The 450,044-nt window shown below is 67.6% G+C and carries 423 protein-coding genes, 9 tRNA genes and 2 other RNA genes (1 of these 434 running past the window's edge); 211 read left to right on the forward strand and 223 right to left on the reverse strand.

Annotated elements, in window-relative coordinates; all coding sequences use genetic code 11:
* The 4 genes from glyS to CRT60_RS25050 all read right to left on the reverse strand — a co-directional run.
* On the reverse strand, positions 1–88 hold the 5' end (the start) of the coding sequence (gene glyS / locus CRT60_RS25035; RefSeq protein WP_098739259.1) for a glycine--tRNA ligase subunit beta. 2,000 nt of this gene lie to the left of the window's left edge; the window shows 88 of its 2,088 coding nt (coding positions 1–88); its start codon is at positions 86–88; its stop codon lies off the left edge, out of view.
* 4 nt (positions 89–92) lie between these two features.
* Complete coding sequence (locus CRT60_RS25040; RefSeq protein WP_098739260.1) at positions 93–989, reverse strand: glycine--tRNA ligase subunit alpha; 897 nt, start codon at positions 987–989, stop codon at positions 93–95.
* Positions 990–1,133: 144 nt separating this feature from the next.
* The gene (locus tag CRT60_RS25045) at positions 1,134–1,433 is read right to left on the reverse strand and encodes a hypothetical protein (protein ID WP_244592926.1); all 300 of its coding nucleotides are present in this window, start codon (positions 1,431–1,433) and stop codon (positions 1,134–1,136) included.
* Between the two features lie 132 nt (positions 1,434–1,565).
* Positions 1,566–2,015, reverse strand: coding sequence for a hypothetical protein (locus CRT60_RS25050; protein WP_098739262.1), 450 nt, complete (start codon positions 2,013–2,015; stop codon positions 1,566–1,568).
* A 361-nt stretch (positions 2,016–2,376) separates the two neighbouring features.
* Here CRT60_RS25050 and CRT60_RS25055 point away from each other — a divergent pair, with 361 nt between their 5' ends.
* A complete protein-coding gene (locus tag CRT60_RS25055; RefSeq protein WP_244592743.1) occupies positions 2,377–2,922 on the forward strand; it encodes a GNAT family N-acetyltransferase in 546 nt (181 codons plus the stop codon).
* 266 nt (positions 2,923–3,188) lie between these two features.
* On the opposite strand, the gene CRT60_RS25060 is transcribed toward CRT60_RS25055, so the two are convergent.
* Positions 3,189–3,431: a hypothetical protein gene (locus tag CRT60_RS25060; RefSeq protein WP_098739264.1), complete on the reverse strand. Its 243-nt coding sequence runs from the start codon at positions 3,429–3,431 to the stop codon at positions 3,189–3,191.
* A 1,186-nt stretch (positions 3,432–4,617) separates the two neighbouring features.
* On the opposite strand from CRT60_RS25060, the gene CRT60_RS25065 reads away from it, so the two are divergent.
* Genes CRT60_RS25065 through moeB form a run of 4 tightly spaced genes read left to right on the forward strand, consistent with a single transcriptional unit; the run spans position 4,618 to position 8,816 of the window.
* Positions 4,618–5,946: a YcaO-like family protein gene (locus CRT60_RS25065; RefSeq protein WP_098739265.1), complete on the forward strand. Its 1,329-nt coding sequence runs from the start codon at positions 4,618–4,620 to the stop codon at positions 5,944–5,946.
* Positions 5,943–7,364: a TfuA-like protein gene (locus CRT60_RS25070; protein WP_098739266.1), complete on the forward strand. Its 1,422-nt coding sequence runs from the start codon at positions 5,943–5,945 to the stop codon at positions 7,362–7,364. The genes CRT60_RS25065 and CRT60_RS25070 overlap by 4 nt, the downstream gene beginning before the upstream one ends.
* Positions 7,361–7,645, forward strand: coding sequence for a MoaD/ThiS family protein (locus CRT60_RS25075; RefSeq protein WP_161958122.1), 285 nt, complete (start codon positions 7,361–7,363; stop codon positions 7,643–7,645). Before CRT60_RS25070 ends, CRT60_RS25075 begins: the two co-directional genes overlap by 4 nt.
* 13 nt (positions 7,646–7,658) lie before the next feature.
* Positions 7,659–8,816 (forward strand): molybdopterin-synthase adenylyltransferase MoeB, encoded by a 1,158-nt coding sequence (gene moeB, locus CRT60_RS25080; protein WP_098739267.1) that lies wholly within the window; start codon positions 7,659–7,661, stop codon positions 8,814–8,816.
* A 72-nt stretch (positions 8,817–8,888) separates the two neighbouring features.
* On the opposite strand, the gene CRT60_RS25085 is transcribed toward moeB, so the two are convergent.
* From CRT60_RS25085 to CRT60_RS25125, 10 genes are all read right to left on the reverse strand, one after another.
* Positions 8,889–9,284 (reverse strand): response regulator, encoded by a 396-nt coding sequence (locus CRT60_RS25085; protein WP_098739268.1) that lies wholly within the window; start codon positions 9,282–9,284, stop codon positions 8,889–8,891.
* On the reverse strand, positions 9,281–11,002 hold the full coding sequence (locus CRT60_RS25090) for a PAS domain-containing sensor histidine kinase (RefSeq protein ID WP_098739269.1): 1,722 nt from the start codon (positions 11,000–11,002) through the stop codon (positions 9,281–9,283). Before CRT60_RS25090 ends, CRT60_RS25085 begins: the two co-directional genes overlap by 4 nt.
* Positions 11,003–11,054: 52 nt before the next feature.
* A complete protein-coding gene (locus CRT60_RS25095; RefSeq protein ID WP_098739270.1) occupies positions 11,055–12,719 on the reverse strand; it encodes an ATP-binding protein in 1,665 nt (554 codons plus the stop codon).
* 264 nt (positions 12,720–12,983) lie between these two features.
* Positions 12,984–15,788: a sensor histidine kinase gene (locus CRT60_RS25100; RefSeq protein WP_098739271.1), complete on the reverse strand. Its 2,805-nt coding sequence runs from the start codon at positions 15,786–15,788 to the stop codon at positions 12,984–12,986.
* A 9-nt stretch (positions 15,789–15,797) separates the two neighbouring features.
* Positions 15,798–16,022, reverse strand: coding sequence for a hypothetical protein (locus CRT60_RS36520; RefSeq protein ID WP_143273383.1), 225 nt, complete (start codon positions 16,020–16,022; stop codon positions 15,798–15,800).
* Entirely contained in the window at positions 16,019–18,259 is a 2,241-nt protein-coding gene (locus CRT60_RS25105) for a 3'-5' exonuclease (protein ID WP_244592744.1), read from the reverse strand. The genes CRT60_RS36520 and CRT60_RS25105 overlap by 4 nt, the downstream gene beginning before the upstream one ends.
* A complete protein-coding gene (locus tag CRT60_RS25110; protein WP_098739272.1) occupies positions 18,256–18,654 on the reverse strand; it encodes a response regulator transcription factor in 399 nt (132 codons plus the stop codon). The genes CRT60_RS25105 and CRT60_RS25110 overlap by 4 nt, the downstream gene beginning before the upstream one ends.
* Positions 18,655–18,921: 267 nt before the next feature.
* Positions 18,922–20,037 carry an SPOR domain-containing protein gene (locus CRT60_RS25115; RefSeq protein ID WP_244592745.1) on the reverse strand — a complete coding sequence of 372 codons (1,116 nt, stop codon included), beginning with the start codon at positions 20,035–20,037 and terminating at the stop codon, positions 18,922–18,924.
* 182 nt (positions 20,038–20,219) lie between these two features.
* Positions 20,220–20,540 (reverse strand): twin-arginine translocase TatA/TatE family subunit, encoded by a 321-nt coding sequence (locus CRT60_RS25120; protein ID WP_098739274.1) that lies wholly within the window; start codon positions 20,538–20,540, stop codon positions 20,220–20,222.
* 119 nt (positions 20,541–20,659) lie between these two features.
* Entirely contained in the window at positions 20,660–21,226 is a 567-nt protein-coding gene (locus CRT60_RS25125; RefSeq protein WP_098739275.1) for a septation protein A, read from the reverse strand.
* Between the two features lie 220 nt (positions 21,227–21,446).
* Here CRT60_RS25125 and CRT60_RS25130 point away from each other — a divergent pair, with 220 nt between their 5' ends.
* Positions 21,447–22,091 (forward strand): DUF4337 domain-containing protein, encoded by a 645-nt coding sequence (locus CRT60_RS25130; protein WP_098739276.1) that lies wholly within the window; start codon positions 21,447–21,449, stop codon positions 22,089–22,091.
* 106 nt (positions 22,092–22,197) lie between these two features.
* On the opposite strand, the gene CRT60_RS25135 is transcribed toward CRT60_RS25130, so the two are convergent.
* The 14 genes from CRT60_RS25135 to nifA all read right to left on the reverse strand — a co-directional run bounded on the left by CRT60_RS25135 (position 22,198) and on the right by nifA (position 34,342).
* Positions 22,198–23,253, reverse strand: a complete 1,056-nt coding sequence (locus CRT60_RS25135; RefSeq protein ID WP_098739277.1) for a lipid A deacylase LpxR family protein — start codon at positions 23,251–23,253, stop codon at positions 22,198–22,200.
* Between the two features lie 117 nt (positions 23,254–23,370).
* Complete coding sequence (locus tag CRT60_RS25140) at positions 23,371–24,258, reverse strand: SIR2 family protein (protein ID WP_098739278.1); 888 nt, start codon at positions 24,256–24,258, stop codon at positions 23,371–23,373.
* A gap of 23 nt (positions 24,259–24,281) precedes the next feature.
* Positions 24,282–25,505, reverse strand: coding sequence for a DegT/DnrJ/EryC1/StrS family aminotransferase (locus CRT60_RS25145; RefSeq protein ID WP_098739279.1), 1,224 nt, complete (start codon positions 25,503–25,505; stop codon positions 24,282–24,284).
* Positions 25,506–25,790, reverse strand: coding sequence for a hypothetical protein (locus tag CRT60_RS25150; RefSeq protein WP_098739280.1), 285 nt, complete (start codon positions 25,788–25,790; stop codon positions 25,506–25,508).
* 5 nt (positions 25,791–25,795) lie between these two features.
* Positions 25,796–26,005, reverse strand: a complete 210-nt coding sequence (nifT, locus tag CRT60_RS25155) for a putative nitrogen fixation protein NifT (protein ID WP_098739281.1) — start codon at positions 26,003–26,005, stop codon at positions 25,796–25,798.
* A gap of 36 nt (positions 26,006–26,041) precedes the next feature.
* Positions 26,042–27,193 carry a cysteine desulfurase family protein gene (locus CRT60_RS25160; protein WP_167421811.1) on the reverse strand — a complete coding sequence of 384 codons (1,152 nt, stop codon included), beginning with the start codon at positions 27,191–27,193 and terminating at the stop codon, positions 26,042–26,044.
* Positions 27,194–27,207: 14 nt separating this feature from the next.
* Positions 27,208–27,513, reverse strand: coding sequence for a nitrogen fixation protein NifZ (locus CRT60_RS25165; RefSeq protein WP_098739283.1), 306 nt, complete (start codon positions 27,511–27,513; stop codon positions 27,208–27,210).
* Positions 27,514–27,571: 58 nt separating this feature from the next.
* Entirely contained in the window at positions 27,572–27,898 is a 327-nt protein-coding gene (locus CRT60_RS25170) for a nitrogen fixation protein NifZ (protein ID WP_098739284.1), read from the reverse strand.
* Between the two features lie 30 nt (positions 27,899–27,928).
* The gene (locus CRT60_RS25175; RefSeq protein WP_098739285.1) at positions 27,929–28,753 is read right to left on the reverse strand and encodes a 4Fe4S-binding leucine-rich repeat protein; all 825 of its coding nucleotides are present in this window, start codon (positions 28,751–28,753) and stop codon (positions 27,929–27,931) included.
* The gene (locus CRT60_RS25180) at positions 28,750–29,277 is read right to left on the reverse strand and encodes a hypothetical protein (protein WP_098739286.1); all 528 of its coding nucleotides are present in this window, start codon (positions 29,275–29,277) and stop codon (positions 28,750–28,752) included. Before CRT60_RS25180 ends, CRT60_RS25175 begins: the two co-directional genes overlap by 4 nt.
* Positions 29,278–29,337: 60 nt before the next feature.
* A complete protein-coding gene (locus CRT60_RS25185) occupies positions 29,338–29,529 on the reverse strand; it encodes a 4Fe-4S dicluster domain-containing protein (RefSeq protein WP_014248512.1) in 192 nt (63 codons plus the stop codon).
* A 46-nt stretch (positions 29,530–29,575) separates the two neighbouring features.
* Positions 29,576–31,141, reverse strand: coding sequence for a nitrogenase cofactor biosynthesis protein NifB (gene nifB, locus CRT60_RS25190; RefSeq protein WP_425290418.1), 1,566 nt, complete (start codon positions 31,139–31,141; stop codon positions 29,576–29,578).
* Positions 31,142–31,325: 184 nt separating this feature from the next.
* Positions 31,326–32,222 (reverse strand): adenylate/guanylate cyclase domain-containing protein, encoded by an 897-nt coding sequence (locus tag CRT60_RS25195; protein WP_244592746.1) that lies wholly within the window; start codon positions 32,220–32,222, stop codon positions 31,326–31,328.
* A 221-nt stretch (positions 32,223–32,443) separates the two neighbouring features.
* A complete protein-coding gene (nifA, locus tag CRT60_RS25200; protein WP_098739288.1) occupies positions 32,444–34,342 on the reverse strand; it encodes a nif-specific transcriptional activator NifA in 1,899 nt (632 codons plus the stop codon).
* Between the two features lie 351 nt (positions 34,343–34,693).
* Between nifA and CRT60_RS25205 the strand changes: the two genes are divergently transcribed.
* From CRT60_RS25205 to CRT60_RS25215, 3 genes are read left to right on the forward strand one after another with little or no spacing between them, the layout of a single operon-like run.
* On the forward strand, positions 34,694–35,431 hold the full coding sequence (locus CRT60_RS25205; RefSeq protein WP_098739289.1) for a TetR/AcrR family transcriptional regulator: 738 nt from the start codon (positions 34,694–34,696) through the stop codon (positions 35,429–35,431).
* On the forward strand, positions 35,428–36,423 hold the full coding sequence (locus CRT60_RS25210) for an HlyD family secretion protein (protein WP_098739290.1): 996 nt from the start codon (positions 35,428–35,430) through the stop codon (positions 36,421–36,423). The genes CRT60_RS25205 and CRT60_RS25210 overlap by 4 nt, the downstream gene beginning before the upstream one ends.
* Complete coding sequence (locus CRT60_RS25215) at positions 36,420–37,379, forward strand: ABC transporter ATP-binding protein (RefSeq protein WP_098739291.1); 960 nt, start codon at positions 36,420–36,422, stop codon at positions 37,377–37,379. The genes CRT60_RS25210 and CRT60_RS25215 overlap by 4 nt, the downstream gene beginning before the upstream one ends.
* A gap of 4 nt (positions 37,380–37,383) precedes the next feature.
* Here CRT60_RS25215 and CRT60_RS25220 read toward each other — a convergent pair whose 3' ends face one another.
* Complete coding sequence (locus CRT60_RS25220; RefSeq protein WP_244592747.1) at positions 37,384–37,752, reverse strand: hypothetical protein; 369 nt, start codon at positions 37,750–37,752, stop codon at positions 37,384–37,386.
* Between the two features lie 416 nt (positions 37,753–38,168).
* Between CRT60_RS25220 and CRT60_RS25225 the strand changes: the two genes are divergently transcribed.
* Positions 38,169–38,393, forward strand: a complete 225-nt coding sequence (locus CRT60_RS25225) for an SMc00767 family acetate metabolism repressor (RefSeq protein WP_042443767.1) — start codon at positions 38,169–38,171, stop codon at positions 38,391–38,393.
* A gap of 174 nt (positions 38,394–38,567) precedes the next feature.
* Positions 38,568–38,819 carry a hypothetical protein gene (locus CRT60_RS25230; protein ID WP_098739292.1) on the forward strand — a complete coding sequence of 84 codons (252 nt, stop codon included), beginning with the start codon at positions 38,568–38,570 and terminating at the stop codon, positions 38,817–38,819.
* Here CRT60_RS25230 and CRT60_RS25235 read toward each other — a convergent pair.
* Both CRT60_RS25235 and CRT60_RS25240 read right to left on the reverse strand, forming a co-directional pair.
* The gene (locus tag CRT60_RS25235; protein WP_098741025.1) at positions 38,812–41,010 is read right to left on the reverse strand and encodes a hybrid sensor histidine kinase/response regulator; all 2,199 of its coding nucleotides are present in this window, start codon (positions 41,008–41,010) and stop codon (positions 38,812–38,814) included. The two genes, CRT60_RS25230 and CRT60_RS25235, sit on opposite strands and share 8 nt — an antisense overlap.
* A gap of 168 nt (positions 41,011–41,178) precedes the next feature.
* Positions 41,179–41,973 (reverse strand): TorD/DmsD family molecular chaperone, encoded by a 795-nt coding sequence (locus CRT60_RS25240; RefSeq protein ID WP_244592748.1) that lies wholly within the window; start codon positions 41,971–41,973, stop codon positions 41,179–41,181.
* A gap of 290 nt (positions 41,974–42,263) precedes the next feature.
* On the opposite strand from CRT60_RS25240, the gene CRT60_RS25245 reads away from it, so the two are divergent.
* The gene (locus CRT60_RS25245; RefSeq protein WP_098739294.1) at positions 42,264–42,653 is read left to right on the forward strand and encodes a carboxymuconolactone decarboxylase family protein; all 390 of its coding nucleotides are present in this window, start codon (positions 42,264–42,266) and stop codon (positions 42,651–42,653) included.
* 6 nt (positions 42,654–42,659) lie between these two features.
* On the opposite strand, the gene CRT60_RS25250 is transcribed toward CRT60_RS25245, so the two are convergent.
* Together CRT60_RS25250 and CRT60_RS25255 are read right to left on the reverse strand one after the other, a co-directional pair.
* Positions 42,660–42,947 (reverse strand): hypothetical protein, encoded by a 288-nt coding sequence (locus CRT60_RS25250; RefSeq protein WP_098739295.1) that lies wholly within the window; start codon positions 42,945–42,947, stop codon positions 42,660–42,662.
* 120 nt (positions 42,948–43,067) lie between these two features.
* On the reverse strand, positions 43,068–43,736 hold the full coding sequence (locus CRT60_RS25255) for an XRE family transcriptional regulator (protein WP_098739296.1): 669 nt from the start codon (positions 43,734–43,736) through the stop codon (positions 43,068–43,070).
* A gap of 93 nt (positions 43,737–43,829) precedes the next feature.
* Between CRT60_RS25255 and CRT60_RS25260 the strand changes: the two genes are divergently transcribed.
* Entirely contained in the window at positions 43,830–44,039 is a 210-nt protein-coding gene (locus tag CRT60_RS25260; protein ID WP_098739297.1) for a helix-turn-helix domain-containing protein, read from the forward strand.
* A 72-nt stretch (positions 44,040–44,111) separates the two neighbouring features.
* Here the strand turns inward: CRT60_RS25260 and CRT60_RS25265 are convergent, their stop codons facing one another.
* The 9 genes from CRT60_RS25265 to CRT60_RS25305 form a co-directional block, all read right to left on the reverse strand.
* Positions 44,112–45,047, reverse strand: a complete 936-nt coding sequence (locus CRT60_RS25265) for a ribose-phosphate pyrophosphokinase (protein ID WP_063635101.1) — start codon at positions 45,045–45,047, stop codon at positions 44,112–44,114.
* Positions 45,048–45,249: 202 nt separating this feature from the next.
* On the reverse strand, positions 45,250–46,017 hold the full coding sequence (gene pgeF, locus CRT60_RS25270; protein ID WP_098739298.1) for a peptidoglycan editing factor PgeF: 768 nt from the start codon (positions 46,015–46,017) through the stop codon (positions 45,250–45,252).
* A 142-nt stretch (positions 46,018–46,159) separates the two neighbouring features.
* Positions 46,160–47,293 carry a class I SAM-dependent methyltransferase gene (locus CRT60_RS25275; protein ID WP_098739299.1) on the reverse strand — a complete coding sequence of 378 codons (1,134 nt, stop codon included), beginning with the start codon at positions 47,291–47,293 and terminating at the stop codon, positions 46,160–46,162.
* A gap of 4 nt (positions 47,294–47,297) precedes the next feature.
* Positions 47,298–48,119 (reverse strand): prolipoprotein diacylglyceryl transferase, encoded by an 822-nt coding sequence (gene lgt / locus CRT60_RS25280; protein ID WP_098739300.1) that lies wholly within the window; start codon positions 48,117–48,119, stop codon positions 47,298–47,300.
* An 11-nt stretch (positions 48,120–48,130) separates the two neighbouring features.
* Positions 48,131–49,117, reverse strand: coding sequence for an ADP-glyceromanno-heptose 6-epimerase (gene rfaD / locus CRT60_RS25285; RefSeq protein ID WP_098739301.1), 987 nt, complete (start codon positions 49,115–49,117; stop codon positions 48,131–48,133).
* A 128-nt stretch (positions 49,118–49,245) separates the two neighbouring features.
* Positions 49,246–50,943, reverse strand: a complete 1,698-nt coding sequence (gene leuA, locus CRT60_RS25290) for a 2-isopropylmalate synthase (RefSeq protein WP_098739302.1) — start codon at positions 50,941–50,943, stop codon at positions 49,246–49,248.
* A 423-nt stretch (positions 50,944–51,366) separates the two neighbouring features.
* Positions 51,367–52,089 carry an LrgB family protein gene (locus CRT60_RS25295; RefSeq protein ID WP_098739303.1) on the reverse strand — a complete coding sequence of 241 codons (723 nt, stop codon included), beginning with the start codon at positions 52,087–52,089 and terminating at the stop codon, positions 51,367–51,369.
* A complete protein-coding gene (locus CRT60_RS25300; RefSeq protein WP_098739304.1) occupies positions 52,086–52,511 on the reverse strand; it encodes a CidA/LrgA family protein in 426 nt (141 codons plus the stop codon). Before CRT60_RS25300 ends, CRT60_RS25295 begins: the two co-directional genes overlap by 4 nt.
* A gap of 123 nt (positions 52,512–52,634) precedes the next feature.
* A complete protein-coding gene (locus CRT60_RS25305; RefSeq protein ID WP_098739305.1) occupies positions 52,635–53,084 on the reverse strand; it encodes a pilus assembly protein TadG-related protein in 450 nt (149 codons plus the stop codon).
* Positions 53,085–53,449: 365 nt separating this feature from the next.
* Here CRT60_RS25305 and CRT60_RS25310 point away from each other — a divergent pair, with 365 nt between their 5' ends.
* Positions 53,450–53,641, forward strand: a complete 192-nt coding sequence (locus CRT60_RS25310) for a hypothetical protein (protein ID WP_143273385.1) — start codon at positions 53,450–53,452, stop codon at positions 53,639–53,641.
* A 70-nt stretch (positions 53,642–53,711) separates the two neighbouring features.
* Entirely contained in the window at positions 53,712–55,052 is a 1,341-nt protein-coding gene (locus CRT60_RS25315; RefSeq protein WP_098739307.1) for a PAS domain-containing protein, read from the forward strand.
* Here CRT60_RS25315 and egtB read toward each other — a convergent pair.
* The 10 genes from egtB to CRT60_RS25365 all read right to left on the reverse strand — a co-directional run bounded on the left by egtB (position 54,976) and on the right by CRT60_RS25365 (position 66,160).
* A complete protein-coding gene (egtB, locus tag CRT60_RS25320) occupies positions 54,976–56,349 on the reverse strand; it encodes an ergothioneine biosynthesis protein EgtB (protein ID WP_244592749.1) in 1,374 nt (457 codons plus the stop codon). The genes CRT60_RS25315 and egtB overlap by 77 nt on opposite strands.
* Positions 56,350–56,577: 228 nt before the next feature.
* Entirely contained in the window at positions 56,578–56,745 is a 168-nt protein-coding gene (gene rpmG, locus CRT60_RS25325) for a 50S ribosomal protein L33 (RefSeq protein ID WP_012974790.1), read from the reverse strand.
* Between the two features lie 157 nt (positions 56,746–56,902).
* Positions 56,903–58,471 carry a S41 family peptidase gene (locus tag CRT60_RS25330; RefSeq protein ID WP_244592750.1) on the reverse strand — a complete coding sequence of 523 codons (1,569 nt, stop codon included), beginning with the start codon at positions 58,469–58,471 and terminating at the stop codon, positions 56,903–56,905.
* 391 nt (positions 58,472–58,862) lie between these two features.
* On the reverse strand, positions 58,863–61,013 hold the full coding sequence (rnr, locus tag CRT60_RS25335; protein WP_098739309.1) for a ribonuclease R: 2,151 nt from the start codon (positions 61,011–61,013) through the stop codon (positions 58,863–58,865).
* A 48-nt stretch (positions 61,014–61,061) separates the two neighbouring features.
* Positions 61,062–61,634 carry an invasion associated locus B family protein gene (locus tag CRT60_RS25340; RefSeq protein WP_098739310.1) on the reverse strand — a complete coding sequence of 191 codons (573 nt, stop codon included), beginning with the start codon at positions 61,632–61,634 and terminating at the stop codon, positions 61,062–61,064.
* Between the two features lie 7 nt (positions 61,635–61,641).
* On the reverse strand, positions 61,642–62,721 hold the full coding sequence (gene aroC / locus CRT60_RS25345; RefSeq protein WP_098739311.1) for a chorismate synthase: 1,080 nt from the start codon (positions 62,719–62,721) through the stop codon (positions 61,642–61,644).
* A 135-nt stretch (positions 62,722–62,856) separates the two neighbouring features.
* Positions 62,857–62,931, reverse strand: a tRNA-Thr gene (locus CRT60_RS25350).
* A 36-nt stretch (positions 62,932–62,967) separates the two neighbouring features.
* Positions 62,968–63,042 (reverse strand) — tRNA-Thr (locus tag CRT60_RS25355).
* Between the two features lie 161 nt (positions 63,043–63,203).
* Positions 63,204–65,138 (reverse strand): polysaccharide biosynthesis protein, encoded by a 1,935-nt coding sequence (locus CRT60_RS25360; protein ID WP_098739312.1) that lies wholly within the window; start codon positions 65,136–65,138, stop codon positions 63,204–63,206.
* A 77-nt stretch (positions 65,139–65,215) separates the two neighbouring features.
* Positions 65,216–66,160: a UDP-glucose 4-epimerase family protein gene (locus CRT60_RS25365; RefSeq protein ID WP_098739313.1), complete on the reverse strand. Its 945-nt coding sequence runs from the start codon at positions 66,158–66,160 to the stop codon at positions 65,216–65,218.
* A 172-nt stretch (positions 66,161–66,332) separates the two neighbouring features.
* On the opposite strand from CRT60_RS25365, the gene CRT60_RS25370 reads away from it, so the two are divergent.
* Complete coding sequence (locus tag CRT60_RS25370) at positions 66,333–67,382, forward strand: glycosyltransferase family 2 protein (protein WP_098739314.1); 1,050 nt, start codon at positions 66,333–66,335, stop codon at positions 67,380–67,382.
* Here the strand turns inward: CRT60_RS25370 and CRT60_RS25375 are convergent.
* From CRT60_RS25375 to CRT60_RS25385, 3 genes are read right to left on the reverse strand one after another with little or no spacing between them, the layout of a single operon-like run.
* A complete protein-coding gene (locus tag CRT60_RS25375; RefSeq protein WP_098739315.1) occupies positions 67,344–68,183 on the reverse strand; it encodes a glycosyltransferase family 2 protein in 840 nt (279 codons plus the stop codon). The genes CRT60_RS25370 and CRT60_RS25375 overlap by 39 nt on opposite strands.
* Before the next feature lie 4 nt (positions 68,184–68,187).
* Positions 68,188–69,192, reverse strand: coding sequence for an MraY family glycosyltransferase (locus CRT60_RS25380; protein ID WP_098739316.1), 1,005 nt, complete (start codon positions 69,190–69,192; stop codon positions 68,188–68,190).
* A 32-nt stretch (positions 69,193–69,224) separates the two neighbouring features.
* Positions 69,225–70,208 (reverse strand): SDR family NAD(P)-dependent oxidoreductase, encoded by a 984-nt coding sequence (locus tag CRT60_RS25385; RefSeq protein ID WP_098739317.1) that lies wholly within the window; start codon positions 70,206–70,208, stop codon positions 69,225–69,227.
* A gap of 168 nt (positions 70,209–70,376) precedes the next feature.
* On the opposite strand from CRT60_RS25385, the gene CRT60_RS25390 reads away from it, so the two are divergent.
* Together CRT60_RS25390 and CRT60_RS36525 are read left to right on the forward strand one after the other, a co-directional pair.
* The gene (locus CRT60_RS25390) at positions 70,377–70,715 is read left to right on the forward strand and encodes a hypothetical protein (protein WP_098739318.1); all 339 of its coding nucleotides are present in this window, start codon (positions 70,377–70,379) and stop codon (positions 70,713–70,715) included.
* Positions 70,716–70,737: 22 nt separating this feature from the next.
* Entirely contained in the window at positions 70,738–70,884 is a 147-nt protein-coding gene (locus tag CRT60_RS36525; RefSeq protein ID WP_167421813.1) for a hypothetical protein, read from the forward strand.
* A 49-nt stretch (positions 70,885–70,933) separates the two neighbouring features.
* On the opposite strand, the gene CRT60_RS25395 is transcribed toward CRT60_RS36525, so the two are convergent.
* Positions 70,934–71,365, reverse strand: coding sequence for a GNAT family N-acetyltransferase (locus tag CRT60_RS25395; protein ID WP_098739319.1), 432 nt, complete (start codon positions 71,363–71,365; stop codon positions 70,934–70,936).
* A 165-nt stretch (positions 71,366–71,530) separates the two neighbouring features.
* Between CRT60_RS25395 and dcd the strand changes: the two genes are divergently transcribed.
* The 3 genes from dcd to CRT60_RS25410 all read left to right on the forward strand — a co-directional run bounded on the left by dcd (position 71,531) and on the right by CRT60_RS25410 (position 73,963).
* On the forward strand, positions 71,531–72,085 hold the full coding sequence (dcd, locus tag CRT60_RS25400; RefSeq protein WP_042696175.1) for a dCTP deaminase: 555 nt from the start codon (positions 71,531–71,533) through the stop codon (positions 72,083–72,085).
* A 51-nt stretch (positions 72,086–72,136) separates the two neighbouring features.
* Positions 72,137–73,429, forward strand: coding sequence for a UDP-N-acetylglucosamine 1-carboxyvinyltransferase (gene murA / locus CRT60_RS25405; protein ID WP_098739320.1), 1,293 nt, complete (start codon positions 72,137–72,139; stop codon positions 73,427–73,429).
* Between the two features lie 63 nt (positions 73,430–73,492).
* On the forward strand, positions 73,493–73,963 hold the full coding sequence (locus tag CRT60_RS25410) for a DUF2948 family protein (protein ID WP_098739321.1): 471 nt from the start codon (positions 73,493–73,495) through the stop codon (positions 73,961–73,963).
* Between the two features lie 31 nt (positions 73,964–73,994).
* Here the strand turns inward: CRT60_RS25410 and CRT60_RS25415 are convergent, their stop codons facing one another.
* Positions 73,995–74,351: a hypothetical protein gene (locus tag CRT60_RS25415; RefSeq protein ID WP_098741027.1), complete on the reverse strand. Its 357-nt coding sequence runs from the start codon at positions 74,349–74,351 to the stop codon at positions 73,995–73,997.
* 132 nt (positions 74,352–74,483) lie between these two features.
* Between CRT60_RS25415 and CRT60_RS25420 the strand changes: the two genes are divergently transcribed.
* Positions 74,484–75,056: a type 1 glutamine amidotransferase domain-containing protein gene (locus CRT60_RS25420; protein WP_098739322.1), complete on the forward strand. Its 573-nt coding sequence runs from the start codon at positions 74,484–74,486 to the stop codon at positions 75,054–75,056.
* A gap of 99 nt (positions 75,057–75,155) precedes the next feature.
* Here CRT60_RS25420 and CRT60_RS25425 read toward each other — a convergent pair whose 3' ends face one another.
* Positions 75,156–75,827: a LuxR C-terminal-related transcriptional regulator gene (locus CRT60_RS25425; RefSeq protein WP_098739323.1), complete on the reverse strand. Its 672-nt coding sequence runs from the start codon at positions 75,825–75,827 to the stop codon at positions 75,156–75,158.
* Between the two features lie 456 nt (positions 75,828–76,283).
* Here CRT60_RS25425 and CRT60_RS36615 point away from each other — a divergent pair, with 456 nt between their 5' ends.
* The 13 genes from CRT60_RS36615 (at position 76,284) to CRT60_RS25490 (ending at position 86,505) form a co-directional block, all read left to right on the forward strand.
* Positions 76,284–76,937, forward strand: coding sequence for a LuxR C-terminal-related transcriptional regulator (locus CRT60_RS36615; protein ID WP_244592751.1), 654 nt, complete (start codon positions 76,284–76,286; stop codon positions 76,935–76,937).
* 81 nt (positions 76,938–77,018) lie between these two features.
* A complete protein-coding gene (locus CRT60_RS25435) occupies positions 77,019–77,930 on the forward strand; it encodes an urease accessory protein UreD (protein ID WP_244592927.1) in 912 nt (303 codons plus the stop codon).
* Between the two features lie 124 nt (positions 77,931–78,054).
* Positions 78,055–78,357, forward strand: a complete 303-nt coding sequence (locus CRT60_RS25440) for an urease subunit gamma (protein ID WP_014248459.1) — start codon at positions 78,055–78,057, stop codon at positions 78,355–78,357.
* Between the two features lie 10 nt (positions 78,358–78,367).
* A complete protein-coding gene (locus tag CRT60_RS25445) occupies positions 78,368–78,673 on the forward strand; it encodes an urease subunit beta (protein ID WP_098739326.1) in 306 nt (101 codons plus the stop codon).
* A gap of 26 nt (positions 78,674–78,699) precedes the next feature.
* Positions 78,700–80,409, forward strand: a complete 1,710-nt coding sequence (ureC, locus tag CRT60_RS25450; protein ID WP_098739327.1) for an urease subunit alpha — start codon at positions 78,700–78,702, stop codon at positions 80,407–80,409.
* A gap of 217 nt (positions 80,410–80,626) precedes the next feature.
* Complete coding sequence (locus CRT60_RS25455; protein ID WP_244592928.1) at positions 80,627–81,430, forward strand: glutamate racemase; 804 nt, start codon at positions 80,627–80,629, stop codon at positions 81,428–81,430.
* On the forward strand, positions 81,430–81,912 hold the full coding sequence (locus CRT60_RS25460; RefSeq protein ID WP_098739329.1) for an urease accessory protein UreE: 483 nt from the start codon (positions 81,430–81,432) through the stop codon (positions 81,910–81,912). The genes CRT60_RS25455 and CRT60_RS25460 overlap by 1 nt, the downstream gene beginning before the upstream one ends.
* A complete protein-coding gene (locus CRT60_RS25465; RefSeq protein WP_244592752.1) occupies positions 81,896–82,612 on the forward strand; it encodes an urease accessory protein UreF in 717 nt (238 codons plus the stop codon). The genes CRT60_RS25460 and CRT60_RS25465 overlap by 17 nt, the downstream gene beginning before the upstream one ends.
* On the forward strand, positions 82,609–83,253 hold the full coding sequence (ureG, locus tag CRT60_RS25470; RefSeq protein WP_098739331.1) for an urease accessory protein UreG: 645 nt from the start codon (positions 82,609–82,611) through the stop codon (positions 83,251–83,253). Before CRT60_RS25465 ends, ureG begins: the two co-directional genes overlap by 4 nt.
* Before the next feature lie 83 nt (positions 83,254–83,336).
* Positions 83,337–84,239 (forward strand): PRC-barrel domain-containing protein, encoded by a 903-nt coding sequence (locus tag CRT60_RS25475; protein ID WP_244592753.1) that lies wholly within the window; start codon positions 83,337–83,339, stop codon positions 84,237–84,239.
* Positions 84,240–84,314: 75 nt separating this feature from the next.
* Positions 84,315–84,767 carry a YgaP family membrane protein gene (locus CRT60_RS25480; RefSeq protein ID WP_098739333.1) on the forward strand — a complete coding sequence of 151 codons (453 nt, stop codon included), beginning with the start codon at positions 84,315–84,317 and terminating at the stop codon, positions 84,765–84,767.
* Positions 84,768–85,087: 320 nt separating this feature from the next.
* Positions 85,088–85,873, forward strand: a complete 786-nt coding sequence (fabI, locus tag CRT60_RS25485) for an enoyl-ACP reductase FabI (protein ID WP_098739334.1) — start codon at positions 85,088–85,090, stop codon at positions 85,871–85,873.
* Between the two features lie 221 nt (positions 85,874–86,094).
* Entirely contained in the window at positions 86,095–86,505 is a 411-nt protein-coding gene (locus CRT60_RS25490) for a bacteriohemerythrin (RefSeq protein ID WP_098739335.1), read from the forward strand.
* An 18-nt stretch (positions 86,506–86,523) separates the two neighbouring features.
* Here the strand turns inward: CRT60_RS25490 and serB are convergent, their stop codons facing one another.
* Positions 86,524–87,429, reverse strand: a complete 906-nt coding sequence (gene serB, locus CRT60_RS25495; RefSeq protein WP_098739336.1) for a phosphoserine phosphatase SerB — start codon at positions 87,427–87,429, stop codon at positions 86,524–86,526.
* 134 nt (positions 87,430–87,563) lie between these two features.
* Between serB and miaA the strand changes: the two genes are divergently transcribed.
* The 5 genes from miaA (at position 87,564) to ilvC (ending at position 93,649) form a co-directional block, all read left to right on the forward strand.
* Positions 87,564–88,580, forward strand: coding sequence for a tRNA (adenosine(37)-N6)-dimethylallyltransferase MiaA (gene miaA, locus CRT60_RS25500; RefSeq protein WP_098739337.1), 1,017 nt, complete (start codon positions 87,564–87,566; stop codon positions 88,578–88,580).
* A gap of 17 nt (positions 88,581–88,597) precedes the next feature.
* On the forward strand, positions 88,598–89,809 hold the full coding sequence (locus CRT60_RS25505; RefSeq protein ID WP_098739338.1) for an aminotransferase-like domain-containing protein: 1,212 nt from the start codon (positions 88,598–88,600) through the stop codon (positions 89,807–89,809).
* Positions 89,810–90,138: 329 nt separating this feature from the next.
* Positions 90,139–91,902 carry an acetolactate synthase 3 large subunit gene (locus tag CRT60_RS25510; protein WP_098739339.1) on the forward strand — a complete coding sequence of 588 codons (1,764 nt, stop codon included), beginning with the start codon at positions 90,139–90,141 and terminating at the stop codon, positions 91,900–91,902.
* 36 nt (positions 91,903–91,938) lie between these two features.
* Positions 91,939–92,445 carry an acetolactate synthase small subunit gene (gene ilvN / locus CRT60_RS25515; RefSeq protein ID WP_098739340.1) on the forward strand — a complete coding sequence of 169 codons (507 nt, stop codon included), beginning with the start codon at positions 91,939–91,941 and terminating at the stop codon, positions 92,443–92,445.
* A 184-nt stretch (positions 92,446–92,629) separates the two neighbouring features.
* Positions 92,630–93,649 carry a ketol-acid reductoisomerase gene (gene ilvC / locus CRT60_RS25520; RefSeq protein ID WP_098739341.1) on the forward strand — a complete coding sequence of 340 codons (1,020 nt, stop codon included), beginning with the start codon at positions 92,630–92,632 and terminating at the stop codon, positions 93,647–93,649.
* A gap of 56 nt (positions 93,650–93,705) precedes the next feature.
* Here the strand turns inward: ilvC and CRT60_RS25525 are convergent, their stop codons facing one another.
* Positions 93,706–94,437, reverse strand: coding sequence for an ArsR/SmtB family transcription factor (locus CRT60_RS25525; RefSeq protein WP_244592755.1), 732 nt, complete (start codon positions 94,435–94,437; stop codon positions 93,706–93,708).
* 125 nt (positions 94,438–94,562) lie between these two features.
* Here CRT60_RS25525 and CRT60_RS25530 point away from each other — a divergent pair, with 125 nt between their 5' ends.
* Entirely contained in the window at positions 94,563–95,483 is a 921-nt protein-coding gene (locus CRT60_RS25530; protein WP_098739342.1) for a DMT family transporter, read from the forward strand.
* Positions 95,484–95,496: 13 nt separating this feature from the next.
* Here CRT60_RS25530 and mrdA read toward each other — a convergent pair whose 3' ends face one another.
* From mrdA to CRT60_RS25560, 5 genes are all read right to left on the reverse strand, one after another.
* Positions 95,497–97,383, reverse strand: a complete 1,887-nt coding sequence (gene mrdA, locus CRT60_RS25535) for a penicillin-binding protein 2 (RefSeq protein WP_098739343.1) — start codon at positions 97,381–97,383, stop codon at positions 95,497–95,499.
* A gap of 16 nt (positions 97,384–97,399) precedes the next feature.
* On the reverse strand, positions 97,400–97,912 hold the full coding sequence (gene mreD / locus CRT60_RS25540) for a rod shape-determining protein MreD (RefSeq protein ID WP_098739344.1): 513 nt from the start codon (positions 97,910–97,912) through the stop codon (positions 97,400–97,402).
* 71 nt (positions 97,913–97,983) lie between these two features.
* Complete coding sequence (gene mreC, locus CRT60_RS25545) at positions 97,984–98,853, reverse strand: rod shape-determining protein MreC (protein WP_098739345.1); 870 nt, start codon at positions 98,851–98,853, stop codon at positions 97,984–97,986.
* Positions 98,854–98,946: 93 nt separating this feature from the next.
* Entirely contained in the window at positions 98,947–99,987 is a 1,041-nt protein-coding gene (locus CRT60_RS25550) for a rod shape-determining protein (RefSeq protein ID WP_012974729.1), read from the reverse strand.
* 364 nt (positions 99,988–100,351) lie between these two features.
* Complete coding sequence (locus CRT60_RS25560) at positions 100,352–100,903, reverse strand: TIGR00645 family protein (RefSeq protein WP_098739347.1); 552 nt, start codon at positions 100,901–100,903, stop codon at positions 100,352–100,354.
* A gap of 200 nt (positions 100,904–101,103) precedes the next feature.
* On the opposite strand from CRT60_RS25560, the gene phoU reads away from it, so the two are divergent.
* Both phoU and hisE read left to right on the forward strand, forming a co-directional pair.
* Positions 101,104–101,811 (forward strand): phosphate signaling complex protein PhoU, encoded by a 708-nt coding sequence (gene phoU, locus CRT60_RS25565; RefSeq protein ID WP_098739348.1) that lies wholly within the window; start codon positions 101,104–101,106, stop codon positions 101,809–101,811.
* 135 nt (positions 101,812–101,946) lie between these two features.
* Entirely contained in the window at positions 101,947–102,273 is a 327-nt protein-coding gene (gene hisE, locus CRT60_RS25570) for a phosphoribosyl-ATP diphosphatase (protein ID WP_098739349.1), read from the forward strand.
* Between the two features lie 42 nt (positions 102,274–102,315).
* Here the strand turns inward: hisE and CRT60_RS25575 are convergent, their stop codons facing one another.
* Positions 102,316–103,845 carry a methyltransferase regulatory domain-containing protein gene (locus tag CRT60_RS25575; RefSeq protein WP_098739350.1) on the reverse strand — a complete coding sequence of 510 codons (1,530 nt, stop codon included), beginning with the start codon at positions 103,843–103,845 and terminating at the stop codon, positions 102,316–102,318.
* A 240-nt stretch (positions 103,846–104,085) separates the two neighbouring features.
* Between CRT60_RS25575 and CRT60_RS25580 the strand changes: the two genes are divergently transcribed.
* Positions 104,086–104,161, forward strand: a tRNA-Lys gene (locus CRT60_RS25580).
* 23 nt (positions 104,162–104,184) lie between these two features.
* A tRNA-Lys gene (locus CRT60_RS25585) sits at positions 104,185–104,260 on the forward strand.
* Positions 104,261–104,360: 100 nt separating this feature from the next.
* On the opposite strand, the gene CRT60_RS25590 is transcribed toward CRT60_RS25585, so the two are convergent.
* From CRT60_RS25590 to CRT60_RS25600, 3 genes are all read right to left on the reverse strand, one after another.
* Entirely contained in the window at positions 104,361–104,783 is a 423-nt protein-coding gene (locus CRT60_RS25590) for a bacteriohemerythrin (RefSeq protein WP_098741029.1), read from the reverse strand.
* A 105-nt stretch (positions 104,784–104,888) separates the two neighbouring features.
* Positions 104,889–106,715 (reverse strand): M3 family oligoendopeptidase, encoded by a 1,827-nt coding sequence (locus CRT60_RS25595; protein WP_098739351.1) that lies wholly within the window; start codon positions 106,713–106,715, stop codon positions 104,889–104,891.
* 60 nt (positions 106,716–106,775) lie between these two features.
* A complete protein-coding gene (locus CRT60_RS25600) occupies positions 106,776–107,705 on the reverse strand; it encodes a LysR family transcriptional regulator ArgP (RefSeq protein ID WP_098739352.1) in 930 nt (309 codons plus the stop codon).
* A 97-nt stretch (positions 107,706–107,802) separates the two neighbouring features.
* Here CRT60_RS25600 and CRT60_RS25605 point away from each other — a divergent pair, with 97 nt between their 5' ends.
* Positions 107,803–108,429: a LysE/ArgO family amino acid transporter gene (locus tag CRT60_RS25605; protein ID WP_098739353.1), complete on the forward strand. Its 627-nt coding sequence runs from the start codon at positions 107,803–107,805 to the stop codon at positions 108,427–108,429.
* On the opposite strand, the gene CRT60_RS25610 is transcribed toward CRT60_RS25605, so the two are convergent.
* On the reverse strand, positions 108,426–109,358 hold the full coding sequence (locus CRT60_RS25610) for an NAD(P)/FAD-dependent oxidoreductase (protein ID WP_098739354.1): 933 nt from the start codon (positions 109,356–109,358) through the stop codon (positions 108,426–108,428). The genes CRT60_RS25605 and CRT60_RS25610 overlap by 4 nt on opposite strands.
* A gap of 169 nt (positions 109,359–109,527) precedes the next feature.
* On the opposite strand from CRT60_RS25610, the gene CRT60_RS25615 reads away from it, so the two are divergent.
* The gene (locus tag CRT60_RS25615; protein WP_098739355.1) at positions 109,528–109,965 is read left to right on the forward strand and encodes an Rrf2 family transcriptional regulator; all 438 of its coding nucleotides are present in this window, start codon (positions 109,528–109,530) and stop codon (positions 109,963–109,965) included.
* A gap of 9 nt (positions 109,966–109,974) precedes the next feature.
* Here the strand turns inward: CRT60_RS25615 and CRT60_RS25620 are convergent, their stop codons facing one another.
* Complete coding sequence (locus CRT60_RS25620; RefSeq protein ID WP_098739356.1) at positions 109,975–110,340, reverse strand: hypothetical protein; 366 nt, start codon at positions 110,338–110,340, stop codon at positions 109,975–109,977.
* 93 nt (positions 110,341–110,433) lie between these two features.
* Between CRT60_RS25620 and CRT60_RS25625 the strand changes: the two genes are divergently transcribed.
* Positions 110,434–110,928, forward strand: coding sequence for a DUF3574 domain-containing protein (locus CRT60_RS25625; protein WP_098739357.1), 495 nt, complete (start codon positions 110,434–110,436; stop codon positions 110,926–110,928).
* 186 nt (positions 110,929–111,114) lie between these two features.
* Entirely contained in the window at positions 111,115–113,052 is a 1,938-nt protein-coding gene (locus tag CRT60_RS25630) for a propionyl-CoA synthetase (protein WP_098739358.1), read from the forward strand.
* Positions 113,053–113,137: 85 nt separating this feature from the next.
* On the opposite strand, the gene CRT60_RS25635 is transcribed toward CRT60_RS25630, so the two are convergent.
* The gene (locus CRT60_RS25635; protein ID WP_098739359.1) at positions 113,138–113,791 is read right to left on the reverse strand and encodes a DsbA family oxidoreductase; all 654 of its coding nucleotides are present in this window, start codon (positions 113,789–113,791) and stop codon (positions 113,138–113,140) included.
* A gap of 173 nt (positions 113,792–113,964) precedes the next feature.
* On the opposite strand from CRT60_RS25635, the gene CRT60_RS25640 reads away from it, so the two are divergent.
* A complete protein-coding gene (locus tag CRT60_RS25640) occupies positions 113,965–114,432 on the forward strand; it encodes a hypothetical protein (RefSeq protein ID WP_098739360.1) in 468 nt (155 codons plus the stop codon).
* A 10-nt stretch (positions 114,433–114,442) separates the two neighbouring features.
* Here the strand turns inward: CRT60_RS25640 and CRT60_RS25645 are convergent, their stop codons facing one another.
* Both CRT60_RS25645 and CRT60_RS25650 read right to left on the reverse strand, forming a co-directional pair.
* A complete protein-coding gene (locus CRT60_RS25645) occupies positions 114,443–114,916 on the reverse strand; it encodes a hypothetical protein (protein ID WP_244592756.1) in 474 nt (157 codons plus the stop codon).
* A gap of 70 nt (positions 114,917–114,986) precedes the next feature.
* Positions 114,987–115,271 (reverse strand): hypothetical protein, encoded by a 285-nt coding sequence (locus CRT60_RS25650; RefSeq protein WP_244592757.1) that lies wholly within the window; start codon positions 115,269–115,271, stop codon positions 114,987–114,989.
* Positions 115,272–115,430: 159 nt separating this feature from the next.
* On the opposite strand from CRT60_RS25650, the gene CRT60_RS25655 reads away from it, so the two are divergent.
* The 28 genes from CRT60_RS25655 to CRT60_RS25790 all read left to right on the forward strand — a co-directional run bounded on the left by CRT60_RS25655 (position 115,431) and on the right by CRT60_RS25790 (position 142,058).
* Positions 115,431–115,658 carry a hypothetical protein gene (locus CRT60_RS25655; protein ID WP_098739361.1) on the forward strand — a complete coding sequence of 76 codons (228 nt, stop codon included), beginning with the start codon at positions 115,431–115,433 and terminating at the stop codon, positions 115,656–115,658.
* A 199-nt stretch (positions 115,659–115,857) separates the two neighbouring features.
* Positions 115,858–115,934 (forward strand) — tRNA-Asp (locus CRT60_RS25660).
* A gap of 314 nt (positions 115,935–116,248) precedes the next feature.
* On the forward strand, positions 116,249–116,617 hold the full coding sequence (locus CRT60_RS25665) for an NADH-quinone oxidoreductase subunit A (protein WP_045580751.1): 369 nt from the start codon (positions 116,249–116,251) through the stop codon (positions 116,615–116,617).
* Positions 116,608–117,153: a NuoB/complex I 20 kDa subunit family protein gene (locus CRT60_RS25670; RefSeq protein ID WP_193548460.1), complete on the forward strand. Its 546-nt coding sequence runs from the start codon at positions 116,608–116,610 to the stop codon at positions 117,151–117,153. Before CRT60_RS25665 ends, CRT60_RS25670 begins: the two co-directional genes overlap by 10 nt.
* 87 nt (positions 117,154–117,240) lie before the next feature.
* Positions 117,241–117,870, forward strand: a complete 630-nt coding sequence (locus tag CRT60_RS25675) for an NADH-quinone oxidoreductase subunit C (protein ID WP_098739363.1) — start codon at positions 117,241–117,243, stop codon at positions 117,868–117,870.
* A 107-nt stretch (positions 117,871–117,977) separates the two neighbouring features.
* The gene (locus tag CRT60_RS25680) at positions 117,978–119,126 is read left to right on the forward strand and encodes an NADH-quinone oxidoreductase subunit D (protein WP_244560922.1); all 1,149 of its coding nucleotides are present in this window, start codon (positions 117,978–117,980) and stop codon (positions 119,124–119,126) included.
* Complete coding sequence (gene nuoE / locus CRT60_RS25685; RefSeq protein ID WP_098739365.1) at positions 119,123–119,770, forward strand: NADH-quinone oxidoreductase subunit NuoE; 648 nt, start codon at positions 119,123–119,125, stop codon at positions 119,768–119,770. Before CRT60_RS25680 ends, nuoE begins: the two co-directional genes overlap by 4 nt.
* A 16-nt stretch (positions 119,771–119,786) precedes the next feature.
* A complete protein-coding gene (gene nuoF, locus CRT60_RS25690; RefSeq protein WP_098739366.1) occupies positions 119,787–121,076 on the forward strand; it encodes an NADH-quinone oxidoreductase subunit NuoF in 1,290 nt (429 codons plus the stop codon).
* Between the two features lie 15 nt (positions 121,077–121,091).
* Complete coding sequence (gene nuoG / locus CRT60_RS25695; protein ID WP_098739367.1) at positions 121,092–123,155, forward strand: NADH-quinone oxidoreductase subunit NuoG; 2,064 nt, start codon at positions 121,092–121,094, stop codon at positions 123,153–123,155.
* On the forward strand, positions 123,148–124,158 hold the full coding sequence (gene nuoH, locus CRT60_RS25700) for an NADH-quinone oxidoreductase subunit NuoH (protein ID WP_098739368.1): 1,011 nt from the start codon (positions 123,148–123,150) through the stop codon (positions 124,156–124,158). Before nuoG ends, nuoH begins: the two co-directional genes overlap by 8 nt.
* Positions 124,159–124,274: 116 nt before the next feature.
* Complete coding sequence (nuoI, locus tag CRT60_RS25705) at positions 124,275–124,763, forward strand: NADH-quinone oxidoreductase subunit NuoI (RefSeq protein WP_042693501.1); 489 nt, start codon at positions 124,275–124,277, stop codon at positions 124,761–124,763.
* A gap of 18 nt (positions 124,764–124,781) precedes the next feature.
* The gene (locus tag CRT60_RS25710; RefSeq protein WP_098739369.1) at positions 124,782–125,396 is read left to right on the forward strand and encodes an NADH-quinone oxidoreductase subunit J; all 615 of its coding nucleotides are present in this window, start codon (positions 124,782–124,784) and stop codon (positions 125,394–125,396) included.
* Between the two features lie 2 nt (positions 125,397–125,398).
* Positions 125,399–125,707: an NADH-quinone oxidoreductase subunit NuoK gene (gene nuoK, locus CRT60_RS25715; protein ID WP_014248409.1), complete on the forward strand. Its 309-nt coding sequence runs from the start codon at positions 125,399–125,401 to the stop codon at positions 125,705–125,707.
* A 9-nt stretch (positions 125,708–125,716) separates the two neighbouring features.
* Entirely contained in the window at positions 125,717–127,831 is a 2,115-nt protein-coding gene (gene nuoL, locus CRT60_RS25720; RefSeq protein WP_098739370.1) for an NADH-quinone oxidoreductase subunit L, read from the forward strand.
* Between the two features lie 25 nt (positions 127,832–127,856).
* Positions 127,857–129,383, forward strand: coding sequence for an NADH-quinone oxidoreductase subunit M (locus CRT60_RS25725; protein WP_098739371.1), 1,527 nt, complete (start codon positions 127,857–127,859; stop codon positions 129,381–129,383).
* A 13-nt stretch (positions 129,384–129,396) separates the two neighbouring features.
* The gene (nuoN, locus tag CRT60_RS25730; protein WP_098739372.1) at positions 129,397–130,845 is read left to right on the forward strand and encodes an NADH-quinone oxidoreductase subunit NuoN; all 1,449 of its coding nucleotides are present in this window, start codon (positions 129,397–129,399) and stop codon (positions 130,843–130,845) included.
* Positions 130,846–130,855: 10 nt separating this feature from the next.
* Positions 130,856–131,668 carry a biotin--[acetyl-CoA-carboxylase] ligase gene (locus CRT60_RS25735; protein ID WP_098739373.1) on the forward strand — a complete coding sequence of 271 codons (813 nt, stop codon included), beginning with the start codon at positions 130,856–130,858 and terminating at the stop codon, positions 131,666–131,668.
* A gap of 46 nt (positions 131,669–131,714) precedes the next feature.
* Positions 131,715–132,488 carry a type III pantothenate kinase gene (locus CRT60_RS25740; RefSeq protein ID WP_098739374.1) on the forward strand — a complete coding sequence of 258 codons (774 nt, stop codon included), beginning with the start codon at positions 131,715–131,717 and terminating at the stop codon, positions 132,486–132,488.
* Positions 132,485–134,200: a ribonuclease J gene (locus CRT60_RS25745; protein WP_098739375.1), complete on the forward strand. Its 1,716-nt coding sequence runs from the start codon at positions 132,485–132,487 to the stop codon at positions 134,198–134,200. Before CRT60_RS25740 ends, CRT60_RS25745 begins: the two co-directional genes overlap by 4 nt.
* A gap of 69 nt (positions 134,201–134,269) precedes the next feature.
* On the forward strand, positions 134,270–134,674 hold the full coding sequence (mce, locus tag CRT60_RS25750) for a methylmalonyl-CoA epimerase (RefSeq protein WP_098739376.1): 405 nt from the start codon (positions 134,270–134,272) through the stop codon (positions 134,672–134,674).
* A gap of 56 nt (positions 134,675–134,730) precedes the next feature.
* Positions 134,731–134,985, forward strand: coding sequence for a DUF1467 family protein (locus CRT60_RS25755; protein WP_098739377.1), 255 nt, complete (start codon positions 134,731–134,733; stop codon positions 134,983–134,985).
* Positions 134,986–135,006: 21 nt separating this feature from the next.
* Positions 135,007–135,582, forward strand: a complete 576-nt coding sequence (locus CRT60_RS25760) for a DNA-3-methyladenine glycosylase I (RefSeq protein ID WP_098739378.1) — start codon at positions 135,007–135,009, stop codon at positions 135,580–135,582.
* Positions 135,583–136,073: 491 nt separating this feature from the next.
* Positions 136,074–136,973, forward strand: a complete 900-nt coding sequence (locus CRT60_RS25765) for a hypothetical protein (RefSeq protein WP_098739379.1) — start codon at positions 136,074–136,076, stop codon at positions 136,971–136,973.
* Positions 136,974–136,990: 17 nt separating this feature from the next.
* Positions 136,991–137,467 carry a hypothetical protein gene (locus tag CRT60_RS25770; RefSeq protein ID WP_098739380.1) on the forward strand — a complete coding sequence of 159 codons (477 nt, stop codon included), beginning with the start codon at positions 136,991–136,993 and terminating at the stop codon, positions 137,465–137,467.
* 155 nt (positions 137,468–137,622) lie between these two features.
* Positions 137,623–138,936, forward strand: coding sequence for a proline--tRNA ligase (proS, locus tag CRT60_RS25775; protein ID WP_098739381.1), 1,314 nt, complete (start codon positions 137,623–137,625; stop codon positions 138,934–138,936).
* Positions 138,937–139,099: 163 nt separating this feature from the next.
* Positions 139,100–140,347 carry a lipoprotein-releasing ABC transporter permease subunit gene (locus CRT60_RS25780; protein ID WP_098739382.1) on the forward strand — a complete coding sequence of 416 codons (1,248 nt, stop codon included), beginning with the start codon at positions 139,100–139,102 and terminating at the stop codon, positions 140,345–140,347.
* Positions 140,340–141,080 carry an ABC transporter ATP-binding protein gene (locus CRT60_RS25785; protein WP_098739383.1) on the forward strand — a complete coding sequence of 247 codons (741 nt, stop codon included), beginning with the start codon at positions 140,340–140,342 and terminating at the stop codon, positions 141,078–141,080. Before CRT60_RS25780 ends, CRT60_RS25785 begins: the two co-directional genes overlap by 8 nt.
* 120 nt (positions 141,081–141,200) lie before the next feature.
* Positions 141,201–142,058, forward strand: coding sequence for a dienelactone hydrolase family protein (locus CRT60_RS25790; RefSeq protein WP_098739384.1), 858 nt, complete (start codon positions 141,201–141,203; stop codon positions 142,056–142,058).
* Between the two features lie 7 nt (positions 142,059–142,065).
* Here the strand turns inward: CRT60_RS25790 and CRT60_RS25795 are convergent, their stop codons facing one another.
* Positions 142,066–142,629: a cysteine hydrolase family protein gene (locus tag CRT60_RS25795; RefSeq protein ID WP_098739385.1), complete on the reverse strand. Its 564-nt coding sequence runs from the start codon at positions 142,627–142,629 to the stop codon at positions 142,066–142,068.
* Between the two features lie 109 nt (positions 142,630–142,738).
* Between CRT60_RS25795 and crcB the strand changes: the two genes are divergently transcribed.
* Genes crcB through CRT60_RS25815 form a run of 4 tightly spaced genes read left to right on the forward strand, consistent with a single transcriptional unit; the run spans position 142,739 to position 145,592 of the window.
* Positions 142,739–143,140, forward strand: a complete 402-nt coding sequence (crcB, locus tag CRT60_RS25800) for a fluoride efflux transporter CrcB (protein ID WP_098739386.1) — start codon at positions 142,739–142,741, stop codon at positions 143,138–143,140.
* On the forward strand, positions 143,140–144,207 hold the full coding sequence (locus CRT60_RS25805) for an RluA family pseudouridine synthase (protein ID WP_098739387.1): 1,068 nt from the start codon (positions 143,140–143,142) through the stop codon (positions 144,205–144,207). The genes crcB and CRT60_RS25805 overlap by 1 nt, the downstream gene beginning before the upstream one ends.
* Positions 144,207–144,893, forward strand: coding sequence for an HAD-IA family hydrolase (locus tag CRT60_RS25810; RefSeq protein ID WP_098741032.1), 687 nt, complete (start codon positions 144,207–144,209; stop codon positions 144,891–144,893). Before CRT60_RS25805 ends, CRT60_RS25810 begins: the two co-directional genes overlap by 1 nt.
* Before the next feature lie 3 nt (positions 144,894–144,896).
* Positions 144,897–145,592: an ATP12 family chaperone protein gene (locus CRT60_RS25815; RefSeq protein ID WP_098739388.1), complete on the forward strand. Its 696-nt coding sequence runs from the start codon at positions 144,897–144,899 to the stop codon at positions 145,590–145,592.
* Positions 145,593–145,634: 42 nt separating this feature from the next.
* Here the strand turns inward: CRT60_RS25815 and CRT60_RS25820 are convergent, their stop codons facing one another.
* Both CRT60_RS25820 and ygfZ read right to left on the reverse strand, forming a co-directional pair.
* On the reverse strand, positions 145,635–146,177 hold the full coding sequence (locus tag CRT60_RS25820) for a PRC-barrel domain-containing protein (RefSeq protein ID WP_098739389.1): 543 nt from the start codon (positions 146,175–146,177) through the stop codon (positions 145,635–145,637).
* 94 nt (positions 146,178–146,271) lie between these two features.
* Positions 146,272–147,186 (reverse strand): CAF17-like 4Fe-4S cluster assembly/insertion protein YgfZ, encoded by a 915-nt coding sequence (ygfZ, locus tag CRT60_RS25825; protein ID WP_098739390.1) that lies wholly within the window; start codon positions 147,184–147,186, stop codon positions 146,272–146,274.
* 275 nt (positions 147,187–147,461) lie between these two features.
* Here ygfZ and CRT60_RS25830 point away from each other — a divergent pair, with 275 nt between their 5' ends.
* The 4 genes from CRT60_RS25830 to CRT60_RS25845 all read left to right on the forward strand — a co-directional run bounded on the left by CRT60_RS25830 (position 147,462) and on the right by CRT60_RS25845 (position 152,251).
* Complete coding sequence (locus CRT60_RS25830) at positions 147,462–149,039, forward strand: ABC transporter ATP-binding protein (RefSeq protein ID WP_098739391.1); 1,578 nt, start codon at positions 147,462–147,464, stop codon at positions 149,037–149,039.
* A 27-nt stretch (positions 149,040–149,066) separates the two neighbouring features.
* On the forward strand, positions 149,067–150,143 hold the full coding sequence (locus tag CRT60_RS25835; RefSeq protein ID WP_098739392.1) for an ABC transporter permease: 1,077 nt from the start codon (positions 149,067–149,069) through the stop codon (positions 150,141–150,143).
* Positions 150,140–151,069 (forward strand): ABC transporter permease, encoded by a 930-nt coding sequence (locus CRT60_RS25840; protein WP_098739393.1) that lies wholly within the window; start codon positions 150,140–150,142, stop codon positions 151,067–151,069. Before CRT60_RS25835 ends, CRT60_RS25840 begins: the two co-directional genes overlap by 4 nt.
* A gap of 93 nt (positions 151,070–151,162) precedes the next feature.
* A complete protein-coding gene (locus tag CRT60_RS25845) occupies positions 151,163–152,251 on the forward strand; it encodes a BMP family ABC transporter substrate-binding protein (protein ID WP_098739394.1) in 1,089 nt (362 codons plus the stop codon).
* A gap of 58 nt (positions 152,252–152,309) precedes the next feature.
* On the opposite strand, the gene CRT60_RS25850 is transcribed toward CRT60_RS25845, so the two are convergent.
* Entirely contained in the window at positions 152,310–152,780 is a 471-nt protein-coding gene (locus tag CRT60_RS25850; RefSeq protein WP_098739395.1) for a hypothetical protein, read from the reverse strand.
* Positions 152,781–152,911: 131 nt separating this feature from the next.
* On the opposite strand from CRT60_RS25850, the gene CRT60_RS25855 reads away from it, so the two are divergent.
* Together CRT60_RS25855 and CRT60_RS25860 are read left to right on the forward strand one after the other, a co-directional pair.
* A complete protein-coding gene (locus tag CRT60_RS25855) occupies positions 152,912–153,610 on the forward strand; it encodes a phosphatidylserine decarboxylase (RefSeq protein WP_244592759.1) in 699 nt (232 codons plus the stop codon).
* Entirely contained in the window at positions 153,607–154,518 is a 912-nt protein-coding gene (locus tag CRT60_RS25860) for a CDP-alcohol phosphatidyltransferase family protein (RefSeq protein ID WP_098739397.1), read from the forward strand. The genes CRT60_RS25855 and CRT60_RS25860 overlap by 4 nt, the downstream gene beginning before the upstream one ends.
* 16 nt (positions 154,519–154,534) lie before the next feature.
* Here the strand turns inward: CRT60_RS25860 and CRT60_RS25865 are convergent, their stop codons facing one another.
* Positions 154,535–154,912, reverse strand: a complete 378-nt coding sequence (locus CRT60_RS25865; RefSeq protein ID WP_098739398.1) for a hypothetical protein — start codon at positions 154,910–154,912, stop codon at positions 154,535–154,537.
* Positions 154,913–155,238: 326 nt separating this feature from the next.
* Between CRT60_RS25865 and CRT60_RS25870 the strand changes: the two genes are divergently transcribed.
* Both CRT60_RS25870 and CRT60_RS25880 read left to right on the forward strand, forming a co-directional pair.
* Positions 155,239–155,394 (forward strand): DUF3309 family protein, encoded by a 156-nt coding sequence (locus CRT60_RS25870; protein WP_042694949.1) that lies wholly within the window; start codon positions 155,239–155,241, stop codon positions 155,392–155,394.
* A 428-nt stretch (positions 155,395–155,822) separates the two neighbouring features.
* Positions 155,823–156,302: a CYTH domain-containing protein gene (locus CRT60_RS25880; RefSeq protein WP_098739400.1), complete on the forward strand. Its 480-nt coding sequence runs from the start codon at positions 155,823–155,825 to the stop codon at positions 156,300–156,302.
* Positions 156,303–156,365: 63 nt separating this feature from the next.
* Here the strand turns inward: CRT60_RS25880 and CRT60_RS25885 are convergent, their stop codons facing one another.
* From CRT60_RS25885 to CRT60_RS25920, 8 genes are all read right to left on the reverse strand, one after another.
* Positions 156,366–158,771: a methyl-accepting chemotaxis protein gene (locus CRT60_RS25885; RefSeq protein ID WP_098739401.1), complete on the reverse strand. Its 2,406-nt coding sequence runs from the start codon at positions 158,769–158,771 to the stop codon at positions 156,366–156,368.
* Between the two features lie 117 nt (positions 158,772–158,888).
* Entirely contained in the window at positions 158,889–160,151 is a 1,263-nt protein-coding gene (locus CRT60_RS25890) for a GNAT family N-acetyltransferase (protein ID WP_244592760.1), read from the reverse strand.
* A 63-nt stretch (positions 160,152–160,214) separates the two neighbouring features.
* Positions 160,215–161,303: a tRNA epoxyqueuosine(34) reductase QueG gene (gene queG / locus CRT60_RS25895; protein WP_098739402.1), complete on the reverse strand. Its 1,089-nt coding sequence runs from the start codon at positions 161,301–161,303 to the stop codon at positions 160,215–160,217.
* Entirely contained in the window at positions 161,290–161,754 is a 465-nt protein-coding gene (gene queF, locus CRT60_RS25900; protein WP_098739403.1) for a preQ(1) synthase, read from the reverse strand. The genes queG and queF overlap by 14 nt, the downstream gene beginning before the upstream one ends.
* Entirely contained in the window at positions 161,747–163,042 is a 1,296-nt protein-coding gene (gene tgt, locus CRT60_RS25905; RefSeq protein WP_098739404.1) for a tRNA guanosine(34) transglycosylase Tgt, read from the reverse strand. The genes queF and tgt overlap by 8 nt, the downstream gene beginning before the upstream one ends.
* Positions 163,039–164,067 carry a tRNA preQ1(34) S-adenosylmethionine ribosyltransferase-isomerase QueA gene (gene queA, locus CRT60_RS25910; RefSeq protein ID WP_098739405.1) on the reverse strand — a complete coding sequence of 343 codons (1,029 nt, stop codon included), beginning with the start codon at positions 164,065–164,067 and terminating at the stop codon, positions 163,039–163,041. Before queA ends, tgt begins: the two co-directional genes overlap by 4 nt.
* 98 nt (positions 164,068–164,165) lie before the next feature.
* Positions 164,166–165,887 (reverse strand): methyl-accepting chemotaxis protein, encoded by a 1,722-nt coding sequence (locus CRT60_RS25915; protein ID WP_161958123.1) that lies wholly within the window; start codon positions 165,885–165,887, stop codon positions 164,166–164,168.
* A 251-nt stretch (positions 165,888–166,138) separates the two neighbouring features.
* A complete protein-coding gene (locus tag CRT60_RS25920; protein ID WP_098739407.1) occupies positions 166,139–167,485 on the reverse strand; it encodes an ABC1 kinase family protein in 1,347 nt (448 codons plus the stop codon).
* A gap of 586 nt (positions 167,486–168,071) precedes the next feature.
* On the opposite strand from CRT60_RS25920, the gene CRT60_RS25925 reads away from it, so the two are divergent.
* The 4 genes from CRT60_RS25925 to guaB all read left to right on the forward strand — a co-directional run bounded on the left by CRT60_RS25925 (position 168,072) and on the right by guaB (position 172,808).
* Entirely contained in the window at positions 168,072–169,295 is a 1,224-nt protein-coding gene (locus CRT60_RS25925; protein WP_098739408.1) for an ABC transporter substrate-binding protein, read from the forward strand.
* 113 nt (positions 169,296–169,408) lie between these two features.
* Complete coding sequence (locus CRT60_RS25930) at positions 169,409–170,431, forward strand: Ppx/GppA phosphatase family protein (protein WP_098739409.1); 1,023 nt, start codon at positions 169,409–169,411, stop codon at positions 170,429–170,431.
* Between the two features lie 83 nt (positions 170,432–170,514).
* On the forward strand, positions 170,515–171,225 hold the full coding sequence (locus tag CRT60_RS25935) for an RlmE family RNA methyltransferase (protein ID WP_098739410.1): 711 nt from the start codon (positions 170,515–170,517) through the stop codon (positions 171,223–171,225).
* A gap of 104 nt (positions 171,226–171,329) precedes the next feature.
* On the forward strand, positions 171,330–172,808 hold the full coding sequence (guaB, locus tag CRT60_RS25940) for an IMP dehydrogenase (RefSeq protein WP_098739411.1): 1,479 nt from the start codon (positions 171,330–171,332) through the stop codon (positions 172,806–172,808).
* 30 nt (positions 172,809–172,838) lie between these two features.
* Here the strand turns inward: guaB and CRT60_RS25945 are convergent, their stop codons facing one another.
* Positions 172,839–173,375, reverse strand: a complete 537-nt coding sequence (locus CRT60_RS25945; protein WP_098739412.1) for a hypothetical protein — start codon at positions 173,373–173,375, stop codon at positions 172,839–172,841.
* Between the two features lie 175 nt (positions 173,376–173,550).
* Here CRT60_RS25945 and ligA point away from each other — a divergent pair, with 175 nt between their 5' ends.
* Positions 173,551–175,917 (forward strand): NAD-dependent DNA ligase LigA, encoded by a 2,367-nt coding sequence (gene ligA, locus CRT60_RS25950; RefSeq protein WP_098739413.1) that lies wholly within the window; start codon positions 173,551–173,553, stop codon positions 175,915–175,917.
* A 213-nt stretch (positions 175,918–176,130) separates the two neighbouring features.
* The gene (locus CRT60_RS25955; protein WP_098739414.1) at positions 176,131–176,550 is read left to right on the forward strand and encodes a bacteriohemerythrin; all 420 of its coding nucleotides are present in this window, start codon (positions 176,131–176,133) and stop codon (positions 176,548–176,550) included.
* 266 nt (positions 176,551–176,816) lie between these two features.
* On the opposite strand, the gene lpxC is transcribed toward CRT60_RS25955, so the two are convergent.
* The 24 genes from lpxC to CRT60_RS26075 all read right to left on the reverse strand — a co-directional run bounded on the left by lpxC (position 176,817) and on the right by CRT60_RS26075 (position 204,921).
* Positions 176,817–177,752 (reverse strand): UDP-3-O-acyl-N-acetylglucosamine deacetylase, encoded by a 936-nt coding sequence (gene lpxC / locus CRT60_RS25960; protein ID WP_244592761.1) that lies wholly within the window; start codon positions 177,750–177,752, stop codon positions 176,817–176,819.
* 414 nt (positions 177,753–178,166) lie between these two features.
* Positions 178,167–180,104, reverse strand: a complete 1,938-nt coding sequence (gene ftsZ / locus CRT60_RS25965) for a cell division protein FtsZ (protein ID WP_098739415.1) — start codon at positions 180,102–180,104, stop codon at positions 178,167–178,169.
* 124 nt (positions 180,105–180,228) lie between these two features.
* A complete protein-coding gene (ftsA, locus tag CRT60_RS25970) occupies positions 180,229–181,503 on the reverse strand; it encodes a cell division protein FtsA (RefSeq protein ID WP_098741034.1) in 1,275 nt (424 codons plus the stop codon).
* A gap of 85 nt (positions 181,504–181,588) precedes the next feature.
* Entirely contained in the window at positions 181,589–182,548 is a 960-nt protein-coding gene (locus CRT60_RS25975) for a cell division protein FtsQ/DivIB (RefSeq protein WP_098739416.1), read from the reverse strand.
* Entirely contained in the window at positions 182,533–183,492 is a 960-nt protein-coding gene (locus CRT60_RS25980) for a D-alanine--D-alanine ligase (protein ID WP_098739417.1), read from the reverse strand. The genes CRT60_RS25975 and CRT60_RS25980 overlap by 16 nt, the downstream gene beginning before the upstream one ends.
* Complete coding sequence (gene murB, locus CRT60_RS25985) at positions 183,489–184,436, reverse strand: UDP-N-acetylmuramate dehydrogenase (protein WP_098739418.1); 948 nt, start codon at positions 184,434–184,436, stop codon at positions 183,489–183,491. The genes CRT60_RS25980 and murB overlap by 4 nt, the downstream gene beginning before the upstream one ends.
* Positions 184,433–185,851, reverse strand: coding sequence for a UDP-N-acetylmuramate--L-alanine ligase (gene murC, locus CRT60_RS25990; protein WP_098739419.1), 1,419 nt, complete (start codon positions 185,849–185,851; stop codon positions 184,433–184,435). Before murC ends, murB begins: the two co-directional genes overlap by 4 nt.
* A 7-nt stretch (positions 185,852–185,858) precedes the next feature.
* On the reverse strand, positions 185,859–186,098 hold the full coding sequence (locus CRT60_RS25995) for a hypothetical protein (protein WP_244592762.1): 240 nt from the start codon (positions 186,096–186,098) through the stop codon (positions 185,859–185,861).
* Positions 186,099–186,106: 8 nt separating this feature from the next.
* A complete protein-coding gene (locus tag CRT60_RS26000) occupies positions 186,107–187,252 on the reverse strand; it encodes a UDP-N-acetylglucosamine--N-acetylmuramyl-(pentapeptide) pyrophosphoryl-undecaprenol N-acetylglucosamine transferase (RefSeq protein WP_244592930.1) in 1,146 nt (381 codons plus the stop codon).
* 122 nt (positions 187,253–187,374) lie between these two features.
* The gene (locus CRT60_RS26005) at positions 187,375–188,496 is read right to left on the reverse strand and encodes an FtsW/RodA/SpoVE family cell cycle protein (RefSeq protein WP_098739421.1); all 1,122 of its coding nucleotides are present in this window, start codon (positions 188,494–188,496) and stop codon (positions 187,375–187,377) included.
* A complete protein-coding gene (murD, locus tag CRT60_RS26010) occupies positions 188,493–189,914 on the reverse strand; it encodes a UDP-N-acetylmuramoyl-L-alanine--D-glutamate ligase (protein ID WP_098739422.1) in 1,422 nt (473 codons plus the stop codon). Before murD ends, CRT60_RS26005 begins: the two co-directional genes overlap by 4 nt.
* Before the next feature lie 13 nt (positions 189,915–189,927).
* A complete protein-coding gene (gene mraY, locus CRT60_RS26015; protein WP_098739423.1) occupies positions 189,928–191,013 on the reverse strand; it encodes a phospho-N-acetylmuramoyl-pentapeptide-transferase in 1,086 nt (361 codons plus the stop codon).
* 9 nt (positions 191,014–191,022) lie between these two features.
* Positions 191,023–192,522 (reverse strand): UDP-N-acetylmuramoylalanyl-D-glutamyl-2,6-diaminopimelate--D-alanyl-D-alanine ligase, encoded by a 1,500-nt coding sequence (locus CRT60_RS26020; RefSeq protein WP_098739424.1) that lies wholly within the window; start codon positions 192,520–192,522, stop codon positions 191,023–191,025.
* Positions 192,519–193,994: a UDP-N-acetylmuramoyl-L-alanyl-D-glutamate--2,6-diaminopimelate ligase gene (locus CRT60_RS26025; protein ID WP_098739425.1), complete on the reverse strand. Its 1,476-nt coding sequence runs from the start codon at positions 193,992–193,994 to the stop codon at positions 192,519–192,521. Before CRT60_RS26025 ends, CRT60_RS26020 begins: the two co-directional genes overlap by 4 nt.
* On the reverse strand, positions 193,960–195,831 hold the full coding sequence (locus CRT60_RS26030) for a peptidoglycan D,D-transpeptidase FtsI family protein (RefSeq protein ID WP_098739426.1): 1,872 nt from the start codon (positions 195,829–195,831) through the stop codon (positions 193,960–193,962). Before CRT60_RS26030 ends, CRT60_RS26025 begins: the two co-directional genes overlap by 35 nt.
* The gene (gene ftsL, locus CRT60_RS26035) at positions 195,828–196,643 is read right to left on the reverse strand and encodes a cell division protein FtsL (protein WP_098739427.1); all 816 of its coding nucleotides are present in this window, start codon (positions 196,641–196,643) and stop codon (positions 195,828–195,830) included. Before ftsL ends, CRT60_RS26030 begins: the two co-directional genes overlap by 4 nt.
* Entirely contained in the window at positions 196,640–197,614 is a 975-nt protein-coding gene (gene rsmH, locus CRT60_RS26040; protein WP_098739428.1) for a 16S rRNA (cytosine(1402)-N(4))-methyltransferase RsmH, read from the reverse strand. Before rsmH ends, ftsL begins: the two co-directional genes overlap by 4 nt.
* Positions 197,614–198,060, reverse strand: a complete 447-nt coding sequence (locus tag CRT60_RS26045; RefSeq protein ID WP_244592763.1) for a division/cell wall cluster transcriptional repressor MraZ — start codon at positions 198,058–198,060, stop codon at positions 197,614–197,616. The genes rsmH and CRT60_RS26045 overlap by 1 nt, the downstream gene beginning before the upstream one ends.
* A 790-nt stretch (positions 198,061–198,850) precedes the next feature.
* Positions 198,851–199,252: RNase P RNA component class A (gene rnpB, locus CRT60_RS26050), an RNA gene on the reverse strand.
* Between the two features lie 61 nt (positions 199,253–199,313).
* Positions 199,314–200,006 (reverse strand): N-acetylmuramoyl-L-alanine amidase, encoded by a 693-nt coding sequence (locus CRT60_RS26055; protein ID WP_098739430.1) that lies wholly within the window; start codon positions 200,004–200,006, stop codon positions 199,314–199,316.
* Between the two features lie 7 nt (positions 200,007–200,013).
* Positions 200,014–200,892: a DMT family transporter gene (locus tag CRT60_RS26060; protein WP_098739431.1), complete on the reverse strand. Its 879-nt coding sequence runs from the start codon at positions 200,890–200,892 to the stop codon at positions 200,014–200,016.
* Positions 200,889–202,724 carry an ATP-binding cassette domain-containing protein gene (locus CRT60_RS26065; RefSeq protein WP_098739432.1) on the reverse strand — a complete coding sequence of 612 codons (1,836 nt, stop codon included), beginning with the start codon at positions 202,722–202,724 and terminating at the stop codon, positions 200,889–200,891. Before CRT60_RS26065 ends, CRT60_RS26060 begins: the two co-directional genes overlap by 4 nt.
* 129 nt (positions 202,725–202,853) lie before the next feature.
* The gene (locus tag CRT60_RS26070) at positions 202,854–204,008 is read right to left on the reverse strand and encodes a hypothetical protein (RefSeq protein ID WP_098739433.1); all 1,155 of its coding nucleotides are present in this window, start codon (positions 204,006–204,008) and stop codon (positions 202,854–202,856) included.
* Positions 204,009–204,138: 130 nt separating this feature from the next.
* The gene (locus CRT60_RS26075; RefSeq protein WP_098739434.1) at positions 204,139–204,921 is read right to left on the reverse strand and encodes a TerB family tellurite resistance protein; all 783 of its coding nucleotides are present in this window, start codon (positions 204,919–204,921) and stop codon (positions 204,139–204,141) included.
* A 287-nt stretch (positions 204,922–205,208) separates the two neighbouring features.
* Between CRT60_RS26075 and CRT60_RS26080 the strand changes: the two genes are divergently transcribed.
* A complete protein-coding gene (locus tag CRT60_RS26080) occupies positions 205,209–205,793 on the forward strand; it encodes a GNAT family N-acetyltransferase (RefSeq protein WP_098739435.1) in 585 nt (194 codons plus the stop codon).
* Between the two features lie 166 nt (positions 205,794–205,959).
* The gene (locus tag CRT60_RS26085) at positions 205,960–209,628 is read left to right on the forward strand and encodes a hydantoinase B/oxoprolinase family protein (RefSeq protein WP_098739436.1); all 3,669 of its coding nucleotides are present in this window, start codon (positions 205,960–205,962) and stop codon (positions 209,626–209,628) included.
* A gap of 45 nt (positions 209,629–209,673) precedes the next feature.
* On the opposite strand, the gene CRT60_RS26090 is transcribed toward CRT60_RS26085, so the two are convergent.
* Entirely contained in the window at positions 209,674–211,620 is a 1,947-nt protein-coding gene (locus tag CRT60_RS26090) for a sigma-54-dependent Fis family transcriptional regulator (RefSeq protein ID WP_098739437.1), read from the reverse strand.
* Between the two features lie 255 nt (positions 211,621–211,875).
* Between CRT60_RS26090 and CRT60_RS26095 the strand changes: the two genes are divergently transcribed.
* Complete coding sequence (locus tag CRT60_RS26095) at positions 211,876–212,790, forward strand: GGDEF domain-containing protein (RefSeq protein WP_098739438.1); 915 nt, start codon at positions 211,876–211,878, stop codon at positions 212,788–212,790.
* A 114-nt stretch (positions 212,791–212,904) separates the two neighbouring features.
* On the opposite strand, the gene CRT60_RS26100 is transcribed toward CRT60_RS26095, so the two are convergent.
* The 7 genes from CRT60_RS26100 to epsC all read right to left on the reverse strand — a co-directional run bounded on the left by CRT60_RS26100 (position 212,905) and on the right by epsC (position 218,225).
* Positions 212,905–212,979: transfer RNA gene (locus CRT60_RS26100), tRNA-Met, on the reverse strand.
* 168 nt (positions 212,980–213,147) lie between these two features.
* Positions 213,148–214,335: a tRNA 2-thiouridine(34) synthase MnmA gene (gene mnmA / locus CRT60_RS26105; RefSeq protein ID WP_098739439.1), complete on the reverse strand. Its 1,188-nt coding sequence runs from the start codon at positions 214,333–214,335 to the stop codon at positions 213,148–213,150.
* A 129-nt stretch (positions 214,336–214,464) separates the two neighbouring features.
* Positions 214,465–214,794 (reverse strand): ferredoxin family 2Fe-2S iron-sulfur cluster binding protein, encoded by a 330-nt coding sequence (locus CRT60_RS26110; RefSeq protein ID WP_098739440.1) that lies wholly within the window; start codon positions 214,792–214,794, stop codon positions 214,465–214,467.
* Between the two features lie 62 nt (positions 214,795–214,856).
* Complete coding sequence (locus CRT60_RS26115) at positions 214,857–215,555, reverse strand: molecular chaperone DnaJ (protein ID WP_098739441.1); 699 nt, start codon at positions 215,553–215,555, stop codon at positions 214,857–214,859.
* Positions 215,556–215,760: 205 nt separating this feature from the next.
* On the reverse strand, positions 215,761–216,912 hold the full coding sequence (locus CRT60_RS26120; RefSeq protein ID WP_098739442.1) for a cysteine desulfurase family protein: 1,152 nt from the start codon (positions 216,910–216,912) through the stop codon (positions 215,761–215,763).
* Positions 216,913–216,957: 45 nt separating this feature from the next.
* Entirely contained in the window at positions 216,958–217,443 is a 486-nt protein-coding gene (locus CRT60_RS26125) for an Rrf2 family transcriptional regulator (RefSeq protein ID WP_098739443.1), read from the reverse strand.
* Positions 217,440–218,225, reverse strand: a complete 786-nt coding sequence (gene epsC / locus CRT60_RS26130; protein WP_098739444.1) for a serine O-acetyltransferase EpsC — start codon at positions 218,223–218,225, stop codon at positions 217,440–217,442. The genes CRT60_RS26125 and epsC overlap by 4 nt, the downstream gene beginning before the upstream one ends.
* Before the next feature lie 346 nt (positions 218,226–218,571).
* Here epsC and CRT60_RS26135 point away from each other — a divergent pair, with 346 nt between their 5' ends.
* Complete coding sequence (locus CRT60_RS26135) at positions 218,572–219,234, forward strand: alpha/beta hydrolase (protein ID WP_098739445.1); 663 nt, start codon at positions 218,572–218,574, stop codon at positions 219,232–219,234.
* A gap of 59 nt (positions 219,235–219,293) precedes the next feature.
* Here the strand turns inward: CRT60_RS26135 and CRT60_RS26140 are convergent, their stop codons facing one another.
* From CRT60_RS26140 to CRT60_RS26170, 7 genes are all read right to left on the reverse strand, one after another.
* Complete coding sequence (locus CRT60_RS26140; RefSeq protein WP_244592764.1) at positions 219,294–219,713, reverse strand: DUF2155 domain-containing protein; 420 nt, start codon at positions 219,711–219,713, stop codon at positions 219,294–219,296.
* 151 nt (positions 219,714–219,864) lie between these two features.
* Positions 219,865–220,134: a hypothetical protein gene (locus tag CRT60_RS26145; protein ID WP_098739446.1), complete on the reverse strand. Its 270-nt coding sequence runs from the start codon at positions 220,132–220,134 to the stop codon at positions 219,865–219,867.
* Between the two features lie 135 nt (positions 220,135–220,269).
* Positions 220,270–220,791, reverse strand: a complete 522-nt coding sequence (gene mlaD, locus CRT60_RS26150; protein ID WP_098739447.1) for an outer membrane lipid asymmetry maintenance protein MlaD — start codon at positions 220,789–220,791, stop codon at positions 220,270–220,272.
* A gap of 104 nt (positions 220,792–220,895) precedes the next feature.
* Positions 220,896–221,288: an NADH:ubiquinone oxidoreductase subunit NDUFA12 gene (locus CRT60_RS26155; protein ID WP_098739448.1), complete on the reverse strand. Its 393-nt coding sequence runs from the start codon at positions 221,286–221,288 to the stop codon at positions 220,896–220,898.
* Between the two features lie 134 nt (positions 221,289–221,422).
* A complete protein-coding gene (locus CRT60_RS26160) occupies positions 221,423–221,827 on the reverse strand; it encodes a hypothetical protein (protein WP_098739449.1) in 405 nt (134 codons plus the stop codon).
* Between the two features lie 11 nt (positions 221,828–221,838).
* A complete protein-coding gene (locus CRT60_RS26165; RefSeq protein ID WP_098739450.1) occupies positions 221,839–223,089 on the reverse strand; it encodes an MFS transporter in 1,251 nt (416 codons plus the stop codon).
* 122 nt (positions 223,090–223,211) lie between these two features.
* A complete protein-coding gene (locus tag CRT60_RS26170; protein WP_098739451.1) occupies positions 223,212–224,165 on the reverse strand; it encodes a LysR family transcriptional regulator in 954 nt (317 codons plus the stop codon).
* A 121-nt stretch (positions 224,166–224,286) separates the two neighbouring features.
* Between CRT60_RS26170 and CRT60_RS26175 the strand changes: the two genes are divergently transcribed.
* Complete coding sequence (locus tag CRT60_RS26175) at positions 224,287–224,754, forward strand: NUDIX hydrolase (protein ID WP_098739452.1); 468 nt, start codon at positions 224,287–224,289, stop codon at positions 224,752–224,754.
* Here the strand turns inward: CRT60_RS26175 and CRT60_RS26180 are convergent.
* The 9 genes from CRT60_RS26180 to hisS all read right to left on the reverse strand — a co-directional run bounded on the left by CRT60_RS26180 (position 224,708) and on the right by hisS (position 237,422).
* Positions 224,708–225,595 (reverse strand): EAL domain-containing protein, encoded by an 888-nt coding sequence (locus CRT60_RS26180; RefSeq protein WP_244592765.1) that lies wholly within the window; start codon positions 225,593–225,595, stop codon positions 224,708–224,710. The genes CRT60_RS26175 and CRT60_RS26180 overlap by 47 nt on opposite strands.
* A gap of 207 nt (positions 225,596–225,802) precedes the next feature.
* Positions 225,803–227,473: a Na/Pi cotransporter family protein gene (locus tag CRT60_RS26185; RefSeq protein ID WP_098739454.1), complete on the reverse strand. Its 1,671-nt coding sequence runs from the start codon at positions 227,471–227,473 to the stop codon at positions 225,803–225,805.
* Between the two features lie 149 nt (positions 227,474–227,622).
* Entirely contained in the window at positions 227,623–228,723 is a 1,101-nt protein-coding gene (gene ychF / locus CRT60_RS26190; protein ID WP_098739455.1) for a redox-regulated ATPase YchF, read from the reverse strand.
* 114 nt (positions 228,724–228,837) lie between these two features.
* Complete coding sequence (gene pth, locus CRT60_RS26195; RefSeq protein WP_098739456.1) at positions 228,838–229,410, reverse strand: aminoacyl-tRNA hydrolase; 573 nt, start codon at positions 229,408–229,410, stop codon at positions 228,838–228,840.
* 95 nt (positions 229,411–229,505) lie between these two features.
* On the reverse strand, positions 229,506–230,102 hold the full coding sequence (locus tag CRT60_RS26200; RefSeq protein ID WP_098739457.1) for a 50S ribosomal protein L25/general stress protein Ctc: 597 nt from the start codon (positions 230,100–230,102) through the stop codon (positions 229,506–229,508).
* Between the two features lie 225 nt (positions 230,103–230,327).
* On the reverse strand, positions 230,328–230,588 hold the full coding sequence (locus CRT60_RS26205; protein ID WP_098739458.1) for a hypothetical protein: 261 nt from the start codon (positions 230,586–230,588) through the stop codon (positions 230,328–230,330).
* A gap of 132 nt (positions 230,589–230,720) precedes the next feature.
* Positions 230,721–232,748, reverse strand: coding sequence for a S8 family peptidase (locus CRT60_RS26210; RefSeq protein WP_161958124.1), 2,028 nt, complete (start codon positions 232,746–232,748; stop codon positions 230,721–230,723).
* Between the two features lie 184 nt (positions 232,749–232,932).
* A complete protein-coding gene (locus tag CRT60_RS26215; RefSeq protein ID WP_098739460.1) occupies positions 232,933–235,977 on the reverse strand; it encodes a transglycosylase domain-containing protein in 3,045 nt (1,014 codons plus the stop codon).
* Positions 235,978–236,072: 95 nt separating this feature from the next.
* Positions 236,073–237,422: a histidine--tRNA ligase gene (gene hisS, locus CRT60_RS26220; protein WP_098739461.1), complete on the reverse strand. Its 1,350-nt coding sequence runs from the start codon at positions 237,420–237,422 to the stop codon at positions 236,073–236,075.
* 206 nt (positions 237,423–237,628) lie between these two features.
* Between hisS and CRT60_RS26225 the strand changes: the two genes are divergently transcribed.
* The 3 genes from CRT60_RS26225 to CRT60_RS26235 all read left to right on the forward strand — a co-directional run bounded on the left by CRT60_RS26225 (position 237,629) and on the right by CRT60_RS26235 (position 241,466).
* Positions 237,629–238,237 (forward strand): hypothetical protein, encoded by a 609-nt coding sequence (locus tag CRT60_RS26225; protein ID WP_098739462.1) that lies wholly within the window; start codon positions 237,629–237,631, stop codon positions 238,235–238,237.
* 196 nt (positions 238,238–238,433) lie between these two features.
* Positions 238,434–239,489 carry a dihydroorotase gene (gene pyrC / locus CRT60_RS26230; protein ID WP_098739463.1) on the forward strand — a complete coding sequence of 352 codons (1,056 nt, stop codon included), beginning with the start codon at positions 238,434–238,436 and terminating at the stop codon, positions 239,487–239,489.
* Positions 239,490–239,546: 57 nt separating this feature from the next.
* Positions 239,547–241,466 (forward strand): tetratricopeptide repeat protein, encoded by a 1,920-nt coding sequence (locus tag CRT60_RS26235; protein WP_098739464.1) that lies wholly within the window; start codon positions 239,547–239,549, stop codon positions 241,464–241,466.
* A gap of 41 nt (positions 241,467–241,507) precedes the next feature.
* Here the strand turns inward: CRT60_RS26235 and xseA are convergent, their stop codons facing one another.
* A complete protein-coding gene (gene xseA / locus CRT60_RS26240; RefSeq protein ID WP_167421815.1) occupies positions 241,508–243,142 on the reverse strand; it encodes an exodeoxyribonuclease VII large subunit in 1,635 nt (544 codons plus the stop codon).
* Positions 243,143–243,215: 73 nt separating this feature from the next.
* Here xseA and purD point away from each other — a divergent pair, with 73 nt between their 5' ends.
* Entirely contained in the window at positions 243,216–244,502 is a 1,287-nt protein-coding gene (purD, locus tag CRT60_RS26245) for a phosphoribosylamine--glycine ligase (protein ID WP_098739465.1), read from the forward strand.
* 74 nt (positions 244,503–244,576) lie between these two features.
* Here the strand turns inward: purD and CRT60_RS26250 are convergent, their stop codons facing one another.
* Both CRT60_RS26250 and CRT60_RS26255 read right to left on the reverse strand, forming a co-directional pair.
* Positions 244,577–246,082: a methyl-accepting chemotaxis protein gene (locus tag CRT60_RS26250; protein WP_098739466.1), complete on the reverse strand. Its 1,506-nt coding sequence runs from the start codon at positions 246,080–246,082 to the stop codon at positions 244,577–244,579.
* Between the two features lie 243 nt (positions 246,083–246,325).
* Positions 246,326–246,778 carry a nucleoside deaminase gene (locus CRT60_RS26255; RefSeq protein WP_098739467.1) on the reverse strand — a complete coding sequence of 151 codons (453 nt, stop codon included), beginning with the start codon at positions 246,776–246,778 and terminating at the stop codon, positions 246,326–246,328.
* 105 nt (positions 246,779–246,883) lie between these two features.
* Between CRT60_RS26255 and CRT60_RS37825 the strand changes: the two genes are divergently transcribed.
* The 3 genes from CRT60_RS37825 to oxlT all read left to right on the forward strand — a co-directional run bounded on the left by CRT60_RS37825 (position 246,884) and on the right by oxlT (position 250,760).
* Positions 246,884–248,209, forward strand: coding sequence for a pseudouridine synthase (locus tag CRT60_RS37825; RefSeq protein ID WP_098739468.1), 1,326 nt, complete (start codon positions 246,884–246,886; stop codon positions 248,207–248,209).
* On the forward strand, positions 248,190–248,750 hold the full coding sequence (gene rsmD, locus CRT60_RS26265) for a 16S rRNA (guanine(966)-N(2))-methyltransferase RsmD (RefSeq protein WP_098739469.1): 561 nt from the start codon (positions 248,190–248,192) through the stop codon (positions 248,748–248,750). Before CRT60_RS37825 ends, rsmD begins: the two co-directional genes overlap by 20 nt.
* Positions 248,751–249,413: 663 nt before the next feature.
* A complete protein-coding gene (gene oxlT, locus CRT60_RS26270) occupies positions 249,414–250,760 on the forward strand; it encodes an oxalate/formate MFS antiporter (RefSeq protein WP_098739470.1) in 1,347 nt (448 codons plus the stop codon).
* Between the two features lie 81 nt (positions 250,761–250,841).
* On the opposite strand, the gene CRT60_RS26275 is transcribed toward oxlT, so the two are convergent.
* Positions 250,842–251,075, reverse strand: a complete 234-nt coding sequence (locus tag CRT60_RS26275) for a hypothetical protein (protein ID WP_098739471.1) — start codon at positions 251,073–251,075, stop codon at positions 250,842–250,844.
* 353 nt (positions 251,076–251,428) lie between these two features.
* Between CRT60_RS26275 and CRT60_RS26280 the strand changes: the two genes are divergently transcribed.
* The gene (locus CRT60_RS26280) at positions 251,429–253,159 is read left to right on the forward strand and encodes an alpha-amylase family protein (RefSeq protein WP_098739472.1); all 1,731 of its coding nucleotides are present in this window, start codon (positions 251,429–251,431) and stop codon (positions 253,157–253,159) included.
* On the opposite strand, the gene CRT60_RS26285 is transcribed toward CRT60_RS26280, so the two are convergent.
* The gene (locus tag CRT60_RS26285) at positions 253,111–253,548 is read right to left on the reverse strand and encodes a winged helix-turn-helix transcriptional regulator (RefSeq protein WP_098741038.1); all 438 of its coding nucleotides are present in this window, start codon (positions 253,546–253,548) and stop codon (positions 253,111–253,113) included. The two genes, CRT60_RS26280 and CRT60_RS26285, sit on opposite strands and share 49 nt — an antisense overlap.
* Before the next feature lie 146 nt (positions 253,549–253,694).
* On the opposite strand from CRT60_RS26285, the gene CRT60_RS26290 reads away from it, so the two are divergent.
* The gene (locus CRT60_RS26290) at positions 253,695–254,306 is read left to right on the forward strand and encodes an NAD(P)-dependent oxidoreductase (protein WP_098739473.1); all 612 of its coding nucleotides are present in this window, start codon (positions 253,695–253,697) and stop codon (positions 254,304–254,306) included.
* 123 nt (positions 254,307–254,429) lie between these two features.
* Positions 254,430–254,669 carry a hypothetical protein gene (locus tag CRT60_RS26295; protein WP_098739474.1) on the forward strand — a complete coding sequence of 80 codons (240 nt, stop codon included), beginning with the start codon at positions 254,430–254,432 and terminating at the stop codon, positions 254,667–254,669.
* A 36-nt stretch (positions 254,670–254,705) separates the two neighbouring features.
* On the opposite strand, the gene mutL is transcribed toward CRT60_RS26295, so the two are convergent.
* Together mutL and CRT60_RS26305 are read right to left on the reverse strand one after the other, a co-directional pair.
* A complete protein-coding gene (mutL, locus tag CRT60_RS26300; RefSeq protein ID WP_098741039.1) occupies positions 254,706–256,631 on the reverse strand; it encodes a DNA mismatch repair endonuclease MutL in 1,926 nt (641 codons plus the stop codon).
* 60 nt (positions 256,632–256,691) lie between these two features.
* A complete protein-coding gene (locus CRT60_RS26305) occupies positions 256,692–257,057 on the reverse strand; it encodes a hypothetical protein (RefSeq protein WP_098739475.1) in 366 nt (121 codons plus the stop codon).
* A gap of 272 nt (positions 257,058–257,329) precedes the next feature.
* On the opposite strand from CRT60_RS26305, the gene CRT60_RS26310 reads away from it, so the two are divergent.
* Entirely contained in the window at positions 257,330–258,535 is a 1,206-nt protein-coding gene (locus CRT60_RS26310) for a DUF3095 family protein (RefSeq protein ID WP_098739476.1), read from the forward strand.
* Between the two features lie 9 nt (positions 258,536–258,544).
* Here the strand turns inward: CRT60_RS26310 and CRT60_RS36290 are convergent, their stop codons facing one another.
* A complete protein-coding gene (locus tag CRT60_RS36290; protein ID WP_098739477.1) occupies positions 258,545–259,246 on the reverse strand; it encodes a hypothetical protein in 702 nt (233 codons plus the stop codon).
* Between the two features lie 120 nt (positions 259,247–259,366).
* Entirely contained in the window at positions 259,367–259,804 is a 438-nt protein-coding gene (locus tag CRT60_RS26320) for a YccF domain-containing protein (protein WP_098739478.1), read from the reverse strand.
* Between the two features lie 266 nt (positions 259,805–260,070).
* On the opposite strand from CRT60_RS26320, the gene CRT60_RS26325 reads away from it, so the two are divergent.
* Both CRT60_RS26325 and CRT60_RS26330 read left to right on the forward strand, forming a co-directional pair.
* On the forward strand, positions 260,071–260,619 hold the full coding sequence (locus tag CRT60_RS26325; protein WP_098739479.1) for a hypothetical protein: 549 nt from the start codon (positions 260,071–260,073) through the stop codon (positions 260,617–260,619).
* Positions 260,620–260,905: 286 nt separating this feature from the next.
* The gene (locus tag CRT60_RS26330) at positions 260,906–261,610 is read left to right on the forward strand and encodes an alpha/beta fold hydrolase (protein WP_098739480.1); all 705 of its coding nucleotides are present in this window, start codon (positions 260,906–260,908) and stop codon (positions 261,608–261,610) included.
* Between the two features lie 54 nt (positions 261,611–261,664).
* On the opposite strand, the gene CRT60_RS26335 is transcribed toward CRT60_RS26330, so the two are convergent.
* On the reverse strand, positions 261,665–262,339 hold the full coding sequence (locus CRT60_RS26335) for a LuxR C-terminal-related transcriptional regulator (protein WP_098739481.1): 675 nt from the start codon (positions 262,337–262,339) through the stop codon (positions 261,665–261,667).
* A gap of 327 nt (positions 262,340–262,666) precedes the next feature.
* Positions 262,667–263,347 (reverse strand): LuxR C-terminal-related transcriptional regulator, encoded by a 681-nt coding sequence (locus tag CRT60_RS26340; protein ID WP_098739482.1) that lies wholly within the window; start codon positions 263,345–263,347, stop codon positions 262,667–262,669.
* A gap of 595 nt (positions 263,348–263,942) precedes the next feature.
* On the opposite strand from CRT60_RS26340, the gene CRT60_RS37235 reads away from it, so the two are divergent.
* The 10 genes from CRT60_RS37235 to recN all read left to right on the forward strand — a co-directional run bounded on the left by CRT60_RS37235 (position 263,943) and on the right by recN (position 277,922).
* The gene (locus tag CRT60_RS37235) at positions 263,943–267,389 is read left to right on the forward strand and encodes a UvrD-helicase domain-containing protein (protein WP_244592766.1); all 3,447 of its coding nucleotides are present in this window, start codon (positions 263,943–263,945) and stop codon (positions 267,387–267,389) included.
* A 142-nt stretch (positions 267,390–267,531) separates the two neighbouring features.
* Entirely contained in the window at positions 267,532–268,740 is a 1,209-nt protein-coding gene (locus CRT60_RS26355; protein WP_098739483.1) for a hypothetical protein, read from the forward strand.
* Between the two features lie 121 nt (positions 268,741–268,861).
* Entirely contained in the window at positions 268,862–269,752 is an 891-nt protein-coding gene (locus CRT60_RS26360) for a 50S ribosomal protein L11 methyltransferase (RefSeq protein WP_098739484.1), read from the forward strand.
* A gap of 111 nt (positions 269,753–269,863) precedes the next feature.
* The gene (locus tag CRT60_RS26365) at positions 269,864–270,334 is read left to right on the forward strand and encodes a tellurite resistance TerB family protein (protein WP_098739485.1); all 471 of its coding nucleotides are present in this window, start codon (positions 269,864–269,866) and stop codon (positions 270,332–270,334) included.
* Positions 270,335–270,486: 152 nt separating this feature from the next.
* The gene (locus CRT60_RS26370) at positions 270,487–272,541 is read left to right on the forward strand and encodes an aminopeptidase P family protein (RefSeq protein ID WP_098739486.1); all 2,055 of its coding nucleotides are present in this window, start codon (positions 270,487–270,489) and stop codon (positions 272,539–272,541) included.
* A 245-nt stretch (positions 272,542–272,786) separates the two neighbouring features.
* Positions 272,787–273,152 carry a chemotaxis response regulator CheY gene (locus tag CRT60_RS26375; protein ID WP_012974572.1) on the forward strand — a complete coding sequence of 122 codons (366 nt, stop codon included), beginning with the start codon at positions 272,787–272,789 and terminating at the stop codon, positions 273,150–273,152.
* Positions 273,153–273,267: 115 nt separating this feature from the next.
* Positions 273,268–274,350 carry a protein phosphatase CheZ gene (locus tag CRT60_RS26380; protein WP_098739487.1) on the forward strand — a complete coding sequence of 361 codons (1,083 nt, stop codon included), beginning with the start codon at positions 273,268–273,270 and terminating at the stop codon, positions 274,348–274,350.
* A gap of 219 nt (positions 274,351–274,569) precedes the next feature.
* On the forward strand, positions 274,570–275,295 hold the full coding sequence (locus CRT60_RS26385; RefSeq protein WP_244592767.1) for a protein phosphatase CheZ: 726 nt from the start codon (positions 274,570–274,572) through the stop codon (positions 275,293–275,295).
* A 126-nt stretch (positions 275,296–275,421) separates the two neighbouring features.
* On the forward strand, positions 275,422–276,237 hold the full coding sequence (locus CRT60_RS26390; RefSeq protein WP_098739489.1) for an outer membrane protein assembly factor BamD: 816 nt from the start codon (positions 275,422–275,424) through the stop codon (positions 276,235–276,237).
* Between the two features lie 8 nt (positions 276,238–276,245).
* Complete coding sequence (recN, locus tag CRT60_RS26395; protein ID WP_098739490.1) at positions 276,246–277,922, forward strand: DNA repair protein RecN; 1,677 nt, start codon at positions 276,246–276,248, stop codon at positions 277,920–277,922.
* 3 nt (positions 277,923–277,925) lie between these two features.
* On the opposite strand, the gene CRT60_RS26400 is transcribed toward recN, so the two are convergent.
* Complete coding sequence (locus CRT60_RS26400) at positions 277,926–278,834, reverse strand: LysR family transcriptional regulator (protein ID WP_098739491.1); 909 nt, start codon at positions 278,832–278,834, stop codon at positions 277,926–277,928.
* 47 nt (positions 278,835–278,881) lie between these two features.
* A complete protein-coding gene (locus tag CRT60_RS26405; protein ID WP_098739492.1) occupies positions 278,882–279,496 on the reverse strand; it encodes an NUDIX domain-containing protein in 615 nt (204 codons plus the stop codon).
* Between the two features lie 394 nt (positions 279,497–279,890).
* Here CRT60_RS26405 and CRT60_RS26410 point away from each other — a divergent pair, with 394 nt between their 5' ends.
* Positions 279,891–282,440 (forward strand): HWE histidine kinase domain-containing protein, encoded by a 2,550-nt coding sequence (locus CRT60_RS26410; RefSeq protein WP_098739493.1) that lies wholly within the window; start codon positions 279,891–279,893, stop codon positions 282,438–282,440.
* A gap of 41 nt (positions 282,441–282,481) precedes the next feature.
* Here CRT60_RS26410 and CRT60_RS26415 read toward each other — a convergent pair whose 3' ends face one another.
* The 3 genes from CRT60_RS26415 to mltA are packed head-to-tail and all read right to left on the reverse strand — an operon-like array spanning position 282,482 to position 285,021.
* Positions 282,482–283,246: a TrmH family RNA methyltransferase gene (locus tag CRT60_RS26415; RefSeq protein ID WP_098739494.1), complete on the reverse strand. Its 765-nt coding sequence runs from the start codon at positions 283,244–283,246 to the stop codon at positions 282,482–282,484.
* 57 nt (positions 283,247–283,303) lie between these two features.
* A complete protein-coding gene (locus CRT60_RS26420) occupies positions 283,304–283,846 on the reverse strand; it encodes a GNAT family N-acetyltransferase (RefSeq protein ID WP_098739495.1) in 543 nt (180 codons plus the stop codon).
* Positions 283,843–285,021: a murein transglycosylase A gene (mltA, locus tag CRT60_RS26425; RefSeq protein WP_244592768.1), complete on the reverse strand. Its 1,179-nt coding sequence runs from the start codon at positions 285,019–285,021 to the stop codon at positions 283,843–283,845. The genes CRT60_RS26420 and mltA overlap by 4 nt, the downstream gene beginning before the upstream one ends.
* Before the next feature lie 377 nt (positions 285,022–285,398).
* Between mltA and CRT60_RS26430 the strand changes: the two genes are divergently transcribed.
* From CRT60_RS26430 to CRT60_RS26445, 4 genes are all read left to right on the forward strand, one after another.
* Complete coding sequence (locus CRT60_RS26430) at positions 285,399–286,799, forward strand: RsmB/NOP family class I SAM-dependent RNA methyltransferase (protein WP_098739497.1); 1,401 nt, start codon at positions 285,399–285,401, stop codon at positions 286,797–286,799.
* Positions 286,800–286,928: 129 nt separating this feature from the next.
* Positions 286,929–288,437, forward strand: coding sequence for a leucyl aminopeptidase (locus CRT60_RS26435; RefSeq protein WP_098739498.1), 1,509 nt, complete (start codon positions 286,929–286,931; stop codon positions 288,435–288,437).
* A 20-nt stretch (positions 288,438–288,457) separates the two neighbouring features.
* On the forward strand, positions 288,458–288,907 hold the full coding sequence (locus tag CRT60_RS26440; RefSeq protein WP_098739499.1) for a DNA polymerase III subunit chi: 450 nt from the start codon (positions 288,458–288,460) through the stop codon (positions 288,905–288,907).
* 99 nt (positions 288,908–289,006) lie between these two features.
* Positions 289,007–290,218, forward strand: coding sequence for an ATP-binding response regulator (locus CRT60_RS26445; RefSeq protein ID WP_098739500.1), 1,212 nt, complete (start codon positions 289,007–289,009; stop codon positions 290,216–290,218).
* Positions 290,219–290,262: 44 nt separating this feature from the next.
* On the opposite strand, the gene CRT60_RS26450 is transcribed toward CRT60_RS26445, so the two are convergent.
* Both CRT60_RS26450 and CRT60_RS26455 read right to left on the reverse strand, forming a co-directional pair.
* A complete protein-coding gene (locus CRT60_RS26450) occupies positions 290,263–291,030 on the reverse strand; it encodes a class II glutamine amidotransferase (protein WP_098739501.1) in 768 nt (255 codons plus the stop codon).
* 148 nt (positions 291,031–291,178) lie between these two features.
* A complete protein-coding gene (locus CRT60_RS26455) occupies positions 291,179–292,243 on the reverse strand; it encodes a DUF2125 domain-containing protein (protein WP_098739502.1) in 1,065 nt (354 codons plus the stop codon).
* A gap of 121 nt (positions 292,244–292,364) precedes the next feature.
* On the opposite strand from CRT60_RS26455, the gene CRT60_RS26460 reads away from it, so the two are divergent.
* Both CRT60_RS26460 and CRT60_RS26465 read left to right on the forward strand, forming a co-directional pair.
* Positions 292,365–292,970: a gamma-glutamylcyclotransferase gene (locus CRT60_RS26460; RefSeq protein ID WP_098739503.1), complete on the forward strand. Its 606-nt coding sequence runs from the start codon at positions 292,365–292,367 to the stop codon at positions 292,968–292,970.
* A 52-nt stretch (positions 292,971–293,022) separates the two neighbouring features.
* Positions 293,023–295,023 carry a M1 family metallopeptidase gene (locus CRT60_RS26465; RefSeq protein ID WP_244592769.1) on the forward strand — a complete coding sequence of 667 codons (2,001 nt, stop codon included), beginning with the start codon at positions 293,023–293,025 and terminating at the stop codon, positions 295,021–295,023.
* A gap of 52 nt (positions 295,024–295,075) precedes the next feature.
* Here the strand turns inward: CRT60_RS26465 and CRT60_RS26470 are convergent, their stop codons facing one another.
* The 4 genes from CRT60_RS26470 to pdeM all read right to left on the reverse strand — a co-directional run bounded on the left by CRT60_RS26470 (position 295,076) and on the right by pdeM (position 299,269).
* On the reverse strand, positions 295,076–296,266 hold the full coding sequence (locus CRT60_RS26470) for a CobW family GTP-binding protein (RefSeq protein ID WP_098739504.1): 1,191 nt from the start codon (positions 296,264–296,266) through the stop codon (positions 295,076–295,078).
* Entirely contained in the window at positions 296,236–296,706 is a 471-nt protein-coding gene (locus CRT60_RS26475) for a Fur family transcriptional regulator (protein WP_098739505.1), read from the reverse strand. Before CRT60_RS26475 ends, CRT60_RS26470 begins: the two co-directional genes overlap by 31 nt.
* A gap of 278 nt (positions 296,707–296,984) precedes the next feature.
* On the reverse strand, positions 296,985–298,457 hold the full coding sequence (locus CRT60_RS26480; protein WP_098739506.1) for a cryptochrome/photolyase family protein: 1,473 nt from the start codon (positions 298,455–298,457) through the stop codon (positions 296,985–296,987).
* A gap of 77 nt (positions 298,458–298,534) precedes the next feature.
* The gene (gene pdeM, locus CRT60_RS26485) at positions 298,535–299,269 is read right to left on the reverse strand and encodes a ligase-associated DNA damage response endonuclease PdeM (protein ID WP_098739507.1); all 735 of its coding nucleotides are present in this window, start codon (positions 299,267–299,269) and stop codon (positions 298,535–298,537) included.
* A 127-nt stretch (positions 299,270–299,396) separates the two neighbouring features.
* Between pdeM and CRT60_RS26490 the strand changes: the two genes are divergently transcribed.
* Positions 299,397–299,780 carry a 2Fe-2S iron-sulfur cluster-binding protein gene (locus CRT60_RS26490; protein ID WP_085089807.1) on the forward strand — a complete coding sequence of 128 codons (384 nt, stop codon included), beginning with the start codon at positions 299,397–299,399 and terminating at the stop codon, positions 299,778–299,780.
* A 23-nt stretch (positions 299,781–299,803) separates the two neighbouring features.
* Here the strand turns inward: CRT60_RS26490 and CRT60_RS26495 are convergent, their stop codons facing one another.
* From CRT60_RS26495 to rpsU, 3 genes are all read right to left on the reverse strand, one after another.
* A complete protein-coding gene (locus CRT60_RS26495; RefSeq protein WP_098739508.1) occupies positions 299,804–302,320 on the reverse strand; it encodes a ligase-associated DNA damage response DEXH box helicase in 2,517 nt (838 codons plus the stop codon).
* 55 nt (positions 302,321–302,375) lie between these two features.
* Positions 302,376–303,209 (reverse strand): 3-methyl-2-oxobutanoate hydroxymethyltransferase, encoded by an 834-nt coding sequence (gene panB / locus CRT60_RS26500; protein WP_098739509.1) that lies wholly within the window; start codon positions 303,207–303,209, stop codon positions 302,376–302,378.
* 221 nt (positions 303,210–303,430) lie between these two features.
* Positions 303,431–303,634, reverse strand: a complete 204-nt coding sequence (rpsU, locus tag CRT60_RS26505; RefSeq protein ID WP_012974546.1) for a 30S ribosomal protein S21 — start codon at positions 303,632–303,634, stop codon at positions 303,431–303,433.
* 216 nt (positions 303,635–303,850) lie between these two features.
* Here rpsU and def point away from each other — a divergent pair, with 216 nt between their 5' ends.
* Positions 303,851–304,411: a peptide deformylase gene (gene def / locus CRT60_RS26510; RefSeq protein ID WP_098739510.1), complete on the forward strand. Its 561-nt coding sequence runs from the start codon at positions 303,851–303,853 to the stop codon at positions 304,409–304,411.
* A gap of 24 nt (positions 304,412–304,435) precedes the next feature.
* Positions 304,436–305,131 carry a COQ9 family protein gene (locus CRT60_RS26515; RefSeq protein WP_098739511.1) on the forward strand — a complete coding sequence of 232 codons (696 nt, stop codon included), beginning with the start codon at positions 304,436–304,438 and terminating at the stop codon, positions 305,129–305,131.
* A gap of 37 nt (positions 305,132–305,168) precedes the next feature.
* Here the strand turns inward: CRT60_RS26515 and CRT60_RS26520 are convergent, their stop codons facing one another.
* From CRT60_RS26520 to ssrA, 3 genes are all read right to left on the reverse strand, one after another.
* Entirely contained in the window at positions 305,169–305,531 is a 363-nt protein-coding gene (locus CRT60_RS26520; RefSeq protein ID WP_098739512.1) for a TfoX/Sxy family protein, read from the reverse strand.
* A gap of 12 nt (positions 305,532–305,543) precedes the next feature.
* On the reverse strand, positions 305,544–306,038 hold the full coding sequence (locus CRT60_RS26525) for an SspB family protein (protein ID WP_098739513.1): 495 nt from the start codon (positions 306,036–306,038) through the stop codon (positions 305,544–305,546).
* A gap of 77 nt (positions 306,039–306,115) precedes the next feature.
* Positions 306,116–306,476: a transfer-messenger RNA gene (ssrA, locus tag CRT60_RS26530) on the reverse strand.
* Positions 306,477–306,610: 134 nt separating this feature from the next.
* On the opposite strand from ssrA, the gene thyX reads away from it, so the two are divergent.
* Both thyX and CRT60_RS26540 read left to right on the forward strand, forming a co-directional pair.
* The gene (thyX, locus tag CRT60_RS26535; protein ID WP_098739514.1) at positions 306,611–307,552 is read left to right on the forward strand and encodes an FAD-dependent thymidylate synthase; all 942 of its coding nucleotides are present in this window, start codon (positions 306,611–306,613) and stop codon (positions 307,550–307,552) included.
* Positions 307,553–307,568: 16 nt separating this feature from the next.
* Entirely contained in the window at positions 307,569–308,003 is a 435-nt protein-coding gene (locus CRT60_RS26540) for a tetratricopeptide repeat protein (protein ID WP_143273390.1), read from the forward strand.
* Positions 308,004–308,026: 23 nt separating this feature from the next.
* Here the strand turns inward: CRT60_RS26540 and ruvX are convergent, their stop codons facing one another.
* Positions 308,027–308,566 (reverse strand): Holliday junction resolvase RuvX, encoded by a 540-nt coding sequence (gene ruvX / locus CRT60_RS26545; RefSeq protein WP_098739515.1) that lies wholly within the window; start codon positions 308,564–308,566, stop codon positions 308,027–308,029.
* Positions 308,567–308,642: 76 nt separating this feature from the next.
* On the opposite strand from ruvX, the gene CRT60_RS26550 reads away from it, so the two are divergent.
* The 4 genes from CRT60_RS26550 (at position 308,643) to gatA (ending at position 311,480) form a co-directional block, all read left to right on the forward strand.
* Positions 308,643–309,185 (forward strand): GNAT family N-acetyltransferase, encoded by a 543-nt coding sequence (locus CRT60_RS26550; RefSeq protein WP_098739516.1) that lies wholly within the window; start codon positions 308,643–308,645, stop codon positions 309,183–309,185.
* 120 nt (positions 309,186–309,305) lie between these two features.
* The gene (locus tag CRT60_RS26555) at positions 309,306–309,623 is read left to right on the forward strand and encodes a hypothetical protein (protein WP_098739517.1); all 318 of its coding nucleotides are present in this window, start codon (positions 309,306–309,308) and stop codon (positions 309,621–309,623) included.
* 88 nt (positions 309,624–309,711) lie between these two features.
* The gene (gatC, locus tag CRT60_RS26560) at positions 309,712–309,999 is read left to right on the forward strand and encodes an Asp-tRNA(Asn)/Glu-tRNA(Gln) amidotransferase subunit GatC (protein ID WP_042691134.1); all 288 of its coding nucleotides are present in this window, start codon (positions 309,712–309,714) and stop codon (positions 309,997–309,999) included.
* Positions 309,999–311,480 carry an Asp-tRNA(Asn)/Glu-tRNA(Gln) amidotransferase subunit GatA gene (gatA, locus tag CRT60_RS26565; protein WP_098739518.1) on the forward strand — a complete coding sequence of 494 codons (1,482 nt, stop codon included), beginning with the start codon at positions 309,999–310,001 and terminating at the stop codon, positions 311,478–311,480. The genes gatC and gatA overlap by 1 nt, the downstream gene beginning before the upstream one ends.
* Positions 311,481–311,554: 74 nt before the next feature.
* Here gatA and CRT60_RS26570 read toward each other — a convergent pair whose 3' ends face one another.
* Together CRT60_RS26570 and CRT60_RS26575 are read right to left on the reverse strand one after the other, a co-directional pair.
* Entirely contained in the window at positions 311,555–311,755 is a 201-nt protein-coding gene (locus CRT60_RS26570) for a hypothetical protein (RefSeq protein WP_098739519.1), read from the reverse strand.
* Positions 311,756–311,829: 74 nt separating this feature from the next.
* Positions 311,830–312,024: a hypothetical protein gene (locus tag CRT60_RS26575; RefSeq protein WP_098739520.1), complete on the reverse strand. Its 195-nt coding sequence runs from the start codon at positions 312,022–312,024 to the stop codon at positions 311,830–311,832.
* A gap of 175 nt (positions 312,025–312,199) precedes the next feature.
* Between CRT60_RS26575 and CRT60_RS26580 the strand changes: the two genes are divergently transcribed.
* Positions 312,200–312,493 carry a hypothetical protein gene (locus tag CRT60_RS26580; protein ID WP_098739521.1) on the forward strand — a complete coding sequence of 98 codons (294 nt, stop codon included), beginning with the start codon at positions 312,200–312,202 and terminating at the stop codon, positions 312,491–312,493.
* A 46-nt stretch (positions 312,494–312,539) separates the two neighbouring features.
* On the opposite strand, the gene glnA is transcribed toward CRT60_RS26580, so the two are convergent.
* The gene (gene glnA, locus CRT60_RS26585) at positions 312,540–313,949 is read right to left on the reverse strand and encodes a type I glutamate--ammonia ligase (protein ID WP_098739522.1); all 1,410 of its coding nucleotides are present in this window, start codon (positions 313,947–313,949) and stop codon (positions 312,540–312,542) included.
* Positions 313,950–314,243: 294 nt separating this feature from the next.
* Positions 314,244–314,708: a P-II family nitrogen regulator gene (locus tag CRT60_RS26590; protein ID WP_098739523.1), complete on the reverse strand. Its 465-nt coding sequence runs from the start codon at positions 314,706–314,708 to the stop codon at positions 314,244–314,246.
* A 242-nt stretch (positions 314,709–314,950) separates the two neighbouring features.
* Here CRT60_RS26590 and CRT60_RS26595 point away from each other — a divergent pair.
* The 11 genes from CRT60_RS26595 to CRT60_RS26645 all read left to right on the forward strand — a co-directional run bounded on the left by CRT60_RS26595 (position 314,951) and on the right by CRT60_RS26645 (position 327,921).
* Positions 314,951–315,026 (forward strand) — tRNA-His (locus CRT60_RS26595).
* A gap of 202 nt (positions 315,027–315,228) precedes the next feature.
* Complete coding sequence (locus tag CRT60_RS26600; protein ID WP_098739524.1) at positions 315,229–316,692, forward strand: NAD(P)H-hydrate dehydratase; 1,464 nt, start codon at positions 315,229–315,231, stop codon at positions 316,690–316,692.
* A gap of 113 nt (positions 316,693–316,805) precedes the next feature.
* Complete coding sequence (locus CRT60_RS26605; RefSeq protein ID WP_098739525.1) at positions 316,806–318,359, forward strand: malonyl-CoA decarboxylase; 1,554 nt, start codon at positions 316,806–316,808, stop codon at positions 318,357–318,359.
* Positions 318,360–318,496: 137 nt separating this feature from the next.
* A tRNA-Leu gene (locus tag CRT60_RS26610) sits at positions 318,497–318,581 on the forward strand.
* Between the two features lie 91 nt (positions 318,582–318,672).
* The gene (gene tig / locus CRT60_RS26615; RefSeq protein ID WP_098739526.1) at positions 318,673–320,004 is read left to right on the forward strand and encodes a trigger factor; all 1,332 of its coding nucleotides are present in this window, start codon (positions 318,673–318,675) and stop codon (positions 320,002–320,004) included.
* A gap of 112 nt (positions 320,005–320,116) precedes the next feature.
* On the forward strand, positions 320,117–320,743 hold the full coding sequence (gene clpP / locus CRT60_RS26620; RefSeq protein ID WP_098739527.1) for an ATP-dependent Clp endopeptidase proteolytic subunit ClpP: 627 nt from the start codon (positions 320,117–320,119) through the stop codon (positions 320,741–320,743).
* A gap of 286 nt (positions 320,744–321,029) precedes the next feature.
* Positions 321,030–322,292 (forward strand): ATP-dependent Clp protease ATP-binding subunit ClpX, encoded by a 1,263-nt coding sequence (clpX, locus tag CRT60_RS26625; RefSeq protein ID WP_012974526.1) that lies wholly within the window; start codon positions 321,030–321,032, stop codon positions 322,290–322,292.
* A 408-nt stretch (positions 322,293–322,700) separates the two neighbouring features.
* A complete protein-coding gene (locus CRT60_RS26630) occupies positions 322,701–324,650 on the forward strand; it encodes a methyl-accepting chemotaxis protein (protein WP_161958125.1) in 1,950 nt (649 codons plus the stop codon).
* A 206-nt stretch (positions 324,651–324,856) separates the two neighbouring features.
* Positions 324,857–327,271, forward strand: a complete 2,415-nt coding sequence (gene lon / locus CRT60_RS26635; RefSeq protein ID WP_098739529.1) for an endopeptidase La — start codon at positions 324,857–324,859, stop codon at positions 327,269–327,271.
* 198 nt (positions 327,272–327,469) lie between these two features.
* Positions 327,470–327,742, forward strand: coding sequence for an HU family DNA-binding protein (locus tag CRT60_RS26640; RefSeq protein ID WP_012974523.1), 273 nt, complete (start codon positions 327,470–327,472; stop codon positions 327,740–327,742).
* A gap of 104 nt (positions 327,743–327,846) precedes the next feature.
* Positions 327,847–327,921: transfer RNA gene (locus tag CRT60_RS26645), tRNA-Val, on the forward strand.
* Between the two features lie 124 nt (positions 327,922–328,045).
* Here the strand turns inward: CRT60_RS26645 and CRT60_RS26650 are convergent.
* The gene (locus CRT60_RS26650; RefSeq protein WP_143273392.1) at positions 328,046–329,311 is read right to left on the reverse strand and encodes a hypothetical protein; all 1,266 of its coding nucleotides are present in this window, start codon (positions 329,309–329,311) and stop codon (positions 328,046–328,048) included.
* Positions 329,312–329,365: 54 nt separating this feature from the next.
* Positions 329,366–331,633 carry a DNA topoisomerase gene (locus tag CRT60_RS26655; RefSeq protein ID WP_098739531.1) on the reverse strand — a complete coding sequence of 756 codons (2,268 nt, stop codon included), beginning with the start codon at positions 331,631–331,633 and terminating at the stop codon, positions 329,366–329,368.
* Positions 331,634–331,720: 87 nt separating this feature from the next.
* Between CRT60_RS26655 and CRT60_RS26660 the strand changes: the two genes are divergently transcribed.
* The 9 genes from CRT60_RS26660 (at position 331,721) to CRT60_RS26700 (ending at position 339,672) form a co-directional block, all read left to right on the forward strand.
* Complete coding sequence (locus CRT60_RS26660) at positions 331,721–332,482, forward strand: trypsin-like serine peptidase (RefSeq protein WP_244592770.1); 762 nt, start codon at positions 331,721–331,723, stop codon at positions 332,480–332,482.
* A gap of 95 nt (positions 332,483–332,577) precedes the next feature.
* Positions 332,578–332,925: a RidA family protein gene (locus CRT60_RS26665; RefSeq protein ID WP_098739533.1), complete on the forward strand. Its 348-nt coding sequence runs from the start codon at positions 332,578–332,580 to the stop codon at positions 332,923–332,925.
* A 229-nt stretch (positions 332,926–333,154) separates the two neighbouring features.
* Positions 333,155–335,296 (forward strand): elongation factor G, encoded by a 2,142-nt coding sequence (gene fusA, locus CRT60_RS26670; RefSeq protein ID WP_098739534.1) that lies wholly within the window; start codon positions 333,155–333,157, stop codon positions 335,294–335,296.
* A gap of 362 nt (positions 335,297–335,658) precedes the next feature.
* A complete protein-coding gene (locus CRT60_RS26675) occupies positions 335,659–336,135 on the forward strand; it encodes a tetratricopeptide repeat protein (RefSeq protein WP_244592771.1) in 477 nt (158 codons plus the stop codon).
* 282 nt (positions 336,136–336,417) lie between these two features.
* Positions 336,418–336,786 (forward strand): 30S ribosomal protein S13, encoded by a 369-nt coding sequence (gene rpsM, locus CRT60_RS26680; RefSeq protein WP_012974491.1) that lies wholly within the window; start codon positions 336,418–336,420, stop codon positions 336,784–336,786.
* A 15-nt stretch (positions 336,787–336,801) separates the two neighbouring features.
* A complete protein-coding gene (rpsK, locus tag CRT60_RS26685) occupies positions 336,802–337,200 on the forward strand; it encodes a 30S ribosomal protein S11 (RefSeq protein ID WP_012974490.1) in 399 nt (132 codons plus the stop codon).
* Positions 337,201–337,335: 135 nt separating this feature from the next.
* The gene (locus tag CRT60_RS26690; RefSeq protein ID WP_098739536.1) at positions 337,336–338,352 is read left to right on the forward strand and encodes a DNA-directed RNA polymerase subunit alpha; all 1,017 of its coding nucleotides are present in this window, start codon (positions 337,336–337,338) and stop codon (positions 338,350–338,352) included.
* Positions 338,353–338,513: 161 nt separating this feature from the next.
* Positions 338,514–338,942 carry a 50S ribosomal protein L17 gene (gene rplQ, locus CRT60_RS26695; RefSeq protein WP_098739537.1) on the forward strand — a complete coding sequence of 143 codons (429 nt, stop codon included), beginning with the start codon at positions 338,514–338,516 and terminating at the stop codon, positions 338,940–338,942.
* A 151-nt stretch (positions 338,943–339,093) separates the two neighbouring features.
* Positions 339,094–339,672 carry a YqaA family protein gene (locus CRT60_RS26700; protein ID WP_098739538.1) on the forward strand — a complete coding sequence of 193 codons (579 nt, stop codon included), beginning with the start codon at positions 339,094–339,096 and terminating at the stop codon, positions 339,670–339,672.
* 28 nt (positions 339,673–339,700) lie between these two features.
* On the opposite strand, the gene CRT60_RS26705 is transcribed toward CRT60_RS26700, so the two are convergent.
* Positions 339,701–339,973: a hypothetical protein gene (locus CRT60_RS26705; RefSeq protein ID WP_098739539.1), complete on the reverse strand. Its 273-nt coding sequence runs from the start codon at positions 339,971–339,973 to the stop codon at positions 339,701–339,703.
* Between the two features lie 124 nt (positions 339,974–340,097).
* Between CRT60_RS26705 and CRT60_RS26710 the strand changes: the two genes are divergently transcribed.
* Positions 340,098–340,463 carry a hypothetical protein gene (locus tag CRT60_RS26710; RefSeq protein WP_143273394.1) on the forward strand — a complete coding sequence of 122 codons (366 nt, stop codon included), beginning with the start codon at positions 340,098–340,100 and terminating at the stop codon, positions 340,461–340,463.
* A 10-nt stretch (positions 340,464–340,473) separates the two neighbouring features.
* The gene (locus CRT60_RS26715; RefSeq protein WP_098739541.1) at positions 340,474–341,793 is read left to right on the forward strand and encodes a replication-associated recombination protein A; all 1,320 of its coding nucleotides are present in this window, start codon (positions 340,474–340,476) and stop codon (positions 341,791–341,793) included.
* A 73-nt stretch (positions 341,794–341,866) separates the two neighbouring features.
* On the opposite strand, the gene CRT60_RS26720 is transcribed toward CRT60_RS26715, so the two are convergent.
* Together CRT60_RS26720 and CRT60_RS26725 are read right to left on the reverse strand one after the other, a co-directional pair.
* The gene (locus tag CRT60_RS26720; protein ID WP_098739542.1) at positions 341,867–342,094 is read right to left on the reverse strand and encodes a hypothetical protein; all 228 of its coding nucleotides are present in this window, start codon (positions 342,092–342,094) and stop codon (positions 341,867–341,869) included.
* 163 nt (positions 342,095–342,257) lie between these two features.
* Positions 342,258–343,115: a cell envelope integrity EipB family protein gene (locus CRT60_RS26725; protein ID WP_098741041.1), complete on the reverse strand. Its 858-nt coding sequence runs from the start codon at positions 343,113–343,115 to the stop codon at positions 342,258–342,260.
* 108 nt (positions 343,116–343,223) lie between these two features.
* Here CRT60_RS26725 and CRT60_RS26730 point away from each other — a divergent pair, with 108 nt between their 5' ends.
* The 11 genes from CRT60_RS26730 to CRT60_RS26780 all read left to right on the forward strand — a co-directional run bounded on the left by CRT60_RS26730 (position 343,224) and on the right by CRT60_RS26780 (position 355,660).
* Positions 343,224–344,252 (forward strand): 2-hydroxyacid dehydrogenase, encoded by a 1,029-nt coding sequence (locus CRT60_RS26730; protein ID WP_244592772.1) that lies wholly within the window; start codon positions 343,224–343,226, stop codon positions 344,250–344,252.
* A 270-nt stretch (positions 344,253–344,522) separates the two neighbouring features.
* Positions 344,523–345,239, forward strand: a complete 717-nt coding sequence (locus tag CRT60_RS26735) for a GGDEF domain-containing protein (RefSeq protein WP_098739543.1) — start codon at positions 344,523–344,525, stop codon at positions 345,237–345,239.
* Between the two features lie 300 nt (positions 345,240–345,539).
* Complete coding sequence (locus CRT60_RS26740) at positions 345,540–345,947, forward strand: response regulator (protein ID WP_098739544.1); 408 nt, start codon at positions 345,540–345,542, stop codon at positions 345,945–345,947.
* A gap of 41 nt (positions 345,948–345,988) precedes the next feature.
* Complete coding sequence (locus tag CRT60_RS26745; protein ID WP_098739545.1) at positions 345,989–347,383, forward strand: PleD family two-component system response regulator; 1,395 nt, start codon at positions 345,989–345,991, stop codon at positions 347,381–347,383.
* 106 nt (positions 347,384–347,489) lie between these two features.
* A complete protein-coding gene (locus tag CRT60_RS26750; protein WP_098739546.1) occupies positions 347,490–348,155 on the forward strand; it encodes a phosphatase PAP2 family protein in 666 nt (221 codons plus the stop codon).
* A 203-nt stretch (positions 348,156–348,358) separates the two neighbouring features.
* Positions 348,359–351,868, forward strand: a complete 3,510-nt coding sequence (locus tag CRT60_RS26755; RefSeq protein WP_098739547.1) for a DEAD/DEAH box helicase — start codon at positions 348,359–348,361, stop codon at positions 351,866–351,868.
* A gap of 233 nt (positions 351,869–352,101) precedes the next feature.
* Entirely contained in the window at positions 352,102–352,908 is an 807-nt protein-coding gene (locus CRT60_RS26760) for an enoyl-CoA hydratase (RefSeq protein WP_098739548.1), read from the forward strand.
* Positions 352,905–353,441: a CoA-binding protein gene (locus tag CRT60_RS26765; RefSeq protein WP_098739549.1), complete on the forward strand. Its 537-nt coding sequence runs from the start codon at positions 352,905–352,907 to the stop codon at positions 353,439–353,441. The genes CRT60_RS26760 and CRT60_RS26765 overlap by 4 nt, the downstream gene beginning before the upstream one ends.
* Positions 353,442–353,462: 21 nt before the next feature.
* Positions 353,463–354,758 (forward strand): O-acetylhomoserine aminocarboxypropyltransferase, encoded by a 1,296-nt coding sequence (locus tag CRT60_RS26770; protein WP_098739550.1) that lies wholly within the window; start codon positions 353,463–353,465, stop codon positions 354,756–354,758.
* 117 nt (positions 354,759–354,875) lie between these two features.
* The gene (locus tag CRT60_RS26775) at positions 354,876–355,172 is read left to right on the forward strand and encodes a type II toxin-antitoxin system TacA family antitoxin (protein WP_098739551.1); all 297 of its coding nucleotides are present in this window, start codon (positions 354,876–354,878) and stop codon (positions 355,170–355,172) included.
* Complete coding sequence (locus CRT60_RS26780) at positions 355,169–355,660, forward strand: GNAT family N-acetyltransferase (protein WP_098739552.1); 492 nt, start codon at positions 355,169–355,171, stop codon at positions 355,658–355,660. Before CRT60_RS26775 ends, CRT60_RS26780 begins: the two co-directional genes overlap by 4 nt.
* A 6-nt stretch (positions 355,661–355,666) precedes the next feature.
* On the opposite strand, the gene CRT60_RS26785 is transcribed toward CRT60_RS26780, so the two are convergent.
* The 7 genes from CRT60_RS26785 to CRT60_RS26815 form a co-directional block, all read right to left on the reverse strand.
* Positions 355,667–356,908: an MFS transporter gene (locus tag CRT60_RS26785; protein WP_098739553.1), complete on the reverse strand. Its 1,242-nt coding sequence runs from the start codon at positions 356,906–356,908 to the stop codon at positions 355,667–355,669.
* Positions 356,909–357,463: 555 nt separating this feature from the next.
* The gene (locus tag CRT60_RS26790; RefSeq protein ID WP_098739554.1) at positions 357,464–358,369 is read right to left on the reverse strand and encodes a hypothetical protein; all 906 of its coding nucleotides are present in this window, start codon (positions 358,367–358,369) and stop codon (positions 357,464–357,466) included.
* 409 nt (positions 358,370–358,778) lie between these two features.
* Positions 358,779–359,201: an alternative ribosome rescue aminoacyl-tRNA hydrolase ArfB gene (gene arfB / locus CRT60_RS26795; RefSeq protein WP_098739555.1), complete on the reverse strand. Its 423-nt coding sequence runs from the start codon at positions 359,199–359,201 to the stop codon at positions 358,779–358,781.
* Positions 359,198–360,106: a 16S rRNA (adenine(1518)-N(6)/adenine(1519)-N(6))-dimethyltransferase RsmA gene (gene rsmA, locus CRT60_RS26800; RefSeq protein ID WP_098739556.1), complete on the reverse strand. Its 909-nt coding sequence runs from the start codon at positions 360,104–360,106 to the stop codon at positions 359,198–359,200. The genes arfB and rsmA overlap by 4 nt, the downstream gene beginning before the upstream one ends.
* Before the next feature lie 69 nt (positions 360,107–360,175).
* Entirely contained in the window at positions 360,176–360,484 is a 309-nt protein-coding gene (locus CRT60_RS26805; RefSeq protein ID WP_098739557.1) for an AzlD family protein, read from the reverse strand.
* Positions 360,477–361,199 (reverse strand): AzlC family ABC transporter permease, encoded by a 723-nt coding sequence (locus CRT60_RS26810; RefSeq protein WP_098739558.1) that lies wholly within the window; start codon positions 361,197–361,199, stop codon positions 360,477–360,479. The genes CRT60_RS26805 and CRT60_RS26810 overlap by 8 nt, the downstream gene beginning before the upstream one ends.
* 23 nt (positions 361,200–361,222) lie before the next feature.
* Positions 361,223–362,104 carry a helix-turn-helix transcriptional regulator gene (locus CRT60_RS26815; RefSeq protein WP_098739559.1) on the reverse strand — a complete coding sequence of 294 codons (882 nt, stop codon included), beginning with the start codon at positions 362,102–362,104 and terminating at the stop codon, positions 361,223–361,225.
* Between the two features lie 178 nt (positions 362,105–362,282).
* On the opposite strand from CRT60_RS26815, the gene CRT60_RS26820 reads away from it, so the two are divergent.
* Positions 362,283–362,834: a DUF4405 domain-containing protein gene (locus CRT60_RS26820; protein WP_244592773.1), complete on the forward strand. Its 552-nt coding sequence runs from the start codon at positions 362,283–362,285 to the stop codon at positions 362,832–362,834.
* Between the two features lie 63 nt (positions 362,835–362,897).
* Here the strand turns inward: CRT60_RS26820 and topA are convergent, their stop codons facing one another.
* Both topA and dprA read right to left on the reverse strand, forming a co-directional pair.
* Positions 362,898–365,702: a type I DNA topoisomerase gene (gene topA / locus CRT60_RS26825; RefSeq protein ID WP_098739560.1), complete on the reverse strand. Its 2,805-nt coding sequence runs from the start codon at positions 365,700–365,702 to the stop codon at positions 362,898–362,900.
* A gap of 45 nt (positions 365,703–365,747) precedes the next feature.
* Positions 365,748–366,884 (reverse strand): DNA-processing protein DprA, encoded by a 1,137-nt coding sequence (gene dprA, locus CRT60_RS26830; protein WP_098739561.1) that lies wholly within the window; start codon positions 366,882–366,884, stop codon positions 365,748–365,750.
* Between the two features lie 385 nt (positions 366,885–367,269).
* Here dprA and CRT60_RS26835 point away from each other — a divergent pair, with 385 nt between their 5' ends.
* Positions 367,270–368,610 carry a methyl-accepting chemotaxis protein gene (locus CRT60_RS26835; RefSeq protein WP_244592774.1) on the forward strand — a complete coding sequence of 447 codons (1,341 nt, stop codon included), beginning with the start codon at positions 367,270–367,272 and terminating at the stop codon, positions 368,608–368,610.
* 82 nt (positions 368,611–368,692) lie between these two features.
* Here CRT60_RS26835 and CRT60_RS26840 read toward each other — a convergent pair whose 3' ends face one another.
* Positions 368,693–369,490, reverse strand: a complete 798-nt coding sequence (locus CRT60_RS26840) for an oxepin-CoA hydrolase, alternative type (RefSeq protein ID WP_098739562.1) — start codon at positions 369,488–369,490, stop codon at positions 368,693–368,695.
* Between the two features lie 237 nt (positions 369,491–369,727).
* On the opposite strand from CRT60_RS26840, the gene CRT60_RS26845 reads away from it, so the two are divergent.
* Positions 369,728–370,405, forward strand: a complete 678-nt coding sequence (locus CRT60_RS26845) for a rhomboid family intramembrane serine protease (RefSeq protein ID WP_098739563.1) — start codon at positions 369,728–369,730, stop codon at positions 370,403–370,405.
* Positions 370,406–370,486: 81 nt separating this feature from the next.
* Complete coding sequence (locus CRT60_RS26850) at positions 370,487–371,374, forward strand: S-methyl-5'-thioadenosine phosphorylase (RefSeq protein WP_098739564.1); 888 nt, start codon at positions 370,487–370,489, stop codon at positions 371,372–371,374.
* Positions 371,375–371,452: 78 nt separating this feature from the next.
* Here CRT60_RS26850 and CRT60_RS36295 read toward each other — a convergent pair whose 3' ends face one another.
* The gene (locus tag CRT60_RS36295; RefSeq protein WP_161958126.1) at positions 371,453–371,590 is read right to left on the reverse strand and encodes a hypothetical protein; all 138 of its coding nucleotides are present in this window, start codon (positions 371,588–371,590) and stop codon (positions 371,453–371,455) included.
* Between the two features lie 514 nt (positions 371,591–372,104).
* On the opposite strand from CRT60_RS36295, the gene CRT60_RS26855 reads away from it, so the two are divergent.
* On the forward strand, positions 372,105–373,193 hold the full coding sequence (locus CRT60_RS26855) for a TRAP transporter substrate-binding protein (protein ID WP_098741044.1): 1,089 nt from the start codon (positions 372,105–372,107) through the stop codon (positions 373,191–373,193).
* An 84-nt stretch (positions 373,194–373,277) separates the two neighbouring features.
* Here CRT60_RS26855 and CRT60_RS26860 read toward each other — a convergent pair whose 3' ends face one another.
* A complete protein-coding gene (locus CRT60_RS26860; RefSeq protein WP_098739565.1) occupies positions 373,278–373,721 on the reverse strand; it encodes a MaoC family dehydratase in 444 nt (147 codons plus the stop codon).
* Between the two features lie 121 nt (positions 373,722–373,842).
* Here CRT60_RS26860 and CRT60_RS26865 point away from each other — a divergent pair, with 121 nt between their 5' ends.
* Positions 373,843–374,430, forward strand: coding sequence for a TetR/AcrR family transcriptional regulator (locus tag CRT60_RS26865; protein WP_098739566.1), 588 nt, complete (start codon positions 373,843–373,845; stop codon positions 374,428–374,430).
* Between the two features lie 82 nt (positions 374,431–374,512).
* On the opposite strand, the gene sciP is transcribed toward CRT60_RS26865, so the two are convergent.
* The 6 genes from sciP to CRT60_RS26895 all read right to left on the reverse strand — a co-directional run bounded on the left by sciP (position 374,513) and on the right by CRT60_RS26895 (position 380,028).
* Positions 374,513–374,839 (reverse strand): CtrA inhibitor SciP, encoded by a 327-nt coding sequence (gene sciP / locus CRT60_RS26870; protein WP_098739567.1) that lies wholly within the window; start codon positions 374,837–374,839, stop codon positions 374,513–374,515.
* Between the two features lie 189 nt (positions 374,840–375,028).
* Positions 375,029–375,781, reverse strand: a complete 753-nt coding sequence (locus CRT60_RS26875; RefSeq protein WP_098739568.1) for a flagellar hook assembly protein FlgD — start codon at positions 375,779–375,781, stop codon at positions 375,029–375,031.
* Between the two features lie 74 nt (positions 375,782–375,855).
* Positions 375,856–377,724, reverse strand: a complete 1,869-nt coding sequence (locus CRT60_RS26880; protein WP_098739569.1) for a flagellar hook-length control protein FliK — start codon at positions 377,722–377,724, stop codon at positions 375,856–375,858.
* Between the two features lie 270 nt (positions 377,725–377,994).
* Positions 377,995–378,504 (reverse strand): flagellar basal-body protein, encoded by a 510-nt coding sequence (locus CRT60_RS26885; RefSeq protein WP_098739570.1) that lies wholly within the window; start codon positions 378,502–378,504, stop codon positions 377,995–377,997.
* Entirely contained in the window at positions 378,497–378,886 is a 390-nt protein-coding gene (locus CRT60_RS26890) for a rod-binding protein (protein WP_244592775.1), read from the reverse strand. The genes CRT60_RS26885 and CRT60_RS26890 overlap by 8 nt, the downstream gene beginning before the upstream one ends.
* A complete protein-coding gene (locus tag CRT60_RS26895; protein ID WP_098739571.1) occupies positions 378,886–380,028 on the reverse strand; it encodes a flagellar basal body P-ring protein FlgI in 1,143 nt (380 codons plus the stop codon). The genes CRT60_RS26890 and CRT60_RS26895 overlap by 1 nt, the downstream gene beginning before the upstream one ends.
* 230 nt (positions 380,029–380,258) lie before the next feature.
* On the opposite strand from CRT60_RS26895, the gene CRT60_RS26900 reads away from it, so the two are divergent.
* From CRT60_RS26900 to CRT60_RS26910, 3 genes are all read left to right on the forward strand, one after another.
* Entirely contained in the window at positions 380,259–380,684 is a 426-nt protein-coding gene (locus tag CRT60_RS26900) for a flagellar assembly protein FliX (protein WP_098739572.1), read from the forward strand.
* A gap of 263 nt (positions 380,685–380,947) precedes the next feature.
* Positions 380,948–381,367, forward strand: a complete 420-nt coding sequence (gene dksA / locus CRT60_RS26905; protein ID WP_012974451.1) for an RNA polymerase-binding protein DksA — start codon at positions 380,948–380,950, stop codon at positions 381,365–381,367.
* A gap of 251 nt (positions 381,368–381,618) precedes the next feature.
* The gene (locus CRT60_RS26910; protein ID WP_098739573.1) at positions 381,619–381,837 is read left to right on the forward strand and encodes a DUF6494 family protein; all 219 of its coding nucleotides are present in this window, start codon (positions 381,619–381,621) and stop codon (positions 381,835–381,837) included.
* Here the strand turns inward: CRT60_RS26910 and CRT60_RS26915 are convergent.
* Positions 381,800–382,876 (reverse strand): ATP-grasp domain-containing protein, encoded by a 1,077-nt coding sequence (locus tag CRT60_RS26915; RefSeq protein WP_161958127.1) that lies wholly within the window; start codon positions 382,874–382,876, stop codon positions 381,800–381,802. The two genes, CRT60_RS26910 and CRT60_RS26915, sit on opposite strands and share 38 nt — an antisense overlap.
* 308 nt (positions 382,877–383,184) lie before the next feature.
* Here CRT60_RS26915 and CRT60_RS26920 point away from each other — a divergent pair, with 308 nt between their 5' ends.
* The 3 genes from CRT60_RS26920 (at position 383,185) to CRT60_RS26925 (ending at position 383,930) form a co-directional block, all read left to right on the forward strand.
* Positions 383,185–383,325, forward strand: coding sequence for a DUF1289 domain-containing protein (locus CRT60_RS26920; RefSeq protein ID WP_098739575.1), 141 nt, complete (start codon positions 383,185–383,187; stop codon positions 383,323–383,325).
* An 85-nt stretch (positions 383,326–383,410) separates the two neighbouring features.
* Positions 383,411–383,575 (forward strand): hypothetical protein, encoded by a 165-nt coding sequence (locus CRT60_RS36300; RefSeq protein WP_161958128.1) that lies wholly within the window; start codon positions 383,411–383,413, stop codon positions 383,573–383,575.
* Positions 383,576–383,738: 163 nt separating this feature from the next.
* Complete coding sequence (locus tag CRT60_RS26925) at positions 383,739–383,930, forward strand: hypothetical protein (protein WP_098739576.1); 192 nt, start codon at positions 383,739–383,741, stop codon at positions 383,928–383,930.
* Positions 383,931–384,126: 196 nt separating this feature from the next.
* Here the strand turns inward: CRT60_RS26925 and flgH are convergent, their stop codons facing one another.
* From flgH to flgF, 4 genes are read right to left on the reverse strand one after another with little or no spacing between them, the layout of a single operon-like run.
* The gene (flgH, locus tag CRT60_RS26930; RefSeq protein WP_193548461.1) at positions 384,127–384,891 is read right to left on the reverse strand and encodes a flagellar basal body L-ring protein FlgH; all 765 of its coding nucleotides are present in this window, start codon (positions 384,889–384,891) and stop codon (positions 384,127–384,129) included.
* 13 nt (positions 384,892–384,904) lie between these two features.
* On the reverse strand, positions 384,905–385,684 hold the full coding sequence (gene flgA / locus CRT60_RS26935; protein WP_098739577.1) for a flagellar basal body P-ring formation chaperone FlgA: 780 nt from the start codon (positions 385,682–385,684) through the stop codon (positions 384,905–384,907).
* 54 nt (positions 385,685–385,738) lie between these two features.
* Positions 385,739–386,524 carry a flagellar basal-body rod protein FlgG gene (gene flgG / locus CRT60_RS26940; RefSeq protein WP_042700394.1) on the reverse strand — a complete coding sequence of 262 codons (786 nt, stop codon included), beginning with the start codon at positions 386,522–386,524 and terminating at the stop codon, positions 385,739–385,741.
* A gap of 31 nt (positions 386,525–386,555) precedes the next feature.
* A complete protein-coding gene (gene flgF, locus CRT60_RS26945) occupies positions 386,556–387,278 on the reverse strand; it encodes a flagellar basal-body rod protein FlgF (RefSeq protein ID WP_098739578.1) in 723 nt (240 codons plus the stop codon).
* 528 nt (positions 387,279–387,806) lie between these two features.
* On the opposite strand from flgF, the gene CRT60_RS26950 reads away from it, so the two are divergent.
* From CRT60_RS26950 to CRT60_RS26965, 4 genes are read left to right on the forward strand one after another with little or no spacing between them, the layout of a single operon-like run.
* Entirely contained in the window at positions 387,807–388,361 is a 555-nt protein-coding gene (locus CRT60_RS26950) for a flagellar basal body-associated FliL family protein (RefSeq protein WP_098739579.1), read from the forward strand.
* A gap of 28 nt (positions 388,362–388,389) precedes the next feature.
* Positions 388,390–389,463, forward strand: a complete 1,074-nt coding sequence (fliM, locus tag CRT60_RS26955; protein WP_098739580.1) for a flagellar motor switch protein FliM — start codon at positions 388,390–388,392, stop codon at positions 389,461–389,463.
* The gene (locus CRT60_RS26960) at positions 389,460–390,113 is read left to right on the forward strand and encodes a DUF6468 domain-containing protein (protein WP_098739581.1); all 654 of its coding nucleotides are present in this window, start codon (positions 389,460–389,462) and stop codon (positions 390,111–390,113) included. The genes fliM and CRT60_RS26960 overlap by 4 nt, the downstream gene beginning before the upstream one ends.
* Positions 390,110–391,117: a MotE family protein gene (locus CRT60_RS26965; protein ID WP_098739582.1), complete on the forward strand. Its 1,008-nt coding sequence runs from the start codon at positions 390,110–390,112 to the stop codon at positions 391,115–391,117. The genes CRT60_RS26960 and CRT60_RS26965 overlap by 4 nt, the downstream gene beginning before the upstream one ends.
* Before the next feature lie 56 nt (positions 391,118–391,173).
* Here CRT60_RS26965 and parC read toward each other — a convergent pair whose 3' ends face one another.
* Together parC and recO are read right to left on the reverse strand one after the other, a co-directional pair.
* A complete protein-coding gene (parC, locus tag CRT60_RS26970) occupies positions 391,174–393,399 on the reverse strand; it encodes a DNA topoisomerase IV subunit A (protein WP_098739583.1) in 2,226 nt (741 codons plus the stop codon).
* A 20-nt stretch (positions 393,400–393,419) separates the two neighbouring features.
* On the reverse strand, positions 393,420–394,142 hold the full coding sequence (recO, locus tag CRT60_RS26975; RefSeq protein WP_098739584.1) for a DNA repair protein RecO: 723 nt from the start codon (positions 394,140–394,142) through the stop codon (positions 393,420–393,422).
* Between the two features lie 193 nt (positions 394,143–394,335).
* On the opposite strand from recO, the gene CRT60_RS26980 reads away from it, so the two are divergent.
* Entirely contained in the window at positions 394,336–396,876 is a 2,541-nt protein-coding gene (locus CRT60_RS26980; RefSeq protein WP_098739585.1) for a sensor domain-containing protein, read from the forward strand.
* 36 nt (positions 396,877–396,912) lie between these two features.
* Positions 396,913–397,296, forward strand: coding sequence for a hypothetical protein (locus CRT60_RS26985; protein ID WP_014248010.1), 384 nt, complete (start codon positions 396,913–396,915; stop codon positions 397,294–397,296).
* A gap of 44 nt (positions 397,297–397,340) precedes the next feature.
* Here the strand turns inward: CRT60_RS26985 and CRT60_RS26990 are convergent, their stop codons facing one another.
* Genes CRT60_RS26990 through CRT60_RS27000 form a run of 3 tightly spaced genes read right to left on the reverse strand, consistent with a single transcriptional unit; the run spans position 397,341 to position 400,133 of the window.
* Complete coding sequence (locus CRT60_RS26990; RefSeq protein ID WP_244592776.1) at positions 397,341–398,138, reverse strand: SGNH/GDSL hydrolase family protein; 798 nt, start codon at positions 398,136–398,138, stop codon at positions 397,341–397,343.
* On the reverse strand, positions 398,135–398,917 hold the full coding sequence (locus CRT60_RS26995; protein ID WP_098739586.1) for an SGNH/GDSL hydrolase family protein: 783 nt from the start codon (positions 398,915–398,917) through the stop codon (positions 398,135–398,137). The genes CRT60_RS26990 and CRT60_RS26995 overlap by 4 nt, the downstream gene beginning before the upstream one ends.
* A gap of 43 nt (positions 398,918–398,960) precedes the next feature.
* Entirely contained in the window at positions 398,961–400,133 is a 1,173-nt protein-coding gene (locus CRT60_RS27000; protein WP_098741048.1) for an OpgC family protein, read from the reverse strand.
* Positions 400,134–400,743: 610 nt separating this feature from the next.
* Here CRT60_RS27000 and CRT60_RS27005 point away from each other — a divergent pair.
* The gene (locus CRT60_RS27005) at positions 400,744–401,841 is read left to right on the forward strand and encodes a TRAP transporter substrate-binding protein (protein WP_098739587.1); all 1,098 of its coding nucleotides are present in this window, start codon (positions 400,744–400,746) and stop codon (positions 401,839–401,841) included.
* Positions 401,842–401,887: 46 nt separating this feature from the next.
* Here CRT60_RS27005 and CRT60_RS27010 read toward each other — a convergent pair whose 3' ends face one another.
* The 12 genes from CRT60_RS27010 to CRT60_RS27065 form a co-directional block, all read right to left on the reverse strand.
* Positions 401,888–402,667: an MBL fold metallo-hydrolase gene (locus tag CRT60_RS27010; protein ID WP_244592931.1), complete on the reverse strand. Its 780-nt coding sequence runs from the start codon at positions 402,665–402,667 to the stop codon at positions 401,888–401,890.
* 26 nt (positions 402,668–402,693) lie between these two features.
* Positions 402,694–403,473: a TatD family hydrolase gene (locus CRT60_RS27015; RefSeq protein ID WP_098739589.1), complete on the reverse strand. Its 780-nt coding sequence runs from the start codon at positions 403,471–403,473 to the stop codon at positions 402,694–402,696.
* 9 nt (positions 403,474–403,482) lie between these two features.
* Positions 403,483–405,033, reverse strand: a complete 1,551-nt coding sequence (metG, locus tag CRT60_RS27020) for a methionine--tRNA ligase (protein WP_098739590.1) — start codon at positions 405,031–405,033, stop codon at positions 403,483–403,485.
* Positions 405,034–405,084: 51 nt separating this feature from the next.
* A complete protein-coding gene (locus CRT60_RS27025) occupies positions 405,085–406,215 on the reverse strand; it encodes a DNA polymerase III subunit delta' (protein WP_098739591.1) in 1,131 nt (376 codons plus the stop codon).
* Positions 406,212–406,895 (reverse strand): dTMP kinase, encoded by a 684-nt coding sequence (gene tmk / locus CRT60_RS27030; RefSeq protein WP_098739592.1) that lies wholly within the window; start codon positions 406,893–406,895, stop codon positions 406,212–406,214. Before tmk ends, CRT60_RS27025 begins: the two co-directional genes overlap by 4 nt.
* Before the next feature lie 11 nt (positions 406,896–406,906).
* Complete coding sequence (locus CRT60_RS27035) at positions 406,907–408,097, reverse strand: D-alanyl-D-alanine carboxypeptidase family protein (RefSeq protein WP_098739593.1); 1,191 nt, start codon at positions 408,095–408,097, stop codon at positions 406,907–406,909.
* 88 nt (positions 408,098–408,185) lie between these two features.
* On the reverse strand, positions 408,186–409,169 hold the full coding sequence (locus CRT60_RS27040) for a septal ring lytic transglycosylase RlpA family protein (RefSeq protein WP_098739594.1): 984 nt from the start codon (positions 409,167–409,169) through the stop codon (positions 408,186–408,188).
* 132 nt (positions 409,170–409,301) lie between these two features.
* The gene (locus CRT60_RS27045; RefSeq protein ID WP_098739595.1) at positions 409,302–410,093 is read right to left on the reverse strand and encodes a YdcF family protein; all 792 of its coding nucleotides are present in this window, start codon (positions 410,091–410,093) and stop codon (positions 409,302–409,304) included.
* A gap of 85 nt (positions 410,094–410,178) precedes the next feature.
* Positions 410,179–410,571, reverse strand: a complete 393-nt coding sequence (locus CRT60_RS27050) for a VOC family protein (RefSeq protein ID WP_098739596.1) — start codon at positions 410,569–410,571, stop codon at positions 410,179–410,181.
* Between the two features lie 43 nt (positions 410,572–410,614).
* Positions 410,615–411,211 carry a class I SAM-dependent methyltransferase gene (locus CRT60_RS27055; RefSeq protein WP_098739597.1) on the reverse strand — a complete coding sequence of 199 codons (597 nt, stop codon included), beginning with the start codon at positions 411,209–411,211 and terminating at the stop codon, positions 410,615–410,617.
* A gap of 54 nt (positions 411,212–411,265) precedes the next feature.
* The gene (locus tag CRT60_RS27060) at positions 411,266–411,919 is read right to left on the reverse strand and encodes an exopolysaccharide biosynthesis protein (RefSeq protein ID WP_244592778.1); all 654 of its coding nucleotides are present in this window, start codon (positions 411,917–411,919) and stop codon (positions 411,266–411,268) included.
* Between the two features lie 62 nt (positions 411,920–411,981).
* Positions 411,982–413,877, reverse strand: a complete 1,896-nt coding sequence (locus tag CRT60_RS27065) for an ABC-F family ATP-binding cassette domain-containing protein (protein WP_098739599.1) — start codon at positions 413,875–413,877, stop codon at positions 411,982–411,984.
* A 280-nt stretch (positions 413,878–414,157) separates the two neighbouring features.
* Between CRT60_RS27065 and betB the strand changes: the two genes are divergently transcribed.
* From betB to CRT60_RS27090, 5 genes are all read left to right on the forward strand, one after another.
* Positions 414,158–415,627: a betaine-aldehyde dehydrogenase gene (gene betB / locus CRT60_RS27070; RefSeq protein WP_098739600.1), complete on the forward strand. Its 1,470-nt coding sequence runs from the start codon at positions 414,158–414,160 to the stop codon at positions 415,625–415,627.
* Positions 415,628–415,672: 45 nt separating this feature from the next.
* A complete protein-coding gene (gene betA / locus CRT60_RS27075; RefSeq protein WP_425290419.1) occupies positions 415,673–417,448 on the forward strand; it encodes a choline dehydrogenase in 1,776 nt (591 codons plus the stop codon).
* Positions 417,449–417,507: 59 nt separating this feature from the next.
* Positions 417,508–418,494 carry a choline ABC transporter substrate-binding protein gene (locus tag CRT60_RS27080; protein ID WP_098739601.1) on the forward strand — a complete coding sequence of 329 codons (987 nt, stop codon included), beginning with the start codon at positions 417,508–417,510 and terminating at the stop codon, positions 418,492–418,494.
* Between the two features lie 220 nt (positions 418,495–418,714).
* On the forward strand, positions 418,715–419,137 hold the full coding sequence (ndk, locus tag CRT60_RS27085) for a nucleoside-diphosphate kinase (RefSeq protein WP_012974418.1): 423 nt from the start codon (positions 418,715–418,717) through the stop codon (positions 419,135–419,137).
* A gap of 156 nt (positions 419,138–419,293) precedes the next feature.
* Positions 419,294–419,806, forward strand: coding sequence for a hypothetical protein (locus CRT60_RS27090; RefSeq protein ID WP_098739602.1), 513 nt, complete (start codon positions 419,294–419,296; stop codon positions 419,804–419,806).
* 8 nt (positions 419,807–419,814) lie between these two features.
* Here CRT60_RS27090 and CRT60_RS27095 read toward each other — a convergent pair whose 3' ends face one another.
* Positions 419,815–420,180 carry a cupin domain-containing protein gene (locus CRT60_RS27095; RefSeq protein WP_204562101.1) on the reverse strand — a complete coding sequence of 122 codons (366 nt, stop codon included), beginning with the start codon at positions 420,178–420,180 and terminating at the stop codon, positions 419,815–419,817.
* 232 nt (positions 420,181–420,412) lie between these two features.
* Between CRT60_RS27095 and CRT60_RS27100 the strand changes: the two genes are divergently transcribed.
* Positions 420,413–422,992 carry a response regulator gene (locus tag CRT60_RS27100; RefSeq protein ID WP_098739603.1) on the forward strand — a complete coding sequence of 860 codons (2,580 nt, stop codon included), beginning with the start codon at positions 420,413–420,415 and terminating at the stop codon, positions 422,990–422,992.
* Between the two features lie 8 nt (positions 422,993–423,000).
* Positions 423,001–424,887, forward strand: coding sequence for a response regulator (locus CRT60_RS27105; RefSeq protein ID WP_098739604.1), 1,887 nt, complete (start codon positions 423,001–423,003; stop codon positions 424,885–424,887).
* Between the two features lie 117 nt (positions 424,888–425,004).
* Here CRT60_RS27105 and CRT60_RS27110 read toward each other — a convergent pair whose 3' ends face one another.
* The gene (locus tag CRT60_RS27110; RefSeq protein ID WP_098739605.1) at positions 425,005–425,172 is read right to left on the reverse strand and encodes an RcnB family protein; all 168 of its coding nucleotides are present in this window, start codon (positions 425,170–425,172) and stop codon (positions 425,005–425,007) included.
* Between the two features lie 426 nt (positions 425,173–425,598).
* Here CRT60_RS27110 and CRT60_RS27120 point away from each other — a divergent pair, with 426 nt between their 5' ends.
* Positions 425,599–425,781, forward strand: coding sequence for a hypothetical protein (locus tag CRT60_RS27120; protein ID WP_098739607.1), 183 nt, complete (start codon positions 425,599–425,601; stop codon positions 425,779–425,781).
* 60 nt (positions 425,782–425,841) lie between these two features.
* On the opposite strand, the gene CRT60_RS35870 is transcribed toward CRT60_RS27120, so the two are convergent.
* Both CRT60_RS35870 and CRT60_RS27125 read right to left on the reverse strand, forming a co-directional pair.
* Complete coding sequence (locus CRT60_RS35870; RefSeq protein WP_143273396.1) at positions 425,842–426,027, reverse strand: hypothetical protein; 186 nt, start codon at positions 426,025–426,027, stop codon at positions 425,842–425,844.
* A gap of 379 nt (positions 426,028–426,406) precedes the next feature.
* A complete protein-coding gene (locus CRT60_RS27125; RefSeq protein ID WP_161958129.1) occupies positions 426,407–426,838 on the reverse strand; it encodes an ATP-binding protein in 432 nt (143 codons plus the stop codon).
* A gap of 260 nt (positions 426,839–427,098) precedes the next feature.
* Here CRT60_RS27125 and CRT60_RS27130 point away from each other — a divergent pair, with 260 nt between their 5' ends.
* The 8 genes from CRT60_RS27130 to CRT60_RS27165 all read left to right on the forward strand — a co-directional run bounded on the left by CRT60_RS27130 (position 427,099) and on the right by CRT60_RS27165 (position 437,132).
* Positions 427,099–427,884: a tetratricopeptide repeat protein gene (locus tag CRT60_RS27130; RefSeq protein WP_244592780.1), complete on the forward strand. Its 786-nt coding sequence runs from the start codon at positions 427,099–427,101 to the stop codon at positions 427,882–427,884.
* 221 nt (positions 427,885–428,105) lie between these two features.
* Positions 428,106–429,146 carry an ABC transporter substrate-binding protein gene (locus CRT60_RS27135; RefSeq protein WP_098739609.1) on the forward strand — a complete coding sequence of 347 codons (1,041 nt, stop codon included), beginning with the start codon at positions 428,106–428,108 and terminating at the stop codon, positions 429,144–429,146.
* A gap of 155 nt (positions 429,147–429,301) precedes the next feature.
* A complete protein-coding gene (locus CRT60_RS27140; RefSeq protein WP_098739610.1) occupies positions 429,302–429,640 on the forward strand; it encodes an STAS domain-containing protein in 339 nt (112 codons plus the stop codon).
* A 71-nt stretch (positions 429,641–429,711) separates the two neighbouring features.
* Complete coding sequence (locus CRT60_RS27145; RefSeq protein ID WP_098739611.1) at positions 429,712–430,113, forward strand: response regulator; 402 nt, start codon at positions 429,712–429,714, stop codon at positions 430,111–430,113.
* A gap of 266 nt (positions 430,114–430,379) precedes the next feature.
* Positions 430,380–431,828: a BON domain-containing protein gene (locus CRT60_RS27150; RefSeq protein ID WP_098739612.1), complete on the forward strand. Its 1,449-nt coding sequence runs from the start codon at positions 430,380–430,382 to the stop codon at positions 431,826–431,828.
* A 241-nt stretch (positions 431,829–432,069) separates the two neighbouring features.
* Entirely contained in the window at positions 432,070–432,678 is a 609-nt protein-coding gene (locus CRT60_RS27155) for a TetR/AcrR family transcriptional regulator (protein ID WP_098739613.1), read from the forward strand.
* Positions 432,679–432,720: 42 nt separating this feature from the next.
* Positions 432,721–434,016 carry an efflux RND transporter periplasmic adaptor subunit gene (locus CRT60_RS27160; protein WP_098739614.1) on the forward strand — a complete coding sequence of 432 codons (1,296 nt, stop codon included), beginning with the start codon at positions 432,721–432,723 and terminating at the stop codon, positions 434,014–434,016.
* Positions 434,013–437,132 carry an efflux RND transporter permease subunit gene (locus tag CRT60_RS27165; RefSeq protein WP_098739615.1) on the forward strand — a complete coding sequence of 1,040 codons (3,120 nt, stop codon included), beginning with the start codon at positions 434,013–434,015 and terminating at the stop codon, positions 437,130–437,132. The genes CRT60_RS27160 and CRT60_RS27165 overlap by 4 nt, the downstream gene beginning before the upstream one ends.
* A gap of 42 nt (positions 437,133–437,174) precedes the next feature.
* Here the strand turns inward: CRT60_RS27165 and CRT60_RS27170 are convergent, their stop codons facing one another.
* Entirely contained in the window at positions 437,175–437,600 is a 426-nt protein-coding gene (locus CRT60_RS27170; RefSeq protein WP_098739616.1) for a hypothetical protein, read from the reverse strand.
* Positions 437,601–437,972: 372 nt separating this feature from the next.
* Here CRT60_RS27170 and CRT60_RS27175 point away from each other — a divergent pair, with 372 nt between their 5' ends.
* On the forward strand, positions 437,973–439,883 hold the full coding sequence (locus CRT60_RS27175) for a PAS-domain containing protein (protein ID WP_244592781.1): 1,911 nt from the start codon (positions 437,973–437,975) through the stop codon (positions 439,881–439,883).
* Positions 439,884–440,793: 910 nt separating this feature from the next.
* Positions 440,794–441,822 carry a sensor domain-containing diguanylate cyclase gene (locus tag CRT60_RS27180; protein WP_425290427.1) on the forward strand — a complete coding sequence of 343 codons (1,029 nt, stop codon included), beginning with the start codon at positions 440,794–440,796 and terminating at the stop codon, positions 441,820–441,822.
* 13 nt (positions 441,823–441,835) lie between these two features.
* Here CRT60_RS27180 and CRT60_RS27185 read toward each other — a convergent pair whose 3' ends face one another.
* The 3 genes from CRT60_RS27185 to CRT60_RS27195 form a co-directional block, all read right to left on the reverse strand.
* Complete coding sequence (locus tag CRT60_RS27185; protein ID WP_098739619.1) at positions 441,836–443,884, reverse strand: hybrid sensor histidine kinase/response regulator; 2,049 nt, start codon at positions 443,882–443,884, stop codon at positions 441,836–441,838.
* Positions 443,885–444,244: 360 nt separating this feature from the next.
* Positions 444,245–445,936 (reverse strand): methyl-accepting chemotaxis protein, encoded by a 1,692-nt coding sequence (locus CRT60_RS27190; protein ID WP_098739620.1) that lies wholly within the window; start codon positions 445,934–445,936, stop codon positions 444,245–444,247.
* Positions 445,937–446,405: 469 nt separating this feature from the next.
* Positions 446,406–449,921, reverse strand: coding sequence for an indolepyruvate ferredoxin oxidoreductase family protein (locus tag CRT60_RS27195; protein ID WP_098739621.1), 3,516 nt, complete (start codon positions 449,919–449,921; stop codon positions 446,406–446,408).
* Positions 449,922–450,044: the final 123 nt, after the last annotated feature.

A 450,044-nucleotide genomic window follows, 5' to 3' on the forward strand; every position in this document is an offset into this window, starting at 1 on the left:
TGACGAGGCGCTTCAGGTCGTCGGCGGCCCGCGCCTGCATGCGGGCGGGGATTTCTTCGGAGAAGAATTCGATCAGGAGTTCGGTCATGGCTTTACTTCGCCCCCGTCCAGGCTTCGCAGCAGGCCTTGGCCAGCGTGCGCACGCGGCCGATATAGGCTGCGCGCTCGACAACGCTGATCACGCCGCGGGCGTCCAGCAGGTTGAACAGATGCGACGCCTTGATGCACTGGTCGTAGGCGGGCAGCGCAAGGTTCTGCGCCACCAGCGCCTGACACTCGGCCTCGGCGTCCTTGAAATGCTGGAGCAGCATGTCGGTGTTGGCGAACTCGAAATTGTGCTTCGAGTATTCGATCTCGGCACGCTTGAAGACGTCACCGTACTTAACGCCCTGGCCGTTGAAGTCCAGGTCGTAGACATTCTCCACGCCCTGCACATACATGGCGAGGCGTTCCAGGCCATAGGTCAGCTCGACCGCGACCGGGTCGCATTCGATGCCGCCGACCTGCTGGAAATAGGTGTACTGCGTCACTTCCATGCCATCGCACCACACTTCCCAGCCCAGGCCCCAGGCGCCCAGCGTCGGGCTTTCCCAGTCGTCCTCGACGAAGCGGATGTCGTGCAGCGCCGGGTCGATGCCGATGGCGCGCAGGCTGTCCAGGTAAAGCTCCTGCGCGTTGGCCGGCGAGGGCTTCATGATGACCTGGTACTGGTAGTAGTGCTGCAGGCGGTTCGGGTTCTCGCCATAGCGGCCGTCCTTGGGCCGGCGCGACGGCTGGACATAGGCCGCCTTCCAGGCCTCTGGCCCCAGCGCGCGCAGCGTAGTCGCGGGGTGGAAGGTGCCGGCGCCGACCTCCATGTCGTAGGGCTGCAGGATGACGCAACCCTGCTCCGACCAGAACTGGTGGAGCTTGAGGATCAGGGCCTGGAACGACAGGCCGCGGCGGTCGGCGGAATTTCCGCCGTCGGAAGTCCCGATCTGGGAGGCCATGGACGGTCCACAATAGAAATGTTGAAAACGCGCCGCACGATAGGCGGGCGCCACCGTCAAATCAAGCCGCAGCGCGGCAGATCGCGCCGCCGCGGCGTCGTGTCGGGGGTGGGCGGCGGGCGATTCCCACCGTTGGCGACCGTGTCAGCGGCCGTAGGGACAGGCCGGGCGGCCGCAGGACACCGCGGAGCGCGGGGCGACATAGGCGCCGCATTCGGGACATTTCTCCATGTCCTCCGCCTCGAACGCCGGGGCTGGCGCGCCGGCACTGCGCGCGGCTGCGCCGCCAGCTGCGCCGTCGCGCCGTCCGTGCTGAGGCGGGGCGTCCTGGCGACGGGTGGCGTTGCGGGCGCGGCCGATTTCCTGCACGCGGTTGACCCAGCGCCAGCCGAACCAGACCGCGCCGATCACCAGCGCAAGAAGAATAATCTTGGACAAGGACATCATCGCCGGCAACCCGTCTGATCTCCCAGGCATTCAGCCCGCAGGTGACGGGAAGTCAAGGAAATAGACGGGGGAGTGGAGGGTGGCGGGACCGCCGCGAGAGCATGCGGCGGTCCTGCGATTGCGACAGGCTTACTTGGCGACGACGGCCGGGCGCCAGTTGTAGACCGGGACGACGCCATAGGTGCGGGTCATGTCGGCCTGCCGCACGCTGCGCACCAGAACCTCCGTCCCGGTGGCGACGCGGATGTCGGTGCCGAGAAGTCCGCAATCCTCCGGCACGATGTTGATGCACTGGGTGGCGTCGACCCGGCTCAGCACGATGTCGAAGGGCAGGCCGTTGACGGCATAGACGCCGAGCAGGCCGGGGGCGGAGGTCGCCGTGCGCAGGGTCACCACGCCGGCCGGCAGCGCGCGGTCGCTGGCTGCGGTCGGACGCTGGTTGTGGCTTTCGTCCCAAACGGGCTTGCCCGAGGAATCCAGCGTGGACTGGGCTGCAGCGCCGCCGCTGAAACCGGAGAGGGCCAGGGTCGCGCCGCTCACCGCCGCCAGGGCCAGAATCGCCATCCGAAACCGCGACATCGTTATGCTCCGTACTAGTGTCTGTTCTTTTTGTCCGCCCGGGCCGCATGGAACGGCCGGGCATCGCCCTATTATATGGGATCCGATTCACGGCGTCGCTCTAGCCCAGAAAGCCTAATGTGTTCGGTCAAGGTCATGCTGTGCAGTGGTGGTGCCGACAGTTCGCTCTGGACGCAGGTTCGATGCTTGTGAATGATGTTTCTTGCATCCGTTGCCGAACGGGTTTCGATAAATACGCTTCGGTTGTGAAGTTTTCGCCCCGATCTTTCCCTCGGGCGGTGTGTAGGAGGGTTCTCGCGGCATGGCTGCGCTTTTTGCTGATGATCGAGGCGGCGCGATGATGGTCCCCAGGGATGAACCGATGCTGGAAACCGCTCGCCTGATCCTGCGGCCGACCCGGGCGGAAGATTTCGATGACTGGGCGGCGATGATGGCCAATCCGGAGGGAACCGAGTTCATCGGTGGCGTGCAGTCGCGTCCGGTCGCCTGGCGCGGCTTCCTGTCGATGGCGGGCGCCTGGTCGATCCAGGGCTTCGCCATGTTCTCCGTCATCGAGAAGGAGGCCGGCCGCTGGGTCGGCCGGGTCGGGCCGTGGGTGCCGGATGGCTGGCCGGGGCCGGAAATCGGCTGGGCGATCATGCCGGATTGCTGGGGCCGGGGCTATGCGGTCGAGAGCGCTGCCGCAGCCATCGACTGGGTGTTCGACAGTCTGGGCTGGACCGAAGTCATTCACACCATCCATCCCCGCAACACGGCCTCGCAGGCGGTGGCGCGCAAACTGGGGGCGGAGGTGCGCGGGACGACCTTGCTGCCCGAACCGGTCAACCCGCCGGAGGCGGATGTCTGGCACCAGACGCGCGAGGAATGGCGGGCAAGGCGGCGTATTGCGGAAGGCGTGTTGCTCTAAAGCCATGCGACGTACCTTGCCGTGGTCAGGAGCGGCAGTGCCGGACTTAAAATTTCCGAGGCAATCGCCGATTCTTGTGCATTTTCACTAGAATTTTTGCGGATTGCCTATGCTATTGGTTTAGCCGTTGCATTCCATTCGCAGCAATCCTATTGGCTGACCGATTGCAGGAGGGGCCCGTAAATGGCCAAGGAACAGGCACTCGCCCTCATTAAGCGCCTCGCCACCGACGGCGAATTCCGTAATCAGCTGAACGCCCTCGATATTCAGGGCAAGCAAGCCCTGCTGGCGCAGAGCGGGTTCGGCGGCGTCCTTCCCGACCATGTCCACAGCGCCGCTGCCGATGCCTTCAACTCCCTGACGGGCAAAGAGAGCGGTCTGGACAGCGCGGCGGCGGTCGAGTCGATTGCGACCGCCGCCTCGGCTTCGGCGACGTCGGCTTCCGCCACTTCGGCGTCTGCGGCCTCCGCCTCCGCCACTTCGGCCTCGGCCACATCAGCGTCCGCCACCTCCGCGTCGGCATCTCCGGGCCCCGCCTTCTCCGCCTCCGCGCAGTCGGCGTCCGCCTCCGCTTCGGCGGCTTCGGCGTCGGCGACCTCCGCGTCGGCGACCTCTGCTGCTGCGCAGTCTGCGTCGGCTGTTCCTGCCCCGGCCTTTTCGGCGGTTGCCGCTCCTGCTTCGGCATTCTCGGCTGCCGCGCAGTCTGCGTCGGCTGTTCCGGCTCCGGCCTTCTCCGCGGTCGCCGCTCCGGCATCGGCATTCTCCGCTGCCGCGCAGTCTGCGTCTGCGGTCCCGGCCCCGGCTTTCTCTGCGGTCGCCGCTCCGGCGTCGGCGTTCTCGGCTGCTGCGCAGTCTGCGTCGGCTGTTCCGGCCCCGGCTTTCTCTGCGGTCGCCGCTCCGGCGTCGGCGTTCTCGGCTGCTGCGCAGTCTGCGTCGGCTGTTCCGGCCCCGGCTTTCTCTGCGGTTGCCGCTCCGGCATCGGCGTTCTCGGCTGCTGCGCAGTCTGCGTCGGCTGTTCCGGCTCCCGCCTTCTCCGCGGTCGCCGCTCCGGCGTCGGCGTTCTCGGCTGCCGCGCAGTCTGCGTCGGCTGTTCCGGCCCCGGCCTTCTCCGCGGTTGCTGCTCCGGCGTCGGCGTTCTCGGCTGCGGCGCAGTCGGCGTCTGCGGTCCCGGCTCCGGCCTTCTCCGCGGTCGCCGCTCCGGCGTCGGCGTTCTCGGCTGCGGCGCAGTCTGCGTCTGCGGTCCCGGCCCCGGCTTTCTCTGCGGTTGCCGCTCCGGCATCGGCGTTCTCGGCTGCTGCGCAGTCTGCGTCTGCGGTCCCGGCTCCGGCCTTCTCGGCGGTTGCCGCTCCGGCGTCGGCGTTCTCGGCTGCCGCGCAGTCGGCCTCTGCTGTTCCGGCCCCGGCTTTCTCGGCAGTCGCCGCTCCGGCTTCCGCTCATTCGGCGTCGGCGATGTCGGCATCGGCAACCTCCGCTTCGGCGACGTCCGCTGCGGCGACTCCTGGCGCGTCTGCTTCCGCATCGCAGGGCCCGGCAGCGGCTGGCGACGATCCCAAGACCGAGGCGTAATCGCATCGGGGCCGGCCTATCCTCACGGGAGACGGCCGGCCCCTCTTTGTCCTTATGCGTCCCGCGTCCCGCGGGGCGACAATCCATCTCCCTCCGAACCGGCCGGAACCGCGAGTCCTGATCCATCCCATGGCTGACAGCGCATCGCCCGACACCGTCTATCCGGAGTTTCCCGGCATCCGCCTGGGCGACACCGTCCACCGCGCCGCCAAGCGCTTCTTCATCGGCACCCACCGCACGGCGACGCCGGAAGAGACGCTGGCCCGCATCTCGCCCCATTTCGCCCGCTGCGGCATCACGCGGCTGGCCGACGTGACCGGGCTGGACCGTCTGGGCATCCACACCGTCATCGGGCACCGGCCGAACAGCCCGACCCTGTCGGGCAGCGCCGGCAAGGGCTTCAGCCTCGCCGCCGCAACGGTCTCCGCCGCGATGGAGGCGATCGAGTTCCACCATGCCGAGCATCTGCGCCTGCCGCATATCGAGGCGGCGTGGAACGACCTGCCGGCCGATGGACGCATCCCGCTGGACCGCTTGCCGGGAACCAAGCACGGCTCCTTCCGTCCCGACCGGCCGGAGATCTGGACCTGGGGCTGGGACCTGATGAGCGGGCGGCCGGTCGCCGCGCCCTGGACCTCGGTCGGGCTGCACAGCATGCCGCCGGGAACCAAGCCGGGGGCCCGCAGCTTCTACGCCATGGGCACCAACGGGCTGGCCAGCGGCAATCATATCCTGGAGGCGGTCGCCTCCGGTCTCTACGAGGTGATCGAGCGCGACTCCGTGGCCTGCTGGCGCTATGCCGGCGACCGGCTCAACTGGCCGACGCCGCGGGTCAATCTGGACAGCATCGACGCGCCGACCGTGCGCGACCTGCTGCACCGGTTCGAGCAGGCCGGCATCCGTCCCCTGCTGTTCGACGTCACGACGGACCTGGGCGTGCCGAGCTACATGGCAATCGTCTATGACCGCGAGATGCGCAAGACCGGCATGAACCGCGGCTATGGCAGCCATCTGGAGCCGGCGGTCGCCATGTGCCGCGCCCTGACCGAGGCGGTGCAGTCGCGGCTGGTCCTGATCGCCGGTTCGCGCGACGACTTCTTCCGCCGCGATCTGGTCCGCAACCAGAATGCCGATGGCAATGCCGAGATCGCGGCGCTGGAGGCGACACCGATCAACACCGACGGGCGCCGCCACCGGAACCATGCCACCCCGACGTTCGAGGGCGACATCACCATCCTGCTGACCGTGCTGCACCGCGCCAGGATCGAGCAGGCGCTGGTCTTCGACCTGACCCTGCCGGAGATCGGCATTCCGGTGGTGCGGATTCTGGTGCCGGGGCTGGAAGGCTACCAGTTCGACTTCTACACTCCGGGTGCCCGGCCGCTGGCTTTCGCGGATGCTCTGACGGCGCATGCGTCCCAGGCGCAAATGGGCGCGCAAATGGGATCGGTCGCATGAAGATCTGTGTGTTCCTGGGCCCCACCATGCCGGTGGAGGATGCCCGCGCGATCCTGCCGGATGCGGTGTTCCTGCCGCCGGCGGCGCAGGCCGACATCATTAGCGCCATGACCATCCACCGGCCGGACGTGATCGCCCTGATCGACGGGGTGTTCGGCCAGTCGCTGTCGGTCTGGCACAAGGAGATCCTCTATGCCCTGCACAAGGGCGTGGCGGTCTATGGCGCGTCCAGCATGGGCGCCTTGCGGGCGGCCGAATGCCATCCCTTCGGCATGGTGCCGGTCGGCGAGGTCGCGCGCGGCTATGTTGACGGCCGGCTGACTGGCGACGACGAGGTGGCGCTGGCCCATGCCGGTCCGGAAGACGGCTGGTTCCCGCTGTCGGAGCCGCTGGTGAACCTGCGTGCCAGCATGGCGGCGGCGCTGGCCGCCGGGGTGGCGGACCGGGCCCTGCACGACCGGGTGATCGCCGCCGCCAAGGGGCTGTACTTCACCGAACGCACCCGCGACCGCATCTTCGCCGAAGCCGGACTGGGCGCGGAGGAAACGGACCGGCTGGAGCGCTTCCTGGAAAGCGGCGGGATCGACCAGAAGCGCCGCGACGCGGAGGTTCTGCTCAGCCATCTCGGCAGCCTCATCATGCCGCCGCGGCCGGCGCCGTTCGACTTCAACGCGTCCCATTATTTCGACGTCCTGTACGAGCGCGACCGCCGCGTCTGCCATGGCGGCAACGCCGTGCCGCTGTCGGAGATCGCCTCCCACGCCGCCTTGCATCGGCCGGACTTCGCGGAAATCAACAATGCCGCACTCGGCCGCCTGCTGATCCGCCAGTTCGCGGAGGTGATGGGCGTCACCGTGGACGAGGCGGCGGTGCAGACGGAAACCCGGCGTTTCTGCGCCATGCGTGGACTCGTGGGAGCGGAGGCGCTGGCCGACTGGTGCCGTCGCAACGACCTGACCGATGACGAGTTCAGCGAGCTGATGACCGAGCTGGCCATCGAACGGGCGATGCGGCTCTGGCTGGTCCCGCGCCGTTTCCTGGCGCGGACGACGAAGCCGGTGCTGAACGAACTGCGCCTGCGCGGACTCTACGAATCCACCGCCGAAGAGGCGGCGCTGGTCGAGCGGGTGATGGAGTTGCATTTCGGCGACGCCAGCCGCCAGCCCAAGGAAACGGTGGAGCAACTGCTGGCCGAGCATGTCGCCAGCACCGCCTGCCGGGTTGATGCGCCGGCCGACGTCTGGTCCTATGAATATGGCTTCAAGGACCTGCTGGACCTGCGCATCGACCTGATGCGGGCCAAGCAGGTGCGCGACCTGTTCCGCCAACTGGCGGTGGAGGCGGAAGCGGCGTTGGCTCCGGCGGCGCCGCAGGAGCCCGCTGGAGAGGCGATGCCGGAAGAGGAGATGCAGACGTGACGAACGCTGAGGTGACCATCCGCGTGCCGACCCCGTTGCGCGGCTTCGTCGGCGGGCGCGATCAGGTGACGGTGCCGGGCGCCACGGTGCGTGAGGCGCTGGCGGCCTTGACTGCCGGGCAGGATGCCTTCCGCGACCGGCTGTTCACTGCCGAGGGCGACCTGCGCCGTTTCGTGAATGTCTATCTCGGCCGCGACGATGTCCGTCGGCTGGGCGGGTTGGAAGCGGCCTTGCCGGCCGGCGCCACCCTGACCCTGATGGTCGCCCTGGCCGGCGGTTGAGGAGCCTCGCGTCATGAGCCTGAAGGACCGGCGCCTCGCCGAACTGCGCGCCCGCATCGCAGAAGTCACCGCCGCCGACGCGCTGGCCCTGCAACGGGACGGCGCCCTGCTGGTCGATGTCCGCGAGGACGAGGAGACGGCGACCGGCAGCCCGGCCGGTGCGCTGCGCCTGCCGCGCGGCTTCCTGGAGTTGCGGATCGAGGAGAAGGCGCCCGACCCGGCGCGTCCCCTGCTGCTGATGTGTGCCGGCGGCACCCGGTCGCTGTTCGCGGCTGAGGACTTGCTCCGGCTGGGCTATCGGGACGTGCGGTCGGTCGCCGGCGGCTTTTCCGCCTGGAAGGCCGGTGGCCTGCCGGTGGAGGTGCCGCCGCAGCTCGACGCCGCCCAGCGCGAGCGCTACCGCCGCCACCTGACCATGCCGGAGGTGGGGGAGGCCGGACAGCACAGGCTGCTGCGCAGCCGTGTCGCCTTGATCGGCGCCGGCGGGCTGGGCTCGCCCATCGCGCTGTACCTTGCCGCCGCCGGGGTCGGGCGCCTGACCCTGATCGACGACGACCGGGTCGAGCGCAGCAATCTTCAGCGCCAGATCCTGCATGTCGAAAGCCGGCTGGGCCAGCGCAAGGTGGAGAGCGGCCGCACCGCCCTGCTCGACCTCAACCCGACCATCGAGGTGGTGTCGCACGATACACGGCTGGAAGCTGCCAATGTGCTGGAACTGCTGGCCGGGCACGATGTGGTGGTCGACGGGTCCGACAATCTGCCGACGCGCTATCTGGTCAACGATGCCTGCCTGCGGCTGGGCGTGCCGAACGTCTATGGCGCCATCTTCCGCTTCGAAGGGCAGGTGTCGGTGTTCGGCGGGGCGGCACCGGGCGTGCGGCCCTGTTACCGCTGCCTGTTCCCGGAGCCGCCGCCGGCCGAATATGCGCCGTCCTGTGCCGAAGCCGGCGTTCTGGGCGTGCTGCCCGGGGTGATCGGCACCATCATGGCGGCCGAGACGATCAAGCTGCTGCTCGGCCTCGGCGAACCGCTGGCCGGCCGGTTGCTGCTCTATGACGGCCTGCGCGGCGAGTTCAACGAGATCGCGGTTCCGGTCGATCCCGATTGCCCGTCCTGTTCGGCCGGGGCGCATCCGGAATTGAGCGACATCGCGGCGGTGTGCGCGGGGTGATGGAGAGCGGCGGCGTATTCCCTGTCCCGCAATCGGACCGCCCCTTAGGTCGACAGGGAGCGGGGCAGGGCGTTAAGCCGCCGTCTTCTGAACGATGACGCTCTGGACCAGCTTCTTCAGGGCAACGAAATCGACGGGCTTGGTCACCAGTTCGGTCGCACCGATGTCCAGGGCGCGGCGGCGGTTTTCGGTGTCGCCGTAGGCGGTGACCATGATCACCGGCACATGCGGCGCTTCCGCACGAAGACATCGCAGGAAGTCGAGCCCGCTCATCCCCGGCATATTGATATCGCTGAGGACAAGAACAGCTTCGGGTTGCAAGCCGGTGTTCAAGCTTTTGAGCGCCTCCTCGCCAGACGCGGCGAAATGAAGCACCAGTTCACCACGGCGCAATTCCGCGCGAAAGCGCTGGCGAAACAGATCCTCGATATCCGGTTCGTCATCGACGACGAGGATTCCCAGGGTCATGTCTTTCGGCGCTCCCCTAGCGACATGGCCGTCACGGTTCGTGGCAGCGTGATCGTAAACTCGGCATGCTCGTTTTCGATGCTGGATACGTCGAAACGGCCCCTGTGTTGATGTACCACGATGTCATAGCTGAGTGAAAGTCCTAAGCCGGTTCCTTCACCGGTAGGCTTCGTGGTGAAAAACGGAGTGAAAAGCTTTTCGATCACTGCGGTAGTCATGCCGATGCCATTGTCACGTATTCTTATGGAAACGTCCTGTCCTCTCGTTTCGGTTGTGACCGTCAGTGCCGGTTCGTAATCGGGATTGCCGCAGGTGAGCTGTTTTTTGCGGACTGCGTAAAAGCTGTTCGTGAACAAATTAACCAGCACACGCGAGATGTCCTGTGGAACCAGCTTCACCTCGCCCACCGCCGCGTCGAATCGACGGTCCAGAGCCGCGTTGAAGCTGCGGTCCTGGGCACGCACGGCGTGGTAGGACAAGGCCAGCGCCTCTTCCACCAAAGCATTCAGGTCGGTGCTTTGCCATTCGCCGCCGCCGCCGCGCGAATGGGCCAGCATGCTCTTGACGATGTTGTCGGCCCGCCGGCCATGGTCGGCGATCTTGCGCAGGTTGCTTTGCAGGCTGTCGACCAGATCGTCCACGTCGGTGCGGGTCGCTCCCTCCAGATGGTCGTTCAGCGGTTCCAGCAGCTCCAGCAGCTCGTCCAGCAGTTCGCCCGACAGTTCGGCGAAGTTGTTGACGAAGTTCAGCGGGTTCTTCAGCTCATGGGCGATGCCGGCGGTCAGCTGGCCGAGCGAGGCCATCTTCTCCTGGACGATCAGCTGCTGCTGGGTCTCGCGCAGCTCCTTCAGGATCGCCTCGGCCCGCTCCTTGGCCAGGCGAAGCTCATCCTCGATGCGCTTGCGGTCGGTGATGTCGTGGTGGGTGATGACATAGCCGCCGTCCGCCCGGGGAGCCGTGCGGATGTCCAGGATGCGGCCGTTCGAGGGAACCTGGCGTTCGGAATTGATGACGCCCTTGACCAGGAAGCGGGTGCATAGCTCCGCCACGGTCTCCTCGCAGGGGACGTCGCCGTAATCGCCGCGCCGGTGGTTGTAATGGAGGGTTTCCGCCACCGGGGTGCCGGGCGGGAACATGCCGGGGGGATAGTCCCACAGCCGGAAATACTCGCTGTTGGCACCCTCCAGCCGCAGGCCGCGATCCAGCATCAGCACGCCGTTGGGCATGGCGTCGATGGCCGCCTGCAACAGTTGCCCCTGATGCGGGATCTCGGCATTGGCAGCCTGGGGTCGCATCTGGGTCAGCATCTCCATCACCGCGGGCGCGCCGCCCCAGTTCACCGGTTCGAGCAGCTGGTCGAACCACTGGATGCTGGTGTCGGCCCGATGGCGCTTGATGCGGCGGGCCAGCGGCTGGATCGGGCCCTGCTGGCAGCGGGCATAGGCGTTGCGCTCCGCCAGCCGGGCGTCTTCCGGAATCAGCGCCATGATGTCGGGCAGGGCCATCACCTCCCCGACCGAGTCGTAGCCCAGCAGGCGGGCAAGCGTGCCGCTGCAATGAAGGATCACGCCGTCGCGATGGACGATCAGGCCCGGCATCGCCGCGACCAGCTGGTCGTGGTAGTTCTGCGCCCGGTCCAGCGAGGCCGCGACCGATTCCTCCGGGGAGTAGGACGATAGCGGGGGCAGGGCTCGCAGCAGGTCGGCTTTGTCGTCCATGAGTGGGTCCCGAAGATGTCGTCCGCAGGGCTCGGTCACTGATCCGAAAGGGTCAGGGGGCGTCCAGTGGCAGCCGCAGGATCACGCAGGTCCCGCGGCCGACCTCGCTGTCGATGTCGATCTCGCCGCCAAGCTTGCCGGTCACGAGATTGAACACGGCATACAGCCCCAACCCCATGCTGCCGGCGCCGCGGCGGGTGGTGGTGAAGGGCTGGAACAGCCGCGGCTGGATGTCGGCGGGGATGCCCCGGCCGTTGTCGGACACACGCAGCTCCACCCGCTCGTCACCCATCATCCGGACCGAAACCGTGACCTGTCCCGGACGGCGGATGCTGTCCTCCGGCTGATCGCTCTCGCTTATACCGAAGCCGACGGGGGCGGGCGCCGCCTCGAAGGCATGGGCGAAGGCATTGGTCAGCAGGGCCAGCAGCACCTCGGTCAGCGCACCGGGATAGGTGTCGAGCGCCAACCCGTCCGGGCATTCCAGCACCAGCTCATGCCCGGCGGCGGCCGGCTGCACCTGCACCGCCAGCACGATGTCCGACAGGTAGTCGCGCAGGCCGACACGGCTGCGCGGCGAACTGGCCTTGCCCTCCGTCACCAGCTTCAGGCTCTGGATCAGGGCGGCGGCGCGTTCGATGTTGGCGACCAGTAGGGTGGAGACCTCGCTGGCGGTGCCGACATAGTCCTGGAAGTCGCTCTTGCGCAGCTGGCCGCCGTTGAAGGTCATGATGATCCCCTCCGACGCCGTCTGCAAATGGGTGGCGGCGGTCAGGGCGATGCCGACGGGGGTGTTGATCTCGTGCGCGACCGCGGCGATCAACTGGGCGATCACCGCCATCTTCTCCGCCCGGATCAGGTCGGATTGCATGCGCTCCAGGTCGGCCAGCGCCTGTTCGGCCGAATCCTTGGCCCGGCGCAGCGCTTCGGCCTGAACCTTGCGTTCGGTGATGTCGTAGAGCCAGACGATGAAGACCGGCTGGTTTTCGTACCTGGTGCGGTCGACGGACATCGCCATCCACACCGTGCGCCCGTCTTCGCGCACATAATGAATCTCGTCCGACACCGATAAGGCGTCCATCCCGGACGCCCGGTTCGGCAGCCGTTCCTGGACATGGCGGAACAGGGTGGGGGCGCAATGGTGCTGGAGCGTGTCGGCGGGGACGCCGAACAGGTCGGTGCAGCGCTGGTTGCAATAAACCAGATCGCCGGCTTCGGTGATGATGGCGACACCGATCGGGCTGCCGTCCAGGACCCGGCGCATGCGGGCGGCCTGGGCGCGCGATGCCGCCTCCGCCGTGCGGGTTTCCTGAAGCGCGTCGCGCAGGCGGCGCACGGACTGGCAGGCCTCCAGCGTCTTGTGGATGGTGGCTTCCAGGTCGGCGAAGTCGATGGGCTTGATGATGAAGTCGAAGGCGCCGCGGTTCATCGCCGCGCGCACATTGCCCAGATCGCCATAGGCCGACACCATGACGGCGCGGATGTCGGAATTCACCTGCGGCAGATGGTCCAGCAGGGTCAGCCCGTCCATGCCGGGCATGTTGATGTCGCTCAGCACCATGTCGATGTCGGGCCGGGCGCGCAGGGTCGCCAGCGCTTCCTGCCCGTCATGGGCGAACAGGAATTCCAGTTCGCCGGTACGGACGGCGCGGCGGAAGCGCTGCAAGATCAGCGTTTGGACGTCCCGCTCGTCGTCGACAACCAGTATCTTGCCCATCCCGCCTTCCTACCGCCAACCCGCCGGACAGGCGGGCCGTTCCGTCGGAGCCGCGTCATACGCCGATCCGTGGGCCTCACCATAAGCGCGCATCGCCCGAACGGGAAGGGCCGTGGCGTATGGCACCCCATCGGTTGTATGCCGCCCTGGGCGCATGGCTGGGCCGGACCGCAAGCGGAAATCCCCTGATCCATATGGAACGTACATGCCGGAAAGGATAGCACGGGATTGCAGCACGGCCAGACGATTGTAAACGATTAGAGTCTAATCAATCTTTCGGGTTATGACCGGCGGCTCTCCGGTGCCCTGGCCGGATGGGGAAACCGCCAGCGGCAGGGTGAACCAGAACGACGCCCCGGTGCCCGACTCGGCGAAGGGTCCGGCCGGCGCATCCTCCACCCCGATCCGGCCGCCCAGATGCTCGACGATCCGCTTGGCAATGGCCAGTCCCAGCCCGGTGCCGGCCGGCTTGCCGGTCAACGCGTCGCCGGACTGGCGGAAGCGGTCGAACACTAGGTCGCGGTCCCTCGCCGGCACGCCGGGGCCGCTGTCGATCACCGCCACCCGCAGGACACCGTCCCCCAGCCGGGCGACCAGCCGGGTCCGGCCGCCGGGCGGGGTGAATTTGGCGGCGTTGGACAGCAGGTTGACGACGACCTGGATCACCCGGTCCACGTCGCCGCGCACCGGCGGCAGCCGTTCCGGCATGTCGACCGATAGGGCGATGCCGCGCTCGCGGAACAGCGCCTCCGTCGCGGCAACCGCCTCCGTCAGGGCCTGTCCGGCGTCGATGGTCTCGATCCGCCAGTCCAGCGCGCCGGCCTCGATCTTCGCCATGTCCAGCACCTGGTTGATCAGGCGGGTCAGCCGCTCGCTCTCCTTGATGATGACGGCCAGGAACTCCTGCCGCTGCCCGGAGTCCAGTCCGGGGTCGTCATGCAGGATCTCGCTCAGCGCCCGGATCGAGGTCAGTGGCGTGCGCAGCTCGTGGGTGACGGTGGACAGGAAGTCGTCCTTCAGCCGGTCCAGCTCGGTCAGCCGCTCATTGGCGGCGCGCAGCGCGTCGGTGGCGCGTTCCAGCTCCGCCGTCTTGCGTTCCAGTTCGCGGCTGTGGGCGATGACGTCGCTGGTCTCGTCCAGCATCCGCAGAAGCTCCGCTGCCTCCACGGCGCCCGCCGAGACGGAGGAGGCCAGCGCGACGCGGGCGGACGCTCCGCCGATGGCGCCGGCCAGCAGCCGTTCGGCCAGCCGCAGCCGCTCCGGTCCGGCCGGCTCGTCCGGATCGGCGCCATCGAAGGCACGCCCGGCACGCTGTGGACCGAGGAAGCGGGCGACGACGCGGGTGAGGTCGCCGACGCTGGCTGCACTGCGCCAGTCGGACTGTACGGTTGGCGTCGGTGTCACGCCGTCAGACACGGGATGGAAGGCATCGACGAATGCGGCGGCCTGCACCCGCTCCGCCGCACCCTGCCGGTCGAACAGCGACAGGCCGACATAGGCGCCGATGTTGGCAAGCGCGGTCCAGAACAGCGCATGGGCCAGCGAGTCCCAACCTTCCAGCCCGAACAGCGCGTAGGGCCGCAGGGCCGCGATTCCCCATGGCCCTTCGGTGATGAAGCCGGATGGCAGCCAACCCGAACGCGCGAAGCTGGGCAGCAGCAGGGTATAGGCCCAGACCAGCGCCCCCGCCGTCACGCCGCCGATGGCGCCGCGCCGGGTCGCTCCCCGCCAATAAAGCCCGCCGATCAGTGCCGGTGCGAACTGCGCCACCGCGGCGAAGGAGATCAGCCCGATCGACACCAGAGCGTAGGCCGAGCCCGCCAGCCGGAAATAGCCGTAGCCGAACAGCAGGATCGCCACGATGGCGATGCGCCGCACCGCCAGCAGGAGCGGCGCCAGATCGGCCGAGCGTGCCAGCGCCCGCGGCCGGGTGCGCAGCAGGATCGGCATCACCAGGTCGTTGCACAGCATGGTGGAGAGCGCCACCGTCTCGACCACGATCATCCCCGCCGCCGCCGACAGCCCGCCCAGGAAGGCCAGCAGGGCCAGCCATCCCGCACCGCCGTTCAAGGGCAGGGCGACCACGAACAGGTCGGGGTCCAGCCCGCCGCCGAAGGTCAGCAGTCCCGACAGCGTCACCGGCAGGACGAACAGGTTGATCAGCAGGAGGTAGAGCGGGAACAGCCAGATTGCCCGGTCGAGATGGCGCTCGTCCGTCGATTCGATGACCATCACCTGGAACTGGCGCGGCAGGCACAGCATCGCCGCGGCAGACAGGATGGTGGTGGCGACCCAGGCGCCCCATGGACCGCCGCCGGACGCGGCATGCCCAAGCGCCGCCTCGCTGCCCATCAGGCGGGCGAGATCCGGGCGGGCGGCGGCCGCGGCGAACAGGCTGTCGAGCCCGCCATGCAGGCCCCAGACCACGAAGATGCCGACCGCCAGGAAGGCGACCAGCTTCACCAGCGATTCCAGCGCGATGGCGGCGACCATGCCGGGGTGGTGTTCCGCCGCGTCGATCTGGCGGGCGCCGAAGACGATGGCGAACAGCGCCATCACCGCCGCGATGAGAAAGCCCTGGTCGAGGAATGGCCCGGCAGTCGTGCCCAGCCCACCACCGGTCAGCGCGTCGAAGCTGACGGCGACCGCCTTGAGCTGCAAAGCGATGTAGGGGGTCACGCCCAGCGTGGCGGTCAGTGCCACCAGACCGCCCAGCAAGGGGCTGTGGCCGTAGCGGCTGGCGAGGAAGTCGGCGATGGAGGTGATGCGCTGCGCCTTGGCGATGCGCAGGATCTTGCGCAACAGCAGCGGCGCCAGCAGCATCAGCAGGGTGGGGCCGAGATAGACCGGCAGGAACCCGATGCCCAGCGTCGCCGCCCGACCGACCGACCCGTAGAAGGTCCAGGTTGTGCAATAGACGCCCAGCGACAGGGCGAAGACGGTGGGCGAGGCGATGACGCTACGCCCCGCCGCTTCCCGCCGGTCGGCCCAATGGGCGATGGCGAACAGGGCGGAGAGGTAGACCAGCGCGGCGATCAGGACGGCGGCCCAATCCAGCCCGGTCTGCATGCCGTCCTCCTAGCGTGCCCGGCCGGCGATTGCCGCCAGCGCGATCACCGCCGCCCAGATGCCGAAGACCCAGACATAGAGCGCCGGCACCCCCAGAATCGACCCCCCCACCCCGAACAGGCCGAGCAGCGGCGGGTTGAAAAGGGCGGCTGCCAGCAGGAACAAGCCGATCATCCGGTCGCGGTATCGGCCGGAGCCCGGCTCATGGCCCGGTGTCGGGTCGGGCGCGCTCAAAAGGCGCGTTCCCGCGCGGCCAGTTCGACCAGGATGTTGGCGCCGCGGATGGCGTCGTCCAGCGTCCGCACCTCGCGTTCGCGCAGCATCTCGATCATCCGCAGGAACACCGCGGCGGTGACCAGGCTATCGCCCAGCGCGGTGTGGCGGTCCACCACCTCGATGCCCAGCCGTTCGGCGATGCCGTCCAGCGTGTGGTCGCCGTCATTGCCCAGCAGCATGCGCGACAGCAGCATGGTGTCGAGAACCGGACAGTCGAAGGCCACCCCCGCCGCCCGTTCCTTCATCTTCAGGAATTTCAGGTCGAAGGCGGCATTGTGCGCCACCAGCACCGCGCCGGAAACGAAGCTGCGGAACTGCGGCAGCACGGCGTCGATGGTCGGCTTGCCCACCACCATCCCGTCTGTGATGCCGTGGAAGGGCACCGATTCCGGCGGGATCGGCCGCTTCGGATCGACCAGAGTGTTGAAGGTCTCGCCGGTGAGGATGCGCCCGCCGACGACGCGGACCGCGGCGATCTGGATGATCTCGTCGCCGGTGCTGGGCGACAGGCCGGTGGTCTCGGTGTCGAACACCACGTAATGCAGCCGGTCCAGCGGTGTGCGGCCAAGCTCGCTGGTCGCCAGCGGCTGGTGCAGCAGCCCGAAATCGAAGAATTCCGGCCGGGCGCCGGCCTTCGGCCGCGGCTGGGCGGTGCGCGGCGACTGAGCCGGCGGCAACGGCACGCGCAACCGGGCGCGGGCGCTATCGGTGGCGCCGTCGGTGGGCAGCGGCTCGCTCCAGGCGGTGCTGCGGTGGTGTTGCAGGACGTCGCCGGCGCTGAGGCCGCCCAGACCGTCGGGCAGGGTCTGGTCCAGCCAGCCATCCAGCGTGGCGCTGGACACCGCCGGCCCTTGCCAGACGAGGTCGAGATAGACCCAGCGGTCGCCGTCCTGCGGGCCGGCCGCCTCCAGATCGAAGGCGGTGGCGCCGGTCAGCGCCTGCACCCGCCCGATCAGATAGGCGAACAGCAGGACGAGGCTGTGGCTGTCGCCATGCACCCATTGCGGCAGGCCGGTCAGCGTCACCGTGGTGGCGGACTCGGCCCCCACCCGGTGGGCGACGAGGGTGATCAGGTTGTTGGAATGGATATCGCTCATCGGCCAGCTGCCGGTGACGACGTTGCGGTAAGCGTTGGTCACCCGCTCCAGTCTTTGCGACAGGCTTGAGCAGGAGTCCAGCATCGCGCTTTCGAAGGCGGCGCGGTCGCCGGGGCCGAGGTCGGGCGCGTCGTACAGCGTCTCGACCGCCGCCCGCAGGTTGGCGATGGGCGCGCGGAACCCTTCCGTCGCCTCGCGCAGCAGGGAGTCGCGCTGGCCCAGTGCCGCCAGTTCGCTGGTGGCGTCGGACAGGGTCAGAACGTAGCCGGTGATGGCTGGACTGGTGTTGACCGATGGTTCGCCCGACGCCGGGTCGGGATCCTGCAGGATGGCGCTCATCCGCCCTTCCAGCAGGATGCGGCCGTCGGTGGTGGCGCCGACGAACTGGGCGGTGGTGCCATGCTCGTGATTGACATGCCGCCCTTCGCGCACCCGCAGGGTCAGCCGCTCCAGCGTGTGGGTCACCGGTTCCGCCACCACGAAATGCAGCAGCGAGCGGCCCAGCCCAAGCTCTCCGGTCAGGTGCAGGATGTCGAGGGCGGTCTGGTTGTAGAGCAGGATTTGGTGCCGGGTGTTGCAGACCAGAACGCCTTCGTGCAGGTCGCGTAGCACGGCGGCGAGCTGCGTCTTCTGCTCCTCCGCCTTGGCGGTGGAGTCGGCGACGGTGCGGGCGATGTCGCGGCGGACCTGGGCCAGCTTGTCCGACAGATCGTTCACCGCGCGGGCGATGGGCAGCAGGTCGCCATAGCGGGCCAGCGGTACCCGGCCGCCGACCGCCCCCTCGGCATTGCCGTGGGCGATCAGCCCGGCCTCGCGGCTCAGGGTTTCCGCGGCGCGCAGCAGATAGCGGTCGACCGCCAGCCACAGCCCCCAGACCGCGGCGGCGCAGGCCGCCGTCATCACCACGGCATAGGTCAGCAGCGGGTCCGACGCGTCCGACCCGCGCACCGCCGCCGCCAGTCCGACCGCCAGCGCCACCAGCGTGATGCCGGCGGCGCGGAAGGCCAGCGGGATCATGCGGCGCGGCAGGCGTGCGGGCGGAGGAACGCCGCCGGTCTTCCTGTCCGGCCGCGGCCCGTCGAGCGCCGGGGCGGTCATGGCGCCGGCTCCACGCTGCCGGTCGCGGTCAGGCCCAGATGGCGGCGGACGGTGGTCAGCAGGTCGCGGGTGGAGAAGGGTTTGGTGATGTAGTCGGTGGCGCCCAGCGCCAGCCCCTTCTGCCGCTCGACGTCGCGGCTGCGCGCCGTCAGCATGATGATCGGCAGGGTCTTCCAGGCCGGGTTGGTCCGCAGGGTCTGGCAGACGTCGAAGCCGTCGCGCTTCGGCATCATCGCGTCGAGCAGGATCAGGTCGGGGGTGAAGGTCTCCACCGAGCGCAGCGCTTCGTCCCCGTCGCGGGCGATGCGCACGTCGAACCCGGCGCGCTGCATGAGAACCTGGAGCGACAGGACGATGCTGGGCTCGTCGTCGACAACCAGGATGGTCGGCTTCATGGCTGGGCGTCCTCCGGTGCGCCGGTCTTGTGCCGGCTTCCCAATTTGCGGCCGGGGCAATGCATTCGTGCCCTGGAATGTCCATGGTACGAGCAAAGAGAAGCGGGGATCAAGCGGCACTCCCGGCTCCCCCGACCAAAGAACGGGGGTGAAGTCCGAAAGAAAAAGCCCGGCCGCGACCAAATGTCGCCGTCGGGCTTTCGTTGGGATGACACGGTGTCGCAGGGGCAAGGACCGGCCGGCGTCCGTCGCCGGCCCGGCCGGGGGTCAGCGCGTCGTCACGACGACGGGGTTGAGCCCCATCTTCGATTTCAACTGCTCGGCCTCCCGCTTCGCGGCGGCCGCATCGGGGTAGCCGCCGACGCGCACCGCGCGCCAGGACCGGTTCGCACTGTCGGTCCAATCCACCGTGTAGGCCTGGAACCCGTTGCCCTGAAGCCGCTGGACCAGCGAATCGGCGTTCCCCGTCACCGAGAAGCTGCCGACCTGAACGGTGTAGCGCCCGGCCGGCGCCTGGGCGGCAGGGGTGGACGGCGCGGCGGCCTTGGCGGCCTGCTTGGGCTCGCCAGTGCCGGAGGATGCGGCGGGCGGGGTGGCGGGGGCCGCCGGCGTGGCGGTGGGCGGACGCTTTGCCGCCTCCTTGGGCGGCGCCAGCATCGCCTGCAACGACCCGGTGTCCGCCGGTCCTTCCTGCCTGGGCGCTTCCGGCTTGGCCGCTTCGGGCTTCGGCGACTCCGGCTTCTGGATCGCGGGGGCGTTTTCCGACGGGGCCGCAGCGCGCGGCTTCGGAGCCGCGGCGGGGGCGGTGGCCGGGACGGACGGCGGCTCCGGCACTTTCAGGACCGGCGGCGGGCTGGCGGGCAAAGCGGCGACCGGCGGCGGCGGAGCGGCGGACGGGGCCGTCGGTGCCGGCGCGGACTGTACCGGAGGAGTCTGCGTCGCGGCGGCCGGCGGCGTGGTTGCCGGGGTCGGCAGGCTTCCGGTCGCGGGCGCCGTGGCGCCGGGTGCCGGGTTGGCGGGCGCGCGGGTGATGGCGGGGGCAGGCACCATCGGCGCCCCGCTGTTGGCGGCCGTCGTCACCGGCGCCGGATCGCCCGAGCCGACATAGACCACGCCGACGGCGATGCCGCCGGCAGCGACCAGGGCCAGCGCGATCTTGCCCAGCGGCAGGCGGCTGCGGGCTGCCGGCTCCTCCTCCTCATACTCCACGTCGTCGTCCTGCGGGTCGGCCCGCAGGTCTTCGTTCAAGGCGCGAAGCAGCTTGGCGATGTCCTCGTTCTCCGGCGGCGGAGTGTCGGAAGGTTTGCCGTTGGCCTTCATCTCGTCCTTGAAAGTCGGTGTCGTCAGGGTGGGAGCCTGCCGGTGCGGTGGCTTGAGCGTCACGGTCGACCTGCGCTTGCCCGTCATGGCGGGCCGGCTGAAAGCAGAAAAAGGGGCCTTCCGCGCGCCGGGGCCGCGGAACACGGACCGGCTGCGGAAAGCCCCTTCTCTTTATCGTATTTTGCCGCCCCTTCAAACCGCCATGCGGTCGCGCCCGGCAGTCGGGCGGCACAAAAGAAGGGACCTCAGCCCTGGTGCGGACGGGTCGGGTCGACCGGCTGGGCGGTGGTCGTGGTGGCGGCGGTCGGCGCCGGCTGAGGAGCAGCCGGCTGTGCCGGGGCGGGGGCCGGAGCCGGGTTGATCGCGGCCGGAGGAGCCTGGGCCGGCGTCTGGGCGGTGGTGGTCGCGGCGGGCGTCTGGGCCTCGTCCTCGTCCTTCAGCCCGGCCTTGAAGGCCTTCACGCCCTTGGCGATGTCGCCCATCACGTTGGGCAGCTTGCCGGCGCCGAACAGGAGAAGCACGATGACCAGAACGATCAACCAGTGCCAGATGCTGAAACTGCCCATCGATCAATACCTCTGAAAAACGGTCGGAACGGATGTCGTCGCGGTCGCCACCAATGTGAGTGCCCCTTCCGCGCCGCACAAGAGGGGCATGGTCGGGAGCCGTGACAAAGGCGGTGCCGTCAGGCTGCCGGGCCGCTTTCCGCCGGCTCCTCCGGCAACTGGTGGCGCATGATCAGCGGTGCCTGGAAGGCGCTGAACAGCAGGGTCAGCGGCATGATGCCGAACACCTTGAAGTTGACCCACATGTCGGTGGCGAAGTTCCGCCACACCACCTCGTTGAGCACGGCCAGCAGCAGGAAGAACCACGCCCAGCGGATGCCCAGCGTGCGCCACCCGTCGTCCGACAGGCTCAGAACCGTGCCCAGCAGGCGCTTCATCACGTTGCGCCGTGTCATGTGGGCGACGAACAGGACGATGGCGAACAGCAGGTTGACCAGGGTCGGCTTTATCTTGATGAACAGGTCGTCCTGAAGCCACAGCGTCAGGCCGCCGAACAGCAGCACGAACCCGGCGCCGACCACCGGCATGATCGGGATGCGCCGTTCCAGCCGCCAGGACACCGCGAGCGCGATGGTGATGGCGACCATGAAGACCGCGGTGCCGGTCATGATGCCGGCCTGCGAGTTGGCAACGAAGAAGGCGGCGAGCGGGCCGGCCTCGATCGCCAGGCGTGCGAACTGGTTCATGGTCCCTGACATAGCCCGAACCGGTCGCCCATGAAAGGGGCGAATGTCGACGCACGAGACATTCGGGAGCGCGCCGCCGCCGATGAAAAGGAAAATATGGCGGTGACATCGCGCAGCCCCCGGCGACGGAACGCGAGCGGGGCTTTTCTCGCGTCGAGTGTTTCGCTAACTCTTTCGTCATCCGCCGAACGGCGGGGGGCCGGACGAAGGGCAGGGGACCATGGAAGCCGCCGAGGTGAAGGACCTGATCGACGAAGCCCACGAGCGGGAACGGGCCAAGCGCCGGCCCGCCGGACATCACCATGCCGAAGAGAATGACGAGGGCGGGCATGGGGTGAAGATGTCCACCGCCATCTACATCTCCGTCCTGGCGGCGGTGCTGGCCATCGTCAGCGTCGCCGGTTCGAATGCCGGCAAGGAGCTGATGGCCAGCGCCATCGAGGCGTCGGACAGCTTCGCCTATTACCAGTCCAAGACCCAGCGCCAGATCAGCCTGCGTCTTGCCGCCGACGAGCTGGAACTGCTGTCTGCCGGCATGCCGGCGGAGGCCCAGGCCAAGGCTTTGCAGCGCTCCACCGAATACCGCCAATCGGCCGACCGGATGGAGGCCGACGACGGCAAGAACAGCCGCAAGGATCTGCTGAACAAGGCCAAGGCGGCGGAGGTCCGGCGCGACCATGCCGCGGCCCAGGACCCCTATTTCGACTTCGCCGAGGGCATGCTGCAGCTCGCCATCGTGCTGGCGTCGGTCTTCGCCATCACCAACCGCGGCTTCATCCTGTGGGCCAGCCGTGCGCTGGCGGCGGCCGGCGTGCTGATGGCGGTGGACGGCTTCACCCTGATCCTGCCTCTGCCTTTCCTCTGACCCCTTAGAGTTTGTCTGATGCTTATTGAAGCACCAGACAGACTCTAAGCTTTTGGTTTTCCGTGTGATTCACGCTTCAAGCGATTCCGCTTGAACCGATCACACTCTAGAACTGGGCCGACAGGCGCAGGGAGCCGTAGTTGGTCAGCGACTTCTGGCCTTGGAACTCCGGCGTCTGCAAGGTCTGGGCGTAGGTCAGGCCATAGCGGCCATAGCGCAGCGTCAGGCCGGCCTGCATGCTGCCGACCAGCGGATGCTTGGCGACCGACCGGCTTTCGCGGAAGCTGTTGCCGTCCAGGAAGATGTTGCGCGCCACCGCCCGGCCCTCGGCGCTGGCATAGACGTACCAGGAAAAACGCCCCGGCCGCTCCGAATAGGGATTGTCCTGGTAGGGGATGCTGGAGGTCGGGCGTGTCACCAGCGCGCCGACCGGCGGCGGCATGTTGCCGCCGAGCCGGACGGTGGCTCCCGTCGCGGCGAAGGTCAGCACATTGCCGATGCTGCCGGCGACATGCGGGCTGAAATCCCATTCCAGCGGGCCGAGGCTGTTGGGTTTCTCGTCGCGCCAGACATGCTCGTAACTCAGCACGACACCCGGTTCGTCGCGCAGCTGGTAGTTCCAGCCTTCCGGATAGGTGGCGCCGTCGACGATCTTGTGGACCGTCTTCTGCGTCTGCTCCGCCAGCGAAGCCGGGCCGACCATGCCGAGATCGAGGTCGATGCGGTCCACCGCCCGCGGCGCCTCGTTCAGCACCGACACGCGGCCATAGAGCCAGCCGGCATAGGGCCGGTCCTTGGGGTTCGGGTTGCGGGCGGTCAGGTCGCTCGGCGTGTAGATGTTCTGGCCGAAGGCGAAGCCGTAGCGCCGCACCCCGCCCGGTTCGATCCAGGGCACGATGTTGGCCAACCAGTCGATGTTGCCGTAGGTCGGCCGCGCCCCGGAGAAATAATAGAACTGGAACCCGTTGGTGTAGTAGCGGTCGGTCCCGCCGCCGAACAGGTCGTTGTCGATCCAGAAGCCGATTGCCGGGCCGGAGGTCGCGGGTTCGTCGCCGGGGGGAGGCGTGGTCTCCTGCGCATTCGCCGCCGATATGGCTGCTGTCGCGGTCAGCAGCAGGGTCGCAAATGCTGCGGCCAAAGTGGGGCCGCTCTTCGTCACCATTCCGGCACGCTCCATCCGTTTCGCGAGATAACGGATTGAGGCGATGTGTGTTGCGATGCGGTGCGGCCTCTTTGGGGGTAGGGGGCCTATGCCTCGGTCGAGGATGCCCCCGCATGCTCACATCCGCGTCCGCAATCCCTCCACCGCGTCCTCCAGCGTCATGTCGATGCGCTTGATCCCGTGCAGCGACAGGAAACGCGCCTCGTTCTTCGACAGCTCGCCGGGGATGACCGCCCAGTGGCTGTCGGAGGAGCGCTTGGCGATCTGGCGGGCGAAGGTGCGCTGGATCTCTTGGTCGAAGCGGCAGCCCAGATACAGGAAATGACGGCCAGCGCGGCGGTCCTGGACAATGGAGGGGATCGGGGTCTGGATGTCGATCTCCGTCAGGATCTCGACATAGTCGCTGTCGGAGATCAGGTAATTGCCGGCCGGCGTCACCGCCCCCGACGGCTTGTAGAGCACGGTGTCCCAGCCAACCGCCGCGTCGGCGGAGGCTTCGGCGCCGTCGGGGGCGTAGTAGCGCACCCATTCGCCGGTTGATTGCGGGTGCGACACCCCCTGGATCTGGCCCCAGCTGCGGTCGGCGGCGGCGCTCAGCAGGCTGTCCAGCACGTTGTCGTACCAGACGTCGACCAGCAGCGGCGGGGCCGGGATCGCGGCCAGCAGCGCATGGACCGGGGTGGCCGGCACCGTCTGCCGGAAGATGTCGTTGAGGATGGTCTCCAGCGTCTTGCGGTGCTTGCGCGTCTCGATGAACTGGGCGACCGCGGTCATGCTGGCGCGGATGCGGCCGGGGGCGGCGACCTTGGCGTTCAGGCGCTGCACCAGCTCCGCCGAGTTGCGCGGGATCGGACACTGGTCGGGCGGCAGCAGGTCGAAGGCGCCGGGGCCGAGATAGGGCACCACCTGCCGTGCCGCCAGCGCCGCGGCGATGTCGGCCAGCGCCGCGGCGGCGTCCTGAACCGTGACGGAGTCGGAATCGGTTGCAAGCGTGGTGACGGTCATGGGTGCCTCTTCCCTTGGGGGCTTCACAGATAGATCGCGGCGCCGGCGCCGGTGTTGACGCTGGCGTCCTTCAGCGTTTCCACGATGAAGGCGACCTGATCGCTGGTGATCTTGCGGTGCAGCGGCAGGGCGAGCACCCGGTCGGCCGTCTTGGTGCAGACCGGGCAGGCCCCGCGCCCGGCCCGCTGTTCGCCCAGGGCCTCGCCCAGCGCTTCGATGTAATATTGCTGGGTGTGCAGCGGCTGGCCGTAGTCGCTGGCGTCGATGTCCTGGGTGTCCAGATCCTCGATGATCGAGCGGCGGCCGGACGCGCTGAAGCGGGTGCCGAGATGGACGCAATAGACCATCGGGTTGACCATTTCGGCCCCCGGCCCGCGATAGGGCGGCTTGATCCCCTCGAAGCTCGCCATCGCCGCGTCGTAATAGGCGATCACCAGATTGCGGCGGGTCAGGATCTCCGGCAGGCGCTTCAACTGCACCAGGGCGAGTGCCGCGTTCAGGTCGCTCATCCCCGCCTGCCAGGGCAGGGTGCGGGTGATGACCACCGTGTTGCGGTGTTCCGTCTCGCGCCGGCGCATGTAGCGCAGGCGGTGGGCGAGGTCGCGGTCGTCGGTGACGATCATGCCGCCCTCGCCGGCCAGCAGGATGCCGGGTTCCGAAAAGTCGAAGACCGCCGCGTCGCCGAAGGTGCCGACCATCTGGCCCTTGTAGGTCGAGCCGATGGCCTCGGTCGAATCCTCCAGCAGGATCAGCCCCTTGGCATCGGCCAGCGCACGCAGCTCCTCCCAATGGGCGGGGTGGCCGTTGACGTTGGCGGCCAGGATCGCCCGGGTCTTCGGCGACACCAGCGCCGCCGCCTTCTCCGGATTGATGGTGTGCTGCCAATAGTCGATGTCGACCAGCACCGGCGTGGCGCCGGACAGCGCCACCGCGTGCTGGACCTGATGCCAGCCGAACGGGCTGCACAGCACCTCGTCCCCCTCGCCGATGCCATAGCCCTTCAGCATCAGCAGCGTCGCCATGGTGCCGCTGGACACCGCCACCGCATGGTCGCGGCCGACATAGGCGGCGAAGGAGTCCTCGAACGCCCGCACCATCCGCCCGTCGCTCAAGGCCCCGGAGGACAGCAGGCGGCCGAGCATCTCGACCTCGGCATCGGAGATGTCCGGATCGGTCAGCGGGATATAATCGTCCAGCCCGTCATCGTCGGAGGCTGCGGGGTCCCATGCTGCGGCGGCTTCGCTCATTCACTCGTCCTCGTCCCGTTGGGCGATCACGACGCCGGTGGCAAGCTCCGGCTTGTCGGTGATGAGCCAGCAGTGGTTGTTGCCGTCCACCAGATGCAGGTCGAAGCCCGCCTCTTCCCGGAAGGGATCCTCCGCCATCACCGCGGCCATGGCGCCGGTGACGGTCTTCAGGTCCGGGTTGGCCTCGCGTACGCTGCGGACCACGGCGTCGAGCGTGCCGCCCCCGGCGAACAGCCGGCCGGCCAGGGTGGCGATGCTGTCGATGCGCTCGGGAGACAGGGCCATGGGCGTCACTCCGTGCCGCGTTTTTTGGCTTCCACGGTGATCGGCAGGCGGGTTTCCGCCGGCATCTCCGGCAGATCGAGCGTCCAGCCGTTGGCGACCTTGACCCAGCCGCCCCACAGGCCCGGCTTCTCCATCTCGACGATGGGTTCCTCCAGGTCCTTCTTGGCGACGTAGATCGTGTACTGCTCGGACGCCTTGCGGATCATCACCTTCATCGCAAATACTCCATCCTATTGTTTTATTTGTGTTTTTTAGGCAGCGACCAGCCGGGCGTGCAGGGCCGGCAATTCCGACAGGACGGCGTCCACCTCCGCCGCCGTGGTGTAGCGGCTCAGCGAGAAGCGCAGGCTGGCGGCGGCCTCTGTGCCGTTCAGCCCCATCGCGGCCAGCACATGGCTCGGCTCGTTGCCGCCGGAGGAGCAGGCCGCCCCCATCGACACGGCAATGCCGGCGCGGTCGAGCCGCATCAGCAGTTCTTCGGCATCCACCGGATGGCCACGCCCGTCGGCGAAACGGATGTTGCTGGTGTTGGGCAGACGGGCGGCACCTGCACCGTTCACCACCGCACCCGGCCAGCGGGCGAGGATGCCCTGTTCCAGCCGGTCGCGCAGGAAGGCGGTCAGGTCGGTCTCGTCCAGCCAAAGCGAGGCCAGCGACGCGGCGGCGCCAAAGCCGACGATGCCCGGCACATTCTCCGTCCCGCCGCGACGGCGGCGCTCCTGATGGCCGTGGATCAGCGCGTGGAAGGGCGCGCCCTTGCGGACATAGAGCGCACCGACGCCCTTCGGCCCGTGCATCTTGTGGGCGGACAGGGTGAGGTAGTCGGCGATGCCGCAATCGACCGGCACCCGGCCCGTCGCCTGCACCGCGTCGCTGTGGAACAGGGCGCCGTGGGCATGGGCGATGGCGGAGGCCCCTTCGACCGGCATCAGGACGCCGGTCTCGTTGTTGGCCCACATCATGGAGACCAGCGCCGTCGCCTCCGTCACCGCGGCGGCGAGATCGACCAGCGAGGGCAGGCCGTCGCGGTTCACCGGCAGGATGGTGACGCGCCAGCCGCGCTGGCGCAGGTCGTCGAACAGGGCCAGCGTCGCCGGATGCTCCACCGCGGTGGTGACGATGTGGTCGCGGCGGTGGTCGGTCTCCTCGATCACGCGCAGCGCGCCGAGGATGGCGGCGTGGGTCGCCTCGGTGGCGCTGCCGGTCATCACCAGATCGGCCGGCCTGGCGCCGATCAGGGCCGCGACCTGCGCCTTGGCCTCGCTGACCGCGCGTCGGGCGGCCATGCCGGCGGAATGCGGGCTGGACGGGTTGGCGAACTCGCCGAACAGGTGCGGCAGCATCGCGTCGCGCACCTCCGCAGCCAGGGCGGTGGTGGCGTTGTTGTCGAGGTAGATCGTCATCGCATCGCTCCCCATCACATCACACCGGGCACGCCGCGCCGCGATCCGTCGGCCGGGACGATCTCCTCCTCCAGGCAACCGACGACGGTGCCGCCGGGGAACTCCACCAGATAGACCGGCAGGCTGCCTTCCTCGGTGCGGCCGACGCGGACGATGGTGCCGGGGGTGCCCCTGGGCGCCAGCAGCGCGCCGTCCGGCACCTGCGGGTGGCTGCCGTCGTTGAACAGATCCTCCTGCACCGTGACCCGCAGGCCCCAGTCGTACAGCGGTTCGCGCGGCGGGATGAAACCGGGCTTGGCGGCGGCTTCGACGTCGGACATCGCGAGGCTCCTTATCGGTGGGGACCAGCTGGTTTGGCCTGGGGCTTCCGGGCTCGGTTCACTGGGGGTCGTTGCAATGGGCGTCGATCACCTGAAGCTCGCGCGCGCGCATGCCGACGACGACCTGTTTCTCAAAAAAATCAACGGCATAGATGTAATACATCTGCAGATAGGTCCCGATGGAGATGACATAGCCGACATCGCCCTCGCGGATCAGGAAGTCGCCGACCGGCCGGCCGGGATAGGTGCCGTCGTTGCGCACGTCGCGCAGGGCCTTGACCTTGAATCCCTGCTCCAGCACCGGCGGACCGACCAGCTCGTTGGCGTCCTCGGCACTGCGGGCGCGTTCGCGGCGGTATGGGGCGGCTGCTTCGGTGTCGGTCATGGCGCGAGTGCTCCGTCCGTTGAGGGGCCGCTAGAGGGGCGGGAGGTCGTTGGCGATTGTGAGCCCGGCGGCGAGACCGGCGGCGCGCTGGCGGGCGATGGCCCGCACCTCCTCCTCCGGGTCGTCGAGCAGGGATCCCAGCTGTCCGGCATCGATCCGCCCGGCGACGGCGAGGCGGACCATCCAGTCGGCATCCTGCAGCAGGATGTGCAGTTTCGACGCCGGCAGCCGCTGTGCCACCACCAGCCGCACCCGCGGGCTGTCGTCCCAGGCGAGGCTGGGCAGCCAGTCCATGGTCAGGCGTCGGGCGACCTCCACCCGCACCTCCGGGTCCTCGTCATGCATCATCGCCGGCAACATGCCGTCCGGGATCCGCCGCACCACCCGCAGCCGGACCGAACAGTCGGGGTCGCGCATCAGCGGGGCGAGGTCGGCGTCCTCCAGCCGGGTGGCGACGGCGATCCGCACCTCGCGATCGGGATCGTCGCGCAGTTTCAGCAGAAGCCGGCGCGGCAGCCGGCGGGCCAGGACGGAGCGCACCGTTTCGTCCGGGTCGTTCATCAGCCGGGGAAGTTGGAAGATCGGGGCGAAGCGCGCGGCATTCGCCCGGACCTCGAAATAGGGATGGTCGAGATGGCCGGCCGACAGATCCGGGTTCCATTCGAAGAAGCGCTGGATGCGTTTGGCGTAGCGGTCCTCGACGCAGGTCTTCAGCGGCAGGCAATGACCGGGCAGCTTGCCGCCGGGCGGCACAATGGCGGTCTCCGGGTCGAGCCGGCGGTCGCGGTGGGTGCAGGCGGTGCAGTCGATCGGTTCGCCGCGCCAGTCCAGGGCTTCGAGGATGTCGTCGCTCATGCGCCGGCCTCCTCAAGCTCGTCCTCATGCTCGCGGCGGTCGGCGACGGCGATCAGGCGGGAGGCGCCGAACCGGTCGTCGGAGTCGAGGTCGCGGACCTTGGCCAGCGCCTCCCGCCCGGCGTCCATCCGGCCGGTGCGCAGCAGCAGATAGCCGATGGCGACCAGGGCGAACAGGAACAGGCGGGGCGCCGGTTCCAGCCCGCGGAAATCGGCGGTGGCCGGTGTGATGCTGCGCCAGTCCGTATGGTTGACGCCGAGTGCCGCCATCGCATGGCCGAGCATGCGCTCGCCATAGACCAGCGCCTGGTCGAGGTTGGCCTTGTAGAAGTGGAACTTGTAATGGCCGAGGTCGACCAGGCGATGGCCGGGGGCGATCTCCGCCGCGCGGGCGAGATGGACGAGCGCCGCCCCGCTGTCGGCATAGCTGGCGGCGGCCAGATGCAGGCAGCGTTCCGCCTCGGGCGGAAGATCCCCGCCATAGTAGCGGCGGGCGAGCCAGTCCTCATCCACCTCGTCCAGCATGGCGCGGTGCTCCTGCTTTCTCAGATCCCCTCTCCCGTCCCGGGAGAGGGGATCCGTTCATCACGCCGGGACGCAGCAGTCGGCCGGGCAGACGGCGGCGCATTGCGGGCTGTCGAACTGGCCCTGGCATTCGGTGCACTTGGCCGGGTCGATGACGTAGGTGCCCTTCTTCAGGCTGATGGCGATGTTCGGGCACTCGGCCTCGCAGGCGCCGCAGACGGTGCATTCGGCGGACTTGATCTTGTAGGCCATGGCTCTCTCCTTGGGTGATGGGATGGCTGTGGAGGGGGGAAGGGGGTCAGGCGCGGCGTGCGGTCAGCGCCCCGGTGCGGATCACCGCATCCTGGCCGGCACGGGACTGGACGACGCCCTGGCCGAGCCGCTCGGCGTAGTCCTTGAAGTAGGCCAGCGCCGATTCCTCGATGTAGTCGAAGGCGAAGCGGTCGACCGGTTCGATCCCGGCGTCGGCCAGCGACTTGGACGGGCAGCCGCCGATCTTGGCGACGAACACCGCGGTGCAGTCGTTGATGGCGGCCAGCACGCCGTCCAGCGTGTCGACATCGCCCGATCCGCCTTCGCAATACTGGTCGACGCGGCGGTGTCCGACGAACTTGGCGCCGGCCGGGCCGACCTCGTAGATCTGGAATTCCTTTGCGTGGCCGAAATGCTCGTTGATGCGCTCGCCGCCCTTGGTGGCAACGGCGATCAGGATCGGATCGGCCGTGGTGCCGACGCTGTCGCGCACATCGGCCTGTGCCGCGGCCTTCGAGGCATGGCGGCCGGCGCGCTCGGACTCGACATGCTCGCGGTAGGTGCGGCGGGCTTCGTCGTCATAGTCGACGAAGCCCATCGCCTCGATCTTGTCGGCGGTGAATTCCTCGCCGCGGTCCTCGCCCAGCAGGCCGACGGCGTCGGCGCGGCACTGGCGGCAGTGGCGCATCAGCTTGGCCCCGCCCTCGCAGGCGTCCTGCACCACCTTCAGTTCCTGCGCGGTGGGGCCGCGCTGGCCGTTCAAGCCGAAATACGTGCCGTGGGCAGGATCGGAGATCAGCGGCATGATGTTGTGCAGGAAGGCGCCGCGGCTCTTTACCGCCTTGTTCACCTCCAGCAGATGCTCGTCGTTGACCCCGGGGATCATGACCGAGTTCACCTTCACCAGGATGCCGCGCGAGGTCAGCATCTCCAGCCCAAGCATCTGCTGCTCGTGCAGGATCTTGGCGGCGTCCAGCCCGGTCCAGCGCTTGTGCTTGTAGAAGATCCACGGGTAGATCTGCGCGCCGACCTCCGGATCGACCATGTTGATGGTGATGGTCACGTGGTCGATGTTGTACTGCGCGATGGTGTCCACATGATCGGGCAGGGCCAAACCGTTGGTGGACAGGCACAGCTTCAGGTCCGGCGCCTTCTTCTGCAGCATCTCGAAGGTGGCGAAGGTGTTCTTGCCGGCGGCCGCGAGACTGTCGCCGGGGCCGGCGATGCCGATCACAGACAGCTGCGGGATTTCCTGGGCGACGGCGAGGATCTTCTTGAGCGCCTGATCGGGGGTCAGCTTTTCGGAGACCACGCCCGGCCGGCTCTCGTTCGAGCAATCGTATTTGCGGTTGCAGTAGTTGCACTGGATGTTGCAGGCCGGCGCGACCGCGACATGCATGCGGGCGAAATAATGATGCGCCTCTTCCGAGTAGCAGGGATGGTTCTTCACCTTTTCCCACACCGCCGGGTCCATGTCGGCCGGACCGTCCGACGATCCGCAGGACGACGACGAACAGCCGGACGCCGCCTCGGATGCTGCCGGCATCACGGCTGGCGGGGCCAGTTCCCCCAGCCCGAAGATGCTGTCGAGCGAAACCACGTTGCTCATCATCCACTCCTTCCCTGCCGTGCCGGACGACACCGTTGGACGGAAGAATGAAAAGCAAGTTCGGGGCCAAAAGATAAAATGTAGAAATTACAATGACTTGTCTGGATTTGTCGGGGGTGCGGACGCTGTCGTCATTGCGACAATGGCGGGGCGGGCGGAGGGCTTTGTCGGGGTGCCGACAAATCGGTCAGGCCAGTTCGGCGCGGAAGGCGACGACATGGTCCTGCCCTTCATCGCGCGCCTCGGCCCCGAAGCCGATCAGGCCGCTGCCGACCAGCTTGGTCGCATCCCGGCGCAGCACCAGCGGCGGCGACCCGCCGCTGCGGATGAAGGTGCCGTTGGTGGAATGATCGGTCAGCAGGAAGCTTTCGCGGGTGAAGTCGACCACCGCATGCTGGCGCGAGGTCTGGCGCGAGGCGATGCGCAGGCCGCTGCTGTCCTCCCGCCCGATGGTGACGCGGGGCAAGGACTGGCTCAGCGTGATGTCCTGTCCGCGATAGGCGAGGTGCAGCGTCACCATTCTGCGGCCGACCTCCGACACCAGCGAGAAGCCGAGCGTGGTGCTGTCGATGGCGTCCTCGGCATCGTCGCCGGTGCGGATTTGGTGGACGGGGATCGGGGCGGTCTTGCCCTTCATCGCGACGTTGCTCAGCGGCTTGGTCCGGCCGCGCAGGTCGGGCGACAAGCCCTCCACCAGAGCCTGGGTCGCCAGGATCTCGCCCGGCCGGGCGATCTGCTGCACCCGTGCGGCGACGTTGCAGGCGTCGCCATAGAGGTCGCCGACCCCTTCGATCACCGAACCGAAATGGATGCCGATGCGCAGCCGCAGCCCGTACTGCTCCTCGATGCCGATCATCGCGCAGGCGGTGCGGGCGCTGTCGTCGCGCAACGGGAAGGCGGCGAGCAGACCGTCGCCGAGGCTCTTGATGACGCCGCCGCGATTCTCATCCACCAGCCGGCGCAGATGGGCCAGCACCCGCTGCGTCAGCGCCGCGGCGGTGACGTTGCCGACGCGCTCGTACAGCATCGTGCTGTCGGCGATATCGACGAACAGCAGGGCGAGGGGCTTCTCAAGCGAAGGCAAGACGGAAATCCGTTCGACCGGGGTGCATGCCATCGAACCGAAGGCTTGGCAGGGTAACACGAAACCGCCGGGTGCGCGACGGGGGGCCGCCGGAGATGTCCGGCCCCCGGTTCCCGCACCGAGAGTCCGTCTGATGCTTATTGAAGCACCAGACAGACTCCAGGTCTTTGGTTTCCCAGGTCATTCACGCTTCAAGCGAGTCCGCTTGAGCCGATCACACTCTAGAACCGCTTGATCTCGATGTTGTACTTGCGCAGCGCGTAGCTCACCTGACGCGTCGTCATGCCCAGCAGGCGGGCGGCCTTGGCCTGGACCCAGCCGGTCCGTTCCATCGCCCAGATCAGGCGGTCGCGCAGCGGGCCCGACTCCGGCTCGTCCAGCGGCAGGTCGGGCCCGGCCGAGGCCGGTTGCGGAGCCGGGGCGGAGGGGACGGCCGGGGCGGACGCCGCCGGCTGGGGGGTGGGCAGGGGGACGATGGCCGAGGGCGGCAGCGGTTTCGAGGCGCCGCAGACCGGCATCGGTCCGGCCCCGCAGCCCGATGCGCAGGCCGGCCACTGTGCTCCGTTGGGTGCTCCGTTGGCTGCTCCATGCGCCGCCCCGTTGGCGGGAGCCGGCATCGCCGGCGGCATGGCAGGCGTCTGCGGACGCCCCGGCGCGGGAGGCGCGACCGACGGGTTGGTCGGCGTTCCGCTCATCGACGGGGCCAGCCCGCCGACGGCGGCGCCCATGGTGCGGTACTGGAACAGAACCGACGAGTTGCAGAGATTCATGCTGCAGGACAGGTCGGGCACGCGGATGGTGCCGTTGCGGCACTGGGTCGCCGCGCGCTCGATGCAGTTCTCCAGTTCGCGCACGTTGCCGGGCCAGGTGCAGCGGTTCAGCACCTCCAGCGCGTCCTGGGCGATGTCCAGGTTGAGGCCGTTGTCGCGGCCGAACTTGCCGACGAAATGCTTGGCCAGCATGGCGATGTCGCCGCGCCGTTCGCGCAGCGGCGGCAGGTGGATGGTCACCACGTTGATGCGGAAATACAGATCGGCGCGGAACTTGCCGTGGCCGACAGCCTCTTCGAGGTTCAGGTTGGTGGCGCAGATCAGCCGCACGTCGGTCTTGATCGTCTTCGACCCGCCGACCCGCTCGAACTCCTGCTCCTGTAGCACGCGCAGCAGCTTGGCCTGGAAGTTGGAGGAGATGTCGCCGATCTCGTCGAGGAACAGCGTGCCGCCGGAGGCCAGCTCGAACCGGCCCTTGTGGTCCTTCTGCGCCCCGGTGAAGGATCCCTTCTCGTGGCCGAACAGCTCCGATTCCAGAAGCGATTCGGGCAATGCTGCGCAGTTGACGCGGATGAAGGGGGCGTCCTTGCGCGGCGACAGATTGTGGATGGCGCGCGCGATCAGCTCCTTGCCGGTGCCGCTCTCGCCGCGGATCAGCACGGTCGACTTGAAGGGCGCCACCCGGTGCACCTGGGCCAGCACGTCGACCATGTTGGGGCTGGTGCAGACCACGTCGTTGACCGGCGCCACCACCGGCCGCAGCTCCTTCTGGACGCGGAAGGTCTCGCGCATCATGAAGCGCCGCTCCTCCGCCACCGTGCGGTGCAGGCGCACGGTCTGGCCGATCAGGTTGGCGACCATGGTCAGGAAACGGACATCGGAGCCGAAATGGCCGCTGGGGCCGTCGTCGGAGATGCGGTCGATGGTCAGCACGCCGATGACGGCACCGGCCGCCTTGATCGGCACGCCGACCAGCGAGGCCACCTGCTCGTCCAGATCGTCGCGCCCGCCGGAGCGGTTGTTGAACAGCGGCTCCTCGGCAAGGTTGGGCACGACGGCCGGCATGCCGGTCTTCAGGATGCGGCCGCTGATGCCTTCGCCCTGGTTGTAGTCGATCTCCTGCGCCGGCGAATCCTTGGGCAGTCCCTGCGCGGCGACGAGGCGCAGGGCCCCGTCCTCGCCCTGAAGATAGACACGGCCGCGATGCATCTGCAGCTGGTAGGACAGCGCCCGCAGCACCTCGCGCAGGGTCTGTTCCAGATCCAGCGACGACCCGAGGATCTTGCTGACCTCGTAGATCGTCAGCAGCTCCAGGCTGGAGGATGACGCGGACTGGGCAGCACTCGGCATGTTCGATCCCCTCGCTCGGCTGGGGACCCGGGCCAATGTTGGACGGGAGAGTCCAGACATCGCAAGCCGTCGGGTCCCGGCGTCAGCGCCTTGATCCGTACCCCCCGAAAACCGCGGCGGCCGTTGGTCCGGCCATGCCGTTCATGTCCTGTTTTGGAGCCCGTCTTCCAGGCCGGGCATGGCCGCGACTCCGTTCGTACGCTGCCAGCCGGTGGAAAGTGTCCGTGACTGCTCGCGGAAAGGCAAGACTTTTTGCATAGATTCTATTGCGGCGCACAATGACCTTAGCCATTGGTGGAACGGCCGGATCATGTTAATAACTGACTGGTCAGTTATAAAGAGGGGCGCGCCATGCCCTCCCGCAAATCCGGTCCTCCACCCGATTGCCGTCCCGATCTCGCTTCCGATCCGGCTGCGTCCGGCGAACCGCCGCGCTGGCGTCGCCGCAAGGACGCCCGGCCGCAGGAGATCGTCGCCGCCGCGATGGAGGTCTTTGCCGACCGTGGTTTCGCCGCCGCGCGGCTGGAGGAGGTGGCGGCCCGCGCCGGGGTCAGCAAGGGCACGCTCTATCTCTACTTCTCCAGCAAGGAGGAGCTGTTCAAGGCGGTGATCCGCGCCGCCATCCTGCCGAATCTGCAACAGGCCGAAGCACTGGTCGCCTCGGCCGGCGGGCCATGCTTTCCGGTGCTGGAGCGGCTGCTGCGCATGGTGGCGCGGCTGATCGCCACGACGCGCATGGCGGTGATCCCGCGGCTGGTGATCGCCGAAGCCGGCAATTTTCCCGAGCTTGCCGCCTTCTACCACCGGGAGGTGATTTGCCGCGGATTCGGCGTGCTGGGGGGCCTGCTGCGGCGGGGCATGGAGAGCGGCGAGTTCCGTCCGATGGCGCTCGATCCCAGTGTGCGTCTGATCGTCGCACCGCTGCTTATGAGCGCCGTGTGGCGAACCTCCTTCGACGGAGTCGATGGCGAACCGCCCATGGACGTGGCGGCGCTGGTGGAGATGCACATCGGCAACCTGCGCCGGGTGCTGCTGAGCGATGCGGAGCAGAAAACAGGGTGGGCGGGAGCGGGGGAGGATTCGCCATGAGCGGTTTTCTCGGAAGCATCCTGGATGGGCTTGTGGCCATCGCCCTGGCGGTGGGTCTGCCCATCGCGGCCGGCGGGACGCCGCCGCTCGCCCATGGCTATGTCGAGGGGGAGTATCTGCGCATCGCCGCCCCCAGCGCCGGCATGCTGGAAAGCCTGTCGGTCGCCCGCGGGGCACAGGTGGCGGCAGGGGCGCCGCTGTTCGCCATCGACCGTGCCACCGCCAGGGCCGAGCGCGACCGGTTGGCCGCGGCGCTGGCCCAGGCGCGGGCTCAGCGTGCCGACCTCGCCACCGGCAAGCGGGCGCAGGAGGTGGCGGTGCTGACCGCGCAGAAGGCGCGGGCGGAGGCTGCGCTGCGCTATTCCACCACCGAACTGGCCCGCCAGCAGGAACTGGTCGCCCGCAAGGTCTCGTCCCCGGACAAGCTCGATCAGGCGCGCGCCGCCTTCGACCGCGACCGTGGCCAACTGGCGGAGGCGGATGCCCAATTGGCGGTCGCCGCCCTGCCGGCCCGGCCCGAACAGTTGCGGGCTGCCGACGAGGCGGTGACCCAGGCGGAGGCGGCGCTTGCCCAGGCGGAGCGGCGGCTGGCCGATCTGGCTCCCGTCGCCCCGGCGGCGGCCCTGGTCGAGGACACGCTGTACAATCCCGGCGAGTGGGTGCCGGCCGGCTCCCCGGTGGTGTCGCTCCTGCCGCCGGATCGGGTGAAGCTGGTGCTGTTCGTCCCGGAGACCGCCTTGGCGGGTGTGGCGCCGGGCGGTGCCCTGTCGGTGCGTTGCGACGGCTGCCCACCCGGCCTGTCGGCTCGGGTGACACGGATCGCCTCGCAGGCGGAATATACCCCGCCGGTGATCTACAGCGTCGGCAGCCGGGAGAAGCTGGTCTTCCGGGTGGAGGCCCGGATGGAGACGGCAGTGGGCCGGCCGCTGAATCCGGGGCTGCCGGTCGATGTCTGGTTGGCGGCTGTCCGGCCGGCGGGGACGGGGCAATGACGGCGGACAGCCCGGCGGCCACCCCGGCGGCCAATGACGGCCCGGCCATCGACGTGCGCGGTCTGGTCAAGCGCTTCGGCAGCAAGACCGTGGTCGACGATGTGTCGATCCGGGTGGAAACCGGCGAGATCTACGGCTTTCTCGGTCCCAACGGGTCGGGCAAGACCACCACGATCCGGCTGCTGTGCGGCCTGTTGACCCCCGATGCGGGGGAGGGCACCTGCCTTGGCCTCGACATCCGGCGGCACAGTGCGGCGATCAAGCGGCAAGTCGGCTACATGACCCAGAAGTTCAGTTTCTGGGAAGATCTGAGCATCGCCGAGAATCTGGACTTCGTCGCCCGCATGTATGGCCTGCCCGACCGGCGGCGGCGGGTGGTGGAGGCGCTTGACCGGCTGGGCCTGTCCAACCGTCGCACGCAGTTGGCGGGGGAGCTGTCCGGCGGCTGGAAGCAGCGTCTGGCGCTGGCCGCCTGCATCCTGCACGAGCCGAAGCTGCTGCTGCTCGACGAACCGACGGCGGGCGTCGATCCCAAGGCGCGGCGGGAATTCTGGGATGAGATTCACCGGCTGGCCGGCGAGGGTCTGACGGTTCTGGTCAGCACCCATTACATGGACGAGGCGGAACGCTGTCACCGCATCGCCTACATCGCCTACGGCACGCTGATGACGCACGGAACGGTCGATCAGGTGATTGCCGGGTCGGGCCTGCACACCCGTCTGGTCGCGGGCAACGGCCTGCACCGCATCGCCGCGGCGCTGGAGGGGCGGCCGGGAGTGGAAATGGTGGCGGTCTTCGGAAGCCGCCTGCATGTCAGCGGAACCGATGCCTCAGCCCTGGATAGTGCGCTCACCCCCTGGATGGGGCAGCCGGAGCTGCGGATCACCGCGACGGAACCGACGCTGGAAGACGTCTTCATCCATCTGATGAACCGCAGCACCGACAATTTCCGGTGACGGATTACTCGGTCTGGGCCGAGGTGACGCCGGTGTTCTTGTTCCACTTCAGCGTCAGCTTGGAGAGCTGGCAAAGGTTCAGCCCCTGCCACACCGCCGACTCGCCGTCGTCATAGACGACCTTCATGTCCCACTTGCAGGTGCTCTCGGCCTTGGCGAAGGCAACCTCGAAGTACTCGCCGTCGTTCAGGACATCGCGGCCGAGGATATCCTCGTCCCAGCTGTTGTTGTTGTTTTCCGAAACGTAGATGTGCTTCAGCGGGTAGCCGGTCTTGTTGACGATCGTGAAGTCCTGCTGGCCGGCAAACGCCGCGCCATGCATCAGAAACAGCGAGGACGCAACGAGCAGGGCCTTGGCAGCAACGTTCTTCAAGATGATCTCCGTGGGGGGGAAATTGGATCGTGGTGAAATCTGTGCATCGCAATCGAGGATCGTCAACCATTGAGTTAACCCAAGAGTTTGTTGCAACACTGAAGCATTATTTCTTTTGTTTGTAAGAAAACAACCTTTGGCGGAGTGCCCGGCATGGACGGAGCCTTTGACCGGGCAATTGCGCCGCAACGTCAGGGCGTCGGCCGCCACAGGATCGCCCCGCCGCCCCGCCGTCGATTTGCCGGTTGCAAGAGGCCAATGGTCGCAAGCGCTTGGCGCGTCGTGCTCTTTGTCGCGGCGCACACAATGTGGTACATGATGAAAACCGGCCGGAAAGGCCGGTCAAGATCATGACCAAGTTCTGGACCGCAGCCGGTCCCGCCGGGGCGGTCCCAATCCAGGGGAAGGAACAACGCATGTCGGGTTTCAAGGACGCGCCGCCGGATGACCGGTCGGAACTGACGCCGGAGCAGGAAAGCGCCATCCGCATCGTCGCCAACAACCTGCACCGCCTGAACGACGCCGTCGTCAAGGCGGTCGAGGCCGGCGTGACGGTCGAGCTGATGCGCACCGCCCGTTACCACAACGAGACCGGCAACTGGGGCGACCAGCTCACCCCGGTGATCCGTCCCGGCAAGTGATCCTTTCCGGCCGATCCGGCCGGACGCTTGGCGAAAAGGCCGCATCCGTCCAGCGGATGGCGGCCTTTTTTCGTATGTCGACAAAGTTTCGGCGTGGACGGAAGGAAGGCTGGTCGCCGGCAGCGGCGGGCACAAGCTTGTTGGGCATTCCGCTATCGATGCGAGGCCCCAGCCATGCTGTCACGCGACCCCGAACGGCGCGCAGCCGCCAGCCGTGAGCAGACCGACCGCCGTACGGTTCAGTCCGCTTGCGATCCCGACACCAGGCCCGGCGACCGGCCGCTGACGCCGGGCGAAGTCAACGCGATGTGGAAGCTGAACCGCCTGGAGCAGCCGACCTTCGACGATCTGACCCGCGGCCTGTGCCTTGGCCTGGTGTGGTGCATGGCGCTGTGGACGCCGATGTTCGTCAGCGCGCTTACCTGATCCCGTCCGCCGCCCCGCCACCCTGTCCGGTCCGGGTCAGCGACCGGATTCGCGCTGCCAACTGGTCGGGGGTGAAGGGCTTCGCCAGCACCGATGCGGTGTCGGCGCCCATAGTGGCCAGCGATTCGGGGCTGTAGCCGGAGGCCAGCAGGACCCGCAGCTGCGGCCAGTGTTCGCGGATGTGGCGGGCAAGGTCGATCCCGGAAACGCCGCCCGGCATCACGACGTCCGACACCACAAGATCGAAGTTTCGGTCGGTCTCCAGCAGAGCCAGCGCCGTGACGCCGTCTTCCGCGGTCTCGACCGAGAAGCCTTCCTGGGTCAGTCCTTCCACCGTCGCCATCAGCACCAGCGGATTGTCCTCCACCACCAGGATGCGCAGCGGGCGGATGTCAGCGACCGGGGCCGCCGGGAGAGGGGCCGGCTCCTCCGGCCTGGCGTCGGTCAGCGGCAGGTCGATGCACACATGCGTGCCCTCGCCGGGCCGGCTGTCGATGGTGGCGCTGCCGCCGGACTGGCGGGCGAATCCATAGACCATCGACAGGCCGAGCCCCGTTCCCTTGCCGACCCCCTTGGTGGTGAAGAAGGGGTCGAAGGCGCGGGCCATCACGTCGGGCGGCATGCCGGCGCCGGAGTCTGAGACCTCGATGCGGACGGTGCGCGGCTGTGGGCTCAGGGCCGCAGCGATGGGGCCCGTACCGATGGGCGCGGCGGCGATGCGGATTCGGCCGCCGCCGGGCATGGCATCGCGGGCGTTCAGCACCAGGTTCAGCACCGCCATTTCCAACTGAACCTGATCGACGGCGACCGCCATCGGCTCCGGGGCGATGTCCCACTCCAGCACGACGTCCGCCCGGACGGAGCGTTCCAGCAGGTCGGCCATCCGGCGCAGGCTGTCGCCCAGATCGACCACCGTCGGGTTGACGGCATCCTGGCGCGAGAAGGACAGCAGTTGCCGTGTCAGCTTCTCCGCCCGCTCCAGCGCGGTCCGCGCCCCGGCCAGGAAACGCTGGCCGTCGGCCGGCAGATGGCGGGCCAGCAGATGCAGGTTGGCGAGCGCCGCGGTCAGCAGATTGTTGAAGTCATGCGCCACCCCACCGGTCAACTGGCCCAGCGCCTCCATCTTCTGGCTCTGGCGCAGCGCCTCTTCCAGCCTTTCGCGGTTGCGCACCTCCTCCGCCCAGCGCTGGACCGCGGCGTTTTCGGAGGCGGCGCGGCTGTAGGCAAGCCAGGCGAGAAGCGCCAGCGCCAGCGTCGCCGGAGCGACGAAGGCGGCATCGAGCGCCATGTTCCGCCACCAGGACCGGGTGACCTGCGTCCCGTCCAGCCCATAGACAACGTAGATTGGGAAGGCGCCGACCCGCTTGTAGGCGAACACGCGCTCCAGACCCTGCACAATGCTGTTGCCGGTGTGGAAAATTCCCTCGTCCGGCTGGCGGCGGATCTCGGCGCGCAGGCCGCGGTCGGCCGGCAGGGTCGGCAGGGTCGCGTTCGGCCGCGTCGGGTCGAGGGTCGGGAAGCGCATCAGCATCGCGCCGTCGTCGCGGATCAGTGCGATGGATTCTCCTTCGGTGCCGATGATCCGCCGGTAGAAGCTGGCGAAATAGTCCGGATCGACGATGGCGGCGATCATCCCGTCGAAACTGCCGTCGGGACCGCCGGGACCGCTGCGGCGCCGGCTGATGCCGAAGCTGGGCTTGCCGCTGGTGGGGTCGACGACCGGGCCGGCGATGAGCAGGCCGGAATCCTGTTCCCGCTGCTCCCGGAAATCCGCGCGGTCGCCGATGTAGCTGTTGCGTGCAGGGAAGACCAGGCTGGAGTTGCGCACGAACCCGTCGGGATCGGTCAGGCCGATGGCGCCGATCTGCTCAAGCTCGCCTTCCAGGGTCTTCAGATAGCGGTGCAGCGGCTCCGACTCGGCGATCTCGCGCCAGCTGCGCCCATGGATGCGCTCGTCCACCCGGTCCAGCACCTGGGACATGGTGTCGAACACCTTCAGCACATGCTCGTGCAGGATCAGGGCGTTCTTGCTGCTGTTCCGCTCGGCCTCGTCCTGAGCCTCCCACCGCTCGCGCCAGCCGATGCCGGCGAACAGCACGAGCGGCAGCGCGACCGACACAGCCAGCAGAAGGCGCAGAAGGCGCAGGGCCCCCCTGCGGTCGGTCCGACTGTCGAGGTTGCGAACGGGCATCACCAACCATTGCCAGGAAAAAGGAAGCTTGCCGGCCATCGGCGGCACAGGACAGGCCACTGGGCAGACCGCCGGTCGACCCCGTTCCGGTCACCATGGCCGAAGCATCGAAGGGTGGGCAACTCTGACTTTAAGGCAGGGCGGCGATGGCGGATCGCAGTTCGGCGTTTACGGATCGCAGGTGCAGGCGCGGGGAAAGCGCCCTTCCGTCCAGCGTCGGCGGCGGCGGACATCGGAATCGTCATCGGCCGGGCGGGGCAGCCCGCACAGATCGCCCAGCCGGTCCCGCAGATCGTCGAGATGGGCATTGGTGAGGATGGCGATGCCGGCGAAGAAGGGTTCGCGGCAACGGGTTGCGACGCGGCTGCAGAAATCGGGCATCCAGCGCAGCGGGTGGCGGTCGAGGAAGCGGACGGCGTCGAGCGTGCGCCCGCGGTCGAGCAGCGCGGCCAGAACGGCCAGTTCCGCGGCGACGTGATCGTCCGCCAGCCGGTCCAGTGGCGGCAGGCGCAGTTCCGCCTCCAGGCCGGTGCGCCAGCGCAGCAGGGAGGCGGCGGCATCGCCCCGCAACCTCTCCTCCAGCCACGGACCTTCGGTCGGACAGGCCCGCAGCCCGCCGTTGAGGTAGATGTCGGCGAAATCGGCGACCAGCGGGGCGAGGCTGCGGCGGGTGATCCGGTCCGGCAGATCGCTCACCACCTCGTCCACCAGGGCGGCGGCCTGCTGGGAGTCGTCGCGGTCGAGCGCCAGCGGACCGCGGCCGACCGGGTCGCGCCGCACCGTCTCCAGCAGGGCGGCGGTCGGTTCTTCGGCATGCAGGCGGACGAGGAAACGCAGGCCCTGGGATGAGGCGGCCAGATCGAGGGTGCTGGGAACGGGGGCACCTGCGATGCCGGCACCATCCTCATGATGGCCGTCCTGACGATGGGGTGGCAAGGCGGCCTCTAGAACCGTGCTGTCCACGCTGTTCCTCCCGGCATTCGGGCCGGATCGGACATGTGCCGGGGCCGGGCCGCATGGGAACGCTGCACGAATGGATTTCGTGTCTTATGGATTTCTTCCAGCGCCGCGGCTTCCGGGCGGAGTGTTCGTCCGAACGTTTGCGCGATCTGTTGCAAGTCTCTACTACCAGCGGGACAAGCATCGGTCAACTTGGCCGATGGACGGGGGAAAGACGTGGACCGGCTGTTGCCTTGCGACACGATGTCCTGCCTTATCGCAAGTCACCGTCCCCCACAGGAGTTCCCGCCGCCATGCCGCTTCCCCCGATCGAACAGGCCGATGCCACCCCGGAGGTCCGCGCCGTCTACGACGACATCAAGGCGGCGCGCAACGTCCCCGACGTGAACAATTTCTGGAAGGCGGTTGCCCACCATCCGCCGACCCTGGCTCGGACCTGGGAGAGCCTGAAGGAGGTGATGGCGCCCGGTGCGCTCGACCCGCTGGTGAAGGAAATGATCTTCGTCGCGGTCAGCGTCACCAACAACTGCCAGTATTGCATCCGCTCGCACGAGGCGGCGGCGCGGCGTCTGGGCATGACCGACGCGCAGTTCGGCGAACTGATTGCGGTGGTGGGCATGGCGAACGAGACCAACCGCCTCGCCGTCGGCTATCAGGTCGAGTTGGACGAGCGGCTGAAGTAAGCCGCATCAGGCGGCGCGCGGCAGCGCCCGTGCCGCCTCGTCCGGTCGGCGCTGAGACAGGCGGCGCTGGGGCAGGCCGTTGATCAGGTCGCTGCGCACGGTGAAGTGGGCGGTGCTGCGGCCGTCGCCCAATTCCTCGCTGGCGATGCGCTCCACCCGCACCTCCACGTCCCAGCCGATGTTGGCCCAGGCGGTGCGGATGCGGCGGGCCAGTTCTTTGGCGCCGCGCTCGCTGAAGCTGTCGAGCCGCCCGCCCGACGGGCCGGGATGGAAGCGCGGATAGAGCTGGGGCATTGCCTTGTCTCCTCGATCGACTGTGGTGCGCCGGAGATGTCCGCCGCTTCGCCGAACGAAGGAATAGTCCAAATTGGACTATCAGGACCAGGAAAAGCCGATACCGTTGCGGTATGCCGTTCAGGGCTCCTGCAAGCCGACCACGGTATGCAGGGTATCGATCTCTTCAATCGGAACGGGAAACTCGCGGTCGGCAGGCCGGTATTCGCGCAGGATCACCATGTCGGGGCCTCGCCGTACGAACTCCTTCACCAGCACCGCCTTGTTGCATTTGACCACCACAACCCCGGACCCTGCCGCCGGCGGCTTGTGCGGGTTGACGTGCAGAAGTTGCGCCGGGCGGAAACGCGGCATCATCGAGTCGCCGACCACATACATGGCGTAGGGATCACGGGCGTTCTTCAGGTAATCGGGCCGTGCGATCCAGTCGATGGGGCCGTCTTCCAGAAACATTTCCTGATCCACGCCGCCGCGCGCCGCCGCCCGCACCGGCATCGAGGCCGCAGCCTGTGCCTGCGGAAGCGGTGCTGTGCGGAGGAGCGGCGGAAGCGACGGGCGGGCCGGGCGCATGGAAGCCGTCTGGGCCGTCGCGGCGGCCGGCCCGTCGAGACCGAGCAGAACCGCCGGCTCGACGCCCAGCGGCCCGGCCAGCTTGACCGCCCAGTCGACGGTCAACTTGCGCTGGCCGGTTTCCAGCTTGTTGATCTGTGGCTGGGAGGTGCCGGCCATCTCGGCCAGCTTTTCCTGGCTCAGCCCGGCGGCCTGCCGCAGTTCGCGCATTGTGGTCATGGGCTGTTCATACCAAAACGGCTTCGGAAAGTCCATCGCAACGGAATAAATCCAGTTGCGCGCAGAAGCCTGCTTGGTCTAAACCATTGCGGTATGACGCTCGACGATTGGCTCAACCGGACCGCAACCAAGGAAGAGGCCTTTGCCGCCCTGATCGGGACGAGCCAGGCGACGGTCAACCGTTACCGCCATGGCCGCCGCGTTCCCCGTCCCGCCGTGATGGCCCGAATCGCCGCAGCCACCGGCGGACAGGTAACGGCGAACGACTTCCATGGGCTGGGTGACGGGCAGGGGCCAGGGTGACGAAGCGGAACGCACGCAACAAAAAAGGCCCTCTCCCGGTGGGAAAGGGCCTCTCCTGTAATACTGCCGCTCTTACGAGAACAGGCTCGACACCGACCGCTCCTCGCTGATGCGCATGATGGCTTCGGCGAGCAGGGGGGCGATGGTCAACTGGCGGATGTTGCGCGAAACGCGCACCGCCTCGGTCGCCTGGATGCTGTCGGTGGTGACCAGCTGCTCCAGCGGCGACACGGCGACGCGGGCGACCGCACCGCCGGACAGGACGCCGTGAGTGCAGAAGGCGTGGACCGACTTGGCACCGGCTTCCATCAGGGCGACGGCGGCGTTGCACAGCGTGCCGCCCGAGTCGACGATGTCGTCGATCAGGATGCAGCGGCGGCCGTTGGCGTCGCCGATGATGTTCATCACCTCCGACACGCCGGCGCGCTCACGCCGCTTGTCGATGATCGCCAGATCGGCGTCCAGGCGCTTGGCCAGGGCGCGGGCGCGCACCACGCCACCGACGTCCGGCGACACGATGGTGATCTCATCGATGCTCTCGAAGGACTGGCGGATGTCCTTCTCGAAGACCGGAGCGGCCATCAGGTTGTCGGTCGGGATGTCGAAGAAGCCCTGGATCTGCCCAGCGTGCAGATCCATCGTCAGCACGCGGTTGGCGCCGGCCTGGGTGATCAGGTTGGCGACCAGCTTGGCCGAGATCGGCGTGCGCGGGCCGGTCTTGCGATCCTGGCGGGCGTAGCCGTAGTAGGGGATGACCGCCGTGATGCGCCGGGCCGACCCGCGCCGAAGCGCATCGATCGTCACCAGCAGTTCCATCAGGTTGTCGTTGGCCGGGAACGAGGTCGACTGGACGACGAACACGTCCTCGCCGCGCACGTTCTCCAGGATCTCGACGAAAACCTCCATGTCGGAAAAACGGCGGACGCTGGCTTTGGTCAGCGGCACGCCGAGACAGGTGGAGATCGCCTCGGCCAGCGGACGGTTGCTGTTGCCGGCAAGCACCTTCATCGGGGTCGGCTCTCTTTGCAGGGAAACGGCTCAAGGCACGTTCGCCGCTTGCGCGCCGGCGCCCCTTGAAAACGGGGCGGACCATAACAAAGGGTCGGCCCCATGTAAACGTTCCATGACGGTCGGGACTTTCCCCATTGGGGAATGCCGCCCTGCGCGGGCGGCATGACCATGGCCGTTCCGCCCACCCGTTCGCGCCGTTTCAGTTCTGCAGGACGATGGCCGAGAGGCCGCGGCCGTAATCCGCCTCTCCCCGAAGGCAGGAGCGGCGATAGCTGAAGAAGCGATCCTCCTCGGCCACCGTATCGTTGGGGCAGCGCTGGATCACCGTGACGCCGGAGTCGCCCAGCCGGCGGGTGACGTAGGCCGCCAGATCGAACAGGAAATGGCCGGGCTTGCGCGCGGGGGCGAAATAATCGCGGTTGCGGGCATCCTCCTCCTCGAACGGGGTCGGGAATTCCGGCCCCACCTCGTAGGAGCGCTGGGCGATGCAGGGACCGATGCAGGCGACGATCCGGTTCGGCTTCGCTCCCAGTTCCACCATGCGGGCGACGGTCGCCTCGATGACGCCGCCCTTGGCGCCCTTCCAGCCGGCATGAGCAGCGCCGATCACCCGCGCCTTGCTGTCGGCGAACAGGACGGGCGCGCAGTCGGCGGTCAGGATGCCCAGCGCGATGCCCGACTGCCGGGTCGCCATGGCGTCCGCCTTCGGTGCCGTTTCCGGAGTCCAGGGCTCTTCCACCACGACGCAGGTCGGGCTGTGGACCTGATAGCAGGTGATGAGGTTGGCGGGCGTCACCTCCATGCGCGCGGCGGCGCGGGCGCGGTTCTCATGCACGGCCGCGGCGGAGTCGTTGGACCCCAGCCCGCAGTTCAATGAGGCGTAGAGCCCGGTGGACACCCCGCCGGTGCGGGTGAAAAAGGCGTGTCTGATATGGGTGATGTCGTTCAGCGCGCCGAGTGTGATCACGAACGCCGTCCTTCCCTGTTCTGTGGCCCCCATGCCCGGCAATCATGCCCGACAGGGCAGGGGACGCGATGCACGGTCCGCCCGGATTGTGTTTCTGGCGGTTATGGTGCGGTGTCTCTGACCCGGTTTCTGCGTCCGCCGGTCAAAAGCCGGCCGGGGGAGAGTCGGCGAAGGCTCCGGGCGTGGCGAACGCGACCAGCTTGAACAGCCTGCCCATTTGCGCGGGATCGATCAAGCGGTCCAGCGCGCCGCGGATGTCCTGCGCCTGGGCCGGGCTGGCCTTTGCCGCCAGGGCGGATGCGCGCTGGCGGATGCCCAGCCGGCTCAGCCATTCCCCCTGTTCGGCCACGCCGAAGGATTGGGCGCCGCCCTCCCGCGCCGCGGCGGCGATTGCGGCGAAATCGACATGGGCCGTCAGGTCGGCCTCGCCCGGCGCCTCCAGCACCGGGGCGTAGGCATGGCGTCGCATCGCCTGCAGCGTGTCGCCGACCGCCGGGCCGTGGGCGTAACCATAGTCGATGGCCAGCGCCGCACCGGGGGCTGCGGCCAGCCGGGTGCCGATCAGCCGCGCCACCGCCTGCGAGGCGGGGGAGACCTCGACGACGCTGCCGTCGGGCGCCTCACGCAGCGCATCCGGCACCAGCCGGTTGCCGGAACTGCCGAAGGCCTCCAGCACGAAGCGGAAGCGTGGATCGTCCTCGGTGCTGGCGGGCTCGACATCGACCAGCCGCTCAAACCAGCCATAGTTGGTCTTCTGGACCTGACGGATCGGCAGGGCGTCGAAGAACTCGTTGGCGATCAGGATGGTCGGGCCGTCCGGCACATCGTCCAGCCGGTCATGCCAGTGGATCGCGTCGCCCAGGATGGGCTGCAATGTCTGGCGCTGCCGCTCCCGCAGGGACGGGCTGGTTTCCACCAGATGGACGATGGCGTTGTCGCGGAACAGCGGCAGAACCGCTGCCGCCCGCAGCACGTCGGCCATCAGAGTGCCGCGGCCGGGCCCAAGCTCCACCAGATGGAAGGGGCCGGGACCGCCCAGCCTTGCCCAGCTGTCGACGCACCAGAGCCCGACCAGCTCGCCGAACATCTGGCTGATTTCCGGCGCGGTGGTGAAATCGCCGCCCGTGCCGAACGGGTCCCGGCGCATGTAGTAGCCGAAGCGCGGATGGCCCAGCGCCTCCGCCATGAAGGTGCCAACGCTGACCGGGCCGTCCATGACGATGCGGCGGGCCAGCAGGCGGGCCAGCGTTTCCTGACCGGCGCTTTCGTCCGCCATGGCGTCAGGCCGGGATGGCGTGGCGCCGGCCGCGCAGGACCAGCCACAGGCCGATTGCCAGCATCGGCAGCGACAGCAGCTGTCCCATCGTGGCGCCGGCGAACAGGAAGCCCAGCTGCGGGTCGGGTTCGCGGAAGAACTCGACCGTGATGCGCGACAGGCCGTAGCCGATCAGGAACAGCCCGCCGATCGTGCCCGGCCGGTTGCGCAGCGCCGGGCTGCGGATGGCGATCGCCAGCAGGATGAACAGAACCACGCCTTCCAGGGCCGCCTCGTAGAGCTGGCTCGGATGGCGCGGCACCTGCAGCGGGTCGCGCGGGAAGACCATGGCGTAGGCGAAATCGGGCGCCGGCCGGCCATACAGCTCGCCATTGATGAAGTTGGCGATGCGGCCGAAGAACAGCCCGATGGGCGCACAGGCGGCGATGATGTCGCCGAAGACGAAGGGCGAGATGCCGCGCCGCCAGCAGAACAGCGCAATCGCGGTCAGCACGCCGACCATGCCGCCGTGGAAGGACATGCCGCCATGCCAGACCTGAACCGCGTCCAGCGGGTTTTCCAGATAATAGGGCAGGTTGTAGAACAGCACATAACCGAGACGCCCGCCCAGGATGGTGCCGATCACCGCCCAGGTCAGGAAGTCGTCGAACTCCTCCGGGTTCGGCCGGCGGTCGGGATCGAGTCGCGCCAGCCCCAGGCAATAGCGCCAGCCCAGCACGAAGCCGGCCAGATAGGCCAGCGCATACCAGCGGACGACGACCGGGCCGAGGGAAAAGGCGACCGGGTCGATGGTGGGGAAGGCCACGACAGGCAGGGTGGCGAGCATGGAAACTCCGGTCAGCGATACGGGTCGGGCTGCGACAGGAAATCCTGCACATAGCGCCGGACACCCTCTTCCAGCTCGGTGAAGGGCTGGTCGAACCCGGCGGCGCGCAGGCGATCCGTCGTCGCCTGCGTGAAATATTGGTATTTGCCTCGCAGATGCTCGGGCATCTCGAAGTACTCAATCCGGGGGGGGAGCCCCAACGCGGCAAAAGTCGCCAGCGCCAGATCCTTGAAGCTGCGAGCCTTGCCGGTGCCGACGTTGAAAAGGCCGCTGACGTCGGGATGGTCGTAGAGCCACAGCATCACCGCGATGCAATCGTCGACGTGGATGAAGTCGCGCAGCTGGCCGCCATCCTCGAAGCCGTCCTTGTGCGACTTGAACAGGCGCGCCGGCTGGCCGGCCGTCAGCTGCGGATGCAGCTTGGCGATCACGCTCATCATGTCGCCCTTGTGGGCTTCGTTCGGGCCGTAGACGTTGAAGAATTTCAGCCCGGCCCATTGCGGCGGCACGAGGTCGCCGCCGGCGACGGCGCGGGCGATGCGGCGGTCGACCAGATGCTTGGACCAGCCATAGGCGTTCAGCGGCCGCAGCCGCGCCAGCCCGTCGCAGGAGCCGTCATCGTCGAAACCGGCGGTGCCGTCGCCATAGGTCGCGGCGGAGGAGGCGTAGATCAGCCGGCAGCCGCGCCAGGAACACCAGCGCCACAGATCCAGCGTCAGCGCGACGTTGTTGGCGACGATCTTGTCGACGTCCCGCTCGGTGGTGGCGGAGATGGCACCGAGATGGAAGACGGTGTCGATTTCGGCGGCATGCTGGTCGAGGAAGGCCAGCGTCTGCTCGGGCGGCACCAGGGCCGCGACCTCGCGCTTGGCGAGGTTCTGCCACTTCTCGCCCTCGCAGAAGCGGTCGATCACCGCCACGTCGGTGATGCCGCGCGCAGCCAGAGCCGCGACAAGGTTGGACCCGATGAAGCCGGCCCCGCCGGTGACCACGATCATAGCGCTGTCCGCTGTTGCTCTAGCGTTTCGTGGGGACTTATAGGCGGCTGGGGCGGTGGGGGCAAGTTAATGGCCCTCTTCCTCCTGCTCGCGAGAGCCGGAGGAAGAGGGCCGCAAGCGATGAGCCCTTAGCGCGTCGCGCGGTTGGCGGCGCTGACCAGGGCCCGCAGCGAGGCGGTCACGATGTCGGCGTCGATGCCCACGCCGAACAGAGTCTTGTCGCCGGTCTTCACCTCGACATAGGCGCAGGCCTGGGCGTCCTCGCCGGAGCCGATGGCGTGCTCGCGGTAGTCGACGACGTGCAGGTCGGTGCCGCAACCCTGGCGCAGGGCGTCCAGGAAGGCATCGATGGGGCCGTTGCCCTTGCCCTTGGTGGTGACGATCTCGCCGTTGCGGCGCATCACCACGCTCATGGCGCGGGCGCCCGAGTTCGGACCGCGCGGCTCGGTCGAATGCTCGACCAGTTCCAGCGGGCTGTCGATGTCCAGATACTCGGCCTGGAAGGCGGCGTGGATGTCGGCGGGCGACAGTTCCTTGCCGGACTCGTCGGCGACGCGCTGCACGACCTTGGAGAACTCGATCTGCAGGCGGCGCGGGATCTGCAGGCCGTAGTCCTTCTCCAGCACATAGGCGATGCCGCCCTTGCCGGACTGGCTGTTGATGCGGATCACCGCCTCATAGCTGCGGCCCAGGTCCTGCGGGTCGATGGGCAGGTACGGGACCTCCCACTTGCCGGTGTTGGACTTGGTCAGCGCCTTCAGCCCCTTGTTGATCGCGTCCTGGTGCGAGCCGGAGAAGGCGGTGAACACCAACTCGCCGGCATAGGGATGGCGCGGGTGGACCGGCAGCTGCGTGCAGTATTCGGAAACGCGGACGATCTCGTTGATGTCGTCGATGTTCAGTTCCGGATCGACGCCCTGGGTGAACATGTTCAGCGCCAGTGTGACGACGTCGACGTTGCCGGTGCGCTCGCCGTTGCCGAACAAGGTGCCCTCGACGCGGTCGGCGCCGGCCAGCAGCCCCAGCTCGGCCGCGGCGACACCGGTGCCGCGGTCATTGTGCGGGTGCAGCGAGATGATCGCCGACTCGCGGTTCTTCATCGTCTTGCAGAACCACTCGATCTGGTCGGCATGGACGTTCGGCATCGACATCTCGACCGTCGAGGGCAGGTTCAGGATGATCCTGCGCTCGGGCGTCGGCTGCCAGACCTCCATCACCGCTTCGCAGATCTCGACGGCGAAATCCAGTTCGGTGCCGGTGAAGCTCTCCGGCGAGTATTGCAGGACGATCTCGGTTTCCGGGGTCTCGTCGGCCAGCTGCTTGATCAGCTTGGCACCCTGGACGGCGATGTCGACGATGCCCTGGCGGTCCAACCCGAACACGACGCGGCGCTGCAACTCCGAGGTCGAGTTGTACAGGTGCACGATGGCGCGCTTGGCCCCCTTGATGCCCTCGAAGGTGCGGCGGATCAGCTCCTCGCGCGCCTGGGTCAGCACCTGGATGGTAACGCCGTCGGGGATCTTGTTGCCGTCGATGATCTCGCGGCAGAAGTCGAAATCGGTCTGCGACGCGGCGGGGAAGCCGACCTCGATCTCCTTGAAGCCCATGCGCAGCAGCAGGTCGAACATGGCGCGCTTGCGGTCCGGCCCCATCGGCTCGATCAGCGCCTGATTGCCGTCGCGCAGGTCGACCGAGCACCAGATCGGTGCCTTGTCCAGGGTGCGCGACGGCCACTGGCGGTCGGTCAGCTTCACCTGGGGGAAGGGGGCGTACTTGGACGGGGACTTCGGCAGGGCCGGAATGTTGGTTTGGGTCGCGGTGCTCATGGCGTCGTTCGGCTCCAGTGGCGGCCCCGGGCCCGGCAGTCTGTGCGGGCGGGGGCGGCGGATCGGATTTTGAAAGGCGGAGGGACCGGCGATGGGTACGGCCGCGGAGCCGCCGGATGTGGCTCAGCGACCGTCGGTAAGTCGCAGTCCCGGCCCCGGCCGGGCGACGCCGATACCGGCGCCTTTGAAAACATCGCTCATGGAACAGACACTTCGACCGATGGAAATGGTGTGCGAACGCGACAAACCCGGACGCTTAAAGCGCCGGGCCGAGAAGTCGAAGAAGGGCGTTCTGCAGGTCGATGGTGTTCATGGGCGCACTGTGCGCAGGTGCGGCATGGCTGTCAAGCCCGGATCGGCGAAAAACGGACTGCGGGGTGCGCCAACCATCTCCACCCCTTCCATCCTTTCCCTTCCCACGCGTCAGCCCCAGATCAGGTGGTACAGCGTCGGCAGCAGCAACGCCGTCGCCAGCCCGTTCAACCCCATGCCCAACCCGGCGAAGGCACCCGCCACCTCGTTGACCTGCAGGGCGCGGGCGGTGCCGATGCCGTGTGCCGCCACGCCCATGCCGAAGCCGCGGGCGCGCCAGTCCTTCACCCGCACAAGGTTCAGCACCCAGGTGCCGAGGCTGGCGGCGACGATGCCGGTGATGATGACGAACACCGCGGTCAGCGACGGCAGGCCGCCGATCTGCTCCGACACGCCCATGGCAATGGGGGAGGTGACGGATTTCGGCGCCATCGACAGGATGGTCGCCTTGCTGCCGCCAAACGCCCAGACCAGCGCCACGGCGCTCAGCGCCGAGGCTGCGGATCCCACCAGCAGGGCCACCACCAGAGCCAGGGCCGAGCGGCGGACCTCCTGGAACTGGTTGTAGAGCGGGATGGCGAGCGCCACCGTGGCCGGGCCGAGCAGGAAATGGACGAACTGCGCGCCGTCGAAATAGGTGCGGTAGTCGATGCCGGACAGGCTGAGCGTGCCGGCGATCAGGACGACGGCGATCAGCACCGGGTTCAGCACCGGGCGCCGTCCCAGCTTTTCGAAGACCCACAGGCCGATCTGATAGGCGACCAGCGTCAGCGTCAGCCCGGCCAGCGGGCTGGCGGACAGATAGACCCAGATCTGGTGAAGATCGGCGCTCATGGCCGGTCTCCCTTGGCCCAGTCTCCCTTAGCCCGATCTCCCTTGGCCTGCTCTCCTGCCGCCGGTTCCTCCTCCAGCCGCGGATCGGTGCGGCTCAACAGGAAGGCCATCAGCTTTGCCGTCACTGCGATGCCGAACAGGGTGCTGCCGAACAGGGCGGCGACGATGGGCAGGGCCTCGGTCTCCAGGCGGGTGACATGGACCATCACCCCGACACCGGCCGGCACGAAGAGCAGCGACAGGTGGCGCAGAAGCCCGCCCGCCGTCTCCTGCACCGTGTTCGGCACGCCGCCGCGCAGCAACAATCCGGCGAACAGCAGCAGCATGCCCAGCACAGGGCCGGGAACCGGCAGGTGCAGCAGGCGGGCGGCCAGTTCACCGGCCAGTTGGCAGAGCAGCAGGAGCGTCAGGGTTCCGAGCATCGCGGACTCCGATGGAAGGGGCGCTGTGCGTCCCTTCTACCGCAGTTGCGAAATCGCCGGGCTGCATTCCGCGAATGCGAGCGTCGCGAATCGGCGATGAGGCTTGTTCGGGAAGTGGGGGAGTTATTGCAGCTTGCTGCGGACGTGCTGGCCGCGGCGGACGATGGACTGCGCTTCCACCGTCACCTCTTTCTTGCCGAACAGGCGCAGGAAGATGGCGTTGACGGTGGCGTGGGCGCTGACCGTCAGGGTGCCGGCGGCGGCATCCTCGGCAATCGTCAGGGGCGAGAGGTTCGATCCGAGGAAGCCGTTGGGGAAGGCCTTGTCGAAGAAGCTGCGGATGTGTCCGTCGCGCTGCGAGTCGAACATCACGCGTCCGCCGGCCAGCGCGGCGGCATCGACCGCCTGCGACAGCCGGGCTTCCACCGCATAGCTGCGCAGAGCATCGACGGTGCAGCCGGCACCCAATGCGGTCGGGATGGCAAGGATCAGGGCGACCACCAGAAGCAGGTGACGACCCGTCCGCCGGTCTTCGTGCCCGCCATAGGGCAGGGGACGATAGACCAAAGTCATTGCCGGCCTCCCAAGCAATTGCCTATGCGGAAAGGAGTGTTTTGATTGGATGCATCACTCTTAGCATCATCCGACAAGCAGGCAAACCAAGAAATGCAGGTGAAGGACAGCAAAAATCGCGGCGCAAGTTGTTATGTATTTTACGCAAAGGCGGTAGCCCAAATTCGCGGATGCGGCAGCAAAGGGTAGAGCCGTCCGCAGGGAGCGGAAAGCGCTGTCTCGACTTTAAAAACCTCCATGAATCGCAGCTGCGCCGAGTCAAAGGTGAGTCAAGCGGTTCTCCCTGGCACCGCGTTAAGGGCTTCTTCGTCATCGCCGTCGGTAGGCTGGCCCACGTCCCACTCCCTTCCATACCGGAGCCGCCGATGCCGTTATTGCCGTCTCTTGCCCGTGACCGTTCCACCGGACGCTGGCCGACCCGGTCGCTCCTGGACAATGCGCTGGCTGTTGCGGCGGTGGCGCTTCTGCTGGTTGGCCTGTCGGGCGCGGTGCGCGGTGCGCTGGGCGGCCTGATGGCCGAGGTGGAGGGCGCCTGGACCATCGCCCTGATGCGCTGAACACGCGTGCGGCTTCTCCGTTTCCCCTCTGCCCGCTAGACTCCTGGCGCAATGATGGGGAGACGGCCCGATGAAGGGCGGCGTTTGGCGCGTGGTGATGCTGGGGCTGGCGGTGACAGCGGCCGCGCTGGTGTTTCTGGGCGTGGAGATCACACAGCTGGCGGCGGACGACCGAACCGCCTTCACCCGCGGTCTGGCGATCTGCGGACTCGGACTTTTGTCGGTGTGGTTCGTCTTCTCGCGGCTGTCGCGCCATTTCCGCGACCTCGATCGCCTGTCCGGCAGGTTGTCGGGCGCCCGCAACCGGGTCGATCTCGAACCGATGTCCGGCGAACTGGCGCGCTTGTCCGAGGCGGTCGGTCTGGCCCGCGGCGGCGAGCGCGGCTTGGGTGAGGGACTGCTGGGCGGCGGGCGGATCGACCGGGCCTTGCGGGCGGCTCTGGCCCTGTCCGACGATCCCCTGCTGATTCTCGACGAGCAGGGGCGGGTGGAGCAGTTGAACCCTGCCGCATCCCGCCTGCTGGGGGTGGAGGAGGGGGCCGATATCGGCAAGTCGCTGCTCCGCGACGATCTGGCCCGTGCCATGGAGCGAGCGCGGGGCGGCGGTGCTCCCGTCACCGCCGTGCTGCGCCGGACGGAAGACGGCGAGCTGTCGGCGCGGGTGGCCGATCTGGGGCTCAGCGCCGGTGTTCTGCTGTCTTTCCCTGCCCGCGGCATGGCCCACGCCGCCGGCCTCAGCGGCAAGCGCACGCTCAGCCTGCGCCCGGCCCAGCCCGCCACCCCGCTTGGCGACGAGGAACCGTTGGCCGCCCTGCCGTTCGTTGCGCTTTGGGTGGCGACGGCGGGGGTGGAGGCTGACGGCGGTCCGGTGATCGCGGTCGGCACCGTCCGGCTGGTCGGGTCGCGCATCTTTCCGACCGTGTCGCTCGCCCTGCTGATCGATCCCATCGAACCGGTACCGGCCGAGGCGGCGGCCCGTCACGGCATCGGCACCGCCATGGTGGCGGGCGAGCGCCCCTTCGCCGCGGTGTGGCCGGCGATCCAGGAGGCGCTGCACAACTGCATCGCCGTCGGGATCGGCATCGACTCGGCGATCGCGGCGCTGGCGCGGTCGGCAGCCCTGGCCGGCATCGCCGAACCGGCGCTGCCGCCGACGCTCGACCTCGGTGCGCTGGCGGCAGCGTTGGACCCGGTTCTGGCCGGTGCATCGCCCGACCGTTTGGCGGAGGCCTTCGCCTTGCCCCGCCACCCACGCAACGGTCCCCAGGGCGAGGCGCGGGCCCAGGCCGAGCTTGCCGTCGCGCTGCTCTCCCGCCTGACGGAACGCGGAGTCGTCACCCAGGGGCAGGCGCGGGCGTTGATCGCCGGCGGCGACGCGCAACTGTCGCCGGCACATCCTCCGCCAGCCTGAACCCGCTCATCGACAGCCGGGCCTCCGGGCGCAGGTAATGGCGCGTCCACGGGCCGGCATGGTCGAAGGGGGTGAGGCAACTGCCGCCGCGCAGCACCATGCGGTTGCTGGCGAGCCGGCCATTCACCGCCTCGTCCAGAGCCGTCTTGTCCCCGGCGTGGGGGCGGAGGTAGCCGGGATATGTCGTGAAGGCGTCGGCGGTCCATTCCCACACGTCGCCGCACATCTGCCAGGGGCCGGTGCCATGGCAGGTGCCGGCGCGGGGATGGCGGTGGCCGGTGCCCAACAGGTTGCCCATGCTGTCGCAGCCGGTGGCGACCGCTTCCCATTCCGCCTCCCGCGGCAGGCGCTTGCCGGCCCAGCGGGCATAGGCATCGGCCTCGTACCAGCTGACATGGCAGACCGGCTCGTCGGGGTCGAGCGGCTGCATGCCATAGAGGGTGAAGACCTGCCAGCGGCTTCCCGACTCGGAGGTGCCGTGCTGCCAGTAGAGCGGGGCGCTCCAGCCTTCGGCCTTTGCGATCTCCCAACCGTCGGACAGCCAGAGAGAGCGGTCGCCGTAACCGCCGGCCTTGATGAAGGCGAGGTAGTCGCCGCAGGTCACCGGGCGGGCGGCCAGCCGGTAGGGCTCCAGCCAGACGCGGTGGCGTGGGCTCTCATGGTCGAATCCGGGCAATGGCATCGGCCGGCCGACCTCGACGAGGCCGCCGGGCTGCTCCAGCCATCCGTCGGGTGGGGCACCCAGATGCGGGTGGTCGGGCGCCTGCTCGTAGGCCGGATGCAGCGGGTTGCTCCACAGGGCATGCTTGATGTGCAGCAGCATGCGTTCCTGGTGGCGCCGCTCGTGGGCGATGGCCATCATCAACGCCGATTCGGCCGGCTCCCAAAGCCCGTCGTCGATGCCGTCGATCAAATGCAGCACCGCGGCGTTGATCTGGTCGCGGTGGCGCATGATCTCGGCCGCCGTCGGGCGCGACAGAACGCGGGTGGGCGCGCCGCCGCCATCGCTGTTGGCGGCGAACAGGCCGAGGAAGGCCGGGTCTGCCGGCCGATAGCCGGGGCTGAAGGGAATCAGCACCGCGACCTCGAACAGCCAGCTGGTGTGGGCGAGATGCCATTTTGCCGGCGCGCCGTCCGGAACGGTCTGCACCATCTGGTCTTCCGGCGACAGGGTGGCGACCAGTTCGGCGGTGCGGGCACGCGCCTTCTGGAAGCGGGTGGCGAGGGACTGCCGGCGCTCGGTGAGGGATTGCGCGGCGGTCGGACCTGCGCTCAGGATGGGATGTGTGTCGGGCACGGGCGGTCCCTCCGAAATCCGGATCTCTTCGGAGAGTGTCCACCCGGAACGCCCCTTTTGGAATGCATGCATCCGTGGTGGAACGCTCACCGCAAATAGCGGCTGCGACCGGACGCCGCATCTGCAATGGCCGATAAGAGGCACCGGCGATGCATGGGGCCAAAAACGAAAAGGCCGCCCGGAAGGCGGCCTTGTTCACTGGAAGCACAGCTCAGTGTCGGACAAGACTTACTTGATCTTGGCTTCCTTGAACTCGACGTGCTTGCGCGCCACCGGGTCGTACTTGCGGAACGACAGCTTCTCGGTAGTCTTCTTCGGGTTCTTCTTCTTCACGTAGAAGAAACCGGTGTCAGCCGTGCTCACCAGCTTGATGAGGACGGTGTTCTGCTTGGCCATGATCTCGATCCCGACAAAAAATCCGTGCCCCGCCGGCCCGGCGGGGGCGGCGTCGTAGCGGCGGAAAATACCGTCTGACGCCGCAATGTCAAGCCCTATGGGCGGTGAATCTGGCGTCCGACGGCGATTGCCACAGCGACGCCCTCCGAAACAGGCGTCAGCGCTCCGCCACCGTGTTGACCACGGCGGTGGCGACGGCGCGCTGGTACAGCCCCGGCTCGGCCAGCAGGCGCATGGCGACCTTCAGGTCCAGTTCCGGCTCGTGCTCCTTCCACGGGCAGGCTTCGCGCAGGGCGCTCAGCGCATGCTCGTCGTCGGCCGCCTTGGACCGCCAGCTCGCCACCTGCGCCGGGCGCAGCCGCCCCTCGCGCAGGTCGGACAGCAGGGCCTCCGGATCGGTCTGCCCGGCCCGGCTGGTGCAGACGGTGGGCTGGACGCCCTGGCGGTGCAGGGTATAGCCGGCCGGGGTGTAGATGCGGCTCCAGGTCAGGAACAGCTCGCCGTCGTTGGGAAGGCGGTTGACCGTCTGGACGCTGCCCTTGCCATAGCTGGAGGCACCGACCACCACCGCGCGGCCCGAGTCCTGCAGCGCCGCCGCCACCACCTCCGCCGACGAGGCGGAGCGGCCGTCGACCAGCACCACCAGCGGCAGCCCGTCGAGCAGGTCGTCGGGGTTGGCGTCGAAGCGCTGGCGGCTTTCGGGGTTGCGTCCCTCGGTGGAGATGATCCGGCCGCGGCGGATGAACAGGTCGGCGACAGCGACCGCCTGGTCCAGCAGCCCGCCCGGATTGCCGCGCAGGTCGAGAACCATGCCTTGCAGCGTCGGCCCCGCCGCCTGACGGATGGAGGTCACCGCCGACCGCAGGCTGGAGGCCGTGGTGGCGTTGAAGCGGTCGAGCTTGACGATGCCGACGTCGCCGGACAGCGAATAGGTGACGGTGTTCGGCACCACCCGCTCGCGGCGCAGCGGCAGCCGGCGGGGAGCGCCATTGTCGCGGGCGACGGTCAGCGTAACCAGCGTGCCGGTGGGACCGCGCAGCCGCTCGCGCATGTCCGCCGCGCTCATCCGTGTCGTCAGGTCGCCATCGATGGCGAGAAGCTGGTCGCCGTCGACGATGCCGACGCGCTCGGCCGGGCTGTGCGGCATCACGTCATGCACGATGACGCGACCATTGGATGTGGTGTCGAGCGACAGGCCGACGCCGCCATACCCCTCGCGCTGGGCGCGTTCGTTGCTGGCGCGCTGGACGCCGGTGTAGCGGGAATAGCCGTCGAGGTCCGCGGTAACGCCGTCGAACACCACCTGATACAGCCGCTCCGGCGTCGCTTTCGCCAAGGTCGGGGAGTAGACGCGGGCGCGGTCGATGATGCGGGTGGTCAGAACCGCCCAGCCGGCGGCGTCGCCATCGGCCGCGGTGCCGTACTCCGCCGCCAGGGCGCCCGACACGTACAGGCGTACGGTGCTGCCGGCATGCTCCACCGTCACCGACGGGTCGAGCGCGGTCAGCCCTTTCAGCCCGTCCATTCCCAGGCGGTTGAAGGACACCGGCTCCAGATAGACCTCGGCGATCTTGGCGAAGCCGACGGAGAAAACCTGTTCGGTCACCGGCTGCGGCACGGTGTTCGCGGCCTGCGGAGTTCCGGCGAGAGCGGTGGTGGCGAGAAGGGCTGCGGTGGAAAACTGGAAGGCCAGATGACGAAGCGGGCGGCTGAAGCGGCGCGCCACACCTGAAATCAGGGTGCCCGATAGGGCGGGGATCCGAAAAGACGGCACGTGGGACGGTGCATTCTGGTCGCACACGCCGTGATCGCACACGTTGTGATCGAACTGGGCCATGGGGCGAACCGCGGCCTCCCTTTCCTGCAGCCGGACCGGAGGAGGATGTTCCCGATCCCGGATGGGTGATAGATACACCTTCGTTCAGGAGGGCGGGCGGGACAAAATTGCGGGCCGCACCACAATGTTGCGGATTGTCCAATCCTGTGTCGCCAAGGCCACGCTTGTATGGCGGCGGTACTCTGAAACCGTGGCCTGCCCACGAGTCGTCTTCCGGCCGGCCTCCCGGCTCAGGCGTTGCCATTCTGCAACGGGTCTGGAATGGCCCTCGTGTCAGGCCTCAGTCGGCCAGCCGGAAAAGCGTGCTGCCGCTGACCGGATCGGCCTCCACCAACACCACCTTGACCGGGCTGCTGAGGCGGTACGTGCGCCCCGTACGCTGTCCGACCAGGGCGTGCGCGTTCTCGTCATGATCGTACCGGTCGTCGGGCAGGCTGCTGGCCGGAACCAGCCCGTCGGCGCCGCTCTCGTCCAGCCGCACGAACAGCCCGAAGCGGCTGACGCCGGAGATTCGGCCGCTGAAACGGTCCCCGATGCGGTCGGCCAGGAAGGCGGCGGTGTAGCGGTCCACCGCGTCGCGCTCGGCGGTGGCGGCGCGGCGTTCGGTGCCGGACAGATGGTCCCCGATCTCCGCCAGACGGCCCAGCGTCTCGTCGTCCAGCCCGCCGACGCCCAGTCCCAGCGTGCGGATCAGCGCGCGGTGGACGATCAGGTCGGCATAGCGGCGGATCGGCGAGGTGAAATGGGCGTAGCGATGCAGCGCCAGCCCGAAATGGCCGATGTTGTCCGGGCTGTAGGCGGCCTGGGCCTGGGCGCGCAGGACCACCTCGCTGACCAGCGGTGCGTGCGATGTGCCCTCCACCTTGCGCAGGATGCGGGTGAAGTGGTCGGGCGTCAGGTCGGCGCTTTTGGTCAGTGGGTGGCCGATCCCGGCCAGGAAACCGCGCAGCGCCTCCATCTTCTCCATCGAGGGGCGGTCGTGGATGCGGTAGAGGCCGGGCATGGTGCGCCGCTCCAGCACCTCCGCTGCCGCGACGTTGGCGGCGATCATGAACTCCTCGATCAGCCTATGGCTGTCGTGGCGCTCGCGTCTGGCGATCTCGGCGACCCGGCCGCGTTCGTCGATGTGGACGCGGCGCTCGGGCAGGTCCAGCTCCAGAGTGCCGCGCTTGGCGCGGGCGGCTGCAAGCCGGGCATGGGCGCCGAACAGCGCGGCGATCACGCTGTCGGCGAGCGGCCCCGTCACCTCGTCCGGCCGGCCATCCTGGCAGTCCTGCACCTGCTCATAGGTCAGCCGCGCCGCCGACCGCATCAGCCCGCGCACCAGACGATGGCGGATCAGCACACCGTTGCGGTCGATCCACAGGTGGAAGGCCAGACAGGCGCGATCCTCCCCCGGCCGCAGCGAACACAGGCCGTTCGACAGCGCCTCCGGCAGCATCGGCACGACGCGGTCGGGAAAATAGACGGAATTGCCGCGCTCGTAGGCGGTGCGGTCGAGCGCCGATCCGGGGCGCACGTAATAGGAGACGTCGGCGATGGCGACGATCAGGTGCCAGCCGTCCGGATTCTCCGGATCGCCGTCGGCCTCCGCCCACACCGCATCGTCGAAATCGCGGGCATCGGCACCGTCGATGGTCACCAGCGGGATGTCGCGCAGATCCTCCCGCTGCATCAGCGCCGGCACCGCCGCCAGTTCCGCCTCGCGCAAGGCGGCGTGCGGGAAGACGGTGGGAATGCCGTGGGCGTGGATGGCGATCAGGCTGAAGGCGCGCGGCTCGTCGGTGGAGCCAAGCCGCTCGATCACGCGTGCCTGCGGCTGGCCGGCGCGTCCGGCCGGCAGGATGTCGGCGAAGACGAGGTCGCCCGGCTCGGCATCGCCGCGGTTGGGCGGCAGCACCAGGAATTCGGTCTTGTGGCGGCGGTCGGTCGGGAGGATGCGCCCGCCATCGGCGCTCGGCCGGTAGACGCCGAGGATGCGGCCCTCGCGCTCCCCGTCTATGCGGCGGATGACGCGGGCCTCGTACAGTCGGTCGTTGATGCGGGCAAGCTTCGCCAGCAGCGTGTCGCCGACCGCCAGCGGCTTGTCCTCTCCCCGCGACTTCTTCTCCGGCAGCAGGAAGATGCGCGGCGGGTTGCCCTCGCCGGTCCAGGTCAGCGGCCGGGCGGCAAGCTCGCCATCGGCATCGACGCCGGTGACCAGCAGCACGGCAACGGCGGGCAGGGACTGCGGCGGGGCCATGCGCTTGTTGCGCCCGCGCTCCACCGTCCCGTCCGCCTCCAGCTCGCGCAGCAGATCCTTCAGCGTCTCCCGGTCGGCCGATCCGGACAGCTTGAAGGCGCGGGCGATCTCGCGCTTGCCGACGGGGGTGGTGCTGGACCGGATGAAGGCGAGGATGGCGTCCTTGCTGGGGAAATGGCTGTCGGTCACTGGGCGGGGGATCCGTCGGTTCTTGTCGCTGGTATGGCTATATAGGGATCAATCGCCACTGGGGCTTGTCGCCCAGGGGGTGCCGACCATCGCCCGGATGGCGTCGCTGCGCTCCAGCGCCTCGCGGAATCCCGCCAGTGGGAAGCGGACCTCCGTCTTCTCTCCGGCCGGCGACTGGCCGACGATGGAAACTTCCGGTGCCGGGGCGATCTTCTCCACCATCCGGCGGTTCAGGCCGGGGTCGGTCATCGCGCAGGTGTTGGTTTCGAAGCGGAAGGGCTTGCAGGGGGAATCGGGCTTGAACACCGCCCGATCGGCCCAAATGCGGACCAGCCGGTCCAAATCCAGCGATTCGGGGGAGACGCGGAAGCGCAGCCCCTCGCGCCAGCGCTCGGTCGAGCGCAGCCAGACCAGCCGGGCGGTGCGGTCGTTGACGCCGCGGGTGGACAGCTCGCATTCGACCTGCCGTGTGCCGGACCAGAGCTGGCAGTAGAGCTTCCAGCTCTTGAAGCTCTCGTCGAACTCCCGGAAGGTCTTGCCATCCTCCGCCGCGGCGGGCGCGGCGAAGACCAGCATCGCCAGGGCGAGGATCAGGCGCGGTCCGTGGCGGAGGACGGGCATGGGCTGGTCACTCCCGCCGTTCCGCCCGCCGACGCAGCAGATGGTCGGCCAGGACGCAGGCCATCATCGCCTCGCCCACCGGCACGGCGCGGATGCCGACGCAGGGGTCGTGGCGGCCCTTGGTCAGGATGTCGGTGTCGTTGCCGGCGGTGTCCACCGTCTGGCGCGGCGTCAGGATCGAGCTGGTCGGCTTCACCGCGAAGCGGACGACGATGTCCTGCCCGGTGGAGATGCCGCCCAGGATGCCGCCGGCATTGTTGGTCAGGAACTGCGGCTGGCCGTCGGCGCCCATGCGCATCTGGTCGGCGTTGTCCTCGCCGGTCAGTTCGGCGGCGGCGAAGCCATTGCCGATCTCGACGCCCTTGACCGCGTTGATCGTCATCATCGCGCAGGCGAGGTCGCTGTCGAGCTTGTCGTAGAGCGGGTCGCCCAGCCCCACCGGCACGCCGGAGGCCACCAGTTCGACCACCGCGCCGACCGACGAGCCGCTCTTGCGGATGCCGTCGAGATACTCGGCCCATTGGGTGGCGGCGACCGGGTCGGGGCAGAAGAAGGGATTGTTGTCGATCTCCGCCCAGTCCCAGCGGCCGTGGTCGATCTTGTGCGGGCCGATCTGCACCAGCGCACCGCGCACCTGGATGGCGGATCCCAGCACCTTGCGTGCCACCGCGCCGGCAGCGACCCGGCAGGCGGTTTCCCGCGCCGAGGAGCGGCCGCCGCCGCGGTAATCGCGGATGCCGTATTTCTGCCAATAGGTGTAGTCGGCATGGCCGGGGCGGAATTTGCCGGCGATGTCACTGTAGTCCTTAGAACGCTGGTCGGTGTTCTCGATCAGCAGCGAGATCGGGGTGCCGGTCGTCTTGCCCTCGAACACGCCGGACAGGATCTTCACCTGATCGGGTTCCTGGCGCTGGGTCGTGTAGCGCGACTGGCCGGGCCGGCGCTTTTCCATCCAGGGCTGGATGTCCGTTTCCGCCACGAGGTCGAGCAGCGACGGGCAGCCGTCGACGACGACGCCGATGGCCGGGCCGTGGCTTTCGCCCCAGGTGGTGAAGCGGAAAAGCGTGCCGAAGCTGTTGCCGGCCATGGTGACATCCTCCCGAAACGAACCCGCGCCGATAAATGACGTAGCGTCTATTTGCGCGGATTTCTTGCGGCCTTTCGGCGGCAAGGTCAAGGAAGCGATGCGCTGATTTTTAAGGGGAGTTTTTAAAAGGAGGAATGGTGCTGCCAGAGAGGATTGAACTCTCGACCTCTCCCTTACCAAGGGAGTGCTCTACCACTGAGCTACGGCAGCGCCAGATGCAGGCGCCTTGTGACAAGATCGGAGGAATGGTGCTGCCAGAGAGGATTGAACTCTCGACCTCTCCCTTACCAAGGGAGTGCTCTACCACTGAGCTACGGCAGCCCCGATAACCGATCATCGCTGGGGCGATGCGTCCGGGTGAGGCGTTCAGGCTTGACCGCCCCCCGAAGTGGCGCGGGTTATGCCACAGGCCTTTTGGGGATGCAAGCGCTTAAAATCACCTCGTCCCTCACTTTTTTTCGAGCCCGGAACGAATGCCCGGATCAGGCCTGCGTCGCGGCCGGCGGAAGCACCGCTTCGGCGCGGAAATCGGGCACGACGGTGCCGAGGATCGAGAGAACCCGCTCGCCGTCGCCGGCCCGTGCAGCCGCCTCCAGCTCCCCCACGGCACGGTTGATCAGCGCATAGTCGATCAGGCGGGGGGAGGCGAGGAAGACGCCGTCGGCCTCGGTGCGGCTCGGCGTCTCCGCGGCGGTCAGGATTTCCTCGAACAGCTTCTCGCCGGGCCGCAGGCCGGTGTAGGCGATCTCGATGTCGACGCCGGGGCGGTAGCCCGCCAACCGGATCATCTGGCGGGCGAGGTCGGCGATCTTCACCGGCTCGCCCATGTCCAGCACCAGGATCTTGCCGCGATCCTCCGCCCGCGTGGCGCCGTGGGCGGAGGCCTGCAAAACCAGCTCCACCGCCTCGCGCACCGTCATGAAATAGCGGCGCATGTCGGGATGGGTGACGGTCAGCGGGCCGCCCTTCGCCAGTTGCCGGGTGAACAGCGGCACCACCGATCCCGACGAGCCTAGTACATTGCCGAAGCGCACGGTCATGTAGCGGGTCGCATGATCCGTCCCGTCGCGCGGCGGCAGCACGTCCAGCGCCTGGCAATAGGTCTCGGCGAAGCGCTTGGCCGCCCCCATCACGCTGGTCGGACGGATCGCCTTGTCGGTGGAGATCAGCACCATGGCGAGGCAGCCGGCGGCGCGGGCCGCATCGGCCACATTGCGGGTGCCGACGACGTTGGTCAGCGTGCCCTCGCACGGGTTGGCCTCCACCAGCGGCACATGCTTCAACGCCGCGGCGTGGAAGACCAGGGCAGGGCGCTCCTCCTGGAACAGGCGCATGATGCGGTCGCGGTCGCGCACGTCGGCGATCACCGGACGCGGGTCGAGGTCCGGGAACCTCTCCCGCACCTCCATCTCGATGCTGTAGAGGTTGAACTCCCCGGCATCGAGCAGGATCAGCCGTTCCGGCCCCAGCGCCGCGATCTGGCGGACCAGCTCGCTGCCGATGGTGCCGCCGGCGCCGGTGACAATCACCCGCCGCCCGCCGACCAGTCCGGAAATGGCGCCGCGGTCCAGCACCGCCTGCGGCCGGCCCAGCAGGTCCTCCAGCGCGATGGGGCGAACCTCGATACCCTTGCCTTCGCCAAGCGCCGACTTGAACTCGGTCAGGCTGGGCAGGCGCGACAGGACCAGCCCCAGCGCCTCCGCCCGGTCGAGCAGGCTGCGCAGGGTCGACCCCTTCAGCTCGGCATTGCCCTTGGTGACGATCAGCCGCTGCGGCCGCTCGTGCTTGCGCTCCAGCGTCTGGACCACCTGTTCCAGGTCGTCGGGACCGCCCAGCACCGGCACGCCGCGGACGGCATGGCCGACGCGCCGCCCCTTGTCGTCGAGGATGCCGACCACGCGATAGGCCGACTGGCCCGGCTGGTCGAGCGAACGGATGAACAGCTCCGTCGCATCGCCGACGCCCAGCAGCAGCACGGGAATGCGCGGCACGCCCTCCACCGCCTCTGCCCAGCTGAAGCGGCGGTCCTTCAGGAAGCGGTAGGCGAAGCGCGGCCCGCCGAGCAGAAGCATCTGCACCAGCCACAGGATCGGCGGCAGCGAGCGCGGCAGCAGTTCGGCGCGCGTCAGCAGGAACATCGCCAGCACGAAGCACAGGACCGCCACCGTGACGGCGCGCACCACCTGCATCAGGTCGGGAATGGAGGCGTAGCGCCAGATGCCGCGGTACAGCCCGAACAGCAGGAAAACCGCCGCCGAGACGCCGACCAGCACCGGCAGCGCGATGGTCAGGGCGTCGAAATACAGCCCGAAGGCGGAACCGCCCACCCGCAGGTAGAGGGCGACGACCAGCGCGACCCCGGTCATCACCAGATCGTGCAGGAAAACCAGGGAGGCCCGTGCGGACGGGATGCGCATGCCGCTAAACCTTGTTCATTCGTTCGGCCGTGGAGACCGGTGGGCTGGAGCCGGCCATGGCTGTTCCAGCCCGGAAATCAGCCGCGGGAAGCTTTGAACCATTCCGCGGTGGCGCGCAACCCGGACGCAAGGTCATGGGGCGGTCGCCAGCCGAGCCTTTTGCGGATGGGGGTGTCGTCCACCGTCAGCGTGCCGGCCAGCCGGTCGAACACCGCCCGCGTGCCGGTCAACGCCGCTCCCAGCGCCATCAGCCCGTGCGGCACCGGGACCAGCCGTGCCGGCCGGCCGAGCGCTTCGGCGATGGCGCGTACCAGATCGGCGGTCGAAACCGGTTCCCCGTCCTGGACCAGGAAGGTCCGGCCGGCGGCGTCGGGATGCTCCAGCACCGTCACCACAGCGTCGGCGAGGTTGCCGACATAGATCAGGCTGCGCCGGTTGTGGATGCCGCCCAGCGGCAGCGGCAGGCCGGTCGCCACCAGCTTCACCAGGGCCCGCATGTTGCCGGCCGCACCGGGGCCGTAGACGAGCGGCGGCCGGATCACCGCCACCTCCATGCCGGTGCGGGCGGAGATCGCCGCCAGCCCGCGTTCCGCCTCCAGCTTCGAGATGCCGTAGGGGCTGTGGGGATCGGGCGCCGTCGCCTCGTCCAGCGGGGCGGGGCGGCTTTCATCCACCATCGCCTTGATGCTGCTGAGGAAGACGAAGCGTTTTACCCCGGCCGCCGCCGCCTGCTCCGCCAGCCGGATCGTGCCGGCGGTGTTGACGCGGCGGAACTCCGCCAGCGGGTCGGCGGCCTTGTCGCGCATCACATGGACGCGGGCCGCCATATGGATCACCGCGTCGATGCCGGCCAGCGCCGCGGTCCAGTCGGTGCCGGGGCCGATGTCGCCGACGACAGCCGGTTCCCATGGCCCGTCCTGCGGGTTGCGCAGGGCGGCGCGCACCGTGTGCCCGTGGGCGGCCAGCAGCGGGATGGTGTGGCGGCCGACGAAGCCGGTGGCGCCGGTCAGGAGAACGCGCATGGGAAGGACGGTCCGGGCTGGAGTCGGTTGGTGCAGTCAAGCATACCTTAGTATCCGGTTTGGCCGGGTGGTGCCACGGCACAAAGCCCCAAGACCCTTTTCCAGCTTTCGGTCGGGGGTCGGAATGGCTATAAGCTGGAGAGGGACGCGTGAATAAGGACGCTACCAAGACATGTCACATACCGTCGACGGTGCAAATGATCGGCACAGCCGGATCATCATCGTCAGCTTTAATTGCGCAGACTTCGTCAATCGCGTCATTGGCTGTCTGCTCGATCAGACCGATCCCGCCTTCGAGGTGGTGATCGTCGACAATGCCTCCAAGGATGTCGACGGCATCGCCTTGCCCACCGATCCGCGCTTTCGCATGGTGCGGATGGACACGAATGTCGGATTCGCCAAGGCCAACAACGTCGGCGCGGCCGGCGCCACCGTCCCCTGGATCGTCACGCTGAACCCCGACGCCTTCCCGCGCCGCGACTGGATGGAACGGCTGCAAGCCGCCGCCCATGCGCAGCCCGATGTGGCGATGTTCGGCTCGACCCAGCTTTTCTCGCACGATCCCCGGATGATCGACGGCGAGGGCGACCAGTATTCGATCTTCGGCTTCGCCTGGCGGGTCAACTACCGCCGCATGCTGAAGCCACCTTATTACAGCGGCGCGGTCTTCTCGCCCTGTGCGGCGGCGGCCATGTACCGGCGCGACTATTTCGAGGCGGTCGGCGGCTTCGACGAGGATTTCTTCTGCTATTGCGAGGATGTCGACCTCGGCTTCCGCATCCGGCTCAGCGGCGGTCCGGCGGTGCAGGTCGGCGACGCCGTGGTGGAGCATGTCAGCAGTGGCGTGTCCAAGCAGTACGGCACCTTCGCCCAGTATCACGGCGTCCGCAATCTGGTGTGGACGATGGTGAAGAACATGCCGCTGCCGCTGCTGCCGCTGGCCTTCCTCGGCCATTCGCTGCTGGTGATTTATCTGGTGTTCCGCAGCCTGGGCAGCGGGCGCACCGGCGCCATCGGCCGCGGCATCCGCGACGCGCTGCGCGGACTGCCGGGGATGATCGCCAAGCGCCGGGCCATCCAGCACGACCGCAAGGCGACGCTTGGGCAGGTCGCCGGCATGATCGCCTGGAACCCGCTGCTGCTGAAGACGCGTGGCCGGCCGGGATGCCGGCTTTCGCGCCAGTCAGACCAGCCGCCATCCGTGGGTGTTGAAAAAGCGTAGGGCAGAGCGGGCGAACATCCGGATGTGCGCGCCGCCCTTGCGCGCCGCCTTGCCGCCGAAATGCACCATGCGGACATCCGGCACATAGGCGATCTCGCCCAGCGCCATCGCCCGGCGCGACAGGTCGAAATCCTCGAAATACAGGAAATAGCCGTCGTCGAAGCCGCCCAGCCGGGTCAGCGCGTCGCGCCGGAACAGCATGAAGGCGCCGCTGACCTGCTCCAGCCCGGTCACGACGGCGTCGCGGGTGACGTCGCGCATCTCATAGCGGTCGAGCCGCCTGGCGAACATCCGCTTCACGGATCCGGGCGCGAAGGCGCGCAGCCCCAGATCCAGCACGGTCGGCCGACGCTTGCACAGGAACTCCTGCTCACCCGACGGGCCGAACACCTTGGGCGTCAGCAGCACGGTGCGCGGATGCGCCTCTATGTAGCGCCATCCGGCCAGCAGCGCGTCCGGTTCCAGCAGGATGTCGTAATTCAGGATCAGGTGGTAAGGCGCGTCGCCCTGCCGGATCGCCAGATTGTGCCCGGCGCCGTACCCGACATTGCCCTGCCCGGCGATCAGCGTCACCGGCGGCCGGCCGGTCTCCGCGTAGCGGTCGAGCAGAGCCTGGAACGGGTTGGTCGCCGCGTCACTACCCTTCGGAGCGCCATTGTCGACGATCCATAGCCGGGTCTGAACACCGGCTCCCGCCGCCAGCCGGTCGGCGGCGGCACCGATGGTGTCGAGCGAGCGGGCAAGCAGCTCCGGATCGGGATGGTACAGGACGACGGACAGGTCGAGGAAAGCAGTGGTCATCGGATCAGGCCTTCGCCATGCGGGTCAGCGTCGCCAGCAGCAGTGCGACGGCGATTGCCCCCGGCGCCAGCGTCCAGGCGCCGAAACTGCCGGCGGCCAGCGCCGCGGCGACCAGGACGAGGCTGTAGGCAATGATCGTCAGCACCACACGGTCGTGCCGGCCGACGCCCTTGGCGGCCTTCTGGTAGAAATGCTCGCGGTGGGCCTGCCAGATCTTCTCGCCGCGCAGCAGGCGGCGCAGCAGCGTGACGGTGGCGTCGGTCAGGTAATAGGCGGGCAGGATCAGCGCCGCCGCCCAATCGCCGCGGGCCGCCAGCGAGGCCAGCAGGAAGGCCAGGATATGGCCGAGCGGAATGCTGCCGACATCGCCCATGAACATGCGCGCCGGCCGCCAGTTGTGGGTCAGGAAGCCCGCCGCGGCTCCGGCCAGCGCCGCCCCGGCGACCCCGGTCAGGCCGAAATCGCCCATGACCAGCGACACCAGCGCCACGCCGCCGCCGATCAGGATGGTCTCGCTGCCGGCCAGCCCGTCGATGCCGTCCATGAAATTGTAGAGGTTGACGAACCACAGCCACAGGAAGGCCGTCGCCGCCCGATCCAGGCCCCAGGGCAGCCAGCCTTGCCAGACCAGCTGGTCGGCAGGCAGCGCCAGCAGTCCGAACGCCACCGCCAGCGCCTGCACCGCCAGCCGCAGCAGCGGCGACAGGGTGCGCCGGTCGTCCATCCACGACACCCCCATCAGCGCCAGCGTGCCCAGCAGCACCGCTCCGGTTTCCAACGTCCGGCCCAGGACAAGTCCGGCGATGGCGAAGACCGGCACCACCGTCAGCATCACCGCCCAGCCGCCGCCGCGCGGGGTGGGGGCCTGATGGCTCGACCGCTCGTTCGGGATGTCCATGATGCTGCTGGCGAGGAGATAGCGCAGCACCCGCGTCGACAGGTACCAGCCGACGGCCAGACACAGCAGGAAGACACCGATCAGCGCGGTCGAATAGGCGGTGGAGGTCATGGCGGCCCGGATGGTGAAGAGAAAAGAGCAGGTCAGAGCTTGTGATAGCCCTTGTACCACTCCACGAAGCGGGGCAGGCCGATCTCGATGGGGGTCTTCGGTTCGAAGCCCAGCAATTGGCGGCTGAGGTCGATGTCGGCGGCGGTCTCATGCACGTCGCCGGCCTGCATCGGCTCCATCACCTTCACCGCCTCGCGGCCCAGGGCCTGTTCCAGCACGCCGATGAAGCGCATCAGCTCCTCGCAGCGGTTGTTGCCGAGGTTGAAGACCCGGTGCGGGGCGCCGGTCTCCTCATCCACTGGGGCGGGACGGTCGAGGGCGGCCAGCACGCCGGCGACGATGTCGTCGATATAGGTGAAGTCGCGCTTCATCTTGCCGTCGTTGAAGACGCGGATCGGCCGGCCGGCGGTGATGGCGTCGGCGAACAGCCATGTCGCCATGTCCGGGCGGCTCCACGGGCCGTAGACCGTGAAGAAGCGCAGGCCGGTCATCGGCATCCGGTAGAGATGGCTGTAGGTGAAGGCCAGCATCTCCGCCGCCTTCTTGGTGGCGGCATAGACCGACACTGGGCTGTCCACCCTGTCCTCCACCGAGAAGGGCATCTTGCGGTTGGCGCCATAGACCGACGAGGTCGACGCATAGACGAAATGCCGCAGGCCCGGCATGCGCCGCGCCGCCTCCAGCAGCGTCACCTGACCGGTGACGTTGGCGTCGACGTAGGCATAGGGGTTCTCGATGGAGTAGCGCACGCCCGGCTGCGCCGCCAGATGGACGACGCCGGTCACATCATTGAGCTGCGGCCACAAACCCTCCACCGTCGCGCGGTCGGAGATGTCGGCCTTGATGAAGCGGAAGCCGGGCCGGCCGGTCAGCCGGGCCAGCCGCGCCTCCTTCAGCGTCACGGCGTAATAGTCGTTCAGGTTGTCGATGCCGAGAACGCTTTCCCCGCGGTCCAGCAGCGCAGCCGCGACATGCGATCCGATGAAGCCGGCGGCCCCGGTGACGAGGATGGTCATGGTCCGACACCCTATGTGACGATGGTCCGCCGGTCTTATGCCCCAGCGGCGGTTGGGGCGCCAGCCTCCTTCCACGAGCATCCATCGACCGGTTCGCACGCTTGACAGCCGATCCGCCCTGCCGGTCTACTGCGCGACCGCGACACATCAGGACCGATGGGACGATCGATGCCCCCGAAGAAGAATCCGCTGAACCTGAACCCGCTGCAGCTGCGCACCCTGACCCTGCTGCAGGAGATCGCCCGCCTGGAGAACAAGCCGGCCGAGGACGAGGAGGGTGGTTTCCTGATCACCGGCCTGCCGCATGCCCATGGCAACCATTTCCATCTCGGCCACGCCGTGGTCGCCGCCAAGGACGCCACCGGCCTGCAGAACGATGCCGTCTGGACCATCCTGGAGCGCAAGGGAATCGTGAAGCGCACGCCCGCCGCCGCGATCCTGACGGCGACCGGCGTCGAGTACGACACCGGGCTGCGCGACCAGATCCTGCACCATTCCGACCACTGACATCCGGGGCGGAGCCGCGCCGATGGACGACACCGCCGACACCTCGACCCCGCCGCCGGCCCCGGTGAAGCCGAAGCCGGCGGCATCGGGCCGTGACGAACGGCTTGCCGCCCGCCTGCGCGAGAACCTGCGCAAGCGCAAGGAACAGGCGCGGCAGCGGGGGGAATAGTCCCTCTCCCGGAATCGGGAGAGGGCGCTTCCGCTCACGCAAAACCGCTTTAGGCCAGTTCCTTCCGGAACCAGATCTGCCTGTGCCCCGGCGGGTAGCCCTCCATCTCCGCCCACACCTCATAGCCCTGCTTGGGGTAAAAGCCGGGCGCCTGGAAGTCGTAGGTGTAGAGCCGCGACCAGCGGCAGCCGCGGGTCTTGGCCTCCGCCTCCGCCGCGGCCAGCAACCGGCCGCCGAGACCGCTGCCGCGCGTGGAGTCGTCCACCCACAGCAGGTCGACATACAGCCATTCCCAGTTGGTGTAGCCGACAAGTCCGCCCTTCAGCGAGCCGTCCGCATCGCGGGCGGCAACCACCAGGTCGCGGCGGTCGTAGGCGCGGCCGAGCGACGCCTCGTTGTAGGCCCGCAGGCCCTCGTAGATTCCGGCGAGGTCGGCCGGGGCGGGGGTGTCCGTCACGGACAGGATGAAGTTCTGGCTCATGGACGCCGAGCTTAGAGGTCGCGGCGGCGAAGACCAGCGCCGTGATAAAGAACCGTCCATGCGCGCCAAGCGGTCCACCTTTCCTTGAGCGCCGCCGCGTGCTCGGCTACAAACCAGCCTTCACGACCCCTCCATCCAATCGATACGCCAAGGAGTACCCCCGCGATGGGCATCATGCCGGACAGCTGGATCCGCGAGATGGCCGAGACCAAGGGCATGATCGAGCCCTTCGTCGAGACCCAGAAGCGCGAAGGCGTGATTTCCTACGGCGTGTCGTCCTACGGCTACGACGCCCGGGTCGCCGACGAGTTCAAGATCTTCACCAACGTCGACAACGCCATCGTCGACCCGAAGCGTTTTGACGATTCGAGCTTCGTCGACCGCAAGACCGACGTCTGCATCATCCCGCCGAACAGCTTCGCGCTGGCCCGCACGGTCGAGTATTTCCGCATCCCGCGCGACGTTCTGGTCATCTGCCTGGGCAAGAGCACCTATGCCCGCTGCGGCCTGATCGTGAACGTCACCCCGCTGGAGCCGGAGTGGGAAGGCCACGTCACGCTGGAGATCTCCAACACCACCCCGCTGCCCGCCAAGGTCTATGCGAACGAGGGGCTGTGCCAGTTCCTGTTCCTGAAGGGCGACAGCGTGTGCGACGTGTCCTACGCCGACAAGTCCGGCAAATACATGGGGCAGAAGGGCGTCACGCTGCCCCGGCTCTGAGCGCTCCTCTCTGAACGCCTTCAAAAGCGTATCCGCGAAAGAAACAGGTCCATGGACAAGATCCGCATCCGCGGCGGCCGCCCGCTGAACGGCTCCATCACCGTTGGTGGCGCCAAGAACGCCGCCCTGCCGCTGATGACGGCGTCTCTTCTCACCGACGAGACGCTGACGCTGACCAACCTGCCGATCCTGGCCGACATCAACACGCTATGCAATCTTCTGTTGCAGCACGGCGTGGCGATCCACATGGCCGGGGCGGGCGGCGATTGCGCCGGCCGCGCCGTGGACTTCACCGCGCGCGACATCACCAACACCACCGCCCCCTACGATCTGGTGCGCAAGATGCGCGCCAGCGTGCTGGTGCTTGGGCCGCTGCTGGCCCGCTGCGGCGAGGCCAAGGTGTCGCTGCCCGGCGGCTGCGCCATCGGTGCGCGTCCGGTGGACCTGCACATCAAGGGTCTGGAGGCGATGGGCGCCGACATCCGGATCGATGCCGGCTACATCGTCGCCAAGGCTCCGGCGGGCGGTCTGCGCGGTGCGGAATATGTCTTCCCCAAGGTGTCGGTGGGTGCCACCGAGAACCTGCTGATGGCGGCCACGCTGGCCAAGGGCACCACCATCCTGGTCAATGCCGCGCGCGAGCCGGAGGTGACCGACCTTGCCGAATGCCTGGTCAAGATGGGCGCGAAGATCACCGGCATCGGCACCGACCGGCTGGTGATCGAGGGTGTCGACCGGCTGCATGCCGCCCGCCACATGGTGGTGGCCGACCGTATCGAGACCGGCACCTACGCCATGGCCGCCGCCATCACCGGTGGCCGTCTTGACATCATGAACACCCGTCTCGATTTGATCAAAGCGGCGGTCAAGGCGCTGGCTCCGGCCGGCGTCGCCTTCGAGGAGATCGAGAACGGGATCCGCGTGTCGCGCGCGAACGGCGAACTGCACGGCGTCGATGTGATGACCGAGCCGTTCCCCGGCTTCCCCACCGACCTTCAGGCCCAGATGATGGCCCTGATGTGCACGGCGACGGGTGCCGCGATGATCACGGAAACGATCTTCGAGAACCGGTTCATGCACGCGCCGGAGTTGACCCGCATGGGCGCGCGGATCACGGTCCACGGCTCGTCGGCCCTGGTGCGCGGCGTGGAGCGGCTGACCGGCGCGCCCGTGATGGCGACGGACCTGCGCGCTTCGGTGTCGCTGGTGCTCGCCGGGCTGGCGGCGGAGGGGGAGACGACGGTCAACCGTGTCTACCACCTCGACCGCGGCTATGAGCGGGTGGAGGAGAAGCTGGCTGCCTGCGGTGCGGAGATCGAACGCATCCACGGCGGCGACGAGTAAACGGCGGGGGTGCCCCTCCCGCCATCCCCTGAGGTTGGCCTTTCCCGAGAGGTGCCCCCGAACATGACGGCCCCAGCCATGACCCCGATCCGCCTGCGCGCCGAAGACGAGGAGGATCTGAAGGTCGTCTCCGCCTGCCTGCAGGACGCCATCCTGCCGGTCGGCGACATGTGCTTCCAGCCCGACGAGAAGCGGTTCGTCATGGTCGTCAACCGCTTCCGCTGGGAGGCCGCCGACGGTCCGCGCCCCGGCCCGTCCGCCGACGACGACGATCTGTCCCCCTACGAGCGGGTCCATTGCGGCCTGCGGGTGGAGGGGGTCACCGGTGCCAAGCTGCGCGGCTTCGACCTGAAGGAACGCGGCCGCATCATGGAGCTGCTGTCGATGGAGACGGTGGAGGGCGGGGTCGCCCTGCATTTCGCCGGCGGCGGCTGCGTCCGCCTCGATGCACCGTCCTGGCGCGTGATGGTGGAGGATCTGGGCGAGCCCTGGCCCACCGGCTGCAAGCCCTGCCACCCAGACGAACCGGCCTGACCGCTTCGAGACGGGTCAGGAGCGCTGGCGATCAGCGCTCCGCGACCTGGGTATCGGTGTGCAGGCGGCGGATCACGTCCTGCGCGGTCTTCTTGTAGGTCACCGTGTCCTCGTCCTCGCCCGGCGACAGTTGCGAGCGGCGGACGGTGAAGAAGCGGTGGCCAACATCCAGCATGCCGCTGGCCTCGACCAGGATGCTGACGTCCTTGCCGTCGGCGCTGGGCGAAACGGAAACGATCTGGCCCAGCTCTTCGCCGAGCAGGCCGTTCACTTCGAGCCCGACAAGATCGTCGTCGCCGCGCGGATCCGCGGCCTGGACCGACTCGATGTGGGCGAATGGCAGGGTTGCCGCCAGCGCAAGGCCGGCCAACAGGGTCTGGAACCTCATGATTTCGGCTCCCATCGCTGATGTGTGTCTCGTATGTCACAATCAACATGGGAATTGCGGGACAGTTCCCAGGGAACCATCCAGGGGTAATCCGGTTTCTACGGCATGACCCTCAGTGAAGGACGTGCCTCGATGGCTCAGAAACTCGATGGAAAGACCGTTGCCGTGCTCGCCACCGACGGCTTCGAACAGGTGGAACTGACCGAACCGGTGAAGGCGCTACGCGATGCCGGCGCCACCGTGCATGTGGTCGCCCCCAAGGGTGGGCAGATTCAGGGCTGGAACCACCATGACCGCGGCGACATGGTCGATGTCGACGTGACGCTCGACCAGGCCGATGCCGGACGCTACGACGCGCTGCTGCTGCCCGGCGGGGTGATGAATCCGGATTCGCTGCGGCTGGAGCCGAAGGCGATCGCGTTCGTGAAGAGCTTCGTGGAGTCCGACCGCCCCATCGCCGCGATCTGCCACGGCCCCTGGACGCTGATCGATGCCGGCGGCGTGCGCGGCAAGCGCATGACCTCCTGGCCGTCCTTGCAGACCGACCTGCGCAACGCAGGCGCCAGCTGGGTGGACGAGCAGGTGGTGACCGACCATGGGCTGGTCACGTCGCGCAAACCGGACGACATTCCGGCCTTCTGCCGCAAGATGATCGAAGAGTTCTGCGAAGGCCGCCACGCCGGCCACCGCCACGCAGCGGAGTAAAGGCGCAGATTTGCTCCCTGCCTATCCCTCTCCCGCGAAAGCGGGGGAGGGAAGGGGGATATGGAATTTATGGGAAGAGGGCGCCTCGTCCGGCAGCTCCTAGGCCGTCACCAGCGGCGACAAGCCGTTCTGGATGGCCCACACCGCGGCCTGGGTCCGGTTCTGCGCGTTGATCTTCCGCATCACGTTCTTGAAATGCATCTTCACCGTCGATTCGGTGATGTGCAGGTTGCGCGCGATGGCCTTGTTCGACTGGCCGGCCAGCAGGCAGCGCAGAATCTGAACCTCACGCTTCGACAGGTCGCCGCTGGGCGGCATGGCAATCGGGGTGGGGTTGTGGTGCTGCGGGCGTTCGTTGGCGGCGGCCATCAGCAGGCCGGCGACATGGGTGGGATAGACCACCTCGCCCAGCATCACCAGCCGCAGGGAGCGCAGCAGGCTCTCGCTCGACATGCTCTTGTTCAGATAGGCGTCGGCACCGGCCTTCAGCGACTGCGACAGGCTGCGGTCGGCGATGGTGTCTGCAAGCACGGCAATCCGGGCGGAGGTGCCGTCGCGCAACCTCCGGATGCCGGCTATCTCCTCCGGCATGCCATCCTGCAGCGCCAGCACGATCAGGTCGGGCTCCTCGCCGTCGGCAATCAGGTCGAGCGCGTCGTCGGCGCTGGCCGCATGGGTGCTGACCCGGAAGGGGCCGGCGCCGATCAGCGTTGCCAGTGCCGCAGAAAACAGCCGGTCATGGTCAACCAGCATCACAGTCCATGTCGTCATCGATCATCCTCCGCTGAGCCACCCTTTTTCCGGGCGGCGGCGATCCCCCTTTTGTTCCGTGCCTGAAGGTCCAGGAAAAGGACCGGACCGGTTGGGCCGGTCCGCACGGACTCCGAACATAGAAAATTAGAACAATATTGTTCGGAACAGCGGGCTTTACGCTTCATGCCGGGATGATTTATACGGTTCATTAACCAACAGCGCAAGGTGAGAACAGGAAAGTCACAGCCAATAGATCGGATTTGCGGTGAAAATGATCGTGGATCCATTCATTCGATATTTAGGGGTAGCTGCGCCAAGGAGCGGCGCGAATGAACCGCTTTCCCATTGGGGCTTTTTGGTGTTCTTGGCCCTGACTGAGGAGCGGTCCGCTGAGAATAAGGGGACACGATGGAGTTCGAGCTTCAAGCGCGCGGTGGTTCGCGTAGCGCGGGCAATCCCACGCGGATTTTTCTGGTGGTCGACGAGCAGCCGATGGTCCGCCATGGCTTCGCGCTGTCCATCGGCGAGATCTGCCCTGGGACGCGCGTGCTGGAGGCCGGGTCGTTGGATGAAGCGCTGAACGTCGGCCGCCAGACGCCCGAGCTGGCCCTTGTCCTGTACGACCCCGGCCCGCCGCGCGTGGATGAGGATGACGCGGGCGGCGGCGCCGTCGCCGGGCTGCGCCGCCTGAAAGAGGCTCTGGGCGAGGTGCCTGTCCTGATCCTGACCAACTCGGACGAGGTGGCCGACATCGTCGACAGCGTCCGCATGGGCGCCCGCGGCTATGTGCTGAAGACCAGCCCGCCGGAGGTGCTGGAGCATGCCATCTCGCTGGCGCTCAGCGGCGACATCTTCCTGCCGCTGCCGCGTGCCGTGCTGAACGGAGCGCTGGCCGAGGGGCCGCGCGGCAACGACGACATCCTGGACCGGCTGACCGACCGTCAGCGCGACGTGTTCGAGCTTCTGCTGGCCGGCCACTCCAACAAGGAGATCGCCCGCGGCCTTGGCGTGCTGGAAGGCACGGTGAAGGTGCATGTGCGCGCCATCATGCAGAAGCTTGGCGTGCGCAACCGCACGCAGGTGGCGGTGGTCGCCGCCCGCAACGGTTGCTTCACCGGAGAGGGCTGAAGAGTCCGCATTGCCTGAACGGCCCCGCTTCCGGCAGACTGGCGCCCCTATGATCCAGTGAGGAGCGGGCGCTTGGTTCAGGTGGCGGTGGCCGGCAGGCCGGAAGAGTCGGCGGGCGAAGAAAAGGCGGGCGAAGAAAAGGCGGGCGGGGAAAAGGCGCGCGAGGAAAAGAAGGTCGCCGTCCATGGCGCCGCCACCGTCCGGTTCGAACATCGCCACGGCCAGACCCGCCTGGCGACGCTTTACCACCATGATCCGTTGCGGGTGCTGATGCCGACGCCGCGCCGGGACGACCTTCCCATCGCGGTGCTCGCCACAACCTCGGGCGGCATGGTCGGCGGCGACCGCATGGACATCGCCCTGTCCGTCGGGGCTGGCGCCAAGGCGCTGATCACCACCCAGGCGGCGGAGAAGGTCTATCGCTCCACCGGCGCGGACTGCCGCATCGACACCGCCCTGTCGGTGGAGGACGGCGGCTGGCTGGAATGGATGCCGCAGGAGGCCATCGTCTTCGAAGGCTCCCGCCTGCGCCGCCTGACCCGGATCGACCTGTCGGGCGATGCCGGCGCCATCGCCGGCGAGATGCTGGTCTTCGGCCGCGCCGCCTTCGGCGAGACGGTCACCCGCGGCCTGATCCGCGACGCCTGGGAGGTCGCCCGCGACGGCCGCCTGATCTGGGCCGACGCCCTGCATCTGGATGACGACATCGCCGAGGTGCTGGCCCATCCTGCCGGCTTCGGCGGTGCCGCCGCCTGCGCCACCCTTCTCCATGCCGCTCCCGACGCTGCCCGCCACCTCGATGCGGTCCGGGCGCTGGCCGAGCCGATCGAGGGCGCCCGCATCGGCGCCACCGCGCTGGACGGCCTGCTGATCGTCCGCATCCTCGGCGGCGATGCCCGTGCCGTGCGGCGCGCCTATGCCGCGCTGTGGTCGGGCCTGCGCGCCGAAGCCGCGGGGCTGCCCACCCGCCTGCCGCGGCTGTGGGAGGTCTAAAGAAAGCGCCACAGCCGTCCCGCCAGCACTTTCAAGCCCCTACGTCATACGACGCACTTGGCGCGCCGCGTCATCGTGGCATAATCGCCGGCAACGAACAGGGTGGCGAAAGGGCAATCCCCCGATGAACCTGACAGGGCGCGAGAAGGACAAGCTGCTCGTCGCGATGGCGGCGATGGTGGCGCGGCGGCGGCTGGAGCGTGGGGTCAAGCTGAACCATCCGGAGGCGGTGGCCCTGATCACCGATTACGTGGTGGAGGGGGCGCGCGACGGCCGCACGGTGGCCGAGTTGATGCGCGACGGCGCCACCGTGCTGACCCGCGATCAGGTGATGGAGGGCATCCCCGAGATGATCCACGACATCCAGGTCGAGGCGACCTTCCCCGACGGCACCAAGCTCGTCACCGTCCACCAGCCGATCCGTTGAGGGGCAGCCCATGAAACCCGGTGAAATCTTCCCGGCGGCCGGCGAGATCGTGCTGAACGACGGCCGTGCCACTGTCGAACTCGACGTCGCCAACGCCGGCGATCGGCCGATCCAGGTCGGCTCGCACTACCATTTCTACGAGACCAACAGCGCGCTGACCTTCGACCGCGAGCAGGCGCGCGGCTTTCGGCTCGACATTCCGGCCGGCACGGCGGTGCGCTTCGAGCCCGGCCAGACGCGGCGCGTGACGCTCGTCGCCTATGGCGGCGACCGGGTGGTGATCGGCTTCAACCGCAAGGTCAACGGCGCCCTCTGACGGGCCGACAGGAAGGGCGAACGACAATGGCGCACCGCATCGACCGGGCCGAGTATGCGGCCCTCTACGGCCCGACCACCGGCGACCGCATCCGGCTGGCCGACACCGACCTGATCGTCGAGGTCGAACGCGACCACACCGTCTATGGCGAAGAGGTGAAGTTCGGCGGCGGCAAGGTGATCCGCGACGGCATGGGGCAATCCCAGCGCTCGCGCCACCAGGGGGCCGTCGACACCGTCATCACCAACGCCCTGATCATCGACCATTGGGGCATCGTCAAGGCCGACATCGGCATCACCGGGGGGCGCATCGCCGCCATCGGCAAGGCCGGCAACCCCGACATCCAGCCCGGCGTCGACATCATCATCGGTCCGGGCACCGAGGTGATCGCCGGCGAGGGCAAGATCGTCACCGCCGGCGGCATCGACGCCCACATCCATTTCATCTGCCCGCAGCAGGTGGACGAGGCGCTGAACAGCGGCGTCACCACCATGCTGGGCGGCGGCACCGGTCCGGCCGCCGGCACCTCGGCCACCACCTGCACGCCGGGGCCGTGGCACATGGAGCGGATGCTCCAGGCCGCCGAAGGGCTGCCGATCAACCTCGGCTTCTTCGGCAAGGGCAACACCAGCCGTCCCGACGCTCTGCTGGAGCAGATCGCCGCCGGCGCCTGCGGCCTGAAGCTGCACGAGGATTGGGGCACCACGCCCGACTCCATCGACACCTGCCTGACGGTGGCCGACCAGCTGGACGTCCAGGTGGCGATCCACACCGACACGCTGAACGAATCGGGCTTCGTCGAGGACACCATCGCGGCGTTCAAGGGCCGCACCATCCATACCTTCCACACCGAAGGGGCGGGCGGCGGCCATGCGCCGGACATCATCCGGGTGGCCAGCCTCGCCAATGTGCTGCCGAGCTCGACCAACCCGACGCGGCCCTTCACCATCAACACGGTGGACGAGCATCTCGACATGCTGATGGTGTGCCACCACCTCAGCCCGCGCATCCCGGAGGACGTCGCCTTCGCCGAAAGCCGCATCCGGCGCGAGACCATCGCGGCGGAAGACATCCTGCACGATCTGGGCGTTTTCTCCATGATCTCGTCGGACAGCCAGGCGATGGGCCGGCTGGGCGAGGTGGTGATCCGCACCTGGCAGACCGCCCACAAGATGAAGCTCCAGCGCGGCCGGCTGCCGCAGGAGACCGGTGACAACGACAATTTCCGGGTCAAGCGCTACATCGCCAAATACACCATCAACCCGGCGCTGTCGCACGGCATCGCCCATGTCGTCGGTTCGGTCGAGGTCGGCAAGCTGGCCGATCTGGTGGTGTGGTCGCCGGCCTTCTTCGGCGTGAAGCCGGATATGGTGATCAAGTGCGGCACCATCGCCGCCGCGCTGATGGGCGATCCCAACGCCTCGATCCCGACGCCGCAGCCGGTGCATTACCGCCCGATGTTCGGTGCCTTCGGCCGGGCGATGCAGGCCAGCAGCGTGACCTTCGTCAGCGCCAAGGCGCTGGAACTGGAGGTCGGCCGCCAGCTTGGCCTGCACCGCGAGCTGATCGCCGTCAAGGGCACCCGCACCGTCGGCAAGAAGGACATGATCCACAACGACGCCACCCCGCACATCGAGGTGGACCCGGAGACCTACGAGGTGCGGGCGGACGGACAGCTGCTGACCTGTGAACCGGCGGAAATCCTGCCGATGGCCCAGCGCTATTTCCTGTTCTGATGATACGCTCCCTCTCCCGCCTCGGGAGAGGGAAGGGGCCCAAGCGAAGCTTGGGAAGGGTGAGGGGTAAGGCAAGGATCAGAAATCCATGTCCGGAACACCCTCACCCTCCCGCCTGCGGCGGGTCCCTCCCTCTCCCGGGGCGGGAGAGGGTAATGGTTGCGAAGGCTCAGATACGTTGATCGGTGTATTCGATTCAGGACATGGCGGATTGACGGTGCTGCGCGCCCTGGTGGATGCGGCGCCCGGCCGGCCATTCGTCTATCTCGGCGACCACGCCGCCGCTCCCTACGGTCCGCGCAGCGAGGACGACATCTACCGGCTGACCATCGCCGGGATGGACCGTCTGTTCGACCAGGGCTGCCGGCTGATCGTCATCGCCTGCAACACCGCCGCGGCCGTCGCGCTGCGCCGGCTCCAGCAGGAATGGCTGCCGTCGGCCCATCCCGGCCGCAACGTGCTGGGGGTGCTGGTCCCGATGGTGGAGGCGATCACCCGCGTGCCGTGGATGATCGACACCGTTCCGCCCGACCATCTCGCCGAACCGCGCAGCGTCGGCATCTTCGCCACCGCGGCGACGGTCAATTCCGGCTCCTTCCCGCGGGAGATCGGCAAGCGCGCCCCGTCCGTCCGCGTCGTGCAGCAGGCCTGTCCCGACCTCGTGCCGCTGATCGAGCGCGGCGCGTCGGACGACGAGATCGAGCCGGCGGTGAACGGCTATGTCCGTGTCCTGCTGGACAAGATGGGCGGCCAGCCGCTGGACACGGTGGTGCTGGGCTGCACCCATTACCCGCTGGTCCGCCATCTGTTCGCCCGTGCGCTGCCGCCGGGGGTGGAGATTCTGTCCCAGCCGACGCTGACCGCACGCTCGCTCGACCAGTATTTCGACCGTCACCCCGAATATCGTCCTGACCCGGCCGAGCACGGCCTGCACTTCTTCACCACCGGGGAGGCGGCGCTGGTCAGCGAACTGGCCGGCCGCTTCTTCGGCCACCCGACCCCCTTCGAACGGCTTACCTGATGACCGACCCCGCCCGCCGTGCCACCCGAGTCCACGCCCGCGGCCATTGGCCGGTCGAGCAGGCGGCCGGCACCGTGACGCTCGCCTTCGACGACCGCTTCCGCCGCCGCATGGCGATGACCGACGATGCCGGCGGCGCCTTCCTGCTCGACCTGCCGCGGGCGGTGGCTCTGGACGACGGCGACGGGCTGGAACTGGGCGACGGCAGCTTCCTGCGCGTGGTCGCCGCGCCCGAGGAGCTGATGGAGGTCCGCGTGCCCGGCCCGGTCGAGGCCTTCGCACGCGTCGCCTGGCATCTCGGCAACCGCCACCTGCCGGTGCAGATCGTCGGCGACACCATCCGGCTGCGCCGCGACCATGTGATCGAGGACATGCTGCGCGGGCTGGGCGCCGACGTGCGCGACGTGTCGGCACCCTTCATGCCGGAAGGCGGCGCCTATGGCGGTCATTCGCATGGCGGCGGGCATGGGCACTCGCACTGACTTGGATGGCGTCTCCACCCACGCCCTGACGCGCCTGCTGGCGTGGCTGTCGCCCAGCTTTCCGGTCGGCGGCTTCTCCTACAGCCATGGCATCGAGGCGGCGGTGGAGCAGGGGCTGGTGCGCGACCGGGCGACGATGATCGTCTGGCTCGACGGCATCCTGCGCCATGGCGCCGGGCGGACCGACGGCATGCTGTTCGCCGCCGCCCACCGGGCCGTGCTGGCCGGTGACGAGGCCGGTTTCGCCTGGGCGGTGGAGCGGGCCGACATCCTGCGTGCGTCGGCCGAGATGGGGCTGGAATCGCGGGCGCAGGGGCAGGCCTTCCTGCTGGCGATCCGCGCCGCCTGGCCGCTCGACGGGCTGGCGCGCTGGGATGCGGTGATCGCCGGCACCGGACGGCCGGTCGCCTATGCGGTGGCGGTGGCGCTGGTGTCGGCGCTGATCGGCGTGGCCGAGGGGCCGGCGCTGACCGCCTACCTCCATGCCTTCGCCGCCAATCTGGTGTCGGCCGGCGTGCGTCTGGTGCCGCTCGGCCAGACCGACGGGCAGCGCGCGCTGGCCGCGCTCGACCCCATCACCCACCGGGCGGCCGATGCGGCGTTGGCGGCCCCGCTCGACGATCTCGGCGGCCGCGCGATGGCCGTCGACTGGACCTCGATGATCCACGAAACCCAATATACGAGGCTGTTCCGCTCATGAGCGCTCTCCCCGCTATCGAAAAGAGCCACGCCGGTCCGCTTCGCGTCGGCATCGGCGGTCCCGTCGGCTCCGGCAAGACCGCGCTGACCGACGCGCTGTGCAAGCGCATGCGCGAGGATTGGGAGGTCGCGGCGATCACCAACGACATCTACACCAAGGAGGATGCGGAGTTCCTCACCCGGTCCGGCGCCCTGAAGCCGGAACGGATCATGGGGGTGGAGACCGGCGGCTGCCCGCACACCGCGATCCGCGAGGACGCCTCGATCAACCTCGCCGCCGTCGACCAGATGAACGCGAAGTTCCCCAACCTCGACCTGATCTTCATCGAATCGGGCGGCGACAACCTCGCGGCGACCTTCTCGCCGGAGCTGGCGGACATCACCATCTACGTCATCGACGTGTCGGCCGGCGACAAGATCCCGCGCAAGGGCGGGCCGGGTATCACCCGGTCGGACCTGCTGGTCATCAACAAGACCGACCTTGCCCCGATGGTCGGCGCCAGCCTGGAGGTGATGGACCGCGACGCCCGCAAGATGCGCGGCGACCGTCCCTTCGTCTTCGCCAACGTCAAGGCGGGCGAGGGGGTCGATGCCATCCAGTCCTTCATCGTCCAGCGCGGTGGATTGCCCCTTCCGGGCTGACAACTGGCACGAGCCTTCGGGAACCTCCGGCTTGACCATGCTGTTCATGCAGCATGAGACGATTCCAGCCGGAGGATGCCCTGATGACGCGCCCCACCCCTGCAACGGCCCTGCTGCTGGTCGCGCTGGGAACCCTGTCCTTCGCCGGGCCCGTGCTGGCGGCCGACGACTGCGCGGCCGGGCTTGACCGGTTGGGACAGCAGGCGGCGGCTCTCGAGGCTGCCGGCCCCGGCTCTGCCGCTCCGGTGACCCCGCAGGAAACCGCACAGCTACGCGCCCTCCAGCAGGCGGCGCAGGCCGCCGCACAGAAGGGCAACGCCCCCGCCTGCCAGGCCATCCTGGGCGAGGCGACGGCGCTTCAGGAGTCCATCGCCCACCCGCGCGCCATCGCCGCCGACGACCTTGAGAACGCCAAGCTGCGCAGCCCGGACGGCAAGGATCTCGGCAGCATCTCCGAACTGATCATCGATCCCGGCACCGGGCGTGTTGCCTATGCGGTGGTCGAACTGGGCGGCTTCCTCGGCATCGGCGAGGCCGACTTCGCGGTTCCGTGGGCGCTGTTCACCCCGTCGGGCGAGGGCTATGTCCTGAATGTGCCGAAGGACAAGCTGACCAACGCGCCGCGTTTCGACGACAAGAACCGCCCGAACATGAACGACCGCCAGTGGGCGATGGCGGTTCACACCTACTACGGCGTCGCCCCCTACTGGATGCGCGATTCGGCGACGCTGGCCGCCATCGCCGGCGCTGCCGGCAAAAACGGCGACGTCTCGGCGGCGCCGTTGCGCCAGGAGGTGCAGCGCCTGTCGCAGGAGGTGGCGCGGCTGAACAGCGAATTGCAGCAGGCGCGCGGCGCCGCCGGGTCCAGCGGGGCGACGCCCGGCGCAGGAATGGGGCAGGGCGGTGCGCCCCAGGCGGCGCCGGATGCCGCTGCGCCGACGCCGTCCGGGAACGGCAACCCCCAGCCGCCGGTTTCCCAACAGTGACGCGATAACGATCCGATGGCGGACGGTCCCCGATCGGGGACCGCCTGACCGGGACCCGCATTCAGGAGGACCGACATGGAACTCTCTTCGATCACCGATAAGGCCCAGCGCAACCTGCGCGGCATAGCGGACCACATGGCCGACCGCTTGCCCGGCCCCACCGGCAGCTACGGCATCAATGTCGGCCACAACGAACGGCTGGCATCGCTGGCCGGCGGCGTGGTGCTGGCGGTGCTGGGCCTGCGCCGGCCCAACTGGACCGGCGCCGCCATGGCGCTGGCCGGCGGCGCCCTGGTCGCGCGGGGCCTGACCGGCTATTGCCCCGGCAAGGCGATGCTGGCCGACTGGTCGCACAACGACCGGGCGGCCTTTCCGGCACAGGATGTCGAACATGGCATCGACCCCTATTCCCGCCATCCCGGCGACATCTATCAGGAGAGCTGCGAGGAGGAGATCGTCGACGAGGCTTCCCAGGAATCCTTCCCGGCGAGCGATCCGCCCTCCTTCAGCCCGGGTGTTGCGCGGTAAGCGGGCAATCAGCCAAGCGGCCTGATGCGATAACAGAAATGTCATCAAGAAACGGTCTGCCAGTCACACGCTGGCGGGCCGTTTTTGATATGGATCAATGAAAGACAGAATTTTGGCAACTTCGGCTTTTACTGATCGTGCCTGAGGCAATGCTGCGCAATGATTGAAGCGCATGTGCGGTTCGCGTCCATTGCACGTTGCGGACCCGCGGCGGTTCGTTTATGGTGCACTGCACAAGGAACGCCGCGTTCGTACACCCGGCGAAAGGCCGCCATGGTTGCGGCCGCTCCTCCCGTCACATCGACCGCAGGACAGTCCGCATGACCACGATCATTCCCGCCGCCGCCACGCTCGAAGGCAAGAAGGGGCTCGTTCTTGGCATCGCCAACGACCAGTCGATCGCCTGGGGCTGCGCCCGCGCCTTCCGCGCGATGGGTGCCGACCTCGCGGTCAGCTATCTGAACGACAAGGCCAAGAAGTTCGTCGAGCCGCTGGCCCAGCAGCTCGAGGCCGAGATCTTCGAACCGGTGGACGTCACCGGCGAAGGCGAACTGAAGGCCATCTTCGACAAGATCGGCGAGAAGTGGGGCAAGCTCGACTTCGCGCTGCACAGCATCGCCTTCGCCCCGAAGGAGGATCTGCACGGCCGCGTCGTCGATTGCTCACGCGAGGGCTTCCAGCAGGCGATGGACGTCTCCTGCCATTCCTTCATCCGCATGGCCAGGTATGCCGAGCCGCTGATGAAGGACGGTGGGTCGCTGTTCACCATGTCCTATTTCGGCGCCAACCGCGTCATCGACAATTACGGCGTCATGGGTCCGGTCAAGGCCGCGCTGGAAGCCAGCGTGCGCTATCTGGCGGCCGAGCTGGGCCCGAAGGGCATCCGCGTCCACGCCATCTCCCCCGGTCCGATCAAGACCCGCGCCGCCTCCGGCATCGCCCATTTCGACGAGCTGATGAACAAGGCCGCCGAGCGCGCACCGGAAGGCCGTCTGGTCACCATCGAAGAGGTCGGCTACACCACCGCCTTCCTCGCCACCGATGGCGCCAAGGGCATCACCGGCGACACCACCTATGTCGACTGCGGCTATTCGATCGTCGGCTGACGACGGGTCCCGATCCCCGCCCGATAGCGGCGGGACATGAGTGCGGAATGGGGCGGGTGCGGCAACGCATCCGCCCTGTTCCGTTCCGGGCTTCCTCCTCCGCCTGTCTCTGGCGGGTGCGTCATATTGCCGTGTGACGCCGCCGGCTGTTTTGGCGCAATGGTAACACCAGCCATAATCCGGGCTAACGGGGTGCCGGCAAGGGGGGAGGCGGCAGGGTCATGGGCGCCATAACATGGCGACGGCAGTTGAGCGTCGGCCAACCGTCCATCGACGACGATCACAAGCATCTGATCGAGTATCTGAACGAACTCGACGCAGCACTGGCCGCCCAGCGGTTCCAGCCGGTCCGCGTTGCCAAGATCCTGGTCAAGCTGCTGGAATACACCAAGGAGCATTTCGCCCGCGAAGAGCGGATCATGCAGATCGTGCATTACCCGAAATTCGAGGAGCACGTGGCCATGCACCGTGCCGCGGTGAAGATGGTCAGCGAGCTGTCCAACCGCTTTTCGATCGACCCTACCCACGAGAATGCGGAGCAGCTCTACAAATTCACCGCCGATTGGCTGGTCCGCCACATCATCCTGATGGACACGCAGCTGACGCCCTATGTGCGCGGCGTGTGGGCGTAAGGGGGGAGAGGAGGCTCCTTACCCCACGAACTCCGCCGCCCGGTAGCCCTGGGCGTAGAGCAGGGCGGTGAGGTCGCCGTGGTCGACGCGGGCGCGTGCCTCGGCGGCGACCACCGCCTTGGCGTGGAAGGCGACGCCCAGCCCGGCGGCCAGCAGCATCGGCAGGTCGTTGGCGCCGTCGCCGACGGCCATGGTTTCCGCCACCGGCACGCGATGCTCGCCGGCATAGGCCATCAGCGCCTGGAGCTTGCTGTCCTTGTCCAGGATCGGCTCGATCACCTTGCCGGTCATCACGCCGTCGACGACCTCTAGCTCGTTGCCGCGGTCGTCGTCGAAGCCGATCCAGCTGCGCACCCGACCGGTGAAGCAGCGGAAGCCGCCCGACACCAGAACGCAGACGGCGCCGTTGGCGCGCATGGTGCCGACCAGCTGGGCGGCACCCGGCATCAGCGTGGCGCGCTGCCACACCTCGTCGATCACCGTCTCGTTCAGGCCCTTCAGCAGGGCGACCCGCTCGCGTACCGCGTCCTTGAAGTCGATCTCGCCGTTCATGGCGCGGGCGGTGATGTCGGCGATGTGGTCCTTCAGCCCGACATAATCGCCAAGCTCGTCCAGCATCTCCTGCTCGATGATCGTCGATTCCATGTCGGCGACCAGCAGCCGCTTGCGCCGCGTCGCCGCCGGCTGGGCGACGATGTCCAGCGCCACGCCGGTCCTATTCGCCGTCAGGGCATGGCGGATCGCCGCCTCCGCCTGTTCGGGCGCCAGATTGCCGAAGGGCAGGTCGCAGGCGGTGCCCGGCGCCAGCCAGTTCGGTGCGCCGGCATCGGCGCCCAGCCCGACCAGCGCCGCCTTGGCGGTCTGGACGGCGGCCTCGTCGAGCGTGGCGGTCCGGGGGGCGATCAGCGTGGCGACGGCGTTCATCGGCGGGTATCCCGAGGAAAAGAGGGCCTTTGCGCGCTGCCTACCACAGCCAAGGGGGCCGGGTCCAACGAAGCTTCGGCGTCGGCATGCGGTTGGGTGTTGCAAAGCGGGCGCCGGAACGCCATGCAAGGTCGATGAGCGACATTACCACCCCTCTGGCCAACCCCTTGACCAACGTCATCGTCATCGGCGGTCCCACCGCGTCGGGCAAGTCGGGGCTGGCGCTCGCCATTGCCGAGGCGTTCGGCGGCATCGTCGTCAATGCCGACAGCATGCAGCTCTACGCCGACCTGGATGTGCTGACCGCCCGGCCGCCGGCCGAGGACCTGGCGCGGGCGCCCCACCGGCTCTATGGCGTGCTGCCGGCGGCGGAACGCGGATCAGCGGCGCGCTGGCGCGAGATGGCGCTGGCGGAGATCGCCGCCGCCAGGGCCGAGGGCCGGCTGCCGGTGGTGGTCGGCGGCACCGGTCTCTATCTGCGCGCGCTGATGCAGGGGCTGAGCGAAGTGCCGCCCATCCCCGACGAGGTGCGTGCCGCAGCCCATGCCCGGCTGGCCGCCATCGGCGGCGAGGCCTTCCGCGGCGAACTGGTCGCCCGCGATCCGGCGTCGGCCAAGCTGAACCCCGGCGACACCACCCGCCTGACCCGCGCCTGGGAGGTGCTGGAGGCCACCGGCCATCCGCTGTCCCATTGGCAGAGCCGGACCGCCCAGGGAGCGCCGGCCGATCTGCGCTTCACCATCCTTGTGCTCGATCCGCCGCGGGCCGACCTCTATGCCCAGTGCGACAGGCGCTTCGACCTGATGATGGAGCAGGGGGCGTTGGAGGAGGTGCGGCGATTGGACGCTCTCGCCCGTGAACAGGCCCTCGCCCCCGACCTGCCGGTGCTGAAAGCGCTGGGAGTGCCTGAACTGCGCCGCGTTCTGCACGGCGAAATCCCGCTCGACGAGGCCATTGCGCTGGCCCAGCAATCGACCCGCCGCTATGCCAAACGGCAGGTCACGTGGTTCCGACATCAGATTGTTGGCAAATCACCCGATATGCTGGTAAGTCATACAGGACAGCATAGCTGCCATACCATCGATCTGCCTTGTTCGCTCGCGGTACGAAATGCAATGCTCGACCGCCTGAGAACGATACTAAATTACTGATCCGAAGGAGAAGCACCGTGTCGGTTGATTGGGGTCATGTGTTCGCGGGCCGCGTGGGCGGCATGACGGCGTCCGAAATCCGGGAACTGCTGAAGCTGATCGATCGTCCGGAGATCATCTCCTTCGCCGGTGGCATCCCCGATCCGGACCTGTTCCCCAGCTCGGCCATCGCCCGCGCCTATGAGAAGATCTTCCAGTCCAATTCCGGCGCCGGCGCCGCCCTGCAATACTCCATCACCGAGGGCTATACGCCGCTGCGGGAGTGGATCTGCGACTATATGGGCGGCAAGGGCGTCAACATCGGGCTGGACGGCGTTCTCATCACCAACGGCTCGCAGCAGGTGCTGGAGTTCGTCGGCAAGCTGCTGATCGGCCCCGGCGACAAGATCGTCGTGACCCGCCCGACCTATCTCGGCGCGCTCCAGGCCTTCTCGCCCTACGAGCCGACCTATCTCTCGATCCCGATGGACGAGGAAGGTCCGGAGATGACGGCGCTGACCGAGGCGCTGGCGCAGAAGCCGAAGTTCTTCTACCTCGTCCCCGATTTCCAGAACCCCAACGGCACCACGGTGACGCTGGCCCGCCGCCACGCCATCCTCGACGCCTGCGAGGCGGCCGGCGTGCCGGTGATCGAGGACACCGCCTATTGCGAACTGCGCTATGACGGCGAGCATCTGCCGCTGCTGGCGGCGCTGGATTGCGAGCGCAACGGCGGCAAGCTGACCAACGTCATCTTCGGCGGCACCTTCTCCAAGACGATGGTTCCGGCGATGCGCGTCGGCTGGGTCAATGCGGCGCCCGAGGTGGTGAACCGGCTGGTGCTGATGAAGCAGGCCGCCGACCTGCATGCCAGCACGATCAACCAGATCGTCATGCACGACGTCGTCTCGCAGATCTTCGACAGCCACCTCAAGCTGCTGCGCACCCAGTACAAGGAGCGCCGTGACGCCATGCTGGCGGCGCTGGAGGAATACGCCCCGCCGGGCGTCACCTGGACCAAGCCGGAAGGCGGCCTGTTCGTCTGGATCGAGGCGCCCGAGGGTGTCGACGGCACCGAACTGCTGGCCCGCGCCATCAAGGAAGCCAACGTCGCCTTCGTCCCTGGTTCGGCCTTCCACGCCGACCGGTCAGGCAAGAACACGCTGCGGCTGGCCTTCTCCGTCACCAAGCCGGCCCAGATCCGCGAGGGCATCCGCCGTCTGTGCGGATTGTTGAAGACCGCCGCCTGACGGCTTCGGCTTTTCATCGTCGACTCTTCGGAACGGCGGCCGCGCTTCGGTGCGGCCGCCGTTTCCGTATCCGGTGGGAGCGAAGCGGCGCAGAGCCGATGTTGCAAAGCCAATGCGCAACATTTGGAAAAACTGCGGCAAAAAAACTTTGCGAACATTCGCAAAATGGGTTGACCTGCGACCGGGCTTTTGACTAATTTGCCGCTCCCGGCCCTCGCCATCGGGGCTAAGCCGTTGTTCCGGCGGCATAGCCCAGCGGCCTCGGCCGGTGACAAGTCCAAGGAACCGGGTGCCTTAGAGGAGGCGCCCACATGAGAAGGTCGTGAGCGATGTCCGAACAGAAGCTGACCGGCGCCCAGATCGTCATCAAGGCCCTGAAGGATCAGGGCGTTGACATCATCTTCGGCTATCCCGGCGGCGCCGTACTTCCCATCTACGACGCGCTGTTCCAGCAGAACGACCTGAAACATGTCCTTGTACGCCACGAGCAGGCCGCGGTTCATGCGGCGGAGGGCTACGCGCGCTCGACCGGCAAGGTCGGCTGCGTGCTGGTGACCTCCGGTCCCGGCGCCACCAACGCGGTGACCGGCCTGCTGGACGCGCTGTGCGACAGCATCCCGCTGGTCTGCCTGTCGGGCCAGGTGCCGACGCATCTGATCGGCAACGATGCCTTCCAGGAAGCCGACACCACCGGCATCACCCGTCCCTGCACCAAGCATAATTACCTGGTGAAGGACGTCGACAATCTGGCCCGCACCCTGCACGAGGCCTTCTATGTCGCGCGCAGCGGCCGTCCCGGCCCGGTGCTGGTCGACATCCCGAAGGACGTGCAGTTCGCCGACGGCACCTACGTCCCGCCGACTGAGGTCAAGCACAAGACCTACCGGCCGCAGGTGAAGCCGGAGATCGCCCGCATCGAAGAGGCGATTGAACTGATCGCCAACGCCAAGCGGCCGGTCTTCTACACCGGCGGCGGCGTGATCAACGCCGGCCCCTTCGCGGCCAAGCTGCTGACCCAGTTCGTCAAGACCACCGGTTTCCCGATCACCTCCACCCTGATGGGGCTGGGCGCCTTCCCGGCGTCCGAAAGCCAGTGGTTGGGCATGCTCGGCATGCACGGCACGTACGAGGCGAATCTCGCCATGTACGAATGCGACGTCATGATCAACATCGGCGCCCGCTTCGACGACCGCGTGACCGGCAAGCTGTCGGCCTTCTCGCCGGGTTCCAAGAAGATCCACGTCGACATCGACCCCAGCTCGATCAACAAGAACGTCGCGGTCGACATTCCGATTGTCGGTGACTGCGGCGCCGTTCTGGAAGACATGCTGCGCATCTGGAAGGCGCGCGCCAAGTCGCCGGACAAGGCCGCGCTGAAGGAGTGGTGGGGCAAGATCGAGGGCTGGCGTGCCCGCAACTGCCTGAACTACAACCGCACCGAATCGGTCATCAAGCCGCAGTACGCGCTGGAGCGCCTGCGCGAGGCCCTGCGCGGCAAGGACCACTACATCACGACGGAAGTCGGCCAGCACCAGATGTGGGCCGCCCAGTTCCTGCCCTTCGACCAGCCGAACCGCTGGATGACCTCGGGCGGGCTCGGCACCATGGGCTACGGCCTGCCGGCCGCCATCGGCGCCCAGCTGGCCCACCCCGACGCCATCGTCGTCGACGTGTCGGGCGAGGCCAGCTTCCTGATGAACATGCAGGAGATCGGCACCGCCGTGCAGTACCGCGCGCCGGTCAAGATCTTCATCCTGAACAACCAGTATATGGGCATGGTGCGCCAGTGGCAGGAACTGCTGCACGGCTCGCGCTATTCCCAGAGCTACTCCGAAGCCCTGCCGGACTTCGTGAAGCTGGCGGAATCCTGGGGTTGCGTCGGCCTGCGCGCCACCACGGTGGCCGAGGTCGATCAGGTGATCGAGAAGATGCTGGCGGTCACCGACCGTCCCTGCATCATCGACATCGCCGTCGATCCGAAGGAGAACTGCTTCCCGATGATCCCGGGCGGCAAGGCCCACAACGAGATCCTGTTCGGTCCGGACGACAGCCCGTCCGACGCCACGCCGGAAGACGGCATGGTGCTGGTCTGATCGGCTGACGACGAACGAACAGGAGGGACGGGTCTCATGGAAAACGCGATCGAAAAGCACACCATCGCCGTGCTGGTGGACAACGAGCCGGGCGTTCTCGCCCGCGTCATCGGGCTGTTCTCCGGCCGCGGCTACAACATCGAAAGCCTGACGGTGGCCGAGGTGAACAACGCCGACCACCTGTCGCGCATCACGCTCGTCACCTCCGGCACCCGGATGATCATCGAGCAGATCAAGGCGCAGTTGAGCCGGCTGGTTCCGGTCCACCGCGTCCATGACCTGACCGACGAGGGGCCGGCGGTGGAGCGCGAGCTGGCGCTGGTCAAGGTGGCCGGCACCGGCGACAAGCGGATCGAGGCGCTGCGCCTCGCCGACATCTTCAAGGCCAAGGTGGTGGACGCCACGCTCACCAGCTTCGTCTTCGAGTTGACCGGCACCACCGAACAGGTCGACGATTTCGTCGGTCTGATGGGCCAGCTCGGACTCGTGGAGGCCAGCCGCACCGGCGTGGTCGCCATGTCGAAGGGGCCGGCGGCCTTTTAAGGCGCCCTTCCCCGCAGAACAGCATTCTGCGAAAGATTGGGGCGGCAAAAACGCAAGGAAGCTTTGCATTTTGCCGTTCCATCGAGCGATTGTTTCTCTTGACGCGCGGCTTTGCTCAATGGAGTAATCCGCCGCAGGAAACGCACTCTGTCTTCGTTCGTTGCGAATTCAAGGAATCATCTCCATGCGCGTCTATTACGATCGTGATGCCGACGTCAACCTGATCAAGGGCAAGAAGGTCGTCATCGTCGGCTACGGCAGCCAGGGCCACGCCCACGCCCACAACCTGCGTGACAGCGGCGTGAAGGACGTGCGGATCGCGCTCCGCCCGGGTTCGGCCACCATCAAGAAGGCCGAGACCGCCGGCTTCACCGTGATGACCCCGGCCGAAGCCGCCGCCTGGGCCGATGTCGTGATGGTTCTGACCCCGGACGAGCTGCAGGCCGACCTGTATAAGGACGATCTGGCCCCGAACATGAAGCAGGGCGCCGCCCTGGCCTTCGCGCACGGCCTGAACATCCACTTCAATCTGATCGAGGCCCGCGCCGACCTCGACGTGTTCATGATTGCGCCGAAGGGCCCCGGCCACACCGTGCGCAGCGAATACCAGCGTGGCGGCGGCGTGCCGTCGCTGGTCGCCGTTCACCAGAACGCCTCGGGCAACGCGCTGGACATCGCCCTGTCCTACGCCTCGGCCAATGGCGGCGGCCGCGCCGGCATCATCGAGACGACCTTCAAGGAAGAGTGCGAGACCGACCTGTTCGGTGAGCAGGCCGTGCTCTGCGGCGGCCTGACCGAGCTGATCCGCGCCGGCTACGAGACGCTGGTCGAGGCGGGCTACGCCCCCGAGATGGCCTACTTCGAGTGCCTGCACGAAGTGAAGCTGATCGTCGACCTGATGTACGAGGGCGGCATGGCCAACATGCGCTACTCGATCTCCAACACGGCCGAATACGGTGACTACCGCACCGGCCCGCGCATCATCACGCCGGAGACCAAGGCCGAGATGAAGCGCGTCCTGACCGACATCCAGGAAGGCCGCTTCGTTCGCGACTGGATGCTGGAATGCAAGGCCGGCCAGCCGTCCTTCAAGGCGATCCGCCGCCGCAACGCCGAGCACGAGATCGAGAAGGTCGGCGAGAAGCTGCGCGCCATGATGCCGTGGATCGCCGAGCGCCGTCTGGTCGACAAGTCGAAGAACTGATCCGGCGAAAGCCTGTCGGTTCGATGAGAAGCGCGTCCCTTCGGGGGCGCGCTTTTTTATTTGGCGGCCAGATGCTCCAGCGTGATGCCGAAGATCGTGGCGAACTCCTTGCTGCCGGCCTCGGTGATCGTCACGGCGCGGCTGTCGGGATTGCGGGCTATCCAGCCGCGCTCCAGCGAGCAGGCCAGCAGGGTCGCGCCCAGCCGCCCGGCCAGATGGTGCCGCCGCTCGCTCCAATCCAGGCAGACCCGGCAGAGAGGCCTGCGGTCCCCGCCGGTGTCGGGAATTGCGAGGCCCAGACTGCCCAGGAAATCGCGGCCGTCGTCCGTCACCAGGGCGCCGCCGTCATCGAGGATCACGAACCCGCGCTCGTTCAGCCTGTCGGCCAGTTTTGTGCCGAGCCGTCCGGCGAGATGGTCGTAGCAGGTGCGGGCGGTCCGCAGCGCCTCGTCCTTCGGTCCGGGCGGACGGTGCCGCCGTGGGCCGGCGGCCGCCACCGCCATCAGGCTTTCCATCGCCTGGGCGATATCGGGGGAGGCCAGCCGGTAATAGCGATGCCGGCCCTGGCGTTCCATCGCCAGCAATCCCGCCTCGCTCATTTTGGCAAGGTGACCGCTGGTGGTCGCCGCTCCGACACCGGCATGCCAGGACAATTCACCGGCGGTCAGCGCCTGCCCGCCCATCAGGGCGGAGAGGATGTTCGCCCGTGCCGGATCGCCGATCAGCGCGGCGATGGTGGCGATGCCGTTGGCGGAGGCGAGGGGGAAGGGCGGGTTGGTCATGCCCATCAGTTTAGGCCCCTTCGCCGGCTCCGTCAGCCGCCGACGTTTCGTCCGCGGCCGAAGCGTTCGCGGCGGTCTTTCAAGGGCTCGGCTGTCATGGTGGGCCGCCTTGCAAGACCGACGGAGCCATCATGACCAGCCTTCCAACCCCCGATGCACGCGCTTCGCGGCCCGATCTGCGTGTCGAGCTTGCCTTGCTGCTGGTCCTCGCGACCTTGTGGGGTGCGTCCTACAGCTTCATCCGGATCGGCGTCGAGACGATCCCGCCGCTGACCTTCATCGCCAGCCGGACTCTGATCGCCGGGAGCATTCTGCTGGCGGTCATCCGCTGGCGCGGCCTGTCCCTGCCGCGGGACGGGGCCGTGTGGAAGCGGTTTCTCCTACAAGCCTGTTTGAACAGCGTTCTCCCCTTTACCCTGATCGCCTGGGCCGAACAGACAGTCGATGCCGGGTCCGCAGCGATTCTCAACGCGACGACGCCGATCTTCGCCTTCCTCATCACCCTTCTGCTGACCCGGCACGAAGCCGTGGGATGGCGCAAAGCGGCCGGCGTGCTCGCCGGTCTCGGTGGAACGGTGCTGATCATCGGGACGGGGGCGGTCGACGGCATCGGCCGCGATCTGCTGGCGCAAGGAGCCATCGTCCTCGCCACCGTCTGCTATGCCGGAGCAGCCATTTTCGGCCGCGTTTTCAAGGGACTGGATCCGATCATGCCGGCCGCCGGGTCGCTGCTGTGCGGAACGGCGCTGTTGCTGCCGGTCAGTCTGGCGGTCGACCGTCCCTGGACCCTGTCGCCGTCGCCGGACTCGCTGCTGGCGCTTGCCGGCCTTTCGGTCTTCTCGACCGCGCTGGCCTTTGTCCTCTATTTCCGGCTCGTCCACACCATCGGATCGGTTCCGACGACCGCGCAAGCCTATCTGCGGGTGCCGATCGGAGTGGGAATCGGCGTGCTGATGCTGGGCGAGACGCTGGAGCCGACCATGCTTGCCGGCTGTGCCGCGGTCGTGCTGGGGGTGGCGGCGATGACCATCCCGGCCCGCTCCCGGTCCTGATCCGATCCGCTTCTCAGCCCCGCGGTTCTCCGAAGCCGGTCGGCGGGGTTTCGGCGACGGCGGCGCGGCCGGGGTCGCGCTTCTGGGTTTCCAGCAGGATGTCGCGGGCAATCGGGGCCGCCGCGGTGGAGCCGCCGCCGCCATGCTCGACGAAAACCGCGCAGGCGTAGCGCGGCGCCTGGATCGGCGCGAAGGCGACGAACAGCGCGTGGTCGCGCTCGCGCCAGGGTAAATCCTCGTTCTTCTTCACGCCGTTGTTGCGCTCGGCCATGGTGATGCGGCGGACCTGGGCGGAGCCGGTCTTGCCGGCCATCTCATAGCCGACCTCGGTGATGCGCGACTTGAAAGCGGTGCCGTTGGGAGCGTTGGTCACCTCGGTCATGCCGCGCAGCACGATGTCGAGGTTCTCCTTTTTCACACCGATGCTGGGCCAGGCGGTCTGCTCGCCGCTGACGGTCTTGATCTGCTTGGTCAGATGCGGCTTGACCGCATAGCCGCCATTGGCCAGCCGGCAGGTCATCACCGCCAGCTGCAGCGGCGTCGTCAGCACATAGCCCTGGCCGATGGAGGCGACAAGCGTCTCGCCCATGTCCCAGTTCTTGCCCAGCGTCGCCTTCTTCCAGGCGATGGACGGGATCAGGCCGGCGCGTTCGTGCGGCAGGTCGATGCCGGTGCGGCTGCCCAGGCCGAACCGGTTGGACATCTCGGCGATGCGGTCGATGCCGATGCGGCGCGACACGTCGTAGAAGAACACGTCGCAGGAATGGCGCAACGCGCCGACGAAATCGATGGTGCCGTGCCCGCCGCGCTTCCAGCAGTGGAAGCGGTGGTCGCCCAGCTCCAGATGGCCGGGGCAGAACACCGTGTGCCGGTTGCTGACCACCCCCGATTCGAGTGCCGCCAGCGCCGCCATCATCTTGAAGGTCGAACCCGGCGGATATTGCCCGACCACCGCCTTGTTGTTGAGCGGCGTCGCCTGGTTGGACAGCAGCTCCTCCCACAGTTCGGCGCTGATGCCCATGGTGAACTGGTTGGGGTCGTAGCTGGGGTGCGAGCACAGGGCATAGATGCCGCCGGTGTGGACGTCCATCACCACGGCCGAGGCGCTGACTTCCTGCGACAGCCGCTCCTGCACGAAGCGTTGCAGGGCCATGTCGATGGTCAGCTGCACCTCGCGGCCTGATTGGCCCTCGTCGCGCGACAGCTCGCGGATGACGCGGCCGACCGCGTTGACCTCCAGCTGGCTGGTGCCGGCGGTGCCGCGCAGCACCTTTTCATGGAATTTCTCGATGCCGGCCTTGCCGATGCGGAAGCCGGGCAGGGAAAGCACGGGATCGCTGTTGCCGCTCAGCTCCGACTCCGACACGGCGCCGACATAGCCCAGGATATGGGCGGTCCAGTCCGCCTGCGGGTAATAGCGCAGCTCGCCCACCTCGATCGACACGCCGGGCAGGTCGGGGGTGTTGGTCTCCAGCGTCGCCACCTGTTCCCAGGTCAGGTTCTCGCGCACGGTGACGGGAACGAAGCGGCGCTTGCGGTGCAGTTCGCGCAGCACGCGGCGGCGGTCGCCATCGGTCAGCGGCACGATGCGGGAGATCTTGTCGAGCGTCTCCTGGATGTTGTGGGTGCGCTCCGACACGACGACGACGCGGTAGTTCTGCTGGTTGACCGCCAGCGGCACGCCGAAGCGGTCGACGATGTTGCCGCGGGACGGGGCGATCAGCCGCAGGCTGATGCGGTTCTCTTCCGCCAGCATGGTGTAGCGCGCCGACTCGACCACCTGCAGGTAATAGAGCCGACCGACCAGCGCGGACAGGCCGGCCAGCTTGATACCGCCCAGCACCAGGGCGCGGCGCGCCAGCAGGCGGGAACGGTCGGTGTCGCGATCGATCGAACTCATGAGACCCGTCGACCCTTTACCCGTTCAGGAACGCGCGATGGACGCGGATCAGCAGCCAACCCACCGCAGGAAACACCGCCACCGTCAGCAGACCCTGGAACAGGGCCGGCAGGATCGACAGCGTGACGGCGTCGAGCACCGAAAAAGCCAGCCATTGCAGCAGGACGGCACCCGCCATCACCAGCGTGAAGCCGACCCACAGCAGGGCGAAGGTGCTGGCCAGGAACACCCGGCGCTGGTTCAGGACCGCCCATTGGGCGACGACCAGCAGCAGGGCATTGACGCCCAGAGGTCCGCCGATCAGGAAATCCTGAAGCAGTCCGATGAGAAAGGCCACCCCCGGACGCATCAGGTCAGGCCTGTGGATCGTCCAGTAATAGACCGAGACCAGCGTCAGGTTCGGTGCGACCGCGGCATAGCCGGGGACCGGCAGCGGGATCATCCCGACCAGCACCATCATCACCGTGACGGCGAAGGGCGCCAGATTGCGCCCGGTCTTGTCCACCTTCTGCCAGAAGGTCGCCGTCATGACGGCAATCCCCCGGTCGGCGGACCGTCCGTCCGGCTCACGTCCAAAACCAGCTCACTTCCACATCCACTTCACTTCGAATCTGGCGACGGGTCCAGATCGGTGCTCGGCAGGCCGAAATCCACCAGACGCAGATGCTCGACGCGCGACAAGTCGGCGCTGGGCAGGACACGGATGCCGCGTTCGCTGACCGCAGTCACCACGCCCACCGGCAGGCCGGGCGGGAAGAGGCCGCCGTCGCCGGAGGTCACCACCCGCTCGCCCACCTGGATCGGCGAGTCCGGCGGCAGATAGAGAAGCTTGGCCTGATCGGAGTTGTCGCCGGCAAGGATCGAGCGCTGGCGCGTGTTCGACAGGATCACCGGAATGCGGGCGTTGATGTCGGTCAACAGCAGCACGCGGGACGACCATTCGCCGACCTCGATCACCCGGCCGACCAGACCGGCGCCGGCGAGCGCCGCCTGACCCTTGCGTACACCGTCGCGCTTGCCGGCGGTGACCACCAGCGTGCGGACGAAGGAGCTGCCGGGGGTGGCGATGACGCGGGCGGCGATGTAGTTGACCGACGGTTCTGGACGGACCCGCAGCAGGCTGCGCAGGCTGTTGTTTTCCGCCTCCAGCCGCAGCGCGGCCTGCCTCCATTGCAGAAGCCGGGCGTTCTCGGCCTTCAGCCGCTGGTTCTCGTCGAAGGCGTTCTCAAGCTCCACCGCGGATTCGACCACGCGCGCCGCCGTGGCGGCGGGGCGGGAGATGGCGTCCAGGATGGGGGCGAAGGCATCGGTCACGCGTGCGCGTGCGCTGTCCACCGAGACGGACTCGATCTTGCCGACCATCATCAGCGCGATGGAGGCCAGCACCAGCAGAAGGAAGGAGAATCGCTGCGCGAGAGCCCGCAAGGGGGCGGCAAGGCGGATGACGGAGCCGGATGAGCGTGGCTTCACAGGAAATTCCCGTCCAGATACGCGGTCCGTCTCCGGTCCTCACCGCCAGGGGTGGGCAGGGGACCGGAGGCCTTCCAACCAGGGATACACCAATCAGTAGGCGCTGACCAAGACGTTTCGCAGCGTCTTCATCTCCTCCAGCGCGCGGCCGGTGCCGAGCGCCACGCAGGAGAGGGGATCGTCCGCGATCGACACCGGCAGGCCGGTGGCGTGGCGCAGGACGAAGTCCAAGTTGCCCAGCAGAGCGCCGCCGCCGGTCAGCACGATGCCCTTGTCGACGATGTCGGCGGCCAGTTCCGGAGCGGTGTGCTCCAGCGCCACCTTCACCGCCTCGACGATGGCGGAGACGGGCTCTGCCAGCGACTCGGCAATCTGGCGCTCGGAGATGATCAGCTCCTTCGGCACGCCGTTCATCAGGTCGCGGCCCTTGATCTCCAGGATGCGGCCTTCGCCGTCCTCTGGCGGACAGGCAGAGCCGATTTCCTTCTTGATCCGCTCGGCGGAGCCTTCGCCGACCAGCAGATTGTGGCTGCGGCGGATGTAGCCGATGATGGCCTCGTCCATCTTGTCGCCGCCGACGCGCACCGACCGCGAATAGACGATGCCGCCCAGCGACAGCACGGCAACCTCGGTGGTGCCGCCGCCGATGTCGACGACCATCGAGCCCGTCGGTTCGGTCACCGGCAGCCCGGCGCCGATTGCGGCTGCCATCGGCTCCTCGATCAGGAAGACGCGGCGGGCGCCTGCGGCCTCCGCCGATTCCTGGATCGCCCGGCGTTCCACCGCGGTCGAGCCCGACGGCACGCAGATGATGACCTGCGGGCTGGCGAAGCTGCGGCGGTTGTGAACCTTGCGGATGAAATGTTTGATCATTTCTTCCGCGACTTCGAAATCGGCGATGACGCCGTCGCGAAGCGGCCGGATGGCCTGGATGTTGCCGGGGGTGCGGCCAAGCATCATCTTCGCCTCGTCACCGACGGCGAGAACCTGCTTTTTGCCGCGCACGTTGGCGATGGCGACGACGGACGGTTCGTTCAGGACGATGCCGCGGCCCTTGACATAGACCAGGGTGTTGGCCGTCCCCAGATCGATCGCCATGTCGGCGGACAGCACGCCGAGCAGTTTGGAGAGCATGGAGCTGACGAACTCTATCAAAGCGGTTGAGACGGCCGAGCCGGCGGACTGGCATAGCATGCCCGCCAACGGTTCCATAGTCGAATGCGCCTGCACGCTCAAGCGGAGAGTGCGCCCGGCAGCCCTGATGCCTGCTTTGGACAGGGTCTCCGGCGAACCGGCGACCGCCGCGGCATGGCGTCTGGTGATGGGCACAGTGGCGGTTTAGGGTTAATAATCCGTCAACGGGCCCAAGCCCTGCGGCAAAGCCCGTTCCGATCCGCTGAAAACCCTGCTGGCCTGCGTGACGGTGCAGTGTCTATCCCTGTCGTTGCTGTGCCGCAATAGACATTTGACAGACGAGACGAAGGAACACCCTGACTTATCAGTGATGATCGAGCGCGGATTTCGCCCCGGCTTTCTCCGCAGGCTTGGCGGCATAGCCGTGATGACCTTCGAGCCGGTCCATGCAGGCCAGCAGAACGCCGGAAATCACGAAGGTCATGTGGATGATGACCAGCCACATCAGCTCGTCGCGCGAGGTCTGCGCCAGGTTCATGAAGGCTTTCAGCAGATGGATGCCCGAGATGGCGACGATGGAGGCGATCAGTTTCAGCTTCAGCCCGCCGAAATCGACCTTGCCCATCCAGTCCGGCCGGTCTTCGTGATTGGCGACGTCGATTTTGGAAACGAAGTTCTCATACCCTGCGAAGATCACCATCAGCAGAAGATTGCCGGCGAAGGAGAGGTCGATGAGCGTCAGCACGCCCAGAAGCACGTCCTTTTCGCTCATCTCCAGCACCTGCGGGATCATATGCAGGATCTCCTGCGTGAACTTCACCAGCAGCGCGGCCAGCGAAATCACCAGCCCGAGATAGAAGGGCGCGAGCAGCCAGCGGCTGGCGAAGATGATCTGTTCAAAGCGGCGTTCGATCATGGCGGGTTCGGCATGTCGTTGGGGAGGGGGATAAGGGCCATGTGTCGCAATGCTGCGCCGCAAAATCAATCGGACAGTTTCTCCCGCATGCGCGAAGTGCGGATGAGCCGCCATTGGTCATAGGCGCTGTCATCGTACCGTAACGTCCCGGCGCTATGGTGGCGGCTTGGAACGAGACCGCCGGGAAGGGTTTGGCGACCATGAAGACCTCCGCTCCGCACATCGTGTCCGCGTTCGAGGACGCGCTGAAGCGGCTGAAATCCGCCATCGTGCAGATGGCCGGCGCTGCGGAGACGCAGATCGACCAGGCTCTGATCTGCCTGGCCCAGCGCAACCCCGAGCTTGCGCGGGAGATCGTGGAGTCGGATGCCCGACTCGACTCCTTCGAACACGACATCGAAGCTCACTGCATGCGCCTGCTGGCCCTGCGCCAGCCGGTCGCCGACGATCTGCGCGAGGTGATCGCGGCCTTGAAGATCGCCGGCAACCTTGAGCGCATCGGCGACCATGCCGCCAACACCGCCAAGCGCGCCGTTGCCATCTTCAGCCTGCCCGACTCCGGATCGATGGCGGGTCTGCCGCAGCTCGGCCGGCTGGTGCGCGAACGGCTCAGCGCGGTGATCGACGCCTATGTCGACAATGACGGCGAGGCCGCCCTGCGGATCTGGCGCACCGACGATGAGGTAGATGCGCTCTACACCAGCCTCGTTGCGGAAGTGGAACGGTCGGCCCTGGCGGCTCAGGACCAGTTCACGGCGCACATGCACCTGATGATGATCGCCAAGAACCTTGAGCGCATCGGCGACCACGCCACCAACATCGCCGAGGTCGTCTATTTCGTCAGCACCGGCCAGACCCTGCTCGAAGAGCGTCCCAAGGCCGATCATTCCTACGATCCGGTGGGCTGACGGCGGTGCGCCGCATGGCATAAGGCCGTTGTGCGGCGCTCCACCGCGCCTATGGGGGATGGTAATTCCGTTGCGGAGTGATCACGTTAGCAGAACGATGCTTCCGTCGTCCGCACACGAGACAATACCCGCCTGATGACCGACGACCTGCTCCGCCTCTATGCCGCCATCCTCGACCGCCAGCAGATGGACCCGGCGCATTCCAAGACTGCGCGGCTGATCGCCGCCGGGCCGAAGAAGATCGCCAAGAAAGTGGGCGAGGAGGCGGTCGAAGTGGCTCTGGACGCCATGAACGAGGACCGACAGGGCGTCATCAACGAAAGCGCCGACCTGCTCTACAATCTTTCGGTCCTGTGGGCGACGCTGAACATCCATCCCGACGACGTGTTCGCAGAGATCCGCCGGCGCGAGGCGCTCTACGGGATCGCCGAGAAGCTGCCGAAGACGGCGCCGGAGCGCTGAGGGCCTCGTATTCGGCACCCCTGCCGTCAGACCGCCTGCCCGTCAAGCCACCCCAAGCCTGTCCAGCACCGGCAACCGCCGCTGCATGAAGGCCGCATGCCGTCGCGCCAGTTCCGCGCGGTTGGCCTCATCTCCCTCGCAGCGTTCGCCGTCGCGGCCCAGCACGATGCCGTCGGCCGACAGGTGACGCCAAACGAAGGCGGCGGGATCCTCGCCCAGACGGGCGGCAAGCAGGAACAGCGTCTCGATCCGCGACACCGGCACACCAGCGCCCAGCAGCGGCGAGGCGAGTTGACCCGGCGTGTCGCCGAAGCGATGGCGCTCCAGAACCGCGGCGTTGAACCGGCCACAGGAAACTGTCCGTTCGGCGTCGCCGTCCTCGGGCATTGCCGGTGCCGCCAGCGACAGGCTGGTCAGCAGGATCAGCGCCCGCAGCACCGCCTCCTCTCCCTGTTTCTCCAGAGCCGGGCGGGCGAGCAGTGCGTCCAGGCTTTGCGGTCCTTCCGCCAGCGCCTCGCCCAGCGGCTGGTAAAGCGCCCGGGAGAAGGACAGGCGGCCGACGGGGGTGGAGGCGCTTTCCGGCAGGTCGTCGGCGGCGACCAGAAGCGCGAAACGGGTCTGCCCCAGCAGGGCGCGCCGCTCGGCCCGGCCCAGGCGCTCGCCGCCCTTCACGAACAGGTCGCGGCGGAAGCTGCGGTTGGTCATCACGTCGCGCAGGGTTTCGGCCTGGGCGGCGTCGTGCGCCTCGCCCGCCAGCGCCTGCTGGGCGGGAGAGAGGGTGAGATCGTCCAACTGCTCCATCGGGACGGCGGCACCGGCGAACTCCAGCTTGGCGGCCGCAAGCTCGCGCGTCACGTCGGCATGGTAGAAGGCGGTCCAGTCGCCGTTCAGATATTCGTGGGCGATGTAGTTCGGCGATTTGTGGCGAAGCTGTTCGATCCGCTCCACCACGCCGTCGGTGTTGGCGAACCAACCGCCGCCCTGCGCCGCCATCCGTGCCGCGAACTCCACCGCGGCGGCGATGCGGTCGGGCAGGGGGCCATCACCTTCGGCGCAGCGCTCCACCAGCAGGCGGCGCAGGGGCATGTGGGCCAGCGTGCCGGGCAGGGCGTTATAGCTGACGAAGACGACGCCACCCGGCGCCAGCCGGCGGCGCAGCACCTCCAGCAGGATCGCCCGATTCCCGGCGCTCACCCAGGACCAGACGCCGTGCAGCGCGACGGCATCCAGCATCGGCCCGTCGCGCCGGGCGTACTCGGCGAAGCTCTCTTCGAGGAACTCGGCATTGGCCAGCCCGGCATCGGCGGCCAGCCGGCGGACACCGGCGATGTGGGAGGGGTTGAAATCCATCGCCTCGAACCGCGCCGCCGGGTGGGCGCCGGCCAGCAGGGCGCTGGTCAGGCCATGGCCGCAGCCGGGCTCCGCCATGGTGAAGCTGCCGCAGCGCAACGCCGCTGGCGGGCGCCGGCCGCGCAGGGTCAGGGCGAAGCAGAGCATGGCCGGCGACCAGTCGCGATAGACGGCGCGGATATAGTCGATGCCGCCGACATAGCCTTCGGTCCAGCCGCCCATCCCCGATCCCCCGTTGCGATGCCCCGTTTCGACAGCGCCGGTGTAGCCGCCGGGGGCGGAGTCCGGCCACCGAAAAGCGCGCGCCAAAAAATTCACATGGGGTGTGATTTTGCTATCGACAGGTCAAAAGCCCTTCGTTATAAACCGCGCCACACCGGCCGGGACAACGGCTTGGCCGGCGCGATGAACAGTCGGCTGGTTTCTGCAAAGACATCAGTCAGGTTCACCGCATCAAGAGATGGGCGCATAGCTCAGTTGGTAGAGCAGCTGACTCTTAATCAGCGGGTCCAAGGTTCGAGTCCTTGTGCGCCCACCATCTCTTGAATATTTCCTACGGATGGGCGCATAGCTCAGTTGGTAGAGCAGCTGACTCTTAATCAGCGGGTCCAAGGTTCGAGTCCTTGTGCGCCCACCATCCATAAGGGGCTGGAACCGAGCAGGTTCCGGCCCCTTTCCATTTCCGGAGTTTGGTTCGGTGTGGGAGAGGCGGCTGCCGTAATGCCTCCCCCGGATCCTCACCCTTCCGCCTGTGCCAGAAAATCCGCGGTCACCCGGTCCATCGTCGCCAGATGGGTGTGGAACCAGTCGGGGAAATGCTCGGTCACATAGAGCCGGGCACGATTCTCTTTCCCCTCCGCCAGATCGGCCTCCATCGTCGCGACCACGGTCAGGACGCGGGCGTGCTCCTCCTTGTGGCAATGCAGGGCGAAAAAGCCGTGCTGGATCATCAGCGCGTTTTCGCGGGCGAAATGCTCGCGCAGATGCTTGGCGAAGGCGGCGAAGGGCGCCCGGAGTTCGCCGGCCGGCGCCTCGCAGGCCGCCTGCAGCAGCGCTACCGAATCGACGTGGTCGCAGTCCATGACCGCATAGCCGAGCATGGGGACAGTGCTGGCGGCCGCAGGTGTGGCGGTGGCAGCGGGTGTGGTGGTCGCAAGCATGATGTTCGCTTCCAAAAAAGATGGCCTTCGGAGACGACGCTCCGAAGGCCACCATACCCGCACAGCCGTCATGGTCTCTTGACGGTGGTCAAGCCACCCGGATCGTCAGGCCTTCGCCTCGCTCGCCTCCAGTTCGTCGATGAAGCCGCGGATGACGCCGAGGCCCTTCTGCCAGAAGGCCGGGTCGGAGGCATCGAGGCCGAACGGGGCCAGCAACTCCTTGTGACGCAGTGTGCCGCCGGCCGACAGCATGGCCAGATACTTCTCGGCGAAGCCCTGCTCGGCGTCCTGATAGACGGCGTAGAGCGAGTTCACCAGGCAGTCGCCGAAGGCGTAGGCGTAGACATAGAAGGGCGAGTGGATGAAGTGGGGGATGTAGGACCAGAAATGGCGGTAGCCCTCGTCGAAGCGCAGCGCCGGACCCAGGCTTTCGGTCTGCACCGCCATCCAGATCTCGCCGATGCGGTCCGAGGTCAGTTCCCCCTCGCGCCGTTCGGTGTGGACGCGGCGTTCGAAGTCGAAGAAGGCGATCTGTCGGACCACCGTGTTCAGCATATCCTCGACCTTGCCGGCCAGCATGATGCGGCGGCGCTTCGGGTCGGTCTCCGCCGCCAGCAGGGCGCGGAAGGTCAGCATCTCGCCGAACACCGACGCGGTTTCCGCCAGCGTCAGCGGGGTATCGGACAGGAAATGGCCCTGTTTGCCGGCCAGGATCTGGTGGACGCCATGCCCCAGCTCATGGGCCAGCGTCATCACGTCGCGCGTCTTGCCCTGGTAGTTGACCAGCAGATAGGGGTGGACGCTGGGCACGGTCGGATGGGCGAAGGCGCCCGGCGCCTTGCCGGGACGGACCGGCGCGTCGATCCAGGGGTTGTCGAAGAAGCGCTTGCCCAGGCTGGCGAGATCTGGGGAGAAGCGGCCATAGGCGCCCAGAACGATGTCGCGCGCCTCGGTCCAGGGAATGCTGCGGTCGGCATCCTCCGGCAGGGGGGCGTTGCGGTCCCAATAATCCAGATGGTCCTGCCCGAACCACTTGGCCTTCATCGTGTAATAGCGGTGCGACAGGTCCGGGTAGGCGCCCTTGACGGCGGAGACCAGCGCGTCGACCACCTCATCCTCGACCCGGTTGGACAGGTTGCGGGCGGAGGTCGGCGTCGGATAGTTGCGCCACTCGTCCTCGATCTCCTTGTCCTTGGCCAGCGTGTTGGTGACCAGCGCGAACAGCCGCGCATTCTCGCCCAGCACCTTGCCCACCACCTCGCCGGCCTCGCGGCGGACGGCGGGGTTGCGGTCGGACAGGCGGTTCAGCGCCTCTGCACAGGTCAGCTCCCTGACGCCATTTGGGCCGCCCATCGGGAAGCGCAGGCTGGCGATGGTCTCGTCGAACAGGCGGTTCCAGGCGGCGCGGCCGACCACATGCTTTTCGTGCAGCAGCCGCTCGATCTCGTCGGACAGCTGGTGGTCGCGGTAGAGGCGGACGTCGCGCAGCCACGGTTCGTAATGGCGCAGCGGCGCCGACGCCTTCTGCTTCGCCGCCAGATCGTTCTCGTCCAGCCGGTTGATCTCCAGCGTGAAGAAGATCAGGTGGGCGGAGATGTCGTTCACCCGCTCCTGCGCCGACTGGTAGAATTTGGCGACGGTCGGATCGATCATGTTGCCGTTGTAGACCAGCCCGGCATACGACATGACGCGCGATAGCGTCTCGTCGATGTCCTCATACTGGTGGATCGCCGCGGCCAGATCGTCGCCGCTCAGCGCCACCAGCTTGCCGGCATAGCGCTCGCGGAATGCCTTGCATTCGCGTTCCATACGGTCGAGGTCGGCCTTCAGTTCAGGCGACTCGGTGCCGGGGTAAAGGTCGCTCAGGTCCCAGGTGGGAAGCGCACCCAGATCGGGGGTGTCGTTTGCGGCCATGGCGGCGCTGCTGGTCATCGAATCCCTCCAGAGATTTGTCGAATCCATATAAGCGCGCACGCGGCGTGGGCAAAGTCCTCATGCGGCGGGCGGGCTTCCCATGCTTTCGACGATTGGGTGCAGCGCCTGCCGCCCGGAACGCAGGACCGCGCGCGACAGCTCGGCCAGCGCGGTGCCGGCGATGCGGCTCTGCTGCCAATGCAGCGGCACGTCGAGCGGCCGGCCGGGCACCAGCTCGACCAGACGGCCGGCAGCCAGATGGTCGGCGACCAGCGGGTCGGGGTTCATACCCCATCCCAGCCCGGCCAGCGCGCCGTCGACGAAGGCATGGGTGGAGGGCAGCCAATGGGTCGGCGGGGTGGGCACCGGCCCCGGGTCGCGATCGCCCAGCACCAGACGCAGCCACTGCGCCTGCAGCCGGTCCTTGCGGTTGAAGGTCAGGCAGGGTGCGGTGGCGAGGCTTTCGGCCGTTACCCCATCGGGGAAATGGCGACGCAGATAGTCCGGACTGGCGGTGGCACGGTAGCGCAACGCGCCCAGCGGATGGCTGTTGCAGCCGGGGACCGGCGCCGCGCTGGCGGTTACGGCGGCCAGCACCTCGCCCTTGCGCAGCCACTCGGCGCTGTGGTCCTGGTCGTCCAGCACCAGATCGAACAGGCAGCCGGGCAGTTCCGCCATCGCCGCGACGAACCATGTGGCGAGGCTGTCGGCATTCACCGCGATCCGCAGGGTGACCGGCCCGTCCGCCGGGCTGAGGCCGGGCAGGGCGCCGCGCAGCTCGTTTTCCAGCAGGGCCACCTGTTCCACGTGCTGGCACAGGCGCTGGCCGGCGGCGGTGCCGGTGCAGGGCTGGCCGCGCACCACCAGCACGGTGCCCAGCCGCTCCTCCAGCAGCTTCACCCGCTGCGACACCGCGGAGGGAGTGACGTGCAACTGCCGCGCGGCGCGCTCGAAACTGCCGGTGCGGATGACAGCCGCCAGGGCCGCCAGCAGCGGATAGTCCAGCATGGATTAGCTCTGCTTCATCGGAGCAAGGAGGATTAAGTACGGTAAATGAGGGGCCGGTGGTAGCGGATTGGCATCCACTGACTCCGGAACCGCCACGATGACCGAGCTTTCCACCGCTGTCCTGCTTCCCGCCTTCCTGCCGGGCCTGTTCCTCGGCTTCAGCCTGATCGTCGCCATCGGGGCGCAGAACGCCTTCGTGCTGCGCCAGGGCTTGCGCAACGAGCATGTTCTGGCGATCTGCGCCACCTGCGCCCTGTCGGATGCCGTGCTGATCCTGGTCGGGGTCAGCGGATTCGCCAGCGCCGGCGCGCGCTGGACGTGGCTGGAGCCATTGATGCGCTATGCCGGTGCCGCCTTCCTGCTGGTCTATGGCCTGCGCAGCGCCCGCTCAGCCTGGCAGGGCGGCAGCGGGCTGAACCCGGCGGACCGGGAGCCGGGCGGGCTGCTGCCGGCGCTGCTGACCTGCCTGGCGCTGACCTGGCTCAATCCGCACGTCTATCTGGACACGGTGGTGCTGGTCGGCTCCGTCTCCGCCCGCTTCGCCGAGGCGCGGGGCGCCTTCGCCCTGGGGGCGATGACGGCATCCTTCCTGTTCTTCTTCGCGCTCGGCTATGGCGCCCGGCTGTTGCGCCCGCTGTTCGCCCGGCCAACCGCCTGGAGGGTGATGGATGGGGGCATCGCCCTGGTGATGTGGGCGATTGCGGTCGGTCTGCTGATCGGCTAGGCGCGGGCGAACAGGGCGTCGTCCTCGCAGAACAGCAGCGATCGGTGCAACGCCGTTCCGGCCATCGTTCCGGCGCCGACGGCCAGCGCCACCGATCCTGCCGCCCGTGCGGCGTCGCCGCAGGCGAAGACGCCTGGGACGCTGGCTTCCTGCATCGCATCGACGCGGATATGGGTGCCAAGCGGTCCATCCTCGCTGGCGCATCCAAGCTGTGCGGCCAGAGGGCTGGCAACACGGCTTCGCGGCAGCACGAACAGTCCGGCAAAGGGCACTCTGCGCCCGTCGGCAAGCGCGACCTCCGGCGGGTCGCTGTCGATCCCGCTGATGAGGGCGGTTTCGACGGCGACGCCACGCTGCGCCAAATGGGCCGACTGGTCGGCATCCGGTTCAAAGGCCCCGTTCAGCAGCAGCGTCGTCGATCCCCAATCCGGCAGCATCAGCGCATGGTGCATGGAGTGCCCGGACACGGCGACGACGCCGATACGGCCTTGCATCAGTTCATAGCCATGGCAGTAGGGGCAATGGAAGACGGAGCGACCCCAACGTTCGGCCAGACCGGGAATCGCCGGCAGTTCGTCAACCACACCGACGGCAATCAGCAGCCGGCGCGCACGGTGGCCGATGCCATCCGAATCGGTGATCTCGAAGCCCCTGCTCGTCCTGGCGGCTTTTTCGGCCCGTCCTGTCATCCAGGTGACGGTTGGATAGCGCATCAACTGGGCGTGGGCTTCAGCGGCGATGTCTCCTGGCGGACGGCCATCCTGCCCGAGAAAGCCATGGGAGTGGCTGGCGAACCGGTTGCGCCTCAGCCCTTCATCCATCACCAGCACCCGGCGGCGGGCGCGGGCCAGCTGCAGCGCGGCGGCGAGGCCGGCGTAGCTGCCGCCGACGATGATGGCGTCATAGGTCGTCGTGTCGTTTCCGTTCATGCCTGTGCCTTTCCGCGGATGGAGCGGACGCGTCAGACGCGCCCAATCACGACACAAGATAAGTTACATGAAAGGGAGCGGTCAATGTGCCATGTAACTTATGAGGTGACCTGAATTGAGGCGGTTGGAGCTGGCCGCCCGGCGTTGCACCCAAAGGGACCGATCACCGATGAGACAGGACAGCCGCCTTTCCCGCATGCTGCATGTGCTGATCCACATGGACCGGCATGACGGTGCGCTGACGTCGGAGGCGATTGCCGGGATGCTGAGCACCAATCCGGTGGTCATCCGCCGGACCATGGCGGGGCTGCGCGAGGCCGGCCATGTGCGGTCGGAAAAGGGCCACGGCGGCGGCTGGCGGCTGGCTCGGCCGCTCGACGGGATCACCCTGCTGGACATCCACCGCGCATTGGGGGAGCCGGGAATCTTCGCCATCGGTCCCACGGCGGACGAGCCGAGCTGCTTGGTGGAGCAGGCCGTCAATGCCGCCCTCGATGGGGCGCTGCGCGAGGCGGAGGCGGTGCTCGTCCGCCATCTCGGCCAGGTGACGCTCGCCGATCTTGCGGCCGACTTCGATCGGCGCATGAAGGCCTTGGGGAAAAACTGAGCGCGGAGGTTAGCCCAGCTTGGTCGTTTCCCCTTCCTGTGCCCGCCGGATCGCCGCCTCGACGCATTGCAGGTGCAGTTTCTTGCGGGCGAGCAGGCGGGCGCGGCGCTCTTCCAGGTCGGCGGTCGCCATCGCTTCGATGGCGCAGCCGCGCCAACCGTTGGCGTCGAGGGCGCGGGCGACCTCGGCGTAGCCGAAATAGCCCTTCTCCGGCTGCTCCCAGGGCGGGCGGAAGTCGGCTCGGCGCAGGACGAAGCGGTTGGACTGGCTGCCGCCGCCCAGGTTGGTGAGACGGGCCACGATCAGCCGTTCGCCGTTGCCGTGAACGACGGTCAGGATCGGACGGATTCCGGTGATGGGTGGATCGACGGCCATGATCCATGCATAACGATCCGCGGGCGTCCTGACCAGAGCGTCGCTGACCGCACTGCCGCACGCACCCTCTCCCGCCCGAATGGAGAAACGCCGATGCGCCCCGTCCCCATGCCTGTCACCTGGCCCGTCACGCGGATTGTCCCGAGCCTCTCCTCCGCCATGCTTTCGCTGTTTCTGCTGGCCGGTCCCGCCGCGGCCCAGCTGGCACCCGCCCCACCGATGACGGCACCGGCGACGGCGCTCGTTTGTGATGCCTATGCGGCCGGTGCGATGATCGAGGCGCAATTGTTCTTTGGTCGGAACATCGGCAACGAGATCGGCGTCAGCGAGCGCGACTGGACCGATTTCCTGAACGGCGAGGTGACGCCGCGCTTTCCCAACGGCCTGACCGTCACCGACGGGTCGGGGCACTGGCGCGACATCGAGACCGGGCGACTGGTGCGCGAGCCCAGCAAAATCCTCACGCTGCTGGCCGACGGCGATCCGGCGACGCTGGGCCTGATCCGCGAAATCGTCGATCTGTACAAGGGGCGCTTCCACCAGCAATCGGTCGCGCTCGTCGTTCGCCCGGTCTGCGTTTCCTTTTGAATTCCAGGTTTCGGAACAGCATTTCACCGATCCGGAATGCGACAGCTCGCCGCACCCCCGACCTTCTGACATTTGCCTGCACTTATGCTTTTGTCGCAGATTGTGGAGGTCGCGAAACGGATCGTTTCGTGGCCGAGAGGAAATGCGCACCGAATAGTACCAAAATAGAACGAGGGACGCCCTGCCATGACCCCGACCGCCAGCACCACGACTGCCGAGCTTTTCGACCAGATGCACGCCCGCTCCCTGTCGGACCCCGCCGGGTTCTGGGGCGAGGCGGCGAAGGACATCTCCTGGTTCAAGCCGTGGGACAAGGTGCTGGACGACAGCAACGCGCCCTTCTACCGCTGGTTCACCGGCGGGGAGCTGAACACCTGCTACAATGCGGTGGACCGCCATGTCGAAGGCGGGCGCGGAGATCAGGCGGCGATCATCTATGACAGCCCGGTCACCCAGACCGTCCAGACCATCACCTATGCCGAGCTGCTGGATCGGGTCGCCCGCTTCGCCGGGGTTCTTCGCGCCCAGGGCGTGGAGAAGGGCGACCGCGTCCTCCTCTACATGCCGATGATCCCGCAGTCGCTGGTCGCCATGCTGGCCTGCGCCCGTCTGGGTGCGGTCCATTCCGTGGTGTTCGGCGGCTTCGCCCCCCACGAGCTGGCGACCCGAATCGACGATGCCAAGCCGAAGGCCATCGTCTCGGCCTCCTGCGGCATCGAGCCGAACCGCATCGTCAAGTACAAGCCGATGCTGGACGCCGCCATCGAGCAGTCGGCCCACAAGCCGTCCAGCGTCATCGTCTGGCAGCGCCCGCAGGAGACGGCGGCGCTGATCGCCGGCCGCGACGTCGATTGGGCCGAAGCGGTGGCGACGGCCGAGCCGGCGGAGTGCGTGGCCGTGAAGGCGACCGATCCGCTCTATATCCTCTACACCTCCGGCACGACCGGCCAGCCCAAGGGCGTGGTGCGCGACAATGGCGGCCATGCGGTGGCGCTGCGCTGGACCATGACCAACATCTACAACGTCAAGCCCGGCGAGGTGTATTGGGCGGCATCGGACGTGGGCTGGGTCGTCGGCCACTCCTACATCGTCTATGCGCCGCTGCTGACCGGCTGCACCACCGTGGTCTTCGAAGGCAAGCCGGTCGGCACCCCCGATCCGGGCACCTTCTGGCGCGTGATCGAGCAGCACAAGGTCGGCACGCTGTTCACCGCCCCCACCGCCTTCCGCGCCATCAAGCGCGAGGACCCGGACGCCAACTACTTGAAGAAGTACGACCTGTCGCACTTCCGCGCCCTGTTCCTGGCCGGCGAGCGGTCGGACCCCGACACGCTGCACTGGGCCGAGGACAATCTGAACGTTCCGGTGATCGATCACTGGTGGCAGACAGAGACCGGCTGGGCGATTTCCGGCAACCCGCTGGGCGTCCACCTGTTCCCGATCAAGTACGGTTCCGCCACCCGCCCGATGCCGGGCTGGGACGTGCGCGTGCTGAATGCCGAGCTGAAGGAGGTTCCGCGCGGCGACATCGGCGCCATCTGCGTCAAGCTGCCGCTGCCTCCAGGCACGCTGCCGACGCTGTGGAATGCCGACGAGCGCTTCAAGAAGTCCTACCTCGCCGACTACCCGGGCTTTTATCAGACCGGCGATGCCGGCTTCGTCGACGATGACGGCTATGTCTATGTCATGGCCCGCACCGACGACATCATCAACGTCGCCGGCCACCGTCTCTCCACCGGCGCCATGGAGGAGGTGCTGTCGAGCCACAAGGACGTCGCCGAATGCGCGGTGATCGGCGTGGCCGACGACCTGAAGGGGCAGGTGCCGCTGGGCTTCGTCTGCCTCAAGGCCGGCGTCACCCGACCGCATGAGGAGATCGTCAAGGAGGTGGTCCAGCTGGTGCGCGAGCAGATCGGCCCGGTCGCCGATTTCAAGCGCGCCCTGGTGGTCGACCGTTTGCCGAAGACGCGGTCGGGCAAGATCCTGCGCGGCACCATGCAGAAGATCGCCGACAGCCAGGACTACAAGATGCCGGCGACCATCGACGATCCGGGCATCCTGCCGGAGATCGCCGATGCGCTGAAGACGCTGGGCTACGCCAAGACCAGCAGCACGCCGGCCTAATACGCCTGCCTGATACGCGGAACAGGGACGGGGCGGCCTCCGGGCCGCCTTTTTCCGTTCCGACGGTTTCGTTCCGCTTGCCGGATCAGCCGGCGACGACCGACAGGTTTTCCGGTTCCTCGCTGCCGAGATCGAGCAGCGGCAGGAAGCTCGCCGGTTCCTGCGCGCCGGACAGGGCGTAGCGGCGGTTGAAGATGTAGCAGGGCACCGCCTGCAATCCCATCTGGCGGGCCAGGGCGTCGGCGGCGAGCACCGCGGACGATTCGGCGTCGCTCGACAGCTGGCGCCGCGTCTCGACGAAATCCAGTCCCAGCCCGGCGGCGACGCTGGCCAGCGCATCCGGGTCGCCGATGTCGACGCCCTCGACGAAATAGGCGGCGAACAGCGCGTCGGCCATGGCATTGCCCAGCCCCTGGCGTCCGGCGATGCGGACCAGCCTGTGGGCGTCGAAGCTGTTGGGCGTGCGCTGGATGCGGTCGAGCGCCAGCGGCAGCCCGTCGCGTGCCGCCGTGTCCTCGACGACCCGATGGATTTGCCGCGCCCGTTCCGATCCGCCGAACTTGGCGGCGAGATAGTCTTCGCGCGACATCCCGCCGCGCGGCATGTCCGGGTTCAACTGGAAGGGCTGCCAGCGCAGTTCCGGGCGCAGGTTGGGCCGCTGCATCAGCGCCCGGTCGAGCCGGCGCTTGCCGATGTAGCACCAGGGGCAGATCAGGTCGGCGAAGGTTTCGATCAGCATCCCCCCACTATCGGCGCGTGCCCCGGATCGGGCAACCGCTTCTTCCATGCCGTCCCGCCATCGTCGGCCCCTCCCGGCCCGCAACCGTTTGTTAACCGAGTTGGTCCGACAGTCCGGGGTGGCTCCGCCCGTCATTCTGCGGCCGGCGGACATATTCCGATGGGCGATTCCCGATGAGCAATTCCTACGTCGACGGCAAGGTGCGCGAAGCGATCCTGGCGGCCAAGGGCAGCCGGATGAATGCGCAGAAGCTCCTGATGGCCTGGGCCGTCGAGGATCCCGACCTGTTGCGCGGCATTGCCCAACCCTTCCTGAAGGCCATCGCCGCTGCTGCCATCGAACGCGCAGGCCGTCCGGCCAGCAGCAGGCCGGCCGCGCGCCTGGCTGCCGCGGGCGGTGCGGGGGGAGGGCGGCCGTCCGCTTCCGGTCTCAGCCGTGACGCGCTTGAGAATTTGCTGAACCAGCTGGGCCGCGAACCGGACGAGCAGCAGGCCCCGCAACGGATCGCCCCTGCCGGCAAGTCCGCCGGGCCGGGCGCTGCGAAGGGTGCCACGATCCACGATGCCCCGGCGGGCGGGCCGAATCATGAAAAGGCGATGATGGCGATCGCCAAGGCCTTCGTTGCGAAGAAGGTGCGCTGAGGCGAGGTCCTTACAAACCGCTGTTGGGGGCGTAGGGCGTCGCATCGTCGAACCAGCCCTTCTTGCGCGGCAGGGTGCGGATGTCCGGCGGCGGGCTGGCGAGCGCGGTGTTGCCGTTGCGGTAGGGGTCGGGGATGTGATGGCACTCGACGTCGGCCAGCGTGCGGTAGCAATAGACGCGGGACCGGTCGACCTCGACCTTGTCCGGACAATAGTCGCCGGTCTTCTCAAAACTCAGGATCGAGCAGTCGCGTCCCGTGGCGGCCGACACGATATGGTCGCCGATGGTCTTCTTGGTGGCGTTCAGCGTCACGACATCCGCACCAGCCGCCGCAAGCCCGAGCGGGGAGGTGCAGCCGGCAAGAGCCAGTGCCGGAATCGCAAGGGAAACGGCGATCCAACCCCGCATCCGGCCAATTCGCGTCGCGCCCAACCCTGCGACCATGCCCGTGCCCACCATCCAGCAGTTCCCATCGCTACGCATGTGCCGCGACCTCCCGCACAGTGCACGCGAACGCGGTTAACAAGCGGTGAATTCACCGCTGGGGCGGGCCTCAGCGCAACAGGGTGCAGATGCGCGAGCGGCATTGCACGACGACGAAGGCATCCTTGTCCTCCGTGCAGCCGACCTTGAAGGTGGTCGCTCCCTCCCGTCCCACGGTGTAGCGCAGCACCTCCACCTTCGCTGGCGTGCAGTTGCCCATCGATTTGGCGATCTCCTTGGCCTCCGACTGGGCGGCGGAGACATTCGCGGCGGCCATCGCCGGTCCCGCGGCGAACAGCACGAGGGACGGCAGCAGGACGGTCAGTCGAAGACGGGGCGAGCTGTGGATCGGCATTGCGCGACTATCGCACGGGGTAGGGCGCTCCGGAAGGGCTGCCTCCGAAATGTCGCAGCGACGCGAATCACTCCGCGCAGCCGGGTCCAAGCTGGTATGGTCGGGGCAACGTGACCGGGGCGGCGCCTTGCCGCGCGGTTCAGCACCAGGGGGGAACGCATGACTTCGAACGATCGGCGGCTGGGCGACCGCATTCTCGTCGCGCTGGAACTGGCGCTGGAGCAGGAGCATCTCGACGTCGCTGAACATCTGGCCCGCGCGTTGGAGGAAACGTTGACCCGTTTCGGTGGACCCGATGCCGTCGACCACCGTGAACTCTCGGCCGGTATGCTGCAGGCCTTCGACCGGCTCGATGAACTGCGCCGCGCCGCGCATCGCCTGCCCTGAGGGCGCCGGTGAAACGGCCGCGAACGGCAGGCTTCGCCGGAGAGGATTTTTTTGCAATTTGGTGATTGACAGGCAGCGGCCCAGGCGACTACAAACCGCCCACCGAACGACGGGGGCCTCAAGGGCTCCGGTGAAAAACACCAAGCGAAACAAGCCTTTGGCTCCGTAACGATCAGGTGTTTCGAACAAGTCGCTCTGCGCGGGTGTAGCTCAGTTGGTTAGAGCGCCGGCCTGTCACGCCGGAGGCCGCGGGTTCAAGTCCCGTCACTCGCGCCACTTCCTCTTTCAAATTCGGCGTCAAGCGCCAGTATGATCCAAGGACTCGCAAATTGCGGGTCCTTTTTCGCATGCATATTGTCTTCTCTTTTCCCTATTTTAAAAACGTGGTATTACCAGGGTCTAGCGCGGGGGCTGGCTTGTCCTTCCGCGTGGTGAAAAGCGATTCAAAGCGCTTTCCTTGCCCACGGTCTCGGCATATATTCCGGCCCGTCTGATGGGCTAATCCAAGGCATGGCTGCCACGGCTTTGCGCTTCCGCCGATTTCCCGGCCGGAACGGCGCCCGTGGTCGTGGGCTTATGGGAGGAACGCGGTGTCGACTCCGCTGATCATTGAGTATCTTCCGATCCTGGTGTTTCTGCTGATCGGCATCGCGCTGGCCGCGGTGATGGTGGGGGCATCCTACGTCATCAGCCCGAAGAACCCGGACGCCGAGAAGGTCTCCCCCTACGAATGCGGCTTCGAGCCGTTCGAGGACGCGCGCACCAAGTTCGACGTGCGGTTCTACCTGGTCTCGATCCTGTTCATCATCTTCGACCTGGAAGTCGCCTTCCTGTTCCCGTGGGCGGTCGCCCTCGGTGACATCGGGCTGTTCGGCTTCTGGTCGATGATGCTGTTCCTGGGCATCCTGACCATCGGCTTCATTTATGAGTGGAAGAAAGGAGCTCTGGAATGGGAGTAGAGGTCGCCAAGACGCTGGCACCGATTCCGCCCGGACCGGAACAGGACGCCTACATCCGCGCGGTCTCCGACGAGATCCAGGACAAGGGCTTCGTGCTGGCGAAGTACGAGGATCTGCTGGCCTGGGCCCGGACCGGTTCGCTGTGGCCGATGACCTTCGGTCTGGCCTGCTGCGCGGTGGAGATGATCCACGCCTATATGAGCCGGTACGACCTGGACCGCTTCGGCGTCATTCCGCGTCCCAGCCCGCGCCAGTCCGACTGCATGATCGTCGCCGGCACCCTGACCAACAAGATGGCCCCGGCGCTCCGCAAGGTCTACGACCAGATGCCGGAGCCGCGCTGGGTCATCTCGATGGGGTCCTGCGCCAACGGCGGCGGCTACTACCACTATTCCTACGCGGTGGTGCGTGGCTGCGACCGGATCGTGCCGGTGGACATCTATGTGCCCGGCTGCCCGCCGACGGCGGAGGCGCTGATCTACGGCATCCTCCAGCTCCAGAAGAAGATCAGGCGCGGCAATCGCATCGCCCGCTGACCACGGCGTACCGTCCCGCTTCCGGCCGCCGGAGGCGGGACGAACGACAAGCGCGCTGAAGACAAGTAGGAAGGCAGGGTCCCACCCATGTCCGAACAGGCGTTGAAGGAACTCGGGGACGTCATCGCCGCCAAGATCGGCGGCGACGTCCTCAAGGTCGAGGTGAAGCTCGGCGAACTGATGGTGACGGTCAAACGGCCGGCCATCCTGGCGGTGCTGACCGCGCTGCGCGACGACCCGGCCACCCGGTTCGAGCAGCTGACCGACATCACCGCGGTCGATTACCCCGACCGCGCGGAGCGGTTCGAGGTCGTCTACCAGCTGCTCAGCTACACCCACAACCGGCGCATGCGCGTGAAGCTGGCCACCGACGAGGACACGCCCGTCCCGTCGGCCGTTTCCGTCTTCAGCGCAGCGAACTGGTTCGAGCGCGAGGCGTGGGATCTGTTCGGCGTCTTCTTCGAGAACCATCCGGACCTGCGCCGCATCCTCACCGACTACGGGTTCGAGGGGCACCCCTTCCGCAAGGACTTCCCGCTGACCGGCTACGTCGAAGCCCGCTACGACGAGGACCAGAAGCGCGTGATCTACGAGCCGGTCCGTCTGACCCAGGATTTCCGCGCCTTCGACTTCCTCAGCCCGTGGGAAGGCATGACCAACGTCATGTTGCCCGGCGATGAAAAGGCGGCCCTCCAGGACGGGAGCAAGAAGCCGTGAGCATGACCGTTTCGACCGACTCGGCGACCGGCGTCGTCTCGACGGGTCCGAACGGGGCGATCAGCGCCTCCGGTCCGGAGACCAAGACGCAGATCAAGCCCTACACGATGAATTTCGGGCCGCAGCATCCGGCCGCCCACGGCGTGCTCCGTCTGGTGATGGAGCTGAACGGCGAGGTGGTGGAGCGTTGCGATCCGCACATCGGCCTGCTGCACCGCGGCACCGAGAAGCTGATCGAGTACAAGACCTACATCCAGGCCGTGCCTTATTTCGACCGCCTGGACTATGTCAGCCCGATGTGCATGGAGCACGCCTATGTGCTCGGCATCGAGAACCTGCTGCAGATCAAGGCGCCGTTGCGCGCCCAGTACATCCGCGTGCTGTTCTCGGAAATCACGCGCATCCTGAACCACATCCTGTCGATCACGACCGGTGCGCTGGACGTCGGCGCGATCACCCCGGCGCTGTGGGGCTTCGAGGAACGCGAAATCCTCATGGAGTTCTACGAACGTGTGTCGGGTGCCCGCCTGCACGCCAACTATTTCCGGCCGGGCGGCGTCGCCTGGGACATTCCGGACGGTCTGCTTGACGACATCTGGGCCTTCACCGAGCGTTTTCCGAAGTTCATGGACGACCTCGAAAGCCTGCTGACCGAGAACCGCATCTTCAAGCAGCGCACGGTCGACATCGGCATCGTGACCAAGGAGCAGGCGCTCGACTGGGCCTTCACCGGTCCGATGCTGCGCGGCTCCGGCGTCGCCTGGGATCTGCGCAAGTCGCAGCCCTATGAGGTCTACGACCGCATGGAGTTCGACGTCCCGGTCGGCCTGACCGGCGACTGCTGGGCGCGCTATCTGGTCCGCATGGAGGAGATGAAGCAGTCGCTGCGCATCATCCGCCAGTGCTGCAAGGAGATGCCGGCCGGTCCGTACAAGATCGAGGACCGCAAGGTCTCCCCGCCGCCGCGCGGCGAGATGAAGCGCTCAATGGAAGCGCTGATCCACCACTTCAAGCTCTTCACCGAGGGCTTCCACGTTCCCGCCGGCGAGACCTACACCGCCATCGAGGCGCCCAAGGGCGAGTTCGGCGTGTATCTGGTGTCCGACGGCACCAACAAGCCCTACCGCTGCAAGATCCGCGCGCCGGGCTTCGCCCATCTTCAGGGCCTGGACTTCATGTCGAAGGGTCACATGCTGGCCGACGCCGTCGCCAACATCGCCTCGATGGACATCGTTTTCGGAGAAATCGATCGATGAGCGCGCCCGCTTCCGATCACGGCCACGCCGAGCCGACCAGCTTCACCTTCACCCAGGAAAACCTGGAGCTGGCGAAGCGCATCATCGCCAAGTACCCGCAAGGCAAGCAGGCCAGCGCCTGCATGCCGCTGCTGGACGTGGCCCAGCGCCAGAACGGCGGCTGGCTGCCGCGCGTCGCCATGGACGCCGTGGCCGACCTGCTCGGCATGCCGCGCATCCGCGTGTACGAGGTCGCGACCTTCTACACGATGTACAACAAGAACCCGGTCGGCCGGCATCACATCCAGGTCTGCACCACCACCCCCTGCTGGCTGCGCGGGTCGGACGACATCGTCCACACCTGCAAGAAGAAGCTCGGCATCGACGTGGGCGAGACCACGGCCGACGGCCAGTTCACGCTGGGCGAGGTCGAGTGCTCGGGCGCCTGCGTCAACGCGCCGGTTGTGCAGATCGGTGACGATTACTACGAAGACGTGGCCCCGGAGCATATGGAGCGCATCCTCGACGCGCTGGCGCGCGGCGAGACGCCGAAGCCCGGTTCGCAGAGCGGCCGTCAGTCCTCGGAGCCGGTCGGCGGCCCGACGACGCTGAAGGCCTTTACCGCCGCGCAAGCGGACGCCACCACCGCGCAAGCGGAAGATTGAGGGGGAGGGGACAGCGATGCTTCGCGATGAGGACCGCATCTTCACCAACCTCTACGGCTACCAGGACTTCGGTCTTGACGGGGCCCGCAAGCGCGGTGACTGGGACAACACGGCATCCTTCCTGGCCAATGGCCGGGACTGGATCATCGAGCAGGTGAAGGAATCGGGGCTGCGCGGCCGTGGCGGCGCCGGCTTCTCGACCGGCATGAAGTGGTCCTTCATGCCGAAGAACGTGACCGACAAGCCCGTCTACCTCGTCATCAACGCCGACGAGGGCGAACCCGGCACCTGCAAGGACCGCGACATCCTGCGCCACGATCCGCACAAGCTGATCGAAGGCTGCCTGATCGCTGGTTTCGCCATCGGTGCCAGCGCCTGCTACATCTACATCCGTGGCGAGTTCTACAACGAGGGCTCCAACGTCCAGCGCGCCATCGACGAGGCGTATGCGGCGGGGCTGATCGGCAAGAACGCCTGCGGCACCGGCTACGATTACGACGTCTACATCCACCGCGGTGCGGGCGCCTACATCTGCGGCGAGGAAACCGCGCTCATCGAGTCGATCGAGGGCAAGAAGGGCCAGCCGCGCAACAAGCCGCCGTTCCCCGCCCAGGCCGGTCTCTATTCCTGCCCGACCACGGTGAACAACGTCGAATCCATCGCGGTCGTTCCGACCATCCTGCGCCGCGGCGCCTCCTGGTTCGCCGGCCTCGGCCGTCCGAAGAACTCGGGCACCAAGCTCTTCTGCATCTCCGGGCACGTCAACAAGCCGTGCAACGTGGAAGAGGAGATGGGCATCCCGTTGAAGGAGCTGATCGAACGCCACGCCGGTGGCGTGCGCGGCGGCTGGGACAACCTGCTGGGCATCATCCCCGGCGGCTCGTCGGTCCCGGTCCTGCCCAAGTCGATCTGTGACACCGTCCTGATGGACTTCGACAGCTTGCGCGAAGTGCAATCGGGCCTCGGCACCGCCGCGGTGATCGTGATGGACAAGTCCACCGACATCGTGAAGGCCATCGCCCGCCTGTCGTCCTTCTATGCCCATGAGTCCTGCGGCCAGTGCACGCCCTGCCGCGAAGGCACCGGCTGGATGAGCCGCGTCATGCAGCGCATGGTCACCGGCAACGCGCGCATGGAAGAGATCGACATGCTGCTGCAGGTCACCAAGCAGGTCGAAGGCCACACCATCTGCGCGCTCGGCGACGCTGCCGCCTGGCCGATCCAGGGCCTGTTCCGCCACTTCCGCCCGGAAGTGGAGCGGCGCATCCAGGCCTACCGCAACAGCGCCCCGCTGGCGGCCGAGTAAGGAGTTCCCGTTCCCATGCCGAAACTGACTATCGACGGGATCGAGATCGAGGTCGAGCCGGGCACCTCGATCCTCCAGGCTTGCGAGCAGCTGGGGATCGAGATTCCGCGCTTCTGCTACCATGAGCGTCTGAGCGTGCCGGCCAACTGCCGCATGTGCCTCGTGGAGATGGAGCGCGCGCCCAAGCCGGTCGCGTCCTGCGCCATGCCCTGCGGCGACGGAATGGTCGTCCGCACCAACAGCGAGACCGTCCTGAAGGCCCGCAAGGGCGTCATGGAGTTCCTGCTGATCAACCACCCGCTGGATTGCCCGATCTGCGATCAGGGCGGCGAGTGCGATCTGCAGGACCAGGCGATGGCCTATGGCTTCGACCGCGGCCGCTACGGCGAGAACAAGCGGGCGGTCAAGGACAAGTATATGGGTCCGGTCATCAAGACCATCATGACCCGTTGCATCCATTGCACCCGCTGCATCCGCTTCATCAACGAAGTGGCCGGTGTTCCCGATGTCGGCGCCGTCTATCGCGGCGAGCACATGGAGATCACCACCTTCGTCGAGAAGGCCATCGGCTCCGAGCTGTCGGGCAACCTTGCCGACGTCTGCCCGGTCGGCGCGCTGACCCACAAGCCCTACGCCTTCACGGCGCGCCCGTGGGAGCTCCGCAAGACCGAGACCATCGACGTCCTCGACGCCGTCGGCTCGAACATCCGCGTCGATGCCCGTGGGCCCGAGGTGATGCGCGTCCTGCCGCGCGTCAACGACGACATCAATGAGGAGTGGCTGAACGACAAGAGCCGCTACTCCTATGACGGGCTGAAGCGCCAGCGTCTTGACCGCCCCTACATCCGCCAGAACGGCAAGCTGGTCCCGGCCAGCTGGGCTGAGGCCTTCACCGCCATTGCGGCGCGTCTGAAGGGCCTGTCCGGCAACCGCATCGCCGCCATCGCCGGTGATCTGGTCGATGTCGAGGCGCAGTTCGCGCTCAAGGAGCTGCTGTCGCGTCTGGGTTCGACCAGCCTCGACTGCCGCCAGGACGGTGCGCGGTTCGACACTTCGGTGCGGGCCGGCTATCTGTTCAACTCGGGCATCGCCGGCATCGAGAAGGCCGACCTCATCCTGCTGGTCGGCACCAACCCGCGCTGGGAAGGCACGCTGGTCAACGCCCGCATCCGCAAGCGCTATATGGCTGGCGGCGTCACCATCGCCTCCATCGGCGAGCAGCGCGACCTGACCTACCCCTACAGCGTGATCGGCTCCGGTCCGGAGACGCTGCAGCAGCTGGTCGACGGCAGCCACCCGTTCTCCGAGACGCTGCGCGCCGCCAAGAACCCGATGATCATCGTCGGCATGGGCGCCTTCCAGCGCGCCGACGGTCTCGCGGTGCAGGCCGCCGCCCGTCTGGTCGGCGAGGCCTACGGCATGTTCCGCGACGACTGGAGCGGCTTCAACGTGCTGCACACCGCCGCGGCGCGGGTCGGCGGCATCGAAGCCGGCTTCCTGCCGGGCGAGGGCGGCCGCGACGTTCACGGCATTCTCGACGGTGCGTCGAAGGGCGAGATCGACTTCGTCTACCTGCTGGGTGCCGACGAGATCGATACCGCGAAGCTGGGCAACGCTTTCGTCGTCTACCAGGGCCACCATGGCGATGCCGGCGCCCACCGCGCCGACGTCATCCTGCCGGGTGCCGCGTACACCGAGAAGAACGCGGTCTACGTCAACACCGAAGGCCGTCCGCAGCTCGCCCGCCTCGCGGTCTTCCCGCCGGGCGAAGCGCGCGAGGACTGGAAGATCGTCCGCGCCCTGTCGGAAGTCCTGGGCACCACGCTGCCCTTCGACACCCACGGGCAGCTGCGCCAGCGGCTGATGGCGGCGAACCCGATCTTCGGCGCGGTCGGCGAGATGACCCCGGCCAGCTGGGCGCCGTTCGGCGCGCAGGGTCCGGTGGACGCCGCCCCCTTCGTGACGCCGATCACCAACTTCTACATGACCGACCCGATCAGCCGGGCGTCGGTGACGATGGCCAACTGCACGGAAGCGCTGGTGGGCCCTGCTCAGGAGAGGACTGGCACCCATGGCTGAGTTCTGGAGCGGCTTTCTCCTGCCGCTGATCATTATGGTCCTGCAGATCCTGGCGATCACCGTGCCGCTGCTGGTCGCCGTCGCCTTCATGACCTATGCCGAGCGCAAGATCATGGGCGCGATGCAGATGCGCCAGGGTCCGAGCATCGTCGGTCCCTTCGGCCTGATGCAGCCCTTCGCCGACGGCCTGAAGCTGTTCGCCAAGGAGCAGATCCTGCCGGAAGGCGCCAACCGCGTCGTGTTCTACGTTGCGCCGATGCTGACCTTCTTCCTGGCGCTGATCGCCTGGGCGGTCATCCCGTTCGACTACGGGGTGGTTCTGTCCAACATCAACGTCGGCGTGCTGTACCTGTTCGCGATCTCCTCGCTGGGCGTCTACGGCATCGTGATGGCCGGCTGGGCCTCGAACTCGCGCTACGCCTTCCTCGGCGCGCTCCGCTCCGCAGCGCAGATGGTGTCCTACGAGGTCTCGATGGGCCTCATCATCATCTCCGTGCTGCTGTGCGTCGGCTCGCTGAACCTGACCGACATCGTTCGGGCCCAGGAGAAGGTCTGGTTCTGCATTCCGCTGCTGCCGATGTTCGTGATGTTCTTCATCTCGGCGCTCGCGGAAACCAACCGCGCCCCCTTCGACCTGCCAGAAGGCGAGTCGGAACTGGTCGCCGGCTTCATGGTGGAGTACAGCTCGGCCCCTTTCGCGCTCTTCTTCCTTGGCGAATACGCCAACATGATCCTGATGAGCGCGATGACGAGCATCCTGTTCCTCGGCGGCTGGCTGCCCCCGCTGCCCTTCGCGCCCTTCACCTGGGTGCCGGGCATCGTGTGGTTCGCGCTGAAGATCGCGTTCTGCCTGTTCACCTACGTCTGGGTTCGTGCCACCGTGCCGCGCTACCGCTACGACCAGCTGATGCGGCTGGGTTGGAAGGTCTTCCTGCCCCTGTCGCTGTTCTGGGTCGTGCTGACCGCCGGCGTCCTGGTGACCTTCGGCTGGCTGCCGAAGTAAGCGGCATCGCCGCAAAGCCAGCCAGCACCGAACCCACCATTGACGTGTCGATTTGAGTGCCGGCGAGCCAACCCATCAAACGGGCGGCCGCCGGCGAGGAAGGAGACGAAGAGGCCATGGCGTTCCTCGACCGCGCGGCGCGCAGCCTGTTCCTGACCGAGCTGCTGGGCGGCATGGCGCTGACATTGCGCTACATGTTCAAGCCCAAGGTCACGCTGAACTATCCCTATGAGAAGGGCCCCATCAGCTCGCGCTTCCGCGGCGAGCATGTGCTCCGCCGCTATGCGAGCGGCGAGGAGCGCTGCATCGCCTGCAAGCTGTGCGAAGCGGTGTGCCCGGCTCTCGCCATCACCATCGAGGCCGAACCGCGTGACGACGGCAGCCGCCGCACCACGCGCTACGACATCGACATGACCAAGTGCATCTACTGCGGCCTGTGCCAGGAAGCCTGCCCGGTCGATGCGGTGGTCATGGGGCCGAACTTCGAGTTCTCCACCGAATCCCGGGAAGAGCTCTTCTACAACAAGCAGAAGCTGCTGGCGAACGGCGACCGCTGGGAGGCGGAAATCGCCCAGAACCTCGCGGCCGAGGCTCCTTACCGGTAAGCGGAAGCGAGAAAAACGATGATACTCCAAGGCATCGCCTTCTACGTGTTCGCCGCGCTGCTGGTGGCCTCCGGTGTGATGGTCATCTCGGCGCGGAATCCCGTTCACTCAGTCCTTTTCCTGATCCTCGCCTTCTTCCAGGCTGCCGGTCTCTGCCTCCTGATGGGGGCGGAGTTCATCGCGATGATCCTGATCATCGTCTATGTCGGCGCCGTAGCCGTGCTGTTCCTGTTCGTGGTCATGATGCTCGACATCAACTTCCGCGAGCTGCGCAAGGGTGCGATGGAAGCGCTGCCGCTGGGCGCGCTGGTCGGGCTGATCCTGCTGGCCGAACTGGCCGCGGTGCTCGGCGGCTGGATCGTCGCTCCGAACGTCGCCGCCATCGCCGGTGCGCCGACGCCGTCGATCGATCAGGTGTCGAACACCCAGGCGCTGGGCCGGCTGATGTACACCCAGTACGTCTACCTGTTCCAGGCGTCGGGCATCGTCCTGCTGATCGCCATGATCGGCGCCATCGTGCTGACGCTGCGGCACCGTCCGGGCGTACGCAAACAGAATGTCGGCGCCCAGATCGCCCGTCGCCGGGAAGACGTGGTCGCCATCCGCAAGGTCTCGACCGGGGAGGGCGTGTGATCATGGAGATCGGTCTCGGACATTACCTGACGGTCTCGGCCATCATCTTCACGCTGGGTGTGCTGGGCATCTTCCTGAACCGGAAGAACGTCATCATCATCCTGATGTCGATCGAGATGATGCTGCTGGCGGTGAACCTGAACCTCGTCGCCTTCTCGACCTTCCTGCACGATCTGGTCGGCCAGATCTTCGCCATGATCATCCTGACCGTTGCCGCCGCCGAGGCGGCCATCGGCCTCGCCATCCTGGTGGTCTACTTCCGCAACCGCGGCTCGATCCGAGTCGAAGACATCAACATGATGAAGGGCTGAGGCGGCGCCATGGAAGTGCTAGTCGTATTCCTTCCGCTCCTGGCGTTCCTCGTCGCCGGATCGATCGCGCTGTTCGGCGGGCCGAAGGCCGAGCCGGCGGCCGCGGGTCACGGAAGCCACGGTCATGGCCATGACGATCACGGGCACGCCCAGATCGCCCATGCCCATGACGATCATGCCCACCACATCTCGCACGACGAGCTGAACCACGCGCACGACGATGCCCACGACGACCACCATGTCGTCGCCGGCCCGCCGAGCGTGGGCGACCGCGTCGCGCAGTTCGTGACCGCGGGCGCCGTCATCGTCTCGGCGATCCTGTCCTGGACCCTGTTCTACGACGTCGCCGTGCACGGCCATCCGCGCACGATCGAGCTGATGACCTGGATCCAGAGCGGCACGCTCGACGTGAAGTGGGCGCTGCGCGTCGACCAGCTCACCGCGGTGATGCTGATCGTCGTCAACACCGTCTCGGCCTGCGTGCACGTCTATTCCATCGGCTACATGGCCGAGGATCCGCAGAAGCCGCGCTTCATGGGCTACCTGTCGCTGTTCACCTTCGCCATGCTGATGCTGGTGACGGCGGACAACCTGGTCCAGCTGTTCTTCGGCTGGGAGGGCGTCGGCCTGGCCTCCTACCTGCTGATCAACTTCTGGTACGAGAAGCCCTCGGCCAACGCCGCCGCGATGAAGGCCTTCCTGGTCAACCGCGTCGGCGACTTCGGCTTCGCGCTCGGCATCTTCGCGATCTTCGTGCTGACCGGCTCGGTCCAGTTCGACGCGATCTTCGCCAAGGCCCCGACGCTGACCGGCCAGACGCTGCATTTCCTCAGCTGGGACTTCAACGGCCTGACCATCGCCTGCCTGCTGCTGTTCATGGGCGCGATGGGCAAGTCGGCTCAGCTCGGCCTGCACACCTGGCTGCCGGACGCGATGGAAGGCCCGACCCCGGTGTCGGCGCTCATCCACGCCGCCACCATGGTCACCGCCGGTGTCTTCATGGTCTGCCGCCTGTCCCCGGTCTTCGAATACGCCCCGACGGCGCTCGAAGTGGTGACGGTGGTCGGTGGCCTGACCGCATTCGTCGCGGCGACCATCGGTTTCACCCAGTTCGACATCAAGCGTGTCATCGCCTATTCGACGATGTCGCAGCTCGGCTACATGTTCTTCGCCGCCGGCGTCTCCGCTTACGGCGCCGCCATGTTCCACCTGTTCACGCACGCCTTCTTCAAGGCCCTGCTGTTCCTTGGCGCCGGCTCGGTCATCCATGCCCTGCATCATGAGCAGGACATGCGCAAGATGGGCGGCGTCTGGCGGAAGATTCCCTTCACCTACGCGGTGATGTGGATCGGCAATCTGGCGCTCGCCGGCCTGCCCTTCTTCGCCGGCTACTATTCCAAGGACATGATCCTGGAGGCGGCCTTCGCCTCGGGCAGCGGCGTGGGGCGCTTCGCCTTCGCGCTCGGCATTGCGGCGGCTCTGCTGACCGCCTTCTACTCCTGGCGCCTGCTGTTCATGACCTTCCACGGCACGCCGCGGATGGACAAGGAAGTGTACGACCACGCGCATGAGTCGCCGGTCGTCATGCTGGTTCCTCTGGCGGTCCTGACGCTGGGCGCGCTGTTCGCCGGTGTGGGCTTCCACGAGTATTTCATCGGCCACGACCGTGCGGAGTTCTGGGGCAAGGCGATCATGACCTTGCACGGCCACGATGCCATCGAGGCTGCGCACCACCACACTCCGGGCTGGGTCGCGATCGCTCCGCTGGTCGTCGGCCTGATCGGTATCGCCATGGCCTATATCGGCTATGTGATGATGCCGCGCCTGCCGGGCCGGATCGCCAGCACCTTCAGCGGCATCCACAAGTTCCTCTACAACAAGTGGTATTTCGACGAGCTGTATGACGCGCTGTTCACCCGTCCGGCCAAGGCCCTGGGCTACGGCCTGTGGAAGTCGGGCGACGGGGCGGTGATCGACGGCGTGGGTCCGGACGGCGTCGCCGCGGCCACCCGCGACATCGCGGCACGCACCAGCCGGCTGCAGTCGGGGTACGTCTATCACTACGCCTTTGCCATGGTGATCGGGGTCGTCCTGTTCGTCGCCTGGCTGTCGGTCTTCGGCTGAGCGGTTTCGAAGGAGAACAACAACAATGGCTAGCTGGCCGATCCTGTCGTTCGCGACCTTCCTGCCGCTCGTGGGCGTCGCGCTGATCCTGCTGTTCTGCCGGGGCAACACCCCGGACGTTCAGCGGAACGTGCGGTACATCGCGCTGTGGACGACCCTCGTCACCTTCGTCCTGACCCTGCTGGTCTGGGCCAACTTCGACCCGCGCAATCCCGGCTACCAGATGGTCGAGAAGGCGGGCTGGATCCCCGAGTTCGGCATCAACTACCACATGGGCGTCGATGGCATCTCGGTGCTGTTCGTCGTCCTGGCCGGCTTCCTGATGCCGCTGTGCATCCTGGCGAGCTGGGAGTCGGTGCAGGTCCGTCTCAAGGAATACATGATCGCGTTCCTCGCGCTGGAAACCCTGATGATCGGGATGTTCTGCGCGCTGGACTTCGTTCTGTTCTATATGTTCTTCGAAGGCGTCCTGATCCCGATGTTCCTGATCATCGGCATCTGGGGCGGCCCGCGTCGCGTCTATGCCGCCTTCAAGTTCTTCCTCTACACGCTGCTCGGCTCGGTCCTGATGCTGCTGGCGATCCTGGCCATGTACTATGTGGCCGGCACCACCGACATCCCGACCATCACCGCCACCCAGTTCCCGCGCAACATGCAGCTGTGGCTGTGGCTGGCCTTCTTCGCCTCCTTCGCGGTGAAGGTGCCGATGTGGCCGGTCCACACCTGGCTGCCGGACGCCCACGTCGAGGCGCCGACAGCCGGTTCGGTCATCCTGGCCGGCGTGCTGCTGAAGATGGGCGGCTACGGCTTCCTGCGCTTCAACATTCCGATCCTGCCGGAAGCCACCGAGTATTTCGCGCCGCTGATCTACACCCTGTCGGTCGTCGCCGTGATCTATACCTCGCTGGTCGCCCTCGCCCAGGAGGACATGAAGAAGCTGATCGCCTACTCGTCGGTCGCCCACATGGGCTTCGTCACCATCGGCATGTTCGCGCTGAACCAGCAGGGCATCGAAGGCTCGGTGTTCCAGATGCTGTCGCACGGCGTCGTGTCGGGTGCGCTGTTCCTGTGCGTCGGCGTCGTCTATGACCGGTTGCACACCCGCGAGATCGCCCGCTACGGCGGCCTCGTGAAGAACATGCCGAAATATGCGGTGGTCTTCCTGTTCATGACCATGGCCTCGGTCGGCCTGCCGGGCACTGCCGGCTTCGTCGGCGAGTTCCTGGTGCTGATGGGCGTCTTCCGCGACAACACCTGGGTTGCCGCCCTCGCCGCCACCGGCATGGTTCTCGGTGCCGCCTATGCGCTGTGGCTGTACCGCCGCGTCGTCTACGGCAAGCTGACCAAGCCGGACGTCAAGGCGATGTTCGACATGACCCCGCGCGAGATCGCGGTGTTCGTGCCGCTGATCGCCGTCGTCCTGTGGATGGGCATCTATCCCAGCAGCTTCCTGAACGTCACCTCGGCATCGGTCGAGCAGCTGATCCAGACCTACCAGACCAAGCTGGCCGCGGCGCACGCCGCGTCCGGTGTCTCGGTCGCCGCTCGGTAAGGGGTTCTTCGACATGACCGCAGTGTTTCCCGACATCTGGCCGGCCCTGCCGGAGATCTTTCTGGCGCTCTCGGGCGTTGCCCTGCTGATGCTGGGCGTGTTCCGCGGCGACGGCTTCACCCGTCCCGTCTCCTACCTGTCGATCGTCTGCATGCTGCTCGCCGCCATCCTGGCGATGGGTTACGGCAGCGGCCGTGTCGTCACCTTCAACGGCATGTTCGTGATGGATGCCTTCGGCGTCTTCATGAAGGTGCTGGTGCTGGTCTCGGCGGCCTTCGCGGTGATCCTTGGCCTCGGCTTCAACGAGCGGGAGCAGATGGCCCGCTTCGAGTTCCCGGTGCTGATGATCTTCGCCACGCTCGGCATGCTGATGATGATCTCGGCCAACGACTTCATCTCGCTGTATGTCGGGCTGGAGACGCAGAGCCTCGCGCTCTACGTCATTGCTGCCTTCCGCCGCGACAGTGCCAAGTCGTCGGAAGCCGGCCTGAAGTACTTCGTCCTCGGTTCGCTCTCCTCGGGCATGCTGCTGTACGGGGCTTCTCTGGTCTACGGCTTCGCCGGCACGACCTCGTTCGACAAGGTGGCCGCCCTGTTCGCCGGCGGCGCCCATGTCTCGCCGGGTCTGGTGATCGGTCTGGTGTTCGTTATGGCCGGTCTGGCTTTCAAGGTCTCGGCCGCTCCGTTCCACATGTGGACGCCGGACGTGTATGAAGGTGCGCCGACTCCGGTGACCGCCTTCTTCGCGGCGGCGCCGAAGGTGGCGGCCATCGCCCTGCTGACCCGCGTGGTGATGGAGCCGTTCGGCCATCTCGCCGCCCAGTGGCATCAGGTTCTGGTGGCGACCGCCATCCTGTCGATGGTGATCGGCTCCTTCGTCGCCATCATGCAGACCAACATCAAGCGCCTGATGGCTTACAGTTCCATCGGCCATGTCGGCTACGCGCTGGTGGGCCTGACCACCGGCACGCAGGACGGCGTGCGCGGCGTGCTGATCTACATGGCGCTCTACATCGCCATGAACATCGGCGCCTTCGCCGTCATCCTCAGCATGAAGGCCAAGGGCCAGATGCTGGAGGAGATCAAGGATTTCTCCGGCCTGTCCAAGACCAACCCGATGCTGGCCGCGACCATGGCGATCTTCATGTTCTCCATGGCCGGCATCCCGCCGATGGCGGGCTTCTTCGGCAAGCTCTACGTCTTCCTGGCCGCCGTCGCCGCCCAGGAATACACGCTGGCCGTTATCGGTGTGCTGACCAGCGTCGTGGGCGCCTTCTACTACCTGCGCATCATCAAGATCATGTATTTCGATGAGCCCGCTGTGGTGGTCGACAAGGTCGATGACGATGGCATGACCGGCGTCCTGGTGCTGACCAGCCTGTTCACCCTGCTGTTCTTCGTCGCTCCGGCGCCGATCCTGAACGGTGCGGCTGCGGCGGCTGCGGCTCTGTTCGCCGGGTGATATCCGACCGATGACGTCATCGCTCGAAGCGGAGGCGGCGCGTCTGCGCCTGCCTCCGGGCTTCCAGATCAAGGCCTTCGACTCCGTCGGCAGCACGAACGACGAGGCGAAGGCCTTGTCGCGTTCCGGGGCACCGGAAGGCACCATCGTCTGGGCGCGCCGGCAGGAAAGCGGCCGGGGCCGCCGGGGCCGGGCCTGGACCTCCCCGGAAGGCAACCTTTACAGCACGACCATCCTGCGGCCCGGCCTGCCTCCCGCGGAAGCCGCCCAGGTCTCGTTCGTGGCCGCGCTCGCCATTGCCGAAACTGCCGAATCGGTGCTGCCCGATCCAGGCGGCGTGCGCTGCAAATGGCCGAACGACGTGCTGGTGCACGACCGCAAGCTGTCCGGCATCCTCCTCGAGTCGGAACCGGCGCCCGATGGCAAGGTCGCCTGGGTCGTGCTGGGCGTCGGCATCAACCTGCGGCATTTTCCCCCGACCGCCGATTACGGTGCCACCTCCCTGATCGCCGAGGGCGCTCCGCCGATGGGCCCCGGCTCGCTGCTGGAGGTCTATGCGGGGCATCTGGCGGCTTGGTATGGACGCTGGCGCGCCCATGGTTTCGGTCCCGTGCGCGATGCGTGGATGTCGCGGGCCAAGGGGTTGGGCGGCCCGATCCTGATCAGGCTGGCCGATCGGACGATCCCCGGCACCTTCGCCGATCTGGACAGCGACGGCGTTCTGTTGCTTGATCCAACGGACGGCGGACCGCGTCAGCGGATCGCTGCCGGCGACGTGTTCTTCGCGCCGCCACCCACAGACCCCCGACCATCGGACTCTTGAGCCCCCGCCGCCGATTTCAAACGCTCACCGCCTTCAGGACTTTGCCATGCTGCTCGCGATCGACGCCGGAAACACGAATGTGGTGTTCGCCATCTATGACGGTGACCGCCAGCGCGGCATCTGGCGCACGGCGACCGATCCAAAGCGCACCTCCGACGAATACATGGTTTGGCTGACCCACCTGATGGCGCTGAAGGGTCTGAAGCCGGTCGACATCCACGGCGCGATCATCGCCAGCGTGGTGCCCGGCGCCACCTTCAATCTGAAGCGGCTGTGCAAGGACCATTTCGGCTGCGAGCCGGTGATCGTCGGCCAGCCCGGCGTCGATCTGGGGGCCAAGGCCTTGGTCGACCGTCCGGAGGAGGTCGGTGCCGACCGGCTGGTCAACACGGTTGCGGCCGCTGCGACCTACAAGACGCCGCTGATCGTCATCGATTTCGGCACGGCGACCACCTTCGACGTGGTGGATGCCGAGGGCAATTACCGCGGCGGCGTGATCGCGCCGGGGCTGAACCTGTCGCTGGAAGCGCTGCAGATGGCGGCCTCCAAGCTGCCGCGCGTGGAAATCCAGCCGCCGGCCGAGGTGATCGGCAGGAACACCATCGCCTGCATGCAGTCGGGCATCTTCTGGGGCTATGTCGGCCTGATCGAAGGGCTGGTCTCCCGCATCCGGGCGGAGTACGGCGAGCCGATGCGGGTGGTTGCCACCGGTGGATTGGCTGTTCTTTTCGCCAAGGCCACCCATGTCATCGAACACACCGACAACGAGCTGACGCTCCGCGGTCTCCTCCTGATCCACAAGCGCAACACGGTCCAATGACACAATCCTCCAAGACCGCCGCCGGACTGTCCGAAGCCCCGGCGGACACCTTCGTTCCGGAGGATGGCGCATTGTATTTCCTCCCGCTCGGCGGTTCCGGCGAGATCGGGATGAACCTCAACCTCTACTGCCATCAGGGCAAATGGCTGATGGTGGATCTCGGCATCTCCTTCGCCGACGACACCATGCCCGGGCTCGACGTCATCATGCCCGATCCGGCCTTCATCGCGGCGCGGCGCAACGATCTGGTCGGGCTCGTGCTGACCCACGCGCATGAGGACCATCTGGGCGCCGTCCAGTATCTGTGGCCTGAGTTGCGCTGCCCCGTCTATTGCACGCCCTTCACCGCGGCCTTCCTGCGCGCCAAGCTGCATGAGAAGGGCCTGAGCAGCACGGTGCCGATCCACGAGATTCCGCTGGGCGGCACGGTGGAAGTCGGTCCCTTCTCCGTCGAATATGTCACCATGACGCATTCGATTCCGGAACCGAACGCGCTCGCCATCCGCACCTCGGCCGGAACCATCCTGCACACCGGCGACTGGAAGCTCGACCCCGATCCGCTGGTCGGCCAGACCGCGGATGAGGAACGGCTGCGTACCATCGGCGACGAGGGGGTGCTGGCGCTGGTCGGCGACAGCACCAACGCGCTGGTGCCCGGTGCGTCCGGGTCGGAGGCGACCGTCCGTGACGCGCTGATGGAGCTGTTCGGCCGCTACCGCGACCGCCGCATCGCTGTCAGCTGCTTCGCCACCAACGTGGCGCGGCTGGAGAGCATCGCCGCCGCCGCCGCCGCGCATGACCGCCATGTGGCGCTGGTCGGCCGGTCGCTGTGGCGCATCAACGAGGCGGCGCGGGCAACCGGCTATCTGGCCGACGTGCCGAAATTCCTGTCGGAGCATGACGCCAGCTATCTGCCGCGGGAAAAGCTGGTGCTGATCTGCACCGGCAGCCAGGGCGAGCCGCGCTCCGCCCTTGCCCGCATCGCCGCCAACGACCATCCGCAGGTGACGCTGTCGCGCGGCGACGTGGTGATCTTCTCCTCCCGCGAGATTCCGGGCAACGAGCGCGCCATCGGCCGCATGCAGAACCAGCTCGTCACCCAGGGCGTCGAGCTGGTGACGGCCGACGAGGCGTCGGTCCATGTGTCCGGCCATCCGGCGCGCGACGAACTGGTGCGCATGTACCAGTGGGTGCGCCCGCGCATCGCCGTGCCGGTCCATGGCGAGCAGCGCCACCAACAGGCCCACGCCGCCCTGGCGGAGGATTGCCAGATCCCCTACAGCATCGTGCCCGCCAACGGCGAGGTCCTCCGCCTCGACGGGTCGGAGGGCGCCCGTGTGGTCGCCCATGTCCGGGCCGGGCGCATGGCGGTGGACGGCAAGCGTCTGGTGCCGCTCGACACCGGCATGATGCGGGCGCGCAACCGGATGGTGAACAACGGTGCCGCCGTGGTGACACTGGTGATGAGCGCGACGGGCGAGCTGATGACCGCGCCGCAGGTGGCGGTGATGGGGCTGGTCGACGAAGCGACCGACCGCGACCTGCTGCTGGACGTGGTCGATGCGGTACGCGAGTCGGTGGCGATGCTGCCCAAATCGGCACGGGCCGACGACGCCCAGGTGAAGGAGGCGGCACGGATCGCCGTGCGCCGCTGCTTCAATGCGTCCCACGGCAAGAAGCCGGTGACGGAGGTCCATCTGGTCCGCATCTGAGTTAAACACTGTATAACAGGCTTATCAGAGCCCCCTAACGGGCCAGGGACAGCCATCGAGAGGACACGCATGATCGGGAAGCTCAACCACGTCGCCATCGTCGTTCCGGACCTGCCGGCGGCGACCGCGCTCTACCGCGACACTCTGGGCGCCGCGGTGTCGCAGCCGGTGGACCTGCCGCCGCATGGCGTCACCGTCGTCTTCGTCACGCTGCCCAACACCAAGATCGAACTGCTGCATCCCTTCGGGGAGAAGTCGCCGATTGCCGGATTCCTTGAAAAGAATCCATCCGGCGGCATCCACCACATCTGCTACGAGGTGGAGGACATCCTGGCCGCCCGCGACCGGATGAAGGAGCAGGGGGCCCGCGTGCTGGGCGACGGCGAGCCGAAGATCGGCGCCCATGACAAGCCGGTGCTGTTCCTGCATCCGAAGGATTTCTGCGGGACGCTGGTGGAACTGGAACAGGCCTGATCGTGAACGGCCACGGGCCTGCTGCGGGTCCGATCGACTGAAATGCGGAGAAGGCGATGGACAACTGGGTGACTGCGGCCTTCGTCTACATCGTCGTGTGGTGGGTGGTGCTGTTCGCGGTGCTGCCCTGGGGCGTCAGGACCCCGGAGACGCCGGAACCCGGCATGGCCTCCTCCGCACCGGTCGAGCCGCGCATTCTGCGCAAATTCATCATCACGTCGCTGGTCGCCCTGCTGGTGTGGCTGGTGATTTTCGGCATCGAGCGGTCCGGCCTCGTTTCCTTCCGCGACATGGCGCGGGACATGTTCTGACGACACAGAGGAGCAGGGCGGGTGAGCCTGACCTATTGCGCGGCCGCACCCGGCCATCCCCATCACGGTCCCTACCACGAGGGCGAATACGGCTTTTCCAGCAGCGATGACCGGGTGCTGTTCGAGCGTCTCGTGCTGGAGATCAACCAGGCCGGCCTGTCCTGGCTGACCATCCTGAAGAAGCGGGATGCTTTCCGTGCCGCTTTCGACAGCTTCGACATCGACCGGGTTGCCGCCTATGGCGAGGCCGAGCGGGCGCGGCTGCTGGCCGATGCCGGCATCATCCGCAACCGCCTGAAGGTGGATGCGGTGATCGAGAATGCCCGCCGCATCGTCGCGCTGCGGGAAACCCACGGTTCCTTCGACGGCTGGCTGCGTGCCCACCATCCGCTGTCCAAGGCGGAATGGGTGAAGCTGTTCGGCCGCACTTTCCGCTTCACCGGCGGCGAGATCGTCGGCGAATTCCTGATGAGCCTGGGTTACCTGCCGGGTGCCCATCAGTCCGACTGTCCGGTCCAAGCGGTGGTGCTGGGGCTAAATCCGCCGTGGAAAGCCGCAATGGATGCCGGTTATCGCGGGTATCAGCCTAAGGAATAAGCAAAAGCCCGCCCAGAACCGCGGCAAACGCTGAAAGGCTGGGCAAAAATGCAAGTATTTTGTGCATGAGGTGGCTCTGCCTCTGTTTTAGGCTTGCTATGACCACGGCTCGGGTCCACTCTTTTCTGGTGACGAGGGGGGATCTTCCCCCCTTTCCGACGCCTGGTGGCGATTCCTCCCTAAACTCGATAGGCCGCGCCGCATTCGCCGCGCGGCCTTTTCTTTTCCATCCGATGCGGGTCGGTATCGGGCGGTGCGGCGGGGACAGGAAATTTCCGCCGATGGTCCAGAAAACGTTAACGGTTTACTTGGTAGCGTTGCTCGGCTTAGTTCCTGTGGTGGGGTTTCCCCAGTGCGGGCGTTCAGCCGGGTTTTCAGATCGCCACCGGGGGGGCCATGCCGTCCGGGGGCTTTCCGCTTTGCTCGCGTATCCAGCTGGACCTTTGCCCGCTCCGGCGGGCGGCAGGAAAGGGACGACAGTCGAGGCGCCGATGGCCGCGAATGAAAACGAACGGTTCAATCAGTTCGCGGCGGTTGTGGCGGCCGAACTGTTGGAGCGTACCAAGAAAAGCATGGAGCTGCTGGCGCCTGAGCAACAGCCATGCTCGGTCCTGCCCTTCATCCAGACTCCGTCCTTCGTCGAGTTCTATCAGGAACTGGTGCGCGTCGGCATTCTGCCGGTCGTGCTCAGCCGCCGTCCGGTGCGCGCCATCGTCGGTGACGTCGACTGGGCGCGGGAAGGGCGGGAGTATCTGCTGACCGTTCTCGACGACCGCTCCAACGCCATCTTCACGGCCTGGGAATTTGCCTGGGACTCGCTGTGGGACGAGCGCAAGATCGGTCAGGACGGCGGCAACAGCAGCCAGTCCAAGCCGAAGAAGGGCTTCTTCAGCGCCCTGTTCGGCCGAAGGCGGGAGGAAAAGACGGGCAGCGACGGCGGCGGCGGTGGTGAGGGCGGCGTGATGGCCGGGCTTCACACGATGCTGACCGAACTGGCGGAAAAGCGCGGCTTCCTGCCGCTGTTCCATGACGATGTCCGCATCCTGAAGGCGCTGCCGCGCCTGAAGCCGGGCCGGGTGGCGCAGGCGTGGAAGGAAATCTCGCAGTACCACCATCAGGAGTTTTATCTGCCCGAGCCCGAACAGGCGAAGCCGGGTGTGACCTCCGACTGCCTGCAGAAATGGCATTACAATCTGCCGGACAAGATCGGCGAGTTCCTGGTGCTGAAGGCGGCGGTCGACCTGGAGCATGTGAACAAGCCCTTCATCGGCAAATACATCCGCCAGTCGGCGCGGACCCAGGAGGAGGCGGAAAAAGGAATGCCCTACCTGTCGATCTACTGGAAGGCCATGCGCAATCCGGCCCCGGTGGCCGAACGGCACACGCTGTGACCCCGCGCGAAGCCCCTGTGCGCCGGTCCGTGCGCGCCGGGCTGGCGGCCCTGGTGCTTTCCCTGGCCCCGGTTCCGGCCCCGGCGCAGTCGCCGCAGCCGCTTCCCGGTCCGATCCCGCTGACACCCGATGCGGCCCGCAGCAGTCCGGCCGGCGACCGGCCTGTGATCGACCTGTCGCTGTGCCAGCGCCTGACCCGCCACTTGCCGGCCGCCGATGTCGAGTATCGGCCGGGCGTCGATGTCAATGGCCGGGCGGTGGCGCCGGCCGATCTGCCGGGCACTGCCGGTACGCAGCCGCCGATTCCCATCGACCTGCCGCTGTCGGTCGATCTTGCCCGGCGGATGGGCGTCGCCCTGCCGTCGGTTCCCCATCTGCCGAACGACATCACAGCGGTCTGGCTCAGCGTCGTCGGCGACCGGCTCTACCTGAACGGCCAGCCGATCGATCCGGGCGCCGAGGAGCGCCTCTACGCCTATTGCCGCACCCGGTAGGGAGAGGGGCAGGCGGGACTGCCGGCGGGGGGCTTACAGTGGACAAGTGAGGGCGACCTTCCTAAAGTCGCTCATCCGCCGTCGTGTCCGCTCTTTCGTTGCGAAGCAGTGGGCACGTCGGCCTTGTCGAACACCTCGCACACGAGAACAGAGCCATGCGGCTGTCCAGCTTCTTCATGCCGACCCTCAAGGAGACCCCGACCGAGGCGCAGATCGTCTCGCACCGCCTGATGCTGCGGGCCGGGATGATCCGCCAGACCAGCGCCGGCATCTATGCCTGGCTGCCGCTGGGCTATCGGGTTCTGCGCAAGATCGAGCAGATCGTCCGCGAGGAGCAGGACGCCGCCGGCGCGCAGGAACTGCTGATGCCGACCATCCAGTCGGCCGATCTGTGGCGCGAGAGCGGCCGTTACGACGATTACGGCAAGGAGATGCTGCGCATCACCGACCGTCACGACCGCGAGATGCTGTTCGGTCCGACGAACGAGGAGATGATCACCGACATCTTCCGGTCCTTCGTCAAGAGCTACCGCCAGTTGCCGCTGAACCTCTACCACATCCAGTGGAAGTTCCGTGACGAGATCCGCCCGCGCTTCGGCGTGATGCGCGGCCGTGAATTCCTGATGAAGGACGCCTATTCCTTTGACATCGACGCGGCTGGCGCCCGGCGCTCCTACCAGAAGATGTTTCTGGCCTACCTGCGCACCTTCGCCCGCATCGGGTTGAAGGCGATCCCGATGCGCGCCGACACCGGCCCCATCGGCGGCGACCTCAGCCACGAGTTCATCATCCTGGCCGAGACCGGCGAGAGCGGCGTCTTCTGCCACAAGGACTGGATGAACCTGGATGTGCTGAAGGACGCCCCCGGCATGGAGGACGACCTGCAGCCCTTCTTCGACCGCATCACCTCGATCTATGCGGCGACCGACGAGAAGCACGACCCGGCCAACAGCCCGGTTCCGGAGGCCGATCTGGTCTCCGCCCGCGGCATCGAGGTCGGCCACATCTTCAATTTCGGCACCAAATACTCCAAGCCGATGAACGCGGTGGTCGCCGGCCCGAACGGCGAGTCGATCCCGGTGGAGATGGGCAGCTACGGCATCGGCGTGTCGCGCCTGATGGGTGCGATCATCGAGGCCAGCCACGACGACAACGGCATCATCTGGCCGGACGCCGTGGCGCCCTTCAACGTCGGCCTGATCAACCTGAAGTCCGGCGACGCCGAGACCGACCGCGTCTGCGCCGAGCTGTATGCGAAGCTCGAATCGGCTGGTCTGGAGGTCGCCTATGACGACCGCGACGAGCGCCCCGGCGCCAAGTTCGCCGACATGGACCTGATCGGCGTTCCCTGGCAGCTGGTCGTCGGCCCGCGCGGCCTGAAGAACGGCGTCGTCGAGCTGAAGCGCCGCGCCACCGGCGAGAAGGAAGAGCTGCCGGTCGAGGCGGCGCTGGCGAAGCTGCTGGGCTGATCGGCTCAGCTCGAAGAGGAAGCCCGGATCGCCATGACCATCGGCGATCCGGGCTTCGCCCTGCCGGCGATCCGGGCTTTGCCCTTTTCCCGCCACGCTCACGTTCTTATGTAGGGCATCGCTTCCGCCTATCTACAGGCCCCCGCCACAGGACCCCCGCCTCATGATCTTCAACGCCTTCGAACGCATGGTCGCGATGCGTTACCTCCGGGCACGCCGCCAGGAAGGGTTCATCTCGGTCATCGCGGGGTTCTCGCTGGTGGGCATCGCGCTCGGCGTGGCGACCCTCATCATCGTGATGGCGGTGATGAACGGCTTCCGGGCGGAGCTGCTGGGCCGGGTGCTTGGTCTGAACGGACATCTCAACGTCTACAGCTCGCGCGGCGGACCGCTGCCGGATTTCGACATCCTGGCCGGCAAGCTGCGCAACACGCCGGGCGTCGTCAACGTCACCCCGACGGTGGAGGGGCAGGCGCTGGTGTCGGTGCGTGGCGTCGCCTCCGGCGCCGTCATCCGCGGCGTGCGGGCGGAAGACTTCAAGGTGCGGCCGACGTTGGCCAACAACGTCATCCGCGGCTCGGTCGACGAGTTCGGGGAGGACCGCGTCGCCATCGGCGTGCGCATGGCCCAGCGCCTGGGCCTGTCGGTCGGCGACCAGATCACGCTGATCGCACCCCAGGGCAACGTCACCGCCTTCGGCACCGTGCCGCGGATGCGCAGCTATCCCATCGGCGCGATCTTCGACGTCGGCATGTTCGAATACGACAACAGCTTCATCTTCCTGCCGCTGGAGGAGGCGCAGGCCTTCTTCCGCACCGGCGACGCCGTGACCTCGCTCGAGGTCTTCGTCAGCGACCCGATGCAGATCGCCGCGGCCCGGTCCGCCGTCCAGTCGGTGGTGGCGGGAGAGGGCAGGGTGGTCGACTGGCAGCAGTCGAACGCCAGCTTCTTCACCGCACTCCAGGTCGAACGCAACGTGATGTTCCTGATCCTGTCGCTGATCATCATGGTGGCGGCCTTCAACATCATCTCCAGCCTGATCATGCTGGTGAAGGACAAGGGGCGCGACATTGCGATCCTGCGCACCATGGGGGCGACGCGCGGCATGATCATGCGCATCTTCTTCCTGTCCGGCGCCAGCGTCGGCGTGACCGGGACCCTGCTGGGTCTCGCACTCGGCGTGTCCTTCGCGCTGAACATCGAGAGCATCCGGCAGGTCATCCAGGGTCTGACCGGCACCAACCTGTTCAATGCCGAAATCTATTTCCTGTCCCACCTGCCGGCCAAGATCGACTGGAGCGAGGTGACCCAGGTGACGCTGATGGCGCTCGGCCTGTCCTTCGCCGCCACCATCTACCCGTCCTGGCGCGCCGCCCGGCTCGACCCGGTGGAGGCCCTGCGCTATGAGTGACGCCGTCATGCAGCCGATGCTGGAGCTGAAGGGGATCGTCCGCCGCTTCGAACAGGCGGGCGAGACGCTGGAGGTGCTGCGCGGCGTCGACCTGACGGTCGGCGGCGGCGAACTGGTGGCGCTGGTCGGCCCGTCGGGTGCCGGCAAATCGACGCTGCTGCACATCGCCGGCCTGCTGGAACGGCCGACCGGCGGCACGGTGCGCATCGCCGGCTCCGATGTGTCCAATCTGGACGACGGCAAGCGGACCGAGGTGCGGCGCCGCTCCATCGGCTTCGTCTACCAGTTCCACCATCTGCTGCCGGAATTCTCGGCGCGGGAGAACATCGTCCTGCCGCAGATGATCGCCGGCGTGTCGAAGTCGGTCGCCCGCCAGCGCGCCGACGAGCTTCTGCGCATGGTCGGGCTGGAGCAGCGCGGCACCCACCGCCCGGCCCGCCTGTCGGGCGGCGAGCAGCAGCGCGTCGCCATCGCCCGCGCGCTGGCGAACGCCCCGTCGCTGCTGATCGCCGACGAGCCGACCGGCAACCTCGACCCGCACACGGCGGAGCATGTCTTCACCATGCTGTCGGCCATCGTCCGGCAGGCCAAGGTCGGCGCCCTGGTCGCCACCCACAATCTCGACCTTGCCCGCCGCATGGACCGGGTGCTGGAGATGCGCGACGGCCTTCTGGTGGAATACCAGCCGTCGGAACTGGTGCCGCTGAGCGAGGTGGCGTCGGAAGCCCGATAAGCGGCGTCATAGGCCGAAAGCGGATCCGTCTCCCGGTTGCCAAGCCGGTGCATCGCCACCACTCTCATGCGCGACCGCACCGGCTGAGCTGCGGCACGAGGCAAAACAGGGGCATCGGGGATGGACCAGCGGATCATCGATCTTTACGACGAATACACCCACGCGCCGCTGCCGCGCCGGGTCTTCCTGGAGCGGCTGGCCGCGCTGGCCGGCAGTGCGGCAGCGATTCCCGCGATCCTGTCGGCGATTGAGCCGAACTACGCCCGCGCCGCCGTGGTCGGCGAGGACGACACCCGTCTGGCGGCGGAAAAGGTGTCCTTCCAGGGGGCGACCGGCGACGTGTCCGGCTATATCGCCCGGCCGAAGCTGGCGGACAAGGCTCCGGCGGTGGTCGTCATTCACGAGAACCGCGGCCTGAACGCCTATGTCGAGGACGTCACCCGCCGCCTCGCCACCGAAGGCTTCGTGGCGTTTGCCCCGGATCTGCTGTCGCCGCTGGGCGGCACGCCGCAGGATCCCGACAAGGCGCGCGACATGATCGGCCAGCTCGACACCGACAAGACGGTCAACAACCTGATCGCGGCGATGAGCTACCTGATGGCCTATCGATATTCCTCGGCGAAGGTCGGGGCGGTCGGCTTCTGCTGGGGCGGCGGCATGGTCAACCGGCTGGCGATCAAGGCGCCCGACCTGAAGGCCGGCGTCGCCTTCTACGGCCCGACCCCTGACCCGGCGCTGGTCGCCACGGTCAAGTCGCCGCTGCTGCTGCATTATGCCGGGCTGGACCAGCGCATCAACGCCGGCATCCCGGCGTACGACGAGGCGCTGAAGAAGGCGCATGTCGAACACCAGATCCACGTCTATGACGGCGTCAACCACGCCTTCCACAACGACACGTCGGCGGAGCGCTACAACAAGGAGGCCGCCGATCTGGCCTGGAAGCGGACGGTGGAGTTCCTGAAGGCGAAGCTGGCGTAAGGGGCGTTCAGCCCAGCACGGCCGCCGTATCCACGACCGTCGCATATTCGCCGTCCATGTTGGCGAGCGACAAGTCGTGGACCTCGTCGGCCGTCCGCAGCCTCCCCGACCGGTCTTTCCTGGCGAAGGTGAAGCAGGCGTCGGCCACCAGACGCACGTCGTAGCCGAGGTTGCCGGCCATCCGCACCGTCGCCTCGACGCTGTTGTTGGTGATCACGCCGGCCACCACCAGCGTGGCGATTCCGCGGCCGCGCAGCCACTCGTCGAGCCCGGTGCCGATGAAGGCGCTGTTCACCCGCTTGCCGATCACGGTCTCGCCGGGCAGCGGCCTTGCCTCCTCCTTGAAGGGATGGCCGGGACCGCCGGGGCGGTAGCTGGAGTGCGGCTCCACCGAATCGTGGCGGATATGGACGATGGGCCGGGCGTCCCGCCGCCATGCGGCCAGCAGCGCCGCGACGTTGGCCTCCGCCTGCGGGTTATTGCGCGGGCCGACCAGGGCCCAGCGCGGGTCGTCGATGGCCTTTTGCAGGTCGATGACCAGCAAAGCGGCGTTGAAGAGAAGCTTTTCCATGACTGCGATCCTGCCGCGATTGTCCATCGCGTGACAAGTCCGGCGGTTTCTGGCTCTAATCCGGCGCTCCACCCCCGTTTCCCTATCCCAGCGCTCGTTCGGAGGCGCCGTGCTCGCATCCCCCCTGTCCTTGCTCGCCGTCGCCGCCGGCGGTGCCGCCGGTTCGGTGGCGCGTTACCTGATGTTGCTCGTGATCGCACAATGGGTCGGCACCCGCTTTCCGGCGGGGACGATCGTCGTCAATGTGATCGGCTGCACGGTGATGGGGGTGCTGTCGGAACTGGCGGCGCTGACATGGTCGCCGTCGCCCGAGCTGCGCGCCTTCCTTCTGGTGGGCATCCTGGGCGGCTTCACCACTTTCTCTTCCTTCACGCTGGACATCGGTGTCCTCGTCGCCCGTGACGAGATCGCCGCGGCGGCGGGATACTTCCTCGCCTCGACGCTGTTCAGCGTGGTGGGCTTCTTTGCCGGCCTGTGGGCCGTGCGTTCTCTTGTTTCGGTGTCCCTCTGATGACTGACTCTCCCAAGCCCACTGCCGATCACGCCGATACCGCGTCGACCGAAGCGAAAAGCGACAGCAAGGTCGAAACCCGCATCGTCACGGCCGACGAGGCCGACATGCGGCTCGACCGCTGGTTCAAGCGGCATTTCCCCGACGTGAACCACAGCTACCTGCAAAAGCTGCTGCGCACCGGTCAGGTCCGCGTCGACGGCAAGCGGGCGGAGACCTCGACGCGGCTGGTGGCCAAGCAGGGCGTGCGCATCCCGCCGCTGGCCGCCTGGGCCGCACCGGTCAGGGGACCGGGTCAGGGGAGCAGCAAGCCCAAGGGCATGTCGGACAAGCAGATCGCCGAGTTGCAGGCGCTGGTGCTCTATCGCGACGCCGAAGTGATCGCCATCAACAAGCCGCCCGGTCTGGCGGTGCAGGGCGGCACCGGCACCTCCAAGCATCTCGACGCCATGCTCGACGCCCTGCGCTTCGACGGCAACGAACGGCCGAAGCTGGTCCACCGGCTGGACAAGGACACCTCCGGCGTCCTGCTGCTGGCCCGCACCACCTTCGCCGCCAGCAAGCTGACCGAGCTGTTCCGCGGCAGTGCGGTGCGCAAGATCTACTGGGCCGTCACCGTCGGCGTGCCGACGCCCTACCAGGGCAAGATCGATCTGGCGCTGGCCAAGGAAGGCGGCCCGCATGGCGAGCGGGTGGCGGAGAACAAGGAAGAGGGCAAGCGCGCCGTCACCGTCTATTCGGTGCAGGAGAATGTCGGCAAGCAGGCTGCCTTCGTCGCCATGTGGCCGCTGACCGGGCGCACCCACCAGCTGCGCGTCCACATGGCCGCCGTCGGCACGCCGATCCTGGGTGATGGAAAATATGCGGGGCAGGGCGCCTTTCTGGCCGGCGGGGCGGAGGTTGCGAAGAAACTGCACCTGCACGCCCGCCGGCTGATCCTGCCGCATCCGCGCGGCGGCAAGACCATCGACGTGATGGCGCCGCTGCCCGACCACATGCAGGCGACCTGGAAATATTTCGGCTTCAGCCCCAACCTGCGCGATGACCCGTTCGAGGATTTCGAATGATGGTCCCGCCGGGGAAATCGCCGCTGCGCCTCGCCCTCTTCGACTGCGACGGCACGCTGGTCGACAGCCAGTTCGCCATCATCGACGCCATGACCCGGGCCTGGGCCGAACATGGGCTTGGCGAGCCCGATCCGGCCGATGTCCGCCGCATGGTCGGGCTGTCGCTGGTGGAGGCGGTGGCCCTGCTGCTGCCGCAGCGGGATGCCGACCTGCATGTCGCGGTGGCGGAAAGCTACAAGCGCGCCTTCTCCAGCGCCCGCAGCCGCGGCGAGGTGGACGAACCGCTGTTCCCCGGCATCCTCGACACGCTGGCGGCGCTGGAGGAAGCCGGGGTGCTGCTGGGTGTGGCCACCGGCAAATCGCGCCGGGGGCTGGATGCGGTGTTGAAGGGCCATGGGTTGACCGGGCGTTTCATCACCTTGCAGACCGCCGATGTCGGTCCCGGCAAGCCCAACCCGCACATGGTGCAGCGTGCGCTGGCGGAGACCGGTGCGGAAGAGGCCGCGACTGTCGTGATCGGCGACACGACCTACGACATCCAGATGGCCCGCAACGCGCGTGTGCGGTCGGTCGGCGTCTCCTGGGGTTACCACGCGGTGCCGGAGCTGGAGCGGGCCGGGGCCGACCGCATCGTCCACCGCGGGCGCGACGTCGCCACCGCGGTGCTGGAGCTTTTGGAAGGGTAAGCGATGAAGCGTTTCTACAAGGCGGCGGGCGTCGGCGAGACCGAGGGCGGTTTCCGGGTCGAACTGGACGGTCGTCCGGTGCGCAGCCCGGCCAAGGCGCCGCTGGTCTTCCCCAGCCTGCCGCTGGCCCAGGGCGTGGCCGACGAATGGGCGGCGCAGGGCGACCGGATCGACGCCCATGCGATGCCGCTGATGCAGTTGTCGAGCACTGCGGTCGACCTGATCCCGGCCAAGCGGCCGGAGATCGTCCCCGCCATCAGCGCCTATGCCGAAACCGACCTGCTGTGCTACCGCGCCGAACATCCCCAGCCGCTGGTGGAGCGGCAGGCGCAGCTCTGGCAGCCTCTGCTGGATTGGGCGGCGCTGACCTACGACGCCCCGCTGCGTGTCTGCGCCGGGCTGATGCCGAGGCCGCAGCCCGAGGAGGCTCTGGCCGCCCTGCGCCGGGTGGTGGAGCGGACGGACGACTGGCATCTGTCCGCGCTTCAGACCGCGACCGGCGTGTGCGGGTCGATCATCGTGGCGCTGGCTTTGCTGGAGGGCCGTCTCAGCGCCGAAGAGGCGTTCGAGGTCTCGCAACTGGACGAAACCTACCAGATTGAGCAGTGGGGCGAAGACGCGGAGGCCACGAAACGCCGCGCGAACGTTCGCGCGGAGATCGTGGCCTGTCGGCGTTTCGCGGATTTGCTGCGGGGATGACGGGCGGGGGCGGATGCCCCCACCTCACAACTCAGGCAGCTCTTACTTCGCCGTGGTGGCGCCGGTCGTCGGGGCGGCGCCCGGGGCGACCGTTTCCTTCTCCGCCGGCTTGCGGTTCTTGTACAGCGACGTCATGGTGTCGTCGTACTTGAAGTCCGGCATCGCCTTGACGTCGTCGCGGCTCATGCCGGCGAGGTTCAGGCGGTTGTTCTGCGAATCCCAGTTGGCGGCACTGTAGTCGACCGCGACCTGCTTCTCGCCGATGCCGAGGAAGCCGCCGGAGCTGATGACCAGCTGCTTGGCCTGGCCGGTGCCGTCGAGGATGACGTCGTCGACCTCACCGATCTTGTTGTTATCTCGGCCATAGACGTTCTTGCCGATCAGTTCGTCGGCGCTGGCGAGCTGGCCGCCCGTCGGGCTGGACTTGGTCATGCCGCTGCCGGTGGCGCTGTCCGGCGTTGCGGTGTTCGACATGCTGGACGTGGACGAGGACGGGTTGCCCACGGTCGGCGACGAGGTCTGCGCGACGGCGACGCCCGTCATGAGAGCCAGCGAGGCGGCGGTGACGATCAGGGTGCGACGCATGGGGTGGCTCCTTTGTCGTTGTGTCTGAAGACACCACAACAACAGAAGCGAAGCCCGTTTGATCACTCCTTCCGGGAACTCTTTCGGTGTGGGGCTAACCCTTCGTGGTATGGTCCCATCCGGGTTCGCGCGGCGTCAGAACCGCCGGCCCTGCCTGGAAGGTCAGCCCATTCTCTGCCGCGCGCTGCACATCCTCCAGCCGCAGCAAAGCGAGTGCGGCGCCGTCGCGGCCGCTGCGCATCTCGCCGACTTCCTTGCCGTCCAGCGTCACCGGGGTGCCGGTGTCCGGCGCCGGTCCATCGACGGTGACCGGGAACAGCTTTTTCTTGATGAGGGCGCGGTACTTGGTGCGGGCGGTCAGCTCCTGCCCCATGTAGCAACCCTTGTCCCAGGAAATCGCGTTCAGCGCATCCATCCGGCTTTCCAGCGGGATTGATTTCTCCGGGATCAGGTCCAGCGTGCCGTCGGGGATGCCGAGCGACAGCCGAAGCCGGTCGTAGTCCGCGACCTCGCGCGGCGCCAGACCGGCCGCCTCCAATGCCGCAAGCCCGTCCGCCGGCAGGAAGAGGCGGGCCCCCAGCGCCGGCAGCCGCGGGTCGGTGAAGGCGACGCCGCCGGCGAAAGCCCGTGCCGCACCCGGTTCGGCCGGCAGGCCCAGCGCCTCCAGCGCGCCGTCCCCGAAGGCGACGACCACGCGAAGCTGCTCCGTCCGGTCCTCGAGCGCGATTTTCGAACGCAGCTTGTACATCTTCAGCCGGCGCAGCAGGTCGGCGCGGCGGTCCGTCTCCGGGTCCAGCAGCAGCGCGGCATCCGATTCTGCTCCCGACTCGACCAGGTTGAAATCATGAAGGAACTTGCCCTGCGGCGTCAGGAACAGGGCATAGGCGGCACGGTCCGGCGTGACCCGCAGCACGTCGTTGGACACCAGCCCTTGCAGGAACGCCTTGCGGTCCTCGCCCGTAACCGCCACCACGCTCCGCTGGCCCAGAACTGCGTAACCCGCCGACATCCCCGCCTCCACATCATCCAATCGACTGAAGTGTTGGGCGGAACGGCCCGGCTGGCAAGGGCCTGCCGCACTGCAATGTACCCGGCAATGAGCTGGGCGAAGGGCTGGGTTGCGGAAGCCGACTGTGGCATGATGACCAAAGCGGCAGATGCATCACCGTTGGGCAGAGGATCGGTTGTTGACGGCCGGTGGTGCCGCCGGATTACTCTGTTGGTAGCGGTGGCACGGCTTTGGCAATGCCATACAGGTTTGACCTTATTCCGGATTGCTCCTCCTTGCCTTCGCACGCCGAGACCTACCCCCCGGACGCTCCGCTGCCCCGTTTGGAGCTGCGCGGCATCACCAAGCGATTCCCCGGCTGTCTGGCCAACGACCATGTCGATCTCGTCCTGCAACCGGGTGAGATCCATGCGCTGCTGGGTGAGAACGGGGCCGGCAAGTCCACCCTGGTCAAGATGATCTACGGGGTGTTGCACCCCGATTCCGGAACCATGCTGTGGCAGGGGGCGGAAACGGTTGTTCCCGACCCGGCCGGCGCGCGCCGTCTCGGCATCGGCATGGTGTTCCAGCATTTCTCGCTGTTCGACACGCTGACGGTGACCGAGAACATCGCGCTCGGCCTCGACAATGCCGGGCCGATGGACCAGCTCGCCGGCCGCATCCGCGAGGTGTCGGAACGCTACGGTCTGGCGCTGGACCCCGGCCGCCACGTCTTCCACCTGTCGGTGGGCGAGCGCCAGCGGGTCGAGATCGTGCGCTGTCTGTTGCAGGATCCGAAGCTGCTGATCATGGACGAGCCGACCTCCGTCCTGACGCCGCAGGAGGCGGCCAAGCTGTTCGAGACGCTGCGCGTCCTGGCGGCGGAGGGCTGCACGATCCTCTACATCTCGCACAAGCTGGAGGAAATCCGCGCCCTGTGCAGCCGCGCCACCGTGCTGCGCGCCGGCAAGGTGGTGGGCGCCGCCGATCCGCGGCGGGAGACTGCGCGCAGCCTTGCCGAGATGATGATGGGGGCGGAGCTGTCCACCCCCGAACGGCCGCCGCAGGGTGTGGCCGGCGTTGCCCGCCTGACGGTTCACCACCTGTCCACCACCTCCGACAATCCCTTCGCCACCAACCTGAAGGACGTCAATTTCGAGGTGCGGGCGGGCGAGATCCTCGGCATCGCCGGTGTCGCCGGAAACGGGCAGGCGGAGCTGATGGCGGCCTTGAGCGGCGAGGTTCTGCTTGCCGACGCCGAAGCCGTGGTGATCGAGGGCACGTCGGCCGGGCACCTCGGGCCACGGGCCCGCAGGACGCTCGGCCTTGCCTTCGTGCCGGAGGAGCGGCTGGGCCGCGGTGCGGTGCCGGAACTGAGCCTGTCGGAGAACGCGCTGCTGTCCGGCTATGCCCGCGAGCCGCTGGTGCGCGGCGGCATGGTCCATTTCGCCCGCGCCCGCGCCTATGCCGAGACGATCATCCGCGGCTTCAACGTCGTGGCGCATGGTCATCGGGCGGAGGCGCGATCGCTGTCGGGCGGCAATCTGCAGAAATTCATCATCGGCCGCGAAATCCTGCAGAAGCCCAAGCTTCTGGTGGTCGGCCAGCCGACCTGGGGGGTCGATGCCGGCGCTGCCGCCGCGATCCACAAGGCGCTGATCGATCTGGCACGGTCGGGTGCGGCGGTGCTGGTCATCAGCCAGGATCTGGACGAGCTGTTCGTGCTGAGCGACCGGATTTCCGTGCTGTTCCACGGCCGCCTGTCCGACAGCCGGCCGACGCACGAGACGAGTGTGGAACGCATCGGCCTGCTGATGGGCGGCCTGTTCGGCACGCCGCCGGACGAAGACGGGGAGATCACGCGTGCGGTCTGATGGTTTTTTGAGCACCGGAGACGCCGCATGAGCTTCATCCGTCTTGAACCGCGCGGGCAGGCGTCGAAGACCATGGTCTACGTCACGCCGCTGCTGGCGGTGGCGCTGACCCTGCTCAGCGGCTTCATCCTGTTCCTGGCAATGGGCTTCGACCCGTTGAAGGCGCTCTATTCCTTCTTCGTCGCGCCGGTGACTTCGGTCCGCGGCGTCGGCGAACTGGTGGTGAAGGCGACGCCGCTGGTGCTGTGCGCCGTCGGGCTCGCCATCGGTTTCCGCGCCAATGTCTGGAACATCGGTGCCGAAGGGCAGCTGACGCTGGGCGCCATCACCGGCGGCGGGCTGGCGCTGGCCTTCTATGGCGAAGGCGGCTGGTGGCTGCTGCCGATGATGGTGATCGGCGGGGCCATCGGCGGGGCGGTCTGGGCGGCGGTGCCGGCCTTTCTGCGGCTCCGCTTCAACGCCAGCGAGATCCTGACCAGCCTGATGCTGAACTATGTGGCGCTGCTGCTGCTGAACTATGTGGTCCATGGCCCCTTCCGCGATCCCGACGGCTTCGCCTTCCCCGAATCGCGGCTGTTCGAGGCCGATGCCACACTGCCGATCCTGTGGGCCGGGACCCGCGTCCATCTGGGTGCGCTGTTGGCCCTGCTGGCGTTGGCGGGTGGCTGGCTGCTGATCGCGCGGACCTTCATCGGCTTCCAGATCAAGGTGATCGGCCTGACGCCGGCCGCCGCCGGCTATGCCGGCTTCGACCAGAAGCGGATCGTCTGGCTGACCCTGCTGCTGTCGGGTGCCCTGGCCGGCATCGCCGGCATGGGCGAGGTCGCCGGCCCCATCGGCCAGATCACCGCCAGCATTTCGCCCGGCTACGGCTATACCGCCATCATCGTCGCCTTCCTGGGCCGGCTGCACCCGGTCGGCATCCTGCTGGCGGCGCTGCTGATGGCGCTGTCCTTCATCGGCGGCGAGGCGGCGCAGATCGCCATGGGCCTGCCCAAGGCCATCACCGGAGTGTTCCAGGGCATGCTTCTTTTCTTCCTGCTGGCAAGCGACGTGCTGATCCGCTACCGGGTCCGCTTCGGTGCGCGGAGGGCCGCGGCATGAGCGACCTTGCCCTGATCGGCCCGATCCTGGCCGCCATGTTCGCGGCGGCGACGCCGCTGCTGTTCGCCGCCTTGGGCGAGCTGGTGGTCGAGAAGTCGGGTGTCCTCAACCTGGGTGTCGAGGGCATGATGCTGGTCGGCGCCGTCTGCGGCTTCGCCGTGACCGTGCAGACCGGCAGCGCCGTCACCGGTTTCCTCGTCGCTGCCCTCGCCGGTGCCGCCACCGCCTCGCTGTTCGCCGTGCTGACCCTGTTCCTGCTCGCCAACCAGGTGGCGACCGGTCTCGCACTGACCCTGTTCGGCGTCGGCCTGTCGGCGCTGATCGGCCAGGGTTTCGTCGGCATCCCGCTGGAGGGCCTGCCGAAGCTCCACATCCCCGGCCTGACCGACCTGCCGGTGGTGGGGCAGGCGCTGTTCGGCCAGGACATCATGGTCTATCTGGCGATTGCCGCCGTCCCGCTGGTCCATCTGTTCCTCTACCGCAGCCGCGCCGGCCTCGTCCTGCGCGCGGTGGGAGAGAACCACACGGCCGCCCATGCGCTGGGCTACAAGGTCCTGCGCATCCGCTTCTTCGCCATCCTGTTCGGCGGCGCCATGGCCGGTTTGGGCGGCGCCTTCCTGTCGATGGACTACACGCCGATGTGGGCGGAGAACATGACCTCGGGCCGCGGCTGGATCGCGCTGGCGCTGGTGGTCTTCGCCACCTGGAAGCCGGTGCGCGCCATGCTCGGCGCCTGGCTGTTCGGCGGCGTCACCATCCTGCAGCTGCATGTCCAGGGGCTGGGCATCGACGTGCCGTCGCAGCTCTTGTCGATGCTGCCGTATCTGGCTACCGTTCTGGTCCTGGTGCTGATTTCGCGGGACGTCGCCCGCATCCGCCTGAACGCGCCGGCCTGTCTGGGAAAACTGTTTCATCCCGATGCTTGACGCGTCGTTTTGAAAACGAAACAAAGCCCATATCTCACGACATCAAGAACTCTCACGACATCAAGAAGGAGCGTCGACGTGAACAGAAGGACGATGGGCAAGACGGTGCTGGGTCTGGCCGGTGCCGCGATCGCGCTGAGCGTGGGGCTGGGCGCGGGCATGGGCTCCGCCTTCGCGCAGGAGAAGCTGAAGGTCGGCTTCGTCTATGTCGGCCCGGTCAGCGACCATGGCTACAGCTATCAGCACGACCAGGGCCGTCTGGCCGTCGAGAAGGCGCTGGGCGACAAGGTCACCACCACCTTCGTCGAGAACGTGCCGGAAGGCGCCGACGCCGAGCGCGTGATCGAACAGCTGGCGGCCAGCGGCCACAAGCTGATCTTCACCACCTCCTTCGGCTTCATGAACCCGACGCTGAAGGTGGCCAAGCGCCATCCCGACGTGAAGTTCGAGCACGCCACCGGCTACAAGCGCGCCGAGAATGTCGCGACCTATTCCGGCCGCTTCTATGAGGGCCGCACGGTGGTGGGCGCCATCGCCGGCAAGATGACCAAGTCGAACATCATCGGCTACATCGGCTCCTACCCGATTCCCGAGGTGGTCGGCGGCATCAACGCCTTCACCATCGCGTTGCGCGAGCAGAACCCGAAGGCCGAGGTCCGCGTGGTCTGGGTCAACAGCTGGTACGATCCCGGCAAGGAAGCCGAGGCGGCCAAGGCGCTGATCGACCAGGGTGCCGACATCATCGTCCAGCACACCGACAGCCCGGCCCCGATCCAGACCGCGCAGGAGCGCGGCCTGTGGTCGGTCGGCCAGTCGTCGGACATGACCCGCTTCGGTCCGAAGTCGCACCTGACCGCGATCGTCGAGGATTGGAACGGCTACTATGTCGACCGCGTGAAGGCGGTTCTCGACGGCAGCTGGAAGCCGATCGACACCTGGGGCGGCATCAGCACCGGCATGGTCGAGCTGGCCCCCTACAACCCGGCGATCCCGGCCGACGTCGTGAAGATGGCCGACCAGATCAAGGCCGACATCGTGTCCGGCAAGCGCCACTCCTTCCAGGGCCCGGTCAAGGACCAGTCCGGCAAGGTCGTGATTCCGGAAGGCAAGACCGCCACCGACGAGCAGATCCTGAAGATGGACTGGTACGTCGAAGGCGTGCAGGGCAAGGTTCCGAAGTAAGCACCGCATGGTGCTGAGGACCGGGGGTGGAAACCTCCGGTCCTCAGCAACGCCTATCCTACAGATACTCGCCCAGCAGGCGCAGGAACGGCCGCGCTTCCTGCAGGACCAGGATGGTCTGGTGGAACAGGTCCTCGGGCGAGGCGTGGTGTTCCAGCCGGATTTCCGAGAACAGGATGATCTTCTGTCCGCCCTGCACGATGAAGCGGACATGCGGCAGCCCTTCGATCCCGCGCAGGACCGCCAGCAGGGCGCGGCGGCGCTCGGGAGCCTGAGCGGTGTAGGGCACGTGGCCGACATCCGCCCAGATCTGGCAGATCGAGCCGCCGCCGTCCTCCGGCCCTTCGTGCCGGACGGCGACGTTGAAGGGCAGCCCGTCGGCCATGAAGGTCAGCTTGCAGGGGCGGGGCGGTCTGGCGATGCCGAGAACGCCCTCGGGCGTCATCTCGATAGAGCCGGGATTGATGGGCAGGGCGCCGTCCGGCACTTCGGCCAGCGATTGAATGGTCTTCAGATCGGGAACGGACAAGGCGGCACGCTCGGCTTCAGGGGCAATGGAGACGACAGCATGGGCTCCGGCCGCTAAAATTCTGTAAAGGCTTGCAACGCACAGCTAGAATGGCTGTTCGCTGTGGTCTGAAAATACGAAGAAAGCAGGCGATGTCCGCCATCGATACCGTCGTCGTCCCCATCCACCGTGCCGGCTGGCCCTTCATCGCCGGTTTCGCGGTGGTCTCCCTGATCCTGGGTCTCGCCGTATGGGCGCCGCTCGGCTGGATCGGCCTGGTGCTCACCCTGTGGTGCGCCTACTTCTTCCGCGATCCCGACCGGGTCACGCCGACGCGGCCCGGCCTGCTGGTCAGCCCGGCAGACGGGCGCGTCACCATGATCGTCCAGGCGGTTCCGCCGAAGGAACTCGGCATGGGGGACAAGGCGCTGACCCGGATCAGCGTGTTCCTCAACGTCTTCAACGTCCACGTCAACCGCGTGCCGGCAGACGGCACCATCGTGGCCGCCGAATACCACAAGGGCACTTTCGTCAACGCCGCGCTGGACAAGGCGAGCGACGAGAACGAGCGGATGGCCTTCCGCCACCGCCTGCCGGACGGGCGCGAGATCGCCTATGTCCAGATCGCCGGTCTGGTGGCGCGCCGCATCCTGTGGTGGGTCAAGGCCGGGCAGCAGGTGAAGGCGGGCGAGCGCTTCGGCCTGATCCGATTCGGCAGCCGCACCGACATCTATCTGCCCGACGGCGTCGCCCCGCTGGTCTGCGTCGGCCAGACCGCCATCGGCGGCGAGACGATCCTGGCCGACCTGCACGGGACCGAAGCGCAGCGGCAGGGGGATGTGCGGCGATGAAACGACCGCCCGTCTTCCGCCAGCAGATCTTCCGCCCGCACCGGGCGCGCCGTCCCGGCCGGCCGCATCCGCGGCTGAAAGGGCTGTCGATCAACCACCTGTTGCCGAACGTTCTGACGGTGCTGGCGCTCTGCTCCGGCCTGACCGCGATCCGATTCGCCATGCAGGAGCGGTGGGAGCCGGCGGTCATCGCCATCGTCATCGCCGCCATCCTGGATGCGCTGGACGGCCGGATCGCCCGCCTGCTGAACGGGCAGAGCAAGTTCGGGGCGGAGCTGGACAGCCTGTCCGACGCCATCAGCTTCGGCGTCGCCCCCGCCTTCATGATGTATCTGTGGGGGCTGAACGGCGCGGGCAGCCTGGGCTGGATCGCCGCCATGGCCTATGCCGTGTGTTGCGCCTTGCGGCTGGCGCGCTTCAACTCGCGGCTCGGCGTGGTCGACCTGCCGCCCTGGGCCTACAACTACTTCACCGGCGTGCCGGCGCCGGCCGGGGCCGGCCTCGTCCTGCTGCCGATGATCCTGGGATTCGAGATCGGTCCGGAGTTGCCCGGCCATCCGGCCGTCATCGTGCCGTGGACCCTGCTGATCGGCGGGCTGATGGTCAGCATCCTGCCGACCTTCTCCTTCAAGGGTGCCCGGGTCCCGGCCCATTGGGTGGTGCCGGCTCTGGCCGGCGTCGGGCTGCTGGCGGCGATGATGGTCAGCCAGCCCTGGTGGACGCTTTCCATCGTCGGCATCGCCTATATGGTCAGCCTGCCATTCTCCATCGCCCAGTTCCGCAAGCTGCAACGGGCTGCGGAACTGATGCGCACGGAGATCGGCGAACCGCTGCCCGAGACGCAGGAAGCCGGATCGCAGGCTCCGGAAGCAGCGATACCCGAGGACGAGGCACGGAAGCCGGGCTGACCGGCTTCCCCTTTTCTTATTCCGCCGCGACCAATTCCGCGAAACGCTCGGCGGCAGCGACTTCGGCAGCCAGTTCGGTCACGGTGACGCGCGCCACCATCGGGATTTGCCCCAGGCAACGGCCGACATGGTCGGTTTCCGCCTGGGGCAGATCGCCGATTTCCATGGCGATGTCGAGCATGTCGCCGCTCAGCCGGCTGTGCAGGGCCAGCGGGACCAATCCACGCTTGGCGACATATTCCAGAACGCGGGGCAGGGTGCCGGGATCGGCGTCGGCGACCAGGGAGAAGAGGACCCGGCGGCCGGGTGAGATGGCGCGCGCGTCCGAAGCGGACACGGGGGCGGCATTCGAAGAATTGGCGTTCAGGGAATTGGTGTTCACGGTGCTGGACATGGCGTGATCGGGCCTTCAGACGGTTCTGCGGACTGGACGAGCGAAATCCCCGGCTCTCAAAGGAGAACCGGGCCGCTAATTCGCAGAATGCTGTCGATGCGATGCACGTTCATGGGATAGGAGCCTAAGCGGCCACGCGCCGTCCGTCAACAGGGGCGAACTCGCCGAAAGATCGGCAGTGTCGCGTTCGGGGAGCGCCGGTGGGGCGATATCCCCCCTTGGTGGTGGAGAACCGTCACGTTCGAGCCGGACAGGAACAAAGTCCAGAGGATCCCGTTGAGGTTCCGCTTGTCCGTCACAAATGCTCCATCATAAGGGAGAAGGCCATGCTCGGCACGATTCTGCTCATCATCCTCATTCTGATGCTTCTCGGCGCCGTTCCGGCCTGGCCGCACAGCCGCGGCTGGGGCTACGGTCCCAGCGGCATCCTCGGCGTGCTGCTGATCGTCCTGATCGTTCTGCTGCTGATGGGCCGGATCTGATCCGCAACCTGTCGGCCTGATGCTATCTGCCCGATGGGCGGCGGGGCCGGCGGAGCGCGAACATCAGCCATCCGACCGGCCCCAGCATCAGCACCATCACCAGCCACCCGGCGCGCGGTCCGAACGGGCAGCGCGATCCGGCCGGCGGCCGCCACCCGCCACCCCGGCGCGACAAGGCCACATGCAGCAGTGGCAGCCCGTATAAGGCGAACAGGATCAGCCAGGGGATCGCGGACCAGGGAATCATGGCGGTAAGATCGGCATTCATCCTCCGACGATAGCATCGATCTCCAAGATGTTGCGACCGATCGTCACGGCATAATGCGGATGCATGCAGCCTCGGTTGCGCTGCAAACAGGGCAACGAGGTTGAAGCCGGTGGGGACTTTCGGCTAGGGTCGTCGACGAGATCGTCCGAAGGGCCTAGCCATGGCACTGGAAATCGAGCGGCGCTTTCTCGTCCGCAAGGATGTCCGGCATCTCTGCCGGAATGGCGTCCGAATGGTCCAGGGATACCTGCCGTCCGACGGCGTCAGCACGGTCCGCGTCCGCATCGCGGAGGACCGGGCGACCCTGACCATCAAATCGCTGAAGCGCGGGGCTTGCCGGGACGAGGTGGAACACCCCCTGGATCTCGATTTCGCCCGTCAGCTTCTTCTTCACGGCTGCGAAGGCCGGGTGATCGAAAAGACCCGCTACCGCCATTGCCAGGACGGCCTGTGCTGGGAGATCGACGTCTTTGACGGCGAGAATTCCGGCCTCGTCATTGCGGAGGTCGAGTTGGAGACTCCGGACCAGACGGTGCCGCTGCCGGACTGGATCGGCGCGGAGGTCACCACGTTGCGTGCCTACGGCAACTCCGCCCTTTCCCGTGCGCCGATCCGGCGCTGGTCCGCCGCCGCCGCTTGAAGGGTCGCGTGTGGGCGCGACCCGAGCGGCGATGAGCCAGCGCAGAGGGGGGCAGGCAGGGGGTCAGGCCGTCCGCACCTTGTTCAGGAATCCCTGAACCTCGCCGCGCAGGCGGTCGGCCTGGGTCGCGAGGGTGCGGCTGGCGTCCAGAACCGCATCGGCGGCGCCGCCGGTCTTGGTGGCGGCGGTGGTCACCTCGGCGATGTTGCGCATCACCTGCTGGGTGCCTTCTGCCGCCTGCTGGACATTCTGGGCGATCTCGCGCGTGGCGCTGCCCTGCTGTTCCATTTCGAGCGCGATGTCCGTTACCGTGCCGCTGATCGCGGTCACCGCGTCGGAGATGGTGCGGATGGCCTCCACTGCGCTGGTGGTGGCGGTCTGCATCTCGGCGACCTGGGCGGAAATCTCCTCGGTCGCCTTGGCGGTCTGGCCGGCGAGGTTCTTAACCTCGGTCGCCACCACGGCAAAGCCCTTGCCTGCCTCGCCGGCGCGGGCCGCTTCGATGGTGGCGTTGAGCGCCAGGAGGTTGGTCTGCTCGGCGATCTCGCCGATCAGGCCGACCACCTGACCGATGCGCTCGGCAGCCATCGACAGACCCTCGACGATGCTGTTGGTCTGCACCGCCTTGTCTGCGGCCCCCGACGCGGTGGCGGAACTGGCATTCAGCTGGCGCGAGATTTCGGCGATGGAGGCCGACAGCTGTTCCGCCGCCGCGGCGACGGTCTGCACATTCGCGGTCGCCTGCTGCGAGGCGGTGGCGACGGCGGTGGATTTCGCGGTGGTCAGCGCCGCGTCCGACGACATCTCCTGCGCATCGCGGCCCAGCGAGCCGGCCGATTCGGTCAGCGAGGTCACCACGCCCGATACCGCCTGTTCGAAGCCGTTGGCGAATTCGTTCATCGTCCGGCGGCGGTCGGCGTCGATCTGGATGCGCATCTCCTCCCGCTCGCGCTCCATCCGCCGCATCTCCAGGGCGTTGTCCTTGAAGATGGTCATGGCGGCGGCCATGTTGCGCAGCTCGTCCTTGCGGTCGCCACCGGGAATGTCGACGCTCAGGTCGCCTTCGGCGAGCCGGCCCATGGCGCCGGTCATGGCGTGCAGCGGGTGGGTGATGGCGCGGTCGATGATCCAGGCCATCAGTGCGCCCAGCAGCAGCGCCACCGCCGCACCGATGGCGATCACCATGCCGGCGCTGGCGCGGCCGGCCTCGCGATCCTCGCGCTGCAGGGTGACCAGCCGTCCGACCTGACCGCTGACCGCGGCCGATGCCTTGGCCATCGCCACCGACGCATCGTGCTGCTTGGCGACGGCGGAGGACAGCGCAGTGAATTCCGACTCGAAAGCGCGGGCGGCCTCGGTGATGGCGGCGATCAGGGCCCGCCCTTCCCGATCGACCAGGACGGCACCGGCCTGTCCGGCAATCGCCAGGATCTCCTTCACAGCGGCGCCAGCCGCGACTTTGGCGTCCGCCGAGCCGGTCAGCAGGAAATCGCGCTGGGCCAGCATCGCCGATTGGGCGTCCTGCACCAGCCGCATCGCCAGACCGCGCAGCATGACCGCCTCGTTCACCTCGCTCTGGGCGTATTTCGAGGCTTCGGTCAGCGCCTCGGTCACCATGGCCTGGTTCTTCTGAAGCTCCATCGCGCGCTCCTGCACGCCGCGGGCCGCCTCGTCCAGCCCGGCGGCCACACCGACCTCGGTCAGCGCGGCGACGCCCTTGCCGTGCAGGGCGCGCACGGTGTCGTGGTAGGCACGGGCGTCGCCGGCGATCCGGGCGGCGGATTCCTCGTCATTGGTGCCGACGAGGTCCTTGGCGACGGTGTCGGTGATCTGCACCAGCTCGTCCAGCGCCGCAACGATGCGGTTGGCCAGGGCCTGATCGGCGTTGCGGCGCAGATCGCTCTGCTGGCGCCGGACCTCCAGCACCCGTTCGATGACGCGGTTCGCCCGCTCCGCCGTGTCCATGCTGTGGCGCAGCTCGGTGTCGGCGTCGCGCTTGCTGGCCATATTCAGGTCATAGCGCTCCGATTGCTGCGTGCCGATCTTCTCGGCGATCTCGCGCAGGGCGCGGGCGCGCATTTCCATGCTGGCGGTGCGCGCGTGCGCCTCACCGTCCTGGGCGACGAAATTGTTGAAGGCGGCGCGGTAGCCGTCGATGCCGGACAGCACCTCGTCCAGCAGCCGGCGTCCTTCGCCGTCGGTCAGGGCGGCGCGCGTCTGCTGCGCCTCGGCCTGGAGGGCGTCCAGCATGCCCGGAACGTTGGTCGCGGCCTTGGCGTCGCGTTCGGTGACAAAACGCGCCTCCTCCAGCCGCACCGACTTCAGCCTCGTGTCGAGGTCGGCGGTATGGGCTTCCAGACCGACCCGTTCGGCGTAGGTGCTCAGGCTGTTCCAGCCGACGAACGCCACGCCAACCGTCAGGAGCAGCACGGCGGCAAAGCCAAGCGCGATCCGCGTTCCGATCGTCATGGATTATGGACTCCCCGATGGCATCGCAAGTGGCGATGCTTCTCCCCGATCATTGGAGCGATTGAACCACAGGACGCTTTATGTCCGGTTTGATTCAAGTCAGGAATCCCACTTATTTCAGAAGCGGTCGGGCATCCAGCTGGGTGCGCCGCAAAATACGCGGTGCAAACGGTCGATCATCTTTTCTTCACCATGAAGCAAACCAGTTCTCCAAAGTGCGCGAGCGCTTGCGTGCCCCGTGAACAGACTGGCGAAAGCGGCGGTGCCGATCCGAGCCGGCGGGTCAAGGACTTGCGCTGTTTTCGAGATATTTCCAGCAGAACTGACAACCTCAAGGTGGTGGCGCCCGCAATTGCCGAAAATTAAGCCGTCATTTATCTCAAAAATAGCATACTCTCGTATGTCGGCGGGGTAACCCCTCGCCTCCAGGGCCTTGTCGATATCGAGGGGGCGGACCAGCCACTCCTCACGGCATTCCAGCGCCACGCCATCGCCGGCAAGCAGCGCCAGTGGGTCATCCGGACCGCCGCGCCATGTCACCCGGTCCACTTGAGCCCTGAAACCGGCCAGCATGGTCATGGCCGGTTTCAGCGACCTTGCGGAGGGCAGGCAGAGATCGGCGACGTCGAGGCGCCGATCCTGGGGCGGCGTCACCGCGATGTAGCCATCCTGGTTGCGGTAAAGCTCCGATGGCTCGCCCTCCGGGCAGAGGGCGAGAGTCCACAGCGCCTCGGTCCTTTCCGGCAGGCCGTTCTGCTCTTTCAGCAGGGGGTGGCGAAGCATTGCCAACGGCACGGCGTCAAGCGGATCCGCCGGCCGCAAGTCGCTTGCGGCAGCCCCGGACTGCGCGAAGGCCGACGGCGGTGCGCTCCAGCGGCAGGTGACGCCGCCGCGGCCAAAGCCGAGCCGATGGTAGAAGGGACGGGTTGCCGGGCAGAGCACCGCCAACGCAGCCCCGGCCTGCCGCCCCTCGATCAGCAGGGACTGCATCAGCGCACTGCCATGGCCGGCGCCGCGCAGGGCCGGGTCAACCGCCACCATGGCGATGGCCTGCACCGGAACCGGCCTGCCGCCGAACCACTGGTTCATCGTCCAAAAGGCGGCACAGGCGGCCAATGCGGTGCCGGTGGACCGTGGAACACGCAGGACGCGGATGCTGTCCATGCCGAACAGGCTGGCGTAGCGGTCGAACAGGTCACGCGACAGCCCGAAGCCGAGCCGCGCCAACCGGGCGACGGTGCTCAGCTCCTCCGGCTGGGCCGGCCCGTACTCATGATGGTGAGCGATGAGGGTGACGACCGGCCTCCACTCGTTCAGCGGCCGGCGGGGGCCGTGGCGCGGGCTTCGTGCAGCAAGGATGCGGATCCGGTCATCTGACAACGAAACTGCGTTGCTGGCAACAGGGTGAGCGGAGGACAGGAACGCGCGTAGAGGCAATGCCGCTCAGGCGTCCGGGCTCGTCGCGCCGCTCAATCTCGCTGCTGCCCACCCGGCCGCCTCGCGCACCACATCGCTGACGTCCTGTGCCAGGGCCTCGGCCACCGGTCTCAGGGACGGATCGCCGCTGTTGCCGATGGCGATCAGGACATTGCGGACGAAGCGGTCGCGGCCGATGCGCTTGATGGGGGAGCCGCTGAACACCTGCCGGAAGCCGGCATCGTCCAGTTGCGCCAGATCGGCCAGCCGCGGCGCGGTCAGTTCGGCCCGCGGCAGGAAGGCGGGTTCGCGGGTCGCGCGGGCGAACTTGTTCCAGGGGCAGGCGGCCAGACAATCGTCGCAGCCATAGATGCGGTTGCCCATCAGCGGCTTGAGGTCGTCGGGAATCGGCCCCTTGTGCTCGATGGTCAGGTAGCTGATGCAGCGCCGGGCGTCGATCTGGTAAGGCGCCGGGAAGGCGGCGGTCGGGCAGGCGACCTGACAGCGGTCGCAGGAGCCGCAGCGGTCACGGGCCGGCGGATCGGGCGGCAGGTCGAGCGTCGTGTAGATCTCGCCCAGGAACAGCCAGGAGCCATGGTCGCGCGACACCAGATTGGTGTGCTTGCCCTGCCAGCCCAGCCCGGCCTGCGCCGCCAGCGGCTTTTCCATCACCGGGGCGGTGTCGACGAACACCTTCACGCCGGCCTTGGTCTGGTGCGCCAGCCATTGCGCCAGCGTCTTCAACCGGCCCTTGATCAGGTCGTGGTAATCGCGGTTGCGGGCATAGACCGAGACGATGCCGCGGTCGGGATGCTCGGCCAGACGGCGCGGGTCGTCGTGCGGGGCGTAGCTGGTGCCCAGCGCGATGACGGTGCGCGCCTCGTCCCACAGCGACTGCGGATGGCTGCGCTGGTCGCTGCGCTCGGCCATCCAGCCCATGTCACCGTGCCGGCCCTCGGCAACGAACTGGGCAAGACGCTCGCGCGCCTCCGGCCCCAGTGCCGCCGGGGCGAAGCCCACCGCGTCGAACCCCGCCGCCAGCGCGCGGTCGCGGATGGCGTCCCGCAGCCGCGCCGGGCCGGCGGAAGACAGTGGCGCGGGCTTAGCCGCGGCCACGGTAGGTCGGCACGTCCTGCGACGGGATCCAGACGCCCTTCGGCGGCTCGCCAGTTTGGAAGAACACGTCGATGGGAATGCCGCCGCGCGGATACCAGTAGCCGCCGATGCGCAGCCAGACCGGCGACAGTTCGTCCACCAGCCGCTTGCCGATGCCGACCGTGCAGGCCTCGTGGAAGGCGCCATGGTTGCGGAAGCTGGTCAGGAACAGCTTCAGCGACTTCGATTCGACCAGCCAGTCGCCGGGCACATAGTCGATGACAAGATGGGCGAAGTCCGGCTGGCCGGTGATCGGGCAGAGCGAAGTGAACTCGGGTGCGGTGAAGCGCACGCAATAGGGCGTGCCCGGGTTCGGGTTCGGCACCCGCTCCAGCACCGCCTCTTCCGGCGTCCTGGGCTGGATTGTGGAGCCGCCGAGCTGGGTCAGGCCGGCATAGATGTTCTCACTCATCGGTCTTTTCCTCCGCCACCCGCTCGGCTTCCGGCGGGGCGCTGTCCTTGTCCGCCTTCGGCGGAGCACTGTCTTCCCCCGCCTTCGGCGGAGCACTGTCTTTACCCGCCTTCGGCGGGCGGCCCTGCTTCGGCGGCTTGCCGGGCTTGGCGATGGGGTCCACGGTCGCCTCGATGTCGCCCTCGTTCATGCGGGCTTCCATGGCGCCGGCGACCTCCTCGAAAGTGCCGTCCGCAATGGCCTGCCGCATCGTCCGCATCACGTCCTGGTAGTAATGCAGGTTGTGCCAGGTCAGCAGCATCGGCCCCAGCATCTCGTCCGCCTTGAACAGATGATGCAGATAGCCCCGGCTGTAGCTTCGGCAAGTCGGGCAGCCGCACTCGGCATCGAGCGGCCGCTCGTCATGGGCATGGCGGGCGTTGCGGATGTTGATGGTGCCGCGCCGGACGAAGGCCTGTCCGGTGCGGCCCGAGCGGGTCGGCATCACGCAGTCGAACATGTCGACGCCGCGCCGCACCGCGCCGATCAGGTCGCTCGGCCGGCCGACACCCATCAGGTAGCGCGGGCGGTCCTTGACCATCAGCGGCTCGGTGAAGTCGAGCACGCGGAACATCGTCTCCTGGCCTTCGCCGACCGCCAGCCCGCCGATGGCGTAGCCGTCGAAGCCGATGTCGGTCAGGGCGGCGACGCTCTCCGCCCGCTGCTCCGGATAGACGCTGCCCTGGACGATGCCGAACAGGCCGTAGCCGGGCCGCTCGACGAAGGCATCCTTGCTGCGCCGCGCCCAGCGCATCGACAGGCGCATGGAGGCCTCCGCCTGCGCTTCCGTCGCCGGGAAGGGCGTGCATTCGTCCAGGCACATGGTGATGTTGCTGTCCAGCATATGCTGGATCTGGATCGAGCGCTCCGGCGTCAGGTGGTGGCGGCTGCCGTCCAGATGCGATTTGAAGGTGACGCCTTCCTCCGACATGGTGCGCAGGTCGGACAGGCTCATCACCTGGAAGCCGCCGCTGTCGGTCAGGATCGGCTTGTCCCAGTTCATGAAGCGGTGCAGGCCGCCCAACTGGGCCACCCGCTCCGCCGTCGGGCGCAGCATCAGGTGATAAGTGTTGCCCAGCAGGATTTCCGCACCCGTCGAGGCCACCGCGTCGGTGGTCATCGCCTTCACCGTCGCCGCGGTGCCGACCGGCATGAAGGCCGGCGTCTCGATGGTGCCGTGGGCGGTGGTCAGGCGGCCGCGCCGCGCCCGCCCGTCGGTCGCCAGAAAGTCAAAGCCGATGCCGGTCATGTTGGGTCCGTCCTGTGCAGCAGCGAGGCGTCGCCGTAGCTGAAGAAGCGATAGTCGGTGTCGATGGCGTGCCGATAGGCCGCGCGCATGCGGTCATAGCCGGCGAAGGCGCAGACCAGCATGAACAGGGTCGATTTCGGCAGGTGGAAGTTGGTCCACAAGAGATCGACGATGCGGAAGCGGTAGCCGGGGGTGATGAAGATGTCGGTATCGCCGCTGAACGGGACCAGCGTCCCGTCCGGCCGGCCCGCCGTCTCCAGGATGCGCAGAGCCGTGGTGCCGACCGAGACGATCCGGCCGCCGGCCTTGCGCGTCTCGTTCACCGCAGCGGCGGTCTCGGCTGAGATCTCGCCCCACTCGCTGTGCATCTTGTGGTCGGCGATGTCGTCGACCTTCACCGGCAGGAAGGTGCCGGCCCCGACATGCAGCGTCACCGGTGCCCGCCGCACGCCGCGCTCGTCCAGCGCCGCAAGCAGCTCGGGCGTGAAGTGCAGCCCGGCGGTTGGGGCGGCGACGGCGCCCTCGCGAGCGGCGAAGACGGTCTGGTAATCGGCGTTGTCGCCCTCGTCGGCCTTGCGGCGGATATAGGGCGGCAGCGGCATCCGGCCATGGCGGTGCAGCGCCTCCATGAGCTCCGCCCCGCCGGCGGAGAAGCGCAGCCGCACCTCCATGCCGTCCTTGGCGATCACCTCGGCGCTGAAGTCATCGGCGATGACGATGGTGTCGCCGGGCTTCAGCCGCTTGCCGGGCTTGGAGAAGGTCGCCCATTCCCGCTCGCCCAGCCGCTTGTGCAGCGTGATCTCCACCGCGACCTCGCCGCGCCGGCCGTCGAGCCGGGCCGGAATGACGCGGGTGTCGTTGACGACCATCAGGTCGCCCGGCTGCACCAGCGTCGGCAGGTCCCGCACGATGAAGTCGCGCAAGGTGGAACCCACCTCCAGCAGGCGGGCGGCGTCACGCGGCCGGACGGGATGCTCGGCGATCCGGTCGGGCGGCAGGTCGAAGTCGAAATCGGCGGTCTTCATGGGAGGCGCAAGCTATAGACCGAACCGGCCCCCGTTGTGAAGGGACAGGAACGGGACACAGTCCTGCCGGACCGGTCCTGTCCCGATCCGCAGTCTTCTCAAGCCGCGCGCAGCTGCGACAGGAACTCGGCAAGCTGGCGTTCCATCGCCACCGCCTCCTGCGACAGGGTGGTGGAGGCGTTCAGCACATTCTTGGCGGCGGTGCCGGTTTCCCCCGCGGCAGCCGACACGCCGGTGATGTTGTGGTTCACGTCGCGGGTGCCGGTGGAGGCCTGCTGTGCGTTGCGGGCGATCTCCCCGGTGGCGGCGGCCTGCTGCGACACCGCTCCGGCAATGCCGGTGGCGATCTCGTTCATCGATTCGATGACACGCGTGATGCCCTGGATGTCGGAGACGGCCTCGCCGGTGGCGGCCTGGATGGCGGTGATCTGGGCGGAAATCTCCTCCGTCGCCTTGGCGGTCTGGTTGGCGAGATTCTTCACCTCGCTCGCCACCACGGCGAATCCCTTGCCGGCCTCTCCCGCCCGCGCGGCTTCGATGGTGGCATTCAGCGCCAGCAGGTTGGTCTGCGAGGCGATGGAGTTGATCAGCTGGACCACGTCGCCGACTTGCCGGGCCGCGGCGGCCAAGCCATCGACCTTGGCGTTGGCATGCCGTGCGCGTTCCACCGCCTCCTCGGCGATGCCCGTCGATTGCGAGACCTGGCGACCGATCTCCCCGACCGATGCCGACAGTTCCTCCGCCGCGGCGGCGACCGTCTCGACGCTGGCGGAGGTCTGCTGGGTTGCTGCGGCGACCGCTTCCGACCGGAGATTGGTCTGGTCCGCCGTGTCGGTCATCATCTTCGCCGCCTGGTGCAGCACCCGCGCCTCATCGGCGACCGTGCGCAGGATGCCGCCAATTCTCTGCTCCAGCCGGTCGGCCAGCTGCCGCATTGCCTGGATGCGCTCTTCCTCGACCCGCAGGCCGGCGTTGCGCTGCTCCTCCTCCAGCCGGCGTTTTTCGATGGCATTGCCTTTGAAGACGACGAGCGCCGATGCCATGGCTCCGATTTCGTCCGTGCGACCTTCAGCCGGCACGATCACGGCGGTATCGCCATCGGCCAGACGATGCATCGCGTCGGTCATGGAGGACAGCGGCCGGGTGACGCCGCGCGTCATCATGATGGCGGTGCTCAGACAGGCGACCAGCCCGATCAGGCCGCCGGCAATCACCACCAGCTTCAGCGAATCGACATCGGCCCGCACAGTGTCGATCGACCGGTTCAGCTTGGCGATCTCCGCGGCGGTGGCCGTATCGGTCTTGCTGACCAGCGCTTCCAGGCTGTCGGTGATGGCTTCCGCCGTCTTGTCGAACTCGCCCATCAGACGGTTGCCGGCGGCCGGGCCGTCGGCGATGAACGCCTCGGCCATCCGCTTGCCGGTGTCGTAATAAGGGGCGAATGCACCTGCCGTCTCGCGCAGCGCCTCCTGAATGTCGGTCAGGCCGAGCGTGGAGGCGAGTGCCGCGGCACGCGCGATCTCGGCCCTGAACCCTTCGGCATGCTCGGCCGCCTTGGCCGGACCGTCATCCAGCCCGTCGAGCCCGCGGGTGGCGGACACATCGGTCAGCCATTGCTGAACCTGAATGACGTGGATCTGGATTTCCTTGATTGACTTGACCAGTTCCAGACCGTTTTCGGTCACGCGGTCGGACGAGCTTTCCATGGTGTTGAGCGAGTCGTGCTCCTCGCTTACCGTCATCCAGGTCGCCGCCATCGAGAACAGCAGGGTGGCCGCAATCAGGGCCATTGCGATCGACAGTCTGCGCTTGATGGACATTCCCATGTTTCCCTCGCTCAAATCCGCTGATTCGGATCAGGCCGGACGAAGCGGAGGGTCGACGGACCCGCTGTCAGGCATCCTGTTTTTGAATAAGTGATCAATAACGATGCTGTCGAGCGGTTCCGTTCGCGTTCAAACAAAAAGCCATAAAAATCCGGGCTGGGTTCAGAAAGATTTCCCGATGATTTGGTCTTTATATTGATTGGTCGGTCATTGAGCGAGCGGCCGGGAGCGATTGCGATTTATTCTCAGTCCGCTGGGGGCAATCCTTGGGCCGTCAGCCCTTCCGCCTGCCGCGCCGCCAGCGCATTCACGTCGAAGTCGCGGATCAGCCCCTGGAACATCTGGTACCAGTTCAGCTCCGCCTTCAGATGCAGGAAGACCGAGCCCAGCCCAACCGCGGCGCGGTCCATGAAGACGAACTCCCGCGGGATTTCCACGCCGCCGACGCGGCGCAGTTCGGCATGGACCTTGCCCGCCGTCTCGCGGCCGTAATGGCCGCCGTTGGTCTCCTCGATCTTGCGCTGGCGGTCCTCCATGATCGGGGCATAGACGAAGCGCGCCCAGATGTTCAGCACGTCGACCAGCTCGTTCGACGGGTTGACGAAGCCCCAGGTGCGGTAGGCCTCCACCGCCTGCTCGCGGTTGTCGGTGCGCAGCGCGTTGTAGAGGTCGATCACGCCCTTGACGAAGCTGGGCTTGAAGACGCGGATGCAGCCGAAATCGAGCAGGTTGATCGAGCGGTCGGGCCGGACCGTGTAGTTGCCCAGATGCGGGTCGCCGTGGATGACGCCGTAATTGTAGAAGGGCACGTACCAGGCCCGGAACATGTTCATCGCCAGCTCGTCGCGCGCCTCGGGATGTTCGGCGACGAAGTCCAGGATCTTGCGGCCATGCACCCATCCCATGGTCAGCAGCCGCTTGCTCGACAGCTCCGGCACCACGTCCGGCACATGGACGCCGGGCGTGCCGGCCAGAATGGACTGGTAAAGGCGGGTGTGTTTCGCCTCGCGCTCGTAATCCAGCTCCTCGCGCAGGCGGGCGCCGATCTCCTTCTGGATCTGGCGGGTGGAGATGGCGCTGTCGGTGCGCTCGAAGATCGCGAAGATCAGGCCGAGCTGCCGCAGGTCCGCCTCGACGGCCGAGGCCATGTCGGGATATTGCAGCTTGCAGGCAAGCTCCCGCCCGTCCGGCCCGATGGCCTTATGGACCTGACCAAGCGAGGCGGCGGCGGCGGCGGTGTGCTCGAAGCTCTGGAATCGCGATTGCCAGCTGGGGCCAAGCTCGCTCGCCATCCGCCGCTTGACGAAGGGCCAGCCCATCGACGGTGCGTCGGCCTGCAACTGCGCCAGTTCCTGGGTGTATTCCTTCGGCAGGGCATCGGGGATGGTCGAGAGGATCTGCGCCACCTTCATCAGCGGCCCTTTCAGCCCGCCGAGTGCGGCCCGCAGTTCCGCCGCGTGGCGCTCCCGCTCCACGCGGATTCCCAGCACGCGCTCACCCGCCAACCGCGCGGCCAGCCCGCCAACGGCGGTGCCGACCCGCGCATACCGCGCGACCCGTCCGCCCCATGTGTTCTCATCGTGTTCCGGCATGCCCACAAGGTGGGTTCGCCTCCGGCAAAAGGCCAGCCCCGCCCGTTCGGAGACCGCCGATGGACTGCCTCCGAAAGGTGCTGCGGCGCAGCATGCGATTTTCTTGACAGCTCTGTGAAAGGAGCGCAGGCTTCGTCTTACAGTAATCAACACCGAGGTGAAGTGAGCGAACATCGGAAACGCCTTACCGCCCAAGCGGTTAGCTTGAGCGGAACAGTAGAGACCGATACCAGGGAGGGTGAGTAAGATCATGACTCCACCGGCGCTTACCTGATTATGCCGATCTGTTCGGCCGATATGACTGAGGTTTCAGTTCCGAATTCTTTCGCCTGATTGGCGACTTCATCCGGGCCGTAGATGCCCGCTGCGAAAGCCCTCGCTTCACATCGGAGCGAGGGCTTTTGTTTTGCCCGGAGCGTTACCCTTATCCCCAGCCTGGAAAGGACAAAGCCTCCGGCAATACGTTTCAAACGATACTGTTTGCATATGAAATCAAATCCCGCTATCCACGGAACCGAACGGTGCGGCAGGACGCCGCAGGTCGGCGTGCGCACCCGTCACACGAAAAGAGGATGGGGAGGATCGCATGGGTCGGTTGCTGAAGCCTTTCGCGCTGGCGGCGCTGCTCGCGACGGCGGCGTTGTCCGCTGCCGCAGTGTCGGCTCAAGCCCAGACCGCCAAGCCGGTGCGAATCGGCGTGCTGGCGGACGAGGCTGGGTTCGCGTCCGACATCGGCGGCAAGGGCGCCGTGCTCGCCACCCGCATGGCGGTGGAGGATTTCGGCGGCACTGTGCTCGGCCGGCCGGTCGAGGTGCTGTCGGCTGACATGCAGAACAAGCCGGACGTGGCCTCCAACATCGTCCGCAGCTGGTTCGACATCGACGGTGTCGACATGGTGACCGACATTCCGGTCTCCTCGGTCGCGCTGGCGGTGCAGGCGGTCGCGCGCGAGAAGAAGAAGGTGCTGATGATCAGCGCCGCGACGACGACCGAGCTGACCAACTCCCAATGCTCGCCCTACAGCATCCATTGGGCCGACGACACCGCGTCGCTGGCGGTCGGCACCACCAAGGCGGTCGTGCAGTCGGGCGGCACCAGCTGGTACTTCATCACCGCCGACTTCGCTTTCGGCACGGCGATGGAGAAGGCGGCGACCGACGCGATCAAACAGGCCGGCGGCACCGTGGTCGGCGGCGTGCGCCACCCGATGGGCACCAGCGATTTCGGATCCTACCTGCTGAGCGCCCAGGGCAGCGGCGCCAAGGTGGTGGCGCTCGCCAATGTGGGGGCGGAAACCATCGGCACCATCAAGCAGGCCGGTGAGTTCGGCCTGACCGAGTCCGGCCAGCGGCTGGTCGGCTATATCGTCTTCATCACCGACATCCACTCGCTCGGTCTCGACCTCGCCAAGGGTCTCTATGTCACCAGCGGCTTCTATTGGGACCGCAACGACCGGACCCGGGCATGGTCCAAGCGCTTCTTCGAGCGCCACGGCAAGATGCCGACCAAGGAGCAGGCCAACACCTATCTCGCCACCCTGCACTGGCTGAAGGGTGTGAAGGCGGCGGGCACCACCGAGTCCGAGGCGGTCACCGCCGCGATGAAGGCGATGCCGACCGATTATTTCGGCACCCCCGGCAGCATCCGCAAGGACGGCCGCGTGCTGTACGATCTTGATCTGTACCAGGTGAAGAGCCCGGCGGAGAGCAAGGCGCCCTGGGACTATTACAAGCAGGTCCGCAGCATTCCGGCGGCGGAAGCCTTCCTCCCGATCGAAACCAGCAGCTGTCCCTTCGTGAAAGCCCAGTGACTGGCGCAGAGGTGACCTGCGGGTCGCCGCCGGCGGAATCCGAGTCGAGAGGGGTTCCCGCCGGACTGCGATCCGGGTTACACTCCGCTCTTTAGGTGCTGCGGGGACGGTACGTGGATCTACAGGTGCAAAGCGAGCGGCAGAACGAGACCGGACGGTTGCGTTCGTCGGCGCTGGTGCGCCCGGTCTTCGCCGCGCTGGACCTCGGCACCAATAATTGCCGCCTGCTGATCGCCAAGTCTGCGCCGGGCGGCTTCCGCGTCATCGACGCCTTTTCCCGCATCGTCCGCCTGGGCGAGGGGCTGAGCCGCAACGATCATCTGTCGGAGCCCGCGATGGAACGCACCATCGCGGCTCTGCGCGTTTGCGGCTCCAAGATCGAGCGCCGCGGCTGCACCGCCGTCCGCGCCGTCGGGACCGAAGCCTGCCGCCGCGCCAGCAACACCGCCGCCTTCGTCGAGACGGTGGAGCGTGAGACCGGCATTCCCCTGGAAATCATCTCCAGCCAGGAGGAGGGACGGCTGGCGCTGGCCGGCTGTGCCGCCCTGCTGGAGCCGACCCATCCCTATGCCATCGTCTTCGACATCGGCGGCGGCTCTACCGAACTGATGTGGTTGCAGGTGGAAAAGGGCAGGGCGCCGCGCCTGCTCGACCAGACCTCCATCCGCTGCGGCGTCATCGGCCTGACCGAGGAATATGGCGGCCCCAACGTCACCCGCGCCAATTATATCCAGATGGTGGAGGCGGTCGCCGACGCCATCGCCCCGTTCGAGGCGCGCAACCGCATCCAGAGCCGCGTCGCCGCCGGCAAGGTGCAGATGCTCGGCACTTCGGGCACGGTGACGACGCTGGCCGGTGTGCATCTGGGACTGTGCCGTTACGACCGCCGGGCGGTGGACGGCAGCTATCTGCGGGTGGACCACGCCCGCGCGGTGATCGACCATCTGGTCGCGCAGGATTTCGACGGCCGCGCCCGCCATCCCTGCATCGGCCAGGACCGTGCCGATCTGGTGGTCGCCGGCTGCGCCGTTCTGGATGCGCTGTGCGACGTCTGGCCGGTGGAACGGCTGCGCATCGCCGACCGCGGCTTGCGCGAAGGAATTCTGGTGGACCTGATCGGGGCCGCCGGCGAATGAACCGGTAACGACACCGGATGTACGATCGGGCAGGTGGGGAAGGATTCCCGCCTGCGCCGGATGACCGAGGAACAGCAGCGATCATGACCGAAAAGACTCCGTCGACGCGTCCGGGCGGACGCCGTGCCACGGTCCGTGTGAAGACCGCCGGCAAGCGCACGGAATCCTCCAAGCGCTGGCTGGAGCGCCACCTGAACGACCCCTATGTGGCCGAGGCGACCAAGCGCGGCTACCGCTCGCGCGCGGCGTTCAAGCTGTTGCAGCTGGACGAGAAGTTCCGCCTGCTCGCCCCCGGCAAGCGCGTGGTCGATCTCGGCGCCGCCCCCGGCGGCTGGACCCAGATCGCGGTGGAGAGGGTGCAGGCCGCCAAGGACGGTTGGAAGGTCGTCGGGCTGGACATCCTGCCGATGGACCCCGTCCCCGGCGCCACCACCATGCAGGCCGACTTCCTGGAAGAGGGAGCCGCCGAGAAGTTGAAGGACGCGCTGGGCGGCCCGGCCGATCTGGTGCTGAGCGACATGGCCGCCCCCACCACCGGCCACCAGCAGACCGACCATCTGCGCATCATGGGTCTCGCCGAGGCTGCCTATGATTTCGCGGAGGAGGTGCTGGCCCCCGGCGGCGCCTTCGTCGCCAAGCTGTTCCAGGGCGGGGCCGAGCGCTCCCTGCTCGACCGGCTGCGGCGCGACTTTGCCGTCGTCAAACATGCCAAGCCGCCGGCCAGCCGCGCGGAATCGTCGGAGACCTATGTCGTCGCCACCGGCTTCCGTGGCGGCAACGTGAACGACGAATAGGCCGTTTTTCGCACTTGCATAACAGATGCTGTGTGCGCACGGGTTCACAAGCCCATGGTCTTGTGTATAAGTGCGCCACGTTTATCTTCCGGGAGATTAGACACATGGCGCGCGACACCAAAATCCGCGAAGCCCTGACCTTCGACGACGTCCTGCTGGTTCCGGCCGAAAGCTCGGTGCTGCCGAACGACGTGGACACCCGGACAAGATTGACGAAGACCATCGAGCTGGGCATCCCCCTGATGTCCTCGGCGATGGACACGGTGACCGAGAGCCGTCTCGCCATCGCCATGGCCCAGGCCGGCGGCATCGGCGTCGTCCATCGCAACCTGACCATCGAGCAGCAGGCCGAAGAGGTCCGCAAGGTCAAGCGCTTCGAATCGGGCATGGTCGTGAACCCGATCACCATCACGCCGAACGCGACGCTGGCCGACGCGCTGGAGCTGATGTCCTACCACAAGATCTCCGGCATCCCGGTGGTCGAGAGCCGTGATCAGCTCGGCAGCGGCAAGCTGGTCGGCATGCTGACCAACCGCGACGTCCGCTTCGCCACCGATCCCAAGCAGCCGGTCAGCGAACTGATGACCAAGGATCTGGTGACCGTCCGCGAGGGCGTCAGCCAGGAGGAAGGCAAGCGCCTGCTCCACCAGCACCGCATCGAGAAGCTGCTGGTGGTGGACGAGGATTACCGCTGCATCGGCCTCCTCACCGTCAAGGACATCGAGAAGGCGCAGGCCTATCCGAATGCCTGCAAGGACAGCAAGGGCCGGCTGCGCGTCGCCGCCGCCACCGGCACCGGCAGCGACGGTCTGGCCCGTGCGGAGGCCCTGTTCGACGCCGGCGTCGACGTGCTGGTGGTCGATACCGCTCACGGCCATTCGCTGAAGGTGCTCGATCAGGTCCGCGCCGCCCGCGCCCTGTCCAGCTACACCCAGGTCATCGCCGGCAACGTCGCCACCGCCGAAGCGGCCAAGGCGCTGATCGACGCCGGTGTGGATGCCGTCAAGGTCGGCATCGGTCCTGGCTCCATCTGCACCACCCGCATCATCGCCGGCGTCGGCGTGCCGCAGCTGACCGCGGTCATGGATGTGGTGGAGGAGTGCGAGAAGCACGGCATTCCGGTGATCGCCGACGGCGGCATCAAGTATTCGGGCGATCTGGCCAAGGCGATTGCAGGCGGCGCCAGCGTCGCCATGCTGGGCAGCCTGTTCGCCGGCACCGATGAAAGCCCGGGCGAGGTCATCCTGTTCCAGGGCCGCTCCTACAAGAGCTATCGCGGCATGGGCTCGGTCGGCGCCATGGCGCGCGGTTCGGCGGACCGTTACTTCCAGCAGGAGGTTTCGACCATGAAGCTGGTGCCGGAAGGCGTCGAGGGCCGCGTCCCCTACAAGGGCCCGGTGTCGGCGGTCATCCACCAGCTGGTCGGCGGCCTGCGCGCGGCCATGGGCTATACCGGCAGCGCCTCCATCGCCGAGATGCGCGAGAAGTGCCAGTTCGTCCGCATCACCAATGCGGGCCTGCGCGAAAGCCACGTCCACGACATCACCATCACCAACGAGTCGCCGAACTACCGGCAGGGCTGACGATGACTTCGGGAGCGTTGCCGCCGGCAGTCACCCGGCGGCGACGCTCCCCTCCGCCACCATCTTCCAGGGCTGCCACCCACCCAGCCGCACGCCGACCGCGAGGCTGGTGAAGGGGATCCGCAGTTCGATGTCCCGCGGCTGGAAAAAGGTCAGCCGTTCCGGTTCGCCCCGGTCGTCGAACTCCAGCCGGGCGCCTTTCGGCTCGGGCGCGTATTCGTCGCTCATCACCTGCCAGATTTCCAGGTCGCTGCCGTGGTTGGTGATCTTGTACTGGCCGCAGCGCCAAGTCGCCGCTTCGCCGACGCTGCCTTCGACCACCTTCTTGTCGCCTTCCATCCGCACGTCGCCGATCCCGGCGGCCTCGCCCTTCATCGACGGACCTTGCCGTTCGGCGCGGAACCCCAGCCGCAGCCAGGCCGAGCGGCTGTGCGGGATCAGCCGGCGCACCGCACGCGCGTCGTCCGCCGCGAAATGGTCGGGGTCGTCGTAGAGGATGCGGTCCAGCGCGGCGGCGACGATCATGCGGTCGTCGATGCGCAGGTCCGGTGCAGTGGCTTTGCTCATCAGGCCAAGGGACTCCGAAGGGTGTGCCCATAGTATATAGGGACTTACGCCGGGCGTCGCCCCGATGAGGTCGCCCTGGTGAGGTCCGCCCCCCGACAGACTCCCGAAACCGGTTCCCAGGCGCTATCCTGCGCGGCCCTTCTCCGGAAGACCCCGATTCGTCACGAGACGCGCCATGCAGGACCTGTTCGACACGCCGCCCAATCCCCGCAGCATCGCCGTCGATGCCCTGACGCCGGACCTGGCGGCGGCGGAACTGGCGGCGCTGGCCGCCGAGATCGCCCACCATGACCGGCTCTATCACCAGCAGGACCGGCCCGAACTCTCCGACGCCGATTATGATGGGCTGGTCCGCCGAAATTTCGCCATCGAGGCCCGGTACCCCGAGCTGCGCCGGGCCGATTCGCCCAGCCTGCGCGTCGGCGCCGCCCCGGCCGCCGGCTTTGGCAAGGTCCGTCACGCCATCCCGATGCTGTCGCTGGGCAATGCCTTCGCACCCGAGGATGTGGCGGAGTTCGATGCCCGCGTCCGCCGCTTCCTCGGCCTGTCCGACGACGCCCCGCTGACCTTCGTCGCCGAACCGAAGATCGACGGCCTGTCCTGCTCGCTCCGCTACGAGCGCGGCGAACTGGTGCTGGCCGCCACCCGCGGCGACGGCGCGGAGGGCGAGAACGTCACCGCCAACGTCCGCACCATCCGCGACGTGCCGCACCGCTTGCCGGCGCCTTTCCCCGAGGTGCTGGAGGTCCGCGGTGAGGTCTATATGAGCCGCGACGATTTCCTGGCGATGAATGCCGCCCGTACGGAAAAGGGCGAGCAGCTGTTCGCCAACCCGCGCAATGCGGCGGCCGGCAGCCTGCGCCAGCTCGATCCCTCCATCACCGCGTCCCGGCCGCTCTGCTTCTTCGGCTATGCGCTGGGCGAGGTGTCGGAGCCGATTGCCGAGACCCAGTGGGGCATCCGCGAGCGGCTGAAGGGCTGGGGCTTCCAGTTGAACCGCCCGGCCGAGCTGTGCGACGGCAAGGACAAGCTGCTGGCCTACTATGAGGGCATCGGTCGGCGTCGCGCCGGTTTGCCCTTCGACATCGACGGCGTCGTCTACAAGGTCGACAGTCTGGAGCTACAGCAGCGTCTGGGCTTCGTCAGTCGGGCGCCGCGCTGGGCCATTGCCCACAAGTTCCCGGCCGAACAGGCGCAGACCCGGCTGAAGGACATCACCATCCAGGTCGGCCGCACCGGTGCCCTGACCCCGGTGGCGGAGTTGGATGACATCACCGTCGGCGGCGTCGTCGTCAGCCGTGCCACCCTGCACAATGAGGACGAGATCGCCCGCAAGGACATCCGCGTCGGCGATCTCGTGGTGGTTCAGCGCGCCGGCGACGTCATTCCGCAGGTGGTGGAGGTGGTGCTGTCGCAGCGCCCGGCCGACTCGAGCCCCTATGTGGCGCCGGAGACCTGCCCGGTCTGCGGCAGCCTCGCCATCCGCGAGGCGGGCGAGGTGGTGCGGCGCTGCACCGGCGGGCTGATCTGCGCCGCCCAGGCGAAGGAGCGGCTGCGCCATTTCGTTTCCCGCGATGCCTTCGACATCGAAGGGCTGGGCGAGAAGATCATCGAGGAATTCTGGGACGAGGGCTTCATCAAGTCGCCGGTCGACATCTTCACCCTTGAAGGCCGCGTCGAGCTGACCGGCCGGCCGGGCTGGAAGGAGAAGTCGGTCCAGAACCTGTTCAAGGCCATCCAGCAGCGACGCAGCGGCATCGACCTGCACCGGGTGATCTACGCGCTCGGCATCCGCCATGTCGGCGAGGTGACGGCCAAGTCGCTGGCCCGCCATTACAAGACCATGCCGGGTTGGGTCGACGGTATGCTGGCGGCGGAGCAGGCGATGCCCGGCCAGGAATGGCGGGACCTTCACGCTTTGAGCGGAGTCGGTCCGGTCACCGCCGACACCATTCTCGTCTGGTTCGCCGATCCCGAGAGCGCGTCCAAGCTCGACTTCTATGCCGGCAACGATGCGCTGCGGCTGGAGACCATCATCGGTTCGCTCGGCATCAAGCGGCTGAACACCCGCGCCGCCCAGGCGCTGGCGACCCGCTATGGCACCCTGTCCGACTGGCGGGCGGCGATGGAACGTGCGGTGGCGCAGGCGCCGGGTCAGGCGTGGCTCGATCTGGTCGCGACCCCCGATGTCGGTGAGGTGGCGGCCGAGGAACTGGCCGGCTTCTTCGCGGAGGAGCGCAACCTCGTCATCGTCCGCGGCCTGATGGAGCGGCTGACCGTGCTGGAGGCCGAACTGCCGAAGGCCAGCAACTCCCCCATCGCCGGCAAGACGGTGGTCTTCACCGGAACGCTGGAGCGGATGACCCGGTCGGAGGCGAAGGCCCGCGCCGAATCGCTCGGCGCCAAGGTGGCGGGCTCCGTGTCCGGCAAGACCGACTATCTGGTCGCCGGGGCGGACGCCGGCAGCAAGGCGGCCAAGGCCAAGGAGCTGGGCGTCGAGATCCTGACCGAGGACGAGTGGCTTGCCCGGATCGGCGGCTGACCGGCGCTACATCCGGCCTTCGCCAAAATGTCGCATCCCCGTTCGACCGGATTGACGGACGGGGATTGGGGGAGTGAGATCAGAAAACGCTTATAGTCAGAAGCGCAACGATGCCGGACAGCTGGACCGCCCGGAAAACGGTACGGCGCCGACGGGCGGTCAACGCCCGCACCCGCCTGTCCGGCAGCCAACGAAGGGGATGAAGGAAACGCCATGGAGCCAATTCAGTGGTCGCGCTGGATGAGCGTGGGCAACGACGCACTGGACGAGGATCACCGCGTCCTGATCGCCATCGTCAACAAGCTGTATGACGACACGAACCGCCAGGACCCGGCCCTGATCGAAGCCATCCTGGACGAGCTGATCGCCTACACCCGCCATCACTTCGCGGAGGAGGAGGCACAGATGGAGCAGTTGAACTATCCGACCTTCGCCGCCCACAAGGCCCTGCACGACCGGCTGACCCGGCAGGTCGAAAGCTACCGCGATGAATTCCGCGCGGGTGGCAGCCGGATCAGCGGCGAAGAGGTGTTCCTGTTCTGCTCCGACTGGCTGGGCAAGCACATCCTGAAGGAAGACACCCGCTTCGGCGAATATGCCGGTACTGGGGCGGAGATGGCGGCGGCGGGGTAGGGAGCGCCTTTGCTGTCGCGAGAGGGGGGCTCTCGGCACCCGCGCAGATTTCGCATTAAGAAAATTATCTAAAATACTGAAATAAATCGGAAATCGGGAAATTCCACCAAATTGCGCAAAGCGCCCGCTCCGAGAGGGGAGGGCGCTTTTCCTTTGCGTGGATTGCGGCAGTAGGGGAGGGGAGTGCGCCAAAGAAAAAGCCCTCCCCGGTGGGGGAGGGCAGGGCAGACTTCTCGAAAACGACCATCCCGGACCGACGATGGCGATCAGGCAACCGCCAGTTGCTCCAAGCCGCGGCGCGCGACAGGCAGCGACACCGCCGTCTCGTAACGCCAGGCGCTGCGGTCGGCGAACAGCGCACGCAGCAGCTGGTTGTTCAGGGCATGGCCGGAGCGCACGCCGTGGAAGTGGCCGACGATCGGCGCACCGGCCAGATACAGGTCGCCGACGGCGTCCAGGATCTTGTGGCGCACGAACTCGTCCTTGAAGCGCAGACCCTCGGCGTTCATCACCGTGTCGCCGGAGATGACCACCGCGTTGTCCAGCGAGCCGCCGCGGGCGAGGCCCAGCTTGCGCAGCCCCTCGACCTCATGCAGAAAGCCGAAGGTGCGGGCGCGGCTGATCTCGTCCTTGAAGCTGTCCGGATCGATCTCCAGGGCACGGGCCTGACGGGAGATGGCGGCGCTGTCGAAGTCGATCTCGAAGCTGTAACTGGTCGCGTCGTCCGGGGTGAAGGACGCGCTCTTGACGCCATCGCCGATGGCGACCGGCTTCAGGATGCGGATGAAGCGGCGGGGCGACTTCTGCACGGCTATGCCGGCCTGCTCGATGGCGGCGACGAAGGGAGCGGCGCTGCCGTCCATGATCGGCACCTCGATGCCATCCAGCGAAACCACGGCGTTGTCGATACCGCAGCCGGCCAGCGCCGACATCAGATGCTCGATCGTGCCGACGGTGGTGCCGTGGTCGTTGCCGATCACGGTGCACAGGCGGGTGTCGACAACCGTGTCCCAGCGCGCCGGAATTACAGCGGCCGCACCACGAAAGTCGGTGCGCAGGAAGGTAATCCCGGAATTCGCATCGGCCGGCGAAATCGTCAGCGTGACGATGACGCCCGAATGCAGCCCGACGCCAGCGATGGTCACCGACTTCTTCAGGGTCTGCTGGAACATGCCGTCCACGTTGCTGCGATTGTTGGCCACGATGTCTTTTCCATCTTGGTCGTGAAGGAGAGGTTTCCGGCGATCCGCGCCGCTTGATCTTGGGAGATCATCGCGTCGGCGGCTTTCGCTTTCGACCATGCTGATAGGTAACACCGGGGATCGGAAATCGGCAAATCACTCATTGTTACCGTTTGTTGCAGGGCAAAAGTAGTGCGCAAGACAAGCAATCAGTTGTTTGGGGAAAGTAGCGTGAAATAAAAAATCCCCGGCGACGCACGACGGCATCACCGGGGTCCGAAAGGTTCGGTCAGGTTGTGGAGCCGCCGGCGCCGCGATTAGGAGGCTGCGGCGACGGCGGTTATCTCCGGCTTTCGCCGGGATCGGCCGGCCGCCAAACCCGACATGTCGTCGGGGAAGGCGGCCAAGATCGGTTTACGTCCGGACTCAGGCGGCTCAGTTGGCTTGACGGCGCAGGAAGGCCGGGATGTCCAGTTCCTCCTGCTCGCCCGGCTTGCCGTCGGCCCGCGGGGCCGGAGCCTGCGCCTGCGGAGCGGCGGGATAGCCCGGCGCATGCTGCTGCGGAGCGGACTGCTGCGGCGGATAGACCGGCTGCTGCTGCGGCGCCGGATACTGCTGGCCCGCCGGATAGCCCTGGTGGGGAGCCTGCGGCTGCTGCTGCGGGTAGGCGGGCTGCTGCGGATAGCCCTGGGGGGCCGGCTGGTACTGCTGCGGGGCCGGCTGCGGCTGATAGGCCTGCGGCGCGGGCTGCTGCTGCACCGGCTGCGGCGCCGGTTCGGACTTGCGCCCCAGGCCGGTCACCAGACCGAACAGGAAGTTGCCCTTGCGGGCCGGCGCGGGTTCCGGCGCGGGCGCCGGGGCCGGACCGACGGACAGGCCGCCCGGATGCTGCTGGCCGGGGTGCTGCTGATGGCCCTGCGGGGCGGCGTGGTGATGCTGCGGCGCCATCGGAGCCGGCTGCGGCTGGTGCTGCGGCTGCTGGTGGCCCTGCATCTGCGGCGCCTGCGGGGCGTGCTGCTGGTGGGTCGGCTGCTGCGGGGTCGACAGCGGCGCGGCGCCGACGGTCACCGGCTGGCGCGGACCGGCGTCGGCCGGCTTCGGCGCGAAGAAGTGGCCGCCCTGGTTCTCGCCATGCAGCGGACCGGCGGCCGGCTTCGGAGCCTCGACAGGCTGCTGGCCATATTGCTGGGCCGGCTGCTGCTGGGCCGGGTCGTGCTGGATGGCGGCGGCACCGGCGGTGACCGGCTGCGGCGTGCGCAGGCCGGCGGCGGCGCTGGGAATGGCCGAGCCCTGGGCGGCGGCCGGCGCCGGGGCGCCGGTCAGGTTGCCGGGAGCGGCCGGCTTCTTGGCGCGGTCGCCGACTAGCGACAGGTTGACCGGATGCAGGGTGCGCGGGTTGCTCATCGCCGCGGCGTCGATGCCGGTGGCGACGACCGACACGCGCATCACGCCGTCCAGCGAGCTGTCGAAGGTCGAGCCGAAGATGATGTTGGCGTCGGGATCGACCTCGTCACGGACGCGGTTGGCCGCCTCGTCGACCTCGAACAGGGTCATGTCGTAGCCGCCGGTGATGTTGATTAGGACGCCGCGGGCACCCTTCATCGACACGTCGTCCAGCAGCGGGTTGGAGATGGCGGCCTCGGCGGCTTCGATGGCGCGGCGTTCGCCGCCGGCCTCGCCGGTGCCCATCATCGCCTTGCCCATCTCGGTCATCACGGACCGGATGTCGGCGAAATCCAGGTTGATCAGGCCGGGCATCACCATCAGGTCGGTGACGCCGCGCACGCCCGAATGCAGAACGTCGTCGGCCATCTTGAAGGCGTCCGCGAAGGTCGTCTTCTCGTTGGCGATGCGGAACAGGTTCTGGTTCGGGATGATGATGAGGGTGTCGACATACTGCTGCAGCTCGGCGATGCCGCCTTCCGCCAGCCGCATGCGGTGACCGCCTTCGAAATGGAAGGGCTTGGTGACGACGCCGACGGTCAGGATGCCGCGCTCGCGGGCAGCGCGCGCGATGACCGGGGCCGCACCGGTGCCGGTGCCACCGCCCATGCCGGCGGTGATGAAGACCATGTTGGAGCCTTCGAGATACTGGACGATCTCGTCGATCTGCTCCTCGGCCGAGGCACGGCCGACATCCGGCTTGGAGCCGGCGCCCAGGCCGCGGGTCGTGCCGGTGCCCAGCTGGATGCGCTTCTCGCACAAGGAACCCTTCAGCGCCTGCGCGTCGGTGTTGCCGACGACGAAGTCCACGCCTTCCAGGTTCGACTTGATCATGTTGTTGACGGCGTTGCCGCCGGCCCCGCCGACGCCGAAGACGGTGATGCGCGGCTTCAGTTCGGGCTCGATCTGGGGGATGGTCACGTTGATCATTCTATTCAGGCCTCCACAACCTGTTTTCGTTGGGTTTGATGTTTGATATGCCGCGACCGGCGCCCGGTTGTGTCCGGTGTCTGTCCGTTCGGGAATCGGTGAGTGGCGGCTGCGGAAAGGATCATTACAGATTCTCCCGCAGCCACAGGCCGACACGGCCGAGGAGCCCGGTTGACGCGACCGCCTCTTGGCCGGTCACCATCAGCTCCGTCGGATTGCGGACGGCATGTAGGAGAAGGCCGGCCACCGTCGAGAAGGCCGGTCCGCCATGCGCCTCGTTGAGGCCGGCGATCCGGGTGGGGCGGGCGATGCGGACCTGCTTGTCGAGGATGGGGGCGGCCATCTCGCGCGTGTTGGGCAGCTGGCTGGCGCCGCCGGTCAGGACGACGCGGCGGCCGACCAGCTGGGAGTGGCCGGACTGCTCGATGGCGCTGCGCACCTCTTCGAAGATCTCTTCCATCCGCGCCTGGATGATGCTGACCAGGAAGGAGCGCGGGTGGCTGGCGGTGCCGCTGCCGCTGCGCTCATCCTCGCCGATCTGCGGCACCTCGATCATTTCGCGCTCGTCGGCCGGATTCACCCGGGCGCTGCCGTAGAGCACCTTCAGCCGCTCGGCATGGACCAGCGGAGTCGCCAGCCCGTGCGCGATGTCGTTGGTGACGTGCCGGCCGCCCAGGGGGACGAAGCCGGTCCACACCAGATTGCCCTCGGCGAAGATCGAGATGGTGGTGCCGCCGCCGCCGATGTCGACGCAGGCCGCCCCCATCTCCATCTCGTCCTCGACCAGGCAGGCGAGGCCGGAGGCGAAGGGGCTGACGACGATGGACTCGATGTTCAGGTGGCAGCGGGCGATGCAGGCGTGCAGCGTGCGGATGGCGCCGGCCGCGGCGGTGACGACATGCAGCTGGGCGCCCAGCGTGTGGCCGCTCATCCCCTTGGGGTCGCGGATGCCGCGGCTGCCGTCCAGGGTGAAGCCAAGCGGGATGGTGTGGATCAGCGCCTGATCGGGACCGGCCTGCAACGTGCGGGCATGGGCCATGGCGCGCCGGATGTCGCCCTCCGTCACCTCCTGGCCGGAGACCGGGACGGTGGCGGTGAAGGCGTGGGAGCGCGGATGGCCCATCGACAGGTTGACGACGACGTCATGCACCGTCTCGCCGGCCATCTGTTCGGCGGCATGCACGGCGGCGCCGATCGAGGTTTCCGCCGCCTCCATGTCGATGATGGTTCCGGCGCGGATGCCCGTGGCGATCTGGTGGCCGACGCCGATCACGCGGAGGGAGCCGGGCTCCTCCATCCGCGCGATGACGCAGCACACCTTCGTCGAGCCGACGTCCAGCGCCGTGACGATCCCGCCACGGGCCGGCCGCTTCGGCTTCTTGGCACCGTTGAATCCCATCCCGAACATGCCCCCCAAGACTTTCCCTCGACTCCTGTCCGCCGGCGACGGGCGCTTCCCCACAAGCGCCGGACGCCACCGAAACCTACGATTTCTTGCCGTTCTTCTTCTTCGTGTCGTCCTCCCAGCCCGGAAGCTGGGCGGTGGCGGAGGTCTGGATCGCGGCCTTGTCGGGCAGGCGCAGGTCGATGGCGACGATGTCGCGGTCCAGCACATGGCTGGCCGTGTGCATCTGCTCCAGCTGGCGCAGCGCGCGGCGCATCTCGGCATTGCCTTCCGGCAGCTTCACCGTCACGCCGTTGCTGAGCTGCAGGTTCCAGCGGCGGTCGCTGATCCAGCTGGCGGACGACAGCATCGGCGCGATGGTCGGCGCGCCGTCCAGCGCCGACAGCAGGGTGTGGACCTGCTGCGGAGCATTGGCGCCGATCACCTGCGGCAGAGTCTCGATCCGCTGGTTGCCGCGGCGCGCCAGCTCCGCCGCGTCGGCCAGCGGACGGCCGGCGCGGTCGATGACGGTGAACTGGCGCTCATGCTGCCAGATCGCCATCGGCTGGCGCTCGGACAGGCGGATGTAGAGGAAGCCGGGCAGGCGCCGCTCGATGGAGGCGGACGACACCCAGGGCAACTCCTCCAGCCGCTGCTTGGCATCGGCAAGGTCGATGGACAGGATCGGCTCGCCACGGCGCACGCCCAGCGCGTCGAGCACGACGTCGCGCTCGGTCTCGCTGCGGCCGACCACCAGGATCTCGGACAGGCGGAAGCCCATGTCGCCGGTCAGGCGGATGACGCTTTCCTGCGCCGCCTCCATCGTCTCGGCCAGATTGCCGCGCTTCCAAGTGGAGCCGGCGGCACCGGCCAGCCCCAGCACCGGCACCAGCAGCAGCGCCGCCTTGACGGCGGAGCGGGTCCAGCGCGGCCAGGCGCGGCGCCGCTTGCCTTTTTCCGCCGACGCGGCCATGGCGCGCGGCGGGGTCGGCATCTCGTCCCGGGCACGCGCGCCGGCGGCGGCGCGGAAGTCCGGGTCGGCCATCAGGCGAGCTGACATGCGGCGTTCTCCACGAGCCAGCCGACCAGCGCGCCGTAGGTGATCCCCACATGCGCGGCCTGTTCGGGCACCAGCGACAGGGGCGTCATGCCCGGCTGGTTGTTGATCTCCAGGAAATACAGACCGTCCGTTCCCGGCCGGCTGTCATCCCAGCGGAAGTCGCTGCGCGACACGCCCCGGCAGCCCAGGGTGTTGTGCGCCAGCACCGCCAGCCGCTTCGCCTCCTCCGCAACGACCTCGGGGATCGCGGCGGGGACGGTGTGGACGGCGTGTCCGGCGCTGTATTTCGCGGTGTAGTCGTAGAGCTGAGCCTGGAAGACGATCTCGGTCACCGCCAAAGCACGGTCACCCATGACGCCCACGGTCAGTTCGCGACCGGGGATGAACTCCTCGACCAGCACGCGTTCGCCAAAGGTCCCCCCGAACGAACCATCGTCGCCGACCGGGCTGTTCTGCCCCTCGCGGACCAGGGTTACGCCAACGGTCGAGCCTTCGTCCACAGGCTTGACGATATAGGGCACAGGCATGGGGTGGCTGCCGCCGGTGATCTCCCCACGCGACAGCACCATGCCCTTGGGCGAGCGGACGCCGACGGTGTCCAGCACGCGCTTGGTCATCGCCTTGTCCATGGAGATGGCGGCGGCCTGGACGCCCGAATGGGTGTAGGGCAGACCCAGGAACTCTAGCACGCCCTGGATCGTTCCGTCCTCGCCGCCGCGGCCGTGCAGGGCGTTGAACACCACGTCGGGGCGCGGGTTCGACAGGGCGTGCATCAGCCCGCCCAGGTCGCGCTGCACGTCGATGGCGGTGACGCGGTAGCCTTCCTCCTCCAGCGCCTTGGCGACGCCGGCCCCGCTGATCAGCGACACCTCGCGCTCGGCCGACCAGCCGCCCATCAGGACGGCGACATGCTTCTTGTGGGCGTGGAGAAGGGCTTCGGTCATTGGGTGGTGCTTCCTTCGGCGGGGATGCCGATGCGCTTGATTTCCCAGTCCAGCGTGACGCCGCTGGTCTCGAATACGCGGCGGCGAACCTCCTCGCCCAGCGCTTCCAGCTGGGCGGCGGTGGCCGTGCCGTTGTTGATCAGGAAGTTGCAGTGCTTTTCCGACACCTGGGCGTCGCCGATGGACAGGCCGCGGCAGCCGGCCTTGTCGATCAGTTCCCAGGCCTTATGGCCTTCAGGGTTTTTGAAGGTCGAGCCGCCGGTGCGGGAGCGGACCGGCTGGCTGTCGGCGCGCTTGTCGGAGATCTCGGCCATGCGGCGCGCGATCTCCAGCGGGTTGCCGGGCTCGCCGCGCAGGGCGGCACCGGTGAAGATGCAGTCTTCCGGCGCCGCGCTGTGGCGGTAGGTGAAGCCCATGCCGGCATGGCTGAACTCCAGCCGGCGGCCGTCGCGCGCCACGGCGGTGGCGGAGACCAGCACGTCGGCCAGCTCGCGGCCATAGGCGCCGCCGTTCATGCGGAGCGCACCGCCGATGGTGCCGGGGATGCCGGAAAGAAACTCCAGCCCGGCGATGCCGGCGTCGCGGGCGACCATCGCGACATTCAGGTCGAGCGCCGCTGCTCCGGCGGTCACGGTCATCCCGTCCGCGGCGATGTCGGTGAAGCCGCGGCCGAGCCGGATGGTGACGCCCGGCACGCCGCCGTCGCGAACCAGCAGGTTGGAGGCGACGCCGATCACCGTCACCGGCACCTCGGCCGGCAGGGCGGCCAGGAAGTCGGCGAGGTCGTCGGCATCGGCCGGACGGAACATCACCTCAGCCGGCCCGCCGACGCGGAACCATGTCACCGGCGCCAGCGTGGCATCGGCGGTCAGCCGGCCGCGCACGGCGGGCATCCGTTCGATCAAGTGGCCGTCGGGGGCGTTCATGCTGGGCGCTGCCGTCATCGCGTCACGCCGTAGAGGGAGGCCAGCTCACCCGGCAGGGCGTTCGCCCACTGGGTGATGTTGCCGGCGCCCAGGCAGACGACGAAGTCGCCGGGCTTGGCCATCTCGCGCACCACCTGAGCCAGCTCCTGCTGGCCGTGCAATGCCACGACATGGCGGTGGCCGTGCATCCGCAGGCCCTCCACCAGGCTGTCGCGGCTGACGCCCTCGATGGGGGCCTCGCCGGCGGCATAGACGTCGGCGACGATCACGGCGTCGGCGTCGTTGAAGCAGGTGCAGAACTCTTCGAACAGGGCGGCGAGGCGGGAATAGCGGTGCGGCTGGACGACGGCGATGGTGCGGCCGGTGCCGGCGGTGCGCGCGGCCTTCAGCACGGCGGCGATCTCCACCGGGTGGTGGCCGTAATCGTCGATGACGGTGATGCCGTTGGTCTCGCCGGTCTTGGTGAAGCGGCGCTTCACACCCTGGAACTTGGCCATGCTGTCGCGCATTACCACGTCGGGCAGGCCCATCTCGTTGCCGACGGCGAAGCAGGCCAGCGAGTTCTGGACGTTGTGCGGTCCGTACATCGGCAGGCGCACGCCGGCGATGGCGCGGCTCTCGCCGGTGTGGCGGTCGTAGATCAGCACGTCGTACTTGGCGCCGTCGGGGCCCAGCTCGACGTTCACCGCACGGATGTCGGCCTGCGGCGAGAAGCCGTAGGTGACGATGCGGCGGTCCGACACGCGGGGGATCATCGCCTGCACCTCGGGATGGTCGATGCAGAGCGCCGCGAAGCCGTAGAAGGGGATGTTCTGGACGAAGCTGTCGAAGGCGGCCCGCGCGTTGTCGAAGGTGCCGTAGAAGTCCAGATGCTCCGGGTCCATGTTGGTGACGACGGCGATGCAGGCCGGCAGCTTCACGAAAGTGCCGTCGCTCTCGTCCGCCTCCACCACCATCCAGTCGCCGGTGCCGAGCCGGGTGTTGGAGCCGTAGGCGTTGATGATGCCGCCGTTGATGACGGTGGGGTCGAGGTTGGCATGCTCCAGCATATGGCCGACCATCGAGGTGGTCGTGGTCTTGCCATGGGTGCCGCCGATGGCGATGGCCCATTTCAGGCGCATCAGCTCGCCCAGCATCTCGGCGCGGCGGACCACCGGCACCAAGGCGGCGCGGGCGGCAACGACCTCCGGATTGTCGCGCTTGACGGCGGAGGAGACGACGACGACGGCGGCCCCGGCGATGTTCTCGCCGCGATGGCCGACGAACACCTTGATGCCCAGCTCGCGCAGGCGCTTGACGTTGGCGTTCTCGGCGAGGTCGGAGCCCTGGACGGTGTAGCCCAGGTTCCGCAGCACCTCGGCGATGCCGCTCATGCCGATGCCGCCGATGCCGACGAAGTGAATGGTGCCGATCGAGAGGGGGAGGGCGCGCATGTCAGGCTTACTTTCCGCGGCGAAGCATCAGGCGAAGGGTGGCGTCGACCGCCCCGTCGGACAGGTCGTTGGGGAGGGGCTGCGATCCGTGGATCATCGACAGGCGGTCGCGCAGGAAGCCGCCTTCGGCGAGGAAGCGCGGCACCAGCGGGCAGCCCGGACGGTTGTACCAGCCGCCCTCGGTCCGAGTCATGTCCGCCGGCCAGTCCTGCAGCGGCCGCGGCGTCGGCCGGGTCAGATTCCGCATGGGTTTCATCATTCCGCGGCCCCCTTGGCGCTGGCACCGGCGGATGAGCGCCGGGCGTGTTGGGATCGGTCGTGGTCGGAGTGGGCGTGATCGTGAGCGGCGGGGCCGCCGTCCAGCATCGCCAGCACGGCGTCGGCCAGCGCGGTGGCGGCGTCGGCGGTGCCCCAGCCATGGGCGGCGCGGGCCGCGGCGGCAAGCGCCTGCGGATCCGCCAGCAGGGCGGACAGCCGCTCGGCCAGGGTCTGGGCGGTGAAGGAGGGCTGCGGCACCAGCCAGGCGGCGCCGGCTTCCGCCAGATGGCGGGCGTTGGCGGTCTGGTGATCGTCGGTGGCGTGCGGGTAGGGCACCAAGATCGCCGGACGGCCGACGCAGGTCAGCTCGGCGATGGTGGAGGCTCCGGCGCGGGTGACGGCGAGGTGGCAGGCGGCCAGCCGCTCCGGCACGTCGCGGAAGAAGGCTTGCAACTCCAGCCGGGCGAGGCCCAGCGGCTCCAGCGCGTCGCGGGCGGCCTCAAGATCTTCCGGGCGGCATTGCTGCGCCAGATGGATGCGGGCGCGCGTCTCCTCGGGCAGCAGGGCCAGCGCCGCGGGGATCACCTCTGAGAAGATTCGGGCGCCCTGGCTGCCGCCCATCACCAGTAGGCGGACGGGGCCGGCGGCACCGGGCGCCTCGTAGGGGGACAGGCGGCGGGCGGCGATGGCCGGGCGGACCGGGTTGCCGGTGCGGACGATCTTGGCGCGCTGCGCCTCGCCCAGCTTTTCGATGTCGGAGAAGGCGACGGCGATGCGGCTGGCCCCGGCGATCAGCATCCGGTTGGCGCGGCCCAGCACGGCGTTCTGCTCGTGCAGCAGGGCCGGCAGCTTCGACTGGATGGCGGCATAGACGGTTGGGACCGACGGGTAGCCGCCGAAGCCGACCACGGCGGCGGGATCGAGCCGGCGCATCAGCGCCCGCGCCTCCAGCAGGCCCAGCCCCATCTGCAGGGCTGCCTTCAGCTTGCCGACGATGCCGGCGCCGGGGGAGGCGGCGCGGATGCGGTGGACCGGCACCTCCGGCAGGTTCTCGCCGAAGGCATGGCCGCGCTTGTCGGTGACCAGCGTCACCGCCCGGCCACGGGCCAGCAGCTCGCGCGCCAGCGCCTCGGCCGGGAACATGTGCCCGCCGGTGCCGCCGGCGGCCAGCACGATCACCTTGTTGGCGGCGTCGTCGAATCCCGCAGGGGAGCCAGCATTGGAGCCCGCAGTGAAGCCTGTTGCGCTCAAGTCAGTCGGCCTCCTCATTCCGCGGGGCCGAAGCGTTTGCGTGTCAGTGCCAGAACCATACCCATGCCGAACCCGAGAGCGAGCAGCGAGGAGCCGCCGTAGGAGATGAACGGCAGGGTCATGCCCTTCGTCGGCATAAGATGCAAGGACGAACCCATGTTGATCGCCGCCTGAAGACCGAACTGGATCAGAAGACCGGCGGCGGCCAGCAAGACGAAATAATTGTTGTCGTTGAAGACACGAGCGAACCCGCGCAGGACGACGAAGGCGAACAGAACCACCAAGCCTAAGCAGAAGATAAGGCCCAGCTCTTCGCCTGCGACCGCGAAGATGAAGTCGGCATGGCTGTCGGGCAGATAGAACTTCACCGTGCCCTGGCCGGGGCCGGTGCCCATCAGCCCGCCGTTGGCGAAGGCCTCCAGCGAGCGGTTGACCTGATAGTTGTCGCCGGCATGCGGATCGAGGAAGCGGTTGATGCGGCTGGTGACGTGCGGCAGCGTGTAATAGGCGCCGACCAGCCCGACCACGCCCAGCCCGCCGAGCCCCATCACCAGCACGAGGTTCAGGCCGGCCAGGAAGAACTGGGTGAACCAGACGGCGGAGACGACGAAGGTCATGCCCAGGTCGGGCTGAAGGATCAGGCCGGCCATGGTGACGCCGTAAAGCGCCATCGACACCAGCGCGCCGGGGAAGCCCGGGTTGGTGCGCGACAGCGAGAACAGCCAGGCGGCGACCACGGCAAAGGCCGGCTTGACGAACTCCGACGGCTGGATCGACAGGCCGGGGATGTGTATCCAGCGGCGGGCACCCTTGATCTCGACGCCCACCACCAGCGTGGCATAGACCAGCGCCACCGAGATCAGGAACACCCCCAGCGCCACCCGCCGCACGCCGCGCGGGCTGAGCAGGGAAACGCCGACCATGATGACGATCGCGGGGATCAGCATCATCACATGGCGTTCGACAAAATAGAAGGTGTCCTGGATTCCGATGCGCTCTGCCACCGGCGGGCTGGCCGCGGTGATCAGGACGGTGCCGAGGAACATCAGCAGGGCGACGGCGCCCAGCTGCCAGCGGTCGACGGTCCACCACCAGCGGCCGAAGATCGATTGGTCGGTACGGTCGAAGGTGATCATGCAACGCCCCCGCTGGTGCCGTCCCCGGTGCTCTCATGCGCCGCGACGATGTTCGCGACATAGGCGGCGAAGGCTTCGCCGCGCTTCTCGAAATTGGCGAACTGGTCCCATGACGCACAAGCTGGGGACAACAACACGCAAGCGCCCTCCGGCCGTTCCGCCAGGGCCAGTCCGGCCGCCTTCGCAGTCGCAACATCCAGCGTTCCACAGCGTGTATAAGCAACACCGTGTGTGTCGAGCCATGCGGCGAATTGTTCCTGAGCCTCGCCGATCAGGAAAGCGTGGCGGACGCGGCCCATATAACCCTCCAGGCCGTTCAGCCCGGTATCCTTGGCCTGTCCGCCGAGGATCCAGTAGATCGGGTCGAAGGTCGCCAGCGCCTTTTCGGTGGCGTCGGCGTTGGTCGCCTTGCTGTCGTTGACGAAGCGCACCCCGTCCAGGGTGCCGACCAGCTGCTGCCGGTGGGCGAGGCCGGGGAAGGTCGCCATGGCCGCGACGATGGCTGGCACCGGCAGTCCGGCGGCCTTGCAGGCGGCGAAGGCGGCGGCGGCGTTCTGCCAGTTGTGCCTGCCCAGCAGGCTGGGCAGGCCGGACAGTTCCACAACCCGAACCGCCTCGCCGTCGGTATCGTCGACCAGCCAGCCGTCGGCGGCATAGACGCCGCCCGCCACCGGCCCCTGGGCGGAGATCGGCCAGATGCGCTGGTCGCCGGCGGCGACGAGGTCGGCGTGGATCTTGCGGCAATGCTCGTCGTCGACCCCGATCACCGCGGTGCGCGGCCAGGTCTGGCGGTGGAAGATCAGTTTCTTGGCGGCGATGTAGCCCTCCATCCCGCCATGGCGGGCGAGATGGTCGGGCGTGATGTTCAGCAGGACCGCGATGTCGAAGGTGATGGAGTGGGTCAGCTCCAGCTGATAGCTCGACATCTCCAGCACGCAGGTGCCGCCCGACCCGATCGGATCGAAGGTCAGCACCGGCGTGCCCAGGTTGCCGCCCACCGCGGCCTTGCGGCCGGCGGCGGCCAGGATGTGGCCGATCAGGGTGGTGGTGGTCGACTTGCCGTTGGTGCCGGTGATGCCGATGAAGGCGCAGTCGCGCTCCGCCCGGCCCAGCAGCTCGATGTCGCAGATCAGTTCGATCCCCAGCGCGCGGGCGCGCTCGGCCACCGGATGCGGCTTGGGGTGGGTGTGGGGGATGCCGGGCGACCAGACGATGGTGGTCAGGTCCGACAGGTCGGCACTGGCGAGATCGACCACGGCGAAGCCCTCGGCCTCCGCCGCGGCGCGGGAGGCGGGGTTGTCGTCCCACACCCGCACCTCGGCCCCGCTGTCGCCGAGCGCGCGGGCGGTGGCGAGGCCGGACTTGCCCAGCCCCATCACCGCGACCGGCAGTTCCTGCATGTAGAACAGGTCGATCATCGCCGATGCCCCCTCAGCGCAGCTTCAGCGTGGACAGGCCGACCAGCGCCAGGATCGAGGCGATGATCCAGAAGCGGATCACCACCGTCGGTTCGGCCCAGCCCTTCTTCTCGAAGTGATGGTGCAGCGGCGCCATGCGGAACACGCGCTTGCCGGTCAGCTTGAAGGACGCGACCTGCACGATCACCGACACCGTCTCCAGCACGAACAGGCCGCCGATGATGGCCAGCACGATCTCATGCTTGGTCACCACGCTGACCGCACCCAGCGCGCCGCCCAGCGACAGCGACCCGGTGTCGCCCATGAAGACCATGGCCGGCGGGGCGTTGTACCACAGGAAGCCCAGACCGGCGCCGACCAGCGCGCCGCAGAACACCGCCAGTTCGCCGGAGCCCGGCACATGGTGGATTTGGAGATAGTTGGCGAAGATGGCGTTGCCCGACAGGTAGGAGATCAGGCCGAAGCAGCCGGCGGCGATCATCGTCGGCACGATGGCCAGCCCGTCCAGCCCGTCGGTCAGGTTCACCGAGTTGGAGGCGCCGACCATGATGAAGGCGCCGAAGGGCACGAAGAACCAGGACAGCTGGACCAGGAAGTCCTTGACGAAGGGGACCGCCACGCCGCCCGACAGCGGCGGGGCCGACACCCACATGATCAGTGCCGAGGCGACCAGCCCGATGGCGATCTCCCAGCCCAGGCGGAAGCGGCCGGACAGGCCCTTGGTGTTGCGCTTGGTCAGCTTCAGGTAATCGTCGCCGAAACCGATCAGGCCGTAGCCGATGGTCACCAGCAGGACGATCCAGATGTAGGCGTTGGTCAGGTCGGCCCACAGCAGGGTGCTGACCGTCATGGCGATCAGGATCATCAGGCCGCCCATGGTGGGCGTGCCCTTCTTCTTGAAATGGCTCTCGGGGCCGTCGGCGCGGATGGGCTGGCCTTCGCCCTGCTTGCGCTTCAGCCAGGCGATCAGGCGCGGAAAGAAGACGAAGCTGATGACCAGCGACGTGATCACGGCGCCGCCGGTCCGGAAGGTCAGGTACCGGAACAGGTTGAACGGCGAAAAGACGTCGGCCAGACCGAAGAGGAGGTTGTAGAGCATTTGGGTCCGTCAGCCTCGCGGGGCCTGCGCGGATTGCGCGGCCTCCTGCGGCTGGTTGGTGGTTCGGGAGGCGGCTTTGTCCTCGCTTTCGCGCCCGCTGTCGAGTGCCGCGAGCGCATCGACGATCAGACCTGTACGACTGCCCAGGGACCCCTTGACCATGATGACGTCGCCGCCCTTTACGGTCCCGGTCACGAGGGGGGCCAGTTCCACGCTGGTCTCGGTCCAGGCGCCGCGCATCGCCGCCGGCAGGCGGTCGAACAGCGTCTTCATGTGCGGCCCGCAGGCATAGACGGCATCGACATGAGCGGCGCGCAGCGGCTCGGCCAACCCGATGTGCAGCGCGTCGGCGCGCTCGCCCAGTTCCCGCATGTCGCCCAGCACGGCAATGCGCCGGCCGCCGGCGCCGGGGTCGATCTTGCCCAGCACCTCCAGCGTTGCGGCCATGGCGGCCGGGCTGGCGTTGTAGCTCTCGTCGATCAGCGTGAAGGCGCCTTGCGGCAGATGGATGCGCTTGCGGGTGCCGCGCCCCTTCACCGGCGGCAGGCTGGACAGCGATCTTGCGGCGGCGGCGACATCGGCGCCCAGCGCCTTCACTGCCAGCAACACCGCGAGACTGTTCATCACCCAGTGCCGGCCCGGCTGCGACAGGCAATATTGCACCCGTTCGCCGCGGATCAGTGCCGTCACCGCGCTGCAAGTGGCATGCAGCGAGCAGTCGACCAGCCGGGCGTCGGCCTCCTCATGGGCGCCGAAGCTCCAGATGTCGGTCAGCCCCTGACGGCGGGCGGCAGCGGCCAGCCGGGCATACTGCCCGTTGTCGCGGTTCAGCACGGCGATGCCGCCGGCATCCATCCCCTCGAAGATCTCGGCCTTGGCATCGGCGATGGCCTCGACGCCGGAGAAGAACTCCAGATGCACCGCCTCGATGGTGGTGATGACGGCGACATGCGGCCTGACCTGCCGCGACAGCGGGCCGAGTTCGCCGGCGTGGTTCATCCCCAGCTCGAACACGCCATAGCGGCTGTCCGCCGGCAGGCGGGCGAGCGACAGCGGCACGCCCCAATGGTTGTTCAGGCTGCCTTCATTGGCATAGGTCGCTCCTTGCGCCGAGAGGACGTGGCGCAGGGTCTCCTTGGTCCCGGTCTTGCCGACCGAGCCGGTGACGCCGACGAAGCGCGCGCCGCAGCGCGCCCGTGCCACCACGCCCAGCGCCGCCATCGACTCCAGCGTGTCGGACGGGGCGATCAGCAGCGGCGCGCCTTCCGGGAGGCCGTCCGGCAGATGGTCGACCATCGCCGCCGCGGCCCCGGCGGCCAGCGCGGCGCCGATGAAGGCATGCCCGTCGAAATTCGGTCCGCGGATGGCGACGAACAGGTCGCCCGTCGCCACCTTGCGGCTGTCGATGGCGACGCCGGTCGCGGTCCAGGCGGATGGACCGGAGAGACGCCCGCCGGTCGCGGCCGCCGCCTCATCCGCTGTCCAAAGGACCGTCTTGTCCCCGCTCATGCTCCAACCTCCGCTACGGCTTTCCGGGCCTCGTCCGCGTCGTCGAACGGACGCACCTCGGTGCCGATCGTTTGTCCCTGTTCGTGGCCCTTGCCGGCGATGACCAGCACGTCGCCGGGCTGAAGCTGCCGCACCGCGGTGCGGATCGCCTCGGCCCGGTCGCCGATCTCCTCCAGCCTGCCGGCCAGTTCTCCGGTGGCCCCGGCCAGCACCTGCCCCCGCACGAAAGCGGGATCCTCGGTCCGCGGGTTGTCGTCGGTGACGATGGCGCGGTCGGCCAGTCTGGCCGCCAGCGCCCCCATCACCGGCCGCTTGCTGCGGTCGCGGTCGCCGCCGCAGCCGAACACCGTCACCAGATGGCGCGCGGCATGCGACCTCAGCGCCAGAAGCACCGTTTCCAGCGCATCCGGCGTGTGGGCGAAATCGACATAGACCGTCGCCCCATTGGGATGGGTCGCGACATGCTGCAACCGGCCCGGCACGCCTTCCAGCGAGGAAAGGCTGTCCAGCGCCCGCCCGGCGTCACCGCCGGATCCGATGACCAGCCCCAGCGCGCAAAGCACGTTCCAGGCCTGGAACCGACCCGCCAGCGGCAGGTCCACCGTCACGTCGCGGCCGAGCATGGACAGGGAGAGGCGCTGGCCATGGGCCAGCGCCTCCACCCCGGTCACCCGAAGCTCGGTGCCGGCCAGACCATAGGACAGGACCCGGTGGCCGCGGTCGTTACAAATGGTGGCAAAATGTTGAAATTCCGGAGAGTCGGCGTTCAGCACCGCCACGGCGCCCGGCGGCAGCACCCGGTCGAACAGCATCGCCTTGGCGTCGCGGTACGCCTCCATCGTGCCGTGATAGTCGAGATGGTCCAGCGTCAGGTTGGTGAAGCCGGCGGCCTTGATCGCGACACCGTCCAGCCGGAACTGCTCCAGCCCATGGCTCGACGCCTCCATCGCCAGATGGTCGATGCCGGCGTCCTTGGCCGCAGCGAGATCGCGGTGAAGTGACACCGGATCGGGCGTCGTCATCCCGCCATAGCCGTGCAGGCCGGGGCCGAGCAGGCCCAGCGTGCCCAGGCTGCCGGCGGGCAGGCCGAGGCGCGTCCAGATCTGGGCGGCGAACTGGACGGTGGAGGTTTTGCCGTTGGTGCCGGTCACCGCCACCACCGTCTCCGGCTGGCGCCCGCCATGGAAGGCGGCGGCCATGAGCGCGAAGGCGAGGCGGGGCTGCCGGTCGGTCAACAGGATGGCGGTGGAGCCGGCGGGCAGTTCGGTGCCCTCGGGTGCCAGCACGGCGACGGCGCCCCTGGCAAGTGCGTCGGCGATGAAGGCGCGGCCGTCGGCCTTCACGCCGGGCAGGGCGGCAAAGACAAAGCCGGGCCTGACCGCCCGGCTGTCGGCGGTCAGCCCGGCGATGTCGGGGTCGGCAACGCCGCGGGTGGCGTCAGCGCGGCTTGGTCTGAGTTGGGAAAGACGCAACGGTGCTTCCCTTCGCGGGGGGTGGAGCGGTGACGGGCGGCAGCGACTGCTGCCAGTTGGTGGAACCGGCGGCGTTCAGGTAGGTGGAGTTCAGGATCTCCGGCGTGTTCTCGTCAACCACCGGCACGTTCAGCAGCGGGCCGATCTGCTTGACGATGCGGCCCACCGCCGGGGCGGCGACCCAGCCGCCGGTGGCGTAGCCGTAGGTCTTGGCCGTCGCCTGCGGTTCGTCGACCAGCACATAGACGATGTAGCGCGGATCGTTCATCGGGAAGGCGCCCAGGAACGACGACATGCGCGAGTTCTTCTGGTAATGCTTGCCCTTTTGCTTGTCTGCCGTGCCGGTTTTTCCGCCGACGACATAGCCCTTCACTTCCGCCGACTTGCCGGTGCCCTCGGTGACCACAAAGCGGAACATGCGCCGCATCATGTCGGAGGTCTGGCGCGACACCACCTGTTCGGTCGGAACCTCGCCGTCGGGCTGGCGCTTCAGGAGCGTCGGCTTGTGGAAGAGGCCGCCGTTGATGACGGACGCGGCGGCGGCCACCGTGTGCATCGGGCTGACCGAGATGCCATGGCCGAAGGAGATGGTGTAGCTGTTGACCTCGCGCCACGGGTTGGGCACCAGCGGCCAGCCGCTTTCCGGCAGCTCCAGCCCGGTGGGCTTGGTGAAACCCATCTTGGTCATGAAGGCCTTCTGCGCCGCCACGCCCACCTGCTGCACCATGCGCACGGAACCGAGGTTGGAGGAGTGCTGGAACACTTCCGCCACCGTCAGGGCGCGGTGCAGGTTGTGGTAGTCGTTGATGGTGAAGCGGCCGATCTTGACCGGGTGTGCGGCGTCGAACATGTCCGACACCCGGATCTTGCCGGTGTCGAAGGCCAATGCAGAGTTGAAAATCTTGAAGGTGGAGCCCATCTCGTACACGCCGAGCGTCGCCCGGTTGAACAGAGTGTCGGGGTTCAGGCCGGTCGGGTCCTGCGGGTCGAAATCGGGCAGCGAGACCATCGACAGGACTTCGCCAGTGCGCACGTCGAAGACGATGCCGGCGGCGCCGATGGCGCTGAATTCCTGCACCGTGGCGGCCAGCTCCTTCTTGAGGACGTGTTGCAGCCGCAGGTCGATGGACAGTTGGAGCGGCGTGCCCGGCTCCTCGGTCAGCCGCTTGTTGAAGCCCTGCTCCATGCCGGCAAGGCCGTTGTTGTCGATGCCGGTGAAGCCGACGATGTGCGAAGTCAGCGGGCCGGCCGGATAGAAGCGGCGCTCTTCCCGTTCGAATGCGACGCCGGGGATGCCCAGACGGTGGACGGCGGCCTGCTGCTTCGGCGTCAGGTTGCGCTTCAGCCAGACGAAGCGGCGGTCGCCGCTCAGCTTGCCCAGCACGTCCTTGTAATCCAGGTCGGGCAGGGCGCTGACCAGCTTCTGCGCGGCCTCTTCCGGGCGCGAGACCAGCTTGGGATCGGCGTAGAGCGACTGGGTGACGAGCGAGGTCGCCAGCAGGTTGCCGTTGCGGTCGGTGATGTCGGCGCGGTTGGTGGTGGTGTCGCCCACCTCCAGCGCCACATGCTGGCGCGGCTCGCCGCCGCCTGCGAGCAGCGTGGCCATCGCCAGCTTGACGCTGATGGCGGTGAAGACGGTCGTGACCACGGCAGCCGTCACCATCAGGCGGTAACGGCTCTGCTCCAGCGCGACCGCCAGCGAGGTCCGCGGCTTGGCGGACGGCTGGGGGGCCGGCTGGGGAAAGGGCGAGGGCGCCGGCGGCGGCACATAGGTGCTGCCGGTGCTGGCGCCAGGCTGGCCGTAGCCGGCCGGGCCGCCGTGGTCGTGACCGATCATCGATTGGCCCCCAGGCGCGCAACGAGCAGCCCGAGGCTGTCGGTCGGCTTGGGCTGATAGGGCTGCTGCGCGGCGGGGGCCGCGGCGGCAACCTTAGCTGCGGGCGCTGGCGCCGGGATCGGGCGGGAGGCCAGTTCGGTCGGGCGCGCGGTCGGGGCGTTGGGCGCCAGCTTGCCGGCGGCAGCCGGCGCGGCGGACTTCTCCGTAGGCGCACGGGCGGCGCCGGGCACCAGGGCGGCCGGCTTGATCCGGTTGGCGCGGGACGGATCGGCAAGGGCGCCACCGGAGGGCAGGGACGCCGGCACGACGACAGGCGCGCGTTCCAGCGCCTTTTCCATCGGCAGCGGCTTCGCCAGCCCGACCGGCGCGCTGACTGGAACGATTCCGGCAGCGGCGGTGTTGTTGGGGGCGGCAGGCACGCGGGCGGCGGCCAGCTGGGAATTGCCGGTGCCGGGCGCGCGGACCATCGGCGGCAGCGGAGCGCCGGGCATGGCCTTGCCGGGCAGGGCCTGGGCCGACGGCGGGACCGCATCGGCCGGGCGCATCGGGATCAGGTCCATCGCGAGGTACTGGCGCGGCTCGGTCGGCTGCAGCGTCAGATAGGCTTGGGCCATCTGCTCCAGCTTGGTGGGGTCGTTCAGGTAGCTCCACTCGGCCTTCAGGACCTGGATCGACTCCTGTTCCAGAATGATCTTGCGGTTCAGCCCGGCGAGCTTCTCCTCAAGATCCTGGACGTCGTAGCTGGTCTGGAACAGCACGCCACCGGCGGCCGCGATCAGGCCACCCCAGAACAGCCAGGTCTTGCCTTTCATGCTGCCTCCTTGCCGGACGCCGGGAACGCGGGCGCCTCGGTACGTTCAGCCGCGCGCAGCCGGGCGGACCGGGCGCGGGGATTGTTACGGGCTTCGGCCTCGCTCGGGTCCACGGGTTTCCGGGAGAGCAGGCGGAAGGATGGGGTATGCGCCGCGACCGCGGTCACGGGCGTGTGGCGGGACGGGGAGGGCGGCGGCGAGGAGCGTTCCCGCAGGAACGCCTTGACCTCGCGGTCCTCCAGCGAATGGAAGGAGACGACGGCCAGACGCCCGCCGGGCGCCAGCAGCGACTCGGCGGCGGACAGGCCGCGCCGCAGTTCGCCCAATTCGTCGTTCACATGGATGCGCAGCGCCTGGAAGGTGCGGGTTGCCGGGTCGATCCCGTCGCCCTTCCCCTTCGGCACCACCGACCGGATGATCTCGGCCAGCCGTCCCGTGCGCTCGATCGGCGCCTCGCGGCGGGCGGTGACGATGGCGCGGGCGACGCGGCGCGCCATCCGCTCCTCGCCCAGGTGGTAGACGATGTCGGCCAGATCCGATTCGTCGGCGGTGTTGACCACATCGGCGGCGGTCGGCCCGTCCCGTCCCATCCGCATGTCGAGCGGACCGTCGAAGCGGAAGGAGAACCCGCGCTCCGGCTCGTCGATCTGGGGGGAGGAGACGCCGACGTCGAGCGCCACGCCGTCGACCGTTCCGACGCCATGGTCGGCGAGCAGCCGGTCCATATCGCCGAATCGGCCCTCGATGACCTCCAGCCGTCCGGGGAACTCCTGGGCCAGCGCACGGCCGCGCTCGATCGCGGCGGGGTCGCGGTCGATGCCGATCACGCGGCAGGAGGCCGATTGCAGCAGGGCGCGGCTGTAGCCGCCGGCGCCGAAGGTGCCGTCCACATAGAGGCCGCCGTCGCGCGGGGACAGCGCGGCGACCACCTCGTCCAGCAGGACGGGAATGTGAATGCGGGTGTCGGGCATCAGGCGCCTTCCCCGCTCCGGCTGGCGGCGCCGCGCGACGCCTTGGCGACGATCTGGCTGAGGGAGATGTCTTTGCGCACGACCTGCTCGCGCAGTGCCGCCTCGTGGGCTTTCAAGGCGTTGGGTTCCCAGATTTGGAAGGTTTTGCGGCGGCCGATGAAGGCGGCCTCTTCGGTGATGCCGGCGAATTCCGCCAGCTCCTTGGGCAGGACGATGCGGCCTTCGGCGTCGGAGGAGACGGGGATCAGCTTTCCGAAGATGAAGGTCTCGATCATGTCGCGCTCGTCGGCATCGAGGTCGGGGGATTCGAGGCTTTCGGAGAGGACGTCGAGATAGTCCTGGTCGGCGCCTTCCAGCGCCTGGTGGTTCAGCGAGGGCCAGAGATAGACGGTGCTGGGAGCCGACGTCTTGGCAAGCGACTGCCTGAACTGTGCCGGGATGGACACACGCCCTTTCCTGTCAACTTTGTTGACGTATGTGGACAGGAAAACGGCCATAGGCCCGGCGATCCCCCCTGCTATCCCCCGTGCGCGGTCGGGTGCTCCGCGCTAGCCCCGCTTGGCCCATTCAGCTCCCGCACCCGGTGTTAACCAGAATGGGTAAGAGCCCCCCTTAAATGGGCATTCTTGGGATAGCATGGGACGGCATGGGCGTCAACGCTCCCCCGAGTATTCAGACGGGGGTGTCAAGACTTTTGGGTCATGCTGTGGCATCCGGGCAAGTTGGTGTACGAAATCTCAGAATCTTCGCAGTATTCCGCTGGACTCTCGCTGTGTGGATAAAGTTATCCACATACGTTCTTCGAACGTTCCAAAATTTTAAGAAAATGCTGCATACGCATGGTTTGTCGGACTGTCGAATCGACCCCTTCGGACGGCATAGGACCTTGGGTGGGAAACCCCGGTCCGGCATGGGACAGCATGGGAAATCGCCCCACAGTTATCCACCGGCTGTGGATTAGTCTGGGGAAAATGTGGATGGGGCCGTGCACATCCTGGGGATGGCGGCGGAAAAGCCCGGCGGACTGCGGGGTGCCGGGGGAGTGGCGGTCGCATCCGCCCTGTGGATGACATCGGAAACCGCTCCTTTGCCATCTGTCTCCAGCCCACGCCGTCCCATGCCCGCCCGTTGAAAGGGGCGGGGCGAGAGCAAACGGGTGCCGCCATGGGGCGCCATGGGATCGGCAGCCCCGATGGGGGAGCCGATTTGGGACGGGCTGGGCAAAAGAGAGAGGAAAGTGCCAGATGGCCTGTAAGCCGGGTTCTGTATCCCGCCCCGAGGGGCAGGCGATGGCCATTCGTCTGGGACGCCGGTTGCCCGGACGCCTCGCGCGACCAACCCGAGCGACGGCGCGGAAACGCGCTTGACCCACGCCCGTCCCGTTGCGGGGACAGTGGTCGGGCCGCTCCTATTCGGTCTTGCTCCCGGTGGGGTTTACCGTGCCGTCCCCGTTGCCGGGTCCGCGGTGCGCTCTTACCGCACCCTTTCACCCTTACCTGCGTCGAAACGCCGGCGGTTTGCTTTCTGTGGCACTTTCCCTAGGGTTGCCCCCGCCGGCCGTTAGCCGGCACCGTGTTTCCGTGGAGCCCGGACTTTCCTCCCCCGGTCGAAACCGAAGGCGGCCATCCGGCCATCTGGCGCGGTCGTTCATATAGGGAAGCGGCCGTGGGGGCAAACCCCAAATCGCGGATGCCGACCGTTACCGTCCCGTCAACCGCAGCAGCGCGCGCAGGCGCCGTACCGTCTCGGGGTCGGGAAGGCCGGTCAGGCAATCGGGATGGAAGTGGCGCTGGAAGGCCAGCAGCGCCCTCGGCTCGGCCGGGTCGTACCCATAGCGTCCCAGCAGTGCGGCGATCTCCACTGTGTCGGCAGGGCCGTCGTCTGACCGGGACGGTGTGGGCCAGAGCCCGAGTCCCCGGACGGCAAGGCCCGGCCAATCGAACAGCTCGCCCGGATCCTCCTTGCGGGCGGGGGCCACGTCGCTGTGGCCCAGCACGTCGGCGGCGGCGATGCCGTGCCGTGCGACGATGCCCAGGCAAAGCTCGGCGACCGCGGCCATCTGCACCGGCGGGAAGGGCCGGTAGCCGAACTCGTGACCGGGATTGACGATCTCAACCCCGATGGAGCGGCTGTTGACGTCCTCCGTCCCGCGCCAGCTCGACCGGCCGGCGTGCCAGGCGCGCCGGTCCTCCGGCACATGGGCATAGACGGTGCCGTCCTCGTCCACCGTGTAATGGGCACTGACCTGGGACGCCGGGTCGCACAGCCGCTCCAGCGCATGGGCGGCGGTGGGCATGCCGGTGTAGTGCAGGATCAGCAGTTCCACCCGCGTGCCCTCCGCCCGCGGGCCGTGGTTGGGGGAGGGGAGATCGATCCGGCGGAAGCGGCTCATGTCGGCATCAGGTCGGGTTGGTGACGGTCTCGCTGACGGTGCGCGGACGGCGCTTCACGATCACCGCGACGCCGCCGATGGTCAACAGTCCGCCGATGGCGAGGTTGATCGTCACCGGGTCGCCCATCAGCAGCACGCCGCTGGCGACGCCGAAGACCGGCACGGTCAGAAGATAGGGCATGGTCTGGTTGACGGAATAGCGTCCCAGCAACGGATACCACAGCCCGTAGGCGATGATGGTGACGGCGACGGCCATGTAAGCGATGGATGCCCAGCCGACCCAGGTCGAGTTCGCCAGCGCCGCCATCTGTCCATGCTCCAGCAGCAGCGACAGGACCAGCAGCTGCGGCATGGCGAACAGCGCCATCCAGCCGTTGACGGCGAAACCGTTCACCGCCCCGATCAGCTTCATCTGCACGCTCGCCACCGCAAAGGCGAAGCTCGCGGCCAGGATCAGCAGCAGCGAATAGAGCGACTCGCCCAGCCGCGGCTCGCCGGCGATCACCGCCACGCCGGCGAAGGCGGCGGCCATGCCGATGCCGCGGCGCCAGCCCAGCTTGTCCTTGAACACCAGTGCCGCCAGCAGGGAGGAGAAGGGCACCTGCACCTGTGCCGCCAGCGAGGCGGTGGCGGCGTCGATCCCGTTGAGCCCGCTGAACATCATCGGGAAATGGATGCTGCCCAGCGTCACCGACAGCAGCGCGATCTTCCACAGCTTGTCGCGCGGCACGCGGAAGAAGGGGATGATCAGAACCGCCACCAGGGCGAAGCGCAGGACCATCACGAACAGCGGCGGAAATTCGGCCAGCGCCCATTTCGCCACCACGAAGTTCAGCCCCCACAGCGCCATCACCACCAGCGCCTGGAGCGTGTGGGCAAAACTCATGCCCGCCCGCCTTCCAACTCCTCGCGCATCGCCTCAAGCTCCAGCCAGCGCTCCTCCGCCGTGGCCAGCGCCGCCTGCTTGGCATGCAGCTGCTCGCTGGTCTTCTGGAACTTGGCGGGGTCGCGGGTGAACAGGTCGGGGTCGGCCAGCGCCTTCTCCAGCTTGGCGATCTCGCCCCCCAGGCTGTCCATGCGGGTGGGCAGCTCGTCCAGCTCGCGCTGGTCCTTGTAGCTCAGCTTGCCGCGCGGCTTGGCCGCCGCGGCCGGTGCCTGGGCGGCGGGCTTCGGCTTGGTGGCGGATGCTGCGGCGGGCGCCACCTTGGCCGGACGCTGCACCAGATAGTCGGAATAGCCGCCGGCATATTCGGTGGCGGTGCCGTCGCCCTCCAGCGCGATGGTGGCGGTCACCAGCCGGTCGAGGAAGTCACGGTCGTGGCTGACCAGCAGCAGCGTGCCCTGGTAGTCGCCCAGCACGTCCTCCAGCAGGTCCAGCGTGTCCATGTCGAGGTCGTTGGTCGGCTCGTCGAGGATCATCATGTTGCTGGGCTTGGCGAACAGCCGGGCCAGCAGCAGCCGGTTGCGCTCGCCGCCCGACAGCGCCTTGACCGGGCTGTCCAGCTGCCGGGTGTCGAACAGGAAATCCTTCATGTAGCCGGCGACATGGCGCGACACGCCGTTGACCACCACCGCATCGCCGCCGAAGGGGCAGAGCACCTTGCGGATGGTGTCCTCCGGGTTCAGCCCCTCGCGCCGCTGGTCGAAATAGGCGGTGTCGAGGTTGGTGCCCAGCTTCACCGTGCCCTCGTCGGGATCGAGCTGGCCGGTCAGCATCTTCAGCAGGGTGGACTTGCCGGCGCCGTTCGGCCCGATCAGACCGACCCGGTCGCCGCGCAGGATGCGGGTGGAGAAGTCCTTCACGATGGTCTTGCGGCCGTCGGGCGTATCGAAGCTCTTGGAGACGGCGGTTGCCTCGATCACCAGCCGGCCGCCGCGCTCGGCCTCGGCGATGGCGAGCTTGGCCTGCTGGCCGCCCTTGATCTGCTCCGCACGCCCGGCCCGCAGGTCGAGCAGGTTGCGGACGCGCCCCATGTTGCGGGTGCGCCGGGCGGAGATGCCCTCGCGCAGCCACTTCATCTCGCTTTCGATCTTGCGGTCCAGCTTATGGGCCGCCGCCTCTTCCGACTCGAACACCTCGGCCTGCCAGGTCTCGAACTCGGCGAAGCCGCGGTCGGTGGCGCGCACCGTACCGCGGTCGAGCCACAGCGTGCGCTTGGCGAGCCGGTTCAGGAAGGCGCGGTCGTGGCTGATCAGCAGCAGACCGCCGCGGAAGGACAGCAGTTCCTCTTCCAGCCACTCGATGGTGGGGAGGTCGAGGTGGTTGGTCGGCTCGTCCAGCAGCATGACGTCGGGGTTGCCGACCAGCGTGCGGGCCAGCGCGGTGCGGCGCGATTCGCCGCCCGACAGGGTGCGCGGGTCGAGGTTGCCGTCGACCTGGAGCCGGTCGAGCACGGCGTCGACGCGGTGCGCCTCGTCCTGCTCGTCGGCGGGCAGTCCCTGCACGACATAGTCCTGGACGGTGGCGCAGCCGGTGAAGTCCGGCTCCTGCGGCAGATAGGCGAGGCGGGCGCCCGGCTGGACGAACACGGTGCCGCCGTCGGGTTGGATCATCCCGGCCAGCACCTTCATCAGCGTCGACTTGCCCGACCCGTTGCGTCCGACCAGACAGGCGCGGTCGCCGCGGCCGATGGACAGGTCGATGCCGTCGAACAGCGGACGGCCGCCGAAGGTGACGGAGACGCCCTGGAGCGCCGTGATGGGTGCGGGAGGAGCCATGGACCGTTCGTGCGCCGGAAAATCGAGGGAAGGGGATGGGTTATAGCGCGCCGTCCCCCTCCACCGCGACCCGGAAAAACGGTTGGGCGGGTTGCGCCCGGTGGAACCGCCCCCGCTGTCGGGCCGGGATCAGGCCGGCAGTTGGGCGATGCCGGTCGGCGCCGGCACCTGCTGTTCCTGCATCTTGAAGCCGAAATAGGTGCCGTTGCTGATGCCGGTCAGGGCCAGCAGGTTGGCCGACAGTTCCGGCATGCCCAGCGTGCGGGTGACCTCGTAGAGGAAGGTTATGCCCAGCACCCCGGTCCAGGCCAGCAATTGCAGGCGATGGATGTTGTAGCCGGCGGCGTCGCTCAGCAGATCGGGCAGCAGCCCCTGGGTGGGCGGATAGACCTGCTCCAGGCTGGCGGCCATGGCCGTCCGGTCGGGCGGGGTGGCCGCGGCGGCGGCGATGTAGAGAGCGGCATGCTGCTGGCGCCGGGTCTGGTCGTCGCTTGGCCGGCGGTCCTGGAAGGCGGCCAGGACCGAGGTGCCGCCGACGATCCCCATCAGCGCCATGGTGCCGGTGGTGATGGTGTCCATCGATCCGGTGATGGTCAGGATGGCGGCGTAGGAGGCGGTGACGATCCCGCTCCACCACAGAAGCTGGAAGCGGGCGAGGCTGTAGGGTGCCCGGTAGTTGGCCGGCATCGGCACGCCGGCGATCGGGGTGATGGCATCGGTGCGTCCGAAATGGCGGAAGAAGGCGAACAGGAACACCGCCGCCACCAGGGCGAACCACACCGCCGCCAGCCCGAGGTCGCGGTTGCTGGCGCCCTGGATGGACACCATCTGCGGCGCGGTCGTCATGCCGCCGGTGGCCGGGCCGAAGGCGACCGGCAGGGTCTTGGCCCCGGCGAGGCTGAAGAAGCCGCTGAAGGCGGTCTGCCAGGATGCCCGCCGCTTCGCCGCGTCGTCGCCGTTGCCGGCGATGGAGGTGGAGGCGATGCCCATCAGGTCGCCCTTGGCTGAGCAGGCGAAGCTGGCGCGGGCGCCGGGAATGGTCTGGCCGTTGGCGACCAGGACCAGCGCTTGCGCGTTCAGCGTTGCCGCCTGCGTGGCGCAGTCGGTGCCGGCAGGCGGCGTTCCCAGGTTCAGCGTCAGCGGCTGGCCCAGCACCACCGTGGCATCGCCGGCTGTTGCGGGGGGCATCGCCGGGGCCGCCATCTGCGCCTGGGCGATGCCCCCTGTCGCAATCGTCGTTCCCAATATAGCGGCGAAGACCGTCCGGATGATCGTGCGTCGCATCGTCGTGTCATCCCCAAAGCCCGCGGGCAACCGGCGGCCCGCCCCGCCGGGGACGATACGTCAGAAAACGGGATAAAGACCATTGGAAAACAATTTCAAATGAACTCGGCCGACTACGCCCCGCGACGGGTCAGGACAGGGCCGCCGCACCCTCCCGTTCACGGCGAATGCGGTCGTAGGCGGCGTTGATCAGCGCGAGTTTCTGCGTCGCCAGATCGATGAATTCCTGTGGCATGCCCTGGGCGATCAGCCGGTCCGGATGGTGTTCCCGGACCAGCGCCCGGTGCGCGGCCTTGACCGCATTGTCGCCGGCCAGACGCGCCACGCCGAGCACGGCATAGGGGTCGGTTTCCGTCGGGGTGCCGGCCAGATGGTGACCGGCGACGATGCGGCGGAAATCGGCCTCGTCGAAGCCGAAGATCATGGCGACGGCGCGCAGATACTCGACCTCCGTCTCGTGCAGCTCGTCATCGGCCTCGGCGATCATCAGCAGGCTGTCGAGCAACTCCTCCAGCACCGCGTGCTTGTCCTCGAACAGCTTGGCGATCTGGCGGGCGTATTCCTCGAACCCGCGGGTGTCGCGGCGGGCGAGGTCGAAGACCCGGCCGACATTGTCCAACTCCTCCGGCGGGACGCGGAAAAGCCGCTTGAAGGTGTCGACCTCCACCCGCTTCACCACGCCGTCGGCCCGGGCCATCTTGGCGGCCAGCGCGATCACGCCGATGGTGAAGGCGACTGTCTGCTTGGCCGCTTCGGCTTCGGCATCGCTCATGCCGCGGCGCGGCTGCTCGTCCGGGCCGCAGGGCGACCAAAGATCGACCGCATGCCCGGCCAGACCGCCCAGCAGGGCGCCGAGCGGCCCGCCGGTGAACAGGCCGGCCGCGCCGCCCAGGATCTTGCCCCAGATGCTCATGTCATGCCCTTTTGTGCACAGGCCACCCCACCCCTTGAGCACAGCATAGCGGCCGGGAAAGGGCAGGCCAACTGTGGCTTCCCTGCAACAGGCCAGCATTGTTGGTATCGCGAATTTCTAATAAGCGCTTGCGAATCCCGCCGGCCACGCCATGTTGCAATGCAACAAAAGGCGCCGGAGAGAGCGCTGCTCGCGATAAGACGGTGCCTGCCGACGGCGGTGCCGGAGCCTGGGGAAAACGTTCTGCACGAATGCGTTTTCGGATTTCGAGAACCGTGAGCAGAGCCATGCCTGTCATCCGCAAGATCATGCCGACCGAGCTGCCCCAGTACCGGGCGCATCTTCTCCGCCTCGACCGCACGGACCGTTATGCCCGCTTCGCCGGCACCCTGTCGGACGAGGCGGTGGAGCGGCATTGCACCGCCATCGACTGGGGACGGACGGTGATTCTCGGCGCGTTCGAGGACGGCGTGCTGCGCGGCGCCATCGAACTGTGCGGCGACCGCCTCCTCTGGCCCGAACAGGCTGAATTCGGCATCAGCATCGAGTCGGAATTGCAGGGCAAGGGTGTCGGCAGCACGCTGGTCCGCCGCATCCTGACCGTCGCCCGCAACCGCGGCATCCGCCATGTCCATATGGTGTGTCTGGCGGAAAACTCCCGCATGCGCGCCCTGGCCCGCCGGTTCGGCGGACGGCTGGCGCTCGATGGCGGCGAGATCACCTCGATGTTCGAGCTGCCGGCGCCCAACCAGTTCTCCATCGCCCTGGAAGCGCTGGAGGACGGCAGCGGCGCCTTCAACAGCATCCTGGCGGGCAACGCCATTCAGTCCCGTCTGTTCACCCGCCCGCCGCGGGAGCGGATGGCTGCCTGACGGCGATATCCGCCGGCCGGTCGTCTGTGATCCTGTGTTCTTTCCGCCGCGTCCGTCCTTCCTGATGGGGGCGGGCCACTCAGGCGGTTGAAATTCGCTGCCGGATCGCGAAACTCCGGCCCACGCGCGGTGCGGTTGCCGCGCATGGAATTCGGCGGGTGCGACAATGGGTGAGACGAAGAACGGGACGGTGACCGGTGCGGCGGAGACCACGCCGGCCCGGTGGCAGTTCTGGGTGGACCGCGGCGGCACCTTCACCGACATCGTCGGCCGCCGGCCGGACGGGTCGGTCGTGACCCACAAGCTGCTGTCGGAAAATCCGGAGCGCTATGCCGACGCCGCCGTCCAGGGCATCCGAGAGCTTCTGGGGCTGAAGCCGGGCCAGCCGATCCCGCCGGACACGGTGGAGGTGGTCAAGATGGGCACCACCGTCGCCACCAACGCCCTGCTGGAACGCAAGGGCGAGCCGTCCGTCCTGCTGATCACCGAAGGTCTGGCCGACCAGCTGCGCATCGGGCATCAGGCCCGCCCGAAGATCTTCGCCCGCCGCATCGATCTGCCCGACCAGCTCTATTCCCATGTGGTGGAGGTGCCGGAACGGGTGATGGCCGATGGCCGCGTGCTGAAGCCGGTCGATCTGCATGCCGTGCGCCGCGGACTGGAGGAGGCCTATCGCCGGGGCTTCCGCGCCGCCGCCATCGCGCTGATGCATGGCTACCGCTATCCGGAGCATGAGCGTCAGGTCGCCTCGCTGGCCCGTGCGGTCGGCTTCACCCAGGTGTCGGTCAGCCATCTGGTCAGCCCGCTGATGAAGCTGGTCGGCCGCGGCGACACCACGGTGGCCGACGCCTACCTCTCCCCCGTGCTGCGCCGCTACGTCGACCGGGTCGCCAACGACCTCAGCGTCGATGGCGCGCCGGTGCCGCTGATGTTCATGCAGTCCAACGGCGGCCTGACCGACGCCCGCCGCTTCCAGGGCAAGGACGCCATCCTGTCCGGTCCGGCCGGCGGCGTGGTGGGCGCGGTGCGCACCGCCGGCATGGCCGGATTCGACCGGGTCATCGGCTTCGACATGGGCGGCACCTCGACCGACGTGTCGCATTATGCCGGCGAGTATGAGCGCGCCTTCGACGCGGTGGTGGCCGGCGTACGGGTGCGCGCACCGATGATGCACATCCACACGGTGGCGGCCGGCGGCGGTTCGCTTTGCGTCTTCGACGGCACCCGGTTCCGCGTCGGGCCGGACAGCGCCGGTGCCAACCCCGGCCCTGCCTGTTACCGCCGCGGCGGGCCGCTGACCGTCACCGACTGCAACGTGATGGTCGGCAAGATCCAGCCGCGCTTCTTCCCCAATGTCTTCGGCCCCAACGGCGACCAGCCGCTGGATGCCGAGGTGGTGAAGGCCCGCTTCACCGAACTGGCCGCCACCGTCAATGCCAAGCTCGGCACGGCGATGACCCCGCAGGAGGTCGCCGAGGGCTTCCTGCGCATCGCCGTCGACAACATCGCGAACGCCATCAAGAAGATCTCGGTCGAGCGCGGCTATGACGTCACCGGCTATACGCTGAACGGCTTCGGCGGGGCGGCGGGTCAGCATGTCTGCGCCGTCGCCGACGCGCTGGGCATGACGCGGGTGTTCCTGCACCCGCAGGCCGGCGTGCTCTCCGCCTACGGCATCGGGCTGGCCGACACCGTCGCCATCCGCGAACGCGCGGTCGAAGGCCCGCTGAGCGACGCCGTGGTCGACCGTCTGACCATGCTGTTCACCGATCTGGAAACCGAAGGGCGGGCGGAGCTGACCCGCCAGGGTGTCGATGCCGGGCGGCAGGCGATCAACCGCCGCGTCCATCTGAAGGCCACCGGCTCCGACACCACCCTGACCGTCGCCTTCGGGTCGAAGGTGGCGATGACCAAGTCCTTCGAGGAGGCGCACCGTCGCCGCTACGGCTTCCTCACCCCCGGCACCGCGCTGGAGGTGGAGTCGGTGACGCTGGAGGCGGTCGGCCTGACCGACGTGCTGGAGGATCCGGAGCTTCCCGCCACCACCGCGGTGCTGCCGCGCCGGCTCGCCACCGTCGCCATTCACAGCGCGGGCCAGCGCCGCGAGGCGCCGCTCTACGACCGCCGTCAGCTTCAGCCCGGCAACCGCGTCGTCGGTCCGGCGATCCTGGCCGAAGCGGTCTCCACCACCGTGGTCGAGCCCGGCTGGATGGCGGAGGTCACCCGCAAGAACCATCTGGTGCTGAGCCGGCTGGAGCCGGCGGCCCAGCGTCAGGCTGCCGGGGTCAAGGGCGGGGCGAAGGTCGATCCGGTAACGCTGGAGGTCTTCAACAACCTGTTCATGTCCATCGCCGAGCGGATGGGCGTGACGCTGGAGAAGACCGCCCGGTCGGTGAACATCAAGGAGCGTCTGGACTTCTCCTGCGCCCTGTTCGACCGCGACGGCGGCCTGATCGCCAACGCCCCGCACATGCCGGTCCATCTGGGATCGATGGGCGAGAGCGTGCGGGCCGTCATCCAGCGCCGCGGCGGCACCTTCACCGCCGGCGAGAGCTTCGCGCTGAACGACCCCTATCACGGTGGAACTCATCTGCCGGACATCACCGTCGTCTCGCCGGTGTTCGACGAGGCGGGCAAGGAGCTGCTGTTCTTCGTCGCTTCCCGCGGGCACCATGCCGACGTCGGCGGCATCACCCCCGGCTCGATGCCGCCGGACAGCAGGACCATCGCCGACGAGGGCGTGCTGCTGGACTGCGTGCCGCTGGTCGAGAACGGCCAGTTCCGCGAGCAGGAGATGGTAGAGCTTCTGCGCTCCGGCCCGCATCCGGCGCGCAACCCGGCGCAGAACATCGGCGACCTCAAGGCGCAGGTCGCCGCGAACGAGCAGGGCACCCGCGAACTGCACCGCGTCGTCCGCCTGCACGGCCTGTCCACCGTCATCGCCTACATGCGCCACGTCCAGGACAATGCCGAGGAGCAGGTCCGCCGCGCCATCGGCGTGCTGAGCGACGGCGACTTCGCGGTGACGCTGGACAATGGCGCGGTCATCAAGCTGCGGGTGTCGATCGACCATGGCGCGCGCTCGGCCATCGTCGATTTCTCCGGCACCAGCACCCAGCTGACCAACAATTTCAACGCCCCGTCGGCGGTCTGCCGGGCGGCGGTGCTCTATGTCTTCCGCTGTCTGGTGGACGACGAAATCCCGATGAACGAGGGTTGCCTGCGCCCCATCGAGATCGTCATTCCGCCGGGCTCGATGCTGTCGCCCAATCCGCCCGCCGCGGTGGTCGCCGGCAATGTCGAGACCAGCCAATGCATCGTCGACGCCCTGTTCGGCGCGCTGGGGGTGATGGCGTCGGCCCAGGGCACGATGAACAACACCACCTTCGGCAACGAGTGGCATCAGTATTACGAGACGGTCTGCGGCGGGTCGGGCGCCGGCAACGGCTTCAACGGCACCGACGCCGTGCAGACCCACATGACCAACTCGCGCCTGACCGATCCGGAGGTGCTGGAATGGCGCTTCCCGGTGCTGGTGGAGAGCTTCCGCATCCGTCGCGGCTCTGGTGGGGCAGGGCGCTGGCGCGGCGGCGACGGCGTGATCCGCCGCCTGCGCTTCCTGGAGCCGATGACCGCCGCCATCCTCGCCAACCACCGCAAGATCGCCCCCTTCGGCCTGAAGGGCGGTGCCGACGGTGCCGTCGGCCGGACCTGGGTCCAGCGCACCGACGGCAGCGTGCAGGAACTGGCCTCCCAGGACAGCGCCGCAATGCGGCCGGGCGACGCCCTGGTGGTGGAAACGCCGGGCGGCGGCGGGTACGGGGCCGCGGGGTAAAGGGAAAAGTTGGGGGCGGCCGAGACAGGTCCTCGCCGCGCCCCTTCACTCCGCCCGGTGCGGCGCCACGATGCCGAAGCGGTGCATCTGCCGATGGACGGTCGAGCGGTCGACCCCCATCGCGCGCGCCGTCGCCGATATGTTCCAATGGTGGCGCCGCAGCGTCTCGCGCAGCCGGGCGGCCGGGTCCTCGTCCGTCGCCACCGTCCGCGCTTCTTCCTCGGGCCAGGCCCGGAACAGGCCGCTGTGCTGCACCGGCTCCGGAATGTCGCCGAGGTCGATCAGCCCGCCGTCGCCGACCGCGCAGGCATAGTCCAGCGCATTCACCAGTTCCCGCACATTGCCCGGCCAGCCATGGCCGCGCAGGGCCGCCAGCGCCGCCGGGGTCAGGCGGTAGCCGATGCCGTCGCGCTCCGCCCGCTCGGCCAGCAGCCGTTCGATCAGCCAGTCCAGGTCGCCGCGCTGGCGCAGGGGCGGCACGGTGAACACCGCGCCGTTGAGACGAAAGTACAAATCGTCGCGGAACTGTCCGGCCTTGACCAGTTCCACCAGATCGCGGTGGGTGGCGCCGATGACGCGGACATCCACCGACACCGCCTTGGTCCGGCCGATCGGCGTCACCTCGCGCTCGGCCAGCACGCGCAGCAGCCGGGTCTGCGACGACAGCGGCATGTCGCCGATCTCGTCCAGGAACAGGGTGCCGCCGTCGGCTTCCAGGATCAGCCCCTTCTTGCCGCGCGCCGTCGCTCCGGTGAAGGAGCCGGGCTCGTAGCCGAACAGCTCGCTTTCGATCAGGTTCTCCGGCAGGGCTGCGCAATTGACGGCGACGAAGGGCTTGTTGCGGCGGATGCTGGCCTTGTGCAGGGCCTTGGCGAGATGCTCCTTGCCGGTGCCCGTCTCGCCGTGGATCAGCAGGCTCATGCGGGTGTTGACCAGCTTGGCCGCCCGTGTCAGCACCGCCTTCAGTGCCGGATCGCCGCCGGACACAACGCGCAGCGACTCCGGCAGCGGGTCGCCGCCATGGTCCGGCGTGTGGCTGCGCGGCAGCGACACCGCGGGGGGCGGCATCGCCTGGGCGAACAGCGGCAGTCCGGTGCGGCGCAGGCGCAGCGTGCGCTGCTCGGTCGGCAGCGAGCGGACGAAATGGACCAGATCGTCCACCTCGCAGTCGAACAGTTCGGCGAAGGAGCGGCCGAGCGGTGATGCCCCGTCCTCTGCCAGCAAATCGTGGGCCTTGTGGTTGAAGCCGACCACACGCCCGCCGGCGTCCAGCGCCAGGACGAAGTCGGGGTCGACCTCCGCGAACTCCTGCGATGCCGACAGTTTCAGCACCCAGTCGCGGCGGAAGTTGTTGTAGAGATTGGCGGTTTCGATCTTGTGGACATAGGCGCGCACCATCTGCAGCGCCAGATACTGGCTGATCTTCGGCTCCGGCGAGTGCAGGGCGGAGATGTCCAGCACGGCGGCCAATTCGCCTCCGCTGTCGAAGACGGGGGCCGCGGTGCAGGTCAGCGGGATGTGGGTGGAGTCGAAATGGTCGGTCTGGTGCACGGTCAGCGCCTGGGCGGTGGCGATGCAGGTGCCGACCGCGCAGGTGCCGGCATGCCCCTCGTTCCAGTCCGACCCGAGATACAGCCCGGCCCGGCGCAGATGGTTGTCGAAGGTCGGGTCGCCGATGAAGTCCACCGTGACGCCGTTGCTGTCGGTCAGCAGCAGGACATAGCCCATGCCGGCGACCTGCCGGTACAGCGCCTCCAGCCCGAAGCGGGCCATGCGCAGGAACTCGTCCATCGCGTCGCGATGCTCGCGCAGCCGTTCCTGCGGCAGGATGTGCGGCTCCCGCCCGACGGTGGGGTCCAGCTTGTGGTCGGCGACGCAACGCCGCCACGAGTTTTCGATGATCGGATCGCGCGCGGACCGCAAGCCAGCAGAGATACGGCCGGTGGAGACACGGACGAGTTCATCGATGTGGGCCGCGCGCGCGCTGTCCATGGTCGTGCCTCCCGCACTCAATCGTCCGTTTGTTCCGCGAACATATTGGGACGGACAATATCAACCGGCCGGCCCGATAGGCAACATGTGCAAAAGCATCAGACCGTTCCACCGGCTGGCCGCCGCCCATTGCCTTGGCATGCCGGCGTATGACCTCTGCTTTTGGTTATCCTGCCATGGCATGACGTTAAGGACATTTGCACAAGTAAGGTCGCATGCTCCATAAACGGGCAGGGATCGCCGGGGGCTTTCGATTTGCGGATTCTGATCGTCGACGATTCACCGCGCCACCTGACCATGATGGTGTACGAGCTGAACAAGCTCGGCTACGCCACCAGCGTGGTCAACAACGGCGCCGCCGCCATCGAGGCGGTGGCGAACGAGCGGTTCGATGTGGTGATGGCCGACATCCGTCTGGACGACATGACGGGGCTGGAGCTGTGCTGGCACCTGCGCACGGCCCAGGGGCTCCGTCACCTCTACCTGATCCTGATGATCCCCGGCAGCATGACCGACCAGTTCCACGAACTGGTGGAGGCCGGCGCCGACGAGTTCCTGCGAAAACCTTTGGACTGGAAATGGACGGCGGCGCGCCTGCTGGCGGCCTCGCGCGTCGTGGCGATGCAGCGCGACCTGGAGCGGCTGGCGACCACCGATGCCCTGACCGGCGCCATGAACCGCCGCCGCTTCCTGGAGAGGGGGGCTGAAGAGTTTACCCGCTCGCGACGATACGAGCGCCCGCTGTCGGTGGTGATGCTGGACATCGACCATTTCAAGCGGGTCAACGACAGCTATGGCCACGCCACCGGTGACGAGGCGATCCGCAGCACGGTGCGCGCCTGCAAGGACAGCTTGCGCGCCTGCGATCTGATCGGCCGGCTGGGTGGCGAGGAGTTCGCCGTGGTGATGCCGGAAACCCCGCCCGTGAACGCCTTCGCCGCCGCCCAGCGCCTGCGCCAGGCGATCGCCGCCCAGCCGGTGAAGCGGGAGGACGGCGGAGAGCTGTTCCTGACCGTCAGCCTGGGGCTTAGCTGGCTGACCGGCAGCGACACCGGTGTCGAACCCCTGCTGGCCCGTGCCGACGCCGCCCTCTACCGCGCCAAGAACGCCGGCCGCAACCGTGTGGAGGTCGAACCGCAGATCGCACTGCCGAGGTCGATGCAGGGGTAGGGGAAGCCACCGGTTCCCCGAAGTTGCCGATCCGCAGTCCACGCTGCGTCAAGCTGAGAGTCCGCAAAGAAAAACCCCCTGGCTTCCTTCCGAAAACCAGGGGGTTCTCTATGATGGTAGCAGCGGAGGGATTTGAACCCCCGACCAAGGGATTATGATTCCCCTGCTCTACCACTGAGCTACGCTGCCATCGTGTTCGCCGTTGTTGGCGTTTCCGCCGCCGTGGCTACCATCGTGTCCCGTCGTTGCCGCCGGGAGCCGCTATATAGGATAGGGCGACTTGGCCTGTCAACGTGGAATTTTCGGGGGGTGCGATTTTTTTTGGCCGACCGGCGGAAAGTCGCATAACCCCCTGATTCAGGCCACCGTTTCCCCCGCTCCCACAAGCTTGGCCGCATCCTCGCCCACGCCGCCGGCGGTGGCGGAAATCCAGCCGCCGCCCAGCACGCGGTCGCCCTGGTAGACGACGCAGGCCTGGCCCGGGGCGATGCCGTGCTGGGGTTCCAGCAGTTCGACCTGCGCAGTGCCGTCCGGGCCGGCGCGCCACAGGGCAGGGGCGGCCGGCTGGGCGGAGCGGAGCTTCACCGACACCTCGATCCCGGTGCCATCGGCCATATTTGGGGCCATATCGGGGCCCAGCCAGTTCACGTCGCGCACCATCACCAGCGAGCGGGCGAGGTCGCGGCGAGGGCCGACGACGACGCGGCGGCGGGCCGGCTCCAGGCGGACGACGTAGAGCGCCTCCTCCTCCTGGCCGCGGATGCCGCCGATACCCAGCCCCTTGCGCTGACCGACCGTGTAGTGGACGACCCCCTTGTGACGGCCAAGAACGCGGCCATCGACATGGACGATGTCGCCGGGCTCGACGGAGCCGGGGCGCAGCTTCGCCACCACCTCGGCATAATTGCCGTTGGGAACGAAGCAGATGTCCTGGCTGTCGGGCTTGGCCGCCACCTCCAGACCGTGGCGTTCGGCCAGCGCGCGGGTTTCCGGCTTGGTCAGGCCGCCCAGCGGGAAGCGCAGGAACTCCAACTGCACGCGCGTGGTGGCGAACAGGAAATAGCTCTGGTCCTTGGCGGGGTCGACGGCGCGGTGCAGTTCGGCGCCCTGCGGGCCGGCGATGCGGCGGACATAATGGCCGGTGGCGAGCGCGTCGGCGCCCAGGTCGCGGGCGGTGTTCAGCAGGTCGCGGAACTTGACGCGCTGGTTGCAGCGCACGCAGGGGATCGGCGTTTCGCCGCGCAGATAGCTGTCGGCGAAATCATCCATCACGTCCTGGCTGAAGCGGCCCTCGTAATCCAGGACGTAATGCGGGATGCCGATGCGGTCGGCGACCTGACGGGCGTCGTAGATGTCCTGGCCGGCACAGCAGGCGCCCGGCTTCTGCAGGGCGAGGCCGTGGTCGTAAAGCTGCAGCGTGATGCCGACGACGTCATAGCCCTCCTCTCGCAGCACGGCCGCGGTGACGGAGGAATCCACCCCACCGGACATCGCGACGACGACGCGGGTGTCCTGGGGGCGCTTGGAAAGACCGAGGGAGTTCATGGCGCCCTATATAAGGCGGGCAGGCGCCCGGAAAAGGCAGGAATGCGCAGCAGAGTAAATACAAGCGGCCGCCGGGTGCCGCAGCGCGCGGCGCCGTCCCGGCGGCCGGAACAGGGTTCCCCCGAACGCTTACTTCATCGCGTTGTTGCTGCCGCCCGGCAGGCGGACGACAAGGCCGTCCAGCTCTTCGGTCATGATGATCTGGCAGCCCAGGCGCGAGGTCTTGGTCAGGCCGAAGGCGAGGTCCAGCATGTCCTCCTCATCCTCCTGCGCATCCGGCAGGACGTCGAACCACTCCGGCTCGATCACGACATGGCAGGTGGAGCAGGCCAGCGAGCCCTCGCAGGCGCCTTCCAGATCCAGGCTGTTCTTGTGCGCGATCTCCAGCACGGACAGGCCGAGCGGGGCTTCCACCTCGCGGCGGGTGCCGTCGGTCTCGATGAAGGTCATCTTGGGCATGGGGTCCTCGTTCTTTTACGGTTGCCTAGCGATTTAAAGGGCGATTGTAAGAAAACTGTGAATCACCGCCGCGGGGTCGTCCGCGCGGCACGGCGGTCGCGCACCTCGGCGGCCAGCGCCTCCAGCCGTTCCAGCCTGGCCAGGATGCGGGACGCACCGTCGGCGGCCGGCGGGCTGTCGGGTGTCGACGCCGCCTGCGCCTTACGGAAGGCGGGAGCGAGATACTTGATGCAGGCCTCGACCCGCTGGTTGAGGTCCAGCCCGATGCGGTCCAGCTCCAGCACGTCGTTGGCACGGGCCAGCCGGGCCGCGAGGTCGGCGATCTCCTCGTCGCCGTCCTCGTCGCCATCGGCCGGTGTGCCGCCGATCAGCTCCAGCAGCGCATGGGCGCGGCGGATGGGGTCGCGCAGCACCTCATAGGCGTCGCGCAACGCCTCGACCTGGGCCTTGGCGTTGGCCTGTTGGCGCGGGCCGCGGGCGGCGAAGCGCTCCGGGGCCATGGCGCGGGTGAAGCCGGCATGCTGCTTCGACAGCTGCTCCAGATCGATGTCGAAGCGGCGCTCCAGCCCCAGCCGGGTGAAGGGGTCGAGCGGCCGCGGCGGCTGTACCGCGCCGCAGGCATGGCAGAACAGGGCGCGTGGCGCCACCGAGCGGCCACAGATGCCGCAGGGCTCCAGATCGCCGGCGATGGTTCCGGAAATGCCGCCGCTGCTGTTGCCGGGCGGACCGGATTTGGGCGGGCCGGATTTGGAGCTGGTCATGCGCGCAGTCCGTCAAAACGCCGAGAGGCTCGGCCGATGGGATGGTTTACCCGACATGAGGCCCCTGTCGTCACGAAGGCCGCTGTCACGAAGGCCGCCTTCCGCGGCGGTCATACCGATAAGCCGCATCCGGCGCAATGCGCGAATGCGGGCTTTCCGGGCCGAGGACAGATCGTCGCGCAGCCATGGCGGGTAACAGGCGGGATCAGCCATCCGCGGGCGCGCTTCGTCGCGCCATCGCGGTCCAGGCCGTCAGGAAGCGGTCAACCGTTTCGTCGTCGCTGGTCCAGCCCAGGCTGACCCGGATGGCGCTGGCGGCGGACCGGTCGTCCTCGCCCATCGCCGCCAACACATGGGATGGCTTCACCTTGCCGCTGGAGCAGGCCGATCCGGCGCTGACCGCCACGCCGGCGAGGTCCAGCGTCATCACCTGGGTTTCGCCGGGCAGGCCGGCCAGCATCAGGCAGCTGGTGTTGGCGACCCGCGCCGCACCGGCCCCCATCGCCCGGGCGCGCGGGATGGCAGCCAGCGCCTCCCGCTCCAGCCGGTCGCGCAGGGATGCGAGGTCGGTGGCCTCCGCCAGCCCGTCCAGCGCCAGCCGGGCTGCGGCGCCGAAGCCGACGATGCCCAGCAGGTTCTCGGTGCCGGCCCGCTTGCGCCGTTCCTGCCCGCCGCCGCGGATCAGCGCGTCGGGTTCGAGCCCCTCCGCCAGGATCAGGGCGCCGACGCCGGTCGGTCCGCCCAGCTTGTGGGCCGATAGCGTCATCAGGTCGACGCCGAGATCGCGCAGGGACAGCGGCATCCGTCCGGCCGCCTGCACCGCGTCGCAGTGGATCAGCGCGCCATGGGCGTGGGCGATCCGGGCGGCGTCGGCCACCGGCTGGATCACACCGGTCTCGTTGTTGACCAGCATCAGGGAAACGAGCGCCTGATGGGCCGCCGCGGCCAGCCGGCGCTCCAGCTCGTCCAGGTCGGCGACGCCATCGCGGTCCACGCCAAAGCGCCCCGCCCCGGGCTGGGCGGCCAGCACCGACTCATGTTCGATGGCGGAGGTCAGCGTGCGGCGGCCGGGGAAGCCGCGGAGCGCAAAGTTGTTCGCCTCCGTCCCGCTGCCGGTGAACAGCACCTGGGCCGGCTTTACGCCCACCAGCGCCGCCACGGCGGCACGCGCCTCCTCCACCGCCCGGCGGGCGCTGCGGCCGAAGGCGTGGACGGAGGACGGGTTGCCGACCAGATCCATCGCCTGACCCATCGCCGCCCTGACCTCCGGCTTCAGCGGAGCGGTGGCGTTGTGATCGAGATAGACGCCGGTCCGCCGGAACGGGGCAACAGACGGGGCAACGGGCGGTGAAGTCACTTTTCAGGCACGCTCAAGGTGGAAGGCCAATCTCGCTCTGCCGGATCACTCGGCAGCGGCGACGGCGGCGCTGTCGGCGGCCGGGGTCGGGCGCAGCAGGTTCAGGCCGCTGGTGCCGATGATCCGCCGTTCCACCACATCGGCGACGGTGACCGAGCTGAGATACATATGGATCTGGTTGCCCAGCTCTTCCCACAAATCGTGGGTCAGGCAGCGCGAGCGGTTGGTGCGGCAGCCCTGCGGCGTGCCGTTGGCGCAGCGGGTGGTGCGGATCGGCTCGTCCACCGCCAGGATGATGTCGGACACCCGGGTCGCATCGGCCGGATGGGCAAGCAGATAGCCGCCGCCGGGGCCGCGCACGCTCTTGACCAGACCACCCTTACGCAGCTTGGCGAACAGCTGCTCCAGATAGGACAGGGAAATCTCCTGCCGCTCCGCGATGTCGGCCAGCGCGACCGGGCTGCCCTGGCTGGTGGCGGCCAGATCGACCATCGCCATCACGGCATAGCGTCCCTTGGTGCTGAGTCTCATCGCGATTCTCCTTGCGCTTCGTGCATCCCATTTGCGCGGGACGCCACCGTCTCTGGCGGTGTGGGTGTTGAACGGGGGAGGGCAGCGGGCGGACGATCCGCCTCCAACTCGCCGACACGGGCCTGCAGCGCCGTCATCTGGTCGAGCAGGCCGGTCAGCGCGCGGGCCACCGGGTCGGGGATGTCGCCGCAGGGTGTGCCGTAGGGCATGAATTTGCGGGTTTCGGCGCGGTCGCGCGCCACCACCGGCTTGGCCGGGATGCCGACCACCGCGGTGTCGGCCGGGACGTCGGCCACCACCACCGCATTGGCGCCGATGCGCGCCCCACGGCCGATGGTGATGGCGCCCAGGATCTTGGCGCCGGCGCCGACGATGACGCCGTCGCCCAGCGTCGGATGGCGCTTGCCGGGATTGAGTGAGGTGCCGCCCAGCGTCACCCCATGATAGAGCATGACGTCGTCGCCGATCTCCGCCGTCTCGCCGATCACGACACCCATGCCGTGGTCGATGAAGAAGCGGCGGCCGATGGTGGCGCCGGGATGGATTTCGATGCCGGTCAGCGACCGGGCGATCTGCGAGACCAGGCGGGCGGTGGTGTGCAATCCGGCGTCGCGGGCGCGCCGGGCGATGCGGTGGAGAATGATCGCGTGCAAGCCGGGGTAGCAGAGCGCGACCTCGAGCCGGGACCGCGCGGCGGGATCGCGCGCCATGATCCCATCGATCTCTTCGCGAAGATGCTTGAACACGCCATCACCCGCCGTGGTATAGTCCGCCGCTCTCATCGGCCGCCCGTGCCCGGTTTCGGCCTGTCGGACCCTTGCGGTTCAGGACCTTCCGGTCCGGAACCTCGACGGCTCCGACCGGTAGGGACCCGGACTTATCGATGGGTCCGGCTAGCGCTGGAGCCGATCGGGCGGGTCAGGCGGGTTGTCCCGGAGGACGTTAAGACGCATATATGATGACCAAGCAAAACGGTCAAGAATTGTGTGCGGAAAACCCCACTCCAAGACGGGAAAATCCGTGACGGGCCGGACGGCCCGTGCGCCGGGGCGGTTTGCCGGATGAAAGTCCGGCCGGTCGTCGCGGCGGTTCCAACAACCCTTTGTCCGCGTCAGGAACGTCGTTCCCATGCCTGAAGTGCTCTTCAACGGTCCCGCCGGTCGCCTGGAAGGCCGTTACACCCACGGCAAGCAGCCGAACGCCCCGGTCGCGCTGCTGTTGCACCCGCACCCGCAGCACAATGGGACGATGAACAACAAGGTGGTCTTCACCCTGTTCCAGTCGTTTACCAAGCGCGGCTATTCGGCGCTCCGCTTCAACTTCCGCGGCGTCGGGCGCAGCCAGGGCACCTACGACAAGGGGGAGGGCGAGCTGGCCGACGCGGCGGCGGCGCTGGATTGGTTGCAGACCTACAACCCCAACGCTCCGGTCTGCTGGATCGGCGGCGTGTCGTTCGGCGCCTGGATTGGTATGCAGCTGCTGATGCGCCGTCCTGAGATCGACGGCTTCGTGTCGGTTTCGCCGCCTGCCAACCTGTTCGACTTCTCGTTCCTGGCGCCGTGCCCGTCCTCGGGCCTGATCATCAATGGCGACAAGGACGAGGTGGTGCCCCAGGCCGCTGTGACCAAGCTGGTGACCAAGCTGTCGCATCAGAAGGACATCCGGATCGACCACCGCGTCGTTCCAGGCGCCAGCCACTTCTTCGTCAACCGCACCGACGATCTGGCGATCCAGGTGGACGATTATCTGGACAAGGCGCTGGGCAATCCCATCGCGGCGGTGGCCGAGTAAGCAGGATCAAGCAAGGGAAAGCGGGGGAGGGGGCAATCGCCCCGGACCTCCCCATCCCCTCATTGTTCGCAGCCCAGGACCCACACGTCGTAGATCGGGTTCTCCATCGCCGACAGGGCGGGGCTGGAGGCGAACATCCAACCACTGAAGACCTGTTCCGCCTGCTCGCCGGGCTTGATCTCCGTCACTTCCAGGAAGGCGGCGGATTCCGGCGTCTCGATCGGCGGGTTCTCGCGGCAGGCGCGCAGTGTGATGCGCAGGCTGCTCATAGCCTTGGTCTCCCCGACCTTCATGGTGAAGGTGGAGGTGCGGGCGGTCACCTTGTCCAGCCATTGCAGCTTGGCCGCCGGCCGTTCGATCATCTGGCTCGGCACCGGAGCGGCCTGGACGGCCACGGACGCCAGCAGCGCCGCGGCACCCAGCAGGCCGGCGGCCGGCCGGAGAAGGTTGGGCCAGAGAAAATTGGAAAGTCTCGTCACGTCGCATCGCTTCCGTAGTTGCGGACGGCACCCCATGGCAAGACTCAGCCTGTCTGCGGGAACTCTGCCGGGGCGCTCCGCCTTCTATCCCGGAAGCGGGGTCAGCGTCTAGTGGCGGGGACGCCGGGGTGCGTCGTGCGGAATTTGCGGGTCAGCGCGTCACGGTGCTGCGCGACGCCGGCGCGCTGTAGGTGGCGCCGGACCCGCTCTGCGGCGTGGCGTTGCGGTCTTCGATCTTCTGGGTCGCCGCACCGGCGCCGGCACCAGCCGCCGCTCCGACCACGGCGCCCACCGGCCCGCCAACCACGGCACCGGCCGCAGCACCGCCAAGTCCGCCGGTGGCCGACTTCTCTTCCATGTCGGCGCCGCAGGCGGCGGTCGCCAGAGCCAGGCCGAGGGCGGCCAAATGGAACAGACGCATCGCGTTCCTCCTGCTTCGTGATCCGGCGGCAAGGTCCATCCGGACTGGAGAAGGAACGCTTGGGCGCGGCCGTCGGTTCCGGCCACGCCCAGGGTTGGAAATCACAGCTGGTTGGAAATCACAGCTCGTTGGACATCACAGCTTCGGCGGCTGGGCCGGGGCCTGTCCGGGGGGCTGGCCCTGCTGGCCGTTGGCCTGGTCGCCCGACTTACTCATGCTCTGCAGCGAGAAGATGACCTGACCCAGCAGCTGTTCCAGGCCCGGCGTGCTCTGGGTGAACTCGATCTTGCCGTTCGGCTTGATGGCGTCGGGATCGCCGCCCGGCTCCAGCGACAGGAACTTGCCGCCCAGCAGGCTTTCCGAGGCGATGACCGCCGCGGTGTCCTTCGGCAGCTTCACCGAATTGCCGACCGACAGGTGGACCACCGCCTGATAGGTGGTGGGGTCGAGCGTCAGCCCGGTGACCGTGCCGACCTTCACGCCGCTGATCCGCACGTCGGCGCCGCTTTGCAGGCCGGTGATGCTGTTGAAGTTGGCGGTGACGTCATAGCCCTGCACCTTGCGCAGGTCCGCACTTTTGTAGGCGAAGGCAAGGAACACGGCTGCCACGGCGAGCACGACGCCGCCAAGCACGGTCTCAATCACATTCCGGCGCATAGAGCTATCCTGCTGCGAATTCCCGAATCGAAACCCGGCCCGCATGGGGGCCGGGCTTTCCGCTCCGCTTTCCGTTCCGGCCCGATGGCCGGTTCCGGTTTGGATCAGCTCGGAGTCCAGGGCTCGTAATCGCCGGTGGCCGGCACGCGCTGCCCGCCGGCCAGCACATGGCCGGGCGGACGGTAGGCCTGGACCGAGCCCGACATGTTGGGCAGATGTTCCTTCTGCCACGGCTTGTGATAGGCGCTCGACCCCTCGGGCAGCGGCTCCTTGGTGGTGTGGTGCAGCCACCCGTGCCATTCCGGCGGGATCTTGGAGGCGTCGGGCTCACCGGCATACAGGACCCAGCGGCGCTCGCGCGTGCCGGGCTTGGTGTCCTTGTTGCGGTAATAGACGTTGCCGAAGCGGTCGCTGCCGACCTTGGCGCCCCGACGCCACGTGACGTAACGGATGTGAATGTTCGCCAGTTTGGTGAACAGGGAGATCGGCTCGCTCATCGTCGCTCACGAATTCCGGAGTCTGGCCCCGCGGAAACGGGGCTGGTCGAATGCGGGCCGCACTATGACACCGCAAGGCCCGCGCGTCCACCGTTGGTGAGGCCCAAGCTGCCCACAGGGTGGAAAGAGGGGAGCTATTGCAGGCGGGTCGCGGCGATCTTGGCCGTATCGACCGGGGTGGCTGTGCAGCCGCCCAACGTTGGACCGACCGGAAGCTCGCCGAAGGCTGCCAGCGCACCCTCCGCCTTCAGCCGGCCGACGAATCCGGGATCCACCCCACGGGCGACCCAGGCGAATCCGAGCCAGGTGGACCGCACCGGCTCCCCCCCGGCCCGCACCATCGCCGCCATCGCCTCGGCATCGCTGGTGCCGGGGGAGAAGACCGCCAGCATCAGGCCGTCGGTCGTGTCGGGCAGTGCTGCGCGTTGCAGCGACAGCCCCATCAGCCCGGCCCAGACCAGCAGGATGCCGCCCAGCAGCGCCGCGGCAAGGCCGTGGCCGATGGGAAATGCGGCGGAGGGGGCGGGGCTGTCGCTCATGGGTGTATATCTTACGCCTTTGCCTCGGCCGCCGCCAGCGACGGGGCGGGCTTCTCGGCGATCGGCCAGTGGACGATGGTCGCGAACATCGCCAGCGCCACGCCCAGCCACCAGACGACGTCGTAGGACCCCGTCCGCTCATACAGCACGCCGCCGAGCCAGACGCCCAGGAAGCCGCCGACCTGATGGCTGAAGAAGGCGAAGCCGTAGAGCGTGCCCATGTAGCGGGTGCCGAACATCAGCGCGACGAGGCCGGAGGTCGGCGGTACGGTGGACAGCCACAGCAGGCCCATCACTGCGGCATAGGCGATCACCGTCACCGACGAGATCGGCAGCAGGATGAAGATGGCCGTCGCGATGCCGCGCGAGAAATAGTTGGCGCACAGCAGGTAGCGTTTGCTGACCTTGCCCGCCAGGATGCCGGAGGCGTAAGAGCCGATAACGTTGAACAGGCCGATCAGCGCCAGCGCCCAGGCGGCCAGCGTCGGGCTGATGCCGGCGGCGGTCAGGTAGGGCGGCAGGTGGGTGGTGATGAAGGCCAGCTGGAAGCCGCAGACGAAGAAGCCGGCGACCAGCAGCACATAGCTGCGGTGCTGGAAGGCCTGCCGCACCGCGGCGACGTAGCCGATGTTGGCGCCGGTCACCGCCGGGGTGCCGCTCGCCGTCATGCCCTTCGGGCCGGGGAAGACACCCGCCAGCAGCGGCACCGCGATCATCGAGGCGGCCAGCAGCAACAGCGCGGTCTGCCAGCCGAAGCCGGCGATGAAGGCCTGACCCATCGGCGCGAACAGGAACTGGCCCATCGACCCGGCGGCGGTTGCGATGCCGACCGACCAACTGCGCTGTTCCGGCGGCAGCAGCCGGGTGAAACCGGCGATGATGATGCCGAAGGAGGCGCCGGACAGGCCGAGCCCGATCAGCACGCCGGCGGTCAGGTACAGCTCGACGCTGGTGGTGGCATAGGGCATCAGCGCCAGCCCGGCGGCATAGAGGATCCCGCCACCGGCCAGCACGGGGGCCGGACCGTAGCGGTCGGTCAGCGCCCCGGCGAAGGGGCCGCCGGCGCCCCACAGGATGTTCTGGATCGCCATCGCCAGTGCGAAGACGTCGCGGCCCCAGCCGCGGGTTTCCGAAAGCGGGCCGATGAACAGGCCCATGCTGGACCGCGGTCCGAAGGCCAGCATCGAGATCAGGCAGCCGCAGACGACGACGAGTGCGGGCGTCCTCCAGGAGGGCGCCGGTGCAGGGGTAACGGTGGTCAAGGCATCCTCCCGGATCCGGGCGCCGCTGCGGGGTGCCGCTGCGCGCCGGTGTTATGGAACTGCTCTGCCTGCGACGATAGGCGGGCCTCAACAGTTCGGCAAATTCATAATCGGCAATCAGGTCATTCCGCAGCGGAATGCAGGAAGGGATGTTCGTCCATCGCATGCTTGGCTGCTGTGCACTCGGGCAGGCGTCCGGCCGCCAGTTCACGCCGAAGCGCCTCCTCCAGCCGGTCGAAGACCGAGGCGATGCGTCCGGCCGTCCGCGACTGGATCAGCCAGATCGTCACCGACATCCGGAAGTTGGGAAGGTCGAGCGGGCGCACCGCCGTCGCATCGGGGATCGGCGCGATCAGCCCCATCGGCGCCAGGCCGAAGCCGACGCCGCGGGTCACCAGCGAGACCAGCAGGCTCTGGTCGTAGGCCTCCACCGTCACGTTCGGCTGCAAGCCGAGCGGCGCCAACGCCTGCTGCAACGCCTCGCGGTAGCGGCAGCCGTTCGGCTGCAGCACCCAGCCGCGCCGGTTCATGGCGGCGAGATCGCTGGATGCGTCATTGGGAGAGGCGATGATGTTGACCGGTTCGGTGCCGATCCGGCGGACCGGCAGGTCGTCGGGCGGCATCTGCCCCTCGCACAGCAGGATCACCGCGCCGTCCAGCGTGCCGGCGCGGACCTGCTCGATCAGCGGGTTGCTCCAATCCGAATGCAGCCGCAGGGTCAGGCCGGGAAATCCGGCGCGCAGCTCGTCCAGCGGGCGTCCGGTGGCCAGAGCGGTCAGCACATGGGCCATCCCGAGCCGCAGCAGCCCGCGCGGTTCGGCCGACCCGGCGAACGCGTCGGCGAAGTCGCTGGCCGCCGCCAGGATGCGCCTTGCATGGGCCAGCGCCAGTTCGCCGTCGCGGGTCAAGGCCAGCGGTTTGGTCTGCCGGTCGAACAGCACGACGCCAAGCTCCGCCTCCAGCCGCTGGATCAGCCGCGACACGGCAGACTGCGTCAGCCCCAGCCGGTTGCCGGCCTCCTGCACCGACTGCGCATCGGCAACGGCGATGAAGGTGCGAATCTCGTTGAGCTTCATGGGGCGGCCATAAGGTCGGGTGGGGTGTACACCGGCAGGACGCGGCACTGCATCTTCGCGTCTGGTGTACCAGTGTCGGACCGCGCTACCTTTGGGTCAAGACATCGATAGGGAGCCGCTCATGTCCGCCACTCCGCCCGACCGGTCCAGCCGCGAATATCCCGACCGCCCCTGGGTTGGCGTCGGGGCCGTCGTCTGGCGCGGCGACAAGGTGTTGCTGATCCGGCGGGGCAAGGCGCCGCGGATGGGGCAGTGGAGCCTGCCGGGCGGAGCCCAGTCGGTCGGCGAGACGGTGTTCGAGACCGCAGTGCGCGAGGTGCGGGAGGAGACCGGGCTGGAGGTGGTGCCGACCGGGATCGTCACCGTGGTGGATGCCATCACCCCCGACGCCGAGGGGCGCGTCCACTACCACTATACGCTGGTCGAGGTGGCGGCGGAGAGTGCGGAGGGCGAGCCGCTCTGCGCCGACGATGCGCTGGAGGCCTGCTGGGCGACCGCCGATGAGGCCGGCGAACTGACGGAGTGGGACGAGACCCGCCGGGTCATCCTGATGTCTGCGGCCCAGCGGCAGAGCCGCCCAACCCGATAGGCGGCAGGATCGCGCTGCGCTCGGCAAGGAAATCGTCCACCCCGTCGGCGGTCAGCGGGCGCGACAGCCAATAGCCCTGCAAGACATCGCAGCGGTAGGCTTGCAGGTAGAGCCGCTGTTCCGGCGTCTCCACCCCCTCCGCCACCACGCCCAGCTCCAGCGCGTGGGCCAGCGCCACCACCGCCTGGACGATGGCGGCGGCGTCACGGTCCTCCACCATCGCCTGGACGAACTGCTTGTCGATCTTCAACGCCTCCACCGGCACCCGCCGCAGCGTCGCCAGCGAGGACCAGCCGGTGCCGAAATCGTCCAGCACCAGCCTGATCCCGGCTCCCCGCAACCGCAGCAGCGCCTCACGCGCCTCGGCAGTCTGGCTGAACATGCTGGTTTCGGTCAGCTCCAGCTTCAGGTTGGCAGCGGGCAGGCCGGTCTCCGCCAGAATGCCCAGCACCTTCAGCACCAGCCCCGGATCGTCGAGCTGCCGCGCCGACAGGTTGACCGACACCGGAATGTCGGGATAGCCGGCGCGCAGCCAGCCGGTCGCCGCGACACAGGCCGTCCGCAGGGTCCAATCGCCCAGCAGGTGGATCGCCTCCCCCTGCTCGGCCATCGGCACGAAGACATCGGGGGGCAGCATGGTGCCGTCGGACAGGCGCCAACGCGACAGCGCCTCGAACCCGGTCAGGCGGTTGGTCACGACATCGGCCTGGGGCTGGAAGACCAGGGACAGCTCCTGCCGGTCGATGGCGTCGCGCACCCGCGCGGCGAATCCGGCGTCGGATATCCCCTGTGTGCCGGGTCCGTTCGCGGGTCCGTTCGACGTCGCGTGCGTGTTCGCCACCGTCCGCTCCCTCTCGACAACCATTCCTTGGCTCTTCAAAACCCCCTTGGGGTTCGCTGCCATAACAACCACAGGAGGGGTTTGTTAACCATGTCGCGAAAGAGCTTGACGAATTTTATATGGTTACGAAAGTGTTAACGTTGCTGCGCCGGTGACAAGAAAAGGTCGAAGCCGAAGCGGCGCAGCTGCCCGATGGGACGTGAACACTTACGCCCGAGCTGCTCCCCGTTTGAGACGACTGGGCAGCAGCTCACCCGATTGATCGAGGACTGGATAGGCGGCGGCAACCAGATGGGCGTTGATCCGGCGCAGGTCGCGCAGGATGTCGAGGTGGAGGGCGCTGGTCTCCACGCTTTCCTTGCGGCCGGCGCGCAGCCGGGCGAAATGTGCTTCGGTGGCGCTGGTCTCCAGATCGCGGATCACCTCCTTTTCATGGATCAGAGCGCGGGCGGAGCGGACGTCGCGCGACACGAAGACGGCGGCGGCCAGCCGCTGGGTTTCGCTCAGCCGTTCCAGCATGCCGGCGATCTCGCCGGCCCCCTCGGTGGAGAAGCGCAGCTTGCGCCGGATTTTCTTCGAGGCAGTCTCCATCAGATTGCAATCGACGATGTCGCCGACATGTTCGAGGTTGATGGTGAAGGTCAGCACGTCCGACATCCGGCTGGCGTCGCTTTCGTCCAGATCCTCGACATTGATCTGGGTGAGGTAGCCTTTGATCGCCTCGTGCAGCCGGTCCAGCACATCGTCCATCCGGCGGATTTCCTGAACCCGCTTGCGGTCGTCGGTCTGGAGCACGTCCAAGGCGCCACGCAGCATGCCGTCCACCGTGTCGGCCATGCGCAGCGCCTCGCGCGAGGCGTTGGCGATGGCGAGGTGGGGAATGCGCAGCGCGCTGCGGTCGAGATAGAGCGGCATCGCCGGGTCGGCGACCGCCACCCGCTCCGGGAACATCCGGGTCAGTGCTCGCGCGAACCAGGGCAGCGGGCCGATGAACAACCCGGCCATCGCCAGGTTGAAGGCGAGGTGGAAGTTGGCAGCCAGCCGCGTGGCGTCCGGCGACACCGCTTGCAGGCCGGCAGTGATCGGCCCCAGCAGCGGCACGACGATCAGGCAGCCGACGAGGCGGTTGATCAGGTTGCCGACCGGCAGCCGACGGGCCGCCGGGTTGCGGCCGTCGCCGCCCGGCCCCTCGATCACCGGGTTGACGGCGCTGCCCAGATTGGCGCCGGCGACCATGGCGATTGCAGCCTCGGGCCCGATCACCCCGCCGCCGGCCAGCGAGGCGATCAGCAGGATGGCGGCAACGCTGGAATGGGCAGCCCAGGACAGCAGTGCCGCCAGCACTACCGCCACCACCGGATCGGCGGTCAACATCGCCAGCATCCGCCGCAGCATCGGTGCGTTCTCCGCCGGGGCGATGGTCGCCAGCAGCAGGTGCAGCGACAGCAGCATCAGGCCCAGACCGATGGCGACCCGTCCCAGATCGCGGCTGCGCGTCCGCGCGCCGCGGCGGAAGGCGATGAAGCCGCCGAGCAGCAGGACCGGCGCCACATGGGCGACGTCGAAGGCGAGGATCTGGACGATCAGGGTGGAGCCGACATTGGCTCCCAGCATCACCGCCAGCGCCGGCATCAGCGACACCAGTCCGGTGGCGGTGAAGCCGGTCGCCATCAGGCCGGTGGCGGTGCTGCTTTGCAGCAGCATGGTGATGCCCATGCCGGACAGGAAGGCGGTCCAGCGGTTGCGCAGCCCGGCTCCCAGGATGCGGCGCAGGTCGCCGCCCAGCGCGCGGGTCAGCCCGCTCTGCACCATGTGCAGCCCCCACAGGAGCAGCACGACGTTTCCGGCGAGTTCCAGCAGCACCCGTGTCGCCTGCATCGCACCCCCTCTGTCGGATCGGGGATGCGGTCAGGCGGCACCCCTAACTGAAGGGTAGGGCGCGCGGATTGTTACGACAATATGACAGTTGGGTGACAGCGTAGGGGGAAGGGGGCCATGAAGCCCCCGTTCCCCCCGGTCGGCATGACTCAGACGTTGAAGCGGAAGTGGAAGATGTCGCCGTCCTGGACGACATATTCCTTGCCTTCCTGGCGCATCTTGCCGGCGTCCTTCGCCCCCTGCTCGCCACCCAGCGTGACGAAGCTGGTGTAGTCGATGGTCTCGGCGCGGATGAAGCCGCGCTCGAAGTCGGTGTGGATGACGCCGGCGGCCTCGGGCGCCTTGGCGTTGCGGCGCACGGTCCAGGCCCGCGTCTCCTTCGGGCCGACTGTGAAGAAGGTGATCAGGTCCAGCAGCTTGAAGCCGGCGCGGATCAGCTTGTTGAGGCCGGTTTCCTCCAGCCCCATCGATTCCAGGAACTCGGCCTTCTCGGCCGGGTCGGACAGCTGGGCGACCTCGGACTCGATGGCGGCGGAGATCACGACGACCTCGGCATTCTCGGCCTTGGCCTTCTCGGCGACCTTGGCCGAGAAGCTGTTGCCGGTGGCGGCCGACGCCTCTTCGACGTTGCAGACATAGAGGACCGGCTTGTCGGTCAGCAGCATGAACTGCTTGAACACCGACCGCTCGTCGTCCGACACCTCGACCACGCGGGCGGGCTTGCCGTCCTGCAGCACCTTCAGGGCGCGCTCCATCAGGTCGGCCTTGATCTTGCTGTCCTTGTCGCCGCCCTTGGCCTTCTTCTGCAGGCTGGTCAGCTGGCGCTCAAGGCTTTCCATGTCGGCGAGCATCAGCTCGGTCTCGACCACCTCGGCATCGCGCAGCGGATCGACGTTGCCCTCGACATGGGTGATGTCGTCGTCCTCGAAGCAGCGCAGCACATGGACGATGGCGTCCACCTCGCGGATGTTGGCGAGGAACTGGTTGCCCAGCCCTTCACCCTTCGACGCCCCGCGGATCAGGCCGGCGATGTCCACGAACTCCAGCTGGGTCGGGACGACCTTCTGCGACTTGGCGATCTCCGCCAGCTTGTCCTGCCGCGGGTCGGGCACGCTGACGCGGCCGACGTTCGGCTCCTTGGTGCAGAAGGGGAAATTCGCTGCCTCGGCTGCCTGGGTGGCGGTCAGGGCGTTGAAAAGGGTCGACTTGCCGACGTTCGGCAGGCCGACGATGCCGCAATTGAAGCCCATGGTTGGGTGCTCGCCGTCGGAAATGCTGGAATTGAGGCGCTTTATCCTACGTGGGCGCGCAAAGAGCAAACGCGAAGTGGGGGAATGCCGGAACCGGCAAGGCCCGGCAGGGGCTTATTTGCCTTGGGTCGCCACCGTCACCTTGTTCATGAACAGCTCCGGCTGGCCGTCCACGATCAGGGGGAGGTTGTCGGAGACGGCGTCCAGCAGCGGGTCGATCCAACTCTGGTCGGCCTTGGCGAAGTCGTGCAGCACATAGCCGCTGACCAGATCCTTGTTGCCGGGATGGCCGATGCCGAGCCGGACGCGCCAGTAGTCCTTGCCGATATGCGCATCGATGGAGCGCAGGCCGTTGTGGCCGCCATGGCCGCCGCCCTTCTTCACCCGGATCTTGCCAGGGGGCAGGTCCAGCTCGTCATGGATGACGACGACGTTCTCGGGCTTCAGCTTGTAGAACTGGAGGGCGGCCACCACCGACTGGCCGGACAGGTTCATGAAGGTGGCGGGCTCCAGCGCCAGCACCTTGTCGCCGGCGACGGTGCCCTCGGCGGTCTGGCCCTGGAACCGCTTCTTCCACGGGGTGAAACGGTGGCGCTGGGCGATGGTCTCCACCGCCATGAAGCCGATGTTGTGGCGGTTGCGGGCATACTCGTTGCCGGGGTTGCCCAATCCGACCAGAAGCAACATGTCCCTCACCCTTTATCCGGAAACCAGGCTCCACAAACGAAGTGGGGGGCCGAAGCCCCCCACCGTAACCATCTTCGAAGAACGGACGCTCCCGATCAGGCAGCGGCGCCCTCTTCCGACTTCAGGCCCGACGGCGCAACGATGGTCGCGATGGTGAAATCGCGGTCGGTGATCGTCGAGGTCACACCCTCCGGCAGCTTGACCGCGGAGATGTGGATCGAGTCGCCGACATCGAAGCCTTCGCACGAGATGGTGATGTGCTCGGGGATGCTGTCGGCCGGGCAGCTCAGCTCCAGCTCGTGACGGACGATGTTCAGCACACCGCCGCGCTTCAGGCCGGCCGACTTGTCCTGGTCGGCGAATTCGACCGGAACCTGCACGTTGATGCGGGTGTCGGACGAAACGCGCAGGAAGTCGACATGCAGCGGGACGTCGGTCACCGGGTGGAACTGCACGTCGCGCGGCAGGACGCGGTGGGCAGTGCCGTCGACGGTGACGTCGAACAGGTGCGTGAAGAAGCCCGGCTGATGCAGGACGCGGGTGAACTCGAACTTCTCGAGCGAAATGGTGACAGGAGCCTGCTTACCACCGTAGATGACGGCCGGAATACGGCCGTCACGGCGGGTCTGGCGGGCGGTCCCCTTGCCGGCCCGTTCGCGCGTCTGAGCGCCGAGCGGAATGATCTTGGTCATGACGATGCTCCAAAACGAAAAGGGCGCCGGCCTCCAGGGGTGCCGACGCGTGCGCGGCGTGCATACGGCAAATGGCGGAGCACGTCAAGCTCCGCGCGGAATGGAACATTTGAAACATCGCGCCGCCGGCTGTTCAACGTTCCATCTCCACGCCCTGCCCATTCGTCGCCGCCAGTCTGCCACGGCGGGGCGGAGCGGGTGAAATTATCGTCAAGAAGGCTGGCGTCAAGAAGACTGGAGCGGGCGCGACAGGGCGATGGAGCGCACGGCCGGATCGGCCTCCAGCCCGGCGAGGTCGGCCGCGGCGATTTCGGCGGTGACGATGCCCGGAGCGATCGACCTGCCGCAGGAGAGGCAGTCGGGCGCAGCGGTGCCCGCATGCAGACGGACGATCACCGCGACGCGCTCGGCATCGTCCAGCGGCTGGGCCAGCATCGACGGCGAGGGGCTTTCCAGCTTCCTGAGCGAGGCGAGGTCAATCGGCATGCCGGCCATCCATAGGAAGAGAGCGGAGGGGGACGGGAGCGGAACCGCCCTCCGCGTCCCGGTGATGATGAGCCCCACACCCCGTCAGGGCAAGAGCGCCGCGAGTGCGGCTTGCCGGCTCACCTTGCCAGTTCAGCCCTGGCCTTGGCCCTGGGCTGCCTGCCACTCGTCGAAGTCCGGGTTGCGGGCGGAGTCGTGGTCGAGTTCCTCCAGGATGGACGCGGCCGACGCCCGGCCGTGGCCGTGCTGCGGATCCCAGTCCGCTCCGTCGGGCGGATCGCGGCGGACCATGCGGATCAGGCGCTCGCGCAGCGTCGCATTGTCCATCGGCAGACCCTTGCGGATCGACCGGGCATAGATCAGCGCGATCAGGCCGGTCACCGCCGGGGCGGCCATGCTGGTTCCATACTTCTCGACCACGCCGGTCACCGTCCGCGACCACGCCGCCTTGACGCGGTGTCCGGGGGCGGAGAGGTCCGGCTTCTGCCGCCCGTCGCGGGTCGGGCCGGCGCTGGAGAAGAAGGAGATCGGCGTGCCGTCGGAGTGGGCATCGTGCGACCCGACGATGATCGTCGAATGGCCGGTGGAGATCGAGCCCAGCATGTGGGAGGCGACGGGCTGGAGGAACTGCGCCTGGCCGGCATCGAGCCGCTCGATCCAGGCATGATAGTCGACGGGGCCGTCGTCCAGCGCCCGGAGCCGGATGGTCCATTCCCCCGTCGGCGCCCCCATGGCGACCCAGATGCCGATCACGTTGTCGTGGTTGTTGGGGTCGTCCAGCCGGTTGACGATGAAGACGGCCGGCGGCTTGCCCGGAAGGCCGTAGGGCAGCGATCCGTTCGGCTCGACCGGGCCGATCTCGGTGCCGTCGGGGGCGACCAGCGTCACCGACAGGCGCCGCCGGCCGGGATACCACAGCTCCACCTCGCAGCCGGCAGAGGTGGTCTCGTAGCCGGCGATGCCGAGCGTGGGGATGCCCAGGCCGATGGAACACGCGCCGCTCGCCGGGACGGTGCCGCTGGTGTGGATTCCGCTCTGTTGGGAATTGCCGGCGGCGATCACCACGGCCCGGTAGGGGGCCGCGTTGACCATGGCGTCCAGCCCCTGTTCCACCAGGGAGGTGCCGTCATGCGGACCGCCATTGGTGCCCAGGCTGAGATTGACCACGCAAGGCCGGTTGCCGGCGGCGTTGAAGATGTAGTTGACCGCTTCCAGCAGTTGGACGGTGCTGCCCAGCGTGTGGTTCAGCTGGTCGGGCGAGTTGACCGGCGTGGGGAGCTTGGCATCGACGAAGATCAGCGACGCCTTCGGCGCCACGCCCCGCTGCTTCGATCCCAGCCCGTTGCCCGCGGCGATGTCCATGACATGGGTGCCGTGGGTGCCGTTCTCCTGCGGCTTGCCGGGATCGTCCTTGGCCGGAGCGTAGCCGAGGGCGTCGTAAGGATCGTCGCTGGCGAGCGCCGCATCGATCTGCTCGGGCGTATAGAGCGCGCCGTAGGGGAAGGGCGAATTGGGCGTGCCGGACTGGTTCCACACCGCCAGCAGACGCGTGCGCCCGTCGGCCTGCCGGAAGTTCCGGTGCATGTAGTCGCAGCCGAAATCGACCACCCCGACGATGACGCCCTCGCCATCCCGGTGCGCATGCTGGACCCAGGGCGGCAGCAGGCCCGGCACCGTGGGATCGGGCAGCCCCGGCATTGCGAGGGTGCCCAGCCCCATCTCGGAAACGGTGGCGTTCAGCGCGGAATGGGTCGGCTGCGCCGCCTTCAGGCTGAGCACCACGGCATGGGCGTGAACCGCCTCGACCTGATCGGCATGCAGGCGGCCGGTGACGATCCACGACCCGTCGGCCGCCTTGCCGATGGTGCTGGCGGATTTGACGCCCGGCAGGGCGGCCCAGCCGTCCGGCGAGGTGACGCGGGCGATGACCGGCACCTCTTCGGCCGCTGCCGGTGCTGCGGCCACTTGGTCCTGCGCGGGGTCCTGCGCGGAACGGGCATGGCGGCGGGCATGGGAATCGCGGTTGAGGATGCGAAGCTGGAGCCGATGGTCCATCGGAGCGCCGGGGTTGCCGGGAAGGCTGCGCGCGGCGGACAGATCGGCGGCCTCGACCGGGGCCAGGCCCATATGGTGGGCGTGCAGCGGTAACCGTGGCGCCATCGGCGGGGGCCTCCGTAAGCGGGATCCGAACCACAGACCGCATTCCGGCCAGCCGGACGGGGAGGACCTCTGCGGAAAAGCGCAGGTCCCACCGCGATGCATGCGAAAGACTGTTGTTCGCGGACTGCCTATACTTTTACGGAAGATACTTTCCGGATTGCAACCGTTCGCGACGGTCCCGGCCTCACAGCCCCGTCGGGGTCGGGCGCGTGTCGGCGGTCCTTGTGGTGCCCTGGTCGATCAGCGGCTGGAGCGCCGGGGCGAGGCTTTTCAGCAGCTGGGCGGGCAGGGCGCTGGTGAAGCGGTAATTGTCGGCCTCCGGCCCATGGACGAAGGCGGTCATGGTGCCGAAGAAGCGGTCGCCGATGTAGAAGACGAAGGTGGCGGTGCGGTTGACCGCCTTCGATTCGATCAGCACGCCGCCCGGCCCCCAGCGGTCGAGCCGGTGGTCGCCGGTGCCGGTCTTGCCGCCCATCGGGATCGGCGCGCCCGCCGGATCCTTGAAGGAGCCCCAGACGCGCTTGGCGGTGCCGTTCTGCGCCACGTCCATCAGGGCGCGGCGCAGGGTGGCGCAGACCTCCGGCCGCAGAACGCGCTCGCCCTGCAAGGGCCCCAGCCCGAGCTTCGCCTCATAGGGCGTGCCGGCGGCGAAATGCAGCGAACGGATCTTCACCGTCGGCTGGCGCACCCCGTCGTTCAGGATCAGCCCCATCAGCTCGGCCAGCGCCGCCGGACGGTCGGCCGAGCTGCCGATGGCGGTCGCCAGCGACGGCACCAGCGTTTCGAACGGATAGCCGACGCTGCGCCATTGGGCGGTGATGCGCTGGAACGCCTCCTCCTCCAGCCCGATGCGGATGCGGGTGTTCTGGGCGGCCATGCCCTTCTTGAACAGCCAGCGATAGCTCTCCTGGCGTTCGTCGGCGCTGGCGGCCAGCACCTCCGCCCGCTTGGCGTCGGGATGCTGCTGGAGCCAGGCGACCAGCCACAGCTCCAGCGGATGGACGCGGGCGAGATATCCCAGATCGTTCAACGGGAAGCGGTCCGGCCCGTATTTGGAATAGAGCGCCGACAGCTCGGTGTCGGACAGCGCCTTCCCCGGCAGCCGGCCGCGCAGGAAGCTGGAGAATTCCGCCAGCCCGGCCTTGGGCCGCACGCTGCGGAAGATCACCGCCAGCCGGTGCGGCACCGGGCGCGAGCGGGTCGCCAGCCGGGCCAGCGCCTCGTCCGGCGTGCGCTTGCGGTAGTCGTTGTAGAAGCGGTTGAGGAAGTCCGTGCCCTCGCGGTCGGCGAAGCGGGCGAGATAGGCCTGACGGGCCGGATGGTCGGGGGTGCGCAGGATGTCGGCGCCGTCGTCCGCCCCCTCGTCCATGTAGAACTGGACGACGTCGCGCATCAGCCGGATGAAGGGCAGGTTGACGCTGTTCCGCAGCGCCTCCTGCACGGTCAGGATGCGGCCGTTGTCGTCCTTGTTGAAGTTGACGAAGCTGTGCTGGCCGCCGCCGGTGAAGAAGACCTCGCCAGGGCTGGCGGAATAGCGCCGCTCCATCGCCGCATCCAGCATGGCGGGCAGCCGGCGGTCGGGCGCCGCGGCCAGCCAGGAGGTCGCCCAGCGGGTCAGGTTGTCCGACGCCTCGTCCTCGACATCGCCCAGCAGCTCCTTCGGCAGATGGGCGTAGCGGCTGTGCAGTTCGGCGACGATCTGCAGATATGTCGCCAGCGTGCGCAGCTTGGCGGTGGAGCCGAGGTCCAGCTTCGCCCCGTCGTTGATGTCCAGCGGCTGGTCGAGGTTGTCGGCCTGGACGCGCAGGTAGTTGGCCTCGGGCCCGCGCTCGTAGAGGGTGATCGAATAGACCAGCTTGGACAGGTCGTTGTTGCGGGCGTCGAGCAGACGTTCGCCGGTCAGCCCGAGCGAGCGGGCATAGTCGGGCTCGTTCAGCCTGCCCAGCACCTCCACCACGCGGGCCTGGGTTTCGGCGTCCAGGGTGGATTGCGCGGTCAGGTCGAGGCGGTCGAGCGCGTAGAGGTTGGAAACGCCGAGCATGCCGAGCAGCCGGGCGCGGATGGCGTTGGTCGCCTTCTGCTCGACATAGGAGGTGGCGGGGCTGGTCGGCGCCTCCTCGCGGAAGACAAGCGGGGTGGCGAGTGCCGCATCGCGCAGGGCGGGGTCGATCACGCCGGCCTGGGCCAGGGCGCGCAGATGGGCGTCGGCCAGCCGGTCGAGGGCGACGCGGTCCTGGATCAGGTAATGGGAGGGCCGGCGCTGGGCCAGCAGCAGGGCCAGCACCTGCTTGTAGGCCAGCGCCTTCAGCTTCAGGGTGCGCGGGTCGCCTGCGGGGTCGCCGAGGACACGCTTGGCGATGGCGAGGTCGGTGCCGAACCAGGCCCACAGCCCGTCGCCCAGCCCGTTCACCTCGCCGAAGCCCGAGCGCGCGGTCAGCGGGGTGGAGTTCAGGTAATCGACCAGGATGCGGCGGCGGGCCTGGGTGGTGTCCTCGCCGTCGCTGTAGGCGCGGACGCTGGCCGAGGTCATCTGGCGCAGCTTCTCCACGCTGCCGACGGTCTGGCCGTCGGGCGAATGGCGGTATTTCTCGATCTGGGTGGCGAGCGTCGAGCCGCCGGGGGAGCGCTGGCCCGGCCGGATCATCTGGAGCGGCAGCATGGCGACGGCGGCGCCGAAGCGGTCCCATTCCACCGCCGGGTTGCGGCGCGGCTGGTCCTCGTCCAGAAGTTCGCGATTCTCGATGAACAGCAGCGTGTCGGCGACCAGCTTCGGCACATCGCCGAAGCCGTCGAACACCCGCTCGGGATAGCGCGCCGAGTACATGACCGCGCCGTTGCGGTCGAGCAGGGTCAGTCCGGCCTGCGTCTTCTCACGGTAGATCGGAAAGCCGCCGCCGGCCATGAAGCGGTCGAGCGCCGGCGACAGCACCGCCTGCTGCTCGATTGCGTAGACGTCATGGGTCAGCGCGTCGAGCTGGCCGGGCAGGGCGGTGTATCCCAGCCGTTCGTTGTACGGCCCATGCTTGGGATGGCGCGCCTGCGGATTGGGACCTTCCCGCAGGGTGACGGTCATCGACTGGGCGACGCCGGAGAGCAGACGGGCCTGGAGGCGCGAGGTCTGCATCTCCTGCCAGCCGGCATAGCCGGCAGCGGCCACGGTGGTCGCCAGCGCTGCCGCGACCGCCGCCCGCCGTGCCCAGCGTCCAACCTGCATCCACCGCTTGGCCATATCGGATGCGCACCCCCTGCCGCCCGACCCACACGGCCGGTGTCGGTCGGAACGATAGGCGAATTATGGTTAACGGGGGTTTAAGGGGGTGCCTCTTACCCCTCCAGCAGCGCCCTGGCGCGGGCGGCCAGCTCCGTCAGCGGGACCTCGACCTGCTCGCCCTTGACCAGATGCTTCAGGGTCGCGGTGCCGCGGGCCTGCTCGTCGGAGCCCATCAGCAGGACGACGGGGATGCCGGCGCGGTCGGCATACTTCATCTGCTTGGCGATCTTGCCGCCGTCCAGCTGGATTTCCGTGTTGATGCCGGCGGCGCGCAGCTCGCTGGCCATGCGGAAATAATCGGCGGACAGGGCCGGGTCCATCTGCGTCACCAGCACCTGGGCGGTGGGGGTGGCGTCCTTGATGATGCCGGCCTCCATCAGCTGGTAGAACAGGCGGGTGGCGCCGATGGAGATGCCGACGCCCGGCAGCTTCGACTTGGTGTAGTGGCTGGCGAGATTCTCGTAGCGACCGCCGGAGCAGACCGAGCCGATGCCGGGATGGTCGTTCAGGAAGGTCTCGTAGACGGTGCCGGTGTAGTAATCGAGGCCGCGCGCGATGGCGAGGTTGATGCGCACCGTGCCCTCCGGCACCTGGAAGGCCTTCAGCCCCTCGATGACGGTGGTCAGCTCGCCCACGCCTTCGCGGAAGAGATCGGTCTCGATGTCGAGCGCGCCCAGCGCCGCCAGCGTCTCGGCGTTGGTGCCCTTCATGGCGATCAGCGACAGGATGGTGTCGGCGGCATGCTCGGTCACGCCGAGGCCCAGCAGGCTGGCGCGCACCTTATCCTGGCCGATCTTGTCGAGCTTGTCGATCTCGCGCAGCACCAGCACGCGGGTGTCGGCGTCGGCGACGCCCAGACCGTCGAGCAGGCCCAGCAGGATCTTGCGGTTGTTCACGTTGATGGTGAAGCCGCCGAAGTTCAGCTCGGTGAAGACATGGTGGATCACCGCCGGGATCTCGGCGTCGTAATGGGCGGACAGGCTGTCCTTGCCGATCACGTCGATGTCGCACTGGTAGAATTCGCGGAAGCGCCCGCGCTGCGCCCGCTCGCCGCGGTAGACCCGCTGGATCTGGTAGCGGCGGAACGGGAACGCGAGGTCGCGCTCATGCTCCGCCACATAGCGGGCGAGCGGCACGGTCAGGTCGAAGCGCAGAGCCAGCTCCGGCTTGTTGCCCTGCTGGATGGCGCCGGTCGACTGGACGAAATAGACCTGCTTCTCCGTCTCGCCGCCCGACTTGGTCAGCAGCGTGTCGACCGTCTCGAACACCGGGGTTTCGACGGGGACGAAGCCGAACCGCTCATAGCCGCGGCGGATGGTGTCCAGCATGCGCTGGAAGGCCACCTGCTGGCGCGGCAGCAGCTCCATCGTTCCGGGCGGGGTGCGGGGCGTGATCAGGCTCATCGGAGAAGGTCCGCGCTTGGATAGGAAAAGCGTGGGTTTTCTAGCCCCTTTCGCCGGCCCCGTCACCTGCGGCCAAAAAAGGCGGCGGAAAAATTTTCAGGCTCCTCGAAAATTTTTTGGAAGGGCGTGGAATGAACGGCAGCGGGGCCGCGTTCATCTAAGCACGATCCCGCAACGAGGATCGCTCACCGAAATGGAGAAACCAAATGTCCGGCACCGTCTTTGGGTCGCGTATCCGCTCGTCCGTTTCGACCTTTGCGTTCGTCGCCCTGATGGCGACGGCCCCCGTGCTGAGCGCGGGTGCGGCAACGGTCGCGCCGGCCGCTCCGGCAACGCCGGCCCCCGCCGTGACGACCGACTCCACCACGACGGCTCCGAAGCTCGACCAGAAGGCCGATCAGAAGGCTGTCACCAAGAGCGAGGCCACCAAGACCGAAGCCACCAAGAGCGAGGCCCCGAAGGCCGACGCCACCAAGGCCGACGCCACCAAGGCGGATGCCGGCAAGACCGAGGCGGGCAAGACCAAGCATGAGCAGGTCGCGGCCACCCCGAAGGCCGAGGTGACCAAGACCCAGGCCGACGCCGTCGCCAAGGAACTGGGCGCCAAGCCGACCGACCAGCTGCCCGTCCAGCTCGGCAAGTACCACGAGCAGATGCTGGCCGCCCATGCGCTGAAGGACAGCGCCGCCCGCGACAAGGCGGTTGCCGACGCCCGGCAGCAGCTCGCCGGCATCGGCGGCAAGCCGGTGACCGCGGAGCAGGCCGCGAAGATCGACGGCATCCTCGGCCTGAAGACCTCGACCACCATCCAGTAAGGTTTCGGCCAGTAAGCTTTCGGCCAGGACGGCCAGCCCCCCGCCAACGCCGGCCGGCGGGGGGCTGCCGGCTTCACCCTGTGCTTCCAGTCTCCGTTTCCGGTTTGGGGACCGCCTCTGTTGAGATGCCGCGGCGATGGCGATAGAACGTCGTCCAAGCTCACCGCCCCTCGACACCAGCGCCGGGACCCGATCCATGCCGAACGACCGTCTTGTCATCCGCCGTCCCGACGACTGGCATGTCCACCTGCGCGACGGCGCCATGCTGAAGGCGGTTCTGCCCTTCACCGCCCGCCAGTTCGGCCGCGCCATCGTCATGCCGAACCTGAAGCCGCCGGTGGCGACGGCCGCCGATGCCGTGGCCTACCGCGAGCGCATCCTGGCAGCCCTGCCGGACGGCGTCGCCTTCACCCCGCTGATGACCGCCTACCTGACCGACGGCACCGATGCCGACGATCTGGCGCAGGGCTTCAAGGACGGGGTCTTCGCCGCCGCCAAGCTCTATCCCGCCAACGCCACCACCAACAGCGCCCATGGCGTCACCGACATCGCCCGCATCGCCCCGGTGCTGGAGCGCATGGCGGACATCGGCATGCCGCTGCTGATCCATGGCGAGGTGACCGACCAGTCGGTCGACATCTTCGACCGCGAGGCGGTGTTCATCGACAGCATCCTGGCCCCGCTGCTGGAGCGTCACCCCCGCCTGCGCGTCGTGCTGGAGCATGTGACGACGGCCGACGCCGTGCAGTTCGTGCGGGCCCATGCCGCCAGCGGCCGGATCGCCGCCACCATCACTGCGCACCATCTGCTGATCAACCGCAGCCACATCTTCCAGGGCGGCATCCGCCCGCACCTCTACTGCCTGCCGATCGCCAAGCGCGAGACGCACCGGGTGGCCCTGGTCGAGGCGGCGACGAGCGGCGAGGGGCCGTTCTTCCTCGGCACCGACACCGCGCCGCACACGGTGACCGCCAAGGAGGCCGCCTGCGGCTGCGCCGGCTGCTTCACCGCGGCCAACGCGCTGGAACTCTATGCCGAGGCGTTCGACGAGGCCGGCGCGCTCGACAGGCTGGAGGCATTCGCCAGCCTGAACGGCCCGCGTTTCTACAACCTGCCGGTCAGCGAGGAGCGGGTGGCGCTGGAGCGCCGTCCGTCGGTCGCCCCCGACCTGATCCTGGTCAGCGAGGGCGACGCCGTGCTGCCCTTCCGCAGCGGCGAGACCCTGCGCTGGAGCTTCGCCGGCGCGGTGTGACGGTCTGCGGACCGGTTTCGCGGAAAAGGGCGCGGATAAGGGAAGGACGGAACGGTCATGGCGACGATCCAGGAAGCTCTGCTCATCGCCTTCGACCTGCACCAGGAGCGGCGCCTCGACGAGGCGGATGCCATCTATCGCCAGATTCTGGACGCGGTTCCCGACCATGTCATGACGCTCCACCTGCGCGGCATCCTGCTGGGGCAGAGCGGCAGGCTGGAGGAGGGCTGCGCCCTGATCCGGCAGGCAATCGCCGGCGATGGGACGCAGCCGGATTTCCATACCAATCTCGCCGGCCTGCTGGAGGCGCTGGGACGGTCCGGCGAGGCCTTTGACCCGATGGTCCGCGCCGCCACCCTCGATCCCACCCGGATCGTCCAGCTCAACGATTTTGCGATGCGGTCCTTGAAGGCGGGCCGCCCCGGCGAGGCCGCGCAGGCGCTCCGTGCTGCGGTCGGCCTGCAACCGCTTTCCATCGAGCTGCGCTGCAACCTCGCGGTGGCGCTGGCCACGAATAGGCAGGGGGCGGCGGCGGCAGCGGAGCGCCGCATTGCCCTGCTGCTGGCCCCCGATGCCGCCGAGATGCTGCGGCTGCTGGGGGAGTATCTCCTGCCGTTGGGCCGGCAGGCTCCCGACGGCGCGGCGGCACGGACGCTCCGGCGTGCCCTGATCCTCGACCCGCTGCATCACGGCATCTGGAACGGGCTGGGCAGGCTGCACAAGGAGGCCGGACGATTGACGCAGGCGCGCCGGGCCTATGAGTCCGGCCTTGCGGTCGACCCGGCGGCGGCGGAGCTGTGGAACAACCGCTCGAATGTCCTGAAGGGGTTGGATGAGCTGGACGCCGCGCTGACCGGCCAGCGCCGGGCGGCGGCGTTGCGGCCGGACGAGGTCGGCATCCGCAGCAATCTGGGTGACGCGCTGCTGCTCGCGGGCCATCCGGAGGAAGCGTTGGCGAACACGCAGGCGGTGCTGGCGCTCGCTCCCGAGCTGGGGGAATCCCGGCTGCTCCGTGCCCTGGCCCTGCTGACCCTTGGCTGCTTCGAAGAGGGGTGGGCGGCCTGGGAAGACCGCTGGACCGTGCCGCCCTGGCTGTTCGCCGCCGGCCGGTTCCCGCAACCGGCCTGGACGGGTCAGCCGCTTGGCGGGAACCGTCTGCTGATCTGGGGCGAGCAGGGGATCGGCGACGAAATCCAGTTCGCCAGCCTGCTGCCGCTGCTGGTCCGGGCCGGTGTCGGCTGTGTGTTGGAATGCGAGCCGCGGCTGGTTCCGCTGTTCGCACGCTCACTGCCGGAGGTGGAGGTGGTCGCGCGTGGCTGGCCCCCCGATCCAAGCCTGACGCGGACCGAGGCGGCCGACCCGGTCCGCGCCCCGATCGCCGCGCAAATCCCGGCGGGCAGCCTGCCGCGCCTGCTGGGGGACGCCGGGGGCGCCCCGCGCTCCGCCGCGCCCTATCTGTTGGCCGATCCGGCCAGGGCTTCGGGTTTTCGCGCGGCGATTCCGGCCGGCACGCTGGCGGTCGGAATCGCTTGGCACACCACCAATCCCAAGCATGGGTGCAGTCGCAACATTCCGTTGCGCGTGCTGGCGCATGCGCTCCACCGGCCCGGCGTCCGCCTCGTGGTGCTGCAATATGGCGACTGGACTCAGGAGATCGCCGCCTTGACGGCGGAGGGCATCGACATCGGCGGACTGCCCGGTCTCGATCCCTGGGGCGACCTCGACGGGCTGGCCGCGGCGGTTGCCGCCCTCGACCTTGTGGTCTGCATCGACAATGTCACCGTGCATCTGGCCGGGGCGCTGGGGCGCCCGACCTGTGCATTGCTGCCCCATGCCGCCGAATGGCGCTGGCTGCGTGACCGGACGGACACCCCCTGGTATCCGTCCGTCACACTATGCCGCCAACAGGCGCCGAAGGACTGGAGCGTGCCGCTTCGGCTTGCACGGCAACGGCTCGACGAACTGGCCGGCGGATAGCCGGCTCCGCTCCACTCCTGTCCGACCCAGGCCACGCAGTCTCAGAACAGGCTGCCCTGTACCGGCACCGGCCGAGGCTTGCGCGGTGCCGCCTTTTTCTCCGGCTTGGGGTCCGCCTGCGCCTCGGGCTTGATCTCCACCTTGGGCGCGCCGCCATCGACGGTTGCTGCAACCTTGGCATCGTTGGCGAAGACGATGTTGACGGCCAGACCCGGCGTCGCCTGATCGGCGCGGGTCACCGGGCGGCCGTCGCGGTCCTCGACCAGGGCGAAGCCGCGGGCCAGCACACCCTTGTAGCTGTAACTCTCCAGCAGCTGTCCAAGGGACGCCAGAGATGCCGCCTTGTCGGCAACCCCCTTGGCATGGCTGCGGTCGAGGCGCGGCGTCAGGTCGGCGATGCGGCGTTCGCCGTCGGCCAGCTTCACCCGCGCCGGGGTCAGCGACAGCCGGCCGGCAACCCGGTCGAACCGCCCGCCGGCGGTGGTCACCGCATGGCGCAGGCCTGAATCGAGGGCGCGGCTTTCCGACGCCAGCTTCTGCTCGGCCTGGGCCAGCTTCTCGCGCGGATGGCGCAGCTTTGCGGCCAACTCGCCGACGCGGGTGCGGCGGCGCTCCAGCAGGGCCATCGCTGCAAGGTTCAGCCGCTCCGCCCGGTCGTCCAGCCGCTGGGCATGGCCCTCCAGCAGGGCGCGGGGATCGCCGAGGCCGCGGGCCAGCCCCTCCACCCGGTTGCGGCGGTCCTCCACCGCGCGGGAGGCGCAGGCGAGCAGCCGGCGCTCGTCGTCGAGGATCTGGGCCAGCAACTCGCCGCGCACCGGCACCGCCATCTCGGCGGCGGCGGTCGGGGTGGGGGCCCGCAGGTCCGACGCGAAGTCGATCAGCGTGGTGTCGGTCTCGTGCCCGACGGCGGAGATCAGCGGGATGGCGCTGGCCGCGGCGGCCCGGACGACATTCTCCTCGTTGAAGGCCATCAGGTCCTCCAGCGAGCCGCCGCCGCGCGCGACGATGATCAGGTCGGGGCGAGGGACGCGTCCACCCGGCTGAATGCGGTTGAAACCCTCGATGGCCGCCGTCACCTCGGCCGCCGCGCGCTCGCCCTGCACCGCGACCGGCCACAGCAGGACATGGCGGGGGAAGCGGTCGTTCAGCCGGTGCAGGATGTCGCGGATGACCGCCCCGGTGGGGGAGGTGACGACGCCGATCACGTCGGGCAGGAAGGGGATCCGCTTCTTGCGGGCGGGATCGAACAGCCCCTCCGCCGCCAGCCGGCGCTTGCGCTCCTCCAGCATCTTCAGGAGCGCGCCTTCGCCGGCCAGCTCCATCGACTCGACGATCAGCTGGTACTGCGAGCGACCGGGGTAGGTCGTCATCCGCCCGGTGACGATGACCTCCAGCCCTTCCTCCGGCCGGACGGCCAGCTTCGCCATGGTGCCGCGCCAGCACACCGCCTCGATCACCGCGGTGTCGTCCTTCAGGCGCATGTAGCAGTGGCCGGAGCTGTGCTTCTTCGGCTGGCTGATCTCGCCGCGGACGCGGACGAAGCCGAACTCCTCCTCGATGCTGCGCTTCAGCCGGCGGGCGAGGTCGCCGACGGTGAATTCCGGAAGGTTGGAGCCGGGGCGCGGTTCCGGGGCAATCAGCGGCGTGGAGGTTTGGGGTGCGTTTTCGGACGTCATGGCGCTCTTGAGTTGGGGCGCCGCCATGATACAAGGCGCGCAGATCGCAACAAGGCGGAAGGAGCGCCCCCCCATGAAAGTCCTCGTCGTCGGATCGGGCGGTCGTGAGCACGCGCTCTGCTGGGCCATTTCCAACTCGCCGCTGTGCGATGCGCTCTATTGCGCGCCGGGCAATGCCGGCATCGCCGACGTCGCCACGCTGGTGCCCATCGGGTCGGAAGATGTCGACGCGCTGGTGCGCTTCGTCCAGGACAACGCCATCGACTTCGTCGTCGTCGGTCCGGAAGGCCCGCTGGTGCTGGGTCTGGTGGACAGGCTGACCGCGCTGGGCGTCAAGGCCTTCGGGCCGAGTGCGGCGGCGGCGGAGCTTGAAGGCTCCAAGGGCTTCATGAAGGACATCCTGGCGAAATACGGGGTGCCCACCGCCTTCTACGAGCGCTTCAAGGATCCCGAAGCCGCCAAGGCCTATGTCCGCAAGCATGGCGCCCCCATCGTGGTGAAGGCCGACGGGCTGGCCGCCGGCAAGGGCGTCACCGTCGCCCGCACCGAGCAGGAGGCGTTCGAGGCCATCGACGACGCGCTGGTCGGCGGCCGTTTCGGCGCCGCCGGTGCCGAGGTGGTGGTGGAGGAGTTCCTGGACGGCGAGGAGGTCAGCTTCTTCGCGCTGTGCGACGGCGAGAACGCGCTGCCGCTGGCCTCCGCCCAGGACCACAAGGCGGTCGGCGACGGCGACACCGGCCCCAACACCGGCGGCATGGGCGCCTATTCCCCGGCCCCGGTGCTGACCGCCGATTTGCAGGATCGCGTGATGCGCGAGATCATCCTGCCGACGGTCAAGGGCATGGCGGCGGAAGGCAAGCCCTTCAAGGGCGTGCTGTTCGCCGGCCTGATGATCATGCAGACGCCGGACGGCCCGGTGCCGAAGACGCTGGAGTTCAACGTCCGCTTCGGCGACCCGGAATGCCAGACGCTGATGATGCGGCTGAAGTCCGACGCGCTGGCGGCGCTGGTGGCGGCGGCCGACGGGGTGCTGGACAGCATCGACCTGCGCTGGCACGACCGCACCGCGCTGTGCGTGGTGATGGCGGCCAACGGCTATCCCGGCGATTACGCCAGGAACACCGAGATCCGCGGGCTGGACAAGGCTGGTGCCGTGGACGGCGTAACCGTGTTCCATGCCGGCACCAAGCGGGCCGAGGATGGCCGGGTGCTGTCGGTCGGCGGCCGGGTGCTGGGCGTGACTGCGCTGGCGCCGACGGTGGCGGAGGCGCAGACGGCGGCCTACAAGGCGGTGGACGCGCTGGACTGGCCGGGCGGCTTCTGCCGCCGCGACATCGGCTGGCGGGCGGTGGGGCGGTAAGCTCTGCTATCGGACAGGAAATCAGGGGGCGCAGCGATGCGCCCCCTTTTCTTTTCCCTCAGGGTCTTTTCCCTTTACGCCCGCAGCCGTTCCGACGTGGAGGCGATGTTCTGCGACACCACTTCGATGTCGCGGACCACGCGGGTGACGCTGTGGGCGATCTCCTTGGTCGCCGATTCCTGCTGCGACACGGCAGCGGCGATGGTGGTCGAGATTTGCTGAACGTCGGTGACGATGGCGCCGATGCGGCGGATGGCGTCGACCGCGTGCAGAGCCTCCTGCTGGACCGATGCGATCTGTGCCGCGATGTCGTCGGCAGCACTGCCGCTCTGCTGGGCCAGCGACTTCACCTCGTTCGCCACAACGGCGAAGCCGCGGCCCGCCTCGCCGGCGCGGGCGGCTTCGATGGTGGCATTGAGCGCCAGCAGGTTGGTCTGCGAGGCGATGCTGTTGATCAGCTTGGTGATGGCGCCGATGCGCTCGGCCGAGGTGACCAGAGCCTCCACCGCGGCGTTGGTGCGGGTCGCCTCCTCCGATGCCTTCAGCGAGGCGCCCGACGCCTCGTTGGCGCGGTTGCTGATGTCGGAGATCGAGGCCGACAGCTCCTCCGTTGCGGCGGCGACGGTCTGGGCGTTGGCGGTGGCGCGGTCGGCGGCGGTGCCGACCTCGCGGTCCAGAGACTCGGCGAGGGTGGCGATGCTGCTGCGGCGTTCGCCGTCCAGTTCCGCCTGCCGCAGTTCGGCCATCTTCTGGCCGTGGATGTCGATCAGCGACCCGCAGGCGCGCAAGGCCAGGCCGTTGCCGTCGCGGGCGACACCGCCGATGGCGCGGAACCAGCGATAGGTGCCGTCCTTCAGCTTCAGCCGGTAATCGACGTCGTAGCCGGTGCGGCCGCTGCGGTCGTTCAGGCAGGCCATGAAGCCGTCGAAGGTCGGCTTGGCGTCGTCCGGGTGCAGCCTGTCGGCCCAGGAATTGACGCCGTCGGGGAAACCGATCTTGTCGTCACGGTCGAACCCGGCGAGGCGGCGGAATTCCGGCGACCAGTGCCAGCGGCTCTGCGCATGCATCGGGTCGGCGTTGTGGAACACCGCATCCCAAAGCCCGACGCCGGCATGGCGGTCGAGCAGCTTGGCCCGCTCCAACTCGTTGCGCTCGGCATCGATGTCGATCAGCGACCCGCAGGCGCGGAGCGCAAGGCCGCTGCTGTCGCGGGCGACGCCGCCGATGGCGCGGAACCAGCGATAGCTGCCGTCCTTCACCTTCAGCCGGTAATTCACGTCATAGCCGGTGCGGCCGCTGCGGTCGTTCAGGCAGGCCATGAAGCTGTCGAAGGTCGGCTTGGCATCGTCGGGGTGCAGCCGGTCTGCCCAGGACCCCACCTTGTCGGGGAAGCCGGCCGTGTCGTCGTGGCCAAAGCCGACGAGGCGGCGGAATTCCGGCGACCAGTGCCAGCGGCTCTGCGCATGCATCGGATCGCCATTGTGAATCACGGCGTCCCACAACCCGACACCCGCATGGCGTCCCAGCAGAGCCAGCTCTTCGGCTGCTTGATTGTCCTGGGGCTTGCGGAACGACAGCATTCTTTTTAACTCCCGATGGCTGAAGGCGACAGACGCATCATGGGCATATATTCGCTAAACAAACACTTAACAGATCATACCTTGTTTATACTTATAATATGCGCCGGTTGCTGCGGCCTGAGGAGTTTCGTCCGGATTCTCTGTGGGGTGAATTTGTTTGCATGCGTTTGCTGTTAAGAAATTCTGTTCCGATGCGCCGATAACAATAATGCGCACACCAAGGGCCAAACCGTCGGCGAAGGCCTACCGGCGCTCCCTGAAGAAGTCCCGCAGCAGCGTCCCGGCCCTTGTCTCGCCGATACCGCTGTAGATTTCCGGCGCGTGGTGGCAGGTCGGTTGGGTGAAGAAGCGCGGGCCGTGGTCGACGGCGCCGCCCTTGGGATCGTAGGCGCCGTAATAGACCCGCCGGATGCGAGCGAAGCTGATCGCCGCGGCGCAGAGCGCGCAGGGCTCCAGCGTCACATACAGGTCGCAGCCGGGAAGGCGGGGCTGGCCGCGCCCGGCACAGGCGGTGCGGATCGCCAGCAGTTCGGCATGGGCGGACGGGTCGCACAGCTCCTCCGTCCGGTTGCCGGCGGCGGCGAGCACCGCACCCGTTGCGGGATCGACGACGACGGCGCCGACCGGCACCTCGCCGCGCGCGGCGGCGGCCTCGGCGGCGGCGAAGGCGAGGTCCATATAGGAGGGAGAGGGCATGGCCGGGCAGGGTGCCAACCGGCCGCCGAGCCCGTCAACCGGATTCCGGTGCCAGGGCGCTGGACCAGTGTTGCGGGCGGCGCGTCCAGGCCCTATGGTCCGGCCATGGACCGCTCCGATACTGTCAAGAAATCCGATTCCGCCAATGATGGCGGTGAACGCATCGCCAAGCGACTGGCGCGCGCCGGCCTATGCTCGCGCCGCGACGCCGAACGCTGGATCGCCGAGGGCCGCGTCGCGGTCAACAGCCGCGTGCTGGACAGCCCCGCCTGCGTGGTGCGCCCCGGCGACATCGTGCAGGTCGACGGCAAGGTCATTCCGGAGCCGGAGCCGGCCCGCCTGTGGCGCTATCACAAGCCGTCGGGGCTGGTCACCACCGCCCGTGACGAGAAGGGTCGCGAGACCGTCTTCGACCGCCTGCCGCCCGAACTTCCGCGCGTGGTCTCCATCGGCCGTCTCGACCTGACGACCGAGGGACTGCTGCTGCTGACCAACGACGGCGAACTGGCCCGCTTCCTGGAACTGCCGGCCACCGGCTGGACCCGTCGCTACCGCGTGCGCGTCTTCGGCGAGGTCGACGAGAGGCAACTGGCGGCGCTGGAGAAGGGGCCGACCATCGAAGGCGTGAAGTACGGCCCGATCGAGGCCGCGCTCGACCGCATCCAGGGCCGCAACGCCTGGCTGACCGTCAGCCTGAAGGAAGGCAAGAACCGCGAGATCCGCAAGGTGATGGAGTCGCTGGGGCTCCAGGTCAACCGGCTGATCCGCGTCGCCTATGGCCCCTTCCAGCTCGGCAAGCTGGAGGAGGGGGCTGTGGAGGAGGTGCCGAAGCGCGTCGTCCGCGAACAGATCGCTCCCTTCTTCGGCACGCCCGAAGGGGCGGAGTCGACCGAGTCCGGCACCAAGCAGCGCGCCAAGGCCCGTGCCGAAGCGGCGGGGAAGTCCGGTCCGAAGGCCGCACCCTCGAAAGGCGGGGCGGCGGCAGCCGATGCCAAGGCGGCGCCGAAACGCGCGCCGCGGTCCGCCACCAAGCGGCACGAGGCCGAAGCCGCCCGCACCGAAGAGGCCAAGCCGGCGCGGCGCGGCGGGGCGACCCGCGGCACCCTGTCGCTCGGCGGCGGCTCGGCGAAGCCGGGCCGTTCCGGCAAGCCTGAGGGCGCCCGGTCCGACGCCCCGCGGTCCGAGGGCGCACGCTCTCGCGATGATAGGGCTCGTGACGATAGGCCGCGTGAAGACCGGCCGCGGGACGGCAAGGCTCCCGGTTTCAAGCCGGGCGGCTCCAAGCCGACCGGTCCGAAGGGGGCTGGTCCGAAGGGTGCCGGTCCGGCGCCGCGGGGCGGGCCGAAGGCCGGTGGCGAGAGGTCCGGCGACCGTCCTGGCGGCGGGGCTGGCGGACGGACGGAGCGCCCGCGTGCGGATCGTCGGCGGTAAGCACCGCGGCCGCAGTCTGGTGGCACCGGGCGGGCGCGATACCCGCCCCACCACCGACCGCACCCGGCAAGCCATTTTCAACATCCTGGCCCATGCCGACTGGGCGCCCGAGTTCGAGGGCGCCGCGGTCGTCGATGCCTTTTGCGGCACCGGTGCGCTGGGGCTGGAAGCCCTGTCGCGCGGTGCGTCCTGGTGCGGCTTCCTCGACATGGGCCGGCCGGCGCTCGACGCCGTGCGCGCCAATGTCGAGTCTCTGCGCGAGACGGCGAACGCCCAGATTCTGCGTGCCGATGCGGCAAAGCCGCCGCCGGCCCCCCGTGCGTGCATGCTGGCCTTCCTCGACCCACCCTATGGCCAGGGGCTGGCGCCGCGCGCGCTGGAGGGTCTGCTGCGCGCCGGCTGGCTGGCCGACGGCGCGCTCGCCGTGGTTGAGGTCGCCGACCGCGACCCGCTGCCTCTTCCCGATGGTTTTTCGGCGCTCGACGAGCGCCTCTATGGCGACACCCGCGTCGCCTTCCTGACGGTCCGCCACCTGGCCTGACCGCATGGGCGGTTCCCGCTTGCGCCCCCCTTGGCGTTGCGGGTCAGTCCCTTAGATCCCCCTGAGTTCCATTTTTTACCGGCCCCGCCCACCCGCCGATGGGGACGCATCCCTGGCGTTCCAAGGCTGGCGCTCGTGTTTTTCCATCATGCGGAAAGACGAAACAGATTGTTGAGTTCCAAAACAATCCGAGCAAAACATTATGTGTCGCCGATGCGGTTCCTCTATGGAAACGGCGGCATCTATCTATCTCCTAAGACTGCACACCCTCGTTTGAGGGGGCCGTGCAGGTACCGGCACGGCTTCTTTTTACAGAACACGCGACTGATCGGGTGATCCGATAATAGAACCGGTGTGGACCGCTCGCCGGATGTGGTGTGTAAGGTAAGTTTTACTTGATCAGACTGTATGCCTACGGCGTCGATCCGACCGTCGGTGTCTTTTTGTCCCCGGTTTTGGCATACCAGATTACATATCTGGCATTCCTAAATCGGGACAATCGAACTCCGAGCGATTGTCGGCATCCGCGCCGAGTTCCGGATCGGCACCGTCAGCAAGAGCGGTCCGTCCGGGTCATTCCGCAATCGTGATTGGCGTGCCGGTCCCCGGGAGAGGGGCCGTGCCGCCGGCTCAGGCAAGTTTAAGGGAGGCACGATGGCTCATATGAATTCACAACCGGCGGCGGAATCCGCGGCGCCGGTGACCGACGCGGTGCGCTGGACGCAGATCGTCGTCGGTATCGTCTGCATGGTGGCGGCGGCCAACATCCAGTATGCCTGGACGCTGTTCGTCCCGGAAATCCAGGCGACCCATGGCTGGACGCGCGCATCGATCCAGACCGCCTTCACCATCTTCGTCGTCGTGCAGACCTGGCTGACGCCGATCGAGGGTTACTTCATCGACAAGTACGGTCCTAAGGTGATCGTCGCCGCCGGCGGCTTCTTCACCGGCCTGTCCTGGATCGTCGACAGCTATGCCGGCACGCTCGCCATGCTGTATGTCGGTTCGGCCATCGGCGGCATCGGCGTCGGCTGCGTCTACGCCACCTGCGTCAACAACGCGCTGAAGTGGTTCCCGGAAAAGCGCGGTCTGGCGGTCGGCCTGACGGCGGGCGGCTACGGCGCCGGTTCGGCCCTGACCATCCTGCCGATCTCGGCGATGATCCACAGCAGCGGCTATCAGTCGGCCTTCTTCTGGTTCGGCCTGGTGCAGGGCGCCATCATCATCTGCGCCGCGCTGTTCCTGCGCATGCCGCAGAAGGAGCAGGTCAAGGCCTCCACCAAGGTCGCGCAGACCCGCCGCGACTACACGCTCGGCGAAGCGGTCCGCACCCCGGTGTTCTGGGTCATGTGGGCGATGTTCATCGGCACCGTCACCGGCGGCCTGATGGCTGTGGCCCAGCTGGGCGTCATCGCCCACGACCTGGGCGTGAAGGAAGCACCGGTCAGCGTCTTCGGCCTGACGATGGCGGCTCTGCCCTTCGCCCTGATGCTCGACCGCGTGATGAACGGCATCTCGCGTCCGCTGTTCGGCTTCATCTCCGACCACATCGGCCGTGAGGCGACCATGTTCGTCGCCTTCACCCTGGAAGGCGTCGGCATCATCATGCTGAGCCGCTTCGGCCACGACCCGATGATGTTCCTGATCCTCAGCGGCATGGTCTTCCTGGCCTGGGGCGAAGTGTACAGCCTGTTCAGCGCCACCTCGGCCGACACCTTCGGCACCAAGCATGCCGGCAAGATCTACGGCGTCCTGTACTGCGCCAAGGGTGTCGCCGCCCTGCTGGTCCCGCTGGGCAACCTGCTGATGGAAGCCACCGGCACCTGGGCGACCGTGCTGTACGTCACCGCCACCATGGATCTGACCGCCGCGGCCTGTGCGCTGCTGGTCCTGAAGCCGATGCTGGCCCGCCACCACGCCCGGAACGAGGAGTTGGCACGCCGCGCCGAACATGGCGATGCAACCCGCGCCGTCCCGGTCGGGGCCGCCGCCGGCACCGCCAACGGGTAAGGCGCAGTCGGGGGGCTTCGCTCGGAAGACTGACTGACGGATGCGGGCCGGGATGCGCGAGAGCGCCCCGGTCCGCATCGTTCATTCGATCCAGAAGGGACGGTCCTTCGCCTTGCCGGGCTTGCCGTCGGAATTGTTTTCGGCTTGGGCCGCCTGCTGGAAGCGGTCGGAGGAGAACAGGATGCCCGGCTCCTCTTCCGTCTCGTCCTTCTCCGGTTCGATCACGGTGAAGCCGCCGCGTCCGCTGGCCATGTAGACGGCGTGGCCGATCATGCCGGTCAGCGCGAGGAACAGAAGGGCCTGGGTCTCGATCATGGCGGTAACGTCCTTATCGGGAGGGGAGGGGGCATCGACAGGAACAGAGGGGACAGGAACAAAGGCAACAGGAACAACAGTGCATGAGGCCGAACGGCATCCGCCACGGACAGCGGCTGCCCACGGTGACGGTCCAGTCATGCTGTGCTGCAACATAAGCAGTCCGGCATGCTACCGCAAAAAGTTTTGCATACCAGATGCCGGATGCCTGACCTGCAACTTTGCCGCAGGGCCAACTGGCTGGCTCCTACCGCCGAAGAGCGGTTTGTTCCGCAACCAAAGTGGCCTTGCCGCTGTTCCCCGCCTGTCCTCCCCGCATCGGGCCGGGGGTAGGGCATCGCGATGGAGCGGCCATGATCCGGGACCTCTGGTACAAGAATGCGGTGATCTACAATCTGTCGCTGTCGACCTTCATGGACGCCAACGGCGACGGCGTCGGCGATTTCCAGGGGCTGCTGCGCCGGCTGGACTATCTGCACGGGCTGGGGGTGACCTGCCTGTGGCTGGGGCCGTTCCAGACCTCGCCGATGAAGGACGACGGCTATGACGTCGCCGACTATTACACTGTCGATCCGCGGTACGGCACGCTGGGCGATTTCGTCGAGTTCACCCATGCCTGCGAACAGCGCGGCATCCGGGTAATCATCGATCTGGTGATCAACCACACCTCCGACCAGCATCCCTGGTTCAAGGAGGCCCGCAGCGATCCCGACAGCAAATATCGCGACTGGTATGTCTGGTCCGACAGGAAGCCGGAGAATGCCGACCAGGGCATGGTCTTTCCCGGCGTGCAGAAATCGACCTGGACCTATGACCGCGAAGCCAAGGCCTGGTATTTCCACCGCTTCTACAAATTCCAGCCCGACCTGAACACCGCCCATCCAGAGGTGCATGCCGAGCTGCTGAAGATCATGGGCTTCTGGATCCAGCTGGGCGTCGCCGGTTTCCGCATGGACGCCGTGCCCTTTATCATCGCGGAGAAGGGGGCGGACGTCACCAAGCCGAAGGAGCAGTTCGGCATGCTGCGCAGCTTCCGCGAATTCGTGCAGTGGCGGCGCGGCGACGCCATGCTGCTGGCGGAGGCCAACATCCTGCCGGAAGACGACCTGCATTATTTCGGCAGCGACGGCGACCGCTGCCACATGATGTTCAATTTCCAGGTCAACCAGCATCTGTTCTATGCTCTGGCAACCGCCGACACCGCGCCGCTCGCCAAGGCGCTGGAGGTGACGAAGCCGCGTCCGGCCACCGCCCAATGGGGCACCTTCCTGCGCAATCATGACGAGCTGGATCTGGGCCGGCTGACCGAGGAGCAGCGGCAGGCGGTGTTCGCCGCCTTCGGGCCGGACAAATCGATGCAGCTTTATGACCGCGGCATCCGCCGGCGGCTGGCGCCGATGCTGAACGCCGACCGGCGGCGGATCGAGCTGGCCTACAGCCTGATGTTCACCCTGCCGGGGACACCGGTCATCCGCTATGGCGACGAGATCGGCATGGGCGACGACCTGTCGCTGCCCGAACGCAACTGCGCCCGCACGCCGATGCAATGGTCGGACGAGCCGCATGGCGGCTTCACCAAGTCCGACGAGCCGGAGACCCCGGCGATCAGCGGCGGCGTCTTCGGCTATGAGCGGATCAACGCCGCCATCCAGCGCCGCGACCCGCAATCGCTGCTGAACTGGACCGAGCGCATCATCCGCATGCGCAAGGAGTGTCCCGAAATCGGCTGGGGCGATTTCCAAATCCTGAAGACCGGCCGGCCGGAGGTGCTGGCCCTGCGCTACGACTGGCGCAACAACGGGGTGGTCGTCCTGCACAACCTGTCGGACAAGCCCTGCGAGATCGTGCTGGACGTGGACGGCCATGGCGAGGGTTGCCGGCTGGTTAACCTGCTGTCGGAGGACCACAGCGAACCCGATGCCAAGGGCCGCCACCATCTGGTGATGGAGGCCTACGGCTATCGCTGGTTCCGGGTCGGCGGGCTGGACTATCTGCTGCGGCGGACGGAGTCGGACGGGAAGCCCGGTGAGGAGGTTCAGGCGACGTCCAGCCGCACCGGGGCATCCTCGTCGTCCCGGTCATAGGCGGCGCGGGCCTCCAGCATCTGCGCGATGTGGGTCTCGGCCCACATCCGCAGCGGCACCAGCGTTTCGGCCAGCGTGGCGCCCAGCGGCGTGATGGAATATTCGACGGTGACCGGCACGGTGGCGAAGGCCTTGCGGCTGACCAGCCCATCGCGCTCCAGGCTTTTGAGGGTTTGCGACAGCATCTTCTGCGAAATGCCCTCGATCTCGCGGCGCAGCTGGTTGAAGCGCATCGGCCCGCTTTCCAGCAATCCCAGGATCAGCACCGTCCATTTGTCGGCGATCCGGTCCAGCGCCTGCCGGGTCGGACAGGCGGAGGCATAGGCGTCGGGCAGTTGATCCACCTCCGACGGACGCTTGCCGCCCAGCCCCAGCAGGGTCCTGTCCATCCGCATCCACTCCCAGTTCAGTCATCCAGGCCGGCGACCCGGCGGTTACGCGCGGGTGACCATGTCACGAAAAGGTGCCTTCTTTACACCAGATTTCCAAAGCGGCATCAAGTCACCATTGGAAACCTAGTTCGAGGACACCCGCCATGAACGTCGCCATCATCGGTGCCGCCGGCCGCGCCGGCAGCCGCATCCAGGCCGAACTGCTCCGCCGCGGCCACAGCGTCACCGCCATCGTCCGAGATCCCTCCAAGGTGGCTGCCGCCCCCGGCCTGACGGTGAAGGCCGGCGACGCCAACGACGGCGAGACGCTGGCTCCGCTGCTGGCCGGCCATGACGCGGTGGTCAGCGCCGTCATGTTCCTGATGAGCGATGCCGAGACGCTGATCGGTGCGGCGAAGCGTGCCGGCGTGCCGCGCTATCTGGTGGTCGGCGGCGCCGGCAGCCTGGAAGTCGCGCCGGGCGTGCGCGTGCTCGACCTGCCGGAATTCCCCGAAATCTACAAGGCCGAGGCCACCAAGGGCGCCGAGCTCCTCGACCGCCTGAAGGCCGAGCCGGCGCTGAACTGGACCTTCCTGTCGCCCTCGGCCGAGTTCGTGCTGGGCGAACGGACGGGCAAGTTCCGCCTTGGCTCCGATGGGCTGCTGGCGGACGAGACCGGCCGCAGCTGGATTTCCTACGAGGACTTCGCCGTGGCGCTGGTCGACGAGATCGAGACGCCGAAGCACGAGCGCAAGCGCTTCACGGTGGGGTACTGAGCGCGGCCGGGGTATCTCTCCGGTAGGTTGTCCGGAGCAGGGGGCTGCAATCGCTCGTTTCCCCTCCCATGTCTTCGGCAAGGGCAGATCAAGCCCGGCATGACAGACATGGGAAGGAACGGAATGGCTCTGATCCCCTGCGCCGCCTGCGGCCACACGATCTCCACCGAAGCTCCGTCCTGCCCATCCTGCGGACACCCTGGGGCGAATGTACCGAGGGGTGGCCGCGACGGGATGGCGCGGATCGCCGGGACTGTCGCCGGCTCCTACATCTCGGCGCAGATGCTCGCCAGCATCATCGTCGGCTCGGTCGCCATCGTCAGCTTCGCCGCCATCATGATCGCGATGATCCTGAGGGGGTGAGGCCCGGCAACCAGGGCCGGCAGCGGAACTGCCGGTCTACCGCCGTCCGAACAGCCGCTCGATATCCGCCAGCTTCAGCTCCACATAAGTCGGCCGGCCGTGGTTGCACTGGCCGCTGTGCGGGGTCGCCTCCATCTGGCGCAGCAGGGCGTTCATCTCGTCGACGCTCAAGCTGCGGCCGGCGCGGACGCTGCCGTGACAGGCCATGGTCGCGCAGACCTCCTCCAGCCGCTCCTTCAGCGACAGGGCGTCGCCCAGTTCGGACAGCTCCTCGGCAAGGTCGCGGATCAGGTTCTTCACATCCGACTGGCCGAGAAGGGCGGGCACCTCGCGCACCATGACGCAGCCGTGGCCGAAGCCCTCGATCACCAGACCGAGTTCTGCCAGTTCGGCGCTGCGGCCCAGCAGGCGGTTGGCGGACGGTTCGTCCAGCTCGATCAGTTCGGGGATCAGCAGCGCCTGGCGCTTCACCCCGCCTTCCAGCAGGGCGGTCTTCATCCGCTCGTAGACCAGCCGTTCATGGGCGGCGTGCTGGTCGACGATGACGATCCCTTCGCGGGTCTGCGCCACGATGTAGGTGGTGTGGACCTGCGCCCGCGCCGCGCCCAGCGGGTGGCTGTCGGGCGGCGGCTCGGGCTTGTGCGCGGAAGGATCGGGGGCGCGGTATTCCGGCGGGCGGGCCGCCGGGGCGAAGCCGTTGCCGAAGCCGCTGAGCCGGCCTTGCAGCGGCGGCAGTTCAGACTGGGTCGGCGCCTGGAAAGCGGCGGAGCGCTCGGCAAGACCGCGCGGGACGGATGTGGGCGTGTAGGAACCGGCCCAACCGCTCCCTGTCCCGCCGCCCGATCCACCGCCGGAGCGGCCGTAGGGCAGGGGGGAGGGGGTGAAGCCGCTGTCGGTGTCGCCGGCAGGTTCCGGCCGCAGGGCGCCCAGCGTGGCTAGGCCGACGGTGGTCGACGCGCGGTGGCCGGCCTCGGCCAGCGCGTGCTTCAGCGAGCCGACGATCAGGCCGCGCACCAGACCCTGGTCGCGGAAGCGCACCTCGGCCTTGGCCGGGTGGACGTTCACGTCGACCTCCTGCGGGTCGATGTCGAGGAACAGCGCCAGCATCGGGTGGCGGTCGCGCGGCAGGAAATCGGCGTAGGCGGCGCGCACCGCGCCCACCATCAGCTTGTCGCGCACCGGCCGGCCGTTGACGAACAAATGCTGGTGCTTGGCGGTCGGACGGTGCAGGGTCGGCAGGCCGATCCAGCCGGCCAGCGACGCGCCCTCGCGCACCGCAGTCACCGGGACGGCATTCTCCTGGAAATCGCGGCCCATCAAGGCACCCAGCCGGGTCAGCCGGGCGTCCAGAAGGTCGCCCTGCGCCGCGCTCAGCCGCAGCCCGCCGCGCCCGCCGTCACTGAGCGTGAAGGCGACGCCGGGATGGGCCATCGCCAGCCGCTCCAGGCAATCGGCGATGTGGTCGTATTCGGTGCGCGAGGCTTTCAGGAATTTCAGCCGGGCCGGCACGGCGGCGAACAGGTCGCGCACCTCGATCCGCGTGCCCTGGGCCAGCGCCGCCGGCTGCGGCTGGCCCTTGGCGCCGGCATCCACCGTCAGGCTCCAGGCGCTGTCGGCATCGCGGGCGCGGCTGGTGATGGTCAGGCAGCTGACGGCGCCGATGGAGGGCAGCGCTTCCCCGCGGAAGCCGAGAGACCGGATGTCGAGCAGGTCGTCGCCCGGCAGCTTGGAGGTGGCGTGGCGTTCGACCGCCAGCACAAGCTCGTCCGGCGTCATGCCGCAGCCGTCGTCGGTGACGGCGATCAGCGACTTGCCGCCATCGCGCGCCACCACGTCGATGCGGGTGGCGCCGGCGTCGATGGCGTTCTCCACCAGTTCCTTCACGGCGGCGGCGGGACGTTCGACCACCTCGCCGGCGGCGATGCGGTTGACCAGTGTTTCTGGGAGCAGACGGATCGGCATGCCCATAGATATAGTGCCGACCGTTGGCCGACACCACCATCTTCGGGCAGCTATTCGCGCTTACAGACCCTTCAGGGCCTTCATGTAATCGACCAGCTTGCGTTCGTAGAAGGGCTGCGGCGGCTGGTAGCGGGCGACGAGGCCGGCCTCCTCGGTCAGCTTCACCACGAGGCCCATGCAGGAAACGTCCACCGGGTCGCCGCCGATGTCGAACTGCAGGCGGAAATCGAACTTCTGCTTGGCGATCAGGTCGCCGTCATAGGGGCGGATGCGGAAGGAGCCGATGACGAACTCCTCCGGCACATATTCGTGATGGTCGATGACGATCTTCGGCGGGGTGGAGGGGCGCTCCTTGCGCGGCTCGGCTGCGGACTTCGCGCCGCCCGGCTCCTTGTTGCCTCCAGAGAATTTCGACAGCCAAGACATGAAGAGCGACGTCCTCTTGTTCCGAAACCCTGAAACCATACCGACATATTCAGACAGTTTTGGGGGCACATCGTTTAACAACGGTTAATGACGTAAGCATTCGTTACGGCCCGGTAATTTTCGTGCCCGGGCCCTGCATTGACACTGCCGGCCTCGCTGACGGGGCCGTGATTTTCGGGGTTCCTCCTCCCTGCCGCTGCAGTTGCGGTCATGCTAGGCTTCGACCTCGTCCCGTTGCCACCCGCCCGTTGCAGTCCGTTGGGGGAACCGCCATGCCTCTGTTGCCGGTGATCCGCGATTTCGCCGCGGAGGCGTCGGATCCCCGGCGCTATGCCGCGCTCGACGGCGGCTGGTCGCTGGCGGTTGCCGACGTCACCGGCAGCACACAGCTTGCCACGCAGGGACGCCATCGCGACGTGAATTTCGTCGCCGCCGGGGTGGTCGCGGTGCTGTCCAACGCGGTGCGCATCGGGCAGGAGCCTGCCGCCTGCCAGTTCGGCGGTGACGGTGCCATCGCCGCGGTGCCGCCGGGGAGGGAGGACGGAGCGCGGGCGGCGCTGTCCGCACTTGCCCACTGGTCGGCGGAGGTGATGGACGTGCCGCTGCGCGTCGGGCTGGTGCCGGTGCAGGCTCTGCTCGACCAGGGGCTGGAGGTGATGGCGGCACTGCACGATGTCGGCAACGGCAACAGCTTCGGCCTGTTCCTCGGTGCCGGGGTGGTGGCGGCCGATGCCTGGGTGAAGGAGGATGCGCGCTGGCGCCTGCCGCCGCAGCAGGGGCCGCTGCCCGGGCTGGAGTCGGTCTCCTGCCGTTGGAACCCGGTGCCGCCGCGGCGCGGAACCGTGCTGTGCGTGATCGTCGATGCGGTCGATCCGGGGGCCGCGGGGCTGCTGGAGCTTGCCCGCGTCCAGCGCGCCATCGAGGCCATCGTGCCCACCGCCGGCGCCGCCCCGCTGGGGGCGGGGGAACGGCTGGAAGCGCGCTGGCCGCCGGACTGGCGCTCCCTGCTGATGGAGGCGCGCGGCGGCCGGGATGGCGACGGTCTGGGCACGCGCATCGGCCGGGTGGGCAAGGCGCTGGCCGGGTCGGGACTGCTGGTCGTGCTGTTGAGGCTGGGCCTGTCGCTCGGCAATTTCGACCCGCAGCGCTACCGACGCCGCATGGCGGAGCGTACCGATTTCCGCAAATCGGCCGGCGGGCCGCGGCTGGTGCTGGACGTGACGGAGGGGGAGGCCGACGCCATCGAGGCGCTGCTGGCCCAGGCGGCGCAGGCCGGTTCGATCCGCTACGGCACCGCGCGGGCCGATGCGACCACCGTCACCTGTCTGGTCGGCGACGTGACGGCCGACCGCCATGTGCATTTCGTCGATGGGGCCGGGCTGGGGTTCTGGCGCGCCTCTGTCATGCTGAAGGCGATGAAGGCGCGGGAAAAGGCAGGGCAGGCGACGGAACCGGAGCTCGCCGCCGCCCTGTCGTGATCCAGCCGGTCAGGCGGTGATGTCGACGCCCTGCGAGCCGCGCGGCGTCAGGCTGGCGAACAGGCTCTGCGCGCCGGAGAGGTCGCCGGAGCTGAGCGAACTGCTCAGGCTGCTCAGGTTCTTCTTGAGGGTGCCCAGGAAGTCGGTGGAGCCGCTGTCGTCTCCGCTGTCGCTGTCGGCGGCGCTCTTCAGCATATCCGACAGGGCCGACAGCGAGTCCTGCGCGCCCGACACGTCGCCGGACTGCAAGGACTGGGCGAGGCTGCCGACGGTGCTGCGCAGCTCGTCCGACCCGCCGCCTTCGCCCGGCGGCGGGCCGTTCGGCGGCGGGCCGCCGGCTCCGCCAGGACCACCGGAGCCACCGGCTCCGCCCGGACCGCCGCTGGGCGGGCCGTTCTTGGACATCGCCTGCTGGACCTGGCCGATGTCACCGCTCTTCAGCGCCTCTCCCACGCTGGACAGCAGCTTCGACAGCGGGTCCTTACCGGTGCTGGCGCTGGTGCTTGACCCGCTGCTCGTCCCGCTGCTGCTGCCCTGCTTGTCGGACTGCAGCTTCGACAGGGAGTCGTAGGCGGACTGGACGGCGGTCATGTCGCCGGATTCCACCGCCTTCTTCAGGCTGTCGACGCCCTCGCGGATCTCTTTACCCGGCCCTTGCGGCCGCTGATAGGTCTGGCCGACGGCCGACGCACTCACCATGGATACCGACATGGCACTCTCCAACGGATAGCCTCACAAGAGGCAGTACGTCGGAGACATGCGACTCCTGCGCGTTGGAAAGCGGGTTGCCGGCCGTTTCGATAAAATTGTCGGAAATGCCGCAGGCGGGGATCAGATGCGGCCGGGCACCCGCCGTCCGACGCCATCCGACGGCACGATCTCGGTTCCGACCGGCCACAGCGCCAGCAGCGCAAGCTTCAGATGCGCCCAGGCGAAGGGCAGGCCGATGATGGTGATGGCGAGCCCCACCGCCGAGATCAGATGGCCGAGCGCAAGCCACCAGCCGGCCAGCACGAACCACACGATGTTGCCGATGAAGCCGAGCGCGCCGGTGCCCATGTCTTCGCGCCCGCGGAACTCATCCCGGCGCACGGCGGTTTGTCCAAAGGGGAGCAGGGTGTAATGGGCGATGGTCAGGGCGGAGCGGGCCCAGGGCAGGCCGATGATGGACACGGCCATCAGGACCGCGGCCAGCAGCCAGCCGAGCGCCATCCAGATGCCGCCCGTGACCAGCCAGAGCAGATTGAGGAGAAGACTGAGCAGAGGCATGACACGTAACCCTCCCTTTCGCCGCAGATGTGGGGACGCTCATACGGCGCGCCTAGAGGTGGGCCGGACAGATATCGGCAAATGCGAAGATGGGGCACCCCGTCCGGCGGCGCGAAAGAGGGGGAGCCTCATGCCATCCATGCCTTGAACCGGATCCGTGCGGCCCACAGATCCGAATCAGGCATCATGACGACGCATCCGGACGGGCCCTTTGCCGGCAGCACCGCCGGCGGGCCGCCTTCCGGATCACACGGATCGGAGGCCGCATGAACGAGGCTTTGAACACCGACGCCGGCGCCGACGCGCCGAACATGCCGGGCGAGGGCGAATCGCTCTCGCCGGTGGTCGCCGCCATCCTCGGCACCGCCGTCGCGGCTGCGGCCAAGCGCAGCGGGAATGGCGACGTGGTCCGCGGACTGATCGCGGGTCTGCGCATCCTGCGCGCCACCGTCGAGGAAGAGGCCGGCTACACCATGGCCGCCGCCGTCGACAACGCCATCCGCACCCGCCTGCTGGCCGACAACCTGTCGCGCCTGCGCGTCAGCGGGGAGAAGCCACAGGCCGTCCCGCTGCCGGATCCCGGACCGGGCGCCAGCGCCGCCGCCGCCATCTTCGAGAGCGCCGCGGAATCCTGCCTGACCGTCAACGCCCATGCGGAAGACAACGGGCCGCTCGAAACCGCGGTCTTCGCCTTCACCGCACAGTTGCTGCAACAGCTGGGGGGAGCGCCGGAATGGCGCAGCCTGGCCGGCGAACTTCGCCGCCCCCTGGCGGTCGCCCCCGACCCCGAAGGGGAGGAGGTGACGCTGCATTGACCGGTCGCCATGGCCGTTGTCCCGGCCGGCGACTGGGCCGGTGATCGGCAGGCTGACCGCCTGTGATCGAAAGCGGCCGGGAGCCGGCCGGCAAGTCATGGAATTTGCTTTGCTTTTGTCGTGTTTCGACGGTGGCTGAAACCTTTTGCGGGCAGGGTGGGGTTTTAGCCCCTTTTCAGGGTTTTGCCCGATTTATCGAACGGGACGACTTCGGTTCGGCTTCGTTACGGTTGGGTTCGGCGGTGGGACGGTCCCATCGCGGAACGCCACCATCGGGGACCCGACCGTGTTCTTTCACACCCAGCCTTCCACCGTCCGCGCCGGACGGGCAGACACCGCCCGCTGTCCGGTGAACGGTCTGACCGCGGACGGGGTGGGTGCTGCCTGGGCGGGAGACCGCACGGCCGACCGTGCCGGCGATCCGTCCGGTCGGCGGGTGATCTTCCTTCATCCCGGCAAGGGGGCGTGGTGGCGCCTGCTGGACCATGTTCCGGCGGGCCAGGAATGGCTGACCGTGCCGGCCGCCGCCGGAGCGGCGATGTTGTCCCCGCTGCTGGTGGAGCGTGGCGGGCGCCGGCCGGTTCTGGTCGCCGGTGCGGTGACGGCGCCGCTCGCCATCGCCGCGGCGCTGGATTTTCCGGAACAGGTCGGCGGCGTGATGATCGTCGACGATGTCGGTGCCGACTCGCCGATGCGCCGGCGCTGGAACGCACTGGCCGCCTGCTTCGGCCGGCCGTTGCCGGCGATGCCGACGGGCGATCTCGGGGACCTTGAATCCGAACTGCCGGCGGTGCGGGTGCCGGTGACCCTGATTCAGGGCAGCGACCCGGCCGGGCTGTTCATGCGGCTCGAAAGCGGGCTGACCGGGTGCCGCACCCTGACGGTCGTCGCCATGTCCGACGCCGCCGCCATCCGCCCGCGCACCCATGCGACCGAACTGCGCGGCGCCCTGCTGGCGCTGGTCTCCGCCGTGGAGCGGGCGCAGCGGTAGGAAAGACGGGTTTCCTGTGGGGAAGGCGATTGCGGGGGAGGCTGTCCCGAACCCTTACAGGCTCTGCTGGGCGGTCAGTGCCGCCTGGGTGCGGTTGCGGACGCCGAGGTGCCGCAGGATGGCGGTGACATGGACCTTCACCGTGCCTTCCGTCAGCCCCAGCTCATGGGCGATCTGCTTGTTCGATTTGCCGTCGCGCAGCCGGGCGAGGACGTCGCGCTGACGCGGGGTCAACTGGTCGCCGTTGGCATTGGCCATCCCGGCATTGTCGTCCACCGCCTCGCCGGAACCGTGCCCGCCATAGCCGCCATGCGTCTGTTCGACACGGTCGGCGCCGCGGATGGCCTGTTCGGGAAGATAGATTCCGCCGGCGAGCACCAGCTGCAAGGCGCCCAGCAGGACCTTGGCGCTGGAGGATTTCGGGATGTAGCCGGCAGCGCCGTTTTCCAGGGCGGCCAGCAGGTCGGACCGCTTTTCCGATCCCGACACCACCACCAGAAGCGCCTTCGGCAAGTTGGCATGAATGTCGCCGAGAGCCGAGAAGCCAGTCCAGCCGGGCATCCCCAGATCGAGCAGGATCAGGTCGAACGGTCTGGTGCCATCGCACAGCGCCCGCACCTCGTCATAGGTGCTCGCCTCGAAAAACGTCATGTCGGCGTCGAATTGCGCCAGGAGTCGGCGCAGACCGTCTCGGAACAGCAGGTGATCGTCGGCGATCAGCACGTTCATCGCGGGCATTTCCAGAAGGTTGCGGCGATCTCACGCCGGGATGGCGTCATCGGCCCGCAGTTCACATAAGCACGTCCATTCTCACGCTGTAGTTCGCTTTTGGTCTTAGACCGCTTCCTCTATGCCTGCCGCCCTTACCGGCCATGGGACTGGCGGAGCTTTGCCACGGGCTGCCCGGACGGCCTGCGGAAACGGAAGAGCGCCGCAAAAGGCAACGTCCCGCTCCGCCGGCCGCCTGCCCCGGATGGAAGGGGCGGACGGCCGGGACGGAAGGCGGGCGGGGCCATTCGGCAGAGCGGTATGCCGATCCGTCGGATCGGGCGGCAATCAGACGGTGGCGGCGACGCCGGTTTCGGCGGCCTGATCGCCGATGCCGTTGTTCAGCGCCCAGATGGCGGCCTGGGTGCGGTTGGAGGCGTTGATCTTGCGCAGCAGGCTCTTCAGGTGAACCTTCACGGTGGCTTCCGTGATGCTCAGGTGATTGGCGATCATCTTGTTGCTGTTGCCGTTCAGCAGGCAGCGCAGGATCTGCACCTCACGCTGCGACAGGCCCTTGCGGCGGGTCGGCAGTTCGGCGCCCATGTCCTCGGTGCGGCCGCTGACCAGCAGCGCGGCGAGGTGGGTCGGGAACACCTTCTCGCCCATCATCACCAGCTTCAGCGACTGCATCAGCGCCTCGCAGGCGATGTCCTTCAGCAGGTAGCCGCCGGCACCGGCACCGAGGGCGGCCGACAGGCGGCGGGTTTCCAGATCGTTGGTCAGAATGACGATACGGATCGACGGGTGTTCTTCGCGCAGGCTGCGCATCGCTTCGACTTCCTCGTCGGCGCCGCTCGGCAGGTCGATGAGGATCAGGTCCGGGTTCTGGCCGGTGCCGAGCGTCGACAGGCCCTCGCGCAGGCTGCCGGCCTCGCCGACGACGTTGAAGGGGGTGCCTTCGAACAGACGCTTCATGCCCTCACGGAAAAGCTTGTTGGCATCGATGAGGAAAACGTTGATGGCATCCATGGTCCAAGCCCGCCTTTTGTTCCGTTCCGATCAAAGTCGCGCCGGGTGGCGCTTCGGAGGCATCCCCGACCTTCCGCTCCTGCGTCCGGTCCGCTCCCCCTCAGGGTTCGGGGGTGCCTCCTTGTGATCCATAGATACCCCCGATTTGCGCCGCGCAAAATTTCGCTTAGGTAAATTTCGCGTCGAGCAATGGGCATATGCCCTAAGCCTGGATAAGACAAGATGAGGACATAATGCAGCTTGCCCTGGTCAGCTGGAATAACTGTCTGTGACAGAAAAGGGGAAATCGTTAACGGTCGTGCCGTGACTTCGTAAGGACACTGAACGATAGTGTCGGGTGACTTTCACGACGAAGGTCCTCTGCCGGGCAGAACTACGTCATCGCCCGATGGTTGGAGTCCTATATCCCGGAAATTTGCCATTAGGCATAAGCGTGGCCGTGCCGCTCTGCGTCACCGGGCGGGGTATGCCGCCATCGACGGGGGTCGTGCCGGGGCGTTCTGTGCTGTATACGTTCCAGCCGCGACAGAGCATTCGCACGCTTCCGCCGATTTTTCCGTCCATTCCCTTTCGTCCATCCCCAGGCCGGGACGCCATGTCAGACGCTTATGATGATGATCCGTTGAGCCACGCCGCTCCCGCCGCCGGTCCCGCTTCGGGATTCCCGGCCGCAGCGCAGCGCTTCGCCTATCTGGACGGGCTCAACCCGACACAACGGGCGGCGGTCGAGGCTCTGGACGGGCCGGTCCTGGTGCTGGCCGGCGCCGGAACCGGCAAGACGCGGGTGCTGACCGCCCGGCTGGCCCATCTGCTGATGACGCGGCGCGCCGCCGCCTTCCAGATCCTGGCGGTGACCTTCACCAACAAGGCCGCCCGCGAGATGCGCGAGCGTGTCGGCCATCTGATGGGGATCGAGCCTGAGGGCTGGTGGCTCGGCACCTTCCATGCGCTGGCCGCCCGCATCCTGCGTCGCCATGCCGAGCTGGTCGGGCTGAAGTCGAACTTCACCATCCTCGACACCGACGACCAGGTCCGCCTGATCAAGCAGCTGCTGCAGGCCGAGAACATCGATTCCAAGAAGTGGCCGCCCCGTCAGGTGCTGGGCGCCATCGAGCGCTGGAAGGACCGCGGCCTGACCCCCGACCGGCTCGGCGACGCCGACGGCGGCGACGTGGCGGGCGGCCGGGTGGTGGCGATCTACCGCGCCTATCAGGAGCGCCTGCGCACCCTGAACGCCTGCGATTTCGGCGACCTGCTGCTGCACAACCTCGCCATCTTCCAGAACCATCCGGACGTGCTGGCGGAATATCACCGCAAGTTCAAATATCTTCTGGTCGACGAGTATCAGGACACCAACGTCGCTCAGTATCTGTGGCTTAGGATACTGTCGCAGGCACATAAGAATATTTGTTGCGTTGGCGATGAAGATCAGTGCCTGATCGCCGGCACCCCGGTCACCATGGCCGACGGCAGCCGGCGGGCCATCGAGGACATCGGCGCCGGCGACGCCGTTCTGTCCAACTATGGCAGCGGCGACCTGCGGCCGGCCATCGTCGCACGGACCCACGCGAAGCCATACCGCGGAGAGGCGGTGGTCATCCGGACCAGTGCCGGGCGCCGGATCGTCAGCACGCCGGAGCACGTCCACTTCGCCGGCTATCGCCTTGGACTGACGCCCCAGACCTATTTCACCTATCTGATGCACAAGGAAGGGACCGGCTGGCGACTTGGCACGTCGCAGGTCTACACGGCCGGACAGGTCAAGCCGATGGTCGGTTTCATGCAGCGTCTGTTGCAGGAACGGGCCGACGCCTTGTGGATCGTCGGAACGCACAGCAGCGAGAACGACGCGCGGGCCGACGAATACATCGCCTCCCTGCGATACCAGATTCCGACCTTGCCGTTTGTCCCGCGCAGGGGCAGGTCGGAGAATGGGCTGGTTCAGGATGCCGCCTATCTGTCGAAGGTGTTCTCATCCTTCGACACCGATGCGGGCGCCGCGCGGCTTCTCGCCGACCGCGGGCTGCCGATGGATCACCCACACCACCGTCCACGCTCGCGCAATGCCAGCCGGCGGAACGTCGTGCTCACGCTGTGTGGCGATCGGCGCGGCCCGACGCCGATGCATCGGATTTCCATCGTCGGCAACGACGAGCCGGGAAGTGCGGCACTGAGGGAGCTCGGCTTCAGCGTGCGTGCCGCGAAATCAGGATCCGACAGCTGGCGCGTGGAAACGGCGAACAAGGATTATGGGCAGCTGATCGGCGAGGCGGAACGGGTCCGCAGCGCGTTCGGATCGGCGAACCTGATCCGTATGGCGCGGCTTGGGACCAACCTGGGCGACGTGACGGAAGCGAACTCTCTTCCCTTCACGCCGGCGGCTTCGGTTCTTCCGGGGATGGCGATGTTTGCCGAGGACGGCAGTTACGACATCGTCGCCTCGGTGGAGCGTGAGTTCCATGAAGGGACGGTCCACGATCTGGATATCGAGTCGACCCATAATTTCTCCGCCGACGGTGTCTTTACCCACAACTCGATCTACGCCTGGCGTGGTGCCGAGATCGGCAACATCCTGCGCTTCGAGACCGACTTCCCCGGCGCCACCATCGTCAAGCTGGAGCAGAACTACCGCTCCACCGGCCATATCCTGGCGGCGGCCTCCGGTCTGATCGCCAACAACCAGGGCCGTCTCGGCAAGACGCTGTGGACCGAGGCCGACGGCGGCGAGCCGATCAAGGTCAAGGCGGTCTGGGACGGCGAGGAGGAGGCGCGCTGGGTCGGCGAGGAGATCGAGACTCTCCAGCGCAAGGGCACCTCCCTGGCGCAGATCGCCGTGCTGGTCCGCGCCGGCTTCCAGACCCGCGAGTTCGAAGAACGCTTCATCACGCTCGGCCTGCCCTACAAGGTGCTGGGCGGTCCGCGCTTCTACGAGCGGCAGGAAATCCGCGATGCGCTGGCCTATTTCCGCGTCGTCAATTCCGGCGACGACGATCTGGCCTTCGAACGGATCGTCAATCTGCCCAAGCGCGGCGTCGGTCCGGCGGCGATGCAGAGCCTCTACACCGCCGCCCGCGCCCGCGGGCTGTCGCTGACCGAGGCCGGCTGGGCGCTGACCGAGACGGACGAGCTGAAGCCGAAGCTGCGCGCCACCCTGCGTGGGCTGTTGCAGGATTTCTTCCGCTGGCGGACGCTGATGGCGACGGTGCCGCACACCGAGCTTGCCCGCACCGTCCTGGACGAGTCCGGCTACACCCGCATGTGGCAGGAGGACAAGACGCCGGAGGCTCCCGGCCGGCTGGAGAACCTGAAGGAACTGATCACCGCCATGGCGGAGTTCGAGAACCTGCCGGGCTTCCTGGAACATGTCGCGCTGGTGATGGAGAATGCCGAGGCCGCCGGCATCGAGCAGGTCACGGTGATGACCCTGCACGGCGCCAAGGGGCTGGAGTTCGACCATGTCTTCCTGCCGGGCTGGGAGGAGGGCGTGTTCCCCAACCAGCGCGCGCTGGACGAGACCGGCATCGCCGGACTGGAGGAGGAGCGGCGGCTGGCCTATGTCGGCCTGACCCGTGCGCGCCGCCGCGCCTATGTCAGCCATGCCGCCAACCGCCGGCTGTACGGCAACTGGGTCAGCGCCGTCCCGTCCCGCTTCGTCGAGGAGATCCCGCAGGACAATGTGGAGGCCGAGGCGGCCAACGGCCTGTTCGCCGGCAGCGGCGGGCGCGGCGGTTTCGGTGGCGGGGCAGGGGCTTACGGGGCCGGCGGGTCGGCGGGCGGTTTCGGCGGCGGCTTCCAGTTCCGCGGCTCCACCCGTCAGGCGCCGACGCCCAAGACGATCACGCTGGACCAGGGCGCCTATGCGGTGGCGCCGCGGCCCCGGCCGGATTCGCCCTTCGCCAAGGGCGCGCGTGTCTTCCACCAGAAATTCGGCTACGGCACCGTGGTCGGCGTGTCGGAGGACAAGCTGGAGATCGACTTTGACCATTCCGGCAGCAAGAAGGTGATGGACAGCTTCGTCATTCCCGCCGACAAGGCGGGCTGATCCTAAGCTGCGCCCGCCGGCAAGGTGCGTTATGCCGGAACGCGGCACTGGACGGCTTGCCGCACTGTGACGGCCGTCACAGCCGCGGTCACCGCAGCCGCCCAAGATCGCAGCGGTGCAACGGAGCCGGAGGCCAACCACCGTGTTCGGAACGGGCAGCGTCAGTTACGAGGTTCAGAGCCGCCGCGAAGGCCGTTGGCGCATCGAGGGGGCCTATACCGACCAGGAGGCTGCGCTGTCGGCCGCCCGCTCGCAACTGGCGGCGAAGGGCGTGGAAGAGGCGAAGGTGGTGAAGTTCCGCACCGTCGCCGGCCTGTCGCTGGAAACGGTGATCCTGCACAAGACGGTGCCCCAGACCCAGCGCAAGGGCCTGACCCTGGGCGGCACTGCCGAGGGTGCGCCTTTCTGCCGCACCCCGGACGACCTGCGCGGGTTCGAAAGCCGGGTGGTGATCGGCCGGCTGCTGCGCCCCTATCTGGATGCCCAGCGCATCACCCCGACCGAACTGCTGCATTCCTGGCCGCTGTTCCGCCGGCTGGAGGAGCAGGGGGCGCTGCTGGGTGCCGCCATCCATGCCGCCGCCCGCCACCATGCCGATGTCCACGGCGTTTCCCACGCCGCCCGCGCCCGCGAGTTGCGCCAGCTGGTGGAGGCGGTCAGCGGGGCCGCCCGCGACGCCCTGGCCGAGCGGCGCCGGCTGCCGCACTTCGATGCCGCCGACCTGCCGGGCACCAGCCGCGCCATCGACGGAGCGGTCGGGCATGAGGGCCATGACGCGCTGTTCCTCATGCTGCTGTCCCAGCATCTGGAGGCGGGCGGACCGCTCGCCGGGAAGCTGGACATGCTGCTGGCGCTGACGGGCGACGATGTCGAGCCGCGGCATCTGGTCCTGCTCGACGGCGTGATCGCCGACATCATGGGATCCGCCGACACGGTGAAGGAGTTGCTGGGCGCCCAGCCGAGCCTGCATGCTGGACTTGGCGCCCTTGCCGACGCCCTGTTCGACCGCGATCCCGACCCGGCGTTGGTGCCGGCGCCGGCGCCGATGGCCCCCTCGCTGCGCCGGGTCTGCCGGCTTGCCCTGGAAGGCCGCCTGCCGCAGAGCCGGGCCGTCCTGGTGGAGCGCCTGCGCCAGAGCATCGCCGGCGACCAGCCGCTCGACCGCCGCGACGCCAAGGTGGAAGCGGTGCTGACCCATGACCTTGCCGCCCGGTTGAAGGGGGCGGACGGTGCGACGCTCGGCGGAACGGCCATGGAAAAGGCGCTGGAGCGCCGTCTGCTGCGCCATCGCCAGTCGGTCCTGCGCGCCCAGGGCATGCACGACATCGCCGACCGGCTGGCAGGTCGTTAGGAGGACGGCCGGTAAGGGTTTTCATCGAAACGGGACGGTCTCCGGAATCCTTGGTCTCTTTCGGGCTTGATGCTAAAAACGCCGCTTGTCGTTCTCGCGTCGTCGTCGGAAAGCCCCTGTCATGTCGCAAACCCCGCTCTGGCGCATCGCGCTGGTCGTTCCCGAAGCCCATGTGCCGGCCTTCGCCGAGGCGGTGGGGGACCATGCCGATGCGGTGTCGACCTTCGAACTGGAGGAGGGCGGCGACTGGCTGGTGGAGGCGACCCTGTACGGCGCCCCGGACGAGCCGCGTCTCCAGTCCCGCGTCGCCGTGCTGGCCAAGGCGCTGGGCATCGAGGAGCCGAGGCTGGCGGTGGAGAACCTGCCGCCGATCGACTGGGTGTCTCACAGCTACCAGGGCTTCCCGCCGATTCGCGCCGGGCGCTTCTTCGTCCACGGCTCCCATCATGAGGGCATCGTGCCGGCCGGCAGCATCCCGCTGTTGGTCGACGCCGCCACCGCCTTCGGCACCGGCGAGCATGGCTCGACCAACGGCTGCCTCCAGGCGCTCGACCGGCTGTCGCGCCATCTGAAGCTGCCGCGCGGCGGCCGGCGCGGCGCGCTCGACATGGGCTGTGGGTCTGGCATCCTGGCGCTGGCGGTGGCCAAGCGCTGGCGCGTGCCGGTGACGGCGGTCGACATCGACCCGGAGGCGGTGCGCGTCACCCGCATCAACGCGGCGCTGAACGGGCAGAAGGGCATGATCCGCGCCCAGGGCGGCGACGGCTATCACACCCGCATCGTCGGCCGGCACAAGCCCTACACCCTGATCACCGCCAACATCCTGGCCCGCCCGCTGTCGCGCATGGCGCCGCAACTGCGCCGCCACCTGAAGAAGGGCGGCTATGCCGTGCTGGCCGGCCTGCTGAACCGGCAGGAACGCCACGTCATCCAGGCCCACCGCAACCAGGGCCTGCGTCTGGTCGCGCGCATCCCGGTCGGGGAATGGACCACACTCGTGGTGAAGCGCTGATCCAGGGGGCGTCAAGTCAGTGAGGCGTTAATTCGGGGGCCGTTGAAACAAAAGGGCCGGCTCGCGACTTCCCCTAGGGACGATGTTCCGAAATCTTGCTGGGGAGCCACCATGCTGAACCGCATCCGGTCCTTGTTCACGGGCGACGACGGCGTCGAGCCGGGCGAGGACGCCCTGCAGGCCGCCGCCGCCGCCCTGATGGTCGAGGCCGCGCGCACCGACGACACCATCTCCGAGGCGGAGCGCGACCGCATCCTGTCGGTCGTCCGCAGCCACTTCAAATTGAGCGAGGAGGAGGCGCAGGACCTGCTGTCCGCCGCGGTGTTCGACACCGAGGACGTCTCGCCCTATCTCCGCTACGTCAGCGTCATCATGGACCGCTGCCCGCCCGGCCACCGCCTCTGGATCATCGAGATGCTGTGGGAGGTGGCCTACGCCGACGGCGTGCTGAACGATCTGGAATCGAGCCTGCTGCGGCGGATCGGCGGCCTGCTGCACATCTCCGACGTCGAGCGCGGCGAGGCCCGCAAGCGCGTGCTGGCGCGTCTGGGGCTGCCGGACGACGCCGGGCTGCCGGTGTGACGGATCGGGTGGGGACGACCGCCCCACCCCAACCGGCCCCACCCCAACCGGCCCCACCCCAACCGGCATAGCCACCACCCCGCCGCTTGCGCAGGGCCGGCGGGGTGCCTAGCCTGTGTCCACAGGATTCACTCTTCCGAGGAACAGGTTCCGTGCCCAGCGCGATTCCCTCCGCTGCCTATCGTGGCGACGACGCCCTTGCGACCCTGCTGACCGAGGCCGGGACCGGCCGGTCTCCCGCCGATGTCCGCGCGCTGCTTGCTGGCGTGCTGGCGGCGCCGGAGGGGGAGGAGCCCGCCGCCTGGACCGTCCTGGTTGGCGAAAGCCTTCCGCCGGCCCTGGCCGACCAGCTCCAGGCGCTGAAGGCGCAGCTCGCCGCCGAGGCGCCGACGGCCAATCCCGGTCCGGCGCAGCGGCTGGACGATCTGCGCGCCGCGCTGAAGCGCCGCGACCTCGACGGCTTCATCGTGCCGCGCGGGGACGAGCATCAGGGCGAATATGTCCCGCCGCGCGCCCAGCGGCTCGGCTGGCTGACCGGCTTCACCGGCTCGGCCGGCAATGCGGTGGTGACAACCGACCGTGCCGCGATCTTCGTCGATGGCCGCTACACCCTCCAGGTCCGCAGCGAGGTGCCGGCCGAGCTGTACGAGTACAGGCATCTGATCGAGGACCCTCTGGCCGACTGGATCGTCGCGGCGCTGCCCGAAGGCGGACGCTTCGGCTTCGACCCCTGGCTGCACACCATCGGCTGGGTGGAGAAGACCCGCGCCGCCCTGGAGCGCGCCGGCATCCTGCTGGTGGCGTGCGAGGACAATCCGCTCGATTCGGTGTGGCAGGGCCAGCCGCCGGCCCCGCTCACCCCGGTGGTGCCGCAGGACGAGGTCTTCGCCGGCGAAAGCTCCGCCGACAAGCGGGCCCGGCTGGCCGACGAGCTGGGGCAGAAGGGCATCGCCGCCGCGGTGCTGACCCAGCCGGACAGCATCGCCTGGCTGCTGAACATCCGCGGCGCCGACGTACCCTGCACGCCGCTGCCGCTGTCCTTCGCCATCCTGTCCGCCGATGCGTCGGTGGAGCTGTTCCTCGACCCGCGCAAGCTGGCGCCGCAGACCCGCGCCCATCTGGGCAATCGGGTGCGGGTGCGGCCGGTCGAGGAGTTCGGCGCCGCGCTCGACGCCGTTGCCCGCGGCTCCGCCCGCGTGCTGGCCGACCCGACCTGCACCTCGGCCTGGATCGTCGACCGGCTGCATCTGGCCGGCGCCCGGGTGGAGCGCGACGGCGATCCCTGCGCCCTGCCCAAGGCCTGCAAGAACGCGGCGGAGCTGGACGGCACCCGTGCCGCCCATGTCCGGGACGGCGCCGCCCTCGTCCGCTTCCTGCACTGGTTCTCGGACGCGGCGCCGACCGGCACCCTGACCGAGCTGGAGGTGGTGGAGCGGCTGCTGGCCTGCCGGCGGGAGAACGAACGCTTCCGCGGCGTCAGCTTCGACACCATCGCCGGAGCCGGGCCGAACGGCGCCATCGTCCATTACCGGGTGACGCCGGAGACCGACCGCCGGCTGGAGCCGGGCAGCCTGTTCCTGCTGGACAGCGGCGCCCAGTATCTGGACGGCACCACCGACGTCACCCGCACGCTGGCGGTCGGCGAGCCCGACCCGGCGATGGCGGCGGAGATGCGCGACCGCTTCACCCGCGTGCTGAAGGGCCACATCGCCCTGTCCACCGCGCGCTTCCCGCGCGGCACCACCGGCTCCCAGCTGGACGTGCTGGCGCGTCTGCCGCTGTGGCAGGCGGGGCTGGACTATGACCACGGCACCGGCCACGGCGTCGGCAGCTTCCTGTCGGTGCATGAGGGGCCGCAGCGGGTGTCGAAGGTCGGCAACACCGTCGCCTTGCAGCCGGGCATGATTCTGTCCAACGAGCCCGGCTATTACAAGACCGGCGCCTACGGCATCCGCATCGAGAACCTGATCGTCGTCCAGCCGGTGGAGGAGCTGGCGGGTGAGCTGGCCGGGGCCGAGCGCCCGATGCTGGCGTTCGAGCCGCTGACCCTGGTGCCGGTCGACCGCGCGCTGATCGAGCGGGCGCTGCTGAGCGACGCGGAGGCCGCCTGGGTCGACGCTTATCATGCAAGGGTGCGCGAGTCGCTGTCGCCGCTGCTCGACGATGCGGCCCGCCGCTGGCTGGAGCAGGCGACCGCACCCCTGTGAGCGGAGCGGGCGGCCGTGGCAATTGTCGGCCGGAGGCTGGGGGCGCCCCTGATTCCGCAAGATGTTGCCGCCCGTGGTAACACGTTCTTTACCCAGCTGCTTCAGTGTGACCCAAGGGGATGACTTTTGGCGGCAGTTAGGGCACTACAGTCGGCATCACTTCCCGGATTACGGCGCAGCCCCCGCGCCGGGTGGGCGTAACGGCCGGTCAGACACCGGCAACGGAATATTGCGGAGACGTCTAGATGAAGATCCTCGTCGTCGATGATTACGCCACCATGCGGCGCATCGTGCGGAACCTGTTGACCCAGATCGGCTACACCGACATCGACGAGGCCGGCGACGGCGTGTCGGCGCTGGCGAAGCTGCGTGAGAGCAAGTTCGGCCTCATCATCTCCGACTGGAACATGGAGCCGATGACCGGCTTGCAGCTCCTGAAGGAAATCCGCGCGGACGCGAAGCTGGCGGCGACGCCCTTCATCATGGTCACCGCCGAGAGCAAGACCGAGAACGTCATCGCCGCCAAGCAGGCCGGCGTGAACAACTACATCGTCAAGCCCTTCAACGCCGACACGCTGAAGCAGAAGATCCAGGCCGTCATCGGCGGCTGATCTTCGGGCTTGCGATGTGTGGGGGTAGCAAGGACGGCACCCGCCGTCCGGCGCCCGGTTCGGCCGCCCGGGTCAGCGGGGCGGCCGGCTGATCCAGTTTGGGGAGTGGACCGGTTTGGAGCAGCTTCCGCAGCTGTCCGATGAAGAGTTCGAGCAGATCGAGGACGCCATTGCCCGATCGGCGAAGGGCAGGGCATTCCTGCGGCGGCTCCACCGGCGGTCCCTCGGGGCCGCGACGGAGGAAGTGCGCGCTATGCTTCAGGAGTTCCGCGACTCCTGGAGCCGGCAGAACGAAGCGGTGGAGGCCGGCAAGCATGTCGGCGTTCTGCGCCGCGAGCTGATGGAAATGGCCGCCTCGATCGAGCAGGCGAGGCGGGAAGTGGCGGCGCTGCGTCCCCCCGACGGGTCGGGCGACAAGATTTTGTCGGCGACCAACGAGCTGGACGCCATCGTCATCTCCACCGAACGCGCGTCCTTCGAAATCCTGAACGCCGCCGAGCGGCTGATGGATCTGTCGGGCAAGCTGCGGGCCGGCGGCGCCGATCCGGCGCTCTGCAGCGATATCGACACCCAGGTCAACGACATCTTCACCGCCTGTTCGTTCCAGGATCTGACCGGCCAGCGCACCAGCAAGGTCGTCAACGCGCTCCGCTACATCGAACAGCGCGTCATGGCCATGATCAGCATCTGGGGCGAGGACGGGCTGGCCGGCATCATGGTCAAGGAAGAGCAGACGGACACCCGTCCGGATGCCCATCTGCTGAACGGTCCGCAGCTGGATGGCCATGGCGTCAGCCAAGCCGATGTCGACAGCATGTTCGACAGTCCGGCTCCGGCCGCCCCTGCCGCTCCGCCGCCGCCGCCGCTGGTGCAGTCGAGCCAGGCCGACATCGACAGCATGTTCGACGCGCCGATGCCCGCTGCGGCCCCCGCGGCGGCTCCGGTCAAGGCCAGCCAGGCGGATATCGACAGCATGTTCGATGCCCCGGCACCGGCAGCCGCCCCCGCGGTGGCAAGCCAGTCCGACATCGACAGCATGTTCGATGCGCCCGCCCCCGCGAAGAAGCCGGTTCCGAAGCCGCCGGGCGCCGCCCCGAAGGCCAAGGCCGCCGCCAAGCCCGCACCGCCGCCGCCGCCCGCAGCGGCGGAACCGCCGCCCCCGCTGGATCAGGCGGCCATCGACGCCCTGTTCGGGTAGGGGCCGGCGCCAAGCCGGCGGATCCGAACCGACAGCTGAGCCGACAAAGCCGAGCCGACAGAACCTCATGGGTTTCCCGGATTGACCGCCCCAGCCCGCCGATGGCCGGATGGGGCACGGGTCAGCCGATCAGAACGCAGAACCGACGCGCAACCAGACATCCATCACCACAGGCCACAAGGCGGCCGTTTCCGAGAGGCGGGACCGAGGATGAAGCAGATGACCAAGCCCTTCATGGCCGAGCTTCAGAAAGCCCGCAAATCCGGGCACCCGTTCCAGTCACTGATCGAAGATGGCGCCGCCGCTGCGGCCCTTCCGGCGCCGACCCAGGTGGTTCAGGCCGACAACACCGAGGTGCTGCGGGCCATCGGCGATCTCGGCGCCAAGCTCGACCGCTTCCTGACCATGGATGCGGCGCAGATCGATCAGATCCAGGTGGAAATCGCCGACATTTCCGGCCGGATCAAGGCGACCAAGGTGGAGATGGCCGCCATCCGCCATCCGCTGGCCGGCGACGACAAGTTCCAGCAGGCCAGCCAGGAACTGAGCGCCGTCGTTTCCGCGACGGAGGCCGCGACCAACACCATCATGGCCTGCGCCGAAGAGCTGGAAGAGGTGGTGTCGGAACTGAAGTCGTCGCTGCCGGAGGGGTATCACAACGACCGCGTCAACGACATGGTCGACGTGATCGTCCGCATCTATGAGGCCTGCAACTTCCAGGATCTGACCGGCCAGCGCATCACCAAGGTGGTCCGCGCCATGTCCTTCATCGAGGAGCGGGTCGACGCGATGATGGGCCTGTGGAACAGGCGTGAGTTCGAGGCGATGCCGCTGCCGCCGTCCGTCACCAAGAAGGACGAGAACCTGGACCTGCACGGTCCGGCCGAGGCGACGCCCGACAGCGGCAACATCAGCCAGGCCGACATCGACGCGCTGTTCGGCTAAGGCGCTTCCGATCCAGTTTCCGCCGCGGGCGGGGAGGGGCATATCGCCCACCCCCGCGTTACCGCTTGCGGCGCCCTTACCCCGGCGTGCTATACAGGGGCAACTTCGAAAGCGCCCAAGACGACGATGCTTCCTCGCCCGTACCGCCTGCCGCTGACGGCCCTCCTCCTGTCCGCCGCCCTCTCCGCCTGTTCCTCCACCAAGGAGGACGCGTATGTCGAGCGTCCGGCCGACCAGCTGATGTCGGAAGCCGACGCGGCGATGCGCGAGGAATCCTACAAGAAGGCCGCGAAGCTCTACGACGAGGTGGAGCGTCAGCATCCCTATGCGGATGCGGCCAGCAAGGCGCAGCTTCTTGCCGCCTACGCCCAATACCAGGACTTGAAGTACGACGACGCCATCCTGGCGCTCGACCGCTTCATCCAGCTTCATCCGGGCAGCCCGGATGTCGATTACGCCTATTACATGCGGGCGCTGTGCTATTACGAGCAGATCACCGACGTGCGCCGCGACCAGCGGATGACGCGCCGGTCGCTCGACGCCTTGCAGGAGGTGGTCCGCCGCTTCCCCGACAGCAAATATGCCCGCGACGCGAAGCTGAAGATCGACCTGACCAACGATCACCTTGCCGGCAAGGAGATGGAGGTCGGGCGCTTCTACCTGCGTCAGCATCAGTATACCGCCGCGATCAACCGGTTCCGCGCCGTCGTTGAAAACTACCAGACCACGTCCCATGTGCCTGAGGCGCTGCACCGCCTGGTGGAGTGCTATCTGGCGCTGGGCGTGACCGACGAGGCGAAGGCCGCCGCGGCCGTGCTCGGCCACAACTTCCCCGGCAGCGAATGGTACACGGACAGCTACGCACTGCTGGTGGACGCCAATCTGCGTCCCGAGCGAAACGAGAAGTCGTGGCTCAATCGAGCCTGGAACTCCCTGTTCTAGGACGCTCCATGCTCGTGTCGCTGACGATCCGGGACGTCGTCCTGATCGAGCGGCTGAGCCTGTCCTTCCGCAAGGGCCTGTGCGCCCTGACCGGCGAGACCGGCGCCGGCAAGTCGATCCTGCTCGACGCGCTGGGGCTTGCCCTCGGCGCGCGTGCGGATTCAGGCTTGGTGCGCCACGGCGCCGATCAGGCTTCGGTCACCGCGGAGTTCGAGCTTTCGGGCGACCACCCGGCCTTCGCCATCCTCAAGGAACAGGGTCTCGACCCCGACTCCGGCGATGGTGCACTGGTGATCCGCCGCACCGTCAACACCGATGGGCGCAGCCGCGCCTGGGTGAACGACCAGCCGGTCGGCGTCGGCCTGTTGAAGATGCTGGGCGCCGAACTGGTCGAGGTGCATGGGCAGTTCGATACCCACGGGCTGCTGAATCCGCAGACCCACCGTGGCGTGCTCGACGCCTATGCCGGTCTGTCGGCCCAGGCGGCGCAGGTTGCCGCGTCCCACCGCGCCTGGAGGCAGGTGGAGGATGCGCGCCATTCCGCCGCCGCCGACATCGCCCGCGCCCGCTCCGAAGAGGAATATCTCCGCCACGCCGTGGCCGAGCTGGACGCCCTGGCCCCCAAGACCGGCGAGGAGGAGGAACTGTCGGAGACCCGCGCTGTGCTGATGCATCGCGAGAAGCTGGTCGACGGCATGAACGCCGCCTATGCCGAACTGTCGGGCGACCGCGGCGTCGAGCGCGCCCTGTCCTCGGCCATCCGCACGCTCAGCCGCATCGCCGACCGGGCCGGCGGCACGCTGGATCCGGTGATCGCCGCCCTCGACCGCGCGGCGACCGAGGCGGGGGAGGCGATTGCCTCACTCCAGGCGGTGTCCAGCAGTGTCGACATGGACCCGCGGGCGCTGGAGAAGCTGGAGGAGCGGCTGTTCGCACTGCGCGCCGCCGCCCGCAAGCATGGCGTCGATGTCGATGCGCTTGCCGGCTTGCGCGAGGAGATGGCCGGCCGCCTGCTGCTGATCGAGGATCAGGGCGACCTGCTGGCCAAGCTGGCGAAGGAAGCCGAACAGGCCCGCGCCGTCTTCCACAAGGCCGCCGAAGCGCTGGGCGCCGCCCGCCGCGAGGCCGCCGGCCGGCTGGACGTGGCGGTCGCCGGCGAACTGGCGCCGCTGAAGATGGAGAAGGCGAAGTTCCGCACGCTGGTCGAGCCGGTCGACGAGTCGGAATGGAGCGCGTCGGGCATCGACCGCGTCGCCTTCCAGGTCGCGACCAACCCCGGCTCGCCGCCGGGCGCGCTCAACAAGATCGCGTCGGGCGGTGAACTGGCGCGCTTCATGCTGGCGCTGAAGGTGGTGCTGGCCCAGACCTCCACCGTCGGCACGCTGGTGTTCGACGAGGTGGACACCGGCATCGGCGGGGCCGTCGCCGCCGCGGTGGGCGAGCGGCTGGAAACGCTGGGCCATGGCCTGCAGGTGCTGGTCGTCACCCACAGCCCGCAGGTCGCGGCGCGCGGTGCCGTCCATCTGAAGGTGCAGAAGTCGCAGAAGGGCGAGCAGGTCACCACCGGCGTCGCCGAACTGGACGGTGACGAGCGGCGCGAGGAGATTGCCCGCATGCTGTCCGGCGCCACCGTCACCGCCGAGGCCCGCGCGGCGGCCGACAGCCTGATCGCCGGCCGCGGCTGACTGTTATCGTCCCGCCAGCGCCTCGGCGTGGCGGCGGAACAGCCGGACGAGGGCATCCACCACTGCGGCCACCGCCGGCGCATCGCGCCGGTCGCGGTGGACCAGCAGATGGACATCCTCGCTGAGCGCGGCCGGGGGATCGACGACGCGGACCAGCGCCGGCTCGGCATCGCCCAGCACGCAGGGAAGCAGCGTCAGCCCCATCCCGCGCCGGGCGGCGTCGAGCCGCATCGGCAGTTCGCTGAGCCGGGCGACGATGCGGGCGCCGCGGTCGCGGACCGTATCGTCCAGCCATCCCGATTGCGATGGCCGCCGCCGTGTTTCCGGCAACCCGACCACGGGTGTGCCGTCCCAGCGTCCGGACCAGTCGTCGCGCAGCCCCCGCATCGCATAGAGGGTGAAGCCGAAGCCTCCCAGCCGGCGGGTGATCAGATCGCCTTCGGCCGGCACCCGGTCCATGCGCAACGCGATGTCGGCCTCGCGCTGGGCCAGATTCAGGGCGCTGCGGGTGCTGAGGATGGTCAGGTCGGCGCCGGTTTCGGCCAGGAGGTCGGCCAGATGCAGGGTGAGGAAGGCGGAGACGGAGGTCGTCGCCGTCACCCGCACCGGCTGTACCGCCGCGGCCAGCCGGTCGGCGTTGCGGGCGAAGGCCGCGGCGGCATCGCCCATGGCCGCGGCGCTCTCCAGCACGGAGCGGCCGAGCGGCGTCAGCTCCAGCCGGTTGGGCAGCCGGTCGAACAGCGGACCGCCCACCGCGTCCTCCAGCCGTTTCAGCCGACGGCCCAGGGTCGGCGGGCTCAATCTCAGCCGCTGGGCCGCGCCGGTCAGGCTGCCGCACCGTGCCGTGGCCAGGAAGGCGCGGATGTCCTCCCAGTCCAAATGCCCGCTGCCCAAACCCGCGTCGTCGATCATCCAGTCTCCGTCCGAATCGCCCGGTCCGGCGGGGCGGGCGGAGGCCGTCACCGCGGCAGCAGGCCGTGAAGGGCGGCATACTGCAACAGCATGATGGTCTTGCCGTCCAGGATCGCGCCGCTGCCGACCATGGCAAGGGCATCGGCGAAGGTCAACTCGACCACCTCGATGTCCTCGCCCTCCTCGGCGAGGCCGCCCCCCTCGCTGCGGTCGGCGGCGCGGTATTCGGCGACGAAGAAGGCCAGCCGTTCGGTCACCGAGCCGGGGCTCATGAAGGCGTCGAACACCCGGCGCGGCGCCTGGACGGTCACGCCCAGCTCCTCGGCCGCCTCGGCGCGGATCGCCTCCTCCGGGCTGCGGTCGTCGAGCAGGCCGGCGCACACCTCCAGCAGCGGTTCCGGATGGCCGTTGACGTAAGCCGGGAAGCGGAACTGCCGGGTCAGCAGCACGGTGCTGCGGGTCGGATCGTAGAGCAGCAGGGCCGCCCCATTGCCACGGTCATAGGTCTCCCGGCTGAGGGTCTGCCAGCTGCCGTCACTCCGCCGATAGTCGAAGGTGGTTTTCTTCAGAACATACCAGTCGTCGGACAGCAGCGTGACGTCGCGGATGCGGATGCGCTCGTCCGAGGCAATGGAATCGTCGGCAGGAAAAAGGATTGTCATGGCGCAGCCCGATGGTCATGGAACGGCCGTTACCCTGCGTCATGACCGGCTTTCGGGCAGCCCGCCGAAGATGAAAGGGCGCCTTGCGGAATTTTGTGGGTGACATTGACCGTCGGCAGAATCACCTATTCGCAGTTGAAGAAAGGTTCTGGGCAAGCGATTGCGTTCCTCTTTTAACCAAAGCATGACACTCATCTTCATACGCAGAAACGGTCAAAATCTTATCCTATGTTAAGTTAAAAAATCTTAGGCAGAGGCTAGGAATAGCCTTTTTGGAGCCTTGCGACGTTCCGGTGTGTTGGCTAAATTGTTTTCAGATACCCTTGGCTGCGCGTGACAAACGACGCCGGTCCAGCTTCCGCTAGAGGTCGCGTTTGTCTGAAGTCTTCGTTCGATGAGTGGCCCGGTTCCTGCGGGGTCTGTCGACCTCACCGATTGCGACCGGGAGCCCATCCACCAGCTGGGCCTTATCCAACCGACCGGTTTCCTGATCGCCGTCACGGCCGATTGGATCGTCGTCCATGTCTCCGCCAACATCGGACGCTGGCTGGGGGTCGAACCCGACGATCTGCTGGGGCGTCCGCTGGCCGCCTTCATCGTGGGCGAGGCGTTGCACACCATCCGCGGCCGGTTGCAGGTCGCCCACATCAACGGCAGCGTCGAGCGCGCCTTCAGCGTCCATCTGTCCAACATCGCCCCGGTCTGCGACGTGGCGGTCCATCTGTCCGGCTCCACCATCGTCATCGAGGCGGAACCGAGCGAGGGCGAGGGGCCGCAGGATTCGGGGTCGCTGCTGCGCTCGATGATCGCGCGGGTCCAGAACAGCCGCGGCTTCGACGGCTTCTGCCGCGAGGCGGCGCGCCAGATGCGGGCGCTCACTGGATTCGACCGGGTGATGGTCTACCGCTTCGCCGACGACGGGGCGGGAGAGGTGATCGCGGAATCGGCGGTGCATGGCATTGGCAGCTTCCTCGGCCAGCGATACCCTGCGTCCGACATCCCGCAGCAGGCCCGGCGCCTGTATGAGCGGAGCTGGCTGCGCTGCATTTCCGACGTGAACGCGCCGCCGACGCCGATCGTGCCGACGGTCGATCCGATGGGCCAGCCGCTGGACCTGTCGCTCAGCCTGCTGCGCAGCGTCTCGCTGATCCATGTCGAGTATCTGCGCAACATGGGGGTGAACGCCTCGCTGTCGGTGTCGATCCTGCGGCACGGCAAGCTGTGGGGCCTGTTCGCCTGTCACCACCGCCATGCCCGCTCGCTCTCCTTCGAGCGCCGGACCACCGCCGAGCTGTTCGGCCAGATGGTCTCGCTGCTGCTGGAGGGGCGGGAGCGCGAGCAGGAAAGCCAGCAGGAGGCGCAGGCCCGCCGCGCCCATGTCCGCATCATGTCGATGCTGGCCGACAGCGAATCGCCGCTGGACAGTCTGGTCACCTTCGCGACGGAACTGCGGGCGCTGATCGACTGCGACGGCTTCGCCTGCTGCATCGACGGCCAGCTGCATATGGAAGGCGAGACGCCGACGCGGGAGGAGACGCTGGGCGTCATGCGGTTCCTGCACCGGACACCGCCCAGCAAGATTTATCTGACCGACCAGCTTGGCGCGGTGCATCCGCCGGCCCGCGACTTCAGCGAACGGGCCTGCGGCCTGCTGGCGATCCCGGTGTCGCGGATGCCGCGCGATTATCTGGTCTTCTTCCGCAAGGAGCTGGTCCGCACCGTCACCTGGGGCGGCGATCCGACCAAGCCGGCGCAGTACGGCCCCAACGGTCCGCGCCTGACCCCGCGCAAGAGCTTCGAGGCCTGGAAGGAGACGGTGCATGGCCGCTCCAAGCCCTGGACCGAGCTTGACGAGCGCAATGCCGAATCCCTGCGGGTGACCCTGCTGGAGGTAGTGCTGCGGCTGGCCGACGTCGCCGGCCGCACCCGCAAGGAGGCGGCCGAGCGGCAGGAGCTGCTGATCGCCGAATTGAACCACCGCGTCCGCAACATCCTCAGCCTCGTCCGCGCCCTGGTGCGGCAGAGCGAGTCCGGGGCGGAAACGGTGCAGCAGTTCGCCGCCATCGTCGCCGGCCGCATCGAGGCGCTGGCCCGCGCCCATGACCAGATCACCGCCGACAATTGGGGGCCGGCCTCGCTGCGGGCCCTGGTCGTGGCGGAGATCGGCGCCTATCTGTCGGCCAGGAGCGAGCGGGTGCGGCTGACCGGGCCGGAGGTGCTGCTGGCGCCGCAGGCTTTCTCCGTCTTCGCGCTGGTGGTGCATGAGCTGACCACCAATTCGGCCAAATACGGCGCGCTCAGCGACAGCAGCGGCTGGGTCGAGGCCGACTGGTCCATCGACGAGGGTGGGCGGTTGCTGATCGACTGGCAGGAGAATGGCGGCCCGCCGGTGCGGGCGCCGTCGCGCACCGGCTTCGGCACCACGGTGATCGAGCGGTCGGTTCCCCACGACCTGCAGGGCGAGGCGGAGGTGACCTATGCCCTGTCCGGCCTGCGCGCCCGCTTCATGATCCCGGCGCGGTTCGTCACCATCGCCGAAAGACTGCCCAGCGGGAACCGGCAAAGCCTGTCGGTGCCGGCGGCCGATTTCTCCATCGGCGGCCCGGTGCTGCTTCTGGAAGACAACATGATCATCGCCATGGCGACGGAGGACGTGCTGCTCAGCTTCAACGCCAGCCGCGTCAACACCGCCGCCGGCGTCCGCCACGCCCTGCGCCTGATCGACGAGGATCCGCCGGTGGTCGGCGTGCTGGATGTCAATCTGGGCAACGAGACATCGGTCGCGGTGGCCGAACGGCTGCGGGAGCTGGGCATCCCCTTCGTGTTTGCGACCGGCTATGGCGAGAGCGCCGCGGTACCTGAGCGGTTCGCCGATGTGCCGGTGCTGAAGAAGCCGTATGGGTCGGATCAGGTGGCGCATATGCTGGCGTCGGTGATGAGGTAGGGCGTCGGTCGCCTGGCCACCATCGCCTAAACTCCGCCGCCTTACCCCTTGACCGCCGCATACCGTGCGAACAGGGCCACGCTGACCGCCACGGTGGCGTTCAGCGACTCCACCGCCCCGGTGGTCGGCACCGACAGCCGCGTTGCCGGGCAGTCGGCCGGCACGCCCTGGCCTTCCTCGCCCAGGATCAGCCGCATGTCCGCCGGCCAGTCGAAGCGGGTCAGATCCTCTCCGCCGCCGTCCAGGGCGTAGAGCGGCCCCGCCGCCTCGTTCACCGCCATCCAGCGCGGTCCGCGCAGCAGGGTCAGCGTGAATTGGGCGTTCGACGCCGCGCGCAGGCATTTGGGGTGGAAGGGATGCGCCGCTCCCTCCAGCAGGACGATCCGCGACACGCCGAAGGCGGCGGCACTGCGCAGCAGGGCGCCGAGGTTGCTGGGATCTCCCAGCGCGCACAGCAGTTCCAGCCCCTGCGGCGGCTGCGACAAATCGATGGCCGGCATCTTCGGCACGGCGCCGACCAGCAGCGGAAAGCCGGTGCCCGACACGTCCAGCATCCGGAACAGCGCCGGGGCCAGCTGCACCGGCTCCACCCCCGGCGGCAGGCGCCAGCCGACGATTTGCGCCGGGTCGGTGAACAGCAACCGCTCGAACCGCTCCGGATGGTGGCGCAGCGCTTCCGGAACGGTCTTCAGGCCGGCCAGCAGGAACTTGCCGTTCTTCTTCAGCCCACGGCTTTCCAGCGCCGATTCCCACAGCTTGAACTGCGGGTTCTGCGGGCTTTCGATCAGCAGGGGCGGGCGGGTCATGGCAACTGGCTTTCCGGCAGGGAGATGCCCCTGCCTAGCACAGCAGCGCCGCGGAAGTCAGGTGTTGAGGCGGCGGCCGAGGAACAGCAGGGGGCCGCGCTGGCAGGCGTCGGTGAAGCCGGCGCGCTGGTAGAACTCGACATTGCGGGCGAAGACGGCGGTGACCAGATGCACGCCGGGCAGGCCGTCCTCCCGGCAATCCTCGGCAAACCGGTCGACCAGCCGCCTACCCAGCCCATGCTCCCGCCAGCCCGGCCGGACATTGACGTGGAAATGGGCGGGGTAGGCGGCGAAATGATCGGCGAAGAGTTCGTATTTCGGGACGCGCCGGGCCAGTTCGACCGCGCCGGCGCTGTCCTTGCAGCCGGTGAGGTAGCCGACGACCTGTCCGTCGGCCGCCACCGCCATCCAGATGTCCCGCGCTGCCTCGTCCACGAACCAGCCGGTCCAGGTGGCGAGGAAGGCGGCGCGCTCGGCAGCGGACGCGAACTCCGTCCGGGTGGTGGAGGCAAAGAAGATCTCCTCCAATGCCGCCAGCGCCGCCCCGCGGTCGGGCAGGGCGGTCAGCCGTTCCAGCCGGATGCGGTCCCCTGCGGTCATTTCCGCTGGGCGGTCTCGACCGACAGGGTACGCGGCGCCAGCAGGGTGTAGCGACCGCGCGCCTTCATCACGCCGGCCCCTTCCTCCGCCTGCGGGCCGTGGCCCCAGAACAGGTCGCCGCGCACGGGCCCCTTGATGGCGCCGCCGGTGTCCTGCGCCATCACCAGCCGGTTGATGGCGCCGCCCGGAACCGGGGCGTCGCGCACCTCCAGCCAAAGCGGGACGCCCAGCGGGATATGCTCGGCATCCACCGCAAGGCTGCGGCCGGGGGTCAGCTCCATGTTGCGGGCGCCGCGGGCGCCGACCTCGGGCTTCACCTTGAAGAAGACGTAGGAGGGGTTGAGGTTCATCACCAGCTGGGCCTCGGCCGGATGGTCCTTCAGCCAGCGCCGGATCGTCTGCAAGGACATCTGTTCCGGCGTGGCGTCGCCGATGTCGATGATATGGCGGCCGATCGGGTAATAGCTGTGACCGTTCTGGCCGGCGTAATGGATGCCGACCACCGAGCCGTCGGCCATGATCGCCCGGCCGGAACCCTGGATTTCGAGGAAGAAGGCGTCGACCGGGTCGTCCACCCACATCAATTCCAGACCCTTGCCCTTCAAGGCGCCGTTTTCGATGCGGGCGCGGCTGGGCAGGCCGTTCTTGCCGCGCGACGGCATGCGGTAGAGCGGGACGTTGTAGCGCTCGGTCCGGGTCCAGCTGCCGTGCAGCTCGATCTCGTAATAGCCGGTGAAGAGGCCGCTCTCGCCGTTGCTGACGTCGCGCGGGGTGAAGAAGGTCTCGAAGAAGCGGCGGGCCGCCTCGCTGTCGCCGGGGGGCAGGTCGCGGGCGGCGGCGCAGATGGCGCGCCAGTCGTCGGTGGTGCCGGCGGCACGCAGTTGCCCCAGCGACTTGCCCGGCGGCTGGTTCTTCACCCAGCCGCAGGTCCGCTGCACCGCCGGCACCGCCTGGGCATGGTCGTCGTCGATCCAGCCGGCGAGGTGGCGGAAATCGGGCGAGACCTGATCCCAGCTCGGGCGCTGGGCGGTCCGCCGCTGCCCATCCACCGTCGGGGCGGTGCCGGCGCAGGCCGCCAGCGTCGCCAGCAGCCCGCCGATCAGCGCCATCCGCAGGCCGCGGCCTGCGGCTTTCCTTACCTCACGCGCACACGCCACCCCAGCCGCAGCCGCCATCGCGCACTCCGCCACCAGCATCCGATATGTCCGTCGAAGACCCCCGACCGGTCTCCCGCCCTTTGCGGTCCGGTCACGACAAGGTCACATCACCCGATTGTTTGTGCCGGTGGTTACCCCGAGTCGTCAATCCCCAACCTGCACTTTCGGATAGGTCGCGTCCGCTTGTCACGGGGAGTGGAGGCGGGAGGACTAGCCAAGGGGCGAGCGGGGCAGACGCGCGGCGGCAAGGCGTGACAGGAGGCGACAAACGCGGTATCGACAGCCCATACGCGAAGGACCGTTCGAAAACGCATCTCGCCCCCGGATCCTACGGGGGGACGATGCGGGCGGCCGGTCCTGTTCGTCGCCGTGAGACTCCCGAGGGACAAGACGCCATGACACCCGCCGCCCGCCTCCAGGCGGTCATCGATCTGCTGACCGAGATCGACGAGACCCCTCGCCCCGCCGACGCGGTGATGAGCGCCTATTTCCGCAACCGCCGCTACATCGGCTCGAAGGACCGCACCGCCGTCGCCCAGATGGCCTACGCGATCCTGCGCCGCCATGCCCGGCTCGGCTGGTGGATCGAGCGCGGCGGCTACGAGCGCGCTACCCCGCGCGCCCGCGTCCTGGCCTATCTCCTGCTGGAGGAGAACCGCAACGCCGGCGTGGTGCTGGAGATGTTCAGCGGCGGCAAGTTCGCCCCGGCCCGCCTGACCGACGACGAGCTGGCGATGGTCGGCAAGCTGGAAAGCCACACGATGGAGCATCCCGACATGCCGGAAACGGTGCGGGTGGAATGTCCGGAGTGGGCGGAAGGACCGATGCGCGCCTCGCTGGGCGACCGTTTCGGGGTGGAGATGGAGAAGCTGCTGGAGGCGGCTCCGCTCGACCTGCGCATCAACCCGCTGAAGGCCAACCAGCAGAGCGCGATCAAGGCGCTGGCCAAGGCGCAGATCACGGCGGAGACCACGCAATGGTCGCCGCTGGGCCTGCGGGTGAAGGGCCGTCCGCCGCTCGGCAGTGTCGACGCCTTCAAGGACGGCCTGGTCGAGATCCAGGACGAGGGTTCGCAGCTGGTCGCGCTGGCGGTGGCGCCGAAGCCCGGTCATCAGGTGGTGGATTTCTGCGCCGGGGCCGGCGGCAAGACGCTGGCCGTGGCGGCGCTGATGAAGAACAAGGGCCGCGTCGTCGCCTGCGACGTGCTGGACAAGCGCCTGAAGCGCGCAGCCGAGCGCTTCCGCCGCGCCGGCCTGCACAACATCGAGGCGCATCCGCTGACCAGCGAGCGCGATCCCTGGGTGAAGCGCCACAAGCGCAAGTTCGACCGCGTGCTGGTCGATGCGCCGTGCTCCGGCACCGGCACCTGGCGCCGCAACCCCGACGCCCGCTGGCGCCAGCTGGGTCCGGGGCTGGAGCAGCTGCTGCCGCTTCAGGCCAACATCCTCGACAGCGCGGCGCGTCTGGTGAAGCCGGGCGGGCGGCTGGTCTATGCCACCTGCTCCATGCTGCATGACGAGAACGAGGCGCAGGTCGAAGCCTTCCTGCAGACCCATCACGACTTCATCGTGAAGCCGATCGCCGAGGTCTGGGCGGAGGAGGAGGCCGGCGCGCCGCCGCCGGTCGACGGTCCGTACCTGCGCCTGACGCCGGCCAAGCACGACACCGACGGCTTCTTCGCCGCCGTGCTGGAGCGTCGCGCCGAAGAGACGGTGTCGGAGGAGAGCGTTTCCGAGGTCGGCATCGAGCAGGGCGAGGTCGATCCCGTCGAGCTGGGCAAGGCGATCGATGCGTGAGCGAGGGGGAGGGGGTCTCTCCCCCTCCCCACCCTTGACAGCCGGGGTGGCGCGCTCCTTATCGGTGGAGTAGGCTTTCCGCCGTTGAGACCATCCGGGCGTGTTCGCCCAACCCCTCAAGAGGACCAGATGAAGTTCTCCTTCGCCAAGCTGTCCCTGCCGGCCTCCGGCGTGCTCGCCGTGACCGTCGCCGCCGACCGCAGTCTCGGCCCGATCGGGCGCGAGCTGGATCAGAAGACCGGCGGGGCGCTGGCCCGCGCCATGGCCGCCGCCCGCTTCAATGGCAAGAAGGACGAGACGCTGACGCTGCTCGCCCCGGCCGGGACCGAGCTCGACCGCATCCTGCTGGTCGGCATCGGCAAGGGCGCCGACCTGACCGATCTGGTTCTCCAGTCCGCCGGCGGCGCCATCGCCGTGCAGCTGGATAAGGCCGCCGACGAGGCCGCGCTGCTGGTCGAACTGCCGGAGGGGACCACCCTGTCGCCGGCATCCGCCGCGGCCGAGATCGCCTTCGGCGCGCAGCTGCGCTCCTACAAGTTCGACAAGTACCGCACCAACGACAAGAAGTCCGACAAGAAGGAGCCGAAGCCCAGCCTGCGCAAGCTGACGCTGCTGGTCGAGGACGACGGAGCGGCCAAGTCGACCTTCAAGAAGCTGGACACGCTGGCCGACGCCATCCGCTTCACCCGCGATCTGGTGTCGGAGCCGGCTAACGTCATCTATCCGGAAAGCCTCGCCGACAAGACGAAGGAACTGGAACAGTTCGGCGTCGAGGTCGAGATTCTCGACCAGAAGAAGCTGCGCAAGCTCGGCATGGGCGCCCTGCTGGGCGTCGCCCAGGGCAGCGCCTGCGAGCCGCGCGTCGTCGTCATGCGCTGGAACGGCAACCCGGAGGCCGACGACAAGCGTCCGGTCGCCTTCATCGGCAAGGGCGTGACCTTCGACAGCGGCGGCATCTCGATCAAGGGTGCGGCCGGCATGGAAGACATGAAGTGGGACATGGGCGGCTCGGCCACCGTGATCGGCACCATGTACGCGCTGGCCGCCCGCAAGGCGAAGGTCAATGCCGTCGGCATCGTCGGGCTGGTGGAGAACATGCCGTCCGGCACCGCCCAGCGTCCGGGCGACATCGTCACCTCGGCGTCGGGCCAGACCATCGAGGTCATCAACACCGACGCCGAAGGCCGCCTGGTGCTGGCCGACTGCCTGTGGTACGCGCAGGACGTCTACAAGCCCAAGCTGATGGTCGACCTCGCCACCCTGACCGGCGCCATCATCGTGGCGCTCGGCCACGAGCATGCCGGCCTGTTCTGCAACGACGACGATCTCGCCATGAACCTGACGGCCGCCGGCCTGAAGGTGGGCCAGCCTGTGTGGCGCATGCCGATGAACGACGCCTATGACAAGGAGATCGAATCGCCGGCCGCCGACATGAAGAACACCGGTTCGGGCGGCGGCGCCGGCAGCATCGTCGGCGCGCAGTTCCTGAAGCGCTTCGTCAACGACACGCCGTGGGCGCACATCGACATCGCCGGTGTCGCCTGGGCGAAGAAGGACGGCGCCACGGTCCCGAAGGGGGCGTCGGCCTTCGGCGTGCGGCTGCTCGACCGCTTCGTGGCCGACTTCCACGAGGCCTGATGGCGTTGCGTGAAGGGGCCATGACCGAAGTCCGCTTCTATCACCTGCAACGGCGCACGATGGAACAGGCGCTGCCCAAGATCCTGGAGAAGGTTCTTGAGCGGAACTGGCGTGCCGTCGTGCTGGCCGGCTCGGCCGAGCGGGTGGACATGCTGAACCAGCATCTGTGGACCTACGATCCCGGCTCCTTCCTGCCGCACGGGGCTGCGCGCGACGGCTTTGCCGAGCGCCAGCCGGTGTGGCTGACCGACAGTGACGAGAACCCGAACAGCGCCACCGTGCTGATCACGGTGGACGGCTGCGTCAGCGACCGGATGGATGGGTACGACCTCGTCTGCGACCTGTTCGACGGCAACGACGAGGAGGCGGTGCTGGCCGCCCGCCAGCGCTGGAAGGCCTGCAAGGCAGCCGGCCACAGCCTGACCTATTGGCAGCAGACCGACCGCGGCGGTTGGGAAAAGCGTGCCTGAGCCGCGGCCTTTGACGGCGTCCGTTCATTTCCATTGCATTCGATCCGTTCAGAGGCAAAATTGATTGCCTATGCGGACGGTTCAAAGGTGCATGCTCCGATGAACAGGAGCCAGATCGACCCGGCGCTCGCCCAGCAGGTCAAGGACGCGAGCATCCTGATCGTGGACGACAACCCGTCCAACGTCGAACTCCTGCGGGAAATCCTTAGCCATGACGGGTACAGCCGGGTCCGCGGCGAGACCGACCCGCGCAAGGTGCCCGACCTTTGTGCGGCAGAGCCGTTCGACCTGCTGCTGATCGACATCCGCATGCCGCACATGAGCGGCTTCGACCTGATGGAGCGGCTGAAGCCGGTCTTCGGCGACGATTACGTGCCGATCCTGGTGCTGACCGCCCAGACCGATCAGGAAACCCGCCGCAAGTCGCTGGAACTGGGCGCCAACGATTTCCTGACCAAACCCTTCATCGCCTGGGAACTGCTGCACCGTGTCCGCAACATGGTGGAGATCCGCAAGCTCTACCGCCGCGCCGCCGAGCAGAACCGCGAGCTTGAACACCGGGTGACGGAACGCACCGCCGAGCTGTCGGACGCGCTGGAGGCGGCGCGCAAGGCCGACCGCGCCAAGCTGGACTTCCTGGCGGTGATGAGCCACGAGCTGCGCACCCCGCTCAACTCCATCATCGGCTTCGCCGACGTGCTGGCGGCCGAGGGGATGGGCAAGCTGGGCCATCCCGATTACCTGGAATATGTGAAGCTGATCGAGGAAAGCGGCCGGTCGCTGCTGACCATGGTCAACAACATCCTCGACTACACGCGCGGCTCCACCGGCTCCATCGAGATTCAGGAAAGCGACGTCAACATCCCGCAGCTGCTGGCCGGCTGCGCCGACATGCTGGCGCCGAAGGCTGTGGGCAAGCAGCTGTCGCTGACCGTCCAGCCCTGTCCATCCTTCCGCATGCGCATCGACCGACGGCGGCTGCGCGAGATGGTGCTGAACCTGCTGGACAACGCGGTGAAGTTCACCCAGTCCGGCGGCCATGTCGCGCTGACGGTGGAGGATCGCGGCGAGTTCGTCGGGCTGACGGTGCGCGACGACGGGCCGGGCATTCCGACCGAACTGATGGGACGTATCTTCAACCCCTTCACCCAGGCCGAACGCTCGCTGGTGCGCCAGCATGAAGGGGTCGGGCTGGGCCTGCCCATCGTGCGGCGCTTCGCCGAACTCCATGGCGGCGGGGTGGAGCTGGACAGCGTGTCGGGCCGCGGGACGGCGGTGACGATCCTGCTGCCGAAGGACCGGCTGCTGTAAGGACAGGGGCGGGCGCCGGACGCTCCCTCCCCGATCCTGCCTGCTCAATGAAAAGTGAACATCTCCGGCGCGGCGCCGACGCGCGCCACCAGCCCGCCGCTGGGCGGCACCGGACGCCACTGGTCGCGCTGGGAATCGACCGGTTCCGACACCACGACCAAGCCATTCTCGCCGCGGCGCCAATACAGGCTCGGCGGCTTGTCGTCGGACGCCCAGCGCACCGCCCACACCCGGTCGCCGTCGGTCCAGGTGGCGGTGAAGCGCAGGGGAGCGGTGATGTCCAGCGCCCGCATCTCGTCGCGGATGGCGTGCAGCACGCGCTGGAAGGCGCCGACCGAATCGCGCTCCAACCCTTCGCCGAGGGCGGCGAGGAAGATCGCCTCGCTGTCGGTGGTGCCGGTGCGGGTGCTGTACAGCTCGTCCGGGATCATCGCCTCGACCCGGCGGCGCAGGCGCGGCCAGTCGCCGACCTGCCCGTTGTGCATGAACAGGAAACGCCCGGCCTTGAAGGGATGGCAGTTGGCCCGGCTGACCGCGGTGCCGGTCGCCGCCCGCACATGGGCGAAGAACAGGTGGGAACGGACATGGCTGCAGATCGACTGCAGATTCTCGTCCGACCAGGCCGGGCGGATCTCGCAATAGCGGCCGGGCTCGGTCCGTTCGCTGTACCAGCCGACGCCGAAGCCGTCGCCGTTGGTCTCGGTCTTCGCCTCCGCGGCGTGCATCGACTGTTCGATCAGGGAATGACAGGGCGTGCAGACCAGCGTTTCCAAGAACACAGGCTCGCCGCAATAGGCAAGAAACCGACACATCGACCGACGCACCATGGCAGCCGCGACAAGGACTGCGTCAATTTGACCCGATGCGCCGTGTGAAACAAGATGCGCCGGTCACGAAATCGTCATGCGCCCCGGCAGGTGTTGCATTTCCGCCGTTCGGACAGGATCTGCCCCGTTTTTGTCACCACACGAGCTTGGGCAGGGCGGCGACGCGCAGCGGTCCGACGAACAGGGACCGGTCCTGCACGGTGACCGGGGCGGTGACCACCGGCTCGCCATTGGGGCCGGTCGGACGGGCCAGCATGGCCAGCACGGTCCTGGCGATGGCCGCCTCGTTCGGGCGCATCATCGGCTTCACCGCATCGAGAACCGCGGGGGCGCCGCGGATTTCCGCGGTCAGCGCCGCCTGCGGCTGCAACTGGGCGTCCAGCGCCAGCGTGCCCGACAGCACCGCCCCCAGCGGCCCCCAGTCCAGCGCCAGCCGGTCTACCTCGACCGTGCCGCCGTCGCGGCTCCAGGCCGACAGGCTGGCCGGCTCCGGCCGCGGCGGGGTTCCCATGACGCGCAGGGTCAGCTCGGTCCGCTTCACCTCGCGGCCCAGGTTCGGCGGCATGCCGTCGGGCAGGGTCAGCCCGTCGGCGGTCAGCGTCAGGGTCAGGCCGGCGGTCCCGCGTTCGGCCGGCGGCTGTTCCGGCTGGGCGGCGCCGACGTCCAGTGCTGCGACCGGCACCGTCTGGCCCGCCACCTGTGCGGTCAGGCCGGTGAAGCGCAGGGCGAGCCGTTCCAGCGTGCCCGACATCCGCATGGTCAGGTCGCCGTTTCCGCCATTCGGGGCCAGGATGTCGATCGGCGGCTGGCCGGGCTGGACGACGGACAGGCGATGGTCGCCGGGAAAGGTCAGCGCGATGCGGGTGGGGTTCCAGGGGGCGGCCTCCGCCACCAGACGCGCGCCCTGCCACTCGGCGCCGCGCGTGGCCAGATGGGGCTTGTCCAGTTCCGCCCGCAGGGTGAAGGGGAAACCATGGACGGTCAGTCCGCCATGCTCCACCACCGCGCCGTTGGCGCGCTGGTCGGCGACCCAGCTCTCCAGCCCGCCGCGCACGGTGCGGGCCGCCTGCCACCACCACAGCGAATAGGCCACGGCCGGCAGCAGCACCATCATCAGCACGAGGATGGTCGCGATCCGGCGGCCGGTCAGCAGGCGGCGCGGCGTGGAAGAAAGGGCGTTGGGTTGCATCGGTGGCATGTCCGTTCCATCTCCGTACCGTTATAGCGACCCCGGAACCCGCATGCTAGGCTCGGTGGCTGCCGATTCGGTTCCGTTTTCCCCTGCGAATTTTCCCAGCGATCTTCCTCAGCGACCCTCAATGGCCCCCGACTCATCGCTTCCGCATCCCGCCTGGACGCACGACATCGCCGTCGAACCCGGCGCCGACCTGTGGGTCTTCGGCTATGGCTCGCTGATGTGGAATCCCGGTTTCCCCTTTGTGGAGCGGCACGCGGCGACCCTGCCGGGATACCACCGCAGCTTCTGCGTCGCCTCCCACCGCTACCGCGGGACGCCGGAACGGCCGGGGCTGGTGCTGGGGCTGGACCGCGGCGGGTCCTGCCGCGGCATCGTCTTCCGGGTGGCGGCGGCGGACGTGCCCGCGACGCTGGATTACCTGTGGGAGCGGGAGATGGACAACCGCGTCTATCTGCCGAGGATGCTGCGGGTGCGCCTGCGCGACGGCAGGGCTGCTGAAGGGGGGGAGGCGGTCAGCGCCTGCTGCTTCATCGTCGACCGCAGCCATCCGCAATATTGCCGCGGACTGGACGAGGCGTCGGTCGTCTGCCGCATCGCCGACTGCTGCGGCCAGCGCGGCCCCAACATCGACTACCTCGCCAACACGGTCGAGCATTTGAAGGAGCTCGGCATCTGCGACGCCCGGCTGTCGAAGCTGTATGACCGGGTGCGCGGCGTTCCGGGGTGATCCGGCAGTCGTTCAGGACGGCGGACGGCATCCTGGACAGCATCGGCGCGGCGTGACGCCGCGCTGGCGCTCCGGTGTCGGGGCGACCATCTTCATGGGCATGACGATCCTGCGCATCCCGGCTCTGGCCTTCGCGGGAGCGGCACTTGCCCTGGGCGTGGTCGCCCCGGCCGGCGCCGCACCGCTGCATCACGACATCGAGCTGACGCTCGATCCGGCCGCCGGACGGATGGAGGCGGTGGACCGGCTGACCCTGCCGGCCGGTGCCCAATCGCTGCGGCTGGACCCGGCGCTGACGGTGCAGGAGGTCCGGGCCGGCGACAGGCCGGTTCCGGTGGAGCGGCGCGGCGACCGCCTGCGGCTGGTGGTGCCGGAGGGGGCGGACGCGGTGACCATCCGCTATGGTGGGCGGCTGCCCGGATTCGCCGCCGGCACCGGCTTGGCACTGGATGGCGAGGGCGCGTTCCTCCCGGGGCTGGGCGGCTGGCTGCCCGACCCGGCCTCCGCTGCCGACGAGCCGCCGAGCTGGCGCCTGTCGGTGAGGGTGCCGGCCCCCTATGTCGCGGTCGCCACCGGCCGGCTGGTGGAGGAGGGGAATGAGGCCGGCGGCTACCGCGCGGTGTTCGCGGAGGATCGCAGCGTCGAGGAGCCTTCCGTCTTCGCCGGGGCCTGGACGGTGGAGGAGCGGCCGGCGGGGCCCTTGCGCCTGCGGCTCTACCGCCATCCGGAGCAGGCCGGGCTGGCCGACGGCTATCTCGGCCTGTCGGAGCAGGCGATCGCGGCGGGGGCCGCGCGCATCGGTGCCTATCCCTTCGACGGCTTCAGCATTGTCTCGGTTCCGCCGCCGGTCGGGCTGGGCTTTCCCGGCCTGACCGCCATCGGCCGGGCAGTGCTGCCGCTGCCCTTCATCCGCAGCCAGTCGCTGACCCACGAGATCATGCACAACTGGTGGGGCAACGGTGTCCGGGTGGGCGAGGGCGGCAATTGGGCGGAAGGGCTGACCACCTACATGGCCGACTATGCGGCGGCCCAGGCGCGCGGCGGCGACGCGGCGCGAGCGATGCGGCTGGACTGGCTGCGCGACTATGCCGCCCTGCCGGCCGAGCGCGACCGGCCGCTGACCGGTTTCCTGTCCAAGACGCACGATGCTTCGCAGATCGTCGGTTATGGCAAGGCGGCGATGCTGTTCCACATGCTGGAGGCGGAGATCGGCCGCGACGCCTTCGACGCCGGCATCCGGAAATTCTGGAGTGGTTTCGCCTTCCGCACTGCCGGCTGGACGGACCTGCGCCGATCCTTCGAGGCGGCATCCGACCGCGATCTCGGCGGGCTGTTCGGCCAATGGGTGGAGCGCCGGGGTGCGCCGATGCTGACCCTGGCGGATGCCCGCGCCGACGGGGACGGCGTGCTGCTGACCCTGCGGCAGGAGGCCGACGCACCCTATGCCCTGGCGGTGCCGGTTCGGTTGGAGACGGCGGCCGGGGTGGAGGACCGCATCGTCCGCCTCGACGGCCGGCAGGCGACGCTGCGGCTGTCCGCCGGGGCGGCGGTGCGGGCGGTGTCGGTCGACCCCGATTTCGACCTGTTCCGCCGTCTGGCGCCGGGCGAGGCGCCGCCGATCCTGCGCGACGTCACCCTGCGGCCGGGTGCCGAGCGGGTGATCGCTGCGGATGGTGACGCGGCGGACGCGGCACGGACGCTGGCCGGCCGGCTGATCGACGGTGCCGGGAGAGAGGGCGGCGACAAGGCGGCGCCGGTGCTGCTGGTGGGGACCGACGCGGCGGTGGCACGGGAACTGGCGCGGCGCAGTCTGTCGCCGGTGCCGGCGGAACTGGCCGGGCGCGGCAGCGCCAGGGTGTGGGTGTCGCGTGCGGCGGACGGGCGGACGGCCCTGGTGGTGTCGGGCGTCGATGCCGAAGCCCTGCGCGCTCTCTTCCGGCCGCTGCCGCATTACGGACGGCAAAGCTGGCTGGTGTTCGAGGGAGCCAATGCGGTGGACCGCGGCGTGTGGGCCGTCGGTGACAGCCCGCTGCGCCGGGTGGTGGGGCGGTAGAGGAGGAAGCGGGCGCCACACAGGCGGCGGGTGTGGCGCCCCGCCTCCGGCCTTACCCCTCTTTCCCTTCGCCCCAGACCAGCCCGTTGAACAGCGGCTCGATCACCGGCTGGCCGACGTCGCGGGTGATGAAGACCAGCTTGGTGCGGTGGTCGTCGCTGGGCCAGTCCTCCAGCCGGACCGGCGGGTGGAACATGTGCTGGACGCCGTGGACGACAACGGGCAGCTCGCTTTCCTGGACGTTCAGCAGCCCCTTCACCCGCAGCAGGTTCTCGCCGGCCTGGGCGATCAGCGCCTCCATGAAATCGACGAAGCCGTTCCAGGGAATCGGACGGTCGATCACCATGCAGAAGGCGCGGATGTGGTCGTCATGGCGGTTGGCGTCGTGGTGATGATGCTCATGGCCGCAGTCGGGGCCACAATGGTCGCCATGGTCGTGATCGTGGTTATGATCGTGATCATGCCCATGATGGTCATGTCCATCGTGATCATGGTCGTGATGCTCATGCGCCTTGGCCTGCTCGTCGCGATAGGCCTCCTCGCGCAGCCAGCGGGCGACGTCGGGGCTCTTGGTCTCCGGATTGTAGAGGCCGGCATCGAACAGCCTGGCCGGATCGATGTCGCCATGGGCGGCGGGAATGACCGGGGCGGCCGGGTTGATGGCGGCGAGGCGCTGCATCAGGGCGACGGTCGCCGCTGGGGTGGCGACGTCGGTCTTGGTCAGCACGATGCGGTCGGCGACGGCCGCCTGCTTCACGCTTTCCGGCTGGCGGTCGAGCTGGAGCGAGCCGTGCGCCGCATCGACCGTGGCGATGACGCCGTCCAGGCGGAAGCGGGCGGCCAGCAGTGGGTCCGACATCAGGGTGTGGATGATCGGGGCCGGGTCGGCGAGGCCGGTCGTCTCCACCACCACCCGGTCGAAATCGGGGATCTCGCCCTTCACCCGCTTCAGGAACAGGTCGCGCAGTGTGTCGACCAGATCGCCGCGGATGGTGCAGCACAGGCAGCCGCTGTCCATCAGCACCATGTTCTCCGACGCCTTGGCGACCAGCAGATGGTCGAGCCCGACCTCGCCGAACTCGTTGATGACGATGGCGGTGCGGGCCATGGCCGGGTTGCGCAGCAACGCCTGGAGCAGCGTGGTCTTGCCGCTGCCGAGGAAGCCGGTCAGCACCGAGACGGGAAGACGGGCGGGAGGGGCGGCGGGAGCGCTCAACGGGGATTCTCCTGACAGGATTTGCACAGGCCGCGCACCTCGACGGTGGGGCGCTGGACACGGAAGCCGCGCCCGGCCGCCGCGGCGTCGATGGCGGCGCCGACACCCGGATCGTCGATCTCGGCGGCGTCGCCGCAGGCCTCGCACACCAGGAACTGCCCGGAATGGACATCCCCCGGCGCGGCACAGCCGACATAGGCGTTCAGCGATTCGATGCGGTGGACCAGCCCCTGTTCGACCAGGAACTCCAGCGCGCGGTAGACGGTCAGGGGTGCCGCCGCCTTGCCTTCCTGCTGGCTGAGATCCTCCAGGATCGCATAGGCGCCGCGCGGCCGGTGGCTGGACCACACCAGCTCCAGCACGCGGCGGCGCAGCGCGGTCAGCCGCGCCCCCCGTTCGGCGCAAAGCGCGTCGGCACGGGTCAGGGCATCGGCGATGCAGTGGGTGTGGTCGTGAAGCGCGGACATAGGTGTTACTTTATAACACTCTGTCGGCCGTTGCAACCCGGCCAAGGGAAAAGGCGGCCCCGGGGGAGGGACCGCCTTGCCGAGTGGCGATTGTTTTTCTTGGGGCCGTCTTTTTCAAGAGCCGGGACGTGACGCGACCGCGGGGCAGGGGTCGCCATCCTTCTCGCTGACCCATTTGGGACGGGCAGGGCGACCGCACCGGGCCGCTGTTGGGTACGATAGCGGGCCGGCATGACCGTTTGCGGGCGGGCCGGTGACCGTTCGATGAAGTTTGGCCGTCAGTCCGCCGTCTCCGCCTTCCCCTTGCGCTCGTTGTAGAGGGCCAGCGCCCGGTCGCGCGCAACGGCATGGTCGAGGATCGGGCGCGGGTAATCGTCGCCCAGCCTGACGCCGGCCTGCCGCAGAACCTCGGTGGGGGCTGCCCAGGGCTGGTGGATCCAGCGCGGCGGCAGCCGGTCCAGTTCGGGCACATAGCGGCGGACGTAATCGCCCTGGGGGTCGAACTTTTCGCCCTGCAGGACGGGATTGAAGACGCGGAAGAAGGGAGCGGCGTCGGTGCCGCAGCCGGCCACCCACTGCCAGTTGCCGGCATTCTGGGCGAGATCGCCGTCGACCAACGTGTCCCAGAACCAGCGCTCCCCCTCCTGCCAGGGCAGAAGCAGGTCCTTGATCAGGAAGGAGGCGACGATCATCCTCACCCGGTTGTGCATCCAGCCGGTTTCCCACAGCTGGCGCATGCCGGCATCGACGATGGGATAGCCGGTGCGTCCGCGCTGCCAGGCCTGCAGGCCGGCCGCGTCCTGGCGCCAGGGGAAGTCGGCGAAGCGGCGGTCGAGCGGGCTGTCGGGAAGCTCCGGCGCATGGTGAAGCAGGTGATGCTGGAACTCGCGCCAGCCGATTTCGCGCAGGAAGACCTCGACGCCGGGCGCCAGTTCCGGCCGGGCGTCGGCGGCATGGCGGGCGGCGTGCCAGATCTGCCGCGGCCCGATCTCTCCGAAGGCCAGATAGGGCGACAGGGCGGACGTGCCGGGATGGTCCGGCCGGTCGCGCTCCGTCCCATAGACCCCGACCGGACCGTCGAGGAAATCGGCGAGGCGCGACCGCGCGGCCGTTTCCCCCGGAACCCAGCGCTTGCGCAGGCCGGCGGCCCAATCGGGTTTGGTCGGCAAGAGGTCCCAGCTTTCGAGCGCGTCGCTGGCCGGCGCGGGGGCCGGCGCCTTCAGCGCGGCCGGGGCGCGGGTCGGCAGCGGCGGGTCCAGCGTGGCCCACAGGTGCCGCCAGAAGGGGGTGAAGACCTTGAACGGACCGCCACTCTTGTTCTTGACGGTCCAGGGTTCCGCCAGCAGGCTGGCGTTGAAGCTGCGGGCATCGATGCCGCGTGCCTTCAGCCGTTCCTTGATCGCCGCGTCGCGGGCGGTCTGGGCGGGGGCATAGCGGCGGTTCCAAAGCACGCAGTCCGCTCCGGTTTCCGCGATCAGTGTCTCCAGCACCGCCCCCGGCTCGCCCCGGCGCAGCAGCAATGGCGAACCATGGCGGGCGCAGCAGGTGGCGAGCCGCTCCAGGCTGCCATGCAGCCACCAGCGCTGTGCCCCGCCCAGGGGCCAGGGATCGCCGGTCTCCTCTTCCAGGATGTAGAGCGGGATGACCGGCGCGCCGCGTTCGGCGGAAGCCTGGGCGGCTGCGGTCAGCGCCGGGTTGTCGGCAAGGCGCAGGTCGTTGCGGAACCAGACGATGATGGGAGAGGCGGACATGCACGGCGCTCGGTTGGACGTCTCCGGACCACCCGATATAGGCTGCGCTCACGCTTCGGCCAGAGCATTCGGCAGAGTCAGCGCGCGCGGTCCGGCGACAAACGGGCGCAGGGGAAGCGGTAGACCCGGCCGCGGGCCGTCATCAGCACCTCGAACCCCGGTGCCAAAAGCCCGTCGAAGGCCACGTCCAGCACATTCAGCCCGCCGGTGAAGCTGCCGAAGGCCGGCAGGATCAGCTTGGCCCCGTCATGGGCGAAGCAGCGTTCGCGCACCCGCCGCCCGGCCAGCGCCACCGCGGCGGCCGGATGCAGGTGGCCCGACAGCTCGCCGACGGCCCCCGGCTCGGCCTCGTGACGGAAGGTCAGCGGGCCGATGGTCAGCTCTTCCACCACCCGGCCGCCGAAGCCCTGCGGCGGTTCGGGGTCGTGGTTGCCGGTGATCCACACCCAGTCGGCGACAGCATCGGTCAGGGCGCGCAGCCGCCCGACATCCGCCGGGTCCATCCGCTCCGCCGCCCGGCGGTCGTGGAAGCTGTCGCCCAGGCACAGCACGCGCGCCGGCCTCTCCCGTGCGATCAGCCCGGCCAGCCGGTCCAGCGTCGCCCGCGTGTCGTAGGGCGGCAGCATCCGGCCGCGTGCGGCAAAGGCGGAGCCTTTTTCCAGATGCAGGTCGGCGACGGCGAGGATGCTCTCATCCGGCCACAGCAGAGCGCCCGATGGATCGGCCAGCAGGTTGGCACCGCGGAGTGTCAGGGCGACGCGGGTGTCATCGCCCTGACAGGCAGGGCCGGGAGCTTGGGAGGAAGCTGACAACGTTCGTTTACCGGCGATCATCGGAAATGGCCAATATCCATGAAATTTTTGTGGGCATGATGTTTGCAGCCGGATGGGGCGCCGCCGTGGAGGCATGGCGGATCACAATCATACCCGGAGGATACCCATGGCCACAGTGACGTTCACCGGTCTGAACATGCCCAAGGACATGACCGTCTACGCGGTCGCCGGCGATACCGGCACTCTGCTGGCGCTGGCGAAGAAGCACGATATCCCGATCCCGTTCCAGTGCCAGGACGGCGAGTGCGGATCCTGCCTCGTCAAGGTGACCTATCTGGACGGGAAGACCCCGATGGCCATCGATCTGACCGAAAAGGAGAAGGTCACCCTGTCCGTCAATGGCAAGCTGAACCGGGACCTGTTGGAGGCGGCGGAGAACGCCCACCGTCCGCCGCCCTACCGTCTGGCCTGCCAGTTCATCGTCCGTGACGAGACCATTCTGGTCGAGTTCAGCGGCGAACCGGGCGTGGAGCCGGAACTGCGCAAGTAACCTGCGATCGGCATGGGGCGGTGTCACAACGACAACCGTCCCTGCTGGGGGCGTCCCTGCTGCGGGCGCCCCGCTTTCGTTTTCGCGGGTCGCGGCGGAGCCAGTTCCGGCATCGCCTCGGCCAGCAGTTCGGCCTCGGCGGCGGCGAGCAGTTCATCGGTGGCGCTGCCGTCCACCCGCTCGCGGCCGATCTCCAGGATCACCGGCACCGCCAGCGGCGAGATGCGGTCGAGAACCTTGTGGGTGATGCGCCCGCGCACCCGCGCCAGGAAATCGGACAGGCGGCGGATGTCGGTCAGCCCGCCGGCGGCATCGGCCCGCGTCGCCCGCAGCAGCACATGGCCGGGGTCGTGCTTGCGCAGCACGTCATAGATCAGGTCGGAGGAGAAGGTGACCTGCCGCCCGGTCTTCTCCTGTCCCGGATGTCGGCGGTCGATCACCCCGGCGATCAGCGCCACATTGCGGAAGGTCCGCCGCAGCATCGACGATTCGTCCATCCAGGCTTCCAGATCGTCGCCCAGCATGTCCTGGTCGAACAGCGCGTCCATATCCGTGGGCGAGCGCAGCGACCACACCGCCAGCACGTAATCGGTGGCGACGAAGCCCAGCGGACCCAGACCGAACCGTTCCATCCGCCGGGTCAGCAGCATGCCCAGCGTCTGGTGGGCATTGCGTCCCTCGAAGGCGTAGGCGACGAGGAACTGCTTTCCGGCCTTGGGGAAGGTTTCGACCAGCAGACCGTCGCGGTTGGGCAGGACCGAGCGGTGGCGCTGAAGCCGCAGCCATTCCTGCACATCCTCCGGCAAGCCGTCCCACTGGCGCGGATCGGCCAGCATGGCGCGCACGCGCTCGGCCAGATGGGTGGACAGCGGCAGCCGCCCGCCGGCATAGGCGGGCACCTTCGGATCGCCGGTGCCGCCCTTGGCGACCTGCGCCTCCATCTCGCGCACGCCGAGGAATTTCAGCAGTTGGCCGGCGAACAGGAAGGTGTCGCCGGGCGTCAGGCCCTGGATGAAATACTCCTCCACCTCGCCCAGCACCGGACCGCGGTTGAGGCGGACGCGCAGCAGCGCCTCCTGGGTGATGGTGCCGACATTCATGCGGTACTGGCGCGCCACCGCCGGGCCGGCCACCGCCATCCGGCCGTCCTCGCGCAGCTTCAAACGCTGGAACCGGTCATAGGCGCCGAGCGCGTAGCCGCCGGTGGTGACGAAATCCAGCACGTCGTCGAACTCGTCGCGCGTCATCGCGGCATAGGGGGCGGCGGAGACCACTTCCTCATACAGCTGGTCGGGCAGGAAGGGGGCGGCGCAGGCCATGCCGAGCAGATGCTGGGACAGCACGTCGAGCCCGCCCGGCCGCGGCGCTTCGCCGTCCAGCGTGTGGTCGTGCACCGCCTCCAGCGCGGCGCGGCACTCCAGCACCTCGAAACGGTTGGCGGGGACCAGCAGGGCGCGGCTCGGCTCGTCCAGCCGGTGGTTGGCGCGGCCGATGCGCTGGACCAGCCGGCTCGACCCCTTCGGCGCGCCGATCTGCACCACCAGATCGACCGCCGCCCAGTCGATGCCGAGATCGAGCGAGGAGGTCGCGACCACCGCCCGCAACTCGCCGCGCGCCATGGCGCCCTCGACCTTGCGGCGCTGCTCCACCGCCAGCGAGCCGTGGTGCAGCGCGATGGGGAGATTGTCGTCGTTGACCCGCCACAGCGCCTGGAACACCAGCTCGGCCTGGGCACGGGTGTTGACGAACAGCAGGGTGGTGCGCTGGCGGCGGACGCGCTCGTAGATTTCCTTCATGGCGTGCATCGCCATGTGGCCGGCCCACGGCACCCGTTCCTGCGAGGTCAGGATCTCGACCTCCGCCTGGGCGCCGCTGCGGCCCAGCACGAGGCGCACGTCGTCGGAGCCGCTTCCGTCATGCCGGCCGCGGCGCGACAGCCAGGCCAGCAGCCGCTCCGGTTCCGCCACCGTGGCGGACAGACCGACGCGGCGGGCGGCGGGGGCGAGCCGCGACAGCCGGGCCAGCCCGAGCGCCAGCAGGTCGCCGCGCTTGGTGCCGGCGAGCGCATGCAGTTCGTCGATGATGACGCAGCGGAGATTGCGGAACAGCTTGTCGGCGTCGGTATAGGACAGCAGCAGCGCCAGGCTTTCCGGCGTCGTCATCAGCATGTGCGGCGGATGGGTGCGCTGGCGGCGGCGCTTGGCCTCCGGCGTGTCGCCTGTGCGGTTCTCCGCCCGGATCGGCAGCCGCATCTCGGCGATCGGCTGTTCCAGATTGCGCTGGATGTCGACCGCCAGAGCCTTCAGCGGCGAGATATAGAGGGTGTGCAGCCCCTCGCGCGGCCGTTCCGCCAGCTCGATCAGCGAGGGCAGGAAGCCGGCCAGCGTCTTGCCGCCGCCGGTCGGCGCGATCAGCAGCGCGCTTTCGCCCCGTTCGGCTGCCTCCACCATCGCGACCTGATGCGGATGGGGTGCCCAGCCGCGCGACCGGAACCACGCGGCGACGTTGGGCGGGATCAAGGCAGGAGGGGATGCATCCATGGCGGCCGGACTGTACCGGAACGCCTGGAACGTAGAAAGAACGAAGTGGGGGTGGTTAGACCGCCGCCGCCTTCTTCATGCCGAAGCAATGCTCCGGTCCCGGGAAGGCGCGGGTCCGCACTTCGGCGGCGTAGGTCGCGGCGGCCTCGCTGACCGTCTCGCCCAGATTGGCGTAGCGCTTGACGAATTTCGGCTGGAAAGCGCCGAACAGCCCCAGCATGTCGTCGGTGACCAGGACCTGACCGTCACAGGCCGGCGAGCCGCCGATGCCGATGGTGGGAATCGCCACCTCCTCGGTGATGCGGCGGGCCAGCGCCTCCATCGTGCCTTCGATCACCAGGGTGAAGGCGCCGGCCTCGGAAATCGCGCGGGCGTCGGCGACGATCCGCTCCGCCGCCTCGGCGTCGCGGCCGACAGCCTTGTAGCCGCCCAGCGTGTTCACGGATTGTGGCGTCAGCCCGACATGGCCCATCACCGGGATGCCGCGGGCGGTCAGGAAGGCGACCGTCTCGGCCATCTCGATGCCGCCTTCCAGCTTGATCGCCTGGGCGCCGGTCTCGGCCATTACGCGCGCGGAGGCGCGGAAGGCCGCCTCCTTGCTTTCCTGATAGCTGCCGAAGGGCAGGTCGACCACCACGCAGGCGCGCTCCGATGCGCGCACCACGGCGGCGCCGTGGGCGATCATCGTGTCCAGCGTCACCGGAAGCGTGCTGTCCAGCCCATAGACCACCATGCCCAGCGAATCGCCGACCAGCAGAATGTCGACATGCGGGTCGAGCAGCCGGGCCACCGGGGCGGTGTAGGCAGTCAGGCAGACAATGGGCTCGCCCCCCTTGCGGGCGCGCAGCGCCGGGACCGAATGGCGGGCGGTAAGGTTGGAAGCGCTCATGATCGGGCCTTTCCAAGGCTGGATGCAACGGGCCGAAGGGGGGGCGGTTCAGCTCGCTGACCAGTCAATACGCTTGGTCGACGCACAGTCGAACCAAGAAAAATGGCGCAGATACACCAAAACCGCCCACGCGAGGTTCGCGGGACGGTCGGGTGCAAGACACAAGGGGTCTTGGGCGCGCATCACACGCGCCCTTCGCAGTCGCTAAGCGCGACTGGCGATTAGTAGCCCTCGCGTTCCATCCGCTTGCGGAGCAGCTTCCGGGTGCGACGCACCGCTTCGGCCTTCTCACGCGCACGCTTCTCCGAGGGCTTCTCGTAGTTACGGCGGAGCTTCATTTCACGGAAAATGCCCTCGCGCTGCATCTTCTTCTTGAGCGCGCGGAGGGCCTGATCGACGTTGTTATCTCGGACCAGAACTTGCACGTTAACCGTCACCCTTCCAAGTGAAGCATGTTGCGCAAAGGCAACAAATAGGCATGCGCGGCGGGCGCACCCCTTGTGTGGGCGCAGTGTGTAGCATGCTCCATCGTCTTTGTGAAGGGGAGTCTTCGGTTCACCGGCATAAGCCCGGCCATAAGCCCCGTCGGGAACCACAGGAAACGGTTGCCCCGGCCGTGTCCACACTCCAGATATAGCGGCATGCCAGTGCTTCCAATCGCCCGGATGGGCAATCCCGTACTCCGCAAGATCGCGGAGCCCATCGCCGACCCGACCGATCCGGCAGTCGCCCGGCTGGCGGCCGACATGATCGCCACCATGCTGGACGCGCCCGGAGTCGGCCTTGCCGCCCCGCAGATCTCCGAGCTGCGCCGGATCGTTGTCTTCCGCGTCCCCGCCGACCGCGGCGAGGGGGAGGAGGTGGCCAACACCGTCCTGGTCAATCCGGTGATCGAGCCGCAGACCGACGAAAAGGTTCTGGGCTGGGAAGGCTGCCTGTCGATTCCGGGCCTGCGCGGGCTGGTGCCGCGCTACAAGCACATCCGCTACCGCGGCTATGGCCTCGACGGCGCCCGGATCGAGCGCGAGGCGTCGGGTTTCCATGCCCGCGTGGTCCAGCACGAGGTCGACCACCTGGACGGTGTGCTCTATCTTGATCGCATGGACGATCTGCAGCTCCTGGTCTGCACCGAGGAGATGCATCACCTCAACGCCGCGCTGGCAGCGGCGACTCGTGACACCGACGCGCCGTCCCGGACCTGAGGGCCGGCGCAGGGAGAGTTGGCTATGAGCATCGACACGCTTCGCGACGAGATCCTGGTGGCGAGCCTGCCCAATGTCGTTTTCGACGGCTGGAGCCTGCAGTCCCTGCGCGACGGCACCCAGATGGCGGGGCACGAGCCGTCGGCGCTGCTGCGCGCCTTCCCCGGCGGCGTCACCGATGCGGTGGAGCATTTCGCCGACTGGGCCGACCGCCAGATGCTGGACCGGCTGGAGGCGCAGCCGCTGGCCGAGATGAAGGTGCGCGAGCGCATCTCGCTCGCCGTCCGTACCTATTTCGAGGTGCTGGAGCCGTACCGCGAGGCCAAGCGCCGGCAACTGTCCTATCTGGCCATGCCGCAGAATGTGGCGCTCGGCCTGCGGCTGCTTTACCGCACGGTCGATGCCATGTGGTTCGCCGCCGGCGACAGCTCCACCGACTACAACCATTACACCAAGCGGGCGCTGCTGGCGGCGGTGGTCAGCTCCTCCACCTTCTATTGGCTGGACGACAAGTCGGACGACCATGCCGAAACCCGCGCCTTCATCGACCGCCGGCTGGCCGACGTGATGGCGGTGGGCAAGGCGACCTCGTCGGTCGGCAAGCTCGGCTCGATGCTGAACCTCATCCCCAACCCGCTGCGTTTCGCCCGCCAGATGCGCCAGCGCACCACCAGCGCCCAGGCGAGCAACGCGACGGTCCATATGGCAGAGAATATCTGAGAGGCGTGTGCCCTCTCCCGAGGCGGGGGAGGGCACTTTACGTCCGTTTCGCCTTGGCGGCCTTCTTCGCCGCGGCCCGCAGCGCCGCCTCGAACCCCGACCGGGCCCAGGGCAGCAGTTCGTCGCGGTCGTCGAATGCCGAATCGGGAGGCGGGTAGTAGGACAGGGTGGTGGGTTTGTCCGGCATCGGCCGGAAGGGCTCCAGGCCCAGCTCCGCGAAGGATGCGCGGTTCACGTCATCCGCCTTGAAATAGAGAATTTCGTCGGCGATCAGCGCGAAGGTCAGCCCGTCGATCGACAGGCCATAGCCGCCGAACATGCGGCGCACACGCACGTCGCCCAGCGGCGCCAGCATCTCGCAGAGTGTCGCGACATACTCGCTGGGCGGCTGGGCGGGCATCTGTTCGGACGGTTACTTCTTGCGGAAGGCGTCCAGGGCCACGACCTCGCCACGCTTCGGCTCTTCGGCCGGGGCGCTTTCCTCTGCCTTCTCCTCCGCACGCTCGGCGGCGCGGGGCGGCATGGTCGCGACCTCCGCCGATTCGGCGGCGGCCAGCGGCTGGAACTGGAGGGCGAAGTTCACCGACGGGTCGGCGAAGGTGGTGATGGCGGCGAACGGAATCACCAGCCGCTCATGCACGTTGTTGAAGCTCAGCGTGACCTCGAAATGATCGTCGGTCACGTCCAGCCCGTAATACTGGAACTGGAGGACGATGGTCATCTCGTTCGGATACTGCGAGGACAGGTAATCCGGGATCTCGACACCGGGGAAGCCGGTGCGGAAGGTCAGGTAGAAATGGTGATTGCCCGGCAAGCCGCGCTCGGCAACCTCGGTCAGCGCGTCGCGGACAACGCCGCGCAACGCGGTCTCGACCATCCGGTCATAGCGGAGCTGCTCTTTCGGCATGCTTGGGCGGGTCCCTGGTAACGCGATCGGTCTTGCGTCCCGTCTTGGCCAAGGGCCGGCACGAAACGCTGGGAAGAGGTGTGGGCCTTCTGTTGCTAGGCGGCCCACGGCCCCACCCTTAGGCGCTAACCCTCGGGGATTAGGTTTAGGCTACCAGCCGCCGTTAGGCAGCGAGGCGAGCCTGAGCAACGTTGTCGTTGGCAACTATTGCAACGGCCCGATAACGGCGGAACCATGCCGAGCGAAAACCATGCCTTTACTACGCGTGTCGATCCTGTTTCGCCCCCAACGACCCCGGTCAACGAGTCCGGTGTATGGTTGGTGGAGGCGCCGGGTACCGCCCCCGGGTCCACAACGCTTATTCCACAAGGCGTTTATCGCCATAGTCGGCGAACCGACGTCGCGAATATAGGCACTCCGGCCCGGCAAGGGAAGGGCTTGTGTGACGTGATCGCCAAATGCGTGGTTATCGTGCACTTCCGCAGGGCTTCCCCCGCATGAGGACGGATTGTCCCGTTCCCGTGCCGCGCGCCGTCTGGTAAGAGTGCCGGCTTCGTAACCCCGGAGTCACCATGCCGATCACGCCCGAGCAGCGCGACGAAATCGATCGCCTGCGCGCCGTCACCGCCACCACCCGCCGCGCCACCGTCCCGGCCCTGGAGGATATCCTCTATCAGCCGCTGGAGGTGCTGGACCACGGCTTCGTCCGCGTCATCGACTATATGGGCGACGATGCTGCGGTCGTGCAGGCGGCGCGCGTGTCCTATGGCAAGGGCACCAAGAAGGTCAGCGAGGATTCCGGCCTTATCAAGTATCTGATGCGCCACCGCCACTCGACCCCGTTCGAGATGTGCGAGATCAAGTTCCATGTGAAGCTGCCGATCTTCGTCGCTCGCCAGTGGATTCGCCACCGCACGGCGAACGTGAACGAATATTCGGCGCGCTATTCCATCCTCGACCGCGAGTTCTACGTGCCGGCGCCGGAACAGCTGGGCGCCCAGGCCGTGGTCAACCGCCAGGGCCGCGGCGACGTGCTGGAAGGCGAGGAGGCCGCCAACGTCATGCGGCTGCTGCGCGAGGATTCCGAACGCGCCTATGGCCACTATGAAGAGATGCTGAACCACCGCGAGGACGGTTCGGTCATCGATCCCACCCGCCAGGGGCTGGCGCGCGAACTGGCGCGGATGAACCTGTCGCTGAACTATTACACGCAGTGGTACTGGAAGGTCGATCTCCACAACCTCCTGCACTTCCTGTCGCTGCGTGCCGATGCCCATGCCCAGTATGAGATCCGCGTCTATGCCGACGCGATGCTGGACGTGGTGAAGCGCTGGGTCCCGGCGGTCTTCGAGTCTTTCACCGAATACCGCATGGGCGGCGCCCACCTGTCGCGCACCGGCCTGGACGTGGTGAAGCGTCTGCTGGCCGGCGAGCCGGTGACCCAGGAGGCCAGCGGCCTGTCCAAGCGCGAATGGCGCGAGCTGATGGACCAGCTCGGCCGCAGCGAGTCGTAAGAGGGGAGCCAGGACGATGACGCCGGATCAGGCCGAAAGCATCTATCGCCAAGGCCTGATCGCCGCGCAGGCCGGCCGCTGGGCCGAGGCGCAGGAACTGATCGCCCAGGCCATCACCGCCCGTCCCGGCGTCGCCGTCTGGTGGGCCACCTATGGGCTGGTGCTGGAAAGCCAGGGCGATCTGCCGGGTGCGGTGCAGGCCTTCGCCGGGGCGCTGAACCTCGACGGCGATCTCGCCATGGCGATGGACGGCCTGCTGGCGGCGGCGGAGACGCTGGCCGCTGCCGGCCACGCCGATCTGGCGGAGGGCTGTTACTGTCGCGCGCTGGCACTGACCCCTGGCATGCCGGCCGCTCTCGTCAAGGCAAGCGCCCTGATGTTGGTGCAGGGGGTCGACCCGTCCAAGCTGCTGTGCCGTGCAGCACTGCTCCAGCCCGAACGCCCGGCCTGACCGAACTGCCGCCGGGGCCGCTGTCAGTCGCGGTCGTCGTAGTCCTCGTCCCGCTCGTCCTCGTCCGCTTCGGCGGCGAGGCGGCGCTGGTTGGCCAGCATGTCGAGCGCGCCCTGGAGGATGTAGGCGGCGGCCATCTTGTCGACCACCTCGTCCCGGCGCTTGCGGGTCATATCGGCCTCGCCGATCATGAAGCGCTCGACGGCGGAGGTCGACAGCCGCTCGTCCCAGAAGGCGATCTCCGCCTCCCAGCCCAGCAGGTCGGAGCGCTCCAGAAGATTGTTTGCGAAGGCGCGCACCGACTCGGCGCGCGGCCCCTCCGTCCCGTCCATGTTCAGCGGCAATCCGACCACCAGCCCGCCGATGCCGTAATCGCGGATGGTCTTGCCCAGCTCGCGTGCGTCCTGGGTGAATTTGGTGCGCTTCAGCGTGCCGATTGGCGATGCGACGATCAGTCCGGGATCGGCCACCGCCAGCCCGACGGTCTTGGTGCCGACGTCAAGGCCAAGCAATCGTTGGTTTTTGCCCAGCCGGGCCGCGAGTTCGGAGAGGGTGTGGATCATCGCCCGACCATAAGGCCGCAGCCTTGTCACCGCAAGATCGCTTGAGTTGATCTCAAAGATACTTACTCTTCTAAGTATGAGCAGTCCCCTCTCCCATGCCTTCCTGTCGCACCGGCCACTCGCCGACGCCGACATCCCCACGATCTGCGGTTTCCCCCGCACGGCCGAAGAGCTGTATTTCCTGTTCCCGCGCGCGGTCTGGCCGCTGACCCCGGATCAGGTCAGGGCGACATTGGGCATCCGCCGCGATCCCACCGTCGTCACCCTGGCGGAGAACGGGCGGGAGCGTGTGGTCGGCTATGCCAACTACGCCACCTTCGAGGATGGCCGCACCGCCAGCATCGGCAATGTCAGCGTCGATCCGACCCTGCGCCGGCGCGGCATCGCCGAATATCTGGTTCGGACGATGATCGACCGCGCCTTCGACCATCACCGCCTGCCCGAACTGACGCTCTACTGCTTCAACACCAACACGCCGGCCCTGCTGCTCTATGCCAAGCTGGGCATGGCGCCCATCGCGCTGGAGACGCGGGTGACGCCCTGGGGCCAGCCGGTCGCGCTGTTCAAGCTGAGCGTGGACCATGCGAGCTGGTGTTCGGCCGCTCCCATCGCCGCCTGACCTTCCGAATATTTAATGATTGGGCCGCTGGCGGGGCGGGGCACGAGGCGTATAGTCGGTCGCCTGTGGACGCGGCTGCCTCATCGGACGGACGGCCCGAACCATCGACGGAGCGGACGGATGAGCAAATTGGGCGCGGATGCGAACCGGCGTGCGGTGCTGGCCGGACTTGTCGCCGGCGGTGCCGGGCTGTTTGCCGCCGGTGGGGCGAAGGCGATCACCGCGCAGTCCAGTTCGGATTACGGCGCCATGCTGGATGCCGCCTGCGGCGCCAGCGCCGACCACAAGCGCCAGATCGCCGCGGTGGAGACGACTCTGGGCGTCCTTCTTCCAGATGTGCGGGTGGTGGAGGCGTTGCAGCGCACCCAATGCCCGTCCTGCGGATGCCCGCTGGCGCTGGCCGCCGGGCTTGCGAAAGGCGATGCCGGCGCCTTCTGAGCGGCAGAATGGCCGCAATCGTTGCGGATGAAGCCGGCGGGTGCTAGCTTCGCGGCCGATTTCCAATGTTTTGGAAGAGAGTAGAGGCATGTCGCTCGACAAGGCCACGGTGGCCAAGATCGCGCATCTGGCCCGCATCAAGGTGCCGGACGAGGAACTGGAATCCCTGGCTGGGGAACTGAGCCAGATTCTGACCTTCGTGGAACAGCTCAACGAGGTCGACACGAAGGACGTGCCGCCGATGACCAGCGTCGCCGCGCAGAAGCTGCGCCGCCGCAAGGACGAGGTCACCGACGGTGGCTACGCCGCGCAGGTCCTGTCGAACGGTCCGGAAACGGCCGAAGGCTTCTTTGTCGTGCCCAAGGTGGTCGAGTGATGACGGCGCTCACGCATCTGACGATGGCCGAGGCCCTGGACGGCCTCGCTTCGAAGGAGTTCACCGCGGTCGAGCTGACCGAGGCGCATGTGCGCGCGGTCGAGGCCGTGCGCCCCTTCAACATCTTCATCACCGAGACCCCCGACGCCGCCCTGTCGATGGCGAAGGCCAGCGACGAGCGCCGCGCGCAGGGGACCGCCGGTCCGATGGACGGCCTGCCCATCGCGGTGAAGGACCTGTTCTGCACCAAGGGCGTCGCCACCACCGCCGGCAGCCACATCCTGGACGGCTTCAAGCCGGAATATGAGTCCACGGTGACCTCCCAGCTGTGGCGCGACGGCGCCGTCATGCTGGGCAAGGTGAACCTGGACGAGTTCGCCATGGGCTCGGCCACCATCACCGCCCACCAGGGCGAGACGGTCAGCCCGTGGAGCCCCGGCGCGCCGGGCGCCTGGGAAAAGAAGATCGTCGCCGGCGGCTCGTCGGGCGGGTCCGCCGCGGTGATTGCCGCGCGCGCCGCGCTGGGCGCCACCGGCACCGACACCGGCGGCTCGATCCGCCAGCCGGCCGGCTACACCGGCACCGTCGGCATCAAGCCGACCTACGGCCGCTGCTCGCGCTGGGGCATCGTCGCCTACGCCTCCTCGCTGGATCAGGCCGGGCCGATGACCCGCACGGTCGAGGATGCGGCGATCATGTTGCGCTCCATGTGCGGGTTCGATCCGAAGGACTCCACCTCGGTCGATATGCCGGTGCCGGACTTCCGCGCCGCCCTGACCGGCGACATCCGCGGCCTGCGCGTCGGCATTCCCAAGGAATACCGTGTCGAGGGCCTGTCGGCCGAGATCGCCGCGCTGTGGGAGCAGGGCATCGCCTGGCTGAAGGAGGCCGGTGCCGAGCCGGTCGAGGTCAGCCTGCCGCACACCAAATACGCGCTGGCCGCCTATTACATCATCGCGCCGGCCGAGGCGTCGTCCAACCTCGCGCGCTATGACGGCGTGCGCTACGGCCTGCGGGTCGAGGGCGGCAACCTCAAGGAAATGTACGAGAACACCCGTGGCGCCGGCTTCGGCAAGGAAGTGCAACGCCGCATCCTGATCGGCACCTATGTGCTGTCGGCCGGCTATTACGACGCCTACTACAACAAGGCCCGTCAGGTGCGCACGCGCATCAAGTGGGACTTCGACGAGGCGTTCAAGAGCTGCGACGTCATCCTGACGCCGACTGCTCCCAGCACGCCCTTCGCCATCGGCGAGAAGATGGACGATCCGGTGCAGATGTACCTGAACGACGTCTTCACCGTTCCGATCAACCTCGCCGGCCTGCCGGCGATGTCGGTCCCGGCCGGTCTCGGTGCCGACGGTCTGCCGCTCGGCCTCCAGTTGATCGGCCGCCCGTTCGACGAGGAGACGCTGCTGCGCGTCGGTCAGGTCGTCGAGAAGGCCGCCAACTTCACCGCTGTTCCGCCCTTCGTGGCGTGACGCGGGCGTCTTGACAGCGAAAGGGCCGGCTCCTGCGAGCCGGCCCTTTTCGTTTGGAATGGGGGTGGCCTCCCTTACGCTCCGCCGATGCCCTGAACATAGGTCTCGCCGGTCTTCGGATCGATGTTCTCGCCCGTCCCCGGCGTGCCCGGCGGCGCTTCGTCCTTGTCGCTCATCGGTTCGACCGCCGGCGTCACCGGGATCGGCCTGCTCGCCGGACGGTCGCTGGCGGACCGGTCATTCTGCGGCATATCGGACGTCTTCTCGTCGGCCATGGCGGCTTGCTCCCTTGTTGGCTCCGTTCATCCCCACCAACAGGCCATCCGACGCATCGTCACCCCCGGCCCCGCTATTCCGCAGCCTCCAGCGCCACCCGCGCCAGTTCCAGTAGTGTCTTGTCCACCTCTTCCGCGTCATAGCCGGGGTTGTCGGCCAGGGAGTCGCGCAGGCGCATGGTGATGAGTTCGCCGGTGTGATGCTTTTCGTAAAGGCGGACGTCACCCAGCGCCTCAGCAACGCGGCGCAGCTTATCGCGGTCCATCATGCTCTCCCGTCTTGGTCACCCAACTTGATCACTGCTGTGGCAACTGCCGGGCCGGTGCATCATTCCCGCCCCCTATCCTCGTCCATGCGCCGTACTGCGCTTGGATGGTGGAACAGGAGAGGGCTTTCCTGCGTCCCTGTAGATGTCGGCAATCATGGCGATTGGGGGCGTAAGCATGGATCCGGGACACGATCAACGGCGCGAACTGCTCACCCGCGTCCGCCATGTCGTGGAGCATTACGAGCGCTATAGCACCGCCGGCCCGGCCATCATGCGCGGCGTGCGCTATGACCTTGCGGTACGGGCAACCGACCTGAACGGCGACGGCTGCCAGTTCCCCGCCTGCAATTGCGCAAAGGCGGACTGCGCGGAGCGCAGGGGATGCGCACAGCCGGATGTCGGCGTCTGGATCGAAGAGGCCAAAAAAGAAAACCGCCCCCGGCGCGAACCAGGAGCGGCTTTCGAATGATGCGTGACCAACCGCGGCGCCCGTTGCCGGACGCCGCGAGGCAACATCAGACCGAGTAGTACATTTTGTACTCGATCGGGTGCGGCATGGTCTCGAAGGCCATCATCTCTTCCGTGCGGAGGTCGATGTAGCCTTCGATCATGTCGGCCGAGAAGACATCGCCCTTGCGCAGGTACTCGTTGTCCTCGCGCAGCGCGGTCAGCGCTTCGCGCAGCGAGCCGCAAACCGTCGGAACCTTGGCCAGCTCGTCCGGCGGCAGGTCGTACAGGTTCTTGTCCATCGCGTCGCCGGGGTGGATCTTGTTCTGGATGCCGTCCAGGCCGGCCATCAGCATGGCGGCGAAGGCCAGGTACGGGTTGGCCGACGGATCCGGGAAGCGGACCTCGACGCGCTTGCCCTTCGGCGAGGCGACGTACGGGATGCGGCAGGAGGCCGAACGGTTGCGGGCCGAGTAGGCCAGCAGGACCGGAGCCTCATAGCCCGGGACCAGGCGCTTGTAGCTGTTGGTCGACGGGTTGGTGAAGGCGTTCAGCGACTTGGCGTGCTTGATGATGCCGCCGATGTAGTACAGCGCCAGCTCCGACAGGTCGGCATACTGGTTGCCGGCGAACAGCGGCTGGCCGTCCTTCCAGATCGACTGGTGGCAGTGCATGCCCGAACCGTTGTCGCCGAACACCGGCTTCGGCATGAAGGTGGCCGACTTGCCGTAGGCGTGGGCGACGTTGTGCACCACGTACTTGTAGTACTGCATGTTGTCGCCGGTGCGGACCAGCGTGTCGAACTTGATGCCCAGCTCGTGCTGGGCGGCGGCCACCTCGTGGTGGTGCTTCTCGACCGGAACGCCCATCTCGGCCAGGACGCTCAGCATCTCGGCGCGCAGGTCGTTGCAGCTGTCGACCGGAGCGACCGGGAAGTAGCCGCCCTTGGTGCCCGGGCGGTGGCCCAGGTTGCCGTCCTCATAGTCCTTGCCCGACGAGTAGGAACCCTCGTCCGAAGCGAACTCGTACGACACCTTGTTCATGTCGACGGAGTACTTCACGTCGTCGAACACGAAGAATTCGGCTTCCGGACCGAAGAAGACGGTGTCGCCGATGCCGGCCGAAGCGGTGTAGCGCTCGGCGGCCTTGGCGATGCCGCGCGGGCAGCGGGCATAGGAACCGCCGGTGCCCGGATCGTACACGTCGCAGAGGATGTTCAGCGTCGGCTGGGCGGCGAACGGATCCATGACGGCCGTCGTCGGGTCCAGCTTCAGGATCATGTCCGACTCTTCGATGCCCTTCCAGCCGGCGATCGAGGAACCGTCGAACATGATGCCGTCTTCGAACACGTCCTCGTCGATGGTGGAGACGTGCTGAGCGGTGTGGTGCAGCTTGCCGCGCGGGTCGGTGAAGCGCAGGTCCACGTACTTGACGTCGTGTTCCTTGATCAGGTCGAAGACCTTGCTGATGTCGGACATGTCTCTTTTTCCACGCTTTAAGAGGGTTGGATCCCGCTGCGTCAAGCCGCTGTCGAAGCCCCTACGGGGCTTTGGCGGCGGAGGGCGGCGCTCGCGGCGGACGTTATCTCACGCCTTTCTTCCCCGCACAACGCGCCAACCCAAAAAGTCGCACGTTCGCCATAGGCGGCCTTCGGCCGTTCGGCGGGGGGTGCGGCAGGGGCCGGCGTGAGGGGGAGGGGAAATCGGCGCATGTTGGCGGATGCTGGTCGGAGGAAAGCCGGTCGGAACGGTCGAGGCGAGGACGTCGCGCGATCAGATCGCGTCGGCGCCCTTCTCACCGGTGCGGATGCGGACAACTTCCTCCACGGGCGTGACGAAGATCTTGCCGTCGCCGATGCGGCCGGTATGCGCGGCCTGCTGGATCGCCTCGATCGCCCGTTCCACCAGGGAATCTTCCATCACCACCTCGATCTTCACCTTCGGCAGGAAGTCCACGACATATTCCGCGCCGCGGTAAAGCTCCGTGTGGCCCTTCTGGCGGCCGAAGCCCTTGGCTTCGGTGACGGTGATCCCCTTGATCCCGACTTCGTGAAGGGCTTCCTTCACCTCGTCGAGTTTGAACGGCTTGATGATGGCTTCGATCTTCTTCATGGGTCTCTCGTGTACGAGGTGCCAACGCCGGCAGGCACCGTCCACGGCACTGCCGACAGCGACGACGGTAAGCATGGAGCGTGCCACATTCGGCCGATCCGGTCCGGCGGCATCGACGCTGGTCATAAGACGGTCGGATGCCGTCCGATGGAGCAGGGTGCTGCCGAAGGATTCGGCGGAGTGAACAATATTTGTGCAACTGGCGCAAGCGCTCCGCGCCAACCGGCGTTCGAAGGCCCCATTGGACGGGAGAAAGGGGTGCTGGTCCGCTCCGAAAGAAGTTTTTTCGCTTTTCGTGAAAAAGCCGCTTGACCGCCCAGCCGCGGTGGAGCATAACGCGGCTCCCGACGGCGGAAACGCTGACGGCGGCGGTGGTAGCTCAGTTGGTAGAGCTCTCGGTTGTGGTCCGAGCGGTCGTGGGTTCGAGTCCCATCCATCGCCCCATCATCTTCTTCGCGTCTTGGAAAAATTCTGTTCTATAAACGTCCGCACGGCTTAACCGCCGTCGCGGACGTTTTTCGCATGTCGGCGTGGATTTTCCCCGGGTGAAGACATCGCCTACGGGTAGAGCGGGCGTGCGCATCTTCGCCCGCCCAGGAAACGGCGAGGCAAGCCAGGGTCGGCCAGGGGTGGGGGAGAGTGGGGGATGGATGAGCTTCTGTCCGTCGCGGAGATGTATCGGGCCGACCAGCTGACGATTGCCGCCGGAGTGCCCGGCCCGGCCCTGATGGAGGCCGCCGGCGCCGCCGTGGTCCGGGCGGTGTGCGAGCGCTGGGCGCCGCATCCGACCGCCGTGCTCTGCGGCCCCGGCAACAATGGCGGCGACGGCTTCGTCATCGCCCGGCTGCTGCTGGAGGCCGGTTGGCCGGTGCGGCTGGCGCTGCTCGGCACCCGCTCGGCCCTGACCGGCGATGCCGCTGTGGCGGCGGAACGCTGGCCCGGCCCGATCGAGGCGGCCGATCCCTATATCCTGAAGGGCAATCCCCTGGTCATCGACGCGCTGTTCGGTGCCGGCCTCACCCGGCCGCTCGACGGCCTCGCCCGCGCCATCGTCGAGGCGATGGAGGGCCGCACCGTCGTCGCCGTCGATGTGCCGAGCGGCCTGCATGGCGACAGCGGGCGGGTGCTCGGCGCCGCGCCGCAGGCGGCGCTGACCGTCACCTTCTTCCGCCGCAAGCCCGGCCATGTGCTGCTGCCCGGACGCACCCTGTGCGGCGAGGTGGTGGTCGCCGACATCGGCATTCCGGACCGGGTGCTCGACGGCATCGCGCCGCAGACCGCGGTCAACGAGCCGTCGCTGTGGAGCCACCGCTTCCCCTGGCCGGCGCTGGACGGCCACAAATATGCGCGCGGCCATGCGGTGGTGCTGGGCGGTGCGCGGATGACGGGCGCGGCGCGGCTGGCTTCGGTCGCCGCTCTCCGCGCCGGGGCGGGGCTGGTCACCATCGCCTGCCCGCCGGAGGCCTTCCCGGTCTATGCCGCCGGCTGCGCCAGCGTGATCGTCGATCCGCTGGAGGATGCCGGCGCCTTCGCCCGGCTGTTGCAGGATCCGCGCAGGAATGCGGTGCTGGTCGGGCCGGGGGCTGGCCGGGGTGCGCAGACCCGCGCCGCGGTGATGGCCGCACTGGATGCCCGCCGCGCCTGCGTGCTGGATGCCGACGCGCTGACCAGCTTTGCCGAGTCGGCAGACGAGTTGCTCGACCGGCTCGACCAGCGCTGTGTCCTCACCCCGCATGAGGGGGAATTCGCCCGGCTGTTCGGCGATTCGGTGGGCATGGACGGCGACAAGCTGTCGCGTGTGCGCGCCGCCGCTGCGCGCTCTGGTGCGGTCGTCGTGCTGAAGGGGGCCGATACCGTGGTCGCCGCCCCGGATGGACGTGCGGTGGTCAATGTCAACGCGCCGCCCGATCTCGCCACCGCCGGGACCGGCGACGTGCTGGCCGGCATCGTTCTGGGGCTGCTGGCGCAGGGGATGGACGGGTTCGAGGCCGCCTGCACCGCGGTCTGGCTGCATGGCGAGGCCGGTCGCGCGCTCGGTCCCGGCCTGATCTCCGACGATCTGGCAGGAGCGCTGCCCGGCGTCTTGAAGGCGTTGAAAGCGCAGGGATAACCCCTGCCAGGGATGACCTTGGGGCGGTCGGGAGGCGACGTTGGCGGTACCCCTGACGACGGCGTCCGCGCGCCCCCTTGCGGTAGAGCGCCGGCAGGGCCAGACTCCGGGTCATGAGCGACGCACCCGACACCACCATCCTGGAGCCTGTGCCGCCAGCCCAGGCCGCGCAGCCCAACTTCTTCGACCGCGCGCTGGACAACCTGCGCACCCGCTGGCGCGAGATCGCGGCCTCGGCCCGCGGTGCCGTCGGCGCACCGCCGCGCACCCATCTGCCCAAGGAGGACGCCGAGCGCCTGAAGGAGCAGATCGAGGCCTGCCTGGAATCGCGGGGCGGCGAGGTTTCCGCCCGCGCCCGCGCCGCCCAGCTCGGCCGGACCTATCTGGCGCTCGATCCGCAGGGGCGGCGCAATTTCCTTTTGATGCTCGCGCGCGACTTCGATGTCGACCGCGACGCGGTGATGGACGCGATGGCGACCTTCCAGGCGGCGGCCGATCCGGTGGCCCGCGGCCATGCGGAACGGGCCTTGCGCCGCGCGCTGGAGCCGCCGCGCCTGCGGCTGCTGACCCAGTTCAACGCCCTGCCGGAGGGGGTGAAGTTCCTGGTCGACCTGCGCGCCGAGCTGATGGAGATGGCGCGCGGCGAACCGCTGCTGCAGGCGCTGGAAGACGATCTGAAGAATCTGCTGCGCGCCTGGTTCGACGTCGGCTTCCTGGAGATGCACCGCATCACCTGGGACAGCCCGGCCTCGCTGCTGGAAAAGCTGATCAAGTACGAGGCGGTGCACGAGATCAGCGGCTGGCAGGATCTGAAGGACCGGCTCGATTCGGACCGGCGCTGCTTCGCCTTCTTCCACCCGCGCATGCCGCACGAGCCGCTGATCTTCGTCGAGGTCGCCCTGGTCCAGGGCATGTCGGACAATGTGCAGGCGCTGCTCGACCCGACCGCCCCGGTCTGCGATCCCAAGAGCGCCGACAGCGCCATCTTCTACTCGATCTCCAACGCCCAGGTCGGGCTGGCCGGCATCAGCTTCGGCAATTTCCTGATCAAGCGGGTGGTCGACGGGCTGGCGACCGAGTTCCCCAACATCACCTGCTACGCCACCCTGTCGCCCATTCCGGGGTTCCGGCGCTGGTTCGACCGCGCGCTCGACCGCGACGGCGACGCCCTGCTGACCAACACGGAGGCCGAGCGCATCGCCGAGCGGCTGAGTGAACTTGCCCTGGCGGCCGATGCGGACGCTTCCACCGAAGGCAGTGTCGGGACCGACGAATCGCCGCTGCTCGCCCGTGCGCTCGCCCGTTCCGGCTGGGCGGAGGACGAGGAGTTGCAGAAGCGCCTGCGCGGCCCGCTGATGCGGCTGGGCGTCCATTACCTGACCACGGTGCAGGAGGCGAAGGGCCATGGCCGCGCCCGCGCGCTGGATCCGGTCGCGCATTTCCACCTGACCAACGGTGCCCGGATGGAGCGGCTGAACTGGCTGGCCGACAGGTCGGTCAAGGGGCTGAAACAGTCGCTGGGGATGATGATCAACTACCGCTACCGGCTGGGCGAGATCGATGCCAACCACGAGGCCTACACCGGCGAGGGGCGCATCATCACATCATCCGCCGTCCGGTCGCTGGACAGGGCAGGGAGCAAGGCGGCGGGCAAGGCCGGCGGCTGACGCGAAAAGACCGGGCCTCACTCTCTCGGACGGGTCCAATTTGCCTGTTTGCTTCCGCCGCGCTGTGCTATAGACCGGACTTCGCCGGCGGTCCGGCGGGTGTTTGCGCACCCGTCGCGGCTGCCTTTGCCATGAACGCGGGCGTGGCGGAATTGGTAGACGCGCTGGATTTAGGTTCCAGTGACTTCGGTCGTATGGGTTCAAGTCCCTTCGCCCGCACCATGGCAACACCTTGGACCGCATGGACAACACGGATTCGGGCCGCCCGGACGGGCGCCGCCGGGCCGGACCAACGAGATAGGCTTTCGTTCCGATGAACATCACCGAGACCAGCACCGACGGCCTCAAGCGCGAATTTCAGGTCGTCATTTCCGCCAAGGACATCGAAGAGAAGGTGAACGGCAAGCTGGAAGAGCTGCGCCGTACGGTCCAGCTGCCGGGCTTCCGTCCGGGCAAGGTGCCGGTCACCGTGATCAAGCAGCGCTATTTCGGCGGCGTGCTGTCCGAGGTGCTGGAAGACGCCATCTCCGACAGCTCGCGCCAGGCGCTGAGCGAGCGCGGCCTGCGCGTCGCCCTGCAGCCGAAGATCGAGGTCGAGAAGTACGAGGACGGCGGCGACCTCACCTACAAGATGGCGGTCGAGCTGCTGCCGGACGTCGAGCCGGGCGACTTCACCGGCCTGGAGCTGGAGAAGCCGGTTGCCGAGGTGAGCGAAGAGGCGGTCAACGAGGCGGTCACCCGTCTGGCCTCCGCCCATTCCACCCAGGCCCCGGTCACCGAGGACCGTGCTGCCGAGACCGGCGACATCGCCGTGATCGACTTCGCCGGCACGGTCGACGGCGAGGCGCTGGAAGGCATGGACGGCAAGGACTACCCGCTGGAGCTGGGTGCCGGCCGCTTCGTTCCGGGCTTCGAGGAGCAGCTGGTCGGCGTCAAGGCCGGCGAGCACCGCACCGTCAACGTCACCTTCCCGGAAGACTACCCGCACGAGCGCCTGAAGGGTGCTGCGACCGTCTTCGAGGTCGACGTGAAGGAGCTGCGCAAGAACGTCCCGGCCGAGGTCAATGACGAGCTCGCCAAGGAGTTCGGCATGGAGAGCCTGGAGAAGATGCGCGAAGCGATCCGCGACCGCATCAAGGGCGAGTATGACGGCCTGTCGCGCCTGCGCGTGAAGCGCCAGCTGCTCGACAAGCTGGCCGAGGCCCATTCCTTCGAGGTGCCGGCCGGCATGGTCGACATCGAGTTCGAGGGCATCTGGGCCCGCCTGCAGGAAGAGCTGAAGAACGGCACGGCCGGCGAGGACGCCGACAAGTCCGAGGACGATCTGAAGGCCGAGTACCGCTCGATCGCCGAGCGCCGCGTCCGACTGGGTCTGCTGCTGTCGGAAGTCGGCCGCCGCAACAACATCCAGGTCACCCAGGACGAGGTCAACCGCGCCCTGATCAACGAAGCCCGCCGCTTCCCCGGTCAGGAGCGTCAGGTGTTCGAGTTCTTCAAGCAGAACCAGCAGGCGCTCGAGAACCTCCGCGCCCCGATCTTCGAGGACAAGGTCGTCGACCACATCCTGGATCAGGCCAAGGTCACCGAGAAGACCGTCAGCGTCGAAGAGCTGACGAAGGACGAGGACGAGGCTGAGGCCGCCTAACTCCCCAAAAGGAGTGGGGGCGGACTACCATCCGCCCCCAAAGGTTCCTATATGTGGTTCCGTGCCGGCAACGATCACCGGTTCAGCCAACTGCGGGGGCAGGGAAGAACACATGTACGACTTCGAGCCGAAGATGAATGCTCTGGTCCCGATGGTCATCGAACAGACCAACCGGGGTGAGCGCGCGTACGACATCTATTCGCGCCTGCTGAAGGAGCGGATCATCTTCCTGATCGGCGGAGTGAACGACGCCGTCGCCAGCCTGATCTGCTCCCAGCTGCTGTTCCTTGAGTCGGAGAACCCGAACAAGGACATCGCGATCTACATCAATTCGCCGGGCGGCTACGTCTCGGCCGGCCTCGCCATCTACGACACCATGCAGTACATCCGTCCGCAGGTGTCGACGGTTTGCATGGGTCAGGCCGCCTCGATGGGCTCGCTTCTGCTGGCCGCCGGCGCGCCGGGCAAGCGCTTCTCGCTGCCCAACAGCCGCATCATGATCCACCAGCCGTCGGGCGGCGCCCAGGGCCAGGCCTCGGACATCGAAATCCAGGCCCAGGAAATCCTGAAGCTGCGCTCGCGTCTGAACGACATTTACGTCAAGCACACCGGGCAGGACCTCGACACCATCGAGACCGCCATGGAGCGTGACAAGTTCATGTCGCCGGAAGAGGCGAAGGCCTTCGGTCTGATCGATGAGGTGGTGGAGAAGCGCCCGGGCGTCGACCACCATTCGTGAGCCGCGGGTCCTCGGCCCTCCCAACAAAGGGTTGATCGGGTCGTGACGCTGTTGTTGAATGGCAGTGACACGATCCGGTCATGGACCGGTTCCGACAAGGAACCGGTCCCGAATGGGGAGAGTCTCGCAAGGGACCCGGCTATGCGGATCGTGATGCGTCGCCAAAACGGCGCATGACCTTGTCGCGGACGCCGTCCGCGATAACCTGAGTAGGACCGGCGTCGGGGGGCGCCGCGAACGGGCATGGCCCCAGGGGCCACGCCTCCCGCGAGATGACGGAGTACCGATGAGCAAGTCCAGCAGCGGCGATTCGAAGAATACGCTCTACTGCTCCTTCTGCGGCAAGAGCCAGCACGAGGTCCGCAAGCTGATTGCCGGTCCGACGGTGTTCATCTGCGATGAATGCGTCGAACTGTGCATGGATATCATTCGCGAGGAGAACAAGACGACCCTCGTGAAGTCCCGCGACGGGGTTCCGACTCCGCGCGACATTCATGCGGTGCTCGACGATTACGTCATCGGACAGTCCTACGCCAAGCGCGTGCTGTCGGTGGCGGTCCACAATCATTACAAGCGCCTCGCCCACGGGACGAAGCACAACGACGTCGAACTGGCGAAGTCGAACATCCTGCTGATCGGCCCGACCGGCTGCGGCAAGACGCTGCTGGCCCAGACCCTGGCCCGCATCATCGACGTTCCCTTCACCATGGCCGATGCGACGACGCTGACCGAAGCCGGTTACGTCGGCGAGGACGTCGAAAACATCATCCTCAAGCTGCTCCAGGCCGCCGACTACAATGTCGAGCGGGCGCAGCGCGGCATCGTCTACATCGACGAGGTCGACAAGATCAGCCGCAAGTCCGACAACCCGTCGATCACCCGCGACGTGTCGGGCGAGGGCGTGCAGCAGGCCCTGCTGAAGATCATGGAGGGCACCGTCGCCTCCGTTCCGCCGCAGGGCGGGCGCAAGCATCCGCAGCAGGAATTCCTGCAGGTCGACACCAGCAACATCCTGTTCATCTGCGGCGGCGCCTTCGCCGGCCTGGACAAGATCATCGCCCAACGCGGCAAGGGCACCAGCATCGGCTTCGGCGCCGATGTGCGCTCCGCCGACGAACGCGCCACCGGCGAGATCCTGCACGAGGTCGAGCCCGAGGATCTGCTGAAGTTCGGCCTGATCCCCGAGTTCATCGGCCGCCTGCCGGTTCTGGCCACCCTGTCCGATCTGGACGAGGCGGCCCTGGTCGAGATTCTCAGCAAGCCGAAGAACGCCCTGGTCAAGCAGTACCAGCGCCTGTTCGAGATGGAGGACGTCCATCTGGAGTTCTCCGAGGACGCCATGCGCGCCATCGCCCACAAGGCGATTGCCCGCAAGACCGGCGCCCGCGGCCTGCGGTCGATCATGGAAGCCATCCTGCTCGACCCGATGTTCGATCTGCCGGGCCTGACCGGCATCGAGAGCATCCTGGTCAACAAGGAAGTGGTCGAAGGGCGTGCCAAGCCGCTCTACGTTCATGCGGAACGGCGCAGCGAAGCGCCCGGTGCATAACCGTCTGGGTTTTCCCGGTGCGGATATCAAAAAAGGGACGCTTCGGCGTCCCTTTTTCTTTTTCCGATTGCTGCCGCATATCCCAATAAAACCATTCTCTGCACTGGGCTCGTCTGATGTAAACCGCCGAAATAGCGAATTAATTCAGCAAGTTTAACGAATATAAAAAGATAAAGCCTTAATCTGGGTGCCGAGACATCGGGTAGGGTGGGTGGGCTGCCTTCATTACAGGCTTGGCATCTCCGCTATCCATTGTTTGCGTACGAATATTGTGGTGGGCGGGAAATGAAAATACGCAGTTTCCTTTACGTTTGCTTGGCGTGCGTCGGAGTGGTCGCGTCGGTCCCGGCCACTTGGCTTGCAGTGCAGGAAATCAACTCGGCCGGCCGGGCGTCAGCAGCCAGGGACGTGGTCGACGTCCTCGGTGCCGCCACCGCTGTGAACGAGGCGATGGCTCTCGAGCGCGGCGTCGTCAACCTGCCGCTGACGGCAGGGGCGGCGATCGATGACGCCGGCCGGGACTCCCTCAAGAAGGCCCGTGCGCAGTCCGACGCCGCGCTCGCCCGCTACGTTGCCGCCGCCAAGGCGCTGGGCGACCCGAAGTCCGCCGACGAGACCGCTGCCTTGGGCAACAGTCTGGCGACCGTCCGTACCCAGGTCGACGGCTGGCTGGTGAAGGACCGGTCCGGCCGCCCGGCAGATGCCTCGGCGCAGTTCTTCGCCGGCATGGTCAAGGTCACGAGCCAGGTCGGGGTGACGATGAACCGTCTCGGCCATCGTTTGAACGACCTCGATTCGACCGTCGGCGACCGGGCCGATATCGCAGTTCGCGCCGCCCAACTGCGGGAGATGGCCGGCCAGCAGTCGGTCCTCTATCTCCGCGCACTCGGAACCGGCAAGCCGATGACCCCGGAAGCCGAAGCGGAGGCGATGACGCTGGAGGGACGGATCTCGGCCAATTGGGAGTCGGTCGAGGACGATATCGTCACCGGCGAGATGGAGCCGGCCCTGCGCACGGCGCTGGAGACTGCCCGGAAAGGCTATATTCAGGGTTTCGGCGGTTTCAAGACCCGCGTTCTGACCGCATCGCGGGCCGGCAAGTCCTATGATCTGGACGGTGCGGAATGGCGCCGCTCGGCCTCGCCCCTGCTGCAGGACCTCCTGGCGATCCGCGATGCCGGCTTCACCGTCGGGCGGGAACTGGCGGACAGCCATCATGCCTCGGCTCTGCGTCATCTGATGCTGGCGGCCGCAATCATCGTCGCCGGGCTCGGCGCGTTGCTGGGTGTGGCGGTTGCGATCACGCGCCGGGCCTCGCGCCCGATTGTCGAACTGGCCCGGATTGTCGGTGCGATTGCCGGCGGGCGGCGTGATCTCGACGTTCTCCACCGGAACCGCTCGGATGAAATCGGCGAGATGGCCGCGGCAATCGACGTGCTGCAAACCAGCGCCCGCGAGGCCGACGCCGCCGAAGCCCGCCGCCGGACGGAGCTGGAGCAGCGCGAGGAGAACCGGCGTGCCATGGAACGGGCGACGCAGGATTTCGTGGCGCAGCTCGAATCGGTGGTCGGGCATCTGTCCGCCACGGCGAACTCCGTGCGCAGCAACTCCGAACGCCTGTCGTCGGCCGCGGAAAGCGCCTCGTCCCTCTCATCCTCCGTGGCATCCGCATCGGAACTGGCCAACGGCAACATCCAGACGGTGGCGACCGCCGCGGAGCAACTGCAATCCTCCATCGGCGAGATCAGCCGCCGGATCGACGACGCGTCCCGGATCGCCCAGGACGCGGTGCGCGAGGCCGGCAGCACGGCCGGGATCGTCGCGACCTTGGCCGACCGTGCCGCCGGCATCGGCTCGGTGGTCGATATGATCAGCTCCATCGCGTCTCAGACCAATCTTCTGGCGCTGAACGCCACCATCGAGGCCGCCCGCGCCGGCGAAGCGGGCAAGGGATTCGCCGTCGTCGCCAGCGAAGTGAAGAATCTGGCCGGTCAGACCGCGAAGGCCACCGACGACATCCAGCTTCGCGTCGGGGAGATTCGCGACGTCAGCGGCAGTGCCGTGACCGCCATCGACGCCATCAGCCGCACCGTCGCCGCGATCAGCGAGGCGGCGTCGGCCGTCGCCGCCGCGGTGGAGCAGCAGAATGCCGCCACCCGCGAGATCGCCCGCAACATCCAGGCCGCCGCCCAGGGCACCGTGGAGGTGTCCGGCAGCATCGGACAGGTCGCTTCCACCGCCGAAAGCACGCGCGTCGCGTCCGGAGAGCTGCTGACCGCGTCGCGCGGCCTGTCGCATGAGGCCGGAACCCTGCGTACGACCGTCGATGGCTATGTGAACCGCCTCAAAACCGCCTGATCCGGCAAAAACGGGGAGGGAAGCGGCGGTTTCCTGCCAGGTTGCGGCTTGGAAACCGCCCTTGGGGGTTGTCAGCCCCTTGAAGGCCGCAGGGCCGTGTGCCACGTTAGTCTGGTGCCGTAGGCGATCCCCGCGCTCAACCCGAGGCGGGGGCTGTGTCAGGCCCAGTCCGGGCTGGCGGCGATCCATTCATTGAGGCCCTGCCCATGATCGAACTCTCCCGTGGTGCCCTCTACCCGGTCTTGCCGCTGCGCGACATCGTGGTTTTCCCCCACATGATCGTGCCGCTGTTCGTCGGGCGCGAGAAGTCCGTGCGCGCGCTGGAAGACGTGATGAAGGATGACAAGCAGATCCTGCTCGTCACCCAGAAGAACGCCGCGCAGGACGATCCGACTCCGGCCGACATCTACAGCGTCGGCACCGTCGGCACCGTGTTGCAGCTGCTCAAGCTGCCGGACGGGACCGTCAAGGTGCTGGTGGAAGGCGGCCAGCGGGCCGCCATCACCAAGTTTGCCGACAATGAGGAGTTCTTCCAGGCCCAGGCCGAGCTGGTCGAGGAAAAGACCGGCGAGAACCAGGAGCTGGAGGCGCTGAGCCGCGCCGTCGTCTCCCAGTTCGAGCAGTACATCAAGCTTAACAAGAAGATTCCGCCGGAAGTGCTGGTCTCGATCAACCAGATCGAGGAAGCCGGCAAGCTGGCCGACACCGTCGCGTCGCATCTGGCGTTGAAGATTCCGGAAAAGCAGCAGCTGCTGGAATGCGCCACCGTGTCGGAGCGTCTGGAGCGGGTCTATGCCTTCATGGAGGGCGAGATCGGCGTGCTGCAGGTGGAAAAGCGCATCCGCAACCGCGTCAAGCGGCAGATGGAGAAGACCCAGCGCGAGTACTATCTGAACGAGCAGTTGAAGGCGATCCAGAAGGAACTCGGCGAGACCGAGGACGGCCGCGACGAATCGGCGGAGCTGGAAGAGAAGATCAACAAGACCCGCTTCTCCAAGGAAGCCCGCGAGAAGGCTCTCGCCGAGCTGAAGAAGCTGCGGTCGATGAGCCCGATGTCGGCCGAGGCCACCGTGGTCCGCAACTACCTGGATTGGATGCTGTCCATTCCGTGGAAGAAGCGCACCAAGGTGAAGCGCGACCTGAAGCTGGCCCAGAAGGTGCTGGACGACGATCATTACGGTCTGGAGAAGGTCAAGGAGCGCATCCTTGAGTATCTCGCCGTCCAGAACCGCATGAACAAGGTCAAGGGTCCGATCCTCTGCCTCGTCGGGCCGCCCGGCGTCGGCAAGACCTCGCTCGGCAAGTCGATCGGCAAGGCCACCGGCCGCAACTTTGTCCGCATGTCGCTGGGCGGCGTCCGTGACGAGGCCGAGGTCCGCGGCCACCGCCGCACCTACATCGGCTCGATGCCCGGCAAGGTCATCCAGGGCATGAAGAAGGCCAAGTCCTCCAACCCGCTCTTCCTGCTGGACGAGATCGACAAGCTCGGCGCCGACTGGCGCGGCGACCCGTCGTCGGCCCTGCTGGAGGTTCTGGATCCGGAGCAGAACGGCACCTTCAACGACCATTACCTGGAGGTCGATTACGACCTGTCCGACGTGATGTTCGTCTGCACGGCCAACACGATGCGCATGCCGCAGCCGCTGCTGGACCGCATGGAGATCATCCGCGTCGCCGGCTACACCGAGGACGAGAAGGTCGAGATCTCCAAGCGCCACCTGATCGAGAAGCAGATCGAGGCGAACGGCCTGAAGAAGGGCGAGTTCACCATCTCCGACGACGCGCTGCGCGATCTGGTCCGCTACTACACGCGGGAAGCCGGTGTCCGTTCGCTGGAGCGCGAGATCGCCAACCTCTGCCGCAAGGCGGTGAAGGAGATCCTGCTGAAGTCGGGCGGCAACGCCAAGGTCGCGGTCACCCGCCGCAACCTCGACAAGTATGCCGGCGTCCGCCGCTTCCATTATGGCGAGGCGGAGCTGGAGGATCTGGTGGGCGTCACCACCGGTCTGGCCTGGACCGAAGTCGGCGGCGAACTGCTGTCGATCGAGGCCGTCGGCCTGCCCGGCAAGGGCCGCGTCACCACCACCGGCAAGCTGGGCGACGTGATGAAGGAATCGGTCCAGGCGGCCGAGAGCTACGTCAAGTCGCGCGCCATCGCCTTTGGCATCAAGCCGACGCTGTTCGAGAAGAAGGACATCCACGTCCACGTTCCCGAAGGCGCCACGCCGAAGGACGGCCCGTCGGCCGGTGTCGCCATGGCCACCTCCATCGTCTCGGTGCTGACCGGCATTCCGGTGCGCAAGGACGTGGCGATGACCGGTGAAATCACGCTGCGTGGCCGGGTGCTGCCGATCGGTGGCTTGAAGGAGAAGCTGCTGGCCGCCCTGCGTGGTGGCATCAAGCATGTGCTGATCCCGAAGGACAATGAGAAGGACCTTGCCGACATCCCGGACAACGTGAAGCGCGGGCTGGAGATCATGCCCGTCGGCACGGTGGACGAGGTGCTGCGCAACGCGCTCGTCCGTCCGCTGGAGCCCATCGAGTGGACCGAGCCGGAGGTCGATGCCGCCGCGGCGAAGGCCCAGGAGAAGGGTGCCGACGGCGACGCTCTGCGTCACTGATCCGGGACCGGCGGTCGCGATCGGATCGTGACCGCCACCCGTTGGCGTGACTTTTGGGACAAGAGCCGCTTTGCCGCCCGTCGGGAATTGACGGGCGGCAAGCGCTGTGCTTATCCTTTGCTTCCAAAAAGTCGTGGACGAAAAGTCCTGGGGCGGCTTTTGTCTTTCAGTATTTGCTGAATTTCGAAGGGGGATTGCGTGAACAAGAACGATCTCGTGGCGCATGTTGCCGAAGCGTCCGGTTTGTCCAAGACCGACGCCACGAAGGCCGTCGACGCCGTGTTCGACAGCATTGCCGAATCCTTGAAGAACGGTGATGAGGTCCGTCTGGTCGGCTTCGGCACTTTCGCGGTCGCTGAGCGTCCCGCGACCGAAGGCCGCAATCCGCGCACCGGCGAGAAGATCGATATCCCGGCGTCCAAGCAGCCGAAGTTTAAGGCCGGCAAGACTCTGAAGGACGCCTTGAACTAAGCGCCTCTCAGCGCTTGAAGTTTTTGGCCCGCTCAGGGCATAGTGCGGCCGGCCGGGCACCCACCCGGCCGGCTCGCCTTTGAGTGCGAAGGCTTGTCCGGTTCGGGCGATTAGCTCAGCGGTAGAGCGTCTCGTTTACACCGAGAATGTCGGGGGTTCGATCCCCTCATCGCCCACCAATTTTTTCAATGACTTAGCTGCCGTGTCAGAGCCCCCTCGGAGGGGCTTTTGCCGTTTCCGGGCGGCAACCGGGTACCAGACTCCCGTGGTGGAGAGCGCCCAACATGACGCTCCTCCGGCCGGTCACTGCTCGCCGCAGGGGTTCGGCTGATCCTTCATACCGACATAGCCTTGCTTGGCGTCGTAAAGGAACTGGGACTGCCGCAGGAAATGGCGGCCGGTGTTGATGAAGGGCGCCTTCTTGGGGGCGGGTGGGGACGGCTCGGTGCTGGAGGGAATCATCTGCGCCGGTTCGTTCGGCGCGCCGGCGCCGATGATGAAGGCGTCGATGGCGACCGGATCGGCGGCATTCGGAATGTTGACGGCCACGGAGGTTCCGGGGGCCAGCACCTTCACCGTTTTCGTCGGCTCGCTCAGATCGGCCTGATCCACTGTCTGGAATTGGATCGTCGGCGGCAGCGTCACGTAGCTCTGCGGAATGCCGGTGTCCACCAGGATGCCGGCGGATGTGCAGATCGGGCCGTTGGCGTCGCGGTTCACCTCAGGATTCACGGTGATACAGCCTTGCGGCATCATCCAGTCGCCGGGATATTGCGCATAAGGGGCCAGCTTGGCGAAGCGGAAGCCCGACGTGGTGTCGGCGGTCAGACCGACCTGAATGCCTTGCCGCCCGATGATGTAGCCGGCGTTCAGCGTACCGTCGGCGATGGGCTGCCCATTCACGCTGCGCAGGTTCAGCAGGACATTCTTGTCCGGCGTACCCTGCGGCTGGAAATCCGCCTCCTGGCCGAAGCCAACGCCCATATACAGGACCGGCTTGGCCGGCGCAGGCAGATCGGGGCAGATCTTTTGGTCGCGCTGGTAGCTGTCGCAGGTCCCTGCTTTCTCCACGCCGAGAATGAAAACCTCTGACGTCGCGACCTTGGCGTTGGTGCGATCGTACAGGGTCACCGTCATCGGCACCCAGGTGCCAACCCACAGGACCTTGCTGCTCGACAGGAACTGCGTTCCCGGCATGGCCCCGGGCGCGGTCTTCAGCGTTTCATAGTTCGGGATGTTGGTGGCCGACATGGCGACGCCGACCGAACCGGTGTCCATCGTCACCGTGTGGATGGTGCTGTCGCCGGCGATGCTGAAATTGAGCTTCGGTGGATCGGTGAAGGACACCGGCTGGAAATTCGCAAAGGGAATGCATTGTGTCACGTTGGCGCCGCCATAGCCCGGCAGGCTTTGGGCAAGTGCAGGGACTGCTGCAACCAGCGTCAGCGCGGCGGCTATGACAGGGCGCGAAGCCCGATTGGAAATCCTCATGGAAGCACCCATCAATGATTGATCAGTCCATGAGGATCGCCGGCAAAAAGGCGCAATGACAGCAGCAAAAATCGCCAAAAGCGCGCAAATTGAAGTGAATTGACAACCCCTTGCGCGGCCATTGAAGCGCAGTCAGCGGGCGTGCTGATCCAGGAAGCTGCGGCATTGGTCGAAATCACGCAGGCACGGGTCAGGCAGGGCGATGCCCTTGCGTTCGGCCAGACTGCGGGCGAAGGCCACCATGCGCTCGGTCGGCTCGCGCCGACGCCGTGCGTCGGAGAGGGGCGCCTCGGCAACCGGGACACTGTCTGCAACCGCGGCAACCGGCGGCGTACCGCCATCGGCCTTCGCCTTGCGGGTACGCCGCGGCTTCGACGTTACAGTCTCCCCGTCGGTGGATGGCGTGGCTTTTCGCGCTCGCCGGCGCACAGGCTTCGCTGCGTCACCGGGGGCCGCCGGAGCGCTGCGGGTTGTCTTGCTCCTTGCCGTCGTCGTGCCTCGCCGGGTGAAGCGAACCTTGGCAGCGGGCAGGCCGAGGTCAAGCGCAGTGCCGCGCTGTCCGACCAGCGCGCCGATCAGCCGGTCGGCCTCGCCGGCGATGGCATCGATCACGCGGCGGAAATCGGCGCGGCCGGTCACCACCTCGTCCAGCTTCATTTCCCACAGTGCGGTGGTGCCGGGATCGACCAGGGTCGGGGCGGCGGCGCGCAGGGTCTCGAACAGATGCAGGCCGGCCGGGGTCGGCACCAGCCATTTGCCGTCCGCCCCCAGCAGGTTCTGCTTGCGCAGACCCTTGATCACCTCGGCGCGGGTGGCCGGGGTGCCGATGCCCTTGGCCTCCTTCAGCCGGTCGCGCAGGGCCGGGTCCTCGACGAACCTCCAGGCGTTCTGCATGGCATCGACCAGCGTGCCTTCGTTGTAGCGTGGCGGCGCCTGGGTGCGCTTGGCCTCCACCTTGGGATCGCTCAAGGTCGCCGGTTCGCCGTCGGTCAGCGGTGGCAGGGTCTGCTCGGCCTCCTCCTCCGGCTTGCCATCGGAGTCAGCCGAGCCGAAGGCGGCCTTCCAGCCCAGCTTCAACGGGATGCGGCCGACGGCCCGGAAGGCGACCGGCTTGGTTCCTCCAGGCGTCGGCACCGGGACCGGCATGGTGACGCCGGTCTGGCGATACTCGTAATCCGGCATCACCGCCGCAAGATACGACCGGCAGATCAGGGCAAACAGCCGCTTCTCGTCATCGGTCAGCCGGAAGAGCCGCGATTCCAGATCGTCCAGCACATTGACGTTGGGGATCACCGCATGGTGCGACACGCCTTCCAGCGCCTTGTCGCAGAAATGGCCGGACTTGCCCTTGCGGATCACCGGGCGCCGAACATCCATGTGGGTGTCCAGATGCGCGAAGCCGCGCAGCCGCGTCAGTGCCCCGACGATGGTCGGCGCATCGGCGATCTGATTCTCCGACAGGTATCGCGCCTCGGCGCGCGGATAGGTGATGAGCTTCTTGCCTTCGCCGTCATACAGCTCCTGCGCCACCGCCAGCGTGCGGTCGGCGGTCCAGCCCCAGCGCTGGCCGCAGGTCTTTTGCAGCGAGGGCAGGTCATACAGCTTGGGCGGCGCCTGCCGCTTCTCCTCGACCGTCACGGTCAGCGGGCCGCGGTGATTGTCGGCGGCACGGGCGATGGCCTCGGCGGCGGCGCGGTCCTTGATGCGGTCCTTCGGCGCCGGGGCGTGGCGCATCTGGAAGCTTCCCTCCGCCACGGTGGCGGTGGCCACCACCTCGAAATAATCCTCCGGCTTGAAGTTGCGGATCTCCAGCTCGCGCAGGCAGACGATGGCCAGAGTCGGGGTCTTCACCCGGCCGATGCCGATGACGCCGCGGGTGCCGGGGGCCAGAAGGGTCTTGGTCGCCGTGCGGGTCAGCGACAGGTTGTAGATCTGGTCGGCCTGCTGGCGCGCCACCGCGGCCTCGTAGAGCGGCCGCATGCTGTCGTTTGGCTTCAGCGTGGCGAAGGCGTCGCGCAGGGTCTTGGGGTCCTGGGCTGTGAAAAGCGCGCGCCGCACCTTGCCGCGATAGCCGACATGATCCAGGATTTCCTGGCCGATCAGTTGGCCCTCGCGGTCGCAGTCGGTGGCGAGGATCACCTCGTCGCAGCCGCGCAGCGCGGCGGTGATCGCCTGCAGCTTCGCCGCCTTGTTGCCGCCCTGATCGGGCCGGGTCGGATAAAGTCCGTCCGGTTTCAGCAGGGTCGGCGACCAGCGCTTCCAGGCGGGATCGACCTCGTCGGGCTCGGCAAGTCGCAGCAGATGGCCCTCGGCCGGCAGGATGCGGCCGTAGCGGTCGCCCAGGGCCGCGCGCAGGTCCTTCGCCTGGCTGGATTTCTCGGTGATGATCAGCGTCGCCATGCGCCGGAGGATACGGGATTGAAGGAAACGGAGCAAGAACATGCACGCGGCCGGCATGGCTTTCGGCGCGGCGCCGTTGCCGCAGCCTTGACCGGCCTGACGATGCTGGCCGGCGTGCCCGCGGCCCATGCCGAGCGGCCGCTGCTGCCCGGCGTCGGTCCGGGCGACCGGCGGGCGCCGGTCGATGCCGCCGCCGATCCCTGGCGCAGCGTGGTGCGGGTGCAGACCAATCTGGCCGGACGCTGCACCGGGGCGCTGGTCGGCCGGCGCACGGTGGTGACCGCCGGCCATTGCCTGTTCAATCCGCGCACCCGGCGCTTCCTCCAGGCATCGTCGCTGCATGTCCTGTTCGGCTATGACCGCGGCGACTTCACCCGCCATGTCACGGTGGCGCGGGTGGAGACCGACCCCGCTTACGACCCCGCGGCGGCGACGCCCATGCTCGGCGGCGACTGGGCGGTTCTGACCCTGGCGGAGCCGGCACCGGATCAGGTGCCGCCGCTCCCCGTCAGCGTGGCGCCGCTGCGGCCCGGCACGCCGCTGATGCTCGGCGGCTACAGCCAGGACCGGGCGCAGATCCTGATGGCCGACAGGGCCTGCCATCTGCTGGCGGAAAGCGGCGGTCTTCTTGTGCACGACTGCGACGCCACGCGCGGGACCAGCGGCGGGCCGCTGCTGGTGCGGACGGCGGACGGCGGCGGGGCTAATGGCAGGGCGAGCGGAGGGGGGTGGGCGGTCGCCGGAGTCGGCGTCGCCGCCGGAAACGCACCGGTCGTTCGCAATTTTGCGGTCCCGTCCGCGCATTTCGCCGCACTTTTGGCGAAGGATTCCGCCGCGGGTCAGCCCTGAGCGGCGGATGCGCATTTTTTTCTTCGCGTGCGGCCCCGAATGGCATAGACGTACCCGCATCTATTTCAGCCCTTGGAACCCGGAGTCTTTCCGTCATGTCGATCCAGCGCTTCCACATCGGACCGCGCATGAGCCAGATGGTCGTCCACAAGGACACGGTCTATCTCGCCGGTCAGGTCGCCGACGAGCCGACGCCCGACGTCGAGCGCCAGACCATCCAGATCCTGGCCCAGATCGACGCCCTGCTGGCGGAAGCGGGCAGCGACAAGAGCAAGCTGCTGTCGGCCACCATCTATCTGGCCGACATCGCCAGCTTCGGCGCGATGAACAAGGCCTGGGACGCCTGGGTCGATCCGGCCAATCCGCCGGCCCGCGCCACGGTGGAAGCCAAGCTGGCCGCACCCCAGTATCTCGTTGAAATTCAGGTCACCGCTGCTAAATAAGGCGGCGGAAACGGGGCGACCCGGCAGCCTCGGTTGGGGTATGCCGGCGTGGCCCGAACGCTGTGAGGGCCGCGCGCTTCAATATTCCGACAAATTGCTTGTCGGTTTACGGAATGTTAATGACGCCTTAACAGATCGCCCGTAAAACCCCGACCAACCTCTGCCGCCGAAGCGGACGACCCCTGACGGTCGCGCTTCGGTTGTCGCGTTACTGCAATGGAACCGCAACATGCCGCGCCAAACGCCACTGTCTGACATTCGGAACATCGGCATCATCGCCCACGTCGACGCGGGCAAGACGACGACCACCGAGCGCATTCTGTACTACACCGGTCGCAAGCACACGATCATCGACGTCCACGAGACGAAGGATCTGAAGACGTCGACGACGACCGACTACATGGAGCAGGAGCAGAAGCGCGGCATCACCATCCAGTCGGCCGCCGTTTCGACCTTCTGGCGCGAGAAGAAGATCAACGTCATCGACACCCCGGGCCACGTCGACTTCACCATCGAGGTGAACCGTTCGCTGCGTGTGCTCGATGGCGCCGTCGTGGTGTTCGACGGTGTCGCCGGCGTGGAGCCGCAGTCGGAGACCAACTGGCGTCTGGCCGACAACTACAACGTGCCGCGCATCTGCTACGTCAACAAGATGGATCGTTCGGGCGCGAACTTCCAGCGTTGCGTCAGCATGATCAAGGCCCGCCTGAACGCGCGTCCGGTCTGCATCCAGGTCCCGCTCGGCTCGGAAGACAATTTCCGCGGCATGGTCGATCTGGTCGAGATGAAGGCCTATGTCTGGTTCTCGGACGACAAGGACGCCAAGTGGGAGATCTGGGAGATCACCGACGATCTCGCCCAGAAGCTCAACCTGACCGTCAAGGAAGACCTGGACAACATCGCCAGCATCCCGGCCCTGCGCGCCGAACTCGTCGACACCGCGCTTGAGCAGGACGACGCGGCGATGGAAGCCTATCTGGAATCGGGTGAGGATCCGTCGCCCGACGTGCTGCGTGCCTGCCTGCGCAAGGGCACCATCACCAGCGCCTTCACGCCCGTGCTCTGCGGCTCGTCCTACAAGAACAAGGGCGTCTGCCAGGTTCTGGATGCGGTCGTCGACCTGCTGCCGGCCCCGACCGACGTCGAGGCGATCAAGACGGTGGACGAGGACGGCAACCCGAACGGCGAGCGTCTCAGCTCCGACGACGCGCCCTTCTCGGCGCTGGCCTTCAAGGTGCTGAACGACACCTACGGCTCGATGACCTTCGTCCGCGTCTATTCGGGCGTGCTGACCAAGGGCATGTCGATCCTGAACTCGACCCGTGGCAAGCGCGAGAAGATCGGCCGCATGGTCGAGATGTACGCGAAGGACGCCAACCCGATCGAGGAAGCCCGCGCCGGCGACATCATCGCGCTCGTCTCCCTGCAGGAGACCGAGACCGGTGACACGCTGTGCGACGCCTCCGCGCCGGTGATCCTGGAGCGCATGCGCTTCCCCGACCCCGTCATCAGCGTCTCGGTCGAGCCGAAGACCAAGGGCGAGCAGGAGAAGTTCTCGATCGCGCTCGGCAAGATGGTCCGCGCCGATCCGTCGCTCCGCCTGGAGACCGACCGTGAAACCGGCCAGACCATCCTGCGCGGCATGGGCGAGCTGCACCTCGAAGTGACGCTTGACCGCATGCGCACGGAGTTCGGCGTGGAAGGCAACATGGGCAAGCCCCAGGTCGCCTACCGCGAGACGATCACCAAGCCGGTCGAATACACCTACACCCACAAGAAGCAGACCGGTGGTTCGGGCCAGTTCGCCGAGGTGAAGATCGTCTTCGCGCCGCGCGAGCGGGGCGAGGGCTTCGAGTTCCTCGACGAGACGGTCGGCGGCACGGTTCCGCGCGAATATGTTCCGTCGGTCAAGAAGGGCCTGGAGATGCAGAAGGAAGACGGCGTCCTCGCCGGCTACCCGACTGTGGACTTCAGCGCCCGCCTGGTGGACGGCAAGTACCACGACGTCGACTCGAACGCCCTGACGTTCGAAATCGCCGCCAAGGCCTGCTTCCGCGAGGCTCTGCCGAAGGCCGGTCCGATCCTGCTCGAGCCGGTGATGAAGGTCGAGATCGTCACCCCCGACGATTATCTGGGCGACGTCATTGGCGACGTGAACCGTCGTCGCGGCACCGTCCTGGGCCAGCTGGAGCGTGGTTCGAACATCGCCGTCGAGGCCAATGTCCCGCTGAACGAAATGTTCGGCTACATCGGCCAGCTGCGCGGCATGACCTCGGGTCGTGCGTCCTACACGATGGAGTTCAGCCACTACGAGCCGGTGCCGCGCAACGTCACCGACGAAATCGTGGCCGGCCGCAACAAGGCCGCCTGATCCCCTGGCTCCGACGCTTCGGGGCTGGCAATCGGGAGACATCCGGTAAAGCAGACGGCCGGCGGAGCGATCCGCCGGCCGTTCGCTGTTTCAAGGGACGGGGGATGGAAACAGGAGCATAAGGCCGTCCGTTCCAGGCCGACCCGTCCTCTGCACCGATGGCATAAGGGACATAGGTCGGCGGCCTAAGGCGCCGGGGCAGCGGCCAATGACCAATTCATTATCGTTTTGCAACCAAAAAATAGTTGGCAGTTCGTCGAATCCGTGCCCAAATTTGGAGCATGACGATTCGACGCTTCTTTTCCTTGACTGTGCTTTTGACGCTGACCCTCGGAGTGCCGGCCGGGGCAGGGCAGGGGAACATGCGTCTGGACAGTCTTTTCCAGGCTTTGAACACCACCACCGACGCGACCTATGCCGAATCGGTGGAGGAGCACATCTGGGACTTCTGGCTCGATCATCCCGACCCGGTGATGGTGCGCGACATGCGCGCCGGGGTGAACAGCCTGAACGGCGAAGACTACGATTCGGCCCTGCACGCCTTCGACGCCGTGGTCGCCCGTGACCCGTCCTATGCGGAAGGGTGGAACAAGCGCGCCGCCACCCATTACATGCTGGGCGACTACCGCGGCGCCGTGTTGGACCTGCATCACGCGCTGTCGCTGGAGCCTCGCCACTTCGGGGCGCTGGTGGAGTTGGGGTTGGTGTATCTGGCTTTGGGCGACGAGAAGCCTGCTTTGCGCGCCTTCGATGCGGCGCTGAAGATCAATCCGCATCTGACGCGGGTTCGGGCGCAGGCCGACGCGATCCGCAATCGCCGGGCGGGAACCGATCTGTAACGGTCATGCCGGGTCTTTCGTTCGCTGTCCTGGCCTTGTCGCAACCTGTCCCGATCGTCGTTCGGGTTCCGGCGCCCGCCGATTATCGGCGGCCGGGGTGCTGCCGGTAATCGGCCTTGACAAGTTCCAGGGTTTTCCTATAGTCGCACCCTCTCGCCGCCCTGCGTGGGTGGCGGGTAACATTGTGCGTTCCCGGTCCCGGTCTTGTGTCGGGCGGGATTTGCTCGGTGTGTAGGCGGCCCGACGGGCTGCCGTTGAGATATCGAGACTGAGGAGAGTAACGTGGCGCGTATCGCTGGCGTCAACATCCCCGCGCAGAAGCGCGTGGAGATCGGGTTGACCTACATCCATGGCATCGGCCCCTTCAAGGCCAAGGAAATCTGCGCGAAGCTGGAGATCCCGGCCGAGCGTCGCGTGAACGAGCTGACGGACGACGAAGTCCTGAAGATCCGCGAGACCATCGACGCCGACTACCGCGTCGAGGGCGATCTTCGTCGTGAAGTCGCCATGAACATCAAGCGTCTGATGGACCTGGGCTGCTACCGTGGCCTGCGTCACCGCAAGGGCCTGCCGGTCCGCGGCCAGCGCACCCACACGAACGCCCGCACCCGCAAGGGTCCGGCCAAGCCGATCGCCGGCAAGAAGAAGTAAGAGGACGAACGCAAAATGGCCAAGCCCTCCGCCGCTTCTCAGCGCCTGCGTCGTCGCGAGCGCAAGAACATCACCGCCGGCGTCGCTCACGTGAACGCCTCGTTCAACAACACGATGATCACCATCACCGACGCGCAGGGCAACACCATTGCCTGGTCGTCGTCGGGCACCATGGGCTTCAAGGGTTCGCGCAAGTCGACGCCCTACGCCGCCCAGGTCGCTGCCGAGGACGCTGGCCGCAAGGCTCAGGAACACGGCATGAAGACCCTGGAAGTCGAAGTGAAGGGTCCGGGTTCGGGGCGTGAGTCCGCTCTGCGCGCCCTGCAGTCGATCGGCTTCCAGATCACGTCGATCCGCGACGTCACGCCGATCCCGCACAACGGCGTTCGCCCGCCGAAGAAGCGTCGCGTCTGATTTAGCTTTGTTTCCGCACCCGCGGGGACCAGCCATTCCGGGACAGGGGGCCGCAGCCATCGCGGCCCCCTCAGCATGGGAATGGCTCGGGCCCCGCGGGTTCGTGTTCACCCGATGGCATCTTGAGGTCGATCCGTGCTTCAGAAGAACTGGCAGGAACTGATTAAGCCGAGCAAGCTGGACATCCAGCCCGGTGACGACGCCGACCGCTTCGCGACCGTGGTCGCCGAGCCGCTGGAACGCGGCTTCGGTCTGACGCTGGGCAACGCGCTCCGCCGCATCCTGCTCTCCTCGCTGCAGGGTGCCGCCGTCACGTCGATCCACATCGACGGCGTGCTGCACGAGTTCTCGTCCATCCCCGGCGTCCGCGAGGACGTGACCGACATCGTCCTGAACATCAAGACGATGGGTCTGCGTATGGGCGGCGACGGCCCGAAGCGCATGCGCCTGCGCGCCGAAGGCCCGGGCGAGGTCAAGGCCGGCATGATCGAGACCGGTCCCGACATCCAGGTCATGGATCCGGAACTGATCATCTGCACGCTGGACAACGGCGCGCGGCTCAACATGGAACTGACGGTCGAGACCGGCAAGGGCTACGTCCCGGCCAGCCAGAACCGTCCGGAAGACGCGCCCATCGGCCTGATTCCGATCGACGCCCTGTTCTCCCCGGTCCGCAAGGTGTCCTACAAGGTCGACAATGCCCGCGTCGGGCAGGTCACCGACTATGACCGCTTGTCGATGACGGTGGAGACCAACGGTTCGGTCAAGCCGGACGACGCGGTGGCTCTCGCCGCCCGCATCCTGCAGGACCAGCTGCAGCTGTTCATCAACTTCGAGGAGCCGACGCACGCCGTCTCCGAGGAGAAGCACGAGGAGGTTCCGTTCAACAAGAACCTGCTCCGCAAGGTGGACGAGCTGGAACTGTCGGTCCGTTCGGCCAACTGCCTCAAGAACGACAACATCGTTTACATCGGCGATCTGGTGCAGAAGACGGAGGCGGAAATGCTCCGCACCCCGAACTTCGGCCGCAAGTCGCTGAACGAGATCAAGGAAGTGCTGTCCCAGATGGGCCTGCACCTCGGTATGGAAATCCCGAACTGGCCGCCGGAGAACATCGAAGAGCTGGCCAAGCGTCTGGAAGAGCCGTACTAAGCATCTCAGCATTTTGCCGCGCCTCGCCCGCCTTCGGGTGGGAGGGGCGCATTCCCCAGGGCCGCCACGGCCCGACCCGGCTGCCGTACCAGCATTACGACTGGGCGGCGGGGTTCACGATCGGCTCCCCGAGGGGGGCCATGCCATGAAGGAGGACCGCCATGCGTCACGGCGTTTCGGGACGTAAGTTCAGCAAGACCAGCAGCCACCGCAAGGCCATGTTCTCGAACATGGCGAACGCGGTGATCAAGCACGAGCAGATCACCACCACCCTGCCGAAGGCGAAGGACCTGCGTCCGATCGTCGACAAGCTGATCACGCTCGGCAAGAAGGGTGGCCTGGCCAACCGTCGTCTGGCTTTCGCCCAGCTGCGCGACAACGAGACGGTGACCAAGCTGTTCACCGTCCTGGCCGACCGCTACAAGGACCGTCAGGGTGGCTACAGCCGCGTCCTGAAGGCCGGCTTCCGCTACGGCGACGCTGCCGACATGGCGGTGTTCGAGCTGGTCGAGCGTGACGTTGCGGCCAAGGGTCAGAACTCCGGCCCGACGCAGGACGTCGCCGAGGCCGAAGGCGAGACCGCCGAGTAACATGACCGGCAATCGCGCCGGTCTCACGCCCTGTGCGGCATCGGGTCCCAGGGGCCCGTATCGCACAGGACGGGATCGCCGATATCGGTGATATATTAGGCCCTTCCTCCGGTTCGCCGGAGGAAGGGTTTTCTCATTTGTGGCCGGTCAAATGTTGCGTTCTCTTTACACACGCCTCCAGCGCCTGTCCGCCCGCGACGATGCCGTCTGGTGGATGTCGGCGATCTCCTTCGCCGAAAGCTCCTTCTTCCCATTGCCGCCGGACGTGATGCTGGTGCCGATGTGCCTGGAGAAGCCGAAGAGGCTGTGGTTCTACACCAACATCTGCGCCTTCGCGTCGCTGCTGGGCGGAATGCTGGGCTATGCGCTCGGCTTCTATCTGTTCGAGAGTGTCGGGCGGATGATCATCGACTTCTACAATGCGCAGGAGTCGTTCCAGCATTTCCAGGAGATGTTCTCCGAGTTCGGCCCCTGGTTCCTGATCCTGAAGGGGGTGACGCCGATCCCCTACAAGCTGCTGACGATCACCGCCGGCTTCGCCCATCTCGACCTGACGGTCTTCATCCTCTGTTCCATCGTCGCACGCTTTTCCCGCTTCTACATGATCGCCATCCTGCTGCACTTCTACGGCCCGCAAGTTCAGCACATCATCGAAAAGCGCCTGATGCTGGTGGCCACCGTCCTGCTGGTCGTGGTGGTCGGCGGCCTCCTCAGCTTCAAATTCGTCTAACCAAGCCCTCCAGATCGGTCCAGGCCGATCAATCCGGCATGCCCTGGTCCTGGCGGTCGCGCCGGGACGGGGGCAGGGCGTCGCGGTCGGCGCGGTCGCGGCGCACGATCAGCACGATGGCGACGGCCACGAACAGCCCGCCCAGCAGCGGCACGATCATCTCGCCCATGCCGATGTTGGGCAGTGCCAGCACGCGCGAGGCCAGCATGACGAGGCCGAGGACGAGCAGCGCAAGCAGCAGCCGCAAGGACCGGTGGCGCGCCGGGTTGCGTGTCGGTCTGCCGTCCGATTCCGGTGTCATTTCAGTCATTCCCTTCTTGCTACGGTTATCGGCATAGTGGGGACCGAATGGGGGATGGTCCAGAGGGGTGTGGCATTCCGTCATGCCAAAGGCCATTCCCACAACAAGAACAATAGGAGCCGTCGTGGCTATGTTCCGTCCGGTTCGTCTCGTTGCCCCGCTCGTGGCCGTGGCCCTGCTCGGTCTGTCGGCCTGCGCCGATCCGGCCTCGCGCCCTGCCGCCGGCCCGGCGCCCACCGTTACCGTGGTTCCGGGACCGTCCACCCCGCGTGGCGGCGCCGACGACCAGTCGCTGCGGATCGATGGGGGCACCGGTGCCGGCGCGTCCTGCCAGGCCCAGTGCGAGCGCAGCCACAATTCCTGCATGGACTCGGTGGCGGCCCGCAACCAGGGCGGCATCGACCGCACCGACTCGACCCCCTTCAGCCCGACCGACAATTGCAGCTATCAGCTGAGGCAGTGCTACCAGCGCTGCACCTCGGTGCGCTGAGGCGGCGATCATGGCGAAACGCGGCGAGTCGGGCGGGGATGCCGGGCTGTTCTCTGCGGCGGCTCCCCGTCCGCTCGCCGACCGGCTGCGCCCGCGCACGCTGGACGAGGTCGTCGGGCAGGACCATCTGCTGAAACCCGACGGCCCGCTGGGCCGCATGGTCTTGGCGCGGCGGCTGGCCTCCATGATCCTGTGGGGGCCGCCCGGCTGCGGCAAGACCACCATCGCCCGCCTGCTGGCCCACAGCACCGACCTGCATTTCGAGCCGTTGTCGGCGGTGTTCTCCGGTGTCGCCGACCTGCGCAAGGTCTTCGACGCCGCGCGTGCCCGCCGGGTGGCGGGGCAGGGGACGCTGCTGTTCATCGACGAGATCCACCGCTTCAACCGGTCCCAGCAGGATGGCTTCCTGCCCTTCGTCGAGGACGGCACCGTCACGCTGGTCGGCGCCACCACCGAGAATCCGTCCTTCGAACTGAACGCCGCCTTGCTGTCGCGGGCGCAGGTGTTCGTGCTCAACCGGCTGGACGACACGGCACTGGAAAAGCTGCTGTCGCGGGCCGAGGCGGAGATGGGGCGGCCACTGCCGCTGGACGCCGATGCGCGTGCCGCGGTGAAGGCGATGGCCGATGGCGACGGCCGTTTCTGCCTGAACCTGTGCGAGGAGCTGTTCGCGCTGCCGGGTGAGACAATACTCGACACCAACACGCTCGCCGCCACCATCCAGCGCCGCGCCCCGCTCTATGACAAGTCGCAGGAAGGGCACTACAACCTCATCAGCGCGCTGCACAAGTCGCTGCGCGGGTCGGACACCGACGCTGCCCTCTATTGGTACAGCCGCATGCTCGACGGCGGCGAGGACCCACGCTACATCGCCCGGCGTCTGACCCGCTTCGCGGTGGAGGATATCGGGCTGGCCGACCCCAACGCCCTGACCCAGGCGGTGGCCGCGTGGGAGGCCTATGAACGGCTTGGCAGCCCTGAGGGCGAACTGGCCCTGGCGCAGCTGGTCATCTATCTGGGGACGGCGCCGAAATCGAACGCCGGCTATACCGCCTACAAGGCGTCGGTGCGGGCGGCGAAAGAGACGGGCTCGCTGATGCCGCCCAAGCATATCCTGAACGCGCCGACCAAGCTGATGAAGACCATCGGCTACGGCAAGGGATACGAGTACGACCACGACACGGCGGACGGCTTCTCCGGCCAGAATTATTTCCCCGACGGGATGGCGCGGCGCGAGTTCTACCAACCGGTCGAGCGCGGTTTTGAACGCGATCTGCGCAAGCGGCTGGATTATTGGGCCAAGCTGCGCGAGCGGCGGGGAGAGGAATAGGGAACGCACTTTCGCCCCGTCCTACGCCGACGCGCGGGACAGGGCGAATGATGTGCCCGAAATCAAATGGCTTTTACGCCGCCATCCCATCGGCCGGAGCCGAGGCGATCAGGCGGTAATGGCTGGTATCGGCGAGGACCGAACAGCTCAGGGTCTTCGAGACGCCCTCGTCCTCGGTGCTGACGACGCGGGCGTGGGGGATGCCCAGCAGGTTGACCGTTGCCGTCACCCGCCAACCGCGGCCGCCGGCGCTGCCGACCGGTTGGAAAACCTGCCCGATTTGGACATGCTTCTTGCTCATGACGGAAAACCCTCGGACGGCCGGTCACCCATGGGGGAGCCGGCCTGTTGCGCAAAACTCAACCGACAGTTAAGCGCAGCAACATGTCGCGATCAACAGGGAAACCGTCGAATATCCCACAGGCCGGTAAACGCACGGTGAAATGTCACGGCCGGCCGGCGTATCAGCAGCCCGATTTCGGCAGAGCCTCGATCTTTTCCAGAACGGCGTTGACGGTGAAATCGCCATAATCGATCTGCATGGACTCGGCGATGCCGTTTTCCAGCAGATGCAGGCTCATCTCATATTCCGGCTGGGCCGAATCGCTCTGCACCGGGAAGAAGGCCATGCGGACCGGCCAGGCCTTGCCCACCTTCAGCAGCGGATCCTTGGCCGAATCCTTCGGCGCACCGGGCTTGCCGACGACGGTCGACACCTCGGTCGGGCCCTCCGCGTCGGAGCCGTCGAAGATGGTGCGGGTGAAGAAGGGCTCCTTGCGTTCGGCATGATCCAGGATCGCCAGCGTGTGGGCGGTCGGGAACATGGTGCCGGCCGGCAACTCCATCTCCTGCGGATCGGGCTTGGTGAACTGGGCGGTGCCGGCGCCGCCTTCGCTCAGGTTCGCCTCGCCGCTCACCTCTTCGTCGACCTCGCCGTTCACCAGCTTGCGGACGTTGAAGCGGTAGCGCAGGCCGTTCTTCGCCTCCCACGTCGTGTAGTTGGTGTTCATCGCCATGTCCTCGCCCTCGCTGTAGACGAAGCGCAGTTGGAAGCGCTGCTCCGTCGTCCAGCCGTCGCAGGCGTCGGCCCACTCGAACATCATGCGGCCGCGGACGTCGCTGACCTTGGAGCCGTTGCGCGCCGACCCCAGCGACATGGCGTAGATCGCCCGGTGGGGCTGAATCTTGGCCGCCACCGCCGCCAGCGAGGTCGCGGCCGGCTGAGCCAGGACAGGGGAGGCCGCGAGAAGCGCACCGGCGGAAACGGCGGCTGCGAAGACCGCACCAACGGTTGCCGGGAGGGCAGAGAGACGGTCGAGCAAGACGGGATCCACAGGTGATTGACGGCTCTTGGTGGAGTATGGGTGTTTTTGCCGCGGTCCGAAAGGCCCGCCACCCGAATGTCCTATCAATGGAAGGGAACCGCCGGAATGACAAGCCCTGCCGAGGTGCAGCCCGTGACGCAGTCGGACAGTCCCGTCTCCCGCTCCCCCGGGCGCCCTGTGCTGCTGCTGACCCGCCGCCTTCCCGACGCGGTGGAGGCGCGGGCGTCGCGCGACTACCGGGCGGTGCTCAACCCGGAGGACCGCGCCTTCAGCGGACAGGAGATCGCCGCCCGCGCCGCGGAGGTCGGGGCCGATGCCGTGCTGTGCTGTGCCGGCGACCGGCTGGACGCCGCCGCCATCGCCGCCCTGCCGCAGGGCGTCCGGGTGCTGGCGACCTTCTCGGTCGGCACCGACCACATCGACCTGGAGGCGGCGCGCGCCCGCGGCCTGACCGTCACCAACACGCCTGACGTGCTGACCGACGCCACCGCCGACATCGCCCTGCTTCTGCTGCTGGGCGCGGCGCGGCGCGCCTCGGAGGGCGAGCGGATGATCCGTGCCGACGCCTGGACCGGTTGGACCCCGACCCAGCTGATGGGCACCCATGTCGGGGCCAAGCGGCTGGGCATCGTCGGCATGGGCCGCATCGGGCAGGCGGTGGCGGCCCGCGCCCGCGCCTTCGGCATGACGATCCATTACAGCAACCGCCGCCGCTTGGCCCCGGAGCTGGAGCTGGGCGCCACCTATCATGCCGAACCCGAGGCGATGCTGCCGGTGTGCGATGTCCTGTCGCTTCATTTCCCGGCCACGGCGGAAACCCGACATTGGCTGAACGCCGACCGGATCGAGCGGCTGCCGCCCGGTGCCATCCTGATCAACACCGCCCGCGGCAGCGTGGTGGACGACGGCGCGGTGATCGACGCGCTGAAGCGGGGGCGCCTCGCTGCGGCTGGGCTCGACGTGTTCGAGAACGAGCCGAACCTGCATCCCGGCTACCGCGACCTGCCCAACACCTTCCTGCTGCCGCATCTGGGCAGCGCTACGATGGAGACGCGGAACGCCATGGGGTTCAAGGCGCTGGACAATGTCGACGCGGTGACGGCCGGCCGGCCGGCGCCGGACCGGGTGGTGTGACTGGAGGGGGGGGAGCCTTTTGCCGGCCGCCCTCCACTCCCTGCCATCGTCCGCCTGGTATCCCCGGCAGGGATTTCCTGCCCCGAACGATTGGAGTGGGCAGAAGATGCCGGTCTGGTGGGAAAGAGGCTCCACTCCTGCCGAATGATCCACCGGCGCAATCCGCCGGAAATGCATAAAATGCTTGGTATCTCCGGGGTGCGACGGGTTGGCACGGGGGTTGCTTGGATGAAGGCGAAGTGTTCCGACCTTCATCGAGGAGCCGACCCCATGAACGCCATCGTCGCCGCCCTGGACCTGAAGCATCACGCCGCCGACCGTTTCGACGTGCCGGCAGGCTGGTCACCGGTCGCGCTGGCCTCACGCGTCGGGCTTCTGCGGGGGACCGAGCGCCAGGCGCTGGACGAGACGATCGCGTTGCTTGCCGAAGCAAAGGATACGATCGCCGAGTTGCAGGAGCGTGTCGCCTACCTGGAAAGCCTGACGATGACGGACGAACTGACCGGCCTTCTGAACCGGCGCGGCTTCTACAGCCACTTCCGGCGCGAACTGGCCTCGGCCCGGCGCAACGGCACCGCCGGCGGGCTGCTGGTCATGATCGATCTGGATGGCTTCAAGGCCATCAACGACACCCACGGCCATGTCGCCGGCGACGCCTATCTGCGGCAGGTGGCCCGGATGATCGTCGGCAATGTCCGGCAGGAGGATGTCGTCGCCCGGCTGGGCGGCGACGAGTTCGCCGTACTGCTGACCAACACCGACACCGCCAACGGCCTCGCCCGCGCCCGCCAGCTCGCCGCCATCGCCGACGCCACCCATGTGGAATGGGGTGGCCAGACCCTGCCGGTCCGCTTCTCCGTCGGCACCCAGCCCTATGGCGCCGAGGACGGCGAGGACGAGGTCATGCGCCGCGCCGACGCCATGATGTATGGCGCCAAGGGCGCCCGCCGCCGCGACGCCAAGCGCAAGGCCAAGCGGGCGGCCTGAGACGGCCGGCGCCGCCCGCAGTTGCCGTCCCGGACAATCGAGACCGCCCGCGTCCGCCGCGGGCGGTTTTCCGTTTTCCGACAGGGCGATCGCAGTCCGATAAGGGATGCCGGCCAGCGGTTCGCTAACGACTATTTAACCGTCGCGACCTAATCAGAAAGGGGGTATACCGGATCTGCGGTCCCGCAACCGCGCCTTCGGCCTGCCGGCCGGGGGAAGCGCGTCCATGGTGCGCAAGGTGCGGCATCGGACCGCGTGAACGGACAGCGTGAACGCGGGGGTCACACCCAGGGAGGATGCATGCCAGCGGAGCCGTGCGGACCATTGGAGACCGGTGGTAAGCCGACCAAGACCGTCCTCATCGTCGAGGACAACGAGCTGAACATGAAGCTCTTTCATGACCTGCTCGAAGCGCACGGCTATGGCACGCTGCAGACCCGCGAAGGCATGGAGGCGATGCGTCTGGCGCGCCTGCATCGTCCCGACCTGATCCTGATGGACATCCAGTTGCCCGAAGTGTCGGGGCTGGAGGTCACCCGCTGGATCAAGGACGATCCGGAGTTGAAGAGCATCCCGGTCGTCGCAGTCACCGCCTTCGCCATGAAGGGCGACGAAGAGAAAATCCGTCAGGGCGGCTGCGAGGATTATGTGGCAAAGCCCATCTCGGTCGTGAAATTCCTTGAAACGGTTAAAAAGTTTCTCGGATAAGTCGCTTTCATCTGTACCAATTCTGCAGGATTTCCCTTCCGATGTCCGCGCGTGTCCTAGTTGTCGATGACGTTCTGCCCAATGTGAAGCTGCTCGCGGCAAAGCTGACGCGCGAATACTTCAACGTGCTGACCGCCTTCAACGGACCCGACGCGCTGGAGATGGTGCGGACGGAATCGCCCGACATCGTCCTGTTGGACGTCATGATGCCGGGCATGGACGGGTTCGAGGTCTGCGAGAAGATCCGCTCCGATCCCGCCACCATGCACATCCCGGTGGTGATGGTCACGGCGCTGTCCGACATCGCCGACCGCGTCCGCGGGTTGGAGGCGGGAGCCGACGATTTCCTGACCAAGCCGGTGAACGACATCGCGCTGTTCGCACGCGTCCGCTCGCTGGTGCGGCTGAAGATGATGATGGACGAGTGGCGCCTGCGCGAAACCACGTCGGGCCAGTTCGGCGTCATCGAGCGCAGCGGCACCATGCTGAGCGAATCCTTCGAGCGCGCAAGCGTGCTGGTGCTGGAGGATTCCGCGCTCGACCTCGAAAAGATCACGGACACGCTGGAGCGAGACCACAACACGGTGACCTCCGCCGACACCTGCGCCAAGGCGCTGGAACGTGCGCTGGGCACCCCGCTCGACCTGGTGGTGGTCAGCCTGACCCTGCTGAACGAGGACGGGCTGCGGCTCTGTTCGCAGCTGCGCTCGCATGAGCGCACCCGGCAGGTGCCGATCCTGCTGATGGTCGACGACGGCGACCTTGGGCAGGTGGCGAAGGGGCTGGAACTCGGCGCCAACGATTACGTCATCAAGCCGGTCGACCGGAACGAACTGCTGGCCCGCGCCCGCACCCAGATCCGGCGCAAGCGCTATCAGGAACGGCTGCGCTCCAATTACGAGCAGAGCCTGTCGATGGCGCTGACCGACAGCCTGACCGGCGTCTTCAACCGACGCTACGTCAACGCCCATCTGCCCCGGCTGCTGGAGCGCGCCATCGACAGCCACAAGCCGGTGTCGGTGCTGATGTTCGACATCGATCACTTCAAGGTGGTCAACGACACCTACGGCCACGCCATCGGCGACGAGGTGCTGCGCGAGGTCTCCGCCCGCGCCAGCCGCAACCTGCGCACCTTCGACCTCGTCGCCCGGCTGGGCGGCGAGGAATTCATCGTCATCCTGCCGGACACCGACGGCGAAGCGGCGCTTATCGTCGCCGAGCGCCTGCGCTCGCGCATCGCCGACTTCCCCTTCGCCGTCTCGGCCGACCGCGGCGAGATCAACGTGACGGTGTCGATCGGCATCTCCATCGGCGGCCGGCTGGGCGATACCGCCGAGGGTCTGGTCCGCCGGGCCGACGAGGCGCTGTATGAGGCCAAGCGTTCGGGCCGCAACTGCGTGATCGCCGACGCCCGCGCCGACCAGTTGGAGGGTTGAGGGGCGGCCCCAGGCGTCCGCACCCCTTTTTCGTCCCCTTGCTGTCCCTGCTGCGCCGCACCATGTGGCAAATCCGTTCCTTTCCACCGGCATCATTGGGGATCAGATGCTCGCCACCGCCAGCGGCGCCATCACCCATCTGGGCAGCAGCAGCCTTCTCGTTCCACTGTCCGCCCTCTATGCGACCGCGCTGTGGCGGCACCACTCGGCGCCGCTGGCGCTGCGCTGGCTGCTGGCGCTGGCGCTCTGCCTCGGCGCCATGGTCGTGCTGAAGCTGATCGGGCATGGCTGCGGCCTGCCGGACTTTCCGCTGTTCCCCTCGCTGTTCGCCGGCGACCGCTTCATCAGCCCCAGTGGCCACGCCGCCTTTTCCGCCGTCTTCTACGGGTCGGTGTCGGCGCTGGCCGCGCGCAATGCTGACTCGCGCTGGCTGCGCATCGGCCTGCCTCTGGCGGCCGTGGCGCTGGTGCTGGCCATCGGGGCCTCGCGCGTTGCCGTCTCGGCCCATTCCGGGGCGGAGGTGGTGGCCGGGCTGACCATCGGCGGGCTGTCGGCCTTGCTGTTCCTGTGGAGCAGCCGCAAGGACGGCGCCCCGCGGCTGCGTCCCTCTCCCTGGCTGGCGGGTGCGATGGTGCTCGGGCTCGCCCTGCTGGTCCATGCCGGCGACCCGTCCTTCGTGGAGGGAACCATCCGTTGGGCCGCCCATCAGCTCGGCAGCGGGGCCGGCCTGTGCGAGCTGGCCGGCCGCGCCTTCCCCGGCAGCCGCGGATAAGTCACCAACCGGGGTGAAGCCGGCGGCGTCCTGTGTTATGACGGACGGCCGCGCACGGTCCCGGCAACACGGTGCCGTTCACGTCAATGCTTAAGCCAAAGGCTTGCGCTGCTCCGCGTAAGATCCTATACCGACGCCCCGTTTCCGTTCCGTTCCATTTCCGCACCCAATCCATCCAAACTGCCCTGGTCACCCCGCACCGCATGTCGCTCTTCGATGCCTTGCCGCGTGGCCCTTCGTCGGGTGGCGCCGCCGTCCCCTTCGGTCAGGATGACCTGACGCGCGTCTTCGATGCCAAGACGCTGCAGCGCGGCCGCACGCTGATGATGACGGGTGCGGTGACGCTGGGTGCGCCCGGCAGCGACCGGATCGAGGCGGAGGTCAGCGACCTCGGCCGCCGGCTGTCGGTGACCGTGACCCCGGTGCAGGGCAAGCGCAGCGTGGTGCTCGACCGCACCTGTTCCTGTGGCCGCAACGCCTGCGCCCACATGGCGGCAGCGGCGATGCTGGCGCTGGAAAGCCGTCCGGAGTGGCGCCGCGCCTCCCTGTTCGACGTGGCCGACGTGAAGGCGCCGCTCGCCCCGCCTCCTCCTCCACCGGCTCCGATCGCATCCCCGCCGGCCGCGGCCGCCACCATGCAGCCATCGGCGCCTCCTCCCGTGCCGCCGGCTGCTCCCAAACCGCCGCTCGCCCTGGTCCGTCCGCCGGTTCCGCCGCCGGTCCGCAGCGTGGCCCCACCCCCGCCGCCACCTCCGGCCCCGAAGCCGGAGCCGATGCGCAGCCTGCGCTGGATTCTGGAGCCGGGGCAGGGCGATGTCGCCTGCTACATCCTGGCGGAGTTCGTGGCCGAGGGGGCGGCCGACAGCAGCCCCGCCACGCCGCGCGACGTGCTGGCCAAAGCGCCGCGCTCGCTGGACGGCGATGCCGACCGCGCCATCGCCCGGCTGCTCGGCGGCGGCGGCACCGAGCGCACCCCCGTCGCCAAGAGCCGGGGCGAGGCGGTGGACCGCCTGCTGCGCCGTCTGCTCTCCACCGGCCGCCTACGCTGGCGCGACGGCACCCCGTTGGCCGAGGCGCCGGGCCGCACCGTCCGCACCTTCCGCGACCCGGCCACGCGCAAGCTGCGCCCGACCGGCCTGCCCGAGCGCAGCGTGCTGGTGAAGGGCCAGTCCTATTGGTGCGTCGACAGCGCCACCGGCACCGTCTTCCCGGTCGATCTCCAGGTGGTGGAGGTGCCGAAGGCCAAGCCGATGCCGCCCGCTCCGCCACCGCCGCCGGTGCCGTCGAAGGCCACCCCGTCGCGCCTGTTCGGTCCGTCGCGTAGCGGAGCTCCGTCGATGCCGCGCATCGCTCCGCCGCCCTCCATCGCCACCCCCAGTTTCCGCGACAGCGGCATTCCCGGCGTGCGCAGCGGGGCGGCGGATGCCGCGGCCATCGTCGAGCGCTCCCCCCGCATCATCGCCCGCCTTGGCCGCGTGGTGACGCCGGCCGATGGGCTGGTCGACGTGCTGCGCCTGTCCTTCGACTATGGCGAGCCCGGCAATGCGGTGGAGATCGAGCCCGACGACCAGCGCCAGTTCGCCCGCTACGAGGATGAGTTCAACGAGGTCACCTTCGTCCGCCGCGACAAGGCCGACGAGCAGGCGGCGCTGGACCGGCTGTCCGGCCTCGGCTTCGCCCAGGCGCGGATCGAGCCGCCCAAGGGTGCCTTGAACGCCCGCGGCTCGCGCGTCCATTGGCTGACCGGGCGGGACGTCGAGGAGCGCTGGCAGCATTTCCTGACCAACGAGGTCCCCGCCCTGACCAAGGCCGGCTGGATCATGGAGGTCGGCGCCGATTTCGGCACCAAGGTGATCGAGCCGGGGGCCGAGGTCGAGGTCGCCGTGCGCGATGCCGGCGACGGCTGGTTCGACCTGGATGTCGGTGTCGAGATCGACGGCGAGCGCCAGCCGCTGCTGCCGATCCTGGCCCGGCTGGTGGAGAAGGGCGGCCTGTCGACCACCCGGATCATCGACGGCCGCGCCCATATCGTTCTCGACGACGGCAACGTCCTGGCCCTGCCGGCCGAGCGCATCGAGCGGTTGCTCAGCGTTCTGGAGGCGATGCTGGACAGCGGGCGCAGCAGCGGCGACCGGCTGAAGGTGCCGCTGGCCGAGGCCGATTCGCTGCTGGACATCGACGACCTGATCGCCCGGCGCGGCGACGAGACGGCGCAGATCGACGGTTATCTCCAGCGCCTGCGCGCCGACGAGATGCCGGGCGACATGACCCCGCCGCCGGGCTTCAAGGGCGAACTGCGCGACTACCAGCGCGGCGGCCTCGCCTGGATGCAGAGCCTGCGCGCCAACAACGTCGCCGGAATCCTGGCCGACGACATGGGGCTCGGCAAGACCGCCCAGACGCTGGCCCACATTGCCATGGAAGAGCATGAGGGCCGGCTGACCGAGCCCTGCCTGGTGGTGGTGCCGACCAGCCTCGTGCCGAACTGGGTGGCGGAATCGGAACGCTTCACCCCGCATCTGCGCGTCGTCGTGCTGCATGGCATCGACCGTCACGGCAAGCTGTCGGAGATCGACCGCGCCCACATCGTGGTGACCACCTATGGCGTGGTGGCGCGCGACGTCGACCTGCTGAAGCGCCTGACCTGGCACATGATCGTGCTGGACGAGGCGCAGGCGATCAAGAATCCCGACGGCAAGGCGACCCGCGCGGTGGCGGCGCTGCCGGCGCGGCACCGGCTCTGCCTCTCCGGCACGCCGGTGGAGAACAATCTGGGCGAGCTGTGGAGCCAGTTCGCCTTCCTGATGCCGGGCCTTCTGGGCGACCGCAAGGAGTTCGGCAAGCGCTACCGCGTGCCCATCGAGAAGCGCGGCGACAACACCCGCGCCAACCTGCTGATGCGCCGCATCCGCCCCTTCCTGCTCCGCCGCACCAAGGAGGCGGTGGCGAAGGAACTGCCGCCGAAGACCGAGGTGGTGGTGCGCATCGACCTGGAACGCGACCAGCGCGACCTCTACGAGACCATCCGCCTGTCGGTGAACGAGACAGTGCGCGCGGCTCTGGCCGCCAGCGGCAAGGGGCTGGGCCAGAACGCCATCGCGGTGATCGACGCGCTTCTGAAGCTCCGTCAGGTCTGCTGCGATCCGCGCCTGCTGAAATCCATCGCGGCGCTCGGCGGCAAGGCGCGGCCGAGTGCCAAGCTGCATGCCCTGACCGAGATGGTGAAGGAGATGGTGCCGGAAGGCCGGCGCATCCTGATCTTCTCGCAGTTCACCAGCATGCTCGACCTGATCAAGCTGGAGCTGGAGAAGGTCGCCATTCCCTATGTCGAGCTGACCGGCCGCACGCTGGACCGCGCCGAACCGGTGAACCGCTTCCAGAACCGCGAGGTCCCGGTCTTCCTGATCAGCCTCAAGGCCGGCGGCCGCGGCCTGAACCTGACCGCCGCCGACACGGTGATCCACTACGATCCCTGGTGGAACCCGGCCGCCGAGGATCAGGCGACCGACCGCGCCTATCGCATCGGCCAGGACAAGCCGGTCTTCGTCTACAAACTGATCGCCGCCAACACGGTGGAGGAGCGCATCCTCGACCTCCAGCGCCGCAAGGGCAGCCTGTCCGACGCCACCATCGAAGGCAAGGGACTGGTCAGCGCGCTGGACGGCGGCGACATCGACTATCTGCTCGGCGACGGCGACGGCGACGAGGAGTAGGGGGCGCTTGTTCGATGGAAACGGCGGCGCCATCTTTTTGCGCAAATTCCCTATTAAATTAGAAGATTTTTATGACCTTCCCACAAAAGTAATTGTTGAAATCCTCTGCCTCATGTCGTCTCATCCTTCCTGCCTTGCAGGTTCCCCGTGTTGCCCGCAGGCTTGGCGCGTTAAGCTGCCCGCGGTGCGCAACCGAAATCCGGAAGCCGAAGACGCACGGGAGGACAACAACCATGAGCGCCGCAGTCGCCACACACGATCCCAATCAGCCGCTGATCCTGCGCGAGGATCGCGACGGGATCGCCACGCTGACGCTGAACCGGCCGAAGGCGCGCAATGCGCTGTCTGTCGGGCTGATGGCGGCGTTGCAGGACGCGCTGGATGCCATCGACGAGGATCGCTCCGTGCGCGCCGTGGTGCTGGCCGGGGCCGGCGGGGCCTTCTGTGCCGGGCACGACCTGAAGGAGATGCGCGCCGCTCCATCCCGTGAGCTGTACGAGGCGCTGTTCACCCAGTGCTCGCGCCTGATGCTGACGATCAACCGCATCCGCCAGCCGGTGATCGCCAAGGTGCGCGGCGTGGCGACCGCCGCCGGCTGCCAGCTGGTGGCGACCTGCGATCTGGCCTATTGCGAGGAGGACGCGCGCTTCGCGACTCCGGGCGTGAACATCGGGCTGTTCTGCTCGACGCCGATGGTGGCGCTGACCCGCGCGGTCGGGCGCAAGGCGGCGATGGAGATGCTGCTGCTGGGCGACCTGATCGATGCCGAGGAAGCGGAGCGCATCGGCCTCGTCAACCGCGCAGTGCCGGCCGACCAGCTGGACGAGGTGGTGGACGGCGTCGCCGCCAAGATCGCGTCGAAGTCGCCGCTGACGCTCGCCACCGGCAAGGAGGCCTTCTATCGCCAGATCGATCTGGACGTGGAGGGTGCCTATGCCTATGCCGCCAAGGTGATGACCGAGAACATGATGGCGCAGGACGCCGCCGAGGGCATCGACGCCTTCCTCGGCAAGCGCACGCCGGTCTGGTGCGGGCAATGAGCGGCTCCGGGACGAGCGACCAGACGATCACCGAGCCGGCCGACTACACCGATGCCTTCCTGCGCGGCGTCCTGGAAAGCACGAAGAGCATCGCCGTGGTCGGCGCCAGCGCCGATCCGGTGAAGGCCAGCTTCTTCGTGATGAAGTACCTGCGCGACAAGGGCTACACCGTAATCCCGGTCAACCCGAAGATGGCGGGACAGACCATCCTCGGCTTGGCCGTCCATGCCAGCTTGGCGGATTTGCCGGAGCCGCCGGACATGGTGGACATCTTCCGCAACTCCGCCGCCGCCGGCGGGGTGACGGACGAGGCGATTGCCGCCGGGGCCAAGGTGGTGTGGATGCAGCTCGGCGTGCGCAACGACGAGGCGGCGGCACGGGCCCGGGCCGCCGGCCTGACCGTGGTGATGGACCGCTGTCCGAAGATGGAAATCCAGCGCCTTTACGGCGAGATCGGCCGGATCGGGGTCAATTCCAACGTGCTGGTGACGCGTCGCAGGGCGCCGACGAAATCGTTCAAAAAACTGATCTGAAAAACTGGGGGAATCACACAGATGACTGAGCAGAAGAGCTTCGGCTTCGAGACCCGCGCCATCCATGCCGGCGCCGCTCCCGACCCGGCGACCGGCGCCCGCCAGACGCCGATCTACCAGACCACCAGCTTCGTCTTCGAGAATGTCGACGATGCCGCCTCGCTGTTCAACCTGCAGAAGGTCGGCTTCATCTATTCCCGCCTGACCAACCCGACGGTGGCGGTGCTGGAGGAGCGTCTCGCCAATCTGGAAGGCGGTGCCGGCGCCACCGCGACCTCGTCGGGCCATGCCGCGCAGTTGCTGGCCCTGTTCCCGCTGATGGCGCCGGGCGACCACATCGTCGCGTCGAAGAAGCTCTATGGCGGCTCGCTGAACCAGCTCGGCATCAGCTTCCCGCGCGCCTTCGGCTGGCAGCCGAGCTTCGTCGACACCGACACTGTCGACAACGTCAAGGCGGCGCTGACCGAGAATACCAAGGCGATCTTCGTCGAGAGCCTCGCCAACCCCGGCGGCGTCGTGACCGACATTGAGGCCATCGCGAAGATTGCCGACGAGGCCGGCATTCCGCTGATCGTCGACAACACGCTGGCGACCCCCTACCTGATCAACCCGATCCAGTGGGGTGCCACGCTGGTGGTGCATTCGACCACCAAGTTCCTGTCCGGCAACGGCACCTCGGTAGGCGGCGTGGTGGTGGACAGCGGCAAGTTCGACTGGAGCAAGTCCGGCAAGTTCCCGGCGCTGAGCGAGCCCGACCCCGGCTATCACGGCCTGCGTTTCCACGAGACCTTCGGCCATCTGGCCTTCACCATCCACGGCCATGCCGTCGGCTTGCGCGACCTGGGGCCGAGCCAGGCGCCGATGAACGCCTTCCTGACGCTGAACGGCATCGAGACGCTGCCGCTGCGCATGCAGCGCCATGCCGACAGCGCGCTGAAGGTGGCGCAGTTCCTGGAAAGCCATCCGGCGGTCGGCTGGGTCAGCTATGCCGGGCTGGAATCGTCGAAGTACCGCGATCTCGCGAAGAAGTACCTGCCGCGCGGCGCCGGTGCGGTGCTGACCTTCGGCGTCAAGGGCGGCTTCGAGGCCGGCGTGAAGGTGGTGGAGAGCGTGGAGCTGTTCAGCCACCTCGCCAACATCGGCGATGCCCGCTCGCTGATCATCCACCCGTCCTCGACCACCCACCGCCAGCTGTCGGCGGAAGCCCAGGCCTCGGCCGGCGCCGGCCCCGACGTGATCCGCCTGTCCATCGGGCTGGAGACGCCGGAGGACATCATCGCCGACCTCGATCAGGCGCTGAACAAGACGCTGGGATAACGCTCTGTCGGAAGGCGCGCCGGGATCGCCGGCGCGCCTCCGAACCGGGCATTGAATCCTGTAATGACATTGTCATTGCGCTGTGGCAGGCTATCCTCTTAACCGGAGGTGGCCGCCATGCAGCCTGTCGAACCGTCAGAAGAAAAGTCCCGGCGCGAGACGCTGAACATCCGCATCCGGCCGGAAGAGCGCAGCCTGATCGACCGGGCGGCCCAGGCCCAGGGCAAGAACCGCACGGATTTCATCCTGGAGGCCGCCCGCCGCGCGGCCGAGGATGCCTTGCTCGACCGTGCGATCATCGCGGCCAGCCCCGAGGCATACGCCGAGTTCCTTGCTCGCTTGGATGCGCCACCGGCACCGAACGAACGGCTGCGGCGTACCATGCAGACCCCGGCGCCCTGGGACGGCGAATGACGCTGTCCGCGCCCGAACCGCTGGCACCCCACCATCGCGTCGATCTGTTCGACTCCGGGACGCCATCCTTGGACAACTGGCTGAAGCGCCGGGCCATTGCCAATCAGGCAAGCGGCGCATCGCGGACCTTCGTTGCCTGTGCCGGCGAGGGGATTGCCGGTTACTACGCATTGGCGTCAAGCGCGGTGGCGGTTACTGCGGCGCCTGGGCGCTTCCGCCGCAACATGCCCGACCCGATCCCGGTGGTGGTTCTGGCGCGGCTTGCGATTGCCCGCACATGGCAAGGGCAGGGTCTGGGCCGGGCATTGTTCCGTGATGCCGCTCTGCGGGTCGTGCAGGCGGCCGACCTGATCGGCGCCCGTGGGCTGATCGTCCACGCCCTGTCGGAGGAGGCGAAGGGTTTCTACCTCGGCCTCGGCCTGGACCCTTCGCCGATGGATCCGATGTTGCTGATGGTCACGCTATCCGATCTGCGGGACAGTCTGTAATCCGCCTCACTCCGCCGCCGGCAGCGGTTCCGCCACCGGTTCGGCCTTGCGGCGGTCGTCGGGCAGCATCAGGGCGGCGGCGAAGGCGAGGGCGGCCAGCGCCGACAGGGTCAGATAGAGCATGGTGAAGTCGCCCGTGCGCTCATAGACCCAGGCGACCAGTTGGACCGCCAGCGGACCGGCGCCGAAGGACAGGATGTATTTGGCGCCATAGGCAAGCCCGCGATGCTTGTCCGGGGTGTAGCGGGCCAGCAGCATGTTCTCCGCCGGAATCTGCGTCTGAGAGGCGATGACGACGAAGGCGGCGGCGGCCACCAGCGGCAGTTCAGCCAGGACCGCCACCGCAGCCATCAGCGGAATCTGGGCCAGCAGGCAAAGGACATAGACCCGCTTCAGCGAATGCCGGTCGGCCAGCACGCCGCCGATCATCTGCGGCAGGGCGGAGATCAGGTAGACCGCGGTCACCAGCCCGCCGACGCCCAGCGTGCCGCTGCCGAGCCAGCCGCCCAGCCGCGCCTCGAACATCTTGGGCAGCACCACCTGCATGGCGTTGAAGATCAGCCCGGCGCAGACCATGGTCAGCGACAGCACGAAGAAGGCGCGCACCACGTCGCCGCGCGACGGCTTGGGCTGCGGCTTCACGTCGGCATGGCGATCCTGAACCACGCCGGTCATCATCAGCAGGGCCAGCACGACGCCCAGCACCAGGCAGATCGCGCCGGGGATGATGAAGGCCATGCGCCAGTTCAGCCATTGCGTCAGGCTGCCGGCGACGACCGCAGCGGTGGCGACGCCGAAGGTGCCGAACAGGCCGAGCCAGCCCATCGCCTTGCCGCGGTTCTCGGCGTTCGCCATCATCCAGGCCATGCCGACGGGGTGGTAGATCGACGCCCCCAGCCCCAGCAGGGCCAGCGACCACATCAGCATTTCCGGCCCGTCCGACAGCCCGGCCAGCACCGCCCCGCCACCGGTCATCAGATAGAAGACGGCGATCATGCCGGCCGAACTCCAGCGGTCGCCCAGCCAGCCGGCCAGCGGCGCCCCCAGTCCGATCATGAAGGCGCCCAGAGTCCACAGCCGGATCAGCTCGTCATAGGAGAGCTTCCACTCGGTCTCCAGCGCCAGCACGATGGTGAGGAACAGCGCCGACACGATGTGCATCAGCGAATGTCCGACCCATGCGAAGCCGACGGACAGCCGGGCCGAAGTCGGCGACGGCAGGGCGGCGCTGGCGGATGGGTGGCTCATCGAACGTCTCCGGCCCCGGATTTGTCCTCGCGGGGGAATGTTTCACGGGCAAGCGGAGGGTAAGGCTGGCACGGGTTGGTTGAACCGTCCAATGCGCCTGTCTCATGGCGGGCATGCCGGGTGAGAGTCCGGTTCAGGGCTCCGGATCGTGGATGATCAACTCGAAATCATCCTGGCGCGAACCGAGGTCGTGAGGGAGATGGTCGACGGGCCAGTGGCCGGAAACGGGTCGGAAAAGCTGACCGAGATCCTCAGCGGGCTGGGACATTGCCGTCTATGGCGAGGGTAAAAGGCCTGCTGCCAGTCCCATCAATACATGGCCCGGAGCCCGCCGTCGAAGAAGCGGGATGTCCCGGACGCCGGTCTCGCCGACGATACGCCCGGCGGGATCATACGATGGGCGGGCGATTACGATGGCCGGCTTTGCATCCTGCTGCAGCCCGCAGCCCATATCGCCACAGTCAACCTCGTGCCTCGTCCGCTCGGCCTTCTGAGGAGCGGAAACGGCGGCGTGTCCCTGGGGAGTGACGCCGCCGTTCAGAAGTCATCGTCTTATCAGGCGGTTATCTGCCATCCCGTCAGGTCGCTGGAGGCGGGCTGACAGAGCGTATGCTTGATCGTCCAGTTGTTCTGGTCCTTCGCGCCGCTCATGATGGTGGCGAGTTCGCCAATCAAGCTGGGCGTCTTGTCCACGATGCGTTGAATGGTCACGTCGCGGCAGTTGTTACCCCCGCGGTTGTATCGCTCGCCCGCCCGGATGTTGCCGCCAACGGCCTCGACCATGAGCCAACCCGAGCGGCCCTCTGGATTGGTCAAGGCTTCGTGAATGCCTCTTGCGATCTGCTGCCGCTCTGTCTCGACGAGACGCGAAAGGACCGGCGATCCGGTCATCTGGGCAGCCAGGGCGTCGTACTGGGCGAACAACTCCTTGGTGGCTTTGGTCTTCGGCTGGGCAAATCGGACCGGCTTCAGCATGAGCGACAGAGGGGCAACCTCAGCGAGGAATGCTTCGTTGTCCGTGCCCGTGTTCACGAAAAGATCGACGCCGACGAAGTCATGCACCATCGATGGCTTCCGCTGGCTCTGCGTTGAGAAAATGTCCACGATGAAGAGAATGCGGTCTCCCGCGCTACAGATCCCGTAGGCATAGCGACCATTCTGTTTCGCACAGAAGGCGGCGAAATCCCGGTGGAAAGCCGCGATCCCGCCGGCTGCCGACGCCACATCCTTCTGGACGCGTTGGTAGGTTTGGCCCTTGAGCTCGTTGGCACTGCCCATCACTTTGCTGAGGCCGGTCGTGTGATCGACGAACCGGACCTTGGCAAAGGACGCCACGTCATTGGAGTTGGCCAACGCGAGTGCCGGATCGGCGTTCGCAAGGATTCCGCCCCCGCCGTTGCTGGTCTGGCAGGCGGAAATCATCAGGGTAGCCGCGACAACCAGAGGGAGAACAATACGCATCCACTACTCCCATGAGAAAAATTTGGAGCCGGAGCCACCGCCTGCCATGTCGATCTCAGCAGTCGGCAAGCCCTCGCTGCTGCGACCGAAATACTACGGCATGCGTTCTGGCTCAACCCGCGGCATAGGAATGCGACAAGTTTTCTATATTAAGGGGTGGTAAATACTCTACCATGTAGCACTGGATGCGTTTTCGATGAGTGGCCGCGTTTCGAATGCGGGTGTCGGCGGCAGGCCAGCCGGCTGCACCGATCCGGCGGCAACCCCCGCCAGGGTCGAGGCGTATGAAGCCATCCCCTCACCGCGACCATCATCGTTGGTTTCGCCCGACAGCCGCTGCGGCAAACGACGAGGCATGGCCGCGGTATCGGCCTGACCGGTGGGCAAAGGGATTTGCGGGGACGGGGAATCAGTCGTCGACCGGTCCGCCCCGAAGCCGCTTGGTTGCAGACCGCTTCGTTTTTCCCTCGAGTCGCCGCTGTTGAGAACCATAGGTTGGCTTGGTCGGCCGGCGGGGAGGAGGTGGTGGAGCGGCGGCCTCGCGGATCAGGTCGATCAAGCGCTCCAGAGCATCATCGCGGTTCCGTCGCTGAGAACGGTAGCGGTCGGCCTGGATCAACAGAATCCCGTTCTGGGTCACGCGGGAACCCGCCAGTTTGGCCAACCGGGCCTTCACATCAGGCGGAAGATTTGGCGAGGCTGCCACGTCGAATCTGAGCTGGACAGCCGAGTCGGTCTTGTTGACATGCTGTCCTCCGGGACCCGAGGCCCGGACGAACTCTTCATGGAGTTCGCTTTCGTCCAGGGAGATCCTATGGGTAACCCGGATCATGCCGAATTCTCCGGCGGCGCCTCGAGCGGATGGCGGGTGCGGAAGGCGCGGGCCAGCGCGGCGAAGCCGGCGACGTCGATCTCCTCCGCACGCGCGGTCGGGGCGATACCGGTCTCCTCAAGCAGCGCCTCGGCACTGCCGAGCGACTTCAGGCTCTGGCGCAGCATCTTGCGGCGCTGGCCGAAGGCGGCGGCGGTGACCTGCTCCAGCGCCCGCCAGTCGGCCGGTTCCGGATTGGCCCGCGGCGTCAGGTGGACGACCGTCGATTCGACCTTCGGCGGCGGGGTGAAGGCGCGCGGCGGCAGGTTGAACAGCACGCGGGCATCGGAGCGCCACTGGGTGATGACCGACAGCCGGCCATAGGCCTTGCTGCCCGGCTTCGCCACCAGCCGGTCGGCGACCTCCTTCTGGAACATCAGCGTCAGGCTGACATAGGCCTCGATCCGCGCCAGCCATCCGAGCAGAAGCGGTGTGGCGACATTGTAGGGCAGGTTGGCGACGATGGCGCGCGGCGCCGGCGCCAGCTCCTCCGGGTCGACGGTCAGGGCGTCGGCCTCGACGATGGACAGGCGGCCCTGCGAGGCCTCGATGACGTCGGCCAGGGCTTCGATGAAGCGGCGGTCGCGTTCGATGGCAATGACCTTCACCGCGTTGGTCGCCAGCAGCGCGCGGGTCAGGCCACCAGGGCCGGGACCGACCTCGATGGCTGTGGTGCCGGCAGGCAGGTTGGCCGAGCGCGCGATCCGTCCCGTCAGATTCAGGTCGAGCAGGAAATTCTGCCCCAGCGACTTGCGCGCCTCCAGCCCGAAGCGCGCGATCACGTCGCGCAGCGGCGGCAGGGCATGCGGGTCGAAAGCTGCCGGAGTGGGGGCGGGAGCGGCGGGGGCGGAGATCGGGTCGGTCATCCCCGACTTATAAGGCATCCCCCGCGCGCTTCACCAGACGGCAGTTTGCAACAGGGGCCAATGCGGGGGTCAGATCAGGCGGCGCAACGCCATCACGGCCACCACGCCGGCCACCACCGCGACCACCATCGGCACGCGCCGGGCGATCAGGCAGACGAAGGCGGCGGCCAGCGCGTCGGACGGGCGCGACAGCGCGGCCGGCGCCACCAGGGCCACCAGCACCGCACCGGGCGTCGCCTCCAGCGCCGCATTCGCCGCCGGACCCAGCCGCACCCGCGCGATCAGCCACGGCCCGCCGATCCGCGTCATCCAGGTGACCAGCGCCCCGCCCAGCACGATGGCGAAGACGCTCCAGTCCAGATGCAGGGCCTCAGGCATTGCGAATCCTCCTTTGCCCCTTCGCTTGGAGGGCCGCGACCGCCCCGCCGGCCACGGCGCCGGCCAGGATGTGCCAGGTTCCGCCGGACGACAGCACATGGACCGCCAGTGCGGCGGCGGCACTCGCCAGCCAGGGCGGCAGGGATCCGACTCCGCGCCAGAGCCCGGCCAGCAGGCAGAGGAAGACGGCGATGAAAGTGAAATCCAGTCCCCAGGCGGCGGGGTCGGCGATCAACGTGCCGGCCAGCGTCCCCGCCACCGTGCTGGACAGCCACGCCAGATAGAGCGTCGCCGCCACGCCGTACCAGTAGGCCAGCGACAGCTCCGGTCCGCGGCGCAGGGCCAGCGCCCACTGCTCGTCGGTCATGAAGAACAACGCCAGCCCTGCCCGTGCCCGGGACACGCCGCGGAAGCGCGGCTCCAGCGTCGCCCCCATCAGCAGGTGGCGCAGATTGACCAGCAGGATGGCACCGACCACCGCCAGCCCGGCGCTGCCCTTATCCAGAAGCTCGACCGCCACGAATTGGGAACTGCCGGCGAAGACCAGCGCGCTCATCAGCCCCATGTCGAGCGCCGACAGGCCGGCCTTGGCGGCGAGGCTGCCCAGGAGGAAGCCGAAGGGGATGGCGCCCGCCACGATGGGCAGGCTATGGACGACACCCGACGCGAAGTCCTGCCGCGGGGATGCCGGTACGGCGAAGCTGCCCGTGCTCATTTCTGTGCTCATGGGTGGGGACGCTAGGCGGCTGCGGCGGCCACGTCTTGGACGGGATTGCTGCCGCGGCGGTATTGGCCGGGAGAGACGCCGACCCGTCCCTTGAACACCCGGTTGAAATGCGCCTGATCGCAGAAACCGCAGGCCAGCGCCACGTCGGCCAGCGTCAGGGGACCCGCCAGCAGCCGCTTGGCCTGGGCGACCCGCCGGTCGGTCAGGTAGCCGTGTGGGGTCGTGCCCACCGCCGCCCGGAAGACACGCAGCAGATGGAAGCGGCTGAGCCCGGCGGCCTCCGCCAGATCGGCCAGTTCGACCGCGCTGTCGAGATGGGCGTCCAGATACTCCCGCGCGCGGCGGACCGCCGCCGGTTCCCGTCCCGCCTCGCGGGGCCGCGCCGTCAGGTCGCCATGGCGCAAGGCCAGGGCGGTGAAGGCGCGCAGCGCGTCGGTGTCGGTGCGCAGCGGTTCGCGGTCCGGCCCCTCCAGCCCATGGTGCAGGCCGCGCAGGACTTGGAACAGTTCCGGGTCGTCCAGTTCCATGGCAGAGAAATGCGGTGCCGCGGGCCGGCCCAGCGCATCGGTCATCGCCTGTTCGAACAGCGCCACCGACGGATAGAACATGCGGTAGGCATAGCCGTCCGCCGCCGGGCGGCCGTCATGCAGAACGTCCGGATCCAGAACCACCACCTGTCCGGCCTGCGCCACCCGTTCGGTGCCGCGGCAGCGGTAAAGCTCGGTCCCGGCGGTGATCACGCCGACCACGTAGGTCTCGTGCGTGTGCGGGGCGTAGCTGTGGCGCTGGAAGCGGGCGTTCAGGCATTCCATGCCGTCGAAACGCGCCTCCCGCCACAGCCGGGCGAAGTCGCCGCGGGCTGGCGTCTGTGGTAGTGCCGATTGCTGGTCCATGCCGCAGTCTAACAGGCGGGCGGCCCGGTCGTCTTGGACAGGATTGCTGGCGGCAGCCTCATGCGGGTGGCGCGTTACACTGTGTTACACAGCGTCAGCCTGGCCGATATCGTCCGGTTACAGTCGCGCGCGATCATGGCCGCCAACAAGAAGCGACACCGGATCGAGAACGACTGCCATGACCGTTTCCCACATGACCAATTCCAAAAGCTCCAATGCCAATACCACCATTTCAAGGACCATGACCCGCGACGTGGTGACGCCCGTCACCATCGTCACATTCGTCGTGTCCACCGTGACCGGCATCATGCTGCTTCTGCACTGGAACGCCGGACTGGTGCGGTTTTCACATGAGTGGCTGAGCGTGGTGTTCTCCGCCATCGCGCTGTGGCATCTGGCGAAGAACTGGCGCGCCTTCATGGGCTATCTGAAGCGGCACGCCGCCCGGGCGGCCTTCGCCGCCAGCCTGATTGTCTCTGTGGTCTTCACCGGCATGACCGGCACCACCGGCGGCGGCGCCAATCCGGGGGCGGTGTTCGGCGCCTTGTCCGGTGCCCGCCTGGAAGCCGCCGCTCCGGCGCTTGGACTGGCGCCGGACAAGGCGGTGGAAGTGCTGAAGGCTGCGAACATCGACGCCGCACCGGGCGAAACGCTGACAATGATCGGGGAGCGCGCCGGAAAGACCGGTGCAGCCATCGCCAGCATGCTGGCAGCGAAGCGGCCACGTTGAGGCGCACGGAATTCCCCCTCTTCCCGATGGGAAGAGGGGAAACTGCTAGGGTGGCGAAGGCGGTTACGACGCCTTCGCGATCTTCTTCTTCGGCGCGGCGGCTTCGGCAGGCGCATCCTTCGCCGCCTTGGCCTTGGTCGCCTTCTTTGCGGCCGGCTTCTTGGCTGCAGCCTTCGCCGGGGCCTTCGCCTTGGCGGGCTTCTCCGCCTCGGCACCGTCGGCCTTGGCCGGCTCGGCGTCCTTGGCTGCCTTGCCGCCCTTCTTGGCGGCATCCTTGGCGACCTTGGCGTCGATCAGTTCCAGCGCCTGTTCCAGCGTGACGCTGTCCGGCTCGGTTCCCTTGGGGATCGAGGCGTAGACGCTGGCGTGCTTCACATAAGGCCCGAAGCGGCCCGATCCCATGGTGATCGGCTTGCCGGTCTTCGGGTGGTCGCCCAGCGTCTTGGCCGGGGCCGAGGCCTTCTTTGCGGCACCGGCCAGCAGGTCGACGGCGCGGTTGATGCCGATGGTCAGCACGTCGTCGTCGGGCGTCAGCGACTTGTAGACGCTGCCATGCTTCAGGTAGGGACCGAAGCGGCCGATGCCGGCGCTGATCTCCTCGGCCGTTTCCGGATGGTTGCCGATGACGCGGGGCAGTGCCAGCAGCTTCAGCGCGGTGTCGAGATCGACGTCGGCCGCGGCCATGCCCTTGGGCAGGGAAACACGCTTGGGCTTCGGCGCCTCGTCCTTCTTCTTTTTCTTCGCCTTCGGCTTCTTGCCGTCCGCAGCAAGCTCCTCCGCGGGCGGCTCCTCCACCGGAGGGGCGGCGGCAGCGGGCACCGGGCCGAGCTGGATGTAGGCGCCGTAGGGGCCGCGGCGCACCGTCACCGGCAGGCCGGTCTCCGGATCGTTGCCCAGCTCGCGCGGGCCTTCCTGCGCCTCGCCGTTCTCGTCGTTGGCGACGGCCAGCGGCCGGGTGTAGCGGCACTCCGGATAGCGCGAGCAGCCGATGAAGGCGCCCATCTTGCCCAGCTTCAGCCCCAGCCGGCCCTCGCGGCAGACCGGGCAGACGCGCGGGTCATGGCCGTCCTCGGTGGCGGCCGGGAAGAAATGGGCGCCCAACTCGTTGTCGAGCGTGGTCAGCACCTGGGTGATCGTCAGGTCCTTGGTCCCGTTCACCGCCACGTCGAAGGCGGTCCAGAAATCGCGCAGGACGGTCTTCCAATCGATCTTGCCGTCGGAGATCTCGTCCAGCTGGTTCTCCAGCTCCGCCGTGAAGTTGTACTCCACATAGCGGTGGAAGAAGTTCTCCAGGAAGGCGGTGACCAGCCGGCCGCGGTCTTCGGGGATGAAGCGCCGCTTGTCCAGCCGCACGTAGTTGCGGTCCTGTAGCACCTGGAGGATCGAGGCGTAGGTCGACGGACGGCCGATCCCCAGCTCCTCCAGCTTCTTGACGAGGCTGGCTTCGGAATAGCGCGGCGGCGGCTGGGTGAAATGCTGTTCCGGATCGATGTCGCCGCGGGAAAGATCGTCGCCCTGGTCCATGGCAGGCAGCCGGCGTTCCTGCTGCTCGTCCTCGGCCGCGTCGTCGCGGTCTTCCTGATAGACTTTCAGGAAGCCGTCGAACACGACGATGGAGCCGGTGGCGCGCAGCACCACGTCCTTGGACGGGCTGGCGATGTCGACCGCCACCTGATCCAGCACGGCGCTTTCCATCTGGCTGGCCAGCGTGCGCTTCCAGATCAGCTCATAGAGCCGCAGTGCGTCACTTTCCAGATAGCCGGCCACCGAGTCGGGGCGGCGATGCAGGTCGGTCGGCCGGATGGCCTCGTGGGCCTCCTGGGCGTTCTTGGCGGCGGTCTTGTAGACGCGCGGCTGGGCCGGGACGTAGCGCTCGCCATACTGCGTGCCGATCAGGCCGCGGGCGCCGTCGATGGCCTCCTGCGACAGGCTGACGCCGTCGGTTCGCATATAGGTGATGAGGCCGACCGTCTCGCCGCCGATGTCCACGCCCTCATACAGCTTCTGCGCCGTGCGCATGGTGCGGGTGGCGCCGAAGCCCAGCTTGCGCGAGGCTTCCTGCTGCAGGGTGGAGGTGGTGAAGGGCGGCGACGGGTTGCGGCGGCTCTGCTTGCGCTCCACCGATGAGACGGCGAAGGCCTGCGGACGGATCCGCGCCACCGCGGCCTCGGCGGCCTCGCGGTTGGGCAGGCCGAACTTGTCGAGGCGCTTGCCGTCCAGCTGGGTCAGCGAGGCGGTGAAGGAGGCGCCGGCCGGCGTGGTGAAGCCCACCGCGATCGACCAGTATTCCTGCGGCTTGAAGACCTCGATCTCCGACTCGCGTTCGCAGATCAGGCGCAGCGCCACCGACTGCACGCGGCCGGCCGATTTGGAACCCGGCAGCTTGCGCCACAGCACCGGCGACAGGGTGAAGCCGACCAGATAATCCAGGGCGCGGCGCGCCAGATAGGCGTCGACCAGCTCCTGCGACACGGCGCGCGGGTTGGCCATGGCGGTCTGGACGGCCGACTTGGTGATCTCGTTGAAGGTGACGCGCTGGACGTCGCGGTTGTCGGACAGATGCTTTTCGCGAAGGAGTTCTGACAGATGCCAGGCGATGGCCTCTCCCTCGCGATCCGGATCGGTTGCGAGGTAGATGCGGTCGGCCGACTTCACCGCCTTGGCGATCTCGTCGATGTGGCGCTTGGAGCGGTCGCCCAGCTCCCATTCCATCGCGAAGTCTTCGTCCGGGCGCACCGAGCCGTCCCGGGCCGGTAGGTCGCGGACATGGCCGAAGCTGGCGATGACGGTGTAGTCGTCGCCCAGATACTTGTTGATGGTCTTCGCCTTGGCCGGCGATTCGACGATGACGACGTTGCTGCCCGGCAAGAAACCAGCCCTTCGCGTATGCCCACTCAAACCAAGGTGGCGCGATCAGGCGAGAGAGACCTGATGACCGGGAAGACGCTGGACTCGGCCGGCAAGCTCAAGTTCCAGAACCACGGTCAGCACCACCGGAGCGGACAATTGGCACCCGCGAACGAGTTCGTCAATGGTGACGGGTGAGGGACCGAGGTTTTCCAGCACCACGGCACGCGCCTTCGCAAGGTCGGATTCGTCGGGTTCCATCGCTCTGCCGGGGGTGAGGGAGGGGGCGCCGAACAGGTCGGGCTGCCGTTCCGCCAGCATCGGCGGGCGCAGGGTTTCGATGGCGCGCAGCACGTCGTCGCTGCGCTCCACCAGCGTGGCGCCCTGGCGCAGCAGGTTGTTGGTGCCATGGCAGCGGGGGTCGAGCGGAGAGCCCGGCACCGCCATCACCTCGCGCCCCTGCTCCAGCGCCATCCGCGCGGTGATCAGCGAACCGGAGCGCAAGGCCGCCTCCACCACCAGCACCCCCAGCGACAGGCCGGAGATCAGGCGGTTGCGACGGGGGAAGTGGCGGGCCTGCGGCTGGGTGCCGATGGCGCTTTCCGCCACCACCACGCCCTGCGCCAGGATGTCGCGGTACAGCCCCTCATTCTCCGGCGGATAGACGATGTCGATGCCGCCGGCCAGCACCGCGACGGTGCCGCTGGCCAGCGAGCCGGCATGGGCGGCGGTGTCGATGCCGCGGGCCAGACCGGAAACCACCAGCAGCCCGGCCGCCCCAAGGTCACGCGCCAGCGATTCGGCGAATTTCTTGCCATTCAGCGAGGCGTTCCGCGCTCCGACGATGGCGACCGCGCGCCGTTGCAGCAGATGGGCGTGGCCCATGACCGAGATCACCGGCGGCGCATCGTCCACCGCGGCCAGCGGCTCCGGGTAATCCGGTTCGCAGGCACAGAGCAGACGGGCGCCGAAGCGGCGGTTGGCTTGCATCTCCCGCTCGGCCTCCGCCTTGGGGGAGATGCGCAGCGGCTTGGCCCGCCCGCCGCGCCGCGCCAGATCCGGCAGCATGTCGAGCGCCTTGGCGGCGCTGCCATACTGGTCCAGCAGGCGGTGAAAGGTGATCGGCCCGACATTCTCCGTGCGGATGAGGCGGATCCAGTCGAGCCGTTCGGCGTCGGTCAAAGGGCGGCGAGGTTGTGTCATACCGGAAATATTTACAACCCGATGTCGGCTCGTTCAACATACATTCGCGTTATTTTGCTGTTTTCTATCGGTTTTGCTCCCGAGAGGGGAGGGGCGACATGTTTGAAGGGATGCTTGGATGGATGCCGGAGGTCAGGACCGGCAATGGACTGAAGCGAAATAATGTTATTATATCTAGTAATAAAATTACATTCACGAAGCGCAGTCAAAGATATTAGCTTTGATTGATCTTTAGATTCTGGGCATATGACTCATGATTACTCGACTTTGGTGATAGATGATTCTTCATTAAGCGTGCAATTGTCACAACCTGACAAGATTATCCTTATAGAAACTTCAGAAACCAACGCTATCATTCGTGTACATATCAGGATGCTCGAATGGGGTGGTTGATGTTCGGACGGGGAAAGCACACTCTGGCGCTCAAGCGCAGGATGGCGGCGCTCGATGCGCTGCGCGCCAAGGTGATGGTGGCGGATACCGATCTGACCATCGTCCAGCGCTGACCAAGCCGCACAGCGCCACCATCAAGGTCGGCGGGCATCAGTTCGACCTGCTGGTCACGCCGCTGACCGAGGACGGCCAGCGCATCGGGTTCGTCGTCGAATGGGCCGACGCCAAGGATCGGCTGCAGAACCTCGACTATGCCGCGCAGATGACGGCGATCAGCCGCTCGCAGGCGGTGATCGAGTTCACGACCGAGGGCGTCATCACCAAGGCCAACGAGAATTTCCTGAAGGTGATGGGCTATCGCCTGGACGAGGTCGTCGGCAAGAACCACAGCATGTTCGTCGAGACCGCGTACCGCGACAGTGCGGACTATGCCCGCTTCTGGGAAACGCTGCGGCGGGGCGAATTCCAGGCCGCGCAGTACAAGCGGATCGCCAAGTCCGGCAAGCCCGTGTGGATCGAAGGCGCCTACAACCCGATCCTCGACGAGACGGGACGGGTGGTCAAAGTGGTGAAGTTCGCGGTCGACGTGACCGCCCAGGTCATGCTGCTGAACAATTTGAAGATCATGATCGACAAGAATTTCGGCGAGGTCGATCAGGCGCTCCGCCTGTCGATGGGAGAGGCGGACTCCGCCAACAACGCCGCCGGCTCGACCTCGGCCAGCGTCCAGGCGGTGGCCGCGAGCGCTGAGGAACTGGTCGCCTCCATCGCCGAGATTTCCCAGAGCATGACCCGCGCCCGCGCGGCGACCGACGGCGCCTTCGACCGCACGGTGGCGGTGGCGGAAAGCACCGACCGGCTGGCGGCGGCGGCCCAGGCGATGAACGGCATCGTCGGGATGATCAACAGCATCGCCGGCCAGATCAACCTGCTGGCGCTGAACGCCACCATTGAGGCCGCCCGCGCCGGAGAGGCGGGGAAGGGCTTTGCCGTCGTTGCATCGGAGGTGAAGAACCTCGCCAACCAGGCCGGCAAGGCGACCGAGCAGATCTCCGCCGAGATCGAAGGCATCCAGTCGACCTCGGCCGAGGTCGCCACGGCATTGAGCGCCATCCGCGAAGCCGTCGCGGTGGTGCGCGAGCATGTGACCGGCACGGCGTCGGCGGTGGAGGAGCAGAGCGCCGTCACGCAGAACATGTCGTCCAACATGCAGAGCGCGTCGGCCGCCGTGGAGACGGTCACCTCCAACGTCGCAGCCATCTCCAGCGCGGTCGGTCAGGTGGCCGGTGCGGTCGAACGGACCAAGGAGGCGGCGCACGTTCTCGTGCGGTGACGCACGGGCGCTGACGGACACGAGGGCCGGGCGCCGCATCCCACGGCGCCCGGCCCTCGTGTCCGTCAGCGCTTATAGCCCGTCAGCGCTTATGGAAGGCCGGTGGACGCTTCTCGAAGAAGGCGGTGATGCCTTCCTTCGCTTCACCATGGTGCAGGGCTTCGACGAACAGGTCGCTTTCGCGGGCAAGCTGGGTGGCGAAGCTGCCATAGGCCAGTTCCATCAGCTTCTTGGCCCGGCCCATGGCACCGCTCGGCCCTTCGGCGACGGTCGTGGCCCAGGCGATTGCCCCGGCCAGCGCCTGTCCGGGGGCGGTGACGCGGTTGACCACGCCGGCCGCATGCAGACGCGCGGCATCGACCGGGCCGCCGGTCAGCATCAGCTCGGCATAGAGCTGCGGCGGCAGCGCGCGGGCGAGCGAGGCGGAGGCGCCGCCGTCGGCGGTCAGCCCGACCTTGACATAGGCGGTCAGGAACTGCGCGTCCTCCGCCGCGACGATCAGGTCGCAGGCCAGCGCCAGCGAGAAGCCGGCGCCGGCGGCCGGACCCTCCACTGCGGCGACGATCGGCTTAGGGCATTCGCGCATGGCACGGACCCAGCCGTGAAAGCGCTCGATGCCGTCCCGGTTCTCCGACCGTGACCGGCTGCCATGGTGATAGAGGTTGTTGAGATGCCCGCCCGAGCTGAAGGCGCCACCGGCGCCGGTCAGCACGATGGCACCGATGCCGGGGTCGTGCGTCGCCTCGTCCAGCGCATCGCGGCCGTCGGCCATCATCTTCAAGCCAAGCGCGTTGCGGGTGCCGGCGTCGCTCATGGTCAGCACCATGACGCGGCCCTGGCGCTCAACCGTCATGCTGCCGGTATCCTGACGTTCGTTCATGGTCGTTTCTTCCCCGGTTGTCATTGTCCGGCAGACGGATCCTCGCCGGATGGTGGAATGACTGTGCCAGTTGGGGAACGATGCTCCAATCCGTCCGACCGGTATAGGAGCGTCCCCGATCCCGCGGGAAACCGCTGTTTTTCCAGAATATCCCTTCCTACATTGGGGTGAGACCTATCGCCGCGCAAAGCCGTGGCGGCGTGGGACTGTGGCACCTGATTGTGCGGGGGGCAGGGCATGGCGCTGGCGGTGGACCGGCATGGCCGGGGCGGGAGAGGGGGACCGGTCGTCGCCATGGCCGCTCCGCCTTATGCCAACCGCACCGTGATCCTGGTCTGCGTGCTGGCCTTCGTCCTGCGGCTGCCGCCGGAATCCTTCGCCTTCGTCCCCGCCTATTTCTTCGGAACGGTCGAGCTGGCCGGGCCGTTGCCCACCGGCGCGTTGTGGCGCGGGCTGTTCGGCCATGTACTGGTTCACGGCGACCTCACGCATCTGCTGTCCAACATGGCGGTGCTGTGGCTCTTGGGCGATGTGGTGGAGCGGGAGGTCGGTCATCTCCGTTATCTGCTGCTGTTCCTTGCCGGAACGGTGGCGGCGGCGCTGACGGAGGGGCTGCTGGCCGCCGACCGGATGGCGCCGCTGATCGGGGCGAGCGGGGCGATCTGCGCGCTGATGGGAGCCTTCCTGTGGCTGCGCCCGCGCGCCGGCCTGATGTCGCGGCGCCTGCCGCGGCGGCTGGTGCAGGGAGCGATCCTGGTCTTCGCGCTGCTGAACGCGGCGATGACGCTCGTGCCGCTGAACGCCGAGTCCCCGCTGACCGAGGTCGGCTGGGGCGCCCACGCCGGTGGGCTGGCCGCCGGGCTGCTGCTGGGCGCCGTGCTGATCCTGCCCGGGCGAAGCCGGGTGAACGGCTGACTTCAGAAAGTGCCTTGAGCGGTTGCATTCGACGCCGGTCACCGAAATACTCGCGCGATCTTCAGCGGGAGACGGCGGTTCATGAGCGACGGCAAGAGTGGCGAGACTGTTCTGGGCGTGATCGGCGGCAGCGGCCTGTACGACATCGACGGGCTGGAGAACACCCGCTGGGTCAAGGTGACGACCCCCTTCGGCGATCCGTCCGACGACCTGCTGACCGGCGAACTGGCGGGCCAGAAGCTGGTCTTCCTGCCGCGCCACGGCCGCGGCCACCGCATCCCGCCGTCGGAGCTTAACTTCCGCGCCAACATCCATGCGCTGAAACAGCTGGGCGTGACCGAGATCCTGTCGGTGTCGGCGGTCGGCTCGCTGAAGGAGCATCTGCCGCCCGGCACCTTCGTGGTGATCGACCAGTTCATCGACCGCACCTTCGCCCGCGACAAGACCTTCTTCGGCAGCGGGCTGGTCGCCCATGTGGCGCTGGGCCATCCGGTCTGCGGGCGGCTGGGCGACCTGATCGAGGAGGCGCTGGCCGAGCTGGACATTCCACACCAGCGCCGCGGCACCTACATGGTGATGGAAGGGCCGCAATTCTCCACCGTCGCCGAATCGAACCTCTACCGCAGCTGGGGCTGCGACGTCATCGGCATGACCAACATGCCGGAGGCCAAGCTCGCCCGCGAGGCGGAGATGTGCTACGCGACCGTCGCCATGGTCACCGATTACGATTGCTGGCACGAGGGGCACGACCATGTCTCGGTCGATGCGGTGATCCGTGTGGTGGTCGCAAATGCCGGCAAGGCCCGCTCTCTGGTGGCGGCGCTGGCGCCGAAGGTGGCGCGGCGCGAGGGGCTGTGCGCCCAGGGCTGCCACACGGCGCTCGACAACGCCATCATGACGGCGTCCAGCCACCGCGATCCGGCGATGCTGGAAAAGCTGTCGCTGATCGTGAAGCGCGCGCTGGGCTGAGCGGTTGCCGACTGGGTGAAAAGGCACTATTTTTGGGGTGGGCGCGCCGGGGCTGCGATCCCCGGCACGCCCGCCGGATCAGCGGTTCAGGTGTTCAAGCAGCAGCTTGACCACCTGCAACAGCAGGATCAGGAGAGTGAGGATTTTGTCCATCCTCTTGCCCCCCGTCAGTGCGGCGCGGGTGGTGGCCGTTCCGCCGCCCCGACCGCGCTGCAAACATGCCAAGCATCCCGATCGGCTGGAAGTCTCAAGTTGCATGCAAATGCATTTGCTCGCCTTTTTGTGGGGGGCGACTATCGGCGGAACTGTTGGCATCGTGAGGTCGCCACGGCCAAGCCCATGAACGAAAGTAGGGGTGGGTGCCATTTCGCCCGTCGCATATATCATCGGTACATGTAACCATTCAGGCGACGGCAAGACGGTTCTGCGGTTGATCGATACGGCTGATGGCTGTTCGCCGGAGCGAATGCAGGATTCCCGTGTCATTCCGCAATGCATTGCTTTGAGAAATCCCGGATAGAGCGATTGCCACTTGGCATCGTGTCAGTCTCGCATGCGCATTGTATTTTTTGCGCGACGAAATAAAACCGGAATAGAAGCTATGCAATTTAACGAATTGTCGGACAGCCATTGCGATTTCTAGGATTGTTCGGACACCATAGTGTCTTGTGTTCGGCAAATGGCGTCATCGTTCAACCGGCGCCATGGCCATAACGATGAGGAAACGTTCATGAAGCGTCGTTCCTTCCTGACCTCCGCCGGTGTCGGCGTCGCCGCCAGCACCCTGGCAGCCCCCGCCATCGCGCAGAGCCAGCCGGAGATCCATTGGCGTCTGGCGTCCAGCTTCCCCAAGAGCCTGGACACCATCTACGGCGCAGCCGACACCATTGCCGCCCGTATCGCCGCGGCGACCGATGGGAAGTTCACCATCCGCCCCTTCGCCGCCGGTGAGATCGTCCCCGGTCTGCAGGTGCTGGACGCGGTGCAGAACGGCACGGTCGAGTGCGGCCACACCGCCAGCTATTATTATGTCGGCAAGGATCCGACCTTCACCTTCGACGCGACGGTGCCCTTCGGCCTGAACGCCCGCCAGCAGAATGCCTGGATCTACAATGGCGGCGGCATGGCCTTGCTGCGCGAGTTCTTCGACGGCTATGGCGTCATGAACTTCCCGGCCGGCAACACCGGCGTGCAGATGGGCGGCTGGTTCCGCAAGGAGATCAAGACCGTCGAGGATCTGAAGGGCCTGAAGTTCCGCATCGGCGGCTTCGCCGGGCAGGTGCTGGCCAAGCTGGGCACGGTGCCGCAGCAGATCGCCGGCGGCGACATCTATCCGTCGCTGGAAAAGGGCACCATCGACGCCGCCGAGTGGATCGGCCCCTATGACGACGAGAAGCTCGGCTTCAACAAGGTCGCCAAGTACTATTACTATCCGGGCTGGTGGGAAGGCGGGCTGAACGTCTCGCTGCTGGTCAACAAGCAGCAGTGGGAACAGCTGCCCAAGCAGTACAAGGCCATCCTGGAGGCTGCCTGCTTCGAGGCCAACCTGACCATGAACGCCAAGTACGACGCGGAAAACCCGGCGGCGCTGCGCCGTCTGGTTGCCGGCGGCGCCCAGCTGCGTCCCTTCCCGCGCGAGGTGATGGAGGCCTGCTACAAGGCTGCCACCGAGCTGTATGACGAGACCGCCAAGACCAACCCGAAGTTCGCCAAGATCTACGAGCCGTGGAAGAAGTTCCGCGACGACGAATATCTGTGGTTCCGGGTGGCCGAGAACTCCTTCGACAACTTCGCCTTCACCGCCGGCCTGAAACGCTGACGTTAAGCGCTGACGGCATAGGCTGAAGTTTGAAGTCCCCGCATCCCGTCCCGGATGCGGGGGCTTTTTTCAGGCCTGCTCCTGTCAGGCCGGGCGGCCGGGGGCCAGCAGGTTGGCGATCATGGTCTGCACCACCTCGTCATTCTGGTTGAAGGTGGTGGTCTTCACCCGCAGCACGCCCTGGTCGGGCCGCTTGGCGGAACGCCGGGCCTCCAGCACCTCCATCTCGATGCGCAGCACGTCGCCGGGACGGGTCGGGCGCGGCCAGCTGATCTGGTCGACCCCCATGCCGATATAGCCGCCGGCCAGTTCGGCGTTGCTGCCCACGATCATTCGCATCGTCATCCCGGCGGTGTGCCAGCCGCTTGCCGCCAGTCCGCGGAACAGCGTGTTCTTCGCCGTTTCGGCGTCCAGATGGAACGGCTGCGGGTCGAACTTTTCGGCATAGGCGACGATTTCCGCCGCATCGACCGTGACCGGCCCGCTGGTGAAGCGGTCGCCCACCGCGACATCTTCGAAATAGCGCATCCCCCGGAACTCCATTCTTGATGATACAGACCTGTCTCTTGATTGCGATGGTAGAGACAGGTCTGTATCATTGTCAATGCCGGGCTTGGACCCGGCTGTTGTGAGCGGGTGGGGTTGGCGGATGGATGGAGTTGAAGGCGAGAGGAAGCCGGCGCGCGAGCGGATTCTCGACACCGCGGCGGAACTGTTCTACCGCGAGGGCATCCGCGCGGTCGGCATCGACACGATCATCGCCCGCTCCGGTGTCGCGAAGATGAGCCTGTATAGGAATTTCGCGTCGAAGGACGATCTGGTCTGCGCCTATCTGGAACGCAGCATGGTTCAGCACGCCGCTTGGTGGGACCGGGTGACCGCCCGCCATCCCGGCGACCCGCGCACCCAGATGAAGGCGCTGTTCACCGCGCTTGGCCATTGGATCGATCATCCGAAATTCCAGGGCTGTCCCTTCACCACCGCTGCCGCCGAACTGCGCGATCCCGCCAACCCTGCACGGGCGCTGGCGCTGGCGCACAAGCGCATGGTCCGCGACCGCCTGCATGCGATGGCGGTCGCGGCAGGCGCCGACGATCCGGACCGGCTGTGCGGTCAGTTGCAGCTTCTGATGGAAGGTGCTTATGCCGCCGGCCGGGCGCTGGATCTGGGGCCGGGCAACGAGGCGGTGGCGAGTGCGGCTGCGGCCCTGATCGACGGTGCCTGCGCGGAGAAATAGTCACCTGGGACTTGGCGGCACGTCAAACGCAAGAAAGTGCCGCGGGACGGTCCCGCAGCGCTTTCTCAATCGGCACGCTGCGTCAGTCGGCGCCGATGCGGTCGCGGACAGTCTGGCCGGGGCGGTAGTCCTGCAATCGGGTGGCGCGCAGACCGCGCATGCCGTGGCTGTCGATCAGCCTCTGCCAGGACAGGAATTCCTCCACCGACAGGGTATAGCGGCGGCAGGCTTCCTCCAGGCTTATCAGGCCCGAACGGACGCCGGCGACCACTTCCGCCTTGCGGCGCATCACCCAACGCTTGGTGTCGGGCGGGGGAAGGTCGTTTTCGGTCATGGGACGCCCCTCAGGACCAATGACCGATGCACCGGCTGCAGAATCGTCGCCGATGTCGAGTTCGATGAGTGCCATGCGCGGACGCTCCAACCCAAACTGTGGATTCCACGATTTCGGGGTACTGTATGCGCCGGCACTTAACAAATGCCTAAACGAAAGGGTTAACTTTTTATCGGGTGGTAGTCGCTCACCCGAACGGACAGGGCGGTCACGGCCGCCCATCCGTCCAGGCTTGCAGCAGTCGGCCGGTACAACGAATCCGGGTCAGTAGACGGTGGTCAGCTTCGACAGGGGGACTTCGCTGGCGCCGATGTTCAGCACCGTCTCGCCGTCCTTGCTGTTGCCGATACCGGCGACTGTGCCGAAGGTGTAGGTGGTGGTCTTGATGGTGTCGTTCTTGTTCTCGGACACCGGTGCCACGTTCAGGCGATAGGTGCCGGGCTGCACATCGCGGCCGTTGTTGTCCTTGAAGTCCCAGCTGACGGCATGCTTGGTGCCCGCTGTGGTTTCGCCGGGCATCGAGCGGACGATATTGCCTTTGGAGTCCAGGATGTCGACGCGCACCGACTTTGCCGAGGTCGCCAGCTCGTAGCCCAGCGGCGCCTGGGTCATGCCCTGCGTGTACTGGAAATTGTCGCCCTCGAAGGCGACGGTGCGGCCGAGATAGGCGAGATTGGTCGAGGCGGTGCCGGCCGACTGCAGCTGCACCAGCTTGTCCAGGCGGCTGTTGGTGCCGATGTTCTGCTCTACGTTGGCGAAATCGACCAGCTGCTTGGTCATGTCGTTGGTGTCGAGCGGCTTCAGCGGGTCCTGGTTCTTCATCTGCGTGGTCAGCATGGTGAGGAACGTCTGGAAATTGTCGCCCAGCCCCTTGGTGGCCGAGGCGGTCTTTTCGGCATCGGTCTGGGGCGTCTTGGAGGTTTCGGTCGCCGTCTTCGACCCGGTGGAGAGACCACCCGAATAGGTGCCGTACTGGTTCACGGTCGGGGTGTTGGTGGTGTTGGTGGTCGTGGTCATGGCGGTCGTCCTTTATGGCCCTGTCGGCCGAAATCTCTGATGCGAAGGCGGGGGTGGCCGTGTGGCCGCCCCGCTCAGGCGCGGATGTCGACGCGCCCGTCGCCGAGCGTTGCGGTGTAGACGGCAGCGTCGGACCCGTCATCGTCGCCGCCACCGCCGAAGCCGCGGCCGCGCTTGCCCGATCCAGTCCCCTTGCCATCGCCCCGGCCGTCGCCGGCGAAGGGATTGCCCTCGCCGCGCAGGCTGAAGTTCAGGCTGTTGGCATCCGTCTGCAACCCGGCGTCTTGCAAGGCGCGTTCCAATCCGCGGCTGTCGCGTTGCAGAAGTTCGAGCGTCTGCGCTTTTTCCACCGCGACCATCGCATTGACCCGGCCATCGGCGCCGATGTCCAGCTTGATGTCGATCCGGCCCAGTTCGGCCGGATGCAGGTTGATGGTGAACTGGTCGACCTCGTCGGTGACACTTTTCTTGATGTGGACGGCGATCTGGTCCTGCACGCCCATCGGCATGCCGGCGCCGCGCGACGGACGGAGGGTCGCGGTGGCGGCCTGCGGCTGGTCGAGGCCGGGAATGCCGGCATGAATTCCTTCCATCGCGGCGAGCGCCGGGTGGGTGTGCGGGCTGGCGGTAGACGCGCCGGTCCCGGCGGTTCCCTCGGCGCCTCCGATGCCCTCCAGCGCCTTGGCAGCGGTGCCCGTCGCGGCTGCCGTGACCGCTTCTGCCAACGGCATGGCCGGCGCCTTGGGTGGGGTCGGCTGCTGCATCGCGGTCGGTGCCTGGGGCTGGGCATCGTTCCGGCTGCCGCCCTCGGTTCCGGCATGCTTGCCGGATTGCCTGGCATCGCCGGCCTTCGCCTTGGCGGCGGCCAGCAGATCGGCGAAGCGGTCGGGCAGGGCGGCATCGTCGGTCGGCAGGGCCTCGGCGTCGGGCTGTGCGCCGGGCTCGGCCTGGGCCGCATCCGTCGTCTGCGCGGCGTCGCCGTCACCGGCGGCCTTCCCGGCCTTCGCTGTGGCATCCGCACCCGCCTGACCGGCCGCCGTGGCTCCGGTGGCAGCGGCCTGCGCCTGGGCAAGCTGGGCTGCACGCTGGGCGGCGGGATCGACAGGCCCGGCCACTCCGGTTGCGGGGGCGTCGCCACCGCCGGCCGCGTCATCGGTGCTGTCCGGTGCCTTCCTCTGTCCGGCCGGCATCAGGCCGGCAAGGATCAGGTCGCTCGCCTGCGGGATCGGTTGCTGCACCGTCGGCTGGGCGACAGGCGGCAGCGGCTGGTCGGTGGGTTGGGCGGTGGCCTGTCCCTCGGCAGAATCGTCCGACGTGTCCCCGCCGCCGGCGTCGGCCATGGTTTCGCCCTGTGCGGTGGCGTCGGCCGGGGCGGAATCGCCGGTCGCGGCGGTGTCTTCGGCATCGGCGCTGCCGGCGGCCGTCGCCGCATCGGTCTTGTCCGCATCCGCCTTATTGGCATTGGCCTTATCCGGGCTGCCCTTGGCCTTGTCGGTCCTGGACTGGTCTTTCGCCGGCTTCTCGGCCTTGGCCGGACGCTGATCCTCCTGGCGGGCCTGAACCTTCGGATCGTCGTCCTTGCCGGCCTTCGCGGCCGCGCGCGTCGCGTCGGCGGCATCCTGCTGGCGCCGGGTTTCAGCGGTCCTGTCGCGGGTCAGATCGGGCTTCGGCTCCGCGCGCACCGGCTGCCGGCGCTGCGCCTCCGCGGCGCGGGCATCCCTTGCATCCTTTGCGGCATCCTTTGCAGCTTCCTTTGCCGCGTCTTTTGCGGAGTCGCGGGCTGCCGCGTCGGCCTGCTCGCGCTTGCGCGCCGCGGCATCGGTCAGCATGCGGTCCATCATCTTGGAGAACAGGTCGTTCTTCGTCCCGGTCCCCTGCGTCTGCTGGGACTGGCTGAGACCGTCGAACAAGGACGCGGCGATTTTGTTCGATTGGACTTCCATGGAAGGGCCTCTCAGGGACGACGGAACGCACCGACGGCGATGCGCTGGGACCAATGCAACGGACGGGCCAACCGCGGCCCCCTGTTGTCGCCCCCTTGATCGGGAGCCGGACGGCAGTTCCCGCCGCATCGCACGGTCCTGGCCGGCAAATTCCGCCGGGTGCGGGACCTTTCTTGCCGCAGCCGTCGGGCACAAAAAGAAAAAGGCCGCCCCTGTGGAGAGAGGCGGCCGTCCGAAAAGCTCGGCAGTCACGGATGGAGGCAGATCGGATCAGAGCCGGGTGTTCAGCGCCGCTGAGGTGCGCGGCCCGCTGGGCGGTGCGGAATAGCCGCGGCCGCCACCCATGTGGGCGGCGTAGGCGGTGGTCGGCGCCTTCTGCTGGCGTGTGATGACGGTCACCACGGTGTCGACCATCACCTTCTGCGCCTCGCCACCGATGCGCAGGGCCTCGGCATTGTCGGCGGTGGCCGCATAGAGCTTGCCGGTCGCGTCCTTCAGCGACGTCTTCAACTCCTGCGGCAGGGCGATCAACCCATCGCGGTCGACGCGCAGCATGCGGCTGATCTCCTCATAGACCAGCGTCATCGGCTGCTTGTCCTTGACGATCTGCGCCAGCTCCTTGGCCGGGCGGCGGGCGCGGACGGCGGCGGCCTCCCGTTCCAGCAGGGCGGTCAGGCGGCCCATCAGTTCGATCAGCGCGACCGCCCGCTCCTGGGCGTTCTTCGGCAGGTTGGCGGCCGGCTTGGGCTGCTGGGGGAAACGGACGTCGACCTTATCCATGGCTGGCCTCCTGGGCGCGAAGAAGCTCTCCGTAAACCTGATTGGCGATGCCGAAGCCGCCGCGCTGGGTGATCTGCTTGCCGAACTGCTCGATCAGCATCGGGCGGAACATCTCTTCTCCGCGCCCGCCGCCGAAGGTTTCGTCGGTGCCGATCCCCTCGAACATCGGGCCCAGCATCTGCGAGACGAACTGGCTCTCGAACTCGTTGGCGGACTTGCGGATCTGGGCAAGCTTTGCCGGGTCGATCTTGGCCTCCAGATCGGAAATCTTTGCCAGGGTGCGAACCCCGAACCCTGCGGCCTGGGCGCGCTCCACCAGCGACGAGGCGGGCGGTGCGCTGCGCGGGGCCGAAGCGCTGGAAAGGGCGGGGCTCATGGTCATCAGATCACCTCGATCTCGGCTTGCAGGGCTCCGGCGGCCTTGATCGACTGGAGAATGGCGATCATGTCCCGCGGTCCCACCCCAAGCGCATTCAAGGACTGTACCAACTCCTGCAAGGTCACCCCGGAATTCATCACGGCGAGGCGGTTGTTGGACTGCTCGTCGACCTGGATGTCGGTGCGCGGCACCACCGCGGTCTGGCCCTGGCTGAACGGGCCGGGCTGGCTGACCTGCGGGGTTTCGGTGATGCGGATGGTCAGGTTGCCCTGGGCGATGGCGACGGTGGAGATGCGGACATTCTCGCCCATCACGATCACGCCGGACTTCTCGTCCACCACCACGCGGGCGACCTGATCGGGGGTGATGCGCAGCTGCTCGATCTCCGTCACCAGCCCCACCACGTCGCCGCGGCGCGAGTCCGGCACGTTGATGAGGACGGAGGCCGGATCGGTCGCCTGGGCGCGGTTGCCGCGCAGCTGGATGTTGATGGCGGTGGCTACCCGCTGGGCGGTGGTGAAGTCGGGATTGCGCAGGGACAGCCGCAGCACCGGCAGCTCGGCCAGCGAGAACTGGATCTCGCGCTCCACGATGGCACCGGAGGAGATGCGGCCGGAGGTCGGCACGCCGCGGGTCACGCTGGCGCCCTGGCCCTGGGCGGTGAAGCCCGACACGGCGATCGGCCCCTGGGCCACGGCATAGACCTCGCCGTCGGCGCCCATCATCGGGGTGACGAGCAGGGTGCCGCCCAGCAGGCTCTTGGAGTCGCCCATCGCCGACACCGTGACGTCGATGCGCGTGCCCTGCGCCGCATAGGCGCCCAGCGTCGCCGTCACCATCACCGCCGCCACGTTCTTGGTGCGCAGGTTGGTGCCGCGGGTGTTGACGCCCATCCGTTCCAGCATGCCGGTCAGGCTCTGCTCGGTGAAGGGCGAGTTGTTCAGGCTGTCGCCGGTGCCGTTCAGCCCCACCACCAGCCCGTAACCGATCAACATGTTGTCGCGCACGCCTTCGACATCGACGATGTCCTTGATACGGGCGGACGCGGCCAGTGCCGGTGCGGCCGGAACGCCGAACGCCAGCAGGGCGGTCAGCACGGCCAGGACGGCACGGCGGCGCAGAAGGCGAAAGGCGGTGGGGATCATGACGCGGGCACTCCTGAACTCGTGCCCGTCCCTATACAAACGCCGTGCCAGAGACCGTAAACGGCGGCTTTCGGTGCCTGTCCTGAAAAACGCCCGGACTATGGCGCCTTTCGGTCACAGCCGGCCGGCAATTTTTGCCCGATTGCGGCAAGCCTTGACCGGATGTTAAGGTTGATCCATCTATTGTGTGCGCGTTTACGAATCCTTTACTGCAAACGGTTGCACGGATCATGAAAGTCGAAGGCTCCGGAAACATACGCGGCGGTGGGTCTGTCCGCCGCACCGGCAAGGCCGAAGGCTCGTCCGGCGCGGCCTTCTCCAAGCAATTGGTGGGAGAGACCGGCTCCGCCCACGGCGTCAGCGGCACCGCCGCCAGCGCCGGTGTTTCGGGCGTGCTGGCCTTGCAGGAGGTTGATGTCACCGACGACGCCACCGCGCGTGCGTCCCGTGGCAAGATGCGGGCGGAGGAGATGCTTGACCGTCTGGAGGAAATCCAGCACGGGCTGCTGTCCGGCACACTGTCGGTGCAGAAGCTGACCGATCTGGCGAAGGTGGTGCAGACGCGCCGTGCCCAGGTCGACGATCCGGGGCTGGCCGAAATCCTCGACGAGATCGATCTCCGCGCCCAGGTCGAACTGGCGAAGCTGACCTCCTGAACCGACCGGTCGCTCTTCAAGCGTTGAGGCAAGCGCCCCGTGCCGCTGGGGCAGGGTGCCGCCGGTAGAGCCCCATGCGGTGGCCGGATTCGCCCATGCATGGCCGCCAGCCGGTGGCGGCGAATCTGCAACGCTGACAAATCTTTTTTATTCCAAGGGCTTGTTTGGTCGTTGCGGGGGCGAACCAATGGGTTGCGGTCGTGCCGTGGCGTGCCTATACTCCGCGCCGCCCGGATCACCCCTTTTTCGCTGGATGCTTTCGGATGACGTCGCCGCTTCTGCCCCAGAACTATTCCCCGTCGGAAGACGAGGAGTTCATGAACCCGATCATGCGGGAGTATTTCCGCCAGAAGCTGCTGCGCTGGCGCGCGGAACTGCTGGCGGAATCCACCGGCACGTTGAACAGCCTCCAGGAAGGCGGTATCCAGGAACCGGATATCGCCGACCGCGCCTCGGCCGAGACCGACCGTGCGTTGGAGCTGCGGACGCGTGACCGTGAACGCAAACTGATCTCCAAGATCGACGCCGCGCTGGAGCGTCTGGTCGACGGCAGCTACGGCTATTGCGAGGAGACGGGCGATCCCATCTCCGTTCGCCGGCTCGATGCCCGACCGATCGCGACACTGAGCCTCGAAGCCCAGGAGCGTCACGAGCGGATGGAACGGACCCAGCGCGACGACTGACGCCACGCCTGGTCCCGCAGATCCACGCAGTGCCGCTCACCAGGGGCAGGGCGGCACGTTGCGTCGGCATTGCACGGGACGGATGGCACCGAACGGCTGGAAAGCGCCGGTCCCGACCGGCGCTTTCGTCGTTTCAAGGCTGTTGCCGCCGCCGCGCATCCGTTGGCTTCGGGGCCGGCGATGGAACCAAGCCGTCCTCACGGGGTTCGGAACGTCATTCGAAACGACGGTTCCAAGCCGGGAGGGCAGCCATGGACAACGAGACCCTGAACCTCGACCTGCGTAAATTTCTGAAGCAGGTCGGCGTCACCTCGCAGCGGGAGATCGAGCTTGCGGTCGGCCGCGCGCTGGCCGAAGGGCGGCTGGACGGAGTGAAGTCCCTGTCGGCCCGCATGGTGCTGACGGTCGACGGTATCGAGTTGACGCACGAAGTTACGGGTGAGCTGTCGCTTGAGCAGCCGACGGAGTGACAGCCCGGCCGCCATGGAGCTGCGGGGTAACGGTCATGATCGCGGCGGTCAGCCGGCATTCGGTCCAGGGCACATCGTGGTGGGCCGAGGTCAGGTAGGGACTGTTGGGGTCGCGGGCCCATTCGCTCGGGAACAGCGCGACCTGCCTGCCTGAGGTTCGGCCAAGAACCGCGTCATAGGGGGCGCCGGCCAGGGCGCAGGCCATCGCCCGGCACAGGTCGCTTCCAGCCAGCTTGCCGAGATGGGTTGTCTGGGTCGGCCGGGCATTGAACTCCAGGAAAACCGGCGGGCTGCCATCGTCCGGCAGAATGGCGTCGATGCCCCCGAAGCCGGAATAGCCCGTCACCTCCACCATCCGGCGGGCCATGTCGATCAGCCCGGGATGGGGGGTCAATTCGATCACGGATGCCGGGCCGAAGGGGGGCGGCTCATGACGCAGGACCGTGTAGGCGAAGCCTTCCAGCATTTTCCCGCCAAGCGCGCAGAATGACACCGACGCTGCGCGCCCGCGCACGAATTCCTGCGCGACCGCCTGCAGGGCCGGGCTTTCCACCGGCCGGCTTGCCGCCATGGCCATTGCCTGTGCGGCGGAGGATGCGAAAAATACCCCGCGGCCGGCCGAACTGCCGTCGTATTTCAGCAGAAGCGGTTCGCCAAGCGCGGCCAGATCGGCCGCAGCGGTACGGTGCGGATCGACGGCGACCTGACGCGGTGTCCGGATGCCTGCCGCCGCGGCCATTTCAACACAGCGAGACCGCTTCTCTTCCCAGGGATCGTCGCTGCACCAAGCCTGGACGAACCGCAGATTTCGGGCGTCGGCGCTGTCCGCCTTTACCCGTTCCTGCAACCGTCCCGCCAGGCCGAGCATGCGGACGGCGGATTCCTCGCAGCCGATGACGATGTCGGCCCGGAACTGTGCCGCCGCCCGCGCGGCGATCACGGTCAGGTCATCGGCGGCCAGTTCGGGAGAGAAACAATGCCGGCCGTCGATCTGGTCGCAGAACTCGAGCAGAGAGTTCTTCGGACAGATGACGAACACACGAAATCCTGCCGCCTTCAATGCGGCAGGCATCCTTGCGGTACCGTAACGATACATCGCGCAGGACACCAGCAATGCCGTAGGCATGCACACCTTCGCGTCGGAGAAAACGGGTTGATGGTTTAATCTCTAATCATTTTATCGGCAATCGACACCGCCGCCGATACCGTACATTGTCTCAGCAGGCATGCGAGGGAGGGGAAGCCCCTAGTTGGGGAGACCCTGCCTTCGAACCGGACCGCTTGAGGCACAGCGGCCTTTCCGTTAGGGATTCCCCCTGAGCGTCAATCCCGAAGGAAGCCAGTTCCATGAGCGACGATCCCGACTGCCTGGGCATGTGCGCCATCGACGGCGATGTCTGTACCGGTTGCGGCCGCACGCTGGACCAGATCAACGCCGCCCTGGAGCGCGCCGATGCCGATGGCGAGCCCGGGTCTCCGGCTGGCTGAGGCGGCCGGACCATTTTCGCGACGATCTTCCGCCTCTGCTGTTTTCCTCGTCATCGCCAGACGAAACCCATCGAGGAGCAGCATCATGGCCGACCAGCCGAAGCAGCAACCGGCCGGCGCCGTCCGCGACGACCGACCGCAGAAGCCTGCCGATGCCGGCAATGAGGGCGCAGGCAAGATCAGCAGCGAGACCGTGAAGGCGCAGGAGGAAGCCGCCAAGGACCGCGCCCGCGAAGGCGGCTACCAGTAAACGGACGACCGCCCATGCGACGGCCCGGCTCCCGATGGGGGGCGGGCCGTTTCGTTTCAAGGCATCGCGCCGGAAACGTGATGCACGCAACAGCGGGCGGTCTGAGTGGAGCCTATGGTCATCCTCGACCGGCCGATCATGGCCGGGATGAGGGAGACGAACCATGACGAGCGACCTCACCCTGTCCCAGAGCGTCACCAACGCGGCGGACCTGATCGACTGCGTCGCCCAGCGCGAGGCTTACCGCCGTGCCACCGAACTCATCGGTCCGGCTTTGAGGCGGATCGGCGGCACCATGGCCGTCGGCATGATGGATGGATTCACCGCGGCATCGCGGCAGTCGCTGGAAGGCTGAAGCGGCGCAGCGCGTCGGCTTCGCCGAGAGTGGGCCAGTCGGCAACATCGGCCCGGCACAACCCACCGGCCGGCAGCAATTTCCCATCCGGTAGCGATGAGTTCCAGAGATCGCGGCGGTTCCCAACGCACCCACGGCCACGGAGGGATGTCTCCCGCCATGGCCGCCGGTTCCGCCGCCGTTACCCCGACGATCCTCAGAACGGCATGATGATGTCGTACAGCTGCTGGCCGTAGCGCGGCTGCTGGACGTCGCTGATCTGGCCGCGGCCACCGTAGGAGATACGGGCCTCGGCGATCTTCTCGTAGCTGATGGTGTTCTGCGCGGTGATGTCCTCGGGACGGATCACGCCGTGGATTTGCAAATCGCGCAGCTCGTAGTTCACGCGGACTTCCTGATGGCCCTGGATGACCAGATTGCCGTTGGGCAGGGTCTGGGTCACCAGCGCCGCCACCTTCAGTTCGATCTTCTCGTTGCGGTCGACCGAGCCCTTGCCGTCGTTGTTGGTGTCGCTCGACAGATCCACCAGGCTGGCGGCCGAGGCGCCGGCCGGCAGGACGCGGCTCAGCGTGGCGCCTTCCAGGCCGAACAGGTTCGGGATGCCGGCCTTTTCGGTGTTGGCGCGCGACCGCTTGCTCTCGTTCGACAGCTTGGCCTGATCGGCGATGGAGATGTTGATGGTCAGGATGTCGCCGACCTTGGCCGCGCGCTGGTCCTTGAAGAAGGCCTTGGCACCGGTCCGCCACAGCGAGTTCGGGTTGCGCTCCGTCGGCAGCGGGGTCGGCATCGGCAGGCTGACCGGCTGGTAGCCGGTGCGGGCCTGCGGGTCCTGAATGCCGCTCATCTCGGGGGCCTTGCCGATGTCGGCGATGCGCGAGGCGGCGCCGCAGGCGGTCAGCGAGGTGGCGGCGGTGGCGATCATCGCGAAACGGATCAGGCGGGCGGTCATGGTGGCGGACATTGGAGCTTTCTCCTCACTGCGCGATGATGCCGGGCTTTGCCACGGCGACGACGTTGGGGCCCGCGACCGTCGCTTCGACGATGCGGTTGGATTGGGTGTTCACGACGCGGATGACCTCGCCCTTGCCGCCGTCCTGCAGGGCCTTGCCCTGGGTCGTCAGCGTCATCGACTGGGTGGTCAGCGTGATGGTGACCATCGAGCCCTTGTCGACCATGCGCGGCGATTGCAGGTCGCGCAGGCGGACGGGCTGGTTGGTCGACACGCCGCGCTTCGGCGTCATGCCGATCAGCTGCGCGTCGGTGGCGGCGGTGTCGCTGGTGGTCTGGTCGGCGCGCACGTCCTGCCAGTCGATGTCGCCCGGGCCGATGACGTCGCCGGGAATGATCCGGCGCGACAGCACCGGGATCTGCACCACGCCGAAGGCGCGGCCCGACACCGGCAGGCGGACCTGGCTGCCGGTCACCACGATCTCGGCGGCGAAGCGGCCCTGGACCGGGCTGTAATAGAGGTTCTCCACCGCCAGCCCGCCGGCGCCCTGGGGCGCGCGCAGTTCCACCGCGCGGCTATCCAGTTCCATCTGCAGCCGTCCGGCGGTGATGACCCGCGACAGCGCATCCGACAGAACCGCCTCCACATGCGGCATCCCGTACACCACGTCGGGCGCCAGTCCCGAACCGGCCGGGGCCGAAGCCGCGGCGGCTTGCCCGATGCCGGCGCCCAGGACCGGAACGGTCAGCAGGGCGGCGCCGAGGAGCAGGGCGGGCAGGCGGCGGGTGGCGAGGTGGCGGATCATGGCGGTGGTTCCCGATGTGAAGGCTGAAGCGAGGCGCCGGCGAGGTCGGCGGCGTTACTTCATCTGGCTGGCCTGCTGCATCATCTCGTCGGTGGTCTTGATGACCTTGGAGTTCATCTCGTAGGCGCGCTGTGCGGTGATCAGCGTGGTGATCTCCTGCACGACGTTGACGTTGGAGGTCTCCAGCGCGCCCTGGGTGACGCGGCCGAAGCCGGGGGCGCCGGGGTTGCCGGTCACTGCCTGCCCGGACGCGCCGGATTCCATGAACAGGTTGTCGCCGGTGGCTTCCAGGCCGGCGGCGTTGGCGAAGGTGGCGAGCTGGATCTGGCCGACATTCTGGGTGGCGGTCTGGCCGTCCAGCTTGATCAGCACCTCGCCCGACGAGTTGATGGAGATGTCCACCGCGTTGGTCGGGACGGTGATGTTCGGCTGGATCGGATAGCCGTCGGCGGTGACGATCATGCCTTCCGGCGACAGCTTGAAGTTGCCGGCGCGGGTGTAGGCGGTGTCGCCGCTGGGCAGCGTCACCTGGAAGTAGCCCGATCCGTTGATCGCCACGTCCAGCTTGTTGTCGGTGATGTTCAGGTTGCCCTGTTCCAGCACGCGGGCCACCGCGGCGACCCGCACACCTGCACCCACCTGCACGCCGGTCGGCACCACGGTGCCGGCATCCGACGAGGTCGAGCCGATGCGGCGGAAGTTCTGGTACAGCAGGTCCTGGAACTCGGCCCGCTGCTTCTTGTAGCCGGTGGTGGTCGAGTTGGCGATGTTGTTCGAGATCGTCTCGACGTTGAGCTGCTGGGCGATCATGCCGGTGGCGCCGATGGCGAGGCTGCGCATTCTGGTCTTCTCCTCTCGTCGTCGGTCTGGATCAGGCGGTGCGGCCCAGACGCTGAAGCATCGTGCGGATGCGCTCGTGTTCGTTGTCCATCATCTTCTGAGCGGACATGTACTGACGCTGGATGTCGATCATCTGCGTCATCTCGACCACGGGCTTCACGTTAGAACCCTCTAGCAAGCCCTGTGCCACTTTCGTCTCGACCGGAGCCGGCTGCGGCTGCTCGTCGGTGACGTACAGGCCGTTGCCGACCTCGGTCATCAACTGCTCGGTCTTGAAGGTGACGATGTTCAGCTTGGCGACCGGGCCCAGTTCGGTGGCGACGGTGCCGTCGCCGCTGACCTTCACGTCGCTGGTGCCGGCCGGAATGGTGATGGGCTGGCCGTTGTTGGACAGCACCGGCAGGCCGCCGGCATCCACCAGCTGACGCTGGTCGTTCAGGCGGAAATTGCCGGCGCGGGTGTAGCGCGGGCCGCTGGCGGTATCGACGGTGAAGTATCCCTGGCCGGTCAGTGCCAGATCCAGCGGGTTGCCGGTCTGCGTCATCGGGCCGTTGGACAGGTCGCGCACCACCGCGCGGTCCTGGACGAAGCTGACCTTCTCGTGCAGGCCGGGCTTTTCCAGATATTCGGTGAACAGCATCCGCTGGTTCTTGTAGCCGGTCGTGTTCATGTTCGCGATGTTGTTCGACGTCACGTCCAGCTGGCGTTGCAGCGCCATCTGGCGCGACAGGGCGACGTAGATCGAATTTTCCATCTTGCGGCCTCTTCACCTTGCGAACGGATCGAACGACAGCGTCCGACCGGCGAAAAGGGTATTGCAGGCGGCGTGCCAACGTCGCCGAAGCCTTGGAATCCGCAGGATGCGGGCAAGGGGCGGGCGTTCCCGCCGGGTGGGGCAGGGGATGCCGGGCAGAATCTGCCGGGGGGAGGGCGTTCCTTGCCGGGTGTCACCAGGCAAGACTCTCCCGTTCCCGCCGCACGAGGGGTGCGGCAGGGTGATGGCCGGCAGGCCTGCAATCCCAATGGGGACGGCGGGCCGCTGGAGGCGGAATCCGGGCGTGCCTGCGCTCCGAATAGAGAGCGGACGCGGTGCGGGCACGGATCGCCGGTCAGTCCCAATCAAGAACCGTGCCGAAATGGTGACAGGCAGGGGAAACCTGCCCGTCCGGGGCGGTCCATTCCCCACTCGAAAGGAGTTATTAACTATCCCAAAAGTAGCTTTGACCCTTGTCAGGCGGCGCATGCCTGAGCCGTTGCGTACCTCGAACGATCCCAGGATGTCATGGCTGCCGAAACCGATGCCGGTGAACTGACCGACGGCCTGCCCCGGAAGAAATTCAGCGGCAAGAAGCTGGTCCTGTTCGTCGTTCTTCCCCTGGTCCTGCTGATCGGCGCCGGTGCCGGCGTCTATTTCTCCGGCCTGCTCGACGGGCTGCTGGGCAAGGAAAAGCCGGCGGAGGAGGGGGAGCACGCAGCGGCGGCGGAAGGCGAGCATGGGGCCGAGGCCGGCAAGGGCGACGCCGCCCACGCCTCCCCGATCTTCTACGACCTGCCGGACATGCTGGTGAACCTGAACACCGGCAACAAGCGTCCGGCCTTCCTGAAGATCAAGATCTCCATCCAGCTGTCGAAGCCGGAGGATGTCGGGGCGGTGGAGCATGTGCTGCCGCGCATCATCGACAATTTCCAGGTCTACCTGCGCGAACTGCGGCTGGAGGACCTGCGCGGGTCGGCCGGCATGTACCGGCTGCGCCAGGAACTGCTTCTGCGCATCACCGCCGCCGCGTTCCCGGTGAAGGTGAAGGACGTGCTGTTCAAGGAAATGCTGGTCCAGTGAGGGCCCGGTCAGGTGGGGATAGGGGCCGATGAGCGACACCGGTGAACTGAGCGAAGAAGAACGGCTTGCCGCCGAATGGGCCGCACTGGCCGAGGACAGCGGCGATGTCGGCGACATGGGCGGCGGCGGGTCGACCCGCGTCCTGAACCAGGACGAGATCGACAGCCTGCTGGGCTTCGACCAGGGGGGCGCCGGCGACGGCGACAACTCCGGCATCATGGCGCTGGTCAACTCGGCGCTGGTCAACTACGAACGCCTGCCGATGCTGGAGGTGGTCTTCGACCGCCTCGTCCGCATGATGTCCACCAGCCTCCGCAACTTCACCTCCGACAACGTCGAGGTCAGCCTCGATCAGATCTCGTCGGTGCGCTTCGGCGATTACCTGAACTCCATCCCGCTGCCGGCGATGCTGTCGGTGTTCAAGGCGGAGGAGTGGGACAATTACGGCCTGATGGTCGTCGACTCCGCGCTGATTTACTCCATCGTCGACGTGCTGCTGGGTGGGCGGCGCGGCACGGCAGCGATGCGCATCGAAGGCCGTCCCTACACCACCATCGAACGCAACCTCGTGGAACGCATGGTCCATGTGGTGCTGTCCGACCTGTCCGCCGCCTTCGATCCGCTGTCGCCCGTCACCTTCCGCTTCGACCGGCTGGAGACCAACCCGCGCTTCGCCACCATCGCGCGACTCGCCAACGCGGCGGTGCTGGTCAAGCTGCGCATCGACATGGAGGATCGCGGCGGCCGGCTGGAGCTGATGATCCCCTATGCGACGCTGGAGCCGGTGCGTGAGCTGCTGCTCCAGATGTTCATGGGCGAGAAGTTCGGCCGTGACTCGATCTGGGAAACCCACCTGGCCTCGGAGCTGATGGTGACGGACGTCGATCTGTCGGCCGTGCTGGACGAGGTGACGATGACCCTGCACGACGTGCTGAACTGGCGCGTCGGCACCCGCATCCTGCTGAACGCCACCCCCGACGGCGCGATAGAACTGCGCTGCGGCGACGTGTCGATGTTCCAGGGGCGGATGGGGCGCAAGGGCGGGCACATCGCCGTCCGCCTGGAAAAGGAACTGCCCAAGCAGGAGGTCATGAGGTTATGAGTCCGCTGGTCTCCATCATCATCGACGTCGTGATGGTCGGCCTGCTGGCTGCCACCATCGCCTATGCGATCATCCTGAACCGGCAGATCATCGCGCTGCGGGAGAGCCGTGGCGAGATGGCCGAACTGATCCAGGGCCTGAACGACGCGATGGCACGGGCGGAGACCGGCGTGCGCACGCTGAAGAAGGCGGCGAGCGACACCGGCGAGGATCTCCAGCGCACCGTGAACAAGGCGCAGACCCTGCGCGACGAACTGGAATTCATGATCGAGGCGGCCGACGCGCTGGCCAACCGGCTGGGCGGCGTCGGCGAACGTGATGGCGGACGTGATGCCGGCCGCCGCGACAGCGGGCGTGATGGCGGCCGTTCCGTGGCGGTTTCCCCGACGCTGGCTGCGCGCAGCCCGGCGAAGGCGCCGCTGGTGGCGCCGCGCCCGGCCCTGCGCAGCCTGCCGGTCGAGGACGATCACGACCATGACGACCACGCCCCGCCGCCGGCCCGGCTGGAGCCGCCGCCGCGTCGTGCCGCCGCCCGCGCCGAACCGCCGGCCGAGGCGCGCGACCCCATCACCCGTGATGGCGAAAGCCTGTCGCGGGCCGAACGCGAACTGCTTCAGGCGATCGAGAACGCCGGCAAGGGGCTTGGATGACCATGCGCACCAGTGACGGCAAGCCCGCTGCGGCGGGCGGCGAACCCAAGGTCGTGATCCGCCCGGCCGGCGCTGCCCCGACCGGCGTCCGCACCTCTCCCACGCTGGCCGCCCAGCAGGCCCAGCAGGCCCAGCAGGCGCAACTGCCGGCCGTCCGCCCTGCGGCGGGAAAGGTGCCGGCGAAGAAGGGCCCGGCGAATAAGAGCGGGGCGAAGGCCAAGGCGCGCAAGCCGGCGACGCCGCGCGTGCCTCTGACCCAGCGGCTGCGGGCGCGGATGCGGGGCGCCCGATTCCGCCTGCTGCCTTTGACCATCTTCGTCGCGGTGCTGATGCTGGGCGTGCGGGTCGGCGATCTGTGGCGTCTCGCCACCCATGACGCCCGTCTGCCCGACTTCCCGGTCAGCCTCGCCCAGGGGCCGCAGGGCTCCCCCCCGGCGACGCCGCCCGTCCAGATGGCGGCGGGCCAAGCTCCCACTGCGACCACCAAGCCGGCCGGCAAGGACGCTCCCCCGGCTCCCGGCGGGTCCAGCGGTCCGGCCAACGCTCCTGCCGCCAATGCGCCGCTGGCGCCGCTCGGTCCCATCGACAATCAGGAATTGCTCCAGCATTTCGCCGACCGCCGCGCCGAGATCGAGCGCCGCACCAAGGAGATGGAGCAGCGCGAAGCCCTGCTGGCCGCCGCCGAGAAGCGGATCGACCAGAAAGTGGCGGAGATGGAGAAGACCCGCTCCGACATCCAGAAGCTGATGGCCCAGGGCGACGAGAAGCAGTCGGCCCAGCTGGAAAGCCTGGTGAAGATCTACGAGACGATGAAGCCCAAGGAAGCCGCCCGCATCTTCGAGGAACTCGACATGCCGGTGCTGCTGGGCGTCATCCAGAAGATGAAGGAACAGAAGACCGCGCCGATCCTGGCCGCCATGGATCCGGTGAAGGCCAAGGAGGTCACCTCGGCCCTGGTCGAACGCCGCGTGCCGCTGACGGCGACGGTCACGACGCCGAAGTAAAAACAATTACGCCCTCTCCCGGGATGGGAGAGGGCGCTTGTCGCCGAATATAATTCTCACATAAACCTGTTGTTCTTCGGGAAGCCGTTCGGCGGCATCTTGCCCTGGCCGGCGCGGTCGCCCATCCAACCGGTCAGGTCGGTGACGTTGAAGTTGCGTTCGCCGTTCTTCCAGCTCAGTCCCTCGGCCAGCGTGAAGGTCTTCACGTCGGCGACGCTGGCGTCCTTGTACTTCTGAAGCTGGACGCCCTTGCCGCGGGTCATCACCGGCACCTGCTCCAGCGGGAAGACCAGCATCTTGCGGTTGTTGCCGATGATGGCGAGCGTATCGCCGCTCACCGGCTGGCAGATGCGGGCGGACTTGCCGTCTTCCAGGTTCAGAACCTGCTTGCCGGCGCGGGTCTGGGCCAGCACCTCCGCCTCCTCGACGCGGAAGCCGCGGCCGTCCTCCGACACCACCAGCAGGGTGCGGCCGGGCTGGTGGCGGAACAGGTCGACGATGTCGACGTCGTTGCCGAGGTCGATCATCAGCCGGACCGGCTCGCCGAAGCCACGGCCGCGCGGCAGCTTGTCGACGCCGATGGTGAAGAACTTGCCGTTGCTGGCGAAGACCAGAAGCTTGTCAGTCGTCTCGCACCGTTCGATGAAGCCGCGCTCGTCGCCGTCCTTGTACTTCACGTCCTCCGCCTCGGCGTCGGTCAGGTGGCCGCGCACCGTGCGGATCCAGCCCTTGGCCGAGCAGAGGACGGTCACCGGCTCGCGCTCGACCAGTGCGTCCAGCGGCACCTCGATCACCGTCGGCGCGTCGGCCACGTCGGTGCGCCGCTTGCCGAGTGCGCCGGCGCCGAACTTCTTCTTGATCTCGGCCACGCCCTCGGCGATGCGCTTCCAGCGCAGGGTATCGTCGCCGAGCAGCTCCAGCAGGCCGTTCTTCTCGGTGGTCAGCGCCTCGTGCTCGCGCCGGATCTCCATCTCCTCCAGCTTGCGCAGGTTGCGCAGGCGCATGTTGAGGATGGCGTCGGCCTGCACGTCGGTCAGGGTGAAGGCGCGGATCAGCTCCTGCTTCGGCTCGTCCTCCTCGCGGATGATGCGGATGACCTCGTCCAGGTTCAGGTACGCGGCGAGATAGCCGCCGAGAACCTCAAGGCGATGGTCGATCTGCTTCAGCCGGTGGGTGGAGCGGCGGACCAGCACCTCGTGCCGGTGGTCGAGGAAGGCCTGGAGCACCTCGCGCAGGTTCATCACCCGCGGCACATGGTCGGCGCCCAGCACGTTCATGTTCATCGAGAAGCGGATTTCCAGGTCGGTGGCCTGGAACAGCGAGGCCATCAGCACCTCGGGATCCACGTTGCGGTTCTTCGGCACCAGGACGAGGCGGACGTCCTCCGCCGATTCGTCGCGCACGTCGTCCAGCAGGATCAGCTTCTTGGCCAACAGCAGCTCGGCGATCTTCTCGACCAGCCGGGCCTTCTGCACCTGATAGGGCATTTCGGTGACGACGATCTGCCACGTGCCCTGACCCAGCTTCTCCACCTCCCAGCGGGCGCGCAGGCGGAAGGCGCCGCGGCCGGTGCGGTAGGCCTCGATCACATTCTGCCGCGACTCGACCAGCAGGCCGCCGGTGGGGAAGTCCGGGCCGGGCATGAAGCCGACCAGCGTCTCGATGCTGGCATCGCGGTGCTTGATCAGGTGGCGCAGCGCGTCGCAGATCTCGCCGACATTGTGCGGCGGGATGTTGGTGGCCATGCCGACGGCGATGCCGCTCGACCCGTTGGCCAGCAGGTTGGGGAAATTGGCGGGCAGGACCGCCGGCTCGTCGCCGTCGCCGTCATAGGTCGGGCGGAAATCGACCGCGTCCTCGTCGATGCCCTCCAGCAGGGCCTTGGCGACCTCGGTCAGGCGGGCTTCGGTGTATCGCATCGCCGCGGCGTTATCGCCGTCGATGTTGCCGAAATTGCCCTGGCCGTCGACCAGCGGGTAACGGACGGAGAAGTCCTGCGCCAGCCGCACCAGCGCGTCGTAGACGGAGGTGTCGCCGTGCGGATGGAACTTGCCGATCACGTCGCCGACGACGCGGGCCGACTTCTTGGGCGGCGTTGTCGGCTCCAGACGGAGCTGGCTCATGGCGAACAGCAGTCGTCGGTGCACCGGCTTCAGCCCGTCGCGCACGTCGGGCAGCGAGCGGGACATGATGGTGGACAGCGCGTAGCTGAGATACCGCTCGCCGAGCGCGTCGGCCAGCGGCTTTTCCAGGATTTCGGAGGCAGGGTTTTGCGGCTTCATGATGATGGGGTCTAGCAGTTTCAGGCGGAGCGCGCTACCGCGTTCGCGTAACGTTCTCTCAAGCGCTCACGCGCGGGCGGCAGCGGGCCGTTCAGCACGTGGCGTTCCAGGAAATGCGCGGTCAGCCGAAGCCCATCCGCCACCGCGGCAGGTCCGCCGCCGCCGCGCCCAGCCAGGAAATCGGGCAGGGGAAGCAGCCGGTCGCGGTAGGGTTCCCCCACCGATGCGGTCACGGCGCGGCCGGTGCGCGGGCTGACATAGGCGAGGTAGTCGTTGGCCCCCGACACCGCGCAGCGGTCGAGGTCGAGGCCGAATCCAAGCTCGGCCAGCAGCCCGATCTCCCACCGCACATAGGTCTCCGCCCAGGCCGGCCCGTCCAGCAGGCCGAACAGGGCGAGCAGCCCGTCGAACAGGGCAGGGTGTGCCTCCCGCTCCGGCAGCGCCGCCTCCACCAGCGCGCAGGCGCTGATCAGGGCGGCCAGCGCCTGGGCGTCGTCGAAGAAGTTGGCGGCATAGCCCTTCACCGACTCCAGCGTGAAATGGCCGAGATGCTCGGGCAGCCGGCCGCGCCAGCGGGCATGGACCAGGGTTCCCGGCTCCAGCGTGCCGCGCTGGCGCACGGAGCGTCCGCCCATCACCATGCCGGCATGGCGGCCGTGTTCGCGCGTCAGCACAGTCGCGACGGCGGACCCTTCCCCCTGGGGGCGGGAGGACAGAACGATTCCCTGATCGGACCAATCCATCGGTGCCGGTTTCGGAAGAGGTGGCGAGCTATCCTAATATAGGAAAAAATTTCGCAGAAGGAACCCTCGGCAACCGCGATAACGGCGTGCTTGGAGCATTTATGGTTTCTTCACCAAAATGCCCATACCATCGGACCCTCAACGGTGGGAGGCCCCACCAATCGCTGACCGCCGACAGGTCCGACGAGGGGTCTTGAACACCAACATCGACCGATATCTGCTGGCGGAAAAGGCCGGAACCGAAGGCGTCTGGGATTGGGACCTGCGCAGCGACACGCTGTACCTCTCCCCCCGCTTCAAGGATTTCCTTGGGCTGCCGCCGGGCGATTCCAGCCGCGAATCCAACCGGCCGAACGACTGGCTTTCGCTGGTCCATCCGGAGGACGTCGACTGGCTGCATGCCTCGTTCGAGGCGCAGATGGTCGGGCTGTCCGTCCCCTTCCAGATCGAACACCGCGTCCGCCGCGCCGATGCGTCCGCTGCGGCGAAGCCGCACTGGCGCTGGCTGGTCTGCCGCGGTATGGCGGTGATGGACGATTCGGGCGAGCCGATCCGGCTTGTCGGGTCGGTCGCCGACATCACCGACCGCAAGCATGCCGAACAGGAGCTGCGCCGCAGCGAGGAACGCTATGCGCTCGCCGCCGCCGCCAGCAATGACGGGCTCTACGACTGGGATCTGCTCACCGACCGCGTCTATTACTCGCCGCGCTGGGCCTCGCTTCTCGGGCTGTCGCCGGCGGACCTGACCGACGAGCCGCAGGAGTGGCTGGGCCGCATCCTTGCTGCCGACCGCGCCATCCTGACCGATGCGATGGCCTCCCTCGGCCGGGCGGAGCCCGAATCGGAGACCGGGGCGGAAGCGGCCTTCCAGGTCGAATACCGCATGCGCAACGCCGCCGGGGCGATCCGCTGGATGGCCTGCCGCGGCATCGCCGTTCTGGACGCCGCGGGCAAGCCGATCCGCCTCGTCGGCAGCCAAGCCGACGTGACAGACCGCAAGACCGCCGAACAGCGCCTGCGCCAGAGCGAGGAGCGCTACGCCCTCGCCGCAGCCGGGGCCGCCGATGGGCTGTGGGACTGGCACATCGACAGCGGCGAGGTCTATTACTCGCCGCGCTGGAAGGCGATGCTGGGATTCGAGGAGGCGGAGATCGCCGGCTCCGTCGACGAATGGTTCAACCGGGTCCTGCCGGGCGATCTGGACGGGCTGCGCACCGCGATCGGCCTGCATCTGGTCGGCGAGCGTCCGCACCTGCAGCACGAGTTCCGCATCCGCGGCAAGGGCGGACAGGAGATGTGGATGCTGGTGCGCGGGCTGGCCGTCCGCAACGAGAAGGGCTTTGCGGTCCGCATGGCCGGCTCGATGACCGACATCACGGCGCGCAAGAAGGCCGAACAGCAGATCCTGTTCAACGCCGTCCACGATAGCATGACCGGCCTGCCGAACCGCATGCTTCTGCTGGACCGCATCGGGCAGGCGCTCGACCGCAACCGCCGTGCCGGCTCCCGTCCCTTCGCCACCATCATCATCGACCTCGACCGTTTCAAGGCGATCAACGACGCGCTCGGCACCAGCGCCGGCGACCGCATGCTGCGCATCGTCGCCGAGCGCCTGGACGTCAGCCGCCGCGTCGGCGACACGCTGGCCCGGCTGTCCGCCGACGAGTTCGCCGTGCTGGTGGACGAGATGGACGATGCCGGCGACGCGCTGGAGGCGGCGGAGCGGATGGCCCGCGCCATCTCCCGCCCGGTGACGCTGGCCGAGGGGCACGACGTGGTGCTGACCGCCTCCATCGGCGTGGCCTTGAGCCAGACCGGCTACGAGCGGGCGGAGGACATGCTGCGCGACGCCAGCCTCGCCATGTACCGCGCCAAAAGCGGCGGGCGCGCGCGCATCGACGTGTTCGATGCCAATCTGCGCCGGCAGGCGATGGCGGCGATGCGCATGGAAGCCGACCTGCGCGCCGCGCTGGAGCAGGGGCAGCTCTGCCTGCATTACCAGCCCATCGTCCTGCTGGAGACCGGCGCCATCGCCGGCTTCGAGGCGCTGATGCGCTGGAACCATCCGGACCGCGGTCTGGTGTCTCCGCTGGAGTTCATCCCGCTGGCCGAGGAGACCGGGCTGATCGCGCCGATGGGCCGCTGGGCGCTGGGACAGGCGGTGCGGCAGTTGGCGGCGTGGCAGGCGCGCTTTCCCAGGCCCGTGCCGCTGTTCATGAGCGTCAACGTCTCGACCCGCCAGTTCCGCGACGACGACATCGTCGGCGCCGTGCGCGACCTGCTGGACGAGGTGCCGATCCCGCCGTCCAGCCTGAAGCTGGAACTGACCGAGAGCCTGCTGGTCCAGGATCCGGACGAATGCCGGATGCTGATGCAGAGCCTGCGCGACATGGACGTGCGGCTGTCGATCGACGATTTCGGCACCGGCTATTCGTCGCTGGCCTATCTGCACAAGCTGCCGGTGGATGTGCTGAAGATCGACCGCAGCTTCGTCCGCGCGGTGACGACGGGGGAGGGCAACGCCGCCATCGTCCAGGTCATCGCCGGGCTTGCCACCATTTTGCGGCTGGATTGCGTGGCGGAAGGGGTGGAAACGGCGGACGAAGCGGTGTATCTGCGCGGTCTGTGCCAATACGCCCAAGGCTACCACTTCGCCCGTCCCGCCCTGCCGGAAGCGGTGGAGCGGCTTCTGGCCGCCGAGGACGAGCACATCGCCCTGCCAGCATCGGCGTAGAGCCGCTGCAAGCCGTCGTTATTTGGAGTTTCCGTGATGTCCGACCGCAACTGCGGTGAATGCACCCTGTGCTGCAAGCTGATGGGCGTGCCAGAGCTGAAGAAGCCCTCCGCCAAGTGGTGCGCCTCCTGCGACCAGGGCAAGGGCTGCTCGATCTACGAGGAGCGGCCGCAATCCTGCCGGAACTTCCAGTGCTTCTGGCTGATGGACGAGAATTTCCCCGACGAGTTCCGCCCCGACCGCATCCACGCGCTGGCCGCCTTCAACGACGTGAAGGACAGTTGCGTCCTGCATGTCGACCCTGCCAAGCCGCGCGCCATGGGCAGCCCCGAGGTACAGGCGCTGACCGATGCGCTGCTGAAGGTCTACTCGAAGGTGTTTTTCCTGTGCGGCAAGGAAAGCGCGATGATGCAGCGCTGAGGGGCCGGGGGGGATGCCGGGCGGAGGCCCGCCCCCCGCTTCTGTTACCGCTGAAGCCCGCTGTTGTGGACGTTCACCGCATCCTCGATGCCGACCGCCAGCATGCGGGCGACACAGTCGTATCCGGCGTCGTTCCCATGGACACCGTCCGGCCCGATCAGGTCGGCCATGGTCATCCCACGGGTTTCCACCAGCGACCGCATCACGTCATAGCGGTGGAAGAGCCCGATGCGGTTGTCGGCGGCGATCCCAGCGATGCGGGTCAGCATCGGGGCGACGCCGGTCTTTTCCAGCATCTTCGGGGAATATTGCAGGTCCATCAGCACCACCTCGACCCCGGCGGCGCGCAAACGCGCCACACCCTGGCGGACCGACCGCTCGCTCAAGGACTGGTCGCCGTCGCGCAGCACCGTGTTCGCGCCCACCTGCCAGATCACCAGATCGGGTCTGGTGGCCAACGCGTCGGCCTCGATCCGCTTTTCGGTCTGGTCGTCGGTCTCGCCATTGATTCCGCGGTTTAGGACCGCGATGTCGGCGTTGCGGAACCGCTCGCTCAGATAATGGTCGAGCCGGGCCGGATAGGCCTTGTCCGGCGCACTCGCCCCCGCCCCGGCGGTTGAAGAGGAGCCGATGGCGACGATGCGGATCGGCGCGCCCGTCGCGATGCGCTGCGACAGTTGCGTCAGCGGGATCGACAGCGCGGACTCGCTCCGCGGAAGCTGGCAGTTGGCGGGTGCCGCGGACTCTGCCGCCGGGGCCGGAACGGAAACGGCCAGGTTGGCGATGGTCAGGGTGGCGATCAGCGACAGCATGCGGACGGCGGACGGCAGGACAGACCTCAATTGCTCGCTCCGGTGCGTCGGCCGATCGACAGAGGGTCGATCATCGTCGCGACGCTTTGTGCCAGCAATTGTCCGATGCATTGGTGAACGAATTCATAAGAACGCCGTTTCGCCTCGTCCGATTCGTCGGCGAAATCGACCCGGCCGTCCTCCACCCAATGCCGCATGATGTCGTAGCGGGGGAAGTGGAAGACGTCGGAACTCTGGGACAGCCAGGACATGTAGGACACGTAGGGCGCGAAGTCGATCAGCTGCGCGGTGTGCATGCTGTACTGCATGTCCATGATGACGATGTCGGCGCCGCGGCGCTGGACCTCGGCGATTCCCGACTGCAGCGCCGTGCCGAAACTCTCCAGATCCAGGCTGCGCATGGCGTCGACCGTGCCGGTCTGCCAGACCACCAGCGCCGGCCGCTGGTCCTCCACCGCCTGGGTCAGCGGGGCGACCATCGCCGGGGCCGCTTCGCCGGGAAGGCTCAGCACGGCGGTGCTGACCTCGCGGCCGGGAAGACGGCGCTTCAGCTCGCTTTCAAGCCGGGCGGGATAGCCGGCGATGCCGGGCTTGGGCGGGGATTTCGCGGAATGAACGACCAGCACCGACAGGGGCCGGCCGGCGGCCAGCTGTGCCGACACCCGCGGCAGACCGCTGCCGGGGGTGAGGACGGACTCGGGTACGGCACAGGCGGGATCGACGGATGGGACGACGGGCTGGCCGGCCAGGAGGCGATCCGGCGAAGCGAACAGCGCGGCCGCCAGCAGGATCGCCGTGACGGTCAGCAATCGCCGCTCCCGCCCTTGCTCCCGCCTTCTCGCCATGCACCCCTCATGTGCCCATCTTCGTCGTGGCAGCAACCCGGTGGCGCCGCGCCCGCTCCGCCGACTGGTACCAGTTCAGGAAGCGCGCCATCAGCACCATCATGGCGATGCCGAGCACGGTAACAAGGAACTGGGCGGAAAGCGAGCCGCTGACATGGACCAGAACCGTCTGGCCGGCGAAGGACAGCAGCACGCCCAGGCAGAACACATGCAACGACTGTTTCCCGCAGGCGAGCAGCGGGGCGGCCAGCGGTCCGCGCAGCCAGGACGCCCCTGCCGGCACCAGCCACAGCACCAGATAGGCCAGCGCGAAGAAATGCAGCAGGCGCAGCGGGTCGAGGTCGGTCTTGCTGATGGGATAGAGGATCTCGGTCAGCCACACCGGGATCAACGCGTGCAGCGGGGCGAATTTCCAGGACAGCGTCAGGAACAGGCTGGCCAGCAGGACCGCCCCGGCGGCGGCGGCCACCGGCCGGCGGAATCGGGCCAGCGCCGTCCGAACATCCGGCTGGAATTGCAGAGACGCGCCCAGCACGAACAGGAACTGCCAAGTGAAGGGGTTGAAGTACCAGACGCCGCCGTCCGGGTAGGTCGGCAGGTTCCACCCCCACTGCCGCGCCGCCAGATAGAGCGCCGCCGATCCCGCCAGCACCCCCAGCGGCCGGCGGCGCAGGGCCGGCAGGAGAAGCGCCATCGACAGCAGAAGCACGATGTAGAGCGGCAGAACATCCAGGTTCGCCGGCCGGAATTTAAGCAGGATGGCCTGGGTCAGGGCGGTGACCGGGTCCTGGAAATAGCCGGCGATGCCCATCTCCTCCGCGAACAGCGGACTGTCGAAGGCGCGGGCGGTGTAGGCGATCTGCGCGGTGTAGGCGAAGAACAGGATGATGTAGGTGGCGTACAGCGTCCAGCAGCGGTGCAGCACCTGTGCCGCCGCCATCGGCATTCCCTGCCGGTCCAGCGTCCGGCCATAGACCAGGGCGGCGGTGTAGCCGGAGATGAAGACGAAGATCTCGGTGGCGTCGCTCAGCCCGAAATTCCGCGGCGTGGCCCACGAGATCTGGTTGGCCGGAATGTGGTTCACGAAGATGAACCACAGGGCCAGACCGCGGAAGAAGTCCAGCCGCAGGTCGCGTGCCGCCGTCTCGTTCCCGCTCTCCGCCGCAGTTCCTTCCCTCATGGCCGCGCCTTTCATGGCCGTTCTACCTGCAAGTGTCTGCTCCGCCCTCATCAACAATTCAGCCGGGCCCGGTTCCCGGGGCGCGCCTTGCAAAAGATGGGGGTGCCGACGCAGGAGTCGAGACATTAAGCGTCGAGTGGGCCGGGAATGAGGTTGGGCCGTTGTCGGGGGCGATGGTTGAATGGAACCCGCGGCTTCGCGCCGCAGCCTTAAACCTCTGAAATACAGACCTCAATTCCCGTTCGCACTTGATCCGGACCGTTTGCTTCCTGCATAATCCGGACAGCAAAAGAAAGCTGGGGCGGATCGGCCGGAAGGCCGGCGGCAAACCCGGATGGACGGGAGGAAACGCACACCAACGACGGGATGCCGCGGGACTGGACGGGGGCGCTTTGCGCCGGGGTCCGCCGGTTTCGCGGTTCCCCGCGGTGCGCTGTCCGGGTCGGTCGAGCGTGCATCCCACTCATTCCCGCTTTCCCCGCTCACCCGGTTTCGTCCGGTCCTGTGAGGGACGGGGCCTTGACGGGTGCGGTCCGGCCGCCCCCAGTGCGGGGTGTCCGCCGGTCCGGCGACAAGAACACATAACGAGAATGGACAAGGGAGCTTCTGGATGAAACGTCGTGCATTTCTGACCTCCGCCGGTGTGGGCGTCGCCGCCAGCACGCTTGCCGCCCCCGCCATCGCCCAGTCCGCGCCCGAGATCAAGTGGCGCTGCGCCTCCAGCTTCCCCAAGAGCCTCGACACCATCTACGGTGGTGCGGAGTTCGTGGCGAAGCGCGTGGCCGAGCTGACGGACGGCAAGTTCCAGATCCGCGTCTTCGCGGCTGGTGAAATCGTTCCGGCGCTCCAGGTTCTGGACGCGGTCAAGGACGGCACGATCGAGTGCGGCCACACCGTCTCCTACTATTACGTTGGCAAGGACCCGACCTTCGCCTTCGATGCGGCGATGCCGTTCGGCCTGAACGCCCGCCAGCAGAACGCCTGGATGACCCATGGCGGCGGCAAGGAGCTGATGGCGGAGTTCTTCGCCGGCCACAACCTCGTCGCCATCGGCGCCGGCAACACCGGCACCCAGATGGGCGGCTGGTTCCGCAAGGAAATCAAGACGGTCGAGGACCTGAAGGGCCTGAAGTTCCGCATCGGCGGCTACGCCGGCACCATCATGGCCAAGCTGGGCGTCGTGCCGCAGCAGATCGGCGGCGGCGACATCTATCCGGCGCTGGAGAAGGGCACCATCGACGGCGCCGAGTTCGTCGGCCCCTATGACGACGAGAAGCTCGGCTTCCAGAAGGTCGCCAAATACTACTACTATCCCGGCTGGTGGGAAGGCGGCCCGCAGGTCTCCATGCTGTTCGGCAAGGAGAAGTTCGAATCGCTGCCGCCGACCTACAAGGCGGCCCTTCAGGCGGCCTGCGCCGACGCCACGCTGGACATGCTGGGCAAGTACGATGTCCAGAACATGACCGCGCTGAAGCGCCTGGTCGCCGGCGGCACCCAGCTGCGCCCGTTCCCGAACGAGGTGATGCAGGCCTGCTATCAGGCCGCCATCGAGGTGTACGAGGACGAGGCGGCGAAGAACGAGAAGTTCCGCAAGGTCTACGACGCGTGGAAGAAGTTCCGCGAGGAAGAGTATCTGTGGTTCCGCGTCGCCGAATACAGCTTCGACCGCTTCGTCTACGCGGCCCCGCCGCTTGAGAGGAAGAAGTAAGCTTCTCCTGGAAGGGGGCGGGCTGCCGCCCCCTTCCTCGCGACTCCTAAACCTCGATCACCAGCCCATCGTAAGCCGGCTCGACCCCCTCAGGCAGAATCCGCCGCAGGCTGTCGTAGTCCATCGTGTTGTCCATGTGGGTCAGATAGGCCCGCCGTGGCTGCACCCGTTCGATCCACTCCAGCGTCAGCGCCAGATGCGCGTGCACCGGATGTGGCGGCTCGATGCGCCCGCAATCGACCATCCAGGTGTCCACGCCAGCCAGCGCCTCGAAGGCCCGGTCGTCCAGCCGCACCACGTCGGTCGAATAGGCGAAGCTGCCGAACCGGTAGCCGACCGTCCGCATGTAGCCGTGGTCCTGCTCGAACGGCGTGACCTCCAGCCCCTTCACGCTGAACGGCCCGTCGATGCGGTGCGACTTCAGCACCGGCCGGTAGAAGGGATAGCCGTCGGGCAGCGGTTCGAAACAGTAGGGAAAGCGCACCTCGATGTCGCGCAGATGCTCGTCCCAGCCATAGGCGTCGATCGGCGCATGCATCTGCCGGCAGATCTCGCGGACCTCGTCGATGCCGTGGCAATGGTCGGCATGCTGGTGCGTCCACAAAACGGCGTCCAGCCGTGCGCAGCCGCTGTCCAGCAGCTGCTGCCGCAGGTCGGGGGAGGTGTCGACCAGCACCGAAACGCCGGCCCGCTCGACCAGAACCGACGGGCGCATGCGCCGGTTCTTCGGATTGGCGGGGTCGCAGCGGCCCCATTGGCCGCCCGGAACCCCGGCGATCACCGGCACGCCGCGTGACCCGCCGCAACCGAGGACGGTCACGCGCATCGTGTCGGTTGATGCGCCGTCCACCGTCATACAGCAGCCTTGGCGAACAGGCGGAAGAAGTTGTCGGTGGTGACGCGGGCCAGTTCCTCCGCCGACACGCCCTTCACCTCCGCCACGCAGGCCGCGGTGTGGGCGACATAGGCCGGCTCGTTGCGCTTGCCGCGGAAGGGGATCGGCGCCAGATAGGGCGCGTCCGTCTCCACCAGGATGCGGTCGAGCGGAACGTCCTTCACGATGGCGCGCAGCTCGTCCGACTTCTTGAAGGTGACGATCCCCGACAGCGACAGGGTGAAGCCGTACTCCACAGCCTCCTCCGCCAGCGCCCGGCCGGAGCTGAAGCAGTGCAGCAGCCCCTTCACCGGCTGGCCGGCCGCTTCCTCCTTAACGATGCGCATGGTGTCGTCGTCGGCATCGCGGGTGTGGATGATCAGCGGCAGGCCGGTTTCCAGGCTGGCGCGGATGTGCCGGCGGAAACACTCCTGCTGCTGGTCGCGCGGGCTCTTGTCATAGAAATAGTCGAGCCCGGTCTCGCCCAGCCCGATCACCTTGGGATGGCGCGACAGCTCGACCAGCGTGTCGACGGTGGTGACGGCGAATTCCTCCGCCGCCTGGTGGGGATGGACCCCCACCGTGCAGAGGATGTCGTCATAGCGTTCCGCCACCGCCAGGATGCGGTCGAAGCGGCTGAAGTAGGTGCAGATGGTGACCATCCGCCCGATGCCGGCCTGCCGGGCGCGGTCGACGACCGCGTCCAGCTCTTCGGCGAAATCGGGAAAGTCGAGATGGCAATGGCTGTCGACAAGCATCGGGGGAACTCAGGCCTTCGGTTCTTCGACGTAGCGCGGGAAGACGCCCTGCGGCGTCGGCAGCGGCGTGCCGGCGGCCAGCGCCCCCGACGGACCCAGATTGCCGAAGCCGCGCGCATCCGGACCCAGCGCCAGCAGGTCGAGGATCTTGGCGGAGGCGTCGGGCATCACCGGCTGGGTCAGGATGGCGAGATGGCGGATCGTCTCGGCCAGCACATAGAGCACGGTCGCCATGCGCGCCGGGTCGGTCTTCTTCAGCGCCCACGGCGCCTGTTCGTCGACATAGCGGTTGGCGTCGCCGACCACGGCCCAGATGGCGTCGAGCGCCTTATGGAAGGCCTGCGCCCTGATCTCCGCGCGCACGATGTCCAGCATGCCGTAGGCCGAGCCGAGCAAGGCGTTGTCGGCTTGCGTGAATTCACCCGGCGTCGGCACGGCGGCGCCGCAGTTCTTGCCGATCATCGACAGGACGCGCTGCACCAGATTGCCGTAATCGTTGGCGAGGTTGCCGTTGATCCGGTTGACCATCTGCTTGTGCGAGAAGTCGCCGTCATTGCCGAACGGCACTTCGCGCAGCAGGAAATAGCGGGTCTGGTCGAGGCCGTAGGTGTTGACCAGCGAATCCGGGGCGATGACGTTGCCCAGCGACTTCGACATCTTCTGGCCTTCGATGGTCCACCAGCCATGGGCGAAGACACGGCGGGGCGGCTGGAGACCGGCGGCCATCAGGAAGGCCGGCCAGTAGACGGCGTGGAAGCGCAGGATGTCCTTGCCGACCATGTGCAGGTCGGCCGGCCAGTATTTGGCATAGTCGCCGGTGGTGTCGGGATAGCCGACGGCGGTGATGTAGTTCGCCAGGGCGTCGAGCCAGACATACATGATGTGGGCGTCGTCGCCCGGCACCGGGATGCCCCACTTGAAGGTGGTGCGGCTGACCGACAGGTCCTTCAGGCCCGACTTGACGAAGGACATCACCTCGTTGCGCTTGCCGGCCGGCGCGATGAAATCGGGGTTCTGCTCGTAGAACTCGATCAGCCGGTCCTGCCAGGCCGAGAGCTTGAAGAAGTAGGACGGCTCCTCGACCCATTCGCACTCGGCGCCGGTCGGGGCGATCTTCTTGCCCTCGGCGTTGGTGGTCAGCTCGTCCTCGCCGTAGAAGGCCTCGTCACGGACCGAATACCAGCCGGCATAGGAGCCGAGATAGATCTCGCCGCGATCCTTCAGCAGTGTCCACAGCGCCTGCACCGACTTGACGTGCCGCGGCTCGGTGGTGCGGATGAAGTCGTCGTTGGAATAATTCATCAGCGAGACGAGATCGCGGAAGTTCTGCGACACCCGGTCGGTGAATTCCTGCGGCGCGATGCCGGCCTTCTCCGCCGACTTCTCCACCTTCTGGCCGTGCTCGTCGGTACCGGTCAGGAACTTCACGTCATAGCCGTCGAGGCGCATGAACCGGGCGAGGACGTCGCAGGCAAGCGTCGTGTAGGCGTGGCCGATGTGCGGCACGTCGTTCACGTAATAGATCGGCGTCGTCAGGTAGAAGGTCTTCGGCCCGGCCATTTGCGGCACTTTCTTTCAAGTCAGGTTCAACCGGCAGGTTCTGAAACAACCCTAGGCGGCTGCCGTTTCCAGCGCCGACAGGGCGTTCAGGACCACCTGCTTGCGGTCCAGGTTTGCGGATTCCGCGCGCGCGAAAAGACGCTGAACCTTTTCCCACACCTCCACCCAACGTTCAAGACCGCGGGCGTTCGCCAATCGGGTCATCAGGGCGGCCTCGCCCGGCACCACCTCCGCCGGCCAGGCCCCGCGGGCGAGCGAGCGAGCAAAGCGGGCGAGCCACCAGACCAGCAGCTCGGTCGCCGTCTCGAACATCCCGTCATCCTGTTTGCGGGTCAGCTTGTCGCCGAAGGCGTGCGCCGCGACGATGTCGATGCGCGGCAGGTCGGACAGCAGCCCGATCATCTCGCGGTAGAGCGCCAGGCCACCCGCGTCGGCGAGGTCGATGGCGCGGCCGACGCTGCCCTCCGACAGGCGGGCCAGCGCCGGGCGGTCGTCGGCGGCGATGTCGGGCCGGTGCTGCCCCAGCAGGTCGATCACCGTGTCTTCGGCCAGCGGCTTCAGCGTCAGCTTGCGGCAGCGCGAGCGGATGGTCGGCAGCATGCCGCCGGGATTGTCGCTGACCAGCAGCAGCAGGGCACCGGGCGGCGGCTCCTCCAGGATTTTCAGGATGGCGTTCAGGCCGCTGAGATTCATGCGGTCGGCGCCGTCGATCACCGCTACGCGCCAGCCGCCTTCCGCCGAGGTGCGGCGCAGGAAAGGGCCGATCTTGCGCACGTCGTCGACGGCGATGTCGCGCTTCAGCCGGCCCTTCTTCTCGTCGCGCTGGCGCTCGATGGTCAGCATGTCCGCATGGCCGCCCGACGCCACCCGGCGGAACACCGGATGGTCGGGACCGATGTGCAGCGAGGTGACCGGCGCGGCCCCCCCCATGGAGTCACCGAACAGGCTGTCGCCGGGCGGCTCCTGGGCCAGGACGAACCGGGCGAAGCGGAAGGCCAGCGTCGCCTTGCCGATGCCCGGCGTGCCGCCGATCAGCCAGGCATGCGGCAGCCGGCCGGAGTTCCAGGCCTCCAGCAGCAGCCGTTCCGCCTCGTCATGCCCGACGAGGTCGGGGTTGCGCCGCGGGGCGAGCGCCTCTTCGGCGCCGGGGCCCGCCGGGGCCGGGGTGCGTGCCTTGCTCACGACGCCAGCCCTTGGGCCAGCCCCAGGCGGGTGGCGACGGTGTCCCAGATGCCCGCCTGCACGGTATCGAGGTCGGCATCGGCATCGACCACGGCGCAGCGCTCCGGCTCCCGCCGCGCGATGTCGAGGAAGCCGTCGCGCAGCCTCTGGTGGAAACCGATGTCCATCCGCTCATAGCGGTCCTCGCCGCCATGGCGCGCCACGGCGCGGCGCAGGCCTGTCTCCACATCGATGTCGAGGATCAGCGTCAGGTCGGGACGGAAGCCGCCGAGCGCCGCCGTCTGCAAGGTCTCGATCAGCTCGCGCCCCAGCCCCAGCCCATAGCCCTGATAGGCCATGGTGCTGTCGAAGAAGCGGTCGCACAGCACCCAGGTCCCGGCCTCCAGCGCCGGCCACACCGTGCGCTCCAGATGGTCGCGGCGGGCGGCGGTGTGCAGCAGGGCCTCGGTGGTGGCACTCCAGCGGCCGGTCTCGCCGGTCACCAGCAGGCCGCGGATCTCCTCCGCGCCGGGCGATCCGCCCGGCTCCCGCGTCGTCACAAGCTCGACGCCGCGGGCATGCAGGGAGACGCGCAGGCTGTCGGCCAGACGGCGCAGCTGCGTCGACTTGCCGGCCCCTTCGCCGCCTTCCAGCGTGATGAAGCGGCCGCGCTTGGCGGAAGGAGCCGGGGCGGTCGGCATCGTCGTTACGGTCACAGGCTGTTGCCGAAGACGAGATACTTGGCGGCGGCGAAGGCGCGGCCGAACATGCCGGCCTTCGGCACGTCCTGGGCGGCCACCACCGGCACCTCCTTGCCCGGGAAGCCGGGGGCGGAGATCACCAGCTTGCCGACCGTGTCGCCCTTCTTGATCGGGGCGGCCACCGGGGCGCTGCTGACCAGCGACACCTTCATGCCGGGGCGGTCGGCACGGGCCATCGTCACGCTCAGGTTCTGCGGCACGGTGACCGGGACCATGTCCTGCTCGCCCAGCCAGACCGGAACCTGCTCGATGGTCTCGCCGCCCTTATAGAGGGTGTAGGAAGCGAATTCGCGGAAACCCCACTCGATCAGCCGGGCCGATTCGTCGGCGCGCGCCTGCATGTTGGGCAGGCCGTTGACCACCAGCAGCAGCCGGCGCCCCTCACGCTCGCCCGATGCGGTCAGGCCATAACCGCCGGCGTCGGTGTGTCCGGTCTTCAGCCCGTCGACATTCATGTTGCGGTAGAGCAGCGGGTTGCGGTTGCCCTGGGTGATGCCGTGATACTTGAACTCCCGGATCGAATCGTACTTGTAGAATTCGGGAAAGTCCTTGATCAGCCGTTCGGCCAGGATCGCCAGATCGCGGGCGGTCATGTAGTGGTTGGGGTCGGGCCAGCCGGTGGCATTGGCGAAGTTGCTGCTCTTCAGCCCCAGCTCCTTCGCGCGCTTGGTCGCCTGTTCGGCGAAGGACTGCTCCGACCCGGCCAGCCCCTCGGCCAGCACGATGCAGGCGTCGTTGCCGGACTGGACGATCATGCCCTTCAGCAGGTCGTCGACCTTGATGTTGTTGTGAAGCTCGACGAACATCTTGGAGCCCTGCATCCGCCAGGCCCGCTCGCTGACCGGCAGGGTGCTCTCCAGCGTCAGGCGGCCGCCCTTGATCGCCTCGAACACCATGTAGGCGGTCATGATCTTGCTCATCGACGAGGGCGCCATGCGCTCGTCGGCGTTCTTCTCGAACAGCACGGTGTCAGAGGTCAGATCGACAAGGATCGCCTGCTTGGCGATGGTGTCGAGGGTCGCGGCCTGGACCGAGGCCGCGGTGAAGCCGGCGCCAATCGTGGCCCCGGCCATCGCTATTCCGGCTGTGACAGCAACGGAACGGCCGAAAACGGCACACAGGCGGACGACAACAGCGTTCATGGCAACAATCCTCCAAGGACACTCGGTACAGGCAATAGGGTCGCTGGCGCTCATAGGGAGCGGCCGGGGGTGGTGTCGGGTGGCTGGATCAATCCACCACGATTTTGGCCTCCGTAAGGCCGGCCTGGATGATCTGGTTCAACAGGGTATCCGCCCTGTCGACGCTGTCCAGCGGTCCGACGCGGACGCGGTGCAGGGTCAGGCCGGCGGTCCGCGTCTGGCTGACGCTGGCGCGCTGGCCGATGGACGACAGGCGGGCGCGGGCCTTCGCCACATTCTCCTCGCTGCCGAAGGCGCCGACCTGCACATAGATCGCCTCATGCGCCCTCACCGGCAGCTGCGCCACCACCGGGGCCGGCACGAAGCGGCCCTCCGCCATGCTGCCGGCGACGGTGGCCGGTGGAGGGATCGGGGCGCCGACCACCGGCGCACGGGGAGTGCCGGCGGAGGGAGACAGGGAGGCGGCCTGCGCCGCCGCCGGTCCGGATGGGCCGCTCACCTCGATCCGGCCGCGCGGGGCGGCCTTCGGCGGCGGGCCGTCGACCTCGGCAAGCAGCGGGGCGGGCGTGCCCTGGCGCGCGGCGGCGGCGATGGCCCGGCTTTCCTCCGCCAGGATCTGCACGCGCACCTTGGCGGTGCCGGGCCCGTCGAAGCCCAGCAGCTGGGCGCCGCGCCGCGACATGTCGATGATGCGGCCGTTGGCGTAGGGGCCGCGGTCGTTGACCCGCACGACGATGGACCGGCCGTTATCGAGGTTGGTGACGCGCACCAGGCTCGGCATCGGCAGGGTCTTGTGCGCTGCGGTCAGTTCGTTCTGGTCGTAGATCTCGCCGTTGGCTGTGTTCTTCTCATGGAAGCCGGGGCCGTACCAAGAGGCGATGCCGGTCTCGTCGTAGCTGAAATCTTCCTTGGGATAATACCAGACGCCGTTGATCTGGTAGGGCTTTCCCACCTTGTAGACGCCGCTGGTGGGAAGGCCCGGGCCGGTGCCGGCGGGCTTCTGCGCGCAGGCGGCGAGCGCTGCCACGCCGACCAGCACGACGACCCTGCTCACCCCGCGCCAGCGACGCATCCGCCAATTTCCTTCTTTCCCCGACCCGGCCCGACCGCCAAGGCGGCGGCACTCTAGCGGAGTGGCACCGCCGCGCCAATGGCTCGAACGCGGCGGCGGTACGATGACACAGCCCGCAAGCGGGTCGACCCGTTAGGGTCCGGGGAACAGGCTGTCGGTGCGGCCCATCAGCCAATAGGCGGTCAGCCCGATCCACTCGCGCACCGCGTCGTCGAGGATCACCAGATTCTGCCCGAACTCGAAGCGCAGCCAGGGCGTGGCGTCATGCTTGGTGCGGTAGTCGACGGGGTAGGGGGTCACCTCCCACCCGACGGCGCGGAAGATGCCGACCGACCGCGGCATGTGCATGGCCGAGGTGACCAGGATCCAGCGTTCACCCGGTGCCGGCTTGACCATCTCCTTGCTGAAGACCGCATTTTCCCAGGTGTTGCGGGACTCAGCCTCGTAGAGCACCCGGTCGGCGGGGATGCCGGCCTGGAGCAGGGCGGCGCGGGCGGTGACGTCCTCCTTCAGGTCCGGCGCCAGCAGCCGGCCCGATCCGCCGGTGAAGACGGCCTTGGCCTCCGGATGGCGGCGGACGAGGTCGGCGAAGCCCAGGATCCGCTCGGCCGCGTCGTTCAGCGACGGGTCGCCGCGGTCGGCGGTGATCGGCGGGTTTAGGGCGCCGCCCAGCATGATGATGCCGTCGATCCGCCCCTCGGGCACCGATCGCGGGAAGCGGTTCTCCAGCGGCAGGGCGACCAGCGCACCGAGACCCGTGTACATCACCAGCAGAAGCAGCACCGCCGCCAGCGTGACCAGCCGCCGTCCGGCGCGCTGCCAGCGCCGCGTCCGCAGCAGCAGCGCGCCCAGCGCCACCGCCAGCACCAGGGCGTTGCCGGGCGCGAAGACGCCCCACAGCAGCTTCGACAGGATGAAGGACATCGCCGGCAGGCTCACGATGGTGGACGGGAGGGCGGACCATAAGCGCGGCGGTCGGGGCAGGGCAACCGCGCCGGCCCCGCTGCCGTCAGCCCCCGACCGGCGTGCACAGCTCCACCAGCGTGCCGTCGGGGCAGCGGATGTAGGACACAATCTGTCCCCACGGCATGCCTTTCGGCGGTGCCAGTTCAGTGGCGCCGGCGGCCAGCGCCGTGGCGTGCGCCGCTTCCACGTCGCCGGTGACCAGCGCGATCTCGACGCCCAGCGGCCTTTCGCTGGCGCTGGCGAACACATAGCCGGCGGGGTGGTGCGACAGCGCCAGCTCCTGGCTGGCGAAGGCGAGGGTGGTGGAACCGGTGTCCAGTTCGCCATAGTCGCCCGTTTCGGCAAGGAAGCGCCGGCTCAGCCCGAACGCCTTCTCGAAGAAGACCAGCGACGCCGCGACGTCGGGAACATAGAGGATCGTATAGCCGAACTTCATGGAAGCTCTCTCTGGTTGCGGGTTACCGGGGCGGAGGACCTTATCACTCTCCGGCACGGCGGTATCCCCATACCGATGCCGGCGGCAGATTTCGCAGCGTGAAGCCCAACCGCTGCCCTGTCAGCCCCAGCGCCTCGCGGTTCAGCGGCGAATGCGGCATGAAGCTGTAGAGGAGGAACCGCCCGCCCGGCCGCAGGATGCGGAAGGTGGCGTCCAGCACCTCGCGCTGGAACTCCAGCGGGAAGGTGATCATCGGGATGCCGATCACCACGGTGCCGACCTTGCCGCACAGCGTCTCGCCCAGCAACTCCGGCGCCTTGCGGCAGTCGTCGGCGATGACGGTGACGGCCGGGCAGCGGGCGCGCAGATGGCGGGCGAGGTCCGGGTCGATCTCGAAGCTGTAGAGCCGGTCGGCCGGGACGCCGGCCTCCAGAATCGCCGCGGTGATCGGGCCGGTGCCGCCGCCGAACTCCACCACCGCCTCGTCCGGCTCCCGCCGGATCTCGCGGGTGATGCGGCGGCGCAGCGCCTGGGAGGAGGGGGCGACCGACCCCATCGCCCAGGGATCGGCCAGCCAGCGGCGGAAGAACAGCCAGGATTCGGAAAGCGGGGCGGGTGCCGTCTCGATCTTCTCGCTCATGCAAGGCCTTCCTGGTTCGGGGCGGCCCTCTCCCGTCGTTCAGGGGCGCCGGCCCTAATGCAGAGTTGCTGCCAGAAGTTGGTGACCTGCGTATGACAGGCTGCTCGCCACCAGAGTCAAAAACACCAGGGCCGCGGCGGTCAGCCCCAGCCCGATGCCGATGGCGCCGCCGTCGCGCTCGATCAGCCCCAGTGAGATCAGCACCAGCGCGAAGCCCGGCAGCCAGCCGGTCAGCGGCAGCGGCACGATGCAGGTCAGCGTCAGGATGAACAGCAGAAGCCCGAACCAGCGCTCCTCGTCGATGCGGGCGAGGCGGTGCAGCCGTGGCTTCAGCATCCGCTCGATCCACACCAGCCGCGGCATGGCGGCGTCGAGCGTCCGCGCCGCCAGCCGGGTGCCGATGGAGCGGCGCAGCAGCCAGTCCGGCAGCCCGGCCCCGCGCCGGCCGAAGGCCATCTGCGCGGTGTAGAGCACGATGGGCAGGTCGAACAGGCAGGACACGCCGAGCGGCACCGGGGCGATGGTCGGCAGAGACAGCGCCAGCAGGATGGTGCCGAGCGAGCGGTCGCCCAGCGCCCGGATCAGGTCGCCCAGCGTGACCCGCTCTTTCGGCAGGTTGGCGCGGAAGCGTGCCAGCACGTCGGAGGTTCGCTCCTCCTCCTCACCGTCGCAGACGGTGGGCAGGGCGATGGTTCCGTCATGCTCCATCTCGGCCCGATCCATCTCTGCCTGGGCGTTACCGTCGGAGCCGCCTATGTGCCGGCGGGCGTTCAAACGCCGGCCTCCGCCGCGGCGCTCTCGTAGAGTTCGAGCGCCTCCAGCCAGGTTTCCTCGGCGGTCGCCAGCTTCTTCTCCACCGTGCCCAGCTCGATCTGCAGTTTGGTCAGCTTGTCGGACGGACCGGTGTAGAGCGCCGGATCGGACATCTTCGCCTCGATCTTGCGCTTCTCCTCGCTCAGCTTGGTCACCAGCGCCTCGGCATCGGTGGCCTTGCGCTTCAGCGGGGCAAGCGCGGTGCGCGCCTCGGCGGCGGCGCGGCGCTGATCCTTTTTGTTCGGCCCGGCGTCGCGGTCGGTGCCGCCCTTGGCGACGGCGCGTTCCGCCTTGGCGCGGTCGAGCAGATAGCGGCGGTAGTCGTCGAGATCGCCGTCATAGGCCTGCACCGTGCCGTCGGCGACCAGCAGCAGCCGGTCCACCGTCATCTCGATCAGGTGGGGATCGTGACTGATGACGATGACGGCGCCGGGGAAGTCGTTGATCGCCTCGATCAGGGCCTCGCGGCTGTCGATGTCCAGATGGTTGGTCGGTTCGTCCAGCATCAGGATGTGCGGGACTTCCCGGCTCATCAGCGCCAGCAGCAGCCGCGCCTTCTCGCCGCCGGACAGGCTGGAGATCCTGGTCTCCGCCTTCACCTGCGGGAAGCCGAAGCGGCCGAGATGGGCGCGCACCTTCTCCTCCAGCGCCAGCGGCATGATGCGCTGGGTCTGCTGGATCGGCGTCAGCGACAGGTCCAGCTCCTCGGCCTGATGCTGGGCGAAATAGCCGATGCGCAGCTTGGACGGCCGCCGCATCTCGCCGGCCATCGGTTGCAGCCGGTTGGCCAGCAGCTTGACCAGCGTCGACTTGCCGTTGCCGTTGGCACCCAAGAGGCCGATGCGGTCCTCCATGTCGATGCGCAGGTTGACCCGCCGCAGGATCACCTTGTCGCCATAGCCGATGCTGACCCCCTCCAGCGCGATCAGCGGCGGCGCCAGCTCGTCGGGCGGGGGGAAGTTGAAGACGACCTCGGGATCGTCCTCCATCAGCGTGATCGACTCCATCTTCTCCAGCAGCTTCAGGCGGCTCTGCGCCTGACGGGCCTTGCTGGCCTTGAAGCGGAAGCGGTCGACATAGGACATCATGTGCTTGCGCCGCGCCTCCTGCTTGGCGGCCATGGAGGCGATGCGTTCCTGGTTGGCGCGGCGCTGCGCCAGGAACTGGTCGTAATTGCCGCTGTAGGTGACGAGCTTGCCCTGGTCGATGTGGATCGTCGTGGTCGGCACCGCGTTCAGCAGCTCGCGGTCATGGCTGACCAGCAGGATGGTGTGCGGGTAGTTCTTCAGATAACCCTCGAGCCAGATGGTGGCTTCGAGGTCGAGGTGGTTGGTCGGCTCGTCCAGCAGCAGCAGGTCGGGGCGGGAGAACAGCACGCCGGCCAGCGCCACGCGCATCCGCCAGCCGCCGGAGAAGTCGGAGCAGGGCCGCTGTTGCGCCTCGGCGTCGAAGCCCAGGCCGGACAGCACCTGCGCCGCGCGCGACGGGGCGGAATGCGCCTCGATGTCGGCGAGCCTTGCGTGGACCTCGCCGATGCGCATCGGGTCGGTCACCGTCTCGGCCTCAGCCAGCAGGGCGGTGCGTTCGGTGTCGGCGGCCAGCACGGCGTCGATCAGCGTCGTCGGCCCGCTCGGGGCCTCCTGCGCCACCATGCCCATCCGCATGCCGGCCGGCAGGGTGATGGCGCCGGCATCCGTTTGCAGCTGGCCCGAGATCAGCTTCAGCAGGGTCGATTTCCCGGTGCCGTTGCGCCCGACCAGCGCCACGCGATGCCCCTTGGGCACCACCGCCGTCGCATGGTCGAACAACACTCGGCCGCCGAAGCGGAAGGTCAGGTCATTGATGTGCAGCATAGCGCGGAGGATGTAGCACGCGAGGGCGCCGATTTGAAGCGGGGCGGGGCTGATGGCGTGCGAATGGCACGGCTTTGTCCCGCGCAGGGCAGCCCGTTCCGCCCTGCTTCGGCTTGGTGCCGGCCATCGGGTTTGTTTGAACACGACCAATTCAAGGAACGGAATCGCCACCCGTTCTTTTTTAATTGAACGTTCAATCAATAAAAACCACGCTGACTCCGGCAATCGAATTGCTGCGATTCACTGCCACCCTCTGGACCTCGGATCAGGGAGACGCGACATGACGCGGTTCGGACGTCTGGCCCATTACATCCATGGTCGTCCCGTCGAAGACGAGGGGGCGGAGCGTTTCGCCACCGTCAACCCGGCGACCGGGGAGGTGTTGGCCGAGGTCGCACAGGCGACATCCGCGGAGATCGACCGCGCCGTCGACAGCGCCCGCGCCGGGCAGGCGGTGTGGGGGGCGATGACGGCGATGGAGCGGTCGCGGGTACTGCGCCGGGCGGTATCCCTGCTGCGCGAGCGCAACGACGCGCTGGCGGAAATCGAAACGCTCGACACCGGCAAGCCGCTGAGCGAGACGCGCGCGGTCGACATCGTCACCGGCGCCGACGTTCTGGAATATTACGCCGGCCTCGCCCCGGCTCTTGAGGGCCGCCAGATCCCGCTGCGTCCGACCTCCTTCGTCTACACCCGGCGCGAGCCGCTGGGGGTGGTGGCCGGGATCGGCGCGTGGAACTACCCGATCCAGATCGCGCTGTGGAAATCGGCCCCGGCGCTGGCCGCCGGCAACGCCATGATCTTCAAGCCGAGCGAGGTGACGCCGCTGACCGCGCTGCATCTGGCGGCGATCTACAGCGAGGCCGGGCTGCCCGACGGCGTGTTCAACGTCGTCCAGGGCGACGGTCGGGTCGGTGCTCTGCTGGCCGCCCATCCCGGCATCGAGAAGCTGTCCTTCACCGGCGGGGTGGAGACCGGCAAACGGGTGATGGCCGCGGCCGGCGGATCGACCCTGAAGGAGGTGACGATGGAACTTGGCGGCAAATCGCCGCTGATCGTCTTCGCCGACGCCGATCTCGACCGCGCCGCCGACATCGCCATGATGGCGAACTTCTACAGCTCCGGGCAGGTCTGCACCAACGGCACCCGCGTGTTCGTCCAGCGCAGTATCGCCACGGCGTTCGAAGAGCGGCTGATGGTCCGGGTGCGCCGCATCCGCATGGGCGATCCGCTGGATCCCGACACCAATTTCGGCCCGCTCGCCAGCTTCCCCCACCGCGACAAGGTGCTGCGCTACATCGAGGCCGGCAAGGCGGAGGGCGCGCGGCTGCTGGCCGGCGGCGGCATTCCGGAAGGCGCCGTCTTCGCGCGCGGCGCCTATGTGGCGCCGACCGTCTTCACCGACTGCCACGACGGCATGACCATCGTGCGCGAGGAGATTTTCGGTCCGGTCCTGTCGATCCTGACCTTCGACGAGGAGGAGGAGGTCGTCGCGCGCGCCAACGCCACCAGCTACGGCCTCGCCGCCGGGCTGGTCACCAGCGATCTGGCCCGCGCCCACCGGGTGATCCACCGGCTGGAGGCCGGGATCTGCTGGATCAACGCCTGGGGCGAATCGCCGCCGGAGATGCCGGTCGGCGGCTACAAGCAGTCGGGCATCGGCCGCGAGAACGGGGTCGAGACGCTCGACCATTACACCCGCCTCAAGTCGGTCCAGGTCGAGTTGGGAGCCTACTCGTCGGTGTTCTGAGCCCGCTTTTCAGAGAAGGCCGCTTTTTTAAAGAAGGGGTGTTCGATGTCGAACCAACCGACCTCCGGGGCCGCTGCGCCGGAGAACGGCGCCGCCATGCCCGCCGCCATATCCTCCTTCGCCCCTGCGGTGCATGAGTATGACTACATCGTCGTCGGCGCCGGTTCGGCGGGCAATGTGCTGGCCTGCCGCCTGACCGAGGATGCCGGAGTCAGCGTCCTGCTGCTGGAGGCCGGCGGACCCGACCACCGGCTGGACTACCGCACCCAGATGCCGGCGGCGCTGGCCTTCCCGCTGCAAGGCCGCCGCTACAACTGGGCTTACGAGACCGAACCCGAGCCGCACATGGACAACCGCCGGATGGAGTGCGGGCGCGGCAAGGGGCTGGGCGGGTCGTCGCTGATCAACGGCATGTGCTACATCCGCGGCAACGCGCTGGACTATGACGGCTGGGCCGGGCTGCCGGGTCTGGAGGACTGGAGCTATCTCGACTGCCTGCCCTATTTCCGCAAGGCGGAGACGCGCGACATCGGCCCCGACGCCTATCACGGCGGTGACGGCCCGCTGTTCGTCACCACCGCCAAGCCGGGCGTCAACCCGCTCTACGAGGCGATGGTGGAGGCCGGAGCGCAGGCCGGCTACGGCCGCACCGCCGACCTGAACGGCTACCGCCAGGAGGGCTTCGGCCCGATGGACCGCACGGTGACGGCGCAGGGGCGGCGGTGCAGCACGGCGCGCGGCTATCTCGACCGGGCGCGGGAGCGGTCGGGGCTGACCATCGTCACCCACGCGCTGACCGACCGCATCCTGTTCGACGGACGCCGCGCCGTCGGCGTCGCCTATCTGCGCAACGGCACGCCGGTGACGGCGCGGGCGCGGCGGGAGGTGCTGCTGTGCGCCGGGGCCATCGCCTCGCCGGCGATCCTGCAACGGTCGGGGGTGGGGCCGTCGCCGCTGCTGCGCGAGCTGGGGGTGGAGACGGTGATCGACCTGCCGGGCGTCGGCGGGGATCTCCAGGACCATCTGGAGATGTACATCCAGTATCACTGCCGCCAGCCGGTCTCGCTCTATCCGGCGCTGAAATGGTGGAACCAGCCGGCCATCGGCGCCGAATGGCTGTTCCTGGGGACCGGCATCGGCGCCAGCAACCAGTTCGAGGCCGGCGGCTTCATCCGCACCGGCGACGACGTGCCCTGGCCCAACATCCAGTATCATTTCCTCCCCGTCGCCATCAGCTACAACGGCACCAACGCGGTGGAGGCGCACGGCTTCCAGGCCCATGTCGGCTCGATGCGCTCGCCCAGCAAGGGTCGCGTCAATGCCCGCTCCCGCGATCCGGGGCAGGCACCGAGCATCCTGTTCAACTATATGGCCGACCCGCAGGACTGGCGGGAGTTCCGGGCCGGCATCCGCATCACCCGCGACATCATGCGCCAGCGCGCCCTGGCCCCCTATCGCGGCGAGGAGATCAGCCCCGGCGCCGAGTGCGTCACCGATGCCGACCTCGACGCCTTCGTCCGTCATCACGCCGAGACGGCCTACCACCCCTGCGGCACCTGCCGGATGGGGACCGACGACGGCGCGGTGGTGGACGGCCAGGGCCGGGTGCATGGGCTGGAGTCCTTGCGCGTCATCGACGCCTCGATCATGCCGCGGATCATCACCGGCAACCTGAACGCACCCACCATCATGATGGCGGAGAAGCTGGCCGACGCGGTGCGCGGCCGTCCGCCGCTGCCGCGCGCCGACGTGCCCTATTACGTCGCCGAGGCCGCTATCCGACAGAAGGAGCCGGTGAAGGACCAGCGGCGGCGGGCCTGAGACCCGCAGCCAACACGACAGAGACGACAACGATAACCACAAGCAAGGAGAACAGGGACATGGCCAAGACATTCGGTAAATTTTCTGCCGGTAAATTCTCCGCCGCCAAATTCTCCACCCTGGCCGTCGGCCTGATGCTGGCGGCCGGGACGGTACAGGCTGCGGATCCGGCCTCCTGCAAGGCGGTGCGGTTCGGCGACGTGGGATGGACCGACATCGCGGCGACGACGGCGCTCGCCTCCGTCACGCTGGAATCGCTGGGCTACAAGCCGACCACCAGCGTCTCGTCGGTGCCGGTCGTCTATCTCGGGCTGAAGACCAAGTCGCTGGACGTGTTCCTGGGCAACTGGATGCCCACCATGGAGACCTTCATCAAGCCGGTGCTGGAGGACGGTTCGGTCGAGGTGACGCGCGTCAACCTGGAGGGCGCCAAATACACGCTGGCCGTTCCCACCTACGCCGCCGAGGCCGGGCTGAAGAGCTTCAAGGATCTGGCGAAATACAAGGACAAGCTGGACGGCAAGATCTACGGCATCGAGGCCGGCAACGACGGCAACCTGATCATCGACAAGATGCTGAAGGCCGACGCCTTCGGCCTGAAGGACTTCAAGATGGTCGAGTCCAGCGAGGCCGGCATGCTGGCCGAGGTGAAGCGGGCGGTGCGGGCCAAGAAATGGATCGCCTTCCTCGGCTGGGCGCCGCATCCGATGAACAAGACGATGGACATCACCTATCTGTCCGACGGCGACGACTGGTTCGGCCCGAATTACGGCGGCGCCACCGTCAGCACCAACGTGCGCAAGGGCTATGCCGCCGAATGCCCGAACATCGGCAAGTTCCTGTCCAATCTGGTCTTCACCGTGGAGATGGAAAACTCGGTGATGGACGGCATCATGAACGGCGGCCGCAAGCCCGAAGCGGTGGCGGCCGACTGGCTGAAGAAGAATCCCGCCATTCTGAAGACCTGGCTGTCCGGCGTCACCACGCTGGACGGCAAGGACGGTCTGGCCGCCGCCCAAGCCAAGCTGGGTGCCGCCAAATCCTGACCTGACGCCTGCTTTCCCAAAGCCTCCTCGACTCCGGCCGCGCTGGGAAGCCAGCGCGGCCGTATTTTTTGCGAAGATCGGGAAGCCCGGCTCCAAACGAACGCCTTGCCGCGCCGTGAAAGCGCCTCTATAAAGCCGCCCATCCGGCGCCCCGGTCATCCGGCGGCGCCTGCGAGTTTTTCAATCGGCGAAAAGCCCCATTCCCGCAGGAGTCACCACCATGGCCGTCGAACGGACCCTCTCGATCATCAAGCCCGATGCCACCCGCCGCAACCTGACCGGCAAGATCAACGCCAAGTTCGAAGACGGCGGCCTGCGCATCGTTGCCCAGAAGCGCGTCCAGCTGTCGAAGGCCCAGGCCGAGCAGTTCTACGGCGTGCACCGCGAGCGTCCGTTCTTCGGCGATCTGGTCTCCTTCATGATCTCCGGTCCGGTGGTCCTGCAGGTTCTGGAAGGCGAGAACGCCATCGCCCGCAACCGCGAGATCATGGGCGCCACCAACCCGGCCAACGCCGCCGAGGGCACCATCCGCAAGGAGTTCGCCGAGTCGATCGAGGCCAACTCGGTCCACGGTTCGGACGCCCCGGAGACCGCCGCCCAGGAGATCGCCTTCTTCTTCGCCGGCATCGAGCTGGTGGGCTGATCCTTCGGGCCTGACCTTCCGTCAGGCCTGGCGAAAGGGCCGCTCCCGCGAGGGGGCGGCCTTTTTTGCGTTTTGCGTCAGGCTCTGGCAGTATCGAAAGCCGTGAACCTTTTGCCCCGCAGATGCCGGGGTCGATCCCGACAGGAGTTGCCCGCGATGGAATCCCAATCCGCAAAGCCGATCATCGCGGCGCTGCTGCAACCGCTACCGGTGCTGACCCAGCCGCAGGCCCGCAACGACCTGTCCGACGAATCCGTGGTGCGGCTGCTGGTCGGCCAGTTCATCGACCTCAGCCTGGGCGCCTTCAATCAGGTTCTCCAGGGCAACCTCGACCAGGACGAGGCGGTCGACGGCATCAACCGTCAGGCCATCGCGCTCAACTCCGTCTTCCTCGGCACCAGCGGCTTCGAGACCGTCATCACCCACCCCTGGAATTCGCCGGACCAGCTCGGCGCCTTCCTGAAGGACGTGGTTGCGCTTGAGTATCCGGAAGACGACTGCGTCCGCGCCATGCTGATCCATCTGGCGACCCAGCTGATGCACGCGCTGCGCCTGCCTGACGAGGAGCGCATCGAGGAGGTGGAGGCGCTGACCCTCGACGCTGCCGACCTGCTGCTGGGCCGCGCTCCGGAAGACGACGACGAGATCGACATCGATATCGGCGCCTGACCTCCCTCTCACCCCGCCGGGTTCAAATTCACCTCGATCAGCACGGTATCCTCGACGAAATCGGCGCTGTGCCAGGCGCCGGGGTCGAAGCGGATGACCATGGCCGGCCGCAGATCCACCGGCCCCGCTTCGCAGGTCAGCAGGGCGCGGCCTTCCACGACGATGACGAACTGCTCGTGAGGGTGGTCGTGGCGTGGGGCGGACGTGCCGGCCTTGATGACGATGTGCTTCAACGATGCGCCGGTGCCGGGAAGGCTGCGGCGCTCCACCCCTTCGGCAGTCTGGGCCGGCAGATCGCTCCACGTAATCACGTCTGCCTTCGGGGTGCCCTCGGCGTTGGCCGGGGGAATGGCCTTGGGGGTCATCGGCGGCATGGCATGGTCCTTTCGAAACCGGCCGGCTTTGGAACGGCAACCGTTTTTTACGTGTTTTGCGGCCTCCCGGATCTCCTCTCCATCGCCCCTACCGCTTCAGGCTGCCGCGGCTGTGCGAAAGCTTAGCTACTAAACCTGCTGTTAACGCCTGACAGCCTAAGACGGGACGATCCGGTGATGATGTCACCGGACAACAACTCTTCCGGCACCCTTTCGGACAGACGGAGGCCCCGTGGACGTTGCAGGCACCGACCGACCGCATCCCACCGGGGGTGCCGCCAGACCGGTGTCCGGTCCGTCGGGTCTTTCCGCGTCCCTTCCAGGCCTGCTGGCCGGGCTAACCGGCATCGGCACCCTGGCGGCGCTGTCTGCAAGCGGGCAGGTCGGCTGGCCGGTCGCCGGCGCGCTGGCCGCTGCCGGAGGTCTGGCCCTGTGGAGCGCCCGGCGCGCCGGGGCCGCCGCCACCGCTCTGGCCCGTTCCGACGCCGCTCTGCGCCGGGCGGCGGACGAACTGGAAGGGCTGCGCGACCGCTCCCGCGACTTCGCTGCCGTGACGCCCGGCTGGTTCTGGGAAACCGGGTCGGACCACCGCTATCTCGCGCTGTCGGGCGGGCTCACCGTGCTGCTCGGTTGCGACCCGCGGACGGTGTTCGGCGATTCCCTTCTCGACCTTGGGGTGCTGGTCGCCGACGAGACGACCTGGGCCGAATACCGTGCCGATATCGAGGCCGGCCGGGCCTTCCGCGACCTGGAGGTGAGCTTCGAGGGGGTGGACGGGCGCGACCTCGTGCTGCGGCTCAGCGCCGTGCCGGTGCGCAGCGCCGATGGACGCTTCCGCGGCTATCGCGGCTGCGGCGTCGATGCCACCGCCGAGACGCTGGCGCTGGTGGAGGCGCGTTTCATGCAGGCGGTGGTGCATGACGCCATCGACAGCGTGTCGGAAGGATTCGTGCTGTTCAGCGCCGATGGCCGGCTGCTGATCTGCAACGAGCAGTATCGCCGCGCCTATCCCACCATCGCCGACATGCTGACCCCCGGCCGCAGCTTCGCCGAGATCCTGCGCGCCGCTGCCGAGCGCGGCGGGTATGAGGGGGAGGGTGACATCGGCGCCTGGGTGGAGCAGCGGCTGACCCGCCATCTCCAGCACTCCACCCCGGTCGACGGCCGGCTGTCCGACGGGCGCTGGTACCGCATCAGCGAGCATGCCACCGGCACCGGCGGCGTGGTGAAGATCCTGATGGACATCACCGAGCTGAAAACGCGGGAAGAGCAACTGGCCGGCCAGACCGCCCGGCTGGAACAGACCGTCGGCGCCCTGCGCGAGAGCGAGTTGCGTTACCGCCAGCTCGTCGAACTGGCGCCCTATGGCATCGTCATCTGGGACTGCACCGCCATCCGCTTCGCCAACGGGGCCGCCGCGGCGATCCTCGGCGTCGCCGCCGATGCGCTGGAAGGCCAACTGCTCGCCGGATTTCTGGCGGAAGGCGATGCGCTGGCCGCGACGCTCGCCGCCGCTGCCGAGGGGGAGGAGCGCCGGCTGGAATGCGACGCTCTGCGCCCGACCGGCGAGCGCCGCCGGCTGGAGGTCGCGGCCAGTCAGGCCGTCTATGGCGGTGGGCCGGCGGTGCTGCTGGTGATGAACGACATCACCGACCGCCGCCGGGTGGAGGGCGAGCTTCAGCGCGCCCAGAAGATGGAGGCGGTGGGCCGCATGGCCGGCGGCATCGCCCATGAGTTCAACAACATGCTGACCGCCATCGGCGGCTTCGCCCGGCTGGCGGAGCGCAACCCGGCCGATCCCGACCGCGTGCTGACCTGCGTGCAGGAGATCGCCAAGGCGTCCGAACGGGCGGCGGCGCTGACCGCGCAGCTTCTGGACTTCTCCCACCGCCGGGTGACCGACGAGCGCGAGGTGGTCGCCGTCGCCCCGCTGGTGCGCGACCTGCGCGTCTTCCTGAAACCTCTGCTCAGCGCCGGCATCGACGTGGCGATCCTGGCCGCTGACGAAAGCGCGCACGCGCTGGTCAACCCGGTGACGCTGAACCAGGCTCTGCTGAACCTCGCGCTGAACGGGCGCGATGCCATGCCTCACGGCGGCACCCTGACCATCGCCCTGGCGGTGGAGACGCCGGACGACGCCTTCTTCGCCCGTCACCGCGGCCTGAAGCCGGGCCGCTACGTCGCGATCCGCGTCAGCGACCAGGGGGCGGGTGTGCCGGCGGAGATCCGCGACCGCGTCTGGGAGCCCTTCTTCACCACCAAGGAACCGGGGAAGGGCACCGGGCTCGGCCTGTGGATGGTCTATGGCACGGCGCAGCAGTCGGGCGGCGCGGTCGAACTGGAGGGCGAGGAGGGGCAGGGCGCCACCTTCGCGCTCTATCTGCCCGCCGTCGAACCGCCGGCATCCCCGGTCGGGCTCGACCCCTTGCAGGTCGCGGAGGGGGAGGGGGCGGTCATCCTGCTGGTCGATGACGAGGACTCGGTGCGCCGCTATCTCCGCCTCGTGCTGGAGGAAGCCGGCTGCACGGTGGTGGAGGCATCCGACGGGCAGGAGGCGCTGACCCGGTACGACGAGGCCGGCGGTCTGTTCGATGCGGTGGTCAGCGACGTGTCGATGCCGCGGATGAACGGGCTGGACTTGGCCCGCGAACTGGAGAGCCGCAACCAGCTTCTGCCCATCCTGTTCCTGACCGGCTATGCCTCGCGCGAGACGGCGGCCGGGCTGACGGCGCAGGAGGGGCGGCAGATCGTGATGAAGCCGGTGGCGCCCGAGCGGCTGCTCAGCGCGCTCCGCGACCTGTTGGCTCTGTGAGGGCGGCGATGGAGGAGTCCCGCCACGACACCCCCGTTGCGGAACCGACGCTGGAAGAGGCGGAGGGTTCCGCCCCCGCCGCCTGCCGCGAGCCCGCCGATTTCTATACCCCGGCCGGCCGGGACGGGGTCGGCCGCTTCTGCCGCCGCTTCCTCGACGAGAACGCGCTGACCGCGACGGAGCTGCTGCACCACCCGCGCCACCAGACCGGGCTGTCCAACACCGCCACCTTCGTCGCCATCCTGACCCAGGCCGAACGGGCGATGGACCGGAAGGGTGGCATGACGCCGCTGGTCAACGAGATCGCCCGGCTGACGCGCGAGCGGGTGAAGGAACATCCGCCGCCCGACTTCCTGTCCGCCGACTATCCCGGTACGGCGGCGGAGCTGCTGTCCGCCGGCGGCTTCCTTGGCCGTTTCCTGCTCGACGCCGCCGTCACCCAGCACATCGCCGTCTGCCGCAGCTTCGCCGAGAAGGCGGAGGCGCTGCTGAACCTTGCCGAGACCACCGAGCATCCCGATGCGCTGACGCCGGTTGAGCGGCTGCTGGGAGAGATCCTGCTGAGCGACGCCGGCACCGCGTCCTGCGCGCGGGATGCCCCCTTCACCACCCTGATCGACCTGATCGTGACGCTGATCGCCACCGACCGGCCAATGGCGGACGACGCTCCATCGGTGTTCCGCCGGCTCGACGCGCTGATGCGCCGGGTGCCGATGCCGGGCCTGCGCGACGCGCTGGCCGCCGCCTTCCGCCGCGAGATGGCCAAGCCGGCCTGCTTCACCATCGCCAGCGCCGGCGACATGTTCGGCATCGAGGCGGTGCAGCGCGAGATTCTGGCGCTGAGCGACCTGTCCGCCCGCCTGCGCGACCGCGAAGGCGCCTATGTCGGCGGTGCGCGGACGGAGGCGGCTCTGCAACGCCGCACCGCCCTGCTGGTCAACGAGGACACGGTCCCGGAGATCACCCGTGGCCGCAACTTCGTGCAGAAGCTGCGCATCCTGTTCGTGCTCCAGAAGATGCCGCTGTCGCCCACAGCGGCCAAGGCGGTGGCCGATTACCTGAAGAGCTTCTTCGACAGCCGCGACTTCGCCGGCCGGCTGCTGGACTGCTGGAAGGACCGGAACGAGAAGCTGAAGGGGCTGGCGGAGGTTCAGCGCCTCGTGCTGTCCAGCGCCTTCCCCGACGAGGAGCGCGAGTATCTCGGCGGCCAGCTCGACGACATCCAGAACGCCTTCCTGCGCACCCAACGCGTGCTGACAGCCTTGATCCAGGCCAAGGACGATGCACCGGCCGACACCGTGCTCGACATCGTCCGGCTGGCGGGAGAGGGGGCCTTCTGCTCCGGCAAGAGCCGGCTGGCGGTGGCCCGGGTGCTCTACCGCCACTGCCACCGGCCGCGTTTCGTCCGCCATGTCCTGCTGAACGCGCCGGGGCCGAAGGAACGGCTGGCGCGTGCCAACTGGCTGCGGCAGGCGCTGGGCATGGTCGGCGTGCCCTTCATCGACCTGTCCTCCCACCGTGTCCTGGTGGTGGATGACGAGGCCGGGCCGCGCGCCTTCGTCACCTCCGTCCTGCGGGAACTGGGCATCGGCCACATCGTCACCGCCGCCGACGGCCAGGAGGCGCTGGAGCGCTTCCAGGCCGATGGTGCGGCCTATGACCTGATCGTCTGCGACTGGATGATGCCGCGGCTGAGCGGCCTCGACCTGCTGAAGCAGGTGCGCGAGACCCGCAGCGACCTGCCTTTCCTCATGGTCACGGCGCTGGCGACGCTGGATGCGGTGAAGAAGGCGCTGGCCCATCAGGTCAGCGGCTACATCGCCAAGCCCTTCACGCCCGACCAGTTGGAGGAGAAGATCTTCCTGGTCCTGGCGCAGAAGGGCTTCGGGGATTAGAGTTTGTCTGATGCTTACTTAAGCACCAGACAAACTCTAAGCTTTTGGTTTTCCGTGTGATTCACGCTTCAAGCGATTCCGCTTGAACCGATCACACTCTAGCGGCGGGAGGCCCGGTCAGCGGAACAGGCCGGGCATGATCTCCACGATGATGCCGGTGGCGGAAACGACCAACACGGCGTCATGGTTGACGCGAACCCAGCGATGGCCCCGCGGCGGGCGGTGCAGGTGGTAGGCGGCGGGGCGTGCGATCACATGACGCGGCGCGCGCCACTCCTGCGGCAGACGCTCGCCCGCCCGCCAGCCATACGCCTTCGGCGGACCGGGGCGGTGGTCCGGCTGACGGCCGGGGTGCTCGTAGCGCGGGCCATGATCGTACCCGCGGGGTTGCTGCGGCTGCGGGTACTGGTGGCCGGGCGGGCGGTCGTCCGGGCCGGGCTGGCCATCCCTGGGCCATCGCTGGCGTGCCGGTCGCCGCGGTGACGGCGAGGATAGCGGCGGCCACGGCGAGCAGGGTCTTTTTCATGCTGTCCATCCTATCGCATCCGGCGCGCCCCGGTCTTGGCCGGGGGGCGTCCATGACGATCAGGATGGCGACCTATCGTTGCCGGCCTGTGTCCGGCGGTCATGGATTCGGTAACAGAGTGTATCCGGGACAAATGTCGGCAGCCGCCTGTTGTGATGGACTCATCCGACGGAAGGAGTGATTCCATGGCAGACCAGAAACCCGACAGCGGCAAGATCCTGTCCAACGAGCCCGACCGCGACATCGCCGACCCGCTTGAGGCGGCCAGGGAAGTCTCCGACACCGGCAAGCCGATCACCCCCGACACCGAATCGGCCAAGCACATCGACCGCCCGGCGGAGAAGGGCAAGGCCGGAAAAACGAGCTGAGGGAATGAGTTGGCGGAGTGCAGACTGGCCCTTCTCCCGTCCCGGGAGAGGGGCCCTCCATTACCGCAGCTCCAGACCCGCCTGCTTGAAGGCGCGGGCGAGCGCGTCGACGATGGCCGGGTCGACTTCCCCCGTGCCGTAATCGAGGTTCATCACGGCGTACCACGGAACGCCAGCCTTGTTCGCCAGCATCCGTGTCGACCAGCCAAGGCGCAGCCGTGCCTCTTGGCACTGCGTCCCTGTCATGATGCGTCGACTCCACACGTTAGCGTCCGCCTTCCATGTTCCTGCCCCGGTCAGCGTCGGCTTACCCGAACGGCCGGTCCCAGCCGCAACCTTGGGCTATCCATAATAGTGCAAGAATTTGCCCCCCTTGTCATGTGTCGGTTTGTTGCAGAGCGAAACGCTCTGCTTTGCCGGATTGTCATGGGCGGCAACTCGCCGACATTTGATGAAAAGCATGTAAGGTTCGCCAGTCCATCTGTATGACCCTGTCAATATTGGGGACTTGGCGTTCACGGCGCCGCTTGGATCGGAGTTCGAGACGGACAAGGCTTCCATGTAGATTTTTTGAAGCGGGATTGTCCCGAGGCTGCTCTTTGCGGTTGCGCTATACCGTCGACGGTCAGCCGATGCGCCTGGCGAGCAGAGTCAGGTTACGGCCGTCTTCGCGCCGGTGGCTGGCGCGGTCCATCATTCTGCCGACCAGAAAGATGCCCAGCCCGCCAACCCGCCGGGTCTCCAGATCGCCGCCGAGGTCGGGCGACGGGGCCTTGGCGAAGGGGTCGAAGGCGTCGGCATCGTCCTCCACCTCCGCCCGCAGCTCCAGCCCATCGGTTTCCAGCCGCACCCGGATGCCATGCCCGCCGGCACCGCCGCGGCCATGGGAGACGATGTTGGTGACGAGTTCATCGAGGCAGAGCGTGAAGCGGAAGGCGAGGTCGGGGGGCAGCTGGTTGCGCGCGATGAAGTCCTCCACCGCAGCGGCCAGCCGGCCGAGTTCCGACAGTTCGCTGCGCAGGACCACCTCCAGGCGGTTCGCCGCTTTTCCGTCCATTCGCGCTCGCCTCCCGACTCCACTTTTTCCCTTATGCCTCCGGGTATCACGGGGGCGCGAAGGGATGGTCATTCTTAACCGATGGCGTCGGCGTGACAATTCCTCGACCGCCGGCTGGGGAGGTTGAACCGGCGGCGGCAGGGGGACAGACTCGGGCGAAGGGGTTCGGCCACAACGCTGCGGCGACCGGAATAAAGCCGATTCGCGCGGTGTTGGTGGAACGGAACCCCGGGGGGACAATCGACGAAGGTGCCGGCGCCATGTCCATGCTTGCCAAGCCCATGCTTGCCACGCCCACGCTCTGGACCCGGATGAAGGCCGAACTGGGCGACAGCGACGCGCAATACCGGCTGGCGGAGGCCGTGCGGACGGCCGACGTTGCCGCTTCCGTTTCCTGGTACCGCCGGGCTGCCCGCCAGGGCCATGTCGCGGCGCAGACCATGCTGGCCTTCCTGCTCGCCAACGGCATCGGCGTGCCGCCCGATCCGCGCCGGGCGGTGTCCTGGTATCGCCGTGCCGCCGCCAAGGGCGACGTCGGTGCGCAGAACAATCTGGGCTACATGCACGAGCATGGCGCCGGCGTGCCCTGCGATCCGGCCAAGGCGGCGCTGTGGTACCGGCTTGCCGCGCTCCAGCACTCCGCTCCCGCCCAGGTCAACCTCGCCCTGCTGCTGCTCGACGGCCGCGGCGTCGACCGTGACGAGATCGAAGCGGTGCGTTGGCTGCGTGCCGCTGCCGAACAGGGGCATCCTGCCGCGCAATACCGCCTTGGCCTGTGCCTGCGCGAGGGAGTCGGCGCCGCCCGCGATCCGGCCGAAGCCGCCCTTTGGCTTCAGGCGGCAGCAGCGGCCGGCGACCGCGATGCGCTGGTGGCCCTGGCCGAACTGCGGCAAACCGTCCTCCCCGACCTGCGCCCGGACCTGTCCCTCGACTGGCCGGACGCCGGGGAGGACGAAGACGACGCGGCACCATGGCGGCCGGAGCAGCGCCGCATGCAGGAAATCCCGAAGCAGAGCGCCCATGCCGGCGCAATGCCCCCCGGCTGAGGCCGTCCAGATGGCCGCTGGCTTGATATATTAGGACAAGCCGGAAAACCGCTTGCAAGCTCCTGCAGAATCGCGGTTCATCTGATGGGTGGCACCCTGCGGATGACGATGGAGCTTTGGGCGGCTCGTGCCTGATTCATCGGCGTCTCATGACGGCGGCGTGCCATGAGGCTGGGCGGTGCGCTCGGCCCGGCCGCCCCCGCGGCCCGGCCGCGGGAGGCATGACCACGATGCGCTTCGAAGACGAATTTCGTGGCATCCGCCGCCGCTCTCTCCTGGGCCTTGCCGCCGGCGGTCTAATGCTGCCCGCCTTTCCCCTTGCGGCGGCGGTGTCGGCCTTCCGCATCACCATGGTTCTTGGCCGGGGCGAGAGCGACAACGAACGCGGCTTCAAGGACTATCTGGCCCGCCACGGACTGAAGGTCGATTATATCATCCGCGACACCGGCGGCGATCCCGCCCGGCTGCCGGCCATCGTGGAGGAGATCAAGGACACCCGGCCCGATCTGGTCTACAGCTTCGGCACGCCGCAGACCCGCGGCATCGTCGGTCCCTACGACGATGCCGATCCGCGCCGCCACGTCACCGACATCCCGGTGGTCTTCACCTTCGTCGCCGCACCGGTGGACGCGAAGATCGTGCCCGACCTCGGCCGGCCGGGGCGCAACGTCACCGGCACCATCCACATCGCGCCCATCGCGGTGCAACTGAACACCATTCTGGCCTATCGCCCGATCAGGCGGATGGGCATCGTCTACAACCCGCAGGAACGCAATTCCGTCCTCACCGTCGAGGGGCTGCGGGCGGAGATGGCGTTGCGCGGGCTGGAGCTGGTGGAGGAGCCGGTGCCGCTGAACGACCGTGGCGAGCCGGTCGCCGCCGCAGTTCCCGATGCGCTGGCCCGGGTGGCGGCCCGCGGGGCGGAGGTGCTGTACATCGGTCCCGACACCTTCATCGCCTTTCACAACCGCTTCGTCGTCGCGGCGGAGGCGTTGCGCCTGCGGCTGCCGACCTTCTCGGCGACCGAACTGATCGTGCGGACCGACAAGGCGATGCTGGCGCTGGCCAGCAGTGCCTACGGCATCGGCCGCTTCACCGCCTTCAAGGCGGCGCAGATTCTGATCGACCGGACCGACCCGGCGGACATTCCTGTGGAAACGCTGAAGCGCTTCTCCGTCATCATCAACATGGCCACCGTGCGGGCTCTCGAATATTACCCGCCCATCGGCCTGCTGAACTTCGCCGAAATCATCGAGTCGTGAGCGTCCCGCGTCCAGCAGCCCCGCCATAAGGCGCCATTCCCCTGGATGGCGGCGAGGCGCAACGAGCGCGGTTCCTGCCGCACTGCGAAGGCATCGTCGGTACTCCGCCGGCATGCTATAACCGGGGGCCTGGAAGGATGTGGCGGGAGCCGGGTATGCACATTGCCGAGCGAACAGAGAATGGCGTCACGGTGCTGCACCCGGTCGGACGCATCGACAGCGGCAGCACAGGCGAATTCGAACGCGTTCTGATGTCCGCCATCGGCGATGAGGGCACGCGGATCGTTGTCGATATGGCCCAGCTTGCCTACATCAGTTCGGCCGGGCTTCGGTCCCTGCTGGTCGCCGCCAAGGCGGCCCGGGCGAAGCGCGGCTCGATCGTCCTGTCCGCTATGGCGCCGAATATCCGCGAGATGTTCGATGTCAGCGGATTTTCGTCCCTGTTCCAGATCCATGCCGACGCGGCTGCGGCCGTCGCGGCAGTGGGTGGGTGAGGGGCACGCATAGACTTCCGCCGGCTGCGGCCGGCTTTTCGATAAGGCGGTTCCCAAAAGGAGCCGGGTGCATGATGGGAAGTGCCAATCGCCCCAACATCCTGGTCGTCGAGGATTCGCCGGCCGTGCGGCTGTCCGTCGCCGGATATCTTGAGGGGCGCGGTTTCGACGTGACGGAGGCGGAGAACGGACGGGCGGCGATCCGCGCCCTCGACCGCCGCAGTTTCGACCTGATCGTCACCGACGTGCTGATGCCGGAGGTGGACGGGATCGAACTGATCAAGGCCGCCCGCAGCACCCAGCCGGACGTGAAGATCCTCGCCATGTCCGGCGGCGCACCCAACATGCCGGCCGGCTATCTGCTGAAGATGACACGAATGTTCAATGCGGATGAGATCATCTACAAACCGTTCCTCAACGAGGAGTTGGGGGCTGCGGTTGCCCGTCTGCTCGACCAGTCGCTGCCAAATTAAGCAGATTGAAGTGTCTGCCCAATAAAAGGGCGCAAAAGAAAACGGCTTCGGTGCATGAAGCGCCGAAGCCGTAAGTGATGCGTGGAACCAACCGCGGTTCCCTTCGCAAGCCCCGTGCCAGAACTCTCCGTTTTCCCTGGCACCGGCCGCTGAATTTCCGGAACGCCGTTTGACCGACCCTGTTGATCGGGACAGACGGGCGTGGCGACGCCATGCGTGACGCCGCCCGCCCATTCAAGAATCCTGAAAAGAGGGAGCCGACCACTATGGCGCAGTACGAGAATCGGTGGCGAGGCGAGGGCCGCGACTGGCGCGACGAGGACCGTGAACCCAACCGGCACCGCGATTGGGGCGAGGGGCCCAGCCGCACCGGCGTCTATGGCCAGGACCGGAGCCGTGAACAGGGAGGTGACTGGAACCGGGCCCAGAGCGGGGACGACAGTCGCCAGCACGAGAGCATGTATCGCACCCAGGCCCACCGCCATCAGGACGAGCAGGGCCGTGACTACCGCGATGCCGGCTATGGTGGGCGCGTCGGCAACGAATCGGGCGGTTACGGCCGCGATTCCCACTATGACGACAGCCGCCGCGACAATTCCCGCGAGATGGAGCGGGTCTATGATCGCAACTTCGGCGGCGGGCGCGATATGAGCCGCGGCGGCTATGGTGCCGGCTATGGCGGCCGGTCGGGTTCCAGCGGCTATGCCGGTGCCGGCAATGCCGGAACAGAAGGCAACTACACCAGCCGGGATGTCGGCAGTGCCGATTACCGTGACCGCGATTATGGCGTCCGCCCCTATGGCGAGCGGAATTACGGCGACCGCAGCTCCGGAAGCAGCGACGACCGCAACCGCGATTACGGGTCCCGCGCTTACGGTCCCCAATCCAGCGGTTATGGCGGCGGTTACGAATCAGGCCGCGACCGTGGCGATTGGAACCGTGGCGACTGGAGCCGGCGCGATCTCGGCGGCAGTTCCTCCACCAGCTATGGTGCAGGCTATGGCCGCGACGATTACCGCAACCGATCCTGGGGTGAGGATCGCGGGGCCATGTACCGCAGCCAGGAAGGCCGCGGCTATGGCGAGAACCGTGGCCGGGGCGAGCAGCGGGGCTTCTGGGAGCAGGCCGGAGACGAGATCGCCTCGTGGTTCGGCGACGACGATGCGGAACGCCGCCGTCACGAGGACCAGACGCGCGCCTCCCAGCATCGCGGCCGTGGCCCGCGCGGCTACAGCCGGTCCGACGAGCGTGTGCGCGAGGATGTCAGCGACCGGCTGACCGACGACGCCTACATCGACGCCTCCGACATCGAGGTGGCGGTCAGCGGCGGCGAGGTGACGCTGACCGGCATGGTTCCCGACCGCAACACCAAGCGCCGGGCCGAGGATGTCGCCGAGTCCGTTTCCGGCGTGTCGCATGTGCAGAACAACCTGCGCGTCCGGGCTCAGGCCGGAAGCCAGGGCGGCTCGAGCTGGGGCAGTTCGACCGGCGCAGGCGCCTCGGCGATGGCGAGTGCGGGCACCGGCTCGACCCCCGGCGGCACGTCCTCGTCGATGAGCGGGACGACAGGCGGCCTCCAGGGTTCCGACACCACCAGTGCCGGCACCGTCGGCGGCCCGGCCGGCGCGTCGGCGGGCACCGGTTCGATGGCCGGCTCCACCACCGGCGTGACCGGCTCGACCGGCATCGGCCGCACCACCACCACGCGGAGCTGACGCCCGGCTTCACCGCTCTGGATTGAATGGGCGCGAAGCCCGGCCCCCCAGGTAATTCCCCCCTGGGCGGGTCGGGCTTCGCGCCTTTTTACGTTCTCGGGACCGTCAATCCGCCCGTTCCGGTCATGGAAAGGAAACAGTTCCCCCACATGACGGCGAATTCATTTTTATTGGAAACAGGTTCCTTGACACTCTAAGGATCTCGACTATCGTCAGTTTTTGAAACCCGTGAGTTCCATTCATGCCTCTTGATGCGGAAGAGATACCCGACTGGCGCGCTCGGCGGCGCGAGGTGATCCTCAACGCCGCGGCGGAGCTTTTCGCCGGCCGCGATTATGCCTCGGTCCAGGTGGAAGAGGTGGCGAAAAGGGCCGGCGTGGGCAAGGCCACGCTCTATCGCTACTTCCCCTCCAAGGAAGAGCTGTATCTGGAATCGCTGGAACGCGCGCTGGGCGGGCTGGAGCACAAGCTGAACGCCGAACTGGCACCGCAGCAGGTGCCGGCGTCGGTCCGGCTGTCCGCCATGGTCTCGGCCCTGGTCGACACCTTGAGCGAGCAGTTGCAGACGCTGAAGCTGCTGGGCGGCGACCAGTCCGATCTGGCCGACCGCACCCGCCGCATCCTGCGCCGCCGCAGCCAGCGCACCGCCACCGCGTTGCAGCAGGTGCTGGCCGACGGCATGGCGTCCGGCGAGTTCCGCAAGATCGACCTGGAGGTCGTGCCGCTGTTGATCATCGGCATGGTCCGCGGCGGGATCATGCAGCTTGGCGAACGCCCGCGCGAGGCGCTGGAGCGCTCCGTCATCGATATCCTGATGTCCGGCATCACCAATCTGCCCCCCTTTATCTAAGCCTGTGCCGGCCCCTGGCTCCGGCGTTTGGAGTCCCATCGGATGAGACGGTTTTTCCTGGTCCTGCTGCTGGCCGCTGTGATCGGCGGCGGCGGGTACTATTGGTATGCGACCCACAATGCCGGGGCGGATGGCAAGACGGCGGCGGCGGACGGCCAGAAGTCGCAGTCCAAGGCGCTGGCCGGTGCAGGCCGGACGGTTCCCGTGGTGACCCAGACGGTGGCGGTGCAGGCCGTGCCCGAACAGATCGTCACCATCGGCAGCGTCCAGCCCATCGCCGCCATCGCCATCAAGGCCCGCGTCGACAGCGCGGTGGAAACGGTCAACTTCATCGAAGGGCAGGAGGTGAAGACCGGCGACACGCTCTTCACCCTCGACAGCCGCTCGCTCGACGCCCAGCTACGTCAGGCCCAGGCCAATCTGGAGCGCGACCGCGCCAATCTGGAGAAGGCCAAGGGCGATGTGAAGCGCTATGCCGAGCTGGTGCGGACCAGCGCCATCTCCCGCACCACCTATGACGCCGCTGTCGCCACCGCTGACGCGCTGGAGGGCACGGTCAAGGCCGACCTCGCGGCGATCGAGGCGGCGAAGGTCTCGCTCAGCTTCACCCGCATCGCCGCCCCGATGGACGGCCGCACCGGCACCGTCGCCGCCAAGGTCGGCACCATGGTCCGCGCTGCCGACACCAACCCGCTGGTCACCCTGACCCAGCTGCGCCCGATCAACGTCTCCTTCAACGTCCCGGAAAAGCATCTGCCGACGATCCGCGCCGCGATGGCCAGCGGCTCGCTCCCCGTGACCGCCACCATCGCCGGTGGCCATGGGGAAAAGGCAGAGGGCAAGCTGTCCTTCGTCGACAGCCAGGTCGACCAGCAGACCGGCACCATCCTGGTGAAGGGCGAGTTTCCGAACGCCGACACCCGCCTTTGGCCCGGCCAGTTCGTCGATACCGTCCTGACCCTGCGCGTCGAGCAGAACGCCCTGACCATCGCCGACCTCGCCGTCCAGACCGGCCAGAAGGGGCGCTTCGTCTATGTCGTCAAGGCCGACGAGACGGTCGAGGTCCGCCCGGTCACCGTCGAGCGCAGCCATGGCGGCGTCAGCGTCGTCGCCTCCGGCCTGAAGGCGGGCGAGCGGGTGGTGGTCGACGGCCAGTCGCGCCTGTTCCCCGGCGCCAAGATCACCGAGAAGGCCGGCGGCAAGCCCGCCGCTCCTACCGGGGGCGAGACTGCCGAAGGCGGGCGCCAGCAGGGTTCCGCCACCCAGGACGCCGCCGCCCGCAGCACCGTTACCAACGGGCAATCCGCCGAGGGCAAGAGCAGCGGGGGTGCCACGTGAACCTCTCCGAACTCTGCATCCGCCGTCCGGTGATGACCATTCTCCTGACGGCGGCCCTGGTGCTGAGCGGTCTGGCGGCCTATCGCCAGCTGCCCACCGCGGCCCTGCCGCGGGTCGATTTCCCGGTTATCAGCGTTACCGCCACCCTGCCGGGCGCTTCGCCGGAGACGATGGCGGCGTCTGTCGCCAGCCCGCTGGAGCGCGAGTTCTCCACCATCGCCGGCATCGACACCATCACGTCGAACAGCACGCTCGGCAACACCAGCATCACCATCCAGTTCGTGCTGGAACGCGACATCGACGCGGCGGCGGCCGACGTGCAGGCGGCCATCGCCCGCACCCAGCGCCGGCTGCCGGCGGAGATGACGACCCCGCCCAGCTACCGCAAGGTCAACCCGGCCGACCAGCCGATCCTGTTCCTGTCGCTGAACTCGCCGACCCTGCCGCTGGCGCAGCTGAACGACATCGCCGAGACGCTGATCCAGCCCAAGGTCGCCACCCTGCCGGGCGTCGCTCAGGTGCAGATCTACGGTTCGCAGAAATACGCGGTGCGGGTGCAGGTCAACCCCAACGCCCTGGCACTGCGCGGCATCGGCATCGACGAGTTGCAGAAGGCGCTGGCCGCTGCCAACGCCAACACGCCGGTCGGCACCCTGACCGGTCAGCAGCAGCAGCTGGTGATCGCCGCGAACCCGCAGCTTCCCGACGCCGCCGCCTTCCGCCAGCTGATCGTCGCCTACCGCAACAGCGCGCCCGTCCGGCTGGGCGACGTCGCGCAGGTGCTGGACAGCGTCGAGAACGACCGCACCGCCAGCTGGCTGAACGGCACCCGCAGCATCATGCTGGCGGTCCAGCGCCAGCCCGACGCCAACACCGTCGATGTGGTCGACCGCGTGCGCGAGCTGGTCCCGGTGTTCCAGACCCAGCTTCCCGCCGCCGCCGCCATCCAGGTGGTCAACGACCGGTCCGAATCGATCCGTCAGGCGGTGGAGGACGTGCAGTTCACGCTGGGCCTGACCATCGTTCTGGTCGTCATGGTGATCTTCCTGTTCCTGCGGCGGCTGTCGGCGACGCTGATCCCGGCGCTGGCCGTGCCGATTTCGCTGATCGCGACGGCCGGCGGCATGCATCTGCTGGGCTTTTCGGTCGACAACATCTCGCTGATGGCGTTGACGCTGGCGGTCGGCCTCGTCGTCGACGATGCCATCGTCATGATGGAGAACATCGTCCGCTACGTCGAAGAGGGGATGAAGCCGTTCGAGGCCGCCATCAAGGGCTCGCGCGAGATCGGCTTCACCATCCTGTCGATCACCCTGTCGCTGGTCGCGGTCTTCATCCCGATCCTGCTGATGGGCGGCGTGGTCGGGCGGCTGTTCCACGAGTTCGCCCTGGTCGTCACCATGTCCATCGGCGCGTCGGCCTTCGTGTCGCTGACGCTGACGCCGATGATGTGCTCGCGCTTCCTCACCCATGCCCATGACCAGAAGGAGGGCTGGTTCGGCCGCATGCTGGAGGGCGGCTTCTCCGCGGTGCTGAACGGCTACGCCCGCACGCTGCGCTGGACCCTGCGCCACCGCCCGCTGATGGGGCTGGTGATGATCGGCACCGTCATCGGCACGGCGCTGCTCTACCAGGCGATCCCCAAGGGTTTCTTCCCGACCGAGGACATCGGCCAGATCCAGGTGACGACCGAGGCGCGGGCCGACATCGCCTTCCCGTCGATGGCGGAGCGGCAGCAGCAGGTCGCCGCCATCATCAAGGCCAATCCGGCAGTGGTCGACGTCATCTCTTCCGTCGGCGTCGGCGGCAGCACCGGCAACCAGGGCCGCATGTTCATCACCCTGAAGCCGCGCGCCGAACGTCCGTCGGCGACCGAGGTGATCCAGCAGATTCGCCGGCAGGTCAACGGCATCCCCGGCATGGCGGTTTTCATGCAGCCGGTGCAGAACCTGCGCATCGGCGGCCGCGCATCGAAGAGCCTCTACCAGTACACCATCCAGGGGCTGGACCTCGATGAGCTGTACCAATGGTCCGGCCGGCTTGAGCAGACGCTGCGCGGCCTTCCCATTCTTCAGGATGTGACCAGCGACCTTCAGCTGAACAATCCGCAGGCCTACGTCCACATCGACCGCGAGAAGGCGGCCACGCTGGGCCTTGGTGTCGATCAGGTGCGCTCGACCCTCTACAGTGCCTTCGGCCAGCGGCAGGTCTCGACCATCTACACACCCAGCAACGACTATCAGGTGCTGATCGAGCTGGAGCCGAAATACCAGGGCGACGACAGCTCGCTGTCGCGCATCTATGTCCGCTCCACCACCACCGGCAAGCTGGTTCCGCTCGACGCCTTCGCGCGGGTGGAGCGCACCGCCGGCCCGCTGGCGGTCAACCACCAGGGCCAGCTTCCGGCCGTCACCCTGTCCTTCAACCTGGCGCCGGGCGCCTCTCTGGGGCAGGCGGTCGATCTGATCCGCGCGTCGGAGCGCGAGATGGGTCTGCCGCCGACCATTACCACCGGCTTCGCCGGCACCGCCCAGGTGTTCCAGGATGCTCAGGCCGGTCAGGCGCTGCTGCTCTCCGCGGCTGTGCTGGTGATCTACATCGTGCTGGGCGTGCTGTACGAGAGCTTCATCCACCCGCTGACCATCCTGTCCGGCCTGCCGTCGGCGGCCATCGGCGCGCTGGCCACGCTGATGCTGTTCGACGTCGAACTCAGCGTCATCGCCATCATCGGCATCCTGATGCTGATCGGCATCGTGAAGAAGAACGCGATCATGATGATCGACTTCGCGGTGGATGCCCGGCGCAACGGCATGTCGGCCCGCGACGCCATCGAGCAGGCCTGCCTGCTGCGCTTCCGTCCGATCATCATGACGACGATGGCGGCGATCATGGGCACCCTGCCCATCGCCATCGCCCATGGTGCGGCGGCCGAACTGCGCCAGCCGCTGGGTCTCGCCGTGGTCGGCGGCCTGTGCGTGTCGCAGGTGCTGACTCTCTACATCACGCCGTCGCTCTACCTTTACATGGAGGATTTCGGCCACTTCATGAGCAACCTGTTCCGCAACCGGAAGGCGGACATCCCCCATGGCCCGATGCCGGCGGGCGGCGACGACTGAGAGGCGCGTGGATTTCCCTCTCCCGCCTTGGGAGAGGGGTGTTCACACCGCGATCTGCGTCACCATCGGCGTGTTCACCCCGGCATCGGCGCGGCGGTAGGCGTCGATGGCTTCGGACCAGGGTTCGATGGTCAGGCCGCTGCCCATGGCCTCCTGATGGATGCTCTGGGCGACATAGCCGGCGTTGGGCAGGGCATTCAGCGGAACCGGGCCGCCGTTGACCGGGCCTGCGTCCTCTGCCGCACCGCCGATGGCAAATCCACCGGACGAACCTGCAGCCGTCCGCGTCCGTGTTGCCGTCGGCTCTCCGTCGGCGCGGCCGCTGCCCTGGAGCGCGTCGCCGGTTGCCTCGGTGCCTTCCTTGCCGCGCTTGCGCTCCTCCTCGCCGGGGATGCGGCGGATCGGCTGGACCGCCGAGGCATCGCTCGCCAGCATCTGACGCAGCTTCGCAAGGCCCGAACTGGGCATCGCGCTGGTCGGTGCGGGAAGGGCGGCCAGTCCGGACAAGGGGCGGTTACCTCACGGGAGCAGGAAACGCGGGGTGAGCGGAATGCAGGATGGCACAGTATCGCTCATCGGACGATCTTGCACAAACCTGTCGCCACCTGAAACAGGCTAGTGCGGCAAAGGTTCCGAAATACTTAAAATGTCCCACAAATGTCGCGTGGTTGCGACGCCGTGGTGCAGAGGAAAGCTCGGCAGGATGGGGCGCGGCTGTTACAGTGGGACGTTCGATTGTGGAAACGCGTAACGAAGGATGGCGCGCCGATCTTGCCAGCCCGGATCCCCGACCTCCCGACGAACCAATCCCCTGCGGCCGCCGCTCCCGGACCGGATCCCGTGAGCGGCGACGATCTTGCCGTGCTGGCGCTGGAACAGATGGACCAGGGCGTGATGCTGGTCGATGCCGACCTCAGGGTCCGCGTGATCAACCCCCGGCTCTACGAGATGTTCGACGTGCCGATGGGCTATATGCCCGGCGACGACTATGCCCGCATGGTCCATTACCTCGCCCGCCGTGGCGAGTATGGTCCGGGCGACCCCGATCTCCTCGCGGCCGGTCATCTGGAACGGACGCTCCGGGCCGATCCGCCGCTCTATGAGCATCGCCGCCCCGACGGACGCGTGCTGGAGGTGCGGACCCGCCGCACCTCCGCCGGCGGGTTCGTCCGCACCTATTCCGACGTGACCGAGCGCCGCCGGGCGGAGGACGACCTTGCGACGCAGCGCCACATGCTGCGTCTGACGCTGGAGAATATGGGGCAGGGCATCGTCCTGCTGGACCGCGACCTGCGCTACATCGCCTGGAACCGCCATGCGCTGGACATCCTCGGCGTGTCGGAGGAGGTGATGTGCAGCAAGCCGGCGCTGTCCGACATCGTGCACCACCAGATCTCCACAGGCTTGGTCTCCATGCCGGCGGGAGCCCCCGATTTCGGCGACGATCTGGATGCAAAGACCAAGTATCTGATGGACCGCCTGGGCCGGCCGGAGCGGGAGTTCGTCTATGCCCGCCCCCAGGGCGACGGCCGCTTCATCGAGGTGCGGGTGGTGCCGCTGCCGGACGGTGGGCAGGTGCGGACCTTCACCGACATCACCGACCGTGTCATCGCCGATGAGGCGCTGCGCCAGAGCCGTGAAATCCTGACCGGGGTGATCGACGCCATCCCGGCGCTGATCGACGTGAAAGACCGCGACGGCACGGTCCGGCTGACCAACCGCTTCTACCGTGAAACCTACGGTCCCGCCGCCGCCCCGCCGCCAGGTTCCGCGACCGACCGTGCCACGGCGCTCGACCGGCTGGTGGTGGACAGCAGCCAGGGGGTTCCTTTCCACGAGGACCGCGCGCCCGATGGCGAGGGCGCGATGCGCGATTGGCTGACCACCAAGATGCCGCTGACCGACGAGGGGGGCGAGGTCACCCATATCGTCACGGTGGCGCTGGACATCACCGCGCGCAAGCGGGCGGAGGCCGAGCTGCGCGATGCCCAGGCCAGCCTGATCCAGGCGGAGAAGCTGTCTTCGCTGGCCCAACTGGTCGCCGGCGTCGCGCATGAGGTGAACACCCCCATCGGCGTCACCCTAACCGCCATTTCCCATCTGGGCGAGGAGGTCGGCCGCATCCGCGCCCTGTTCGAGGAGAACCGCATCCGCCGCAGCGATTTCCAGGATTTTCTGGACGTCGCCTGGGAATCGACGCGGATGATCCTGTCGAACGTCGAGCGTGCCACCGGCCTGATCCAGAGCTTCAAGCAGGTCGCCTCCGATCAGGCGAGCGGCGAGCGCCGCCCCTTCGACCTCGCGGCCTATGTCGACGAGGTGCTGCTGAGCCTGCGCCCCCGACTGCGCCGCACCCGGGTGACGGTGGACCTCGACATTCCCACCGGCCTGATCGTGGACGGCTATCCCGGGTCCTTCGCGCAGGTGCTGTCCAACCTGATCATCAATGCCCTGGTCCATGCCTATGACGAGGGCGAAGCCGGCCGCATTCTGCTTTCCGCCCGTGAGCAGCCGGCCGGCTGGATCGAGATGCACTATGCCGACGATGGCAAGGGCATCCCCGCCTCCATCCGCACCCGCATTTTCGAACCCTTCTTCACGACCAAGCGCGGCATGGGCGCCAGCGGTCTGGGCCTCAGCATCTGCGCCAACATCATGACCGGCACGATGCGCGGCAGCATCGCGCTGGAGGAGGACAGCGAAAAGGGCACGCGGTTCGTGCTGCGCTTTCCGGTCCGGCTCGAAGGGTGACGGCAGCATCGGACGGGAACCCTGGCATCGGGTGACGAAGCCGATGCGCCGGCATTGTCCGGTTGAATAACGCCCAGCACTGCAGCAGGTCTCGTCATAGTCCTGCGGGCCCGAGGATGTATGCATGTGCGTCGCAATGGATAATCAATATATGGTGGTAAACTTGAGTGATCAGACCAATTTTCGATATTCAATGGAAACGATTTTCCAGGCTTGATAACGCATAATTTCTTAATACACAAAATGTTCGCTTCTAATGATTTCAATATAAAAATATTCAATCATTGAATGGACCCTTCTCGATTATCATCGGCAAAATTATTCGGCGTCATTCTTTGTCATGTTCCGATGGGGCTGAAATTTTGAAAGCATTAAAAAGAGGTCGCCTCTGCGTTGGTTTATGGATTGGCGCTCTGGCGGCGATGTTCGTTATCTCAACGGCGGTGCTTTGGATTTTTGTCTTTCATAATATTGGTACTTACCGTGATCTGGATCGGCAGGTTGCGGAGACAAATACCCAGATGATGGCGAAGGCCTATCACGAATATCTAATAAGAACGATTCGGCAGATAGATCAGGCGTCTCAGTTAATGCGCAATCAATTTGCGCAAAAATCGAAGGATGCGACGTCAATAGTACAGGAAGCGTTCTCGATACTCAGCTCGGATTTTGTATTTCAAGTGTCCGTAATCGGTCGAGATGGTCTTCTCTCCTTCTCAAATCTGCAAAAGACGACCGATAGGGTCGATCTTTCTGATCGGGAGCATTTCCGTGTCCATCTGGAGCAGGAGGGGATTTTCTGTTCATCAGCAAACCTCTGCTCGGTCGCATATCGCAGAAATGGTCCATCCAGTTCACCCGCAAGATCTTCAACGATCGGGGCGAGTTCGACGGCGTCATCGTCCTGTCGATCGATCCATATTTCCTCGGGCGTTTTGCGGAAACGGTGTCGCTTGGCGACAAGGACGTCATCGCCCTTCTCCGCCAGGACCGGACAGTTCTGTCGCGGGCTCTCGGCAAAAATTATGACGAACGCCATCTCGGCAAGGTGATCGAACCACGGCCCTACACGGAGCCGCTCGCCCCCGACTCCGGAGTGTTTGACGCCGCCAGCCCCATCGACGGAATCCAGCGGATCGTCGGTTATCAGAAACTCCGGCAGTATGGCCTGTTCGTCGTCGCGATGGTGGACCGGGAGGAGGCCTTTGTCCGGTCCAGCCATGCGGCTCTGCTCGGCTACCTGATCGGTGTCGTCGGCACGGTGCTGCTGACGCTCGCCTCGCTGGCATCCGGCCTTGCGATCTGGACGATCTTCCGCGAGTACGCGACCGTTCAGACGATGAATGCCGAACTGAAGGTTGCGCACGAGGATTTGGAAGCAACCCATCAGGCCTTGAAGCGGCGGGAGATGGAGCTTGTCCTGCTGGCGGAGACCGATCCGCTCTGCCGGATTCCGAACCGCCGACGCTTCATGTCAGTGGCGGATGCGGAACTCGTGCGCCACCGCCGCTATCGCCGCAAATTCAGCATCATCATTCTCGACATCGACCACTTCAAGGCGGTCAACGACAATCATGGCCACACGGCCGGCGATGCCGTGCTCGTCGGCATTGCCCAGGTCATCCAGAACCGCTTGCGGGAATCCGATACCTTTGCCCGGATCGGCGGAGAGGAATTCGCCATCGTCCTGCCGGAGACCGATGGGAAGGGTGCCATGGTGGTTGCGGAAAACCTGCGGCAGGCGGTCTCCGGAGCCCGGATCGACCTCGATGGCGGCCATTCGGTGACCATCACGATCAGCATCGGCATCGCCAGCCTGGACGAGGATCACACGACGGTGAGCGACATTCTGAGCCGTGCCGACAAGGCGCTCTACAGCGCCAAGGGCAGCGGCCGCAACCGGGTGGTTCTCGACACCGGCTGCGGTCTGCGGGTCTGACCATCCGACCGCCTCAGCTTGCGATCAGTTCCCTGATCCTTGCGGCCAGAACATCCATGGCGAAGGGCTTGGTCAGCACCGACATGCCGGGTTCGAGCTGGCCGTTGTTCAGCAGCGCGTTCTCGGCGAAGCCGGTGATGAACAGCGTCTTCAGCTTCGGACGGCCGACGCGGGCGAGATCGATCATCTGGCGGCCGTTCATGCCGCCGGGCAGGCCGACGTCGGTCACCACCAGATCGATGCGCGCGTCCGATTGAAGAACCCGCAGGCCGGCTGCACCGTCCGCCGCCTCGATTGCCGCATAGCCCAGGTCGCTCAGCAGGTCCATCACCATCAGGCGCAGGCTCGGCTCGTCGTCCACCACCAGAACGGTCTCGCCTTGCCGTGCCGGCTGGGTCACGGCCGGCTCTTCGCGAATCTCCTCCTCCTCCGCCTCGCCGCGATGGCGGGGCAGATACAGGCACACCATGGTGCCCGCGCCGACCTCCGAGTAGATCTTCACATGCCCGCCCGACTGCTTGGCGAAGCCATAGATCATCGACAGCCCCAGCCCGGTCCCCTGGCCGATGGGCTTGGTGGTGAAAAAGGGGTCGAAGGCCTTCTCGATCACGTCCGGCGTCATGCCGGTGCCGTTGTCCGACACGCAGAGCGAGACATATTGGCCGGGCTGCATGTCCTGCTGCCGCGCCCCTTCATGGTCGATCCAGCGGTTGCCGGTCTCGATGGTGATCCGGCCGCCCTTCGGCATGGCGTCGCGCGCGTTGATGCAGAGGTTCAGCAGCGAGTTTTCCAACTGCGAGGGATCGACACTCGTCGCCCACAGCCCGGACATGCCGACCATCTCCACCTGGATGCCCGGTCCCACCGTGCGCTGGACCAGCTCCAGCATGCCGCCGACCAGCCGGTTCATGTTGACCGCCTTCGGTGCCAGAGTCTGCTGGCGGGAGAAGGCGAGCAGCCGGTGGGTCAGCGCTGCGGCGCGCCGCACCGCGCCCTGGGCGGCGATGATGAACTTGTCCAGCTCGTTGACGCGGCCCTGATCGATGCGGGCGGCGATGCGTTCCAGGGCGCCCGAGATGCCGGCCAGCAGGTTGTTGAAGTCATGCGCCAGCCCGCCGGTCAGTTGCCCGACCGCTTCCATCTTCTGCGACTGGCGCAGTTGCTCCTCGGCGCGCATCAGCTCGGCTGTGCGCTCGGCGACGCGCTGTTCCAGCGTTTCGTTCAGCGCGCGCAGAGCCGCCGCCGCCCGGTCGCGCTCGGCCTCCACCGCGCGGCGTTCCTGGACATCCATCAGCACTCCGGGAAAACTCAGCGCCTTGCCATCCGGCCCAAGCTCGACCCGACCGTTGGCCTCGATCCAATAGTAGTTCCCGTCTGCCCGTTTCACCCGGTACTGGTGGGCATAGGTGCCGCCGCGGGCGATGGCCTCCTGGACCGCGGCGACCAGCGCCGGCTTGTCGTCGGGATGGACGTTGACGATCACCTGCTCCAGGCTCAGCCCGTCGCGGCCCAGCGACGGATCGAGGCCGAAGGCATCGGCGAAGGGCTTGTCGACGGTGAAGCGGTTGCCGGGAATTTCCCAAATCCAGGTGCCGATGATGGCGCCGGCCGCCAGGGCCAGCTGGACGCGCTGCACATTCTCCCGTGCCAGCGCCTCGCTGACGCGCAGGGCCTCCTCCGCGCGGCGCCGCGCGGTGATGTCGCGGAACAGGACGGAGACCTGGCGCAGGCTGGCCGGCTCCAGCCTTGCCGCCGACACCTCGATATAGCGCTCCACCAGCGCGAAATGGCGCTCGAATCGGATCGGCTCGCCGGTGCGCAGGACATTGCCGTACAGCTCGATCCAGCCATCCGCCTCGGCCGGCGCCAGATCGCGCACCGCCATGCCGACGATGTTGCGGATGCCGGTCTGCCGCTCGTACCCGTCGTTGGCCTCGATGTGGATGTAATCGGTAAGGGTGCCGTCGGCATCCTCGCTGAACTCGATGATGCAGAAGCCGTCGTCGAGAGCGTTAAACAGAGCGCGATACCTGTCCTCGCTCCGGTCCGACTCATCGGACATCAACCGCTGTTCCGCCACCCAACTCTCCCTCGTCCGGCCGGTCCCGCAAGCTCCGGCGCCCTGTTCTATCGGCCGGCAGACGCTTGAGAGCAACTCGACGTAATAAATATGCGAAAAGGATAGTCCCCCGGCAGAGTATGTGTTGGGACAGACATCCCATGCAATGGCGCAGCCCTGGGAAAAGCGGCGCAGGGATTTACAACCGCAGAGCTACGGGGCGGCCGCTCCGACCGTTCCATTTATCAAAGCGGAAGGGCAGCCGAAGCTGCTCTCTTTTCAAGGCAGGGGAGAGCGTTTTACTCGACCCTGCCCATCGGCGGTGGAGGATGCGGGTCCATTCTCCCGTCCTCCGCACCGTCCTCACGCCGCGCGGATGCCGGCCAGGAAGCGTTCGACCTCGATCTTCATCTGTTCGGACTGCCGCGACAGTTCGCCTGCGGCTCCCAGCACCTGGGTTGCCGCGCTGCCGGTCTGGGTGGCGCCCTGGCTGACCTCGGCGATGTTCGCCGTCACCACCTCGGTTCCCCGCGCCGCCTCCTGGACGTTGCGGGCGATCTCGCCGGTGGCGGCCCCCTGTTCCTCGATGGCCGACGCGATGGAGGTGGCGATCTCGTTGATCGCGGTGATGGTGCCGCCGATCCCGGTGATGGCGTTCGCGGCTTCGCCGGTCGCCTGCTGCATCGCCTGGATCTGGCCGGCGATCTCCTCCGTCGCCTTGGCGGTCTGGGTGGCGAGGTTCTTCACCTCGCTGGCCACCACGGCGAAACCCTTGCCGGCCTCGCCGGCGCGGGCCGCCTCGATGGTGGCGTTGAGCGCCAGAAGGTTGGTCTGGCTGGCGATGTCGGTGATCAGCTTTACCACGTCGCCGATGCGCTGGGCCGCTTCGACCAGCCCCCGGACCTGCCGGTTGGTGGCCTGCGCCTCGTCGACCGCCTGGGCGGCGATGGTGGTGGAGCGCGAGACCTGTGCGCTGATCTCCGAGATCGACGCCGTCAGCTCGTCGGTCGCCGATGCCACCGTCTGCACGTTGACCGAGGCCTGTTCCGCCGCCGCCGCCGTGCTGGCGGCCTGGCTGTTGGTCTGTTCGGCGGTGTGCGACATGCTCTGCGCGGTGGCGTCCAGTTCGGTGGCGGCGGCGCTGACGGTGCGCAGGATGCCCGACATGCTGCTGTCGAAGCCGGCGACCAGCCTCTCCACCGCGGCGGTGCGCCGCTCCTTGTCCAGCCGTTCCGCCTCCTCGGCCGCCGCCATGCGCGCACGGTCCAGCGCGTTCTGGCGGAAGATTTCGACCGCGCGGGCCATGCCGCCGATCTCGTCGCCGCGATCCTTGCCCGCGACCTCGACCGACAGGTCGCCATCCGCGAGGCGGGACATCGTTCCGGTGATGCCGGTGATCGGTTTGACGATGCCGGAGCGCGACACGGCGACGCTGACCGCGACCGCCATGCCGATGCCGCCGATGCCGACCACCAGCATCAGGGTGATCATCTGGGTGCTGAAGGCGTCGAGTTCGTCGTTCGCCTGCTGGATGCTGTCCATGTTCCGCTGTGCCGCCGCCTCCAGGGACTTGCCCAGCGCGGTACGGCTGCTCCGGCTTTCCGGTGTGTCGCCGTGTTTCTGTGCCGCTTCCGGAGAAGCCTCGACGCCGAGCCGGGCGACTTCGTTGCGGATGACGATGAATTCGTTGGCGGTGGCCATCATCTTCTGGAAGTCGGCCTTGCGGTCGGGCGCCAGCAGGCGCTCCCATTCCGCCATCCGCTTGCCGATCGCCGCCGTCGACTCCCTGATCCCCTTGCTGAACAGCTGTGCGTCGTCCTTCGACTTGGCGGCATAGAGGCCGCGGCTGTCCATCACCGTCTTGTAGATCAGGCTGCTGACCTGTTCGGCGAGCAGCGCCCGCTGCGAGCGGACCTGGATGTCGTCGACCCTGCCGCCGAAGGTCTGGATCGCGGCGAAGCCGATGATGCCGACCACCGACGCGATCAACGCCATCAGTATGACGATGGCGGAGATTTTGCTGCTGATGCTGATGCGGGTTAGCAGGGTGCCCATGGGCCGGCTCATCTTTGGCAGGGGAATATTCCCATCATCATACGGCAGTATGCGTATGACCCCGTCAAGCCAAGTTGCAGCGAATTCAGTCTGCATTCGCCTTGCGGCACCGAATTCCGTCCAGAAGTTTGGGGACTATTTAACGATTGCGCCACAACTCGTCACTTGTCTGCGGTATTTGTGACGTTTCTGAAATGGGATTGCGGCGCCGCTCGCGAAGTTAACATGAACAAAATCTGCTGCCTTCGCTATGAGACTTTGGTTCCTGTTCATGGTGGAATGGAAAAGCCACTGCTCTGATAGGCCGATGCCCTCGGTTTTTGTGATTGTGTCTTGCCTCCAAGCCGACCGATGGCATGCGATCCACCAGCCCCACCGGCTCCCATGGCCTTGGACAGGGGCGGTGGGCCCTTCCCAAACTTGGGAAGGGCGCCGTTATCGATGAGTTCGACCGGTCAACCGGCCAGCCTCATTCCGCCGCCAGCGGCTGTGGGGTGGCAACCTGGGCGCGGAAGTCGGCCAGCAGCCTGGCCTCCTTCGCCTTCGCCGCCGTGACGTTGCGGGCCTTCACCGGGCCGTAGCCGCGCATCTCCATCGGCAGCTTGGCGATCTCCACCGCCAGATCGAGCTTCTCGCGGGTCAGGCCGTTCAGCAGCTCGCCCACCACCGCCTCATAGTCGGCGATCAGCTGGCGCTCCTGGCGACGCTCGGCGGTGCGGCCGAACGGGTCGAGCCGGGTGCCGCGCAGGCGCTTGCCCTTGGCCAGCAGGCGCAGGACCGGCAGCATCCACGGGCCGAAGCTCTTCTTCTTCGGCTCCCCGCCGTCCGCTTCGGTCTCGCCCATCACCGGCGGGGCCATGTGGAAGGTCAGCTTCCAGTCGCCTTCGAACATGCGCTGGACATTCTCGACGAAGCCGCTGTCGGTGTAGAGGCGCGCCACCTCGTACTCGTCCTTGTAGGCCATCAGCTTGAAGTGGGCGCGGGCGACCGCCTCGGTCAGCGCGGTGGAACCGGGGACCTTCTGCTGCTCCGTCCGGCGGGTCCAGTCGACCAGCGCGTGATAGCGGGCGGCATAGGCGGCGTCCTGGTAATCGACCAGGAAGCGGTGGCGGCGTTCGATCACCTCGTCCAGGCTGCCGGACGGACGGCGCTGGTCCAGCAGCAGCGACTGCGCGGTCTGTGCCGCCTCCTGCGGCCCAAAGGATTTCGCGACGGCGGCCTCCACCGACGCCAGATCGACGGCGGCGCGGCGGCCCCACTGGAAGGCGTCGAGGTTCAGCTTCACCGCCACGCCGTTCAGCTCGATGGCCTTGAGGATCGACTCCTCGCTCAGCGGGATCAGCCCCTTCTGCCAGGCATAGCCCATCAGGAACGGGTTGGCGTAGAGGCTGTCGCCCAAGAGCGCGGTGGCGAGTTTCGTCGCGTCGAAGGCGTCGAGATTGGCCTCGCCGCCGCAGGCCTTGCGGATGTCGCCGACCAGATCGCGGACCGGGATCACCATGTCCGGCTTCTTGATGAAGTCGGCGGTGATGCTGTCATGGGTGTTGATGACGGCGCGGGTGCGGCCGGCGGTCATCTTCGACAGGCCATCGCCGGCCGCCGCGACGATCAGGTCGCAGCCCAGCACCGCGTCGGCCCCGCCGGCGGCGATGCGGACGGAGTGGATGTCCTCCGGCGTGTTGGCGATGCGGATGTGGCTGGTGACGGCGCCGCCCTTCTGCGCCAGCCCGGTCATGTCGAGCACGCCGACGCCCTTACCCTCGATGTGGGCGGCCATGCCCAGCAGCGCGCCGATGGTGACGACGCCGGTGCCGCCGACGCCGGTGACATACAGGCTCCAGGTCTTGTCGAAAGCCGGGACGACGGGGGCGGGCAGGGCGGTGGCGTCGGCCGACTTCGCCGCCGCCGGCTTCGGCTTGCGCAAGGACCCGCCTTCCACCGTCACGAAGCTGGGGCAGAAGCCCTTGGTGCAGGAATAGTCCTTGTTGCAGCTCGACTGGTCGATCTGGCGCTTGCGGCCGAACTCGGTCTCCTGCGGGATCACCGACACGCAGGACGACTTGGCGGAGCAGTCGCCGCAGCCTTCGCAGACCAGCTCGTTGATGACGACGCGCTTGGCCGGATCGACCATCTTGCCGCGCTTGCGGCGGCGGCGCTTCTCGGTGGCGCAGGTCTGGTCATAGATCAGGACGCTTACGCCGGGGACCTCGCGCATTTCCTTCTGCACGCGGTCGAGGTCGTCGCGATGCTCGACGGTGGTGAATTGCGGCAGGCCGTTGCCGATGCCGTACTTCTCCGGCTCGTCGCTGACGACGGTGATGCGCTGCACGCCTTCCGCCCGCAGGACATGGGCGATGGACTGCACGGTCAGCGAGCCGTCGAAGGGCTGGCCGCCGGTCATGGCGACGGCGTCGTTGAACAGAATCTTGTAGGTGATGTTCACCCTGGCGGCGATGGCCTGACGGATCGCCAATACGCCGGAATGGAAATAGGTGCCGTCGCCCAGGTTGGCGAAGATGTGCTTCTCGTCGGTGAAGGCGGCCTGACCGACCCACGGCACGCCCTCGCCGCCCATCTGGGTGAAGGTGTCGGTCGAACGGTCGAGCCACGTCGCCATGTAATGGCAGCCGATGCCGCCCAGCGCCCGGCTTCCCTCCGGCACGACGGTGGAGGTGTTGTGCGGGCAGCCGGAGCAGAAGGTCGGCTTGCGCACCACGCGGGCCACATGGGCCTTCTGCTTCTCCTGCGCATCGAGGAAGGCGATACGGCGGGCGAGGTTCTCGTTCTCGATGAAGCGTTGCAGGCGGCGGCCGATCACCACGGCGATCTGCGCCGGCGTCAGCTCGCCGGCGCTGGGCAGGATCCACTCGCCCTGCTCGTCGAACTTGCCGACCACCTTGGGACGGACGTCGGGGTTCCAGTTGTACAGCTGTTCCTTCAGCTGGTTCTCGATGACCGCGCGCTTCTCCTCGACCACGACGATCTCTTCCAGCCCCTCGGCGAAGTGGCGGACGCCGTCGCGCTCCAGCGGCCAGGGCATGCCGACCTTGTAGACGGTGATGCCCCAGTCGGCGGCCATCTCCTCGGTGATGCCAAGCTCGTCGAAGGCCTGACGGACGTCGAGATAGCTCTTTCCGGTTGTGACGATGCCGAAGCGCGGACGCGGGCTCTCCATCACCACCCGGTCCAGCTTGTTGGCACGCGCGAACGCCAGGGCGGCGTACAGCTTGTGCTTCATCAGCCGGTATTCCTGCTCCAGCGGCGGGTCGGGCCAACGGATGTTCAGGCCGCCCGGCGGAAGATCGAAGTCGGTGGGAATGACCGGCGCGACGCGGTGCGGATCGATGTAGACCGATGCCGAGGTGTCCACCGTCTCGGCGATGGTCTTCATCGCGATCCAGCAGCCGGAATAGCGGCTCATCTGCCAGCCGATCAGTCCGTAATCCAGGATCTCCTGCACCCCCGACGGGTTCAGCACCGGGATCATCGAGTGCATGTAGGCGTGTTCGGACTGGTGCGGGAAGGTGGAGGATTTGCAGTTGTGGTCGTCGCCGGTCAGCACCAGCACGCCGCCATTCTTGGAGGTGCCGGCGGCGTTGGCATGCTTGAACACGTCGCCCGACCGGTCGACGCCGGGGCCCTTGCCGTACCACATGGCGAAGACGCCGTCATATTTGGCGCCCTTGAACATGCCGACCTGCTGGCTGCCCCAGACCGCGGTGGCGCCAAGCTCCTCGTTCACGCCGGGCTGGAACTGGATGTGGTTCTTTTCCAGGAACTTGCGGGCGTTCCACAGATTCTGGTCGAAGCCGCCCAGCGGCGAGCCGCGATAGCCGGAAATGAAGCAACCGGTGTTCAGCCCGGCGGCGAGGTCGCGCTGGCGCTGCATCATCGGCAGGCGCACCAGCGCCTGGGTGCCGGTGAGGTAAACACGGCCCTGTTCGAGCGCGTACTTGTCTTCGAGAGACACTGTTGCGAGCGCCATTCTTCATTCCCTCCCATCGGTCGGCAGCCTGGCAAACTCCTGGACGGAGTGCTGGGGAACCGATTTGTTCGCTGGGCAAAAAGGTAATGAAGGCTGTCTTATATCGCAACGGCTGCGGCCGGC

It is taken from the genome of Azospirillum palustre, assembly GCF_002573965.1.
Classification (GTDB): domain Bacteria; phylum Pseudomonadota; class Alphaproteobacteria; order Azospirillales; family Azospirillaceae; genus Azospirillum; species Azospirillum palustre.

Bases quoted from the DNA above. Each gene is read 5' to 3' on its own strand.
- CRT60_RS25955 (WP_098739414.1), top strand. From the start codon at position 176,131: ATGGAGCCAATTCAGTGGTCGCGCTGGATGAGCGTGGGCAACGACGCA.
- CRT60_RS26580 (WP_098739521.1), top strand. From the start codon at position 312,200: ATGGATCCGGGACACGATCAACGGCGCGAACTGCTCACCCGCGTCCGC.
- recN (WP_098739490.1), top strand. From the start codon at position 276,246: ATGCTCGTGTCGCTGACGATCCGGGACGTCGTCCTGATCGAGCGGCTG.
- CRT60_RS26455 (WP_098739502.1), bottom strand. From the start codon at position 292,243: ATGCCACCGATGCAACCCAACGCCCTTTCTTCCACGCCGCGCCGCCTG.
- CRT60_RS27105 (WP_098739604.1), top strand. From the start codon at position 423,001: ATGGAGGAGTCCCGCCACGACACCCCCGTTGCGGAACCGACGCTGGAA.
- CRT60_RS26780 (WP_098739552.1), top strand. From the start codon at position 355,169: ATGACGCTGTCCGCGCCCGAACCGCTGGCACCCCACCATCGCGTCGAT.
- rpsK (WP_012974490.1), top strand. From the start codon at position 336,802: ATGGCCAAGCCCTCCGCCGCTTCTCAGCGCCTGCGTCGTCGCGAGCGC.
- CRT60_RS26275 (WP_098739471.1), bottom strand. From the start codon at position 251,075: ATGATCGAGACCCAGGCCCTTCTGTTCCTCGCGCTGACCGGCATGATC.
- CRT60_RS25410 (WP_098739321.1), top strand. From the start codon at position 73,493: ATGACGGCCCCAGCCATGACCCCGATCCGCCTGCGCGCCGAAGACGAG.
- CRT60_RS26675 (WP_244592771.1), top strand. From the start codon at position 335,659: ATGCGTCTGGACAGTCTTTTCCAGGCTTTGAACACCACCACCGACGCG.
- CRT60_RS25375 (WP_098739315.1), bottom strand. From the start codon at position 68,183: ATGACCACTGCTTTCCTCGACCTGTCCGTCGTCCTGTACCATCCCGAT.
- CRT60_RS25765 (WP_098739379.1), top strand. From the start codon at position 136,074: ATGGCCGCGAATGAAAACGAACGGTTCAATCAGTTCGCGGCGGTTGTG.
- CRT60_RS25130 (WP_098739276.1), top strand. From the start codon at position 21,447: ATGGAAGCCGCCGAGGTGAAGGACCTGATCGACGAAGCCCACGAGCGG.
- CRT60_RS25165 (WP_098739283.1), bottom strand. From the start codon at position 27,513: ATGTCCGACGTCGAAGCCGCCGCCAAGCCCGGTTTCATCCCGCCGCGC.
- CRT60_RS26490 (WP_085089807.1), top strand. From the start codon at position 299,397: ATGGCCACAGTGACGTTCACCGGTCTGAACATGCCCAAGGACATGACC.
- CRT60_RS27150 (WP_098739612.1), top strand. From the start codon at position 430,380: ATGGCGCAGTACGAGAATCGGTGGCGAGGCGAGGGCCGCGACTGGCGC.
- CRT60_RS25745 (WP_098739375.1), top strand. From the start codon at position 132,485: ATGACACAATCCTCCAAGACCGCCGCCGGACTGTCCGAAGCCCCGGCG.
- CRT60_RS25120 (WP_098739274.1), bottom strand. From the start codon at position 20,540: ATGGGCAGTTTCAGCATCTGGCACTGGTTGATCGTTCTGGTCATCGTG.
- CRT60_RS25645 (WP_244592756.1), bottom strand. From the start codon at position 114,916: ATGCGTAGCGATGGGAACTGCTGGATGGTGGGCACGGGCATGGTCGCA.
- CRT60_RS26575 (WP_098739520.1), bottom strand. From the start codon at position 312,024: ATGATGGACCGCGATAAGCTGCGCCGCGTTGCTGAGGCGCTGGGTGAC.
- CRT60_RS26760 (WP_098739548.1), top strand. From the start codon at position 352,102: ATGAGCGCCGCAGTCGCCACACACGATCCCAATCAGCCGCTGATCCTG.
- nuoI (WP_042693501.1), top strand. From the start codon at position 124,275: ATGGCGTTCCTCGACCGCGCGGCGCGCAGCCTGTTCCTGACCGAGCTG.
- CRT60_RS25100 (WP_098739271.1), bottom strand. From the start codon at position 15,788: ATGCAGACCGGGCTGGATTGGGCCGCCGTCCTGATCGCCGCGCTGGTC.
- CRT60_RS25530 (WP_098739342.1), top strand. From the start codon at position 94,563: ATGACCAGCCTTCCAACCCCCGATGCACGCGCTTCGCGGCCCGATCTG.
- CRT60_RS27170 (WP_098739616.1), bottom strand. From the start codon at position 437,600: ATGCCCAGTTCGGGCCTTGCGAAGCTGCGTCAGATGCTGGCGAGCGAT.
- CRT60_RS25835 (WP_098739392.1), top strand. From the start codon at position 149,067: ATGAGCTTCATCCGTCTTGAACCGCGCGGGCAGGCGTCGAAGACCATG.
- CRT60_RS27190 (WP_098739620.1), bottom strand. From the start codon at position 445,936: ATGGGCACCCTGCTAACCCGCATCAGCATCAGCAGCAAAATCTCCGCC.
- CRT60_RS37235 (WP_244592766.1), top strand. From the start codon at position 263,943: ATGTCAGACGCTTATGATGATGATCCGTTGAGCCACGCCGCTCCCGCC.
- CRT60_RS25590 (WP_098741029.1), bottom strand. From the start codon at position 104,783: ATGCTTGCGACCACCACACCCGCTGCCACCGCCACACCTGCGGCCGCC.
- murD (WP_098739422.1), bottom strand. From the start codon at position 189,914: ATGATCGACCTGTTCTACATGCAGGAACTGCCGGTCGCGGTGATGGGG.
- CRT60_RS26820 (WP_244592773.1), top strand. From the start codon at position 362,283: ATGACCGTTTCCCACATGACCAATTCCAAAAGCTCCAATGCCAATACC.
- CRT60_RS27130 (WP_244592780.1), top strand. From the start codon at position 427,099: ATGTCCATGCTTGCCAAGCCCATGCTTGCCACGCCCACGCTCTGGACC.
- ligA (WP_098739413.1), top strand. From the start codon at position 173,551: ATGCAGGACCTGTTCGACACGCCGCCCAATCCCCGCAGCATCGCCGTC.
- tgt (WP_098739404.1), bottom strand. From the start codon at position 163,042: ATGACCGGCATCGGCTTTGACTTTCTGGCGACCGACGGGCGGGCGCGG.
- CRT60_RS25160 (WP_167421811.1), bottom strand. From the start codon at position 27,193: ATGACGATCTACCTCGACAACAACGCCACCACCGCCCTGGCTGCGGAG.
- CRT60_RS26965 (WP_098739582.1), top strand. From the start codon at position 390,110: ATGACCATGCGCACCAGTGACGGCAAGCCCGCTGCGGCGGGCGGCGAA.
- CRT60_RS25780 (WP_098739382.1), top strand. From the start codon at position 139,100: ATGATCTTCAACGCCTTCGAACGCATGGTCGCGATGCGTTACCTCCGG.
- CRT60_RS25185 (WP_014248512.1), bottom strand. From the start codon at position 29,529: ATGGCCTACAAGATCAAGTCCGCCGAATGCACCGTCTGCGGCGCCTGC.
- CRT60_RS25600 (WP_098739352.1), bottom strand. From the start codon at position 107,705: ATGCTGGACTATCCGCTGCTGGCGGCCCTGGCGGCTGTCATCCGCACC.
- CRT60_RS26135 (WP_098739445.1), top strand. From the start codon at position 218,572: ATGCCTGAAGTGCTCTTCAACGGTCCCGCCGGTCGCCTGGAAGGCCGT.
- CRT60_RS26730 (WP_244592772.1), top strand. From the start codon at position 343,224: ATGACAAGCCCTGCCGAGGTGCAGCCCGTGACGCAGTCGGACAGTCCC.
- CRT60_RS26005 (WP_098739421.1), bottom strand. From the start codon at position 188,496: ATGATCACCTTCGACCGTACCGACCAATCGATCTTCGGCCGCTGGTGG.
- CRT60_RS26960 (WP_098739581.1), top strand. From the start codon at position 389,460: ATGAGTCCGCTGGTCTCCATCATCATCGACGTCGTGATGGTCGGCCTG.
- CRT60_RS26865 (WP_098739566.1), top strand. From the start codon at position 373,843: ATGGATGGAGTTGAAGGCGAGAGGAAGCCGGCGCGCGAGCGGATTCTC.
- CRT60_RS26340 (WP_098739482.1), bottom strand. From the start codon at position 263,347: ATGGATGCCATCAACGTTTTCCTCATCGATGCCAACAAGCTTTTCCGT.
- CRT60_RS26495 (WP_098739508.1), bottom strand. From the start codon at position 302,320: ATGGATGCATCCCCTCCTGCCTTGATCCCGCCCAACGTCGCCGCGTGG.
- miaA (WP_098739337.1), top strand. From the start codon at position 87,564: ATGAGCGACATTACCACCCCTCTGGCCAACCCCTTGACCAACGTCATC.
- CRT60_RS25615 (WP_098739355.1), top strand. From the start codon at position 109,528: ATGAGACAGGACAGCCGCCTTTCCCGCATGCTGCATGTGCTGATCCAC.
- CRT60_RS25610 (WP_098739354.1), bottom strand. From the start codon at position 109,358: ATGAACGGAAACGACACGACGACCTATGACGCCATCATCGTCGGCGGC.
- CRT60_RS25110 (WP_098739272.1), bottom strand. From the start codon at position 18,654: ATGAAGCCGACCATCCTGGTTGTCGACGACGAGCCCAGCATCGTCCTG.
- CRT60_RS25620 (WP_098739356.1), bottom strand. From the start codon at position 110,340: ATGGCCGTCGATCCACCCATCACCGGAATCCGTCCGATCCTGACCGTC.
- CRT60_RS25260 (WP_098739297.1), top strand. From the start codon at position 43,830: ATGACGCTCGACGATTGGCTCAACCGGACCGCAACCAAGGAAGAGGCC.
- CRT60_RS26790 (WP_098739554.1), bottom strand. From the start codon at position 358,369: ATGCGTATTGTTCTCCCTCTGGTTGTCGCGGCTACCCTGATGATTTCC.
- CRT60_RS26065 (WP_098739432.1), bottom strand. From the start codon at position 202,724: ATGGCTCCTCCCGCACCCATCACGGCGCTCCAGGGCGTCTCCGTCACC.
- CRT60_RS25395 (WP_098739319.1), bottom strand. From the start codon at position 71,365: ATGAGCCAGAACTTCATCCTGTCCGTGACGGACACCCCCGCCCCGGCC.
- betA (WP_425290419.1), top strand. From the start codon at position 415,673: ATGTCGAACCAACCGACCTCCGGGGCCGCTGCGCCGGAGAACGGCGCC.
- CRT60_RS26715 (WP_098739541.1), top strand. From the start codon at position 340,474: ATGGCGAAACGCGGCGAGTCGGGCGGGGATGCCGGGCTGTTCTCTGCG.
- CRT60_RS25680 (WP_244560922.1), top strand. From the start codon at position 117,978: ATGAATTTCGGGCCGCAGCATCCGGCCGCCCACGGCGTGCTCCGTCTG.
- CRT60_RS26750 (WP_098739546.1), top strand. From the start codon at position 347,490: ATGCTCGCCACCGCCAGCGGCGCCATCACCCATCTGGGCAGCAGCAGC.
- CRT60_RS25735 (WP_098739373.1), top strand. From the start codon at position 130,856: ATGACGTCATCGCTCGAAGCGGAGGCGGCGCGTCTGCGCCTGCCTCCG.
- CRT60_RS25180 (WP_098739286.1), bottom strand. From the start codon at position 29,277: ATGCTGGACGAGGTGGATGAGGACTGGCTCGCCCGCCGCTACTATGGC.
- mutL (WP_098741039.1), bottom strand. From the start codon at position 256,631: ATGCCGATCCGTCTGCTCCCAGAAACACTGGTCAACCGCATCGCCGCC.
- CRT60_RS26735 (WP_098739543.1), top strand. From the start codon at position 344,523: ATGAACGCCATCGTCGCCGCCCTGGACCTGAAGCATCACGCCGCCGAC.
- CRT60_RS25370 (WP_098739314.1), top strand. From the start codon at position 66,333: ATGTCACATACCGTCGACGGTGCAAATGATCGGCACAGCCGGATCATC.
- tmk (WP_098739592.1), bottom strand. From the start codon at position 406,895: ATGCCGACCGCCCCGGCTCCTTCCGCCAAGCGCGGCCGCTTCATCACG.
- oxlT (WP_098739470.1), top strand. From the start codon at position 249,414: ATGAATTCACAACCGGCGGCGGAATCCGCGGCGCCGGTGACCGACGCG.
- CRT60_RS26020 (WP_098739424.1), bottom strand. From the start codon at position 192,522: ATGAGCGGGGACAAGACGGTCCTTTGGACAGCGGATGAGGCGGCGGCC.
- CRT60_RS27040 (WP_098739594.1), bottom strand. From the start codon at position 409,169: ATGCGTCGCTGGCGCGGGGTGAGCAGGGTCGTCGTGCTGGTCGGCGTG.
- CRT60_RS25575 (WP_098739350.1), bottom strand. From the start codon at position 103,845: ATGGGCGGCTGGACCGAAGGCTATGTCGGCGGCATCGACTATATCCGC.
- CRT60_RS26950 (WP_098739579.1), top strand. From the start codon at position 387,807: ATGGCTGCCGAAACCGATGCCGGTGAACTGACCGACGGCCTGCCCCGG.
- CRT60_RS36290 (WP_098739477.1), bottom strand. From the start codon at position 259,246: ATGTCGGTATCCATGGTGAGTGCGTCGGCCGTCGGCCAGACCTATCAG.
- guaB (WP_098739411.1), top strand. From the start codon at position 171,330: ATGGCGCGCGACACCAAAATCCGCGAAGCCCTGACCTTCGACGACGTC.
- CRT60_RS27045 (WP_098739595.1), bottom strand. From the start codon at position 410,093: ATGTCCTTCATCCTGTCGAAGCTGCTGTGGGGCGTCTTCGCGCCCGGC.
- CRT60_RS26420 (WP_098739495.1), bottom strand. From the start codon at position 283,846: ATGACCGCAGGGGACCGCATCCGGCTGGAACGGCTGACCGCCCTGCCC.
- CRT60_RS26925 (WP_098739576.1), top strand. From the start codon at position 383,739: ATGACGAGCGACCTCACCCTGTCCCAGAGCGTCACCAACGCGGCGGAC.
- CRT60_RS26375 (WP_012974572.1), top strand. From the start codon at position 272,787: ATGAAGATCCTCGTCGTCGATGATTACGCCACCATGCGGCGCATCGTG.
- panB (WP_098739509.1), bottom strand. From the start codon at position 303,209: ATGAGCGCTTCCAACCTTACCGCCCGCCATTCGGTCCCGGCGCTGCGC.
- parC (WP_098739583.1), bottom strand. From the start codon at position 393,399: ATGAAGCCGCAAAACCCTGCCTCCGAAATCCTGGAAAAGCCGCTGGCC.
- CRT60_RS25785 (WP_098739383.1), top strand. From the start codon at position 140,340: ATGAGTGACGCCGTCATGCAGCCGATGCTGGAGCTGAAGGGGATCGTC.
- CRT60_RS25040 (WP_098739260.1), bottom strand. From the start codon at position 989: ATGGCCTCCCAGATCGGGACTTCCGACGGCGGAAATTCCGCCGACCGC.
- CRT60_RS25085 (WP_098739268.1), bottom strand. From the start codon at position 9,284: ATGACCCTGGGAATCCTCGTCGTCGATGACGAACCGGATATCGAGGAT.
- CRT60_RS25150 (WP_098739280.1), bottom strand. From the start codon at position 25,790: ATGGCCCTGTCTCCCGAGCGCATCGACAGCATCGCCACCCTGGCCGGC.
- CRT60_RS25420 (WP_098739322.1), top strand. From the start codon at position 74,484: ATGGCTCAGAAACTCGATGGAAAGACCGTTGCCGTGCTCGCCACCGAC.
- CRT60_RS25550 (WP_012974729.1), bottom strand. From the start codon at position 99,987: ATGCTCTCCAAACTGCTCGGCGTGCTGTCCGCCGACATGGCGATCGAT.
- CRT60_RS26440 (WP_098739499.1), top strand. From the start codon at position 288,458: ATGACCGAAGTCCGCTTCTATCACCTGCAACGGCGCACGATGGAACAG.
- CRT60_RS25880 (WP_098739400.1), top strand. From the start codon at position 155,823: ATGGCACTGGAAATCGAGCGGCGCTTTCTCGTCCGCAAGGATGTCCGG.
- CRT60_RS25670 (WP_193548460.1), top strand. From the start codon at position 116,608: ATGGGAGTAGAGGTCGCCAAGACGCTGGCACCGATTCCGCCCGGACCG.
- CRT60_RS25415 (WP_098741027.1), bottom strand. From the start codon at position 74,351: ATGAGGTTCCAGACCCTGTTGGCCGGCCTTGCGCTGGCGGCAACCCTG.
- CRT60_RS26430 (WP_098739497.1), top strand. From the start codon at position 285,399: ATGACACCCGCCGCCCGCCTCCAGGCGGTCATCGATCTGCTGACCGAG.
- clpP (WP_098739527.1), top strand. From the start codon at position 320,117: ATGTACGACTTCGAGCCGAAGATGAATGCTCTGGTCCCGATGGTCATC.
- CRT60_RS27155 (WP_098739613.1), top strand. From the start codon at position 432,070: ATGCCTCTTGATGCGGAAGAGATACCCGACTGGCGCGCTCGGCGGCGC.
- CRT60_RS26210 (WP_161958124.1), bottom strand. From the start codon at position 232,748: ATGGCGCCACGGTTACCGCTGCACGCCCACCATATGGGCCTGGCCCCG.
- CRT60_RS25815 (WP_098739388.1), top strand. From the start codon at position 144,897: ATGAAGCGTTTCTACAAGGCGGCGGGCGTCGGCGAGACCGAGGGCGGT.
- CRT60_RS26390 (WP_098739489.1), top strand. From the start codon at position 275,422: ATGCTTCCTCGCCCGTACCGCCTGCCGCTGACGGCCCTCCTCCTGTCC.
- fliM (WP_098739580.1), top strand. From the start codon at position 388,390: ATGAGCGACACCGGTGAACTGAGCGAAGAAGAACGGCTTGCCGCCGAA.
- CRT60_RS27120 (WP_098739607.1), top strand. From the start codon at position 425,599: ATGGCAGACCAGAAACCCGACAGCGGCAAGATCCTGTCCAACGAGCCC.
- proS (WP_098739381.1), top strand. From the start codon at position 137,623: ATGCGGCTGTCCAGCTTCTTCATGCCGACCCTCAAGGAGACCCCGACC.
- ftsL (WP_098739427.1), bottom strand. From the start codon at position 196,643: ATGAAAGGCAAGACCTGGCTGTTCTGGGGTGGCCTGATCGCGGCCGCC.
- CRT60_RS26385 (WP_244592767.1), top strand. From the start codon at position 274,570: ATGACCAAGCCCTTCATGGCCGAGCTTCAGAAAGCCCGCAAATCCGGG.
- CRT60_RS25170 (WP_098739284.1), bottom strand. From the start codon at position 27,898: ATGACCGACACCGAAGCAGCCGCCCCATACCGCCGCGAACGCGCCCGC.
- CRT60_RS25055 (WP_244592743.1), top strand. From the start codon at position 2,377: ATGCTGGAAACCGCTCGCCTGATCCTGCGGCCGACCCGGGCGGAAGAT.
- CRT60_RS26815 (WP_098739559.1), bottom strand. From the start codon at position 362,104: ATGGACCAGCAATCGGCACTACCACAGACGCCAGCCCGCGGCGACTTC.
- CRT60_RS25640 (WP_098739360.1), top strand. From the start codon at position 113,965: ATGAGCAATTCCTACGTCGACGGCAAGGTGCGCGAAGCGATCCTGGCG.
- dksA (WP_012974451.1), top strand. From the start codon at position 380,948: ATGACGTCGCCGCTTCTGCCCCAGAACTATTCCCCGTCGGAAGACGAG.
- CRT60_RS25135 (WP_098739277.1), bottom strand. From the start codon at position 23,253: ATGGTGACGAAGAGCGGCCCCACTTTGGCCGCAGCATTTGCGACCCTG.
- nuoK (WP_014248409.1), top strand. From the start codon at position 125,399: ATGGAGATCGGTCTCGGACATTACCTGACGGTCTCGGCCATCATCTTC.
- CRT60_RS25935 (WP_098739410.1), top strand. From the start codon at position 170,515: ATGACCGAAAAGACTCCGTCGACGCGTCCGGGCGGACGCCGTGCCACG.
- gatA (WP_098739518.1), top strand. From the start codon at position 309,999: ATGACGGCGCTCACGCATCTGACGATGGCCGAGGCCCTGGACGGCCTC.
- CRT60_RS26170 (WP_098739451.1), bottom strand. From the start codon at position 224,165: ATGAAGCTCAACGAGATTCGCACCTTCATCGCCGTTGCCGATGCGCAG.
- flgH (WP_193548461.1), bottom strand. From the start codon at position 384,891: ATGTCCGCCACCATGACCGCCCGCCTGATCCGTTTCGCGATGATCGCC.
- ureC (WP_098739327.1), top strand. From the start codon at position 78,700: ATGGCGCACCGCATCGACCGGGCCGAGTATGCGGCCCTCTACGGCCCG.
- CRT60_RS26125 (WP_098739443.1), bottom strand. From the start codon at position 217,443: ATGAGACTCAGCACCAAGGGACGCTATGCCGTGATGGCGATGGTCGAT.
- moeB (WP_098739267.1), top strand. From the start codon at position 7,659: ATGAGCCTGAAGGACCGGCGCCTCGCCGAACTGCGCGCCCGCATCGCA.
- CRT60_RS25810 (WP_098741032.1), top strand. From the start codon at position 144,207: ATGGTCCCGCCGGGGAAATCGCCGCTGCGCCTCGCCCTCTTCGACTGC.
- betB (WP_098739600.1), top strand. From the start codon at position 414,158: ATGACGCGGTTCGGACGTCTGGCCCATTACATCCATGGTCGTCCCGTC.
- CRT60_RS26480 (WP_098739506.1), bottom strand. From the start codon at position 298,457: ATGTCCGCCTCTCCCATCATCGTCTGGTTCCGCAACGACCTGCGCCTT.
- CRT60_RS27060 (WP_244592778.1), bottom strand. From the start codon at position 411,919: ATGGAGCATGACGGAACCATCGCCCTGCCCACCGTCTGCGACGGTGAG.
- CRT60_RS25095 (WP_098739270.1), bottom strand. From the start codon at position 12,719: ATGGGCAAGATACTGGTTGTCGACGACGAGCGGGACGTCCAAACGCTG.
- nifT (WP_098739281.1), bottom strand. From the start codon at position 26,005: ATGAAGGTGATGATCCGCAAGGCGTCCGAGCAGTACACGATCTACGTC.
- flgF (WP_098739578.1), bottom strand. From the start codon at position 387,278: ATGGAAAATTCGATCTACGTCGCCCTGTCGCGCCAGATGGCGCTGCAA.
- CRT60_RS25310 (WP_143273385.1), top strand. From the start codon at position 53,450: ATGCCGTTATTGCCGTCTCTTGCCCGTGACCGTTCCACCGGACGCTGG.
- CRT60_RS26310 (WP_098739476.1), top strand. From the start codon at position 257,330: ATGCCTCTGTTGCCGGTGATCCGCGATTTCGCCGCGGAGGCGTCGGAT.
- CRT60_RS25300 (WP_098739304.1), bottom strand. From the start codon at position 52,511: ATGCTCGGAACCCTGACGCTCCTGCTGCTCTGCCAACTGGCCGGTGAA.
- CRT60_RS25820 (WP_098739389.1), bottom strand. From the start codon at position 146,177: ATGCGTCGCACCCTGATCGTCACCGCCGCCTCGCTGGCTCTCATGACG.
- CRT60_RS25635 (WP_098739359.1), bottom strand. From the start codon at position 113,791: ATGCTGATCGAAACCTTCGCCGACCTGATCTGCCCCTGGTGCTACATC.
- rsmH (WP_098739428.1), bottom strand. From the start codon at position 197,614: ATGCCCGACACCCGCATTCACATTCCCGTCCTGCTGGACGAGGTGGTC.
- CRT60_RS27185 (WP_098739619.1), bottom strand. From the start codon at position 443,884: ATGTCCGATGAGTCGGACCGGAGCGAGGACAGGTATCGCGCTCTGTTT.
- CRT60_RS25675 (WP_098739363.1), top strand. From the start codon at position 117,241: ATGTCCGAACAGGCGTTGAAGGAACTCGGGGACGTCATCGCCGCCAAG.
- CRT60_RS26060 (WP_098739431.1), bottom strand. From the start codon at position 200,892: ATGAGTTTTGCCCACACGCTCCAGGCGCTGGTGGTGATGGCGCTGTGG.
- lon (WP_098739529.1), top strand. From the start codon at position 324,857: ATGATCGAACTCTCCCGTGGTGCCCTCTACCCGGTCTTGCCGCTGCGC.
- CRT60_RS26400 (WP_098739491.1), bottom strand. From the start codon at position 278,834: ATGATCGACGACGCGGGTTTGGGCAGCGGGCATTTGGACTGGGAGGAC.
- rplQ (WP_098739537.1), top strand. From the start codon at position 338,514: ATGCGTCACGGCGTTTCGGGACGTAAGTTCAGCAAGACCAGCAGCCAC.
- CRT60_RS25605 (WP_098739353.1), top strand. From the start codon at position 107,803: ATGACCGAGCTTTCCACCGCTGTCCTGCTTCCCGCCTTCCTGCCGGGC.
- CRT60_RS26205 (WP_098739458.1), bottom strand. From the start codon at position 230,588: ATGCCGATTGACCTCGCCTCGCTCAGGAAGCTGGAAAGCCCCTCGCCG.
- leuA (WP_098739302.1), bottom strand. From the start codon at position 50,943: ATGAGCACCGCGACCCAAACCAACATTCCGGCCCTGCCGAAGTCCCCG.
- nuoH (WP_098739368.1), top strand. From the start codon at position 123,148: ATGGCTGAGTTCTGGAGCGGCTTTCTCCTGCCGCTGATCATTATGGTC.
- CRT60_RS26770 (WP_098739550.1), top strand. From the start codon at position 353,463: ATGACTGAGCAGAAGAGCTTCGGCTTCGAGACCCGCGCCATCCATGCC.
- hisE (WP_098739349.1), top strand. From the start codon at position 101,947: ATGACCGACGACCTGCTCCGCCTCTATGCCGCCATCCTCGACCGCCAG.
- CRT60_RS27095 (WP_204562101.1), bottom strand. From the start codon at position 420,180: ATGCCGCCGATGACCCCCAAGGCCATTCCCCCGGCCAACGCCGAGGGC.
- flgA (WP_098739577.1), bottom strand. From the start codon at position 385,684: ATGATCCGCCACCTCGCCACCCGCCGCCTGCCCGCCCTGCTCCTCGGC.
- CRT60_RS25725 (WP_098739371.1), top strand. From the start codon at position 127,857: ATGGCTAGCTGGCCGATCCTGTCGTTCGCGACCTTCCTGCCGCTCGTG.
- CRT60_RS25655 (WP_098739361.1), top strand. From the start codon at position 115,431: ATGACTTCGAACGATCGGCGGCTGGGCGACCGCATTCTCGTCGCGCTG.
- aroC (WP_098739311.1), bottom strand. From the start codon at position 62,721: ATGGCCGGCAACAGCTTCGGCACGCTTTTCCGCTTCACCACCTGGGGC.
- gatC (WP_042691134.1), top strand. From the start codon at position 309,712: ATGTCGCTCGACAAGGCCACGGTGGCCAAGATCGCGCATCTGGCCCGC.
- CRT60_RS26250 (WP_098739466.1), bottom strand. From the start codon at position 246,082: ATGCTGTCGTTCCGCAAGCCCCAGGACAATCAAGCAGCCGAAGAGCTG.
- hisS (WP_098739461.1), bottom strand. From the start codon at position 237,422: ATGAGCCTGATCACGCCCCGCACCCCGCCCGGAACGATGGAGCTGCTG.
- serB (WP_098739336.1), bottom strand. From the start codon at position 87,429: ATGAACGCCGTCGCCACGCTGATCGCCCCCCGGACCGCCACGCTCGAC.
- def (WP_098739510.1), top strand. From the start codon at position 303,851: ATGCCAGTGCTTCCAATCGCCCGGATGGGCAATCCCGTACTCCGCAAG.
- mlaD (WP_098739447.1), bottom strand. From the start codon at position 220,791: ATGCGCCGGAATGTGATTGAGACCGTGCTTGGCGGCGTCGTGCTCGCC.
- CRT60_RS25860 (WP_098739397.1), top strand. From the start codon at position 153,607: ATGAAACGACCGCCCGTCTTCCGCCAGCAGATCTTCCGCCCGCACCGG.
- CRT60_RS26085 (WP_098739436.1), top strand. From the start codon at position 205,960: ATGGGTGAGACGAAGAACGGGACGGTGACCGGTGCGGCGGAGACCACG.
- sciP (WP_098739567.1), bottom strand. From the start codon at position 374,839: ATGGCACTCATCGAACTCGACATCGGCGACGATTCTGCAGCCGGTGCA.
- CRT60_RS25755 (WP_098739377.1), top strand. From the start codon at position 134,731: ATGGACAACTGGGTGACTGCGGCCTTCGTCTACATCGTCGTGTGGTGG.
- CRT60_RS25525 (WP_244592755.1), bottom strand. From the start codon at position 94,437: ATGGGCATGACCAACCCGCCCTTCCCCCTCGCCTCCGCCAACGGCATC.
- CRT60_RS26225 (WP_098739462.1), top strand. From the start codon at position 237,629: ATGTCCGGCACCGTCTTTGGGTCGCGTATCCGCTCGTCCGTTTCGACC.
- lgt (WP_098739300.1), bottom strand. From the start codon at position 48,119: ATGCTCGCCACCCTGCCTGTCGTGGCCTTCCCCACCATCGACCCGGTC.
- CRT60_RS27035 (WP_098739593.1), bottom strand. From the start codon at position 408,097: ATGAACGCTGTTGTCGTCCGCCTGTGTGCCGTTTTCGGCCGTTCCGTT.
- CRT60_RS26290 (WP_098739473.1), top strand. From the start codon at position 253,695: ATGAACGTCGCCATCATCGGTGCCGCCGGCCGCGCCGGCAGCCGCATC.
- CRT60_RS26755 (WP_098739547.1), top strand. From the start codon at position 348,359: ATGTCGCTCTTCGATGCCTTGCCGCGTGGCCCTTCGTCGGGTGGCGCC.
- CRT60_RS25380 (WP_098739316.1), bottom strand. From the start codon at position 69,192: ATGACCTCCACCGCCTATTCGACCGCGCTGATCGGTGTCTTCCTGCTG.
- metG (WP_098739590.1), bottom strand. From the start codon at position 405,033: ATGGCCGGGCCGAAGACCTTCTACCTGACGACGCCGATCTATTACGTG.
- CRT60_RS26850 (WP_098739564.1), top strand. From the start codon at position 370,487: ATGAGCGACGGCAAGAGTGGCGAGACTGTTCTGGGCGTGATCGGCGGC.
- CRT60_RS25480 (WP_098739333.1), top strand. From the start codon at position 84,315: ATGGAACTCTCTTCGATCACCGATAAGGCCCAGCGCAACCTGCGCGGC.
- CRT60_RS27140 (WP_098739610.1), top strand. From the start codon at position 429,302: ATGCACATTGCCGAGCGAACAGAGAATGGCGTCACGGTGCTGCACCCG.
- murC (WP_098739419.1), bottom strand. From the start codon at position 185,851: ATGCGCGCCCTCCCCCTCTCGATCGGCACCATTCACTTCGTCGGCATC.
- CRT60_RS26405 (WP_098739492.1), bottom strand. From the start codon at position 279,496: ATGACAATCCTTTTTCCTGCCGACGATTCCATTGCCTCGGACGAGCGC.
- CRT60_RS27015 (WP_098739589.1), bottom strand. From the start codon at position 403,473: ATGCTTGTCGACAGCCATTGCCATCTCGACTTTCCCGATTTCGCCGAA.
- CRT60_RS25740 (WP_098739374.1), top strand. From the start codon at position 131,715: ATGCTGCTCGCGATCGACGCCGGAAACACGAATGTGGTGTTCGCCATC.
- CRT60_RS27050 (WP_098739596.1), bottom strand. From the start codon at position 410,571: ATGAAGTTCGGCTATACGATCCTCTATGTTCCCGACGTCGCGGCGTCG.
- CRT60_RS25235 (WP_098741025.1), bottom strand. From the start codon at position 41,010: ATGCCCGTTCGCAACCTCGACAGTCGGACCGACCGCAGGGGGGCCCTG.
- CRT60_RS26600 (WP_098739524.1), top strand. From the start codon at position 315,229: ATGGATGAGCTTCTGTCCGTCGCGGAGATGTATCGGGCCGACCAGCTG.
- CRT60_RS26875 (WP_098739568.1), bottom strand. From the start codon at position 375,781: ATGACCACGACCACCAACACCACCAACACCCCGACCGTGAACCAGTAC.
- mnmA (WP_098739439.1), bottom strand. From the start codon at position 214,335: ATGAACTCCCTCGGTCTTTCCAAGCGCCCCCAGGACACCCGCGTCGTC.
- CRT60_RS26895 (WP_098739571.1), bottom strand. From the start codon at position 380,028: ATGATCCCCACCGCCTTTCGCCTTCTGCGCCGCCGTGCCGTCCTGGCC.
- CRT60_RS25975 (WP_098739416.1), bottom strand. From the start codon at position 182,548: ATGTCAGCTCGCCTGATGGCCGACCCGGACTTCCGCGCCGCCGCCGGC.
- CRT60_RS25865 (WP_098739398.1), bottom strand. From the start codon at position 154,912: ATGTCCAGCACCGTGAACACCAATTCCCTGAACGCCAATTCTTCGAAT.
- CRT60_RS26880 (WP_098739569.1), bottom strand. From the start codon at position 377,724: ATGGAAGTCCAATCGAACAAAATCGCCGCGTCCTTGTTCGACGGTCTC.
- ftsA (WP_098741034.1), bottom strand. From the start codon at position 181,503: ATGGGATTCAACGGTGCCAAGAAGCCGAAGCGGCCGGCCCGTGGCGGG.
- CRT60_RS26520 (WP_098739512.1), bottom strand. From the start codon at position 305,531: ATGCCCGCCCAGCCGCCCAGCGAGTATGTCGCGACACTCTGCGAGATG.
- CRT60_RS25440 (WP_014248459.1), top strand. From the start codon at position 78,055: ATGAACCTGACAGGGCGCGAGAAGGACAAGCTGCTCGTCGCGATGGCG.
- arfB (WP_098739555.1), bottom strand. From the start codon at position 359,201: ATGATCCGGGTTACCCATAGGATCTCCCTGGACGAAAGCGAACTCCAT.
- CRT60_RS26590 (WP_098739523.1), bottom strand. From the start codon at position 314,708: ATGACCAGCGTCGATGCCGCCGGACCGGATCGGCCGAATGTGGCACGC.
- CRT60_RS25175 (WP_098739285.1), bottom strand. From the start codon at position 28,753: ATGAGCGACGACATCCTCGAAGCCCTGGACTGGCGCGGCGAACCGATC.
- nuoN (WP_098739372.1), top strand. From the start codon at position 129,397: ATGACCGCAGTGTTTCCCGACATCTGGCCGGCCCTGCCGGAGATCTTT.
- CRT60_RS25925 (WP_098739408.1), top strand. From the start codon at position 168,072: ATGGGTCGGTTGCTGAAGCCTTTCGCGCTGGCGGCGCTGCTCGCGACG.
- epsC (WP_098739444.1), bottom strand. From the start codon at position 218,225: ATGAGAGCGGCGGACTATACCACGGCGGGTGATGGCGTGTTCAAGCAT.
- CRT60_RS26080 (WP_098739435.1), top strand. From the start codon at position 205,209: ATGCCTGTCATCCGCAAGATCATGCCGACCGAGCTGCCCCAGTACCGG.
- CRT60_RS26775 (WP_098739551.1), top strand. From the start codon at position 354,876: ATGCAGCCTGTCGAACCGTCAGAAGAAAAGTCCCGGCGCGAGACGCTG.
- CRT60_RS26540 (WP_143273390.1), top strand. From the start codon at position 307,569: ATGACGCCGGATCAGGCCGAAAGCATCTATCGCCAAGGCCTGATCGCC.
- CRT60_RS26445 (WP_098739500.1), top strand. From the start codon at position 289,007: ATGAACAGGAGCCAGATCGACCCGGCGCTCGCCCAGCAGGTCAAGGAC.
- CRT60_RS25070 (WP_098739266.1), top strand. From the start codon at position 5,943: ATGAAGATCTGTGTGTTCCTGGGCCCCACCATGCCGGTGGAGGATGCC.
- CRT60_RS25980 (WP_098739417.1), bottom strand. From the start codon at position 183,492: ATGACCGAAGCCCTTCTCCACGCCCACAAGAAGCATGTCGCCGTCCTG.
- CRT60_RS26415 (WP_098739494.1), bottom strand. From the start codon at position 283,246: ATGACCCGCCCGCCCCTGCTGATCGAAAGCCCGCAGAACCCGCAGTTC.
- CRT60_RS25390 (WP_098739318.1), top strand. From the start codon at position 70,377: ATGCCCCCGAAGAAGAATCCGCTGAACCTGAACCCGCTGCAGCTGCGC.
- CRT60_RS25805 (WP_098739387.1), top strand. From the start codon at position 143,140: ATGACTGACTCTCCCAAGCCCACTGCCGATCACGCCGATACCGCGTCG.
- CRT60_RS25230 (WP_098739292.1), top strand. From the start codon at position 38,568: ATGCTGTCACGCGACCCCGAACGGCGCGCAGCCGCCAGCCGTGAGCAG.
- CRT60_RS26200 (WP_098739457.1), bottom strand. From the start codon at position 230,102: ATGACCAAGATCATTCCGCTCGGCGCTCAGACGCGCGAACGGGCCGGC.
- CRT60_RS26075 (WP_098739434.1), bottom strand. From the start codon at position 204,921: ATGAGCATCTGGGGCAAGATCCTGGGCGGCGCGGCCGGCCTGTTCACC.
- CRT60_RS25090 (WP_098739269.1), bottom strand. From the start codon at position 11,002: ATGGACGACAAAGCCGACCTGCTGCGAGCCCTGCCCCCGCTATCGTCC.
- CRT60_RS25215 (WP_098739291.1), top strand. From the start codon at position 36,420: ATGACGGCGGACAGCCCGGCGGCCACCCCGGCGGCCAATGACGGCCCG.
- CRT60_RS26890 (WP_244592775.1), bottom strand. From the start codon at position 378,886: ATGACCATGAGCCCCGCCCTTTCCAGCGCTTCGGCCCCGCGCAGCGCA.
- CRT60_RS26765 (WP_098739549.1), top strand. From the start codon at position 352,905: ATGAGCGGCTCCGGGACGAGCGACCAGACGATCACCGAGCCGGCCGAC.
- CRT60_RS26115 (WP_098739441.1), bottom strand. From the start codon at position 215,555: ATGACCAGCTCCAAATCCGGCCCGCCCAAATCCGGTCCGCCCGGCAAC.
- CRT60_RS25945 (WP_098739412.1), bottom strand. From the start codon at position 173,375: ATGAGCAAAGCCACTGCACCGGACCTGCGCATCGACGACCGCATGATC.
- CRT60_RS25245 (WP_098739294.1), top strand. From the start codon at position 42,264: ATGCCGCTTCCCCCGATCGAACAGGCCGATGCCACCCCGGAGGTCCGC.
- rpmG (WP_012974790.1), bottom strand. From the start codon at position 56,745: ATGGCCAAGCAGAACACCGTCCTCATCAAGCTGGTGAGCACGGCTGAC.
- CRT60_RS25065 (WP_098739265.1), top strand. From the start codon at position 4,618: ATGGCTGACAGCGCATCGCCCGACACCGTCTATCCGGAGTTTCCCGGC.
- CRT60_RS26805 (WP_098739557.1), bottom strand. From the start codon at position 360,484: ATGCCTGAGGCCCTGCATCTGGACTGGAGCGTCTTCGCCATCGTGCTG.
- CRT60_RS26810 (WP_098739558.1), bottom strand. From the start codon at position 361,199: ATGAGCACGGGCAGCTTCGCCGTACCGGCATCCCCGCGGCAGGACTTC.
- CRT60_RS25595 (WP_098739351.1), bottom strand. From the start codon at position 106,715: ATGACCAGCAGCGCCGCCATGGCCGCAAACGACACCCCCGATCTGGGT.
- ygfZ (WP_098739390.1), bottom strand. From the start codon at position 147,186: ATGTCGGCGGGTTACGCAGTTCTGGGCCAGCGGAGCGTGGTGGCGGTT.
- nuoG (WP_098739367.1), top strand. From the start codon at position 121,092: ATGCCGAAACTGACTATCGACGGGATCGAGATCGAGGTCGAGCCGGGC.
- CRT60_RS25205 (WP_098739289.1), top strand. From the start codon at position 34,694: ATGCCCTCCCGCAAATCCGGTCCTCCACCCGATTGCCGTCCCGATCTC.
- glnA (WP_098739522.1), bottom strand. From the start codon at position 313,949: ATGTCCGACATCAGCAAGGTCTTCGACCTGATCAAGGAACACGACGTC.
- CRT60_RS25490 (WP_098739335.1), top strand. From the start codon at position 86,095: ATGGGCGCCATAACATGGCGACGGCAGTTGAGCGTCGGCCAACCGTCC.
- CRT60_RS26000 (WP_244592930.1), bottom strand. From the start codon at position 187,252: ATGTTCCCGGCCGAGGCGCTGGCGCGCGAGCTGCTGGCCCGTGGCCGG.
- CRT60_RS26910 (WP_098739573.1), top strand. From the start codon at position 381,619: ATGGACAACGAGACCCTGAACCTCGACCTGCGTAAATTTCTGAAGCAG.
- CRT60_RS26155 (WP_098739448.1), bottom strand. From the start codon at position 221,288: ATGAGCGAGCCGATCTCCCTGTTCACCAAACTGGCGAACATTCACATC.
- CRT60_RS26985 (WP_014248010.1), top strand. From the start codon at position 396,913: ATGTCCGACCGCAACTGCGGTGAATGCACCCTGTGCTGCAAGCTGATG.
- CRT60_RS25210 (WP_098739290.1), top strand. From the start codon at position 35,428: ATGAGCGGTTTTCTCGGAAGCATCCTGGATGGGCTTGTGGCCATCGCC.
- CRT60_RS26410 (WP_098739493.1), top strand. From the start codon at position 279,891: ATGAGTGGCCCGGTTCCTGCGGGGTCTGTCGACCTCACCGATTGCGAC.
- CRT60_RS26740 (WP_098739544.1), top strand. From the start codon at position 345,540: ATGCCAGCGGAGCCGTGCGGACCATTGGAGACCGGTGGTAAGCCGACC.
- CRT60_RS26570 (WP_098739519.1), bottom strand. From the start codon at position 311,755: ATGGCCGACGAGAAGACGTCCGATATGCCGCAGAATGACCGGTCCGCC.
- CRT60_RS26070 (WP_098739433.1), bottom strand. From the start codon at position 204,008: ATGCGACGCACGATCATCCGGACGGTCTTCGCCGCTATATTGGGAACG.
- CRT60_RS25425 (WP_098739323.1), bottom strand. From the start codon at position 75,827: ATGACGACATGGACTGTGATGCTGGTTGACCATGACCGGCTGTTTTCT.
- CRT60_RS25475 (WP_244592753.1), top strand. From the start codon at position 83,337: ATGACGCGCCCCACCCCTGCAACGGCCCTGCTGCTGGTCGCGCTGGGA.
- CRT60_RS27055 (WP_098739597.1), bottom strand. From the start codon at position 411,211: ATGAGCGAGAAGATCGAGACGGCACCCGCCCCGCTTTCCGAATCCTGG.
- CRT60_RS25915 (WP_161958123.1), bottom strand. From the start codon at position 165,887: ATGTCCATCAAGCGCAGACTGTCGATCGCAATGGCCCTGATTGCGGCC.
- mce (WP_098739376.1), top strand. From the start codon at position 134,270: ATGATCGGGAAGCTCAACCACGTCGCCATCGTCGTTCCGGACCTGCCG.
- CRT60_RS25790 (WP_098739384.1), top strand. From the start codon at position 141,201: ATGGACCAGCGGATCATCGATCTTTACGACGAATACACCCACGCGCCG.
- phoU (WP_098739348.1), top strand. From the start codon at position 101,104: ATGAAGACCTCCGCTCCGCACATCGTGTCCGCGTTCGAGGACGCGCTG.
- CRT60_RS25340 (WP_098739310.1), bottom strand. From the start codon at position 61,634: ATGCCCGTCCTCCGCCACGGACCGCGCCTGATCCTCGCCCTGGCGATG.
- CRT60_RS25465 (WP_244592752.1), top strand. From the start codon at position 81,896: ATGGGCACTCGCACTGACTTGGATGGCGTCTCCACCCACGCCCTGACG.
- clpX (WP_012974526.1), top strand. From the start codon at position 321,030: ATGAGCAAGTCCAGCAGCGGCGATTCGAAGAATACGCTCTACTGCTCC.
- mltA (WP_244592768.1), bottom strand. From the start codon at position 285,021: ATGGCGGCTGCGGCTGGGGTGGCGTGTGCGCGTGAGGTAAGGAAAGCC.
- CRT60_RS26655 (WP_098739531.1), bottom strand. From the start codon at position 331,633: ATGGCGACGCTGATCATCACCGAGAAATCCAGCCAGGCGAAGGACCTG.
- CRT60_RS26525 (WP_098739513.1), bottom strand. From the start codon at position 306,038: ATGCCGAAAGAGCAGCTCCGCTATGACCGGATGGTCGAGACCGCGTTG.
- CRT60_RS26110 (WP_098739440.1), bottom strand. From the start codon at position 214,794: ATGCCCAAGATGACCTTCATCGAGACCGACGGCACCCGCCGCGAGGTG.
- flgG (WP_042700394.1), bottom strand. From the start codon at position 386,524: ATGCGCAGCCTCGCCATCGGCGCCACCGGCATGATCGCCCAGCAGCTC.
- CRT60_RS25855 (WP_244592759.1), top strand. From the start codon at position 152,912: ATGTCCGCCATCGATACCGTCGTCGTCCCCATCCACCGTGCCGGCTGG.
- CRT60_RS27125 (WP_161958129.1), bottom strand. From the start codon at position 426,838: ATGGACGGAAAAGCGGCGAACCGCCTGGAGGTGGTCCTGCGCAGCGAA.
- CRT60_RS27080 (WP_098739601.1), top strand. From the start codon at position 417,508: ATGGCCAAGACATTCGGTAAATTTTCTGCCGGTAAATTCTCCGCCGCC.
- CRT60_RS26860 (WP_098739565.1), bottom strand. From the start codon at position 373,721: ATGCGCTATTTCGAAGATGTCGCGGTGGGCGACCGCTTCACCAGCGGG.
- CRT60_RS25255 (WP_098739296.1), bottom strand. From the start codon at position 43,736: ATGACCACAATGCGCGAACTGCGGCAGGCCGCCGGGCTGAGCCAGGAA.
- CRT60_RS25105 (WP_244592744.1), bottom strand. From the start codon at position 18,259: ATGACCGCCCCGGCGCTCGACGGGCCGCGGCCGGACAGGAAGACCGGC.
- CRT60_RS25560 (WP_098739347.1), bottom strand. From the start codon at position 100,903: ATGATCGAACGCCGCTTTGAACAGATCATCTTCGCCAGCCGCTGGCTG.
- rfaD (WP_098739301.1), bottom strand. From the start codon at position 49,117: ATGATCGTGGTCACCGGCGGGGCCGGCTTCATCGGGTCCAACCTTGTC.
- CRT60_RS27090 (WP_098739602.1), top strand. From the start codon at position 419,294: ATGGAATCCCAATCCGCAAAGCCGATCATCGCGGCGCTGCTGCAACCG.
- purD (WP_098739465.1), top strand. From the start codon at position 243,216: ATGAAAGTCCTCGTCGTCGGATCGGGCGGTCGTGAGCACGCGCTCTGC.
- CRT60_RS25885 (WP_098739401.1), bottom strand. From the start codon at position 158,771: ATGACGATCGGAACGCGGATCGCGCTTGGCTTTGCCGCCGTGCTGCTC.
- tig (WP_098739526.1), top strand. From the start codon at position 318,673: ATGAACATCACCGAGACCAGCACCGACGGCCTCAAGCGCGAATTTCAG.
- CRT60_RS27000 (WP_098741048.1), bottom strand. From the start codon at position 400,133: ATGAGGGAAGGAACTGCGGCGGAGAGCGGGAACGAGACGGCGGCACGC.
- CRT60_RS26720 (WP_098739542.1), bottom strand. From the start codon at position 342,094: ATGAGCAAGAAGCATGTCCAAATCGGGCAGGTTTTCCAACCGGTCGGC.
- CRT60_RS26255 (WP_098739467.1), bottom strand. From the start codon at position 246,778: ATGCCCTCTCCCTCCTATATGGACCTCGCCTTCGCCGCCGCCGAGGCC.
- CRT60_RS26840 (WP_098739562.1), bottom strand. From the start codon at position 369,490: ATGAACGAACGTCAGGATACCGGCAGCATGACGGTTGAGCGCCAGGGC.
- CRT60_RS26745 (WP_098739545.1), top strand. From the start codon at position 345,989: ATGTCCGCGCGTGTCCTAGTTGTCGATGACGTTCTGCCCAATGTGAAG.
- ndk (WP_012974418.1), top strand. From the start codon at position 418,715: ATGGCCGTCGAACGGACCCTCTCGATCATCAAGCCCGATGCCACCCGC.
- CRT60_RS25510 (WP_098739339.1), top strand. From the start codon at position 90,139: ATGTCCGAACAGAAGCTGACCGGCGCCCAGATCGTCATCAAGGCCCTG.
- CRT60_RS25650 (WP_244592757.1), bottom strand. From the start codon at position 115,271: ATGCCGATCCACAGCTCGCCCCGTCTTCGACTGACCGTCCTGCTGCCG.
- CRT60_RS25995 (WP_244592762.1), bottom strand. From the start codon at position 186,098: ATGCGGAATCTGACCCGGCCGACGCCGCGGCCGCTGCAGGACTGGCCG.
- CRT60_RS26215 (WP_098739460.1), bottom strand. From the start codon at position 235,977: ATGGCCAAGCGGTGGATGCAGGTTGGACGCTGGGCACGGCGGGCGGCG.
- murA (WP_098739320.1), top strand. From the start codon at position 72,137: ATGGACAAGATCCGCATCCGCGGCGGCCGCCCGCTGAACGGCTCCATC.
- CRT60_RS25845 (WP_098739394.1), top strand. From the start codon at position 151,163: ATGGGCAAGACGGTGCTGGGTCTGGCCGGTGCCGCGATCGCGCTGAGC.
- CRT60_RS26320 (WP_098739478.1), bottom strand. From the start codon at position 259,804: ATGCCTCTGCTCAGTCTTCTCCTCAATCTGCTCTGGCTGGTCACGGGC.
- CRT60_RS26285 (WP_098741038.1), bottom strand. From the start codon at position 253,548: ATGGACAGGACCCTGCTGGGGCTGGGCGGCAAGCGTCCGTCGGAGGTG.
- CRT60_RS26160 (WP_098739449.1), bottom strand. From the start codon at position 221,827: ATGAGCGACAGCCCCGCCCCCTCCGCCGCATTTCCCATCGGCCACGGC.
- CRT60_RS25265 (WP_063635101.1), bottom strand. From the start codon at position 45,047: ATGAAGGTGCTTGCCGGCAACAGCAACCGTCCGCTGGCCGAGGCGATC.
- CRT60_RS26325 (WP_098739479.1), top strand. From the start codon at position 260,071: ATGAACGAGGCTTTGAACACCGACGCCGGCGCCGACGCGCCGAACATG.
- nifB (WP_425290418.1), bottom strand. From the start codon at position 31,141: ATGATGAGCAACGTGGTTTCGCTCGACAGCATCTTCGGGCTGGGGGAA.
- rsmA (WP_098739556.1), bottom strand. From the start codon at position 360,106: ATGACCGACCCGATCTCCGCCCCCGCCGCTCCCGCCCCCACTCCGGCA.
- fusA (WP_098739534.1), top strand. From the start codon at position 333,155: ATGCCGCGCCAAACGCCACTGTCTGACATTCGGAACATCGGCATCATC.
- CRT60_RS25920 (WP_098739407.1), bottom strand. From the start codon at position 167,485: ATGCCGGAACACGATGAGAACACATGGGGCGGACGGGTCGCGCGGTAT.
- CRT60_RS27010 (WP_244592931.1), bottom strand. From the start codon at position 402,667: ATGCGCGTGACCGTCCTCGGTTGCGGCGGGTCACGCGGCGTGCCGGTG.
- CRT60_RS26845 (WP_098739563.1), top strand. From the start codon at position 369,728: ATGGCGCTGGCGGTGGACCGGCATGGCCGGGGCGGGAGAGGGGGACCG.
- CRT60_RS26705 (WP_098739539.1), bottom strand. From the start codon at position 339,973: ATGACACCGGAATCGGACGGCAGACCGACACGCAACCCGGCGCGCCAC.
- CRT60_RS25250 (WP_098739295.1), bottom strand. From the start codon at position 42,947: ATGCCCCAGCTCTATCCGCGCTTCCATCCCGGCCCGTCGGGCGGGCGG.
- CRT60_RS26460 (WP_098739503.1), top strand. From the start codon at position 292,365: ATGGCCCCCGACTCATCGCTTCCGCATCCCGCCTGGACGCACGACATC.
- thyX (WP_098739514.1), top strand. From the start codon at position 306,611: ATGCCGATCACGCCCGAGCAGCGCGACGAAATCGATCGCCTGCGCGCC.
- mreD (WP_098739344.1), bottom strand. From the start codon at position 97,912: ATGACGGCGACCTTCTGGCAGAAGGTGGACAAGACCGGGCGCAATCTG.
- nuoE (WP_098739365.1), top strand. From the start codon at position 119,123: ATGAGCGCGCCCGCTTCCGATCACGGCCACGCCGAGCCGACCAGCTTC.
- CRT60_RS26145 (WP_098739446.1), bottom strand. From the start codon at position 220,134: ATGCGTCTGTTCCATTTGGCCGCCCTCGGCCTGGCTCTGGCGACCGCC.
- recO (WP_098739584.1), bottom strand. From the start codon at position 394,142: ATGGATTGGTCCGATCAGGGAATCGTTCTGTCCTCCCGCCCCCAGGGG.
- ilvC (WP_098739341.1), top strand. From the start codon at position 92,630: ATGCGCGTCTATTACGATCGTGATGCCGACGTCAACCTGATCAAGGGC.
- pth (WP_098739456.1), bottom strand. From the start codon at position 229,410: ATGTTGCTTCTGGTCGGATTGGGCAACCCCGGCAACGAGTATGCCCGC.
- CRT60_RS26055 (WP_098739430.1), bottom strand. From the start codon at position 200,006: ATGAGCCGCTTCCGCCGGATCGATCTCCCCTCCCCCAACCACGGCCCG.
- CRT60_RS25625 (WP_098739357.1), top strand. From the start codon at position 110,434: ATGCGCCCCGTCCCCATGCCTGTCACCTGGCCCGTCACGCGGATTGTC.
- CRT60_RS26280 (WP_098739472.1), top strand. From the start codon at position 251,429: ATGATCCGGGACCTCTGGTACAAGAATGCGGTGATCTACAATCTGTCG.
- CRT60_RS26920 (WP_098739575.1), top strand. From the start codon at position 383,185: ATGAGCGACGATCCCGACTGCCTGGGCATGTGCGCCATCGACGGCGAT.
- CRT60_RS26885 (WP_098739570.1), bottom strand. From the start codon at position 378,504: ATGGATAAGGTCGACGTCCGTTTCCCCCAGCAGCCCAAGCCGGCCGCC.
- CRT60_RS26450 (WP_098739501.1), bottom strand. From the start codon at position 291,030: ATGTGTCGGTTTCTTGCCTATTGCGGCGAGCCTGTGTTCTTGGAAACG.
- CRT60_RS25295 (WP_098739303.1), bottom strand. From the start codon at position 52,089: ATGAGCGCCGATCTTCACCAGATCTGGGTCTATCTGTCCGCCAGCCCG.
- CRT60_RS26305 (WP_098739475.1), bottom strand. From the start codon at position 257,057: ATGTCTTGGCTGTCGAAATTCTCTGGAGGCAACAAGGAGCCGGGCGGC.
- CRT60_RS25145 (WP_098739279.1), bottom strand. From the start codon at position 25,505: ATGAGCGAAGCCGCCGCAGCATGGGACCCCGCAGCCTCCGACGATGAC.
- mrdA (WP_098739343.1), bottom strand. From the start codon at position 97,383: ATGAGTTCGATCGATCGCGACACCGACCGTTCCCGCCTGCTGGCGCGC.
- CRT60_RS25710 (WP_098739369.1), top strand. From the start codon at position 124,782: ATGATACTCCAAGGCATCGCCTTCTACGTGTTCGCCGCGCTGCTGGTG.
- CRT60_RS26090 (WP_098739437.1), bottom strand. From the start codon at position 211,620: ATGGACAGCGCGCGCGCGGCCCACATCGATGAACTCGTCCGTGTCTCC.
- CRT60_RS26900 (WP_098739572.1), top strand. From the start codon at position 380,259: ATGAAAGTCGAAGGCTCCGGAAACATACGCGGCGGTGGGTCTGTCCGC.
- ychF (WP_098739455.1), bottom strand. From the start codon at position 228,723: ATGGGCTTCAATTGCGGCATCGTCGGCCTGCCGAACGTCGGCAAGTCG.
- CRT60_RS25050 (WP_098739262.1), bottom strand. From the start codon at position 2,015: ATGTCGCGGTTTCGGATGGCGATTCTGGCCCTGGCGGCGGTGAGCGGC.
- dcd (WP_042696175.1), top strand. From the start codon at position 71,531: ATGGGCATCATGCCGGACAGCTGGATCCGCGAGATGGCCGAGACCAAG.
- ilvN (WP_098739340.1), top strand. From the start codon at position 91,939: ATGGAAAACGCGATCGAAAAGCACACCATCGCCGTGCTGGTGGACAAC.
- CRT60_RS25385 (WP_098739317.1), bottom strand. From the start codon at position 70,208: ATGACCATCCTCGTCACCGGGGCCGCCGGCTTCATCGGATCGCATGTC.
- CRT60_RS26235 (WP_098739464.1), top strand. From the start codon at position 239,547: ATGGCGACGATCCAGGAAGCTCTGCTCATCGCCTTCGACCTGCACCAG.
- CRT60_RS27160 (WP_098739614.1), top strand. From the start codon at position 432,721: ATGAGACGGTTTTTCCTGGTCCTGCTGCTGGCCGCTGTGATCGGCGGC.
- CRT60_RS37825 (WP_098739468.1), top strand. From the start codon at position 246,884: ATGGACCGCTCCGATACTGTCAAGAAATCCGATTCCGCCAATGATGGC.
- CRT60_RS26435 (WP_098739498.1), top strand. From the start codon at position 286,929: ATGAAGTTCTCCTTCGCCAAGCTGTCCCTGCCGGCCTCCGGCGTGCTC.
- CRT60_RS25315 (WP_098739307.1), top strand. From the start codon at position 53,712: ATGAAGGGCGGCGTTTGGCGCGTGGTGATGCTGGGGCTGGCGGTGACA.
- CRT60_RS26335 (WP_098739481.1), bottom strand. From the start codon at position 262,339: ATGAACGTGCTGATCGCCGACGATCACCTGCTGTTCCGAGACGGTCTG.
- dprA (WP_098739561.1), bottom strand. From the start codon at position 366,884: ATGACACAACCTCGCCGCCCTTTGACCGACGCCGAACGGCTCGACTGG.
- CRT60_RS26550 (WP_098739516.1), top strand. From the start codon at position 308,643: ATGAGCAGTCCCCTCTCCCATGCCTTCCTGTCGCACCGGCCACTCGCC.
- CRT60_RS25125 (WP_098739275.1), bottom strand. From the start codon at position 21,226: ATGAACCAGTTCGCACGCCTGGCGATCGAGGCCGGCCCGCTCGCCGCC.
- CRT60_RS26185 (WP_098739454.1), bottom strand. From the start codon at position 227,473: ATGCAGGCGACACGGGTGCTGCTGGAACTCGCCGGAAACGTCGTGCTG.
- murB (WP_098739418.1), bottom strand. From the start codon at position 184,436: ATGACGGCAGCGCCCAGCATGAACGCCCCCGACGGCCACTTGATCGAA.
- CRT60_RS26555 (WP_098739517.1), top strand. From the start codon at position 309,306: ATGAGCAAATTGGGCGCGGATGCGAACCGGCGTGCGGTGCTGGCCGGA.
- CRT60_RS25795 (WP_098739385.1), bottom strand. From the start codon at position 142,629: ATGGAAAAGCTTCTCTTCAACGCCGCTTTGCTGGTCATCGACCTGCAA.
- nuoF (WP_098739366.1), top strand. From the start codon at position 119,787: ATGCTTCGCGATGAGGACCGCATCTTCACCAACCTCTACGGCTACCAG.
- mraY (WP_098739423.1), bottom strand. From the start codon at position 191,013: ATGCTCTACAACCTCCTCTTCGGTCTGGCCGACGTCTTTTCGCCGTTC.
- ureG (WP_098739331.1), top strand. From the start codon at position 82,609: ATGAGCGCTCTCCCCGCTATCGAAAAGAGCCACGCCGGTCCGCTTCGC.
- pyrC (WP_098739463.1), top strand. From the start codon at position 238,434: ATGCCGAACGACCGTCTTGTCATCCGCCGTCCCGACGACTGGCATGTC.
- CRT60_RS27145 (WP_098739611.1), top strand. From the start codon at position 429,712: ATGATGGGAAGTGCCAATCGCCCCAACATCCTGGTCGTCGAGGATTCG.
- ftsZ (WP_098739415.1), bottom strand. From the start codon at position 180,104: ATGATCAACGTGACCATCCCCCAGATCGAGCCCGAACTGAAGCCGCGC.
- CRT60_RS25140 (WP_098739278.1), bottom strand. From the start codon at position 24,258: ATGACCGTCACCACGCTTGCAACCGATTCCGACTCCGTCACGGTTCAG.
- CRT60_RS26360 (WP_098739484.1), top strand. From the start codon at position 268,862: ATGTCGCAAACCCCGCTCTGGCGCATCGCGCTGGTCGTTCCCGAAGCC.
- CRT60_RS26475 (WP_098739505.1), bottom strand. From the start codon at position 296,706: ATGTCCGCGCTTCACGACCACACCCACTGCATCGCCGATGCCCTGACC.
- CRT60_RS26030 (WP_098739426.1), bottom strand. From the start codon at position 195,831: ATGATCGGTCACGACCACGGCGGCCCGGCCGGCTACGGCCAGCCTGGC.
- queA (WP_098739405.1), bottom strand. From the start codon at position 164,067: ATGAAGACCGCCGATTTCGACTTCGACCTGCCGCCCGACCGGATCGCC.
- CRT60_RS26785 (WP_098739553.1), bottom strand. From the start codon at position 356,908: ATGAGCCACCCATCCGCCAGCGCCGCCCTGCCGTCGCCGACTTCGGCC.
- CRT60_RS25840 (WP_098739393.1), top strand. From the start codon at position 150,140: ATGAGCGACCTTGCCCTGATCGGCCCGATCCTGGCCGCCATGTTCGCG.
- CRT60_RS26515 (WP_098739511.1), top strand. From the start codon at position 304,436: ATGAGCATCGACACGCTTCGCGACGAGATCCTGGTGGCGAGCCTGCCC.
- CRT60_RS35870 (WP_143273396.1), bottom strand. From the start codon at position 426,027: ATGACAGGGACGCAGTGCCAAGAGGCACGGCTGCGCCTTGGCTGGTCG.
- CRT60_RS25045 (WP_244592926.1), bottom strand. From the start codon at position 1,433: ATGTCCTTGTCCAAGATTATTCTTCTTGCGCTGGTGATCGGCGCGGTC.
- CRT60_RS25870 (WP_042694949.1), top strand. From the start codon at position 155,239: ATGCTCGGCACGATTCTGCTCATCATCCTCATTCTGATGCTTCTCGGC.
- CRT60_RS25305 (WP_098739305.1), bottom strand. From the start codon at position 53,084: ATGACTTTGGTCTATCGTCCCCTGCCCTATGGCGGGCACGAAGACCGG.
- queF (WP_098739403.1), bottom strand. From the start codon at position 161,754: ATGAGTGAGAACATCTATGCCGGCCTGACCCAGCTCGGCGGCTCCACA.
- CRT60_RS25365 (WP_098739313.1), bottom strand. From the start codon at position 66,160: ATGCGCGTTCTCCTGACCGGCGCCACCGGCTTCGTCGGCCGCCACACC.
- ruvX (WP_098739515.1), bottom strand. From the start codon at position 308,566: ATGATCCACACCCTCTCCGAACTCGCGGCCCGGCTGGGCAAAAACCAA.
- nifA (WP_098739288.1), bottom strand. From the start codon at position 34,342: ATGCCGAGTGCTGCCCAGTCCGCGTCATCCTCCAGCCTGGAGCTGCTG.
- CRT60_RS36300 (WP_161958128.1), top strand. From the start codon at position 383,411: ATGGCCGACCAGCCGAAGCAGCAACCGGCCGGCGCCGTCCGCGACGAC.
- CRT60_RS36525 (WP_167421813.1), top strand. From the start codon at position 70,738: ATGGACGACACCGCCGACACCTCGACCCCGCCGCCGGCCCCGGTGAAG.
- CRT60_RS26855 (WP_098741044.1), top strand. From the start codon at position 372,105: ATGAAGCGTCGTTCCTTCCTGACCTCCGCCGGTGTCGGCGTCGCCGCC.
- CRT60_RS26700 (WP_098739538.1), top strand. From the start codon at position 339,094: ATGTTGCGTTCTCTTTACACACGCCTCCAGCGCCTGTCCGCCCGCGAC.
- CRT60_RS27005 (WP_098739587.1), top strand. From the start codon at position 400,744: ATGAAACGTCGTGCATTTCTGACCTCCGCCGGTGTGGGCGTCGCCGCC.
- CRT60_RS27065 (WP_098739599.1), bottom strand. From the start codon at position 413,877: ATGCTGCACATCAATGACCTGACCTTCCGCTTCGGCGGCCGAGTGTTG.
- CRT60_RS25275 (WP_098739299.1), bottom strand. From the start codon at position 47,293: ATGGCGGACGAAAGCGCCGGTCAGGAAACGCTGGCCCGCCTGCTGGCC.
- CRT60_RS25445 (WP_098739326.1), top strand. From the start codon at position 78,368: ATGAAACCCGGTGAAATCTTCCCGGCGGCCGGCGAGATCGTGCTGAAC.
- CRT60_RS25225 (WP_042443767.1), top strand. From the start codon at position 38,169: ATGTCGGGTTTCAAGGACGCGCCGCCGGATGACCGGTCGGAACTGACG.
- CRT60_RS27135 (WP_098739609.1), top strand. From the start codon at position 428,106: ATGACCACGATGCGCTTCGAAGACGAATTTCGTGGCATCCGCCGCCGC.
- CRT60_RS27195 (WP_098739621.1), bottom strand. From the start codon at position 449,921: ATGGCGCTCGCAACAGTGTCTCTCGAAGACAAGTACGCGCTCGAACAG.
- CRT60_RS26605 (WP_098739525.1), top strand. From the start codon at position 316,806: ATGAGCGACGCACCCGACACCACCATCCTGGAGCCTGTGCCGCCAGCC.
- fabI (WP_098739334.1), top strand. From the start codon at position 85,088: ATGACCACGATCATTCCCGCCGCCGCCACGCTCGAAGGCAAGAAGGGG.
- CRT60_RS26365 (WP_098739485.1), top strand. From the start codon at position 269,864: ATGCTGAACCGCATCCGGTCCTTGTTCACGGGCGACGACGGCGTCGAG.
- CRT60_RS26295 (WP_098739474.1), top strand. From the start codon at position 254,430: ATGGCTCTGATCCCCTGCGCCGCCTGCGGCCACACGATCTCCACCGAA.
- CRT60_RS25630 (WP_098739358.1), top strand. From the start codon at position 111,115: ATGACCCCGACCGCCAGCACCACGACTGCCGAGCTTTTCGACCAGATG.
- xseA (WP_167421815.1), bottom strand. From the start codon at position 243,142: ATGACGTCCGAAAACGCACCCCAAACCTCCACGCCGCTGATTGCCCCG.
- CRT60_RS25360 (WP_098739312.1), bottom strand. From the start codon at position 65,138: ATGCGCATCCCGTCCGCACGGGCCTCCCTGGTTTTCCTGCACGATCTG.
- CRT60_RS25460 (WP_098739329.1), top strand. From the start codon at position 81,430: ATGACCGACCCCGCCCGCCGTGCCACCCGAGTCCACGCCCGCGGCCAT.
- CRT60_RS26175 (WP_098739452.1), top strand. From the start codon at position 224,287: ATGTCCGCCACTCCGCCCGACCGGTCCAGCCGCGAATATCCCGACCGC.
- nuoL (WP_098739370.1), top strand. From the start codon at position 125,717: ATGGAAGTGCTAGTCGTATTCCTTCCGCTCCTGGCGTTCCTCGTCGCC.
- CRT60_RS26665 (WP_098739533.1), top strand. From the start codon at position 332,578: ATGTCGATCCAGCGCTTCCACATCGGACCGCGCATGAGCCAGATGGTC.